Below are 458,536 nucleotides of genomic sequence, written 5' to 3'. Positions count from 1 at the left end.
TCGTCACGCCATCGACCGGTACGGTCACGGTGATGGGGCATGACGCGATCAACGAATTCCGCGCGGCGCGCCGTCTGGTCGGGTTGGTGCCACAGGAATTATCGGTCGACATGTTCGAGACCGTACTGGCGACGGTGAAGTTCAGCCGCCGCCTGTTCGGCCGCTCCGGGCACGATGCCTATATCGAGGAAGTGCTGCGCGACCTGTCGCTGTGGGACAAGCGCGACGCCAGGATCATGGAATTGTCCGGCGGCATGAAGCGCCGCGTGCTGATCGCCAAGGCGCTGAGCCATGAACCCGACATATTGTTCCTCGACGAGCCGACGGCCGGGGTCGACGTGTCGCTGCGACGCGACATGTGGAAGCTGATCCATCGGCTGCGCGACAAGGGCACGACGATCATCCTCACCACGCATTATATCGAGGAGGCCGAGGAAATGGCCGACCGGGTCGGGGTGATCGACAAGGGCAAGCTGATCCTGGTCGAGCGCAAGGCCGAACTGATGAAGCGGCTGGGCAAACGCCAGATGCTGATCTCGCTGCAGGAGCCGATGGGCACGATCCCGCCCGAACTGGAAGAATGGCACCTCGAGCTGGAAGATGAGGGTAAAAAGCTGCTCTATATATTCGACGCGACGAGCGAGCGAACCGGCATCCCGTCGCTGCTGCGCAAGCTTGCCGAGCTCGGCATCGGCTTCAAGGATCTGGAGACGAGCAAATCGTCGCTCGAGGATATTTTCGTCGACTTGGTGGCTCAGGGCAAAGCTGAGGGGGTCGCGGCATGAACGGGCATAGTTTCAACGCGCATGGCGTGTGGGCGATCTACCGCTTCGAAATGGCGCGCGCGCTGCGCACCCTGTGGCAGAGCGTAGCGACGCCGGTGATCACGACGTCCCTATATTTCGTCGTGTTCGGCGGCGCGATCGGCAGCCGCATGCAGACGGTCGACGGGGTTGGCTATGGCAGCTTCATCGTGCCCGGGCTGATCATGCTCTCACTATTGACGCAGAGCATCTCCAACGCATCGATCGGCATCTACTTCCCGAAGTTCACCGGAACGATCTACGAGCTGCTCTCCGCGCCCGTCTCGGCGATGGAGATGGTGCTGGGTTATGTCGGTGCGGCGACGACCAAGTCCGTCATTCTCGGACTGATCATCCTCGCCACCGCAACCTTGTTCGTGCCGCTGCCGGTCGCACATCCGTTCGCGATGCTGTCATTCCTGGTGCTGACCAGCGTCGCGTTCAGCCTGTTCGGTTTCATCATCGGCGTGTGGGCCAAGGGCTTCGAACAACTGTCGTTCGTGCCGGCCTTGCTGATCACGCCGCTGACTTTTCTCGGCGGCGCCTTTTATTCGATCGACATGCTGCCCCAGCCCTGGCGGACGGTGAGCCTGTTCAACCCGGTCGTCTATCTGGTCAGCGGGTTCCGTTGGAGCTTCTTCGGCAAGGGCGACGTCGGCGTGGAGGCAAGTCTTGCGTTCACCTTCGCCTTCATGCTGCTGTGCCTGGGTGTGATCGCCTGGATCTTCAAGACCGGATACCGGCTCAAGTCCTGATCCTTCCCCGGCATGGGGAAGAGTTACTTCATGATCGGCAATACGACTTTCGACCCGGCGCACACGCTCTGCGTCGCCTTGACGAAATCGCCCGGTTTCGCCCGCGCGATGTTGGGCACGAAACTCTGCGGGTTACGGTCAATGACCGGGAACCAGCTGGACTGGATTTGCACCATCAGCCGATGGCCCTTCAGGAAGGCATGGTCATGATCTTTGAGCGGCACGTCCCAGGCGATGACCTTGCCCGGCACGAGCGGCCTCGGATCGGTACCGCTGGCGAGGAACCTGCCGCGCCGGACTTCCATCGCGATCGGGAATTGATAGCCGCCCAGTTGCTGCGGATAGGCGCCAAGCGGCGCGTTGTTGTCGAGCGGCGCATAATCGTCGGGCAGCACGTCGATCAGCTTTACCACGAAGTCGCTGTCAGTGCCGGTAGTTGCGGCCATCAACTGCGCGACGATATTGCCGGTCACCGTCAGAGTCTCGGATAGCGGCGCGCTGACATAGCTCAGTACATCGGGGCGATGATCGACGAAGCGCTGATCCTCCGCTTCCCACCAGCGCCATTCGGGGCGCGGATAGGTTTTCGAGATCGGTCGTGGACGGAACGGCACCGGATTGGCCGGGTCGGAGAGATAGTCACGGCACGCCTCGCCGGCGGCGGGCGCGGTGAAGGACAGCGAGCCGTCGGCATGAAGGTAAAGGTCGGTGGCCTTGGCTTCGGCCGGCGGCCAGCTCTTATATTCCTTCCAGACGTTCGATCCCGACTGAAAGCTCTTCATCTCGAAATTCGGCCGCTGGCCCTTGCCGTGCAGCCAATAGGCGAAGAACGGCGCCTGGATCGTGTCGCGGAAATCCTTGCCGCTGTCGCCGCCGAGCGGCACGCGACCGATCATCGAGGTGTTGCCCTGCCACCCGCCATGCGCCCAGGGGCCGGCGACCATCTGCGCCAGATGATCGGGGTCGTTCTGCTTCTGCCGCGCATAGATCTGCCACGACCCCCACGGGTCCTCCTGATCCCAATAGCCCGCGACATTGAGCGTCGGCACGACCGTCTTGCCGAGCGAGTCGGTCCAGCGCTGATCAGTGTAGAAACTGTCATGGTTGGGATGATCGAGCAGCGCTGTGAACATCGGCGAGCGGCCCTTGAACTGCGCCTTGTCGATGCCCTCGGCGGTGCCCATGCGCAGGAACCAGTCATAGGTGTCGAGCGTGTCGTATTCGGGTCCGACATCGTTGGTCTTGCTCAATTGGAGCGAGCTGACCCAATCGGTCGCATAGCTCAGCCGCAGCGCGCCGTTGCGGTGCAGATCGTCATTCTGCCAATAATCGATCCATGCTGCCTGCGGGCTGACCGCCTTCAGCGGCGGATGCGGCTTGGCCAGCGCGACCGCAGCGGCGAAGCCGGGATAGGACACGCCCCACATCCCGACCTTGCCGGTATTGCCCTTCAGATTCTTCACCAGCCAGTCGATCGTGTCATAGGCGTCGGTCGCCTCGTCGGTCGCTTTACTGTTCTTCGGATGGACGGCGGTCGACAGAGTGAACACGCCGTCCGATTTGTAGCGTCCGCGCATCGACTGAGCGACAAAGATATAGCCCTCCTGCATCAATGTCCTGTAGCTGCCCGGCACCGTCGCGGGCGCGGCATCGGGCACGCCATAGGGCGTCCGTTGCAGCAGGATCGGCAATGGTCCTGTGGCATCGCGCGGACGCAGGATCACGGTCTGCAGCTTCGCTCCGTCGCGCATCGGGATCATCACTTCCTCGAAGGTGAAGGGCGATTGCGCCGCCGCGGCCGGTGCGGCCTGGGGCCGTGCAAGAGCGAGAGGGGCGGTGATCGCGGCCGACGCCGCTGCGAGGAAAAATAAGCCGCGGATCCGCATCATCGTCACCCTTGATATGAGAGCATAACCATAGAGACAGAGCAGCAAACCGGCTATTTTTCAATGATCCAGGCTCTGGTCTTGCGCGGGACCTTCGCTGGTAGCGCGGCAGCAATGCTGCCTTCGGCCACAAGAAAGAGCGCGCCAGGATAAGTTCGGCAAGGGATGACATGCCCCGCCCCGTGTCATGGTTGAATCGTCGCGGTTGATAGAGATGAAGGAGGAACGGCGGCAAATATGGGATACCCGTGCTCTTAAGCCGCCGCACCCTTGGAGAATCCCTATATTCTATATTAGATACTTAATGCGAAATATTGGATACTTAATGCAAAAAAATTATTCGTGGATCGCTTTCTCTCCAATAGCACCGGGCACATAAATGAGCTTGCCAGCAGTATTTCAGGAGAGTCGGATATGGTGACGTATGTGGGCGGCTCTGGCCGCGATGTCTATTACGGCGGCAATGACGACGACATCATCACCGGCAATGGCGGCAACGACCAGCTTATGGGTGGCGCGGGATCGGACAGTCTCGACGGCGGTGACGGCAATGACAGTCTTTACGGCAACGATGGTGACGATGTCATGTTGGGCGGCGCTGGCAGCGATACGCTCGATGGCGGAACCGGCGCGGACAACATGGCAGGCGGCGCCGACGGCGATATCTATGTTGTCGATAATGCCGGAGACATTGTGTCCGAAGGCGCCGTTGCCGGGCGAGATCTCGTGCGGTCCAGTATCAGCTACACGCTGACCATTAATGTCGAGGACCTGACGCTCACCGGCATCGCGAACTTGAGCGGTACCGGCAACGATTCGGACAACGTCATCACTGGCAATGGTGGCGCCAATATCCTCGTCGGCGGTCTCGGCAACGACCGGCTTTTAGGCGGAGCGGGTTCGGACAGCCTTGACGGTGATGACGGCAATGACAGCCTATTTTCGGGTATCGCCAACGAGCCCTATTCAGGATCGTTGGATACCGGCAGCGACATCGATACGCTGCGCGGCGGCGCGGGATCGGACACGATTTCTGCCGGCTATGGCGACAATGTCGATGGCGGTGACGGAGAAGACATTCTGTCAATCAACTTCGCGGGCGCGACGGCGGGCGTGACGTTCGATTTCGACACGCTGACGAGCGGCGGTTCACTCCTCATTGGCGGCGGAATTATCACCGGGATCGAGGGGGTTTCCGACATCGACGGGTCGAATTTCGCCGATACCATCACGATCAGCACTGGTCCAAACAGCGCTGATCCAGGCGGCTTTGTCTATGCCTCTGGCGCCGGCGGCGACGACGTCATCACCGGCGGGATCGGTCGCCAATATCTTTCGGGCGGCGCAGGGTCGGACAGTCTCTACGGCGGTGACGGCAATGATATACTTTTTGGAAACCTGGAGTCCCGCATCGACAATGGCAACGACGTCGATACGCTGAATGGCGGCGCGGGATCGGACCGTATCTATGCCGGCTATGGCGACAATATCGATGGCGGTACCGGCAATGATTTCCTGGATCTCAACTTCAAGGGCGCAACGGCGGGTGTTACAGTCGATTTCAGTCCGCTTGGCAGCGGCGGTTCGGTAACCATCGGCGGTGGTGTGATAACCGGAATCGAGACGATCACGACCGTCGAAGGGACGAATTTCGCCGATAACATCACAACCGGCAATTCATACGCGTATTCGCAGATCTCGGTCTCGGGCGAAGGCGGCGACGATATAGTCACCCTGGGGTTCTACGCCGGAAGCGCCTTTGGCGGCGACGGCAATGACACGCTTTCGGGCGGCATGGGATCGGACAGCCTCTACGGCGATAACGGCGACGACATTATTTTCGGCAGCGGCGGCAGTGACAGCATATCTGGTGGGGCCGGCAACGATACGATCGACGGCGGAACCGGAGCGGACACCATGGCAGGCGGCGCTGGTGCCGATATTTATACTGTCGATCGTTTCGACGACGTCGTAACTGAAATCGCCAATGAGGGCGAGGATCTCGTCCTGTCGAGCTCCAACTACACGCTGGCCGTCAATGTCGAGAATCTGACGCTCACCGGAACAACGAACCTGTCCGGTACCGGCAACGACGCAAACAACGTCATCACCGGCAATAGCGGCGCCAATACACTCAATGGCGGGCTGGGCGCGGACATCCTTATCGGTGGGCTGGGTGCCGACCGGATCGATGGCGGCGGCGGCATCGACACGCTGAGCTACGCGGATAGCCTGGGCGCGATATCAATCAATCTGCAAACCGGTCTGGGCACCGGCAATGCAGCGCAAGGCGACGTCGTCACCACCGTCGAGAATGTGACGGGGTCAGCGTTCAACGACACCTTGACCGGCGATGGCAATGCGAACCGGTTGAATGGTGCACGCGGCGCCGACACGATGAGCGGTGCGGCCGGCGCCGATGTTTTCGTGTTCGACACAATCCTCGACAGCGCGGACATCATTACCGACTTCGTCCAGGGCACCGACCGGATCGAGCTCGATCAGTCGATCTTCACCGCGCTCGGGCTCGGCACGCTCGACCCCAGCGCGTTCACCACTGGCGCCGCAACCACCGCCGACCAGCATATCCTGTACGATGCGGCGACGGGAAATCTGTCCTACGATGCCGACGGGTCGGGCGGCGGTGCCGCGATCGTGTTCGCCACGCTGCAGAACTTGCCCGTCACGATCACCGCCGCGGATTTTGTCGTCGTGCCGTAAGGCCCGTATCAGCCGAGGCGGTGTTCGCCCTTCACCCAGCGCACCGTGCCGGAACTGGCGCGCATCACCACGCTTTCGGTGGTCATCTTGCCGCCCTTGCGCTTGACCCCGGCGAGCAGCGACCCGTCGGTCACGCCGGTCGCGGCGAAGATGCAGTCGCCCTTGGCCAGTTCGGTCAGGTCGTACTGCTTGTCGAGATCGGTCACGCCCCATTTCGCGGCGCGGGCGCGCTCGTCGTCGTTGCGGAAGATCAGCCGGCCCTTGAACTGGCCGCCGACGCAGCGCAGCGCGGCGGCCGCAAGCACACCCTCAGGCGCGCCACCCGATCCCATATAGATGTCGATCGTGGTGTCGGGATTGGTCGTCGCGATCACGCCGGCGACATCGCCGTCACCGATCAGCATGATGCCGACGCCAAGGCCGCGCAATTCGGCGATGAGCTTTTCATGGCGCGGCCGGTCGAGCACGCACGCGATGATCTGCGACGGATCGACACCCTTCGCCGCGGCCACCGCCTTGATGTTCTCGGTCGGACTCTTGTCGAGGTCGATGATGCCGTCGGGATAGCCCGGCCCAACCGCGATCTTTTCCATATAGACGTCGGGCGCATTGAGCAGCCCGCCCTCTTCCGCGATCGCCAGCACCGCGAGCGAATTGGGGCCGGCGGTGGCGCAGATCGTGGTGCCCTCAAGCGGGTCGAGCGCGATGTCGATCTTCGGCCCCTTGCCGATCGCCGACCCGACCTTCTCGCCGATGTAGAGCATCGGCGCCTCGTCGCGCTCACCTTCGCCGATCACCACGGTGCCGTCCATGTACAGTTCGTTGAGCGCAGCGCGCATCGCCTCGACCGCGGCGGCATCGGCGGCTTTTTCGTCGCCCCGCCCGACCAGCGTCGAAGCGGCAACCGCGGCCGCTTCGGTCACGCGGACCATTTCGAGCACGAGGACGCGGTCGAGGACCTTGCTGGCGGTGGTAGTCATGGAAATCCTCTCTAGAATCTTTGACGCGCGGATAGGCGGCACGTGTTGCAATGTCGAGACTCGCTCAATCCCTAGCGCCGGCGCGCGGCCCCGGGGCGTGCACCTTTGGGCGGTGCGATCTCGAACAGATAGGGCCATTCCTTGCCGGTCACGAACAGACGACGGCGTGCGGCATGCCAGGCGATGCCGTTGGCGACCTGATTATCGCCCCAGACATTGGCGCGGGCATGCAGTGCCGACAGGTCGATCCAGCCGATCACATGGCCGCTCTTCGGATCGATCCGGGCGATGCGGTCCGTGAGCCAGACATTGGCGAGGATCTCGCCATCGACATATTCCAGTTCGTTGAGCCGCTCGATCGGCAGGCCGTTGGCGGTGACGCGCAGCGTGCGGCGCTGCTGGAAGGTGCGCGGATCGAGGAAGCGAAGGGTCGCCGTGCCGTCGGACATGATCAGGCTCGTGCCGTCAGCGGTCAGCGCCCAGCCCTCGCCCGGATAGCGGAAGCTGCCGAGCTTCCTGAAGCCGTTGATCGACCAGCGGAAGCCGATGCCGTTTTTCCAGGTCAGGCTGATAATCTGGTCGCGCCACGGCGCGATCCCTTCGCCGAACAAGGGCGGCTCCACCGCGACGCTCGACCGGACCTTGCCACTGTCGAGATCGACCTTGCGGATGCCCGATCGACCGACCTCGCCGGTGCTCTCGTAGAGCGCGCCGTCGAGATAGAAGAGTCCTTCGGTATAGGCGCGCGGATCGTGCGGATAGGTGCGCACCAAAGCGGCCGGGTCGATCGGTACTTGCTGCGCGATCGCCGGGCCGGACGCGAACAACGCCGCGGCGAGGAGAAACCAGCGTATCATGCGGCGGGCACTGTATCGCGAACCCAGACATTGCCGCGCTGATGCGCAACGATCAATGTCATGGCATCAACCTTCCACCCGTCAGGCGTGCGGACAAGATGATGGCGATAGGTGCCCCAGACCTCCCATAACGGCTCGCCATTGCCCTCCATCCGGTTCCACGCATAGCCGGCCGACTCCACATCCGCGGTATCGCCGGTGAGTAGTACCTGATGATTGGTGCGCATATGGAAGCTGGCCTTGGCCGCGGTCAGGTTGGTCGCCCAGGCCTGGATCAGTGCTTCGCTGGCGATTTCAGCGGCGGGCTGGCCCGACAGCGAGCTGAAATCGGCGGTCAGCCGGTCCGCGAAATGGGATCGCGCCGCGGCCCAGTCCTTTCCGTCCACCGCCCGGTCGATCGCATCGACGACGCGGATGATCTCGGCAATGGTCTGATTATCTGGGGCGTCACTGTCGGGCATGATCTTTTCCTCAGTCGCGCAACAGCTCGTTGATGCTGGTCTTGGACCGGGTCTGCGCATCGACGCGCTTGACGATCACTGCGCAGTACAGGCCGGGCTTGCCGTCGCCGCCGCCGGTCGATCCCGGCACAACTACCGAATAGGGCGGGACTTCACCGCGAAACACTTCGCCGGTCGCGCGGTCGATGATCTTGGTCGACGCGCCGAGATAGACGCCCATCGAAAGCACAGCGCCCTCACCCACCCTCACGCCCTCGGCGACTTCGGCACGTGCGCCGACAAACGCGCCATCGCCAATGATCACCGGGTCGGCCTGAAGCGGTTCGAGCACCCCGCCAATGCCGGCGCCGCCCGAGAGGTGCACCCCCTTGCCGATCTGCGCACAGCTGCCGACCGTCGCCCAGGCGTCGATCATCGAGCCTTCACCGACATAGGCGCCGATATTGACGAAGCTCGGCATCAGGATCGCGCCCTTGGCGATGAACGCACCGCGCCGCGCGACCGCACCCGGCACCACGCGAATGCCGGCAGCGCGGAATTCCGCCTCGCCCCAGCCGGCAAACTTCGAGGGCACCTTGTCGAACGCAGGCGCGCCGGCCGATCCGCCGTCGATCAGCACATTGTCATTGAGCCGGAACGAGAGCAGCACAGCTTTCTTGAGCCATTGATTGACTCGCCAGCCGCCCGCCCCGTCCGGTTCAGCGACGCGCGCCTCGCCTGAATCGAGCAGCGCCAGCGCATCATCGACGCTCTTGCGCACTGCGCCGACCGTGGTGAAGCCGAGAGTGTCGCGGTCGTCCCAGGCGGATTCGATCACGGATTGCAGATGGTCGGTCATTGCGCCTCCAGAGCGGCTTGCAGCCAGTGCGTGATGTCATGGGTGGTGAAGTCGATATAGCTGCGGTCGCTGTCGACCGCCTGTTCCGAGCCGTTATCGACCCAGACCGTGGTCATGCCGATCGCCTTGGCCGGGGCAAGGTTGCGCGCCATGTCCTCGACGAACAGCGATGTGTGCGGATCGAGATCGAACGCCGCGCAAAGCCCGGCATAGGCCGATTCCTGCGGCTTGGGCGCGAGATCCATCGCGTGAATATCGTGGATCGCCTCGAACGTTTCGCCGAGCCCGAGCCGGCCAAGCACCTTGGCTGCATACGGCGTGTCGGCATTGGTGAAGACCAGCTTGCGCCCCGGCAGCTTCGCGATCGCGGCGGCGAGCGGCGCATTCTCCTCCAGCACGTCCATCTCGATATCATGGACGAAATCGAGAAACTCGTGCGGATCGACACCGTGCTCGGCCATCATCCCGGCAAGCGTGGTGCCGTGCCCATGGAAATAGCCCTTCTGGATGCGCCGCGCCTCGATGAGGTCGACCCCCAGCCGCTGCGCGATATAGGCGCCCATCTTCACATCGATCTGGTCGAACAGTTTCGCGCTCGCCGGATAGAGCGTGTTGTCGAGATCGAAGATCCAGGTGCGGATATGGGAAAGGCGTGGGTCCATAGGGGCGAGGCTCTAAGCCGGGGGTGCGGATCGGGCAAGGCGGTGTACCCATAAGTCCGGCACGGGATGACATGCCCGGTTCCGTGTCCCGGTTGAATCACGGCAACGCCGTCGGGAGATATGGGACACCAGAAGTGTCCCGTATCTCCTGTGGTTCACCCTCAACGAGAAGAGAATAATATCGTTATATATCAGTTGCATAATGCAAATTCACAGTTTCCTCGACGAAGGCCGGGGAAGCAATGAAGAGGTGAGCACCTGAAGGCGACAATCACCAAACAAGTTCGGCACGACGAAGAATTTCTAATCTGGCGAACCCCCGTCCTCCTCCCCATCTTCTCAGCATGACAGCCTATTCCCTGCTCGATCTCGTGCCCGTCGTCGAAGGCGGGAGTGTGTCCCAGTCGCTTGCAAATGCTGCCGATCTGGCCCGGCATGTCGAGGCGCTGGGGTTCAGCCGCTACTGGACCGCGGAGCATCACGGCATGACCGGCATCGCCAGCGCCGCGACATCGATCGTCATCGCGCATGTCGCCGCCGCGACCAGCACGATCCGGGTCGGCGCGGGCGGCATCATGCTGCCCAACCATTCGCCCCTGGTCATTGCCGAGCAGTTCGGAACGCTCGACGCCTTGTTCCCGGGTCGGATCGACCTGGGGCTGGGCCGGGCACCCGGGTCCGACCAGAAGGTCGCCCGCGCGATGCGCCGGACGCTGGAGAGCGACGCCAACGCCTTTCCGCAGGATGTGCTCGAGCTGCAAAGCTATTTCGCCGATGACGGGCAGACCGGGATCAGCGCGACGCCCGGTGCCGGTGCCGACATCAGACTATGGATCCTGGGATCGAGCCTGTTCGGCGCGCAACTCGCGGCAGCGCTTGGCCTTCCCTATGCTTTTGCTTCGCATTTCGCGCCGGACGCGCTCGACGGGGCGCTGGCGATCTATCGCCGCGACTTCCGGCCTTCGGCGGTGCTGGCGAAACCCTATGTGATGGCCGGGTTCAATGTCTTCGCCGCCGATACCGATGACGAGGCCGAGCTGCTGGCGAGTTCGCAGCAACAGGCTTTCGTCGCATTGCGCACCGGCAATCCCGGCAGGATGAAGCCGCCGGTCGCGAATTATCGCCAATCGCTGGGCGCGCAGGGTGCGGCAATCCTCGATCATGCACTGCGCTGCTCGGCAGTCGGCGCACGGGCCAAGGTCGCTCGCGATATCGCCGCATTCGTCGAGCGCACCGGCGTGAACGAGATCATGGTGGCGAGCTCGATCTATGATCATGACGCTCGCAAACACAGCCTTGAGATCACCGCGGATGTCATGCGAGAGTTGGCCGTGGCGGCGTAACAGCCGTCAGCCAATCCGGGGGAACGCATGCCCGACTTCATCTTGCTGATGCATAACGACACCGCGCGCGAACCATCCGCCGGTATGTGGGACAGCTATTTCACCAGCCTGCGACAACGCGGCGGCTTTTCCGGCGGGAGCTCGATCGGCAGTGGCGAGACGGTCCGCAAGGACGGTCCGGCCGGCACGGTCGCCGACCATCTCGTCGGCTATATCCGCATCGAAGCCAATGATCTTGCCGATGCGAAAAGCCGGGTCGCCGGCAATCCGGTCTATGAATGCGGCGGCACGGTCGAGGTCAGGTCACTGCCACCTGGCGAAGATTAGCCGGCGGCCAGGGCCGCAACAGACTGGCCCCGGAACAGACTGGCCCCGGAACAGATTGGCAACGTGAAACTAGAAGCTCGCGACGCCATATCGCGCTCCGATGATGACGGAGCGCCGCCCTATGACACCAGCAGAACGGACACAGGAATTCGATCGCCAGACCGGTGTATTGGTCGACAGGGGCTATCCGCAGCATAGCGGCCTGGGCGAGACCGCATTCCGCGCGCTGCTGGCACCGCTGGCGGAAAAGGTCGTCATACTTCAGGTGAGCGCCGGCGATATGGAGACCGGAAAACTGCCGTTCGTCATTGCCGTCAAAAGCGAACTGGTCGCGACCGATGTACAGATGGCGGCCGTCAGCAAGGATGGCCGGCAAGGGGTTTCAAAGCTTTATCCGCGTTCGGCGAGTGATTTCCGCGTCACCGCCGACACCGTTCTGCCGGCGAGTCCAGCCTATCTGATCAGCGATATCGATCGCGGGCAGCTAAACAGGAATCTGCCGCCGAACGAAGCGCTCGTCCTGATCAAGGGCAAGGCCAGGCTGACGCTGACGATCGAGGAGGGCATCGCGATCGCCACGCAATTTCCCGACTTTCTCAGGAAGAATAATTGCTACTCGCTGCTGGCATCGCGCCATCCGGGCGATCAGCGCGTTCCGGCGATATGGATCAATGCCGCCAGGCAGCCAAACCTTGGCTGGTGCTGGGACGGCAACCCGCACACCTGGCTGGGCTCGGCCTCATGCGCGAGCCGGACCGACTAGGGTTTAGTTCGCGGCGGGCAGCCGCAGCCGCACGAGCAGCCCGCCCAGATCCTCGCTCTCCTCGAGGCTGACAGTGCCTTCGTAAATCTCCGCCACGTCACGCACGATCGCCATGCCGAGGCCCGTGCCGGGCTTGCCCGAATCGAGCCGCACGCCGCGATCGAAGATGCGCACGCGCTGTTCCTCGGGGATGCCCATGCCATCATCCTCGATCAGGAATTCGACAAAGCCCGAATGCTGGCCGACCGTCACGAACACGCTGCCGCCGCCATATTTCGCGGCATTCTCGATCAGATTGCCGAGCATCTCGTCGAGATCTTGGCGTTCGACATGGACCTGCAGCGTCTTTGATCCGGCGATGTCGATGCGGACATGGCGATAGAGCCGCGCAACGGCGCGCTCCACCGACTCAAGGCTCGGCCAGACATCGGCACGGCTATGCGCCGATCCGCGCCGGCCTACGGCGCGAGCGCGGGCGAGATGGTGATCGACCTGGCGGCGCATCGTCCGCGCTTCGCGCACCACCGTCTCGCCGAGATCGTCGGCCTGGGCGGTGGCGGCGTTCATGATCACGGTCAGCGGGGTCTTCAGCGCGTGCGCCAGATTGCCGGCATGGCGGCGTGCTTCCTCGGCCTGACGCTCGTTATGCGCGATCAGACCATTCAGTTCCTCGACCATCGGCGCGACTTCGATCGGCATGGCGCGCTCGATCTGGCGCGACTTGCCGGCACGCATGCGAGCGATTTCCTCGCGCACCTTGCGCAGCGGCCATAGCCCGTAAAAAGTCTGCAGCGCGGCCATGATGATCAGGCCGAGCCCGAGCAACACAAAGCTGCGCACCAATGTTCGCCGCAGCGCGTTGATCTGTGCATCCAGCCCTTCGCGGGTCTGCGCGACCTGGAAACGCCAGCGAAGCGGCGATCCCGGCAGCTTCACATCGCGTTCGAGGATGCGCAGTTTTTCGGCATTGAACTGGACACTGTCATAGCTGTGGATGCCGAGATCGGTATGCTGCGATCCGAACGACAGACGCCGGTCCCAGAGCGAGCGCGACGGGAAATCCTCGCGTCCCCTGGTGCTGACCTGCCAGTAAAGGCCCGAATAGGGTTCGAGGAAGCGCTGGTCGGCGGGTTCGCGATTGAACACGACCTCACCGTCCGGGCCGATCTCGGCCGAGACGATCAACGCGGTCAGGACATATTCGAGCTGGTCGTCGAAATTGCGCGTGATCGCCGATGAGAGCACACGATCGAGCGCAAAGCCGCCGCCGGTCAGCAGCAGCAATATCCACGCCGCCGCGATCAGGATCATCCGGCGGCTGAGTGATCCGGTCGTGCGGACATAACCGCGGCCGAGCGGGGTTTCGGGTTCCTCGGCAACGGCAGTCGGGGTTTCGGACGTTTCCGCCACCAATTCCGTCATCCCCGCGAAAGCGGGGATCCCGCTTCCTCTAGTACGTTGAACAGAAGCGGGACCCCCGCTTTCGCGGGGGTGACGGCAAAACTAAGCATCGGGGTCTTCAAGGCTGTAGCCCAGGCCGCGGATCGTGGTGATCACGTCCTGGCCGAGCTTCTTGCGGATGCGCGTCACGAACACTTCGATGGTATTCGAATCGCGGTCGAAATCCTGATCGTAGATATGCTCGATCAACTCGGTGCGGCTGACCACCTTGCCCTTGTGATGGAGCAGATAGCTGAGCAACTTATATTCCTGTGCGGTCAGCTTGACCGGTTCGCCGGCCAGCGTGACCTTGCCCGAGCGCGTATCGAGCCGGACATCGCCCGCGGTCAGTTCCGACGAGGCATTACCCGAGGCGCGGCGAATCAATGCGCGCAGCCGGGCGATCAGTTCCTCCGACTGGAACGGCTTGGCGACATAATCGTCAGCGCCGGCATCGAGCCCGGCGACCTTGTCCGACCAGCTGTCGCGCGCGGTGAGTACCAGCACCGGCGCGGTGCGGCCTTCCTTGCGCCAGCGATCGAGCACGGTCAGCCCGTCAATCTCGGGCAGGCCGAGATCGAGCACGATCGCGTCGTAATTCTCGGTCGAGCCCATGAAATGACCCTCTTCGCCATCGGTGGCGAGGTCGATCGCATAGCCAGCGCCTTCCAGCGTGTTTTTCAACTGCTGTCCGAGATTGGGTTCGTCTTCGACGATCAGGACGCGCATTCTTGTTCCCCTCTAGCCACGATCGGGTGACTCAATTGCCGGTGCGGCCGATGACCTGGCCAGAGCGGCCATCGACCTCGACCCAGATGACATTTCCATCGCGCAGGAATTTGAGCGTGTAAATGCCACTGATCGAATCGAGTTCGACACCAAGATATTGTGCACCACGCATTTGCGGCACGACACGGCGCTCGATCTCGTGAAGCGGCAGCAGCCGCCCCTTTTTGAGCTGGTCGAACGCTTCGACCTGATCGCCCCGGCGCTGGTCGGGCGCAGGTTCGGCGGCGACCGGTCCGGCCGCGGCGAGGAGGCAGACTAAAGAGGATAGCAACATCTTCATGTGCGTCGCATAGCGGAGCGGGCTTGAACAGCCTGTGAATGCTTCGGTCAGGCAAGCGCAACTTGCCGTCCTGCGATCCGCCCCCTAACGGACCGCCATGGCAGCCCCAATCCTCGCTTTTGAAAATCTCGGCATCATCCAGGGATCGGGGTGGCTGTTCCGCGGCCTCGACATCCATATTCAGCCGCGCGACCGGCTCGCGCTGATCGGGCGCAATGGCGCGGGCAAGACGACTTTGCTCAAACTGATCGCAGGCGCAGTCGATGCGGATGAAGGGCGGCGGACGATTCAGCCGGGCACCCGCGTCGTGCTGCTCGAACAGGAACCCGACCTGCGCCAGCGCGCAACCCTGCTCGATTATGTGCTTCATGGCGATGATGCGCCGCTGCCGTACGAGGCCGATGCGATCGCCGACCAGCTCGGCATCGACCTGTCGCGCGAAGCGGCAAGCGCATCGGGCGGTGAGCGTCGGCGCGCGGCGATCGTCCGCGCGCTCGCAATGGATCCCGATGTCCTGCTGCTCGACGAGCCGACCAACCATCTCGACATCGCGGCAATCGACTGGCTGGAGGACTGGCTGAGCCGGTTCCGCGGCGCATTCATCGCGATCAGCCATGACCGCACCTTTCTGACCCGCCTGACCAAACAGACTTTGTGGCTCGACCGCGGTGCGATCCGGCGGGCGGAGATCGGCTTCGGCGGCTTCGAGGCATGGACCGAGCAGGTCTATGCCGATGAGGCGCGCAATGCCGAACGGCTGGATGCGAAGCTGAAGCTGGAGGAGCATTGGCTGCTGCGCGGCGTCACCGGGCGGCGCAAGCGCAACCAGGGGCGGCTTACCAAGCTGCACGAGATGCGCGCTACCCGCGCAGCCATGATGGGCCCGCCGGGCACCGCCAATCTCTCGATCGGCACCGACGATGCGCGCACCAAGATGGTCATCGACGTCAAGGCGGTATCGAAATCCTTCGGGGACCGGCCGATCATCAAGGACCTGACCTTGCGCGTGATGCGTGGCGACCGGATCGGCATCGTCGGTGCGAACGGCGCGGGCAAGACCACGTTGCTCAAGCTGCTGACCGGCGAGCTCGCGCCCGATTCGGGCCATATCCGCCTCGCCAAGACGCTCGACCGCATCGTCATCGACCAGCAGCGCAGCCTGATGGCGCCGGAAAAGACGGTGCGCGAAGTGCTCGCCGATGGCGGCGACTGGATCGAGGTGCAGGGCATCAAGAAGCACATCATCGGCTATTTAAAGGAATTCCTGTTCGAGCCCGGGCTGGTCGATGCGCAAGTCGGGACCCTGTCGGGCGGTGAGCGATCGCGCCTGTTGCTGGCGCGCGAGTTCGCCCGGCCGTCCAATCTGCTGGTGCTCGACGAACCGACCAACGATCTCGACCTGGAAACGCTCGACCTGCTGCAGGAAGTGATCGGCGATTATGACGGCACCGTGCTGATCGTCAGCCATGACCGCGATTTCCTCGACCGTACCGTCACGATCACGCTCGGGCTCGACGGATCGGGCACGGTGGATGTCGTCGCCGGCGGTTATGAGGACTGGGAAAAGCGCCGCCGGCTGAAGGTCAGCGGCGGCAAGCGCCCCAATCCACGCAAGGTCGAGCCGACCGCACCGCCCGCGCCCAAGGTCAAGCTGAGCTACAAGGACCAGCGCGATTATGATCTGCTGCCCAAGCGGATCGAGGAGATCGAAGCGGCGATCAAGCGCGATGAAGCACTGCTCGCCGATCCCACACTCTATGCGCGCGATTTCGCCAAATTCGAACGGCTGACCAAGGCGATCGAGACGGCGCGCGAGGAGAAGGACGCGGCGGAAATGCGCTGGCTTGAGCTTGCCGAGCAGGTCGAGGCGCTGACTTAAGCGGTCAACTCCAGCGTCACCCGCGTTCCCGTACGGTCGCTGTCGGTGGTGATCGTCCCGCCGGCCTGACGGGCGAACGCCTCGATCAGCCGACTGCCCAGGCCATGGTCGGCGCCAGGCGAAACAGGCTTTTTGGGCAGGCCGACACCATCATCGGTCACGGTCACGATCCAGCCGCCACCGGCGCGGTTGTGAAAACCGACCCGGATGCTGCCGAGGTCGCGGCCGGGAAAGGCATGTTTGGCCGCGTTGGTGACGAGTTCGTTGACGACCAGCCCGATCGATACGGCACGGTCGCGTGGCACCGACGCCTGGTCGGTATCGCAGCCGAGCGTGATGCCGCCGCGCAGGAACAAGGCTTCGGAAAGCGCCGAGCACAGATCCGGCAGATATTCCTGCATCTCGACCATGCCGGGTTGCTCGCTGCCGCGATAGAGATGGCGGTGGGCCCGGGCGATGCTGTCGATGCGCATCTGCGCGACGCCCAGCGCTTCCGCGGTCGCCGGATCGGCCGCGCGACGCTTCTGCATGTCGAGCAAGCCCGCGACGATGGCGAAATTGTTCTTCATGCGATGGTCGAATTCGGCAAGGAACAGGTCGCGATCGGCGATTTCCCGGTCGCGCTCGCGCGTCGCGCGATAGGCCGAACGACGGAACAGCTCGGCCAGGCCGATGGTGATGAGCGCGGTGACCACCACCACGCCGACCGAAAGCGCGCCGACCGAATCCACGAAGCGGAACGAGTTCTGGATCGGGTAAAGATAATACCAGATGTACAGGATCATGACCGTCGCGGCGACGATCCCGGCCAGCGCACGCGCGAACAATGTCGCGATCATCATCGCAGGATAGATCAACGCGAACGGCGCGGCACCGCCCACGACGATATCGAAGCCGATGCGGAGCAGCCGCGCCGCGCCCGATGTGACCAGCCCGACAACGACCTGCGTCACCCAGATCGGAATGGTGGGCGAGAGTCGATCGCACAGGTCGAGTTCGCCGATACGGGCCATCGGGTGAGACAGCAGTGGTCGGGCGATCAAGTCAAGCCGCGTTTGGCGAAACCTGATCCACTTCTGCTATAATCGCAGCGACCGGCCATGCCGCCCGGCGAGATCGACGATATAGTGCCAGGCGACGCGGCCCGACCGGCTGCCGCGCCGCGTCGCCCAGCCGACGGCCTCGACCGGGTCGAAGGGCAGGCCATGCGCATCGGTATAGCCCCTGACGATGGCGAGATAGCCTTCCTGGTCGACGACATGAAAGCCGAGACTCAGGCCGAAGCGATCGGCCAGGGCGAGATTGTCGTCGACCGCATCGCGCGGGTTGATCGCGCTTTCCTGCTCGGCGATGTCGCGCGGCACGAGGTGCCGGCGGTTCGAGGTTACCAGCAGCCGCGCATTGGCTGGCCGCGCTTCCGCCCCGCCCTCGAGCATCGAGCGCAGCGCGCGAGCGTCGCTGGCGGCGTTGAAGCCGAGATCGTCGATGAACAGGACGAACGCACGGGGCACGGCCGCGATCGCGGCGAAAAGCGTCGCGAGCGTGTCGAGTTGCGTGGTCACCACCTCGATCAATGCCAGCGCCTTGCCTTCGGCCTGCAGCGCGGCGACGCTGCTCTTGACCAGCGCCGACTTGCCGGTGCCGCGCGCACCCCAGAGCAGCACGTCATGCGCGGCATGGCCTTGCGCGAGGCGATCGAGATTGGCGACCAGTGTCGCCTTTTGCGCATCGATGCCATGAAGGTCACCAAGCGGCAGCGCCGCGAAATCACGCGCGGGGGCCAGCGCCGTGCCACGCCACAGATACGCCGGATGGGCGAGCGGATCGGCGGGCGCCGGCGCAGGCGGCGCGATGCGTTCGAGGGCAGCGGCGATACGGTCGAGGGGCGTTTGCTGATCGTCGGCCATATCATCTTCCGTTCGGGCTGAGCCTGTCGAAGCCCCGCTCTTCTGCATCGCGTTAGAAGAAAGAACGGCCCTTCGACAAGCTCAGGGCGAACGGCTGAGATTAAACCAGCGTCTTCAGCAGCGCGGCGGCCGCCTCGCGGTCGGTGAAGGTCGGATCGCTCAGTGCGGCATCGATCTGCGCCCGGGCATCGGAACCGCGGCCGAAATCGGCATAGGCCTGTCCGAGATGCCAGCGCAGCATCGCATGTTCGGGTGCAATCGAGACCGCCTTTTCGAGCAATTGCACTGCCCCCTTGTTGTCGCCGCTCTGGTACAGCGCCCAGCCATAGGCGTCGGTCGTCGCCGGGTTGAGTGGTGCGAGGGTATAGGCGGCCTTGGCATAGGTCATGCCGGTCGTTTCATCGCCATCGCCGATATAGGCATAGGCAAGCTCGGTCAGCAGCGCGGCATCGCCATTGCCGACGCGCTGGCGCAGATTTTCCAGCGTCTCGATCGCTGCATCGAATTCGCCCGCGGCGATCTGCCAGTGCGCGGCGAGCCGCTGGCCGGCGATATTCTGCGGATTCTGCGACAGGAACAGCGCAAGGGCATTGGCCGCTTCGGCGCGGTGGCCGGCATGGTCGAGCGCATCGACCGTGCGCAGCATGGTCGGTTCATCGAAACGGATATCGGCAGCATGGCGATACGCGGCCGATGCCTCGTCATAGCGCTTCATCACCATCAGCATGTCGCCGGTCGCAAGCCAGGCAGCGGGTGCCCCCGGCGATGTGCGCGTGAGCGCCTGCGCCTGGGCGAGTGCAGCCCCATAGTCGCCGGCATCGGCCAGCCCGCGCAGAAAGACCACGCGCCGCACCGGGTCGTCGGGATTGTCGTTGGCGAGGCCACCGAGCACCGCGAGGCTGTCGTCTGTTCCGAACGGCAGCGAAGCGTCACGCGCCGGAAAGGCCGCGCGGTCAAGGAACTTGCCCGCCCAGTCTCGCTCGCCGGTCCGTTCGAACGCGCGTGCGACCAGGGTCAGCGTATAGCTGTCGGCATCGAAGCGCGCCGCGACCGGGCGCAGCACGTCGAGCGCGCCCTGAGCATCGCCCGAGCGCAGCAGCGCCGCGCCGAGCAAGCGGCGCGCGGTGATGTTCATCGGCTGGCGGCCGACCAGTTCGCGCCATTTGTTGATCGCCTGCTCATAGCCGCCGGCTTCGTAATCGAGCATGCCACCGAGCAGCAGCGCGCCGGGCAGTCCGTTGAGCGCATCGCCGGTGCGCTGCAGCAGCGTGCGAGCGAGATCGTCATTGCCCGCCCGCGCGGCCAGCACCGCCTGGAGATAATAGGCCTGGGCACTGCCCGGACGCGCGGCAAGCGCACGGCGCGTGGCATCAAGCATGTCGCCATAACGACCGGCATCGCCGAGCGTTGAGGCGTATTCGATCAGCGCGGGATGGTAATAGGCATCGCGGGCCAGCGCGGCCTCGAACCAGGGCAGTGCCGCAATCAGGCCATATTGGCCGCGGACCAGTTCGCCGCGCAGCGTGAGCGCTTCGATATTGGCGGGGTCGAGGGCGGTCGCCTTGACCGCGGCTTCGATCGCGCCGCCGACATCGCCGCCGTCGAAACGCACCCGGCCGAGATCGGACCAGGCGGCGCTATTGCCCGGGTCGACCGACAGAAGATTGGCCAGCGCGCGCTGCGCGCCCGGCAAGTCGCCCTGCGCGGCAAGCGCGCGCGCGCCGACGCGGACAGCATAGCCGGCGAAGCGCGGCGGCACCGTCGCTGCAGTGCTCAACGCACGCTTGGCATCACCCTGCAGCAGATAGGCATGGGCATAGAGTTGCTGCGCGCGCTTGGGGTCGAAACCCGCCGCCTTGGCGCGATCGAGTTCCCCCTCGGCGCCCAGGCCGTCGCCGAGCGACAAGAAGGCGCGCGCGAGCACGGCATGAGCGAGACCCCAATTGGGATCTTCCTTGATCGCCGCCTGGGCATGGTTGCGCGCCGCGCTGATATTGCCGGTCTTGAGCATCGCCAGGCTCTTGGCGAGCGACAGGCGCGCGGCATCGGCATCGGCCCGGGCCGGCGTCGTGACGGCAAAAGCGAGCAGCGCGGCGGCGCCAAGCGACGACGCAATGGCGGTCGCCAGGCGCAGAAGCGATTTGGGAGCGAGCAGGTCACGCATGGAGATCATAGCTCTTCAAAAGATCGTACAGGGTCGGCCGGCTCACCCCTAGCAGCTTGGCGGTATTGGAAATGTTACCATCGGCGCGGGCCAATGCATGACGGATCGCCTTGCGGTCGGCGACCTCGCGCACGCTGCGCAAGTTGAGCGGGACATCTTCGGCATCACCCGCCAGGTCGAGATCGGCAGCGGTGACCAGCTTGCCCTCGGCCATGATCACCGCGCGCTTCATGCGGTTCTCCAGCTCGCGGACATTACCCGGCCAGGCCCAGGCATCGATCGCGGCGCGCGCATCAGGCGACAGGCCGGTGACCGCGGAATGCATGGTCTTGGCGTATTTCTTCAGGAAATGCTGCGCGAGCAGCCCGGCATCGCCGCTGCGCTCGGCAAGCGAGGGAATGCGCACCACGATTTCCGCGAGGCGGTAATAGAGATCCTCGCGAAAGCGGCCATCGGCGATCATCGCATCGACATCCTGATGCGTCGCGCACACGATCCGAGTGTCGACCGCAATCGGCTTGCGCCCGCCGATCCGCTCGATCACGCGCTCCTGCAGGAAGCGCAGCAGCTTGACCTGCAGCGGCAGCGGAATGTCGCCAACCTCATCGAGGAACAAGGTGCCGCCCTGCGCCAGCTCGATCTTGCCCTCGGTCGTCTTGACCGCGCCGGTGAAGGCGCCCTTCTCATGACCGAACAATTCGCTTTCGAGCAGGGTTTCGGGAATCGCCGCGCAATTGATCGCGACGAACGCGCCGTTCCGGCGCGGACTGGAATCATGCACGCCGCGGGCGAGCAATTCCTTGCCCGTACCGCTCGCGCCGAGCAACATGACCGATACGTCCGCCCCCGCGACACGCTCGATCGTGCGGGTGACCTTAAGCATCTCCGGCGCGGCGGTGATCATTCCGCCCAGCGCGGTCGTACCGGCGCGTTCGGCGAGGCGGCGATTCTCCGCCTCCAGCGCATGGACATGGAAAGCGCGCGCCACGATCAAGCCGAGCGCATCGATATCGATCGGCTTGGCGTAGAAATCCCAAGCCCCTTCGCCAATCGCCCGCAGCGCGCTTTCGCGGGCGCCATGTCCCGACGCGACGATGACCTTGGTGTCGGGCTTGAGGCCGAGAATGGCCTGCAATGTCGCAAAGCCCTCGCTCGTGCCGTCCGGATCAGGTGGCAGGCCGAGGTCGAGCGTGACGACATCGGGTTCCTCCGCGCGCACCGCGTCGAGCGCGGTGGCGCGGTCGGAGGCGACGACCACGTCATACCCTTCATAAGCCCAGCGCAGCTGGCGCTGCAGCCCGGCATCGTCCTCGACGATAAGCAGTTTCGGTTTCGCGGTCATGCGGCGTGTTCCATCGGTAGCGCGCGGGCGGATGACAGGATGACGCGGAAGCGAGTGCCCTCACCCTCCCGGCTGGTGACTTCGACGCTACCGCCCATCGCCTGAGCGAGCTGCCGCGCCTCGAACGCACCGATGCCGAAGCCGCCGGGCTTGGACGAGGCGAAGGGCTTGAACAATTTATCGCGCAGGAATGCAGGCGACATGCCACAGCCCTGGTCGATCACGTCGATGACGACGCTGGCCGCATCGATCGAGATCGCGATCGTCACCGGTTCGACCGACGGGCTGGCCTCGATCGCATTCTGCAGCAAATGGCCGAGCAGCTGTTCCAGCCGCGCCGGATCGGCCTGTGCCAGCGCTTTCACTCCGATGATCGCGACCGGATGCTGGGCGCGGCGGCGCGCGGCGACGCGCTCGACCAAGGGCATCAGCTCGACCGGACGCAGCTCCTCCGCACGAGCGCTGTGATGCTGCGACAGTCGTGCGAGCAGGTCGTTCATGCGCCCGGCCGAATCCTGCAATGTCGCAACCATGTCGGCGCGGAAGTCGGGATTGTCTGCGTGACGTTCGGCGTTGCGCGCGACCAAAGTCAGCTGGCTCACCAGATTCTTGATGTCATGCAGGATGAAGGCGAAGCGGCGATTGAATTCGTCGAAACGCTCGGCATCGGCCAGCGCCTCCTGCGCGCGCGCCTCGGCGAGATAGCTCGCGGCCTGGCGGCCGGCGATGCGCAGGAGATCGAAATCCTCCCAGTCGAGCGCACGATCGATCGGCGGCCGGGCGAGCAGGATCGCGCCCTGCAGCCGGTCGAGATGGACCAACGGAATGAGCGCCCAGGTGGTGCCGTCATCGAGCATCCATTGCGGCACGCTCGCTGCTTCGGCGCTGGCCTCGGAATCGAGTCCGACATCGCTGCGGATGCGGTCGAGTTCGATGATCCGTCCGCTGGCGACGAGGTGGCGGGCAAGGACTTCATCCCCGCCGGACGCGGGCAGCCCGTCGCGATCCCAGTTCCAGGCAGCGCCGATGCCCAGCCCCGCACCGTCCGGCACCAGCAGCAGGCCGGCGGGCGAATCGGTCAGATCGGCGACCGCCTTCACGATTCGCTCGTCGAGCGGCGCGGCCCCTCTCGGGCTTGCCGAGCGTATCGGTAAAGCGCGTCCATTCGGCGCGATAATCATAGCGATGATTGAACAGATGCTTGGCCAGCTTCACTTTCGCCCAGGCCTTGAGCCAAGGCGAGGAGACCAGGGTCAATGTCGCCGCGGCCGATCCGAATACAAAGGCGGTCTGGGCGATGCGGACATAAGTGCCGCCGAACGCGGCGATCCCGCTGGTGATCAGCACCATCGTCACCAGCCACAATATCGTCGCGGCAAGCGACAGCGATTGCCAGGCGACGGTGCGCGACAATTTCAGCGTCCAGTCGCCGTTGCGCATCACCGCCAGCGCGAACAGTGGTGCGAGCAGCGCCATCGCGGCACCGCGCAGCGCAACGAGTTCGACGCCCCAGCTCCGCGTCAGATAGGCGGTGGCATAGATGGCCAGGTCGAGGCTCCACATCACGGCAAGCGCAATGACGACCAGCAGGATGCCGCCGCGCGCACGCGGGGCGACCGCCGAATAGAGATGATGGACCAGCACCAGCGCACTCACTGCGACCATCATGCGCAGCAGCAGCCGGGCGGATCCCATCGATATGGCGTCGGCCGGGGCCAGAGTGGTTTCCGCGATCGCCAGCGCGATCCCAGCCAGCACGATCAGCATGACGACGCCGTAAACAGTCGCCACGGCCTTGCCATGCGGCGCGCTCGGGTCGCGCCGGACCAGGGCGAACATGAAGGCGAGCCAGGCAAGATTGCGCCCGCTCTCGGCGATCCGGGCCATGACGTCGCGAGGGTCGATCCCGGCCACCGCCAATGCCCACAAGGCGGTCGCGATCAGGGCAACGACGAAAGTCAGACGCGGCAAGGCGGTGGCCGCATCGCGCAGCTGCGACATGGCGATCATGCCGAACAGCAACGCGGCGACCGCATGGCCCCACAGGATGAGCGTCATCGCCACGCGGCCGTTACCGCGCGCCTTCCGGCCACAGCACGACGCGGATCGTCTGCAGCAGGATCAATATGTCGAGAAAGGGCGAATAATTCTTGGCGTAATAAAGGTCATATTCGAGCTTCTGCCGCGAATCCTCGATCGACGCGCCATAGGGATAGTTGATCTGCGCCCAGCCGGTGATGCCCGGCTTCACCATATGCCGCTCGGCATAATAAGGCAGCTGCTGCTCGAGATCGTCGACGAATTGCGGCCGTTCGGGACGCGGGCCGACAAAGCTCATTTCGCCCTTCAGCACCGACCAGGTCTGCGGCAGTTCATCAATTCGCACCTTGCGGATGAAGCGGCCGATACGGGTGATGCGCGGATCGTCCTTCTCGGCCCAGACCGCCTGCCCGCCGATCTCGGCATCCTGGCGCATCGAGCGCAATTTGATGCAGTCGAACCCGACGCTGTACAGCCCCACGCGGCGCTGGCGATAGAATGCCGGGCCCTTGCTCTCCAGCTTGATGGCGATCGCGGTGAGCAGGATGACCGGTGCGGTCAGCGTGAGCAGCAGCGCGCTCGCGGCAATATCGAACAGGCGCTTGAACACGCTCGACAGCATCCGTCCAGACGAGAAGCCATCGGAGAAGATCAGCCAGCTCGGATTGACGCTCTGCAGGTCGACCCGGCCCGTTTCGCGTTCGAGAAAGGTCGAGATTTCGTTGACATGCACACCGGTGGTCTTGATGCGCAGAAGGTCCTTGAGCGGCAGCGCGTTGCGGCGCTCCTCAAGCGCGAGCACGACTTCGCTGGCATTGAGCAACACGACGTGATCGGCGAGATTATAGATCGCATCGCGCGCGATCGCCTCCGGGATCACCCGCGCCGCCTCGCTCATCGAGACATAGCCGACCACGACGAACCCCGCGCCGGGCGTCGCGGCAAGCGCCTTCAACCGCGCGGCGCGGGCGCCGGCACCGAGCACGACGACCCGGCGTTTGAACGCCTGCCCGCCGATCATCTTGCCGAGCAGGATGCGCAGGCCGACCAGCAATATCATCGCCGCGCCCATCGAATAGAGCAGGTTGGAGCGCCAGAAGGTGATCGCCGGCATGACGAAGAAGATCACACTGAGGAAGATCACGCCCAGCGAAATGGCGACAACCAGGCGCGCCGCGGCGTAGCGCAACGATTGCAGAGAGTTCGCGCCATAAACCCCGACCGCGATCATCGCGAGTTCGAGCGACACGGCGAAGGTGAGCAATTGCGGTATGCGGGTGTGAATCGGTTCGACCAGCATCTCGATCTGGTTTGCGCGATAAATCCAGCCGAACTCGGCCGCGGCCAGCAGCAACACGACATCGAACAGGCCGAGCAACAGCACGGCATGCGGTATATAGTGCTTGAACAGCCTGATCATTACGTCGAGTCCCAGCGGTCCGTGTAAATTTTTCCGACACGTGCGATCCGCTGTCGCAGAAATTGACAAATAAAGGTTGAACGCCGCCTTCCCCTTGCGGCCATGGCAGATCGGCATTCCGGAAGATGGTGCGTTTGCGACCTATCCGATCCGGCCGGTGGGCGATCGCTGGCTGTTCCTGGCTGATATTTCGGCGAATTTTTCGCCGGCAGTTAGAATTTTCGGATTTATTGTTTTATTTCAAATTCTTGGCTAAATCCATCGCGCTCAGGAACAGCCAGCTATCAGCCAGTTAACAGCCAACGGAACAGCCAGCATAACAGCCAGGAACAGCCACGAGGCTGGCTGTTATCGACAGAACAGCTCGTGCGAGAAGATTGGTTTTCCAGCGATGAGAAAGAGCGGGGCGGACAGCATGCATGCGTTTCGTCGAGTTCCGCGGTGGCATGATCCGCTTCGGTATTGAATCGCCGAACGATGGAGCTGCAGCTTTGCAAGGAGAACCATTGGCCGAACTGGTGACGGCCAGTCTCGATCCGCTGCGCGATGACGGGGGGCTGATGTCGGGCGAATTGCATAAAGATTGAGCCTGCGGGGATCGGGCTTGATCGAGGAGAGTTGTCTGATGCGCGCCTGGCCCTAAGGATAGCGCGCAACAGGAGGATTCGAATGCCGCTTTCCAGACCGATCGTTCCCGTCATCCTTTCGGGCGGATCGGGTACGCGGCTCTGGCCGATGTCGCGGCCCGAATGCCCGAAACAGATGCTCGCGCTGACCGCCGAGGAGACGATGCTGCAGCTGACCGCGCGGCGCGCCACCGGCGAGCGTTTCGCAGCGCCGATCGTGGTGGCCAATGCCCGGCATGCCGACATGATCGACGAGCAGCTCGACGCGGTCGAGGCCGGTGCGCAAGCCGTGATCCTCGAGCCGATGGGCCGCAATACCGCGCCCGCCATCGCGCTTGCCGCGATCGCGGCGGGCGGCGGACCGGCGCCGTTGCTGATCATGCCATCGGACCATGTCATCGCCGATGTCGACGCATTCCATGCCGCAATCCATGCCGCGATGCCGCTTGTCGCGGAAGGGTGGCTGGTGACCTTCGGCATCGCACCCGACGCCCCTGAGACCGGCTATGGCTGGATCCAGGTCGGAGAAGAGATCGCCAAGGGCGTGCACAAAGTCGCGCGCTTCGTCGAGAAGCCGCCATTGGACAAGGCCGAGGCGATGCTCGCTGCCGGCGACCATGCCTGGAACGGCGGCATCTTCCTGTTCCGTGCCGACATGTATCTCGACGCACTCGCCTCCTTTGCGCCCGACATGCTGGTCGCGGCGCAACAATCGATGGACAAGGCCCGGCATGACGGGAACCGGGTCTATCCCGACGCCGATGCCTTCGCCGCCTCCCCTGCCGATTCGATCGATTATGCGGTGATGGAAAAGGCCGCGCGCGTCGCCGTCGTGCCGGTCGCCATGGGGTGGAGCGATCTCGGCAGCTGGGACGCGCTCTATGCACTCAGCGCCGATGTCGACGGCCATGCCCATGCCGGTCATGACGGCGGCGAGGTCGTCGCGATCGACACCACCAATTGCCTGGTGCGCAGCGACGGTGTGCGGATCGCCATTGTCGGCGTGCAGGATCTGATCGTCGTCGCCAGCGGCAATGACGTGCTGATCCTGCCACGCGGCCGCAGCCAAGAGGTCAAGAAACTGATCGAGGCAATGAAAGACACCTGATCCGGTGCAGACCTGAACCCTCGGTACGCTTTCCCGGCGAGGCCGGGGCCCAGGAGGATAAGGTCGAGGGAACGGGCGCAACGCCAATTACCTCCTGTCCCGCGACTGGGCCCAGGCCCTCGTCCGGGAAGCATCCCAAGTGACCGCTCGATCCAGCTTCACTTGCAATTACATAACAGGGTATATAACATGCTATCGACTCAATGGAGCGACCGGCATGACGAACGACATCATGAAGGAAATGGGGTATCTGTTCCTCGGCAGCCGGCTGAAACGGCTGGCGGAACGGATGCAGGGTGATGTCGCGAGCATCGCCGAGCGAGCCGGCCTGGCGATCCAGCCAAGCCAATACCCGATCCTCATCGCGCTCGACCGCTTCGAAACGCTGACCGTTGGCGTACTGGCCGAGAAACTGGGCCTCAGTCAGCCGGCGATCACGCGCAACATCACCAGGCTGGTCGAACTCGGCCTGATCGAGACGATCGCCATGTCGGGCGACCAGCGACGCAGATCCCTGTCGCTGACCTCAGCCGGTCGTGACGCAATGGTGCGATCGAAGCGCGAGGTCTGGCCGCATATCGACGCGGCGGTGGTCGAATTATGCGCCGGGCTGAACGGCCCGCTGCTCGAGCAGATCGCGGCGATCGAGGACGCGCTCGATCACAACTCGATCGAGCAGCGCGCGCTGGCCGGGCCGGTGTCGGGGTTGACGATCCGCGAATTCTCCGACGAACTGGCGCGCGATTTCCACGACATCAATGCCGAATGGATCGCATCGATGTTCCGTATCGAGCAGACCGACCGCGACGTGCTGGAAAACCCCCGCGCGCGGATCATGGATCCGGGCGGGGTGATTCTGTTCGCTGAAGCGAGGGACCTCGGCATCATCGGCGCCTGCGCGTTGCAGAAGACCGGCGAGCGCCGGTTCGAGCTGACCAAGATGGGCGTGCTCGAATCCGCCCGCGGCCGCAAGGCGGGCGAGTATCTGCTCGCGGCGATACTACGCCGCGCCCGCCAGATGGAGGTCGAGACGCTCTATCTGCTGACCAGCTCGAAATGCGCCGCCGCGATCCATCTTTATGAAAAGCTCGGCTTCGCGCACGATGCGGAGATCATGCGCGACTTCGGCGCGCGCTACGAACGCTGCGATGTGGCGATGCGGTATAGAGGCTAGGTCGTGGCGCTCTTCGCGGTCTTGACCGTTTTCACCTTCGCCGGCGCGGCGACGATGGGCTTGGCGAGAGGGCGTGCGAGGGCGCGATTACGCCGTTTGTTGGCGGTGCGTAGCTGACCCATGGGAAGTCCAATCACGTCGGAGGCAATCGCGGTTCTGGCCGAGCGCCGGCCACCGCAATGATGGCCCGGTTCATGGTCATGATATGCGATCCGTTACAAGCGCTATCGGGACCGCCCCGGCTTGCACCGGAAACCGGATGCGCGAATGATGCCAATTGAAGACGATCCCGGAGCAGAGACGATGCTTTCCCCCACCACCCTGACCGCAGCCTTCGACCGCGTGACCGATTACTGGTCGCCCAAGGTGGTCGGGCGGGTGAACGACCAGCTGCTCAAGGTGGCCAAGCTGAAAGGCAAGTTTGTCTGGCATGCGCATGATGGCGAGGACGAACTATTCTACATCGTCAAGGGATCGCTGCGGATCGAGTTCGAGGATGGCCCGGTCGAGCTGTCACAGGGCGATTTCCTGACCGTGCCGAGCGGCGTGCGGCATAACCCCGTCGCGGACGAAGAATGCTGGGTGCTGCTGATCGAACCGGCTTCGACCAAACATACCGGCGACGAGGTTACCTCGCGTACCCGCAGCCTGGACGAGCAGCTCAGCTAGCAGGAAGCCTTTGCGCGGACAGCGCAGCGGCAATGTTGTTTTCGACACTAAGAAAGAGCGCGCCGGGACAAGTCCGGCACGGGATGGCATGCCTGGTCCCGTGCGATGGTTGAATCGCGGCCGGCAACAATGCTGAGGGGCAACGCCAAAGGCGGGAGAGATATGTTACACCGGAGATGTAACATATCTCCCGTCGCCGCATCGACGAGAATCCAGATAATTCGTTATATATCAAATATTTAATCTAAATCTGACAACATTGGGCACCACCAGGATCGAGCGCCCATTAACGGTCCGTTGCAGATATCGACGGCAAATTGCTCGGGATTGGTCATTCTAAAGTGCATGGGAAGGAAAGAGATGCTTTCGTTCGCATATTTGGCCCTGGCAATCGGCCAGGTGGTGAGCACTGGCAGCCAACCCTCCCCAAGGGCTAATCTGTCCGAAGAGCTTTATTGGGCAAGTGCCGAGGCAAGCGGCAGCAGGCTTTGCGATGCCGCGCGTCGCCAGCGATATGGTAAACAATATGAGGCCAGATATGGGCAGCGGATACGCAAGCTGGTGCAAGTCCACACCGCTATTGCGGGCCCGGATCCGGAGTTTATCGTCACATCGAGCTGTCGTTCAATGCGCGCATCGTCCTACGCACAAGATCAGGATCACAACCGTGCCCTGAAACAGTTCGACGGTGCGCTCAAACGGCTGGAGGTCCGTTTTGGCGGATATTGAAAGGGGCCCCCTTCTCACCAGGAAAAGCCGCCCACGATAGCGTCGCGCTCATTGCGTCAGTTGCTCTCCCACCAAAAGCGGCGCAGATTTGGCCGGCGGATCAGGAGAGACTCGATGAAGCGCGCCCTGCGCCCCTCCCTGAACGGCGCAATATGAGCCAGCAGCGCACGGTGCGCAGAGCCGATCTCATCGCTGGATTGTCGGTCGCCGGGCTGATCTTGCCCGAGGCGGTCGCTTATGCCGGCATCGCCGGGCTCGCGCCGCAACATGCCATTCTCGCGGCGATCGTCGGCGCACTGGTCTATGCAGCGATCGGCCGCAGCCGCTTCGCGATCGTCTCACCGACTTCCTCCTCGGCGGCGATCATGGCCGCGTCGCTCGGCACGCTGACCGCCGATCCTGCCGTGAAGATCGCACTTGCGACGATAACAGTCGCGCTGGTCGGCATCGCCTTTCTGGCCGCATCGGCAGCGCGCCTTGGCGGGCTGACCGGTTTCGTGTCCCGGCCGGTGCTGCGCGGCTTCGCCTTTGGCCTCGCAATCACCATCATCCTCAAGCAGATGCCGCTGGTCTTCGGCGTCAGCCCGCAGGCGGGCAATGTCTTCGAGCTGATCGCCGGCCTGTTGTCCGATTTCGGCGCCTGGAACTGGACCAGCATCGCTACCGGGACCACCGCGCTGCTCCTGCTGCTCGCGCTGCGGCGCCTGCCCTCGGTTCCGGGGGCGTTTATCGTGCTGGCAGCCGGCATCGCCGCCTCGATCCTGTTCGACCTGCCGGGACACGGGGTTGCGACGGTCGGGCTGATCGACCTGAGCATCGCACTGCCGACGCTGCCGCATATCCCCTATCCGATGCTCACGGGGCTGGCCGAGCTCGTCATCCCTTTGGTCCTCATCCTGCTCGCGGAAAGCTGGGGCACGATGCGCGCACTGGCGCTGAGCCATGGCGACCGGATCGAGCCCAATCGCGAGCTTGCCGCACTCGGCGCGGCCAACCTCGCCTCGGCGCTGGTGCAGGGACTGCCGGTCGGCGCAGGCTTCTCCGCCGGCGCGGCCAGCGAGGCGGCCGGAACCAGGACGCGGGCTGCCGGCGCAATCGCGGCGATCGGGCTTGCGCTGCTGATGCTGGCCGGTGTTCGGCTGGTCGCGCATCTGCCGCAGCCGGTGCTGGCGGCGGTGGTCATCGCGGCGCTTTCCCACGCGCTCAATCCGCAGCCGATCGTCCGCCTCTGGCGCCTTGGACGCGACCAGTATGTGGCGATCGGCGCGGCAATCGGGGTCCTCGCACTCGGCGTGCTCAACGGCATGCTGCTCGCGATACTCTTGTCGATCGCCGCATTGGTGCGCCGGCTTGCCTCGCCACAGCTGGTCAGGCTGGGGCGGCTGGGCAGTTCGCGCAACTTTGTCGACCTTGCCCGCCATCCCGAGGCCAGCGCCGTCCCTGGCGTGGCGATCTGGCGGCCAGCCGAGCCGCTGTTCTTCGCCAATGCCGAAGCGGTGCTTGCCCTGATCGCCGACCAGCAGGCGGCCGACCAGACCGTCACCACGGTGATCGTCAGCCTGGAGGAAAGCTTCGATATCGACAGCAGCGCGGCCGATGCGCTGATCGAATTCGATGCGCGCCTGCGCATGAACGGCGCCCGCCTGCTGCTCGCCCGGGTTCGTGACAGAGTGCGCGACTTGCTGACGGCGGCCGGAGCCCATGACCTCGCCGTGCGATCCAGCTATAGCGTGGACGACGCCGTCGCCAGCCTGCCGCAATCCGTCGTTCCAATGGAAGCTGTCGATGATCCAGGATCCTGAGCCGCTATTGCACCCGCGCGCGATCGCCGACCTGCGTCCGACACAGATCACGGTCGGCCTGCGCGAGGTCGAGCGCAAGCGCCAGGAATGGCGCCAGCGCGCCGACCGCGAGGGACCCGATTATCTCGGCCGCCACATGCTGCCGGTGGTGCTCGGGCCGAAGGACCGGGCCTATCTGATCGACAATCACCATCTTGCGCTCGCGCTGCATCTGGAGGGCGTGAAACACGTCCTTGTCCATGTCATCGCCGACCTGAGCGCACTCGCCCGGCCCGCCTTCATCACCTTCATGGACAATCGCAACTGGCTGCATCCGTTCGACGCGAAGGGCATCCGTCAGGATTATGACGATATCCCGAAAAAGGTCACGGACCTGACCGACGATCCGTACCGGTCGCTGGCCGGCGCGCTGCGACGCGCGGGCGGGTACGCCAAGGTCGATACGCCCTATGCCGAGTTCCTGTGGGCCGACTTTCTCCGACGGCGGATCAAGCCAGGGCACCTCGAAAGCCATTTCGGGCAGGCGCTGTCCGATGCGCTGGCATTCGCCAACGGCCATGACACGGCGCATCTGCCCGGCTGGGCGGGGACGAACGACTAAGGGCGACACCCCGGCGGCAAGGGAGATGCAGTCGGCGCAATGATCGCGATGCCGTCGAGCCGCTGCACGCGCCCGGCCAGCACCCTCGGCACCTTGCCATCGAGCAGCACATAGAGTCGTGTCGGTTCGATCCGCCCGGCCTGAAAGTCCCTTGCCTCGGCATCGAGGCGCGCGCGCATCCCGGCGGTCTCGCGCGCGGCATAGGTGAAGCGAACCGGACGGCACAGCCGAACCGCGCGCCAGGTCACCTCCTCCATCAGCGCGAGATCGGCAAAGGGATTGGGCGGCTGGAAATCGATCGTGCCTGCCTGCGCGATCAGCGCATCCCAGCGTGGGTCGCGGGTGCGATGATAGTGGGCGGACGAGTCGGCCGCAGCGCTGGTCGCACGGACGGCGGCGAGCATCGGCATCAGATCGACCAGCTGCAGCGCCAGCGCTCCAGCAAGGATGAGCGTCGCGCGCGGCATGCTGCAGACGACCAGCAAGGCGGCGACCGCCAGCGTATAGGTTGCCGGCCAGAACAGGCGCCCTCCTGCGCGGACCGGGTCAAGCGCGTCGGTCAGCGCCGGGGGCAGATGGAAAGTCCATAACGGCACGCCCCAGAATTTGGGCTGTGGCCCGATGGCGACGACCGCCAGCACCAGCAAAGCGGGCACCAGACAGGTCAGGCGGCGCAGCGCATCCCCCGGCATGGCAGGCGTCGCAAGGCGTGTGGCGCCTGCCGCCGACCAGGCCATCCCGATCAGTACCAGAGCGATCAGGCCGGCACCGAGATACTGGAAACCTTCAAAACCATGCCCGTCATCGGGCGATGACGGCAGCAGCGCGGAATAGGACGGATTGGCCGGGTTCCACCACGCGTCGAGCGCCACCGGGAACGCGCCATAGGTGCCGGTCGATGCGAAACGCTGCCCAAGCACACCGTGCAGCGCGACGATCGCCACCGCCAGCGCCGCCACGCCGAGCGCGCCGATCAGGGTGCGCCGGCGCTGCGGTTCGACCCATAGCGCGCGCAGCATCGCACTCGCCCAGATCGCCGCGACGATCAGCAGCAGATAGGAATGGACCAGCGCGGCAGTACCGAGCACGGCCGCCCACCAGAAAGACGAGCGCGACCGCAACGGATCGAGATGAAGCCATAGCGCCCACAGGATCAGCCACTGCGCGCACAGGCTGGCATGGCCATAGCGGTTGATCAGCACCGGCATCAGCGCAAGCAGCGCGGCGCACAGCCACGCGCTCATGCCGTCCGGCGCGCGCGGCCGGACGATCGCCCAGGCGAAGCCGACCTGCAGAATGATGCAGGCGAGATACCACAGGCCGAGGAACTGCAGCCCCGGCGGCAGCCAGCGCGCGACCGGGCCGAGCAGGATGCCGAGCAGCGGGATGCTGTCGGTGAACAACAATGTCATCCCCTCCGGCGCACCCAGCAAAGGCTGGTGCAGCAAAGGCCAGGGACCGCCGGCGCGCAGATAGGCAGCGAGCCCGATCGCACTCTGGCCGCGGTCATGCCCATCGATCAGCCAGCCGACATTGGCCGGGTTGAGCACACCGAAATGCATCCACGTCGCAAAGACCATCGCGGCAAGCGCGCCAAGTGCGGCAAAGGACAGGGAACGGCGCATCATCGACCGTCAGCCATGCCCCGCCACGCTTCGATAAATGGTTAACGGACGGTCGCGGATCGGTGTTTGTCGGAATTCGCGGAAAAGCGAATTCCAGGGCGGTACCCTTCAGCGCATTTTCAAACCCTCGTCAGAGCGCGGTCAGCGTCATGCTGTGGCTGCAGCCGCCCGACACGATGATGCGGATCGCGGTCAGGTCATGCGTTTTCGGCGCGGTCGATGCCAGGTCGTCGCCGATCGCGTTCCGATCCGCCACGGAAAGCGGCGTGGCGGGCGCGAGCGTCGCGACCAGATTGGGCAACGCAGCCTTGAGCGGAGCGGATTCGCTGCAACCGGTCTTCGGGCGACTGATCAGGCGGACCTGCCACGCCTTGCCGTCGGGCAGTGCGAAGACCTGGGCCAGACCACCGGTCGCGGTGATCGTGCGGATCGTCCCGCCGGTGGTCGTATCGCGGATGCCATCCTTGACCGTACCGCCCTTCCACGGACCACCGGCTCCCTCGATCGCCGTCGTCGCCTCGTTCAGATCGGCCGCGAAGGCGGGCCGGGCGGGCGCAACAATGTTGGTCGCGCTATCGTCGTCCGCGACCGGCGCAGGCGCGGAATCGCATGCAGAGAGCGTCAGCAATACCGTCGCGGCGCTCATCCAGACCAGGCTTCGCATTCTTGTCATCCCCTTTACGCCATCAACGCTTCGCACTGGTCGAGCGTATCCTTGAAGGTCGCGATAATCGCCTGATACGGCGCCGGCGACGCCATATCGAGCCCCGCACGCTTGAGCAATGCGACCGGATGATCCGATCCGCCGGCCTTCAGCACGCCGAGATAATTGTCCCGCTCCTTCGCCCCGCCCTTCAGGATCGAGCGCGCGAAATAGGACGCGGCCGAGATCGAGGTGGCATATTGATAGACATAAAAGCTCGAATAGAAGTGGCCAATATACTCCCATTCGGATGCATAGACCGGGTCGATCGCGACTTTCGGCCCGTGATAGCGCTTGAGCAGGTCGAGATAGAGTGCGCTGAAGGCTTCGCCTGACAGCCCCTCACCCGCTTCCGCCTTGTCGTGGCAGGCCAGCTCGAACTCAGCGAACATGGTCTGGCGGAAGAAGGTGCCGCGAATCCCCTCGAGCTGCTGGCCGAGATAGAAGAGCTTCTCTTCCTTCGTCTTGGCACGGCCGACCATATAGGCGGCGAGCAATTGCTCATTACAGGTCGAGGCAATCTCGGCCGTGAACAGCGGATAGTCGGCCTTGTCATAGACCTGCGCTCTGGCCGCGAGCAGCGAGTGCATCGCATGGCCCCATTCATGCGCATAGGTGGTCATGCCTTCATAATTCTCGCCCAGATTGAGCAGCAGATAGGGATGCACGTCATAGGCGCCGGGGTTCATATAGGCGCCCGAGCGCTTGCCGGGGCGTGGCAGCGGATCCATCCATTTTCCTGCCGTCGCCTTGCCCAGCAGCGTGACATAATCGGGGCCGAGCGGCTTGACCGCTTCGAGCACGACGGAGCGCATTTCCTGGATGGTGACCTTGCGCTCCAGCGACACGAGCGGCGGATAAATATCGTAATAAGCCATATCGGGCAGCTTGAGCAGGCGCCGGCGCAGCTCGAAATAGCGGTGCAGTTCGGGCAGGCCCTTGTTGGTCTCGGCAACCAGCGTGCGATACACCGCCTCGGGCACGTCATTGCCCGACAGCGAGGCGGCGAGCGACGTCTTGTACCGCCGCGCCTTCATGTCGAACACATCGGCCTTGAGCTTCGACAGATAGGCAGCGCCGAGCGAGTTACGGAACTGGCCATAGGTCGCCCAGAAGGTGTCGAACACCTTCTTGCGATCGGCGCGGTTGGGTGCGTCGCGCACCAGCGTATAGCCCTGGTCGTCGAGCCGGATCGACTTGCCGGTCGACAGAGTGATGGTCGGCCAGGGAATGTCGGAAGCGACCAGCTGGCCGCGAATATCCTCCGGCCCCTGGAGCGGCGCGCTGGTGCTGGCGAGCAAGGCTTCCTCGTTCGCACTCAGCGTATGCGGGGCCTGGCGCAAGGTGTTGCGCAGCGAGAAATCGAAGCGCGATTTGAGCACGGCATTGGCGGCGATGAAGCCCTCGATCTTCTCCGCGCCGATCGCCAGTATCTCGGGCGAGAACCAGGACACCGCTTCACCATAGGCGGTGTAGAGATCGATCGCCTGTGCCTGGCGCTGCTGATTGGCGGAGACGCGGACATCCTCATCGGCCTTGAGGCTGACATAGACATAGATTCTCGCAATCGTCCGGCCCATGTCGGAGATGGCGACCATTGCCTTGGCCAACGTCTCGGCGCTGTCGCCGAGCTTGCCGCGCCAGGCAGTCAGCGACGGCACGGCAGTGAGCGCCCCCTTGCGCGCGGCTTCCCAAGCGGCGTCATCGGGATAGATTTCCGACAGGTCCCAGGCGGCACCGTTCGCCGTCGGTGCCGTCGCGGCGCCCAGCGCCCCGGACTCTAAAGCCCAGGCCGGTGTCGCCGCGGCGATCGTGGCGGCCAGCGTTGCGGTGGTGGAGGCGGCAAGCGCCTCGCGGCGAGTCAAACTGGTCATGGGTTCCCCCGGATTGCGATGCGATGACCCGTACTGTGTCGCGGCAGGCGGGCAATTGAAAGAGGGTGTGTCAATTCTGTAAGGCACCGGAAATCGAAGCGCCGGCCTCCCCGCAGCGGCAGAGGATGCCTAGTCTGCAGAGGGCCAGAGTATCAGCGGCCTGCGCCCGGATCCTGCTCCAGAATCAATTGTCGAACCGCGAGGCCAAGCGGCGTTAGATGTTGCGCGTTATTGACCAACCCTCGCGCATGGAGGGTTTGCCCGACGCGATGTTCATGGTCGTATGTCATGCCATCGCCAAGCTCCCACGCCCATGCGAGGGCGTCACGCTGCTCCTGCGTCAGCGTGGGCACCACTTTCCTTGCATGTGCGACAACCTTATCCGTCATGGACCAAACGAACGAGATGAAGGCGAGCGAGGCTGCATATCGCATCAGGCTGGAGCGAGGGATGGCTTGAGTCAACCGGCGCACATGGAAACCGGCATTTGTATCGTTGCTCGTCGATCACGGTACGACAAGGAAGTCGGCGCTGGTGATGGTGGCGGGATGATTGGCGAGGGTGGCGAAGATGATCGCCGCGCCCGCACCCGACCCATCGGCATCATAGGACAGGGTGCCGGTCGCCGCGTCGTACAGGATATGTTGATCCGCGGTGGTGGCAGGTCCGTTGCTGAACGCGCTGGCGCTGAGCGTGCCCAGCCCAAGCCCCGCAAAGACCGACTGGTCGAGCTCGATCCGGTCGGTGCCATGGACGAAGTCCGTGATCGTATCGACATTGGCGGTGCCGAGCGCGGTGTCGAACACGAACGTATCAGCACCGCCCAGGCCGGTGAGCGTGTCGCTGCCCAGACCGCCGTCGAGCCGGTTGCCGCCGGCATTGCCGCGCAGCGTGTTGACGAACGTGTTGCCGGTCAGGTTGATGAAGCTGGTTCCGGCATCATTTGCCGTCGCCAGTGTCTCGATCTCCTGCCCGGCGCCCAGAATATAGGCGCGCGTCGCAAGCACGGTGTCATTGCCCCCGCCCATCGCCTCGCGGACGATATCCTCGGCAACATCGACATAATAAATGTCGTTGCCCAGGCCACCCTGCATCGCGTCGATGCCGGCGCCCCCATCGAGGATGTTCGCCGCGCCATTGCCGATCAGGATATTGGCGAGCGCATTGCCGGTCCCATTGATCGCCGCTGCCCCGGTCAGCGTCAGATTCTCCAGCCCGGTCAGGCCATTGAGCGAGAAGCTGATCGAGCTCTGCACCAGATCGGTGCCTTCGCCGTCGAGCTCGATCACCCGGTCCAGGCTGTGATCGACGACATAGACATCGTTACCCAGCCCGCCATACATCCGATCGCCGCCGGCACCGCCATCGAGGATATTGCCGCCGGCATTGCCGCGCAGCGTGTTGGCGAATTCATTGCCGGTCAGGTTGATGAAGCCGGTCCCGGCATCATTGGCCGTCGCCAGCGTCTCGATCTCCTGCCCCGCCGCCAGCGCATAGCTTCGCGCGACGAGTACGGTGTCGCTGCCGCCGCCAACGCCCTCGAGGACGACATCCCCGGCGACATCGACATAATAGGTGTCGTTGCCCAAGCCGCCCTGCATGGTGTCGGTGCCGGCGCCGCCATCGAGGATGTTCGCCGCTGCATTGCCGATCAGCACATTGTTCAGCGCATTGCCCGTGCCGTTGATCGCCGCACTGCCGGTCAGCGTCAGATTCTCCAGCCCGGTCAGGCCACTGAACGAAAAGCTCACTGAGCTCAGGACAGTATCCGTTCCCTCGCCATCAAGCTCGATCACGCGGTCCAGGCTGTTGTCGATGACATAGGTATCGTTGCCCTTGCCGCCGTAAAGCCGGTCGCCGCCGGCCCCGCCGTCGAGCCGGTTGGCGCCTGCATTGCCACGAAGCGTGTTGGCGAACTCATTGCCGGTAAGATCGATGAGGCCGGTGCCGGCATCGCTGGCCGTCGCCAGCGTCTCGATCTCTTGCCCGGCACCCAGGGCAAAGCTTTTCGCGGCGAACACGATGTCGGTGCCGCCGCCGACCGCCTCCAGCACGGAATCGCCGGCGACATCGACATAATAAGTGTCGTTGCCCGCACCACCCTGCATCGTGTCGGCGCCGGCGCCGCCATCGAGGCGATTATTGCCGGCATTGCCGATGATCATATTGGCTCGCGCATCACCGGTCGCATCGATATTCGCCGTGCCGGTCAGGATCAGCGTCTCGATAAAGACGGACTGGGTGAAGGAAATCGAGATCGAGCTTTCGACCGTGTCGTTACCCTGGCCATCATATTCCAGCACCGTGTCGCTGCTTTCGTCGATGATGAAGTAGTCATCGCCCTTGCCGCCGATCAGCTGATCGCCGCCGCTATGGCCGTCGAGCCGGTCGTTGCCATCGCCGCCATTGAGAACGTCGTAACCGTCTCTGCCGATGAGCGTATCGTTCCCCCCCATGCCGAAGCTGGTGCCGAACCTGCCAGAGATGATCGTGTCGTCCCCGGCGCCGCCGATGATCTGGAAGATTGGAGGTGAATCGAAACCGACGAGCTGGTTCAGGTCGATCCGGTTGCCGGCATCGGACAGATAGAAATAGGTGGTGCCAATCACTGCCACGCCTGTCAGCGAGACGGTGCCGCCGTTCATGAAGACATAGCTGCCGTTGATGATGATATTGTTCAGCTGGGTGGTCGCGACGCCGATCTGGCCAGCGAACGTTCCGTTGAGCTGCTCGATCCCCGTGAACGTCGCGCCGGAAAGGTCCGTGAGGCCGATCTTGTTGTTGACGAAGATCGTGTCGAAGCCGTTGCCGCCGTTGATCTGCTCGCCGGCCCCGACCTCGGTCGCGGCATCGATATAGATGCGGTCCGCGCCGTCGCCGGCGTTGACGATGTCCGCTCCCGCACCGGCATGGATCGTGTCCGCGCCGCTGCTGCCATTGATCGTGTCGTCGCCGTCCCCGGCAAAGATCGTCACGATGGCCGATTGATTGGCGATGGTGATCGTATCGCCATAGCCCGATCCCCAGATCGTCTTGACCGACTGCATGTTGCGGATCGTGCCCCCGCCGAGCGAGAACGGCCCGCCATTGATGATCGATGCGGTGTCGATCGTTACCCCGCTCGTCGCGCCGGCCAGCGACAGCCCCAGCGTGTTCCACCCGGTGCCGCCATCGGCATCGTCGCCATAACCGATCGACAGATAATCGTCGCCATTCCCGCCGGACAGCTGATCATGTTCAGCCCCGAGGTCCGCCTGGCTGGCTGCGACAATGTCATTGTGATCGGAATAGAGGTAATCATTGCCGTCATTGCCGTTGATCCGGTCGGCGCCCGTGCCGCCCTGGAGAAAGTTCCCCCGGCGCCACCGTCCAGGATATCGTCGCCATCCTGACCATAAGCGGACGTATCGGTGCCGCGATCGACGATCGTGATGGTATCATTGCCTGCTCCGCCATAGGAGAGCCGGCCCGACACAGTGAGCGTGTCGTCGCCATCGCCACCAAAACTGACACTGGATGTACTGACGGCGTTGATGATGTCGTCGCCAGCCTCGCCATAGAGATAATGACCTTCACCGGCATCATCGAGCGTATCGTTACCCTCGCCGCCATAGATATCGCCGGTGCCCGTGCCGGCCGTGATATGATCGTCCCCGCCCAGGCCGAAAATCGGACTCTTCACATTGGAATATAGGTCGCCGCCGATGATGGTGTCGCCGAATTCACTGCCGTCGATCCACAGGACCGACGAGATATATCTTATCGTACCGCCCCCGACGGTGATCGCGCCGCCACTGGTGAGCCCGCGAAAATCGACCGTCACCCCGGCCGAGGCGCCCTGGAAGCTGATCAGCAGATTGGAATATTCCAGGCCGCCATAAACATTGTCGCCATAGCCGGCATAGATCGTGTCATAACCGCCGCCGCCATCCAGGTTGTCCACGGCGCTGCCGGTGTCGAGCACGGGGCGGACATAACCGGGATTGGTGCCATTGAGCGGCGCCTTCCAGGCCGGCGATATGACGGACGAATACAGAATATCGTCGCCCGCGCCGCCATTGATCGTGTCCGCGCCGTCGCCGCCCGCCAGGACGTCCTTGCCGTCGTTACCCGAAATCTGGTCGTCGTCGCTGCCGCCGGTATAGACGTCATCGCCCGGCGTTCCGTTATAAACCGACATCTGCCTCTCCACGCGACTCGATAGCTCGGCCACGCTATCACAACTTGTCGGAGCGGTAGTGCAGACCCGCGCGAATTTTGAATCGGCGCGACGTTATTGAAGCAACGGTCCCGGAACGAAAAAAGGGCCGGGGTTGCCCCCGGCCCTTTTTTGCGTTGGTCGATGTTTGGCATGGGCGCGGGCAAAGCCCGCGCTTTCGTCGGACGGGTCTGGGGGCATTGCCTCCGGTCCGCCTCGGGCGAGTCCTGATTGAGCTTTCGCTCAATCAGGCCGCCTTTCGGCTTAGAAGTCCATGCCGCCCATGCCGCCCATGCCGCCACCGCCGCCCATGGGCATGGCAGGCTTGTCTTCGGGCAACTCGGACACGGCGGCTTCCGTCGTGATGAGCAGGCCCGACACCGAGGCTGCGTCCTGCAGCGCGGTGCGAACGACCTTGGTCGGATCGATCACGCCGGCTTCGACGAGGTTCTCATAGACGTCGGTCTGAGCGTTGAAGCCCTGGTTCGGGTCATTGCCCTCGAGCAGCTTGCCCGAGATCACCGCACCGTCATGACCGGCATTCTGCGCGATCTGGCGGACCGGCGCGTAGAGCGCCTTGCGGACGATATCGATGCCGCGGGTCTGGTCGTCGTTCGCGCCCTTCAGGCCTTCGAGCGCCTTGGTTGCGTACAGCAGCGCCGTACCACCACCGGGGACGATGCCTTCTTCGACCGCTGCGCGGGTCGCGTGGAGAGCGTCGTCGACGCGATCCTTGCGCTCCTTGACTTCGACTTCGGTCGAACCGCCGACCTTGATCACGGCAACGCCGCCGGCGAGCTTGGCAAGACGCTCCTGGAGCTTCTCCTTGTCGTAGTCGCTGGTGGTGTTCTCGATCTGCTGGCGGATCGCATCGGTGCGGCCCTTGATCGCTTCATGGTCGCCAGCACCATCGACGATGGTGGTGTTGTCCTTGTCGATCGTGACGCGCTTGGCGGTGCCGAGCATGCCGACGGTCACCGACTCGAGCTTGATGCCCAGGTCTTCCGAGATCATCTCGCCCTTGGTCAGGATCGCGATGTCCTCGAGCATCGCCTTGCGACGATCACCGAAGCCAGGCGCCTTGACCGCTGCGACCTTCAGGCCGCCGCGCAGCTTGTTGACGACGAGCGTGGCCAGAGCCTCACCCTCGATGTCTTCCGCGATGATCAGCAGCGGACGGCCCGACTGAACAACCGCTTCCAGGATCGGGAGCATCGCCTGCAGGTTCGACAGCTTCTTCTCATGGATCAGGATGTACGGGTCGTTCAATTCGACCGACATCTTTTCCGGGTTGGTGATGAAGTAAGGCGACAGATAACCGCGGTCGAACTGCATGCCTTCGACGACATCGAGTTCGAATTCGAGGCCCTTGGCTTCCTCGACGGTGATCACGCCTTCCTTGCCGACGCGCTCCATCGCTTCAGCGATCTTCTCGCCGACGACGGTGTCGCCATTGGCCGAGATGATGCCGACCTGTGCGATTTCCTTGGTGCCCGAGACGGGCTTGGAACGTGCCTTGATGTCCTTGACGACTTCGATGACCGCAAGGTCGATGCCGCGCTTCAGGTCCATCGGGTTCATGCCGGCCGCAACCGACTTCATGCCCTCGCGCACGATCGCCTGAGCGAGAACGGTCGCGGTGGTGGTGCCGTCGCCGGCCACGTCGTTGGTCTTCGAGGCCACTTCGCGCAGCATCTGCGCACCCATGTTCTCGAACTTGTCCTTGAGCTCGATTTCCTTGGCGACGGTGACGCCGTCCTTGGTGATGCGCGGTGCGCCATACGACTTGTCGATGACCACGTTGCGGCCCTTCGGCCCAAGCGTGACCTTCACCGCATCGGCGAGGATGTCGACGCCGCGCAGAATGCGTTCACGCGCGTCACGCGAAAATTTTACGTCCTTGGCTGCCATGTGAGGCTACCCTTTCAATGTAAAAGTTGGAAAATCTGAAGAGGCGAAAAGGTTAGCCGACGATCCCAAGGATATCGGATTCCTTCATGATCAGCAGGTCTTCACCGTCGACCTTGACCTCAGTGCCCGACCATTTGCCGAACAGGATCTTGTCGCCGGCCTTGACGTCGAGCGGGGTGATCTTGCCGTCATCGGCGCGGGTGCCGGTGCCGACGGAGACGACTTCGCCTTCCTGCGGCTTTTCCTTGGCGGTTTCCGGGATGATGATCCCGCCTGCCGTCTTCTCTTCCGCTTCTACCCGGCGGACGAGGACGCGGTCGTGCAACGGACGAAAGTTCATGCGCGATAGCCCTTCTAGTGGTGATGATCTGAATCGTTGTTAGCACTCTTACGAGTCGAGTGCCAGCACGGCGCATATGTGGAGCCGCCCTGCGATCGTCAACCACCCTGCGACGAAAAGCCCGTGGCGCGGCGTGGAACGGGTTGCGAGCCAGCCACGGCCGCGACAGAGTGGTTGAGCATCCTGGGAGGCAATCTTGAAAAAAGCGCTTCGCGTCGTCCTGCCCTTTATCAGCCTGCTCACCAGTCTCGCTGGGACAGAAGCAAGGGCGGCGGCTGAAGCTCTTCCAATCTATAATTTCGATATCTTCTGCCGGAAGCTTTCCGGTGGCGATTTTGCAAAAGACGTGAAATGCGGCGAACAGGAAGGTGCCGCCTATTCGACGCTCGAGAAGATTTGGGCCTCCGTCCCGGAGCAGCGCAAGGTCGAGTGCCACAATGTCGCTTATGATGCCGACAGCGGCGCAGGCTCCTACGCCCTTCACCTGCGCTGCATCGAAAAAGGGAAATAATGGCCATGATGTCAATATATCTTCTTGCGTCGGCCATGGCGGCGGCCAGCCCTGCGGCACCGGCCGATGCGGCGACCATCGCGGCGATCGAGGCGACCTGCTTCGACTATATCGATGGCCAGCTGGAGGGAGCGCCCGACCGGGTGGCGCGGTCGCTCCACCCCGATCTCGCCAAGCGCGCGGTCATCGGCGACACGCCCTATGAGCGCCTCGGCTTGCGCCGCATGACCAAGGAAGAGCTGGTCAATCTGACCAGGAACGGCGCACTCAAGACGCTGCGCGAGAAATGGGACCGGTCATGCCGGGTCCTCGACGTCACCGACAGCGCGGCATCGGTACGCCTGGAAACGCCCTGGTTCGTCGACTATTTCCATATGGGTCGGTTCGACGGCAAATGGATCATCGTCAACGCGCTCTGGTACAGCAAGCCGAAGACCTAGTTTGGCAATAAGCCCAGCCGCCCTCGCGCCGACCAGCGCCATAGCAGCAGCGCCGACACCGCAAGCAACCCGGCGCCTAGCCCGAGCCAGATTCCGACGCCCTGCAAGCCGAAAGTGAAGCCGAGCAGGATCGCGGTGCCGAACCCGATCACCCAATAGCCGAACGCGGCGATCAGCATCGGGATGCGGGTGTCCTGCACGCCGCGCAGGATGCCGGCCGCCACTGCCTGCGCGCCGTCGACCAGCTGGAACAGCGCGGCGACGGCGAGATACTGAAGCGCGAGCCCCACGACCACCGCGTTCGCGGGCGCATCGGCATCGATATAGGCGCTGATGAACAGCCGCGGTAGCGTCCAGATCGAGGTCGCCGTCACCACCATGAAGCCGATCCCGACGATCAGCGCGACACGGCCAGCGCGCGAGATCCACAGATGATCGCGCGCGCCATAGGCCATGCCGACGCGGATCGTCGCCGCCTGCGCGACGCCGAACGGCACCTGGAAGGCGACCGCGGCGATATTGAGCGCGATCGCGTGCGCCGCGACCTCGGCGACACCGATCAGACCCATCAGGATCGCCGCCCCGCCGAACAGCGCCCCCTCGAATGTCCAGGTCAGCGCGATCGGCACGCCGAGCCGGACGATCTCGAAGAAGCGCGGCCATTCGGTGCGCCACCAGCGGCCGAACAGCCGGTAGCGACGCAGGCCGCGATCGCGGAGCAGGATCGCCACATAGCACAGCATCATTACGGTCATGGTCACGACCGTGGCGATCCCCGATCCTTCCAGGCCGAGCGCGGGAAAACCGGCATTGCCGAACACCAGACACCAATTGCCGAGGATCGCCGTCAGCAGCGCAAGCCCGGTGACCAGGAATGCCCAGCCGGGCCGCCCCAGCGCGGCGGCCGTGGTGCGCATCACGGCGGCGGCAATCCCGGGCACCAGCGCGAACAGTGTGATGTCGAGGAACGCACCCGCACGACGCGCGACGGCGGGGTCCTGCCCAGCCGCGAGCAGCAACGTCTCGCCATGCGCGAGCACGATCAGGAACGGCAATGCACCGAGAATCGCCAGCCACAACGCCATGCGAAAGGACCGTCTTACTTCGCGCACGGCATGGGCGCGCCGGCCGAGCTCGGCAGCGATGATCGGCGCGGCGGCGCTGGTCAGGCCGATCAGCGCGAACATGATGACGTTGAACATGAACACGCCAAGCGTCGCGGCGGCGAACTCGACCGTGCCAAGCCGCGCGACGAAGATCACATCGACCCCCGCGACGCCCATCTGCAGCAGATTCGCGCCGACCAATGGCCCGGCGAGCCACAGCAATGCACGCAGTTCGCCGCCCATGGTACGGGGTGCGCGGCCGACGGTTGGCGGGGTGATGGCGGTCATCGTCACGCCCACGCCCCTATCGGGCAATGGTCACGACGTCACGTCCGTCCGGCTGCAGGGCCGCTTATAATGCGCCCCGTATTGCTGAAACCACACACGCCGGGCTAGATGGCCCAGGATAGCGGGCAACCCGCGCCGGCAACGGAGACTGCAGACGTGAAATTGGTTCGAGGCGCCTGGAAGATCCTGGTCGGCATCAAGGACGCGCTGGTGCTCGCCGCCATGCTGTTGTTCTTCGGCTTATTGTTCGCCGTGCTTGCCGCCAAACCCAGCCCGGCAACGATCGGCAATGGCGCGCTGGTGCTCGACCTGAACGGCTCGATCGTGGAGCAGCCAGCCGAGGCGGATGCCTTTTCGGCATTCGCCGGCGGCAGCGCGCCAGTCAATGAATTCCGCCTGCGCGACGTGGTGCGCGCGCTCGACAAGGCGAAGGATGACGACCGCGTGAAGGTCGTGGTGCTCGACCTGGACAGCTTTACCGGCGGCTATCCGGCAGCGCTGAATGAAGTCGCCGAGGCGGTCCGCCGCGTCCGCGACAGCAAGAAGCCGGTGCTGGCCTATGCCACCGGCTATACCGATGCCGGCTATCGCCTTGCCGCCAATGCGAGCGAGATCTGGATGAACCCGATGGGCGGTACGCTGTTCACCGGACCGGGCGGCAGCCAGCTTTACTATAAGGGGCTGATCGACCGGCTCGGCGTCAATGCGCACATCTACCGCGTCGGCAAATACAAATCGTTCGTCGAACCCTATACGCGCAGTGACCAGTCGCCCGAGGCGAAGCAGGCGTCGCAAGCGCTGTACGGCGTGATCTTCGACCAGTGGAAACAGGCGATCGCCAAGGCACGACCCAAGGCGAAGTTCGATCCGTTGCTGATGACCCCCGACGCGGTGGTGACCGCAGCGCAGGGCGACATCGCCAAATCGAACCTGGACGCAGGGATCGTCGACAAGCTTGCCGAGCGGATCGATTTCAACAAGCGCGTGGCCGAGATCGCCGGCAGCGACACCAACAAGCCGGCGGGTAATTTCAACACGATCAAATATGCCAATTATCTCGCTGCCAATCCGCTGCCGACCGGTGGCGACGCGATCGGCGTGCTGACGGTGGCAGGTGAGATCGTCGACGGCAAGGCCGATACCGGCACCGCCGGTGGCGACACGATCGCCAAGGCGCTGTTCGATGGGCTCGCCAAGAAGAAACTCAAGGCTTTGGTCGTGCGGGTCGATTCGCCCGGTGGCTCGGCGCTGGCGTCGGAAACGATCCGCCGCGCAATCCTAGAGGCGAAGGCGCAGAAGCTGCCGGTGGTCGTGTCGATGGGCTCGGTCGCGGCGAGCGGCGGGTATTGGGTGGCGACGGCAGGCGATACGATCTTTGCCGAACCGACCACGATCACCGGCTCGATCGGGATTTTCGGGATCATCCCGACGTTCGAGAACACGTTGGCCAAGATCGGCGTGACGTCGGACGGGGTGCGCACCACGCCGATGTCGGGACAGCCGGACGTGATCGGCGGCACCACACCGGAGGTTGACCGCGTGCTGCAGGCCGGGATCGAGCATGGCTATCGGCAGTTCCTGAACCGCGTCGCCGGCGCACGCAAGCTGACGGTCGAGCGGGTCGACGAGATCGCCCAGGGCCGCGTCTGGGACGGCGGCACCGCGCGCCAGCTCGGCCTGGTCGATCGTTTCGGCACGCTGAAGGATGCGATCGACGAGGCGGCAAAGCGCGCCAAGCTCGATCCGGCCAAGGTCCATGCCGTCTATCTCGAAAAGGAACCCGGATGGCTGGCAAAACTGGCCGCGCAATGGAGCAGCGGCGACGATGAAGAGGAGGCCGGCGGCGATGTGTTCGCGCGCATCAGCGGGGATCGCAAAGCGGTCTTTGCGCGCGCGGTTGGCGACATGCAGCGCCTGACCCGGACATCGTCGATCCAGGCACGCTGCCTGGAATGCGCCGGCATGGGCCCTGCCCTGCCAAGCCGTGACGATCTGCGCGTGATGGACCTTCTGCTCGCGAGGTTCACCAAGTGATCGTGATCAGGGCAGCGCGGCCCGAGGATGCCGCCGCGATCGCCGCAATCTACGCGCCGCATGTGCTCACCGGCACCGTGTCGTTCGAGACCGAGGCACCCGACACGCGCGCGATGCGCGGCCGGATGGCGTCGTCCGACGGGCTCTATCCGTGGATGGTCGCGACCAATGGCGATGAGGATGGCGGCGTGATCGCCTATGCCTATGCGACGCGTTTCCGCGACCGTCCGGCCTATCGCTATGTCGTCGAGACATCGATCTATGTCGCCGGCACGGTGCAACGCCAAGGCGCAGGCCGACTGCTTTACGAAGCGCTGATCGACACGTTGCGCGCGCAAGGGTTCACTCAGGCGATCGGCGCGATCGCCTTGCCCAATGAAGGGTCGATTTCTCTTCACGAAGCGGTCGGTTTCCGCCGCGCCGGCGTCTATCGCGAGGTCGGCTACAAGAATGGCCAGTGGATCGATGTCGGTTTCTGGCAGTGCGAACTGAACGACGCGGTCGTGCCGCCGATCGAACCCAAGCCGTTCAGCGAAGTGGGCGTGGTGCGGATCTGACGCCGCCGGGCATCGATCTCACCAACCGAGCGCGGTACGATATTCCTGCGCTTCGGCTGGTGGCATTTGATCGAGCAAGACGCGCGTGGTGTAATGGCCCTGCATGCGCGTGCCTTTGCGATATTGCCAATCGATGATGTCGGCCTCGTTGATCTTGACGCTCTGGCCGATCGAATAGCCCGGTGCTTCCGGCACATTGCCCAGCACCCCGACAACGCCATCCGCATCGCGCGTCGCTACCGATGCCCAGATATATTCGGCCGCCGGTCCAGGCAGAAGATCGAATTTGACTGAGAACATCGATTCGTCGGCGGCGGGCTTTGCCTGATGTTGCCAGAATTCCGGCAATGTCCGTCGCCCCTCCCGCTTCGCGGCTTCCATCGCCGCATCATCGGGTGCGACTTTGATCACCTCGTCCTTCGATGCCGGCTTCTCATCTTGCCGAACGGGATCGGAACAGCCCGCCACTAGGACGGCCGCCAGCATCGCCACGAACATATTGAGCCTCGGATTTCTCATCACCCAGTCATGCTGGGGGAATGGCTCGCCCGGCACAAGAGGTCAGCGCCGCCCGCGATAGGCCGGCAGGGCAAGGCGGAAATGGATCGCGGCGGCACGGAGCGCGAACCCCGCCAGCGCGGCGATCGTCGCGGCGACAGCGACCGGCGCACCGATCAGCACCAAGCCGATATAGAGCGTCGAGGCGAGTGCCGCCGCCGTCACATAGAGCTCGGGCCGCATCAGGATCGATGGCTCGCCCGCCAGCACGTCGCGGATGATGCCGCCAACGCAGGCGGTGACGACGCCCATTAACACCGCGGGGACCGGGGGCACACCATAGCCCAGCGCCTTGGCCGCGCCGAACACCGCATAAGCGGCGAGCCCGACAGCATCGAACCAGTCGAGCGCCGCGCCCTTCCACCAGCGTTCGGGCGTTGCCCAGATCACGAAAGCGACGAGCAGGCACACCGCGGCATAGCGGCTGTCCTGCATCCAGAAGACCGGCGCACCGATCAGCAGGTCGCGTACCGTGCCGCCGCCGACCCCGGTAATCAATGCGAAGAAAGCGAGCGTCACCATCGTCTGCCCGCGCTTCGCGGCGGCGAGCGCGCCGGATGCGGCGAACACGGCGAGGCCCGCAATGTCGAACCAGGGGGCGAATTCGGGCAGGACATGCGTGGCGACGGGAAGCATTGGCGATCTGTAGCGAAGTCGGCGGCGTTCGCGAAGATGGCGATGACGGATGCCTGCCCCCATCGTCACCCCGGACTTGCTTGGCGGATATCCCTTCGGGCGAGGATTGGCACGATCGAGAGCGATTGCGCCTTCCGTGTGCTCCCGCGAAGGCGGGAGCCCGGACTGGATTCCCGCCTTCGCGGGGACACAAGGTCCCTTAGCCAAAAGGGATAAGCACCGACTCGTTCCGGGATAACGGCGATAATGTGGGACGGCAGTGCGACTTGATATACCGGACCGGAAAGCCCCAAACGCAAATAGGGGCCGGCATTGCTGCCGACCCCCTGTCGCCGGACTTCGACCCGCTTCGCATTCCTGAAAGAATGCCCGCGCCTTCTGGTTTCGGCGGCACGCTCCCCCTGCGCCGCGAACGGCAGCAGGCTTTGCGGTTCGGTCACCGGGGCCGGGTGCGACGATCTTGCGACCTTCAGCTACCCCGGCCTCGGCGGCCAGCTCAAGTCAGGGTCGAAACCCTGGCCCTCGCCTCGGCCACTCTCTATCCGGATCCGTCTCGCTCGTCCCGAAGGGCCAGCGCGCGCTCATCCGGCTTCCTGCAGCCAACGCCCTTCTTCATCGCGGGGACTTCGAAGGACGCCTGGAATGCCTGCCTCGTCTCCTTTCGACCGCCACCGTTTTCACGGTCTTGCTCGATCGGCTCGGGGGACCTGCATCCCGCCGACATCGCCAATGGTTTCCTTGCGGCACCTGTTCGCTCTCTCGGCATAAGCTCCTGATGTTTCTGCGATTTCTCGCTTCCGCATCCCTTGCTTACAGTCATGATGCTGTCATCAAAACCGAGTCGCACCAACAGGAAAACGACATGCCTCGGCTGTGGATAACGTGGATAACATGGATCGATCTGCCGCGCCCGATCGCACATGAACGGATCGTTGTTTTGGGTTCATGCAACCTGGGTTAGAAACGGAGCGTTACGGACCCGGTATTGATTCAGATAAAGGGAAATCACATGCGCAGTTTCATCATGGCACTTACCGCCGCCTCGCTCGTCATCCCGGCGACAATGGCATTCCCCACCGCCCAGGCGGAGGCACGCAAGCGGAACCACGAATATCGCGAATGGCGCGGTCGTGACGGCCGCACCTATTGCCGCAAGCCTAATGGCACCACTGGCCTGATCGTCGGCGGCGTTGCCGGTGCATTGGTCGGCCGCACCATCGACACGCGTGGCGACCGCACGGTCGGTACACTGGGCGGCGCGATCGCCGGTGGCCTGCTTGGTCGTGAAATCGACCGCGGTGGCAGCAAGCGCCGTTGCCGCTAAGCTTTTGCGGCACCACTTAAGGGGCGCGGCGTGATGCCGCGCCCCTTTTGGTATCTGCAAAGGATCTCACGACATGACGACGCGCAGCGGATCGGCCCGGTACGAGGGCTTCGGCAAGGACGGCAAGGGCCATGTCTCGACTCAGTCGGGCGTTCTTTCGGATACGCCCTATGCCTTCAATACGCGCTTCGGCGACGAACCCGGCACTAACCCCGAAGAACTGATCGCCGCCGCGCACGCCAGCTGCTTCACCATGGCGCTGAGCTTCGCGCTCGCCCGGGCCGGCTTCAGCGATGGCACGCTCGAGACCAGTGCTAAGGTCACGCTCGACAAGGACGGTGACGGCTTTTCGATCACCAAGTCGGAACTGGATCTGAAGGCGACCATCGCCGGAATCGACGCGGATCAATTCGCCGCGATCGCCGCGGACGCCAAGGCGAACTGCCCGGTGTCGAAAGTGCTCAACGCGGAAATTTCGCTGACGCACAGTCTGAACAGCTGATCCACAACGCTGTCGGGTTGATGAACGGAAGGTAGTTTTCGGTTCACGCAACCCGGCGGCGGCATGGGCGTTCTTTCTCCATCGTTCACGACCAAGGAAACGCGTCATGCGTATCGCACTTCTCGCCGCACTTGCGGCGATCGCCCTGCCCGCCATCCCGGCGGTCGCACAGGACAATCCGCGCGAAGCCAATCGCGAATATCGTGAGGATGTCCGCGACGCGCAGCGCGACTATCGCCGCGACCGGCGTGACGCCGATTCGCGCCGGGACGTTCGGGAAGCCCGCCGGGACTATCGCGAGGATATTCGTGACGCACGCCGCGACCGCAACCGCTCCGTGCGCGACTGGCGCCAGTATCGCAATTACGACTATAACCGCTACGAACGCGGCCAGCGTACCTATTATGCCGACCAATATTATCGCGACGGCCGTTATTATCAGCCACGCCGGCTGGGCCGCAACGACCGCATCTATCGCGGCAACAATGGCCGCTATTATTGCCGCCGCAACGACGGCACCACCGGCCTGATCATCGGCGGCATCGCTGGTGGCCTGCTCGGCAATTCGATCGCCAATGGCGGGTCGAAGACGCTTGGTACGCTGCTTGGCGGCGGTGCGGGCGCGGTGCTCGGCCAGTCGATCGACCGCGGCCAGATCAACTGCCGCTAAAGGCGAAATCGCCGAAAACGACGCCAGAAACGACGGGGCCCCGGTGATCGATCACCGGGGCCTTTTCGTATCCGCTCAGGCGAGAAGGATCAGAGCAGGCCGCCGCCGACGAACAAGCGGATCGCGCAGATGATCACCAGGATGATGTTCAGATTGCGCCCCGCCTTGCTCGACGACAGCGCGCCAAGCGCGATGCCGACGATCCCGATCGGGATGGTCAGCCAGTTAAGCCAGCCAAGCAAAGGGATGAAGCCCACCAGGGTGAGGACAAGGACCAGCAGGCCGACCAGGATCGATGCGATGTTAAACATGATCGGAACATGGCGGCGGTGTGTTCACTGCGCAAGTGGTGATCGACCGCGATGCTCCTGTGGCGCCCCGCCCCTCTACCCCGGCGCTCAATCCGGTGTCCCCAACGCAATCTTAACCCATTTCCGGGCATGTTTGTCGCCTGTGCGGGAGTGTCTGATGGTTCGCAGTCGATATTTTGGAGCGATGGTTCTGGTCCTGCCCGTGGCGCTTGCCGCGTGCGGGCCGCGTGAGGGTGAGCGCAATCTCGATTCGCTCGACCAGGAGCTGATCGACGGCAATGCAGCGGGCAATAGCCGCGATCCGGCTCTGACGAGCGCGTTGCAGGATCAGATCATGGTCGATCCCACGCTGACGCAGCAAGCCAATAACGACGCCGTCCGCCCGCCGGCGCGACCCTATTCCGGCGCGGTTCCTGCCGACGGCATCGCCGCCGGCGCCCGCGGCACGACCGGCGCCGCGACGAGCGAGACGCTGAAATCCACCCCGGCGCCCAAGGCCGGTTCATGCCCGCAATGCGACGCGGCGCGCGAATCGCTGACGCTCGGCGCACTTGCCGCACGCCAGAAGAATGGGGGCACGGCGAGCTGTGCGACAAATTTGCGCTATTCGACGCGCTGGGCACAACGCATGCCCACCGACGTGCCGCTCTATCCCGATGCGCGGGTCAGCGAAGCGGCCGGCACCGAAACTGGTAACTGCACCGTGCGCGCGGTCAGTTTCGCGACCTCGGCGCCGCTGCAGACCGTGCTCGACTGGTATTATACCCGCACCACCAATGCCGGCTTTTCGGCCGAGCATCAGGCCGAGGGCGACGAACATGTCCTGGGCGGGACTCGGGCGCGCGACGATGGCGCCTTCGCGCTATTCCTGACCAAGCGCCGCGATGGCGGCACCGATGTCGATATCGTGGCGAACAACGGGCGCTGACTGAGCTTACATCCTATATATTTCTCTTCCCCGGCGAAGGCCGAGTTGAGACGCGTTTGCGGTGATGTGAGGGACCTGTTTACAGCGACCTTGCAAACTGGACCCCGGCCTTCACCGGGGAACAACGAGGTTCCGAATGACGGCAGGATAATCGACTGCCACCACAACATTTCTCTTTCCGCGTCATCCGCGCTAACGCGGGCGCCATGAATTCCCTTCTTCTTGTCATGGCCGGCGGCGCGGTCGGTTCCGGCGCGCGATTCCTGACCGGTCGCGCAACGCTCGCCTGGTTCGGTCCCTCCTATCCCTGGGGCACGCTTGCCGTGAACCTGATCGGCGGTTTCCTGATGGGCGCGCTGGTCGGCACGCTCGCCCGCACCTCCGTCCCCGGTGAAAACTGGCGCCTGCTGCTCGCGGTCGGCGTGCTCGGTGGCTTCACCACTTTCTCGGCCTTTTCGCTCGACACGGTCGTCATGCTGCAGCGCGGCGACCTGGGCATGGCCGCCCTCTATGTCCTGGCATCGGTGATCGGCTCGATCGTCGCGCTGTTCGTCGGACTCTCGCTCATAAGGGCAGTAGCATGAGCGACACGAAAAAAGCCGCCGGCAACGAGGCCGAAGTACGCCAGTTCAATGTCGGCGCCGATGATGACGGCATCCGGCTCGACCGCTGGTTCAAGCGGCATCTGCCCGACACCAGCTTCACCACCGTCGCGAAATGGGCGCGCACCGGCCAGCTGCGCGTCGACGGCGCGCGCGCGACGCCGGGCGACCGCATTGCCGCCGGCCAGTCGATCCGAGTACCCCCGGCCGAACCGGTCCGCGAGGATGCACCGAAGAAGCGCGAACGCCCGCCGCTCAGCGACGAACAGACCGATTATATCCGCGAGATGGTCATCCACCGCGACAAGCAGGCGATCGTGCTCAACAAGCCGGCGGGCCTCGCCACGCAGGGCGGGACCAAGACGCACGAGCATGTCGACGGCCTGCTCGACGGGCTGCAGTTCGACGGCGAGAGCCGCCCGAAACTGGTCCACCGCCTCGACAAGGACACGTCGGGCGCACTGCTCATCGCACGCACCACGCGCGCGGCGGCGTTCTTCGCCAAATCCTTCTCCTCGCGCAGTGCGAAGAAAGTCTATTGGGCGCTGGTCGTCGGCGTGCCGTCGATCGAGGACGGCATGATCGAGCTGCCGATCGCCAAGCAGCCCGGCAGCGGCGGCGAGAAGATGCATGTCGACGAAGCCGAGGGCAGCCCTGCGCGCACCCGTTACCGTGTGATCGAACGCGCCGGCAACAACACCGCCTGGCTCGAACTGATTCCCTATACCGGCCGCACGCATCAGCTGCGCGTGCATCTCTCAGCGATCGGCCACCCGATTGTCGGCGACGGTAAATATGGCGGGCAGGCCGCGTTCCTGACCGGCGGGATCAGCCGGAAAATGCATCTTCATTCGCGGCGCATCCGGATCGACCATCCCGATGGCGGCGAAATCGAGATCCAGGCCGAACTGCCGACGCATTTCGCCGAGAGCCTGAAGCATCTCGGCTTCGACGAGATGCTCGGCAACATGATGCCGCTCGACACGCCGCCGCCGCCAAGCAAGGCGGTCAAGAAGCAGCAAGCCAAGCAGCACGCGAAGAATCTGCGCAAGGACCGCAAGGGCGAGCGCCGCCGTCGCGGCAGCCGCGACTAGCCCGTGCACCCCAATCCGGCATTCCGGCCCGGCGACGATGCCGCCATGCTCGACTGGGCGGTGGCGATCGGCTTCGCGCATATCTTCGCGGTTACGCCCGCAGGGCCGATGATGGTGCATGCGCCGATCGTCGCGGTTGGCGAGCGGCAGCTGCGCTTCCATGTCTCGCGCGCCAATCGCGCGACGCCGCATCTCGACGGCGCCAGGCTATTGCTCAGCATCGCCGGCGCCGATGGCTATATCACACCCAACTGGTACGCGAATCCTGCGCCGGAAGTGCCGACCTGGAACTATACCGCGGTGGAAATCGAGGGTCATGCCCGCAGTGTCGACGAAGCGGGGCTGATCGACCAGGTCGATCGCCTCGCCGCGCTGCATGAGCCGCGCATCATCCCGGAAAATCCGTGGACCCGCGACAAGCTCGATGAGGCACGCCAGCGCGCGATGCTCCGTGCGATCATCGCATTCGAGGTCACGGTCGATGCGGTGCGTGGCACGCACAAGCTGAGCCAGAACAAATCCGCCGGCGACCGCGCACGCGTGATCGCCGGTCTGAAACGCAGCGGCAATACCGCACTGGCCGAGGTGATGGAGGCATGAACCGACTCGCTTTGTTCGATTGCGACGGCACGTTGGTCGATAGCCAGGCCAGCATCTGCCAGTCGATGGAGGAGGCGTTCGCGCTTCACAGCCTCGTCCCGCCCGAACGCAACGCGATTCGCCGCATCGTCGGCCTGAGCCTGGTCGAGGCGATGCGTGGACTGTTGCCGCACGCCGATGATGCGCAGCACCGCGCGCTGGCGGACGATTACAAAGCGGCCTTTTTCCGTCTGCGTAGCTCCGGAGCACTTGCCGATGAACCCCTGTTCGAAGGCATGGTCGCGGCATTGGACGACCTTGCCGCAGCTGGCTGGGTCTTCGGGGTCGCGACCGGCAAGTCGGATCGCGGCCTGCTTCGCGTGCTTGACGAACATGGCATCAGGGCGCGCTTCGTCACCTTGCAGACCGCCGATCGCCACCCTTCCAAGCCCCATCCCTCGATGATCGAGACTGCGATCGCCGAGGCTGGGGCATCGCCCGAGACGACGGTGATGATCGGCGACACCAGCTACGATATGATGATGGCGCGCGCCGGGAATGTCCGTGCGCTGGGCGTGGCATGGGGCTATCATCCGCCGGAGGAACTGACTGCGGCGGGAGCACACGCCATCGCACAGACGGTCGCGGCGCTGCCGGCGCAGATGGAGGCGATATGACAGATCCCGAAACCACCGCGCGCAACCGCTATTTCGCCATTGCCGGATCGCGCATCGCCGGTGTTGCGGGCGCCTTGCTCGGGCTCGTCCTGATCGGTCGGGCGCAGATCGTCGAACAGAAGATCCTCGGCACCGCGATCGTGCTGTCGGCGCTGCTGATGGTCGCGATCGTGCCGCGCGCGCTGGCGCGGCGCTGGCGCACACCGCCGCAGAACTAGGACCAAGAGTGAAGCGTTTCTGGACCGATGTGGCGATCGACGCCGGGGGCGTGGTCGCGCTCGACGGCAAGCCGGTGCGCACGCCCGGCCGCGCACTGCTCGCCATTCCCTTTGCCGCGCTGGCCGAGGCCGTGGCCGATGAATGGCGCGCGGTGACCGGCGAGATCGATCCCCGCACCATGCCGCTGACCGGGCTCGCCAACGCCGCGATCGAACGCATTGCCCCGGATCCGCTACGCTTCGCGGCCGGGCTCGCCGTGTTCGCCGAAAGCGACCTGCTCTGCTACCGCGCGGAAGACCCGCCGGCGCTGGTCGAGCGTCAGGCAATGTATTGGGATCCACTGCTCGGTTGGGCACGCACCCGCTACGACGTGCATTTCGAAGTGATTGCGGGGATCATGCATCGCCCGCAGCCGCCGCTCACCATTGCTCGCCTGACCGATGCCATCAACGCGCGGACCGCGTGGGAACTGGCGGGGCTGGCGCCGATCGTCACGATTGGTGGCTCGCTGATCGCGGGCCTCGCCCTGATCGAGCACGCGGCGACCGCCGACGATGTGTGGCGGGCAATCGAACTCGATGAGGACTGGCAGGCCGAGCAATGGGGTCGCGACGATCTGTCGCTTGCCGCACTGGACTCACGGCGACGCGATTTCGAGGCCGGGGTGCGATTTCTCGCGCTGATCTGAGGATCGAGTCCGCAGGTGATCGGAATAGCCCAATTATCCACATTGTGCGGGATCGTGCAGTTTGATACGCACATTTATGCCTGATTCTTTGTCTCCTGACCAACGCCGCGCGCGTATTTTGCACAAACTTACTGAAAACGACCGCGTGATCGCGCGCGATCTTGCCGAGGAATTCGGTACATCCGAGGACGCAATCCGGCGGGACCTGCGCGATCTGGCAGCCGCCGGTCAGTGCAAGCGCATCTATGGCGGCGCCCTTGCACTGTCGCCGGCGCAAGGGCGGTTTGCTGAACGGGTCGATACATATTTGGCGGCGAAAAATGCACTGGCCCGGGCAGCGCTGCCGCTGATCGAAAGCGGACAGACGCTGTTCATCGATTCCGGCAGCACCAACCTGATGCTCGCCGATATCCTGCCCGGCGACCTCGCCTTGACGGTCGTCACCAACTCGGTGTCGATCGCCACGACATTGTTCCGCCGACCGGGGATCTCGCTGGTCCTGATCGGGGGGCATGTCGATCCCGATATCGATGGCGCGGTCGGGGCGCAGGCGATCGACCAGATCAGACTCTTCCGCCCGGACCTGTCGATCATCGGCGTATGTGCGCTCGATCCCAGCTATGGCGCTGCCGCGTTCGACCCGCGCGATGCGGACTTCAAGCGCGCAGCGGTGGGAAGCGCAAACCGGGTCGCGATGCTGTCCACGGCGGAAAAGCTCGGCACTACGGCGCCGCATCGCATCATGCCGGTGAAGAGCATCGATCATCTCATTGTCGAATACGGCTCTCCCGGCGATATCTGCGCAGCGTTCGCGGCGCAGGGCACGACAATCATAACCGCTCGGCCAAGCTGAGTTTCACGCTGCGACACCCCCGCGCCGGCCACCATCCTCCCAAGTTCGGAACCCTGATCATGATCGAAACGGCTGACCGCCCCGCCACGCGCCTGGCGACAAGACTGGCATTTCTGGTCGCTGGCTTCGTCATGGCGTGCTGGGCGCCGCTGGTTCCCGCGGCAAAGATGCGCGCCGGGGTCAATGAGGCCGAACTCGGCATGCTGTTGCTGTGCCTCGGCATCGGCTCGATCCTCGCGATGCCCGTCACGGGCATCGTCAGCGCGCGCATCGGCAGCCGTCCGATGATCCTGCTCGGCGGCGTGGGGATCAGCCTTGTCCTGCCGCTGCTCGCAATCGCGAGTTCTCCCGCCCTTCTCGGCATGGCGTTGCTGCTTTTCGGCGCATCCCTGGGAACGATCGACGTGGCGGCGAACGCGCATGCGGTGGAGGTGGAGAAAGCGGCCGGCACGCCATTGATGTCCGGTTTCCACGCGCTCTTCAGCGTCGGCGGATTTGCCGGCGCCGGGCTGACAACCTCATTGCTCGCGCTGTCCGTTGCTCCGTTGCTGGCCACGATCATCGCAGCGCTGATGGCGTTGGCGGCAATCGCCTATGCCGGCCCGCGGCTGTTGCGCGCACGACCTGCCGTCGAAGACAGCAGCTTCGTGCTGCCGCGCGGCGTCGTCCTGCTGCTGGCGGCGCTGGCCGCCGTGACCTTCCTTGCCGAGGGGGCATTGCTTGACTGGAGCGCGCTGCTGATCGACGCAAAGGCGCTCACCCCGCCGTCGCTGGCCGGTCTTGGTTATATGCTGTTTTCCATCGCGATGACGATCGGCCGGTTCAGCGGTGACGCGATCGTCACGCGACTCGGCGGCCGGCTCGTACTCAGGATCGGCGGGCTGGTCGCCGTGCTGGGCTTCGTCGTCCTGCTGACCATCCCGGTCGGTCCTGTCGCGATGGCAGGCTTTATCCTGATCGGGCTGGGGGCGTCGAATATCGTGCCGGTGCTGTTCAGTGCCGCGGGCAAGCAACAGGCCATGCCGGCCGGAATGGCGATCGCCGCCATCACCACCACGGGCTATGCCGGGATCCTTGCCGGACCAGCGGTGATGGGCTTCGTCGCGCATCTCACCAGCTTGGCGACCGCATTCTGGATGCTCGCCGCCCTGCTCTGCCTCGTGCCGCTTTTCGCCGCGCGGGTCTCGAAGTCATAACGCAGCTATTAAGTTAATCATCTGATATATAACGATATTGTGGAAATCCTGATCGAGGTGACCACGGGAGATATGGGACATCTCTGGTGTCCCATATCTCCCCCGCTCGTTCCTTCAGCCCTGTCGCTGATCGCGATTCAACCATTGCACGGGATCAGGCATGCCATCGCGTGCCGGACATATCCGGTGCGCTCTTTCTCAGTGTCGGAAAACAGTATTGCCGTGGGGCCTCTTACCATGCTCCGCACATGATTACGGCGCGAAGGCATGAGCCTTCGCGCCGCATTCCGACTTCAGTCGATGTCAGTTGCAGACCCGGACGTCGACGCGCTCGCCTGAATAATCGTCCCACCGCGTTTCGACATGGCAGCTGCCATAGCCGCGCTGGTCGCGATAGCGGTCATAGCCATTATAGCCGTTGTTGCGGTCATAGGCGCGGCGATCGTCATAACGGCGGTCATCATAACGGTCATAGCCGTCGACCTGATAATAGCCGTCGTTGCGATACTCGCGATCGCGGTTGCGACGACGGTCGTTATTGCTGCTCGATATGATCGCGGCACCGATAGCGAGACCGGCAATGCCGGCGATGATGGCAGTGCCCGTATTGTCGTGGCCGCGACGATGGCCACCATAACGCTGCGCCTCAGCAGGCGCGGCAACGGTCAGAGCCGTCGCGCCAAGCGCGAGAGCGAGCGTTGCTTTGGTGAACAGGGTCGTCATTGCTTCTACTCCTCAAGAGCAGCGCCGATGACGACCGATTCGGGCGCCTTATCGTGCAGCTTGACGATGTATCTGCACGAGTCGCCGTGAACGGATACGGAATGCGTCTTGCAGCATCCATTCATCCGCAGCCGATCGGAACGTCAGATCAGCGGAGTAACTTGCGGATAAAGCCAATGATCCCCGTCTGGCGCGACCGCTTCAGTCGTTCAGCTGCCAGGATCGTCTTCACGCACTCGAAACATTGTTCGACATCGTCATTGACCAGGACATAATCATAGCCATCCCAATGGCTGACCTCGTTCGCCGCACGATCCATGCGGGCATTGATCACCGCCAGCGAGTCGGTCGCGCGCTTCTCGAGCCGGTCTCGCAGGATCGGCATCGAGGGCGGCAGGATGAACACGCGCACCACGTCGCCGCCGGCCAGCTGGTGAAGCTGCTGCGCACCCTGCCAGTCGATATCGAACAATATGTCGCGCCCCTGTTCGAGCACGTGCCAGACCTGCGCCTTGGGCGTCCCGTAGCGATGGTCGAAGACATGCGCCCATTCGAGGAATTCGTGATTCGACGCCATTTCGCGAAATGTTTCGAGATCGACGAAATGATAATCCACGCCATCGACTTCGCCGGGACGCGGCGGGCGAGTGGTGTAGGACACCGACATGCTGAGCTCGGGCTCGGCCGCGAGCAGCTTTCGCGCGATGGTCGATTTGCCGGCGCCCGATGGCGAGGACAATACGAACAGCACGCCGCGACGCTTGAACCCGTGCGGGTCGTCCGTGGAATCGATCGGCTTTGCGGAAGACGGCATGGGCGCTAATGGCGGCGCAATGGGACAGGCGTCAAGTCACGCGCGACCGGATCGCGACAAAAGCGGGCTCGACAAGCGCTGGCTGATCGCGACCGGCGTGATCATCATCGCCGCTGCGGCGATCCTGCTGGCGGTGGGCCGAACCCCGATCTGCACCTGCGGCACGATCCGCCTGTGGGAAGGCGCGGTCAACTCGCCCGAGAACAGCCAGCAATTGAGCGACTGGTATTCGCTCAGCCATTTCATTCATGGGCTGATATTCTATGGCCTGACCTGGACCGTGCTACGCCGCCAGCCGGTCGGGATGCGGCTCGCGATAGCGGCGCTGATCGAATCGGGGTGGGAGCTGCTCGAAAACTCGCCGATCATCATAGATCGCTACCGCGCCGCAACGATCGCTGTCGGTTATAGCGGTGATTCGGTGCTCAATTCGGTATCCGACATCGCGTTCATGACGTTTGGATTCCTCATCGCGCGCAAACTGCCCTGGTGGGGCAGCGTCGCACTCGCGCTCGCGCTGGAACTCATCGCTCTGTATGCCGTACGCGACAATCTGACGCTCAATGTCTGGATGCTGGTCGCACCGAGTGATGCGGTCCGGGCCTGGCAAGCGGCCGGCTGATCAGACGATCCGGCCCTTTGCCTTGTGCCGGTCATAGGCCTTTTTCGCGACATAGGCCCCGCCCAGTGCAAGCCCGATTGGACCGAGCCGGGTAATCACGCGGCTCGCGACCAGGCCGATCGCCGCGCCCTTCAGCCCGCCCTGCCCGTCGCGACGATCGATTTCCGCACCAAGCAGCGCGCCAATCAGGCCGCGGATCATGCGGCTTTCTCCGAAGAGCCGAACGCCTTTTCCTTCAGCTCCGCAGCACCGCGGAGTACCGCCCAGCCGACCGCGTAGGTCACCGCCAGCGGCAGCACGACCTTCAGCACATTCGCGGTGATCGCACCGTAGATCGCGCCGTCCGCGGCACTGTCGTCGCCGCTCATCGAATCGATCACGCCGCCAATCAATGCGCCAATGGTCGTTGCACCCATGTCATCGTCTCCGTGGTTCGCCGGGCTAAGCGTTTGGCGGAGCGAGGAGTTCCATCGCAGTCTCCCCGGCACGGGGAGGGGCGAAGATCAAACCATCGTCTCCGGCCGCACCAGGCGGTCGAACGTCGCGGCATCGACCAGGCCCAGCGCCAGCCCGGCCTCCTTCAGGGTCAGGCCTTCCGCATGCGCGTACTTGGCGATCTTGGCGGCGTTGTCATAGCCGATCTCGGGCGCCAGCGCGGTGACCAGCATCAGCGAGCGATCGACCAGTTCCGCGATCCGCCCGCGATTCGGTTCCAGCCCATCGACGCAGCGCTCAGCGAAGCTCGCCATGCCCACGCTGAGCAGATCGATCGACCGCAGCAGATTGGCACCGATCAGCGGCTTGAACACATTCAGCTCCAGATGCCCCTGCAAGCCGCCGACCGTGATCGCGATGTGATTGCCGATCACCTGGCCCGCGACCATGGTCAGCATCTCGCACTGGGTCGGGTTGACCTTGCCGGGCATGATCGAACTGCCCGGCTCATTGGCCGGAAGGTCGATCTCGCCCAGCCCCGATCGCGGCCCCGACCCGAGCAGCCTGATATCGTTGGCGATCTTGGTCAGCGCGACCGCGAGCGTGTTGAGCGTGCCGGAGAAATGCACGATCGGATCGTTCGATGCGAGCGCCTCGAACTTGTTCTCGGCGGTGCGAAACGGCAGGCCAGTGATATTGGCGATCTCCGCGGCGATCTCGACATCGAATCCAGCGGGCGCATTCAAGCCGGTGCCGACGGCGGTCCCGCCCTGGGCAAGTGCGGACATACCGTGCAGCACCGCCGGTTCGATACGGTGACGGCAGCGATAAAGCTGATGCGCATAGCCGGAAAATTCCTGGCCCAGCGTCAGTGGCGTCGCATCCTGCAAGTGCGTCCGCCCGATCTTGACGATCCCGGTCCAGTCCCGTGCCTTTGCCACCAGCGCATCGTGCAACCGGCCGAGCGCGGGAAACAGATCGCGCGTGGCGGCAACTGCGGCGGCGATATGCAGTGCGGTCGGGAAGCTGTCGTTGGACGACTGGCTCATATTGACGTGATCGTTCGGATGAACCGGCGACTTGCCGCCACGTGTGCCGGTCAGCACTTCATTGGCGCGGCCCGCGATCACCTCATTGACGTTCATATTGGTCTGCGTACCCGATCCCGTCTGCCAGATGACCAGCGGGAATTGGTCGTCGAGCTTGCCGCTCGCCACTTCGGCCGCTGCCGTCTCGATCGCATCGGCAATCCCGGCGTCGAGGCCATGCGCGCGGTTCACCCGCGCCGCCGCCTGCTTCACGATCGCCAGGGCATGCACGATGCCGATCGGCATGCGCTCCTGCGCGCCGAACGGAAAATTCTCGATCGAACGCTGCGTCTGCGCGCCCCAATAAGCGGTGCTGGCAACCTCGATCGCGCCGATCGAGTCGGTTTCGGTGCGCGTTTGCTCAGTCATTCATCACTCTCCGTCGCCCGTGCCCAATCCCGTCATCCCCGCGAAAGCGGGGATCCCGCTGCCTGGGTCGATCTAGGGATTGATCGGGAAAAGAAGAAGAAGCGGGATTCCCGCTTTCGCGGGAATGACGGGAAGACAGCGCTTACTTCTTCCGCTTGAAATCCACTGCGACGACGTTCGATCCGTCTTCGACAGGTACCACGGTCGGGCCGTCATTCTCGGCCTCATCATGCGGGTCGGGACCATCGGGTCCATCCTGCGCCTGGAAGCGCAGCTCGAAATTGACTGACGGATCGTGGAACCCGGTCACCGCCGCATAGGGAATGACCAGTTTCGACGCGACCTGATTGAAGCTCAGCCCGACCGAGAATCGCTCGTCATCGACCACCAGATCCCAATAGCGATTCTGCATCACGATGGTCATTTCATCGGGAAACCGCTCGATCAGCCGCTGCGGAATATCAACGCCGGCGGCGTGGGTCTTGAAGGTGATATAGAAATGATGGTCGCCGGGCAGGCCGCCATTGGCCGCGACCGAGCCGAGCACACGCCCGACCACGGCACGCAACGCCTCCTGGACGATCTCGTCATAGGGAATCAGGCTGTCGGGCAATCCATCGCTCATGGCCCCTTGGGTAGCGGGGTTTGGCTAACCGTCAAGATTGTATGCGGGAAAGGCGCGTGCAGAAGATCGGGGGTGAAGAAGATTGGCGAAGATTGGGGACCTGAGATTGCATGAACAGGCTATCGCGCTATGGGGGGCGGCATGATGCGCACCGCCACGATCAGCCGCTCGACCAGCGAAACCAGTATCGACGTCACGGTCAATCTCGACGGCACCGGCGTCTATGACGTATCGACCGGGATCGGCTTTTTCGATCACATGCTCGAACAGCTCTCGCGCCACTCGCTGATCGACCTGGACGTGAAGACGATCGGCGACCTGCACATCGACCAGCATCACACGGTCGAGGACACCGGCATCGCGATCGGCGAAGCGGTGGCCAAGGCGCTCGGCGACAAGCGCGGCATCCGCCGTTACGGCGACGCGCTGTCGCCGATGGATGAGACGCTGACTCGCGTCGCACTCGACATTTCCGGGCGCCCCTATCTCGTGTTCAAGACCGAGTTCAGCCAGAAAAAGCTCGGCGAGATGGACACCGAGATGTTCGAGCACTGGTTCCACAGCTTCGCCCAGGCGGCCGGCATCACGCTGCATGTCGAAACGCTCTACGGGCAGAACAACCATCACATCGCCGAAGCCGCGTTCAAGGGCCTGGCGCGCGCGCTGCGCACTGCGGTCGAGATCGACCCGCGCAAAGCCGATGCGATCCCCAGCACCAAGGGGATGCTGTAGATGATCGCACGGCCCGAAGAGCCGTTGTGCATGATCCTGCTGCGCTACGTGGCGCCGCTCGATCAGGTCGATGCGCAGATGGCCGCGCATGTGGCCTGGCTCGAACTAGGCTATGCCGAAGGCATCTTCATCGTCTCGGGCCGCCGCGCACCGCGCACCGGGGGTGTGATCCTGTGTCGCGGGCATCGGCCTGAGGTCGAGGCGCTGGTCGCGAGCGATCCCTTTGTCGTTTCGGGCGTGGCCGAGGCAGAGGTGATCGAGTTTGGCGCGAACATGGCAGCGGATCGTTTTGCCGCCCTGCTGATATGACCCTTGCGCTGATCGACTATGGTGCAGGCAACCTCCACTCGGTCGCCAACGCACTGAAAGCCGCGGGCGCGGCGGACATCGCAATTACCAGCGACGCAGCTATGGTGGCAAAGGCCGACCGCATCGTGCTGCCCGGCGTGGGTGCGTTCGGCGCTTGTGCGGCCGCCTTGCGCGCGGTGCCCGACATGGTGGAGGCGCTCGACGCCCGCGTGCGCGGCAACGCGATTCCGTTCCTTGGCATCTGTGTCGGCATGCAGCTGATGGCCGATACCGGCGAGGAGCTCGGCACGCATCAGGGGCTTGGCTGGGTGCGCGGCAGCGTGCGGCAACTGGCGCCCGCCGATCCAACGGCCAAGGTGCCGCATATGGGCTGGAACGACGTCACCCCCGCCCGGCCCCACGCGCTGATCGAGCCCGGCGAAGCCTATTTCCTGCACGGCTATGCGTTCGACGGTGACGATGTGCTGGCCGGCACCGATCATGGCGGCCCGATCACCGCCGCGATTGGCCGCGACACGATGATCGGCGTGCAGTTTCACCCCGAAAAGAGCCAGGCTTACGGTCTCGCCTTTCTTTCGCGCTTCCTGGAGTGGCGGCCATGACTCTCATCATCTTCCCCGCAATCGACTTGAAGGCAGGCCAGGTAGTCCGCCTCGCCGAGGGCGATATGGATCGCGCGACAATCTATGGCGACGATCCCGCCGCCCAGGCGATGATCTTTGCCGGACAGGGCGCAGAATATCTCCATGTCGTCGATCTCGATGGCGCCTTTGCCGGCGCCTCGGTCAATGGCGAAGCGGTGGCGTCGATCGTCAGCCAGTTTCCCGGCCATGTGCAGCTCGGCGGCGGCATCCGCAACCGGGCCGCGATCGAGAAATGGTTCGATCTGGGCGTCTCGCGCGTCGTGATCGGCACTGCCGCGCTGGAGAATCCCGAGCTGGTGCGTGATGCCGCGAAGGATTTTCCCGGCGGCATCGTCGTCGCGGTCGACGCGAAAGACGGCATGGTCGCGACGCGCGGCTGGGCGGATGTGTCCACGGTCGAAGTGGTCGATATGGCGCGCCGCTTCGAGGATGCCGGCGTCGCCGCCTTGTTGTTCACCGACGTCGGGCGTGACGGCATGCTCAAGGGCTGCAACGTGCAGGCGACGGTCGATCTGGCGCGCGCGGTGCGCATTCCGGTGATTGCCAGCGGCGGGGTCGCCGGGATCGGCGAGATCCATGTGCTCGCGCTGCACGCGCGAGACGGGGTCGAGGGTGTGATCACCGGACGGGCGCTCTATGACGGCCGGCTCGATCTGGCCGCGGCGCTGAGCGTGGCGGCGGCGGCGGCGTGAGGCCATGACCGTCCGCGCTCGCGTGATTCCCTGTCTCGACGTCGCCAATGGCCGCGTGGTCAAGGGCGTCAACTTTGTCGATCTGCGCGACGCTGGCGACCCGGTCGAGCAGGCGCGCGCCTATGACGCAGCCGGCGCCGACGAACTCTGCTTTCTCGACATCACCGCCAGCCACGAAGCGCGCGGCACCATTCTCGATGTGGTCAGCCGCACGGCCGAGGTCTGCTTCATGCCGCTGACCGTAGGCGGCGGCGTGCGCACGCCCGATGACGCGCGGGCGCTGCTGCTTGCCGGCGCCGACAAAGTGGCAGTCAATTCCGCCGCCGTTGCCCGCCCCGAGCTGGTCGCCGACATGGCCGACCGCTTCGGCAGCCAGTGCGTCGTCGCCTCGGTCGATGCACGCCGCGTCGACGGGGGCTGGGAAGTCTTCACTCATGGCGGCCGGCGCGCCACCGGCATCGACGCGGTTGCGCATGCACTGAACCTTGTGCGGCTCGGTGCGGGCGAATTGCTCGTCACCTCGATGGACCGCGATGGCACGCGCGACGGCTATGACCTCGAACTGATCCGTACCATCGCCGACCAAGTCGCGGTGCCCGTGGTGGCGTCGGGTGGGGTCGGCTCGCTCGGCGATCTGGTTGCCGGCATTCGCGAAGGTCATGCCAGCGCAGTCCTTGCCGCATCGATCTTCCATTTCGGCGAAGCCAGTATCGCCGACGCGCATGCCGCACTTTCCGCCGCCGGGGTGCCGGTGCGGCAACCGGTCCGGACTTAGTTCCGATCACGTCGTCATAGGCAGAATTTAACCGGCCGCCATTATACCGCCGCTATGCGCTTTCTGCTCCTTGCCCTCATCGCCGCACCGGCTTTTGCCGCCCATACCGGCGTACCGAAAATCCGTACCGGCCCCGAACTGTCCGACATCGCCTTGTTCGTGATGGCCGCGATCGGCGTCTTCCTGATCCGCCGCGCGATGCGCGCCCGGTTCGCCAGGAAGCAGAAGGATTGACCTTGAGCCCGTGGTGCGCCAGCCAGCATGGATGGCCGAAGATTTCCTGACCAGCCTCGAAACCGTGATCCGCGACCGCCGGGGCGCGGACCCGTCGACCTCCTACACCGCCAGCCTGTTCGCCAAAGGACGCGCAAAAATCGCCCAGAAATTGGGTGAGGAAGCGGTCGAAACCGTGATCGCCGCGCTGGACGGGGATGCGAAGGCGCTGACCGGCGAGGCGGCCGATCTCGTCTTCCACCTGCTCGTGCTGCTCGCCGATGCTGGTCTCAGCCTCGACGATGTGCGCGCCGAAATGATGCGGCGCGAAGGCGTGTCGGGGATCGACGAAAAGGCCGCGCGCCAGAGCCAGTAAGGAGCCTTTGATGCCAATCGACGCCACCAGACCCTATGACGACGAGAATGTCTTCGCGAAGATCCTGCGCGACGAAATTCCGTCGCGAAGGGTCTATGAAGACGATTATGCGATCGCCTTTCACGACATCAATCCGCAAGCGCCGACTCACATCCTGGTGATCCCGCGCGGGCGCTATGTCTCGTGGGACGATTTCAGCGCGAACGGCTCGGATGCCGAGATTGCCGGCTTCGTGCGCGCGGTCGGCACGGTCGCGCGGGCGGCGGGGCTGGTCGCGCCCGGATACCGGCTGCTCGCCAATACCGGGATCGATTCCGGACAGGAGGTGCCGCACCTTCACGTCCACCTATTTGCCGGGCACGGCCTGGGGCCGCTGCTGGTGCGCCATACCGGCGACCAAGGGGCGGGACGATAAGGGGATTGCGCGTCTCGATTTAGCCTTTAGGTTCCGCGCCATAAATATCGGGCCAATAATGGCTCGCTTTCCCTTGGGGGACCGATTTCCATGATCTTCGGGCGCATCAAATCAGTCGATGCCATTCTTGCGACGGCGGAGAGAAAATCTCTCCACCGGACGCTTGGCGCGTTCCAATTGACCCTGTTCGGCATTGGCTGCGTGATCGGTACGGGCATCTTCGTGCTCACCGCCGCCGGTGCGCAAAAAGCCGGCCCCGGTCTGATGCTCGCCTTCGCGATCGCCGGCGCGATCTGCATCGTCGCCGCGCTCTGCTATGCCGAAATCGCCTCGATGATGCCCGTCGCGGGCTCCGCTTACACCTATACATATTCCGTGATGGGCGAATTGCTCGCCTGGACCGTCGGCTGGGCCCTGATCCTCGAATATGCCGTCGCGGCAAGCGCGGTGGCGGTCGGGTGGTCCGGCTATTTTACCGGCACGATATTGAACCAGTTCCTGGGCATACACTTACCCGCGGCGCTCTCCTCGGCGCCGCTCGCGCTGGGTGGCGCGCCAGGCGGCATCATCAACTTGCCTGCCGTGATCATCTCGCTGCTCATCACCTGGTTGCTGATGATCGGCACCACCGAGTCCGCGCGCGTCAACGCTGTGCTGGTGCTGATCAAGGTGACCGCGCTGACCGCCTTCATCGTGCTGACCCTGCCTAGCGACCAGTTCAGCACCGCCAATTTCAACCCGTTCCTGCCCGCCGGCCTGTTCGGCGGCTTCGGCTCGGGCGTTGGCGCGGTGGGCGCCGCGGCGACGATCTTCTTCGCCTATGTCGGCTTCGACGCGGTCTCGACCGCAGCGGAGGAAACCAAGAACCCGCAACGCAACGTGCCCATCGGTCTGATCGGCAGCCTGTTGTTCTGCACTGTCTTCTACATTCTCGTCGCAGCCGGCGCAGTCGGCACGATCGGGGGCCAGCCGATCATGGGCCCGGGCGGCATCCCCTTCCCGGCCGGTTCGGAAGAACTCGCCCGTCAGTGCGCGATGGCCGAATATTCGCAGATGCTGGTGTGCTCGAACGAAGCCCTGGCGCATGTGCTGCGCGCAATCGGCTTCGGCACCGTAGGCAACCTGCTTGGTATCGCCGCCTTCATCGCATTGCCCTCGGTCATCCTGATTCTTCTGTTCGGCCAGACGCGCATCTTCTTCGTGATGTCGCGCGACGGGCTGCTGCCCGACGGGCTGTCGAAGATCCATCCCAAGTGGAAGACACCCTATATCGTCACCGCGCTGACCGGTGGCGCCGTGGCCTTCGCAGCGGCGTTCCTGCCGGTCGGCAAGCTCGCCGACATCGCCAATGCCGGAACACTCTATGCCTTCATGATGGTCGCGATCGCAGTCATGATGCTGCGCAAGACCGAAGCCGCGCGCATCCGCAGCTTCAAGACGCCAATGCTCTGGCTGGTGGGTCCGGCCACAATCCTGGGCTGCGTGTTCCTGTTCTTCAACCTGCCGTTCGAGGCGATGATCGTCCTCCCCGTCTGGGGCGCGGTCGGCCTCGTCATCTATTACCTCTATGGCTATCGCAACAGCCATATGGGCCGCGGCATCGAAGAGGTGAACGAAGCCTCGCTCAGCGAACTCGAGCCCAAAGTGCCAGGCACCGAATGAGTTGATCGATCGGGAGATCGGAAAAAGGGGCGGGGAAGCAATTCCCGCCCCTTTTTTTATCACCGAGCATGCCGATCGGCAGCATTTCCGTAGCGGCAAACAGCGTGACGGATTGCGCCTGCCAGCTTTGGCCTTAAACACGCACCTTTCGCGATTCAGCAAATCGCAGATTGTTTTAGGGGACCCGTTCATGATCTTCGGGCGTATCAAATCACTCGACGCCATCCTTGCCACTGCCGAGAAGAAATCGCTGACGCGGTCGCTCGGTGCGTTTCAGCTGACCATGCTTGGCATCGGCGCGGTCATCGGCACCGGCATCTTCGTGCTGACGGCGGAAGCCGCGCAAAAGGCCGGGCCGGGCATGATGATCTCGTTCATCATCGCCGGCTTCGTCTGCGCCTTCGCGGCGCTCTGCTATTCGGAAATGTCGTCGATGGTGCCGGTGTCCGGCTCCGCCTACACCTATAGCTATGCCGTGATGGGCGAATTGATCGCCTGGATCGTCGGCTGGGCGCTGATCCTCGAATATGCCATCGCCGCTGGCGCGGTTTCAGTCGGCTGGTCCGGCTATGTCGTCGGGCTGATCCAGCACGCATTCGGGATAAACATACCGCATATGCTGGTCCGCGGACCCTATGACGGTGGCCTGATCAATCTTCCGGCGATGCTCATTGCGGGGCTGGTCACCTGGTTGCTGGTGATCGGCACCAAGGAAAGCGCAATGGTCAACGCGGTGCTGGTCGCGATCAAGATCACCGCGCTCACCTTGTTCATCGTGCTTGCCCTGCCGGCCATGAACATGGAGCAGTTCACGCCCTTCGCGCCACTCGGCTTTGGCGGCATCTCCGCTGCGGCCGCTTCGATCTTCTTCGCTTATGTCGGCTTCGATGCGGTCTCGACCGCGGCGGAAGAAACCAAGAACCCGCAGCGCAACATGCCCATCGGCCTGATCGGCTCGCTGACCGTCTGCACCGTCTTCTACATCCTCGTCGCAACCGGTGTCGTCGGTACCGTTGGGGCGCAGCCGGTATCCGGCCCGGGCGGCCAGGTCCTTGCGCCAGGCAGCATCGAGCTGGCCAACCAGTGCGCCGCGATCAAGGACGCAGCTGTCGTCTGCTCGAAGGAAGCGCTGGCCTGGACCATGCGCGAGATCGGGTGGAAGCAGATCGGCAATCTGATCGGCCTTGCCGCCGGCCTGGCCCTGCCTTCGGTCATCCTGATGATGATGTTCGGGCAGACCCGCATCTTCTTCGTGATGAGCCGTGACGGCCTGCTCCCGGCGGTGCTGTCAAAGGTCCATCCGCGGTTCCACACGCCGCATGTCATCACCATCATTACCGGCCTGTTCGTCGCCCTGTTCGCGGCGTTCTTCCCGGTCGGTCTGCTTGCCGACATCTCGAACTCAGGCACGTTATTCGCCTTTGCCGCGGTGTCGATCGCGGTGATGGTGCTGCGCCGCACGGATCCCGATCGCCATCGTCCGTTCCGGACTCCGGCAGTCATGGTGACGGCGCCGATCGCGATCCTGGGCTGCGCCTATCTGTTCTACAACCTAGGCATGCCGACCAAGCTGATGTTCGTTGGCTGGGCGGTGGTCGGCCTGATCGTGTATTTCAGCTATAGCCGTCACCGCAGCCATGTCGGCCGCGGCCTGGTGGAAGTCCATGAGATCGATAGCGACGCACCGCCCCAGCCGGTGCCGCCGATCGTCTAAGGCCGGATCGTCATTCGGGGAGCCGCGATGCGAGTCGCATCGGCATCGCGGCCCGAATTTCCGCTGTTTTCCGGAATAAAAAAACGCACCCCTGTTAAGTTGGATTTTCAAGCCGAATTCTTCGCCTGCCTTCAAGAGCTTGAGCCAGTTTTCCGCTGTTCCCGATAACAGGGGTGGAACAGCGGATAACAGGGGTGAGCCGACCCCTGTTATCGGCAGAAGCAGCGGGCGCGTTGCGCCGGTATTTTTCCAGTCATGTCAAAGAGCGGGACGGAACGCCGATTGCCCCCCGTCGGCCGTCACGCTGTCATGACCCGCTCCGGGGTTGAATCGGCACCGCCCGACCGCGGAAACGAAAAGGGGTGCTGTCCGACCGGACAGCACCCCTTTTTCGTTGGCATAGCGAAGAAGCGTGTCAGCCGAGCTTGCTCGCCACCAGCGCCTTCATGTCGACCATTGGCCGCGCGCCGATATGCGAGATGATCTCCGCCGCGCAGATCGCCCCCCAGGCGAAGCGACTCCTCGACCGACTTGCCCTGCGCCTGACCGGTCAGGAACCCGGCCGCGAACAGGTCGCCGGCGCCGGTCGTGTCGACCACCTTTTCGATCGGCTCGGCAGGAACCGCCACGGTATTGCCGCCCGACACCGCGATCGCGCCATTCTCGCTGCGCGTCACCACCAGCATCGGTACCTGCACCGCTGCTGCCGCCACCGCCGCGTCGAAATCCTCGGTCTCCATCAGCGCGAGGATTTCCGCTTCATTGGCGAACATGATGTCGATCAGGCCGTCGCTCATCAGCTTGCGGAAATCGCCGCCATGACGCGAGATGCAGAACACGTCCGACAGCGTGAAGGCGACCTTGCGGCTTGCCTTGCGCGCGATCTCGATCGCGGCGCGCATCGCCTGGCGCGGTTCTTCCGGATCCCACAAATAGCCTTCGAGATACAGGATCGCGCCGCTGGCGATCAGGTCACGGTCGAGCGCGCTGGCGGGCAGGAACTGCGACGCGCCGAGAAAGGTGTTCATCGTCCGCTGCCCGTCGGGCGTGACGAAGATCAGGCAGCGCGCGGTAGTCGGCGCGCCATCGCGGGCGACGGTGCCGAAGGCGACCCCGGTGGCGCGAATATCGTGCGCAAACACTTCCCCGAGCTGGTCATTCGCGACCTGTCCGATGAAACCGCACCGCGCACCAAGCGCAGCCATGCCGGCAACGGTGTTCGCGGCCGATCCACCGCTCGCTTCGATCCCCGGGCCCATCTTGGCATAGAGCGCATCAGCGTCCTCGGGTGAGAACATCAGCTGCATCGATCCCTTGGTCATCCCCTCCGCGGTGATGAAGGCATCGTCAGTCTGCGAAAGCACATCGACGATGGCGTTGCCGATCGCGACGACGTCATAGGTTGGGGTGGTCAAACAAAGTCTCCGGAAAAACGGGCCCGCCCGGGATTTGCCCCGAACGGAGAAGCATTCGCCCTAATTTGCCCATCCCCGCAGCGCAACCGCCGTTGACGTGGGCACGCCAAGGCCGCACCACGCTGTCATGATCCGCGCCTTTCTCCTGTCGGTCGGCCAGCTCGGCGACAAGCGCATCATGCTGGTGTTTCTCAAATCATTCGCCCTGACCTGCCTGATCCTCGCCGCGATCGGTGCGGGACTATGGTTCGGCGCATATTCGCTGCTCATCCGGATCGGCGCCAGCGCCGAGGTCACTGATCTCGCCGGTGTCGCTGTGGCGCTTGGCATCATACTCTCGGCATGGCTGCTGTTCCGCGCCACCGCGATCGCGGTGATCGGCATCTTCGCCGATGAGGTCGTACTGGCGGTAGAGGACAGATATTATCCCGCGGCGCTGGCGCAGGCGACCGACGTGCCGCTGGGCCGCTCGATCGTCATGGGCCTCGGTTCGGCGGGTCGGGCGATCGTGGTCAACCTCGCACTATCGCCGGTCTATCTGCTGCTGATCGTCACCGGTGTCGGCACGCCGATCCTGTTCTTCGTCGTCAATGGCTGGCTGCTCGGCCGCGACCTTGGCGACATGGTCGCGGCGCGGCATATGCCGCAGGCCGATCTGAAGGCGTGGCGCAGCACGACCAGGGTCAGCCGGTTCGCAATCGGACTGGTCGTCACCGGCCTGCTGGTCGTGCCGATCGTCGCCTTGTTCGCGCCGGTGCTCGGCGCGGCGATGGCGACACACTGGTTTCATGGAGGACGTACAGCGTGAAGCAATTGCTGATTGCGGCCGGGCTCGGCCTTTCATTGGCCGGTTGCGCGACCACCGGCACGCCAGCTCCAGCGAGAGCCCGGCCGCCGATCGTGCCGATTCCGACCACCAGCAACAATGTCGTCGGACTGGAACGGGTGATGGGTCAGAATGCGCGCGGCCTGGTCGCCTTGTTCGGCCGGCCCGGTGCCGACCTGCTCGAAGGCGATGCGCGCAAGCTGCAGTTCGCCAGCGGCACCTGTGTGCTCGACGCCTATCTCTACCCCAAGGGCAAGGCCGAACCGGTCGTCACCCATGTCGATGCACGCCAGACCGACGGCAGCCCGGTCGACCGCGCCAGCTGCGTGGCGGCGCTGTCGATGAAGGCGCAGGGGAAGTAAGGCGCGGCGAACAAAACCGGCGATGGGATAGATCGCCAGCTGTCACGCTCCTCATTGGTTCAATGGTAATCTGGCGACGATTACCCCTTATTGGACAACCTCGGACTGCGCACATTGGCAGGGATGTGACCATCAGCTAGGTTTTGCTGATGGCACAAACGCAACAGAGCTTCGTCAATAAAAAGGACGGACCGATTTACATCTCGGTCGAGATCTGGCCGGAGTGCTTCGAGTTGGAGCCAGGCGACAAGTTGACCCTGATCTGGGATGCTCCCGACAAGGAAGACGCGGCTCAGGTCGATTTCGTCAACGATCGGGAGCTTGTCGTATGGCCGAATGGCGAAATTGACGATATGCAATTTCTTATCAACGGAGAACCTGCTGGGGATCGCAGTTGGGTGTTCAAGCACAAATAGCCCGATTGGCTGCAACTCAGATCCATTCCGCTAACACTGCCTCATCGACCTCAGTAGCAAACCGCCCATCCCGCTCTGCCATCCAGCGCACCGGATCCAACCGCGACAACGCCCATACCGCCGCGCCGCGCACGACCGGGGCCGGATCGTCCAGCAACCCGGCCACCTCGCTGACCAATCCCACCGATCCGCTGTTCCCCGCCGCGATCAACGCATTGCGCACCATCCGGTCGCGCCCGATGCGCTTGATCGGTGAGCCCGCGAACACCTGGCGGAATCCAGCATCGTCCAGTGCCATCAGGTCGGCAAGCTCCGGCGCGACCAGTTCAGCGCGCGGCGCGAATGCCATGTTCGCATGCGCGGCCTCGGCGAACTTGTTCCATGGACACACTGCCAGGCAATCATCGCAGCCATAGATGCGATTGCCCATCGCCGCGCGAAATTCGGTCGGGATCGGTCCGGCATGCTCGATCGTCAGATAGGAAATGCAGCGCCGTGCATCGAGCCGATAGGGAGCGGGAAAGGCGTTGGTGGGGCACGCCCGCTGGCATGCATCGCACGACCCGCAAGTGTCGCTGCCGCCCGGATCGGTCGCCAGATCGGCAGTGGTGTAGATCGCGCCGAGAAACAGCCAGCTGCCATGCTCGCGGCTGACCAGATTGGTGTGCTTGCCCTGCCAGCCAAGCCCCGCCGCTTCGGCGAGCGGCTTTTCCATCACTGGCGCGGTATCGACGAACACCTTGACGTCGGCGTCCTTCAATTCACCGACCAGCCAGCGCGCCAGCGCCTTCAGATTGCGCTTCACCACATCGTGATAGTCACCACCCTGCGCATAGATCGAGATTCGCCCGACTTCGCCTTCCGCGGCGAGCCGCAGCGGATCGGTCGCCGGCGCATAGCTCATCCCCAGTGCGATCACGCTGCGCACCTCGGGCCATAAAGCCGCGGGGCTTTCGCGGTGGTGCGCACGCGCCTCCATCCAGATCATATCGCCATGCGCGCCCTCCGCGAGCCATTGCCGCAGCCGCTCGGCAGTGCGCGGCGCGGCATCGGCGCGCGCCACGCCGCACGCGGCGAAACCGAATTCGCCCGCCTTCGCCTTCAGGCGATCGGTAAACTGCCTGCCCGCCTCAGGGTGGCCCTTGAACTGCTTGTCTTCGCGCACCCGCACCCGCTACCACGAGCCGGCAGAACAAGGGAATTTTCGTTGAACCAGGGCCTCGCGATCAGCGCCACGGGACTGATCAAGAATTTCGGTGGCCGCCGTGTGGTCGATGGAATCGACATCGCCGTGCCGCGCGGCGTCATCTACGGTGTGCTTGGCCCCAATGGCGCGGGCAAGACCACGACCTTGCGCATGCTGCTCGGCATCATCGAGCCTGATGGCGGCCACCGCACCCTGCTCGGGCATGACCGCCCACGCGAGGCGAGCGACCAGATCGGTTATCTGCCCGAGGAACGCGGTCTTTACCCGGCGATGAAGGCAAAGGACGCGATCGCCTTTCTCGGCGCGCTGCGCGGCCTCGATCTCAAGACCGGACGCAAGCGCGCCGTAACCCTGCTCGAGGCAGCGGGCCTCGGCCATGCCGTCGACACCAAGATCCGCAAATTGTCCAAGGGCATGGCGCAACTCGTCCAGTTGCTCGGCTCGGTCGTGCATCAACCCGAGTTGCTGGTGCTCGACGAACCCTTTTCGGGGCTCGACCCGGTCAATCAGGAACGGCTCGAGGCCTTGATCCTCGCCGAGCGCGATCGCGGCGCGACGATCCTTTTCTCGACTCACGTCATGGCCCATGCCGAGCGGCTGTGCGACCGGCTGGCGATCATCGCCGGAGGCAAGCGCCGCTTCGAAGGTACGGTCAACGAAGCACGCGGCACGCTGCCGATGCGCGCGCACTATATCCCGCATCATGACGGAGACGGCATTGCCGCCTTGCTCCCCGCCGATGCCGCGCGCGACAGCGACGGATGGCGCTTCACCGTGCCCAAGGAGGGAATCGAAACCTTGCTGGTAAGACTGATCGACGCCGGATTCGGCATTTCCGGCCTGTCGATCGAACGTCCCGGCCTGCACGATGCATTCGTGCGGATCGTCGGCGCCGACGCGCTGGAGCAGGCGGCATGAGCAACCCGCAAGTCGGCAATACCCGACGCCTGATCCGCCAGACCATGACCATCGCCCGGCGCGACTTCATCGCGACGGTGTTCACCCCGACTTTCCTGATCTTCCTCTTCGCGCCGCTGATCATGGGGTCGTTCGGTGCGATCGGCGGCATGGGCGCGATGACCGTCACGCAAAGCGGCGAGAACAAGAATCGCATCGTCGCGATCGTCGCGCCGGGACAGGGTGTCGTGATGAAGGACATGGACGCACGGCTGCGTCGCGTGTTCCGCGCCACCGAAAAGCCGCCCGAACTGCTGCTGATCGAAACACCGCAAGCCGACACCCGGGCCCAGGCCCAGGCATTCTTCGGTGCCAGGGATTATGACGTCCAGTCGGCGCTCTACGGTCCCCTCGACAAGCCGGTCATCCTATACGGCGCGCAAGGGTCCCGCACTGCCGATTATCTCGCCGAACTGGCCGAGGCGACGCTACGTGCCGATCGTTCCGGCGGCACCGCACCGCTCAGCACGCCGATCAGAACCCTCATCGCGCGCGAGCGCACCTCGATCGGCGGACAGAATCAGGCAGCTTTCTTCACCGTGTTCGGCATCTTCTTCCTCACGTTGCTGCTCGCCGGCCAGGCGGTCGGCACGATGGCGGAGGAGCGCAGCAACAAGGTGATCGAGGTTCTCGCCGCCGCGGTACCGCTGGAATCCGTTTTTCTGGGCAAGCTGATCGGCATGTTCGGCGTGGCCATCCTGTTCGTCGGTTTCTGGGGGACGTTGGTCAGCCAGATCGGTGCGATCACGCCCCCTGGGTTTGCCCAAGCGCTGAAGGAAATTGGCCCGGCGGTCGGCATGCCCGTCTATATCGCCCTGTTCTTCGGCTATTTCACCATGGCGTATATGCTGCTCGGCGCGGTGTTTCTCAGCGTCGGCGCCCAGGCCTCGACGATGCGCGAGATCCAGATGCTGTCGCTGCCGATCACCATCGTGCAGGTCGCGATGTTCGGCCTCGCTGCCACCGCCGCGTCACAGCCGGGCACACCGCTCGCGACCTTTGCTGAGATTTTTCCGCTCTCCTCGCCCTTCGCCATGGCGGCGCGCGCGGCAAATCAGCCGGAAATCTGGCCGCATATCGCAGCGCTCCTTTGGCAAGCGCTATGGGTCGCGATCGTCATTACGATCGGCGCACGCGCTTTCCGCCGCGGCGTGCTGCAGTCGGGCAGCGGCAAGATGAATTTGAAAGCGATGTTCCGGCGCGGCGGCTGACGAAAAATCGCGTCCGCCCCTCGCCCCATCGCAAAAGGTTGCAAAACGCTATTGACCGGAGTGTCAGTTAGAGCTTTCTTTCGATTAGAGGAGAGTCGAAAATGGCGACATTAGCGCAAGACGTCGGAGCGCAGGATCAGACCGCGCCCAAACCACCGCGAGTGGTCGACCCGCTCGATGTGAGCCGCCCCGAACTCTATCGCGACGACACCTGGCACGAGCCATTTCGCCAGCTTCGCGCCGAAGCGCCGGTGTACAAGGTCGAGCAAAGCGGTTTCGGTACCTTCTGGTCGGTCTCTACCTACAAGCCGATCGTCGAGGTTGAATCGCTTCCCGATATCTATTCCTCCGAAGCCGGCGGCATCACCATCGCCGATTTCATCGAGGAACGCAGCGATGTGCGCATGCCGATGTTCATCGCGATGGACCGGCCCAAGCATACCGGCCAGCGCCGCACCGTCGCCCCCGCCTTCACGCCGAGCGAAATGGTCCGCATGTCGGATAATATCCGCATGCGTACGGCCGAGATTCTCGACACGCTCCCCTGGGGCGAGGAATTCGACTGGGTCGACACCGTGTCGATCGAACTGACCACGCAGATGCTGGCGATCCTGTTCGACTTTCCGTGGGAGGATCGGCGTAAGCTGACCTTCTGGTCCGACTGGGCCGGCGATATCGAACTGGTCAAAACCGAGGAATTGCGGCTCCAGCGGCTGCAATACATGTATGAATGCGGCGGCTATTTCCAGAAACTGTGGGACCAGAAGGTCGGCAAGGAGCCGACCCCGGACCTGATCTCGATGATGATCCATTCCGATGCGATGCGCGAAATGGACCAGATGGAATTCCTCGGTAATCTGATCCTGCTGATCGTCGGCGGCAACGACACGACGCGCAACTCGATGACCGCCGCGGCCTATGGCCTCGACCTGTTTCCCGATGAGCGCACCCGGCTCGAAGCAGACCCGTCACTGATCCACAACACAGTTCAGGAAATCATCCGCTGGCAGACGCCGCTCGCCCATATGCGCCGCACCGCGACGCAGGACACGGTGCTGGAAGGGCAGGAGATCAAGCAGGGCGACAAGCTCGCGCTCTGGTATCTCTCGGCCAATCGCGACGAGAGCGTGTTCGAAAATGCCGACAAGATCATCGTCGACCGGCCCAACGCACGTCGTCACCTCGCCTTTGGCCATGGCATCCATCGCTGCGTCGGCGCGCGGCTGGCCGAGTTGCAGATCGCGACCCTGCTGGAGGAAATGGCCAAGCGCCGCATGCGCGTGAACGTCGTCGGCGAGCCCGAGCGCGTCGCCGCATGCTTCGTCCATGGCTATCGCAAGCTGCCGGTCGAGATTTCGAAATATTGACCCTGGCAAAGCCCCCTCCTCCGGGAGGGGGCGACCAGATGCATCTCGAATGCCGGAACGCGCGTAACTATTGTCGCGTTACCGACGAATGAGAAGCATGATGATCCAGAACCGACGTGCCTTTCTGACGATCGCCGGCAGCAGCGCTGCCGCCGTCGCCCTGTTCGGGTGCCGCGGCGCCACCGCCGGTGCGCCCGAGACATTCGAATACCGGCTGACCGATGCCGAGTGGAAAGCCAAGCTCTCACCCGCCGCCTATCAGACGCTGCGCCATGAAAGCACCGAACGGCCGGGGTCGAGCTCGCTCAACAACGAACATCGCGCCGGCATCTTCTCCTGCGCGGGCTGCGCACTGCCGCTCTATTCATCGAAGACCAAGTTCGACAGCGGCACCGGCTGGCCGAGCTTCTGGCAACCGCTGGCGAATGCGGTACGCACGCGCAAGGACAGCACGCTCGGTTTCACCCGCACCGAAGTGCATTGCCGCCGCTGCGGCGGGCATCTCGGCCATGTCTTCGAGGATGGCCCGCCGCCGACCGGCAAGCGCTATTGCATGAATGGCGTGGCGATGGCGTTCACCCTGGGCAAGGTTCCCGGGTAGGGTATAGCCTTTCGCATAGATTGCGGTCGGGCACGGCCCCGCGATAGACATGCCCTGCCGGCGCCATTGCCGGAGTTCGAAGGGCGACGCGATGAGCATCTTTCCGGCCGACATCTTCACCGAACCGACCGATGTCGACCCCGACACGCTCGCCAATCTCGGTCCGTTGCGGCGGCTCGCCGGGACCTGGCAGGCCGACAAGGGCATCGACCTCAATCCCAAGGCGGACGGGCCGGAACGGCGCATCTTTCGCGAGCATATCGTGATGGAGCCGATCGACCCGCAGGCCAATGGCCCGCAACTATTCTACGGCTTGCGCTATCACATCCATATCAACACGCCCGAGGAGGATATCACCTTCCATGACCAGGTCGGCTATTGGCTGTGGGAGCCCGCGACCGGCCTGGTGATCCAGACCGTCGCCATCCCCCGTGGCCAGGTGCTGATCGCATCCGGGCAGGCAGCGCCCGATGCCGCGACGCTGGAACTGAGCGCGACGCGCGGGCAGACCGAGTACGGTATCTGCTCAACCGCTTTCCTCGAATATGCCTTTCGCACCGACGCCTATCGCATCGCCATCAACTTCGAGCCCGATGGGTCATGGAGCTATGTTACCGACACGACGCTGACCGTGCACGGCCGCGCCGATCCCTTCTCGCACCGCGACCAGAACACGCTGCGCAAGATCGCGGAGGCCGAGCCGAATCCGTTGGCGCGGTTGCTCAAGGCAAAGCAGGGCTGAGGGGGAAACAACCATCGTCATCCCCGCGAAAGCGGGGATCCCGCTTCTTTCTCTTCAGGAGAGCGGGGCAAGGCAGCGGGATCCCCGCTTTCGCGGGGATGACGGACGGGGCGAGCTTTAGAAAGCGACGCGATCCACCAGCGAGAGGACGCCGTTCGCGCTGTTCTGATGAGCGGCCATCGTCACCGGGGCCACCTCATCCAGCGTGTCGTCCTGCCGCGGTGCGCCGTCCGAATAGATGAAGCCATTGGCGACATAAGCGGTCGTGCCAAGGCCGCCATTGCTGGCGAACCACACTTTGACCAGGCTCCAGTCGCCCGCTGCCGATACGTCGACTGCGCGGACATTGCGTTCGATCCCGCCGCGGCGCGACCAATTGGCATGGGTGAGCAGAACTTCACGATCGCTGACGATGCCCGACACCATCGCGACATGGCCGAGACGCATACGACCGTTCGAGGCGAAGGACAGGACGGCGCCGACCTTGGGAGCATGGCCACGAGCGTAACGGCCAGCGGCCTGGCCCCACCAGGTGTTGGCATTGCCATGAATGTTGATGCCGGAAATGGTGCGGGCATAGGGAGCGCACTGCCAGAATTGGGCAGAAGCCGGTGTCGCCGTCAGCAAGGCGCACGATACCACCAGCGCAAAACGCGCTGCCAAAGCCCGAAAATTCATGTGACCCCCTCAGGTCGCGACCATTCGTTGGATCGTCCAAAGCAGGTCGCGGCGGCGGTGGAAACCCCGCGACCGCGACCAATGGAACCTTTTCCGACGAAACGAGTTGACCGCGCGATGACTGCCCGATGAACGGCGTTATTGCGTGGTTTTCCAGCCGACAATCTTGTCGACCGTGCCCGATGTGACCGGGTGATAGCCCGCCCGCGCCTCAGCATAGATTCGTTTTGCCAGCGCCTGGCCGTGCGCGCCGTCACCCATCAGCGTGGTGAATAGCGGCGCGACGAACTTGCGCCGCCCCTGTGCGAGCAGGAACTGCTCGGCCGATTTTTCACCGCGCGCATAGCGATTCGGCAGCACCAGCTGCAGCCACACGAAGCGAATCTCGCTATTGCCGGTGTCCGACCAGGCGAAGCGATCATCGAGCGCCTTGATCCGCTCCGCCGGCAGCGTGCGCGGCAATTGCGTGATGAAGCGCATCGTTTCCTGCGTCGTGACATTGCCTGGCACCGCCGCGACCGGACCGCCGGCGGCGAACGCCTTGGCCGCCGCGTCGATCGCCGGGAATGCGTCGGACGTCACATGCACCGCATTGGCCGGGATACCCGGCTGATAGGCCCATTGGTCGATGCCGATCTTCGCCTCGAGCGCCTTGTCGCCCTTGATCAGATTCTCGCGCAGATCCTTGAGGAACCCGGCAGTGGTCTGCGGTTGAAAGGCATGGCGGTCGAAATAGGCGCGCAGATATGCGTCCCATTTCGCGCGGCCCACCGCGGCCTCGATCGTGCGCAGGAACGTCGCGCCCTTGTCATAGGCGATCTGGGTCATGCCATCGTCGGGCGAGCGGTTGAGGGGAATGTCGAGGCGCAGCTGCGTATCCTTCGACGCCGGTCCGCCCGCTTCCTTGATCGCGGCCTGCATGTCGCTCCATGACAGATCGGCCTCCATCGCGGCGCGTTTCGGGCCATAGATTTTCTCCATGATCCGGTTCTCGAAATAGCTGGTGAAGCCTTCATTCAGCCAGAAATCATTCCACGTCGCATTGGTGACGAGATTGCCCGACCAGCTATGCGCCAGTTCATGCGCGATCAGGCTGACGAGGCTGCGGTCGCCGGCAATCGCGGTCGGCGTGGCAAAGGTCAGGCGCGGATTTTCCATCCCCCCGAACGGAAAGCTCGGCGGCAGCACGAGCAGGTCGTAGCGGCCCCAGCGATACGGTCCGTACAGGCTTTCGGCGGCATCGACGAACTTCTCCAGTTCGCCAAATTCCTTGGCCGATTTCTCCAGCATCGACGGCTCGGTCCAGATGCCGGTGCGCGGCCCCGTTGCCTGGAAGCGCAAATCGCCGACCGCCAGCGCGATCAGATAGGGCGCGACCGGCTTGTCCATCACATAGCTGAACGTACGCATGTTATGGGGCGCGGTCTGGCCCAGCGCCGATTTCGATTCGCCGCTCATCACCGCGGTCAGCCCCTCGGGCACGGTGATCTTGGCCTCCCAGGTCTGGCGGATGCCGGGCGAATCCTGAGTCGGGATCCAGCTGCGGTTGAGGATCGCTTCGCCCTGGCTGAACAGATAGGGCAATTTCTTGCCTGCGGTCTGCGCCGGGGTCAGCCATTGCAGTGCATCGGCCTTGGGCGATGTCGAATAGGCGATCTTGATCTTGCGTGCCCCTTTTATATCGATGGGGCCAAGCGTGACGGTCAGCGGTGCGCCGTGGATCGGGTCGACCGCCCCGAGCGTGAAGGGCAAGGGCTTGCCCGCAGCATCGGTCACCGCAGTGACGGTCAGGTTGCGCGTATCGAGGACGATCTGCTTCGCGGTTGGCGCTGCGTCGACATCGAGCGTCGCGCTCCCCGACAGGGTGTGCGCCGCAAAATCGGTGGTCAGATCGATCGCGACATGCGTGACCCGCGCCTCGGCCGGGTTGGCATAGCTGTGAATGTCCTTCGCATCCGGCGTCAGCAGCACTTGCGACACGGCGGGCGCGTCATCGGCCGCCTTGGCCGCGCCATTTTTCGCGGCGGTGCAAGAGGCGAGGACAGCGGCGAGCGCAATCAGCGAAACGGTGGCGATACGCATGGAAGGACCTTTGCGAGAATGAATACCGGCCTTGCTAGCCTGCACCGGGCCGGGAATGAAGCCCATCCGTCACCCCTCTCGCCAACCCATGCCACGCCGACTATTATGCGGCCATGAAATTGCTCGTTCTGGCCCTGTGCCTGCCGCTGATCGCCTGTTCGCAAAGCCGGGGCGTCGGCAACGACACCGGCCTGTTCGGATCGGACAACAGCACCGCGATGACTCCCGGCGCGCGCGCAGTGCAGATCGGCGAAGGCGGCCCCACCTTCAACGCCTGCGCAACGGTCGGCCGCGTGGTCAATCTGTCGCCCGGCGGCGAGACCTACCTGCCAGTCCGGGCCGCGCCCTTTGTCGAGGCCGATGAGTTGGTGCAGCTCTCCAACGACGCCCGTATCTATGTCTGCACCCGCTCGATCGACCAACGCTGGCAGGGCGTGGTCGTGCCCCCCTCCGACGCACCCGACACCGATTGCGGCGTCCTCGCACCGGTGGAGAGCCCGCGCAATTACACCGGGCCGTGCAAAAGCGGCTGGGTGTCGAGCGCTTTTGTCCGGCTGACCTCGGGTTAGATCATGGTGAGGCGTTTGCACGGACGCTGCGGCTTCCGGTGCGCTGGCGAGCCCGGCACGGAATGGCATTACAGCTTCTGAGCGCGCATTGGAACGCTGTCGTCGTCCTGGCTGTAGCGACCGGCGCTTGCCGGTTCGGGAACGAACAGCGGGAGATATGTTACACCGGTATGTTGCATATCTCCCCTTCCGTCATCCTTAGTGATACGATTATATAATTATTATATATCAAATACTTATGCTTGTGCTGTGTTGAAATAGCTCTCCGCCATCATCGGGAGAGTGAGGATCGACTTTTTCTGAGAGTTCGGGGCAAGGCAGCCGGATCCCCGCTTTCGCGGGGAGGACGGGGACTGGCATCTCTCACCAAATATCCGCCTTACGCCCTGTCGATTTGACTTCGCCCAGGCTATTCGCGCTTGGCATCAAGGCATCCGACTGAACCCGCGGCGTGTTCTAGCTGATGGAAACGTCCGCTTGCGCCCATTCCTCGGCAGCGACGGCATCGATCTGACGCACGATTCCCCTGGTCAGCGCGCCTGGAATCGTCACCTTGAACCCGCGCTCGATCAGCCCTTCGACCGCCCAGCGGACGCAATAATCGGCCGCGACACCAATCACCCGAACATGATCCACACCATCCTGCTTCAGCCTGGCGAAAAACGCGTCGCGCGGCACCCGCACCTCAGCCTTGCCGATCGACTCGATCACGACATCGGCCTCCGCCCACATATCGAACACCCCCTTTTCGAGGCGATAGCAGCGGATCGCAGGATCGACCGCCGCCGGGTCGAGTAGCGGTGCCCAGCCCGGGGTGCCGCGCATGCAGTGCGGCGGGAACTCCTTCGCTTCCTCCGATCGCGCATAGATCTCCGGCACATGGGTATCGGCAGTGAACAGCACGCCAGCAGTGTCATCCGGCCGCAAGGCGCGGAGCCATGCGGTCATCGGTGCAATCAGCGCTTCGGCACCTGCCACCGGTAATGCGCCACTGGGGTTGATGAAATCGCCCTGCACATCAACCACCACCACGAAGCTCCTCACCACCAATCTCCTTCCGATCCGTATGGCCTCATATCGCGCTAGTCTTTGCCGACAGCGTGGAACAGAATTTCCTCGGCTTCGACCGGGCGCCACGCGATGATGGGCCTTACAGCGCATGCCTTGCATCTGGCAGCCGGTTGAGCTGGAAGGGATTCCATGGCCGTCACCGACATCGCAACCCGCACCTATGACCATGGCTGGCGGCTCGACCCGATCGTCCGCTCGCTGCTCGACACCGATTTCTACAAGTTGCTCATGCTGCAGATGATCCGCCATCTGCACCCGGATGTGCAGGCGACCTTCGCGCTGATCAATCGCAGCAAGGCAATCCGCCTGGCCGAGGTGATCGACGAACGCGAGCTGCGCGAACAACTCGACCATGCCCGCACCTTGCGCTTCGGCAAGAAGGAACTGATCTGGCTGGCCGGTAACAGTTTTTACGGGCGAGAACGCATGTTCAGCCCCGATTTCATCGCCTGGCTCGCCGACTTCCGGCTTCCCGAATATCAGCTGCGTATCGTTGACGGCCAGTTCGAGCTGACGTTCGACGGCCCCTGGACTGACACGAGCATGTGGGAAGTTCCGGCGCTCGCGATCGTCAACGAACTGCGTTCACGCGCCGTGCTCCGGGGCAAGGGGCGGTTCGCGCTCGACATCCTCTATGCGCGCGGCAAGGCGCGATTGTGGGGCAAGGTCGAGCGATTGCGCCAGCTTCCCGATCTCGTCATTTCCGATTTCGGCACGCGGCGGCGACACGGCTTTCTGTGGCAGCGCTGGTGCGTCGAGGCGCTCAAGGAAGGATTGGGCGAGCGCTTCATCGGCACGTCGAACGTGCTGCTGGCGATGGACAATGACCTGGAAGCGATCGGCACAAACGCGCACGAACTGCCGATGGTGCAGGCGGCTTTGGCCGATGACGATGCCGGTGTGGCTGTCGCACCCTATCGCGTGCTCGAGGACTGGCGCGCGCATTATGACGGCAATTTGCTGATCGCGCTGCCCGATGCATTCGGTACCGCCGCCTTTCTGCGCAACGCCCCCGACTGGCTTGCCGACTGGACCGGCTTTCGCCCCGACAGCGCTCCGCCGATTGCGGGCGGCGAGCAGATCATCGCCTGGTGGCAAGCGCATGGCCGCGACCCGCGCGACAAATTGCTGATCTTTTCCGACGGCATGGATGTGGAATCGATCGAGGCAACCTATCGCCATTTTCACGGCCGGGTGCGGATGAGCTTTGGCTGGGGCACCAATTTGACCAATGACTTCCGCGATTGCGACCCTGACGGCGCGCACGGACTGGAACCGATCTCGCTCGTCGCCAAGGTCATCCGCGCAAACGGCCGCCCCGCGGTCAAACTGTCCGATAATCCCGCCAAGGCAACCGGCGACCCGACCGAGATCGCACGCTATCTGCGCATCTTTGGAGGCGATGGCCGGGCCGAAACCAAGGTCGAGGTCTGATTTGCCGATATTCCGGTCACGAGACGTGGCGCAGCCTCAGCCCCGGCGCAATTTCCACCGCCGTGCCAGCCAGCCGACCGGTCGCAACACCGGATAGAGCCAGGTCAGTCCCGCTGGCAGCGTGATGAGTTGCCGATCCGCCGGCGAAAAGAGCTCAAGCGCGAGTTGCCGCCGCCAATAGCGCCGGTCGGGCTTGATCGCATAACCAATGCTGCGCGACAGCACCGACCCCTGCCAGAAGCGCCGCCAGGAATGCCGTCCGGGCTGTTCGTGCCAGCCGGCATCGCGGTGGAAGCGAGCCGCGAGACGGTCGAGCAACCGCACCTGCCGGCTGGCATGGGCACGCGCAAGAATCGCTGGCGGGATCGAATGCCCGAACCAGGCATGCAGCCGCGCAAAACCGTGCAGCATCGCGCCGTCCAGCCCCAGCGCCGCAGCATCGGCCAGTGCGCGCTCGGCCGCCTCCGGCGTATCGATCAGGGCGGCAAGATCGTGCAGCCACATCAGCCGTGCCCAGCCATGTTTTGCGCCGTGGAGGCACAGATAAACCGGCAGGCGATGCCGTGCCATGGTGGGCATCGAATAGGATCCGACGGACACGGTTTCCCGATCCGCCCACAGCGTTTCGCAATCCCATGACAGCAATTCGGCATTGTCGGTCAACCGGTCGTGGACCTCGACCAGAATTCGGCTCCGGCTGTGCAAATAGCCGATTTCCTTGACGATCGGTGCCGTTCCCGCCGCATCCGGCACGCCATTGTCGGGGCGGAAATAGCCGAGCCCGGTCAGGATCGCATCGACCTGAGCCGCCTTGCCGCGCTCGATCACGAAATCCAGGTCGCGGCCGGCACGACGCGCGGGGTCGCGATAGAGTTGGACCGACAGGGGCACGCCCTTGATCATCACGAAGCGAACGCCCGCCTGTTCGAACGCACGCGCGACGCGCACCGCCTCCTCGATCCGCTGCAGCGTGGCAACGACGTTGGCGGCGTTGATCCGGCGCAGCGCTGCCGCTGCGGGTGCGGGAACCACGTCCCCGGCGGCGAGCAGGGGCGCGGTGAGCCATAACAAGCCGTGCCGGGCCAGCCCCTGGACCACGATATCCCAGTCCAGACCGGCACCTGCGGCGGTTCGCAGCAGCTTTGGATCATCCGGACCATCCAGCGTCCGGACAGCAAGCAGAATGAACCGCAATTCCGGCGAGAATGCACGCGCGTTCAGACCGTCGATGCGGGCCGCCCCGGGCGGCTGGTCGATGTCCACTGTTTGCGCGCCCCCTGTTCGCTCGCCCCAAAGCCCGGGTTCCTTATGCCCGTCGAGGCGCGATGCACAACCTGTGCGATAGCAGGAGAGCTTGCAGGTGACGTCCTCCGACGCGTCCGCTATGGCGCCCGCGTGACGTTCGATTATCTTTTTGGCGGCCTTACCATTCGCTCGTCGTTGCGCTTTGACGGCTTGCGCGAAGGGCGTTCGACCGGAGCGCACCCGGATATCATGGTGACCAGCGGGACCGGCACGGCGCCCGAGCCCGACCACGAACATTTTGCCTGGCCGGGACGTTATGGCCTCAAGCTCGGCGAGTATCGCGGGCAGTGGCTGATGCGCTCGGCGTTCGACGGCAGTTTCCTGATCGCCCGCGACGGTACCAGCATTCAGGTCTTTTGCGATCATCTGCCCCCGAGCCAGGCGCTGACCGACGTGTTGGTCCGCCGCATATTGCCGCGCGTGACGACCCTGTTCGGCGCGACCGCGATCCATTCGGCCGCGCTCGCCGGGCGTGGCGGCGCGCTGATGCTGCTCGGCCGGTCAGGCGCGGGCAAATCGACCCTGTCCGCCGCGCTGGCGCACTTCCTCGGCTGGGAGATACTCAGTGACGATATTTCGATCCTGCGGGGCGACGGCGCACCGATGCTCACACCAGCAGCGACCGGCGTCTGCTTGTGGCCGCCATCACGCGACGGTCTCGGCCTTGCCCCCGAACATTGCACCGAAATGCCGGGCTATGACGGCAAATTGCGCTATGATCCGTATCGCGGCAGCGGGGACCCTGCGTTGCTGCAGGCATTTGTCTTTCTCGATCGCACAGCCGACTGCACGTCACCGCGCCTCGAGCGGCTCTCCCTGGCGCAAGGCGTGGCCGAAATCGTGCCGCAGATCATCCGCTTCAATCCCCATGGATCGAGCGCCGCGGAACGCGTCGCCGCGCTCGGAACACTCGCACCGATCATGCGCTCGACGCCGGTCTGGCGGCTGATCTATCCGGCATCCTACGCGGCGTTGTCGACGGTCGCAGCGACGATCAGCGGTCTGATCGCCCCGCAGCGTCAGGATCACACCGGCGCCTGATCGCCGTCAGGCATGGCCCGGCGACGCGCGGGGTTATTGTCGCGCGGCAAAAGCTTGCGTACGCACAGCACCATGCGGAATCGAGCCCAGGATCTTCTCACCTTATTGCCCCTGGTCGAGGGGAAACCCGATGCGATGATTGCGCTTGCACGGCAATTTCGCGGCATCGACGAGACGGCGCGCGCGCTCGACCTCGCAACCAGGGCCTTGACGCTCGCGCCGGATGACGGCGAAGTCCGCGCGCTCGCTGCCGACCTGCTCAGCGACGGCGTGCCGCGCTGGCATTTCGTTATCGTGCGCGACCGGCCACGCAACGATGCCTATGAAGCCGCGCTGCGCCGCGCGATCGTGCCGGGATGCAAGGTGCTCGAAATCGGCACCGGCACGGGGTTGCTGGCCATGATGGCGGCGCGCGCCGGCGCCCATGTCGTGACCTGCGAGGCCGATGCAGCGGTGGCGGCTGCGGCACGCGACGTGATCGCCGCGAACGGGCTTTCCGATCGCATTCGGGTCATCAACAAGCATTCGACCACGCTCGACCTCGTCGATCTTGACGGACCGGCCGACATATTGGTGTCGGAGATCGTCAGCAATGACCTGCTCAGCGAAGGCGTGTTGCCGGCGCATGAAGATGCCGTGCCGCGACTGCTCCGGCCCGGTGCTGCCGTCATTCCCGCGCGGGGCCGGATACGCATCGCGCTGGCCGAGGATAGCGGGTCGCGCAGCGGCCGTGTCGATACGGCGAGCGGATTCGACCTGACGCCGTTCAATCGCCTCGCTCGCCCGTACCGCGAAGTCCCCGTCGCCAGCGAGCATCTGGCGTTGCGCAGCGAGCCGGCCGATCTGTTCGACTTCGATTTCGCCTCGGGCGGGCCATGGCCGGATCGACGCGGCTCGGTCCCGCTCGGCTCGACCGGTGGCGTCGTCAACGGCATCGTGCAATGGATCGCGCTCGAGATGGACGATCAGGGCCGATACGAAAATCGCCCGGCAACCGGCACACCGTCATGTTGGGGCGCGATCTTCTGGCCGTTCGAACGCCCCGTCGAAACCGTTGCGGGGCAAATCATCAACGTTGCAGCCCGGCATGAAACAGATCGCATTCGAGTCTGGCGCGACTAATCGTTGCGCTCATGAGTCGTTCAGGCTAGTCTAAACCAGACGATTGCAAGGGAACGGTCGATGGATACGAACAAGCACGTGAATGCGGGTGAAAACACCGCCGATTCCGCCACTCGCGAAACCTGGGTCAAGCCTGAGATCGTGTCGTTCGAGCCGGTCAAGGCGGCGGAAGGTATTTCCTATCGCCCGACGGACGGCATCAGCAACCTGACCTGATCGCCTGGCGATGGGGTATCCGGCCCATTTTCTGGGTGGGCCGGGGCCTGCCCAGAACTGCGCGCCGATTGCATCAGCGCCGACAAGCCTTGGCGACACGTGACATTTCCATCCGATTTGATGGCCCCATCTGATTCGGCGACGTCGCGGCCTCCTTACGATCTCGCGACCGCGAATCATGATTATCCGCCCTGGCACGGTCTGCCGCGCAGCACGATCCTGATCTGCACACATCCGAGATCGGGCAGTACCTTGCTTGGCGAAGCGCTGTATTTCGCCGGCGGGTTGGGCTGTCCGCTCGAATATTTCCATGCCGGATTTCGACCCAGCCTGGCAGCTCGCTGGGCGGCGCCCGATATCGAGCGGTACATCAGCGCAGTGCATGGCAATCGCACCGACCCGGGCGGCCTGTTGGCGGTCAAACTATTCTGGCGCGACATTCAGGAGCTGGCGCAGGAAATCGACCCGGAGCGCTTTGCTGTCCTCGATGGCGCTTTGCCTGAGGCGTTGTCGCCCGCCGTCTATCGCGACCTTGCCGCGCTGCTTGCCACGGTCTTTCCGACGCCGACATTCGTCCATCTCCGCCGCCGCGATCGGCTGCGTCAGGCGATTTCGGCGCTCTTCGCCAGCGAAACCGGCAAATGGCGCGAAATTCCCGAAATGGCACCCGGGATCGACGGACTCACCCCGCACACCCGGCCCGATTTCGACATCGAACGGCTCGATCGGCTGATTGGCTATGCCGATTTCTGCCACGGCCACTGGCGCAATCTCTTCGCCGCGATCGGCGCGACGCCGCATGATGTTGTCTATGAGCAACTCGTCGCCGAGTATCGGCACACCATCGGCAGCCTGTTCACAAAACTCGGCAGCGATGCCGAACCGCCGGCGATCCGCATGCAGCGCCAGGCCGACGCCCGCAGCGAAGCGTTCGTCCTGCGCTATCTGCGTGAGTGCGCGGCGCGGCCAGTCGCAGTCCCATGAGCGGCGGCCTGATGACGCCATATCTGCGACAGGCAGATTTTCTACCACCCCATGATCATGCCGCATTGCTCGACTGGACGATGGCAAACCTGTCGCGCTTCAGCCCGGCCGGGCTTGCCGGAAATATCGTCGATCCAGCGGTTCGGCGTGCGCTGACCCTGCGCGATCTGGGCCCGCATCACGACCTGCTGGAAGGCCATGTCCGCGCGGCGGTGCCGGATTGGATCGCTGCGTTGCGTGTCACGCCGTTCGCGATCAGCGAAGTGGAACTCGAACTGGCGGCACACAATGACGGTGCGCATTTCCTGTTCCATTCCGATACCTACACCCGCGATCAGCCGGCGCGCGGCGACCGGATGCTGAGTGCGGTCTATTATTTCCATCAGGAGCCCCAGGGTTTCAGCGGCGGATGCCTCAGACTGCACCGGATCGGCGCCAGTCCGGGCGACGCCGGCATCGACGTGCCACCGGCGCAGAACAGCCTGGTGGTCTTTCCATCATGGGCCCCGCACGAGGTGCTGCGCGTCGACTGCCCGTCGGGCGATCTCGTCGATTCGCGCTTCGCCGTGAATTGCTGGGTTTATCGCGCGCGCGAAATAGAGCGGTCTGGTACCGCTGCAGTGCAGCCGTAAACGATTCTAGGCGGATTCGTCGATGACCAGCAGGCCGCGGTCACGCATCTGCACGACGAATTCCGCGGCCTCGCGCCGGCAAGTCGCCGCATCGACCGCAAAGACCTTTTCCAGCTGGACGTATAGATCGGACAAGGTGCTGGGCTCTTCGACCAGATTCCAGATTCGCGCCGCGGTCTTGTTGAGCTGGAAGAAATAGCCGCTATCGACATCGAGCAGGATCGCCTCATCGGCAACATCCGCCGCGATCAACGTCGGCTTGCGGCTGATCACCGCAGTGTCTTCGATCTGTGTGGCAATGATCATCTATAATTCCCCCGGGGATCGGGGTAACCATGCGCGGCCACATGATCAAGCAACGCGACAGTGGCACGGGTGAACCGATTCAGGACGCGGACTCCAGCGCGCGCGTCTCGACCCCCATCAGCGGTGCGGCATTGGCCAGAACATCCGGACGCGGGCGCACAACGATACTCATCAGCTTGCCTTCATGTTCGATCAAGAAATCGCGCTCGACCAGCCAATCGGCACAGGCGGCAAGCGCCGGATCGAGGCCAATACGCGCGCGCGGCCGTTCGAATTCGGTCAGCGCGTCGCGATGCGACGCCGAAAGCGGCGTGATCGGCTGTCGCGCGATCGGCCGCGAATCGAGCACAACCGACGACGCCCCGACCGTCACCAGTTGCAGCATCGGCCGTCGCGCGGCGAACCAGGCGCGCTTCCATGTCGCGACCGCCGCCTGCATCCGCTCGACCAGTTCGGGTCGGTCGAGCAACTCGGTCGAATAGCTGCCGTCGAAATGATAGGCGACGTCCGCCGCGGCCACCTCCGCCGGATAGAGCGCGCGATAGCCGGAGAACGGCGATACCGCGCCAATGCCCAACCCGATCGAATCCTTGTAATAGGGACTGTAGCGGTCGATCAGAATCTGGTGCGCGGCGTTGGGCGGCTCGAGATGCGCAAGGCGCGGCATGACCGCGATCATCTCTTCGTAATTGGCCACGGTCTCGCCGGGAAAACCGTAGATGATGCCCCATTGCACCTCGATGCCGACCCCGGCGCAGCTGCGCAGCAGCGCAATGTTCTGGTGCGCCGACACGCCCTTGCGCATCAGCCGGAGCAAGTCCGAAGAGAGCGATTCGATCCCCGGCTGGATCGCCACCACACCGCCGCGCGCCAGCGCATCGACCTGCGCTTCGCTGAGATTGGCCTTCACTTCATAGAAGAGTTTGCGGCGCGGCTCGGTCTCGGCCAGCGCGGGCATCAGATCGGTCAGATAGTGATGCGGCATGATATTGTCGGTCAAATGGATGTGATCGACCTGCCACTCCCCGAGCGCCGCCATTTCCTCGAGTACCAGCGCTGCCGGTTTGTCACGGAACGCCATGCCTTCGCCGTTCAGTCCGCAAAAGGTGCAATGATTCTTTGCACCCCACCAGCAGCCACGCGACGTCTCCATGGTCAGGAAGCGCGGTAGCCAGCCGGGCAAGGCACCCGCCGCCTGAAGCGGGCGCAGCGCGGCGAAGAAATCGGTGAAATCGGGTGCGAAAGCGGTGCGCATATCGCGGATCGGCTCGCTGCGGACGACCCGATCGGCGGGACGTATGCCGTCACGCACCAGCCGCTCGCAGAATTCGGGAAAATCGGCGTCGGATTCGCCGGCAAAAAAATGATCGACCCACGGAAACGCCTGGGCCAGGCCGTTGCAGATCGGCCATGCGACATTGGCGCCGCCCATCACGATGCAGGTGTCGGGCGCGATCTGCTTGATCCGTCGCGCCACAGCGCCGCACGCAAGGTTCTGTTCGAAGGTCGACGACACGCCGAGGATCCGGGGCCGCAACGCAAGTATCTGATCGACCAGCGTGTCGAGTGCCGGCGCGACCGAATCACAAATCTCGTCATGGACCGTCTGAAGCTCGGCGCTCAGCGGATCCAAAGCCGGCAAGCGCGCGACAGTCTCCGGCGGATAGGCATGCGCACGATAGAGGCGCTCGCCGAGCATGGCGCGCATCGAAGCGTCGCACACCGCATCGTACCGCTCCAGGCCACAGGCAGCCGCCAGCAACAGATTGCCGTACAGGATGCGCGTGCTCAGTCCGCGCGCCTGGCAGGCGCTCTTCAACACCGCGGTGCCCAGATGCGGAAAATGGGCCGAACTAAAGGCCGGCAGGACCAGGCAGATATCGACCCCGAATTCGCCCGCTTGTTGCACCATATTCCCCTCCCCCAAGCGGGTCTAACAGACTATCATGGCCAATGGCAGCGCCGCGTTGGGACAGCGGGGCTACAGGCCGAAGGCATTCTCAAGCCACATGTCCATCGCCAGCGCGAACCATACCGGCCCCCATTGCGACTCTGGAATCGGTCCGCTCGATCCGTCCCTGCGCCATTTGCTGAACGGCGCGTGCAGCGCGGCGATCCGGTCGGGATCGATCCAGCCGAGCGTTGCGGGGAGCAGGTCGCGCGGTGCGCGCTGCTCGAACAGGGCATCGACCGCATCGACGATATGACCGACGAAATACGCCTTGGTGGTGCGCGTCCGGACCAGTTCGGGCAAGGTGCCGCGCATCGCCTCGCGCAGCAGAAATTTGCGGCAATCATGCTTGCGCAACAAGCTGCCCGAGGCGCCCATGAAGAAGCCCGCGAGCCGGAGATCATGAAACGGATGACGGGTCTCGATCCCCTGGCTTTCGGTATAGGCGAAAACCGGTTCATAGCTGATGTGACGGCGGGCATGCGTGAACACGGCATAGCGCGAGCGCTGCGCAAAACCGCGAAGGCCCTGCCGCGCGATGCCATCATGCCAGCGCGCCTCCAGCCCGACACGCGCCATCCAGTCGGGGCGGATCCAGTCCGGCGGATCGAGGCGGAAATCGAGATGCGGGTGAAGCAATGCCTCGCGGTGACGCGCACTGATCAACGGCATCAGCGCGGGATAAAGCGTGCGCCGCGCGATGACATGCGCCGGGGCGCCCGGCCATTGCTCGGCGCCATGGCGAAACAGCGCACGCCATTGGCCGCGGGCGAGCAAATCGGGCCAGTGCGCGAACGATCCGTTGAGCCAGTCGTCGCCGCCTTCGCCGGTCAGCAGGATGCGGCGGCCATCCTGACGCAGCTGCCGGCATACCGACACCGTGGTGTCGAGCGTGTTGGGACGCAGCGGCAATTGATAGGAATCGGCGCACCATTGCCGCGCCGTGTCGCCGTCGAACGGCTGGGACGGCACCACCTCCGCGGTGATGCCGGCATGAGTCTCGACCGCCTGGCTCCACACCGTCTCATCATGCGGCTCGCCGGGAAAGCGCGCGCTGATCGCGCCGACGGGCCGATCGATCCGCCCGTCGCGATGCAATTCCGCCGCGCGGCACACCACCGAGGAGGAATCGAGCCCGCCGGACAATTGCGAGGTCACCGGCCCCGACCCGCGCGCGGCAGCGATCAGCGACTGGTCGAACAACGTGCGGAAACGTTCGACATGCTCGTCGAGCGAGAGCCGCGACAGATCCTCGAATGGGCCGCCATGCCACGCCCATTGGCGAACCCGGCCGCCTTCGAACGCCAGCGCGCCACCCTGCGGCACGCGCTGCACGCCGTGCCAGAAAGTGTCGGTTTCCGTAACGAAGCGCGCGGCGAGAAACTCGCCGATCGCACCTTCGTTGAGCCGCCGCTCGATTCCCAGGCCGAGGACCAGCCCGCGCGGCTCGGTCGCAAAGCCGAAGCGATGCCCGTCGAATGTCCAGATCAGCGGACGCCAGCCGAATGGCGATCGCAGCAACAGCAAGCGCCGGCGCTGCTGCTGCCAGATCGCGATCGCGTAATCGCCCGCCAGCCGCTGCACGAAATCGTCGCCGAGCCGATCGAACAGTGCAAGGGCGATCTCGCCATCCGGCGCGGAGGCAGGGAGGGCCTCCGACGGACCGAGCAACGCGAGCAGTTCTGCGCGATTGTCGATCCGGCCGTCGAACACCATCACGGCGTCCGAGCGCCGGCTGACGAACGGTTGCACTTCTCCCACGGCTTCGGGTGTCGTCGCATGCGCGAAGCGGATCATCCCCGCCGGGCCGCCATGCCAGCGGGTCACGCCATCGAAGCCGCGCCGCGCCGACGCACCGACGATCCGCGCCAGCAGCGCATCCTCCATCGCGCGGCCATCCGCAAAAACGGCACCGGCGATGGCGCTCAATCAAGCTCTCGCGACAGGTGGGAAACACGGGGTAATTTTGTCAGCATCGCATGATCAGTCGCATCGCTTGCGCCATGGCGCAAGCCGTCGCCGTCGCCGTGCCCGCATCGGTCGATCGGAGCGCGAGCGATGCGCCATCGATGACGATAGAACCAAGCCGGAAATCATGGCTTACCCCTCTCCGGTGTTCGCCCATCAGCGCCGCAGCAGCATGGCGATCCAGGCGAAAAACAGTTTGACCATGAACTTCCCCGAAAAACGGGGAAAATTGGGCACGTCGCCGGGAAGCGTGACGCCTGCGGGACGGTCCCTGGTCATGACGCGCATCTCGAGCGGCGGAGCGCCGTCTGCGAAGCGGGCGCGATACAGGCTCAGCCAATGCCCGTTCGAAAATTCGAGAAACATCGCCGAGTTGCAACAGGTCGCCAACACCCGCCGCGTCGGTGACGCCGGGGTCAGCCTGCGATCCTCAAGATACTCGGCACCCTTGATGCAGGTGACGCGATCCTTGCGGTACAGGATGAATTGCGTCGCCCCATCGGCATCGAGCACTGGCGGTGCGGCGAAAAGCTGCTCGATCTGCCGCCCGGCCTCCTGGCAACTATGGCAATAACAGGCAGCGGCGATGATCGGCGCGCGCCTGGTTTCGAACGCGACGGTGCCGCAGGCACACTGCGCGGTCAGATTGGGAATCGATATCGACATGGCCGGTCTCCGTGATGGCGCGAACATCCCTTGTCGTTCGGGCCCGGGCAGAATCGACCGGCCATGATTTTTATTTCAGCGGCAGCGGGGATCAGCCTCCGTTCTCAGCGGTCGCCAGCGCCTCGAGCCGTGCATTATGCTCGGTCCGCCCGAACGGAAAGCGGCTGAAGAGAAATGCCCCGGTCAGTCCCAGCACGATATAGACCGTTATGAAGATGATGGTCAGCCGGTCGACCGTTCCAACCGGCACCTGGCTTGGCTTCGCCGCTTCGGGGAAGTGCGCCAGCGCCAGGATCAGGCCGGCAAGCGCGATCCCGAAACCGCTGGTGCATTTCTGGATGAAGAAGGATCCGGCGAAGAACACGCCTTCCGATCGCCGTCCGGTCCGCGCTTCCGAATCCTCCACCACATCCGCCATCATCGACGCGCCCAGGATCATCGCCGAAACGCTGCACGCCGTGTTGCAGGCGAAGATCGTCAACAGCAACGGCACCATCCGTGCGTCGTCCGGCGACGGGAACCAGCCAACCAGCCTTAGCCAATAGGGCAATGTGAGCAGGAATACCGCGCCGGTCATCGCGGCCGACGCCGCGACCGGCTTGCCGAAGCGTCGCCCGATCCGCGGTGCGATCACAAATGCCATCGTCGCGCCCGAGAACAGCGCGAAGATCAGGAACACGTACGCCAGCTTCTCGAAATGCCAGACATAGGCATAAAGATAGTTGGACAGCGCGAAGCTGATCCCCTGATTGGTATAGACCATCAACCCGGCGCCCATCAGCACCAGGAAACCGCGATTCCTTATCGTGGTGCCCAATTCGCTGAAGCTTGCGCCCAACGTGCCGTTGGCGGGCGATTTGGGCAGCCGCTTGATCTCCGGATGCGTGCCGATCGCCGAGGTCAGGATGGCGATGAGCATGACGCTCGCCGCGACCCACGACATCTGGGTATAGCCCCCGCGCTCGAGCAGGCCCTTGGGATGCGCGGCGTCGGTCGGCAGGAAAATGGTATAGGCGGCAAGCAGGATGCCGAGCCCGCCGGCCCAGCCGAACAGGTAACGATAGGCGCTGATCCGCGTGCGCTCGTCATAATCGGCGGTCAGTTCCGACGTCAGCGCCTGTGACGGTACCTCATAGGCCGATACCGCGCTGCGCACGAGGATCGCAGTGACGAACAGCCACACCAGAGTCATCGGCTCGCTCAGCGCGGGCGGGTTCCAGATCAGCAGCCAGCCGACCGCGATGGGGAGCGCCGCCCCATACATCCAGGGATGACGCCGGCCCCAGCGGCTGCGCGTGCGGTCGGAAAAGAAACCGATCGAGATATCGACCACCGCATCGGCGACCAGCGCGGTCATGATCACCAGCCCGACGGTCGCCGCGGGCAGGCCAAGCACCTGATTGTAGAACAGCAGCAGGAAAGTCCCGAACCCGCTGTCCTTCACGCCGTAGGCGACCGCACCGAAGCCGTAGCTGAGCGTGGTGCGCGGGGAGAGCCGGCGCGCGGCCGGCGCGGCGCCGTGGATCGGCGCGGCCGTACCGCTCATGCCGCAAAGGCCTCGAGCGCGGCGAACATCGACGGCGCTTCCGCATCCCAGCTATGGCGCGGGCCGATCGTCATGCCGCCATCGACGGTGATGTGCGTGCCGGTGACGAACACCGCATCATCGCTGGCGAGATAGGCGACCGCCGCCGCGATATCCTCCGGCCGGCCGGCGCGCTGCAGCGGCTGCGCCTTGGCGGCGATCGCGCCGATCGCGGCATTGGCCATGGCGCGCTTGTCGCCCTCGATGCCCAGTGCCGTGGTGAAGATGTTGGTGGTGATGAAGCCCGGGCAGATCGCGTTGACCCGGATATTGTGCTTCGCCAGATCGGCGGCGGCCATTGTCGTCAGATGCAGCACGCCCGCCTTGGCGACCGAATAGGCGGTCGGCGCGGCGCCGGTCTGCAAGGCCGCGATCGAGGCGGTGTTGACGATCGCGCCGCCGCCCCGCGCCGTCATCAGGGGTGCTGCATAGCGGATGCCGAGCGCGACCGAGCGCAACAGCAAGGCCTGGGTGCGATCCCAGTCTTCCGGGCTGATTACATCGATCGGATCGCGTGAGCCTGCCGCGCCGGCATTGTTGAATACCACGTCGAGCCCGCCCGCCGCATCGGCCGCCAGCATCAGCGCCTCGATATCGCCGGCCTGCATTACATCGGTGCGCTGGAAATGGATCCTGCCGTTGGAGGTCGCCGCGATCTCCTCCCCGCCGGCCACATCGATATCGCCGATCCATACCACAGCGCCTTCTTCGGCGAGTCGCAGCGCGGTCGCGCGGCCGATACCCGAAGCGCCGCCGGTAACGACGGCACGCTTGCCGGTAAAACGCATCACATTCTCCTGGGTAATATTCTTGGGGGGCGATATTTTTGGGTAGCATAGTATGGGGTTTAGCGCGGTCAATCGCGTGTTTTTGGAATTTCGGGTTTGCGGGACGCGTTGCCCGACACTACCACGTCACGATCCGGCGCGGCTCATTCCCGCACCCAAGACGATGAGGATGTATGGCACTCGATCCGGAAACCTTCGACGCACTGATCGACACGGTGCGCCGCTTCGTCGCCGAACGGCTTCGCCCGCTCGAGGGTGCGGTCGAGGAAGCCGATGCGATTCCCGCCGAGGTGATCGCCGAGATGCGCGACATGGGTCTGTTCGGTCTGTCGATCGCCGAGGAATATGGCGGCCTCGGCCTGACCATGGCGGAGGAAGCGCGCGTTGCGATCGAGCTCGGCCGCACCACCCCCGCCTTCCGCTCCAGCTTCGGCACCAATGTCGGCATCGGCAGCCAGGGCCTGGTGATGGCCGGCAATGACGAACAGAAATCGGCCTGGCTGCCGCGCATCGCCAGCGGCGAGATCATCACCAGCTTCGCACTGACCGAGCCCGATGTCGGCAGCGATTCGGGCGCGGTGAAGACGAAAGCGGTGAAGGCCAAAGACTCTGACGGAAACGATGTCTATCGCCTGTCCGGCACCAAGCGTTTCATCACCAATGCCGACAAGGCGGATCTGTTCACCGTCATGGCGCGCACCGGCACGGAAGCCGGCGCACGCGGCGTCTCCGCCTTTCTGGTGCCGCGCGACCTGTCTGGCCTGTCGATCGGCGAGCCGGAAAAGAAGATGGGGCAAAAGGGCGCCAAGGTCGCCGATGTGATCTTCGACGATGTGCCCGTCCCCGCCGCCAATATGCTGGGCCAGGAAGGCGAAGGCTTCAAGATCGCGATGCGCGTGCTTGATCGCGGCCGGCTGCATATCTCGGCGGTGTGCGTCGGTGTCGCCGAGCGGCTGATCGCCGACTGCGTGGCCTATGCGAGCGAGCGCAAGCAGTTCGGCAAGGCGATTGCCGAGCATCAGCTGATCCAGGCGATGATCGCGGATTCGAAGACCGAGGCGCTCGCCGCTCGCGCGCTGGTGCTCGAAACCGCCGCCGCCAAGGACGCTGGCAAGGATGTGGTGATGGAATCCGCCGCGGCGAAATATTTCGCCTCGGAAATGGTCGGCCGGGTCGCCGACCGCGCGGTGCAGATCTTCGGCGGCGCCGGCTATATCTCGGATTACGGCATCGAGCGTCTCTACCGCGACGTTCGCCTGTTCCGCATCTATGAAGGCACCAGCCAGATCCAGCAGCTCATCATCGCCCGCGAGACGATCAAGCGCGGGGGATAGCCACCCGGAAGAATACCCACCCCCGTTCGTTTCGAGCGAAGTCGAGAAACCTCGCGCAGCATTTGTGTCCTGTTTCTCGACTTCGCTCGAAACGAACGGAAGAAGGAGAAACTAACATGGACACCACCAACCTCTTCCGCCTCGACGGCCGCACTGCGCTCGTCACCGGCGGTTCGCGCGGCATCGGCAAGATGATCGCAGCCGGCTTCATCGCTCAAGGGGCGACCGTCTATATCTCTGCCCGCAAGGCCGATGCCTGTTTCGAAACCGCGAAGGAACTGGGTGAGAAATGCATCGCCCTGCCACAGGACGTCTCGACCGTCGCCGGCTGCAAGGCGCTCGCCGCCCAGCTCGCCGAACATACCGACAGCCTCGACATATTGGTCAACAATGCCGGCGCCGCCTGGGGCGAACCGTTCGACGTCTTCCCTGAGAAGGGCTGGGACAAGGTCATGGACCTCAATGTAAAATCGCCCTTCTTCCTCACCCAGGCGCTGCACGAGGCACTGAAAAAGGCCGCCCGCCCCGACCGTCCGTCCAAGGTGATCAACATCACCTCGATCGACGGCCAGCGGCTCAACCCGTGGGAAACCTATAGCTATCATGCGTCGAAATCGGCGCTGATCTATCTCACCAAGCGCATGGCCGCACGGCTCGTGACCGACTCGATCAACGTCACCTCGATCGCCCCCGGCGCCTTTGCCAGCGAGATGAACAAGGCGGCGCGCGACCATGGGTCCGAGATCGCCAGGGGCATCCCGGCCAAGCGCATCGGTGTCGACGAGGATATGGCCGGCGCCGCCATCTACCTCGCCAGCCGCGCCGGGGATTATGTGATCGGCGACACGATCACCGTCGATGGCGGATTGGTGCATGCAGCCTTGGGGACCAGCATCGACGCGTAACTCCTTCTCCCCTTGTGGGAGAAGGATACGAAGGCTTGAGAGCGAAGCGAACTAGCCGAAGTTGGATGAGGGGGAGTGCAGGGTTGAGGCCCCAAGTCCCCCTCACCCTCCCAAGCCTGCGGCTTGGGCCCAGCATGACCGACCCAACGCTCTCTCCCACAAGGGGAGAGGGGAAAGAGCGCCTACCCCACCGCCTGCGGATGATGCGGCTGCAGGATCAGTGTGCGCCCCTCGACCCGCCACGACTTCAACCGCGACAGGAAGTTCATCCCCAGCACGTCCATGTCGCCGAACGCCGGCGACACGACGATCGGCACGTCGCGCGCGACGATATTGCCGATGCGCAGCTCGGGGGCAGTCGCAGTCATCGCCCGGATCGAGCCATTGGCGGTCTGCAGCACCACCGGGAAGACCGGGCTCTCCAGCTCGAGCCCGGCGGCCTCTGCGCTCCGCTGCGACATCGCGGTCACCGTCGCGCCGCTGTCGACCAGCATGCGCCGCTCGGCACCGCCGATCCGTACCTTGACCCAGAAATGCCCGTCACGCGCCATCGGCACGCGCATCTCGGTGCCGACCACCTGCTGTTCCGGGCCCCGGAGATTGAGCGCCGTGACGATCCGCTCGAAGTCCGGATCGCTCCGAGCCCGCTCCCTCGCCAGCGGCACCAGCAATGCCGCTACCACCCCGACCAGCCCGATCGTCAGCAACGTGCCGATGATCCGGATGCGCCGCGCCAGCACCACCAGCACCGCGACACCGGCGATCAGCAGATAGAAGGGCATGCCGCCCGGCGTGAAATCGGTCATCTTCGATCCATGGACGTTCGGCCCGTCTTTTCCGGACCGCTACGACAACCGAAATGTATGAATGCTGACCTAGCGATTGAAGGGTGTCTTAGTTCCTCCCGCACCGGGGAGGAACTTGAGTCTCAGCGCGCGATTCCACCTGCCGCGAGCACTGCCAGCGTCACCAGTTCGCTCGCAGTACTGGTCATCGGCGCGATCTGCACCGACTTCTCCATGCCCACCAGCATCGGCCCGATCACTGCATCGCCGCCCAGCTCGCGCAGCAGCTTGGCGGAGATATTGGCGCTCTGCAGCCCCGGCATGATCAGCACATTGGCCGGCCCGGACAGCCGCGCGAAAGGATAATTGGCCAGCTGTTTCGGGTTGAGCGCCACGTCCGGCGCCATATCGCCTTCATATTCGAAACTGACATTGCGCCCGTCGAGCACGCCGACCGCGGCGCGGATATTCTCCAGCCAGCGCCCCTCGGGATTGCCGAAGGTCGAATAGCTCAGGAACGCCACGCGCGGCTCATGCCCCATGCGCCGCGCGACCGTCGCGGTCCCTTCGGCGATGTCGGCCAGTTCCTCGGCGCTTGGCCGTTCGTTGATCGTGGTGTCGGCCATGAACACGGTATGGCTTTGCCCGACCATCAGGTGGATGCCGAACGGCGTGCGGCCCACTTCAGGATCGATCACGCGGCGCACTTCGCGCATGGTGTGCGCATAGGTCCGGGTGATGCCGGTGATCATCGCATCGGCATGGCCCATCTGCAGCAGCACCGCGCCGAAGATGTTGCGGTCCTGGTTGATCATCCGCTCGCAATCGCGCCGCAGATAACCGCGCCGCTGCAGCCGTTCGTAGAGGAAATCGACCATGTCCGGCACCAGCGGCGAATTGCGGCTGTTGTGCAGCTCATAGCTTTCCGGATCGGCCACGCCGAGCGCCTTCAACCGGTCCGGCACATCGTCGCGCCCGACCAGCACCGGCGTGCCATAGCCGCCCTCGCGGAACGCGATCGCGGCGCGCATCACCACTTCCTCCTCGCCTTCCGCGAACAGCACGCGCTTGGGGTGCGCGCGCGCGCCCTCATAAGCGAGCGTCAGCACTGACGTGGTCGGGTTCAACCGGCCGCGCAGTTTCTGGCGATAGGCTTCCATATCGAGGATCGGCTTGGTCGCGACGCCCGAATCCATCGCCGCCTTGGCAACCGCGACCGGCACATTCTCCATCAACCGCGGGTCGAACGGCGCCGGGATGATATAGGCCGGACCGAAGCTGTGCTGCACGCCATAGGCCGCGGCGACCTCTTCCGGCACGCGCTCGCGCGCCAGCTCGGCGATCGCATTGGCGGCGGCAATCTTCATCGCATCGTTGATCCCCGTCGCGCGCACATCGAGCGCGCCGCGGAAGATGAACGGGAAGCCGAGCACGTTGTTGACCTGGTTGGGATAGTCCGAGCGGCCGGTCGCGACGATCGCATCGGGCCGCGCCGCCATCGCCTCGGGCGGGGTGATTTCAGGATCGGGATTGGCCATCGCGAAGATGATCGGCCGCGCCGCCATGTCCTTGACCATTTCGGGCTTGAGCGCCCCCGCCGCCGACAGGCCGAGGAACACGTCGGCACCGACCAGCGCCTCGGTCAGGGTGCGCGTCGTGGTGTTGGCGGCATGCGCCGACTTCCACTGGTCCATGCTCTCGGTGCGACCCTGATAGATCACGCCGGAGCGGTCGCACATGATGACATTGTCATGCCGCACGCCCATCGCCTTGATCAGCTCGGTACAGGCGATCGCGGCCGCGCCCGCGCCATTGACCACCACCTTGACCTCGCTCATGTGCCGCCCGGTCAGCAGGCAGGCATTGATCAGCCCCGCCGCGGTGATGATCGCGGTGCCGTGCTGGTCGTCATGGAAGACGGGGATGTTCATCCGCTCGCGCAGGGTCTGCTCGATGATGAAGCATTCCGGCGCCTTGATGTCCTCGAGGTTGATGCCGCCGAAGCTCGGCTCCATCAGCTCGACCGCGTCGATGAAGCGGTCGACATCCTCGGTCTTCAGCTCGATATCGATCGCGTCGACATCGGCGAAGCGCTTGAACAGCACTGCCTTGCCTTCCATCACCGGCTTGGACGCCAGCGCGCCGAGATTGCCGAGGCCGAGGATCGCCGTCCCGTTGGAGATCACCGCGACCAGATTGCCCTTGGCGGTATAGTCATACGCGGTGGCGGGGTCGGCGGCGATCGCCAGCACCGGCACCGCGACGCCGGGCGAATAGGCCAGCGCGAGATCGCGCTGCGTCGCCATCGGCTTGGACGCGATGATCTCGATCTTGCCGGGGCGCCCCTCGGAATGGAACAACAGAGCTTCGCGCTCGGAAAACTGGACGTTGCTGTCGTCTGACATTTTGGCCTCTCGATCTCGGGCCAGTCTTTAGGAGGGACGCGGCGATATGCAAACCGGCTTGGTGGGGGTGCAGGGTTGGATTTTGTGCGGGATGTCGCACTGAGCGGGCGGGATGTGGGACGGAACTGCGATCATCGAACTCGGGAAATGCTGTTTATAATTATTTCTGGTTCGCGCCTTCATCACGCAGCAAGCACACATAATCAGAGTACAAGAAATCTGCTTTCTCGAATCAAATCCAAGCCAATCCGAGATAATCTATAAGATTTATCACTTTCTTGGCTGAATGAGATTCAAAATTTCTTCAGATTTGCCCGGATTTAACCTATCATGTATTGCAATCGATATTATATTTACCTCAATGACACCATTTGAATCCGGTCTGATGTCACTAAATAGCACGGATCCTCTTAATCCTAATATACCTTCAATATTTCTATATTCTATATTTCTCAATTCACTCAAAGAAGATTCCGAAATTTGCTTCGCCTGAATTCTAAGTTTACGACACTTAAAGCTTGGAATAACAATAGTCTCTCCTCTGAGATAGATAAAATCGACGTCATCAATGGCTACATTTTTACCGACGCTCCTGACATGATTCCAGCATATTCCAATATTATGCTTTTCAGATTTCATTTCGGATGAGCATCCAGTGACGAGCAGTGACGGGACGATGAAGAGCGCTAAAAGCTTCACGGACAGTTTTGCCCCGGGAATGGTTCTTGCCACTTAGGGGGGTTCCAATGGAAGCCATTATACAGCTGTCGCGCGCACCCGCCCGAATGGCGGTGTTTCGCTGAGACTCGGTCATACCGGGATGCCAAACCCTCGAATCCACCCCAAGCCTTTGACTGACATAGGAGCCAACTCGATACGCAGCCCGCTCTCTTCGATCAACATCTGCTAAAGAACTTGGCTGCCCACGGACTAGATATTGCGCACCATGCACAGCTTCGTGCGCCAACACCACCGCGCCATAGCCAATATTATTTCCAATTTTTGCGGAATCCAGCGTGATATTTACGCGACCATTCTGAAGCCCTGTCAAACCATCTGCCGCCCCGTTTACTTTCCCAAGTTTAATATCAACTTTGTTTCCGTCATTCAATGACCCAACGAACTTCGATGCCGCTTTCAATGTAGAATCGGCTATACGAGTTCCCGTTTTTGGAGTATCCGCAGCCGATTTTAAATTCTGCGCATATTTTTGGATAACTGGGCAATCGGCCTTGTCGCAATTATACTCGCCAGTCGGGTCACTTCGATTGATAGGGTCATTTCCGACATAAGCATAAAGGTTTATCTGATCGTCGTATCCTATCGGATCAACTTGTAGGAATCGCCCTAACGTTGGAGAATATATGCGCGCCTTATAATAATACATACCAAGCTCGGCGAGCCAAGCTTGGCCCGTGTATTGGAATCGCCCGGTGTTGGCAGCACTTGGGATACCATACTCATCATAAGCATTGATAGATGGCGAGCCGCCCGAACCGCTGGTGGCTGCGATGATTGACCCTTGATAGTCAGCATGAAGCCAGCGCACGACGCCGTTGCCGTACCAGACAAGCGGATCGTCCGCACCCATCCCACCCCCATGAACATAGCGCGCTGTCATCGCGCCGGCACTGTCATATTCGGCGACCAGAGCATCTCCGTCATAGAGAAATCGCGAGCTGACCACCCCCCTTGCCACCTGCCAGAGACGACCCATCGGATCATAGACAAGCGCTGTTCCGTTCGACGCTGAAATCAGCCGATTTTCGGCATCATAGACATAACTGCTTGCCCCGTCCGAAATCAGATTGCCATTAGCATCATAGGTGAAGTTGGCCGAACCGGCGGCAATATATTGATTGAGACCGTTCTTTGTATAATTTCGGTTGACCGCGATCGCATCGCGCCACGCATAATCATCATTGTCACGATTCTTTCCGACAATTTGTGACGCTGGATTATAGACGATGGGTCCCACAGTGACGTTACCATTTCCTCCGGCAAAATGATCAGATTGGCTAGTTATTTGCCCTATCGCGTCATAGGCATAGGATACCCCGCTTCCAAAAAGTTCAGTACGAGTAGAAAGCAGACCACTGGAATTATAGCTAAATTGGTTCAGCGGGACTTCGGTACCCATCCCTTCATAAAGACCGATCAGCCGATTTAGTGCATCATAAGTGTAGGTAAACACCTGTCCGTCAGGGTGTATGAGCCGCGTGCGATTGCCGACTTCATCATACTCGGCAGTCAGAGTCTTGGTGATACCGCCCATGCTGATCGTGTTCGAACGGAGGCTGCCGAACGCATCATAGCTTGCGATCAGCCCATCAGCGCCGGTCGCGGAGTCAAATTTCGCGCTCAGCTGGCGCCCCATGATATCGTAACTGTAATATACATCGCGCGTTGCCGATGCCGGTGCGCAGGCGCCCGACTGAATTGGTGCACAGCCATCAGGCACAGTTTTCGACGTCATACGATTAACGTTATCATAAGCGAAAATGAGCGTCTTGCCATCACGCCGGCGCAACGACGTCCGGTTACCGGCTGCGTCATAGCCATATTGCTCATAATCACTTCCGCTGACTGTCCCAGCTATTGCTTTATCAGGAAAGTACCAGCGCGACTGACGGTCATAGCCATCATATGTGAACTGCGCCTTATTGCCATTGCCGTCCGTGACGAACTGACGCTTGCCGTTTTGAGTGTAGCTGTAGGTGACGTAGTTGCGCATCAGCGGCGTACCATAAGCCTGCTGAATACGTTCCAGTTGGCCAGCCACATCATAGAGATTTCTGATAATACGATCTGAGCCCTGGGCTCCTGTCGTACCTAGTGAACATGCAGCGGCACTGCCCGCCGCCAGCAGAGCCCCCATATTCATTCGCGTCGCCGCGCAATCAAGTAATCCACGATCGAAATAGGAGTTGTCGGTAACGCGGATCGTTTGCCCTCCAGCCGACGTGGCTTCACGAACCCCGTTGCGACGGCTATCATAACTCAAGTCAGTACGTTCAAGCACCGTCAACACTGCACTCACCGTATCAGGTAAGGTTCCCGTTTCAACACTCATGGTTTTATCGTCGGAATCGCGATAGTTGAAGCGCTTAGCCATACGGAGCCCGTTGGGCGCCAGTGCACCGATCTCCCATGTCTTCCGGCCGGCAACATCATATCGGAAATATTGAGTGTCGTCCCAGCCCGGCCTCGGACCATCGATCGACAAGACCCGGCCCGCTGCATCATAGCTGTATCGAATTTCCCGGATTTGGCCGGTTACGGCATCGACCTGGCGCTGGACCATCGGCAGGGTGATCTGATCCGAATAATCATATTCAGTCCTGATCTCCGCATTGGTGCCGCAGGTCGTCGTTGCCCCGCAGATGCGCACCACCTTCTTGCGCGAAATGATGCCCGTTCCGGTGTCGTACGCCTCATATTCGACATAGGTCCTGCGGCGCACGCCACTGCCGTCGGCCGGGTCCGTCTGCTCGGTGAGCTGGCCGCGCGTGTTATAGACATAATCCGTCTGTCGCCCGAGCGCATCGCGCGTCCAGGTCGGGCGATAGCACAGCACAGTGTCGCGACAGTCCAGGAAACCGCCCGGAGTATAGCGGCCGCTCAGATCGACAAAGGACTGTTCGACAATATTGGCCAGACCCGATCCCGGCTTGGCGATCGATGTCTTGGAAATGACGTTGCCCGCATCGTCCCAGCCGATCGAGACCGCATTGTTTTCCGGGTAGATGATCTTCGTGACGCGAAGGCCGCCATCATATTCATAATTGGTCTGTCGGCCGAGTTCGTCGGTCGTTCGCGTGATGAGATTGCGGTTGCCGGCGGTCGATAAGGGATTGGCATTGATGATCGTGTAAAGCTTCTGATAGCCGTTGGGGCCGGTCACGGTGACGCTGTTGTAGAGATAGTTATCGAGGCCCGTATAATATTGCGGATTACCGTAGGCATAATTCCACTGCACGCCGTCGCGATTGACCGTTCCGATCATTGGCGCATTGGTCGGAAGACTGGCGGGCGTGACGGTCAGCGCCGGAGTACTTTCCGTCGGCAGGGTCCGGGTATAGCTCGCTGTTTCGATGTCGGCGCCAAGGGTCCCGAGATCATACCCCTGATATACCCGGCCCGCGAGGTCCGTCACCGCGCCATTGCTATAGCTCAGCTTCCCCAGCGGGGTGCCGGGCACATTGACATTGTACAGCGCGACTTCACTCGCTGTTCCCCAGCCGATCTGGGTCAGGTCGTTTCCCTGATAGGCAATGGTGATGTAATAGCCCAGATTGCTTTCGACCCTGACAGGGCGATACCACGCGCGCGACAAAGTATCGGTCGGTAATGTCGATGTATCATATGTGTAACTGATAACTTCGCCGTCCGGATATTCGATGCGCGAGGTATAGAATAATCGCTTTTGCTGCGGATTGGTCGGAGTCGGAACCTGATAAAGATGAACCAGATTGATGGTATAGCGCTCACCCGATCCGCCACGGCGAAAGTCGGTCCCGGCGAAGTTCAGCATCGACCCCGAACGGGTGACGCTTTGACAATCCTTGCTCTCCATACTCCATAGGCAGCGAAATGATTCCGACACGCCGTCCGCCGTGTGGACCGTATATTCGGCACTCTTCTCAGTCTCCGTAGCCCAGTCGGTCAGCACCTGGCCGGTCACATAGGGCGCAGCATTCTGCACCCGGTCGAACTTGAGCCGCGGCGCAGCCGGGACCGAGAGGACCAGCGCTTCGGGTGCCATCTTTCCGGTGACGATATTGACCCCGTTGCGGTCAGGCTCGATCTCCAGCGGTGAAATCGACTTGGGCAGATCCTGCGCCTGGGCGGCGAGGGGCACCATCATCCCGGGGATAAGCGCGACCATGAGCGCGGCCCGGCGGCTGATCCGACGCATGACCGTGAAGATATCGGCAGCCCGTTTTTCAATCCGCATGCAACCGCTCCAGAGCGTTCCGCTCAAATCCTGGAAAGATGAGATACCCGTTCCACGGTGCGCACCGTGGTCGCTTCGATTAGTCGATCGGCAGCGCATTAACCTGGCCCCCCGGTGCAGGCGGGTCCCGACGCCACCGTGTAGGTGATGGTGCCGGTCGCCTGCCCGCCGATCGAATTGGCGACGACGTACAGGATGTTCCGGGTTCCTCCGGCCTGCGCGAAGAACGTCACGTTGTTGCCCGAGATCGTTCGGGTATAGCCGACCCCGGTCGCCACCGAGACAAGCGTCAGCGGATAATTGCCGCCTGGATCGGTGTCGTTCGCGACTGGATTGATCGTGAACTCATCGCACCGGGCGTGGCTGCCGCCATTGTCGGGATTCGCGACCGGTCCAGTACTTGGAGGAATATCGTCATTCTTGATGACGCCGACAGCCTGTGCCCTGTCGATTGTCGCACCATGACTAGGCGACGACAATGTCACATAGAGCGTCTCATCCGCTTCACCGTCGCTGTCCTGAATGACCGGCACGACGATCTGACCGGAAGAAATCAATAGGGTTCCTGACGTCGGCGTGAAATCGACCCCGGAAGTCGCCGTTCCGCTGGATGTCGTATAATTGACCGTTATCGGAGCATCGAACGCCGCGCTGACGCCGATACTGAATTTAAGCGATGTGCCTTCAACCTGTGGCACCGCATCGAGTATCGAGAGCGACGGCGGCGGATTATTATTCAAAATGCTCACAGTTCCCGTCGAGCTGCCCAACGTCGCTCCCGAAGGCGCCGAGAGCGTGAGCGTGAACGTCTTTGGCAGGCTGAACAGGTTGTCCTGAATGGTCTTGACTTGAACCACCTTCGACATCTCGCCGGGGCGAAACAACAAAGTGCCGCTGCTGGAGATATATTTTCGATCGGCCATCGAACCACCGGAGGTGGCCGTGCCATCAGCCGTGGCGAAGGAAACCGAAGAATTGAGCCCGGTCGCCCCCGTCTTGGTCACCGTCACATTCGCATAATCGCCCTCCATCACCGACACGTTCGCCACCGACAGAACCGGCGCGGTATCATTGTCGGTGATCGTCCCCGTCCCCCGGGCGGTGGAGATGAGCGCCCCGCCCGACGCACCGGACAAGGAGACCGTAAATGTCTCGGCGCTCTCATAAACGGTGTCATTGACGGTCGTGATGGTGACGGTCTTGCTCGTCTCTGCGGGCAGGAAGGTCAGCACCCCGGTCAGCTGGCCGTAATCGGCCGGCGCGGACGCGCTGCCATTGGCAGTCGCATAATTGACCGTCAGGGTCTTGTTGGTCGAGCCCGTCTTGGTCACCGTCATGACGATCGAGCTGCCCTCGGCCGCGCTTGCGCTCGAAATGGCGAAGCTCGGTGCGACATCATTGTCGGTCACCGACACCTGGCCCGTCGCGGTGGTGATGATCGCCCCGCCGGTCGCACCGGATAGTCCGACCGTAAAACCCTCCGTGCCTTCATAGGCGGTGTCGTTGACCGTGTTGACCGTGATGGTCTTGCTCGTCTCGCCCGATGCGAAGCTCAGCGTACTGGACACCGCGCCATAATCGGCTGGCGCGACTGCGCTGCCATCGGCGCTGGCATAATTGACGCTGACCGCCGGTCCGGTCGCGCTCGACCGGGTCACGGTCAGGGTCGCCGTTCCCCCTTCGGTGACGGTCGCGTTCGAAATGGCCAGTTGTGGCACCACTTCATCGTCGGTGATGGTCACGGCGGCATTGGCATCGGCTATGCCGACACCGCCGGTCGGGCTCGACAGCGTGACCGCGAAAGACTTGGTGCCCTCGTAAATGCTGTCATTGATGGTGACGATGGGGATGGTCTTGCTCCCCTCGCCGGCCGCGAAGCTGAGCGTGCCCGACGCGGCGGTATAATCGGCCGGCGCGACCGCCGAGCCGTTCGACGTCGCGTACCCCACCGTTGCCGCGGCCGCGGAGGACCCCGTCCGCGTGACGATGACGGCGGCCGTTCCGCCTTCCGTTACGGTAGCGTCGGCGATCGAGAAATTCGCTGTGGGCGCACCAGAGACGGTGTAGTTGGAGCGATTGTCGGCCGGATCGAACCCGGTCGAAACCTGGCGTCCATTGCCGGGGCCGCCGGTGATCGATGTCGCGATCAGCCGGCCCAGCGCATCATAGGTGTAGACAGTGGATTCATTCGCGACGGCGGTCGTTGTCACCAGGCCAACGCACACAAGCGCGCTTACGCGCGACCTTAACCGCCCCATGGATTCCCCGTTTCCCGCCCGTTGATGCCCGAATCAATGTGATGAAATCACATTGCAATCACTATCGTTTCACCAACGGCATAACTGGGGAACCCCTCCCCAGCAAGCGATTGGATCGCGTCATCAGGTCGCTCATTTCTATATTGAATAATTAACGCCGCAATATTTCGTACCGCGCCGACGCCATCATTGCCGGCCCCGGCAGATATCGAGCGAACAACGCGCCCCGCGCAAAGTCCCGCCTCAAAAATTCCGCGGCGCCGCCCCCGCATAAGGATCGAAATCGGCCGGCCGGGTCGGCGCCGGCGATGGCGTCACTACTGGCGGTGGCGGCGCGACATAAGGCGCCGGCGGCACATAGTCCCGCTCATACCCGCCACTCGCCGCGGACCGGATGCCCGCCGCGATAATGCCAGCGCCAAACAGGATGAAGCAGCCGGTGATCACCGTCGCTCCACTGCGCCAGTTGATCCGCCCGTTGAGCATCATCATGCCGATCACTGCGACCGCGATGATCGCGATCGTGGTCGCGACCGTGCCGAGCAACGTCCCCTGCAACCAGCCGACCGCCGCGACCAGCGGGTCGGACCCGGCCGGATCGGCGAGCGAGTAGGACGGCGCATAGGAAAGGACGGCGATACTCGCCATGGCGGCTGAAACACTCCGGTTGAGCGCCGGGCATAGCATCGCACCGCCGGACCAACCAGCACCTCGCCAATCAGTCGTCATCGTCGCTGTGCAGCGCCCGCACGATCGATACGCCCTGCTGCAGGCCAGTGAGGATCTCGTCATCGAAATCGCCGACCGGGACATATTCGCGCCGGACACCCGAATAGCGGGCCTCGGCTCCGTCCCGCTCCAGCGTCGCGAACAGTGCGACCTGCTCGCGTTTCTGCGCTTCCTCCGCCAGTTGCACCAATTGAGTCCATTGCCGCTGCGCCATGCGGTTGCCTGCGACTGCCGCCATCGTCATCGCGCGGAACACCGCCTGGTTGGCCGGCAGCTCGATCTCGGTGTCACCGTCGCGCACGGCGATGCGACGATAGGCTTCCTCCAGAATCATCGCCCGCGTCGGCAGGTCCGATCCGGGCAGCCGATCGCCCTTGCGGCCGCTCGCGCCGCGAAAGCGCGGCCGGCCTGCCGGATTGCCCGACTGGCCCTTGGCAAAGGGCTTGCCGACAATCCGTCGGGTCGGATCACAGTCGTCGGCCGGATATTGTTCGCTCGATTCTACGTTTTGCTGGTTCATGTCATCGCCCCGGTCATGAGTCGTCCAACCGCCCCTCAACCAGCTTTTCGCGACGATTTGAATCGATCCGGTGCTGTTCCGGCGTGCCGCCATGCTGTTATCGATGCTGTTCCGTGCTGTTCTTCAATAACAGCATATCGGCCATTCAACCCATTGAATGAACTGAAGAATTTCTTCGCAAAAATCCAACTTAACAGCAGCGGAAAAATAAATGCCGGATATCAGCATGCAACAGCATGCCATGGGCCGGGTCCGGGCTCGCCATCGCACGCTGCAAAACGCGCCAACTCCGGCATGACGACACCGGAATTTCCCGCTAACCGCGTGGCCATGGCCGCTACCCAGACTTCGTCCGCCCCGACCCCGATGATGGCGCAATATCTCGCGCTCAAGGCCGATGCGCAGGATTGCCTGCTCTTCTACCGCATGGGCGATTTCTTCGAGATGTTCTTCGACGATGCGAAGATCGCCGCTGCCTGTCTCGATATCGCGCTCACTGCGCGCGGCGAGCATGACGGCGTCGCGATCCCGATGTGCGGCGTGCCGGCGCATTCGGCCGAGGGCTATCTCGCCCGGCTGATCAAGGCCGGCCACCGCGTCGCGATCGCCGAGCAGACCGAAAGCCCGGCCGAGGCCAAGAAGCGCGGCGGCAAGACCCTGGTCGGCCGCGCCATCGTCCGCGTCGTCACCGCGGGCACGCTGACCGAGGAAGCGCTGCTCGATGCGCGCACCGCCAATTGGTGCGTCGCGATCGGCGAAGCGGGCGGTCCTGGATCCGGCGGCAGCGTCGCCATCGCCGCCGCCGATGTCTCGACCGGCCGCTTCGAACTGATCGAGACCGATATGGCCGGCCTGGGCGCCGAACTTGCCCGGCTTGCCCCGGCCGAAACCATCGCCTCGGAAACGACCATATTCGACGAAGCCGCGACCATGCTGCGCCCCAGGGTCGAGTTCGACAGCGCACGCGGCGAGGCGCGGCTGAAGGAATTGTTCGGCGTCGCCACGCTTGACGGCTTCGGCCAGTTCAGCCGCGCTGGCCTCGCCGCGGCGGGCGGGTTGATCGCCTATCTCGACCATACCGCCAAGGGCTCGCTGCCGTTCCTGCGCCCGCCGCGCCTGCAACGGGCCGCACAGCAAATGGCGATCGACGCCGCGACACGCGAAAGCCTCGAACTGACCCAGACCGCGACCGGCACGCGCAAAGGCAGCTTGCTCGACGCGGTCGATCGCACCGTCACGGGCGCCGGCGCGCGGCTGCTTGCCGCCGATATCGGCGCGCCGCTGATGGACCGGAACGGAATCGAAGCGCGGCTCAACCTGGTGCAATTGCTGTGCGACGATAGCGGCCTGCGTGAAGAGCTGCGCGGTACCTTGCGCAGCCTGCCCGATATCGGCCGTGCGATCGGCCGGCTCGCGGCGGGTCGCGGTAGCCCACGCGATCTCGGCCAGCTCCGCGACGGCCTCAACGGTGCGTGGCGGCTGAGCGAGCGGCTCGACCGTATCGCCGAGCCCCCTGTCCTGCTCGCCGCGCTTGCGCCGCAGCTGCGCGGTCATGGTGCGCTGATCGATCTGCTCACCCGCGCGCTGGTTGCGGCACCACCGATCGACGCCTCGGACGGCGGCTATATCGCCCCCGGCTATGACGCCGCGCTCGACGATCTGCGCGATGCGGGTGCCGGCGGCCGGCGCGCGATTGCCGCACTCGAGGCCGATTACCGCGCCCGCACCGGCATCGCCCAGTTGAAGATCCGCCATAACGGCGTGCTCGGCTATCATATCGAAGTGCCTGCGCGGGTTGCCGATGCGCTGATGAAACCCGATAGCGGCTTCACTCACCGCCAGACCATGGCCGGTGCGGTACGCTTCAACGCGCCCGAGCTGCATGAGGTCGCGCTCAAAGTGACTCAGGCCGGCGCCCATGCGCTGGCGGCGGAAGCCGCGCATCTCGAAGACCTGACCCAGGCCGCGCTCGACAAGCGCGAGGCTGTCGCTGCCACCGCCGATGCGCTTGCCCGTTTCGACGTCGCTGCCGGCCTGGCCGAGCGCGCGAGCGAAGGCGGCTGGACTCGCCCGGCGCTCGTCGACCATGCCTGTTTCGAGATCGAGGGCGGCCGCCATCCGGTGGTCGAGGATGCGCTGGCCAAACGCGGCGAGCGCTTCGTCGCCAATGACTGCCGCCTGTCGGAGGACTCGCGGCTATGGCTGGTCACAGGTCCCAACATGGGCGGCAAATCGACCTTTCTGCGCCAGAACGCGCTGATCGCGGTGCTGGCGCAAGCCGGCAGCTATGTGCCCGCCATTGCGGCAAAGCTCGGCCTGGTCGATCGGCTGTTCAGCCGCGTCGGCGCTTCGGACAATCTCGCACGCGGCCGTTCGACCTTCATGGTCGAGATGGTCGAGACCGCTGCGATCCTGGCACAGGCGACATCGCACAGCTTCGTCATTCTCGATGAGGTCGGGCGCGGCACCAGCACTTATGACGGCCTCGCCATCGCCTGGGCGGTGGTCGAGGCGATCCATGAGGACAATCGCTGCCGCTGCCTGTTCGCGACGCATTATCATGAACTGACTCGTCTCGCCGAACGCTGCGACGCGCTCACCCTCCACCATGTTCGGGCGCGCGAATGGAAGGGTGAACTGGTGCTGCTGCACGAAGTGTCGGAAGGACCGGCCGACCGCAGCTATGGCCTCGCCGTCGCGCGGCTGGCCGGATTGCCGCCGGTGACGATCGCGCGCGCGAAAGCCGTGCTGGCGAAACTGGAGGCGGGCCGTGCCAAGACTGGCGGGCTTGCAGCGGGCCTTGACGATCTGCCGCTGTTCGCCGCGGCGGCCGAAGCCGTGGAAGAGGAGCGCGATGCGCTCCGCACAGAGGTCGAGACGATCGACGTCGACGCGCTTACGCCACGCGAAGCGCTGGAGGTGCTGTACCGGCTAAAGGCGCTGGCGCGTGATGGGAGCGATTGAGATCGGACGCGGGACCTCCCCTGCCCGGCACGCCGGACTTGCTCCGCGGATGCCCGCTTCGAGCCTATATCCTGTTCCCCGGCGAAGGCCGGGGCCCAGTCGAGGGATGTCTGCAACAGCGCAAGGTGCCTGTTACCTTCTACCTTGCGACTGGGCCCCGGCCTTCGCCGGGGTAGCAGTAAAGGATTATCCGTCAAAAAGGAGCAATTCCCAAACCTGCTCCGGAGCGACGACGGGATTTGAAGCCGGCAATCGGGCCGCCTCCGCCTGGATTACCTCATCCCCGTTCCAGCACCGTGTAGGTCATCGCATGCCGCAGCCTGAAGCCCAGCGCTTCGTACAGGCCGATCGCGCCGGCGTTGCTCGGATAGACGTGCAGGAACGCCGCATCGCCCCGCGCCAGGATGCGTTCGATCACCACCTGCATCAGTGCGCGGGCATAGCCATGGCCGCGATGGTCCGGATGAGTGCACACCGCGCTGACCTCGGTGAAACCCAGCGGCTTCATCCGCTCGCCGGCCATCGCCACCAGTCTCCCGTCCCGCTTCACGCCGATGAAATCGCCCAGCCGGTTGGTCTGGGTGAAGAACGGTCCCGGCGCGGTCAGCGTCGCCAGCGCAAGCATCTCCGGCGCGTCAGCGTCGGTCAGCGCCACGAACTCGACCGGATCCCCTTGGGCATGCAGCTCGGCCAGCACCATCTGGTTGATGATCGCGCGCGACCGCACCACCACCCCAATCGGCAGCGCGACCTCGCGCGCCTCGACCAGGCCGAGCGTGCCGGCCGCCGGCAACAATGCTCCGAGCGCGGCGAGGTTTTCGGGCGCATCATCGGCCGCGGCACCGAACAGGTTGACCTCGGGCACGAAGCGCAACGCACGCGCATCGCCCAGTGCAAGATGCGCCTGGCGGCTGGTCAGGCTGTGCCACACCGGGCGGTCGAGCGGATGGAGTGTTGTCGTCATGACTCGCTTCAAGCACGGGATTGCGCGATGGTCACCCCGCTTTCTGCGGCCAAAGCAATGCTCTCCACCGGGGCGGTGACGCGGCATCCCGAACGCGGTATCTGATCCGCATGACCGGCCGCTTCGACTCCCTGCCCCAGCGCCGCGCGATCATCGATCGCCGCGTGCTTGCCGACACGCTTGCCGCGCTGGAGGGCGACGACAAGGTCGCGCTGCGCCGCGCTGCCGCGGTGCAGCTCAAGGCCGCGCTCGACGCCGGGCGTGCGGAGATCGCCCGCCGGCTGGTCGAACATCCCTCGCGCGGGCTCGAGGCGGCCGCCGCCCAGGCGTTCCTGACCGACCAGTTGCTGCGCCTGCTCTACGATTTCACGGTCACCCGGCTTTATCCGGTCAACAATGCCACTGCCTCGGAACGGCTCACGCTGATCGCAGTCGGCGGTTATGGCCGCGGCGAGATGGCGCCGCATTCGGACATCGATATCGGCTTCCTCACCCCCTGGAAACAGACCGGGTGGAGCGAGCAGGTGATCGAGACCATGCTCTATGCGCTTTGGGATCTCGGCCTGAAGGTCGGCCACAGCAGCCGTTCGCTCGATGAGATGGTGCGCCAGGCAAAGAGCGACATCACCATCCGCACTGCCCTGCTCGAAGCACGCTATGTGTGGGGCGACACCGATCTCTACGAAGAGGCCGCGCGGCGTTTCAAGGTCGAGGTGCAGACCGATACCGCCCGCGCCTTCATCGCCGACAAGCTCGCCGAACGCGACGTGCGACACAAGAAGATGGGTGACACGCGCTATGTCGTCGAACCCAATGTGAAGGAGGGCAAGGGCGGCCTGCGCGATCTCCATACGCTCTTCTGGATCGGCAAATACGCCTATAACGTACAAAGCTCGGCCGAACTGGTCGGTGCCGGGCTGTTGACCGCGGACGAATATCGCCAGTTCCACCGTGCGGAGAATTTCCTCTGGGCGGTGCGCTGCCAACTGCACAGCATCGCCGGCCGCGCCGAGGACCGGCTGACCTTCGACCTGCAGCGCGAGATCGCCGAACGGCTGCGCTTCGCCGACCGCCCGGGCAAATCGAGCGTCGAACGTTTCATGCAATATTACTTCCTGCAGGCGAAGACGGTCGGCAATCTGACCGGCGTCTTCCTTGCGCATCTCGACGAGAAATTCGCTGCGCGCGGGCGCCGCTTCGGCCTGCCGACGCTGCGGCGTCATCCCAGCAAGCTCAACGGCTTCCGGCTCGAACGCGGCCGGATCACGCTGCCGTCGGACGATTTCCTGGTGAAGAAACCGGTGCGACTGATCGAGATGTTCGCGCTTGCTGACAAGCATGGGCTGGAAATCCACCCACTGGCGATGCGCGCCGCCGCACGCGACGCGAAGCTCGCCGACGATATCCGCAAGGATCCCGAGGCCAACGCCTTCTTCCTCGACGTGCTGACCAGCCCGCGCGATCCCGAAACCGTGCTGCGCTGGATGAACGAGGCGGGCGTGTTCGGGCGTTTCGTGCCCGATTTCGGCCGCGTCGTCGCGCAGATGCAGTTCGACATGTATCATCATTATACGGTCGATGAGCACACGATCCGCGCGATCGGCCTGCTATCCAAGATCGAACATGGCGAGCTCAACGAGGATCACCCGCTCTCCACCGCGATCATGAAGCAGATCGTGTCGCGCCGCGTGCTTTACGTCGCGGTGCTGCTGCATGACATCGCCAAGGGGGCGCGGCGGCGACCATTCAGTGCTCGGCGCGGAAGTCGCACACCGGCTCTGCCCGCGCTTCGGCCTCTCCCCGGCGGAAACCGAGACAGTCGCCTGGCTGGTCCGCGCGCATTTGCTGATGTCGGCGACCGCGTTCAAACGCGACCTGTCGGATTTCAAGACGATCCTCGATTTCGCCGAAGCGGTGCAGAGCCCGGAGCGGCTGCGCCTGCTGCTCACCCTGACCGTGGTCGACATCCGCGCGGTAGGGCCGGGCGTGTGGAACGGCTGGAAACGGCAATTGCTCTCCACGCTCTATGAATCCGCCGAGGAGGTGCTGCGCCTCGGCCACAAGCAGAAGGGTCGCGGCGAGCGCATCGCCGCCAAGCAGGAGGCGCTGCAGGCTGCGCTCGGCTGGGACGATGCGGCCTTCGCCCGGCTGGTCAAGCGTCTGCCCGAGCCCTATTGGGTCGCCGAGCCGGACGATGTGCTGGTGCGCAATGCGCGGCTGATCGAGGCAGCCGGAGGTGCGCAACTGTCGATCGCCGCGCAGGTCTATCCCGAACGCGGCGCGACCCCTGGTCACCGTCTATGCCGCCGACCATCCCGGCCTGTTCTACCGCATCGCCGGGGCGATCCATGTCGCCGGCGGCAACATCATCGACGCGCGCATCCACACCACGCGCGACGGCATGGCGCTCGACAATTTCCTCGTCCAGGACCCCTTCGGCCGGCCGTTCGACGATGCCGGGCAGCTCGGCCGGCTGCGCACCGCGATCGAGGATGCGCTGGCCAATCGCGGCAAGATGCTCGACCGGCTGCTGGCCAAGCCCCTGCCCCGCACCCGCGCCGAGGCGTTCGAGATCGCGCCCAATGTGCTGATCGACAACAAGGCGTCGAACCGATTCACCGTGGTCGAGGTCAATGCCCGCGACCGCCCGGCGCTGCTGCACCAGCTTGCCTACACATTGTTCCAGTCGAAGGTGACGATTCACTCGTCGCACGTCGCGACCTATGGCGAGCGCGCGGTCGACACTTTCTACCTGACCGATCTGCTCGGCGACAAGATTGCCGGCGGACCGCGACTGAAGACGATCGAACGCCGCCTGCTCGACGCGGCGGCGGGGCGGGAGATGGTCGAGGCCGAGTAACGAGAGGAGACGGACGATGCCGGTGCTGGGAATTGGTGGGCTGTTCTTTCGCGCGAAGGACCCGGACGCATTGTCCGCCTGGTACCGCGAGCATCTCGGCATCGGCGCGGGCTGCGTCGCGACCGAGGGGGCGACACCGGACGAATGGTCATGGCAGACGGAGGGCGGCCCGGTGGTGTTCGCGCCGTTCAAGCACGAGACCGACTATTTCGCCGCCGACAAGCAGTTCATGCTCAATTTGCGCGTGCGCGATCTCGACTCGTTGCTCGAACACCTCAACGCGGCGGGCATCGACATCATCACCAAGCCGGAATGGAACGACCCATCGATCGGCCAGTTCGCGCGGATCCACGACCCTGAGGGCAATGCGCTCGAACTGTGGGAACCGCCGGCCGGGTGATCGGCTGATAGATAGTCGACAGCAGCGTCGACCTCCTGCATGCGATCATGCGGGGACAAACCAGGGAGATAGCATCGGATGTTCAGTCATATCATGGTCGGCGCGAACGACGTCGAAGAGTCAAAGAGCTTCTACGACACGACGCTTGCAACGCTCGGCATCCCGCCGGGCCGGGTCGATGAAAAAGGGCGCGTCTTCTACGTTACGCCGACTGGAATCTTCTCGATCTCAAAGCCGATCAATGGCGAACCGGCCTGTTTCGCCAATGGCGGCACGATCGGCTTTGCCGCCAAGTCGCCCGAAGAGGCCGTCGCCTGGCATGACGCCGGTGTCGCTGCCGGCGGCGCATCGTGCGAAGATCCGCCCGGCATCCGCCAGGGCAGCTTCGGCCAGCTCTATCTCGCCTACCTGCGCGATCCGGCGGGCAACAAGCTGTGCGCGATGCACCGCCTGCCCGCCGCCTGATCCAGGCCTATCCCGCCGCCGTACCGCCGATCGCGCGAACCGTATCGACCGCGATCTGCAGCCGGCGGCTTTGGACCTCGAGCAACGACCGCTGCGCATCGAGCGCGGCGGTCTGTGCGGTGACGACTTCGAGATAGTCCGACGCGCCGTCGCGGTAGCGGATCAGCGCGAGATCGCGGGTGCGTTCGGCGGCGCGCGTCGCGGCCTGCTGATCCTGTTCCTGCGCGGCAAGACTGTGCGCGCGAGCCAGGTCATCCTCAACCTCGCGGAACGCGGCGAGCACGGTCGAGCGATAGCCGGCGGCAGCCTCGTCATACTGCGCACGGCTGATCCGCACCCGCGCGCGCCGCGCGCCGCCGTCGAAGATCGACAGCGCCGCCGACAGCGGGCCGAGCGCCCAGAAACCGTTCGGCGCGCTGAGGATATCGCTATTGCCCGCCTCGAACCCGCCGGTCGCGCCGAGCGTCAAGGATGGGAATAGCGCCGCGCGCGCCACACCGATCCGCGCGTTGGCGGCGGCAACGCGGCGTTCCGCAGCAACGATATCGGGGCGGCGTTGCAACAGGGTCGAGGGCACGCCGACTGGAATGGCCGGCGGCTGACGCTGTATCTCGGCGACGGGAATCGAGAAGCTCGACGGCGACTCCCCGACCAGCGCAGCGATGGCATGTTCAAACGCGGCACGGTCGCCTGCGACGGCCGACAGTTCGGCGCGCGCACTCGACAACAAGGCGGCCGAGCGGCTGACGTCGATGCCGGAGGCAATCCCGCCGCTGTGCCGCGTATCGGTCAGCTCGAACGCGCGCTCGAATGCTTCGACCGTCTGACGCAGTAGCACCGCGCGCGCATCGAGCCCGCGCATCTGGAAGTAATAGTCGGCCAATGTCGCCTGCAACCCGAGCCGCACGGCGGCGACGTCCTGTTCGCTCGCTTGCGCATCGGCGGCGTTGGCACGGACCGAATTGCGCACCCGGCCGAACAGGTCGATCTCATAGGCAAGCGACCCGCCGAGGCGCAGATCGGTATAGCGCGCGGCGCCGCTGCTGCTCAGCGGGCGCCCGGCCGAGACCCGCGCACGCTCTGCGCTGACGCCGGCATCCAGGCTCGGCAGTTGCGCGGCCTGACTCTCGCGCAGCTGGCCGCGCGCCTGGTCATAGCGCGCAACCGCCCCGGCGAGATCGGGATTGCCCTTTTCGATCCGCGCCTCAAGCTCGTCGAGCATTGTATCGCCGAATGCGCTCCACCACGCGCCGGGCGCGACGCCGACCTCGGCCGACTGCCACTTGCCCAGCTCCTTATAGGCGGGCGCGGTCGGGGCGGCCGGCACGCTATAGGGCGGGGCGAGCGAGCAGCCGCTGAGCCCGGCCGCGAAGATCGCCGTCAGCGCGGCCCTAGCGCGGGGCACGAGCCGCTCCCGCGCCTGGCCTGGCGGTCGTGCTGATCCGCACCGGATCGCCGTTCTGAAGCGAGTCCGGCGGGCTGTCGATCACGCGGTCGGCGACAGTCAGGCCAGCGCTGATCTCCACGCTGTCGCCATCGTCACGGCCGATCGTGATGGTCTTGAGCTGCGCCTTGCCGTCGGCGCCGACCACCGCCACCTGAGTGCCCTTCGACCCGATCACCAGCGCACTCGACGGCAGACGCAGGCCGGCGCCGCTGCCGCCACCGACCGGGAACTTGACCTGAGCATAGGCGCCCGGTTTCAGCGCGCGGTCGGCGTTGGCGGTCTGCAGCTCGACCAGCACCGTGCCCGATTGCGGATCGACCGCCCCAGCGCTGCGCGTCAGCGTGACGTCGAAATTGCGACCGGGATATTCGGGCACCGTCAGACTCGCATGCATGCCCTGCTGGATCTGGCCCGAAAAGGCCTGGGGGATACGGACATAGATGCGCATGCGGCTGACATCGGCGACGGTGAACAGCGGCGTCGATGCCGCCGTCCCGGAGGTAACCAGCGCACCGATCTGAGTCGAACGGCTCGTCACCGTACCAGAGAATGGCGCAGTGAGCCGGGTGAAGCCCTGCAGTGCCCCAAGCCGCCGGACATTGGCCGAAGCCGCGCTGGCGATCGCCGACTTGGCGGCAAGGTCACCGAACTTCTCATCGGTCTCCTGCTTCGACACTGCGTCCTTGGCGAGCAGGTCGCGCCAGCGCGTCGCGGTCGATGCGGCAAGCGCGCGGTTGGCGCGCGCGGTCTGCAGGTCGGCGCGTGCGGCCTCGACCTGCTGGTCGACCTCGGGCGCATCGAGGATGGCGAGCGTCTGCCCGGCGCGCACGGAATCGCCGATATCGACGAACCAGCGCCGGACATAGCCGTTGGTCCGGGCATAGATCGGCGCGCTGTTGAACGCCTGGACATTGCCCGGCAGGGTCAGCGCATCGCTCGCGCCAGCACCCTTGGCCTGGATCACGGTGACGATCGGCGTCGCCTGTGCGGTGGTCCAGCTGGCGAGCTGCGCATCGGAATGGCTGCGCGCGAAGATGCCAAATCCCGCAAGCGCGATAGCAACGACCGCCGCAGCGACCCCGATTTTCTTCAAGGAACCGGAAGCGGGTTCAGACATGTACTTCCTCCAAACTCTGAGTCTCCGAGCCCGCAGTCGCGGCGGGTTTCCCGGCATGCTTGCGGTGAACGATGCTGAAGATCACCGGCACGAACATCAGCGTCGCGATCGTCGCGACGATCAGCCCGCCGATCACCGCGCGGCCGAGCGGCGCGTTCTGCTCGCCGCCCTCGCCAAGGCCCAGCGCCATCGGCAGCATGCCGATGACCATCGCCAGCGCGGTCATCAGCACCGGGCGGAAGCGAGTCATGCCCGCCTCCAGCGCCGCCCTGGTCGAGTCACCGAGCTCAGCGAGCCGCTCACGCGCGAAGCTGACCACCAGGATGGAGTTCGCGGTCGCCACGCCCATGCACATGATCGCGCCGGTCAGCGCCGGCACCGACAGCGTCGTGCCGGTGAGGAACAGCATCCAGATGATCCCGGCGATCGCGCCGGGTAGCGCCGTGATGATCACGAACGGGTCGAGCCAGCTCTGGAAGTTCACCACGATCAGCAGATAGATCAGCACGATCGCGCCGATCAGGCCGAAGAACAGGCCGGAAAAGGCACTGTTCATCGTCGCATATTGCCCGCGCAGTGCGACTGTCGTGCCCTTGGGCGCGCTTGCCTTCAATTCCGCCAGGACGTGCTTGATGTCGCCGGCGATCGCGCCGAGATCGCGGCCATTGGGCGTCGCATAAATGTCGATCGCCCCCTGGATATTGTAGTGCGAGACAACCGCCGGCGAGGTCGAACGGCTGATCGACCCGATCCCGCCCAGCACCTGTGCGGTTCCGCCGGCCGTGGCGCCGGTGACCGGAATATTGGACAGGTCGCTGATCGATCCGACGCGATATTCGGGGGTCTGCGCGACCACCGAGTAGGACACGCCATTCTCCGGGTTGAGATAGAAGACCGGCGATGTCTGCGACGTACCGGCAAGCGATGAAGCCACGCTGTTGGTCACGTCGCGCTCGGTCAGGCCAAGCCCGCCAATCCGGCTGCGGTCGATATCCACGCTCAATTCAGGGTAGCGCGCCGATTGCTGGATCCGCGCATCGGCCACGCCGGGGATCGCCGCGATCCGACGCAGGATGGTCCGCGCATAGGCATAATTCCCTGCCTGGTCCTTGCCCGCGATCTGGATGTCGATCGGTGCAGGCGCGCCGAAATTGAGGATCTGGCTGGTGATGTCGGCCGGCAGGAACGAGAAGGTCGTCCCCGGGAATGCGCCCGGCAGCGTCTCGCGCATCTTGCGGACATAGTCGGCGGTCGGTTTATGGCCCTCGGCCAGCTGGATCAGGATGTCGCCATCCTGCGGCCCGATCGTGCCGGAGTTGTTGTAGGTGGTATTGATCGAGCTCACCGGCAGGCCGATATTGTCGACCACCGAGACAAGCTCGTCGGCCGGGATGATCTGACGGATGCGCCCGGCAATCCGGTCGAACGCGGCCGATGTGTCCTCGATCCGGCTGCCGATCGGCGCACGGACATGCAAGGTGATCTGCCCGGCATCGACACTGGGGAAGAAATTCTGCCCCAGGAACGGCACCAGCAGGAACGAGAGCGCGACGACGGCGAGAAAGCCGAGCAGGAACGGCCGGCCGGTCGCCAGCGCGCGTTCGAGCAGCCGGCCATAGGCGAGCCGCAAACGTTCGAAGCGTGCCTCGAACCCGCGCTGGAAACGGACCAGTGGATTGCGCGAGGTTGGCGTGCCCGCCGCATGCAGGTCGCCGGCATGCGGGCGCAACAGGTACATCGCCATGGTCGGCACCAAAGTGCGCGACAGGATGAACGATGCGATCATCGCGAACACCACCGCCAGTGCCAGCGGCACGAACAGGAACCCGGCGACACCCGGCAGGAAGAACATCGGCACGAACACGATACAGATGCACAGCAGCGAGACGAACGCCGGGGTGACGATCTGCGCGGCGCCGTCGAGGATCGCCTGGCGCACGCCCTTGCCCTGTTCGAGGTGCCAGTTGATGTTCTCGATCGTCACCGTCGCGTCGTCGACCAGGATGCCGACCGCCAGGCTGAGGCCGCCGAGCGTCATCACGTTCAATGTCTGGCCGGTCGCGGACAAGGCGATGATCGCGGCAAGGATGGCGAGCGGGATCGAGATCGCGATGATTACGGTCGAGCGCCACGATCCGAGGAACAACAGGATCATCAGGCTGGTCAGCGCCGCGGCGATCGCACCTTCCTTGACCACGCCCGATACCGCCGCCTCAACGAACAGCGACTGGTCGCCGATCGGCACGATCTTGAGTTCCGGCGGCAGGGTCGCCTGGATCGCCGGCAAGGCGTCCTTGATGCCCTGCACGATCGCGAGCGTCGAGGTCGCTCCGTTCTTGAGAATGGTCATCAACACCGAGCGCGAGCCATCAACATGGACGACATTGGTCTGCGGTGCGCTGCCATCGCGGACATGCGCCACGTCGCGCATATAGATGGTCGCGCCGTTCACTACCTTGACCGGCAGCGCGTTGAGCTCGTCGATCGAGCCGGGCGCATTGTTGAGGCGGATATTATACTGGAAGCCGCCGATCTTGGCGAAGCCCGCCGGGTTGATCTGGTTCTGCGCGGCGATCGCATTGCCGACATCCTGCGCCGACAGCCCCTTTGACTGCAGCGCCTGGGGATCAAGGTCGATCTGCACCTGGCGCTGCCGCCCGCCCGACGGATAGGGGATCGCGGCGCCCGGCACGGTGACCAAGCCGGGGCGAACCTGATTCTGCGCCAGGTCGAACATATGGCCTTCGGACAGACCCTTGCCCGACAGCGCGAGCTGCAGGATCGGCACGGTCGAGGCGTTGTAGTTGAGGATCAGCGGCGGGGTGATCCCCGGCGGCAACTGGCGCAGCACCGATTGCGAAACGCTGGTCACCTGCGCGGTGGCGGTGCGGATATCGGCCCCGGGCTGGAAATAGATCTTCACCACACCGATACCGGGCATCGACTGGCTTTCGATATGATCGATGTCGTTGACCGTGGTGGTGAGCACGCGTTCGAACGGCGTGATGATCCGCCCGCTCATGTCGTTGGGCGACAGGCCGCTATAATTCCACGCGGTCGCGATCACCGGCACGCGAATATTGGGGAAGATGTCGACCGGTGTGCGGATCGCCGCAAGCACGCCAACAATGGCGATCAGGATCGCCATGACGATGAAGGTGAGTGGGCGCGACAGCGCGACTCTGACGATACCGATCACGGGAATACCTCAACCAAACGCGGGCACGAATGGCGGCGACTCCCGGAGCCGTCAGACCTGCTCGGGCCCCATGTCGCAGCGCAGCAGCGAAATGCAAGGGTCAACAAGGCTTCCCTATCAGAAAAAGATACCGATCGGTCTAGAAAGGTCCCAAGCGGCCCCAAATTTTGGGATCAAACCGGCAATGCTGCTCGAATCGGGCATTCCTGGCATTCACTCTCATATTGAATATACTAATTGTATAGTGATTCTTCCGGAGATTCGAGATGCGAAATTTGCCTATGCCCAATGATGATCTGCCCCGCCTGCTCGACGGTAAGGTGGCGCTGCTGATCGGCGCGAGCCGTGGAATCGGCGCGGTGACCGCCCGGGTGCTGGCGCGGGCGGGCGCGCGCGTGATGCTCGGAGCGAGGGATGAACAGGCCCTGCAAACCGTGGCCCGGGAGATCGAAATCGAAGGGCACGAAGCACGCTTCCTGCCAGTCGATGTCGGCGACGAGCGGTCGGTCGAGCGCTTGATCAAGGCTGTGCTCGACCATTTCGGGCGGCTCGATATCGCGTTCAACAATGCGACCGACGCTTCGATACCGAAGCCGCTCGCCGAGATGAGCATCGACGAGTTCGACCGCGCGATCCGCACCAATATCCGCGGCACTTTTCTCGGCATGAAATATCAGGTGCCGGCGATGCTCGCGAGCGGCGGCGGTTCGATCGTCAACATGGCCTCGCTTGCCGGGGTCCAGGGGGTCGCCAATCTGGCGGGATATGTCACCGGCAAGGCGGGCATCATCGCGCTCAGCAAGGTTGCGGCACTTGATTACGCCGATCACAGCATCCGCGTGAACATACTCGCGCCCGGGCCGATCCTCACTCATCATCTGGAAGCCGCCGGCGAACAGGCACAGCGCCAGGCGGCGCTGGCGACGCCGATGCGCCGGCTTGGCGCAGCCGAAGAGGTTGCACAGGCGGTGCTCTGGCTCGGATCGGATCACAGCAGCTTCGTCACCGGCGCTGTCCTGCCGATCGACGGCGGGCAATCGGCCGGTATGAAGCCGGAGCGCATGTACCGCCAGGGCCAGGAGATGGCGCCGGCCGCAGGCTGATCATGCCACCCCGCCAATCGTGCGAACGCATGCTCCGGAATATGCGAACAAAATGCCCTGATATTGAATCGAGCCGCATCGCGGCGATTTTTTAACGCCCAAACCCTTGAACGGGGCTGCCCTCGACCATATTAGTTGCCGCAGCAACCATTGCTGGGGCAACAACGTGTCGTTTTACACCGCGGAAAACTACTCTCCGGATATCTCGGTCGGCTATCTGGCAAAGCAGGTTTATCAGATCACATTGAAAGGGCTCGAGCCCGCCTTTGTCGGAGAAGATGTTTCTTATCTCCAGTGGAGCGCGCTTGTTTCCATCCTGTACGGCCGGGGTCTCACATGCCGTGCACTGGCGCATGACCTGGGGCATGACAAAGGCGCCACGACACGCCTGATTGATACGCTGGAAGAGCGGGGCCTGGTCATTCGCGATCGAGATGCCGAGGATCGCCGTGTCATCAATCTGCGCGTGACGGTTCAGGGCGAAGAGATCGCGCGACGCTGCATGCTGCGCGTCCTGACGCTCTGGAACGGCTGGCTCGCGGACTGGTCACCCGATGATGCGACCCGGCTGATCGGTTATCTCCAGCGGCTACGCACGTCGCTCGAAACCGCTGTGGGAGACGAGCCATGCGCTTGACCGGCTTCGCTCTCGCAAGCGCCGCGCTGCTTGCGGGTTGCGCGATACCCGCGTCCCGGCCCGAACTTTCTCCAATCAACGATGCTTCGCTCGGACTTTCTGGTGCTGCCCGGGCCCCGGCGATTGCGGATGATTGGTGGCGCTCATTCGGCGATCCGCAGCTCGACCGCCTCGTCGCCGACGCACAGGCCGGCAATCCCTCGCTGGAAGCGGCGCTGGCCCGCGTCCGCCAGGCAAGCGCGATCCTGGCGAACAGCCGCGCGGATAACGGCCCCAACGCAGCCTTTGACGCATCGGCCCAATATTCCCGGCTCAGCGGCCAGTATGAAATCCCGCCGCCCTTCGCCGGCACCACCCGCTTTCTCGGCCAGGCGCAAGCCGGATTGAACTGGAACCTCGATCTGTTCGGCCGGCAAAAGGCGGTGATCGCCGGCGCGCGGGCTTCTACTCGCGCTGCATTGCTGGATGCGACCGCGGCACGCCTCGCACTCGCCGGATCCGTCGTACAGACGTATATCGAAGCGGCGCGCGCCGAACGATTGGCGGCGATTGCGCAGCGCACGATCGCGACCCGCGAAGATTCGTTGCGGCTGGTCCGGAGTCGTATCCGCAACAAGCTGGCGAGCGAGCTTGATTCCCAGGCAGCGGAAACATTGCTGGCCCAGGCGCAGCAAGCGCTGGTGCGCGCAACCGCGCAGCGCGCACTGGCAGCCAATGCGCTGGCCGCGCTGGCCGGGCGCGGCGCGGATTATCCCGCGACGATCGCCCCGACGGCGCTGAAACTCGACACCGCCCTGCCCTTGCCCGCGACCATCCCGGCCGATCTGCTCGCGCGCCGGGCGGATGTCGCCGCGGCACTGGCGCGGATCGACGCGGCGGGACAAGGACGGCTCGCTGCGCGCCGCGCTTTCTATCCCGATATCAATTTGTCGGCGCTGGTCGGGCTGCAAGCGATCGGCATCGGCAATTTCTTCACCTCCGATGCCGGCACGGCGGGCGCCGGCGCCGCGATCCATTTGCCGATCTTCGACAATGGCCGACTGAAGGCCGGTCTCGCCGACGCGACCGCGGGGGTCGATCTCGCCATTGCCGATTACAATGAAAAGGTGGTCGGCGCGGTCCGCGAGACCGCCGATGCGCTGACTCGGGTGCAGAGCCTCACCGCCGATCGCGCACGCCAGACCCAGGTGGTGCGCGGTTTTGCCGAGACCGGCCGCCTGAACACGATCCGCGTGTCGAGCGGGCTCGAATCCCGGCTTGGCCTTGTCGACAATGATGTGCGGCTGCTCGACGCGCAGCAAGCCGATGCCAATCTCGCGGCCGATGCCGCCAGCCAGCGCGTCGCGCTGGTCCTGGCGCTGGGCGGCGGCTTCGATCCGAAGGACATGAAATGAGCTATATCGAAAAGGTCGAAGCCTCCGACGCTTCCGAAACGCCGGTCGTTCCCGTGCGCGGTAATCCCAGGCTGCGGCGCAGGGCGCTGACCGTCCTGGCTGCACTGATCGCCATTGCCGCGATCGTGTGGGGCGTGTTCCATTTCCTGCTCGCCAAGCCGTCGGAGGAAACCGACGACGCATATGTCGCGGGCGACGTGGTGTCGATCACGGCACGCGATCCAGGCATGATTCTGGCGGTCCGTGCCGACAATACGCAAACGGTGCGTGCCGGCGAGCCGTTGCTCGACCTCGACCCGGCGACGGCCGATGTCGGGCTGGCGTCTGCCGCCGCCGAGCTGGCGCGAACGGTGCGTTCGACCCGGTCGGATTTCTCGAAACTCAATGAAACCGGCGCGGCGGTCGTCCAGGCCGAAGCTGAACTGGCGCGCGCGCGCAACGACCTTTCCCGCCGCCGCGGCGCGGCGGCCGAAGGCGCCGTGTCGGGCGAAGAATTGAGCCACGCCGGGGACGCCGTGAAGGTCGCAACCGCCACGCTTGCGCTTGCCCGGAGCCAGGAGGCGCAATCGCGGACCGGAGTGCAGGGCACGACCGTCTCGAACAACCCGGCGGTACTCGCCGCCATTGCCGCGTATCGCCGTGCCGCGATCACGCGCAGCCATATGCATATCGTCGCGCCGATCGACGGCGTGATCGCACAGCGCACTGTTCAGCTCGGCCAGCAAGTCGCGGCGGGTACGCCGCTGATGGCAGTGGTGCCGCTCGACCGGGTATGGGTCGACGCCAATTTCCGCGAAACACAGCTGCAGGATATCCGCCTGGGCCAGAAGGTGACGGTGACCGCCGACATGTATGGCAGCAGCACCGTCTATCACGGCCATGTCATTGGCCTGGCCGCCGGAAGCGGCAATGCCTTCGCGCTGCTCCCGCCGCAAAATGCCAGCGGCAACTGGATCAAGATCGTGCAGCGTTTGCCGGTACGTATTGCGCTCAACAGCGCTGAACTGCGCGCCAACCCGCTGCGCGTCGGCCTGTCGGTCAACGCGACGGTCGACACCAGCGACACGTCCGGCACGCGCATCGGCGCCCCGGCCCGCCAGGCCTATCAGGGCATCGAAACGGACGGAGCCGATCCCAAGGTGGAAGCGCGGATTGCGCAGATCATCGCGGCCAATCGCTGATGTCCGCCGCCGTCCCTGCGCCGCTCAGGGGCGGCGCGCTGGCCCTCACCGCATTCGCGCTGGCGCTCGGCACCTTCATGCAGGTGCTGGATTCGACCATCGCCAATGTCTCCCTGCCGACGATCGCCGGCAATCTCGGCGTCAGCAGCGACAATTCGACCTGGGTGGTCACGGCGTTCGCCGTGGCCAACGGCGTGGCGGTGCCGCTGACCGGCTGGCTGATGGGCCGGTTCGGGGTGGTGAAGACCTTCTGCACCTCGGTCATATTGTTCACCATCGCATCCCTGCTGTGCGGCATCGCCTGGGACCTGCCCTCACTGATCGGTTTCCGGATTCTGCAGGGTGCCGTCTCGGGGCCGATGATCCCGGGCAGCCAGGCCCTGCTGATCTCGATCTTTCCGTCGGACAAACGCTCCACCGCACTCGGCGTCTGGTCGATCACCACCTTGGTCGGCCCGATCATGGGGCCGATCCTCGGCGGCTATATCTCCGACAATTATCACTGGAGCTGGATCTTCCTGATCAACGTGCCGGTGGGCATTTTCTGCGCCCTGATCTGCTGGCGCGGCCTGCGCTCGCGCGAGACGGCGACGCGCAAGCTTCCGATCGACCAGGTCGGCCTGGTCCTGCTCGTGCTGTGGGTCGGTGCGCTGCAGATGATGCTCGATTTGGGCAAGAATGACGACTGGTTCAATTCCACCCGGATCGTCGTGATGACCGTGGTGGCGGTGATCGGTTTCATCGCCTGGGTGATCTGGGAAATGACCGACGCCAACCCGACCGTCGACCTGTCGCTGTTCAAGCATCGCAACTTCGCCTTCGGCTCGGTCGCCTTCTGCCTTGGCTATGCGGTGTTCTTCGCCAACACGCTGATCCTGCCGCTCTGGCTCCAGACTCAGCTCAGCTACACCGCGACTTGGGCCGGCCTGGTCGCAGCGCCCAGCGGTGTGGTTGCGGTGCTCCTGACGCCGTTCGTCGCGCGCGCATCGGGCAAGGTCGATGCACGAATACTGGCAACGATTTCCTTCATCGCCTTTGCCCTATCCTATTTCATGCGCTCCAATCTGAACACGAGCGCAAGCACCTGGGATCTCGTGCTGCCGATGCTGGTGCAGGGTGTGGCGATGAGCACCTTCTTCCTGTCGATGGTGACGATCTCGCTCGACGGTATCCCGCCGGAGCGGATGCCGTCGGCCACCGGCATCGTCAATTTCGCGCGCATCACCGCAGGCAGCTTCGCGGCTTCGATCACCACCACGATGTGGGATCGGCGCGAAGCAATGCATCAGAGCCATTTGTCCGACGCGGTGGGCAGCGCATCTCCCTTTCAGATGGCACATGCCGCGCTGGAGCGGCTCGGCTTTACCGATCTGCAGGCGACGGCGGCGATCACCCGCCAGATGGTCGGCCAGGCGTATCTGCTTGCCTCGACCGATCTGTTCCGGGTCTCCGCCTGGCTGTGCGTGGCACTGATCGGCACCGTATGGCTGACGCGCCGGCCGTCCGCGCCAAAGGGCCCGATTGCCGCGGACTGAAGCGGCTTGGAGCAGAGTTGATCACCCTATCCGTTAACGACACCAGTTCAGTTCGGCGCCTGCCCCAATCGCGCGGAGTTGCCAGACGGCGGAACGGGTGGGGTCGCCGAGAGCGCATCGCTGAGCGCATCGTCGTACCAGTGAGCCAGATCGGCCTTCATCCGGCGCAGCGCCTCCGGATTCAGATAGGTCATATGGCCCGCCGGGTAATAGGTGAACTGCAGATTCGCCTGCTGCGACCGTTCCAGCATCATATGGCCCAGATCGTTTTCGGTGCCGAAAAACGGCGTCGCCATGTCATAATAGCCGTTCATCGACAGCACTTTCAGATACGGGTTGGCGCGCATCGCCGCCGCCAGATCGATCGCAGTGTTGGGATTGTTCTGGCTCTGACCCTGACCGCGCCCGGGCGCATCATGCTTCCAGTTCCATGTGAAGCCCGCCGCATCGCGCGCGGAAAGCCGGTACGGCAGGTCAGTCTTGTAGCCGAGTGTGGTCGACACATAATCGTTGAACGAGGCGATATACGCGCCGGAGATCGCATCGGACGACGCGTCCGTTTCGGGCCGTTCGCCTGCCGCATCGGTGTCGATACCGGTATAGCGTGAATCGAACCGGCCAACGGTGCGCGCGTCGCTGCGCAGCAATTCCTTCTGGAACCGCGGCAGATCGATCCGGAGGTTGGCGCGCTTGATGAATTCGGGCGACAGGCCAATCAGCTGACTCATCCGATTGGCGACCTGATCGCGCTCCGCATCCGGGATCAACTGTCCCTTGGCCAAGGCCGACATATAGGGCCCGTTGGCAAACTCCCGCGCCTCGGCAACGATCGTGGCGACGTCCACCGGCCGGTTCTGCACCCGGTTATGGTACCAGGCCGTCGCAGCGTAGCTGGGAAAATAATTCAGATAGACTTGGTCGAGCCCGGGCTGGCGATAGCCATAATTCATGATCGACGACAAAAGCACGACGCCGTTGAGCGCCATGCCGCGATCCTGCAGCTGATAGGCAAGCGCGCCGGACCGCAGCGTCCCATAGCTTTCGCCGAGCAGGAATTTCGGGCTCATCCAGCGGCCATATTTGGTGACATAGCGCAGGATGCCCTTGGCAAAGGCATCGACATCCTCATCGACGCCGTAGAATTGCGCGGGCTTCATATCACCGAGCGGGCGCGAATAGCCGGTGCCGATCGCGTCGAGGAAAACAAGGTCGGTCTTGTCGAGCAGCGAATCCGGATTGGGCCCGACGTCATAGGGCGCGGGCCGGATGAATTCGGGATTGGTGGTGCGCAGCCGGATCGGCGCGAACGATCCCATCCGCAGCCAGAAGGACGGGCTGCCTGGCCCGCCATTATAGAGGAACGTGACTGGCCGCTTGGTCCCCGGCTTCACGCCGTCAAGCGTGTAGGCGGTGTAGAACATCGAGGCGGTCGGCTTACCCTCGATATCGCGGATCGTCAGCGTTCCGGCCGAGGCGGTATAGCCATAACGGCGGCCATTAATGGTCACTGCGTCGCGGTGAGTCGTCTCGGTTTCGGCCACCGGTGCATTGGCCCAGGCGGCCTCCGCTTCGCTCTTCATCTTGTCGGCGTTGGAGGCGGTTGGGGAACCGGCCGGTGCCTTGTCGCGCCCGGGAGTCTCTTGCGCAGCCAGCGCGGCGGAAGTGGGAGCGGCGGCGAGGGCAAGCGCAAGGAGCCTGACGATCACGAAGAATTCCCTTGGATTGTCGAAAAACGCCGCATTTCTCCCTGTTTAAGTCCGGCAACGCAATCCCGGGGGCGACAAAAAGTAGCCCCTGAATCCCCGGTTGGGCTGTGCGGTCCGAAAACGACAACGGCCCGCTCCCCAACAGGGAAACGGGCCGCAGCGTAACGAAATCAGGCGATCAGAAGCGCGTGCGCAGCGTCAGGCCATAGGTACGCGGCTCACCGAGGAAAGCCGAGAAGACCTGGTTGCCGACACCGCCAAAGGCCTGCACCTGACCGATCGAGCCGGCGCCCTGGAACGGTGCGTTGAACGCGACCTGGGTATATTGCGTGTCGAGCAGGTTCTGCGCCCAGGCCTCGATGCTCCAGCTCTTGTCCTTGCCGCGCAGACCGACACGGGCGTTGAGCAGGAAGAAGCCGTCCTGCTCCTTCTCGACGAACAGGTCGGAGCCGGTGTTATAGTCGCTGGTCATACGGCCATCGACATAGAACAGCGCGCTCAGGCCGGTGTCGCCGATGTCCGGCGTCCAGCTGGCCGACCCGGTCACGACATGGCGCGGCGCATTCGACAGCTGCTGGCCCGACAGCAGGAACAGGGCGGGGTCAAGTGCCTCGCCCGCCTCGCTGCCGACCAGGTTCTTCTGATATTTGGTGTCAGTGAAGCTGTAGCCCAAATTCACCGCAAAGTTGCGCGCCGGATAGAGGCCCGCCTCAATTTCGACACCCTGCGACACGACGCCATGCTTCACCTTGCCGGTGCACGCGCCGGTGGTGGCGCTTGCATCGCGATCGGCACCGTTCAGGCTGGTGCTGCACGATCCGATATTCTGCACCACATAGTTGGTGCCGTTGAAGGTGTTCAGCTGGAAGTTACTGAATTCCTGACGGAAGCCGGCGACGTTCAGGCTGAACTGACGCGACTTGTACTTGAAGCCGATTTCGAACGCGTTGACCGTTTCCGGATCGAAGCGCAGCTGCGCGGCATTTGGCGAGGCCGTGGTGCTCGGCAGATAGGCAAGCCCCAGATCCGAACGATCGAGGTTATAGCCGCCCGCCTTGTAGCCGCGCGAATATGAACCATAGACCAGCAGGTCGTCGATCGGCTTGTACGAGATGACGGCGGTGCCGGTGAATTCACCTTCGCTCAGCCGGTTGTTGATCGACTTACCATTGAGCGTCGAGCTGGAATTGCCCGTGCAGGTCAGCGTCAGCAGCGCAGCAGCGGTGCTGGCAAGCTGTGCATTGGTCAGATACGGCGCCAGTGCTGCCTGCTGCGCGGTGCAGACCGTGTTGTTGTTATTGAAGGTCGCGTCGAAATTCTTCCGCTCATGCGTGTAACGCAGGCCGCCGGTGAAGCTCAGCCGGTCAGTGATCTTGAAGATATTGTGCGTGAAGAAGGCGTAATTCTCGCTGTTCTGGTTATACACATCGCGCGTGCTGCCCAGATTGTTGAGCGTGCTCAGGCGGTTGAGCGCACCGATAACGACCGGGGCAGCGGCGCCGAGCGCCCCATTGACGGCACCGATGCCGATCGGGCTGAGGCAGCCTGGAGCGTTCGGGTTGCGCAGCGCGGCCGACGGATTGATGCTCGCCACGGCGCGGCAGGCAGCAAAGGCGCCGAACTGCGAACCGAACTGAAGATTGTCGACCACCTGCAAATCTTCGCGCGAATAATAGCCGCCAACCAGCCAGTTGAGCTTGCCGCTCAGCGCTTCGCCATTCAGGCGCAGTTCCTGCGTGAAGGTGTGGAACTGACGATAGTTGTTGCCGTCATCGGCGCGATAACCAATGTCGAGATTGCCGTAATCGATGTCCGACGCGCCGCCCGATTTGTACTCACGGTACGCGGTGATCGAGGTCAGCGAGGCACCACCGAGATTATAGTCGATCTGCGCCGAGCCGCCGTAATCCTTGGTCACATTACTGTATGCGCGGCCCGGCGTATTGGCGATGCGGCGATTATAGGGATCGCCCGCGCTTGGGAAGACCGCGCCCATGCTCTTCATGATATCGACGATCGGGTTATTCGGCGAAACCGCATAGTCGCCCGGAGCACCCGGAGTCGGATCGACCTTCTGACGCAGATCGACATAGACCGCGCCGCAGCATTTTTCGTTACGACGGGTATAGTCGGCGAGCAGCCGGACAGTCAGGTCCGAGCTTGGCTCGAACAGCAGTTGGCCGCGCACGAAATAGCGGTTGCGGTCGTTGTAATCGGTGTTGTTGGTGACGTCGTAATAGAAACCGTCGCGGCGGTTGTAGACACCGTCGATACGGAAGCCGAGCGTCTCGCTGATCGGGCCGGTGATGGCACCGGCGACGCGGACATTGTTGTAATTGCCGTAGGTCGCCTCGGCATAGCCGCCGAGCTTGTTCATGTCGGGCGACTTGGTGATGATGTTGATCGTACCGGCCGATGCGTTGCGGCCCGACAGCGTGCCTTGCGGCCCGCGCAGGATTTCGATCCGGTCGACTTCGCCGAGATCATTGAGACCCGAACCGGTACGGCTGCGATAGACGCCGTCGATGAACACTGCGACCGAGCTTTCCAGGCCGGGATTGTCGCCGACCGTGCCGATGCCGCGGATACGTGCCGAGGCATTGGCTTCGCTGCCGGTCGAGGAGACGAGCAGCGACGGGGCGAGCTGGCTGAGCTGGCGGATATCGGTGGCACCGGAATTCTGCAGCGCTTCCTGGCTGACCGCCGACACCGCAATCGGCACGTCGGAGAGGCGCTCGCTGCGGCGCGTCGCAGTGATCAGAATGTCGCCCTGCTCGCTATTGTCCGTGGCCGCTGTGTCGTCGGCCGGTGCCGCTTCCTGCGCTGCGCTGGGCGCTTCCTGCTGGGTGGCCGCGGCATCCTGCGCAACGGCAGGGACGGCAAAGGCGATGGCAGCGACGGACAACAGCAACGCGGATTTGCGCATCGGGAAACTCTCCTGAAATTTTTTCTAGTTGGACGGGCGCTCTTAAGCGCTATCCGACCCGCGTCCAGTCCGAAACGGGCGGATTTCCGCCATTTATGGCCGCATCGGGAACAATCGTCAGCCGCACATGCAGTTTATGCAGGCGTGATTGGGGTTTGACGCTACGGCAATGGTAGGATCATTCTGCAAGCTACGGATTTACGCATGCAATCTTTGCAGATGCGAATGGAGCTTGTTGAGCCGTCATGGAGATTGCCGGCCCGGAACGGATTGTCCGCAACGGCTTTGCCGCAACACGATAGTCTCGCAATTCAGCTCTGACAGGGCGGCAAAGTCGGGCTAGAGACCGCTGGCCCATCCGATCGGAGCTTGCCTGTATGCCGTTTCACGATTTCGCCGCCTATGCGACCCGGACGCTGGACGACGCCACGATCGCGGAGCTGCCGCGGCATTATCGTGGCAAGGTGCGTGACAATTACGATCTTGCCGATGGCCGCCGCGTGATCATCGCCAGCGACCGTCTCAGCGCTTTCGATCGGATCCTGTGCACCGTCCCCTTCAAGGGCCAGCTACTGACTCAGACCGCGCGGTTCTGGTTCGAGGAGACGGCGCATATCTGCCGTAACCATGTGCTGGACTATCCGGATCCCAACGTGCTGCTGTGCCGCCGGCTCGACATTCTGCCGGTCGAAATCGTCGTGCGCGGCTATCTGGCGGGGACCACGGGCACCTCGATCCTGACCCTTTACAGGAATGGCCAGCGCGCCATGTACGGCATGTCGCTGCCGGACGGACTGCGCGACAATGAGCGGCTGCCGCATCCGATCATTACGCCGACCAGCAAGGAATTCGATGGCGGCCATGACGAGCCGCTGAGCCCGGCGGAGATTTTCGAGCGCAAGCTCCTCACCACGGCGCAGTGGGAGGAACTCAGCACCACCGCACTCGCGCTGTTCGCGCACGGCCAGAAACTGGCGCAGGAGCGCGGCCTGATCCTGGCGGATACCAAATATGAATTCGGCATCGACCCGGACGGCAATATCGTCCTCGCCGACGAAATCCATACGCCCGACAGCAGCCGCTATTGGAAGCAGTCGAGCTATGAGCAGCGTTTCGCCGGCGGCGAGCGGCCCGAGAGCTTCGACAAGGATTTCGTCCGGGCGTGGGTGGCCGAACGCTGCGATCCCTACCGGGATGCCATTCCCGAGATTCCCCGGAATCTCGTACTGGGTACGTCCGCCGTCTATGCCGAGGCGTTCGAAACCATCACTGGTCAGTCGTTCGAACCCGATCTCGAAGGCGCAACGGTGCTGGATCGTATTCGCGATCGACTGCGGCCTTTGTTTGGATCCGGCTGATATCGGCCGGGTTTTAGAGCACCGAGCGTTTTATCAGGACCACCCACTCACCGTTCGCGCTGAGCTTGTCGAAGCACCGCTCTTTCTTTCTGCGATCGAGAAGAAGAACGGGCCCCTTCGACTGCCTGCCAAGGCAGGCGCTCAGGACAGGCTTCGACAAGTTCAGGGCGAACGGGAGGGTGCATGGGTGCGTCAACGGACATTCGCACGGCGACGAGCGCACATCATACTGTCGTCGGAAGCGGTGCCGGCCAATAGCTCGCTGCCACCGGGACATGATCGACCCAGCGGCAACGCATCAGATCATTTCGGCGCGAGCACCATCAGCATCTGCCGGCCTTCCATGCGCGGATAGGCCTCGACCTTGGCGGTCTCGACCACATCGGCCTGGACGCGCTGGAGCAGCGCCATGCCGAGCTGGCCGTGGCTCAGCTCGCGACCGCGGAAGCGCAGGGTGATCTTCACCTTGTCGCCTTCGTTGATGAATTCGACGACCTTTTTCATCTTGGTGTCGTAATCATGGTCGTCGATGTTCGGACGCATCTTGATCTCCTTGATCTCCTGCGTCTTCTGCGACTTGCGTGCGAGGTTGGCCTTTTTCTGCGCCTCGTACTTGAACTTGCCGACATCGAGGAACTTGGCGACGGGCGGATCCGCATTGGGCGACACTTCGACAAGGTCGAGCCCGACGCTCTGCGCCTGCTCCATCGCTTCCCGGGTGTACATCACGCCGAGATTCTCGCCGTCCTGATCGATCACGCGGACTTTGGGCGACTGGATGAATTCGTTGAAGCGAGGGCCGTTCATCGGTGGCGCCTGCCGGGTCATTGGGGGTCGGATAGGTATAGCTCCTGTGGTTATTCTGGTATTTCGCGCGCGATCCATAGCTCAACGCGCGACTGAGCGAAAGTCGCGCGTTGAGGATCGTTCACGCTGGCCTATAGATCGGGTGCCAGCGCGCTTTTGGCAAGCATCGCCACGGCATCGGCAAGGCTCAGCATTTCCTGCCGATCGCTGCCAAGGCGGCGCAGCGCGACGGTGCCCTCCTCCGCCTCGCGCTTGCCGACCACGAGCAGGTTGGGAACCTTGGCCAGGCTGTGTTCGCGCACCTTGTAGTTGATCTTCTCGTTGCGCAGATCGGTCTCGACCCGCAGTCCCGCCGCCGACAGCGCTGCCACCACTTCCTGCGCATAGTCATCCGCATCGGACACGATCGTCGCGACCACTGCCTGGACCGGCGCAAGCCACATCGGGAAGCGCCCGGCATGATGCTCGATCAGGATGCCGAGGAAACGCTCGAACGTGCCGAGAATCGCGCGGTGAAGCATCACCGGGCGATGCCGCTCGCCGTCAGCACCGACATAGGATGCATCGAGTCGCTCGGGCAGGACATAATCGAGCTGGATCGTGCCGCACTGCCAGGTCCGGCCGATCGCGTCGGTCAGGTGGAATTCGAGCTTGGGCGAATAGAACGCCCCCTCGCCCGGCAATTCCTCCCAGCCATATTCCGGTCCGGCACGACCCGCCTGGGCGACTGCATCGCGCAAATTGGCCTCGGCCTTGTCCCACATCTCCTCCGTCCCGAACCGCTTTTCGGGGCGCAACGCGAGCTTGATCGCATAATTCTCGAAGCCGAGATCCTTGTAGACCAGGTCGAGCAGGTCGCAGAACAGCCGGACTTCGTCGACGATCTGGTCCTCGCGGCAGAAGATATGCGCATCGTCCTGGGTGAACTGACGCACGCGCATGATACCGTGCAGCGCGCCGTGCGGCTCGTTGCGATGGCAGCAACCGAATTCGGCCAGGCGCAGCGGCAGGTCGCGGTACGACTTGATCCCCTGGCGGAAGATCAGGACATGCGCCGGGCAGTTCATCGGCTTGAGCGCCATCAAATCGCCCTCGCCGGTCAGCACCGGGCCCTCGTCCTCGGTATTGGGGACTTCGTCGGGCACGACGAACATATTCTCGCGATACTTGCCCCAATGGCCCGAGGCTTCCCATTGCCGCGCGTCCATCAACTGCGGCGTCTTCACTTCCTGATAGCCAGCCGCGTCGAGCCGGCGGCGCATATAAGCCTCAAGCTGGCGCCACAGCAGATAGCCCTTGGGATGCCAGAAGACCGACCCCTGCGCTTCGCTCTGCAAATGGAACAAGTCCATTTCCTGGCCGATCTTGCGATGGTCTCGCTTGGCTGCTTCCTCGATGCGCACGAGATGCGCGTCGAGCTGCTTCTTGTTGAGCCAGCCAGTGCCGTAGATGCGCGACAGCATCGCGTTCTTCTGGTCGCCGCGCCAATAGGCGCCCGAGACACGCGTCAGCTTGAACGCCTGCGGGTCGAGCTTCCCGGTCGAGGCGAGATGCGGGCCGCGGCACATGTCGAGCCAGGCGTCCTCGCCCTTGCCGGCGCGGTACACCGTCAGTTCCTCGCCCTCCGGCAGTTCGGCGGCCCATTCGGCCTTGAAGCTCTCACCCTGCTTCTGCCAGCGCGCGATCAGGTCGGCACGGCTCCACACTTCGCGGAGCAGCGGCTCGTCTCGCGCGATGATCTTGCGCATCTCCGCCTCGATCGCCGGCAAATCCTCATCGGTGAACGGCCGGTCCTTCGGTGCGAAATCATAATAGAAGCCGTCGTCCGTCGAAGGACCGAAAGTGATCTGCGTCCCCGGAAACAGCGACTGCACCGCCTCGGCCAGCACATGCGCATAGTCATGGCGCGCGAGTTCCAGCGCGTCGGCCTCGTCACGCGACGTGACCAGCGCCAGATTGGCATCGCCCTCGAACGGGCGCGTGATGTCGCGCAGCTCGCCATCGACGCGCGCTGCGATCGCCGCCTTGGCCAGGCCCGGCCCGATCGCCGCGGCGATATCCGCCGGCGTGGTGCCGAGCGGCACCGCACGGACCGAGCCATCGGGCAGCGTGATCGAAAGCATGTCGTTCATCGAAATAGTTCCTGTCGATTTGGCGGGCTTATGCACACCCGCGAAGCTTTGGAAAAGCCTCTGGGGAAAAGCGTCGTAGGTGGTTTTCAGGAACGGAAGAGAGACACCGGCTCACCCGTTCCGGGTGAGACCTTCAGCGTGAGCGTCAGTTCAGGCGACGCGCAAGCCGAGATCCCCCCGGAAAACCGGGGTGGTGGTAGTCATGCGAAAGATGATCGCGTGCGGCATGGGGACGATATAGCGAACCGGGGTCAGGGACGCTAGACCCATAGGCCCGGCCGCTGGGCATATCAGCGAGTCCCAAATGGAGTCCGCCATGCCGACACCGAGTCTCACCGCGATCGTGCCCTGCAATGACCTCGACGTGTCCGAAGCTTTTTACGCGCGGCTCGGCTTCACTGCGCCGGAACCGCATGAGCATGACGATTACCGCATCCTGGCCGACGGCAAGGGCGGCAACCTGCACCTGAATCGGGCAGTGGAGGGTTGGGTCGTGCCGGGGCGCAATCCGTTCGGCCTGTATCTCTACACGCCCGATGTCGATGCGGTCGCGGCCCGCTTTGCCAGCGAGATCATCGAAACTGAGGGCCCGAGCCACAAGCCATGGGGCATGTACGAATTCGCGCTCAGCGATCCCGACGGGGTGCTGGTTCGTATCGGCTGGCCGAGCCAATCAGCACAATAGAGCACCGTCGCCTTGGGTAGAATCACCCGTTCCTCGTTCGTGCTGAGCTTGTCGAAGCACCGTCCTTCTGCTCCCCGCACCGGAAAGAGAAGGACGGCCCTTCGACAGGCTCAGGGCGAACGGAAGGGGGCGGGTCAATTCAACTCGAAACCGCTCTGGCGGCGACACGCGCGGCTACCGATCAACGCGCGGGCAGGACTTGCTGGAGCGCGCGGGTGAAGCCCGGTGGAAAGACCGTCAGGTGATTTTCCTCCGGCAAGACCCGTGAGGCGATGGTGAGTCCGGGATAGTGGCGCGATTTCAGCTGCGTCTCGAATGTCGTCATGTCTGCCACCAGATCGTCCTTGCGGTTATATCGCGGGTCGCCCGGACGAACGGCCTCGAAGGCGCCGACATACATGAAGATGTTGGCCGGCAGATCCTTGTGCGTGCGGGCATAATCCTCCTCTACGCGCAGCATATATCGATCGTCATACCAAAAGGACGGGCTGCCCAGGATATAGTCGTGGAACATGCCCGGATCGCTGAACAGGATGCGCGTTCCGAGCAGCGCGCCATAGGAATGGCCCATGAAAATCCGGCGGGCAGGATCGGTCCGGTACCGCGCTTGCACGAAGGGCAGGACGCTCTTCTTGAGATAATATTGATAGGCCCATGCCTGGCCATGAACCTGGTCCTTGGGCACGTCCATAGGGGCATTGGCGGTCGGGGTATAATCGCGGCGGCGGCTGGTCATGCCGTCCTCGCCCTTGGCGTAGGACAAACCGACAAGGATGAACTCCGCGATCGCGGGTCCTTCCAGATTGACGCGCCGGCTGATCGACCGGATCAGCGGAAAGCCGTAATCGGCGTCGGCGACATACATCACCGGATAGCGCCGCGACGGGTTGGCGGCGTAGCTCGCCGGCAGGCTCACGAACAGCTGATAGGATCGGCCAGTGGCGGGATCGGGCACCGTCCAGACCTGGGTATCCTTCAATTCGTAAGGCTGCCCCTCGGCCGTCTCGGCCACGACCGGCACCGTACAGCCGGGCAACAGGGCGGCCGCAAGCAAGGCCGCCATCCAGCTCGTCTTCATCCTCGCCCCCAAAATCCCTGTACCCGCGGCATGACGGTCATGGCGGTCGGTTGGAAGCCGGAATACCGTCCGATCGATCGCCTTTGCGGCAACAGGTTGTGCGATCGAGCCGGATCATCGGCCCGGCGCGCTATTGCTCGGCGGGGACAGCCAGTTCGGCGGCGGGCTCCTTGCGGGTCAGGGTGAAGAACGGGAGCGCGTAATGCACCACCCAGCCGATCGTCACGGCATACAGCACGGTGCCGATGCCGACGGTGCCGCCCATCAGCCAGCCGACCGCCAGGACCGTCAGCTCGATCGCAGTCCGGACGATCTTGATCGGCCAGCCAAATCGTGCCGCGATACCGGTCATCAGGCCGTCGCGCGGGCCGGCGCCGAGTCCCGCACCAATATAGGCGCCGCCAGCAATGCCGTTCAGCACGATCCCGACGATCAGGAAGGCGAAGCGCGCAACATAGCCCTCCGGCGTCGGCAGAATCAGCAGCGACAGGTCGACCACCGTGCCGATGATCAGGATGTTGAGCACAGTGCCGATCCCGGGACGCTGCCAAAGTGGAATCCACAATAGCAGCACCAGCAGCCCGACCGCGTTGACGGTCATGCCGAAGCTGAGCCCGATCTGCGGCGCCAGTCCCTGATGCAGCACATCCCAGGGATCGAGTCCGAGATTGGCGCGCAACATCAGCGCCATGGCGAAACCGTAAAGCGATAGGCCCCACAGGAGCTGGAAAAGGCGTTGTTTCATCATGGGCAATGCCAATAGCCAGGATAGGCATTGTTTTTGAGGGCCAATTAAAAGATATTGGCTCTTATGGATGTCAACTCGCTCAGCCCAATCTCACTCGCTCGCCAGCTCGGGGTGTGGCGCAGCGAGACGGGCGGCGGCCCCACCTATCGCCAGCTTGCCCGCGCGCTGCGCTTGCTGATCCTGGATGGCCGTATCGGCCTTGGCGTGCGTATCGGCGGCGAGCGCGACCTGGCGCGGGTGCTGGGCGTCAGTCGCACCACCATCGCCGCGGCGTTCGAGCTGCTGCGCGACGAGGGCTATCTGCTGAGCCGGCAAGGATCGGGCAGCGTCACGCGACTCCCGGGCGTCGGGCATGGCGCCACGCCCGATGCGGACGCGCTGCTCGAAGAACCGAGCCCGGACGAACACGGCCCGGACGTGATCGACTGGACCAATGCCGCACTGCCCGCACCGCAAACCATCTGGTATGCCTATGAACAGGCGTTGAGCCAGATGCCCGCTTTTCTGTCCGGCCTTGGCTATGAAGTGTTCGGCATCCAGCGCCTGAGGCGGGCGATCGCAGCCGATTATACCGCGCGCGGCTGCCCGACGACGCCCGGCCAGATCCTGGTCACCAGCGGCGCGCAGCATGGCCTTGCTTTGCTGCTGCGTTTGCTCGCCGGACCGGGCGACCGCATCGTCGTCGACCATCCGACCTATCACAACGCGATCGCCGCAATCCTGAAACAGAATTGTGTCGCGGTACCGGTCGGACTTCCCACGACCGGCTGGGACATCGACGCGATCTTCACAGCCCTTCGCCAAACCGGACCACGGTTCGCCTATATCATCGCCGATTTCCACAACCCCACCGGCCGGGTCATGGATCCGGACACGCGCGCCGCCCTGGTGCGGGCGGCACGAGCGACCCATACCCCGCTGGTGATCGACGAGACGATGGCGGCGGTCACGCTCGACCAGCCGGCGCCGCCGCCCGTGGCGGCGCACGACCCGCATGGCGACACGGTGATCAGCATCGGATCGGCCAGCAAGCGCTTCTGGGGTGGCCTGCGGATCGGCTGGCTGCGCGCCGATCCACAGACGATCGTCGCGCTTGGCCGCATCCGCTCGACGCTCGACCTGGCAACCCCGGTCATGGATCAACTGGCGGTCGCCGCGCTGCTCGACGGCAGCATCCGGGGAGATGGTGACAGAAAGGATGTTCGTGTCCGTCGCGACCATCTGATCGCGCGGCTCCATGAGGCTTTGCCGCACTGGCGGGTGCCGGTACCTGCGGGGGGTTTCACGCTCTGGGCCGAGATGCCGCGCCCGGAAGCATCGGCACTGGCCGCCATGACGCAAAGCCTGTCGCTGCGCATCGCGCCCGGCCCGCGCTTCGGGGTGAATGGCGCGTTCGAACGCTTTGTCCGCCTGCCCTTCACCTTGCCCGAGACAGAACTCGACCTGGCGGTCGATCGCCTCGCCATGGCCGAAGCACGCCTGCGCACGCGCCATGGACGCGTGCCCGATGCGGCATGGGAACTGGAAGCGGAACGCGTGATCTAGCGCGGATTCGCTACGTCGATGGCCCAGCTATCAATTCCATGGATAGCTGAGCGAGAATTTATCGAAATTGATGGATACCAGAAATCGCGATGTAGCGCCGCCAACCCATTGCTGTATCCCAATAAACATGCAGTTCGGCCCGATCGGCAGCGTGGCCCGCCTGCTTCGCGCCGGAATATGGTACAATAGGGTGTAACATATCTCTCGCCGCCCTCCCGCAGTCCTGTTGCCGGCGACGATTCAACCATCACCCGGGATCGCGCATGTCATCACTTGCCGGGCTTGTTTTCGGCACGCTCTTTCTGATTGTCGAAGAACAGAACCGCAGCGCCATCGGCGCATGCCCAGCCGCTGCGGCTGTCTCATCGCGCGCTCATACTGGGCGGGATCAACATTCAGTTTTGTAGAGAATTCATCGCCTGCCCCTGCCGCCACTCCGGGCTTTTCGGTGCTTATTCCCTTCGACCAGGGGATTGGCATAGTCGAGAGCGATTGCCTCTTCCTTGTGCTCCCGCGCAGGCGGGAGCCCAGACTGGGTCCCCGCCTTCGCGGGGACACAAGCTTACTTATCTTAAAGGGAGTATCGACTTGTTCCGGGTGACGAAATATTTCGAAAAGCGAACTCCCCAAACCTGAATGTCGACCCGCTCTATACGAACGGATTTCCCGCCGTGGCATAATGCGACATCGCCATGGTAGTGAGTTGCGCGTTGACGCGAATGCAGCTGGTAAAGGTGCTGGCGTCGGTAACCAGCACATTGGCGGTGCCATGGACGCGGCAATCGAGATCGACCACGCCTTTTTCCGGGTCGGCGTTGCGCCCATTGCCGCCCTGAGGGTGCGAACTGGACAGCGTGACGTCGTCCGCTTCACGGATACCCTGTTCGTAGAACAGGTCGATATCGTCACCCTTGCGCAAGATCGGCCCGCGCGTGAGCGCCGGATAGACTTCCTCCGCGCCCGCCGCGAAATGCACCCGGGTGAGCGTGGCGAGTGCACGGCGCAGCAGCGGCAGTTCGACATCGTCGCGCAGCTTGAAATGAAGCTTGCCGCCGATCAGCCTTCCCTGCCGATCGGCCGGGAAGAGGATGCCTGCGGACGCCAGACGGCTATAGTTAAGCATGCGCCCGGCATGATCGCCGAACCAGCCCGGCATCAAGGTCGACATGCTCATCGGCGGCTGGAAATGCGATTCGAGCAGGAAGTCGCCACGATCGACATAGGTCGCCATCTGATCCTCGTCCCACGCCCGCATCGTTCCGGGCATCAGCGCGACCACCGGACAGGCGATATTGAGCGAGATGCCCTCCCCGGTGCCTTCGATGCCGCTCTTGTCGAGGATCCGGCTCGACGCCATCGTGCCGGCGGCGACGACGACGCCCTTGGTGGCCCTGATCGTACGGCGGCTGCCGTCGGGCTGTAGCACCTCGACGCCGGTCGCGACGCGTCGCCCATCGAGATCGGATTCAGCCCAGATGATCTTCTCGACCTTGGTCTGCATCAGGATTTTTGCGCCCGACGACCTGGCGTCAATCAGGAAGGACTGCGCCATGCCTTGCTTGCGGCCATAGGGGCAGCCGGTGTTGCAATAACCGCAATAGGCACAATCGGCATTGAGCTCGCGCGGCCCGTAATTCTTGCTGAACCACAGCGCCGGCGATGCCGCATCCATCGGATCGCTGCTCGCGGCGGCATGCGCCGCCCAACCATTGAGCAGATGCGTGCCATTGTTGCGGCCGCTCTTCTGATCGATCGGCTCGACGCCGAGCCGCTTCTCGACCGCATGATAAGCGGCATTGAAGCGCTCTGCATCGACCGGAGCGCCAAGCGCGGCCCAGTTGGCAAACACGTCATTGGCCTGCGGATGGGTCATGCCCGCCTGCTTCACACGCAAGGCGATGCCATTGTTGATGACGGTCGAGCCGCCGACACAATGTCCCTGAAAAATGACAATGTCGTGGTCGCGGCTGGTCTGCAGACCGCCGTCGACGAAGAGCCGCGCAGTCATGCGGCGTTCTTCATGCGTGATCGCGGCGGAGGGATAGTGCGCTCCAGCCTCGATCACCAGCACGTCATGATGCTGCGCGAGATTGGCAGCGGCGACCGCGCCGCCGGCGCCCGAACCGATCACGATGACCCCGACCGTATCGGGTGCCTCGTTCGGCGCGAGCACATCGTCATGCGCGAGATCGCGCCCGGGAAACAGCCTGATCGGCACCTCGCCGGTCCCGCGGATGCGCTGGTGCGGCAATTCGAAACCGATCGCGTTCAGCACCGGATTGTCGTCATTATCCTCTTCGACCGCACCGACCCAATGACCATAATAGCCGGCATAGATGACACCCCGGATGCGGGCGAGATCCTGCATCAGATTATTCTGCGACCGCGCAAGCCGCTTCGCCACACGCTTGGCGCCCCAAGCGGGACCGAACAGCAGGAAGAACGGGCCACCCAGCAGGAAGCAGACCAGATAGAGGCTGAGGCCGATCTCCTTCGGCTTGTTGCCCTCGAACATACCGAACTGATGCTGCAGATTGGCAACGACCTGAGCGGACGTGATGCGCATATCGACGCCGTGGAACAGCGCCTCGGTCAATGCCTTTAGAATAGCCGCCTGAAGCGGATTGAACGGTGTTCGCATCTGGTTGCCCCCGAATGGTCCCGGGCGCGAACCTAGCGTGCGACATAGACGGCGGCGAGCGGAGACTTGCCGGTGCGCAGGATAATCGGAGCCATTGCGGCGGTTGTTCTGATTGGACCCCGCCGCATCTATCTGACGGAGCGACCGGAATCGCTGCGCGCCAGTTCGGCTCGGATAAGGGCTGCGACATCATGGCCTAAAATCGTCAGCCCTTCGATATTGGCGTCGTAAATCGATACGCCGGCCAGGTTGACATCGGTGAAGCGTGCGTCGCGGAGATTGACGTTCGAGAAGACGCATTCCGACAGGTCGGCATCGTCGAACGTCGATCGCGCAAGAGAGCAATCTCGGAAGAACGCCTCCGACATAATTTCACTCTCGAAACTCTGCCCTGCCATGACGTGTATCCTTCCGATGTTACAACTCATCCAGATATCAGGGATATTTAATACGCATGCAGATATTAATTCAGCGATCCACTCCCGATTCTCTTTGATAAAATCTCTACTGCGCTGTGTCCATATGTGATATTTAATACGCATGAGCGTATCGAATCACTTGCCCCATCCGGAGCCGCTTCAGTCGTTCCGCCTGTTGCCATGGCGCACGCCCGCTTCCGATCGTGTCCTGATCTGGATCGCGATCGCCGTCACGGCGGCGCTGCATCTGGCGACCGCGGGGCGCTATGACATGATGCGCAACGAGCTCTATTTCCTCGCCTGTGGCCGGCACCCGGCCTTTGGCTATGCCGACCAGCCGCCACTTGTTCCGCTGATCGCCGCCGCGACTCAGCTGTTCGGCCCCAGTGTCTGGCTGTTGCGCCTGCCGGCGGTGATGGCCGCTGTGGCTCTGATCCCGCTCTGCGCCGCTTTTGCCCGACTGATCGGAGGCAATCGGAGTGCGGCAGTGATTGCCGCGATCGCCGCCGCTTCGGCGCCGGGACTTGCCGGCACGACCACGCTCCTGACCACCGCGACTTTCGAGCCGATCGCCTGGACGGGGTGCGCGTATCTGATCGCCCGCGCCGTGCTGCGCGAAGATCGGCGCGCGCTGCTCTGGGCCGGACTGGTCGCCGGTCTTTCGATGCAGGCCAAATACGGCATCGTGATGTGGCTGGTGCCGCTGGCCCTGGGGGTGCTGCTGACGCCCGCTCGCCGGTTGCTAGGCTGGCGCGAAACCTGGACAGCGATGCTGATCGCCGTTGCGATCGCTGCACCGAGCCTGATCTGGCAGGCAGTCAATGACTGGCCCTTCCTCGCCATCATCGCTCATCATACCCAGGGCGTGATCACCGGCGGCCCGGTGCGTTTCGAGATCGGACAGATATTGGCGCTTAATCTGGTCCTCGCGCCTTTATGGGTGACCGGGATCGTCGCACCCTTCGCGTCCGAGCGACTGAAACCCCTCCGATTCCTGTCGATCGCGTTCGTCGGCGCCACCGCGATCAATCTCGCCACCGGCGGCAAGGACTATTATCTGTTCGCCGCCTATCCGAGCATGTTCGTAGTGGGCGCGGTGGCCTGCGCGCGACTGTGGCGCTGGGCGGCCGGCCTCTGGATGGCGGCCGCTATTGCCAATTTCGCGCTCGTGGCGCCGATCGTCTTCCCGCTGCTCGATCCGCCCGCCTTGCTTCGCCTGTTGGAGCACAGCCATTTGCGCCCGGCACCCGATGAGAAAGCAGCGATCGGCGCGCCCTTGACTCAAGTCTTCTCCGACGAGCTCGGCTGGCGCGCGCTCGCGCACCAGGTCGCGGCGGTGTACCGGTCGCTGCCGCCGGCCGAGCGCGGGCATGCGGCGATCTTCGCGAACAATTATGGCGAAGCGGCCGCGATCGACGTTCATGGGCGCGGGCTTGGCCTGCCGCCGGCGATCAGTGGCGACAATCAGTATTTCCTCTGGGGACCGCGCGGCTATGACGGTAGCGTCATCATCGTCATCAATGGCGATCCGGAACGCTGGCGGCGTCTTTGCCGCAGCGCGCGGATCGCCGGCGTTTTCGGGGTGCCGCTGGCAATGCCCTATGAACGGGATCGGCCGATCATGGTCTGCCACGGGCTTCGGGGAGGGTTCACCAATGCATGGGACGGGTTCAAGCGGTACGGTGCATGAATAGGGATATGCTTCCGGAGCCATATGATATGGCCAACCCAATCCGGCGTAGCCTGTCGGACTTTGCGCGGCGCATGCGGAGCCTGCGCGTCGATCACGGAGTCAGCGCCGCCAAGCTGAGCGTATTGGGCAGGCTCTTGCGAGCCGATGGGCCGCTGACGGCGACCGACCTTGCCGCGCTCGAACGGCTGCAGCCGCAGTCGCTCACCCGGATCATCGCCGACCTCGATGAACTGGGTTTCATCACCCGCCGCCAGGGCGAGAGGGACCGTCGTCAGATCGAGATCGAGATCACCGCCGCGGGTTCCGAGCTGATTCGGCGCGACGCCCACCGGCAGAATCTCTGGCTCGCGCAGGCGATGACCGAGCGCCTTACTCCGGCCGAGCGTGCGATGCTGCGCCTGGCTGCGGAGCTGCTCGACCGGCTCGCCGAACAACCGGCCGAACCGATCAGCGAATCCTAATAGGGTCCATTGAACGCGACATGGGTGAAGCGACGGCGCGCAACATCATATTCGACCCCGAAAAAGCTGACGCCACCGTCGCAGACCTGCATGGGCTCCCGCTGCCAGTCGAAGGCGATGCTCGAAGAATCGTCCTGCGCGAAACTGCCATAGATATAGCGCCGCCCTCCACGAACGATGCCGACATATTGCCGCCGCCAATCACGCAGCAGGTTTTGCCAATGTGACGACTCGCCGGAGCTTCGTTTACGCAACTCTCCGGGAAGTGCAGCCTCCAGCTCGCGGATACCGGCGGCCTGGGGCTGCCAACTGCCTTCACCGATCTTCGGTGCGCTACGCGAGCATTGCCGCAGTATTTTCGGGACGGCCGACCCCGGCAGAATATAGGCGCCCTTGGGCAAGGCCGGTTCGGCAACGGCGCTGGAAGCGGCAAGAGCCAACAGGCCCGCAGCCCCGATTCCGACCGTCATCATTCGCATCTTCGCCCCCTATACCAAGCCGAACGGCACCACCTTGTTGGTGCGCACATGCCCGATATCGGCGGACCCAAGGAACGGCACCTTCATGTCCTTGCACCAGCGTTCGATCATCTGTTGGGGAGTTTCGGCGAACTCCGGCGTGTTGGGTGTCACGTCGCTGATCGCGCCGAGCCGGACTCCGGCAATGCCCTTCAGCTGGGTCGCATTGGCCATCTGGAACAGCATGCGATCAACGCGGTAGAGCGCTTCCGACACTTCCTCGATCATCAGCACATGATCGGTCAGGTCGGGCATCCACTGCGTGCCGAGCAGATTGTTGAGGATCGACAGGTTGAACGCGACGGTCGGCTGTTTGCCGAGACTCGGCTCGAGCCAGCGGCGGTCCTTGTCGACCAGCCAGCTGAGCGTGCGCGCGATCACGGCGTCACCGCCATTGCTGTTGTTGATGCTTGAGACCATCGGCGCATGGACCGGCTTGCCGATGCGCCGCGCATAGAGCGCGCCAAGGATGAAGCCCATGTCGGAAAAGCCGGCATAGCTTTTGGTCTTGGCGGCGGGGCCGAGGTTGGGGATCACATCGGCAAGAATGCGGTTCGAGCCATAGCCGCCCCGCGCGAACCACAAGGCATCGATCGCCGGGTCGTTGGCGTATTCGAGAAAAGCCGCGGCACGCGCTGAGTCCGGACCGGCGAAATGCCCGCCATCGGTACGATAGCATTGCGGGTGGAAAATCAGGTCGACCGACGGATAGGCGATCGCCGCGAACGCCATCGCGCGCGCCGCCACCACTTCGTCGATCCGTCCCGCCGGGGCGACAACGCCAATCCGCATGAGCTGTCCCGGCTCCCTTTCCACAACTTGCCCCTTTGGCGCATTGCCGATAGCGCGACGCAATGCATAACGGCAAATCCTACTTCTTCGTCGGGATCGGCGGCAGCGGCATGATGCCACTGGCGATGATCCTGGCCGGGCGCGGTGCGATCGTCGCCGGGTCGGACCGGACGCTGGATCAGGCACGGCTGCCGGCCAAGTTCGCCGACCTGCGCACCAGAGGCGTCGCGCTGTTCCCGCAGGACGGCAGCGGCGTTACCAGCGCCGACCAGATCGTCATCGCCTCCGCCGCGGTCGAAGCGACCGTCGCCGATATCGTCGCGGCTGACCGGATCGGCGCGCCGCGAATGAGCCGGGCGGAATTGCTCGCCAGCCTGTTCAACGCAAGCGCGTTGCCGATCGGCGTCGCCGGGACCAGCGGCAAATCGACCGTGACAGGCATGATCGGCTGGATTCTGCATGCCTGTGGACGCGACCCGACGGTGATGAACGGTGCGGTGATGAAGAATTTCGCCGGCCCCGACGCACCGTTCGCCAGCGCATTGGTGGGGGGCGGGGCGGCGTTCGTCAGCGAGGTGGACGAGAGCGACGGGTCGATCGCGCTCTATCATCCGCGCATCGCGGTGCTCAACAATGTCAGCCTCGATCACAAGTCGCTGGAGGAACTGCGCACCCTGTTCGGCGACTTTGCCGGCAAGGCGGCAACCACGCTGGTCAATATCGGCGATGCCGAGACGGCAGCGCTGACCGCGACACTCGATCCGGCGCGGATGACAACCTTCGCGATCGATGTGCCGGCCGACCTGATGGCCGAGAAGCTTGTACCCGAACCCTTTGCAATCGGCTTCGACCTGGTCACCGGCGGATCGCGGCACAGTGTGCGGCTGTCGGTACCCGGCCGCCACAATGTCTCCAACGCACTGGCCGCGATCGGCGCTGCCACCGCGGCGGGCGTGCCGCTGACCGAGGCGATCGCCGCGATCGAAGGTTTCACCGGACTCAAGCGGCGCTTCGAACTGGTCGGCGAGGCTGGCGGTGTCGCCGTGATCGACGATTTTGGCCACAACCCGGACAAGATCGCCGCCACGCTCGACACGCTGCACGCCTTTCCCGGGCGGCTGCTGCTTCTGTTCCAGCCGCACGGCTATGGCCCGCTCAAGGTGATGCGCGCCGAGCTGGTCGCGATGTTCGTGAAGAAATTACGCACCGACGACCTGCTCGTGCTGCCCGACCCGGTCTATCAGGGTGGCACGGTGGTACGTGAAGTGACCAGCGCCGACATCATCGCCGATGTGGTGGCCGGTGGCGGCAACGCGCTGCATATCGCCGACCGCGCAGCGGCTGCGGCATCGTTGGCCGACCGGGCGCAGGCGGGCGACCGCATCGTCATCATGGGCGCGCGCGACGATACGCTGAGCCAGCTTGCCGCCGAAATGCTGACACGAATTGCCGCCAAAGGCTGACAGCAAGCCCCGGCCATGATAGAGGTCGGCCATCCGCAACGAAGAGGTTCGCCCATGTTCCGCCGTCTGTTTCTCGATCATCCTGAGTCAGTCGGTGAGAGTTTCGGCGAGCATTTCGGGGTCGCATCGCGCTTCGGTTTCCGGATGGTGTGCGGCGGGCTCGGTTGCATGATCCATGCCTGGCTGCCCTTCGCGTTCAAGACCGCAGGCAGCGACGCAGTGAAGGAATTGCACGAGGTGCTCGTCGCCAAGCGCGGCGCGGCACGCGCGGCTCAGGCCCAGATGACGACGGTCGAATACGTCATCTGATTTCAAGATTCCCCGGCGCTGTCCTGCCACCCTGTCCCGGACAGGGCGCGACGCCCCTATCTCAGGGTGAGAACTCCACATAGGTGTGATTCAGGCCGTCCAGTTCCGAGTCTATTATGGCGCTGATAACGGACCAGTCGCCACCGGCCAGACCCGCCCCAATCTTCGGATAGCCAATCCGGCAATCGCGGAACTGCAAGGCAATTGCCCGCATGACGTGACGGATGGCGTCGTAATCGGCCTTCATCCCTGCACCTCTCCAGTGAAACTGGGTGTAGGCGTTGACGATGATGAATGAATGGCCGTCTTGTTCGACCTTGGCAGCGGAAAAGCTGCCGAGCTTCTCCCGGCTTCCCTTCTCCGTTTCCAGATCGGCTGCGTAAGCCGCGGGAAATTGTCGCTTGATCGCCAGAGCGATGCCCTTGCCCATCTGACATTGGCAGTTGCAGCCATGGACGATCACATCGAATTCACCCTCGCAGGCCAGCGCCAGCAAATCGCCACGGACGGTGTGCATCGAAAGCTCCCTCATTTGGCGCAGGCGGCCAGCCACGAGCTTTGTATAGCAGTCAGTTATGAACGCCGGACAGGGCAGCTATGGCGATTTCGACGTTGGCATCCTGACAAGACTCCCATCCAATATGGAAAGGAGAGTTGACAGAAAAGATGTCCTTTCTGTAAAGGATGCTTTCCAGATTCGAAAGGGACCTTTACCCATGTTCGGCGCAAGCCCCGCCATCAAACGCTACAATCGCCGCGTCATCTGGCTCAGCCTGGGATATGCGGCATTGCTGTTCGCCGCTGTTGCGCTCTTCTCCCGTGGTGCGGTCCATGGCCCCCTTGCCTATCTCGTCGCCATCCTCCCCGCGGTGCCACAGATCGCGATCTTCATGATCATCGGCCGCTATCTGATTGAGGAAACCGACGAATATCTGCGTGACCGGTTCGTCCGCCAATTGCTGATCGCGACCGGCTTCGCGCTCAGCGTCACCACCGCCTGGGGCTTTCTGGAGAATTTCGGGCTCGTGCCGCATGTCTATGCCTATTACACGGCCGTGCTGTGGTTTGCCGGCATCGGCATCGGCGCGCTGGTCAACAGGCTGGCGATCGGGCGCGAGACATGAAGAACCGCCTCAAGGTGCTGCGTGCCGAACGCGACTGGAGCCAAGGAGATCTCGCCGACCGGCTCGAGGTTTCCCGCCAGAGCGTCAATGCGATCGAGACCGGGCGCTACGATCCCTCGCTGCCGCTTGCCTTCAAGATCGCCGAACTGTTCGACCTCGCCATCGAAGACATTTTCACCAGCCCGTCAAAGGAAGCATGACGTGATCACTCATTTCAAAGCCCGTATTCTCGCCAGTGCCGTCTTGATGCTGGTCATCCTGCACCCCGGCGCCGGCCGTGCCCGGACTCCGGTAGCCAGCACCTCGGCCCAGGTTGTTCCAGCCATGACGCAGATGGAACACATCTCGATCCAGGCAAGCGGCAAGGGTCCTGCCATCTTCCTGATCCCCGGCCTGTCCAGCCCGCGGGCCGTATGGGATGGCGTGGCGCCCGAACTGGCCAAGACACACCGCGTCTATCTGGTGCAGGTCAACGGCTTTGCTGGCGACGATCCGCGCGGCAACCTGAAGCCCGGCATGCTCGACGGGATTGTCGAGGATCTGAATGCCTTTATCACCAAGGAGAAGATCGGCAGCGCACCGATGGTCGGTCATTCGATGGGCGGGCTGGTCGCGCTGATGATGGCCAAGGCGCATTCCGGCGACGTCTCTCGAGCGCTAATCGTGGATTCGCTTCCCTATGTCGGGCTGATCTTCAATCCGAATGCGACGGTCGCGGCGATGGAACCGCAAGCGAAGATGATCCGCGACCAGATGGCCGCCGCCTATGGCAAGCCGGTCAATGAAGCCAATGCCGAGCGGACCGCCAATGGCCTGGCGCTGAAGCCGGAATCGCGCGCCAAGGTAAAGGCATGGATTCTGGCGGCGGATTCGCGCGTCAGCGGCCAGGCGCTGTACGAGGATCTGACCACTGACCTGCGCCCCGATCTGGCCACGATCCGGACGCCGCTGACCATCCTCTATCCCTGGTCCGATACCGGCATTCCCAAGGTGCGCGCCGATGCGCTGTATCAGGGCGTGTACAAGGCCGCGCCTAGCGTCAGCTATGTCGATATCGGCGATGCCGCGCATTTCGTGATGCTCGATCAGCCCGAGGCATTCATGACCGCATTGAAGGGGTTCGCCGACGCGCGCTGACGCCGCTATGGCAGGCAGCGAGATGGGGCTGGAGCGGGAGCAGGCGGCTGATGATTGGTTTTGATGACGTAAGAGCTGCCGCCGAGCGGATTGCCGGAAAAGTCGTACGCACGCCGGTCGTCCGCAGCGATGCGATCAGCCGGCTGACCGGCGCGGATGTATGGCTGAAGCTTGATACGCTGCAGGTCACCGGCGCTTTCAAGGAACGTGGCGCCGCCAATCGTCTCGCGCTGCTGACGCCGGAGGAGCGCGCTGCCGGGGTGGTTGCGATGTCGGCGGGCAATCATGCCCAGGCCGTCGCGCGGCATGCTGCACTTCTCGATATTCGCGCGGTGATCGTAATGCCGGCCTTTACCCCGGCGACCAAGGTGACGCGGACGTCCAAATGGGGCGCCGAGGTCGTGCTGCACGGCGCCACGCTCGCCGATGCGGCCGCGCATGCACGAGCCTGTGCGGAGAATCAGGGTCTCGTTTTCATTCATCCTTATGACGATGACGCGATCATCGCCGGCCAGGGCACGCTCGCGCTCGAACTGATCGAGGATGTGCCTGAGCTCGACACGCTCGCCATTCCTGTGGGCGGTGGCGGATTATTGGCAGGATCGGCGCTTGCCGCGCAGGGTGCCGGACGAAAGATCGATGTCTTTGGTGTCGAGGTGGAAAGCTATGCCGCCATGGCCCAGGAACTGGGCGGTGATCCGGTGAGTGTCGGCGGGAGCACCATCGCCGAGGGGATCGCCGTGCGCGACGTCGGACGCCGCCCGATCGAGATCGCCCGGCAATTGGTGAAACAGGTGATCACTGTCCCCGAGCATGTGATCGAGAACGCGATCGCCCTGCTCGCGGAAGAGGTCAAGATCGTTGCCGAAGGCGCGGGCGCAGCTGGCGTCGCTGCGCTGCTGGCGCACCCGGAGCTGTTCCGGGGCCGCCGGGTCGGCATCCCGATTTGCGGTGCGAACATCGACAATCGGGCGCTGGCCAATGTGCTGCAGCGAGTCATGATCCGCGACGGACGAATCATGCGGCTCGTGCTCGACATTCCGGACCGGCCCGGCGTTCTGGGCGAGATCGCGACTCGCATCGGCCAGGCCGGTGCGAACATCATCGAGGTATCGCACCACCGCCTGTTCACGGCGCCGAACGTTCAGGCGGCACGTCTCGAAGTCATGTTCGAAGCGCGCGATGCGACGCACAGCGAGGCAGTCGTCAGCTTACTTCAGGAGCATTATGCCGTCACGCGTGTGTAACCTCGAGCAATGAGCACTCGGCCGAGGACCCTTTTCGAGACAAATCCCGCGTGTGACCAGGGATAAGGGAATTCAATTCGCCCGCGACATCCTCTAAGGGGCACCGCATGAATGCCCCCGCCCCACCTCGCCCCGCGCTCGCTTATTATCTGACCGAAGGCACCGGCCCGATGACGGTGTTCCTGCCAGGCTATGCCTCCGACATGACTGGGGCCAAGGCGCTGGCGCTGGAGGCATGGGCAAAGGCAAGCGGACGCGCGTTCCTGCGTTTCGATTATGGCGGCTGCGGGCAGAGTGAAGGCGCGTTCGAAGACCAGACGCTGGCCGGATGGCGCGACGATGCCCTGTCGATGATCGAGCAACTGGCCAATGGCCCCGCTGTGCTGGTCGGGTCGTCGATGGGCGGATGGATCATGCTGCTGGTGGCGCGCGACCGGCCCGAGCTGGTGGCAGGGCTGATCGGCGTCGCTCCTGCACCAGATTTCACCGACTGGGGCTTCACCACCGACGAGAAGCTGGCGATCCTGTCGGGCGGCAAGGTTTCGCGCGTGTCGCCCTATTCGGACCAGCCGACCGTCACCACTGCCGCGTTCTGGAATTCGGGCGAGGCGAACCGGCTGATGTTCGGCGCGATTGCGGTCGATTGCCCGGTGCGGCTGTTGCAGGGTCAGTCCGATCGCGACGTGCCCTGGACACGCACCGCACGGCTTGCCGAGCTGATCCGTTCAGCCGATGTGCAGACGCTGTTGATCAAGGATGGCGACCACCGCCTGTCGCGCGACGCTGATATCGCGCTGCTGATCAAGGCGGTCGAGGATGTGATATCGCGCCTATGATCCTGCCCCTGCTGTTGCTCGCCACCGCCCAGTCTCCTGCTGTCCAGCCTCCTGCAGTTCCGCTGGCGGGTCCGCCCTCCACGGCCGAGGAGCGCTCCGCGCGCTGCCTCGACCAGGCGACCAAGAATCCGGATGCCGCCGCCGAGGAAGCCGGTCGCTGGCAATTGGCAGGCGGTGGGTTCCTGGCGCAGCAATGCCTGGGCATCGCCTATACCAACACCGAGAAATGGGGCGCCGCAGCGGCCGAATTCGAGGGCGCGGCCCGCGCGGCCGAGCTCGCCAAGGACCGGCGTGCGGCGCTTTACTGGGCGCAAGGCGGCAATGCCTGGCTTGCTGCCAAGGATCCGGGCAAGGCGCGCGCCGCGCTCGACGCGGCTTTGGCGGCGGGCACGTTGACCGGGCTGCAGCGGGGCGAGGCGTATCTCGACCGTGCGCGGGCGCAGGTCGCGAGCAAGGATCTGGCCGGCGCGCGTAGCGATCTCGACCAGGCGGTGGTCGATGCCGCCGCCGATCCGCTGGCCTGGCTGCTCTCGGCGACGCTGGCGCGGCGCATGGACGACCTGCCGCGCGCGAAGAAGGATATTGCCGAGGCGCTGCGGCGGTCGGGGGACGATGCCTCGGTGCAGCTCGAGGCGGGGAACATCGCTGCGCTCGCCGGCGACGAAGCGGGCGCCAAGGCCGCCTGGAACCAGGCCGTGTCGATCGCCCCCCAGGGTGACGCTGGAATCGCCGCCAAGGCCGCGCTGATGCAGTTCGCTCCGCCCATCACTCCCTGAATCTCTCGCTGAATCTACAGCTCGATTCTCGCCGGAATCGCAGGGGCCAAATTGCGGGATGCCTGCGCGCGCCCTATCTGGGGGGCGACGCCAGCAGGAGCAGCCCTTGTGAAATATCTCCACACCATGATCCGCGTGACCGATCCGGATGCGACGGTGACGTTCTTCAACCTGCTCGGGCTGAAGGAAGTGCGGCGGATGGACAGCGAGAAGGGGCGCTTCACGCTGATCTTCCTCGCCGCCCCCGGCGATGAGGATGCGCAAGTCGAACTGACGCATAACTGGGACCCGGAGGACTATTCGGGCGGGCGCAATTTCGGTCACCTCGCCTATCGCGTCGATAATATCTACGAAACCTGCCAGCGGTTGATGGACGCCGGGGTGACGATCAATCGCCCGCCGCGCGACGGGCACATGGCGTTCGTGCGTACGCCCGACAATATCTCGGTCGAATTGCTGCAGGACGGTGTGCTGCCGCCGGCCGAGCCCTGGGTCTCAATGCCGAACACCGGTGAGTGGTAAGATGACTGCCGCCGGCCTTCTGGAATTGACCGGCGCACGATTGCCGATCGTCCAGGCGCCGATGGCCAATTTCGCCGGGCGAGAGCTGGCGATCGCGGCGATCGGCGCGGGCGGGGTCGGGTCGCTCGCCTGCGCGGTGCTCGACGCTGCGACAGTAGGGATTGAAGTGGCGGCGATCCGCGCCGCGGCCACCGGACCGCTCAACCTCAATTTCTTTTGTCACACGCTCGGCCCGCAGCCGGACGAGACGGTGTGGCGCACCACACTCGCGCCCTTTTATGCCGAGGAGGGCGTCGCACCGCCGACCGGATCTCCACCACTGCGGCGGCCGTTCGATGCAGCAATGGCTGAGGCAGTCGAACAAGCGCGACCGGAGATCGTCAGCTTCCACTTCGGCCTGCCCGACGAGGCGCTGCTTGCGCGGGTGCGTGCCATGGGGACGCTGATTTTCGGCAATGCGACGACATTGGCCGAGGCGCATCATCTGGCGGCGCAAGGCTGTGACGCAATCATCGTGCAAGGCCGGGAGGCCGGCGGTCATGCGGGATATTTCCTTGACGGATATCGCTCCCGGCCACTTGAAGAAATCCTGCCGGAGATCGTCGCGGCGGTCGACGTGCCGGTGATCGCGGCCGGCGGGATTGCCGATGCGATAGGCGTTTCGGCCGCGATGGCGAATGGCGCCGCCGCGATACAGGTCGGCACTGCCTATCTGCTGACGCCCGAGGCATGGACCAGCGCGGTGCATCGCCGGCGGATCGAGACGGCCTATCCGGGCGACCTGATTGCCACGAACCTGTTCAGCGGTGGTGTGGCGGGCGGACTGCGCAACCGGCTGACCGATGCGCTCGGCCCGATCAGCGATCTTGCCCCGCCCTTCCCCTATGCCAGCGCCGCGCTTGCACCACTGCGCGCCAAGGCGGAAAGCGAGGGGCGCGGCGATTTCTCCCCGCTTTGGGCCGGTGACGGCGTGACGCATGCCCGCGCCGAGTCGGCCGGCGATGTTACGCGCCGCCTCGGCAGCGCGGCGCTTAATTATCGGAGCCATTCATGACCGACCTCGAAATCGTGCGCGTCACGGCGCTGAGCGACAATTATATCTGGCTGGTCCATGACCCGGTTTCGGATGAGACGATGGTCGTCGACCCCGCCGAGGCAGCGCCGGTGCTGGCCGAAGCGGACAGGCGCGGGTGGCGGATCGGGGCGATCTGGAACACGCATTGGCACCCCGACCACACCGGCGGCAATGCCGCGATCAAGGAAGCGCATGGCGCCGTGGTGACCGGTCCAGCAGCGGAAGCCGCGCGCATCCCGACGCTCGACGTCGCGGTCGGTGAAGGCGATACGGTGACGCTCGGCGGGCATGTCGCGACGGTGCTGGAAACACCGGGACATACCGCCGGGCACATCACTTTCCATTTCCCTGGTGACGCGATCGTCTTCACCGGGGACACGCTGTTCGCAATGGGCTGCGGCCGGTTGTTCGAGGGCGATGCCGCGCAGATGTTCGCCAATATGCAACGCCTCGCAGCCCTGCCGGCGGCGACGATCGTCTATTGCGCGCATGAATATACCCAGTCGAACGGCCGCTTCGCGCGCGCCGCCGAACCGGGCAATGCGGCGATCATCGAACGCATGGTGAGCGTCGATGCGGCGCGCGCGTCGGGTGAACCGACCGTGCCGACGACGATCGCACTGGAACAAGCGACCAACCCCTTTCTACGCGCCTCATCTGCCGAGGAACTGGCCGATCGACGAGCTGCCAAGGATGCGTTTCGCGGCTGATTCTGCTATGACGGGCCGGGGCAATCGGAGTCACGGAGAATGGCCATGCGTATCTTGTTGCTCGCCCCACTAGCGCTGGTTGCCTGCGCTACCACCGCCGATAGCCGCGCGGAGAGTGACGCCGAACTCGCCAAGACGCTGGCCGGCCGCGTTGCCGGCGCGCCGAAGCAGTGCCTGGACGATATTCAGCTCGGCAGTCCGCAATTCATCGGCGACCGCACACTGGTGTATCGCCAGTCCGAGCGGCGTTACTGGGTCAACACCCTGGCCTATGCCTGTTCGGGCATGAGGTCCGACAGCATTCCGGTATTCAAACTGTTCGGCAGCCAGGTCTGCAGGGGCGACACATTCGATATGGTCGATCGCAGTTCAGGCATTCGCGGCCCGACATGCCGGCTCGGCGATTTCGTGCCCTATGAGAAACCCGGGAATTAGCGCCATCGCCATTCAGTCGGGCTGGGCCGCTGAAACAGTCGGCGAGCAGGACGAGGTTTTTTCCAGTCATGTCAAAGAGCGGGGCGGGAGACCGCATGGCCTCTCGCCCGCCACCACCTTTCATGATTCATGACCGCGCCGAATCAGCATCGGCTCAACGCGCCCATCGCTGAATGTCGACCGATCCTAAGGCGTCACGCCCAGCTGGGTGAGCATGAACGCATTATATTCGGCGGAGTCGCGATAGCGCTGGAAGCGGCCGGATTTGCCGCCATGCCCAGCCTCCATATTGGTGCGGAACACCAGCGGATATGTGCTTGTGGCAGTTGCGCGCAGCTTTGCGACCCATTTCGCCGGTTCATAATATTGCACCTGCGAATCCCACAGGCCGGTGCCCACGAACAACGCCGGATAGGCCTGTGCCTTGACTTGGTCATAGGGCGAATAGCTCAGCATATAATCATAGGCCGGCTTCTTCGCCGGATTGCCCCATTCGTCATATTCGTTGGTGGTCAGCGGGATGCTGGCGTCGAGCATCGTCGTCACCACATCAACGAACGGCACCTGCGCGACGATTGCGCGATAGTCGCCCGGCGCCATATTGGCGACCGCGCCCATCAGCAGCCCGCCGGCGCTACCGCCCAGGGCGGCAACCCGGCCCTTGGCGGCATATTTGTGCGCGACAAGGTAGCGGGTGACATCGATGAAGTCGGTGAAGCTGTTCTTCTTGTTCATCAAATGGCCGTCGTCATACCATTTGCGGCCCATTTCCTGTCCGCCGCGGATATGCGCCAGAGCATAGACCATGCCGCGATCGAGCAGGCTGACGGTCTGGATCGAGAAGCCCGGATCCATCGACGCGCCATAGCTGCCATAGCCATATTGCAACATCGCGGCGGTGCCGTCCTTCTTAAAGCCTTTCTTATAGACCAGGCTGACCGGCACTTTGGTGCCGTCGCGCGCCGGCACCCACACGCGTTCGGTGACATATCGGGTCGCGTCGTATCCCGGCACGGGCTGCACCTTGAGCACGCGGCGTTCGCCGGTGGTGGCATTCACCTCATAGGTGGTGGTCGGCGTGGTCAGCGAATTATAGGTATAGCGCAGCCAGGGCGTGTCGGTTTCCTCATTGACGTCGATCGCCATCGCATAGGCGGGCTCGTCGGAGTTGACGAAGCTGCTCTTGCCGGCATTGGCGAGCATGCGCAGCCTTTTGTTGCCGCCCGATCGTTCCTCGATCGCCAGGAAACCGTGGAACGGCTTGAAACCTTCGATGAAGACCGCCGGGTCGACCGGTACGAGATCGGCCCAGACGGCGCGCGTGCCGTTGGCCTTCGCATCCGCGACGGTCATCAGACGATAATTGGGCGCCTTCCAGTCGGTGCGCACGATCCAGCGGCCATCGATATGGTCCGCATCGTAGCGGACGTCGCGCTCGCGCGGCGCGAGGACGGCAAAGTCGGTCGGCGCTTTGGCACCGGCGCAGCGCTGTTCGTTGCTGACCGTGCTTTGCAGCGTGATGCAGACATAAGCGTCATCGGATGTGCGTCCCAGCCCCATATAGAAGCTGTCGTCCTTCTCCTCATAAACCAGCCGATCGGCCGAGGCGGGCGTACCCAGGACGTGCGCCTTGACCCGCTTGCTCAGCAGCGTGATCGGGTCCTTCTCGATATAGAAGATGGTCCTGTTGTCGTCGCCCCAGACGAGATTGGCCTCGACGTTCGGAACCGTGTCGGCGAGCAGTTCGCCGGTCGCGATATTCTTCACCTTGAGCACATATTGGCGCCGGCCCACGGTGTCTTCGGCCCAGGCGAGCAGTGTGTTGTCGGGGCTGACAGTGCGTGAGGCGGTCTGGAAGAAGCCCTTGCCCGCCGCGAGCTTCGGCTGGTCGAGCAGCACTTCCTCCGGCGCGTCCATGCTGCCCTTGCGCCGCGCGGCGACCGGATAATCGGCGCCAGTGTCGAAGCGCGTATAATAATAATAGCCGTTCTTCAGATAAGGAACCGAGCTGTCATCCTGTTTGATGCGCCCGATAACCTCATTGTAGATCGTATCCTGCAGCTTCTTGGTCGGCGCGAGGATGGTGTCGGCATAATCATTCTCGGCCTTGATATAGGCGAGCATGTCAGGGTTTTTGCGCGTGTCGTCGCGCAGCCAATAATAGTCGTCCTGGCGGGTGGCCCCGAACGGCGCCTTGATCTCATGCGGCTTCTTCGCGGCGACGGGGGGCTTGGATGCGTCCTGTGCGATGGCGGGGGACGTGAGGGCGGCGGCCAGACTCAGTGCGACAAATGGATGCTTCACGAACGACTCCCGATGCGGAATTTGCGGGAGGCTAGCGTGGGGATCGGGAAAGCGGAAGCGCCGCTGACAAACATGTTCCCCGGCGAAGGCCGGGGCCCAGTTGCGATGGCAGAGGTAATGAGGGCCGGCGCCTGACTACCACTTGTTCCTCAACTGGGCCCCGGCCTTCGCCGGGGAGCAGCTCAAAGCACGAAGCGGCTGAGATCCGTATTGCGCGCGATGCTCGCCAGCTGGCTCTCGACATAGGCGGCGTCGACCACCACGGTCTCGCCACCACGATCCTCAGCGGTGAAACTCACTTCCTCGAGCAGTTTCTCCATCACCGTCTGCAGCCGGCGCGCACCGATATTCTCGATCTCGCCATTCACTTCCGCGGCGATCTTCGCGACGGCGGCGATGCCGTCCTCGGTGAAGTTGACGGTCACGCCCTCGGTCGCGATCAGCGCCTTGTATTGCTGCGGCAGCGACGCTTTGGTGTCGCTCAGGATCGCGACGAAATCCGCCTCGGTCAGCGCCTTCAGCTCGACCCGGATCGGCAGGCGGCCCTGCAGTTCGGGCAGCAGGTCGCTGGGCTTCGCGACATGGAAAGCGCCGCTGGCGATGAACAGGATATGGTCGGTTTTCATCGGCCCATATTTGGTCGCGACCGTGGTGCCCTCGATCAGCGGCAACAGGTCGCGCTGCACGCCCTCACGGCTGACGCTCGCCCCGCCGCGCTGTTCGCTGACCGCGATCTTGTCGATCTCGTCAAGGAACACGATGCCATTGGCCTCGGCATCGGCGAGCGCCGTGCGGCTGACCTCTTCCTGGTCGAGCCTTTTGTCGGCCTCTTCCTCGACCAGCTTCTCCCATGCATTGGGCACGGTGAGCTTGCGGCGCTTGAGCTGATTGCCGCCCAGCGCCTTGCCCATCATCTCGCTCAAATTGATCATGCCCATCTGGCCGGGCACTTCGAACGGCATCTGCGCCTGCGCCTCGAGCTCAATCTCGATCTCGGTATTGTCGAGATGCCCGTCGGCCATGCGCTGGCGGAACGCCTCGCGCGTCGCCTCGCTGGCGCCCTTGCCGGTCAGTGCGTCGAGCAGGCGGACCATCGCCGCTTCTTCGGCCTTGTCCTTTACCGCGATGCGGCGGCGTTCCTTTTCGAGCCGTACCGCCTCCTCGACCAGGTCGCGCGCGATCTGCTCCACATCGCGGCCGACATAGCCGACTTCAGTGAACTTGGTCGCCTCCACCTTGATGAACGGGGCATCGGCGAGCTTGGCGAGACGGCGGCTGATCTCGGTCTTGCCGCAACCGGTGGGGCCGATCATCAGGATGTTCTTGGGGGAAACCTCGTCGCGCAGATCGGCGCCGAGGCGTTGGCGGCGCCAGCGGTTGCGCAGTGCGACGGCAACCGCGCGCTTGGCGTCGCGCTGGCCGATGATGTGCTCGTCGAGTGCGGCGACAATGGCTTTGGGTGTCAGTGCGTCGTTCATTTTTCTCTCTTCTCCCCTCCCGCTGGCGGGAGGGGCCGGGGGTGGGCTCGCGCTCACCCGATAAGTCAGTGTTGGGGGAGATCGGGAGCCCACCCCTCAATCCCCTCCCGCAAGCGGGAGGGGAAGAAGATCAGGCCGTCTCCAGCGTTTCCACGGTCAGCCGGTCATTGGTGTAAACGCAGACCTCAGCCGCAATCGCCATCGCCTTGCGGCAGATCGTCTCGGCATCCTGTTCGTAATCGACCAGCGCGCGAGCGGCGGCGAGGGCATAGTTGCCGCCCGACCCGATCGCCGCGACGCCGGCCTCCGGCTCAAGCACATCGCCATTGCCGGTCAGGATCAGCGTCACTTCCTTGTCGGCGACGATCATCATCGCCTCCAGGTTGCGGAGATATTTGTCGGTGCGCCAGTCCTTGGCCAGTTCGACCGCGGCACGGAGCAATTGCCCATGATGCTGTTCGAGCTTGCGTTCGAGGCGTTCGAACAAGGTGAAGGCATCGGCGGTCGCACCGGCAAAGCCGCCGATCACCGACCCGTCGCCAAGGCGGCGGACCTTCTTCGCATTGGGTTTCATCACGGTCTGGCCCATCGAGACCTGGCCATCGCCCGCGACGACGACTTTGCCGTTCCGGCGCACGGAGAGAATTGTCGTGCCGTGCCACGTCATGGTATCGCTCATGGCGGCGGATATGGGAGGCGTTTGGCGTTCGCGCAATCGACAAGCCGCGAATGTCGCCTTGATCCTATCTTTCGCCGGGAATGCCGATAGCATCTGTTTTGGGAAAATCCGACGTTTTGAATGAAACCGACGTTTTGAATGAAACCGACAGGGGGTCGATCATGGCGACACAGCTTCCAGACAATGAACCCGCAGGCATGGTGAACCGGATCAAGCGATTGTTGCTGACACCGGCGGCGGAATGGGACCGCATCGACAGCGAGCCGATGACGGTCAAGGGCATCTTCACCGGCTGGGTGGTGCCGCTCGCGGCAATCGGCCCGGTGGCTGGGCTGATCGGATCATTGGTGTTCGGCTATGGGGCTTTCGGCATCACCTATCGCCCATCGATCACCAGCGCGCTGACCACGGCGGTGATCGGCTATGCATTGGCGCTGGCCGGCACCTATGTGCTGGCGCTGATCATCGATGCGCTCGCGCCAAGCTTCGGCGCGACCAAGAATCCGGTATCTGCGCTGAAGGTCGCGGCATTCAGCGCGACCGCGGGCTGGCTGGCCGGTATATTCCAGATCGTTCCGGCACTCACGTTCCTCGGCCTGCTCGGCCTGTACAGCCTGTACCTGCTGTGGATCGGCCTGCCGAAGCTGATGAAAGCGCCTGCCGATAAGGCCGTGCCCTATGTCATCGTCACCATGGTGGTTACCGTGGTCGTGTACCTCATCATTGGCGGGGTTGCGGCGGCGATTTCTTCACAGGTCGCTCGGCCATTGATCAGCGCCAGTGCTGGAACGACGAGCGGTACCATGGAGGTTCCCGGCGTCGGCAAGCTCGATCTCGGCAAGCTCGAGGAAGCCAGCAAGAAGATGGAGGCTGCGGGCGCGCGGATGCAGGCCGACGCCGCCAGCGGCAAGACCAACGCGGTGCCAGCGGCCACGTTGCAGGCGCTGCTCCCGGCATCGGTCGCCGGCTTTACGCGTGGCGACACGGAATCAACCAGCGGCGGCGCGGCCGGCATCGGCGGCAGCCGGGCCGAAGGCAAGTATAGCGCGGGCGACCAGCAATTCACCTTGTCGGTCGCCGATATGGCGGCGCTCGGATCGCTTGCGACGCTCGGCGGGGCATTGAATGTCCAGTCGAGCAAGCAGACCTCGACCGGTTACGAAAAGACCGAGATGGTCGGCGGCGCAATGGTGACCGAGAAATGGGATACCACCGATAAGCGCGGCAAGTATGAGACCATGGCCGGGAGCCGCTTCCTTGTCACCGCCGAAGGCAATGTCACCGATATCGCGACGCTGAAAGCGGCCGTGGCCGCGATCGACACGAGCAAGCTGGCAGCGTCGGCGAACTAGGCCGACGTCCGGCCGGACGCACGGCGCTCTACCTGCATCATTTGCACCGCTTCGCTGGCTGTTCCTGGCTGTTATCGCGAAACTGTTTTTTTGCTGGCTGTTAAGTCGGATTTTTCGGCAAGATTTTGGTTTATTTTCAATCATTTGTGCATGGCTGGCTGTTATCGAATAACAGCCAGGTATCAGCCAGCATAACAGCCAGGTAACAGCCAGCGATGCTGGCTGTTTTCACCGGAACAGCCAGCACCGGCATTGCAGATTTCCAGTCATGAGAAAGAGCGGACGAAACGCCCAACCGCGTTTCGTCTGGCACTGTGCTGCCATGAACCGGTTTCGATATTGAATCGTTTTTCGGAAAATCGTTTCCGGGGCCATCGCGTCCGGGCGAGGCCGAGCTAGCGCGAATTCGCCTTCAGGAAATCACTGCTTTCCCGCAGCGTCGGCGCGCGGCCGCGAAACGGTTTTGACAGACCCATGACCAGGTCGTTGTGGCTCTTGCCGGGATAGAGCCGCAGCGTCACCGGCGCGCCCAGCCCTTGCAGCTTCCTTGCCAGGTGTTCGGCATTATAGGGCTGCACCACGTCATCGGCCGTGCCCGCCGCGAGCCATAAGGGCGGAGCATCGGCGCGGGCGAACTGGATCGGCTGAGTTTCCAGCGGGCGCGGCCAATGGCTCATCGCAGCGATGCTGCGCGGCTTGTCGAACGGATAGAAGTCATAGGGCCCCGCGAGCAACGCGGCGGCGCGGACGATGCCGGGATCGACGCCGATATCGGCCAGCCAGTGCCGGTCGAGCGCGACCATAGCCGCGTTGTACGCGCCGGCCGAATGTCCCGACAGCGTGATCCGCTTGGGATCGCCGCCATAGCGCGCGATATTGTCACGCACCCATTTGACCGCCAGCGCGCTGTCCTGGACGAACACCGGGAAGCGCACGCCCGGCACCAGCCGATAATCCGGGACGACCGCGATAAAGCCCTGCGCGGCAAAGGCGCGGCCGGCAAAGCCATATTCACCGCGCGACCCCTTCACCCAGCCACCGCCATAATAGAAGATCACGACGGGCAATGGAGTTGCCTCGGCACGGTCCTTCGGTGCCCACACATCGAGCTTCTGCGCCGGCTCCGCGCCATATGGGATGCCGTTTGCGACCTTTTCAGCGTTGCTGTCGCCGGGCGTGTGCGAATTGATGAAATTGAGCACGGCCGGCGGTGAGGCGAAGAACAGGACCAGGCCGAGGGTCAATCCGATCACAGCAATGACGATCAATAGCTTGATCCAGATCGACATCGGTTGCTCCTCATCTCTGCCCCTTTTTAAAAAGGGAAGCCCCTATGGATGACGGGGGGCCTACCCCTTATTCCGGCTCTTCATCAGCGGTTGAATCCGCGTGCCGAACGCCTCCACTCCTTCGACGAAATCGTCGAAGGTCAGCAGCACACCGCCGGTATTGGGCACTTCCGCCATCTCGTCGAGCATTCGCGCGACGCTTTTGTAGCTGCCGACCAAAGTACCCATGTTGATATTGACCGCACCCTCCGGTGCGGCGAGCTGGCGGACATTGGTGGAGGCGTTGTGCTTGTCGGCCGCCCCCTGTTCGGCGAGCCAGGAGATCGCGTCGATATCGACGCCGTCATTATAGCTTTTCCACTTCGCCATCGCCGCTTCGTCGGTTTCGTCGGCGATGATCATCACCAGCACGAAGATCGACACGTCGCGTCCGGTCTTCGCAGTCGCAGCGGCGAGGCGTGCATTGTTCGAAGAGAAAGCGGTCGGCGTGTTGACGCCCTTGCCGAGGCAGAAAGCGTAATCCGCCCATTTGGCCGAGAAGGCGAGCCCTTCGTCCGAGCTGCCCGCACAGATGATCTTCATATCACCTTCGGGCTTGGGGCGGACGAGACAATCGTCCATCTGGTAATATTGGCCCTTCAGATCGCTTCGGCCGGTTTCCCATAACTCACGGAGAATCTGAGCATATTCATCAAGCATCTGATAGCGGTTGCGGAAATGCTCATCGCCAGGCCACAAACCCATTTGGCTATATTCGGGCCGTTGCCACCCGGTGATCAGGTTCAGCCCGAAGCGCCCATGGCTGATCGAATCGATCGTGTTGCACATCCGCGCGGCAAAGGCGGGCGGGATGACCAGGGTCGGGCAGGTCGCGTAGATCTTGATCTTCTCGGTCACCGCAGCGAGGCCGGCCATCAGCGTGAAGCTTTCCAGGCCATATTCCCAGAATTCGGTCTTGCCGCCAAAGCCGCGCAGCTTGATCATCGAGAGCAGGAAATCGAGCCCATGCTTCTCCGCGCTCTGGGCGATCTGCTTGTTGAGATCGAAGCTCGGCATATATTGCGGCGCGTTCTCGCTGATCAGCCAGCCATTATTGTTGATGGGGACGAAGACTCCGACCTGCATGGCTTAGCTCCTCAGAAAATCGAGAATGAGTGTGTCGAAAGTATCGGGATCAGTCACGTTGCACGCGTGCCCCCCGATTTCATGGTTTCGAGCCGGGCGCCGGGAATGGCTTCGCCGAGACGTTTCGAGCAGCCGGGCGGGACCAGTCCGTCATCCTCGCTCGCGAGCAAAAGCGTCGGCACGATCAGTTCCGCCAAGCGGTCGATCACGTCGAAGCGCACCGCTTCGAGGATACGCTGCTCGACCATTTCCTTGGGGAAGGCTGCGATATGCGCGGCCTCTTCCTGCTCCAGTTCGGCGTGATGATCGGAGATCCATTGCGGCGGATAGAGAAAGATCGGCTGGGCGTGGACATAGTCGCGCACGCCGCCATGACGCAGCAGGCTCAGCCGCGTGTCGAAACAGCGCGCGGTATAGGGATCGGGCTGCCCCCAGCCATTGACCACCACCAGCCGATCGACCCGTGCCGGCGCATCGAGCGCGAGCGTGAGACCGCCCATGCCGCCAATGGCGTGCCCCATGATCGAGGCACTCGGGATATTCAGCGCATCCATCAATACGAGCATATCGTCGCCGATGCTTTCGATGCGCGGCGTGACCGTTCGATCCGAGCGTCCGGTGCCGCGATGATCATAGGCGATGACGTGGAAATGCTCCGCCAGCGCGGCAATGTTCGGGCGCCAGTAACTTGCCGATCCGCCCATGCCCGACGACAGGATGAGCGGCGGCGCACCCGGTGAACCATGGGTTTCGTAATAAAGACCCGCGGCCTCGGCCATCAGTGCCCCCTCGCGGGCTGCGTCACGAAACGTGCGCCACGCTGGCGATTTCGACCAGGCAATCGGGCTTCACCAGATCGCACCGGATGCAATAGCGCGCCGGCTTCGCACCCGGGAAATATTCGGCATAGACCGCATTGAAGGCGGCGTAATCGGCCAGATCCTTGAGGAAGATATGGTTCATCGCCACGTCCTCGAGCGTCGCGCCGCCGGCCTCAAGCGTGATCTTGATGACGTCGAGGATATGGCGGGTCTGCGCCGCGGCATCACCGACATGCAGCACCGCGCCGCCTTCGCCGAGCGCGAGCACGCCCGAGACATAGACGGTGTTCCCTGCCCTGGCGCCGGCCGAATAGGGTGCGATCGGGGTGGGGAATTGCGGCGGGTTGATCGGGGTAAAGGGCATATGGTCTTCCTATCTTCCGTTCGTGCTGAGCTTGTCGAAGCACCGTTCTTTCTTCTCAACATCTGCGGAGAAGAAGAACAGCCGTTGGCCTAAGGCCGCCTTCGGCCCGACAAGCTCAGGGCGAACGGATGGTGGTAGCTGGGTCGCTGTCGGCAATCTGCCCGAACGTGCCGCAGAAATCGGGCACGGTCGAAACCCAGCCGAAGAATTTCTCGACATTGTAGACGGTCGCAGCCTGGAGATAGTCCGGCCCGAGATGATGCGTCGCATCCTCCAGCATCACGCCGAAATATTCGAGATGGAAGCCGTCGCGCAGCGTGCTTTCGACGCAGACATTGGTGGCGATGCCGACGAACACGATGTTGCGGATGCCGCGCGCGCGCAGCGTGCTATCGAGTTGCGAGTTGAAGAAGGCGGAATAGCGCGTCTTGTGCACGCGAAGATCGCCCGGTTGCGGGGTCAGCGCATCGACGATCTCGTAATCCCAGCCGCCGCGCGCGAGCAATTGCCCGTGCAATTCGGGCCGTGCACGCATCGTCTTCAGCGCGTTGGACTTATGCCAGTTGGGCGAGCCGGGGCCGCCGGCTTCGGCATAGTCCGGGTCCCAGCCATTCTGCAGATAGACGATCTGCACACCGGCTTTGCGCGCGGTGTCGAGCACCGCCGCGACCCGGTCGATCGCGCCCGCCGCACCGGAGATGTCGAAGCCGGCAAGATCGACATAACCACCGGGCGAGGCATAGGCGTTCTGCATGTCGATCACGACGATCGCGGTTTCATCGACCGCGACGCGCAGCGGCTCGGGCCGCGCAGGCAAGGTGACGTAGCGCTTGCCCTCGACCGCCGGGGACGAATTCACGGTCGTGTTTGCGGACATCGGCACCTCGTTACAGTCGAAGCGGCCAAGTGTGACGGGCGCAGCGCTCTCCCGCAAGGGGCGAGGCGTTGCCACCCCCCTTGGCGCCGATCCGGCCTATTGCGCCGCCGTCGCGGGCGCCGCCTTGCGATAGCGGTCGAACCAGGCGAGGATCGCCGAGGCCTTGGCGGCGGACTGGGACGGCCGGGCAGCAATGCTGCCATGGCCGGCGCCGGGCACCTTGACCAAGGCGGTCGGCACGCCGGCGATCTGCAGCGCGGCATAATATTGCTCGGATTCGCTGACCGGCGTGCGGTAATCGTCGCTGCCGACCACCACCAGGGTCGGAGTCTTCACATTGCCGACCAGGCTGAGCGGCGAGCGCGCCCAATAGCTCATCGGATCCTCCCAGGGCAGCTTGCTGAACCAGTAGCGCGAGGTGAACAGAGTCGCGTCCATGGTCAGCGCCTCGCTGATCCAGTTGATCACCGGCTTCTGTGTCGCAGCCGCCTTGAAGCGATTGTTCTTGCCGACGATCCACGCCGTCAGCACGCCCCCGCCCGACCCGCCGGTGACGAACAGATTGTCGGGATCGGCGGTGCCGTCGGCGATCGCCGCATCGACTGCCGCCATCAGGTCGTCATAGTCCGCCGACGGGTAATTCTTGTCGATCAGATTGGCGAACTCCGCACCATAGGACGTCGAACCGCGCGGGTTGGTCCACAGCACCGCATAGCCATGCGCGGCATAGAGCTGCATATCGGTCGCGAAACCCGGGCCATAGGCGCTGTTGGGCCCGCCATGGATTTCGAGGATCAGCGGCACGCGCTGCCCCGGCGCACGGCCCGGCGGAGTCGCGATCCAGGCATCGATCGCGCGGCCATCGGGTGCGGTGACGCTCAGCTTGCGGGTCGGCGCCAGCGCCTTCGCGCCGGTCAGCACCGCATTGAGATTGGTCAGGCGGCGCGGTTTGCCACCGGTCGTCACCCAGACATCGGCGGGCGCCGACGCATCGCCGCCGGTATAGGCGATGGTGCCACCGCGCGAGACCGAGAAGTCGCCGCCAGTATAGGGCCGGTCGAGTCCCCCGCCCCAGACATTGTCGGCCAGCGTGGTGACCCGTCCATCGACTCCGATGCGCACGACACGGCGCTGCCCATGATCGTCATAGCTGGCATAGAGGCTGCGGCTATCGGCAGCCCACACCGCATCCTCGATGCTGCGGTCGAGCGACGCGGTGAGCGAGCGCGGCGACGTGGCGTTGCGGTCGCCGATATAGAGTTGCGTATTCTCATAACTGCGCCGGGTATCGTCGAAGCCGAGCCAGGCGACATGCGCGCCGTCGGGCGAGATGCGCGGGCTCGCATCCGGGCCGTCGCGACTGGTCAGGGTGCGCAGCGTGCCGGTCGCGACATCGACCGCGATGACATCCGAATTCATCACCTCACGCTCGGCCTTTGGCCCGCGGATCGCGGCGAACAACAGGCTGGCACCATCGGGAGTCCAGGACAGCGGCCCGCCATCGTCGAACCGGCCAAAAGTCAGCTGGCGCGCCGCACCGCCATCCGCCGCGACGACAAAGACATGGTCATAGCCGGGCTTGATATAGCCGGGCCCGTCGGCGCGGTAGGTGACGCGGTCGATCACTTCGAGCGGTTCGGCCCATTTGGCACCCTCCGGCTTGGGCGGCGCGCTGCCGAGCTTCGTCCCCTCCCCAGCCACGGTTGCGGTATAGGCAAGCCGGGTGCCGTCGGGCGACCAGGCGAGCGCGCTCGGATCGCCGGGCAGGCTGGTCACGCGCGCGCTGGCGCCGGTCGCGATCCAGCGGACGAAGAGCTGGCCGCGATCGCCATCGGCGGCGGCATAGGCGATGCGCGTGCCGTCGGGCGACCAGCGCGGGCTCGATCCCTGCGTTGCGAACGGCGACTGGCGCCCAGTGGCGACGTCGATCAGCCAGAGCGACGACTGCATCCGATCGGTCATCACATCGCCGGTGCGCCGGACATAGACGATGGTGCGGCCATCAGGGCTGATCTGCGGATCGGCGGCGATCGACAGGCCGAACAGGTCGGACCCGGTAAAGGCGCGAGACGGACCATCGGGCGCGGGTGCGGGCGACTGAGTCTGTGCGGCGACCGGCGCGGTGGTGAGAAGCAGAGCGAGAGCAAAGGGAATGCGCAAAGGATGACTCCATCGGCTGGGTTGGCGGACAATGGCGAATTGCCGGCCGAAGGCAAGCGACTGCGCGCGGAAGTTCAGACTTGTGCCGTACCGCCGGCAACATTCGCGATCCTGCCGGCCAGCGGATGGCTCAAGACCGGAGCCCAGAGCTAGGCTCAGCGCCGGGGTTCAAGGCTGGGGTTCAGGGCCGGACCGAAGCTGGGCATTGAATTTCGTCGCCCCATGGCGTTGACTGCCCGGGCGTTCGGCACGGTGAAATCGGGGCGATTGGGTGTGGCGATTTTCGAAGTCGAGCTGGATATGGGAACGGCGGACACGCCGCACCGGTCGCGTCACCTCCAAGAACAGCTCAAGGCGGCCATTCTCGACGGGCGGTTGAAGCCGGGCAGTCAATTGCCGTCGAGCCGCAAGTCGGCAGCCCTGTTCGGCATGGCGCGCACCACGATCGTGAGCATCTATGATCAATTGCTGGGCGAAGGATATCTGACTGCGCGGCACGGTTCGGGGACCTATGTCGCCGACCGGCTGCCGGCCGCGCATGCGGCACGATCGCCGGATGCCGAAGCGGACCATCGCCTCAACCCCTTCTGGTTCCGACCCGATGTGACATCGGCCTTCGGTTTTTTCGATGACGGAACCGTCCAGGCGGCGGACGTGGCGCACTATCCAGAGCGCTTCGATTTCCGTCCCGGCCTGGTCGACCTGGAGCATTTTCCGTTCGCCATCTGGCGCCGCGTCTCGGCGCAGAAGGTCCGCGCGTTCGAGCGGGCGCCGTTCAACTATGGCCATCCGCAAGGCGACCCAGATCTGCGATCGGCAGTGTCGATGCATTTGTCGGTGATGCGCGCAATCGCCTGCCATGCCGATGACCTGGTCGTCACCAGCGGCACGCAACAGGCGTTCGACCTGCTGGCGCGCATCCTGGTCGATCCGGGCCGGACCGTCGTTGCGGTCGAGGACCCGGGCTATACGCCGACGCGCATTCCCTTTGCGGCGGCCGGCGCCCGGCTCTGCCCGATCGCGGTCGATGGCGATGGCATGATGGTGGAATCGCTGCCGGCCGATGTCGACATCATCTGCGTCAGCCCGTCGCACCAGTTCCCGCTCGGATCGACCTTATCGAAGGAACGCCGCGCGGCGCTGATCCGGTTCGCGCGTGCGCGCGGCGCGATCATCATCGAGGATGATTATGATGGCGAGTTCCGCGCCAAGGGCGGGCCGATCCAGGCGCTGAAGACCGCCGACGAGGACGATGTCGTCTTCTATGTCGGCACTTTCTCCAAATCGACTCTACCCAATATCCGGCTTGGTTTCATTCTGCCGCCGTCCTGGGCGAAGAGCGTGCTGGTGACTGCCAAGATCTGCATCGACGGTCCCTGCTCACTGCCCGCCCAGGCGGCGATGACCGGCTTCATCGCCGGCGGTCATCTGACGCGGCACATCAGCCGGATGCGGCGCGTCTATGGCGACCGCCGGCAATTGCTGCTCGACCTGCTGCGCGAGGATTTCGCCGGGTGGCTCGAGCCGATCGAATCCTCCTATGGCCAGCATGTGACGGCGATGTCCAACGGCGCGATCGATGTCGATGCGGTGGCCGCTACGCTGTTGCGGCGCAATGTCCAGATCCGCAGCCTGAAGCGTTATTATCTCGGCCCCGCGGGCAAGGCCGGGCTGGTGTTCGGGCTGGGGTCGATGGACGACGCGACGATCCGCCGCGCGATGGCGCTGGTGCAGCGGACGATGCGCGAGGTCGCGGATCAATAGACGTAGTTGATCGCCACCGCCGGGGTGATCGATGCGGTGACGTTATGCCCTTTGGGAACGAAGCGCGTGCCGAGCAGCACGCCGAGATTGGGCTTCCAGCTATATTCGATCGCCGGTGCGATCGCGAACCCGTCGCTCGCCCCGGAGCGGTAGCGAACCGGGTTGCCGACGTCGCGAATGTCGAACCCTTGTACGCGGGTCGGATTGTCGTGACTGTAGATCAGGTCGAGCGCCAGCACCCAGCTGCGCGTCAGGCTGTATTCGCCCGAGACACCGAGGCTGAACGATTGCCCCGGCCGGGCGCGGCCGCGAAACCCGTCCCGTGTGCCGTAGACGCTGACATCGGTGAGCGTCGCATGATCGGAAAACGCGGTCGAAGCATTGAGCCGGGCGCGAAAGATACGACCGTTCGGCAACCAGAAATACTGCTGCGCATAAACCGAGACGGTGGTGGTGTGAGCGCCACTCCCCAGCCCGTCGGCCGGCCGGTCGCCGAGCCGGTCATGCTTTCCGGTCGGCAGCGAATATTGCACCGAGAGCGCAACCGCGGGGGTTGATCGCTCCGCATCGAACGAGGCCAGCCGGTACTGCGCCGACAAGGTAAGGTCGCCCATCGCGACGCCGGAGCCGTTGCGGCCCTGCTTGATCGCGTTGAAACCGAAGGACGGCTTCACGCCCATGGTCAGCGTGTCGGTCACGCCATAGAGCATGTACGTGAGCGACCCGAACCCGTGCGACGTGGCGGTGATCCGGTCGAAGACATAGGTTTCGATCAGCGCATGGCCGCGCGGCAGCGCCCCCGCCGAATTGGCCAGCATCGGACCGGTCCACCACGCCTGATCGAGCGGCTGACGTTCCGGCAGCGCCGTCGCCGGCGCGACCGGCAGATCCTGCGCCAGTGCCGGCGCCTGGCACAGGCCCGCGGTCACGAAGCACAGAAATAGTCTCGGCCATCCGGTCATGGCGCGCCCATCGCATCGCGGTGGCCGGGCGCCATCCCGGCGCTTGCGTTCGAACCCTGGCCGGTCACGCCCCGACCTTCCCCGTCCTGTCGTGTTCCATCATGGCTGAGACCTTCCCGATCGAGCGGAAGGTCTCGGGCGGACGATCACCACCAACAAGCTCCACCTCCGGGGATTTGTATCAGTCCACTTTGGACGCGCATGACCCGGCGGCCGGGCGCAAAATGCACTTTTGGCTGATGGAACAGCGACATGGAGGTCGTCAGCACGAGCGGAAAATCCGTTCGGCGCAAAGTGGTCAGGTCAAATCGGCGGCAAGTGGCTGTTGTCGCCCGTCACCCCGTGCCGCACACCGACGGTCATGAAATTGCTCGGCATTATCGCGCTCGCTGCCGTCGCGACCGTCGCCACGGCGCGTTCCACCCAGGAGCCGGAAATTGCCTATCCGGCAAATTTCCGCAAATGGCAGCATATTTCGAGCGGCTATATCGGCGAGGGCAATCCCGGCTTTCCGCGCTACGGCGGCATCCATTATATCTATGCCAACGACCGCGCCATGACCGGATATCGCACCGGCACGTTTCCGCTCGGATCGGTCCTGGTGTTCGACGTTCACGATGTGAAGACCGGGCCCGGCACGATCGATCCGACCACACGCAAACTGGTCGATGTGATGGAGAAACGGCACGGCGGCTGGCGCTTCGTCGAATTCGACGGGGACAGCCGCACCAAGATCAGCGTGACCGGCGATCAGGCGGTCAAGGTCTGCGCCGCATGTCACGAGACCGCCAAGCGCGATCATGTCTTCAGCAACTTCGTCGATCCGTGACCGGCAGCGTCACGCCAGGAAGAACAGCAATGATCAACATCGCATTTCTGACGCTGGTCGCCGGCGCGATCGCCTTTCAGCCCGGCCTCGGCCAGGCCCAGTCCCCCACTCCAGCGGAACGGCCCGCCGGTCAGTCCATGCCCGCCCTGCGCGACGGCGCGCGCGATTTCGATTTCGAGTTCGGCACCTGGACCGCCCATATCTCGCGCCGCCTCCGCCCGCTGACCGGATCGACCGAATGGATCGAATATGACGGCACATCGGTGGTCCGCAAAGTGTGGGACGGCAACGCCAATCTCGGCGAGCTGAGCGTTTCCGGGCCCGGTGGAAAAATCCAGGGGCTGAGCCTCAGGCTCTACGACCCGGCATCACGGCAATGGAAGATCAGCTGGGCCAATGCCAGGGACGGTGCGATCACGCCGGCAATGATCGGCGGGTTCGATGCCAGGGGGCGTGGCGAATTCTACAATCAGGATATGCTCGGCGACCGCCAGATCTTCGTGCGCTTCATCTTCTCTCCGGTGGTCGACAAGGGCTTCAGGATCGAGCAGTCCTTCTCCGGCGATGCCGGGAAGACCTGGGAAGTGAACTGGATTTCCGATTTCAGGCGGGCGGACTGATGCTGCGACAGGGGATCAGGAGAATGAAGATGAGACTGCCGATCATGATGCTGGCCCTGGCGATCGCCACGCCTGTCGCTGCGGCGCCGGCCGGGCAGGACACACTGATCGCCTTCGCCGACGCGTTCGACAAGGCGCAGCTGACCAAGGATGGCGCGGCACTGACCAGGATGGTGTCCGATGATCTGGTGTTTATCGACGGGTCGGGCAAACGGCTTGGCAAGCGCGATTTCATCGAGGGGTGGTCCGGGGCGGATGACAGTTTCGAGCCCGTCGTCCTCATCGACCGGACGGTGACGCAGCTCGGTCCCGATGCCGGGATCGTCGGCGCGGAAACGCTGTTGAAAGGAACGTCCGGCGGCAAGGCATTCACCAGCCGCTTCCGCTTTTCCGACACGTTCCGCCGCATCAAGGGGCGGTGGCAGGCGGTGCATATCCAGGTCACCCGCATGCCGTGAATGGATTGCGAGCCGGCGCGCCTTACGCTTGGCGGAATTACCTCCCCCGTTCGGGCTCAGGGCGAAGGAAAGGAAGTTGGATCAACGCAACTCGAAACCCCTCTACCGCCCCGAAAAGCGCTCAAAAGCGGCGCGTGCGCCCTGATCCTGCAGCAGTGCCAGATCGGCGATCAGCGCCTTTCGAAAGGCCTGTTCATCGGCAAGGCGCGCCGGGAATATCTGCCGCAATGAAAGCAATGCCGCCACGCGATCTTCCGGGGCAGTGGCATTGCCCAGCGCATCGGCGATCACCATCGCCAGCGGGTCCTCGACCCCATGCACCGCGCCGAGATCATTGCGTCCGCCGGTCCAGGCCATCCACGCCGCCACCGCCAGGGTCAGCGCCGGCGCGGCACGCCCGCGATCGAGCCGCGCCAGGATCGGCGCGAGCAGCCGCTGCGGCAATTTCTGCGATCCATCCATCGCGATCTGGCGCGTGCGATGCTGCAGCGCCGGGTTGGCGAAGCGGGCCAGCAGCGCCGCCCGATAGGCGGGAAGGTCCAGCCCGGGCGGCGGGGCCAGCGTTGCCGCCGTTTCGTCCATCAGCGTTTCGACCAGCGCGCGCGCGGCGGGGAGTGCAATCACCTCATGCACAAAGTCGATGCCGGCCAGGCCGCCCAGATAGGCGATCGCGGAATGCGACCCGTTGAGCAGGCGGAGCTTGGCTTCCTCCCATGGCGCAACGTCGGCGGTGAGCTGGACGCCCGCCGCCGAGAGATCGGGGCGCGGGCCGCTGAAGCGATCCTCGATCACCCATTGCCGGAACGGTTCGGTCTTGACCATCGCGCGGTCCTCGACCCCGATCCGGGCCGTGAGGCGGGCAATATCGTCCTCCAGCGTTGCGGGAACGATGCGGTCGACCATCGACGAGGGGAAAGCGACCTGGTGCTCGATCCAGTCGGCAAGCGCCAGGTCGCCCTTCGGCACGGCGGCCAGCACCGCCTGTTTCAGGCGGCCGCCATTGTCGGAAAGATTGTCGCACGAGATGGCGGTGAAGGGATCGATACCGTTCGCCCGGCGCTGCGCGAGTGCGGCAGCGAGATAGCCGGCGGCGGAGTCCGACGCACTGGACGCATAGCCTTTCTCGGTGATGGTCAGCGTGACGATATGCGTGTCGCGCGCGGCGAGTCTTGCCACCAGTGCCGCCGGATCCTGCGGCGCGACCAGCACATCGCGTACCGCGCCGACGACCTGCACCCGCTCGTCCGCCCCGTCACGCGTGACGACCGAATAGAGTCCGTCCTGCGGCGCCAATGCCTCGTGCGCCGCCGGCGACCGCAGTGACGCGCCGGTCACACCCCAGCGCAAGTCCCCGGCGTTCAGGGCATGCTCGAAAAAGAACGCCTGATGCGCGCGGTGAAAGGCGCCGATGCCGAGATGGACGACCCCCGTCCTGACCCCGGCACGGTCGTAGCGCGGGCGTTCGATGCCGGCCCGCAGCCCGGGCAATGTGGCGGTAGACAGGCGCGTCACAATCTATACGCCTGTTTGACCAGATCATAGGTCAGCGCGCGTGCGACCTCATGCGCCTCGTCCTCGTCGATCCGGTGCTCGGCGACGAGTTGCGCGAGGAAGCCGCAATCCATCCGCCGCGCGACATCGTGCCGCGCCGGGATCGACAGGAATGCGCGGGTATCGTCGTTGAAGCCGACGCCATTATAGAAGCCGGCGGTCTCGGTGGTCTGTTCGCGAAAGCGGCGCATCCCTTCCGGACTGTCATGAAACCACCAAGGCGGGCCGATGCGCAGCGCGGGGTAATGACCGGCGAGCGGCGCGAGTTCGCGGGAATAGGTCGTCTCGTCGAGCGTGAAGAGGATCAGCGTCAGGCGCGGATCGGAGCCATGCGCGTCGAGCAACGGCTTCAGCGCATCGACAAACGATCCGGCAAGCGGGATGTCGCCGCCCTTGTCGCGCCCGAAGCGCGCCAGCACGTGCGGGTTGTGGCTGCGATGGACGCCGGGATGGAGCTGCATCACCATGCCGTCCTCGATGCTCATCCGCGCCATTTCGGTGAGCATCTGGCCACGGAACAATTCGGCCTCGACGGCGGTCGCACGGCCGGCGCGCGCTTTCCGGTACAATGCCTCGGCATCGGCAGCGCTGAGGTCGGCGGTGGTGGCGCCGGGATGGCCATGATCGGTCGAGGTCGCGCCCATCGATCGGAAAAAGGCGCGGCGCGACTGGTGCGCGCGCAAATAGCCGGCAAAGCTCGACACATCCTCGCCGGCAAGCGCGCCGAACCGGTCGATGTTCGCCGTGAAATCGACCGCATCGGGATCGGTCACCGCATCGGGACGATAGGCGGTGACGACGCGCCCGGCCCAGCCGCTGTCGCCGATCGCGCGGTGATGGTCGAGCGTGTCGAGCGCGCCCTCGGTGGTCGCGATGACCTCGATCCCGAACCGTTCGAACAGGCTGCGCGGTCGGAACGCCTCGGTCGCCAGCGCCGCTGCGATCCGGTCGTAATAAAGATCGGCGGTGGCCGCCTCCAGCCGCACGTCGATGCCGAAGACCTCGGCAAAGACATAGTCGAGCCACAGCCGCGACGGCGTGCCGCGGAACAGCGGATACTGCTGCGCGAACCGCCGCCAGATCGCACGCGGATCGGTCTCGAACGGCGAGCCGTCGAGCGTCGGCACGCCGAGCGCCTCGAGCGGCACGCCCTGGCTCTTCAGCATGCGCAGAACATAATGGTCGGGTACGATCAGCAGGTTCGCCGGATCGGGGAACGGCGCGTTGCCGGCGAACCAGGCCGGATCGGTATGGCCGTGCGGGCTGACGATCGGCAGGTCGCGAATCCCCGCGAACAGGTTGCGCGCGATGTCGCGGGTGCGCGGATCGGCCGGGAACAGGCGGTCGGGGTGGAGATGCAATGGCGTCATGGGCGGATCGGCTCGAGCGGTTGATGGCGGGGCGGGATGCGGTGGATACCGCCAAGTGCGACGAGATGGGCACAGGCGGCAACCGCAAAGATCGGCGGGTAGCAAATGGGTCTGGGCTTGAGGGGCGGTTTGGATCCTTGCCGCGATCGTGCGGGGCGAACAATGTTGAATCGAACCGCGTGGCCGTTGCAGAAAGAGGGTTCACGCGGAGCCGCGGAGGCGCGAAGTTTTTTTGCGGCGCGGTCGTCGCGCTGCCGCAAGTCGCCGCTTTATGGGCGGGCTGATCATCGCAGATTAGCCGTGCCGTGGAGCACATCCTCTCTGCGTCCTCCGCGCCTCTGCGCGAACATAATGCATTCTGAGTACTTCCCCCTTCTGTGTCCCCGCGAAGGCGGGGACACAGTCTGTGCTAGTGTCGGGTCGGATCGTCCCCCGGACGATCCTTTGAACATGCGGGGCATGTTCAACCCTACACTCCTTCGCGGGGGCACAAGAGAGGGAAGCGCAGCTTGTGGTTTAGCATCGCGATCAGCGCGGACTTGCCGATGCCGTGGCCCGAGGCGCGGGATCTTTGAGATGCTCATGGATCGCGGTCATCACCTCGCGCTGCCATTTGCGCAGTCCGGTCACGCCCTTCAGCGCGGCGTCGGCCGCGGGATTATTCTCGGGCATGATAGCGCAGCGCCTCGTGAGATTCCGGCGATTTCCGGTTGGCGACCCGGGCCGCCGCCTTGCGGAGTTCTTCGGCCCAATTCTTATCCTTCTCAGGCGGCGGGGTCGGTCGTGCCCAGAGTCCGGGGCGGCGGGCGCGCATCCACTGCAGTGCGGCGGCGGCATCTGGGCGCACCTCGCGCTTGTAGCGCACGATCACCGGTTCTTCGGTGCCGGCCGGGTGATAGACGCTGACCGCTTCCTCCTCATAGCCAATCGCGCGCTCGTACAGCGCGCGCTCCACGCGGTCATCCGCGACCTCCTTGCCGAGCCGGGTCGCCTCGGCGAACTCGGGATAAGCGGCGCGCCAGCGGAAGATCGTCATGCGACAGACGCCGAAGGCTGCGGCCAGCTCGCGATCGGTCAGACCCTCGGCGTAAAGCTCGCGTGCCTGGCGGACATAATCGGGGTCAAAGGTCGAGGGACGGGTTTCCATGCTGCCTGCGATAACCGGGTCTGCATGGGGTTTGAATCGAGGCTCGCAACAAAGGTCGGGGGAGATATGTTACACCGGATTGTACCATATCTCTGGCAACAGGGCGTGCGGCGAATTACCAGGTATCTATTTGAATATAAATGATATTTAAGCTCACCTGGCAAGCGATCGCGTAAGCGGTGCATTCTATGAGTTCAGGAGTTGAGTAAACTGGCGCCGTAATCTCGCTTGTGGAAACACACCCATGCGGTGATGTTGCTGAGATGAAACGGCTCGGATTCGTTGCTTATGGCGCCGGCATAGCGGGCATGACGCTACTGACTGCGGTTACCACGATCAACTCGACGATTTTTGTATATCAATATGCTGGAGGGATCACCGCGCTCGGGGTCATAGGCTGGCTTATTGCTTCGCTTGGCCCGATCGCCTCGTCGGCCTTTGTCTGGGTGATAGCGCAACGGATTCAGGCAGGCTGGCTCCTGCACCTGATTTTCATTCCGTCGGCGATCGCTATGTTCGGGTTGGGGAAATCTCTGTATTTTCGTGAGGCTGGCGTGTTGGGTGACAGCATGATCGATGGCTTCGCATTGCTAACGGCGACCGGGTATTTAATGCTTGCTCTGTTCATTCACCTCGCCGCCTTCACCGCGTCAGGTATTGCCAGCCTCAAGCGCTGGAAACAGGGTTGACGGCGTCACCTCGCGAATCTGCCTGACGGAGACGGATGATGGCCTGGCTGCGATGCGACAGTATTCTTATCGAGGATTGCCCGACCCTCGAATGGGATGAACGATCAAAGGATTGGTTGAAAACCGTCCGGGCAAAGCAGCGCCAGCCGCTGGAAGCGCTGCCGCCCGAACATCCCGACCATGTCTGGCAATTCGGCGGACCATCCGGCATCCCATATCCAGAATCACCCGCCTTTCCGCTCGTCACGTCGGTTGTCCACTCGGTTGGCCCCCTTCCCGACCATTCACCCCCCGCCGGTGCGAGCTCGCGCTTCAAGGACGCCGTGGAACGATTTGAGCCCGGCGTTCACCAATTCTTTCCCATGGAAGTGCTTCTGGAGGACGGGACGGTCGATAAATCGCGCTGGCTTATGCACATATGCAACCGGGTCGACGCCATTGCGCTTGAGCATTGTGCGGACGTTTATGAATATCGTCCGAAGCCCGATCAGCACCCTGGCTGGTATTATTACCGCAGCAATTTCGATAGCAGGACAAGGATCGCGGTCAGGAAATCCATGATATCCGGCAAGGCGCTTTGGTATGATTTGCGGCTTCAACGGTTCTTTTTGGGCCAGGAGCTTGGGCAGTTTTTGATAGAAAACGGCTTCAGGGGGTATGACCTCCCCTGCGATGGGTTAGGCCGCTCACAGCATGTCGAAGAAGTGTAAAGCACCCCCAATCATAAAAATTACGGCAGATCAGGTGATTACTGGGATGCGGAACTCCTGTGCATCGTATTACGCTCCGCCCGTCGCTCAATCGCTTTGAAAATACGGCAAACATTGAAAGCTACAGGTTGCCATGACGCTCTCCTTGCCCGCCGATGAGAAGGATGAATATTTCGACCGGCTGGTTAACAGGCTGGCCCGCGAACTCTCGACAGGGTTCGGCTACTCACTTGAGGAAGCAGAAAAACACCTGTCTGATTTTTATGAGGACTATGAGAAGAACCGTCCGCCCGGTTGGACTGCCGCCGATTATTTTTGGCACGATGATAGTGCGGTCATTCTGCGCCTTGGCTACGATCTGGCCGGCGGAAATTCGTCCAGCCTGGCGTTTCTGGATTGGAGGAAGGAATGCTGGGAGCCGCTGCGCAATGGCGAGCGGGTTCCTGATCCGCCAAAGTGAATGATCGCCCCCGCCGACAGTCGAGCCCATTGAAACGAATGCCTTTGTGCTTGCGGTACTATGCAGGATTGTTCGCATCGAGATTGGGGCGCGAATTACGGGGACACAACGCGAATGAGCTGGACCACATGGACGATCCACGACGTCATTTTTTTGCCGTTCCTGATGGTCACCCTGCTCGTTACATTCTCGGCACGAGAACGCCTGCGAATGAAAGCGCCAAAGACCAGGCTTGCTATTGGTGGCGCTGGCATCTGCCTGTCGTTAATCATCTTTTTGCAATTATGCGCTTATTACCCAAGCCCGATCCGGGTGCGGATTCGCTGGCTCATGACATAGCGTTAATTGCGTCATGTTCTTTTTTGCCGGACTGCTGATACTGTCAGCCACGCAGATCATCGGTGGGGCCGTTCAAGTATTCAAGCGGTGGCGCTACTATCGGCGCAACGCCCGCTAATCACGACTTTCACAGATTGTACAGCGCCCCACATCTTCAGGTGCGGGCGTGACTGTGGGAGTAGCGATTCACCGTAAACCCTATGCCGGCCATCATAATCGCATCTATTTCTTTGGTTGCCCACGTTCTCGCGCGATCGCCGCACTTTCAGCCTTGAGAGGCCGGGACACAGGGCAGACTTCCTGCGCGTAAGAGCTCAGTGTGTTGACCAGATTGTCCGGCACCAATTGATAATAGACAAATTGTCCACGCTTCTCGCTCTTCACGAGGCCAGCATTTTCCAGAACGGAGAGATGCTGCGACACCGCCGGCTTCGACATTTCAAACCGCGACGCGATCTCCCCGGCGTTGAGTTCCGTGTGCGCGAGGTACGCGAGAATCTTGCGGCGGGGCGTGGAGGCGAGCGCTTCGAAAACCTTCTGCATGCGGATCATTTAAGGGATAAGCTAACTGCTTGACAAGGGGCGCGGCAGGTAATTAAGCAATAAGCTAATTACCTCGGAGATTATGATGACATCCGAACCCGACCGATGCCCCCACTCTGACCGATGCGAGGTCAACACCCTGATCGAAGTACCGGGATGCGATCCCGTTGATGGCGTGGTTCGCTGGGACCCGATCCATTCGCTGTGGAATGGCGGCATGCTTGCGGCCTCGATGGTGTTCGCGCCGCAGCTGTTCAGCCTCAGCGCGTTGCTTGTTTTTGTGACGTTGACGGGAGGCACATTGCTCCTTGGGCACAGCGTCGGCTTTCATCGGCGGCTCATCCACCGCAGCTTCGAATGCCCCCTCTGGCTGGAGCGCAGTCTCGTATGGGCCGGTACTTGCGTCGGGATGAGCGGGCCGTTCTGGATGATCCGGACGCACGATCTGCGAGACTGGGCGCAACGCCAGCCTGATTGCCACGACTATCTGGCTCATCGGAAACCGATGCTGATCGATGGATGGTGGCAACTCCATTGCCGGCTGGTTCTGACGCGGCCACCAGCCTTTGATCTCGGCGATGTCGGGCGCGACCGCTTTTATCGGTTTCTCGAAGCCACCTGGATGGCACAGCAACTTCCGATCGCGCTGATCCTCTTTGCCGGCGGCGGCTGGAGCTGGGTCGTCTGGGGCGTCTGCGTGCGGGTCAGTGCCTCGGTCACCGGACATTGGTTCGTTGGACATCTCGCCCATCGCAAGGGGCCGCAGAGCTGGCTGGTCAACGAAGCCGGCGTGCAGGCGCATGATGTCCCATGGGCCGCCATCCCCACCATGGGCGAGGCGTGGCACAACAACCATCACGCTTATCCCGGGTCGGCGCGGATCGGCCTCTATCCCGGCCAGAGCGACTGGGGCTATGTTTTTATCGTGTTTCTGCGGCGACTTGGGCTCGCATGGGGCATTGCGCTTCCTCAACATCTCGCACGAGATCATGCGCTTACGCGGGTTGCGCGGCCAGATCATCACGAGCCGGGACTATAGGAGCGCAATATTGCTAATTAATATTGTGTCCCCAAAATCCCGTAATTCTTGAGGCCGCGCAGCGCCTCGCGCCTTCGGGCGCCAGGCGTTGTTACGCCTGCTTATTGGCGCTACGCGATGGCAGAGCACCTTCAGGGAATGTCGAGGAATGCAATGTCGGACAGCTTGACCGGGCAACTTCTTCCACACGAGCGAGTGTTATGGGAAGGCAAGCCAGGCACCGGCATCATTCTCCGGCCTGTCGAAGCATTCCTCATCCCGTTCAGCTTGCTGTGGGGTGGCTTCGCACTGTTTTGGAACGTCAGCGTTTGGGCGATCGACGGGAATGGCGCGGACCTGCCATTCAAACTTTTTGGCCTGCCCTTCCTGGTTGCGGGCCTTTACATAACAGTCGGGCGCTTTTGGCTGGATATGCGGATTCGTGGCAACCTTGCTTATTTGGTAACGGATCGCCGCATCCTTATCTGCAAGCGAGGGAGAAGCTCGACGTCGAAATCGATCGATATAAAGCGATTGCCCGCACTTGAGTTTGACGAACGATCAGACGGCACCGGAACGATACGGTTTGGAGCGTCGGGAAACTGGTTCAATGGCGGCAATTTCGGCATCTGGCAGCCGACCTTCGATCAGACGCCGCAATTCATTCGCATCGCCGACGTGCGCGCTGTGTATGAACTGATTCAGAAGCAGGCTGCATAGCCGTCCCAAAAGCGTTGGAACCCCGGCCCAGCTTACGATCTACTTTTGGTCTGAAAGCAAGCGAGCGCCAGCGCCTTGCGGCGCTGGCCAACCATATACTGATGTGGAAATCTTGGTCGGGGCGACAGGATTCGAACCTGCGACCCCCACACCCCCAGTGTGATGCGCTACCAGGCTGCGCTACGCCCCGACCGAGGCGAGCGCGTCTATGCGGGTGTGGCGCAGGATGCAAGCGCCTGTGTCGCCCGGCACCACGAATGTTGCGCGTCCCCGGTGATGATGATAGCGCCCGGCCCTTGTAGCGCGGGGCCTCCGTCCCGCCATCCCGCGATTCAGGTAGACCCATGTTCATCCCCTCCGCCTATGCCCAGACCGCCGGCGCCGCCGCCAATAGCGGCATTGGCTCATTCCTCAGCCTCGCACCGCTGTTTCTCGTCTTCATCGTGTTCTATTTCCTGATGATCCGCCCGCAGCAACGCCGCATGAAGGCGCTCCAGGCATCGGTCGAGGCGGTCAAGAAGGGCGATTCGGTGGTCACCGCCGGCGGCATCCTGGGCAAGGTGACCAAGGTCGAGGACCGCTTCGTCGAGGTCGAGATCGCCCCGACGGTCAAGGTCCGCGTGGTCAAGGCAACGCTCACCGACGTGACCGGCCCGGGCACCGCCAAGCCGGCGAACGACTGACACCATGCTGGATTTTCCGCGCTGGAAAGTAACGTCGATCGTCGCCTTTCTGGTGGCGCTGATGCTGCTCGCCGTTCCGAGCTTTCTCCCCGAAAGCACCACCAACTCCTGGGGCAAGTTCCCGCACCCGCGGATCAATCTCGGTCTCGATCTGGCCGGCGGTTCCTATCTGCTGCTCGAGGCCGATACCAAGGACATCGCGACGAAGCGCGTCGAGCTGATGCGCGAGCAGGTCGCGACGGAAATGCGCCGGGCCTCACCGCGAATCGAGATCGGCGATATCTCGACGCGTGACGGCACGCTGAGCTTCATGCTGCGCGACGTGACCAAGCTCGACGCCGCGCGCGAAGTGCTCAACAAGCTCACGGCCGGGGTCGGCATGACCGGCCAGCGCGACTGGGACCTGAACGTCGTCGATTCAAGCCGCATCGTGATGAAGCCGACCGATGCCGGGCTGAAGGCCGCGGTCGACCAGGCGATGGGTGACGCGACCGAAGTGGTGCGCAAGCGCATCGACGAACTCGGCACGCGCGAACCGACCATCGTGCGCCAGGGCAGCAACCGCATCGTCGTGCAGGTCCCCGGCCTGCAAAATCCCGATGCCCTGAAGAAACTGCTCGGTGAAACCGCCGAGCTCGAATTCAAGCTGGTCGACCTGACCGCCGATCCGGCGCAGATCGCCAAGGGCAATGCGCCGATCGGCAGCATCGTCCTGCCCTATCCGAACAACCCGCAGGGCGCGCCGGTCATCGCGGTCAGGCGTTCGCCGACTATCATGGGCGACCAGCTGACCGACGCACGCCAGTCGTTCAACCAGCAGACCAACGAACCCGAAGTCGTCATCACCTTCGACAGCCAGGGCGGGCGGCGCTTCGCCAACCTGACCCAGGCCAATGTCGGCAAGCCCTTTGCGATCATCCTCGACAAGAAGGTGATCTCCGCCCCCAACATCAACGAACCGATCCTGGGCGGCACCGCGAGCATCTCGGGCAGCTTCACGGTCGAATCCGCCACGCAGCTCGCCATCGCGCTGCGCTCGGGCAAGCTGCCGGTCGCGCTGAAGGTGGTCGAGGAATCGACCGTCGGCCCCGATCTCGGCAAGGAATCGATCCGCGCCGGCATTCTCGCCTCGGTCATCGCGGTCACCGCGGTGGTCGTGTTCATGCTGCTGACCTATGGCCGGTTTGGCGTCTATGCGAACCTCGCCGTGGTGATCAACGTGGTCGTCATCGTCGGGGTGCTGGCATTGCTCAACGGCACGCTGACCCTGCCCGGCATCGCCGGCTTCGTGCTGACCATCGGTACCGCGGTCGACGCCAACGTGCTGATCAACGAACGCATCCGCGAGGAACGGCGCCGCGGGCGCAACGTCGTCCAGGCAGTCGAGCTCGGCTACAAGGAAGCGAGCCGGACGATCTTCGAGGCCAATGTGACTCACGCCATTTCGGGCATCATCATGTTGCTGCTCGGCTCGGGCCCGGTGAAGGGCTTCGCGGTCGTGCTGCTGATCGGCATCGCCACCTCGGTGTTCACCGCCGTCACCTTCACGCGAATGATGGTCGCGCTCTGGCTGCGCAAGGCGCGGCCGACCGACATCAATATTTGATCGGCGAAAACTCATGCGCCTTCTGAAACTCGTTCCCGACAATACGAACCTGCCGTTCGTATCCCTGCGCAAATGGGCGTTCGCGCTGACCATGGCGCTGTCGCTCGCCGCGGTCGGCCTGGTCTGGGCCAAGGGCCTGAACTTCGGCGTCGATTTCGTCGGCGGCCTGATGATCGAGGAAAAATTCGCCACCGACCCGGACCTCAACAAGGTGCGCGAAGCGGTCGACAAGCTCGGTGTCGGCGATGCGACGTTGCAGCAGTTCGGCGATGCCAGGACCTTGACCATTCGCCTGCCGGTGGTGGCGAGCGCCGATGAAGGCGCGACCAACGCCGTGGTCAAGAAGGTCGAGACCGCGCTGGCGACGCAATTCCCCGGCGCCACCTTCTCGCGCTATTCGACCGTGTCGGGCAAGGTGTCGGACGAGCTGATCCGCAACGGCGTGCTCGCCGTGGTGCTGGCGGTGCTCGGCATCGGCCTGTTCGCGATCTTCCGCTTCGAATGGCAGTTCGGCGTGTCGACCGTCGTCGCGATCGTCCACGATCTGCTCATGACGCTCGGCTTCTTCGCGCTTACCCAGCTTGAATTCGACCTCAACATCGTCGCGGCGGTGCTGACCATCATCGGCTATTCGATCAACGACAAGATCGTCATCGACGACCGCATCCGCGAGAATATGCGCCGCTATCGCAAGATGGACATGCCCGGCATCATCGATCTGTCGGTCAACGAAACGCTGCCGCGGACCGTGATGACCTCGCTGACCATCCTGCTTGCGCTTGGCGCGCTGCTTGCCTTTGGCGGCCATGTGCTGCGCGGCTTCACCGCGGCGATGATCCTCGGCATCTTCGTCGGGACCTATTCGTCGATCTATGTCTCGTCGTCGCTGCTGATCTCGCTTGGCCTGCGCGCAGACCCGAACAAGCCCGATGCGCCGACGGCACCCCAGACCGCGGAGCGGGTCGGCCCCAAAGATCGCCCCTGAATGAAAATGGAAAAGGCCAGGACCGATGGCCCGATGATCTCGGGCTTTTCGGCTGGCGGCTTCAAGATCGACGACGGCGTCTATGCCGCGCTGCTCATCACCCCGGTACGCGCCGATGGCTGGACCCCGCCGGCGGTCGCCGAGCTGACCATCGCCGATCTCGAACCGCTGCTGGCGCTCGATCCGCCGCCGGAATTCCTGCTGCTCGGCACGGGCCCGTCGCTGATCCGCCCGCCCGTCTCCCTGGTCCGGGCGATCGAGGCGCGCGGTCTTGGCATCGAGGCGATGGACAGCCGCGCCGCCGCCCGCGCCTGGGCTGTGCTGCGCGGCGAAGGCCGCTGGATCGGCGCGGCGCTCTATCCCCTCGCCTGACGGTCATATTCCGCCTGCGAACGTCGCACGCACCCTCTCGACGCAAGCGCGCCGACCGCGCTAGATGATCGCAAAAGAGGGAGGGAATGATGAAGTCCACCGCGCTACTGCTTGCCCTGATCGCAACACCCGCCGCTGCCCAGACGACCTCACCGCCAACGCCCGGGAACGCGCCGCCGGCGTTGATCAATCCACCGCCGCCGCCCGCGCCGGCCAGCCCCTCGCCCGCCCCCGACTACAAGCAGGATGCGAGCTGGCTGTGCCGGCCGGGCCGAGCCGACGCCTGCGCCGCCAATCAGGACGTCACGGTGATCCGCGCCGACGGCAAGCAGAAGATCGAGAAGTTCAAGCCCGACCTGCAGATCCCGTTCGACTGTTTCTACGTCTATCCCACCGTATCGCTCGATCCGTCGCCCAACAGCGACATGACCGCGGGCACCGAGGAGAAGAATGTCGCGGCATTCCAGGCCGCGCGCTTCACCCAGAAGTGCCGGGTCTATGCGCCGCTTTATCGCCAGGTCACGCTGACCGCGCTGCAGGCCCTGATGCAGGGCAAGCCGACCGCAATGGACCGCGCCATGGCCTATGCCGATGTGAAGGCGGCGTGGGACGATTATCTCGCGCGCGACAATAATGGCCGCGGCGTGGTGCTGATCGGCCATAGCCAGGGCGCCGGCATCCTGAAGGAGCTGATCGCCAGGGAAATCGAGACCAAGCCGCTGGTGATGAAGAACGTCATCTCGGCGATGCTGATCGGCACCAATGTCGCGGTGCCGACCGGTCAGGTGGTCGGCGGCGACCTGAAAAGGATGCCGCTGTGCCGCGCCGATGGGCAATATCGCTGCGTCGTCAGCTACGTCACTTTCCGCGCCGATTCGCCGCCGCCCGCCGGAAGCCGCTTCGGCAAGGTCGCGACCGCCGGCCAGTCGGTCGGCTGCACCAACCCGGCAGCGCTTGCCGGCGGCAAGGCGGTCACCAACGCGATTCTCGGCGCAAAGGGTGCCGGATTCGGCAGCGATACGATGGGCCCCTGGAGCAGCAGCGGTGCGCCGGTCACGACCAGCTTCGTGAAAGTGCCCGGCCTGATTTCGGCCGAATGCGTGTCGAAGGACGGCTTCGACTATCTCGCGGTAACGGTGAATGCCGATCCGAAGGATGCGCGCACCGACACGATCGTCGGCGACGTGGTGGTCGGCGGCCAGCTGCTCAAGGACTGGGGTCTGCACCTGATCGACATGCCGGTCGAGATGGGCGACCTGGTAACGCTCGCCGACCGTCAGGCGGCGGAGTGGCGCGGTATTCCGTGGAAGACGCGGAAATGAGTCGCCAGCTCCGATAGGTGATCATAGAGCGCGGCGGTGTTCGCTTCCCAGGTGAAGCGCGCCGCCGCGTTTCGCGTTTCGTCGCGCGGCACCGGGGCGGCGAGCAGGTCGGCGATCGCCGCGGCGAAGGCGGCCGCCTCGCGCGGCACGATCCGGCCGGCGGCTGGCGTTGTTACCACCTCGCGCGCGCCACCGGCATCGGTGATGACCACCGGTGTACCGCAGGCGAGCGCCTCGACCCAGGCATTGGCAAGCCCCTCCGACGAGGATGCGAGCGCCATCATGTCGGCGGCGGCGAGCAAGGCGGGCAGATCGGCATGCGGCACGCCGCCGAGCAGGCGGGCCCGGTCGCCGATACCGGCCCGCGCGATCTGTGCCTCCAGCGCCGCCCGTTCGGGCCCCTCCCCCGCGATCAGCAGCGACACGCCCGGCAACGACTCGACCGCGCGCAGTACGATGTCATGCCCCTTGCGCGGGATCAGCGCGCCGAGCGACACGACCAGCGGGCCGGCAACGCCGAGCGCCGCTTTGCCCGCGGCACGATCGCGCGGCGCGAAGCGGCCGAGATCGACTCCGGTGCTGTGCACGCGAATCCGGTCCGCCGGCAGGCCGAGCGCCACCATGTCCGCCTTCATCGCCTGCGACACGGCAAGCATGCCCTGCGCCTGCTTTCCCGCAGCGACGACCTGACCGCTGGTCGCGGGAGCCATGCCCCAATGATGCACGTCCGCTCCGCGCGCCTTGATCGACACCGGCACGTCGAAATGCCGACCGAGCGCCACCGCGGCGGGACCATCGGGAAAGAAGAATTCGGCATCGATCACGTCGAAGGGGAAATCGCGACGTATTTCGGTCAGCAGCGGCGTCAGACCGCGCACCAGCGCGGCGACATGGAAGCGCCCTCTGGTGCCCGGGATCGTCGCGAACCTCGGGCGCCAGGCGTCGAGTCCCTTCCACATTTCTCGCCGGGGCAGTGCGGCAAGCGGCCGGTAATGCGCCAGCGTGGCGAGCGGCCAGGGCGGCAGGCCGACCGGCGCGACCAGCCGCAGCTCGACCTCCGGATGCGCGGCGAGGCCCAGAGTCTGGCGCTCGACGAACACGCCGAAATTGGGGCGCGAAACATCGGGGAACAGGGTCGAAAGGGTCAGGACACGAAGCATGGCGGATGCCGCTATACCGAGCGAAGGTTACTTTGACCCTTCTTGTCCGTCAGATCCGCCCGCGGCTCAGATCCTTCTGTCACCCGGATAGGCGAACAGCAGATCGCTGCCGGCCGACGCCACGATCTCCGTCGTCCCTTCGAGCATCAGGCACTCGCCCGCCTGCCACGCGACACCGCCGGCCGTCCCGTCACCGGTTACCGGGATGAGCCAGCCCGACACACCGGCCGGCAATTCGACCGAGCGCGTGCCGCCCGGCCAGCGTTCGAGCACGAATTTCGGCCCTTCGACCAGGAGAATGCGGTCGTCCGCGACCCGGCCCGGCGCGCCTGGCGCGACATAGGGCACGGCATTGGACACGTCGACGCCATCGTCGAGATGCAGTTCGCGCGGGCGGCCATAGTCATACAGGCGATAGGTCGTGTCCGAATTCTGCTGCGTTTCGATCACCGTGATGCCGGCCCCGATCGCGTGGATCGTGCCGCTCGCCGAATAATAGAAATCGCCCGCCTTGACCGGTTTCCAGTCGAGCTTGTGCTCGATCGACCCGTCGAGTGCGGATTGCCTCAGCTCTTCCTTCGACATCGGCTCGAGCGTGCCGAGCGCGATCGTCGACTCGGGTTCGGCGGCCAGCACGACCCAGCATTCGTCCTTGCCGCGCGGCAGGCCCCGCGCCTGGGCCTGGGCGTCGTCGGGATGGACCTGCACCGACAGTTTTTCGGAAGTGAAGAGATATTTGATCAGCAGATCGGCGCCTTCGGGGTCCGGCGCCTCGAACCACACTTCGCCGATCGGCGCGTCGGCGGCCGCCGGATCGGGGAAGCCCGGCCAGAGTTTATGGCGGCCCCAAGGCTTTTCCACCCGGCGCGTGGTGAGCAAGGTCGCGGTCATGTATCGAATCCTTCCGGTGTGCCGAGCTGGCATAGCTGCAACGCACAAATCCCGCCACGCGATCCCGCCACGCGCCACGCCAAAAAACATTGTGAGCGCGCCGCGGGCTGGGCTAAGGGTAGCCGCGATGCGTATCTCAATGTCCCGTCCGCTAGCGCTTGCGCTCATCGCCGCGCTGGCGCTTCCGATCGCCGGTTGCGCCCGCAATCGCGGCAAGAACGACGTTCCCTATGTCGCGCGCGACGTGGGTACGCTGTATTCCGCGGCGAAGAAGCGGCTCGATCAGGGCCGTTACAAGGAGGCCGCGGCGCTGTTCGACGAAGTCGAGCGCCAGCACCCCTATTCGATATGGGCACGGCGCGCGCAGCTGATGAGTTCGTTCAGCAATTATCTGAGCAAGGATTACACCAGCTCGATCCAGTCGTCGCAGCGCTTCCTGTCGGTTCATCCCGGCAACCGCGACGCACCTTATGCCTATTACCTGATCGCGCTCGGCTATTACGAGCAGATCAGCGACGTGACCCGCGACCAGAAGATCACCCAGCAGGCACTCGATTCGCTCGGCGAGCTGACGCGGCGCTATCCCAATACGCGCTATGCCTCCGATGCGCGGCTCAAGATCGATCTGGTCCGCGACCATCTCGCCGGCAAGGAAATGGAGATCGGGCGATTCTACGAATCGCGCGGTCAGTGGCTCGGCGCGACTCTGCGCTTCCGCAAGGTGGTCGATGAGTATCAGACGACCACGCACACGCCCGAGGCGTTGATGCGGCTGACCGAGACGTATCTCGCACTCGGCGTGCCCGATGAAGCGAAAAAGGCGGCCGCAGTGCTTGGCGCGAACTATCCCGGTTCCGACTGGTACGAGCGCGCGTACAAGCTGATCGGCGATCATCCCGCCGTCGCGATGACGCCGATCGCCAAGGGCGAACAGATCATCCCATTGGGCCTGCCCGGCGCGAAACCGACCCTGCCGGGGTCCAACGCGGTCGCGCCAAAGGACGAAAAGGCCCCCGCCTCGTCCAACAGCAGCCCGAGCGGCAACTGACGCTGCGCGGCCGGTGTCGCGGCCGGTCGCGCAAAGAACAATTCCAGAACACCGGAATTTCGGTTAAGGGCGGCACGGAACCATGCTGACCGCGCTCTCCATCCGTGATGTCGTGCTGATCGAGGCACTCGACCTGGAGTTCCATGACGGGCTCGGCGTGCTCACCGGAGAGACCGGCGCCGGCAAATCCATCCTGCTCGATGCACTTGGCCTGGCGCTGGGCGCGCGCGGCGATACCGCGCTGGTGCGACACGGCACGGCGCAGGCCGTGGTCACCGCAAGCTTCGATACGCCGCATCGGGATGGCCCGATCGCGGCATTGCTGAACGAAAACGGCCTCGACATCGATTCCGGCGAACCGCTCATCATTCGCCGTATCGTCAAGGCGGATGGGGGTAGCCGCGCCTTCATCAACGATCAGCCCGCCTCTGCCGGCCTGCTGCGCGAACTCGGCACCCATCTGGTCGAGATCCATGGCCAGCACGACGATCGCGGCCTGCTCGCCCCGAGCGGTCACCGCGCGCTGCTCGACGCATTCGGACGGATCGATAGCGGGCCGGCGGCCCGCGCGCATCGCACCTGGCGCGCGGCGGAAAGCGAACTGGCCACGGCACGCGCCGAACTCCACATCCAGGAACGCGACCGGGAATGGCTCGAGCACGCAGTCGCCGAACTGACCGCCTTCGCCCCCGAAACCGGCGAAGAGGAGATTCTCGCCACGCGCCGCGCCGGCATGCAGCGCGGCGAGAAGATCGCGGACGACCTTCGAGCGATCGCCGACCTGCTCGAAGGGTCGGATGGCGGGCTGGCCCGATTGCGCCAGGCCGCGCGTATTCTCGAACGCGTCGGTGAAGACCATGAGGCGCTGGGCGAAGCGCTGGCGGCAATCGACCGTGCGATCACCGAAGGTGCCGAGGCGCAGGACAAGGTCGATGAGGCGGCGGTCGCGCTGGCATTCGATCCGGCGCGGCTGGAAGAAGACGAGACACGGCTGTTCGACCTGCGCGCGCTGGCCCGCAAGCACCGGGTACAGCCCGACGATCTCGCCGCGCTGACCGAAGAACTGGCCGCAAGGCTGGATCGGATCGAAAGCGGCGGCGCGGGGATCGCCGCGCTGGAACGCGCGCTGGCCGAAGCGGCGAAGACCTATGACACGGAAGCGGACGTACTGACCGCGCGGCGCATCGAGGCGGCGGCGCGGCTCGACGCAGCGGTGAAGGGCGAACTCGCTCCCCTGAAGCTCGACGCGGCGCGCTTCCGCACCGCGATCGCCCCGCTCGCCGCCGAAAGCTGGGGCGCGGCGGGCAAGGACCGGGTCGAGTTCGAAATCTCCACCAACCCCGGAGCGCCATTCGCCGCGCTGACCAAGATCGCCAGCGGGGGCGAATTGTCGCGCTTCATCCTCGCGCTGAAAGTCGCGCTGGCCGAAGAGGGCGGCGCGGCAACGATGATCTTCGACGAGATCGACCGCGGCGTCGGCGGCGCAGTGGCGAGCGCGATCGGCGAGCGGCTCGCCCGGCTGGCGGGCGGCACCCAGTTGCTGGTCGTCACGCATAGCCCGCAGGTCGCGGCGCGCGGCGGCCATCACCTGCTCATTGCGAAAAGCCATGACGGCATCGTCACGCGCACCGGCGTGATTGTGCTCGACGATGCGGCACGGCGCGAGGAAATCGCCCGGATGCTCTCCGGTGCGCGGATCACCGACGAGGCCCGCGCGCAGGCCGACCGATTGCTGGAAACCGCATAGAAACGCCTGGCGCGCAACGCTGCGCGCCAGGGATTCATTGATCGGCTCAGAAGCGGAAGGATCCGCCCAGCGACAGCCGGTTCTGGCGCAGATTCTTGTCGAAATTGGTCCGGTTATACTCGCCGCGCAGCGAGAAGGACGATGTCAGGGCAAGCTCCACGCCGGCGCCATAGGTCCAGCCGCCATCGGTGTGCTTGTAGACTCCGTTGCCGGTCACCTGACCGGTGATCTCTTCCTTGTTGCGCAGCCAGCGATAGCCGCCCCGCCCATAGATCAGCAGGCTTTTCACCGGCATCACACCCGCACGCGCGGTGAGATCATAGGTGATCCCGGGGCGAACCCGGTAGGTGCCGCCCAGAAGCGAGCGCTGCTTGACCGAGCGCCCGCCGGTGCCGATGCCGGCTTCCGCGCCGATCAGGAAGTTGGAACCAAGCGCCGCGTCATAACCGATCGCGCCGCGGATCTTGGCAAGGCCGGCCTTGCTCTCGCCACGGTTCGATACCGGGGCGCCGTTCTGACGCGCCTTGGTGTCGGCGCGGCCGATTTCGACCGTGGCATGCGCGCCGTTGAAGGGCGATGCCCCATCCTGCTCCTGCGCTTGAGCGGTGATTGGCAGCGCGAGTGCCGCAATGGCCAGGAGCGAAAGCGTCGTCTTCATCATGTATCTCCCTGATGACAGTGCGGCCGAAACACACGCCGGCCGATGGACAGGGATATCCAGCGCAATTGTGGAGGTCGGATCAGTATCGTGTAGAGATCATGTGGAGCGGCCCGCGCGCGGCAACCGCATGGTGAAGACCGTGCCGCCGCCATCATGGCTTTCCAGGGTCGCGCTCCCGCCATGGGCTTCGACGATGACGCGCACGATCGCGAGGCCTAGGCCGGTGCCGCCGCTATGGCGCGCACGCGATCCCTCGGCGCGCCAGAAACGGTCAAAGGCGAGCTCGCTGGTCCCGGGCGGCAGGCCCGGTCCGTGATCGACGATCTCCAGCACCCCATCGTCCTCTTCGATCCTGGTATGGATGCGCAGCACACCGCTCTGCGCAGCATAGCGCTGGGCATTGTTGAGCACCGCGCTGATCGCCTGGCGCAGCCTGCCGCCATCGGCGACCACCACGGCGGGAACCAGATCAAGCACGGGGTCGAGGCCGGCGGCTTCCAGATCCGGCCTGACCACGGCCAGGACATGCTCGACCTGTTCCGACAGGTCGACCGCCACCAGGTCGAGCAGCATGCGGTTGGACTTGGCCAGGTTGAGCGTCTGCAGATCGTCGATCAGGCGGCCCAGCCCTTCGACCTGGAAGAGCAGGCCACGCATTTCCTCCGGTCCGCCGGGAAAGACGCCGTCCTCGATGCCGTGCAGGCGCCCCCGCAATATGGTCAGCGGCGTGCGCAGCTCATGCGCCACCGCAGCGGTGCTTTCGGCCAGTTCGCGCTCCGCCCGCTGCAGCGAGCGGGACATCGCGTTGAAATCGGACGCGAGCTGATATTCCTCGCGCGAGGCCCATTTCGGCGCGGATGCCTGAGCCGACAGGTCGCCCTCCGCGACGCGTCGCGCGGCATGGGCGACATTGTTGAGACCGCGGCCAAGGCGGCCGAGCAGGACATATCCGAGTGCGAATCCTGCAGTGGCAGCGAGCAGCGTGAAGAGCGCAAGCGCGGTATTGATCCGTTCGTCGACCAGGTCTTCCATACCCCGGGTTTCCCGGAGATAGGCGGCAAGATCCTCGGTTCGCGGCAGGCGGCTCGCCTCCGACGCCCTGAGCGCGCGGGTCGCTGCCGGTGAGAGTGTCCGCTCGATCCGCTGCTCTTCGATTGAGACGAAAATGGTCATCGTCACCACGAACAGGACGGCATTCATCAGCACGGCGCCCGCCAGGACGATCGCGATCTGACGTGAAAGCGGCCAGCGTCGCCAACGGCGGCGTCGGATCGGGGGCTCGGTCATGATGCCATCAGCCTGTATCCCACGCCCCGCACCACCACGCACAATCCAGCCGCACCGGCCCGATCGAGCTTGCGGCGGAGATTGCTGACATGGCTGTCGACGGTGCGCTCCAGAGCGTTGCTTTCGGGAAGGCATGCGTCGACCAGGTCCCCCCGCGTGAAGACGCGACGCGGTGCGCGGGCGAGATGGGCGAGCAGCCGGTACTCCGTCAGGGTAAGGTCCAAAACCAGGCGGTCGCCGCCCCGTGCGACCGACGCCCGGTAATTTTCCGTATCCACCTCCAGCGTATCGACGCGCAACACGGGGTGGCCGAAATCCTCTCCCCGGGTTCGGCGCAACACCGCCTTGACCCGCGCCACCACCTCCATCGGGTTGAACGGCTTCACCACATAATCGTCCGCGCCGATGCGCAAGGCCGACAGCTTGTCGAGATCCTCCGCCCGCGCCGTCGTCATGATCACCGGTGTATTCTCCCGGCCGCGGATTTCGGTGAGCACCGAAAAACCGTCGCGCCGCGGCAGGCCGATATCGAGCAGCACGAGATCGGGCCGCAGCGTCTTGAGGTGAGTCAGTGCGATCTCGCCATCGCCGGCGCAAACGGTACGGAAACCATCGCGCTCCAGATAGGATTGCAGGATCCGCGCGATTTCGGGTTCGTCCTCGACGATCAGAATCAACGCGTTTTCCACAGCCGGCCAAACTCCTTCGTCAACAAGCGGCTTAGTGCCGTCCGACAATGTTTTCACAGAATTGTGGAGATCGCGTGGAGTGCGAGACCATTGCGCCGGCGGCTGCAGCAATCCCGGCGCCGGTATCTGTCCGGCAGGTGATGATATGCCCGACCCTGGACAGCGCTTGAATCACCGCCGGCAGCAGCACTGCCGGAAGATATGTTACACCGGAATGTACCATATCTCCTGCCGCCGCCGCGTTAGCGTAAGGGTATAATATCCTTGTATTTCAGATACTAAAACCAAATCCAGTTGATGCGATCCACCTTTGCGGCTTCCCGGCGAAGGCCGGGGCCCAGTCGAGAAGGCCGAGGTAACAACGCGAAGCGCAGGCCAACAAATGCTCACCCACCGGGCCCCGGCCTTTGCCGGGGAAGCAGGTAGCGCCGAATCGGTGCGCCTTGAGTCGGTGGCTTTCGGGAAAGCTCGCCGCCTGCAACAACAACGCGCCAGCGCTGGACGCTGTCGCCGGTGCGCACGACATGCCGGTATTACGCGGCGACAAGGCGACAATAGGGCCAGAGTTAAACCCAGAGTTAAACGATGCGACAATTCCACAAAACCATGCTATAGCTCTCTCATCGCGCGAAATTGCCCACAAGCATCGCACGACTGAGAGACCTTCGCGCTCCCGCTTGTTTTAAGCTTCGGAGCTGACCGTTGGACCTCGAAACGCCACTTGGCCAACATCCATTTCGCAACGTCTTCGCCCCATCGGGCGACTGACGCGACCGCCTTCGAGATGCACCGGCCGGGGCCGGACGGTGCTTTCGGTTTTTCTTCCCGGCTCCGTCTACCCAAGGAAATACCTATGCCGATCGGCACCGTAAAATTCTTCAACGCCGACAAGGGCTATGGCTTCATCGCGCCTGAAGGTGGCGGGAACGACGCCTTTGTCCATATCAGTGCCGTTGAAGCAGCCGGCATGCGCACGCTCGATAAGGAGCAGCGCGTTTCGTACGAGCTCGAGCAGGATCGTCGCGGCAAGATGTCCGCTGTGAACCTCGCTTCTGCGTGATTGACACGCGGGCGCCGGATTCGTCCGGCGCCCGCGCGCTTTCACCCGGAACCCCGAGGAGACACCCTACGAATACCACCGCACTGTTCTATCGCGATCGCGCACGTCAGGCTGAGGCCGACGCCGATTCCGCGACCCTCGACAATGTCCGTTCGCGCTGGCTGCGCGCTGCAAAAGCATGGGACGAAATGGCGACTCGCGCCGAAAAAGACCGCCGAACGCCGCTCCGTCAACGAAGAAGCCAAGGCGCTGGCCGGCGAAGACGACGATTAGCGTCTCCGGCCCCGCATTCCGTTAAACCCCCGTTCGTTTCGAGCGCAGTCGAGAACCGGCCCTGGCGCTCGGAACATGTTTCTCGACTGCGCTCGAAACGAACGGGGTCGGGGCATTTGACGCTCCACCGTTTCGCGAACCAATCCCGGTTTGAATCAAAGCCGCTTGATTGCCCCCCGGCCCCTCCGGTAGCGCTGGCGCATGACCGCGCCCCAACCAGCCGATTTGCCCGAAACCGAGGATGAAGCCGCCGCCCAACTGGCGCGGCTCGCCGGCGAGATCGCACATCATAACGCGCTCTATCATACCGATGACGCGCCGGAGATTTCGGACGCGGATTATGACGCCCTGGTCCGCCGCAACGGCGCGATCGAAAAGGCCTTTCCGCATCTGGTCCGTGCCGATTCGCCGAGCGTCCAGATCGGCGCCGCGCCCGCCGGCCATCTTGCCAAGGTCGCGCATGCCAGGCCGATGATGAGCCTGGAAAATGGCTTTGCCGATGAGGACATTGTCGAATTCATCGCCCGCGTCCGCCGTTTCCTGCTGCTGCCCGAGGGTGAGCCCGTTGCGCTGACCGCCGAACCGAAGATCGATGGCCTGTCGTGCTCGCTGCGCTACGAGAAGCGCAAGCTGGTCCGCGCGCTGACGCGCGGCGATGGCCAGGTCGGCGAGGACGTGACCGAGAATGTCCGCACCATCGGCGATATCCCCGCCACCCTGCCCGCATCCGCACCCGATCTCTTCGAAGTGCGCGGCGAGGTCTATATGGACAAGGCCGCCTTCGCCGCGCTGAACGCGCGGCTGCTGGCGGAAGCCGAAGCGGCGGGAGATGCGTCGAAGGCGCGGCAATTCGCCAACCCGCGCAATGCGGCCGCCGGATCATTGCGCCAGAAGGATCCGGGCGTGACTGCCTCGCGGCCGCTGCGCTTCCTCGCCCATGGCTGGGGCGAGACCAGCGCGGTGCCGGGCGAGACCCAGACCGAGGTGGTCGCGGCAATCCGCAGCTGGAACATCCCGGTCGCGACCGCCTTTACCCGCGTCGAGGGGGTCGACGACGCGCTCGCCGTCTATCGCGGCATCGAGGCCGGCCGCGCCGACATGCCGTTCGATATCGACGGCGTGGTCTACAAGGTCGACCGGCTCGACTGGCAGGCGCGGCTCGGCGCCGTTGCCCGCGCGCCGCGCTGGGCGATCGCGCACAAATTCCCCGCCGAGCGCGCGCAGACCCTGCTCGAGCGGATCGACATCCAGGTCGGCCGCACCGGCAAGCTGACCCCGGTCGCGCGGCTGACCCCGGTGACGGTCGGCGGCGTGGTGGTGACCAATGCGACGCTGCACAATGCCGACGAGATTGCGCGGCTCAACGTCTGGCCCGGCGACCGGGTGGTGCTGCAGCGCGCGGGCGACGTCATTCCGCAGATCGTCGAGAATCTGTCGCGCGACGAAAGCCGCGGCGCGTGGCCCTTCCCGACCGTCTGTCCCGAATGCCAGTCCGACGCGGTGCGCGAAGAGGGTGAAGTCGATATCCGCTGCACCGGCGGGCTGATCTGCCCGGCGCAGCGGATCGAACGGCTGCGTCATTTCGTCGGCCGTGCCGCACTCGATATCGAGGGCCTTGGCCTGAAGCAGATCGAGGATTTCTTCCATGACGGGCTGATCCACAGCCCGGCCGACATTTTCCGCCTGACCGAGGAGCAATTGCTCGCGCGCAAGAAGGACGGCCGCGTCTGGGCGACCAATCTGCTCGCCGCGATCGAGGCCAAGCGCACGCCCGATCCGGCGCGCTTCCTGTTCGGGCTGGGCATCCGGCATATCGGCGCGGTCACCGCGCGCGACCTGGTCAAGGCGTTCGGCACGGTCGAGCGCATCGCCGAGGTCGCCGTCGACCCCGAGGCACGCGCGGAACTGGAATCGGTCGAAGGCGTCGGCCCGGTGGTCGCCGAAGCGCTGGTCGATTTCTTCGCCGAGGAGCATAATCGCGAGGCTTGGGCGGACCTGCTCTCCGAAGTCTCGCCCGCCGCCTATGTTTCCAATGTGCGCGAGTCGCAGGTCAGCGGCAAGACCCTGGTGTTCACCGGCAGCCTCGAGACGATCAGCCGCGACGAAGCCAAGGCCCAGGCCGAGGCGCTCGGCGCCCGGGTCGCCGGATCGGTATCGGCCAAGACCGACCTGGTCATTGCAGGGCCGGGCGCCGGATCGAAGCTCAAAAAGGCCGCAGAACTGGGCGTTGCGGTGATCGACGAGGCCGGCTGGGCGGAGATCGTTGCGGCTGCCCAATAACCGGGCAGTGATGCTTTTTTGCAACGCACCATGAAATGAATCTCCGGGGGTCTGGCGTAAGTACCCCGATGTCATCTATCCGAAATAATCGGCGTGCAGGGCGCCCGGTAACGGACAGTGAGCCGTCTGATCAGAGCACGAAGCTCGAAGGGGAACATAAACATGCGAAACAACCTATTCATGGGCGTGGCTGTTGCCGCCCTGATGATTCCGGGCGCCGCGTACGCGCAGTCGACCGGTTCGACCGAATTTGGCGAAGACGACATCGTCGTTACCGCCAGCACCGCGCGCGGTGTTGAAGGAATTGTCATTCCTGATTCGCCCAAGGCGCGTCAAATCTTGACCAACGATATCATCAATCGCAGCGTGCCGGGCAACACCGTGCTTGATGCGCTCAACATCATCCCCGGGGTGAACTTCACCCAGAGCGATCCGTTCGGTTCGGCGGGCGGCAATGTCCGCATTCGCGGATTTGACGGCAACCGCGTGTCGTTGACCTGGGACGGCTTCCCGCTGAACGATACCGGCAACTATGCGGTCTATTCGAACCAGACGCTCGATCCGGAGGTGATCCAGGAGGTCAACGTCAATCTCGGCGCGACCGATATCGACAGCCCGACCGCGAGCGCCGCTGGCGGAACGATCAACTATAAGACCATCACCCCGAGCGACAAATTCGGCGCAATGCTGGTCGGCTCCGCGGGCCAGAATGACTTCATGCGTATCTTCGGCATGGTCCAGACCGGCGAATTGACTTCATTCGGCACCAAGGCCCTGGCGTCCGCCAGCATGGCACGGAACGATAAATTCAAGGGCCCGGGCCGGAACGAGAAAGAACAGTATAACGTCAGCATTTATCAGCCGCTTGGCAGCAATGGTGACTTCCTTCGTCTCTCGGGTCACTTTAACAAGAACCGCAACAACTTCTATCGCAACCCAGGCGTTAATGACCTCCGCACATTGTTCGGCGCGACGAGAATCCCAGCCGCTGCAGCTGCCACTCCAGCCAATCCGATTGATCTGAGCGACTTCAACCACGCCCAGCAGGACATCATCAACAATTTCGAAAATGATGCGATTTGCGCTCGTCCGGTTCGGGGTCCAGGCGCGCAGAACGATGGCGCTGGAGCCGCCGCCGCATGTTCCAATTTCTATGCCGTGCGTATCAACCCGACGAACACCGGCAATGTGCGCTTCAATTCGCGCTTCACGCTGACAGACAAGCTCCTGCTGACGACGGATGCCGCATATCAATATGTGCTCGCCAATGGCGGCGGCAGCACGACACTGGCTGAGAATTCGGCTCGTGCTCGCGGCGGCACGCCTGGCGCTCCCGGTGTCGATTTCAACGGCGATGGTGATTATCTGGATACGGTGCGGTTCTTCACACCAAACAACACCAACACCAACCGCATCACCGGGACGGCATCGCTGATCTACGATATCAACGATCAGAACCGCGTCCGCATCGCCTATACCTATGAGCGTGGTCATCATCGGCAGACTGGCGAATGGGGATATCTGACCCAGACCGGTCTTCCCGAAAGCGTGTTCGGTGGCCGTGGCGATGCCCGTCCGGTGCTTACGGCGGATGGCTATCAGATTCAGCAGCGCAATCGCCTGTCGATCGCTCTGCTCAACCAAATCTCGGGCGAATATGTCGGCAAATTCCTGAATGATGCACTGACCGTCCAGATCGGCGTGCGTGCGCCGTTCTTCAAGCGCCAGCTGGAGAATCGCTGCTTTACCGAAGCCCGTGGTAGCGGCTTCGCCTATTGCACCAGCGAAACCTTCCCGGCCTCGCAGATTATCGCGCCCGGCGGTCTGGTTCCGTCATCCGGACCAACGCCTTATTATGCGCCTTTCAAGAAGACGTATAATTATAACGCGGTTCTGCCTAGCGCCGGCCTGATGTACAAGTTCAGTGACAGCGTGAATGTCTTCGCCAGCTACGCAAAGGGTTTCTCGGCACCGCGTACTGATAATCTCTATCGTTCGCCCTTCGTCGATGTGCAGCCGGAAAAGACCGACTCTTTCGACCTGGGTGTGCGCATGACGAACAGCCGGGTGCAGGCTCAGGCGACCGCCTGGTACATCACTTATAAGAACCGGATTGTTACCTCATACGATTTCGATCAGGGCATCTCGCTCGATCGCAATGTCGGCAAGGTCGACAGCTATGGCGTCGATGCGACCGTAACGGTGAAGCCGACCGACTGGGCGTCGATCACTGCCTTTGGTTCCTACATCCATGCCGAGTTGAAGGACAATGTTCTGCTCAGCGGGTCCGGCGCGACGTCAGTCTTTGCTCCGACCAAGGGCAAGCGCGTCACCGAAACGCCGGAGTGGCAGGTCGGTGGCCGGGCGCTGATCAAGGCTGGCCCAGTCGATCTGGGTACCACTGTAAAGTGGGTCGACAAGCGCTTCGCTACCGACGTCAATGATGTGGTGGCACCAGCTTACATGCTGGTCGATCTCGATGCGCGGCTCAAGCTGAGCGATTTCGGCCTGGAAAAGACGTACCTTCAGTTGAACGTGAAAAACCTGTTCAACGAATTCTATTTCGGCAACATCTCGACGCAGATCAACGCTGCGGCCAACCCGAACTTCTCGGTCGGCTATCCCCGCACGGTGCTCGGCAGCGTTCACGTCGAATTCTGATCGTCTGACCGGACAAAAAATTGGCCGCCATCCCAACCGGGATGGCGGCCTTTTTTGTGCCGGTGATGTAATTCTCGCGGCCAGAAACTCCTGTCCTACCGCATCAACACCAGTTCCTCCGCCATCGACGGATGCAGCGCCACCGTCTGGTCGAAAGCGTCCTTGGTCAGGCCCGCCTTCACCGCAACTGCGGCCGCCTGCAGGATTTCCGGGGCGTCGGGCCCGATCATGTGCAGGCCGAGCACTTTCCCCGTCTCGCTGTCGCAGACCATCTTGTAGAGCGCGCGTTCGTTGCGGCCGGCGAGCACATTCTTCATCGGCCGGAAGTCCGAGGTGTAGACCTTGCATGAGCCGAGCTTGTTCTTCGCCTGGCTCTCGGTCATGCCGACGCCCGCCATGGGCGGGTGGCTGAATACCGCGGAGGGGATGCAGTCATAATCGACCCGGGTCGGCTTGTTGCCGAAGATCGTGTCGGCAAAGGCCTGGCCCTCGCGGATCGCGACCGGGGTCAGCTGCACGCGGTTGGTGACGTCACCGACCGCATAGATGCTCGGGCAGGTCGAGCGATTGTCCTCATCGACCTTGATCGCGCCCTTGTCGTCGGTCTCGACGCCCGCGCTGTCCAGGCCGAGCCCCTTGGTATTGGGATCGCGCCCGGTGGCGAACATCACCGCATCGACCGTGACCGGTTCATGGTTCGACATGCTGACCGTCAGACAGCCATTCTTTTCCTTGCTGATGCCCTCGAACGCGGCATGGAAGCGGAACTCGATCCCCTTCATCATCGAGATCTGCAGCAAGCGGTCGCGGATCGATTCGTCATAGCCGCGCAGAATCACGTCGGTGCGGTTGATCAGGATGACGTGCGCCCCGAGTTGATGGAAGATGCCGGCGAATTCATTGGCGATATAGCCCGCGCCCGCGATCAGGATGCGCTTCGGCACCGCGTCGAGATGGAACGCCTCGTTCGAGGTGATGCCATGTTCATGCCCCGGGCAATCCGGCACCGACGGCGTCGCGCCGGTCGCAACGAGGATGATCTTCGCGGTGACCTCTCGCCCGCCGGCGAGCTTCACGCTGTTCGGGCCGGTGATGACCGCGCGTTCGGCGATGATCTCTACGCCGTGATTTTCCAGCGTCGCGGTATAGGCGGCGTTGATCCGGTCGACCTCCTCCAGCACATTGTCGCGCAGCACGGGCCATTCGAAGTCGCAATCGGGCACGTTCCAGCCGAAGCGGCGCGCATCGGCCAGATCCTCGGCGAAATGCGCGCCGTAGATCAGCAACTTCTTGGGCACGCAGCCGCGAATGACGCAGGTGCCGCCGACGCGATACTCCTCCGCCACCGCGACCCTGGCGCCATGCGCGGCCGACACGCGCGCCGCGCGCACCCCGCCCGAGCCTGCGCCGATGACGAACAGGTCATAGTCGTATTTGGGAGCGGTCATTCTTTACCCTCGTCAAAAGAAAACCGTTCGTGCTGAGCTTGTCGAAGCACCGTTCTTCCTCTCTCGCTTCCGGAAAAAGAACGGCCCTTCGACAAGCTCAGGGCGAACGGAAGTTATATGCGGTCAGCCAAATGCCCGCTTGATCAGGTCGTCGGTGGAAGCATCGAAGCTTTGCCCGCCGGCAATTGCCGCCTTGGCCATCTCCTTGCCCAGCTCGACGCCGAACTGGTCGAACGGATTGATGCCGAGCAGGATCGCATTCACGAACACGCGGTGCTCATAGAAGGCGATCAGCGCGCCCAGGCTGCGCGCGTCGAGATCGTCGAGCAGGATGGTCGAGGACGGCCGGTCGCCCGAATAGCTGCGCGCCGGATCCTCGACCTGCTTGCCCGCCATCAATGCGGCGCCCTGCGCAAAGGCGTTGAGCAGCAATTGCCGGTGATGATCCTCGGCCAGCGTATCGCCCGCCTCGATCACCGCGACGAATTCGACCGGCACGAGATGCGTGCCCTGATGGAGCAGCTGGAACACGGCATGCTGCGCGTCGGTGCCGACTCCGCCCCAGGTGATCGCGGCACTCGGGCGGCCAAGCGGCTTGCCGTCGGTGGTCACGCCCTTGCCGTTCGATTCCATCTCCAGCTGCTGAAGATAGGAGGGCAGCAGCCGCAGCCGTTCGTCATAGGCGAAGGTCGCACGCGTCTCGGCATGACGCACCTGCGTGTAATAAAGGTCGGCAAAGGCGGCGAGCGCGGGCGCATTCTCGTGCAGCGCGGTCAGCCGGAAATGCCGGTCCATCTCGGCCGCGCCTTCGAGCAATTCCTCGAAACAATCCCAGCCGAGCGCCAGCGCTGCGGGAAAGCCGATCGACGACCAGAGCGAATAGCGCCCGCCGACCGATTCGCTGAACGGCAGGATGCGCGTTTCGTCGACGCCCCATTCCAGCGCCTTGTCGGGATCGGCGGTCAGCGCGACGACACGGCCGTAAATATCCTCGACGCCGTGCTCGGTCATCCATTGCAGCACGCTTTGCGCGTTGAGCATCGTCTCGGTGGTGGTGAAGGTCTTCGACGCGATGACCAGCAGGGTCGCCGCCGGATCGAACCTGGCGAATGCCTCCTCCAGCGCGACGCCATCGACATTGGACACGATCGCGACATCGTAGCGCCCCGCCTCGCGGCCGAGCGCATCGACCAGCAGGTCCGGCCCGAGCGCAGACCCGCCGATGCCGACATGCAGGATATGGCGGATCGGCCCGAGCGCCTCGCCCTCGATCGCATCGATCAGCGCGCGCATCCGCGCATGGAGCGCGCGCGCCCGTGCGACGCTGTCCGCCTTGCCTTCGCCGCGCTCGGCAGTGTGCTCGGCCGCACGGCCTTCGGTGACGTTGATCTCTTCGCCGGCGAACAGCGCCTCGCGCTTGCCCGCCAGCCCCTGCGCCTTGGCCAGCGCTTCGAACGCGCTCACTGCCTCTGCCGTCAGATGCGTTTTCGACCAGTCGAAATGAATGCCCGCGACGTCGGCGGAGAAGCGCGTCACCCGGTCCGGGTCGTCCGCGAACAGGCTTTTCAGCGGAATCGCGGGAAGCGCCTCGATCTTGGTCCAGTCGGCTGCGGGCATGGGTACCTCAATATTTGCTGTCGCCAGTGTCGATGTGGTGCGCTTAGGGTCCATACTCAATGGCCGCAAGGCAACCGCCAGCTTGACGCCCTGCCCGCGCATGCCCAAACCGCGCCAATGACCGATACCGATACCCCGCCCGTCGTGGCGACTCCGGACTCAAGCCGAAAAAGCCCCGATCGGAGGCGGCCGATACGGCAATCTTCCTGCTGAAACTCGCGGTGGTCGTGCTGCTGTTCCGCAGCTTCATCTTCTCGCCGTTCAGCATTCCGTCGCAATCGATGCTGCCGCGCCTGTATATCGGCGACTATCTGTTCATCTCGAAATGGAATTACGGCTATTCGCGGCATTCGCTGCCGTTCAGCGTGCCGTTGATCCCCGGGCGAATTTTCGGGCGCGATCCGACGCGCGGCGATGTCGTGGTGTTTCGCGGGCCGGCCGACCCGGCCGGCCATGCCAATGACGTGATCAAGCGCGTCATCGGCCTGCCCGGCGATACGATCCAGATGCGCAGCGGCCAGGTGATCCTGAACGGCACCGCGATCCCGAAGGAGCGCGTCGCCGACTTCACCATACCGCTCACGCCCAATTATTCGGGCTCCGAGTGCCCGGCGCAATTCCAGCAAGTCGATGCCGGCAAGCCGATCTGCCGCTATCAGCGCTTCCGCGAAACGCTGCCCGGCGGGCGGTCCTATTTCGTGCTCGACCGCGGCGAAATGCCCGTCGCCGACGAAACATCACTCTATTCGGTGCCGGCCGGCCATGTCTTCGTGATGGGCGACAATCGCGACGACAGCGGCGACAGCCGGTTCGAGCCGCCCCAGGGCATGGGCATGGTCCCGATGGAGCGGATCGAAGGCAAGGCAGTAGTCAGCTTCTTCTCGACCGACGGCTCGGCCAACTGGTTCCTTCCCTGGACCTGGTTCAGCGCGGCACGGTGGAGCCGCATCGGGGAAGGCTTTTGAACGACGGCCGCAGCGATGACCTGACGGGCTGGATCGCCAACACGTTCGGCCATCGCCCGGCCGACATCGCCCCCTTCGAACGCGCCCTGACTCATGGCAGCCAGGCCGCGGCGAATTACGAGCGGCTGGAGTTTCTCGGCGACCGCGTGCTCGGCCTGGTCATGGCCGAATGGCTGTTCGCCCTGTTTCCGAACGAACCGGAGGGCGCGCTGTCGAAGCGGCTCAACGCGCTGGTCACTGGCGCGGTGTGTGCCGATGTCGCACGCGGGCTTGGCATTGCCGCTCATCTCAAGCTCGGCAAGCAGGCACGCGACGACGGCGCGACCGACAGCGACAATGTGCTGGGCGATGTGATGGAGGCGCTGATCGGCGCACTTTATCTCGACGGCGGTCTCGACGTGGCGCGCGCGGCGATCCGCAGCGGCTGGGGCGAGCGGGTCAAGACGCAAGGCTCGGCGCCGCAGCACCCCAAGTCCGCGCTGCAGGAATGGGCAGCGGCGCATAACCGCCGCACCCCGGCCTATGAAGTGGTCGACCGGTCCGGCCCGCACCATGCGCCACGCTTCACCGTGAAGGCCTCGATCGGGACGCTGGCGGAAGCGACGGCCGAGGGGAGTTCGAAGCAGGAAGCGGAGACGGCGGCGGCGGCGGCGTTGCTGGCGAAGCTGGGGTGAAGGCAATAGTGGGCCATTGCACTTTGAGTACCGCCCTCTCCCCGTTCGTGCTGAGCTTGTCGAAGCACCGCTCTTCCTTCTAAGCTCAATCAATGACGTTCTGGGCTTACATGCTCCATTGTCGCGGCGGGACATTCTATGTCGGCCATACCGACAATCTCGAACATCGTATCAACCAGCACCAGAGTGGCGCCATTTCCGGCTTCACCCGCACCTACGCGCCCGCCACCTTGGTTTGGAGCCAGCAATTTCCATCGCGGATCGAAGCGCTGGAGGCGGAGCGCCGTATAAAAGGATGGACCAGAGCCAAGAAACTGGCACTGATCCGCGGTGACTGGTCGCTGATCTCAAGGCTAGCGAAGGGGAAGAGCGGCCCTTCGACAGGCTCAGGGCGAGCGGAGGATGGGGATGTGCCCAATACAGCTCTTGTCCAAACCCCAGCCATGCGCCAACCCGGCGAGCATGACTGAATCAAACCAAATACTCGGCCAAAAATGCGGCCTCGTCGCCATCGTCGGCGCACCGAACGCAGGCAAGTCCACCCTGGTCAATGCGCTGGTCGGGCAGAAGGTCGCGATCGTCAGCCCCAAGGCGCAGACCACGCGCACCCGGCTGATGGGCGTCGCGATCGAGGGCGAGACTCAGCTGCTGCTGGTCGACACGCCCGGCATCTTCGAACCCAAGCGCCGGCTTGATCGCGCAATGGTCTCCGCCGCCTGGGGCGGGACCGAAGGCGCCGATGTGCTCGCGCTGGTGGTCGACGCCAAGGGCGGGCTGGGCGCGAAGGTCACCGACATCGCCGAGTCGATCAAGGACCGCAGCGAGCCCAAATATCTGATCCTCAACAAGGTCGACCTCGCCGACAAGGCCAAGCTGCTGCTCCATGCCGAGAAGCTCAACGCGCAAGTCGATTTCGCAGAGACTTTCTTCGTCAGCGCAACGACCGGCGACGGCCTGGTCGAACTGAAGGCGCATCTGGCGAAAGCGATGCCCGAGGGACCATGGCATTTCCCCGAGGACCAGGTGTCCGACGCGACCGAGCGGAGCCTGGCGTCCGAAGTCACGCGCGAGCAGCTCTACCTCCAGCTTCACGCCGAGCTCCCCTATGCCAGCGCTGTCGAGACCGAACAGTATAAGGAGCGCGAGGACGGATCGGTCGAGATTCACCAGCAGATCCTGGTCGAGCGCCCGACGCAGCGCGCGATCATTCTCGGCAAGGGTGGATCGCGGATCAAGGAAATCGGCGCGCGGTCGCGCACCGAACTCGCCGCGATCATGGGCCGCCCGGTGCATCTCTATTTGCATGTGAAAGTGAAGCCGGGCTGGGACGAAGAGCGCGAGGTCTATCGCGACATGGGGCTGGATTGGGTCGATTGATCGCGCCGCTCGCGCGTGACGGGTCTCAGAAATCCACTGCCAGAAAGGCGCTGACCCGCCTTTTGTCCATCAGGCCGTAGCTGTTGCTGCCCAGGATGGTCCACGCGAAGCTGTCCGTGACATTGGCCATCTGCACCCGGAAGACCGCGGGAGACTTGCCAAGCTTGAACCGGTAGCGCGCGCCGATATCGATCAGGGAATAGGCATCGACCGAAATCAGGTTGTCGCGCGACGCCGCGCGTTTTCCGTAATGAGACAGCGCGATGTCGACCGAGAGGCCGGCAAGAAAAGCGGGACGATAATCGGCATTGGCGCGCAGGATGCGGGCGGACTGGCCGAGCGGAAGCTTCCCCACTCGTCCCTGCTCGACCGCTTCGCCAGTGACGCGGGGGCGCATCAGGACCGCGCCGGCGACCAGGCTCAGGCGATCGGTCGGATTGCCTGACAGGCTCAGCTCGACGCCGCGATGCCGCACGGTGCCGAGCGCGGCATAGACGTTGCGTTCGTCGGTGTTGAAATAAGGCTTGCTGACGTCGAACAGGCCGGCCACGAATTTCATCCTCCGCGTCACCGCCCAGCGAATGCCGGCATCGGCCTGGCGGGTGCGGATTGCGGGCAGTGCTTCATTGCGGTTGGCGGCATTGTTCGGGGCCAGCCCGCTTTCTTCCAGGCCCCGGGTATAGCCGGCATAGAGCGCAAGGTCGTCCGAGAGATGAGCGGCCAGCGCACCGTTGAACAGCCAGGGCCGGTCGCGCGTCTCGGTGCGCGGCAATCCGCGCGGCAAGTCGACCCCCTTGCGATAATCCGCGCGCTGCACGCCAAGACTCAGTTCGCCGACGCCTTTCCACCGTCCCTCATAGGCAATGCCGATGGTGGTCTGGCGCACCCGATCATGCGTGCGCTCGCCAAAGACGAACGCGGCGGGTTCGGGTACGGGAACAGCCACTCCCAGCGTCCGTGCGCCAAGGTCGATCGGATCGGCCGCACCGCCATAGCGACTGTCGAGCCGGCGCGCACGAACCGAAGCATGAAGCATGTGCAGTCGCGGCCCGTCGGCAAAACTGCGGCTGACGCGCAATTCACCGCTGGTCGACGCGTAGCGCTGACCCGGATCGGCAATCACGCGCTCGGTGGTGCGCCCGTCCGGCTGGGTGTCGAGAAACAGTTCGGCGAAATTGCGCTCATTGACGAAGATCGAGCGGAACACCCCCGCAGCGACCGACCAGTCGCGGCCGACTCTCGCCTTGGCGATCATCCCGCTATTGACGCTGTAGCTATCCTTGGCCGCCCATGACTGACCGAAATAACGCCGCCGTGCGATCGGCGGCGGCGCATGCGCGCCGGCGGTGATGATCGTCGGCGCGACTTGCTCATCCTTGCCGATCGTCATCGACCAGAACGGGATGATTTCGATATCCCTGCCCGGCCGCCAGCGCGGGATCACGGCGAAACGCGAATAACGTGCGTCCGACCCGTCATAATATTCCTCATGCGCCCAGGATGCACCGGCGGCCAGGCCAAGCCGAGCTCCGTCGATCGGAATCTGCGCATCGACCTCCAGGGTCGGCGCACCATAAGCGAAGCTGCCGGCGACGACGCTGACGATCGGCCGATCCCCGACATCACGCAGCCGGTAATCGACGATCCCGGTCGGCGCGGGAAAGAGATAGCCCTGCGCCGAAAGCCCGACTCGGATGGTCGATCCGGATACCAGGCGCTGCGCGATCGTCCCCTGGCGGTCGATATAGATGCCCTCGATCCGCACATTGCCGGCCGTGACTGGAGAGAAGCCGCGCACCTGGCCGGGGCCGTAAAGACCAATGCTTTCATTGCCGATCGAAGTGCCGAATGCGTCCTCGGCCGCGGTTACCGCATTGTCCTCGGTGCGCTGGGCCAAGGCCGGGTCGGCAAGCGAGGCGACCCCAAGGGCAAGGATCCTGGCCATGTCGCGCATGATCAGAGGTCCCGTGGCCAGGCCCGGGCGCGGTGCAGGCCGAGAGCGATCAGCCCACCGCCCAGCAACAGCAGCCAGATCGCAAAGGGCAAGATCGCGGTGACACGCGCCGATGCCGGCCGATCGGTCATGGCAAAGGCCGGCAGGATATCGCGGTCGATCAGGCTGAACCGGCCGCGTGTCGCCGGTACGGCGCGCGGCGTCGGCGCGGCAATCTCATGCTGGACGCGCGGATAGAGGATCGCCCGCAAGCGCAGCTGATAGGCGCGCGCCTGCGCTTCGAACTGGTGGTGACGCTCGTCGCCGGTCCCGGCCAGCACCGCCAGCGTCGCTTCCAGCCCCAGTGACGGCACCAGATAACCAGCGATGGCAGCAATCCCGGCCTGTTGTTCGCGGTGCGCCATTATTGCGCTGCGGAGCGGGGCCAGCCGCCGCTCGGTCTCGGGAACCAGGAATGTGAGGCGAGTGGCATGGTCGATCGTCTCGAGCCGGCTCTCCGCGCCCTCAAGGTCCGGCCGCGCGGCGACCGCTCGCTTCATAATGGCGTCGCGATCGGCCTGAATCGCATCGCCGATGCGGCGCTGTGCGTCGATATAGGCAATGGCAGACGGCGGCGGGGACAGGGTCGACACAAAAGCGGCGCCAAGCAAGGGCACGCCGATCGTCAGCGTCGCCCAGATGGCGGCCAGCATGCCCAGCGCCGCGGCAGACCCCGGGAACCGGGCAAGGACCAGCAGCGCCAGTCCTGACCAGAACAGCATATAGGCGAGGACCAACATCAGCGCGGCAATCAGTTCGGGCAGCGCGGCGGTGATCGCAGCCCCGGCCATGGCGAGCGCGGCCAGAAGCGAGATGAGCACGATCGGCGCGGCCCAGACGAGGATCGCTGCGCCCCGCGCGCCCAGCCAGAGCTGCGGCCCGGTGGATTGCGCCGCGACCAGCCGCAGCATGCCGCGATCGCGTTCGACCGTGACGAGCAGGCCGAACAACAGGATCAGCGCGACCGGGAGCAGATAGACCAGCGCAAAAGCCAGGTCGAACCGTCCAAGCGCCAGCCCGCGCGGATTTTCGAAATCATAGCTCTCGTCGACGCCGAACAAGGTGTTGATCTTCACCTCGAGCCGGCCTGGCGCGATGTCGCTCACGCCGGCGGCAAGGGGCGACAGCGGCAGATGCGGTTTCAGCGCATGCTGGTAGACGAAATATTGGCTGAAGCCCGAGACATTGGTAGGATCCTGCCAATAAGGAACTTCCGGCGCATCCGGCGTGACCGGAGCATGATAGGCCGCGGCGCGCGCCTCGACCGTGGCGCGGTGCGCAACTTCCGCCATGCGCGTGCGAAGCTGGGCCTGGACCTGCGCCTGATGCAGCTGGGCGGTATTCAGAGCGCCCCACAGAAAACTTGCGCCCAGAGCCAGCAATATCGCCCAGAGCAGCGGCGTGCGTCCCACACGCCGCCATTCCCAGGCGAACAGATCGATGAAACGCGGCTCACTCATGGCTTCAGTCTCCGGGCAGTGACGCCCAGCACCAGCCATGCGCCTCCCAGCCAGGCCAGCAGCGCCGCGAGCGCGGGCAGGACGGTGGCAGAAGCGCGGCCCAGCACCGGCGCGGCATAGGCGAAGGCGGGAATTTGCGACCAGAGCCGCGCATCGCTGGTGTGGCGCGCATCACCCTGCGCGCTGTGTGCCATGCCATCGGCATTCATCCGGTTGACCAGGTCGCGCCGATAATGCTCGGCGGTGATGATGAAATCATGATGGTGGCTGAAGTCGCTGCCGGTGAGCGACGCGGACAGGCTTTGCGCCGCGATCGTCGGCGACAGCAAACCGAACGTCGCGAACAGCCGGTCCTGCCCGATGACCTGGCCGTAAAAGCCGCCCAGGACCCGGTCGAACACCTCGTGGCTATGCCGCTCCACCATATCGAGCTCGGCCATGCGGGGATTGGGAATATCCTCGATCCGGTCGACGCCGTGGCGGGCAAGCAATGCCGCCTTGTGGCGCTTGCTGTCTTCGGCCGACCAATAGGCCGGGGTTTCGTCGAGAATGCGCTGCCGCACCGCTTGGCTCGATTCGAGCGGCCGCAGCGTATCGGCGGCGCCGCTCGCCGCACGTGGCAGCACCAGCGCCAGCACGATCCACAGACCGAACAACATGGCCAGCGCAATCCGGGCATCGCGCGCGCGCAACGCCACGACGATGCCGATCGCGGCAAGCAGCGCAAGATAGGCGGACATCAGCCCCACCCAGAGCACGAGGCGGGCAAGCACATCCAGGTCAAGCTGCCCGCCAATCGCCGCCAGCACGGCTCCACCCAACGCGACCGGTACGATCAGCAGTGCAGTGGCCGCACCCCAGATCGCCAGCGTCTTGGCGCGAATGATCGCCGCCGGATGGACCGCAGCACCCAAGGCGAGCCGCATCGTGCCGCGTTCGCGATCCTGCGCCACGACGATGAAGGCCAGCAGGAACACGATCAGCGGCGCGAACCCCAGGATCAGCGCAGCCGGATTCGCCAGGCCGGCGCGCTGCAACAAAGATGCATCCTGTTGCGGCCGGTACAGCATGTCATTCTGGTGATGCGCCTCGAGCCACACGCTCTGGCCGACGAACGGCCCGACGCCGGGATCAAGTCCCGCCAGCGCCGGCGAAGGCTTGAACGCGAAGATGCTGTAATGCGCCGCGCTGTGCGGGTCCTTTTCCCCCTGCCCGACCCAGCGCGCACGCTCAGCCGCCGCCACCGCGCGCTTGGCGCCATCGCCGCGCGCCGCGTCGAGGCTGACACTGGCGAAGGACAGCAGCACCAGCCCGGCAAGGCACAGCAAGGGCCACCAGGCGCGCCGATCGCGGCGCACCATCTCCAGCTCGTACCGGGCAAGATGCCGGATCATGCCGCCAGCTTTTCGAGATAAAGCTGTTCCAGCTCGACCGGCCCGATCGTCGCCGCATCGCGCTCGTCCACCAGCACGCCGCCGCGCAGGATACCGAGCCGGTGCGCGACATGCTTGACCCGGAACAGGTCGTGCGTCGCCATCAGCACCGCGATACCGCGCGCGGATGCCGCGCGGATCACTTGCGACAGATCATTGGCCGCGCCCGCGTCCAGGCCCGATGTGGGTTCGTCGAGCAGCAACAGCCGCGCATCCTTGGCCAGCGCAATGGCAACACCGACCTTCTGGCGCATCCCCTTGGAGAAACCCGCCGCGCGCCGGTCGTGCGCTTCGCCCTGCAGCCCGGCATCGGCGAGCAACCCGCGCGCCGTACCCGCATCGATCCTGCGCCCGGCCAGCAGTGCGAAATATTCGAGATTCTCGATCGCGGTCAGCGCCGGGTGAAGCATCACCGTTTCGGGCAGATAGGCGATACGCGTCCGGGCGCCGATCGGATTCGCGACACCATCGATCCCGTCGATGGTGATCGACCCCCGATCGGGCGACAGGAAGCCGAGAATGAGGTTGAGCGTGGTGGTCTTGCCCGCGCCATTGGGCCCGAGCAGTGCATAGACCTCGCCCGGTTGCAGCCTGAGCGACAGCCCATCGAGCGCAAGGTTGCCGTTGAATGCGATCGAAACCGCATCGAGGTCGAGGACAGAGTCTGGCATCATGATCAGAACCTGGTGGTGAAGTTGATATCGATGCTGCGCGGTGCGCTCAGCGTGATCTGCCGCGCCGATCCGCCGAACCAATTGGCATAGAGCCGGTCCGTCAGGTTGCGGCCGCGCAGAGTGATTTCCCCGAAGGGCAGGCGATAGCCGATCGAGGCGTCGAACACGGTCGAGCTCCCGACCCGCACGCTGTTGGCATTGTCGGTGAAGAAATGGCTGGCATGGCGCATGCCGCCGGTCAGCGTGATCGGCACCCGGTCGATACGATAGACGCCGAACAGGCTCGCCACCCGTTCGGGCACGACCGGCGGGGTGTTGCCCGATCGATTGGCCCCGCCCGCCTCGATCAGCGTGTCGAACCGGGCATCGAGGATCGCGAAACTGCCGTCGAGCCGGAATTGCTTCGTCAGTGCCGCCGAAGCCGACAACTCGATGCCGCGCGAGGACTGGCTGCCGCCCTGAAAGGCCGGCGCCGAGCTGTTGGCGGGATCGCGGGTCAGGATATCGTCCTGCTTGATCCAGTATCCGGCCAGCGTCAGGTCGAGCCGATCGTGCCACAGGCTGGTCTTCAGCCCGGCCTCGATCGACCGCCCACTGGTCAACTTGAATTTGGCGTTGGCGGCCGACAGCAGGGCCAGGCTGCCGACCGGCGCGACGGCATAGCTATACTGAGCGAAGATCTGCGTCTTTGCCGCCAGGCTATAGACGATCCCGGCGCGCCAGGAGACCGGGTCATAGCTGCGTGAAAAGGCCGTGAGCGTACCGGCATTCAGGTCGGCGATGCTGCGATCCAGCGCGATATGATCGTAGCGGATGCCGCCGATCAGCAGCAATCGCGGCGTCAGATTGAACGCTTCCTCGGCAAAGATCGAGGTTACGGTCGTCGTGGAATCGAAATCGACCCGGCCATCGGGGAAATTGGCGGCGGTTTCGGCAAGCGAGAGTGATCCGCGCACCGGATCGTACAGGTCGACGGATGTCGTCGATCCGAAGCGGCGCGGAATGGCGAGGTCGCTTTTGCTATACTCCACACCGATCGACAGGCGATTGCGATGACCGCCAATCGCCACGTCACTGGCCAGCACGGCGCGCTCGACCAGGAATTGATGATCGTGATCGATCCGCGTCGTGCCACGCCGGAATGCGCCATTGGGGGAAAGTCGCGCTAGGCGCGGTATAGGTGTAGACCTCCGAATTGCGAAAGCGGCGATCGGCGCTGTAATAGCTCAGCTCGTTGGTGAAGGTCAGCGCATCCGAAATCTCATAGCCGATGCGCGAGCGCAGCCACCAGGTCTTCGATCCCTGATCGGCATTGGCGACATTGTAATTCTTGCGCCGTAGCGCCTTGTCGATGACGAAGCCGTCGCGGGTCGTGACCAGCCCGCTCGGGTCGCGCGCGACGGCGGTCGGCACCAGCGGTGTGCCCCAATAAGCGGTGCCGTATTTATCCTCGAGATAATCGACCGCCAGCTCCACCGTAAGCCGCTCGACCGGCTTGACCGTCACAGCCAGCGTCGTGGCGAAGAAGCGCGCATCGGTGTCATCGATAAAGCCGCTGGTGCGGTTGATGCTGCTGACGCCGCGAACCGCGACGCTGTCGCTCAGCACTACATTGGCGTCCACGCCGAGCCGCGCGGTATCGAAACTGCCATAGCCGGCGGTCACGGCATAGGCGTTGCCGTTGAACTGCGGCTTTTTGGGTACGAGGTTGACCGCCCCGGCGAGCGACCCTTCCCCGTACAACACACCCGCCGGCCCTTTCAGCACTTCGATCCGGTCGAAGCTCCAGCTGTCCAGATTGCGGATGATCAGCGCCGAATTGGTCTGGCGCACGCCGTCATAGAGCAAAGAGATGGCGCCGCCGGTAAAGCCGCGCATCGACAACTGCCCCGGGCTGCTGGCGATCTCGCCCGAGGTTGCTCCGGGCGTTGCGTTCAAGGCTTCAACGCTGGTGCGCAGCCCGCGCTCCTGCATCAATTGCTGCGAGAGGATATCGACGATCGCGGGCGTTTCACGGACGCTGAGACCAAGCCGGCTGCCGGTCTCGCTCTTCGCATCGAGCAGCAGCTGGCGGTCGGCCAAGCCGGTGACGATGATGTCCGACTGTTCCTGATCGTCCTCGGCTTCCTCGGCAAAAGCCGGATAGGCGCCGAACACCAACAGGCTGCCAGCCAGGGCGACCGAGCCGCGCCGCGCAAATGTCATGAACATGGAAATCCCCCGAAGACGTCCGGTGGCCGTATAAGTAACGTTATATCATTTCAACCCCATTCAAACACGCGATTGAGGACCCGGGCGGTTTTTGCGATGAGTGTCAGGCCTGAGTCAGCAACGCCTCGACCCATTCAGGCACCAGCACACCGGCAGCGCCCAAACGCACTTCGCTGAAATAGACACTCCCCGCCGATGGCTCCAGATTGAGCTCCAGCGTCTGCGCGCCATGGTAGCGCGCGGTCTGTACGAACCCGGCGGCGGGATAGACTGCACCCGAGGTCCCGATCGACACGAACAGATCGGCGCGCGACAAAGCGCGCTCAATCACCTCCATCCGGTACGGCATCTCACCGAAGAACACGATATCCGGCCGCAGCGCTTCCGCCCCGCATGTGGCGCATGCCGATCCCGGCGGCAGGCTTTCGCGCCACGCGACCCGTGTATCGCAAGCCGCGCACAGCGCCGAGTTCAGCTCGCCATGCATATGCAGCATGCGTGTCGCCCCGGCACGCTCATGCAGATCGTCGACATTCTGCGTGACGATCAGCAGCTCGCCCGACCACTCCCGATCGAGCCGCGCCAGCGCGTCATGCGCGGCATTGGGCACGACATTAGCCAGCGCCGCACGGCGCAGGTCGTAGAAGCGGTGAACCAGATCGGGGTCGTGCGCGAGTGCCTCAGGCGTACAGACCTCCTCGACCCGATGCCCTTCCCACAAGCCGCCCGGCCCGCGAAACGTGGCGATACCGCTCTCGGCCGAAATGCCCGCGCCGGTGAGGATGACGATGTTCTGGATGTCCTGCATGAGACCGTTTAACCCGGCGGGCGGATGTGTGGAATGGATACAAAGCGGATATAGACCAAATCATGACCCGCGCAGACCAGACCGAAATTCGCATGCGGATCGTCATCGAACAGCCCGTACCGGGTGTGCTTCACAGTCTGCAGTCCGGAGATGACATACCGCTCGATCCGAAGCGATCGGAGGCCGGCGAGCGGCTGGCATTTGATTTCCCGATTCGTATTGCGCCCGGCCCCGGGTTTTTCGGCGATCAGGTGCGGCGCGAGGGTCCAGAGCGGCGGTTCGTCTATATCCGTATCGGGCAATCGGCTGGCGACCCTTCCTCGCCCTGGTCGCGCCGGATGAAGATCGACATCCACGATATCGAACAGCACTTGCTCGATCGCGCGACAGCGGGCGACGGGGTGATCGAGTTATCGGTCAATGGCACCGGAAAGGACGGGACGCCTGCTTGCGCTACCGTGCAAGTCGCAGGACGACGCATCGCGTAGCACCACCTCACTCCTTCACGATCAGCCGATACCCCACGCCCGGCTCATTGATGATCAGCCGCGGCGCAGCGGGATCCGCCTCCAGCTTGAGCCGCAAATTGCGGATCACGATGCGCAGATAATCGACCTGAGTCTCATGCGCCGCGCCCCAGATCTCGCGCAGCAACTGGCTATGGCCGATGATCCGGCCCGGCCGCTTGGCCAGTTCGGCCAGCACGCCATATTCCTTGGGCGAGAGGTGGATTTCCTCCCCGGCGCGGTCGATGCGGCGCATAGCGAGGTCGATCGTCACATCGCCCGCCCGCACCGGCACCGGCTCTGCATCGTCGCGGCGGTGGTGACGCAGCGCGGTGCGGATGCGCGCGAGCAGTTCATCGGTGTCGAACGGCTTGGTCAGGTAATCGTCCGCGCCAAGGTCAAGCGCAGCGACCTTTTCCGCCGTGTCGTCGCGCGCGGAGACGACCAGGACCGCCGCCCCACGCTTCTTCATCAGCTGGATCAGTTCGAGCCCGTCGCGATCCGGCAGGCCGAGATCGAGCAGCACCACCTCCGGCTTGTCGATGTCAAGCAGCGACAGCGCTTCGCGAGCCGTCGCTGCCTCACCGACCTGCCATCCCATCCGCTCGACCGCCACCCGCAACAGGCGGCGGATATGCGTGTCGTCCTCGACGATCAGGATCCTGGGCATGACCGGCATGCCCTCTTGTTAGAGCCCCGCGCGCATCCGGTCGAGCGCGCGGTTGAGTTCGAGAACATTGACGCGCGGTTCGCCCAGGAAACCGAACAGCGGATACTCGATCCGCTCCTGCACCAAGGCACGGACCTTGGCGGAGTCGAGACCCCGCGCCTGCGCGACGCGGGCCACCTGATAAAAAGCCGCCTCGGGGCTGATATGGGGGTCGAGCCCCGAGGCGGAGGTGGTCACCAGGTCAGGGGGAACCAAGGACCCCGGTGAAGTGCGAGTGGCGGCAAGGTCAGCGGTCACCCGGTCGCTGAGCGCCTGCGAGGCGGGGCCGAGGTTCGACCCGGACGAGGCGCTGGCGTCATAGCCCTTGCCGGCGGCGGACGGGCGGCCGTGAAAATAGCGCGGGCTGGCAAAGCCCTGGCCGATCAACGACGAGCCGACCACCTTGCCCTGATCGATGATCAGGCTGCCATTGGCCTGGGCGGGGAACAGCCCCTGGCCGATGCCGGTCAGCGCCAGCGGATAGGCGACCCCGAGCAGCAGCGCGAAGGCGAGAGTCAGGGCAAGCGCGGGGCGCAGGGCGGTTTTGATATCGGTAAGCATGGTGTGGATCCTCAGGCGAGGTGAAGAGCGGTGACGGCGAGATCGATCAGCTTGATCCCGATGAACGGCGCGAGCAGCCCGCCCAGGCCGTAGACGGCGAGGTTGCGCGCAAGCAGTGGCCCGGCGGGCATCGGCCGATAAGTCACCCCCTTCAGCGCGAGCGGCACGAGCAGCGGGATGATCAGCGCGTTGAAGATGATCGCCGACAGGATCGCGCTTTCGGGCGTGGTGAGCCCCATGACATTGAGCACGCCGAGCCCGGGATAGAGTGCGACGAACATCGCCGGTATGATCGCGAAATATTTCGCGACGTCATTGGCGACCGAGAAAGTGGTCAGCGCACCGCGTGTCATCAGTAATTGCTTGCCCAAGCCCACCACCTCGATCAGCTTGGTCGGGTCGCTGTCGAGATCGACCATGTTGCCGGCCTCGCGCGCGGCTTGTGTGCCGGTGTTCATTGCCACGCCGACATCGGCCTGAGCCAGTGCGGGCGCGTCATTGGTGCCGTCACCGCACATCGCGACCAGCCGCCCGCCCTGCTGTTCCTTGCGGATCAGCGCGAGCTTGTCCTCCGGCGTCGCCTCGGCGAGGAAATCATCGACCCCGGCTTCGGCAGCGATCGCCGCGGCAGTCAACGGGTTGTCACCGGTGATCATCACCGTGCGGATGCCCATCTGGCGCAGCTCGCCAAAGCGTTCGCGGATCCCCGCCTTGACCACGTCCTTCAGCGCGATCGCACCGAGCAGCACCCCGTCGCGCGACACGGCAAGCGGCGTCGCGCCCGACCGGGCGATCTCTTCAGTTACGCGGCGCAGCTCGGCGGCGGCGGGCGTATCGCCCAACCCTGCATCGGCGCGCAGGATCGAATCCACCGCACCCTTGCGCACCACGGTCTCGCCGACCTTCACCCCCGAAAAGCGCGTCTGCGCGGTGAACGGGATGATCGTCGCGCCGTCCGGCAGCGCATCGAGCCGCTGAGCATATTTGCCGCGTGCGAGCACGACGATCGAGCGGCCCTCGGGAGTCTCATCGGCAAAGCTGGCAAGCAGCGCCGCACCGGCCAGCGTGTCGACGCTGGCCCCGCCGACCGGATGGAATTCGCTCGCCTGGCGGTCGCCGATGGTGATCGTGCCGGTCTTGTCGAGCAGCAGCACGTCGATATCGCCCGCCGCCTCGACCGCACGGCCCGATTTGGCGAGCACGTTGAAGCGCACCAGCCGGTCCATGCCGGCGATACCGATCGCCGACAGCAGGGCGGCAATCGTGGTCGGAATGAGGGTGATCAGCAACGCGGCAAGGATCGCCACCGGCACTTGTCCGCCGGCAAAATTGGCGAAGCTCGGGATCGTGCCGACTGCGATCAGGAAGATGATCGTCAGGCCGACGAGCAGGATGGTCAGCGCGATCTCGTTCGGCGTCTTCTGCCGCTCGGCGCCTTCAACCAAAGCGATCATGCGATCGAGGAAACCCTGGCCCGGCTCGGCAGTGACGCGCACCTTGATGCTGTCGGACAGCACCCGCGTGCCCGCCGTGACGGCTGAGCGGTCACCTCCCGCTTCACGGATCACCGGCGCGCTTTCGCCGGTGATCGCGGCTTCGTTGACGCTGGCGACGCCGAAGATCACTTCACCGTCAGCCGGGATCAGATCGCCGGTCTCGACCAGCACCTCGTCGCCCTTTTCGAGCCGGTGCGCCGCGATGAGCCCCCAGGTCTCGCCCACGCCAAGCAGGCGCTTGGCGGTGAGGTCGGCCTTGGTCGCGCGGAGCGACGCGGCCTGGGCCCGGCCCCGGCCTTCGGCCAGCGCCTCGGCAAAGGTGCCGAACAACACGGTCAGCCACAGCCAGACGATCAGCTGGATCTGGAACGAGACGCCAAGCGGCTCGCCGCCCAGGATCAGCAGTACGGTGAGCAGCGTCGCAACCGTGGCGGTGGTGAACATCACCGGATTTTTGATCAGCGCGCGCGGATCGAGTTTCTTGAACGAGTCGCCGATCGCGGGGATCAGCAACTTTGCGGTGAAGATCGAGGATGGGGTGGAGGTTGATGCGGACATGGTCGTCGCTTCTCTCAGGAGAGGTGGCCGCCGAGCATCGCGAGATGATCGGCAACGGGACCGAGCGCTAGGCTCGGCAGGAAGGTGAGGCCGCCCAGGATCAGGATGATGCCGACCAGCAGTCCGACCCAGAGCGGCCCGGTGGTCGGGAACGACCCGGACGAAGGCGGCGTGACCTTCTTCGCCGCCAGGCTGCCGGCGATGGCGAGCATCGGCACGATCACAAAGAACCGCCCGACCCACATCGCGATGCCCAGCATGGCATTGTAGAAGGGCGTGCCCGCGCTGAGGCCAGCAAAGGCGGAACCGTTATTCCCGACTGCACTGGTGAAGGCGTAGAGGATCTCACTGAAGCCATGCGGCCCCTTGTTGAGTGGCCCGGCCAGCCCGGCGGTCACCACCGCGGCGATCGCGGTGCCGCCCAGGATCATCAGCGGCAGCACGGCGATCGCCAGCACCGCGAGCTTGACCTCGCGTGCCTCGATCTTCTTGCCGACATATTCCGGCGTCCGCCCGACCATCAGCCCGGCGACGAACACCGCAAGGATGGCGAACAGCAGGAAGCCATAGATGCCCGCCCCGACGCCGCCGATCACGACTTCGCCCAGCTGCATGTTGATCAGCGGGATCATCCCGCCCAGCGCGGTGAAGCTGTCATGCATCGCATTGACCGCGCCGCAGGACGCAGCGGTGGTGACGCTGGCGAACAGAGCGGACGCGGCGATGCCGAAGCGCACCTCCTTGCCCTCGAGATTGCCGCCGGCGACGCCGAGCTGGTGAAGCACGGGGTTGCCCGCCGCTTCCTGCCAATAGGCGACCGACGTGCCGGCGAGGAACAACAAGGTCATCGCGGCGAGGATCGCCCAGCCCTGGCGCGTGTTGCCGACCGCCTTGCCGAAGGTCCAGGTCAGGCCGAAGCCGATCAGGAAGATCGACAGCATCTGCACCAGATTGGTCAGCGCGGTGGGGTTTTCGAATGGATGCGCGGAGTTGGCGTTGAAGAAGCCGCCACCATTGGTGCCGAGCATCTTGATCGCTTCCTGGCTCGCGACGGGTCCAAGCGCGATGACTTGCTTCACGCCTTCCAGCGTGGTCGCATCGACGCTCTGCGCCAGGGTCTGCGGCACGCCGCTGGCGATCAGGAAGGTCGCATAGACGATCGAGATCGGCAGCAGCAGATACAGCGTGATGCGCGTCATATCGGCCCAGAAATTGCCGATCGCCTTGGCCTCGCGCCGGGCAAAGCCGCGGAACAGCGCAAAGGCCAGCGCGATGCCGGTCGATGCCGACAGGAAATTATGGATCGTCAGGCCGAACATCTGGCTGAAGTTCGACAGTGCGACTTCGCCCGAATACCATTGCCAGTTGGTGTTGGTGGTGAAGCTGATCGCGATGTTGAACGCGCCGTCGGGAGCGACCCCGGCAAGCCCATGCGGATTCATCGGCAGCAGATCCTGGAAGCGCAGCACGAAATAGGTCAGCAGCAGCAACGCCAGGTTGAACGCCAGCATGTGCACGGCATAGCGCCGCCAGCTCTGCTCGACCTTCGGGTCGATCCCGGCAAGCTTGTAAAAGCCGGTCTCGACCGGCCCGAGCACGCGGTGCAGCACCGTGCGCCGCCCTTCATAGAGCGCGAACAGCCATAGCCCGACCGGCTTGGCCAGCGCCCATAAGATGATGATGAAAAGGGCGATCAGCCCCCAGCCCTGAAGCGTCATGGCGCTGTTCCGTTCAGAAACGCTCGGGCCGCAGGAGCACGGCCACGAGATAAAGGAGGAGACCGGCGGCGGTGACCGCGGCGAGCATGAGGTGCAACGTCATCGGCTCAGGCCTCGTCACACAGACGGGCATAGGCCAGGGTCAACGCGACCAGCCCGGCGAGCGCGCCGAGCCATAGAAGATCGGTCATGGGATTTGCCTTTGTTGCGGCGCGGGACTCGCCGGCTCGGCAAGGCAGATAGGCGCGGCAGGCATTAAGGTGCGCGGGCGAATGCGCGGCGATCGCATTAAGATTCCATATAGATTGGCTGTGCGGCGTGGTGTTCACGCCCACTAGCGCCTAGCTTCCTGCTTCTAGTCTATTGCTTCCCCGGCGAAGGCCGGAGCCCAGTCGCGGAACGTCGATGAAATGAACGCAGCGCCCGATCACTTGTGCTTCGCGACTGGGCCCCGGCCTTCGCCGGGGAAGGGCTAAGGTGGTGAAAGACCCGGCCCGCCCCTCCCCCGACGCCCTGCTCCGCACCGCGCAGCGCGAGGCGCGTGGTGCGCTGAAGATTTTCCTCGGCGCCGCCCCCGGCGTCGGCAAGACCTATGAGATGCTGAGCGAAGGCGCGGCGCGGGCCCGGGCCGGCATGGACGTGGTCCTCGCCATCGTCGAAACCCATGGCCGCGCCGAGACCGAGGCTTTGGTCGCGCCGCTCGAGACGATCCCGCGCCGGTCCATAAACTATCGCGGCCAGGCGCTGACCGAGATGGATATCGACGCGGTGCTCGAACGCCGCCCGCAGCTCGCACTGGTCGATGAACTGGCCCATTCCAATGTCGATGGCAGCCGCCACCCGAAACGCTGGCAGGATATCGTCGAGCTGCTCGATGCCGGCATCAACGTCTACACCACGCTCAACATCCAGCATGTCGAGAGCCTCAATGACGTGGTCGCGAGCTTCACCCATGTGCGGGTGCGTGAGACCGTGCCCGACAGCGTGCTCGAGGATGCTGAGATCGAAGTGGTCGACATCCCGCCCGACGAGCTGATCGAGCGGCTGCGCGACGGCAAGGTCTATATCCCGGCCGAGGCGACCCGCGCGCTCGGCCATTTCTTTTCCAAGGCCAATCTCTCAGCGCTGCGCGAAATGGCGCTGCGCCGCGCCGCACAGACCGTCGACCGCCAGATGCTCGAACATCTCGACGCAAGCGCCACGCCCGGCACGTTTGCGGCGGGCGAGCGCGTGCTGGTCGCGCTCAACGAGCTGCCTGGCGGCGAAGCGCTGGTGCGCACCACCAAGCGGCTTGCCGATGCGCTGCACGCGCCCTGGACCGCGGTGTTCATCGAAACGCCGCGCGCCGAGACGTTCGACGATGCCGCCAAGGCGCGCCTTGCCGCCACGCTGCGGCTTGCCGCCGGGCTTGGCGCGACGATCGTCACCGTGCCGGCCGAGAGCGTCATCGCGGGCCTTCGCGCGCAGGTCGCGGCGATGCGCGCGACGCAATTGGTGATCGGCAAGTCGCGGCGCAGCTGGTGGTTCGAGCTGCGCCACGGATCGGTCGTCACCACCATGCTGCGCGAGGCGGCCGGCCTTGCGGTGCATGTCATTCCCGCCACCGGTGAGGTCGCCGCCAGCCGCCCGCAACGCGTGCGCGGCGATGACGAAGGGCCGATCGTCTATCTCTATGTCGCCGGCCTGGTCGCGCTCACCACCGCGCTCGCCCGGCTCGCGCTGCCGCTGGTCGGGGTGGGGGCGACCGACCTGATCTACTTGCTGCCGGTGATCGTCGCCGCGCGCCGCTATGGCCTGCGCCCGGGGCTGGCCGCCGGGGTGATGGCGGCATTGGCGTTCAACTTCTTCTTCCTCGCGCCGATCTACACCTTCACCATCGGCGAGCCGCAAAGCGTGCTCACTTTCATCGTGCTGCTTGGCATCGCCGCGTTCATCAGCCGCCTGACCGGCGACATGCGCTCGCGCGCCACGATCGGCGTGCGCGGTGCGCGCGAGAATGCCGCGCTCGCCGCCTTTGCCCAGGCGCTGACCCGTGTGTCGGACGCGCAGGCCACCGCGGAGACGATCTGTGAGGAAGTCGCCGGTCTGCTCGACGTCAACACCGTGCTGCTCGCCGAAAGCGACGGACAGCTGAGCGTCATCGCGACCAGCGCGGGTGCCGCGCCACTGACGCCGGTCGACCGCGCCGCGGCGGACTGGTCGCTGAAACGCGGCGAGGAAGCGGGATACGGCACCGCCACGCTCAACGGGTCGGACTGGCAATTCCACCCGCTCAAGACCTCGATCGGCGTGCTTGCGGTGCTCGGCATCGCGCGCAGCGACGGCGGCGAGCCGGTCCCGTCCGACCGCGCCGTCTTGCTTTCCACTCTGGTCGGTCAAGCCTCGCTCGCGCAGGAACGGCTGCGGCTCGAGGGCGAGACGCGCCAGCTTTCGGTGCTCGAAGAACGCGACCGGCTGCGGGTCGCCTTGCTCTCCTCGATCGGCCATGATCTGCGCACTCCGCTCACCGCAGTGCGCGCGGCGATCGAGCGGATCGCCGCCGACCATCCCGGTTCCTCCGCAACGCCAGTCGCGCGCGCGGAGGTCGACCGGCTGCAACGCTTCCTCGACAATCTCCTGTCGATGCTGCGGCTCGATTCAGGCGCGCTGACCCCGGCAAGCGAAGCGATCGACCTGACCGACGCGGTCGGCGCCGCGCGCCAGGATCTCGGCGATTTGCTGCGCGACAAGCGGATCGCGCTCGACGTGCCGGTCGATTTGCCGCTGGTCCGCGCCGATCCGCTGCTGCTCCACCATGTGCTGATCAACCTGCTCGCCAATTCGGTGCAGCATGCCGGCAATGCGGGCATCGTCACGATCGAGGGACGGCGCGATGCGGGCAAGGTCATGCTGACCGTACGCGATGACGGCCCCGGACTGGAGCCGGGCAGCGAGGCGCGCATCTTCGACATGTTCGCCAGCGGCACCGGCACCGACCGCTCGGGCGGCAGCGGGCTTGGACTGGCGATCGTCAAGGGCTTTGCCGCCGCAATGGGCGTTGGCGTGACCGCGCGGACTCATGCCGAGGGCGGGGCGGCGTTTACGCTGACCTTCAGCGACCTGGTGGAGGTGGATGCGGGATAGCGAACCGGGGAGAGATATGGGACACCCTATTGTCGCATATCTGGGCGCGCGCGGCGCATCTCATGGATGTCGCGAGAGAGAGGATTTCTGAATGATGGCCTGGATCGGCTATAGCCTGCTGGCGGGGGCCATCGCCTATTTGTGCGGCGCGATCCCGACCGGTTACTGGTTGGGCAGACTGCTGAAAGGCGTTGATATTCGGGAGCTTGGTTCCGGCTCTACCGGCGCCACCAATGTCCTGCGAACCTTGGGCAAACTGCCCGCTTTGGCCGTGTTGCTGATCGATTTGCTGAAGGGCGTCGCCGCTGTCGTTTTAGCCTATTGGCTCTTTTCGCTTCCCGCGGTGATCGCCACCGCACCGGCCGGCTTCAAAGCCTGGTTGCCTTGGGAAATCGCCATCATCGCCCTGATAGCAATTGTCGGACACAGCCGATCGATCTGGATCCGGTTCACCGGCGGCAAATCGGCCGCGACGGGATTGGGCGTATTGCTGGCCCTGTCCTGGCCTGTGGGACTGGGAGTCGCCATCAGCTTCGGTGTGGTCCTGGCTATGTCCCGGATCGTGTCACTCAGTTCGATAGTGGCGGCCGTGATGGCCGTCGTCCTGATGGCGATGTTTCATCAGCCCATGGCTTTCCTGCTCATGGCGATCGCCGGCGCGCTGTTCGTCATTCTGCGCCACACAGCCAATATCCGGCGGCTTCTGGCGGGGACAGAAGCCCGGATCGGATCCTCATAGCCGCGCAGTCTACGCTGTTGTCATGCGTGCCCCCCCTTATGGGGAGCACGCATGCCTGAATGCCCGGTATCAGCGGATCAGCGCAGCCCGCCACTGGCGGTGAGCTTCTCACCGGTCAGCCAGCGTGAATCGTCGGAGGCCAGGAACACCGCGATGCTCGCGATGTCGTCCGGCTGACCAATTCGGCCAAGCGGCGTCTGCGCCACGATGGTGTTGATGAAATCCGACCCGATAAAGCCCGCACTGTGGACGCCCTCGGTCTCGACCGCGCCGGGGTTGATTGCATTGACGCGGATCTTGCGTGGACCGAATTCGACCGCCAGCACGCCGGTGATCGCGTCGACCGCGCCCTTGGTGCCGGTATAGACGGTCGAGTCCGGCGGGAACAGGCTGGTCACCGCCGACGAGATATTGATCACGCTGCCGCCTTCGCCGAGATGCTTCGACGCCGCCTGCGTGGTCAGCAGCACGCCGAGCACATTGACGTCGAACATGCGGCGGTACAGCTCTTCGGTCACGGCCTCGATCGGCGCGAATTCGTAGATGCCCGAATTGTTGACCAGCACGTCCAGCCGCCCGAAATTGCTGATCGCCGCGTCGATCACGCTTTGCGCTTCGCTCGCTTTGGTGACGTCGCCCTGTACTGCGACCGCCTTGCCGCCGGCTTCGGTGATCGCCTGGACCACCACATCCGCGCCCGCCTTGCTCGATGCATAATTGACCACGACCGCGGCGCCTTCTGCGGCCAATGCCTTGGCAATGCCCGCGCCGATTCCCTTGGATGCGCCGGTGACCACCGCGACCTTGCCTGCCAGTTTCGACATGATTTCATTCCTTTCGACGATAGACCGGCGGCCGATATGACGCACCTAGTCCCGTTGTTCGGAATATTGGAACTATTGAACTGACCGTCAATGGCCGCTATCTAAAAAAACATGCGACCCTTTCTGCATCCCTCGATCGACGACATCCGGCCGGAGGCAGTGCTTCACGCCTTGTCGGATCCGGAACGCGCAGCGATCTTCTCCGGGATCGCCGGCGCCGGCTGTGTCGAGAAATGTTCGGTCTTTGCCAGCTTCGGCGACCGGGTCATTCCCAAATCGTCGCTCTCGCAACATTTCAAGATCCTGCGCGAAGCCGGGCTGATCCGGTCCGAGCGGCATGGCGTGGAAATGCGCAACACGTCGCGCTGCGCGGAAGTGGACGAACGTTTCCCCGGCCTGGTTCTCGCCATCCTGACCGCGTATGCGCGGATCATCGAACAGGACGCGAGCACCGGCTCAACGGGGAATTCGGTGACGGGAATCAGCGACGATACGCTCATTGGAAACGCGACTCAGCCTTGATCCGTGCGACATCGCGACAGGAAATGACGTCATTTTCCGATGCCGTCCTGTATAGCTGCTTTATGAAGAATCGCAGACCTGAGGCGCATCCCGCATGACCTGGCTGGCTTGGCTGCATTTGCTTGCCCTGGCCGGCGTATCCGCCGCGCCGCTTGAGATACTCGACATCAAAGGTCCCACTTTGGCGCATGGCGGCGACCAGACGTCAGGGAAAGGCTGCGCGCCGGTGCATGCCGGGCGGCTCGACGAACTGAAGCCCCCTGGCGCGGCCGGGTGGCGCGCATTTCGGTCAAGTGCGAGCCTATGCCGGGAATCGACGGTGAACCCGATGCGAGCATCTCGGCGGTCGCGGTGCTGAAACCAGGCACCGTAGCGCTGCAGGGAATAGCGGTAGTCGAGCTGCGGACTTCCGAATCATGGGCGCATGGCGAAACCAACTATGTCCTGAAGGCACGCTACGACGCGATCGCCGACAAACTGACCGCCCATGTCCGCCGGCAATGCCTGGCCGGGTGGAAGCAGACCGAAGCAGCCCCCGGTGGCTGGTGCGCGGTCAGCGCGGATGCGGAGCATCGCGGCGTCTTTATCCAGACCGGCGAGCTGGGCGGGATCTGGCTGCATCCGGACGCGGACGATCCGACACGGACGATCTATGCGGATGCCTGGTCGGAATAGTCCGCGCCCCGAAAGGGCGCCTAGCCCTTGTCCTCGGCCAAAGTGTGGGCGACGAGCGCATTTGCGTGGCCATGACCCATGCCGTGCTCGTCCTTGAGCATGGCGACGAGTTCCATGTGCTTGGCGGGGTAACGCTCGCGTAGGAAAGCTTTCCATTCGGCGATGGTGCGGCCGTACTTCTTCTCGATGGACGGGAAGTAGGAAGCAGGGCCTGTGATTTTCTCTTCGGTCATGCGCGCCATTCAATTCACCAAATGCTGACGGGTCAAGTCCGTTGTCGGAACGCAACGCCCTTACGGGCAAACCCTGAAAGCAGCCGGATCGCTTACGACCCATAACCGTCATCGGGACGAAGCACCTCCTCGATTCAAACCTACCTCCACTCATGTCACCGCTCCGCCAGGACCGGCTCGTCCAAAGTCGATCCTCCGCTCTTTGACATGACCGATAAACCAAAGACGATTTCCGTCCGCGGACCCGTCGCAGAACAGCATCCAATCCGCTGCTGTTCCGTGCTGTTATGCTGCTGTTTCCTTGCTGTTACTCAATAACAGCATTTTCGTCCGCAAGCCGCTGAAAACACGCCAATAATTCCGACCAAAAATCCAACTTAACAGCATCGGAAAAATTGCCGCCTCAAAACAGCAAAAACAGCACCGGCGCAGCACCCCGCCCCACTGTAAAGAATTGGTAAGCCCCGCCCGGTACAATTGCCTGCAGCAACTCTCTCCGAAGGAGCTTGTCATGCGTTTGTTGGCGGGGGGCGTGATCCTGGCGGCCGGGGCAGCGTATCTTTTCCTCCGGCAGCATCCCGCGAATGTCTACCCCGTCCCGGTGGCGACGGCATATGAAACGCTCAGCACCATCAAGTTCGAACCGCCGGACGACGGCGCGACGGCAAACGAGATCAGCGGCAACGGCGTCGATAAGGTCATCTGGATCGAGAAGGGCGACCTTGCCAGCTACCGCTGCGACCTGAAGCTCGCGGCTCTGCCCAGGGATGCCGGGCAGACTCATGTCACCGTCACCTGCAGCGGGGGCGGTGACGGCCCAGCCGCGGGCCTGGCCAAGATGCATCGCAACGCCGTCATCGAACATGTCGACGCCGCGCTCAGCGGGCGGCCGTTCGATGCAGCCAGGGCGGATATCACCGCCTATCGCTGGCCCGGCAACGGCAGTATCGGCACGGCGGCCGGACAGGCGCCGAAGACGGGCGCCGAAGTGCGCAAGGGGGCGCGCGAGACCCAGGGGCCGCCCGCGACAAGCTGAGCGGCGATCCCTCCACCCGGATAGCCGGAAGCCCGGCATTCGCCCCGCCCCTGTTCAGACGGTCCCGCAAGTACCGGAAAAATTCCCGCGGCGAGGGAAATTGGCCTGATGCCCCCTGCCCCCCTTGCTCGTCATCGCCCCCGTCAAACGCTTCGACACCGCCGCCAACCGCGCTACAAAGCATCATGATACGCCGCTTGCTGCCGATCCGTGACCGCCGCCTGGCGCTACGCCGCAAGGGTGCGACGCCGCCCTGGCTGTCCTTGCTGTTCCGCGTGGCGCTGGCCTTTGCGCTGATCGGGGTCGCACTGGCAATCTTCTGGTTCGACCGCGACGGGCTGCGCGATAATGCCGATGGCGCAATCAGCTTCACCGATGTGGTCTATTTCACCATCATCACCATCACCTCGGTCGGTTATGGCGATATCGTGCCGGTGTCGGATCAGGCGCGCCTGTTCGACAGTTTCCTGGTCACGCCGATCCGCTTGTTCGTATGGCTGATCTTCCTTGGCACGGCGTATGATTTCCTGCTCAAGGGTGCGTGGGAGAGATGGCGGATGAAAGTGATCCAGCGCAAGCTGCAGGACCATGTCGTGGTCGTTGGCTATGGCACCAGCGGGTCCGAGGCGGTCAGTGAGCTGATCCGTCGCGGCACCGACGCATCGACCATCGTGGTGATCGACGAGCGGCCCGCGGCGATCGAGGCGGCCGAGGATGTCGGTGCAACGGTCATCAACGCCGACGCCACGCGCAACGCGACGCTCGACGCGGTGCAGGTCGGGCACGCCCGCGCGCTGATCGTCGCGGCGGGACGCGACGACACTTCGATCCTGATCGTGCTGACCGCACGCCGCCTCGCCCCCGATGTGCCGATCAGCGTGATCATCCGCTCCGAGGACAATGAGGCGCTGGCGCGGCAGGCCGGCGCAACCACCGTGATCAACCCCGCCAGCTTTGCCGGCCTGCTGCTCGCCGGGTCGACGCATGGGCCGCACATCGCCGATTACATGGCCGATCTCGCTGCCTCAGACGGCCGCGTCGCACTGCATGAACGTCGCGTCACCGCGGAAGAGGTCGGCAAGCCGCTGGCCGCGATCCTGACCGGGCTTGGCCTGCGCATCTATCGTGGCACCGAATGCTATGGCTTCTGGCAGCCCGAAGTCGGCAAGCTCCAGACCGGCGACCTGGTGGTGGAGATCGTCCCCAAGAGCGAGGCGCAACCGGTCGCGCCTGCCTGACCCTCCCCAGTCATCCTGTTCCGATGCAGAAAAGCCTGTTCTCAGGCACCCCTGTTGTGGCAGCACATCGCTCCGCCCACCCCGACCTTTTGGCTTCCCACGGCCTCAGCCCCTGGACGACGACATCATGACTTCGATCGGCATCATCGGCAGCGCGGGGCGCATGGGTCAGGCGCTGGCCGCGGCGATCCCCGACCTCGGCGCGACCCTGGTCGGCGGGATCGACGCTGGCGGCGACCCCGCGGTGCTGACGCGCGACGCGGATGTGTTGATCGACTTCTCGGTGCCCGGCGCGCTGGAGGCAACGCTTGCCGCGGCGCGCGCATCGGGCACGCCGATCCTGATCGGCACCACTGGTCTCGGACCCCAGCACCATGCGCTGATCGACGCAGCCGCCGCCGAGATCGCCGTACTGCAGACCGGCAATGTCTCGCTCGGCGTCACTCTGCTCGCCCGGCTGGTGCGTGACGCCGCCGCGCGACTTGGCCCCGACTGGGATATCGAGATCCTCGAGATGCATCACCGCCACAAGGTCGACGCGCCGTCCGGCACCGCGCTGCTGCTCGGCGAGGCGGCGGCCGAGGGACGCGACATCACTCTGGCCGAGGCGAAAGTGGCCGACCGCGCCGGCCTGACCGGTGCACGCTCCGAAGGGACGATCGGCTTTGCCAGCTTGCGCGGCGGATCGGTCGCCGGCGACCATCTCGTCGTCTTCGCCGGCGAAGGCGAGCGGATCGAGATCGGCCACCGCGCGGAGAACCGCGAGATTTTCGCGCGTGGCGCGATCACCGCCGCGCTGTGGCTCGCGGGGAAGCCGGCGGGGCGCTACGGCATGAGCGACGTGCTGGGGCTGTAAGATGAAAGCGATCCTCGGCGGCGCAATCGGCGTGCTGGTCGGCCTGTTCAGCCTGTATGTCGCGCTGGCGATGACCGGCGCAGGCCATGGCTGGGTCACGCCGTTCTTCTTCTCCCTGGCGTGCCCGATTCTGTTCCCGCTCGCCGCCGTTCGTCTGGCCCGCGCCGATCGCGGCGAGGTCGGCATGAGCGTCGCCATCGTCATTCTTGCCGTGGTGCTCGACCTGCTGTTGCTGAACGCCACGATAAGCGAAGGCGTGGGATATATGCACCGCGTCGGCGGCATCGCCTGGCTGTGGCTCTCGCTCTGGGCACTGTGGCAGGTCGTCGCGCTGGCCACTTTGGTCCTCCAGGGCATGGCGATGCGGCGCCGCGACGATGCCATGACCGGTGCGGCATGAAGCGCGCCGACGTCGTCGAATTCTACGCCCGCCTCGCCGCCGACAATCCGCACCCCGAAACCGAGCTCGCATACGGCAATCCCTATCAGTTGCTGGTCGCCGTTGCCCTCTCCGCCCAGTCGACCGATGTGGGGGTCAACAAGGCGACCCGGCTGCTGTTCGAGGAAGTCGACACGCCCGCGAAGATGGTCGCCTTGGGTGAGGCCGAACTGAAGCAGCACATCAAGACGATCGGCCTGTTCAACACCAAGGCGAAGAACGTCATCGCCTTGTCCGAAGCGCTGATCCGCGATCATGGCGGCCAGGTGCCGGACGATCGCGACGCGCTGGAGAGGCTGCCCGGGGTGGGGCGCAAAACCGCCAATGTCGTGCTCAACACCGCGTTCGGGCATGAGACCTTCGCGGTCGACACGCATATCTTCCGCGTCGGCAACCGCACCGGCCTGGCACGCGGCAAGACGCCGCTGGCGGTCGAGCTGGTACTCGACAAGGTGACGCCCCAGCCCTTCCGGCTCCATGCTCATCACTGGTTAATCCTGCACGGCCGATACACCTGCAAGGCACGCACGCCCGAATGCTGGCGCTGCATCGTTCGCGACCTGTGTGCGTTCAAGCCCAAGACGCCCGCCCCAAAAGGCACGGCGCACCAGGAGATCTAGCTATGCGCACCCTGCTCATCGCACTTGCCCCCATCCTGATCGTCACGGCGATCGCCGCTCCCGGCATCGCGCGCGACCGCAATCAGGTTCCGGAGGCAACGCCCGCCGGCAAGTCCGAAAGCTGCATCCAGCTCAACCGCATCCGCCAGAGCCATGTGCGCAGCGACCAGGTGATCGATTTCGAGATGCAGGGCGGCAAGATCTATCGCAACACACTGCCGCAAAGCTGCCCGGGCCTGGGGTTCGAGGAGAGCTTCAGTTACAAGACTTCGCTCAACCAGCTCTGTTCGGTCGACATCATCACCGTGCTGCAATCGCCGCCGACCATTCGGGGCGCAAGCTGCGGCCTGGGTCAGTTCCAGCCGGTGACGCTGGTGAAGAAGGCGAAGCGCTGATCATTTAAGGTCGGCGGCTGCGCGCAAACGGCGCAGCGCGTCATTCGCCTCCGTCTCGTCAAGGCTGGCAAAGCCGAGCCGCAGGCCGCGCTCCACCGACGGTGCGGTCGCATAAGAGGTGGAGGGCGCGAAGCGCAGCCCCACCGCCGCGCCGTTGCGGTCGATCCGATCGAGTAGCGCCGGGTCGCTGAAGCGCAGCCAGAAGGCGAGCCCGCCATCGGGCACATCGAACTCGGCCAGCCCGCCGAGATGACGCTTGAGCGCCGCGGCGAAGGCGTCGCGTCGCGCGGCATAGACGATGTTCATCTTGCGCGCATGGCGACGCAGCTCGCCGGCATCGATCAGCTCGGCGACAGCATCCTCGGTCAGCGTGTTGCCCTGTCGGTCGAGCGACATGACCTGATGCGCGATGGCGTCGATCACGCGTGTCGGCGCGACGATATAGCCGATGCGCAGGCTCGGCAGCGTCAGCTTGGACAGCGAGCCGATATAGATGATCCGCCCGGGCGCGTAGCTGGCGAGCGGCAACAACGGCTGCGATTCAAAATGATATTCATGATCGTAATCATCCTCGATGATCGCAAAGGCGAATTGCCGCGCGAGTTCGAGCAACCGCAAGCGCCGCTCGGGGCGCAGCGCAACGGTGGTGGGAAACTGGTGGTGCGGCGTCAGAAAGATCGCGCGGACGCGGTGCAGCCGGCACATGCGCTCGACCATCTCGACATCGATACCGTCGCGGTCAAGCGGCACGCCGACCACCCTGGCGCCCATCGCCTGGAACGCGGTGGCGGCGGGCGCGTAGCTCAGCGATTCCATCAGCACCGTGTCGCCCGGCGCAAGCAGGATCCTCGCCGCGAGCGACACGCCCATCTGACTGCCGCGCGTGATGCAGATATTGTCGATACCCGCGACCAGCCCGCGCTGCGCATTGAGCATGTCGGCGATGCACTGGCGCAGCACCGCCGACCCGCGCGGATCGCCATAGCGCAGCCGGTTGCCGCGCCGCGCCCGTCCGATCGCGTCGCGATAGGCGCGGGCGAGCAGCTCGGTCGGAAACAGCCGGCAATCGGGCGTGCCCTCGTCAAAGGTCAGCCAGTCGCTGCCCGACAGCACGAAGGGCGCGCTCTCGGTCATTGCGAAGGGAAATTCGGCAGTGTCGGACGGTGCGCTGACACCGTGCAGCTCGAGCGGCTGTTCGGGCAGGTTCGCAGCAATCATCGTACCGCGCGTACCCCTGGATTCGAGCCAACCCTGCGCAGTCAGGTCGTCATAGGCGAGCACGATCGTCTTGCGATTGACCTCGAGCGTCGCAGCGAGTTCGCGGCTGCTCGGCAGATACGTGCCCGGCGCAAGGCGTCCGCGTTGAATCTCATGGATCAGCGCATGGACGATCTGGAGGTAGAGCGGCATCGACCGCGCAGCGCTGATCCGCTCGGACAGCATCACCTTCCATGGTCGCAGCATTGGACCCCGATCACCTCATCAATTCAGGCCGCTTCATGGGCCAGCCCTCCGCAGGCGGCAAGCATCGGCTCAACGCTTCAACTGTTCGGCAAGCCAGCGCGAAGCGTCCTCGATCGCACGCGCGGCGAGCGGTGCAATGCTCGCCGCCTCGATGAAGCTGTGCGTCGCGCCCGGATAGACCCGCGCCTCGACCGCCACGCCCGCTGCAGCGAGACGCGCCGCCATCGCGCGATTCTCGTCCGCCAATATGTCGCATTCGGCAATGCACAGGAACGCCGGCGGCAAGCCGGTCAGGTCAGCGAGCAGCGGCCGGACATAGGGATCGTTACGGTCCGCATCGCCGAGATAATCGTCCCAGAACGCGTCCATCTCGTCCGGGTTGAGGATATAGTCGTCGCTGTCGAACCGCGCGTGCGATGCGCACCGCGCGGTGTCGAACGCACCGTAATTGAGCAGCATCGCACTGATCCAGTCGCGGCCGGTATCGCGCAGCCGCAACGCAGTCGCGAGCGACAGATTGCCGCCGGCGGAATCGCCGCCGATCGCGATCCGCTGCGGATCCAGCCCAAGCGCAGCCCCCTCGGCGCGCAGCCAGCCAAGCACGGCGTCGATCTCGTTCAGTGCCTGTGGATAGCGCGCCTCGGGGCTGAGGCTATACTCCACGCCAAGTACCGCGCAGCCGCTACGCGCGGCATAATCGCGCATCAGCCGGTCATGCGTGTCGATGCTGAACAACACCCAGCCGCCGCCATGGAGATAGACCAGCACCGGCAGGTCCGGCGCATCGCCTGGCCGGTGGAGCCGGACGCGCACGCCCCCCACCTGCAGCTCGCGAGTCGACGCCATCACCGGCCCGCCGATGTTCCACGGCTCCCGTACCAGCGCCGCGATCCGCCGGCGGTCGGCGACATCGACCGGGCCGTCCGCACCGTGACGCGCATAATCGGCCATCACCCGGCGATGGAAGACGCGGATATCGGGATCGAGATCGTCGGGCATCACGATTGCCGGGCTGCACGCATCATCTGCGACAACGGCGTGTCGCCAAGTGCGGCGACGATCTCTTCGAACGCCGTGGCGGATTCGTCCTGGCCGAGTTTGAACTTGGCCTCGGCACGAATCACTGTCGCGCGGAATGCGACAATATGCGGGAGCATCTTCGCATAACGATCGCCCATCGCCCCCACGGTCCAGGCATCCGCCTTCCGGCCTTCCAGCACATTCACCAGTTCGGCGATCGCGCGGTCGTTCTCCTGTGGCAGCAAGCGAATGTCGACCTCGAACTGCGCGACCGCATAGTTCCAGGTCGGCGCCCAACCTGGCGTCGACACCCAGGCGGGCGGGATATAGGCATGCGGCCCCTGGAACAGAATCAGCGCGCGCGGCTGGTCGCGTACCATCGCCGCTTGCGGATTGGCGCGCGCGAAATGGCCGAAGAATTCGACTATTTCGCCGGCTTCATTGGTTTCGGGCAGCAGCGGCAACGGCGTCGTCGCATAACCCTCGGGGCCATGCGACACGACCAGCGCGAGCATTTGCGCGCGCACGAACGCGGCGACATCGGCCGGCGAACCGGGTGAGAATTTGCTCTTCATCGCTGTGGCACGGCGCCCCATTTGCGCTCCGCCGCCCAGATGGCGAAGGCGTGAAACAGCGCTTCCTGCGCGAGGGCCGCGGACGCGCCCGACGCGCCCATATGCCCGCCGGTGGTCGCGATCCGCGCCATCACCGGATTGCCCGCGGTGGTCAGCGCCCGCGCGCGCACCGCGAACTTGAGCGGCTCGTAGAAAGCGACGCGTTCGTCGGCGACGCTGCCGGTCGCAAGCAAGGCCGGATAGGCGGCGGGCTTCAACTGGTCATAGGGCGAATAGCTCGCGATATAGGCATATTCCGCCGGCACGCGGGGATCGCCCCAGATCGGCAGCGCGGTCAGGCCGAGCGGATGGCTCTCGAAATAGTCCATCGTATTGAGTGGGTCGACGAACGGCACCTGCGCGATCACGCCCGCCCAGAGATCCGGCCGCATCGTATAAACCGCCCCCATCAGCAATCCGCCGGCCGAATAGCCATGCGCGACGATCCGGCCCTTGGCGGCATAGCCCCCGGCGATCAGATGCTCGGCACAGGCGATGAAGTCGGTGAAGCTCTTCTTCTTGCCGGTCTTGAGCACCGACCGCCACCAGTCATTGCCGCGCTCCGCACCGCCGCGAACATGCGCGATGGCATAGGTCCAGCCCTGGTCGACCAGGGCGATCTTGCCGGCCTCGAACGCGGCATCGACAGTCGCGCCGTACGAGCCATAGCCGTAGAGGAACAAGGGCGCCTTGCCGTCCTTCGGCATGCCCTTGCGGCGCAGGATGGTGATCGGTACGCGCACGCCGTCGTCGGTCTGTGCCTCGATCCGCTCGAGATCATATTTGCCCGGATCATAGGCCGGATTGGCCACAGCCGGTTTTGCCGGAGCCGATGCCCCGTCCTTCAGTGTCAGGCGATAAGGGCGCGGCGCAAGGCGCGGCGATTGATAGATGAAGGACAGCGCCGACGCTCCCCAGCCCTGGCCGTGCGGCACCGACAGGGCATAGGCCGGCTCGTCGAACGCAACCTGGCGCTCCGTGCCATCCTTACCCATCATCACCAGGCGAGGCAGCGCGTCGCGCCACTCCTCGCGCACCATCACGTCCCTGAACGGATGGATCGCGGCGATGAAACGGCCGGCTTCGTGCGGCACCCACTCCTGCCAATGCGCGCGGCCCGGCGTCGCGACCGGCGCGGTCATGATCTTCATGTCGATCGCGCCATCGACATCGGTCAGGATCACCAGCCGGTCGTTCCAGTGATCGACATCGTAACGCAGGTCGGGCGCGCGCTTCTCGACCAGGACAGGTTTCGCCGTCGGATCGCTCGCCGGGACCAGCCAGGCTTCGGTCTGTGCGCTGTTGGCCATGCGGATCACCACGAAGCCGCCCGAGGCGGTGGTCTTCAGCTCGATGAAGAAGGCCGGATCGCTCTCGGCATGGATTTGCACGTCCTTGCCGCTCTGCATGTCGCGCCGCCACACCGAATTGGGATGGCCATTGCCGTCGCGGCCGACCCAGAAAAGGTAACGGCCGCCGGCATCGAAGGCGAAGCTGCCATGGCTTTCGTCGATGTCGGTCACGACCATCTTGCCGGTCGCGATGTCGCGCACACGGATGCCGAATATGCCCGATCCGGTCAGGTCCTGCGACCAGCCGAACAATTTCTGGTCGGGGCTGTGGAAGGTGCCGCCCCAGTGCAACGCGAAGAACGGTTTGCCCGCCGCCTCGGCGCCGACATCGAGCAGCACCTGCTCCGCCCCGCCGCCGACCGGGCGGCGCGCGAAGACCGGATATTGGCTGCCGGCCGGCTGGCGCTGATAATAGAGATAGTCGCCATCCTCGACCTCGATCGGCGCGGCGGCGCCGGCCTCGACGGCATGAGTGCGCGCCAGCAACGCCGCCTGCAGCGGCTTCGACGGTGCGAGCATCGCATCGGTATAGTCGTTCTCGGCCTTCACCGCGGCGGCGATCGGGGCGTCGAGCGTTGCGGGATCGCGCAGCACCGCATGCCAGTCCTTCGGCCGCATCCAGGCATAATCATCGTTACGCTGATGGCCGAACTTGCCGACGATCGTCGGTACGCGCGCGGGCTGTGGCGGCACCGGCCAGCGCGGCTTGGCGGCCAGCGCCACGCCCGGCCTGGCGACCGCCCCGGCGGCCAGGGCCAGCATCGATACGCAAAGATGTCGCCGGTCGATCATGTCATTCCCATCCAGATGGCGCGGGGCGGCCGACTTTGCCGGCCACCCCGCCTGTGGATCACATCGCCCAATTGGCCTGCAGGCCGAAGGTGCGCGGCTTGACGATGAACCGGCTCGCGCCGGATCCGAAATCCTGATAGCCGAAGGTGATGGCGCGCTTGTCGCCGATATTCTCCGCGAACGCGGCGATCGTGAACTCGCCGATCTTCGCCGACACCCGCGCGTCGAAGATATGATAGGGCGCAAAGGTCGTGTTCTCGTTGAGGAAACCCGGCGAGCGCGACACATAGCGGTGCAGCAGGGTCACCGTCGGCGCCGCCGCGCCACCGAAATTATAAGAGGCGGTATTGGAGATGCGCCACTTCGCCGCAGAGGGCAGCCGCTTGCCCGATGCCAAAGGGGGCACCGCGGTCGGAATATCCTCGGTCAGCTTGGCGTCGAGATAGGTCAGGTTGGATGCGAGCGACAGGCCGCCCAGATTGAGCGTGGCGGATGCTTCGGCGCCATAGATCTCGGCGGCACCGGCGTTGGCGCCATAGGTCAGTCCGTCACCCATCCGACGCAGCCGGACCTGCAAATTGGTCCAGTCGATATAGAAGCCGGTGACGCTGACGAAGAGCTTGCGGTCGATCAGGCTGAAACGCGTGCCGACCTCATAATTCCACAAACTGTCCGACGTCGTACCGGCTGGGATCGGCGAGCCGGCGAGCTGCGGCAGCGTGTTGGGCGATCCGAAACGATAGCCCTTCGAGGCCAGCGCATAGAACATCAGGTCAGGATTTGGCTGAAACTTGATCGATGCCTTGGGTGCGAAGCCCGAATCTTCGACGCGGTAGGGTGGATTGATCACCGTGCCGCCGGCAAAGATGCCGAACTGGTCGGTATAGGTATCGGTCTGGGTACGGAACAACCGGCCGCCGCCAGTGATGGTGACCGGGCCGAAATGCAGATTGGCCTCGCCGAACAGCGCATTCTCGTCGCCCTTGGTGTGCGATGCTCCATAATAATATTCGTCGCCGCGCGTCAGGCCCGCCGCGACCTCGGCCGGATGCGCCGCGGCATAGCCGGGCGACGACAGATGTTCCTGAAAGCCCTTGGTCGTGTCGATATGCGTCGCGCCGATCAGCCAGTCGAACGTCTCACCCTTGGGCGACGCGAAGCGGACTTCATAGGAGAAGGTGTCACTCTGCCCCGCCTGCAGGAAGTGGTGTGTCCCTGGATTCAGGCCGGCATAGAACGGGATCGAGGTGAAATCGTCATAGATGTCACCGGTCTTGCGATTGTACGTCCCGATCATAGTCGCAGTGGCGAAGCCGAAATCGTGATCGAGCCGCAGGCTGTGCAACTGCGTCTTGAAGATCATCGGGACTTCGAACTTGCTCGAACGCTGAAGCAGGCCAAGCCCGAGATTGCTGACGCTGGGATCATCGGTCCTGGTCTTCTGATACAGGCCGAGATAGCTGATCGTGGTATCGACGTCGGGCGTGAAGAAGATCGACCCGCGCATGCCGAACGTGTGGACGTCGTTCGAGCCCTTCACGCCAGTGCCGACATTGTCGATATAGCCAGTATCCACCCGCTGCGTCGCGACAACGCGCACCGCCAGCTTGTCCGCTACGATCGGCACGTTGATCATGCCCTTGGCGCGATAGTTCACCTCCCCGGCCGAAAAACGCGTGGTGCCGATCGCCCCTTCCGCCGCCGCATGAAAGCCGCTCGGATCGGCAAGGTTGGAGATGAAGTTGATTGCGCCGCCAAGCGACGCCGATCCGAACAATGTCCCCTGCGGCCCGCGCAGCACCTCGACCCGCGCTACGTCGAACGCGTCGATATCGGGAATGACGATGGTGTAGCCCGGCTCGTTCATCGGGATGTCGTTGATGAAATAGCCCGTACTGCCCTGTCCCTGATCAAGCCCCGCGGTGGTGCCGATACCGCGGATCACTGCGGCGGAATTGTTCGACGGCCCTTCATTGAACGCGACACCCGAGGTACGGGTGAGATAGTCTTTGAAATCCTGCGCGCCGATCGCCTCGAGCTGCGCACCGGTCATGGCGGACACGCCACCCGCGACATCGCTCAACCGTTCGGACCGCTTGCTGGCGGTGACAATGATGTCGCCCCCGCTTGCCGCAGCATCCTGGGCAGCCGGCTCAGTCTGATCAGTGGCCTGCGCCCAGGCGGGTGCAGCGCCAGCAACAAGCAGGGCAATCGCCGACACGGCGGGCAGGCAGCGCGATACGGTTCGAGTCATGGTTGGTCCCCTTTGATGATGCGAGCCGCGGCCATTGCCGCTTGCCCAGGCTGGCTTCGTTGAGCCCTTTCCGGTCAGCCGCTGTGCGGCCCGAAACGCTGCGTCCCGCCGACAAAGGTGCGCAGCACCTTGATGCGGGCGATGTCCGCCGGCGGCACAGTGCGCGGGTCGGCATCGAGTATGGTGAGATCGGCGAGATAGCCCGGCGCGATCAGCCCGAGCCGGTCATCCTGGAACCCGGCAAAGGCATTGGCGCTGGTATAGGCGGTCAGCGCCTGTTCGACCGTGATCTTCTGGTCGGGCAGCCAGCCATTCGGATTGAGCCCGTCGATCGTCGCGCGAGTCACCGCGGCATGGATTCCGGTGATGGGATCGAACGGCGCGACCGGCCAGTCCGACCCGAAAGTTACGCGCGCGCCGGCGTCGAGCAGCGACTTGAACGCATAGGTGCCGTGCAGCCGCGCCTCACCGATCCGTTTCACCGCCCAGCGGCCATCGTCTATCGCGTGATACGGCTGGACCGAGGCGATCACCTCCTGCTTTGCGAAGCGCGGGATCGCCGCGGAGCTGAGATGCTGGGCATGTTCGATGCGGAAACGCCGGTCGCGCTTGCCGTTGACGCGCGCGACATCGGCATAGATGTCGAGCAGTTCGTCATTCGCTTCATCGCCGATTGCATGGACGGTGACCGGCATGCGGTGCGCATCGGCGGCGGCAACCCATTTGGCGATATCGGCGCGCGGCGTCACCCGCACGCCGCGCGTGTCCGGCGCATCGCTATAGGGATCGCGGAACAAGGCGGTACGCGATCCGAGCGACCCGTCCATCAATCCCTTGACCCCGCCCCAGCGGATCCAGTCGTCACCCTTGCCTTCGGCCGCGACGATCGCCGCCATCTTCTCCCAATCGGCGATCGGCACGAAGGAATAGAAGCGCATATCGGGCCGGCCCTTCGCGCCGAGCCGCCGCAGCGCCTCGTACATCGACCAGTCGATCTCGGGCGAATGCGCCTGGGCGATGCCCTTGGAGAGCCCCTCGGTGATACCGCCGCGCAGCACATCCTCGATCCCGGCATGGTCGAGCTTGGGGATCGCGCGCTCGGCGAGCCAGGCGGCATTGTCCTTGAGGATCCCGGTCGGCTCGCCCGCCGCGTCGCGCACGATGACACCGCCTTCCGGCGCCGCCGTATTGCGGTCGATCCCGGCGATCTTCAGCGCAGCCGAATTGAGCAGGATCATGTGTAGATCGAGCCGCGACACCGCCACCGGATGATCCGGCGTGACTGCGTCGATCCAGGCGCGAGTCGGCAATTCGCCGCCCCAGAGCTGTTCGTCCCAATAGCCGCCCTCGACCCATTGGCCGGGCTTGAGCAGCCTTGCGGCGGCAGCCACGCGCTCAGCAAAGGCGGCCGGGGTTTTCGCCTCGCGCAGGCTCGGCTGGCGCAGCATTGCCGCGCCGCGCAGAAAATGCGTGTGATTGTCGATAAAGGCGGGTGACAGGAACGCACCGTCCAGGTCGATTACCCGCGTCGCTTTGGTCGTCGCGGCGCGAACCGGGCCTGCGCCGACCGCCGCAATGCGTTCGCCAACGATCCCTACCGCGGTGACCGCCGCACGCTCGCGCCGCCCGGTCCACACCCGGGCATTAACCAGCGCGATATCCAGACCCGGCGCCGCCGCGAACAATGGCGACGCAAGCATCATCGCGGCGCTCGCGCCGATGAACTGCCGACGATCGATCATGGGCACCTCCGGGAAGAAAGGGTCTGCGTCATATTTGTTATAGAGAGCTGACAAGGCGGATCACGAAACATCCAATTTCAGCATAGTGGACGGGTCCAATGGCAAACGCCGCTCATTCTCGGAGAACGGGAAAGGGTGCGCAAATCCGTATGCTGGGAGCGACCGACGAGAGATCGATGGCACTCGCCTGCCAAAAATCCCCCCGAAATCACGATGCCGGCATCTTAAGGCATGACAGTAAAATACTGTGGTGTTTGCGATGTGGTGCGTATTAGCTGTCGATGACCCCGGATTCCGAGGAAAATGCGCTGTTAACTGATCAGCAATCCGACATGGCCGCGCATGTCCGCCACTGGCGGCCGGCGCTGATGTCGTTCTTCCTCAAGCGCGTGCATAATCATGCCGAGGCAGAGGATCTGACTCAGGAAACTTTCGCCCGGGTATTCGGAGGATCGGGTGCTGAAACCGGCCTCCATGCCGGCTATATCTTCAAAGTGGCAGCCAATCTGCTGCGCGACCGCTCGCGCCGTTCGCGCGTGCGGACCGAGCAATATGACACGGTGTGCCTGCTCTACGGTCAAGGCGTCGACTGGATCGACCCGGAAAAGATTGCCGCGGGCCGCAGCCTTGTCGCGCAGATCATGCGGTCGCTCCGCGACCTGCCCGAACGCACGCGGACGATCTTCATTCTGTATCGCATCGAAACCATCGACAAGCGCGTCATTGCGGAAAGCTTCGGCATTTCGCCCAGCGCGGTCGAAAAACATGTGGCGCGCGCCACCACGCATCTGATGGCGCGAGCCCGGGAAATCTCAAAATGACCGCTCCCGCACATCAGGATCACAGCCAGATCGACGAACAGGCGGCGCTGTGGTGCCTGCGCCTCAGCGAAGGACGGCTCGATACCGACGAGCGCTGCGAATTCGATGCATGGATCGCCACGGACGACGCCCATGCCATGGCGTTCGAGGAAGCGGTGGCGATCTGGCATGGGGTGGAGGATGTTGCCGACACACCCGAGATGATCCGCTACCGCGCGGAGGCGGTGGAATCGCTGCGCCGCGCCAATGCGCGCCGCTGGGCGCGCACGCATTGGAGCATGGGCGGATGGGGCAGAGCGGCCGCCGCTTTCGCCGCAGTGCTGCTGGTGGCGATGGTCTATCTGCTGCACGATCCGATGACCTCCTATTCGACCGGAACGGGCGAACGTCGGGTCGTCATGCTCGACGACGGCACGCGCGTCACGCTCGATGCCGCAACGCAGGTCAATGTCCGGATGGACCATAACAGCCGGCGTCTCGAGCTGGTCTCGGGCCGCGCAAAATTCGACGTCGCGCATGATGCGATGCGGCCGCTCAGCGTGCTCGCGCGCAACCGTTTGACCCTCGCGACGGGTACGTCGTTCAGCGTCGAGCTGCTGGCAGAGCAGATGCGCGTCGTGCTGTATGAAGGCCGGGTCGAAGTGATGGCCCAGGCGAAGGACGGCACGCGGCGTACTATCTTGCCCGTGGCCGGGCAGCCCGGACCGACACTCGTGCCCGGCAGCGAGCTGATCGCCTCGACCAGCGCCGCCACAACCCGCATCGCGCCGACCGACGTCTCGCGGTCACTGTCCTGGGAAAGCGGCCAGCTTACCTTTGACGGCGAACCGCTCGCAGTCGCCGTCGACCGGATGAATCGCGACGCCCGCGAGAAGCTGGTCATCTCCGATCCGCGGATCGGGGCCTATGTCGTCAACGGCGTCTTTCTGGGTGCCGATGCCGACGCCTTTGTCGAAGGCGTGTGCGCGCTGCACCCGGTGCAAGCGAGGCGCGAGGACGGGCGGATCATCCTGTCGTACCGGGCGGCCTGAAGAACGGCAAACCACTCCTCGCTTTCAAGCGCCGAAATCAACGGTGCGCAGGTTAGAACGGAGAGAGATGAGATGAGATTATTGCCCACCATTTGCGCCGTGGCAGTGGCGGTGGCCAACATACAGGCGGCAAGCGCTACCACCTATACACCCGCAGGCACCTACGTCTTCCAGGGCTGGGTGCAGACGGTCAAGGGTTTCACACTCACCTGCATCCTCACAGTCACCATCACTGTTCCCGAAAGCGCGCCGGATGCCGATGGCACGGCATCCCACGGCCACAACGCCACCGCGACCCCGGTCCTGACCGCAGGCAATGCCCTATGTCCTGTGCAGATGTTCAGTGGCGCGCCGTATCCCGTGTCGTTCGACGGGACCAGCATATCGCTCAATAGCGTTGCCTACCTAGCCTTCGGTCCAGGCGGCTGCACCGGGACGCTCAGCGGTAAATGGAGCGGCAACACAGCCTCTCCCAGAGCCATCTTATTCAACACCAGCTTACCGGGCGACGGCGGGACAGCACCCTGTCGATTCACAGGCAACCTCAATCAGGTTTCGGGTGAGGCACTCAGTATCACCAACCCCTGATCTGCTCGACAAATCCAACGAGGTCCCCGCCTGCCCGGAGCGCATGGGTTCGCGCTCCGGGCATTTTTTTACTCGCCGTAACGGATTTAAAAAAAGCATCGAGGCAAGTGAGGGATAGACATTGATGTGCGTATTACCCTCTGATCGACCGTTCAAAAACGAACGGCGGCGATATAGGGGAGGTGTTACGAAATGCGGGATTCCTTGCGCGGTTATCTTTACTCTGCAACCGCAGTGATCGCGATCATGGCGCAGCCGTCGGTGGCCGCCGCGCGCACTCAGACATACCGGTTCAACATTCCGGCGCAGGCTTTGGGTAATGCGCTGAAGGCGTTCGGCGAAACCTCACGGCAGCAGATCATCTTCGACGCCGCGGCAGTGAACGGCAAGACCAGCCCGGCGCTGGTCGGCAGCTTCAGCAAGGACGAGGCGCTGTCGCGTCTGCTCACCAATTCCGGTCTGACGGTTCAGACCGGGCGCTCGGGCGTGCTGATCGTCCGGCCGGCGGTATCGGCTGTCGAGCCGATTCAAACTCGCCCGGCATCGAGCGATACCGCGGTCGGCGCCGCCACAGCCAGCCAGGAAGACACCAGCGACATCATCGTGACGGCGCAGAAGCGGGAGGAATCGCTGAAGGACGTGCCGATCGCCATCTCCGCCTTTTCCAAACAGTCGCTCGACGATCACAAGATCGAAAGCGGATCGGAATTGCTGCGTGCCGTGCCCAATGTGAACTTCTCCAAGGGCAATTTCAGCATGTACAATTTCTCGATCCGCGGGATCGGGACCAAGGCGATTTCGGCGTCGAGCGATCCCGCGGTGGCAGTCAGTTTCAACAACACGCCGCTGATCCGCAATCGCCTGTTCGAATCCGAATTCTTCGATCTGCAGCGCGTCGAGGTACTGCGCGGGCCGCAGGGTACGCTCTATGGCCGCAACGCGACCGGCGGCGTGGTCAATATCATCCCGGCGCTGCCGAGCGATAAATTCGAGGGTGATGCGAAAGCGGAAGTCGGCAACTATTCCACGCGCCGGCTGAGCGGCATGCTCAATGTGCCGCTCACCGATACTCTTGGCGTTCGCGTCGCCGGGTCGATGACCAAGCGCGACGGATTCGACTTCAACACCTTCAGCCAGAAGCGTGTCAATGGCCGCGACCTGTGGTCGACCCGCGCCTCGGTGCAATGGGAGCCGAGCGATCGGTTCAAAGCCAATGCGATCTGGCAGCATTTCTACGAGAAGGACAATCGCTCGCGCACCGGCAAGCAGCTCTGCTCGCGCGATGAAGGCCTCGCCAAGGTCGGCAACACGGTGGTGCCGGACGAATTGCGCGACCGCATCAGCCAGGGCTGCCGGGCCGTCTCGCTCTATGACGACAGTTCGTTCGGCGCGCCGAACGGCAGCAGCCTCGGCTATATCCTGGCCGGCAGCTACATCATCAATGCCGGGGTTGACCCGTTGACGGGGAACACCTTGCTCGGCCTTTTGTCGGGCGATCCCTATGCAAATGTCGTGCAGTCGCGCAACCTGCGCGAGATCGCAACCAGCTATGACCCGGTATTTCGCGCAAAGAACGACGTCTTTCAGCTGAATCTCGAGTATAAACTCACCGATTCTCTAAAACTCGTCTCGCAAACCGCGTATGCGCGCGATCGCTATTATTCGTCGCAAGATTATAACCGTTTCGTTTCCGGCTCGATCTTCACCGATACGACGGGATTGATTGACCCCTTCACTGGCCTGCCGATCCAGAACCAGGGTCAGGGTGCACCGGGCGGGATTTTCACCGACCCTCAGCTCGGGGCATCGAATCGCATCCTGTCCGCAGACTTGAGCCGCTCGCGCAACGACCAATGGACGCAGGAACTCCGCCTGCAATCGTCGTTCAGCGGTCCCTTCAATTTCAGCCTCGGCGCCAATTACCTGAATTTCAAGTCACAGGACGATTATTACGTCTTCAACAACATCTTCACCTTCGTTGCAGCCAATCTCTACAACCGAAACGGATTCACCCCACTGCCGTGCCCGCCCGGCACGACCACCGTCGACTGCGTCTATATCGATCCAAATCCGATCGGCTCGCTGAACGACCTCGGCCACAATTATTTTCTCAGCCGCAACATCGTGAAAACGGAATCATGGGCCGTTTTCGGCGAAGCGTATTGGGAAGTCGCCGATAACATCAAGATCACCGCCGGGCTCCGTTTCACCAAGGATGACAAGACCGCGACACCGGTCCCCAGCCAGCTCCTGCTTGGCGGCGCACCGGACGTCGGCAACAGCGGCGGCTTCGTCAACAGCGGCTATCCCAGGGATCCCGACATCAATCAAAGCTGGTCCCGGCCGACTGGACGTCTGGTGGTCGACTGGAAGCCCGACCTCGCATTCACAGACGACACACTGATCTACGCGTCTGCGTCGCACGGTTACAAGGGAGGTGGTGCGAACCCCCCGCGCGCCAACATCAACCCACGGATCGTCCAGTATCAAGCGCTGCCCGGGACCTTCAAACCGGAATATATCAACGCGTTCGAGATCGGCACCAAAAACAGCTTTGCCGGCGGCAAGTTGAGTTTCAACGCAACCGCATTTTTCTATGACTACAAGGATTATCAGGTTTCCCAGATCGTTGATCGCATCTCGCTCAACGAGAATTTCGACGCGCAAAGCTGGGGCGTGGAACTCGAGGCCGCATGGCGCCCGTCACGTGCATTCCGGGTCGATGCCAATCTTGGCTATCTCAGGACTCGGCTCAAGAAAGGCGCACGGTCGATCGACGTGATGAATCGCACCCAAGGCAATGAAGATTGGGTGGTGCTGCGTCCCTGGATCCAGGTTCCGTCGAACTGCATCGCGCCGCGTGACAAGGTTGAGGCCATTCTCAATTCCCCCCTGGCGGGACCATTCGGACTCCTCGCGCTCGGTGCATTGTGTGGCGGGTCCAAGGGTTACGGGTCGTTCACGCCTGGCGCCGACACCATCCTGCCGTTCAATGCCTTTTTCGGCTTCGATTATAATCCCTTGACCGACGCCCCTAATGGCGGTCGCGGCTTCTATGCCGATCTCGAGGGCAATGAACTGCCCAACGCGCCGCGCCTTACCGCCAATATCGGCGCCCAATACACCTTCTTCATCGACGATTGGAACCTGACCTTCCGCGGCGATTATTATCGCCAGTCAGCGAGCTGGGGCCGCGTCTACAACACCGCCTATGATCGGTTGAAACCGTGGGACAATACCAACCTGGCGATCACATTTGCGCGACCGGAATCTGATCTCGCCTTCCAATTCTATATCAAGAATGTGTTTAACAACACGCCCATCTCCGATTTCTTCACCAACAGCGATGACACCGGACTGACCACCAACGTATTTACACTGGACCCCCGCATCATTGGTTTCAGCGTCAGTAAGAAATTCTGATTTTTTTGGATATAAAATCTTGGTAAAACGATGAGTATGGTAGGAATATATGCCAACATGCACTTAACATATCCACTTATGCGGCCAATTTTTCGCATTATACTCTAATAATTCTTAGTGACACCAATTGTCCTAGTAATGAGTCATTACTGGGAAGATTAGTTTTGATTCTATTAAATATAAAGTATCGCTCCAATATTATTTATCCAACAATATTGACATCGATGTGAAAACTGTACATTGTTTTTAGGCACCCAATTCAATGAGTGCGAATCACAATTCGAAACCAGGAGAGTTGAGATGAAATTATTTTCTGCAATTTGCGCCTCTGCATTGGCGCTGGCTGGCGCAGGCACTGCCAACGCGACCACCTACACCCCGGCAGGCACCTATGTGTTCCAGGGTTCGGTGAACGTGAACAAGGGCATCGCTCTGACCTGCGTGCTCAAGCTCACCGTCGTCGTTCCTGAAGCGGCACCGGACGCTCATGGCACCTTCTCGCATGGCCACACCGCCACCGCGACGCCGGTCCTGAGCGCAGGCAACTTCCTGTGCCCGACGGTGACCTTCAGCGCCACGCCGTATCCGGTCTCGTTCGATGGCACGAACGTGACGCTTTCCGGCGTTGTCGTGAACACGATCACTCCGGGCGGCTGCAGCGGCAGCATCAGCGGCGTCTGGAACGGCGGCGCGACACCTCGCAGCATCTCGCTTAATGCCTCGCTTCCCGGCGGCGGCACCTCGGCGCCTTGCACGATCGTCGGCACCATCACCCAGATCTCGGGTCCGGCCGGCCTCACCATCACCAATCCCTGATTGGCGGTGAAATAACGACAACATTCCTCCCGACTTGCCTGGGCGCGCTCCTCCGCGCCCAGGCATTTTTTTCGATACGGCACTCAGATCACCAGTTTTGAATCGCGAACCCGGCAACAGGAGAGTTGAGATGAAACTGATTTCGGCAATCTGCGCTTCTGCGCTGGCGCTCGCAGGTGCAGATAGCGCTCACGCGACCACCTATACCCCAGCGGGCACGTCCGTATTTCAGGGTACGGTGATCTTTACCAAGGGCGCGCCCTTCAGTTGCCCGTTCAAAATCACGATTACCGTTCCCCAGGCAGCGCCGGACGCCCATGGCACCGCCTCGCACGGCCATGTCGCGACAGCGACTCCGGTATTCAGCGGCATATGTGCCGCGACGGCCTTCAACAATATTCCCTATCCGGTGTCGTTCGACGGGACGAACATATCGCTCCAGAATGTTCTCATGATTTTTGTCGCCCCGGGCACGTGCAGCGGGACTATCGTCGGCTCATGGGGCGGCAACACAGCCATGCCCCGAAACCTTTCGGTAAACACATCCCTGACCGGCACAATGTCACCCCCCTGCACGATCGTTGGCACGCTCAACCAGGTTTCCGGGTTGCCGCTGAACATCACCCCGTGATCGATGGACAAACGACCGATTAACCTTTCAACGGCCAAACGACTGAAATACAAAAAATATACGCAGGAGAGCGACCATGAATAAGTTCATCACGCTATGCGCCGGCGCAATATTGTTCGGCGCACCACCTGTCAGTGCACAGACCTTCACGCCGATGGGAACATATTTGATCACCGGGCCGGTTACGGTGTCCAGGGGCGGTATCAACATGTCTTGCACATTGAACGTCACGCTCACCGTGGCAGCAACGCCCTCAAGCACGGCATCTGCGGTTCCGCAGCTCCAGCCGGGCGCTATATTTTGCCCAACCTTTACCTTTACCAGCACCCCATATGCCGTCACCTATAACGTCGCAAATGCAACAATATCGATGAGCGGCGTCGTCATCGGCTCATGCAGCGGTACGGTCACCGGAGCATGGAACAACTCGTCCAAAATTCTGACCCTCAATGCGACTCTGCCCGGTGGCTGCACAATCAACGGGCAGTTGACGGCGCCCAGTTCGCTGGAAATTTACTGAAACCCAACCGTCGACGGGTTCCCGCCATCCACCTGATCCATCTGCAATCTCCGGATTGCCGGATAGCGCTTCTGTGGCGCAGATAGTTCTGGATCGGAGCGTGCGGCTCATTCATTGTCGGGCCTCTGGGGGCGGGTTTCGACATGATCAGGCAGTACGAAACCGATATTGACAGCCATGCATATTCGGGGCTCTTCTCTTCCGGCACGTGGGAAAAATAAATGCTGGAAGTGACCAATGTCGGAAAAGCCTATGGGCCGCCGACACAACCAATCCCGGTGCTGAAAGATGTTTCGTTTTCGATTCCGCGCGGCGCATTCTGCGCGGTCCTCGGTCCTTCGGGTTCGGGCAAGAGCACATTGCTTAATATCGTCGGCCTGCTCGACAAGCCCGATAGCGGCCAGGTCATGCTTGACGGCGTCGCGGTGGATTATGGGTCGGCATATGAGGCGGCGCGACTTCGCAATGCCATGCTCGGCTTCGTCTTCCAGTCCTTCCAACTGCTGCCGCGGCTGCCCGCATGGCAGAATGTCGCACTGCCTTTGCTCTATCGCGGCATTCCTCGCGAACAGCGCAAGGCCGCTGCGCTGGCCATGCTGGAGCGCGTCGGGCTTGCCGATCGCAGCCACCACCGCCCGACCGAATTGTCCGGCGGCCAGCGGCAGCGCGTGGCGCTGGCGCGGGCACTGATCGGCGAGCCGAGCCTGATTCTCGCTGACGAACCGACCGGCAGCCTCGACAGCATCACCGCAGTTGAGGTTATGGCCTTGTTGCGGCACCTGAATCGCAGCCTGGACGTCACGATCCTGATGGTGACGCATGACCGCGATCTGGCCGCGCAATGCGATCGGCAGATCGAGTTTCTCGACGGCCGGATCATTTCCGACAGCGTATCGCCTGCAGCACCACGTCCGGTGGACGCATGACGGCCATATCCGTCACGGCATCGGGCGCGCCGCTTGGTGAGATATTCGCCGAGGCTTTTGCCAATCTGTACAGTCAGGGCATTCGCTCCGTACTCGCGCTGCTGGGCATCACGATCGGTACTGCATCGATCATTGCCATGCTCAGCATCGGCAATATGGGGCAGCTCGAAGCACTCAAGAGCTTCAAGAATATGGGGGTCGATATGCTGCAGATCCGCGCGGCGCCGAACGGCAGCGGCGCGGCCGGCTTCGACCGTCGCCTGGTCGACGCATTGCCCGGCAACGATCCGGACATCCTGGCGGCGATGCCCTTGTCGATCGGCCGTGAAACTGTCGCGACCGGCGGAAAGACCGCAGATTTGGCAACGGTCGCCATATCACCCGGCTTTGCGACACTCGCCAGACTACCGCTGCGCATCGGGCGCCTGATCGGCGATGCCGACGAGTGCGGACTGGTCGCGGTGGTCGGAGACGGCGCGACGACGAAATTGTCGGCACCGGGCGCCGCACTTCTGCCCGGGGCGAAGATCGCCGTCGGCAATTATGCCTACACGGTGATTGGCATATTGGGGGCGACGCCCACCGAAGCGATGAACCCCGCCGATTACAATGATGCGGTGTTCGTGCCGTTCGGGTGCAGCCGCCGCGTCATGCCGGGCGGTGACCCCAATACGGCATTGATCCAGCTCAAACCCGGCACCGATTCGGTGGCGGTGGGCGAGCGGGTGAAGACGCGCCTTGCCAATGCGACCTCTGTACTGACCATCGTCGATGCGCGCGCGCTGGTGACAATGATGAAGGCGCAGATGGGGGTTTATACCCGCCTGCTCGCGGCGATCGGCGGCGTCTCGCTGCTCGTCGGTGGAATCGGTGTGATGAATGTCATGCTGATGAGCGTGATGGAGCGCCGGCGCGAAATCGGTCTGCGCGCGGCAATCGGCGCGACACCGCGCGACCTACAGCTGATGTTCCTGATCGAGGCCGCTGTGCTTGCTCTGGTCGGGGGCATTGTGGGCGTGGCCCTGGGCGTCGGCGCGTCTTATTTCATGGCGCGGGCGATGCACTGGAGCTTCGCAGTAGCCCTGTATGTGTTGCCACTCGGCACAGGTGTTGCCGGTATCGTCGGCATGATGTTCGGCCTGTATCCAGCGATCACGGCGTCCCGGGTTGATCCGATCGAGGCGCTGCGTGCGGAATAGGCGCCTGATAGGGCTTTATGTCGGGCACCGAGACCGGCTCGGCCAGGCTCGGCTGGGCTACCGGGCGTTTGAGTTCCTTCGGCGTGGCACACCCGGCAAGCGGCATCAGCAACGCGACGGCGACCATACCGGTTTTCATCATGTCCATCGGCTCCTCAAGCGCATCATCACGGTGAGCTGCATTCTCGCTCTGGGTAACGCCGTGACGGCCGGCGCGCAAATGGTGCAGCCTCTCCCCTCCCCCTATTCCTCGCCAATCCCGCCGCCGCCATCGCAGCCGGTGCCGGGCGGCGCACCGATCACCATCGGCCTGACCGAGGCGGTGGCGCTCGGCTTACGCGACAATCGCACGATCAAGTCGGCCTATCTTTCGCGCATCACCCAGAAATTCGACCTGTTCGTCGCCGGCACCCGATTCCGGCCGCGCATCAGTATTGCCGCCGATGTCGCCACCGGACGCACCGGCGGCGTGTTCAGCACCACGTCGAACGTCAGCCCGCAAGTGACGATGCTCGCACCGACCGGCGCGTTCGGAGGGTTTTCCTGGACACGAAACGACCGCTTTCAGGACGGCAGACGCTATACCGGCGAGACCAGCTCGCTCACGCTTACCCAACCTTTGCTGCGAGGCGCTGGCGCGGTCAATCTCGCTCCGATCCGGCGCGCGCGCCTGCAGGAGCGGATCAACCAGCTCGGACTGCAGAATACCGTCTCGAATGTCGTGAGCAGCATCGTCTTCTCCTATCGCGCGCTGATCCAGGCGCAGGAGCAGATCCGGCTGGCCGAACTGGCCCTGCAACGCACCAAGGATCTGCTCGCGACCAACCGCGCGATGATCGAGGCCGGGCGCATGGCCGCCGCCGATATCGTGCAGACCGAATCCGGAGTCGCGAATCAGGAAGTCGCCCTCCTCCAGGCCGGTCAGGCGAGGGCGTCGGCCCAGCTGGCGCTGCTCCAGCTGCTGGCGCTCGATCCACGCACCAATATCGTCGCCGGCGATGGCATCGATACCGATCATGTCGCGATCGACCTCGACAAGGCGCTCGAACTCGGGCGCGCGGCACGAATGGACGTGCTGTCGTCGGAACTGGCGGTGGAGCAGAGCCGGATTTCGCTGAGCGAAGCAAAGAATAATCGCCTGTGGGACCTGTCGGCAAAAGGCAGCCTGTCTCGCTTTCAGGGCAACAGCGCGTTGCAATCGCCGTTGGACGGCAAGACCGACAGCCGCGTCGGCCTGACTCTCAGTATCCCGATCTGGGGGGACTATGGCGCGAAGCAGGGCGAGATCAATGCGACAATCGGGCTGCGACAGGCCGAGCTCAATTATCAAGACACCAGCCAGGCGGCCGAATCGCAGATTCGCGACGCGGTGCAGAGCGTCGAGGCGAGCTGGCTCCAGCTTGAAGCCGCACGTCGCGCCCGGTCATTGGCGGCGCGAGCGCTGGACATCCAGCGCGAGAAGCTCAAATTCGGACGCGCGTCCAACTTTGAGGTATTGTCTTTCGAGGCCGACCTTCGCGCCGCGGACGCGCAGGAATTATCGGCGCGGATCAACTATCTCAATCAATTGACCTCACTCGACCAGCAAATCGGAAGTACGCTCGATACATGGAAGATCGACCTCAACGACTGAACCGGTTCATTCCGAAAACGCGTCGCGGCAGGATCGCTGCGACGCTGGCGCTGCTGTGCGGCCTGCTGGCGATCTGGTGGCTCTGGTCGGGGGACGACAGTGCGCCATCGGCGGGCGCGCTCATCGAGAAAAGCCAGGTGGTGAAGCGCGAACCCTTCGCCTCGACACTCAACGTGATGGGGACGATCGCCCCCGGCAACGGTATCGACATCACCGCGCCGTTCGACGGCACCATCAAGTCGATCCGCTTCGCATATGGCGACCTGGTCAACCAGGGCCAGGCACTGGCCGAACTCGACCTTTCCGAACTGGAGCAAAGCCGCAATGAAGCGGAAAGCGCTTATCTGAAGGCAGCGCAGGCATCCAACGACATGACGTCCTGGACCAGCGGCCCCGAAATGTCCCGCGCCCGGCGCGCGGTGGCCACGGCGATGTTCGAACTGAAAGATACCGAGAACAAGCTGCGCGAGACCAAGGCGCTGCTGGATCGCGGACTTGTCCCGCGGTCCGAATATGACGGCATGGTGCAGCAGGAGCGATCAAGGAAAACCTCGCTTGAAACAGCCCAGGAAGATCTGGAAGCAACTTCGCGTCGCGGTCAGGGGCCAAACCGCCGCATGGCCGAGCTCGAGCTGAAGAATGCGCAACTCCGTCTGGGAAAACTGGCGGGCCAGTTCGGCAGCGCGATCCTGCATGCACCTGATGACGGGATCGTCGTGCGCCCGCCGGTCGGCCAGGGCGAGGGCGCGGCCAGCGACCCGCTGCATGTCGGATCCAGAGTCTCCAAGGGCCAGCTGATCGGCACGATCGCTCGCGCCGGTGGGCTCGGCGTGTCTTTCCGACTGGACGAGGCCGATATCAACCGGATCAAGACCGGCATGCCGGTGACGGTCACCGGGCCCGGCTTCAACGACCTCTCGCTTGCCGGACAGATCTCCAGTGTCGCCGGCGAGGCCGGCAAGGACTCGGCAGCAGGCACCGGGAAGGCGAGTTTCACCGCGACCGCCCGGCTCGATGCCCTGACTCCCGAACAAGCCCGGCGCGTCAAGATCGGGATGACCGCGATGGTGATCGTGATCGCTTACAGCAACCCGAACGCGATCGTCGTCCCCCCCCGAAGCAGTGCAAGGTGCCGCACCAGCAGCGACCGTCATGGTGCGGGATCGCAAGACCGGGAAGACGGCCCCCAGAACGGTGGGACTTGGCCTTGTATCGCCCACCGGTGCCGAAATTCTCTCCGGCCTGAAGCCTGGCGAGGAAGTGGTGTGGTCCGTTGCGGCGCCCCCTGCTCCGGTAACGCCTTGATCCTGCCTCCTCGGCGGCTTTCGAACGCGACCCTGTCGAAACGGCTGGCGCGGCGCCACAGGCTTTGCTAGTCGCTCGACGTTACAGGCACCCGTAGCTCAGCTGGATAGAGCGCTGCCCTCCGAAGGCAGAGGCCAGAGGTTCGAATCCTCTCGGGTGCGCCACACTCTCGTGGCTACCACACCACAATATGCCAGAGCCGGCTTTCACTGCCGGCACATTGCATGTCACTGACCGGGCCATCAACCTGATCGAGAAGAGCTTCGATTGCGAGTTGTGCGTCGGCCCGCCCGGCGACTCAAGCTTTGGTCGCCCGGGAGATCGGCGAGCTCTCGCTGAGAGCGGATCTACACGGCCCCGGTACCGCTCCAATCGTTGAAGTCCGCAATGCCGGCCGCTCTTCAACAAATGATGGTGCCGAAATTCAATCTCGGCAGTTGTTTTTTCTATACGGGCTCGTACGATCCTGTTCAGGCCGATACAGCCCATGAGGAGAGAACTTGGCATGCGCACGATGAAACTCGCCTTCGCGATCACCGCGCTGCTCGCTTCATCGACGCTGCAGGCCCAGGCCATTGACGACACCGGATTCCTCGAATTTCCGATAGTGACCGACATCAGTGCCGCGACGGTGCCGGCCTTCGCCTGGCTGGTGCGCCAAGGCGAAAGCAGCACGCTGATGGTCGCGCGCGTGCCGGACTTCAAGCCAGTGAAGCTGTTCGCCCAAGCCGATGTCGACGGACAGCCGATCAGCAGCGTTTCGATCTCGCCGGACGGCAAGTTCGTTGCGTTCCAGACCGGTGTCCCGTTCAGCGGAAGCGGGGAAGGCTTCAACCCCGCCAGCCTGATCGAAGCCCCGAAGGTGACGCTCTGGGTGGTGGCAGCCGCCGCCGGCGCCAAGCCCGTCAGGATCGGCGCTGGCGCCGATCCCAAATTCACGGCCGACGGGAAGCGGATGCTGTACCGGCAGGGGCGTGATCTCTGGGCGGTCGACCTTGCGGACTCGTCGACGAAGCCGGCGATGCTGGTGCCGGGTGGGGCCGCATTTGGCCAGGCGGTGTGGACCAAGGACGGCAGATCGATGATCTTCGCGCAGGATCGCGGTGGCTGGTCCTTTCTAGGCCGGTACACGCTGGGCGAGGACCGGATTCACTGGCTGGTCACGGGCGCAGACCGGCTGAGCTCACCGGTGCTTTCGCCGGACGGCGCGACCGTCGCCTATCTCCGCTGGCCCGGCAGCGAGCACACGGTCACCGAGGATCTGCTCGAAAACCGACCGTTCGCGGTCGAGACCGTCGATATCGCCAACGGACAGGTGCGCACGCTGTATGGGGCAAAGGGCAAGGCGGGGTCGCAATTGTCGGACGACCCGGAAGGGGTCCTGCGCTGGGCTGATGATCGCAACATCGTGGTCCGGTCGGAACAGGATGGCTGGGCGCGGCTCTATGCGGTCGCGCGCAGCGGCGGCGCACCGCGCGCGCTCACACCGACGAACTGCGAGGTCGCGGAAAGCGAGTTGGCTGCCCCCGATACGCTGTTCGTGGTCCATAATTGCCGCGACATCGACACGCGCCAGCTTTCCAGCATCACCGTATCGTCGGGCCGGGAGCACGCGATCCCGAGCCAGGACGTGGTCATGGGCCTGGCCGGCGCGGTCGGTGACGGACGCTATGTCGCGTTCACCGGCAGCAATGCCGAGGATGCACCATTGCTGCGCGTGCTGGACCTGAAATCGGGCAAGCTGGCGCTGGCTGAAAAGCCGTCCGATTATGGCTACAGCCACCGCTTCAGTGCCCCGGCGCCGAAGGTGGTTCGGATCAAGGCGAGCGATGGCGGCACCGTGCCGGTGCAGCTGTTCCTGCCGGGCACGCCAGGGCCCCACCCAGCCTTGGTCTATGTCCATGGCGGCCCGCCACGGCAGATGTTCCCCGCCTTTCACTTCAGCGGCTATTATGCCAGCGACTTCGCAGTGAACCGGCATCTCGCCGAACTCGGCTATGTCGTGGTCAGCGTCAATTATCGTTCCGGCGTCGGATATGGCCGCGATTTCCGCGAGGCGCCGGGGCGTGGCTGGCGCGGTGCGTCCGAATATAATGACGTGCTTGGTGCCGGGCGTTGGCTGGCGCAGCGCAGCGATGTCGATCGCAAGCGGGTCGGTATCTGGGGCGGGTCCTATGGCGGGCTGCTCACCGGCCAGGCCTTGGCGCGCAATTCGGACGTGTTCGCGGCCGGGGTCGCAATCCACGGCGTGTTCGACTGGTCATGGCCGTCGCCGACACCGGGACACCAGAATCCGAGCAAGGTGTTCGGTGTCGGCGAGGCCGACAAGCCGCTGGCGTTCCGGTCGTCGCCGCTCGGTGCCATTGAAGGCTGGAAATCGCCCGTGCTGCTGGTGAGCGGCGACCGCGACATGAATGTGGATGTGCTCGAGACGATCGACCTGAATCAGAAGCTGCGCGCCAAAGGCGTGGACGTGCGCACGGTGATCATCCCGGGCGAGGCCCATGATATGATCCGCCATTCCAGCTGGCTCAAATTATGGGCCGAGAGCCGCCATTTCCTCCAGGAGAAGCTTGAGAAATAGGGGTTCCACCGGGCTGCCCCTGCGGCACAGGCCGGTGGACCCGGTCGTGGCGGAAATCCGTGCTCTTCACCGGAGCAGATAGTCGGCCTTTTGTCGCTTTACTTCCCGGCGACCCACTGCTGATCGGCAACGATGGGGACGAGACTCCCCCGTTCAGTGATCATCGCAAGATTGACACCCTCGACAGGCTTGAGTAGCGCCCTACTCATTAAGATATGGTATATCATTCCATACAATTGGGGGTAATGATTTTGCGGCATTGGGCAATCAAAGGATTCTCTGTCTTCTCATTGGTCAATGCCTGCGCGCCCTATGCGGCGGCACAGGAGCTGCCGGCGGATCGCCCCGATCAGCAAGCTCAATTGGAAACGGAGGGCCGCAGGAAGTCCGACAGCGACAAGGCACCCGGCGACATCATCGTCACCGGTTCGCTGATCCGCGGCTTGCCGAAGGAATATGTCGCCAGCCCGATGTTCAGCTATGATCAGGCCGATATCGTGCATTCCGGGGCAGGCTCGGTTTCGGAATATATGCTCACGATCCCGCAGAATTTCACTGGCGACCTGAGCGAATTCGCCACGACCGGTGCCGGCATCGGCAGCCCACTGGGCGATGCGACCACTTATAATCAGTTCGACGGTTTCGCGGGCTTCGCACTCCGCGGCTTGGCATCGGATGCAACGCTGACCCTGCTCAACGGGCGGCGCATGCCTTCGGTCGGCCTGACCGAAGCGCCGACCGTATCGACCATTCCATCAATGCTGATCGAGCGCATCGACATCATTCCCGACGGCGCTTCCGCGACCTATGGCGCCGATGCGGTCGCCGGTGTCGTCAATATCGTGACCCGCAAGCCGACCAGTGGCCTCGAACTGCAGGTGCGCGGCGCAACCGCGACGCGGACCGGCAAGGAGGATGTCCAGATCAGCGGGCTAGCCGGGCATTCCTGGGGCAGCGGCAATGTCTATGGCATGGCGATGTACCAGAAACGCTCGCCCTTTATCGGCGACCCGGTCGATGTCTCGGGCGAAGCGCTGCAGGTCACACAGCTCCCGAACGAACGGCTCACCGATCTTTACGGCGGCATTCAGCAGGACCTGGGCGACCTCACCTTCTCGATCGACGCGTCCCGGTTCCAGCGTGACCGCGATTCCCGCCAGATCTTCCTTGACGAGCCTGCTTTCAACCGGGTGTTCAAGACCCGCACGACCGGTGTGTCGATCTATAACGGGGTTCATTGGCAAGGTCAGGGGTCCACCGCGCTTGACCTGACGGTGGACTATCACCGCACCCATACCGACGGCAGCTCGAGCCGGGTCGGGCGACCGCCCAGTTCACGCGAATCCACCAACACATTGTTTGTCGCGGAACTGCGCGGCCAGACCACGCTGGCGACCTTGCCGGGCGGCCCCGTGCTGGTCGCCGGCGGCTTCCAGTATCGCGCCGAGACGCTGCGCACCGATGCGACGATCTTCTTCAATCGCAATGGCGGCACACGCAAGGTCAAGTCGGTGTTCGGCGAAGTGAATGTGCCGATCATCGGCGCGGACCAGAATGTGCCGCTGATCCGCTCGCTGACCCTGTCGGCTGCCGGGCGGTATGAGGATCTGGGGTTCGACCGGACATTCTCGCCCAAGATCGGGCTGCGCTGGCAGGTTGACCGATCGATCGCGCTGCGCGGTACCTATGCGCGGTCATTCCTTGTGCCCCGGTTCCGCAGCACGATCGGCATCGCCGAACAGGTATCGTTCGGCCTTTACGATTATAAATTCCTCGACCCGAAGGATCAGAACCCCGCCCTCCCCGCCGGTCAGGCGCTGGTGATGTTCCGTGCTGGTGCGAATCCCGATCTCAAGACGCAAAAGGCCGATACCTTCACCGTCGGTGTGGATGTCACACCGACCTTCATCCCCAATCTCACGGTCAAGGCCGGCTATTACCGGGTTCGCATTTCCGGCCGCGTCGGCACCCCCTCGCCCGACGACAGCCTGTCGGTGAAGGATCTGCAGGTCTTCAACATCGCCAACCCTACCCCCGCGCAAGTGAAGCAGGTGATCGAAAACCCGGACGTGTTCCGCCGGTTCGCGGAAGTCCCGTCGATCAATGGCGGCGATCTCACTTTCTTCGACAGCGCCGGCCAGGTGCCGGCCGCGCTGTTGTCCCAAGTGCAGCTGATCGCCGACATCAGGGCACAGAATTTCGCGGTGGAGTCCACCAATGGCCTCGACCTCGATCTTGCCTATCGCACCAAATTGTTCGGCGGCACCGCGATGGTGAACCTGACCGGCCAATATATTCTCGGCCTTGATCTCAAGGCCGGTGGCTCAACCGCGATTTCGCGGCTCGATGGCTATGCCAAGCCCGCCGATCTGCGGCTGAATGGTACCATCGCCTGGGGGCGGGGCGGCGTCTCGATCGGATCGGTGGTGAATTATGTCGATGGCTTCACCGACGATCGACCCGACCAGCCGATCCGGAGCGTCGGGTCCTATACGACGGCCTCATTGTTCCTGAGTTTCGATCTGGGCCACCTCCTGGACGCGCCGCTGTTCGCGGACAGCCAGGTGCAACTCGTCGTCGCCAATCTGTTCGACCGACAGCCTTCGCGCGTGATTGACGGGGTGGTGGGCTATGATCCGTACAACAACCCGCCCAACCCCCGAACGGTGGGAGTGACTGTAAGCAAGCGGTTCTGAATGGCCGACCTTACCCTGTCACAGGATCACTCCAATGCGTCGGCGCGTCGCGGGCTGCGCCATCGGACGGCATAGGGCAACGCGAACATGTACAGGCCGCTGAACAGGAGCAGGAAGAGCGGGAGCAGTGGCGAATAAGTCACCCAGAGCGGAGGCTCTCCCCATATCCGGGCAACGAAATTGGCGATGACGGTCAGCGTAAAGACAATCGACAGCCAGCGATGGGTCTGCCGGATCCAATTGTTCCAGGTCAATGTTCTTCCTTTCGAAAATGCGCCGAAGCGGGTCGATCAACGCGACGTGTTCAGTGCGACGGCGGCGCGAACCAGCACCTTCAGCGCGTCCTCGTCGATCGTCTCGCCCTCATGAAAATCGATCGCGCGCCGGGTATTGCCGTCAAGGCTCGAATTGAAGAGGCCCGACGGGTCTTCGAGCGCAGCGCCCTTGGCAAAGGTCATCTTCACCGCCGCCTTATAGGTCTCGCCAGTACAGACCATGCCACCATGATACCACACCGGCACTCCGCGCCACTTCCACTCCTCGACCATGTCGGGATCGGCCTGCCGGATCAGGGCACGGATTCGGGACAGTAGCTCGCCCCGCCAGTCGCCCAGTTCCCGGATCCGCTCATCGATCATTCGAGACGGAGAATAGGCTTCCCCGGACTCGCTCTTGCTCATCGGAACTCTCCCTGACTTTCGCTTCCGCCGACGGATCTCAATCCAGCCGCGCCACTGCCTTCTCCAGATTGGCGAGATGTTCCGCCCAGCCATATTTGGCGCCGTTGAAGGCCTGTTTCTGATCCGGCCGGAAGCCAACCTGTTCCATGCGCAACAGCGTTCCCGCACCGGTCGGAATCAGCGTGAGGGTCACCACGCTCTTCAGCGCATAGGCCGGATCGTCATGCGCATAATCCCAAGTGTAGGACAGCGTCTCGTGCGGCTCGGCAATGAGCACTTCACACGTCACGCCGCCCCAGTCGCCGCTGAGATTGAAGCGATGGCCGACGACAGGAGCGAAATCGTCATTCCGCATCAGCCACTCCTGAATCAGATGCGGCTGAGTGAGCGCCCGCCAGATCTTTTCCGCCGGATACGCGATCTCGCGCTCGACAGTGACGGAACGTGTTTCAGTCGTCGTATCGGTCATTGATCCATCCTTTTCAGTAAATCCTCGAGATGGTCGAACCGGTTCTCCCAGAACCCGGCCATCTCCTTGGTCCAGTCGATCAGTGGGGACAGCGCATCGAGTTGCGCGCTGTAATGATTCTGCCGGCCCTCGTGACGGTCGCGTACCAGCCCGGCCTCTTTCAGCACGCCGAGATGTTTCGAGACGGCCGGTTGCGAGACGCCGGCGCGCGCGGTCAGCGCGCTGACCGTCTGCTCCCCGTCACGGCACAGCCGCTCGAAAATGGCGCGCCGCGTTGGGTCGGCGAGCGTCCGAAAGAGGACATCATGAGTAACGGGCACGCGCAATCAATAACCCCCCAGCTATGAATTAACCCATAGCCAGCGAGTTATATGTTAGTCAAGCCACATATGCGGCGGAGGCGATCGCGCGTTTCAGCGCAGCTATTCCGGCCTCCGCCGAGGTTTCCGCGATGTTGGCAAATCCCAGCATCAGGGCATCACCCGTCCGGTGCGCGATCGACTGGGCGGACAGCGCGGACACCCATAATCCCTTGGCGCGGGCTAGGCTCACAAGGTCGATGTCCGGGCCATGGCCACTGAGTTCCGCAATGAGATGGAGTCCGCCTTGCTGGTTCCGGATCGTCACCGCATCGCCAAAGGCCGATTTCAGTGCGGCGCCCAGCGCCCGGCGGCGCAAATCATATTTCGCCCGCATGCGCCGCAAGTGGCGTGAGAAATGGCCATCGGCGATGAAGCCTGCGAGCACCGTCTGCATGAATTCCGCCTCGCCGCGGTGCATCAGCGTCGCGGCCTCGACCGCGGCGCGCGTGAACGCTTCCGGGACCACCAGGAAGCCGAGGCGCAGGCTGGGCAGCAGCGTCTTGCTGAAGCTTCCGGCAAAGAACACGCGGTCGCCGGCATCCAGGCTTTTCAGTGCGACGGGCCTGAACCCGAGATAATGGAATTCGCTGTCATAATCGTCCTCGACGATCCAGCTATCGGCCTGCCCGGCCCAGTCGAGCAGCATCCGGCGCCGCTCTGGCGCAAGGGTGATATTGAGCGGGCTTTGATGCGACGGCGTCACCACCGCGAGCCGGGCGTCGGGAGCCAGCCTGATCCCCTCCTCCACCCGCAAACCCCGAGCATCGACCGGAACCGGGATCACACGTGCCGACTTCGCCGCCAGCGCCTCGCGGGCAAAAGAATAGCCGGGATCCTCGAACCAGACCTTGTTCCCCTCGCGCAAAGTCAGTCGCGTCGCGAGGTCGAGCGCGCCCTGATAGCCCGGCGTGATGAAGATCTGTGCCGGATCGCAGGCAAAGCCCCGCGCCACGGCGAGATACCCGGCAATGGCCTCGCGCAGTGCCGGCAATCCGGCGGGCAAAGGATGATGCGGCATCCGCGACGACAATCTCCGCGCGGTTTGCGATACGAGGCGCGCCCAATGCGCATAGGGAAACAGATCGAGCGCAGGCAGGCCGATATGAAAGCGGGTTGGAAAATCCCGGCTGGTCGATACCGTCGGCGGCGTTGCGGGAACCGCTCTTGGCCGCGTCACCAGCACGGGAGAGACGATCGTGCCCCGGGATCCGCGCGCGATGATGAACCCCTCGCCGATCAATCGCGCATAGACCGCGTCCACCGTCCCCCGCGCCACGCCAAGTTCGGACGCCAGCGTCCGGATCGACGGCAACCGCGCGCCCGGCGCCAGACGCCCGGACACGATCGCCTGGCGGATATCGCTATGGATACGGGACTGGAGCGTGCCGTCCCGGCGCCGGTCGATAGTAAACAAGGCTGGTTCGCGCGCCGCCATGGCCCAGTCATTATCCCGGAAACTGGCTCAATACTATGGGACAAACCTGTGCTTAGCAGGATGGCGTCCGGGACCGTCACATGGCCACCGGCCCTTGCAGAGGACCTGATGACCATAGCCACCCAAGAAACCGCCAGCCCATTTGCCGCGTCCCGCCGGACCGTTGCAGTCATCATTGCCGGCATTCTGGCTTATCCGTTTTTGCTGCAATTCTTCCGCCTCGCCGGCCGTGCCACGGGCGATGCAGGGATGGCGTGGCCGAGCGTCGTGGCATGGACCGGCGTGGTGCTGTTCATGGCCCTGGCCTTTGCGCTGCCGATAATGGGCTTCTTCCTGGCCCGGGCCAGCAGCGAGCTTCCGCTGTCGGAGCAGGCGCTGTTTCAGCGCAGGGCCGCGCATCTCGCCTTCGCGACACCGTCGCTATATGTCGCCGCCGGCGGCTATGCCGGTCTGGTGAAACTCAGCGCGCAGGAAACGCTGCTGTGGATCGGGCTGTGGCTCGCGGTGGCGGCGCTGCTGTTCTGGCGCACACCGGCACGCGAGCGCGCCGCGGCCACCGCCGGTGCCCCGTCATGGCTCCCGGTCGTGCACGGCTCCGTCGCGGCCGCGCTGGTGCTGATCTTCCTGGCCGGTCATCTGACCAATCATTTGAGTGCCTTGTTAGGCCTCGAGGTGCAGCGCGCGATCATGCACACTTTGCGGCTCTGGTACCGGTCGTCGCTGGTGCAGCCGATCCTGGTCGCCGGCTTCCTCTTCATGATCGGCAGCGGCCTGCTGCTCGCCCGCGCCCGCACCACCACCTATACCGACAGGCTGGGCACGCTGCAGACGCTGACCGGCATCTATCTCGCGGCGTTCCTCTTCTCCCACCTCACTTCGGCCTTCTCCGCCCGGTCGCGCGGCATCGACACCGACTGGCTCTGGGCCACATCAGCGCCCGAAGGCCTGCTTGCCGGCTATGTCCGGCTCATCCCGCATTACACGCTGGGCGTCGCCTGCCTGATCACGCATCTCGGATGCGGGCTGCGCGTGATCCTGTTGCACCACGGCGTCGCCCGCCGGACTGCGGACCGGATCGCCTGGTCGATCGCGGCCGGCGGGGCGCTCCTTGCCAGCCTGATCATGGCCGGGATGCTCGGCCTGCGGCTCTAAATCAGAAGGCGGGCAGCACCGCGCCCTTGTAATGCGTCTCGATAAAGGTGCGTGTCGCGGGGCTGCGCAGCGCCGCGATCAGCTTCACCACGCGCGGGTCCTTGTCCTCGCCGGCCCGGCCAACGACGAAATTCACATAAGGCGATTTCGCGTCCTCGATCAGCAGCGCGTCGCGCACCGGGTTTAGCTTCGCATCGAGCGCATAATTGGTGTTGATCAGCGCCAGGTCGAGCTGGTCGAGCACGCGCGGCAAGGTCGCCGCCTCAAGCTCCTTGAACTGCAGCTTCTTCGGATTGGCGACGATGTCTCGCAACGTCGACAGCGGGTTGGTCGGGTTCTTCAGCTGGATCAGACCGGCGCGCTGCAGCAGCAACAAGGCGCGGCCCTCATTGCTCGCTTCATTCGGGATCGCGACGGTCGCGCCGGCGGGAAGCGCCGCGAGCGATTTCCATTTGTGCGAATAGCCGCCCAGTGGTTCGACATGGATACCGGCATAAGCGACCAGCTTGGTGCCGCGCGCTGCGTTGAATTCGTCGAGATACGGCCCGGTCTGGAAATAATTCACGTCGATCTGGCGCTGGTCGACCTGCAGATTGGGCTGCACATAATCGTTGAACACGCGGATCTGCAGGTCGACGCCCTGCTTGGCCAGCGCCGGCTTCACCGATTCCAGAATCTCGGCATGCGGCACCGCGGTCGCGGCAACCGTCAGGGTCTTGCCGTCCTTCGGCGCCCCGCCCCCGAACAGGCGGCGATGAGGAATAAGGGAAAAGCAGCAAGCAACAGGCGGCGGTTCATGGGAATTTCCTGATCTAGCGGTGCGTGAAATGCCGGGTCAGCCGGTCGCCGCCCAGTTGGATCGCCTGGACGAGCAGGACCAGCAAGGTAACGGTGACGACCATGACGTCGGTCTGGAACCGTTGATAGCCGAAGCGGATCGCAAGATCGCCCAGCCCGCCTGCGCCGACCACCCCGGCCATCGCGGTGAACGAGACCAGCGCGACCGCGGTGACGGTCGCGCCGGAAACGATGCCGGGCATCGCCTCGGGGATCAACGCCCCGGTCACGATCTGGCGCGTGGTCGCGCCCATCGCCTGCGCCGCCTCGATCGTGGTGCGGTCGACTTCGCGCAGCGCCGCCTCGACCAGCCGCGCATAGAAAGGCGCCGCGCCGATCACCAGCGGCGGGATCGCCCCGACCACGCCAAGCGACGTGCCGACCAGCGCCACCGTCAGCGGGATCATCACGATCAGCAGGATGATGAACGGAACCGAGCGCAGAACGTTGACGATGGTGCCGATCACCGCATTGGCGACGCGGTTCTGCGCAATCTGGCGCTCGGCGGTCAGATAGAGCAACACGCCCAGCGGCAGGCCAAGCAATATGGTCAGCACCAGCGACCCGCCAAGCATGGCCAGTGTGTCGAGACAGGCGCGGCCGATATCCGCCCAGTCGACATTGGAGAACCAGCCGCTCATGCGCCAAGCGCCGCAAGCATGCGCCGGGTGGCGGGGTGCGTCGCTCCGGCGAAAATCTCCGCCACGCTGCCGGTCTCGGCCACACGGCCCTGCTCGAGCACCGCGACCCGGTCACACACCGTGCGCACCACCTCCATCTCATGCGTGATCAGCACGATCGTCAGCCCCAGTTCCTGGTTCAGCTCGCGCAGCAAGGCGAGCACGCTGCGCGTCGTTTCGGGATCGAGCGCACTGGTCGCCTCGTCGCACAACAGGATGTCGGGCCCGGTCGCCAGCGCCCGCGCAATGCCGACGCGTTGCTTCTGCCCGCCCGACAGCTGCGCTGGATATTTGTCGGCATGATCGCCCAGGCCCACGCGATCGAGCAATGCCGCGACCCGGGCGTCACGCTCGCTGCGCGCCACGCCGGCGAGTTTCAGCGGAAAGGCGACATTGGCGGCGACTGTCCGCGACGAGAGCAGCCCGAAATTCTGGAAGATCATCCCGATCCGCCGCCGCAGCGCGCGCAACGCCGCCGGCGCAAGCGCCGCCACATCGGTACCCTCGATCTCCACCCGCCCGTCGCTCGGCTTTTCCAGTGCATTGATCAGCCGGATCAGCGTCGACTTCCCCGCGCCCGATGGCCCGATCACCCCAAACACCTCGCCGCGCGAGATCGACAGCGTCACGCCATCCAGCGCCGCGCCGCCCGCGCCCGCAAAGTGCTTCCGAACATCCCTCAACTCGATCATGCCGTACCCATCACCTGTGCCGCGAAGCGCTCCATTTCCTCGGCCTGCGGGCTCATCTGTAGCAGCAACAGGCCTAGCCCGGCCGCTTCATATTCTTCGATCCGCTCGCGCAACTGCTCCGGCGTCCCGACCAGATTGGGGCGCAGCCCGCGATTGGACACCGAATATTCCTGGATCTTCAGCTCGCGCTCAAGCTGCGTGCCCGACAGCCACTGGTCGAAATTGGCATAGCCCGCCGGCAGGTCGGTCACATCGGTAATCCGCGCCAGCTCGCGCTGCGCTTCCGCCTCGCTGTCGCGCACGATCGCATAGGCGGCCATGCCGTATTGCATCGGCACGCCGCCAGCCGCGGCGCGGCGTTCGGCCATATCGGCAATCTTCGGCGCGATCGCCTCGACCGGGTCGCCATGCATGACATAGGCATCGCACTGCGCGGCGATCATCGCCTTGGCCTTGTCGCTCTCGCCCCCGGCATAGACGGTCGGCCGCCTGACCGGCTTGGGCGCGCAGATCGCGTCCTCGGTGCGGTAGAATTGCCCCTCGAAGCTGAATCTCTCCTCGGTCCACAGGCCATCGACGACGCGCAGCCATTCCTCGGTGCGGGCATAGCGGTCGTCATGCTGGTCGAACTGCAGGCCATATTGCCGCGCTTCGTCCGCCCACCAGGACGACACGACGTTGAGCGCAAGCCGCCCGCCGGCAATGCGGTCGATATTGGCGGCGGCCTTGGCGAACAGCGCCGGGTGATGGAAATTGGGCCGCACCGCGACCATCAGTTCGATCGTCTCGGTCACTGCGGCCAGCGCCGCCGCGGTCGACCAGGCATCGAGCGCGGGCTGTTCGACGCCCTTGATGTCATTGAGATTGAGCTCGGCGATCAGCGTCAAGTCATAGCCCAGCTGTTCCGACCGCTGCGCCAGTCGCTTCGCATAGTCCCAGCTCGCCTCCATGCCTTCATCGGGCACATTGCGCAGCCAGCCGCCGAACACCGGCATCCAATATCCATAGCGCATCAGCCGCGCGCCTCCCGGATCACCTGTACCAGATAATCGACCAGCCGGTCATGCGGGTCCCAGCCGAGCACATCGACGGGCTTCGCGACGAAATTGGACAGCGCATTGATATCGTAGAAGCGCGCGACCCCGTCGCGGTCATCGATCATCACTTCGACCCCGCCGATATCAAGCCCCGCCGCACGCGCAATCGCCTCGGCTGCCTGGGTCAGCACCGGCCCCGGATCGGCCGCGACCATAGGAATCGGCGCGCCCGGAACCTGGCAGGCATCGGCCGGGCACAGATCGAACGCACCGCCCCCGGCAATATCGAGCGCGTAGAGATAGGCGCGGTCGAGCGTCTCGATCCGCGTGATCGTGCCGTTTCGTGCCGGGACATAATCCTGCACCAGCAACACGCCATCGACGCTGGTGGGCAAAGTCCCGTCCGCGATCGCAGCGCGCAATTCGTCCATCGAGTCATAACGCGTGATGCCCGCGCCCGACCCGCCGATATTGGCTTTCACCACCAGCGGGAAGGACAGGGTCGCGGCGGCCGCTTCGATATCGGCGACGCGGTGCACCACCCGCGTCTCCGGAATGGCAAGCTCCAGGCTGGCGATCAGCGACAATTGCCGCGCCTTGGACGAATCGATCGCCAGCACCTCGGGCCCGTTGATCACCCGCGCACCGCCGCGGCGCCAGTGATCGAGCAGCGCCATGGTGTGGAAGATCGGATGCTCGCCGGCACGCAGGAAGCTCGACATGGCGATGCGGTTGAACACCACCGGCGCGGGCGGGCGCCGATCGGCCGGGTCGAAATGCCCGTCGGGGCGCAGCGCGACATGGCTCACCCCGCGCCGGTCGAGCGCGTCGAACAGCGGCACGAACCATGCGGGATGTTCGAACAGGACAGCCAGGTCGGTCACGAGATTTCACACGCCATACCGACCCGGCCTGCCACGCCACGCGCATCAATACCACCGAAGGCAGCTTGGGCAGCGGCAAGTTTTGGTTTTCGCGCCAAAATCCTGCACAGGCCGGCGTCCCCGTCCGATCAGGCGCGCTCGGCTTCCAGGAAGTCGGTGATGCGGTCCGGGTTGGGCTGGATGCCGTTCATCTGCAGCAGCGCCCCGATATTGCCGCGATGCCCGGCGCCATGCGACGCGACATGCAGGATCATCTCGCCGCGCGTCATCCGCGCAGGCGCGCCGTTCGAGAAGCTGAAGTCGATCGCTTCATCGACCATGTCCGGCGTGAGGCGATCGGTATAATCGACATACCAGGCCCCGATCGAGCGGGACTTGTCCACCAAGGTTTCGAACGACGGCAGCACCGCCGAACGCGGCACGGCATAGGCATGACCTCGCGCTTCGAGATTATGGCTGAAAATCTCATCGACCGTCTGGATGTGATCGAGCACGCGCAGGATCAGAATCTGATGCGGCTCGTCGAAGCGATCCATAGTGTCCGCAAGAACCGCGTTCAGGCCATCGGTCGACCAGCGCTTGTAACGCATCAATGTACGATAGGGGCAGGTGAGCATCTCTATACCTTTCATTCCGGGGGAAATTTGCCGTGCTCCGGCAGGTGGACATAATGCGAGCTATCGCTCATAATTGTCTACTCGCATGCCGATGGAGCACCGGACTTGGCCCGCAAGCCGCTCGTAAATCCCCGGAAAATGGCCTCTCAGGAGCGATCGCGCGCGACCGTCGATGCGCTGATCGAGGCGACGGCTCGCATTCTGGTCCGCGATGGGTTCGACAAGGCGAGCACCAATCGCATCGCCGAGGAAGCCGGCGTCAGCATCGGCTCGCTCTACCAATATTACCCGAGCAAGGAGGCGCTCGTCGCCGCCGTCATCGAGCGTCACAACCAGCAAACGATGCGGGTGGTGCGCGGCGCACTGGCGGAACTGGCGACGCTACCGGTCGAGCAGGCGGTGCGCAGCCTGGTCGCCATCGCGATCGAGGCGCACCGCATCGACCCCAGGCTGCACCGCGTCATCGCCGAGCAGATCCCGCGCGTGGGTCAGTTGGAAAATGTCGAGACCTTCAGCCGCGACAATTATGCGCTGTTCCGCGCCTATCTCGAGGCACATCGCGATGAACTGCGCATCGTCGATGCCGAGCTCGCCGCCTTTGTGTGCGTCACCTCGATCGAGGCGCTGACGCATATGGCGGTGCTGCACCGCCCCGACATCGCCTCCGACGATGCCGTCGCGACGCTGGTCGATGAGGCCACGCGGCTGATTGTTCGATATCTACGGGAGTGAGATGACTCTACGCACGCCCATGGCGGGCAGCGAGAGAGGTTTTGGCAAGTCCCGCCCGAGTCAGGACGGCCCGAAATGGAAGATGGAACCGAGGGTGTACTCGTTCGGGGAGCTCGACTTGTTGGTTTCCCGCCATTGCGAGGTCATGACAACCGGCGTCGTCTAGGGTTTGCGTTTCGTGTCAGGAGACGATGCATCGGAAATCTGTTCGACTGGTGTGTGTTCTGGCATGCTTCGAGGCCCCCCCTGCGTAGGACCTTCCTAGCTCTCCGGATACACATTCTCAAGAGTCGGCCCATATGGTGCCCATAGGGCGCCGACCCATATGGCGAGGAATATCTCCCTAATTGACCCACCTATATTGCTTCCCCGGCGAAGGCCGGGGCCCAGTCGGCAAGCATTTTTTGGCTGATGCTGCGCTTCGTTAGCTCGACCGTCTCGACTGGGCCCCGGCCTTCGCCGGGGAGGCATAAGAAGTGTCAGAATCAAAGCAGGTTAGTATAAACCTGCCGCCCAGAGCCCAACCCCTTCACGCAATCCCCCAGCGCGCCCGCACCACACGATCCAGCACCGCCAGCGGCATCGCTCCCTGCAGCAGCACGGCATGAAACTCCTTCAGGTCGAACCCTGGGCGCGTCTTCGCCGCATCGCGCAGCCGTTCCCAGGCGGTATGCCCGATCTTGTAGCTGCACGCCTGACCCGGCCAGACCGTGTAGCGATCGATCTCGCCCTGGCTGCGGCCCCGGGCGATGCCGGTGGTCGCGATCAGATGATCGGTCGCCTGTTCGCGGCTCCAGCGCTTGGCATGCATGCCGCTGTCGACCACCAGCCGCGTCGCGCGGAACAGCAGCGATTGCAGATAGCCCACCTGCCCGAGCGGATCGCCCTCATACATCCCCATCTCGTCGGCGAGCTGCTCCGAATAGAGCGCCCAGCCTTCCGAATAGCCGCTGAAGAAACCGCGCCGGCGGATCAGCGGGATATCGTCGCTTTCCAGCGCCAGCGTGACCTGCAGATGATGGCCCGGCACCGCTTCATGATGCGTCAGCGTCGCCAGGCCGAATTTGGGCCGGTCGAACGTGTCGCGCAGATTGATGTAATAGATCGCCGGCCGCGACCCATCGAGCGAGGCATTCTCATAATAGCCGCCCGGCGCGCCGGCCTGGATCGTCGGCGGCACGCGGCGCACCTCGACCGGCGCCTTGGGGAAGCTCGCAAACACTTCGGGCAGGCGCGCCTGCATCGCGATAATCTGCCGGTTGAGCTGCGCGAGCAGCGCGTCGCGGCCGGGATCGGTATTGGGATAAAGCTGATCGGGCCGCTCGTTCAGCGCCACCAGTCTTTGCCCGACCGTGCCCTGCGTCATCCCCTGCGTCTTCAATATGCCGTCGATCAGCGCACTGATCTCCGCGACCTGCGCCAGGCCGAGGCGATGGATCTCGTCGCCGCTCATCGGCACGGTGGTCGCCGCTTCGGCCGCCGCCGCATAATAGGCATCGCCATCGGGCAGCCGCCAGCATCCGGCGTCATGCACCGCCTTGGCGCGCAATTCAGTGACCAGCGCGCGCTGGCGTTCCAGTGCCGGAAACACCTTGTCGCGCACGATCGCTGTCGCGCGGGCGACGCGATCGGCCGGCAGGTTCGCGGCCTTCAGCTTCGTGGCGAAGGTCGCAACCATCACGGTCTGTTCGGCCGGCCGCTCCATCGCGCTACCGAGCTGCTTCAGGGTCGTGTCGAGGATATAGTCGGGCGCGAAGATGTTGCGGCTCGCGTCCGCGCGCTGGCGATCGGTGCTGTCGTCGATGCTTTTGGGGAATGCCTCGAGCCGCGCAAGATAGGCATCCGCCTCCGCCGCATCGCGCACCCGCGCCTGCGATTCGAGGAAGTCGGGGATATCGCGGTACGGCCCGGTCAGCTGGCTCAACACATAAGGCGCGAACCGGCCCAGGCTGCTGCCGTAAGGGAATTTCTCGGCGCCGGCGATCGCCCGGGTCAGCTGATAGGTCACGATCTCATGATCGAGCTTGGCTGCCGGCGACAGCCCATTGGTGTCGAACGCGCTGAGCTCGGCCAGTTCCGCCTTGGCGCGCTTCAGCTCGCGCGCCTGGCCGGCGGCGGATTCATCGCCCAGCTTCGCCTTCAGCGCGGCGCGGGCGCCCGAATCCAGCCCCAGCCGCGTCGCCTGTTCGGGCGACTCCTCGAGCCGGCCGTAGAAGAAGCGATCGAGCATCGCCCGCAACGCCGCATCGCCCTTCGCCCGCGCCGCGATGGCCCGGGCCGGGAGCCCGGCCGCAACAGAGGCAGCGGCGACGCCGGCGATGAATTGACGACGCTGCATGTGATGTCTCCCTGACGATGACTCGGTCCGACCATTTATATGGTTCGCCGGCATTATGGAGATGTCTGGCGATGCGGCCACCCCAAAAGCGCCGGGTCGAAAGCCCGTTCAGCGCATGCTCTGGTCATGCTTCTCTCCTTTAGGCAGGGTAGCTTGTATCCCCGCGGAGGCGGGGATCCAGTCTGGGCTCCCGCCTTCGCGGGAGCACAAAGGAAGGGGCGATCGCTCTCGACTGTGCCACCCCCTTGGGCGAAAGGGATAGGCACCTCTTGCAACCCCTTCGCGCAGCCCGTTCCCGGCAGCGATTCAACCGCCCCGCAACATCGGGCATGTCGCCCCCGCCGACTGACACCGGCACGCTCTTTGACATGACTGGAAAATATCGAACGATTCTGCGCTGGCTGTTTCGATCAGAACAGCCAGCATCGTTCGCTGTTCGCTGGCTGATACCTGGCTGTTAGCTGGCTGTTAGCTGGCTGTTATCCGATAACAGCCAGCCCCTATCCAAACCCTTGAGAATGAACCGTAAATCCTCGCTCAAAGTCCAACATAACAGCCAGCAAAAATGTTTTGCGAAATAACAGCCAGGAACAGCCAGCACATCCGCGCTATGAAGACTCGCCATTGCCGTAGAACAGCTCGCCGATGCGGATTTCCCCACGCCCGCTGGCAACCCGGTGCGCATTGCTGTCGCGAAGCGAATAGATGCAGCCGCAATATTCCTGCTGATAGAATTGCTCGCGCTTGGAAATCTCGATCATCCGCGACGCGCCACCGCCCTTGCGCCAGTTGAAGGTCCAATAGGCCAGGCCGGGATAAGGCGCCGCCGCGCGTTCCCCGCTGCCGTTGATCTGCGCCATGTCCTTCCAGCGCGAAATGCCGACCGATGACGTGATCACCGGAAAGCCATGCTCATGCGCGTGCAGCGCGGTGCGTTCGAAGCGCATGTCGAAACACATGGTGCAGCGCAGCCCACGCTCGGGCGCCCATTCCATGCCCTTGGCGCGTTTGAACCAGTTCACCGTGTCGTAATCGGCATCGACGAACGGCACGCCATGCTGTTCGGCAAAGCGGATATTCTCGTCCTTGCGGAGGAGATATTCCTCCTTCGGGTGGATGTTCGGATTGTAGAAGAAGATTGTGTAATCGATGCCGCTTGCCGTCATCGCTTCCATCACTTCGCCCGAACAGGGCGCGCAGCAACTGTGCAGCAGGACCTTTTTCTGCCCATCGGGGGGCGTGAGAATGGGGCGGTCGATAAGGGTCATGGCTCAGCCTTGCGGCATCGCTTCGGGGATGATGGTCTTCACGATCGAGGCATCGAGCGCTTCATACTCATGCAGGCCGATCACGTCGTAAAGCTCGGCCCGAGTCTGCATCTCGTCGACCATCGCGTGCGCCCCGCCATCGCGCGCGATCGCCGCATAGAGCTTGCCTTGCGCCTTGTTGGCAACGCGCAGCGAGGACACCGGCCAGATCACCATGCGGTAGCCCATCTCCGCGAACTCGGCTGCAGTGAAGAAGGGCGTCTTGCCGAACTCGGTCATGTTGGCGAGCAGCTTCACGCCCGGCATTGCCTTGGCGAAGGCGGTGAACATCTCGCGCGTGTTGAGCGCCTCGGGGAAGATCGCGTCCGCCCCGGCCTCGACATAGAGTTTCGCGCGCGCCACCGCGGCGTCGAAGCCCTCGACCCCCGCCGCATCGGTGCGCGCGACGATCACCAGATCGCGGCTGGCCCTTTTCGCCGCCGCGACCTTCGCCGCCACATCCTGGGGCTCAGCCAGTTTCTTGCCGTTGAGGTGCCCGCATTTCTTGGGCAGGATCTGGTCCTCAAGATGCACCGCGCCGGCGCCCGCTTCCTCGAAAGTGCGGACCATGTGCATCACGTTGAGCACTTCGCCATAACCGGTGTCGCCATCCACCAGCAGCGGCAGGGCGGCGGACCGGGCGATCTGGCGGATGAAGAAGGCGACCTCATCGACCGTGATGATGCCGAGATCGGGCAGGCCCATGCTCGCGGTCATCGCCGCGCCCGACAAATACAGCGCCTCGAACCCGGCCGCCTTCGCCTGCAGTGCGGCATGGCCATTATGCGCGCCGGGGAGCTGGAGGATCTCCGGCCGCTCGAGCAACGCGCGGAACCGCTTCCCGGCCGACTCCTGCGGCAGTTCGTCTGCGATCAGATAGGGCATGCTTCTTCCTCTACGCCGTCAAGCTGTCGCCGCGCGCCGCGAGCGGCACAAAGGCGAGGTTTTCCGGGCCGGTATAATGGGCCGAGGGACGGATTATCTTGTTGTCGATGCGCTGTTCGACGACATGCGCCGCCCAGCCCGAGGTGCGCGCGATCACGAACAAGGGCGTGAACATCGCGGTCGGCACGCCCATCAGATGATAGGAGACTGCGCTGAACCAGTCGAGATTGGGGAACATCGACTTGGCGTCCATCATCACCTGCTCGATCCGCTCGGCGATGGCATATTGGCGGATGGATCCCGCCTCGTCGGCCAATGCCTTTGCCACCCGCTTGATCACGACATTGCGCGGGTCGGACACGGTATAGACCGGATGGCCGAAACCGATCACCACTTCCTTCGCCTCGACGCGGCGGCGGATATCGGCCTCGGCCTCATCGGGCGTCGCATAGCGTTTCTGGATTTCAAACGCGACTTCGTTGGCCCCACCATGCTTGGGGCCACGCAGCGCGCCGATCGCCCCGGCGATGCAGGAATAGATGTCCGACCCGGTCCCGGCGATCACCCGCGCGGCAAAGGTCGAGGCGTTGAACTCATGCTCGGCATAGAGGATCAGCGAGGTGTGCATTGCCCGCACGAAACTGTCGGACGGCGCCTTGCCGTGCAGCAGATGCAGGAAATGCCCGCCGATGCTGTCGTCATCGGTCTCGACCTCGATCCGCCGGCCATGCTGGGCATAATGATACCAATAGAGCAGCATCGACCCGAGCGAGGCCATCAGCCGGTCGGCAATGTCGCGCGTGTCGGGCAGGTTATGATCATGCGTCTCAGGCAGCACACAGCCGAGCGCCGAGACGCCGGAGCGCATCACATCCATCGGATGCGCCGCCGCCGGAATTGCCTCCAGCGCTTCCTTGACCGATCGCGGCAGGCCGCGCAGCGCGCGCAGCTTGGCCTTGTAGGCGGCGAGCTGCGACGCGGTCGGCAAGGTACCATGGACGAGGAGATGCGCGATCTCCTCGAACTCGCTGGTCTCGGCGAGATCCAATATGTCGTAGCCGCGATAGTGAAGATCGTTGCCGGTCCGGCCTACGGTGCACAAGGCGGTATTGCCGGCGGTGACGCCCGACAGCGCCACCGATTTCTTCGGCTTGAAAGTCTCTCCCATGCTCATGATCCTCAAAAGATGCCGGGGGCGCATCGGGACCGAGCCGCTCGGCATCGACCGTGAAGTTCAGGCCGGCGACGCCCGCCGCATCGAGCATCGGCAGCTGCTCGACCACCGCGAGGAAGCGGTCCTGCTCGGCGGCCGCGACGATCCCGTCCGCCAGAGTGCGGAACTTCTCGATGTAATTGGGCCGGGCGAAGGGCCGCGCGCCGGCCGGATGGGCATCGGCGACGCCGAGTTCATCGATGACCGACTGGCCGTTCTGCAGCTTGACGATCACCTTGCCGCCAAACGCCTTTTGCGGCCCCTTTGCATGGTAACGCGCCGTCCAGGCCGGATCTTCCTCGGTGGTGATCTTGTGCCACAATTCGACCGTGTCGGAGCGCTGCGCGCGTTCCGGTGCATAGCTTTTCTCATGGTGCCAGCCGCCGTCCTGCAGCGCGACGGCGAAGATATACATGATCGAATGGTCAAGCGTTTCGCGGCTCGCCTTCGGATCCATCTTCTGCGGGTCCTCGGCGCCGGTGCCGATCACATAATGGGTGTGATGGCTGGTCTTGATCAGGATACTGGCGATCTGGCTCAGGTCGCCGATCTTCGGCCTCATGCGCTTGGCGAGATCGATCAGTGCCTGGCTCTGATATTCGGCCGAATATTCCTTGGTATAGGTGTCGAGGATCGCCCGCTTCGGTTCGCCCGCGACCGGCAGCGGCACCTGATAGACATGCGCCGGGCCGGACAACAGCCAGGCGATGAAGCCATCCTCGCCCTCATAGGCCGGCGACGGCGCACCTTCACCGCGCATCGCCCGGTCGACCGCCTCGATCGCGAGCTTGCCCGCGAATGCCGGGGCATAGGCCTTCCAGGTCGAGATCTCGCCCTTGCGCGACTGGCGCGTCGTCGTCGTCGTGTGCAGCGCCTGCTGGATCGCCTGATAAGTGATCTCGGTCGACAGGCCGAGCAGCGCACCGATCCCGCCCGCAGCACTCGGGCCGAGATGCGCGATATGGTCGATCTTGTGTTCGTGCAGGCAAATGCCCTTCACCAGGTCGACCTGGATCTCGTAGCCGGCGGCAAGGCCACGCACCAGCGCTACGCCGTCGAGCCCCCTGGCCTGCGCCACGGCGAGGATCGGCGGGATATTGTCGCCGGGATGGCTGTAATCCGCGGCAAGAAAGGTGTCGTGAAAGTCGAGCTCGCGCACCGCGACGCCATTGGCCCAGGCCGCCCATTCCGGGCTGACCTGCACAGCGCCGTCGAGCCCGAACAGCAGCGCGCCGCCGCTCGTCTTGCGATGGCCAAGCGCCTGCGCCCGCGCCGAGCGGATCGGGCGGCGGCCGATCGAAGCGGCGGCCACGGCGGCATTGTCGATGATGCGGTTGCCGATCATCTCGACCACGTCGGGCTCCACCGCCACCGGGTCCGTCGCGACCGCGGCCAGTTTCCAGGCGAGCTGGTCCTCGCGCGCCAGGGGTTCGGCGGACTTGTAGGTACGGACGTCGTGCAGCTTCATGGAGTCAGGCTTTCTGTGGTGAACGGGGTTGGGGATCGATCGGCACCGGCCCGCCGCCGGCGTCGACCGCGACCATTTCGAACTGGCCGCGCATCGCCGGGCGGCGCTCGCCGGTGGTCAGCGTCTCGACGATGACGGCGACATCGACGGTCATCGAGGTCCGGCCGACCCGGGTGACATGCGCTGCCAGTTCGACCAGCTGGCCGACCGCGACCGGCGAATGGAATTCGACCTTGTCCGACGCCGCCATCACTACGGCACAGCGTGCGCGGCGGCTGGCGGCAACGAACGCGGCCTTGCCCATCAGGCTCAGCGCGGTGCCGCCGAACAGGGTGCCGTAGTGATTGGCCTGTTCGGGAAATATCATTTCCACGAAGCGGGTGTCACTCGATGCGTCGTTGATCAGCGGATCGCGTTTCGGTGCAGTGTGCATCGTGATTTCCCGAACGGGCCGCTTGCCGGCACGTTGGGTTTGCAATATTCACACAAACAGAGTCGCGGGAATGACTGAAATAGTGTGACTATGCGGACGAGAACATGCGGATTTGCAAAGTTTGTGAAGTAACATTGCGATGAGCAAGGCCTTTATGGGCGTGCGGCTGCGGCGATTGCGCGAGGAACGCAGCCTGACTCAGGCGGCGCTTGCCCAGACGCTCGGCATCTCGACCAGCTATCTGAGCCAGCTCGAACAGAATCAGCGTCCGCTCACTGTGCCCGTGCTGTTGCGGCTCAACGCGTCGTTCGGCGTCGATGTACAGATCTTCTCGGACGATGACGAAGCCCGGCTCGTCACCGATCTGCGCGAGGCATTGTCGGACGGCGCGCAGCCCGAAACCGTGTCGGTTGCCGAAATGCGCGAACTGGCAGCAAGCATGCCGGCGGTCGCGCGGACATTGGTGTCGCTGCACCGCCGGCACCGCGACGCTGTCGAGCGCAACGAGGCGATGGCGGCGCGGCTCGGCGACGAATGGATCGGCGATGCGCCGGCGCGCATGCCGTTCGAACAGGTCCGCGATTTCTTCTATGCGCGCCACAATCACATCGCCGCGCTCGATGACGCAGCGGAGCGGCTCTATGCCGATGCCGGCCTCGCGCCCCGCACCGTCCATGCCGGCCTGTCCGCCTGGCTGGCGACACGGCATGATGTGCGGCTGGTGTTCGACGATGGCGATCAGGCGCAGCGGCGCTTCGACCCGGTAAGCCGCACGCTGCATCTTTCGCCCGATCTCAAACAGGGCCAGCAAGCGTTCCAGATGGCGACTCAGCTCGCCTTGCTCGAGCTGGACGAGTTGATCGACCGGCTGACCGACGATCCGTCGCTGCGAGGAGAAGAGGCCCGCACATTGGCGCGGATCGGGCTGGCCAATTATTTCGCCGGCGCGCTGATCCTGCCCTATGGCGATTTCCTCCGTGTGGCGGAGGAGGCGCGCTACGATATCGAGCGACTGAGCCGGCATTTCGGCGTCGGGTTCGAAACGATCTGCCACCGCCTGTCGACCCTGCAGCGCCCCGATGCGCGCGGCGTGCCCTTCTTCTTCATCCGGGTGGATCGCGCGGGGAATATCTCGAAGCGACAATCCGCGACCGATTTCCATTTCTCCCGCGTCGGCGGTTCCTGCCCGCTCTGGAATGTCTATGCGGCGTTCGCCCGGCCGGGCCAGGTCCTGACTCAGCTGGCGCGCATGCCGGACGGGCGCACTTATCTGTGGATCGCGCGCACGGTCGGGCGCGGTAATGGCGGCTTCGGCATTCCGGGCAAGACCTTCGCCATCGGCCTGGGCTGCGACGTCCGCCATGCCGGCCGGCTGGTCTATGCCAAGGGGCTCGATCTGTCCGACCCGGATGCGGCAACGCCGATCGGCGCGGGGTGCAAGGTGTGCGAACGCCCAGCCTGCGCGCAACGCGCCTTCCCGCCGATCGGCCATGCGCTGGCGATCGACCAGAATCGCAGCATGCTCACCCCCTATCCGGTGACCTGACCACATCCGGTGCCGGGCGATATCCCAAAGCATCGCGGTCTGATACGAGACGGCCCAGGGTAGCGGGGGCGACATCAATCATGGGCAGCACATTGTCCGATCGGCAGGCGGTGTGGGCGTTCATGCTCGGTTGCTGCGCGGTGACCATCGGCGTGGTGCTGCATCTGCCGATGTTCCTGATGGGGCGGTCGATGGGATACCGCCTGTCGGGCATGCCGATGGACATGACGATGATCGGCGGCATGGTGCTGATCGTCATAGGCGTGGTGGTTGCCGCTTATGGCCTGTTGCCGCGTAATCTCGCGGCGCAGCGCGCCGCCAGCGCGCATATCGAGATCGCCGCGCCGGAAGACGCGCCACTGAGTGCCGCGCATTGGCGGCTGATGGCGGTGCTGGTCGTGGCACTGGTGATTGATGTCATGAAACCCGCTTCGCTCGGCTTCACCGTGCCGGGAATGGTCGCCGAATATGGCGTGCCCAAAGCGACTGTGTCCCTGGTCCCGTTCTTCGCCTTGATGGGCACCGTGGTCGGATCGGTGCTGTGGGGGATCATCGCCGATGTCTATGGTCGCAAGGCATCGATCCTGTTGTCGGCGGTGATGTTCGTCGGCACCTCGATCTGCGGGGCGATGCCGTCGCTCGCCTGGAATATCGGCATGTGCTTCATGATGGGTGCGGCCGCCGGCGGCATGCTTCCGGTCACCTACGCACTGCTCGCCGAGATGATGCCCAACCGCCATCGCGGCTGGAGCCTGGTGCTGGTCGGCGGGCTCGGTGCTGCGGGCGGCTATTTCGCTGCAAGCGGCCTGTCGGCACTGCTTCAGCCGATCTTCGGCTGGCGCATCCTGTGGCTGGCGAACCTGCCGACCGGGCTGATCCTGTTGCTGCTCGGCCGGATGATCCCGGAATCCGCCAAATTCCTCATCGCGCGGGGACGGCGAGCAGAGGCCGAGCAGGTGATGCGGCGCTTCGGCGCGGTGATGACCACGACCAGTGAACCGATCGCCGCGCCACGTCCCGCGATCAGGCTCAGGATGGCAGGGAAATTATGGGCGCTATGCATCGTCGCGATCGCTTGGGGCCTGGTCAATTTCGGGCTGCTGTTGTGGCTGCCCGCCGATTTCGTCGCCAAGGGCTATTCGGTCGGCGTATCGAGCGGGCTGCTTGCCCAATCGGCGCTGATCGCGTTTCCGACAATTGGCGTCGCCGCGTTCCTGTACAGCCGGTGGAGCACCAAATGGGCGCTGGTCGCGATGATCCTTGTCACGGTGGCGGGTCTGATCGGTGTGTTCCATCTGGAATCGGTCGGCAGCGGCAGCCCGGTCCTGCCGGTGGCGCTGCTGATCATCGGGTCGAACGGGATCATCGCGATCCTGCTGCCTTATGCCGCCGAATCCTTTCCCTTGCGCATGCGCGGGCGGACGACCGGCCTGGTCGCTGCCTGTACCAAGGGAGGCGGCCTGCTCGCACAGCTGTTGAGCATCAATGCGCTGGTGCCGAGCATGGCGACGGTCGCCGCGGCGATCACCGTGCCGGCGATGGCGGGATTGCTGCTGATCGTGCGCTTCGGGCGCGAAACACGCGGTGGCGACTTGCGCGACCTGGAAGATGCGCCCTGATCAGCCGCCGCAGGATTCGCGCACGATCAGGTCGGTCGGCAACCGCTCCGAATGATGGCTCGGGCTGTCGTCGAGGATGCTCGACACCAGCAGCCGCCCTGCTTCCTGCGTATCCTGCCGGATGGTGCTGAGCGTCGGCGTGCTCAGCCGGCTGAGCAGCATATCGTCATAGCCGACCACCGACACATCCTGCGGCACCGACAGGCCGACGCGGCGCAGGGCGCGGATCGCGCCCAGCGCGATCAGGTCGCTCGATGCGACGATGCCATCGAACCTGACCCCGCGCTGAAGGAAGCGGCTGATCGCCGCATCGGCGGATTCGAGCTCGAACTCGACCTGGATCACCAGCGCCGGATCAGCCTCGATCCCACTTTCCTTCAGCGCCTCATGATAACCGCGGCGGCGCTGCAGCGCCTCCGGGTCGCTGCCGCCGAGAAACACGATCGAACGCCGGCCGAGCCGCGCGAGATGAAGCGTCGCACGTCTGCCGCCAAGCAGATTGTCCGACCCGATCGAGCGGTATTTCTGGCCCGGCAGTTGCGCACCCCACACCACGAAGCGCGCAGGCGTATCGACCAGCTGGTTGAACGCCTCATGCAGCATGCTCTGGCCGAGGAAAATCACGCCGCTCGCCCGGCTGGTTGTGGTGGTCAGGACCAGGTCGTCATAGCTGGCTGGCGCGGTGTGGCTGACGGTGAAGTCGCAGTCGCGCGCGCGCGCCGCCTCGCCGATATTGGCGAGCAGTTCGAGGAAGAAGGGGTGCGACAGCGGCAGCGCGCGGCCGCGCATATGCGGCGTCACGATCGCGATCGATCCTTCCGCGCCGATCGGCCCGGCCGGCATCGATCGCCGGAACGGATATTGGTGCTCACGCGCCAGCGCCCAGATGCGTTGCTTGGTGCGCATGCTGATCAAGGGTTGATCGTTCAGCGCGCGCGATACCGTAGACACCGAGACCCCGGCGAGCTTGGCCAAATCTTCCAGGGTGGTTATTTTGTTGCTATCGCTGGCCATCGCACCGGAATTCGAGGGGGCATTCCCGCCGCCTTAATGCATTGAAAGAGGGTCTTTGCAAGCGACCGACCCAGTGCAGGTGAGCGGCGCGGCGGCATACAGACCGGCAGGAAGGCCGCATCTTTCGCTTTTTCAGATCTGGAACATGTGCTTCGGTCTGTTCGGCGTGCAGATCGTCTGGGGCCTGCAGAACGTCAACACCAGCCGCATCTTCCAGACGCTCGGCGCGGATGTCGACCAGCTGCCGATCCTGTGGATCGCGGCTCCTATTACCGGCCTGTTGGTGCAGCCGATCGTCGGGCATCTGAGCGACCGCACCTGGGGCCCGCTCGGCCGGCGGCGGCCCTATCTGTTCGGCGGCGCGCTGCTCACTGCACTGGCGCTGTTCGCCATGCCCAATGCGACCACCCTGTGGTCGGCCAGCGTGATGCTGTGGGTGCTGACCGCATCGGTCAATATCGCGATGGAGCCGTTCCGCTCGTTCGTTGCCGACACGCTGCCCGAGCAACAGCGCGATGCCGGCTTCGCCATGCAAGTGTTCTTTATCGGCGTCGGCGCGGTGTTCGCTTCCGCCTTGCCCTGGATGCTGACGCACTGGTTCGGCGTCGCCGGACACGCGCCGCCGGGCATCCTGCCGCCCTCGGTCCGCTTCGCTTTCTATATCGGTGCGGTCACGCTCATCGCGGCAGTGACCTGGACGGTCTTCACCACCTCCGAACGACCGCCGGCAAGCTTGATGGCCGATATGGCGCGCCAGCCGTCGCGAAGCACAAAGCCCCTGGCAAGCGGTGGTGCGATGGCGCGGCGCGGCGCCGGCTGGACGCTCGGCGGATCGGTGATCGGCCTTATCACCGCGGTCGAAGGATATCGACGCGAAGTGTTCCTGCTGGCCGGCATCGCAGTCCTGTTCGGCCTGGCGCAGATCGCCGCGGCCTGGTTGCGGCGCCAGGGGCGCGCGCCGCAGGGCCTGTTGCAGATCGTCGACGACATCGTGCTGATGCCTACCGTGCTGCGGCGGCTCGCGATCGTCCAGTTCTTCACCTGGTTCGGTATGTTCGCGATGTGGGTCTACGCGATTCCAGCCGTCGCGGCGCATCACTTCGACACCAATGACGTAGGCTCCGCCGCTTATGGCGAAAGCGCCGATCTCGTCGGTATCCTCTTTGCAGGCTATAACGGCGTGGCCGCGGTGGTCGCGCTTACTTTGCCCCGGCTCGAGCGCTTGATCGGCCGACGCAACAGTCACGCCCTGTGCCTGACGCTCGGCGCCGCCGGGCTGGCCGGCTTCCTGCTGATCGACGATCCCTCGCTGCTGTGGATCCCGATCCTCGGCATCGGCTGCGCCTGGGCGTCGATCCTGTCGGCCCCCTATGCAATGGTCGCCAGCGCCGTGCCTGCCGACAAGATGGGCGTCTATATGGGCATCCACAACATCTTCCTCGTCCTGCCGCAGCTCGTCGCCTCGGCGATATTGGGCCTGCTGGTCGAACAGGTTTTCGGCGGCCAGTCGATCTTCGCGCTTGGCCTGGCGGCGGTCGCGCTGGTCATCGGTGCGGCTGTTGCGGTGACCATCCCCGACATCGAAGGCGATCGGCGACTCGCGGCCTGACCGAAGGCGCAAGAGATCCAAAAGCCGTTCGGAAATCTATGCAAATTTTTGCATAGATTTGCTTTGTAGCAAAATTTATACGCCTCACTCGATCGATGCTAATTTCCGCCATCCTGAAACTTTGAACTAAAATCCCCAGATTTCAGTCGTTTTACAGCAAATAATGTGCCCGAAAAAATCGCTTGCATCCCTTCTCAAATTACGCAAATTTACGCAAATCGACGATGACGGCTCCACTGAAGCGCCGCATCCGACAGGGGGATGATGAAAGCGCATGCAAAATCGCGCACAGTGGAATGACCGGAATACGCCATCGCGCCATGTCGCGAGCGGCCCGGTGCGCCCTCGATCCTTCACGTCCGGCTGCGCCGAAACCCGGCGGCTCGCATCGAGCTCATGGCTGCAACCGCACGCATTATCGACCGATCGAACAGCGCCGACAGGGGCAGGACTACAGGGGAGTATCTCATGAAGAACGAGTTTTCGGGGCACGCCCGCGGCCTTGTGCTGCACGGCGGCGTATCGTTGCTGGCCCTCGCGATGATGGGGACTGCCGGCGCCGCTCAGGCACAGACCGCCAATGCGGTGGCCGACACGCCCGCCCAGACGCAATCATCATCCGGCAGCGCGCCGGTCGCAGAGACCACAGCCGAAGACAGGAGCGACGACATCGTCGTGGTCGGCGTCCGCGAAGCACTCGCTTCCGCGCAAAGCACCAAGAAGAATGCCGATACGGTGGTGGACTCGATCTCCGCGACGGATATCGGCGCCTTTCCGGACAAGTCGGTGGCGGCCGCATTGCAGCGCGTGCCCGGCATCACCGTCTCGCGTCTCCAGTCCAGCGACGACAGCACCCATCCCTCGGGCGAGCCCGCCGGCGTCCTGATCCGCGGCCTGCCGCAGGTCCGCACCGAGTTCAACGGTCGCGACAGCTTCTCCGCCGATGCGTCGCGCGGGCTCAACTTCAACGACGTCTCGCCCGAACTGATGGCGGGCGTCGATGCGTATAAGAACCAGACCGCGGAGATGATCGAGGGCGGCATCGCCGGCACGGTCAATCTGCGCACCCGCCTGCCGCTCGACAGCAAGGGACTGCTCGTCGCCGGTAACGTCAAGGCCACTTATGGCGACCGGTCGAAAGACTGGAACTATGAATATTCCGGCATCCTGAGCTATTCGGTCGACACCGGGGCGGGCACGTTCGGCCTGCTCGCCAACTATGCCCATTCGCACGTCGTGACGCGCACCGAGAGCGTGATCATGGACAAGATCGACACCTATTGCTCGGCCGGCGCGGTCGATACCCAGGGCAAGGCGATCATCGGTGCCGATGGCAAGATCGGCTGCACCGCCAACCCATTCGGCGGTACTGGCTGGGCCTATGCGCCCGACGGTGTCCGCTATTCACAGGTCGATTATGACCGCACCCGGCGCGGTATCGCGCTCGCCGCACAATATGAGGATCCGACCGGCGATTTCCGTGCCAGCGTGCAATATAACGACTCCAAATATCGCAATGCCTGGCTCGAGCGGGCCTCGCACACGATCTTCGACGGCAATTATTACGGCACACCCGCATTCAATCCGCGTGCGTCGACCGTCCTTGGCCCGGCACCCGGCACGTCCGGCTTCGTGTTCGGCCCGAACGGCATGCTGCAATCGGGCACGCTGACTCAGGGCCATGGCAGCTGGCGCGGCAGTTTCGATAGCGTGCAGGATGCGATCGACACCGGTTCGGCCGTTCCCGGCCTGCCGTTCGTCAATTTCTGCGGCGCCGGATCGTCCTGTTCCTCGCTGCGCGACGGCCTTTATTTCCAGAACGAAGCGCGGAACTTCGATCATAGCGAACGGACCCAGGATCTTTCGGCCAACTTCAAATGGGATTTGAACGACCGGCTCCACCTCAATGTGGATGCGCAGAAGATCTGGGCCCACACCAACAACAACGACATTCTGGTTGCCGTCGGATCGATGGCGAACATGGAATACAGCGTGAATCGCGACGGCACGCCGACGGTCAAGCTGCTGCCGGGCTCCAACGTCAATTATGCGGCCGGCGGCCTCGCCAATCCGCATAATTACTGGCTCCCGTTCATCCAGGGCCATGTGGAGGACAATGACGCCGACGAATTCGCGCTGCGCGGCGATGTCGAGTATGAATTCGGCGATGGCGGCTGGCTCAATTCGCTCAAGGTCGGCGTGCGCTATGCCGATCGCAACCAGACGGTGCGCTATTCGACCTTCAACTGGTCGCCGATCGCCGCACCCTGGAATTGCAACGGCCCAGGCTTCAACATCGACAACACCACACCGGGGGCCTACCCGGCCTGCGCGCAGCCACATGCCAATTTCAAGGGCTATGGCGCGGGCATCTGGGAATCGACCGACCTCGGCAGCGGCTTCTACAACGGCAATGTCTATGACAATGGCGACCTGGTTTACCTGAACCGCCCGACGCTCAGGAATTTTGACAAGCTCGTCTCATCGCTGAGCGGCCCGAACACCAACTCGCCACTGTCACCCGGCTGGTCGCCGATCTGCGATCGGAGCGGCCTGATCGCCAATAGCTGCTTCCTCCCGCAGGAAGTGATGCGGGTCAAAGAGAAGACCACCGCCGGTTACGCGATGCTGCGCTTTGGCGGTGACGACAAGACGATCTTCGGCGGCATCGGCGTTCAGGGCAATATCGGCGTTCGCGTGATCAAGACCAGCATCGACAGCGAAGGTCGCGTCGGCTTTCCGGACGCGAATATCTTCGGCAATGTGGCGCCTTGCGTTCCCGGGGCGCCGCCGCCCAATGGTTGGGTAGTCAATCCGGCCTGCTTCCTCACCCCGACGATCCGCGCCTTCGCGGATGGCGGTAGCGACCCCAACAACTACAAGACGGATTACACCAACGTCCTGCCGACCTTTAACGTCCGGTTCGGCCTGGACAGCAAACAGTTCATCCGGTTCGCTGCGTCGCGCGCCATGGCGCGTCCGGATTTCGGCCTGTTGCGCAACTTCGTGTCGATCCAGGCCCCGGTGTTCGATGGTCGTGCGACATCGCCCTATCTGGTGCGAGACGCGCAAGGCAACGTCACGGGATATAATTTCGTGTTCCGTGCGGAATCCGGTTTTGCCGGGCTCAAGCCGGTTCTCGCCGACCAGTTCGACCTGACCTATGAACGCTATATGGGACGGAGCAGTTCGTTCACCTTCGGCGCCTTCTACAAGCAACTGCACAACAGCATCGCCTATGGCGACTTTACCCGCACCATCACCAATAACAGCTCGACCCAGACGGTGCTGTTGCGCGGTCCCCGCAACGAGAAGGGCGGCGGCAAGCTCTACGGCTTCGAGGCCGCGTACCAGACCTTTTTCGACTTCCTGCCCGGCGCGCTCAAGGGCCTGGGGGCTCAGGTCAATTACACCTTCGTCAAGCAATCGGGGATCAACAACTCGAACCTGATCGCTGTCGGCGCGCTCGATGCTGGTGGCACCGGTGGCCAGGGCGCCGGACTCGATGTCAGTGGCGGCCGCGGTGCGGTGATCGACTCGCATCGACTCGCAGGAATCTCGGACCATACGTTCAACGTGGTCGGCCTGTACGAATATGGCCCGGTCGGCCTGCGCATCGCCTATAACTGGCGTTCGCGCTTCCTGACCAACAATCTCGACTGCTGCATCGGCCTGCCGGTGTTCCAGAAATCCGCCGGCTTCCTCGACGGGTCGCTCCGCTTCTCGGTCAACAAATATGTCGAATTGTCGATCGAGGGATCGAACCTGCTCAACACGACCACCGTGTACCAGCAACAGATCTTCGGTGACTCGGTTGCGACACCCGGTGCCAAGCCGGTCTATCTCGACTCGAACTGGGGCCGTGTCGACCGGCGCTTCCAGTTCGGTGCGCGGTTCAAATTCTGACCTTTTCCTGGCGTCGCCGCACCCGGCGGCGGCGCCTCCTTATCGATAGGGTCGGGTAACACACGCGCATGCAGGGAGACACAACCATGCCCCCGCCCCTGTTCAGGCCCCTGTTCAGGCCCCCGTTCAGGATCGTCATCGTCGGTGGCGGCACGGCCGGCTGGATGTGCGCGGCGGGCCTGGTCGGACGGCTCGACCCGACTGACTATGCAGTGACGCTGATCGAATCCGACGAGATCGGCACGGTCGGCGTGGGCGAGGCAACGCTGCCGCACATCAAGACCTTCAACGACATGCTCGGCATCGACGAAGCCGAGTTCATGCGCGAGACCCAGGCAACCTTCAAACTCGGCATCCAGTTCCGCAACTGGCATCGCCCGGACGATTCCTATATCCATCCGTTCGGGGTGTTCGGCGAGCCCTGGGGCGGCGTCGATTTCCAGCATCACTGGGTCCGCGCACGCCAGGCTGGCCGCGACGTCGCCCCGCTCGATGCCTATTCCTATGCCGTCACTGCTGCACAACGCAACGCGTTCGAATTTCCCAATGAAGATCTCAAGTCGATCCGCTCGACCTATGCCTATGCCTATCATTTCGACGCGAGCCTCTATGCTCAATTCCTGCGCCGCTGGACGGTGGCGCGCGGAGCACGGCGCATTGAAGGCATGGTCAGTGACATCGCGCGCGATGCCCAGTCGGGCGACATCACCGCGCTGACGCTCAAATCGGGCGAGCGGATCGAGGGCGATCTGTTCATCGACTGCACCGGGTTCCGATCGATGCTGCTCGGCGGCATTCTCGAAGTCGAATGGGAGGACTGGACGCACTGGCTGCCATGCGACCGCGCACTTGCGGTGCCGTGCGACCGGGCCGGTGATTTCACGCCCTATACCCGGTCCACGGCGCAGCAGGCCGGCTGGATCTGGCGCATCCCGCTGCAGCACCGCACCGGCAACGGATATGTCTTTTCTAGCCGCTTCATTGAGGTCGACGACGCGCGCGACACGTTGCTCGCCCAGCTCGACGGCGCGGCACAGGCGGAGCCGCGACTGCTGCGCTTCTCGCCGGGCCGCCGGGTGCGGACCTGGGCGGGCAATTGCATTGCGATCGGCCTGGCGAGCGGGTTCCTCGAGCCGCTCGAATCGACCAGCATCTTCCTGGTGCAGGCGGCAGTGATCGACCTGATCAATCTGATGCCACCCGCCACCGCGCGCGGGAGTATCGACCCGCGGCTGGCGCGCGAGTTCAACCGCCTGTCGGAGCTTCAATATGAGCGGGTGCGCGACTTTCTGGTGCTGCACTATGTCGCCAATGAGCGCATCGGTGAGCCGCTCTGGGATTATGTCCGGGCGATGGAGCTGCCCGACAGCCTGGCACACAAGATCGACCTGTTCCGCTCACGCGCGACCGCGCCCAATTATCAATATGGCCTGTTTTCGCGCGAGAGCTGGCTGTCAGTGCTGATCGGACAGCGCATCATGCCGACCGGTTATAACCGGCTCGCCGATGCGCTCGACCTCGATACGCTCGACACCAGGCTGGCCGACCTTGCCGGAAGGGTTGCGACCAACACGGCGGCGATGCCATCGCATAGCGACTTTGTGGCAAGCTATTGCGCCGGCGTCGATCCGGCGGGGATGCCGTTATGAGCGATACACGCCCCAATCACGTGGTGATCGTGGGCCGCGATGCCGCGCTGTGGTTGTCGGCAAGCGTCATCCAGCGCGCGCTCGGCCCGGCCGGGATTAGCGTCGAGGCGGTCGAACTGCCGACCCGGCTGCAGCCCGGCGACATCATCGTCACGCAACCCGCGATCGAGGCACTGCACAATCAGCTGCGGCTCGACGAGGCCGCCTTGCTCAGGACGACCGGCGGCAGTTTCTCGTTCGGGCAGAATTTCGTCGACTCATCCGGCGCGACCCCGTCCTTCATGCATGCGAGCGGCGCTTATGGCGCGCCGATCGATGGCAACGCCTTCTTTCCCTATTGGGTCAAGGCGCGCAGCTTCGGGCTCGACGTCGCGCTCGAGGATTTCTGCCTGACCGCCGCCGCTGCGAAACAGGGGCGAATGATGCTGCCCGACGAGACGACCGAAATTTTCGGCCGTACCGACTATGGCTATCATCTGCCCGCCCTGCCCTATATCGCCACGCTCAAGACCTTGGCGGCGCGCCTGGGCGTGGTCATTCATCACACCGCCACGGTGGCGGCGGAGCATGACCAGGGCGGTATCCGCGCGATTTCGCTCGACGACGGGCACCGGATCGAAGGCGCCTTGTTCGTCGATGCCACGGGGCCCGAAGCGCTGCTGATCGGCGAAGCGCTGGGCGTGGGGCGCGATGAATGGCGACCGCAGTTCGGCATCGATCGCCGGCTGAGCACGCAGGCGCCGCGCTTCCTGTCGGTCCCGGCCTATGGCGAAATCCGCGCCTGGCGTGACGGCTGGCTTGGCCTGTATCCCAGCCAGGCCGCAACGCATGTCGTGCAGCATTATTCCAGCGCCTGCTGCAACGACGGCGACGCAATGCGCGCGATGGCGACCGTGTCCGGGCTGAGCGTGTCCGGGCTGAGCGTGTCCGACGCGACCCTTCGCACATTCGATCCGGGCCGACGGCATGTCGCCTGGCAAGGCAATTGCGTTGCGATCGGCGAGGCCGCCTGCACGCTCGACCCGATCCATGGCGTCGATCTCCACGCGATCCAGCTCGGCCTGGTGCACCTGCTGCAGCTTTTCCCGGTGACGGCGGATTTCTCGGCCGAGCGCGCCGAATATAACCGCCTGATGCACTCCTCACTGGAGCGCATCCGCGACTTCCAGTCGGCCTGGTACGCGCTCAACCGCTATGGCAACTCCCCGTTCTGGACACAGGCGCGGGAGGCGGCCCGGCCGGACGCACTCGCGCACAAGATCGCGACCTTCCAGGCGCGCGGCGATATCGCGCCGATGGAGGATGAGAGCTTCTCATTCGACAGTTGGCAGGCGCTGTTCGTCGGGCTTGGCCTGATGCCCGAAAGCTGGTCGCCCGCGATCGACCGGACCTCGCCCGAGCGAATGAAGCAGGAATTCCGCCGCATCCTCGCCTTCGTGAAGGAGCAGGTGCTGAAGCAGCCGACGCACGAGCTGTATCTCGACAATTTCTGCCGGAGCGAGGCAGCATGACCGTCAGCGCGGCGCAACGGCAGACGGACGGCGACCCGCTGGACCGGTTGCCGCCAGTCGAGATACGGGCAGCCTCCTCGGTCAATCTCGACGCGTTGATCGCGAACGGCGTACCAGTGGTGCTGACCGGCCTGTTCGATGCATGGCCGGCGCTTGCCGCAGGCCGCCATTCGCCGGCGCGGCTCAGCGCCTATCTGAAGGCGATGGACCGCGGCATGGCCGGTCCGGTGATGGAGGCGCCAGCCAATAGCGGCGGGCGTTTCGGCTATGCCGCCGACCTGCGCGAGTTCAGCTTTTCCAAGCGCCAGCGCTCGATCCCCGAAACGCTCGACCGGATCGAGCGCCTGCTCGGCACCGCCGATGCGCCGTTCGTCGCGATCCAGATGCTGCCACTGGTCAGCCATTTGCCCGATTTCGTGCGCGACAATGCGATGCCACTATTGCCAGCGGTTGGCCCGCGGCTCTGGATCGGCGGGCCGGTGCGGACCCAGACGCATAACGACCGCGACCATAATCTTGCCTGTGTGATCGCCGGGCATCGCCGCTTCGTGTTGTTCCCACCCGAGCAGGTGAGCAACCTCTATGTCGGGCCGCTCGACAATCCCCCGCCACTGTCGCTGGTCGACCCTGAAGCGCCCGACCTGGCGCGCTTTCCGCGCTATACCGATGCGCTCGCCGCTGCTCGCGTGGCGCATCTCGCGCCGGGCGATGCGCTCTTCATGCCGAAATATTGGTGGCACCATGTCACCTCGCGCGACCCGTACAATGCGATGGTCAATTACTGGTGGGGCGACAGCGCGACCGGGCTGGAGCGCGCCAATGACGCGTTCCTGACTGCGCTGCTTGCGCTGCGCGACCTGCCGGCATCGGAGCGCGCCTACTGGAAGGCGATGTTCGACCTGCATGTCTTTGGCAGCGAAAGCGCGGTCGATCATATCCCGGCCGAGCTGCGCGGCGCGCTCGGGACGATGCGCCCAGCAGCCCGGGCAGCGCTGAAGCAGCAGCTCAAAATGGCCTTTCTCAAATCGTCATGACCTTTTTCCTGTCGCGTATCACGAAAGACTCCTCCCCATGATTCTTCGCCCCTTCCTCATCCTTGCCGCACTCGGCGCGCCGGCCGCCGCTTCGGCCGCAACCCGCGAATGCGCCCAGTCTCCGGGCAAGGTGATCGAGGTCTGCGTCACGGTCGAGGGCGGCCGCGCACTCTATACGGTAAGCCGTGAGGGCAAGCCGGTGCTCGCTCCCTCCGCGCTGGGCCTGAGCTTCGCTGGCGAGCCCGATGCGCGCTATACCGCGATCGCTGCGGCGCGGCGCGGTGCATCGGACACGACCTGGGAGCAGCCCTGGGGCGAGCAGCGCGTCATCCGCGACAATCATAGCGAGCTGGCGGTATCGCTGTCCGGCGACACGCCGCTGAACACGTCGTTCGATGTCATTTTCCGCCTGTTCGATGACGGGATCGGCTTTCGTTACACTTATGGTGCGATCCCCGCGGGCAAGGCCGTGTCGGTCACCGCCGACCGCACCGAATTCCACACTATCGGTGCCCATCAAGCCTGGTGGTACGAAGCGCTCGGCCAGGAACGCGACGAATATCTCTACACCAAGACCGATGCGCGCCGCATCACGCTGGCGGAGACGCCGCTGACCCTGAAGGGCGATAACGGGCTGTATCTCTCGTTCCATGAAGCGGCTTTGGTCGATTTCCCCAGCATGCTGCTGGCGGGCAATGGCGCCGGCACGCTGACCGCGCGGCTGATGCCTTGGCCCGACGGCACGCTGGCGCACAAGACCGGCCCCTTCACCACGCCGTGGCGCACGATGCTGATCGGCACCAGTGCCGGTGCGCTGACCGACAGCCGGATCACCCTCAACCTCAACGAGCCGAGCAAGATTGCCGACATCTCCTGGTTCAAGCCCGGCAAATATGTCGGCGTGTGGTGGGAAATGCATCTCGACAAGACCACCTGGGGCAGCGGACGGCGGCACGGCGCGACCACCGCCAATGTGAAGGCCTATATGGATTTCGCGGCCAAATATGGCTTTGACGGGGTGCTGGTCGAGGGCTGGAACCAAGGCTGGGACGGCGACTGGATCGCCAATGGCGACAAGTTCAGCTTCACCAAAAGCTATCCCGATTTCGATCTGCAGGCGGTCACCGCCTATGGCAAGGCCAAGGGCGTCAAGCTGATCGGCCATAACGAGACCGGCGGCGCGGTGGTCAATTACGAAGCGCAGCTCGACGCCGCAATGAAGCTCTACCAGTCGGTCGGCGTGTCGGAGGTCAAGACCGGCTATGTCCGCCACAGCGGCGACATCATCGCCGCCGATGGCACCCGCCAATGGTTCGCGGGGCAATATATGGTCCGCCACAACCTCCATGTCGCCGAAGTCGCCGCCGCGCATCATATCGCGATCGACGCGCATGAGCCGGTCAAGGATACCGGCCTGCGCCGCACCTGGCCCAACATGATCAGCCGCGAAGGCGCGCGCGGCCAGGAGTTCAACGCCTGGGGCCGGCCGACCAATCCGCCCGAGCATGTCGTGATCCTGCCCTTCACGCGGATGCTGGGCGGGCCGATGGATTTCACCCCGGGTATTTTCGATATCGCACGCAGTGGAACTGAACTCACGCACCGCGTGCAATCGACGCTGGCGACGCAGCTTGCCGAATATGTCGTGCTCTATTCGCCAGTGCAGATGGCGGCCGACCTGCCGGAGAATTACGAGGCGCGGCCCGATGCGTTCCAGTTCATCCGCGACGTGCCAACCGATTGGGAAACTTCACGCACGCTGGCCGGCGAGATCGGCGACTATATCGTCGTCGCACGCCAGCCGCGCAGCGGGCAGGACTGGTTCATGGGTGCCCTGACCAATGAAACGGCGCGCAAGCTCGACCAGTCGCTGTCGTTCCTCACGCCGGGCAGACGATATGAAGCGCAGATCTACCGCGACGGCCCGGGCGCGGATTATCGCACCAACCCGGGCGCGCTGGTGGTCGAGCGGCGGACCGTCACCAGCAAGGACAGCCTGGCGCTCGACATGGCGCCCGGCGGCGGAGCGGCGGTGCGCTTCAAGCTGCTGCCGTAACGCGGGGACACGCCCCCTTCGACCAGGGGTTGGCATAATCGAGGGCAACGCCCCTTCCTTGTGCTCCCGCGAAGGCGGGAGCCCAGACTGGGTCCCCGCCTTCGCGGGGACACAAGGTTCGGAGGATGAACGGCGGGAGATATGTTACACCAGTCGTGTAACATATCTCCCGCCGTCACCGTTCAAGCGGATTGACAATATCCTATATATATCAGATATTTATACAGATATCATCGATCCTGACCCCGCCGTGCTGCAAGCTCCTCGACGATCTCGTCATGGCGGCGACCGTGCAGCGGATAGAGCAGCATCGCCAGCCCGGCGAGCGCCAGACCGATTGACGGCAGGACGATGATCAACAGCTTCATATTGGCCAGCGTTTCGGGGGTCTGTGCGGCATTGGCATGATAGCCGATCCGGTCGAGCAGCCAGCCGAACAGGCCGGCACCCAGGCCGAGCGCGACCTTGAGGAAGAATTGCCCCAGCCCGAAGATCAGCGATTCCGTCCGGCGTCCGGTGCGCCATTCGCCGAACTCGACCGTGTCGGGCAGCATCGACCAGAAGCCGAGCGCAAGGCCAAGGCCGGTGACCTGCATCCACAGGAAAAAGCCCGTTGCCACGGCCGATGTGCGCACATCGTTGCACGCGAACCAGGCGAGCCCGGCCAGTCCCCAGACGATCGCCGCGAACCAGGCGTTGCGCTTGCCGATCGCGCGCGAGATCGCCACCCAGATCGGCACCACGACCAGCCCCGATACGGCAGCGAGCGTCAGGGTGGTGCGGCCACCAGCCTCGTCGGCGAGGTAATATTTGAAATAATAGAGGATCGATTTGCCGATCGCGGTCGAGCAGACCACGCCAGCACAGATCGCCAGCAGGATCGACCAGAGCGCGCGATTGTCGCGCAGCGCACGCCAATAATCGCCGGCCAGCAGCGGCGGCTCGATCTCGCCGCTCTCTTCCGGTTCGCGCGTGGTGAAGAACACGATCGGCAGCACCAAGGTGGCGAGAACCGCGAAGATCGCCGCTGCGAGCAGGAAGCCATGCGACAGGTTCCCGCCACCCAGCTTCGCGGCGAGCGGTTGGGTCGAGACGGCGATGACGATCCCGGCAAGCGTGGCGAAGATGATCCGCCCGCCAGCGATGGTGCCGCGCTCCGCCGAACTGGACGTGATGCGCGCGGTCATAGACGTGTAGGGGATCGACACCACCGTATAGGCGATACGGAACAAGATGTGCGTCGCGAGCATCCACGCGGCGAGTCCGGTCCCGGTAAAGGGTGGCTGATAATACAGCAGCACGAAGGCGATGCCGACAAACGGCGTACCGAACAGGATATAGGGGCGATACCGGCCCCAGCGCGTGCGCGTGCGATCCGCGATCGCGCCCATGATCGGGTCGATCGCGGCGTCGAAGATCGAAGCGATCATGTAGATCAGCCCGGCCACCGCGGCGCTCAGCCCCACCACATCGGTGTAGAAGAACAACAGGAAGAGCGAGATGCTCTGCCAGTAGAGATTGAAGGCGAAATCGCCGACCGTGAAGCCAAGCAAGCCCTTCACGCCCAGCCGGGGTGCAACCGAATCCGCCATGTCTCTCTCCCGCATTTTCTGCGAGACTAGATAAATTATCGCGAATTATCCAAATAAAATATCGAATCTGGAGAATATATCAGCCGTGGCGGCTATTTCTTGCGCGGCCGCCCGCGCTTCGGGGTGGCAGCAACCGCCTCGTCGTCCTCCGCAATGTCGTCCTGCTCTACCGTGGCGAGCGTGTTGGTGACGGTCTGATGGAACGAGGTTCCCATCTCGAAGAAATCCCGCACCAGCGTCTCGAGCCGCGGCGCATCGCGCTTGACCAGTGCATCGACGATCTCGCGATGCTTGCTGTGATGGTCGAGCCCGAGGTCGACGTCATAATCGGCGAACAGGTTGATATAGCGTTCGATCCGGTTGCCGAGATCAGTCCAGATCCGCATCAGCAGCGGAGAGCCGCAACCCGACAACAGCGTATGATGCAATCCGCCATATGCGAGCTGCCAGGTCTCGCGATGCTCCGGGCTGTCGAACAGCTTCGGCACCTTGAGCGAGCGGTGGAGCTGCACCACCACCGCCTCTTCCCAGGCGTCATCACCATGGTCGAGCGCCATTTTCAGCATCAGCCGGTAGATGCGACGATAGACGCCGACCAGGTCGGTATAATCCGCGAGCGAGACCGGGGCGACGCGGTGGCCCTTCTGATGTTCGTGCACGACCAGGCCGCCAGTGGTGAGGAGCAGGATCGCCTCGCGCACCGGGCTGTGTCCGACCTTGTAGAAATCGACCAGTTCGGCGATCTTGAGCCGCTCCATCGGCCTGAACACGCCGCGCACGATGTCGCGGCGGAGCCAGTAATGGACCGCCTGGGTGGGGTTGCGCTCAACATCGACGAACCCGCTGAGCGCGGGCGCGGTGAATGTGGCTACTGAAGGAAGATCTGTCGGCACCCGCATCATAGTAAACAGGCTGGGCGGCCTTGCAACCGACGCGCGCGTCCTTCGCCGCCGAACTGGATCTTCCTGAGACACGGATTACAGGGCGGTCGCGACGACCAGCAACGGGCCGGTCTCCAGCGCACGCACCGCAATAACGCCCGGTGCGGGATCGGCCAGCCGCTCGCACCCGACGGCCTCGATTGCTGCGCCGCGCGGGAAATGCGCCACGGGCAGGACAATCTCGGTCGGCGCGGCGATGACCGGATCGGCATCGAAGGCAATCCTGAACACGCCGCCGGCCGCGTCGAAACCCTGTTCGGTCAGCACGCCCTGCACTGCCCGGGCATAGGGCCGCGCAAAGCCCGGCACCGCACGCCCGCCACTGTCGGGATCGCCGTCATGCGTCGCCTGGTCGAGGCTGAAGATCGACAGATCCTCCTGATTCCAGCCATCGCCCAGCGCCGCATCGTTGCGATTGGACGCAGTATAGTTCCACAGCGTCCCGCTCATCAGATGCGTATCGAGCGCATCGTACATCGCGCCGAGCGCGGCGATATGATCTTCCCAGGGCGCCGTGTCGCCTGCCCGCCAAGCGGCATAGGCCGCCCCCTGATCGAGATCGAAGGGAAGGCCGAATTCCCCGATCAGCGTCGGTGCGCCACTTTCGCCCAGCGCATCGCCGAGGCGCTTGATCACACCGAGTTGCGCGGCATAGCTGGTCGCACGGCGCGGCTCGACCTGCTTGGTCACCAGGGTCGCGAAGTCATACCAGTGGCTGGCATTGACGCAGCGATCGGGCATGCCGTCGGGAAAACCCATGCCGGTGAATGCCTTGAACGGATTGACCTCGGCAAAGACCAGCCAGTCGGGCCGCACGCGCCGGACCGTCGCCGCCATGGCGTGAAAGAAAGGCAGGACATGGTCGCGTTCCGGATCGATCGCGGCACCATCGGCGCGGTCGAAATGGTCCGGGCGCAGCGCGGTCTCGCCGTCATAAATGCCGGCTTCGGCGAACGGGCAGGCGACGCCGTCGCGCCAGATCCGCACACCCGCCGGGTTGGCGACGCGGTGTCCGGCCGGTTCGACCTCGAACCCCTGTCCGGTCCGCACCACCAGCGGAATTTCGCGCGGCCGGCCATCGGCGATGAGCAACATGTCGAGCGGACTCATTGCGAGACCCGGTCGCACCGGTTCGGGTTGCTCCACGCTCCGCGCGCAGTGGCGATAGGTCAGCGGCCGGCCGATCATGCCGGTATCGGGTTCGTTGAGCGTGTCGAAGCCGATCACTTCGGGGATATCCGCCACCCGTTCGGCCACGGCAGTCATCGCGGCAAGATACTCGCCCTGCAGCAAATCCTGTACCGGCGTGCCGCCCGGCCGAAACCCGGGCAGGAAGCGCGCACCGCCGAAGAACAATGTCCACATGATCGCATTGGCGGGCAGACGGTAATTGCTGCCCCAGCTCATCTGCGGATAGGCCGCCTGACGCCCGCCCATCGCGGAATCGTAGCGCTGCTGCATCAGATGCGCGGCATCGGCAGCGCCGAAACGGGTGAAGTCGAGCCCGACCGCCTCGAACACCCAGCCCGGCGCACCGTCGCCGCCGGTCATGCGCGACCAGACATCCTGGTGGAAATCGATGAATACGGCAAAGCCATGCGCCGCCGCCTTCAGGCAGACGGCGCGGAGATAATCGAGATACGCCTCGTCGCGCATCCCCGGCCCGGCATGCGCCACTGCTTCCCAGGTGGTGAGCAGGCGCAGCGCGTTGAACCCCCAGCGCGCCAGCCGGCCGAGATGCCCATCCGCCTCGGCCAGCGGGAACGGCCGGCCGATGAAGCTGACCGTCCGATGGTCGGCGAAATCATCGCGCAGATGCGTGCCGGAAACCGACGCCGGCAGCTTGCAGTCGCCGCCGAGATTGACCCCGCGCAGCAGCACATGCCGGCCCGACCGGTCGACGAAGCGGGTCCCGCGGACATCAAGCACCGGCCGTCTCCCGCGCGGCGTCAAAGCAGGCCCGCGCCGTGTCGATCAGGAATGCGGCATCGGTCCAGCGGTCGCTTTCCTCACGCGGTTGGCCGTCGGGGCCGGTGACCATGCGGGGATAGAAGGAACGCGGCGGGAGCAGTTCGGGCATGACGGTAAAATAGCCTCCTGGGGATGCAGCGGCGAGGAAGCCGCGAAAGCTTTCCGTCCACATGCGCTTGAAGAAATCGAGATGCTTCGCGGCCGCCGGGTCGCCCGCGCTGAGCTGACCCATCGCGTTCGAGCAGGCACGCAGATGCAGGAAACGGGTGCGCGCGAACACCGGGCGCATCACGTCGAACTTCATCTCCATGTCGCCATAGGTCAGCTCATGGCCGATATACCAATGCGCGAAATCGCCGTTGAAGCGCAGTTCGGGAAAGCGCGCCACCAGGTCGAGCGTGCGACGGATATCCTGAGTCATGGTGGCACGGTGAGTTTCAAGCAGCAACGGGTGACCTTCATGCGCCGCAGCCTCGAGCAATGCCTCGGCGAGCCGTGCCATCTGGTCGTCACCCTCGACCCCGGTGCCGAGCTGCACCGTGGTGCAATCGCAACCGGCATCGCGCCAGCGTGCCGCGACTCCGCGCAGTTCGGCGGGATCGTGAAACACCCGCGCAATGCCGGTCGGGATTAATCCGGCGGCATGCGCCGCCGCCGGATCGAGCGTCTGGATGGTTTCATATCCGGCCTGTTTCAGCCGGGTATAGATTGCCGCCGTGTGACCCTTCGGCCCCGCTGACCAGTCCGGCAGATCGGCGATGGTGATGAAGCTCATGCCGGCGGCGAGACGCGGCGCTGCCGTCGTCCCGTCACCGGTGCCGGGTGGTTCAGAAGCCGACATCGAGCGACAATCCGATACTGCGCCGCGATTCATAGGGGCGGAACTGGCTGAGGCTGCGCGCAGCGCCGAACGGGGTCGAGAACATCGCCACCGCATAATCCTTGTCGAGCAGGTTCTTGGCGTAGACCGACAGCTTCCAATGGTCGTCCTTGCCGGCCAGCGCGATCGCTGCATTGACCAGGGTATAGCCCTCTTGCCGCGCGCGCGGATTGTTGGGGAAAGCGATCAGTTGCTCGGAGCGATAGCTCGCGCCGAGATCGAACTTCAGCTTCAGATCGTCCGACAGCGCCACGCCATAGGAGCCACCGAGATTGAACTGCCAATGTGGTGAGAAAGGCAGCGGTTTCCCGGTCAGGTTCTGCTGTACGCCGGCTGACTCCGGCGGTGCACCCGGCAAAAGCGTGCATCCTTCGCTGACCGTCTGGCCGCCAAAGCAGGGCGCGTTGGGGAACCGGCCCCACTCGGCGTCGACATAGGCGCCGCCGAGGGTAAGCGTCAGATCGGCCGGGTCGAGTGGCCTCCACGCCGCATCGAACTCGACGCCGCGGGTCTTCGCTTCGCTGCTGACGATCGGATAGGTCGAGGTGACCGGATCGCGGCCCGCGGTCTGATAATTGCTGATCTTGGTGTAGAACAGTGTGGCGTTGAGCGTCAGGCGCTGTTCGGGCCAATAGGTGCGCAGGCCAAGTTCGTAATTGGTCGGCCGTTCGGGCGCGACTTCGCGCAATATGCCGTTGCCGATATTGGTGTCGAAGCCGCCGCCCTTGAAGCCGCGCGTGACCGTGGCGAAGACATTGGCGTCGTGGCTGAGGTCATATTGCGCGCCCGCACGCCACACCAGCGCGGTCGTATCCACGCTGGCGTTGGCGCTGTCGCGGGCGTTGTTGCGCGGATCGAGCCGGTTCTTGGCGGCTTCGACGCGCTCATTGACGACCCGCGCGCCGGCGATCAGCTTGAAGCGTTCGGCCAGATTGATGTTGGCCTGGCCGAACAGCGCCATGTTGCGCGTCTCGGCGGCGATCCGTACTTCGCGGTAGAAGAACGGGAAGGGTATGCCGTTGAAAATCTGGGTCGAGCGCGAGATCACGTCGGAATTGAAATAATAGGCGCCGAGCACATAGTCGATCGTGCCTCCGGTCGGTGAGGCAAGCCGCAGTTCCTGGCTGAACTGATGCTGGTTGAAATCGGTGAAATTCACATTGAGCCGGTTGTCCGGCGAGGAATCTGAATCGAGGCCGTCATGCGATTGCCAGGCGCGCCAGGCCGTGATCGAGGTCAGCGTATAGCCATCGCCGAAACGATAATCCCCCTGCAGTGAAAACCCCTTGCTGCGCGCGTTCGAAAAGACGTCGCCATCGACATTCTGTTCGAGATTGCCGAGCCCCGGCACGATACCCGCGGCGAGCGCTTTTCCCTCGGGCGACGCCGCCAAAGGCGTGCCCGCCACCTCGGCCAGGGTCCAGATGCAGCAATCCGAGGTGCGCTTGAAATAGTCGCCGATCGCGGTGATCGTCAGGTCGGACGAGGGTTCATATTCGAGCTTGCCGCGAAAGCCGAATTCGTTGCGATTGTTGAGCTTGCGGCCGTCATAGAGGTTGCGGACATAGCCGTCGCGTACGTTGCGCCGCCCCGACAGCGAGAAGCGCAGCGTGTCCGAGATCGGCCCCGAGACATAGGCGGTGAAGCGGCGGTCATTGTCGGGCCAGGCCCAGCTGACGCTTGCCCGTCCCTCGAATTCCTTGGACGGGCGCTTGGTCACGACATTGACCACGCCGGCTGATGCGTTCTTGCCGAACAGAGTGCCCTGCGGGCCGCGCAACACTTCGATCCGCTCGACATCGGGCAGATCGGTGACCGACGCGCCCGACTGACCGAGCACCACCCCGTCGAGCACATAGGCGGTGCTGCCCTCGATCGCCTCGGACGAGAAGGTGCTGGTGCCGATGCCGCGAATGAAGAAGCCGAAATTGCGCGGCCCCGCCGCGCTGATCAGGCTCACGCTGGGCACCAGATATTGCAGGTCGCTGGTCTCGTTGAACTTGAGCGCCGAGAGCTGGTCCTTGCCGACGACCGCGACCGACAGCGGCACGTCCTGCAGATTCTCGTCACGGCGCTGCGCGGTGACGATGATGTCGTTGCCGTCCCCCTGAGCGGTCGGTTTCGGCGCCGGCATATCCTGTGCCGAGGCCGTGGCGGGCATTCCCAGCACAGCGATCGACAGGCCGGACAGCAGGCATAGGCGATAGAATCCAATCCGTGACATGTTTCATCCTCCCCAATCTTTTATGTTGTTGGTCGAATAAATTTATCAATTTTGAATTGATGTCAACGATTCAATCTAATTGTATGCTGCCGCGGCATTGTGGGGCTCATCGCAACGAACTCCGCCCTTCGTTCGGGTCGAGTTGAACGGGCGCGGATCGATCCCGGTGAGAAATGCGTCAGCCTGCCTTGCCCGGTGCAATATCGGGCCAGCACCGGCGGTCAGGCGCGCGGTGCCGGTATGATTCCCAGATCCGCTACGCGCCGCACACGCGCATCGTCGATCTGCGGCCAGGGCGCAGGATCAGGATAGACGCCCGACCCCAGCGGCCAGGCGAGTGGCGTTGCCCCGCCATCGATGACCGCGCCCGGCGGAATTCCGCTGCGGTCGACCGATGGATGGTGCTTGCCGTCCGTGCTGCGCGTGCAGCCATCGGCAAAATAGATCGCGGTATAGACGCGTCGCATCATCGCCGAGGCGTTGCCCATCGCCATGTGCATGGTCAGCCCGTGATGGAAGATCACATCGCCCGGGCTGGCCGGCACGAAGCACGCGTCAGCCGCCAGATCGTCATCGCCGTCCGTCCCGGAGAAGATATCGACGAAGCGCGCGTCCTGCCGGTGCGATCCCGGCACATAGCCCATGCCGCCAGTGCTGTTATTTGCCTCGACGAACGGAATCCAGGCCGTGACGGTGCGATATTCCGCGATTGGCCAATAAGGATGATCCTGATGTGCCTGAGTCGAGGCACCGCCCGGTTCCTTGTACAATGCCTGATCGTGCCACAGCCTGAGCCGGTCGGACCCGACCAGCAGCGCCGCCACGGCGCATACCGCCGGGTGGAAAGTCAGCGGCCGGACATCGGGGAAATCCTCCCAGATATACTGGCATTGCAGGAAGCTTTGTTCGTAGCGCGACTTCTCCTGCAGCGAGCGCGTGTCGCGCGCTTTGCGGACCGCCACCGCTGCGTCGACGGCGGCGGCATAGCCGGCCAGTTCGTCGGGGTTGATCAGTCCCTGCACGGCGACGAAGCCGTCGCGCACGAAATCGCTTTTCAGGCGCCCGAGCTCGAGACCGACGCGCATCATACTCAGCTGCCGAGAATGAGGAACTGGCGGCCGGGATCGTCCTGCAGGATTTCCTTGCCCTCGGCGGTCAGGGTCCGCGCGCCGTCGGGCGCATATTGCAGAATATAGGCCTTGCGCACCGTCCCATCCTTCAGATTGGGGCCAGTACGGTGCGGCGCGAGCGAGGAGAACAGGATGATGTCGCCCGCCTTGGCCGGCACGCAGACCGCATCCTCCACCTCCTCCAGGCATTTCAGCCCGATCGCAGTCGGCCAATGCTCCAGCGTACCGCGCTTGTGCTGCCCCGGCGCGATCCACGGGCAGCCATTCTCCTCATCGACATCGACCAGCGGAATCCAGAAGGTCAGATATTGCTGCGGCTCGATAAAGGTATAGCCATTGTCCTGATGCCAGGGGAATTCCTGCTTCTTGCCGGTCTTCTTGTAAACCGACTGATCCCAGTAGAGCCGCACACGGTCGCCGGACAGATCGTGGCACAGGTCCTGGATCACCGGGTGCGCAGCGAAATCGCGCAGCACCTCGGACCGCGCGACGAGATGCGCGGCGAAGGTGATCGTGCCGGCTGAGGTCAGGCGGAATTCGCCGCCCTGCTGCTCCGCGACGAAGCGCTCATAGGCTTCCTCGATCGGATCGATCGCCAGGGTGACCTCGGTGATTTCCTCTGGCGTGAAGGCGTTCTTGATCAGGACGAACCCGTCGCGGTCGAACGCGTCGGCCTCGGCCAGGGTCAGACGGCGCAGAGGACGGTCGGTCGCCACATTCTGCCATGAAAAGCCCGCGCTTCGTGCATCCACAGCGCCTGTGCCGATCCGGTCTTCAACCGATATAACCATGGCTCTTTCTCCTTGATTCGATTTTTTTTTATATTTATGACTAATTTTTATCGAGTCCACAGAAAAAATGCGGACGGGAAACTCGGGAGGCGGGCAACCGTCGGCGTCGTCAGACGCGACCGTCACGCAAAACGAGGAGAGAGAGATGAGGAAGGCGTTTGCCGCTATTATCGCCGTGACTCTGGTCATGGTCGTTCCGTCCGCGGGGCTCGCCGCTCCCAATCTTCCGACCAAGCCGATCGAGCAGAAATATTACGCTGACGGGACCTGGGCCGTGTCGCAGACGGTGACCGCCGCCAATTGCGATTCCAAGGGCAGCGTCTGCGACATCTATTATCCGACCAATCTTGGTGCCGGCGGATTCAAGCATCCGATCATCGTATGGGCCAACGGATCCGGCACATCGCCGATCGCGCCCGCCACCTATGCCTTTGTGCTGCGCCATTTCGCCTCATGGGGCTTTGTCGTCATCGCGACGCGCGACGGCACCACCGGCGAGGGCCAGACGGTGATCGACAGCGCGAATTACATCAAGGCGCGCAATGCCGATTCTGGCAGCATCTTCTACAATCAGCTCGACACGACCAAGATCGGCGCGATGGGCCATTCGCAGGGCGCCAGCGGTGCGATCAACGGGATGCTGAAATCGACCAATCTCATCCGCACCGCGATCGCGATCGAGATTGCGCAGCAGGCCTTCTGCAACCCGGCGAGCAATTGCCTGCTGACCGCGACGCTGACCGGCGCGACCAGCGGATCGGTCTTCTATATCGCCGGATCCAATGACGGTCTGATCTCGCCCGATACCCAATGGTTCGGGTCGCAGCTCAATTCCAACACCGCCTATTACAACGCGACCCCGGCCGCGCTGAACAAGGTCAAGGCGATCCTGAAAGGGCCGAACCACAACGACGTCCAGGGTACGCCGAACTGCCCCTCCGGCCTCGGCTTCTGCACCAACGGCGCGCATGGCTATCTCGGCTATCCGACCGCCTGGATGATGTGGCAGCTGCAGGGTGCGGCCGACGGCCAGCAGGCGTTCAAGGCCTCGGGCGGCGAGATCTTCACTGAAACCGCCAACTGGCAGAGCATACTCAGCAACGTACCCTGAAGAGCCTAGCCTGATGGATAGCCGGCACGGATTTGCCGTGCCGGCTGGTTGTCCTCAAGGGAGCAGCGGCCGATAAAATGACCGCTCATGGCGCAGGAAGCAGCGCGTTTCCTTCGCATAGGCGATCGCCTTCGCCACCTCCGGGTCGCTCGCGCTGGCAAGGCGATACTGCTCATAGGCCGCAAGGCTATCGAAGCTGAACAGGCAGAACGCCTCATCACTCGCCCCTTCCGCCGGCAGGAAATAGCCGTGATGGACGCCGCCGAATTTCGGCAGCAGCGCGAGCCACATGCGCGAATAGATCTCGAATTCGGCGAGCTTGTCCTGATCGACGACATAGCGGACATGGCAGGTAATCATGGGCGGCTCCCTCACCGATTGCGCGCCGATCCGATAGCCGCACGAGCCGCTCCCCGCCACTCCTGCCATGTGCGGAATCCCCGGTACGTCGAAAGGAGCCGGGAGGATCAACATGTTGATCCGAACGCAGGCACTGGACGCAGGCGGCAAAGTTACTATATACCGATCGGTATGGAACAGACTCTAGCCCCTCCGCCGGTCAAAGGGCGGCCCCGGGAATTCTGCACGGAGGAAGCGCTCGCCGCGGCTCTGCGCGTCTTCTGGCGCAACGGCTATGAGTGCGCCTCGATGGCCGAACTGACCGCCGAGATGGGGATTACCAAGCCCAGCCTCTACGCCGCTTTCGGCAATAAGGAAGCCCTGTTTCACAAGGCGCTCGATCTCTATGAGCGCGAAAAGCTCGCTTATACCGTCGCCGCCCTCGAAGCCCCGACCGCGCGTGGCGTGGCCGAGCGCTTCATGACCGGGGCACTCGAGATGCAGATGAGCACATGCGACCCGAAAGGGTGCATGGGCGTGATCAGCTCAGTGTCGTGTGGCGGCGCCGAATCGATCAAGGCGGATGTCGCCGCGCGCCGCGTCTCGTCCGAAGCCGCGCTTATCGCGCGCTTCGAGCGCGCCAAGCAGGAGGGCGATTTGCCCGAGACCTTGGAACCCGATGCGCTCGCACGCTATCTTTATGCCCTGCTCCAGGGCCTGTCGGTTCAGGCGGGATCGGGCGCGTCATGCGCTCAGTTGCAGCAGCTGGTCGACACCAGCCTGTCGATCTGGCCGACCCGCTAAAAATAAACATACCTAGCGGTACACAAAGTGCTTGACGCACTGCGGCATGAAGTTATATACCGATTGGTATTGAAGTTGGACTCTCCCGTGAGCCCGACGGTCGGCTAGGGAGAACCCCTGATGACGAACAACTAATTCCGGCGCGGCGGGTCTCGGCCCGTTGCACTTCACCAATTTCAGACGGCGATCGTGGGCACCGACAGGTGCTTTCGCGAGCGGCGTATCATTGCCTGATGGCCAGTGCGGCGCAGAGGACGGGTCTTCTGCGGGTGGCGTTGCGCGATCTAAATTCAAGGGGATTTCCAATGGCTTATCTGGACATCAACAATATCTCGGCCGCCCCGGTCATGGGTCGCGCGGCCGAGCGCCGTCAGATGACCGCACCGGCCGGCTTCTCGCCGCTCGAATGGAGCGTCATCGCGCTGGCCAAGCGCGACCGGATCAGCAGCCTGTCCGAACCGAGCCGCCTGTCGCGCGCGTTCGGCAGCCTGTTCGGGCTCGGCACCACATCGCATCTCGCCGAGCCACGGCTCGAAACGCTGCGCCGCCTCGCGGTTCATGCCTGGAAGCGCGGCTATGCGCTTCCGGCGTCCGAGGTCGCGCTGTTCCTGCAGGCCGGCTTCACCATGGGCCAGGCCGAGACATTGGTTGCGAGCGTCACCGGCGGGCAAGTCGGTCAGCTCGCATGGAGGATCGCCGCATGAATATGGTCACCCCGATCGATACCGAAAACAGCACGCCGGTCCGGCCGCTGCGTGATGGCTTTTCCCGCCTGCCGCGCTGGCAGCGCGGTGCGCTCATCATTCTCCCTCTCGCCTTGATCGGCGCAGCCGGCGCCAGGCTCGTCGATCAATCCCCGGCAGTGGCGGCGGCTCCCCCCTCGCCGCCGTCACTGTCGCGGCTCCATTGGTGCGGGACGTCAGCGAATGGGACGATTATGTCGGCCGTTTCGCCCCCAGCCGCACGGTCGAGATCCGTCCGCGCGTCGCGGGCGAAGTTACCGGCATCCATTTCCGCGACGGCGAGATCGTGCAGAAGGGCCAGCTGCTCTTCACCATCGATGCGCGTCCGTTCGCGGCCGCGCTGGCCGAGGCACGCGCCAATGCCGCCAGCGCCTCGAGCGCACTTGTCCTCGCCCGCACCGATCTCGGCCGTGCGACCAAGCTGATCGACGACGAGGCCATCTCGGCCGGTGAAGTCGATTCGCTGCGCGCCAAGGTGCAGGCGGCAACCGCCGCGCTGGCCGCGGCCAATGCGCGGGTCCGGGCACGTGCGCTCGACGTCGAGTTCACCCAGGTGCGCGCACCGATCGCCGGCCGGATCTCCGACCGCCGCGTCGATGCCGGCAACCAGGTGGCTGGCGGCGAAGGGACGGGCGGCACAGTGCTGACCACGATCAATGCGCTCGACCCGATCTATTTCAGCTTCGACGGATCGGAAGCCCTGTATCTGAAGACGCAGCGTGCGCGTCAACCGGGTGCGGAGCCGGCCGCGGTCGAGATCCAGTTGCAGGATGAGAGCGAGCATCGCTGGAAGGGCAAGCTCGACTTTACCGACAATGGCCTCGACCAGCGTTCGGGCACGATCCGTGGCCGCGCGGTGCTGAGCAATCCGAACTATTTCCTGACCCCGGGCATGTTCGGCAATATGCGCCTCGCCGCCGCGGGCAGCGCCAAGGCACTGCTGGTACCCGACGCCGCGATCCAGACCGATCAGGTGCGCAAGGTCGTGATGACCGTCGATGCGAAGGACCAGGTCGTCGCCAAGCCGGTGACGCTCGGCCCCGTCGTGGACGGCCTGCGCATCATCCGCTCGGGCCTAGCGCCCAGTGACCGGGTGGTGATCGCCGGGATCCAGATGGCCATGCCCGGAACCAAGGTCCAGCCGCGTGCCGGCAAGATCACCGGCGAGGCGTCCGCTCCGGCGCCACAGGTTTCGCTGCCGGTGGCCGGCGAGGCGACGCTGGGCGCGCGCTAAGGATCGATAGCCCTTCGTCCGCGCCGCGCCTGTCGAACCACCCCCTCGACACGCTCGGCGCGGGCGAGACCCGCTGACGGCCCAAAAACCAAATTCCTTCATCAAGGACAGTCCTCATGCGCCTCTCGCGCTTTTTCATCACGCGGCCGATCTTCGCCGCGGTGATTGCGGTCGTCATCACCCTGGTCGGGGCGATCGCCTATCTCAGCCTGCCGGTGTCGCAATATCCCGACATCGTGCCGCCGACCGTGACGGTCAGCGCGGTCTATCCCGGCGCGAGCGCCGAGACGGTCGCGGAAACCGTCGCCGCGCCGATCGAGCAGGAAATCAACGGCGTCGACAACATGCTGTACCAGTCGTCGCAATCGACCGGCGACGGCAAGCTGGTCATCACCGTCACGTTCAAGATCGGCACCGACCTGGATGCCGCGCAGGTGCTGGTGCAGAACCGCGTCGCGGTGGCCGTGCCGCGCTTGCCGGAGGACGTGCAGCGCCTTGGCGTCGTCACGCGCAAGACCTCGCCCGACTTCCTGATGGTGGTCAATCTGGTCTCGCCCGACGATTCGCTCGATCGCGGCTATATCTCCAACTATGCGCTGACTCAGGTGCGCGACCGGTTGAGCCGCATCGACGGCGTCGGCGACGTGCAACTGTTCGGCAGCCGCGACTATTCGATGCGCGTGTGGATCGACCCCGGCCGTGCCGCCGCGCTTGACCTGACCGCGGGCGAGATCGTCGCCGCGCTGCGCGCCCAGAACGTGCAGGTCGCCGCCGGCACGCTGGGCCAGCCGCCCTATGCCACCGGCAATGCCTTCCAGCTCAATGTCGAGACGCAAGGCCGCCTGACCGATCCCAAGCAGTTCGCCGATGTGGTGATCCGCACCGACGCCGATGGCCGCCAGGTCAAGGTATCCGACGTCGCCCGAGTCGAACTCGGTGCGCAGGATTATGGCTCCAACACCTATCTCAGCGGCAAGCCGACGGTGATCGTCGCGGTGTTTCAGCGCCCCGGATCGAACGCGCTTGCCGCGGCCGAAGGCGTCAATGCGGCAATGAAGGACATGTCGGCCCGCTTCCCCAAGGGCCTTGCCTATAGCGTCATCTACAACCCGACCGAGTTCATCTCGCAGTCGATCGACGCGGTGAAGGACACGTTGTTCGAGGCGATCCTGCTGGTCGTGCTCGTCATCCTGGTCTTCCTGCAGAAATGGCGTGCGGCGATCATCCCGGTGGTCGCGATCCCGGTCTCGCTGATCGGCACCTTCGCGGTGCTGGCGGCGATGGGCTATTCGCTCAACAACCTCTCGCTGTTCGGCCTGGTGCTGGCGATCGGTGTGGTAGTCGACGACGCGATCGTCGTGGTCGAGAATGTCGAGCGCAACCTGGAGCATGGCCTGTCGCCACTGGAGGCGGCGCGCAAGTCGATGGACGAAGTGTCCGGCGCCCTGGTCGCGATCGTGCTGGTGCTGATCGCGGTGTTCATCCCGACCGTGTTCCTCACCGGCCTGTCGGGCGCGTTCTACCGCCAGTTCGCGGTGACCATCTCGACCGCGACGGTGATCTCGCTGATCCTCTCGCTCACTCTGTCCCCGGCGCTTGCCGCGATCCTGCTCAAGCCCAACGCGCAGCAGGGCACGGGCAACCGCTTCACGCAGTTGCTGCGCCGTGCCGCCGACGCGTTCAACCGCGGGTTCGAGCGGCTCAGCATCGGCTATGCCGCCCTGACGCGACGGCTGGTGTCGGCGCCGAAGAAGATGATGACCGCCTATGCCGCGCTGATCGCGATCACGGCGGGCGTGTTCTGGGCGACGCCGACCGGCTTCATCCCGGCACAGGACCAGGGCTACTTCCTGACCGTCATCCAGCTGCCGCCCGGCTCCTCGGTCGAGCGTACCGATGCGGTGATGCGCAAGGTCGCCGCGCGCATCCTGCCCGGCGCCGGAATCAAGGGCGCGGTGATGCTCGCCGGGTTCGACGGACCGTCGCAGACGCTCGCGCCGAACGCCGCCGCCGCTTACTTCCCGCTCAAGAGCTTCGAGGAGCGCAAGAAGCTTGGCGTCAGCTTCCCGGAGATCATGGCTCAGGCGCAAAAGGCGACTGCGGACATCACCGAAGCGCGGCTGATGATCGTGCCGCCGCCCCTGATCCAGGGCATTGGCTCGGCCGGTGGCTATCGCCTGATGGTCAAGGACCAGGAAGGGCGCGGCTATGACCAGCTGGCCAAGGCATCGAATGACCTGATCGGAAAGGCCAACACCACCAAGGGTCTGAACCAGGTCTATACCTTCTTCGAAACCGCCACCCCGCGCGTGTTCGCCGATGTCGACCGGACCAAGGCAAACATGCTCGGCGTGCCGCCGGAGCGGGTGTTCGAGGCGCTGCAGGTCTATCTCGGCTCCGCGTTCGTCAACGACTTCAACCTGCTCGGGCGCACCTATCGCGTCACGGCACAGGCCGATGCACCGTTCCGCAATACGACCGCCGACATCGCCAATCTGAAGACGCGGTCCAATTCGGGCCAGATGGTGCCGATCGGGTCGGTCTCGACCTTCAAGGACAAGACCGGGCCATACCGCGTGGTCCGCTATAACCTGGCCCCCGCGGTCGAGGTCGATGGCGACACCGCGCCGGGTTATTCGTCGGGCCAGTCGCTGGTTGCGATGGAGAAGCTCGCCGACTCCACCTTGGCGAGCGGCTACAGCCATGAATGGACTGGCATCGCGTACCAGCAAAAGGCAGCGGGCAGCACTGCGGCCCTGGTCTTCCTGATGGCCGTGGTGTTCGTCTTCCTGGTCCTTGCGGCACAGTATGAGAGCATCACCTTGCCGCTCGCGATCGTGCTGATCGTGCCGATGTGTCTGCTCGCGGCCATGGCCGGGGTGAACCTGCGGGGGATGGACAATAACGTCCTGACCCAGATCGGCCTGGTCGTGCTGATTGCTTTGGCCGCGAAGAACGCGATCCTGGTGGTCGAGTTCGCCAAGCAGGCCGAGGACCAGGACGGGCTGTCGCCGATCGAAGCGGCAGTACGTGCGGCCAAGGACCGGTTGCGGCCGATCCTGATGACCAGCTTCGCCTTTATCCTCGGCACGGTGCCGCTGGTGACGGCAAGCGGGGCCGGCGCCGAGCTTCGCCAGGCGCTGGGCACCGCGGTGTTCTTCGGCATGATCGGGGTGACCGGCTTCGGCCTGCTCTTCACGCCGACCTTCTATGTGGTGTGCCGGGCACTGGCGTTGCGGCTTGGCCGCAAGCGTCAGGCAGGCTCCGCCACAGGGAGCCAGTCCTCCGAAGGCTCGGCTCCCACACTTCAGCCCGCCGAATAGGAGCGGCAGATATGAAACAGATCCTTCTCGCAACGCTGTCATCGCTCGCGCTTGCCGCCTGCGCCGCCGGCCCCAACTATGTCGCGCCGATCCCTGCTCCCAAGGCGGCGGCCCCGTTCATCGGCGCGACCAACCCAGCCTTCAGCACGGCAACAACCGACGATCACTGGTGGCGGCTGTACCGCGACCCAGTGCTTGACGGGCTGGTCGCCGACGCGCTGGCGGCCAATACCGATATCCGCGTCGCGGTGGCGCGGCTCGACAAGGCCCGCGCCTCGCTGCGCGGCGTCCGGTCGGACCGGCTGCCCCAGACCAGCATCGGCGCGAGCGGCACTTATGGCCGGTCGCCCGAGACTCAGCGCCTGCCCGGCAGCGCCACGGAGGACAGCGCGTTCGACGTCGGGCTGAGCGTGTCCTACGAGCTCGACCTGTCGGGCCGGGTGAAGCGCAACATCGAAGCGGCACGCGGCGACGTCGCGGCGGCCGATGCCGATGCCGATGCGGTACGCGTCGCGGTCGTCTCCGCCACCACCCGCGCCTATGTCGACGCCGCATCGTCGGCCGAACGGCTCGCGGTGGCGAAGCGCATCGTCGAGCTGCTCGACAAGTCGGCCGGCCTGACCGGCAAGCGAGTCGAGGCGGGCCGCGCGGCCAAGCTCGACCTGGTGCGCATCACCACTTTGCGCGACCAGCGCGCCGCACTGGTCCCGGCAATCGAGGCCGACCGGCAAGCTGCCCTGTTCCGTCTCGCCACGCTGACCGGACGCACGCCGCAGGACTTGCCCGCCGCGGCAGCCGAGCGGACCAGCACCCCGACGCTCGACCAGGCGATCCCGGTCGGCGACGGCGCCGCCCTGCTCGCGCGGCGCCCCGACATCCGCGCTGCGGAGCGCCGGCTCGCCGCCTCGACCGCACGGATCGGCGTCGCTACCGCTCAGCTCTATCCGCAGATCTCGCTCGGTGGATCGATCGGGTCGACCGCGACCAGCATTGGCGACATGTTCACCGGCGGTGCGCTGCGCTGGCTGCTTGGCCCGCTGATCAGCTGGTCCTTCCCCAACCAGGAAGCCGCGCGTGCGCGGATCGCCGCAAGTGAAGCGGATAGCCGCGGGGCGCTGGCCGAGTTCGACGGCACGGTGCTGCGCTCACTCGAGGAAACCGAGACGGCCTTGTCAAGCTATGCCCGGGAGATCGAGCGCAACGCGGCATTGCGATCGGCGCGTGACGGCGCCGAAGCAGCGATGCGCATCACCCGCGCCCGCCAGCGCGCCGGGCAGATCGACTTTCTCGACGTACTCGATTCCGAGCGGACCTTTGCCGACACAGAGGCGGACCTCGCCGCATCGAGCGCCCGCATCGCGAGCGCGCAGATCGACCTGTTCCGTTCGCTGGGCGGCGGTTGGGACAAGGCCGACCTGGCGGCGGCGGCCGCGATGAAGGCGGGCGGCAGTAAGGGACGCTGAGGCGGGGATGCCCACCATCAGGCGCCGCGCCCTCATCCTGTTTTCAACAATCAGAAAGCGCGCCGGTGTCTGTCCGGCAAGCGATGACATGCCCGATCCTGTGCGATGGTTGAATCGCCGCTGGCACCATGGCCGAAGAGAGAGGGCCGCGAATGGCAGGAGATATGTTACACCGGAATGTACCATATCTTTTCCTGTGAATGCTCGATACGAAGCTTATACAATTCGTTATATATCATATAGTTAGTCAAATGTTTCGTTGCCCTGAAACGGGCCGGCACCTATGCTTTTCGAACATGTCACCTTTTATTGCTTCCCCGGCGCAGGCCAGGGCCCAGTCGGAAAACAGGCGGTAACTGCTGCTGCGCTTCGTTACTTCAGCCTTTCCGACTGGACCCCGGCCTGCGCCGGGAAGCGCTGCTCTTCGAAGAGGATAAGCACCGAACACCATCCTGAGTGACGGCTGGCGGGGTGATGAGCCCCCACACAAATGATTGCCGATCCGCCCTACCCGCCCCAGCTTTCCCCCCACAGCCGCATCAGATTCGCCCCGAGCAGCTTCTCGATCCGCGCCGCTTTCCAGCCGCGCGCGGCCAGATCGTCGGCGAGCATGCGGAAGCGCATCGGGCTGTTATAATCCGCGACATAGTTGAACACGTCCGGCCCTTCGCCGGGCGCGGCGATACCTTGGGCGGAGCGTTGTTCGTAGAATTTACGCTGCTCGGCGCGCGCCTTGTCGTCGATCACCAGCGCGGTGGAGCCGCCATCGGTGCCAATCGAGACATGGTCCTCGCCGCAGACATTCACCGCATGGTCGAAATGGCGGATCAGATCGTCGCGCGTCGGTTTGCCCGAGGGCACCAGGAACGGCATGTAATAGATGCCGACCACCCCGCCCTTGTCCGCCACCGCCTTCAGCTCCGCGTCATAGACGTTGCGCGGATTGTCATGCAGGTCACGGCAGCCGGTATGGCTGATCGTCATCGGCCGTTTCGACGCGGCGATCGCTTCGGCTATGGTGCGCTGGCCGCCATGCGACAGATCGAGCAGCAGCGACGCCTTTTCGATCGCGGCAATGGTTTCGCGGCCCAGCGCCGAGATGCCGCCATTGGCGCGTTCGAGCGCGCCGTCGCCGGACAGGTTGCGACGGTTATAGGTCAACTGAATGATGCGCACGCCAAGGTTCTTGTACAGCGCAACGCGGTCGAGCTGCGTGCCGATCGCACTGGTGTCCTGAAAGCCCAGGACAAGCGCGACCTGCCCGTTGCGCTTGGCGGCGGCGATGTCGGCGGCGCGGGTCGCCTTGACCAGCAGTTCGGCATTGTCGGCAATCAGCTGATCCGCCTCGGCGATGCCAGCCACAGCCTTTTCGAACGCGTCGGGCAGGTTGCCGGGCTCACTGGCAGTATAGTGGAACGCGGTGGTGCCGGAGCGCAGCAATTCCACCCTACCCCGGGCGGAGAAGCGCGTCTGTCCCTCGACGAAATCGGGATCGGACGGCCCACCGAGCCCATCGATGACGATCGCCTTGCGCCAGGCGTCCTCGGGGAACCCGGCCGCGAAGGCGAGCGACGGCGAGAGAGCGAGCGGACTTGCGGCAATGAGCTGAAGTGCGGTGCGGCGGTTCATGGAGTTTGCCCTTTTTTGGGGAGAGTGCCTGTGCGTGGCGGGGGGAGCAAGGTGCGAAACGACGCGAAAGCGGACCGCCCCAAAGCAGCGACCCACTTTCGTGTTCTTGTTTCGCAGCTCGCTTATGCGGACGTCACTTGCTTGCTCCGGACGATCGCCTCGACCAGCAGCTTCGCGGCCAGTGCCGCCGCATCGGGGCGGATGCCGGGAGCAAGGGCCAATGCGCGGTCGCGGATGCCGGGGACAAGCACTGTCCGGAGCCCGGCCGACAGCGACTCCATGGTCGGCACAGGGCCGTCATGCGCCACGCCGATACCGAGATCGGCGACGCGGCTGGCCCAGTAAGGCTGATCCGCGACCTGGGGCACAATCAGTTGCGGCGCGCCGGCCATAGCCGCCGTGGCCGTGGTGCCGGCACCGCCATGATGCACGACGGCGGCAACCCGGCGGAACAGCGCCTGCTGATTGACCTCGCCCAGGGCGAAGCAGTCCCCCCGATCATCGACCGGCGCAAGATTCGCCCAGCCCTGTGCGAGGATCACGCGCCGCCCCTGCGCGCGAACCGCTGCGATGGCGACCTCGGCGGCGTTCTCCGACGCCTGCATCGCCATGCTGCCGAAACCGACATAGACTGGCGGGTCGCCGGCATCGAGAAACGCCTCCAGCTCTGCCGCGAGCGGGCGTGTGTCGGGCAATATCCAAGCGCCGGTCTGTTGCGTGTCTACAAGATCGGTCGGCTGCCACGGCCCAAGCACCGGGTCGGTCGCCAGCCATGGGCGGTGCGTGAAGACATGGTCGCGGACATTGTCGAGCGCCGGCAGGCCAATCAGGGCGCGGTGGGCATTGACCGCCTCACCGAACAACGCGTTCATCGCCTCCGCATTATGCGCCCATAGCGCAAGATTGTCGGTCATCCCCGGCGGGTGTGGCCAGCCGGGAAAGGTGAACGGCGGATGATGCGGCGATGGAAGATAGCACGGGCAGAAAGCGAGTTTGATATAGTGGATGCCCGATTTCTCAGCCACCGCCCGCGCGGCCGCGGCGGACGGAAACAGCCCCGTCGCCAGGATCGCGTCACAGCCACTGGCGGCCGCGCCGATCGCATCATATTGGGCCCCCACCATTCGGGCCGCGAGCTGCGGCAGCTTCAGCCCGGACTGCTTGGCGGTCGCGATCCATTGATGCACCGGCATGAAGGCCGGCGCCAGCGGCACGCCGACCCGGTCCAGCAGTTCCACGAATTCCGCATCGGCCGGCGCGGACACCAGCGTCTCCACGCCGAGCGCCTGCAGGGCGATGGCCAGCGCGGCGATCGGCTGTGTGTCTCCGCGCGATCCGTAAGTCGATAATAGTACACGCATGTTCGCTACTCCCTCCGGATTCGAGATCGAGGGGAGCGTTCATGGCGCATGACCGGGGGCTTGCCGCAAGTCCCCCGGTCCGCTATAGGATTTAAATGGGAAGTGCTTGATCCTTTCCATTTCCCTTCTTCGCCGCTGATTTTCCCGTGTGGACTGCGCGCGCCGTCGGAGCTTGGTTAAGCCTCAAAACCGGTCGTCCGTCGAGTAGTGGCGGGACCTGCTGGCCGTCTCCCAGCCCTTATTTACGCATGAATTTGTCGGCCCCCAGCTCCAGCGTGGTGATCTGCCCTGCCGCACCAAAGGTGAAGCCGACCGGGGTCGGGCCGAAAATGACCACCTGGCCCGGGCTTTTCCAACGCGCCATGAACTTGTCCTTGTCCTCATGGTCGAGCACTGCCGAAACCGCCGGGCGCGCGAGCAGCAGCTTGCCGTCGGCCAGCGTGATGACGACGTCGCCGAGCATGACGTTCGAATAGGTACCGGCATAGCGATCGAGCGGCAGGGTCGGCGGCGCCACCGTCGCCGGTGGTGGCGGGGTCTTTTCGCGCGCGACCCGAGCGGCATCGTCGCTGGCCTTTTTCAGGACCGCGCTGTGATCCGTCACCGGACCGCCCAGAAACGCGTCGAGCACGCGCAACTCGACGGCGGTGCCCAGCACGGTGCGCAGGCCGTTGGTCAGCACGACCAGCCCGAGCTTTTTCTCCGGTATCATCGCAATCATGCTCTGCATCCCGTCGATCGCGCCGGAATGCGCGACGATCTTCTGCCCGCGATATTCCTGGACACCCCAGCCCAGCCCATATTCGCTGAACTTGAAAGTCGTGCCGGGGCCGCCGCGCGGCACGATCTGGCCCGTGTGCATCTCGGCCAGGGTCGCGGGCGCGATGAGCTGCTTGCCCTGGAACGTGCCGCCGCCCAGTTGCAGGCGCAGCCACTGCGCCATGTCGCGTGCACTGGAATTGATCACGCCGGCGCCGCCCACATTATCGATCAGGCGATATTCGATCGGCACCGCCTTGCCATCGATCAGCGAATGCGGGGTCGCAACATTGGCCAACCCCTTCAGCGCGTTGACGCTGGTGGAACTGCGGCGCATCCCGAGCGGCGCGAAGATGCGGCTGGCGATGAAGCTGTCATAGCTGGTGCCGGCGACCGAGGAGACGACCTCTCCTGCCACGATGAACATCTCGTTCTGATACTGGAACTGGTTGCGGAAACCGATCGATTCGGTCTGGAAGCGCATCCGCCGGATGATCTCCTTGCGATCGAACCCGGAGCCGTACCAGAGGTTGCCATTAGTGACCACGCCGGTCCGGTGGGACAGCAGATCGCGCACCGTGGCGTGGCGCGTGACATAGGGATCGTCCATCTCGAACGACGGCAAATAATCATGCACTGCCCCGTCCCAGGCGATCTTCTGCTCATCGACCAGCATGCCGAGCGCCGCCGCAGTGAAGGCCTTGGTCGCCGATCCGATCGCGAAGACCGTGTCGGGATCGACCTTGCCCGGCTTGCCGTCCTCGCGGACACCGAAGCCCTTGGCGTAGACGATCTCGTCGTCCTTGACGATCACGACGGCCGCGCCGGGGACCTGCCAGGTCTGCCGGGCCGTCTCGATATAGGCATCCAGTCCCTCAAGTGCGGCGCTGGTCGATGGGGAGGATAGTGTTGCAGGTGCAGGCGCCGTGGCGGCGGTCTGCGCCAAGGCCGGGAACGCCGGCGAGATGAGGGTCAATGCCGTTGCGGACAGAATGACATGCTTCATTCGCGCAATCGAGATCATGATTGACCCTCCCCCATTATGACGGAAATCATGGCCGAGTTTGCGCGAGGTTTCAACCCAATCGAGACACAACAATCCTGATTAGGTGTTTATTTTCAATTTTGGCCAATGAAATTTGGAGGCTCAGCTAAGGTGACACGGTTGAAATAGCCATGTTGGCCAAAGGCAGATGTGGCGATACTTTATCGGGACCAAATTGGGGCAGGCGAATGACAATGCTGATTGTGTTCCTGATGTCCCGGACAGCCCTGATGGTTGCCGGAGGCACGCCGATCGGCCGTTTCCTATACCGTGTCATGGTGGAAGTGCCTGCCGCTGCCGCGAGCCGCCTTACCCGTGGCCATGTCGCAATGGCGATCGTCATCCTGATATTGGTTGTTCTTCATGTGAGTGCGGGAGACGATGATCCAGTCCGCATGGTGAGCCTGTTCGCGCCGGACCTGGCCATGTGGCTTACCGGCTTCGAAATCAGCGTTGTCATCGAGGCCGCAGCCAGTTTTGCAGCTGCATGGGCGGCGCTACGTCGAGTCAATGTTTCAAGCGTTCTTGCAACCCTTGCTCTTCGCTTTGCGAAGCACCCCAAAAGCAGGGCTGATCGAGCCCGCCGCAGCCGGCGTCGCCATCGCGCTTCGCCCGCGAATGACGATGAGGATGGGGCGGGGTTCGCACTGGCGAGTTGAACTCACTGCTTGCCGGTAGCGAGGATCGACCCGGTGGCCGACAGTGCGACCTAGGGTCGCCTGGTCAAAAGCCTCGACGCGAGCCAGCGCCTCGCTGGCTCATCGAATAATTTGAGCGTCGCATATGCCACCGCGACCGAAACGATCAGCACACCGAGGCCAGCCAATGCCCCCTGCATAGGCGGGACCTTTCGGTCGACCACCCAGCCGACATAGATATACATCAGCGGGTAATGCGTGATGTAGAGCGGATAGGACAGATCGCCGAAGAACCGCGCGACCCGGACCGAAGGCCCGTCACTCTGCTTCTCGCCAGCCCCGATCGCGACAATCAGCGGGAACAGCAGGATCACACAGCCCGCCTCGTACAGCCCGTTGATCCAGAGCCGCTCCGTGCCGCCAAAGCGGGGTAGCGACAAAGCGACGATCAGCATCAGGCTGCACAGCCAGAAAGCTCCGGGCAGCCGGACCCGCGCGCCGAGCCGCATCAGCAGGATGCCAGCAAAGAAGGGGAACATCACCCGCGTCACGCCGATCATGAGGCCGTCGGCGTCAAGTGACCAGCCGCCGATCAGGTCGCCGCGCTTGCCCATGACGAGCAGGAGGATGAGCGCAACTGCGGACAGCACAACCAGCACCCCGAGGCCACGATTCGACAACCGCCGCAGCCCGACCGCGTACAGGATATTGGCGCAATATTCGTAGAACAGCGACCAGGCCGGGCCATTGAGCGGGTAGGTTTCATTCCAGCCGCGAATGTCGGCCGATTTGGGCATCGGGATCATCGTGCAGCCGATCAGCATCACGAGGATGACCTGCCAGGCGGACGTCCCCGGCGCCTTTGGGTAAATGGTCGAGCTCTGAAAGGCGAATAGTGCCGCGCCAAGCACGCTGCCCAGCACCACCATCGGCTGGAGCCGGATCAGTCGCCGCTTGTAAAACTCCCACCGGCCCATGCCGCCCCAGCGATCATCATAGGCATAGGCAATCACGAAGCCCGACAGCAGGAAGAAGAAATCCACCGCCAGATAGCCGTGATTGATGATCTGCTTCCGCGGGTCATTGCCGGCATAAGCCTCGAACAAATGGAAGACGACGACCAGAAGCGAGGCGACGCCGCGCAGCCCGTCGAGAATGACATAATGACTCTTCGCCGGTGCCGTGGCGTCGGTCGAGGTGGCGGCAGCGCTGATCGGCATGTGCATCCATTGCTGGCAGTAGCGAAGCGCAATTTGTGAACGTTCTCAAAGAAGAGCGCAATACGCGTTCGGTTGCCGACTTTGCACGGTGGACTCAAGGATTGTCGCAACAGTTCGTGCGAACAATCAACTGGCCGAGAGCGACCGCGGATAGGCGCATTGGGGCTGTCGGCCAGCATCCAAGCCGCCGCGTCCGAGCGCGCGGCGGCATAGCCTCGTTTTGCGACGAAGTCTTATTCGGCCACGTCGATCGGGGTGGTGGCGATGATGACGGGACGTGCTGCCGCCAGATCGCGGGCCGCCAGGCCGAAGGCCTTGAAGTGATCCGATCCCATATGCGACTGAACGGCGGCCTGATCGGCATAGAGTTCGTTGAACACGTAACGGCGCTCGCCCTCGGCTTCGCGCCACAGGTCATAATGAAGCACACCCGGCTCGCTCCGTGATGCAGCAACACAGATGCTAGCGGCGGCCTCGAACGCCTGTTCTTCCCCCGCCTTCACCGTGACGAACGCGATCACTTTCACAGACATCAGATTCTCCATTTTCGTGGCCATGCGATGTGGCCTTGCATCCGCGGACAAGCAAGTCCGCCGTGCAACGTTCATGGATGCCGGACGGCAGGCAATGCTCAATTCACCGCAACGCTTGACCTCCGCAACGTCGCCGACTTCTATGCCCCAAATCACATCAGAGGGGAGCAAGTTATGGATCGCAACGGGGATCGCAATGGGGATCCAGGGGACAACGAAAACACCTTCACCCCCCACCCGCCGCGCGCTCCTCCGCTCCGCCGCCGCAACTGCCGCCACCCTCGCCCCCGGCATCGCCTTCGCCGCGCGCAGCGATGACATGGCCGCGATCCGCACTGCGGTGGAGAAAGGCCATGATGCCGCGATTGCGCGGATCCAGGACTGGATCAAGCATCCGACCATCGCCGCCGAACGCTTCCAGGTCGATGAGGGCGTCGCCTATATGTCGCGGCTGGCGCAGGAAGCAGGCTTTACCGGGGTGCGAGCGGTGCCGACCGGGGGCGTGCCGGCGGTGTTCGGGGTGCTGGATGTCGGGGCGCCGAAATGGCTCGGCATTTATTTCATGTATGACGTGAAGCAGTTCGACCCCAAGGAATGGTCGGTGCCGCCGCTCGAGGGACGGCTGGTCGACCGGCCCGGCGTGGGCAAGGTCGTCATGGGGCGCGGCGCCGTCAACCAGAAGGGGCCGGAGGGCGCATTCCTCGCCGCGCTGCATGCGTTCAAGGCGTCGGGCCGCAAACTACCAGTCAACCTGGTGCTGATCGCGGAGGGCGAGGAGGAGATCGCCTCACCCAATTTCCTCACCGCGATCCGCGACCCGCAGGTGCTGGCGGCGATGAAGAAATGCGTGGGCGTGATCATTCCCTCGGCCGGGCAGGCGCCGAGCGGCAATGCGACGATCACGCTCGGCGCAAAGGGCGCGGTCGAAATGGAGATCGTATCGGACAGCAAGACATGGGGCCGCGGGCCGGCGAACGATTTGCATTCGAGCCAGTTCGCGCGGGTCGACAGCCCGGCGTGGCGGCTGGTCCAGGCGCTCAATACGCTGATGGGACCGGACGGGCATACGCCGGCGGTCGAGGGCTATCTCGACCGGGTCACGCCACTGACCGTGCGGCAAAAGGCGCTGATCGCAGAAGCCGCGCGCAGCGGCAACGAAGCGGATTCCAAAAAGGCGATGGGCGTACAGCGCTGGATCAACGACGAGACCTGGGAGCAATCGCTCGAGCGGCTGGCGTCGCAACCGACGATCAACATCCAGGGGCTGGTCGCCGGCTATACCGGCCAGGGCGGAAAGACCGTGCTGCCGCACCGCGCGGTCGCCAAGGTCGAGATGCGGCTGGTGCCCGACATGACCAAGGACGACAGCGTCGCGAAGCTGAAGGCGCACCTGATCAAGAAGGGCTTTCCCGATATCGAGGTGAATGTGACGGGCGGATACGGCCCGACGCAAACGCCGGAGGAGTCGTCGCTGATCAAGGCGCACAAGGCAGTGCTGACGCGCGCGGGCGTGCCCTATGCCTTGTCGGTACGATCGGCCGGATCATGGCCGGGCGTGGTGTTCACCGGTGATCCGCTGCACCTGCCCGCCGCGCAGTTCGGGATCGGCACCGGCAATGGCGCGCATGCGCCGGACGAATATTTCGTGATCGAGCCGGTCAATCCAAAGGTCGCCAATTTGACCGCGCAGAGCATGGCCTATGTCGATTTGATGTATGAGATCGCCGCGCTGGGGTGAGTGGGTGAGATGCGTGCTATTCCGCGATCCGGTAAGTCACCGGCAGCACGACATCGATCGCGGCGCCCGGCGGCGCGTCCGGCAGCGGCGGCAGCGGCTGGGCACGATCGACCAGTTCAAGCGCCGCCGCATCGAGCAGCGGTGCGCCGGATGATCCGACGACGCCCCGGGCGAAGACGATGCCGTCCGACAGGATGCGTAAGCGCAGCATGACCGTACCGCTCAGTTCCTGCCTCAGCGCTGCGGCGGGATAATGCTGGAAGCGGAGGAGGTGCGCGAGCAGTTGCGCGCGCCATGCCGGGGTAACGATTTCGCTGTCGAGCAACCGCGGATCGGACGGTCCGCCGGGAACGGGCTTCGCGCTTGGCCCGATGCTCAGCATCGCCGGGCATGGCGGCATCGCCGCTGCCTCCGGATCGGCAGCATCGACGACCTGCCCGGGGAGCCGGCAGGGCGGCATTGTCGGCGGGGCTTCGATGACCTCGTAGGTTGGGACGGGCGGCACTGGTACTGGCACCAGGGGCACCGGTCGCGCGCGGTGTCGCGCCCTGGCCTGCCGGGCATCGGCCGGGACGAGCGGCGACAGCGCGATCGCCGCCGTCGTGATGGCCAGCGCCGCAACGCCGACATTGTGCAGGGCTGGCCGGATCAGCGACACTCTCATCACACACGCTCCTGTTCGATCGGCCCTTTTCCATCGTCGGGGCGTTCGACCTCGATGGTTGAACGCAAGCCGCCGGAAACGCACGCTGAAATGGCGATCGAACGCGAAAAAGAGTTCGCGCAGAGGCGCGGAGGACACCGAGACCGTATGAAGGCATCGCCGCCGTGCATGGCCGCACCTCTGACTTGGTGGTAGATTTGCTGTCGCGGCCTGCCGGCTCGACCCGCGGACCATCTCTGCGTCCTCCGCGCCTCTGCGCGAACCCTCTTCTTTGCCGACAAGATCGCTGGTTTGCGCAAATGGTCGCGCGGCTCCGGCGGTTCGTCCGGCATTCGGCGCTTTTCCGGAACTCGCGCGTCCATCACCGGGTTCTTCTTCCCTCAAGGAGACAATGGATGGCTATTCGATCCGCTATCGCCGCCGTCGCGCTGGTCGCGGCCGGGCTGGCGCTGTCGGGCTGCCGGTACGATCACCCCGGCTATGCCAGCGACCGTCCTCATCATGGCCATCACGGACATCATGGCGACCGTGATCGCGACCGCAACTAAGGGCCGCGCTGCCGAGGTTTGAGTCCTTTCCCGTCAGGGCGAACGGTGGAGAGTGAGCGCGACCGGATTGCCGCGAGGCGATGGCGCCGATACGCTGCGCGCGAATGATGCAGCACGCCCCGAACCGCCGGTTCCCGTCCTTCCTGGTCCGGAGCCTTGCCGTGTGCGCGCTGCTTTTCCCGTCGGGCCTGATTGCCAGCAGACCGGCCGGCGCCCGCGCCGCCGCGCCCGCATTACAGCAGCGGATGGACCGCGAGATCCCTGCCCTGCTCCGCGCGCAGAAGCTCGGCGGGATGGGCATCGCGGTGATCCGGGGCGGGCGCGTGGTGTGGACCGGCTATTATGGCGAGCAGAGCCCGGGCGTGCCGATCACGGCCCGCACTGCGTTCAACACCGCATCGATCGCCAAGACAGTCACTGCGGAAACGCTGATCGCGCTGGCGGCGGCGGGGAGGATCGATCTCGACGAACCGATCGCGGGCCATGTCGCCAACGCCGATCTTGCCGCTGATCCGCGCTACCAGCGGCTGACCGCGCGGCTGTTGCTGTCGCACCGTTCGGGCCTGCGCAACTGGCCCGATGACTATGACAATGGCAAGCTGGCGTTCGATTGGGATCCGGGCACGCGCTATCGCTATTCCGGTGCCGGGGTCGAACTCGCCGCGCTCTATGCCCAGGCGAAAACGGGGAAGACGTTGCGCGCGCTGGCGACGGAGACGTTATTCACGCCGTTGCATGTCAATGGGATGGCGGTCGGCGAATTGCCGGCCTGGACCGCAGGCAAGCTCGCGCTGCCAGTGGGCAAGGACGGAGCGTTCGGCACGATCGACGCGCTCTATCCGGGGCTGAAAGCGGGCAGCGGGGTGGGCGCATCCTATGACCTGATCACCACCGTGCCGGGCTATGCCTCGTTCCTGTCGGGGCTGATCGTGCAGGGTGGAAAGGACGCGGCGCGGCGGCGGTGGCGTGAGACGATCCTGACCGATCTCGACGGCGACGCGATCTATGGTTGCCCGCGCGCGGTAGTTGCGCGCTGCCCGGATGCCTATGGCTATGCGCTTGGCTGGCAGATGCAGCAGTACGGCACGCACCGCGTGCTGCAGCACACCGGCAATGACGAAGGGCAGACCGACCTGGTCTATTTCTCGCCGGATACGAAGGACGGAGCGGTGATCTTCGTCAATGGTGCGAACGGGTGGGTCGCGATCACCCGCGCGATCGAGCTGATCGGCGACGAACCGCTGGTCGCGGGCTATTATCACGGGCTGGTCGAGGCCGTGTTGCATCAGCAGATGCCCGCCGCGGAGGGCCAGTAAGCGGGCCGATACGAAAGGGAACAGGCCTGTTCTGGAGAATGATCCGCAACGGTTGCGCCGTTCAGACCATGCCGGCCTTGGCGCGCTTGGCGAGATACCACGCGCTTGCCTTGGGCGAGCGTTTGAAGCTGGTGCGGTCGACCGCGACCAGCCCGAAATGCTGGCCATAGCCGGAGGTCCATTCGAAATTGTCGAGCAGCGACCAGTACATATAGCTCTTCACATCAATGCCCTCGGCGATACACTGGCCGATCTCGGCGAGCGTTTCGTCGATCCATGCGACACGCCGCGTATCGTCGTCGGTGGCGATGCCGCTTTCGGTGACATAGATCGGCTTGGTCGTGCGCTTCGCGGCGAGGCGGATCGTGTTGCCGAGCGCGGGCGGGTAATATTCGTATCCGGCGGCGGTCATTTCCGTGCCGGGCGGCGGCGGCACCATGGTCTTCGCGTCGAGCCGCACCCGGGTATAGGTCTGCACGCCGACAAAGTCGCTGGCGTTCACTGCATCCCACCAGCTGCCATAAACCATCTTCTCGATCATCGGCGCGAGGCTTTGCTCGCCGACCGGCTGGAAATCCTGCGTGCTCAGCGTCACGCCGACCGGAAAGTCGCCCGGGCCAGCCTTGATCGCCTGATAGGCCTTGGCATGGGCGTCGAGCAGATGCGCGTCGATCCGGTCCGGGTCGGCGAACAGCAGCGAGGAGAATTTCGGCGCATTGGTCTTTGCCGCGGCCGCTGCGATCATCGCCTTGCGCTTGGCGACATGCTCCGGCGTCGCGCCCATGCGCAACAGCTTGCCGAGCAGATGGATGTTCGCTTCGTTGAACGGCGAGGCCATGCCGATCAGCGACCCGAGCGAACGTGTCGCCCGCTCGCAAAAGCGCGCGAACAGCTCGGCGCTGTCCGCCGCTTCCCATCCACCGCGTTCGGCGAACCAGAGCGGCACGGTGAAGTGATTATAGGTCAGCACCGGCAACAGGCCGCGCGCGCGGCAGGCCTCCAGCACACGAACATAATGGTCGAGCGCGGCGATCGAGAATTTGCCCCGCTCGGGCTCGATCCGCGCCCATTCGATACCGAAGCGATAGCAGTTCAGCCCCATTGCCCTGGCGATGTCGAAATCCTGTTCGTAACGGTTGAAGCTGTCACAAGCATCGCCGGACGGCTCCTTGAACACCGTCTCGGGCAGGTTTTCGAGCAGCCAGCAATCTGAATGGACATCATTGCCCTCGCTTTGATGTGCGGAGATGGCGGTGCCCCATAAAAAGCCCCTCGGCACCTTGCGCAACGGCTTGGCGAGCGCGGGCGCCCCGAGCAGTGCGCCCGCGGTCAGCGCAGCGCCGCCGATCACCGCCGCGCGGCGCGATACGGAACCTGACAGGGGGTGTTTGCGGTGGGTCATTGTCGCTCTCCTCCAGGTTGCGCTCTTCCGGCGCCATGGCGCGCATCATCATCTGATCGACGAGCTTCGTCAATACTTACTCACTCGGCAGTTAATATCATGTGTCCGGATTCTGTTTCGCGCGATTGGGAAACCCCCCTAGAATGGGTCTTCTAGGAGACTTGATGATGGGCATATTGGATTTTCTCTCGAAGCAGTTCATCGACGTCATCGACTGGACCGAGGAGCCGGGCGATCTGGCGATCCGCTATCCGGCACAGGACCGCGAGATTCAGAATGGCGCGCAGCTGACCGTGCGCGAGGGGCAAAAGGCGTTCTTCTATAACGAAGGCAAGATCGCCGATGTGTTCGAGCCCGGGCTGCACACGCTCGACACGGCGAACCTGCCGATCCTCACTGCCCTGCTCAACTGGGACAAGGGCTTCGCCTCGCCGTTCAAGTCGGACCTGTATTTCTTTACCACGAAGGAACAGGCCGGGCTGAAATGGGGCACGGCGCAGCCGATCACGGTGCGCGATGCGGAATTCGGGCCACTGCGCATCCGCGCATTCGGCAGCTATTCCTTCCGGCTCGACAATATCGCGGTGTTCGCGGCCAAGCTGATGGGCACGCTCGAAAAGCTCACCATCGCCGATGTCGAAACGCAACTGCGCGGCGCGATCGCCACGGCGCTCGCCTCGGGGCTGGGCGGCGGCAGCACGGCGTTCGTCGACCTTGCGGCTGACCAGGCGGCGCTGTCCGAACGGCTCAAGGCGGCCGTCGCACCGGCGTTCGAGGCCTGGGGCCTGGCCTGCTGCACCTTCTTCGTCGAGAGCCTGTCTCTGCCGGACAATGTGCAGGAGTATCTCGACAAGGCGAGCTCGATGCGCGTGGTCGGCGATCTCGACCGCTATGTGAAGTTCCAGACCGCCGATGCGATCGGCACCGCCGCCGCACAATCCGGCGGCGTCGCCGGGATTGGCGCGGGGGCCGCCGCCGGCCTGGCGATCGGTCAGAGCATGGCTGGCGGCCTCGGCCAGGGAAACGGGGGTCAAGGCGGCGCGGGCGAGGATCCCTATGCGATGATCCAGAAGCTCCACGGTTTGCTCGTCGCGGGCGCGATCACGCAGGAGGAGTTCGACGGCAAGAAGGCGGCGCTGCTGGCCAAGATCGGCTGAGGCGTGCTCGACGCGACCTGTCCCAATTGCGGCGCGGCGATCCATTTTCGATCCGCCGACCTGCCCGCCAGGGTGTGCGGTTATTGCCGCAGCCTGGTGATGCGCAACGGCGACCAGATCGAGGTGATCGGGCAAGTTGCCGAGGTGCCCGAGGATGTCAGCCCGTTGCAGATCGGCACGCGCGGCAGCGATGGCGGGATAGGCTTCGAGCTGATCGGGCGCGTGCGCTGGCGCTGGAGCGACGGCGGCTGGAACGAATGGCTTGCCTTGTTCGATGACGGATCGTCGGCCTGGCTGGGGGAAGCGATGGGCCGCTACATGCTGCTGCGCGTCGTCGAGCATGGTGCCACCAGGACCGACGCGGTCAAGCGACTGCGCGAGCGCCAGAAAATCGTACTCGGCACCACCGCGACGATCGACGGGATCGAGTACCGCGTGACCGATATCAAGGACGTGACCTGCGTCGCCAGTGAAGGCGAATTACCGTTCGGCGCGATGGTCGGGCTCAAGATCGTCAGCGTCGACCTGATGGCTGCCGATGGACATTGTGCAAGCCTGCAGAAAGAGGATGGCGAGGTCAGCGTCTATGCCGGACGCTATGTCTCGCTCGCCGAACTGCGCGCAACCCATTTGCGCGCGTTCGACGGGTGGCCGATGCCGCAATACGCCGCATGACCGACGTCACGCCCGAATCTCCCTGGGTCGCCGCCAAGACCGTCCGCGCCTTGTCCTGCACCAATTGCGGCGGCACCATCGCGCTGCGCGCGGCGGGCATCACCGTATCGCTGGTGTGTGAACATTGCGGCACGACGCTCGATGCGACCGACCCGGCGCTGCGCATCATCACGCGCGCGGCCGAAGCGATGAAGCGGCCGGAGATTCCGCTCGGGACGCGCGGTGACCTGCGCGGGACGACCTGGGAAGTGGTCGGCTATCTCGAACGCTGGGACGGCGAGACCGGCTGGGCGGAATATCTGCTGTTCAATCCCTATCGCGGCTATGCCTTTCTGGTCGATGACGGGCGGCGCTTCAGCCTGGGCGTGCTGCTGGACCGGCTGCCGCAACGCGGCGGCGGCACCATGGCGGTGTCACTCGACGATCAGCTCTATACCCGCTTCGGCTCGACCTATGGCACCTGGGTGCAGTTCGCGGTCGGCGAATTCTACTGGCGCGTCGCGGTCGACGAGCATGTGCAGGTGACCGATTTCATCCGCCCCGGCACGATGGTGTCGAGCGAGGAGAATGAGGGCGAACGGACCTGGACAAGACTTGACCTGCTCGAGCGCGGCGAATCGGAAACCGCGTTCGGCCTGCCCCGCCGACCGGCCAATAATGGCGGCACGCCGGCACCGCATGAACCATCGCCGTATCGAAGCATGATGATCCAGGCACTGGTCATCGCGCTTATCGCGATCGGCACCTTGTTCGTGACCGCGATCGGCGCGAGCTGGACCAGCACAGTAACCAGCGCGCAGATTTCGGTTCGGCTCGACGGCGCGGCCACCACCAAGGTGATCGGGCCGGTCGAACTGCCCGCGAAACGCAGCGCGGTCGGCATCAAGGCCGATGTGCCGCAGCTCGACAATAGCTGGATCGACCTGGATTACTCACTGGTCGATCGGCGCACGCAGCAAAGCTTCGATGTGTATGCGACGGCAGAAAGCTATCATGGCAGCGATAGCGATGGCCCATGGAGCGAGGGCAACTACCGGCCCGACACGCAGCTGTCGAGCATTCCGGGTGGTTCCTACGACCTGGTGGTCGAGGCAACCGGGCATCGCTGGCAACAACAGAGTTCAGCCTGGACGAACGAAAGCACCGCCACAACGGCGGATGTCCCGGTCCGCATCACGGTCGAACGCGGTGGGGTGTTCGGTGGCAATATCGTGCTGGCAATGATCCTGTTGCTGCTCTGGCCCGCCTTTGTCGCTTTCAGGCACTGGGACTTCGAGCGCCGGCGCATGGCGCCGGTCGCCGTATCGGAGGATGACGAATGAGCCGCCAGTCGATGCTCTATGCACTCTACAGCCTCGGCATTGTCGCCCTGTTCGTGCTCGCGACACGCGACGGCTATTCGCCCTTCGCCGATGGCGGCGCGCGCGGCATTGGCGCCATTGGCGGCCGTTCCGGCTTTGTCGGCCCGACACACAAGTGACACCCCTGATGACCACCCGCCTGACGCCCCACCACTCCCGCGCAAAGGAATAGCCCATGCTGTCCAGCACCGTCCTTCTCGCCACCCTGCTCTATGCCGGAATCGGCCTGGTCATCTTCGTCGTCGGCTTCTGGCTGTGGGACCGGCTGACCCCGGTCGATCTGTGGGGTGAGATCTGCAAGAACCAGAATGTCGCGCTCGGCAATCTGGCCGCCGGCATCGCCATCGCCATCGCGATCATCATCGGGGCGGCGATTCATGGGTGATGGTGGCCACCTTCATTGCCAACCAGAGAAGAGTGGCTTCCCCGGCGCAGGCCGGGGTCCAGTAGAAATGAAAGAAGCAATGGAACGCAGCGGCAGTTACCGTCTGTCTCGCGACTGGGGCCCGGCCTTCGCCGGGGAAGCTCAAGAATGATTGATGATGCCAGCCATGGATGAGGGCACAAGTCCCTCACCCGCGCCCATGACCAATCGCCTCGGTGCCGCCCTGCTCGTCTCGGCGTTTGTCGTCGCCACGTGCGGGCTGATCTACGAACTGCTCGCCGGCACGCTGGCCAGCTATCTGCTCGGCGATAGCGTCACGCAATTCTCGATCGTGATCGGCACCTATCTGTTCGCGATGGGTATCGGGTCATGGTGCTCGCGCTATGTCCAGAGCAATGAACTCGCGGTGTTCGTGCGGGTCGAGATCTTGATCGCGGCGATCGGCGGGGCGTCGGCGGCGGTGCTGTTCCTGCTGTTCGACCGGGTCAGCGATTTCCGCATCCCGCTGTACGGCCTGGTGCTGGTGATCGGCGCGCTGGTCGGGCTTGAGATCCCGCTGCTGATGCGGATCCTGAAGGACCGGCTCGAATTCGGCGACCTGGTGTCGAAAGTGCTGACCTTCGACTATGTCGGCGCACTTGCCGCGTCCCTGCTCTTCCCGCTGCTGCTCGTGCCGCATCTCGGGCTGATGCGCACCGGATTCCTGTTCGGCCTGGCCAATGTCGGCATCGCCATCGTGCTGATCCTGATGCTGCCCGACAAACGCCGCTTGCGCACCGAACTGGTCGCGGCGATTCTCGTCGCAGTCGCGCTCGCCGCCGGGTTCATCGGGTCGGAACGGTTGCAGCGCACCGCCGAAGTCGCGGCCTATGGCGAGCCGATCCTGTACGCCGCCTCGACGCCCTATCAGCGCGTCGTACTGACCAAGCGCGGCACCGATTTGCGGCTCTATCTCAACGGCAATCTGCAATTCTCGTCGCGCGACGAATATCGCTATCATGAGGCACTGGTCCATCCGGTGATGTCGCGCGCCAACAGCCCACGCGACGTGTTGGTCCTGGGCGGCGGCGACGGGCTCGCGGTGCGTGAGATATTGAAATATCCCAGCGTCCGATCGGTCACATTGGTCGATCTCGATCCCGAGATGACCACCCTGTTCACGCGCAGCGAGATGCTCGCCTCGCTCAACAACCACGCGTTCCGATCGCCCAGGGTGCATGTGATCAACGCCGATGCGTTCCGCTGGCTGCGCGCCAATCATCGCCGCTTCGATGCGGTGCTGGTCGATTTCCCCGATCCGACCAACTTCTCGGTCGGCAAGCTCTATACTGTCAGCTTCTACAAGGAGCTGACCCGCGCGCTCGCCCCCGGCGCGGTAGCCAGCGTGCAGAGTACGTCGCCCTTGGTCGCGCCGCGCGCCTATTGGACCGTCGCGACGACGCTGGAAGCGGCCGGGCTGATCACGCGCGGCTATCATGTCTATGTGCCGAGCTTCGGCGAGTGGGGCTTCGTGCTTGCCTCCAACCGGCCGATCGGGCCGCCCGGCCCCCTTCCCGCGGGTTTGCGCTTCCTGACGCCGCAGACCGACCGGCTCGCCTTCGTCTTTCCGCCCGACATGGCGCGGCGCGCGGTGCCGGTGAACCGGCTCGACAACCAGGCGCTGGTCCGCGAGTTCGAGGCCGAGTGGAGCGTGTACGAGGGCTGATGGGCGTTTCCCGACGCACCCTGATCGCCGGATCGGTCGCCGGCGCCGCCGTGCTGGGTGCGGGTGGCATCGCCTTGCGCACGCGGGACAAGACCATGCCCGGCACACTGGGCGGCGCGGATTTCGTGCGCGGCCACCGCTTGCGCGACGGCGCCCCCTTTCCTGAGCCGGCGCGCGAGACGCGGACCGGTATCGCGATCCTTGGCGGTGGTATTGCCGGCCTGTCCGCGGCCTGGACCCTGGCCGAAGCGGGAGTGAGCGATTTCCGCCTGTTCGAGCTGGAGGACCGCACCGGCGGCAATTCGCGGTCGGGGCGCAATGCGGTCTCGGCCTATCCGCTCGGCGCGCATTATCTGCCGATCCCCAATGAAGAGACGAAGGGCGTGGTGCGGCTGCTCGAGCGGCTTGGCATCATCACCGGCCAGCAGGACGGCAAGCCGATCTACGATCCGTATCAGCTTGTCTCCGATCCCGAGGAGCGGCTGCTTCATCTCGGCAAATGGCAGGAAGGGCTGGTGCCGACAATCGGCCTGACCCCGGCCGACACGCATGATCTGAATGCCTTCTTTGCCGCCATGGCCGCCTATCGCGACCGGCGTGGCGCGGATGGTCGTCCCGCTTTTGCGATCCCGATGGAGTTGAGCGCGCGCGACACCGATCTGCTTGCGCTCGACCGGTTGAGCTTTTCCGCCTGGCTCGATGCGCAGGGCTGGCGCTCGCCGGTGCTGCGCGGGCATGTCCGCTATGCCTGCCGCGACGATTACGGCACCGAGCCCGAGCAGACCTCCGCCTGGGCCGGGATTCATTACTTCGCGGCGCGACGCGGGCACGCCGCCAATGCCGGGGGCGACACGCTGCTGACCTGGCCGGAGGGCAATGGCCATCTCGCCGGGCGGATGGCGGCGCGGCTGCGCGATCGTCTCGAGTGCGGGCAGATCGTCCACCGCGTGCGGCGAAGCGGTGACGGCGTGACGATCGACAGTGTCGATGTCGCAGCCGGCACCGGCCAGCGCATCCGTGCCAAGGCCGCGATCCTGGCGATGCCGCATTTCGTCGCCGCGCGTGTGCTGCCGGCGGGGACGGCGGATGCGAGCGGGTTCGGCTATGCACCGTGGATCGTCGCCAATGTCACAGTCGACCGCCCGCCGGCCGGCAACGGGTTCGATCTGGCCTGGGACAATGTGTCGTGGACCAGCAAATCGCTCGGCTATGTCGTCGCCACGCACCAGTCGCTCGATGTGACGCACGGCGCCACGGTGTTGACCTGGTACATGCCGCTGTCGGACCTGGCACCCGCGGCGGCGCGGCGCGAGATGCTCGACCGGCCGCTTGAGCATTGGCAACGCATCGTGCGCGACGACCTGATCGAGACCAACCCCGACCTGGCGGGCGCGATCCGCCGCATCGACATCTGGCGCTGGGGCCATGCGATGATCCGCCCGACCCCGGGCTTTTTCTGGAACGGAGCGCGGGAGGCGGCCGCCCGGCCGCAGCCGCCCTTGTTCTTCGCTCATTCCGATCTGAGCGGCCTGTCCTTGTTCGAGGAAGCGCATTATCGCGGCACGCTGGCGGCGCAGCAGGCGATGACGCATCTCGCCATTCCCCATGACGATCTGCTGGCGTAGGAGGGCGCGTGGATTTTACCGGCACGCATCTCCTGATCGACCTGTTCGGCTGTCATGGGCTCGATGATATCGAGGTCGTGGAAGCGACGCTGCGCGAGACAGTCGCTGCGGCTGGCGCGACCCTGCTCGAGCTCAGGCTGCATGGCTTTGGCAAAGGACAGGGCGTGACCGGCGTCGCGATGCTGGCGGAATCGCATATCTCGATCCACACCTGGCCCGAGAAGGATTATGCCGCAGCCGATATCTTCCTGTGCGGGCGGCGGCATGACCTCGACGCCGCGCTGAAAGCGCTAGCGAGCGGCCTGACGGCGGAGCGATATACCGAACAGCGGCTGCAGCGCGGTTATGGCGTCGAGGTGCCGGTCGGATGATCCTGAAAACTCCCTGCTCTCCCTGATTCTCCCTGTTATCAGTATTTTTTCTGTCGAAATTCCGGATTTTCGGCCCTTCGAAGCTAAATTCATTATTTCTTTTCAATCACTTGAGATCGAGCTCCCTGTTAATCGATAACAGGGAGTGCCGCCGCAGATAACAGGGAGCGACGGCCCGATAACAGGGAGACATATCTCCCTGTTCTTGCCCGAACAGGGAGGCGGTTCTGGATCTTCGCGATGAGAAAGAGCGTGACGGAGCCGGTCAGGTCGTGGTCGGCAGTAGCGCTGGCATGGCTGGCGGAAAGGTTGAATCGACCCTGCGAAAATGCCGCGACGTCAGGCGCGTCCGCGCACCGCAAGCAGAGCGATGGTGAGCGACGCAGCAAGGGTCAGTTCGCCGACCAGCACCACCGTGCCATGCGCGCCGCCAAGCGTGATCCAGCTGGCGACATAGGCAATGGCGATCAGGCCGAAGCCGCTCCATTTCAGGTACGACGAGGTGCGAGGGCCGAGCATGCGGCCGGCCATCACCCGCTGATGGCGTTGATTGGACAGGCACAGCAGCACGAAGCCGGTGGTGGCGAGTACCAAGCTCAGCAGATAGCCCATCGCGGTCATGCGGCGCGCTTCCGCCGCACGGCGAGCATCCAGGCGATGGCTGCGAAACTGCCAGCAAGCAGCAGCATCATGCCGTCAAAGGCAATGAACAGCGTGTCCCCGGCAACCAGGCTCGCGGGCAATCCTCGCCCGGTGACGATGCCGCTGACCACCGGCACCGCCGCATAGGCCAGTGCACACGCCGCCGACAGCTCGATCCAGCTGCGCGCCGGCGGGCGCAACGCCGCCCAGGCCAGCGCCACGCCCCACACCGCGAAAAGCGCAGCAATCTCCTGCTCGGGCCGTCCGGCCATGGTGACCGGCAACAGCCGGTTGGCGAGGAAATAGCCCGCCAGCGCCAGCGGGAAGCCGGTGACCACGCCGATATTGAGCCGCTCGACGATGCGGAATCCGAGATGCGGGTGCACCGGATCGGGCAGGCGCGTGCGGCGCTTGACCGTCCACAGGATCAACCCGGTCGCGATCATCGCGGTACCGAACAGCCCTGAAACGAAATAGAGCCAGCGCAGCGGCATGGCGGCGTAGCGGCCGGCATGAATGCCGATCATCACGCCTTCGGTCAGCCGTGCGGCACCGCGTGGCGGCGCCGGCGCAAGCGGCCTACCGGTCACGCCGTTGAAGCGCAGCGTCTCGCCGCGCGTGTCCATGCTCGAGGACGGGGCACTGGTGACCGCAACGCTGGCCGCCCGGTCGCCGGGATGAGCGACATTGATGTAGCCGATCGCAGCGCCATTCCAGCGCCGCTGCGCCTCCGCGATCATCGGCGCGAGCGGGGCGAGCGGGGCCGCCCTCCCGCTCTTCTCGCCGCCGGCGACCTGCGGGAAGGCGTCGGCATAAAAGGCTGCTTCATCGGGATAGGCGGCGGCGATCGGCGCGGGCACATAGAGCGACGCGAGCGATACCAGCCCGGTATAGGTGATCATCAGATGGAAGGGCAGCGCGAGCACCGCGGTGACATTATGTGCGTCGAGCCAGCTGCGCTGCCCCTTGCCGAAGCGCAGCATGAAGAAGTCGATGAAGATCTTCTTGTGGGTGACGATCCCCGACAGGATCGCGACCAGCATGAACATGGCGGCGATGCCGACCAGATAGCGCGCCCAGATCACCGGCAGGTAATGGAGATCATAGTGGAAACGATAGAGAAAATAGCCGCCCGCGGTGGCGCGCGCGGTCACTTCGCGCCCGGTGCCGTCGAGCCGCGCATCGGTCGGCATGTCGGGCGCGGCCCCCTCGGCGGCTTCCCAATAGACCTCCGTGACCGCAGAGCGCTTGCCGGGCACCGTGATGAACCAGCTCGGCGATGTCGCGTGATGCTGCCCGAGCCAGCGCTGCGCCGCGCTCACCGCCGATGCCTGATCGGGCGCGGCGACCACTTCGGGCTGCATCCAGCGCGTGATCTCCTCCTGAAAATAGGCCGCGCTGCCACAGGCGAACATGACGAACAGCACCCAGCCGAGCAGCAGTCCGGACCAGGTGTGCAGCCCTGCCATGGATTGCCGAAAACCGGTCTTCATGCCCGCCCGCCAAGCAGGATCGACACGGTCAGGACCACCCCCAGGATCAGCGATGCCGCGCCCATCCACAGCCACAACCGGAGCACGCTGCGCGCGGCGAACGCCCACATCAGCAGCACGGCATAAAGGGCGAAGAAAGCAAGCATGGCGGTCGTCACCGCCTCGACCCGCGCGATCGGCAACAGTCGCGCAAGACAGGCAACCGCGAGCGAAGCCAGGATATAGCCACCGGGAATCGCGGCAAGCCGTCCGGCTAGAGCCCAGCCCCCTTCTTTCTCCGCTTTTGCCTTGGCCATGTCAGAACCGCCGCGCGATCGTCAGGCGGAAATTGCGCGGCTGGCCAGGCGTGATCCGCTGCTGACAGCAGGCATCCGGATAGTAACGCTCGTCGAACAGATTGTTGACATTGACCTGCGCCTCCCACGCTCCGAACTCGTAGGACAAGCCCGTATTGAACACGGTATAGCCGCCCAGCATGATTAAATTATCATGGAGATAACCCGAATCATAGATGAAACGACGGCTGTTATATTGCGCGCCGACGCTCAGGCCGAGCCCGGCGAGGCCGCCACCCTGAAAGACATAGCGCGCATAGCCGGCGAGATTGTGCCGCGGGACATTGGGCAACGGCGTGCCGACCGGGATGGTTTCGTCCTCGGCGATCTCGCCCTCGATATAGCTATAGGCGAGATTCGCGGTCAGCGCGCGCATCGGCCGCCACTGCGCCTCGACCTCGATCCCCTTGCTCCGCTGCAGACCGGTCACGCGCGAGAACAGGGGGAAATCGGGATCGGCGGTCAGGACGTTGCGGCGGCTGAGGCGATAGACGGAGATCATGCCGGTGAGCCCCGCTGCCGGCAGCGCGAGCTTCATGCCGATCTCGTAATTCTCGCCGCGTTCGGGCGGTGCCTGGCCAATCACCGTCGGAACGCCATCCACCACCTGCTTGACGATTTTCGAGCCGAATTGCGGTGAGAATGATTTCGCCCAGGTCGCATAGAGCACCGCGCCTTTGACCAGTTCGACCGTCGCCCCGACGCGTGGCGAAAAGGCGGTCTGCGCCTCGCCATTCGATATTGCCCGGTCCCAGCGGCCATTGACCGTGGCGGTGACCCGCTCGCCCAGCTCGAGATGGTCCTGGAGGTAGAAACCCCGCTGAGATCCCGTGTCATGGCCCATATAGGGCGCGCCGACCGGCCGCAGCGGCTGCGAATAATCGGGATTGAACACATCGAGCGGAAAGTGCGACGCATCGAAATCGCCATCGCCATCATAGCGCGAATCGGTGTGGCGATAATCGAAGCCGCCAAGCAGATTGTGCCGAACGGGACCGGTATCAGCCTTCAGCGTCGCGCGATTGTCGACCAGGATGCTGCGGAACGTCTCGCGATAGGGTCCGTAATAATAACGCCCGATGGTACGCCCCGTACCGGGAATGGGATTGCCGTCGGCATCGAGCGCGTCGTCGAGAAAGTCGGCGGCGAACATCCAGCGATCCCAGAAGGTCTTGCGGTCCATGTAGCGCAGCGACTGGCTGAACCCGGCGCGCTCGCTGAAATGATGATCGAAAATATAGCCGATCGTCGCGCGGGTTTCGTTCTGGATCGCCTTTTCGTCGCCATTCTCGTTGACCGAGAAATCGATCGGCACCTTGCCGTGCACGTTCGGAAGCACCGTACCATAGGCGTTGAGCGGGCTGAACGGATTGTCGCGGTCGCGCTTGTACGTGCCGATCACGGTCAGATCGGTCTCTGCGCCGATCTTCCAGCGCAGCGACGGCTGGAGATAGATACGATTCTGGCCGGCGAAGCGCACGAAGGAATCGACATCGCGATACAGCGCCACCAGGCGCGCGGACAATGCCCCGCTGCCGGTCAGCGGCGCATTGGCGTCGATCGTCCCCTCAACCAGATGATAGGATCCAGTCGACAGGGTGGCATCGACGAAGGTTTTGCCGGTGTCCGGACGCTTGCTCACCAGGTTGACGAGCCCGCCAAGCGACCCGCCGCCATACAGCACCGAGGCCGGCCCCTTGACCACTTCGACCGATTCCAGCCCGACCAGTTCATAGACCGATCCGCCGCCACCGGCTTGGTTGATCAGCCCGTCGAGATAGACGCTGCCATAAGAGGCGTCGAAACCACGCAACGTATAGGCGTCGTAAAAGCCATAGGTCGAACTGCGCGATGCGCCCGCCACGGTCAGCAGCGCGTCGGCCAGCCGGGTCACGCCGCGTTCCTTGATCGTCTCGGCGGTGATCACGCTGATCGCCTGCGGCACCTCGATCAGCGGCACGTCCGACTTGGCGGACTGCGCTTCCTCGAACTGGCCGGTGACGACGATGTCATCGTTCGCGTTCGCCGAAACCACGGTCTGCGCGCCCGCTGCGCTGCTCACGCCGATCATGAAGACCGCCGTTGCGGCGAGCCGGAATCTGTCCATTGCCTGTCCCCTTACGCGGGATGGCCATAAGAGGAATGATAATGCCTCTCAAGAGCAAACATCGCAACACCCGGCTCCATTGGCCGCAAAGCCGCGAAGTCGCCCCTCAACCGCCCCCGAGCCTATCCTCCAGCCAAGGCGCCGGATTGAGACCGTCGGCGATCCAGTCGGAGAAAGCGCGCGTCTTGCTTGGTGTGCCGCCCGCAGCGGGCGTGACGATGTAGATCGCACCGCGATCGGCGATCGGCCAGTCGGGCAATATTTCGACCAGCGCGCCCTGCCGCAGCAAGGGCGCGACATGCCAGTCGGTGGTATAAAGGATGCCGAGCCCGGCCAGCGCGCCCGCCAGGAGCAGATCGGCATCATCGGACGCCAGCGGCCCCGTCACGGTGATGACGACCGGCCGATCGTCCGGACCCTTGAATGCCCAGCGGAACGGATCGCGCAGGCCAGTGAAGGTCAGGCAAGCCTGGCGCACCAGATCCTCCGGCCGCGCGATCGGATCCTGGCGGGCCAGATAGGCCGGGGCAGCGCAGACCAGCCGCCGGCGCACACCGATCTTGCGCGCGATCAGCCGTGAATCGGCCATTTCGCCGAGCCGGACGGCGGCGTCGAACGCTTCGCCGACTAATCCGGCAAAGTTGTTGCTGTACTCGGCCTCGATCGACACCAGCGGATGTGCGTCGGCAAAGGCGATAATCAGCGGATCGAGCCACATCCGGCTGAAGGTGGTTGGAAGCGACAGCCGCAAATGCCCGCGTGCCTCGCCATCGGCGAAGGCAGCCGCATCGCGGTCCGCCGTTTCCAGTTCGTGCAGCAACGGGCGGACCCGGGCGAGATAGGCCCGTCCCGCCTCGGTCAGCGCGACATGGCGGGTCGATCGCTCGGCCAGCCGGATGCCGAGCCGCGCCTCCAGCGCCGCGATCCGCCGCGACAATACCGTCGGATCCTTGCCCAGCAGCTTGCCGGCGGCGGCAAAGGAGCCGGTATCGGCCAATGTGACAAAGGCCTGGATCGCGGCGAAATCGGGCGGGGGTAATTGCTGCATGATATGCAGCTATGAACGGTATGATTGCTGGGTTCCAGTCTGTAGCCGATATCCCATATCTGCCGGCAAGGAGATTTATCATGCAGGCGATCGAACTCACCCGGCCATCCCTCGACGCGCTGAGCCGCGTTCAGCATCCCGATCCGCGCGATCCGGGTGTGGGGCGAATCCTGGTGCGCATGAAAGCGGCAAGCCTCAACTTTCTCGACCTCGCCGTCGCCACCGGAGCCTATCCGGGCGCGCGCTATCCCAATGTGCCGATCGCCGATGGCGCTGGCGAAGTCATCGCGGTGGGGCCGGAGGTATGGCAGGTCGCGCCCGGCGACCGTGTCGCGGTTCACCCAAAGGCGCATTGGATCGCCGGGCGCTCGACCGCCGAGACCGCGGGCGCGATGCGCGGCGTGACCTTGCGCGGGTCGCTGGTCGAGATTGCCGAGCTCGACGCCGCAAGCGTGGTCAAGCTGCCCGGCCATCTTGATTGGGAAGAAGCCGCGACGCTGCCGATCGCCGCCACCACCGCATGGAACGGGATGGTCGCCGGGACTGTCGGGCCGGGATCGACGGTGGTGCTGCTCGGCACCGGCGGCGTCTCGGTCTTCGCGCTGCAGCTGGCCAAGGCGCGCGGCGCGCGCGTGATCATCACCTCTTCCTCCGACGCGAAGCTCGACACCGCACGCGCGCTGGGCGCGGACGAGATCTTCAACTACCGCGCCGACCCGGACTGGGACCGGTTCGTGATCGATCGCACCCATGGTGTCGGCGCCGACCTGGTGGTCGAAACGGTCGGCGGCGACAGCATTGCGCGCTCGGTTGCTGCGGTGCGCCAGGGCGGCACCATATTCACGATCGGCTTTCTCGGCGGCGTCGATACGCGCGTCGACCTGTTGTCGGTGATCGGCAAGGCCGTGCGGATCCAGGGCAGCAATACCGGATCGGTCGCCGACCTGGCGGCTGCGACCGCCGCGATCGGCGCGCATCGCATCACGCCGCAGATCGAGCGGCGCTTTGCCCTGAGCGAGCTGGTCGAAGGGTATCGGTTGATGGAACGCGGCGGCCATTTCGGGAAGATCGCCTTCACTCTGGACTGGTGACCGGTGACGCATATCGCCGAGTATGGGCGATGGCATCGGCCGCGCGAATGATGCACATCATGCCTCGTGATGGATGCGGCGACAGGCTGGCCGATGGAACGGCATGTTCGTGGCGCACGGCGCGGCCGGCGCTGAGGCATGACCGAAATTGGGACGGAGATCGGGGGCGATCCGGACAACAGGCTGCTCGCCGCCGCAGTGGCGGGCGACCGCGATGCGTTCGGCGAACTGTTGCGGCGGCATTATGACCGTATCCACGGCCTGGCCTGGCAGCTGACCGGGTCGCGGGCCGATGCCGATGATATCGCGCAGGATGTCTGCTGCACTCTGGCGGAGAAGATCGGCAGTTTCCGGGGCGAAGCCAAGTTCACCACCTGGCTGTGCAGCATCGTGTTCAACGCGTGTCGCGACTTTCGCCGCCGTCGCCGGTCGTTCGGCGGCTTTGCCGAGCGGCTTGCGGTGCTGACGGGCCTGGCGCGCACGCCGGACGGGCGCGACCTGTATGACGCGGTATGGATCAAGAGTGCGATCGCGCGGCTCAAGCCGGCCTATCGTGACGCGGCGGTGCTGGTCGCCGGGCAGCAGCTGACTCATGCCGAGGCAGCGGAGATATTGGGGGTCGCCGAAGCAACGGTGTCGTGGCGCATGCACGAAGTCCGAAAGCTGCTCACAGCGGAGCAAGGCAGCGATTGACGGCGCGCAGGCTCGTTCAAAAAAATAATTTCGAACCGGTCCCAAGGATTTCCCGGGCGGGCGCGTCCCAGTGACATGCGGACGATTGTGCGCCGCTGCCACCAGGGAGATTTCCTATGCCCCGCCTACACCATGCGATCGCCACCGGGCTGGTCGTCATGCTTCTAGCGTCCTGCAACAAATCCGGCGTCGACGGCACGCCCGCCACCGCCTCCGGTCAGGCGCCCGAGGCGGCCGCGGAAGCGGATCAGAATGCCGGGCAGGATATCGTCGTGACCGGCCAGCAGGTCACCGATTCGCGCCTCCGGCGAACCAGGCAGGAAGTCATGGCCTATCCGGCCGCGCCACCGCCACCGCCCTCCATTGTGGCCGCGCCAATGGTGATGGCGGCGAAACAGGGCTATGTGGCGACGATCGAGCCGCGTCCGTACCTGCCGCCCTATCAGGATGTCGGCCGCGACAAATTCACCACCACCGCGCAGAACCCGTTCAAGCTGGTGCGCGAAGAGCCGGTCTCGACCTTCTCGATCGATGTCGACACCGCATCCTATTCCTTCGTCCGCGCCTCGCTCAACCAGAATGTCCTGCCGCAGCCCGCGGCGGTGCGGACCGAGGAGATGGTCAATTACTTCCCCTATGACTATGCCGCGCCGCGCACCGCGCAGCAGCCGTTCAGCACCAATGTCGCCGTCTTCCCCAGCCCGTGGACGGCGGGACGCAAGCTCGTGCGGATCGGGATCAAGGGCTATACGATCCAGCGGACCACGCGGCCCCGCGCCAACCTGGTGTTCCTGATCGACACATCCGGATCGATGAATGCGCCCAATAAATTGCCGCTGGTCAAACAGTCGCTCGGCATGCTGCTCGATCAGCTCGACGGCGACGACCGGGTCGCGATCGTCACCTATGCCGGCACCGCGGGCACGGCGCTGCAGCCGACCCCGGCCAGCCAGAAAAGCAGGATCCTGGCGGTGATCGACCAGCTTGGCGCCGGCGGCAGCACCGCGGGCGCGGAGGGCATCCGCCAGGCCTATACGCTGGCCGAAGCCAATCTCGACCCGAACGGCGTCAACCGGGTGATCCTGGCGACCGATGGCGACTTCAATGTCGGCATCACCAATCAGGAAGAGCTGAAAGGCTATGTCGAGCGCGAACGCGGCAAGGGCGTATTCCTGTCGGTGCTCGGTTTCGGCATGGGCAATTATAATGATTCGATGATGCAGACGCTGGCGCAGAACGGAAATGGCGCCGCCGCCTATATCGACACCGCCGCCGAAGCGCGGAAGACCCTGGTCGAAGAGGCCACGTCGACGCTCTTCCCGATCGCCAAGGATGTGAAGATCCAGGTCGAGTTCAACCCGGCCACGGTCGCCGAATATCGCCTGATCGGGTATGAGACACGGATGCTCAATCGCGACGATTTCGACAATGACAAGGTCGATGCGGGCGATGTCGGATCGGGCCAGACGGTGACCGCGATCTATGAAGTCGTCCCGGTCGGCGGCCCGCGCGCGATCGGCGACCTGCGCTATTCGAAGCCGGAGCCGGCCGCCATGGGCGGCAGCGAATATGGCTTCGTCAAGATCCGCTACAAGCTGCCCAAATCGGACACGAGCCGGCTGATCTCGACCCCGATCGACCGGCGTTCGGAAACCATCCGATTCGAGGACGCGCCGCAGGATGCTCGCTTCGCGAGCGGCGTCGCGGCCTTTGCCGAATTGTTGCGCGGCGGCCGGTACAATGGGTCGATGAGCTATGACGATGTGCTGAAGATCGTCACGGCGGCGCGCGGCGAGGATGGCTTTGGCTATCGATCGGAGCTGGTGCAGCTGGTGCGCGCGGCCAAGGCGGCAGGCCCGATGGCACGGCTCGAGCGGTAAGCTCCAGCGGTATCGAATGCACGATCGGGCGCGGCCGATCGTGCATTCGACCCGCCGGTAATTGCAGTTATAAGGCTGGCAGATGGTTTTCCCGTTCCCTTGCCGCGCCGCGCAATTTGCCGCCGCGCCGCGCGCGCTCCGACGCGAGCCGCACGGCGCGTCCGGGTGATGAGGGCCGTGAATGAACAGCGATGACGACATCGCCGCATCGCTCCCCCAACCGCCGCCGCCCCGGCCGGCGCGGCGCGATGCCGCGATCGCCGAAGCGATGCGGCGTTTCGATGCGGCAGGCGAGGCGCCGCGTCCGGCCGGCCGGCAAAGCTCGGCGACACCCGCGCCATGGCAAATGCGGATCAACCGTCCGAAGATCGGCGCTTTGGTCACTATCGTGCTGGTCGCGGCGATCGGCCTGCCGATCCTGATGTCGGGTGATCCCCGACTCCCTGTTACCAATCGCGCGCCGGCAAACGGGGTCCAGAGCCCGGCAAACCCCGGCCCGGTCACCGGGCCATCGGTCGAGCCGGTACCGCCGATAGCAGCGACCGTGCCGCCGCCCCTCCTCCCTCCCCAGCGAGAAGCAGCGATCCCGCCCCCACCTGTGGTCGCTCCTGCCGTCCCGGCCGATGCGCCGTGCGGAACCGACAATTGTAGCGCCCGGGTAGCATCCGAAAGCAATGCCGATGCCAAGGCGATTACGGCGTTACCGCGCCCGCCCGAAGCGCAAGCGGCGCAAGGCTATAGCGCGTCGCCGCAAATCCAGGCGAAGCAGGAATTTCGGCGCCCGCCCGCCGCACCGGAAAACGCAGCCCGCGTCGCGACTGCGGCACCGCCCGCGCCTCCGCCGCCGCCTGCAAGGATTGCCGAGGCCGACACATCCGGCAGCGACATCGTGGTGACGGGGGCGAAGGTCAGCGCATCGGCCCGGCGGGTGGCACGCAGCCGGGCGAAGCGTGGCGACTGGAATGCCTGCACGGTGAGCGATCCGGGGCGCGATCTCGCCGCCTGCCGGAAACTGGTCGATGCCGGCAAGCCGGGTCCCGCCGGGCGTGCCGCCGCTTATCTTGCCGACGGACTGTCGCGCGCCTGGCAGGACGATGTGGACGGCGCGATAGCGGCATTCGACCGGGCGATCGAGGTGTCGCCGAAACTCTCCTTCGCCTATCTCAATCGCGGGCTGGCCCGTGCCCGCAACGGAGACGCCGCGCGCGCAATTGCCGATCTCGACCAGGCAGTGCGATACGCCCCGAACGCGGCGCGCAATTATTATCAACGCAGCCTGATGCGTCGGCAGGAGGGCGATGAAAAACGCGCCGCGGCGGATGAAGAGCGCGCGATCGATCTGGACTCACGATACGAGGCGGTGATCGTCCCCTAGCCGCGATAGCGCAGCGCTTCGACCAGCAATGCGAGGCCCGGCGACATCTGACGCCGGCTGGGGTAGTAAAGATAATAGCCCGGAAACGGCTCGCACCATTCTTCCAGCACGCGCACCAATGTGCCGGCCGCGAGCGGTGCGACGACCTGATCCTCGGGTACGAAAGCGATGCCGAAGCCGGCGATCGCCGCCGCCTGTATCATCATCGAGCTGTTGAAGATCAGTTGGCCCTCGACCCGCACGCGCACCTCGCGTCCATCGCGCTCCAGTTCCCAGGCATAAAGCCCGCCGGCCGATTGCATGCGCAGGTTGATGCAGCGATGGTGGGACAGGTCCTGTGGCGTGCGCGGGGCTGGATGGCGGGCGAGATAGGCCGGCGCAGCGACCGCCGCCATACGCAGCTCCGGCCCGATCGGCACCGCGATCATATCCTTGTCGAGCCGTTCGCCGAGCCGCACGCCGGCATCGAACCGGTCGCTCACGATATCGGCCAGACTGGCGTCGACATGGATCTCGATCGTCAGATCGGGATAACCGGGCAGCAGCCGCTCGATCGCCGGCCACAGGATCGACCGGGCGGCATGCTCCGCCGCGGTGATGCGGAGGGTGCCCGCCGGCTTGTCGCGCAGCTGGCCCAGCGCCGCCAGTTTCGCATCGATATCGTCGATCGCCGGGCGCAGCGTCTCGATCAGCCGCTCGCCGCCCTCGGTCGGCGCGACGCTGCGCGTGGTGCGGGTGAGCAGGCGGAAGCCGAGCCGCGCTTCGAGGCGGCGCAGCGTGTGGCTCAGCGCCGATTGCGACACGCCGAGCTTCGCCGCGGCGCGGGTGAAGCTGCGCTCGTCGGCAACGGCCAGAAAGGCGACCAAGTCGCCCAGATCCTCACGCCGCATGCGGGCTCTCCATCGTCATTCCCGCTATATATCATTCATGAATGTAGATCATAGCTTCATGCTGAATTGGCCGCCTAATATCATGAGCCTGCATATCCTAAATAAGGTGCGAGCGTGACGGCATGCGCCGCCACCGGCAGCAGGAGTACAGGATATGCAACAGCGTAAACTCGGTAGCAGCGGCCTGGAGGTTTCGGCGATCGGCCTTGGCTGCATGGGCATGAGCGCAACCTATGGACCGGCGCACGACGTGCCCGAGATGGTCGGGCTGCTGCGTGCCGCAGTCGAGCGCGGCGTCACTTTTTTCGATACGGCCGAAATCTATGGCCCGTTCATCAATGAAGAGTTGCTCGGCGAGGCCCTGGCGCCGGTGCGCGACCGGGTGGTGATCGCGACCAAGTTCGGCTTCCAGCCAGGCACCGACCCGCGCACTGCGCCGGGCGTCAACAGCCGTCCGGACAATATCCGCGCCGTGGCGGACGCCTCGCTCAAGCGGCTGAAGACCGATGTGATCGACCTGTTCTATCAGCACCGTGTCGATCCCGACGTGCCGATCGAGGAGGTCGCGGGCACGGTCGGCGACCTGATCCGCGAGGGCAAGGTGAAGCATTTCGGCCTGTCCGAAGCGAGCGTGCAGACGATCCGACGTGCGCATGCGGTGCAGCCGGTCGCGGCATTGCAGAGCGAATATTCGCTTTGGTGGCGACGGCTCGAGGCCGAGGTCATCCCGACGCTGGAGGAACTGGGCATCGGTCTGGTCCCGTACAGCCCGCTCGGTCGGGGATTCCTGACCGGGGCGATGGATGCCACCACTCAGTTCGGTAGCGGCGATTTCCGCAACAACCTGCCGCGCTTCACGCCTGAGGCGCGTGCCGCCAACCAGGCGTTCGTAGACCTGCTGAGCGAGGTCGCCGGTGTGAAGCAAGCGACGCCGGCGCAGGTCGCACTCGCGTGGCTGCTGGCGCAGAAGCCATGGATCGTGCCGATCCCGGGCACGACCAAGTTGCACCGGCTGGACGAGAATATCGCCGCCGCAGCGCTCACCCTCGATGGCGATGATCTGCGCCGTATCGCACAGGCGGCCGACGCCATCACTGCCGAGGGCGAACGCTATCCCGACCGGCTCGAAACCATGACCAACCTGTAGACAGTTGCCGATAAGGGGAGAAAGCGGCAACGCGGCTCGTTATCGTCCTGCCGATCCTGCCGCTTAACTTTCGGAGCAAGACCATGGACATTCAACGCAACGGGTCGAAGGAATCGGTCAAAGGTCCGGCAGACTATTTCACCGGCACCGTACGGATCGACGCGCCGTTCCAGCGTGAAGCGCCGGCACGGGTCGGCGGTGCGACCGTCACTTTCGAACCCGGCGCACGCACCGCCTGGCACACTCATCCGCTCGGCCAGACGCTGATCGTTACCGCGGGACTCGGATGGGTGCAGCGCGAGGGCGGGCCAAGGGAAGAAATCCGCCCGGGCGACATCGTGTGGATTCCGCCGGGCGAGAAACACTGGCACGGTGCGACCGCCGCCACTGCGATGACTCATATCGCGATTGCGGAAGCTCAGGGCGGTCGAGCGGTCGACTGGCTGGAGCCGGTCGATGACGCGCACTATGGCGCACCGGCCAACTGACTGGCCGGTGCATGCGACCAAGGCGTCAACCCGGTCCGCTGATCCCGGCGCTCATCCTGGCGACCACGGCTTCGCCGATGAAATCGTAGAGCTGCCGCGCGCTTGGCGGTAGCGCCCGCCCACCATCGTGCAGCGAAAGCGCGAATGGCTCGCCCGTCGGATTCGGCACTCCGTCCGCCGCCCCGAGCCGGCGCAATGCAGGGGGAAGCCCGATTGCGATCCGCAAGGTCACGCCCAGCCCGGCCTCGACCGCCGCCCAGATGCCCTGCACGCCGGGGCTGGTCAGGACCACGCGCCATGGGATGCCCGCCTCTTCCAGTACCGCCAACGCGCGCTGGCGAAAGAAGCAGGGCGGGTCGGACAACACCAGCGGCAACGGATCACCGGCATTCCATGCCAATCGCCCTGGCTCAGGGCCGATCCAGATTGCCGGCAGCCGTTCCATCACCATCGCATCAGGCCGGTGTGCCTGGTTGATCGCCAGCACGAGATCGAGTTCGCCACGATCGAGCCGGTCGATCAGTACCCGGTTGCGATCGACGACCGCCTCCAGCCGAACTGTCGGCAGGGCGCGGTTGAACCGGCCGAGCACCGCCGGAAGCCAGGTATCGGCGAAATCGCCGGGCAGGCCGAGCCGCACGGTGCCGCCTGCCGCCAGTCCGTTGATCGCGACCAGCGCTTCATCGTTGAGCTCCAGGATGCGCCGGGCATAGACCAACAAGGTCTCACCTGCGGCAGTGGCCACCAGACCGCGCCCCTGTTTACGGAACAGCGTCTGGCCGACCTGCTCCTCGATCTTGCGGATCTGCTGGCTGACCGCCGATTGCGAGCGGCCGATCCGGCCGGCGGCATGGACGAAGCCGCCAAGCTGCTCCGCCAGCACCAAGGTGCGCAGCACATCCATGTCGAGATTGGGCGATTGCATCACTTCATATTATCGAAAGTATAATATCAAAACTATCGAATTTTTGGAAGTGATGCTTGGCGTTAGAGCGAAGGCCAAACCAGCGAGGATCCCATGCTCAAGCTCATGCCACCACCCCGTACGATCGAAGTCGCCGCTGCTGCCGTGCTCGCGACCTCCTGCTTGTTCGCCTTTGGTCAGCCTGCAGACGCGCGCGAGACCATGCCGCCACGCGAGCTGGTTGGCAGCTGGACGCTGGTCGCCGCCGATGTCCGGCATCCCGATGGAAGCATTGGCCGCGACTATGGCGAGGCGCCCAGGGGTAGCCTGATGATCGACGCCCGGGGGCGCTATGCGCTGCTGATCTACAAGAGCGAGCGGCCGAAATTCGCCTCGGGCGACAAGGCCAAGGGCACACCCGAGGAATATCGCGAGACGGTGCTGGGGATGAGCACGCATTTCGGCACCATCGCCGTCGATGCGGCGGCGAAGACGCTGACCTTCGCGATCGAGGAGGCCAGCTATTCCAACTGGAACGGCGCGAAGCAGCAACGCCATTATGAGCTGAAGCGGGGCGAGCTCCGCTATACCGTCGAGGCGCGTCCCAATGGCGATGTGCCCATCTCGATCTGGCGGCGAATTGCCTGAGCCGCGCCGACTCCTCCACCTTTGCCCTTCCGTACTCCCCGAGAGGATGACCCGATGACTCTGATCCGCAGCGCGACGCTCGGCATGTTCTGCATGGCCAGCGCTTTATCGATTTTATCCGGCGGACCGGTCGGAGCCCATGCCATGCCACCCCATATGCCCGCGCCAGCCGATAGCGGCCCGGCGGCTCCCGATCGCAAACCCTATGAGATGGTGGCCTTTGCGAAGATCAAACCCGGCCAGGTCGTGATCGATTATCTGCCGGGCAAAGGCTATTTCACCCGGGTGTTCAGTGCGGCGGTGGGCAACCGGGGCAAGGTCTATGCGGCGACGCCGCAATTCTACATCGACCGGCTGAAGGGACGCCCTTTGCCGCCAGCTGTTTCCACCGAAAGCGGATTCAGCAATGTCAGCGAAATCGTCTCCGGTGACGAAACGCTGAATGCCCCGGTACCGGTGGACCTGGTCTGGACGTCGCAAAATTATCATGACGTCCATAACTGGACCGGCGCGACGGGCGTCGCGGCTCTCAACAAGGCCGCGTTCATGGCGCTCAAGCCCGGCGGGCTTTATGTAGTTCTCGACCATGCCGGCGTGGCGGGACTCGATGCGGACGGCATGGCGAAGCTCCACCGCATCGATGAAGCGCTGGTGAAGCAGGAAGTGCTTGCGGCCGGTTTCATACTCGACGGCGAGTCGCAGGAGCTGCGCAACCCCGCCGATCCGCGCAGCGCCAATGTCTACGACCCCTCGATCCGCGGAAGGACCGATCAGTTCATCCTGCGCTTCCGCAAGCCGCGGTGATGGAGACTCACGCGCGCCGCAGCCGGAACCCCGCCCCCTCATAGCTGCGCACTGCATTGCCGCGTTCAAGGTCGCGATTCTGCCCCCAGAGCGCGCGCTTGCCGCCCGCATCACCCGCGCGGCGCTGCTCATCGAACAGCATGACGAGCTTCAGCCGTGCGATCTTCTTGTTGGCGAATTGCGAGCGCTGGTCCTGCGAGAGAGTGGCGATACCCGTGGGCAGATGCGTCGCGCGGACCGCGCTGTCGGTCTTGTTGACATGCTGCCCGCCAGGGCCGGAAGCGCGCAACGTCTGGTAGCGGATATCCTCCTCGCGAAAATCGGGGATATCGTCGGCGCGCGGCGCGGGGGCTACGCCGACGAACCAGTTGCGGCGCTTGTGCAACGGGCGGAACGGGCTGGCGCCGATCCAGCGGATCGTGCCGATGCGTGCGGCGGCGAAGCGTTCCGCCCCCTCACCCACTACGCGCAGCAAGACCGATGGCGCAGTGCCGGAAAGCGGCTCCACCGGTTCGCAATCCAGCCCCTCCGCTTCACCTTCACGGCACAGGACACGGGCCAGTTCGGCGACGACCCACTCGCATTCGCAGGGCCCCTGCCCAGCCGAAAGATGCAGGATGATCTCGGTCATGCGCGCCTCGTCTTGTAGGTGATCAGCGGGCGCATGGTCGCGACCAGGTCGATCAGCCCGGCCTGATGCAGGTCGCGAATGACCTGATGGATATCCTTATAAGCCTGGGGCGCTTCCTCGTAGATCAGGTCGCGATCCTCGCAGATCACGCGGCTGCCGAGTTTGGTGCGTTCGAGATCGGCGATAGAGAAGCGACGGGCAAGCTTGTCGCGCGCTTCGCTGCGGCTCCATTTACGCCCCGCGCCATGCGCAAGCGACTGCAGCGAGGCGTCCGCATGATCGGGCCGGGGGCGGACGATATAGGTCATCTCGCCGCGCGAACCCGGCACCACGACCAGCCCCTTGTCGGCCGGCGCTGCACCTTTGCGGTGCAGCCAGCCGCAGCGATGCGCGGTGACACTGTTGTGACAGATGTCGAGCATCCGCTCTCCGCTCATGCCGAGGCGATCGAAGAAGCGATCGGCGATGATGGCGCGATTGAGGATCGCCCAGCGCACTGCGTCATCATGCTCTGCCAGATAGGCCCCGCAGTCGGGCTTATCCGCGATCAGAGCGCCAGTATTATGGCGCGCAAGATGGCGTTCGAGGATCGCATGGCCAAGGCCGCGCGAGCCGCTATGTACCATTAGATAGATGAACCCGGCGTCGAGGCCGAGCGATGCAAACAGGGCTTCATCCTTCACATCGTCAATGCGCAATATCTCGGCGAAGTGATTGCCGCCGCCGATGCTGCCAAGCGCTTCGCCCATCAGCATCGGCGGCAGGCCGGCATCGGCGAGACGCGCGGCATGATCGCCCGACCAGGGATCCTCCAGCCCGCGCAGCTTGCGCTCCGCCGCGTCGAGGCGGAATTTGCGCAGTGGCATCGACCCGCGCCACAACGCCATGCCGCAGCCGATATCGCTGCCCACGAGGTGCGGATAGACATGGGTGCGCGACCAGAATGCCGCGCCGACCGCGATACCGCGGCCCGCATGGAGATCGGGCAGGCCGACAATCTTGTCGATGCCCGGCAGGCGCGCGGTCTGGTGGAGCTGGTCGACCGCGGCCTGTTCGATCCAGCTTTCGGGCGAAGCGATGATGCGGATGGTGGCCTCAGCCATCGTGGCAGCCCGTTCCAGCGCAGTTCGTTCTTGGTCCGCGGAGCCATCTCGCCCGGTCGCGCCAGAACGAGGACGCTCGACGATGATCTTGAACATATCAGCGCGCATGACGAACCTCCCCGCAAACGAGGAAAACGGCATGGTGATGCGCGCACCGGAAAGATGGCGCGTTGCGAACAGAGAGAAGAAAGTTGGACGCAGCCGACCGGCTGCGGAAATCGTCTAGGCGAAATGGATCGCCCGCGTGGAGAGTGCCCATGCGGATTGTTCCTGAATACGGAAATATGAAGTGGCGGTGCTTGTTGCGTTGGCGGTTCGCATGACTCACTCCTTTCCGTTTGCTGGAACAATTGACGACAGGCGCGGCCAGTACGCCGGTCCATGATCTTTTTCAACCCGTCTCATGCACGGGGCGCTTCACATCACCCTCGCCGCAGGGCCTTGGCAGTCATCGCGCAGGTCGCACAATTTATCGCTGAACGGATGACCTGCGCATCGCCGCGGGCTCTGTCTCGGCCTGCCGGGGTGGGCGGACCCGCGTGCAGGAGCTTTCCGGCACGCGTTTAAAGGGATGAACCATATGCGTTTCCAATCCATCATGCTGGCGGGCCTCGGCGCCATCACGCTCGCCGGCTGCGCCAAGAAAGAGGAAGTCGCAGCGCTTCCACCGCCCCCACCGGGCGCGGTGGCCGGCAGCACCGCCGCCGATCGCGACGGCGACGGCATCATCGACGGCTATTACACGGCCGACGGCATCTACCACCCCAACGCCGTGCCGCAGCTGCCGCCGCCGCCCGCGCCGACGCGTCGAGGGGAAAGAGGCTGATCGCTTCACTTCGGGGAATGCGGCCGTGCCGCATTCCCCTCTGCCTGTCCGTCTGCTTGATGCCCGTCTGTCTGATGATCGCAACCATCGCCGCCGGCCCGGTCGCGGCTGCGCCGGCGCGCGCCACGACTGGTCCGACCGGCCCTGTCGCGCTCGCCATTCGCGAAGAAGCGGGTGGTTCGCTCAAACGCTTTTATGCCGATCGCGGCTTCCGCCCGCTTTGGGCGCCGGGCGGCAAGATCGGGCGGCAGGCCGATACGCTGATCCGCTTCCTCAGATCCGCCGAGCTGGATGGACTGAGGCCTTCTTCTTACGGCCCCGACAAGCTCAGCGATGCCATCGGTGCGGCGCGCGGCGGCGATCCCCGCGCGGTCGCCCGTGCGGAACTCCAGCTCTCCAACGCCTTTGCGCGCTACGTCCAGGACCAGCGGCGGGGCGGCGTGCGAATGATCTATGCCGATCGCAGACTGAAGCCGAAAAAGCTCCCGACCGATCGCGTTCTGCGCGCCGCCGCCTTTCCCAGATCCTTCAGCGACTATGTTGCCGATATGGGCTGGATGAGCCCGCTCTATGTCCGGCTGCGCGACCTGATGGCACGGGCCGAGAAAACGGGTGCGTCGCGAGAGACGGTCGAGCGGCTGCAGCTCAATCTCGACCGCGCCCGGCTCCTCCCCGGCCCCTGGACCCGCCACATCGTGGTCGACGCATCGTCGGGCCGGCTGTGGTATTACGAGGCGGGCGAGCAGGTCGGCACGATGCGCGTCGTGGTCGGCGCGCAGGAAACCCAGACGCCGATGCTTGCGGGCACGCTGCAATGGGCGATCCTCAATCCCTATTGGAACGTGCCCGATTATCTCGCCGAAAAGAGCGTCGCGCCGAAGATACTCGGCGGCAAGTCGCTCGCGTCGCTGCGAATGGAGGCGCTGTCGGATTGGAGCCCGTCAGCGCACAAGCTCGATCCGGCATCGATCGACTGGCCAGCAGTCGCATCGGGCAAGCAGGTCTTGCGGCTGCGCGAATTGCCGGGTGCGGGCAATTCGATGGGCAGAGTGAAATTCATCTTCCCCAACAAGGAAGGCATTTACCTGCACGACACGCCCAATCGCAATTTGCTGCAGAAGGATGATCGCCATTTCAGCAATGGCTGCATTCGCTTGGAGAATGCCGCCGAGCTCGGCCACTGGTTGCTCGCCAGGCCGATCGGCGCCGGTTCGGGCAAACCGGAACAGGCAGTACCACTACCAGCGCAAGTACCGGTCTATCTGACCTATATCACCGCGACCGCCACCGATGCGGGCGTCGCGTTCCGCAAGGATGTGTACGGCCGGGACAAGTGAAAGCACCGGTGAGGATGCCCCCGGACGGCCCCAACGCCGTCCGGGGACAAACCATCAGGCGGCTGCGCGCAATTCCCGCGCGGCTGCGACCATCGCTTCGATCGCGGGACGCACTTCCGCCCATTTGCGGGTCTTCAGCCCGCAATCGGGATTGACCCACAATTGGCTCGCATCGAGATGCGTGCGGGCGAGCTTCATGAGATCGACCATTTCCACGACGCCGGGAACGCGCGGCGCGTGGATGTCGTACACGCCCGGCCCGATCCCGCTCGGATAGCGGTAGCTGGCGAAGCCTGCGAGCAGCTCCATCTGCGACCGTGCGGTTTCGATCGAGATCACATCGGTATCCATCGCGCCGATCGACGGCAGGATATCGTTGAATTCCGAATAGCACATATGGGTGTGGATCTGCGTTGCATCGGCCACCCCGGCAGCGGAGAGGCGGAAGCATTCGACCGCCCAGTCGAGATAGGCCTGCCAGTCCTTGCGGCGCAGCGGCAGCCCTTCGCGCAGCGCCGCTTCGTCGATCTGGATCGCCTTGGCGCCGGCCGCTTCGAGATCGGTCACTTCGTCGCGGATCGCCAGCGCGATCTGCCGGCAGCTGGCGCTGCGCGGCTGATCGTCACGCACGAACGACCAGTTGAGGATGGTGACCGGGCCGGTCAGCATGCCCTTCATCGGCCGCACGGTGAGATCCTGCGCGTAGCGCCACCATTCGACCGTCATCGCCTTTGGCCGCGACACGTCACCGAACAGGATCGGCGGCCGCACGCAGCGCGAGCCATAGCTCTGCACCCAACCCTGGCGCGTGAAGACGAAGCCGGCCAGTTGCTCACCGAAATACTGCACCATGTCGTTACGCTCGAACTCACCGTGCACGAGCATGTCGAGGCCGACTTCTTCCTGCCAGCGGATCGCGCGTTCGGTTTCCTCACGCAGGAAACCTTCATAGGCCGCATCGTCGATCAGGCCCTTGCCGTGCTGCGAACGCGCCTGACGCACTTCGGGAGTCTGCGGGAAGGAACCGATCGTCGTGGTCGGGAACAACGGCAGACCAAGCGCGGCCTGCTGCTCGGCCTGGCGGATGGCATGGCCCGAGCGGCGCTGCTGCATGTCCGGCGTCACCGCCGCGATCCGTGCCGCGACCGCCGCGTCATGGATACGCGGCGAGGTGCGGCGATTGGCCGCGGCCTGTGCCGATGCAGCGAGCGGTGCTGCGACGCTGTCGCGCCCCTGGTTGAGCGCACCCTTCAGAACGCTGAGTTCCTCGATCTTCTGCACCGCAAAGGCCAGCCACTGCGCGATTTCCGCATCGATGCCGGTTTCCAGCGCCAGGTCGATCGGCGTGTGGAGCAGCGAGCAGGACGGCGCGAGGATCAGGTCGCGGGTTGCAGCGATCGGCTCAAGCCGGTCGAGCAATGCCGTCAGGTCGGCGCGCCAGATGTTGCGCCCGTCGATCACCCCGAGCGAGAGCAACAGGCTTTCCGGCGCCGCGGCGAGCACGGCACCGAGCTGTTCCGGTGCACGCACCAAATCGACATGCAGGCCGGCGACCGGCAGCGACGTGGCGAAGGACAGATTATCCTCCAGGCCGCCGAAATAGGTTGTCAGCATCAGCTTCACGCCGCAGCGCGACAGTCGGTCATAGGCGCGAGTCAGCGCGTCGCGCTGACGATCGCTGAGGTCGAGCACCAGACAGGGCTCATCGATCTGCACCCATTCAGCGCCGGCCGCGGCGAGCTGGCTGAGCACGGCGCTGTACAGGCCGACGACCTGGTCGAGAAAGTCGAACGCGTCGACGTCACGCGTCTTGGCCAGCGACAGCCAGGTGACCGGGCCGAGCAGCACCGGGCGCGTCTCGAACCCCTGCGCCCTGGCTTCGCGATAATCGTCGACCGCCTTGGCCGTCGTGAGCGAGAGGCGCTGTCCCGCAACCAGCTCGGGCACCATATAGTGATAATTGGTGTCGAACCATTTGGTCATTTCCTGCGCGGTCTCGCCCGCTCCATGGGCATGGCTGCAACCCGCATCGTCGCCGGTCGACCCACGCGCCATGGCGAAATAGGTCGCCAGGTCAGCGGTGCCTTCGGCGGCGGCATAGCGTTCCGGGATCGCCCCGAGCATGACGCTGGTGTCGAGCACATGATCGTAGAGCGAGAAATCGTTGGACGGCAGCCAGTCGGTGCCGAGCGAACGCTGCCGTGCCCAGGCCGCGGTGCGCAGGCCGGCAGCGGAATCGAGCAGTTCGGCTTCGCTCGACTTGCCGGACCAAAAGCGTTCAAGCGCGAATTTCAGTTCGCGGCGCGGGCCAATGCGCGGGAAACCCAATGTGGCAATCGTGACGGTCATGATCTTCATACCCGATGAAGGGCGAAGCGCCAGGCACGGACACAGGCACATGCGCCCGGACCACCCGAACCGGGGCCTGGCCACGACATGCAAGCGACCAGCCCGGACACCCCGCCGGTGGACGTTATCAAGCCCCCCTCCCCGTATCGGGGAGGAAGCGCCGGGCGAGGCAGGTCTCCTGGCTCGCGGGTCATCACGTCGGCCTGGCCTTCCCGGTGGCTTGACGCCGCCAGTGACACTTGATGGCCGCCGCTCGCCGCTTACAGTTGCGGGGGCAGCGCCGGCATTGTCCCTGGATCGCTCCACGGCCGCACCGGCTTCCCGTCTTAGCTCCACGAACGACATGTCCGCGAAGAACCTCGACGCCGCAGCATCCCAGCGAATGACTGCGGCGTCAAGTAAGATATAAAGATATCTTTATATTGTTATACCAGTTCGCCAATCGTTACCACCGGCGTGGTATGGCGCATCGCATTGTAACCGGTTACTTGAAGCCCCTGCGACCGGCGATCAGCGTCGGCGGGAGAGGTTGATGGCGGACGTACGGCTGATGCAAGCCTCGAAATCCTTCGGGACGACCGAGGTGCTGCGCGACGTGAATCTGGAAATCGCGGACGGCGAGTTCATCGTGTTCGTCGGCCCGTCGGGCTGCGGCAAATCGACCCTGTTGCGGGTCATTGCAGGCCTTGAGGAACTGACGCGCGGCGAGGTGTCGATCGGTGGCCGGACGGTCAACGACATCGCGCCAGCCGATCGCGGCATTGCCATGGTGTTCCAATCCTATGCGCTTTATCCGCATATGAGCGTGCGCGAGAATCTGGCCTTCGGGCTGAAGCTGCAGCGCCTGCCCCGGGCGGAGATCGACGCGGCGGTCGAGGCGGCAGCAGCGACGCTCGACATCGGTCATCTGCTCGACCGCAAGCCGAAGCAATTGTCCGGCGGGCAGCGCCAGCGCGTCGCGATCGGCCGCGCGATCGTGCGCAAGCCGCAGGTGTTCCTGTTCGACGAGCCGCTGTCCAATCTCGATGCGGCGCTGCGTGTGCGGATGCGTTACGAATTTGCCGGGCTGCACAAGACGCTCGGCACGACGATGATCTATGTCACGCACGACCAAGTCGAGGCGATGACGCTGGCCGACCGCATCGTCGTGCTGTCCGCCGGCCGGGTCGAACAGGTCGGCACGCCCGCCGAACTCTATGCCCATCCCGACACGATCTTCGTCGCCGGTTTCATCGGGTCACCGAAGATGAACCTGCTGCCCGCGACCCTGATATCCAATACGGCCAGCGGCGCGGTTGGTCCGGCTGGCTGGGGGCGCGGAGATCCGCACCAACATCAATGCGAGCCGCCTGGCGCCCGGGGCGGCAATGACGCTTGGCATCCGGCCTGAACATTTCATGCGCGACGGCGAGATCAACCAGGTCGACACGATCGTGCGCTTCGTCGAATCGCTGGGCAGCGCTCATTTCGGCTATCTCGATCTCGCCGGACTGGAAGAACCGCTGACCTGCGCGCTTGCCGAACGGCCGGCGACCGGCTCGGTCATCACCGTCACCCTGCCGCCCGAACATCTCTATCTGTTCGATGCGAACGGCTCGGCGCTCGCCCGGCCGCGCAACGCATCGGCGCGGGACGCCGCCTGACGCCGACCTGTCACTCCGCGCCGAACCAGTCGATCGGGTGGCCGGCGCGAGGGGAGTCGCGGCCATCGCCAGATCCGATTTTCCGCTGTTCTCCGGAATAAAAAAAGCCACCCCTGTTAAGTTGGACTTTGAGTGTCAATTTCCGGTTTGTTACCAATGCGTTGAGAGCTCGCACCCCTGTTAGCAATAACAGGGGTGGGAACGCACAGGAACAGGGGTGGGAAAGCGCATTAACAGGGGTGAGCCGACCGCTGTTCATGCCGGAACAGCGGTCGCGCAGGACGCGTAAATTATCCAGTCATGTCAAAGAGCGGGGCAGCGCCGACAAGCGCTCCGTCCGCCACTACGCTGGCATGACCAACAGCACGGTTGAATCGGCGCGATCCGCCACACCGCCCGTGCAGGATATCGATCCGCCCGAATCGAAATATTCGCTTGGCACGACACCATGTAACCGGTTACATGGCTCTCGTGGAACCGGTTACACGCGTCGTCAGAACGTGAACCGCCACCCGGATCGGCCCAGTCCCGATTCGTCATGGAGAAGGATTGAAGGGGCAATGGCCACGGCCACCATCAGGGATGTCGCACGCACCGCCGCCGTATCCGTCGCGTCAGCCTCGCGCGCGCTCAACGGCCATCCGAGCGTCACGCCGGCGACCCGCACGCGCGTGCTGGAAGCGGCCGACGCGCTCAATTACGTCCCGCATCTCGGCGCACGCAGCCTGTCGACGCGGCGATCGAACACGATTGGCGTGGTCCTGCCCGATCTGTTCGGCGAGTTCTTTTCCGAGATCATCCGTGGCATCGATTATGCGGCGCATCGCCGCGGACTGCAGCTGTTGCTGTCCAACATGCATGGCAGCGCGCAGGAGACCGCCGCCGCGTTGCGCGCGATGCGCGGCCGGGTCGACGGGCTGCTGGTCATGTCGCCGCAACTCGACGCCGACTTTCTGGCACATAATCTGCCCAAGGGATTGCCCGCAGTGGTGCTGAACGGACGGATCGAGGGCGCGCGCCACGCCTCGATCGCGATCGACAACCAGGCCGGGGCACATGCCGCCGTCGCGCATCTGGTCGAGCAGGGATGCAAGCGCATCGCGCATCTCTCGGGCCCCAAGGGCAATGCCGATGCCGATGAACGCGCGCGCGGTTTTCGCGACGCGGTGGCGACCATGCTCGGCGATCACGACCCGATCGTGCTGGCCGGCGATTTCAGCGAGGAGGCGGGGATCGCCGCCGGAACTGCGCTGGCGGGCCGGGATGTCGACGGCATATTCTCCGCCAACGACATCATGGCGATCGGCTGCATGGCGGCCCTGACCGAGGCCGGGCGAATGATTCCGGGCGACATCGCCATGGTCGGCTTCGATGACGTGCCGATCGCACGCTACGTCACGCCCGCGCTCAGCACGATGCGGGTGCACATCGCACAACTTGGCGAAAGCGCCCTGGAGCGGCTGGTCGCAACGATAGAGGCGGATGAGCCGCCCGAAGCGACGGCCGAATTTCTCATGCCGGAACTCGTCGTGCGCGCCTCCAGCGCGCGCACCGGCACCGTCACGTCAACAAAGGGTCCGCACGATCGGACGCAGGGGAGAGTAGTATGAACGGGTTCATGAAAGTGGGGCTGCGCGCGGCGCTGGCCTCTACGACCGTGCTTGGTGGCGCGATGGTTATGGTTGCACCGGCGGTCGCGCAAACGACCACGGCATCGGTTCGCGGCCAGGTCACCGGCGCCGGTGGCGCACCGGTCAGCGGCGCGACGGTGACGGCAGTCAATACAGGCACCAATCAGACATTCCGCGCGACGACCGACGCGAATGGCAGCTATTCGCTCAACGGCCTGCGACCGGCATCCTATGACGTGACCGTGACCGGCGCCGATGGCACCGAGAAAAAGCAGCGTATCAGTGTTGGGATCGGCCAGAGCGCCAGCCTCAACGTGACGCTGGGTACGGCGGTTGCCGATACCGGCACCGCCCCCGCCGGTGATGATTCCGACATCGTGGTGACGGCGGGATCGCTGATCGAGAGCAGGACGAGCGAAGTGGCGACCAATGTCAGCCAGCAGCAGATCCGCTCGCTGCCGCAGACCGACCGCAACTTCCTGTCCTTCGCCGCGCTCGCTCCGGGCGTGCGTTACAATGACGGCGAAAGCGACAAGGGCTTCACATCAGGCGCCTCGACCGCAAGCCAGGTCAACGTGTTCATCGATGGCGTGTCGTTGAAGAACAAGCTGCGCGAGGGCGGCGTTGCCGGCCAGCAGAACAGCCGCGGCAATCCGTTCGGTCAGCTCGCAGTGCAGGAATTCCGCGTCCTGACGCAAAACTACAAAGCCGAGTATGAGCAAGCCGGCGCCGCGATCATCACCGCAGTTACCAAATCGGGCACCAATGAGTTCCACGGCGAGGTATTCGGCCAGTACACCGACAAGGGACTGGCGGAGAAGGATTACAACAGCAAGCGCAACAATCAGCCCGAGCCGGCATTCAAGCGCAAGCAGTACGGCATCGCACTGGGCGGCCCGATCATTAAGGACAAGCTGTTCTTTTTCGCGACCTATGAAGGCAATGATCAGAATCGCGCCTTCAATGTGAAGGCGGGCGGCAACGCAGCACTGCAGGGAGCATTCGAAGCGAGTACCGGTCGTCGTATCAGTGATTTTGAAGGGGCATTCGTCAGCCCGTTTCGCGGTGATTTCTATTTCGGCAAGCTGACATTGACCCCCGACGAACGCCAAGTGTTCGACGTTTCGTTCAGTCGCCGGCAGGAAACCGACATCCAGAATTTTGGCAATATCACGGCGTATGAGGCAGCCGAGAACAAGCTCAACACCGTTGATACCTATCTGTTTAAATGGACCTATAGTGGCGATAAATTCATCAATGAATTCAATGCCAATTATGTGAATTACGATTTCAACCCGATCTCCCTGAACCCTGGCCTGCCGTCCCGCGAATATGCCGGCGTGCTGGTCATCGGCGGCAAGGATTCGACCCGTCGCGAGTTACAGCAGGGCTATACGATCCGCGACGACTTCACCTTTTCGGGCATCGACGGCCACACGTTCAAATTCGGTGCGCGCGTTGAAGTCACCGACATCGACTTCGACAATCAGTCTTTTGTCCAGCCCCGCTACACCTTTTTCAACGATGCAGCGAAGAACCTCAACTTCAGCTTCCCGGCAGAGGCCCGGCTCGGTCTCGGCACCTCCCTGATCAAATCGTCCAATACTCAGATCGGCCTGTATCTGCAGGACGACTGGGACGTCACCGACAAGTTGCAGCTCAATCTGGGCATACGATGGGATTATGAGACGAACGGGTTCGCCAACCACTATGTCACGCCGGATGGTGCTGCAGCGGCGCTCCGCGCCCTGCCGAAAACCTTCTATTTTGATCCCGAAAACTATATCACCGACGGTCATGATCGCCCGCCGTTCAAGGGCGCCATCGCCCCGCGCTTCGGCTTTTCCTATGATCTGAAGGGTGATCAATCGACCGTCATCTTCGGCGGCGTCGGTCGCTATTATGATCGCAACAATTTCAGCAACACCGTCGACGAGCTTGCCCGTCGCGTGAACCCGGTCGGCGTGTTCCGCTTCTCCGCCAATGGCCAGCCGCGCGATGGCTTGCCGACGGTGATGTGGAACAACAGCTATCTTACGAAAGAAGGCTTGATCGCCTTGCGCAATACATCGACATCGGGCCTGCCCGAATTGTTCGCGGTGAAGAACGACGCAAAACCGCCGGTCAACGATCAGGCTAGCCTAGGCGTTCGGCAGAAGTTCGGCCAGTGGCAAGCATCCGTAACGGGGTCCTATATCCGGGGTCGCAATGGCTATACGCATCTATTCGCGACCCGGACCAACAATGGCCTTGGCAGCTGCTGCAATACCGCACCGGTCGTACCGTTCGGCTATTCGAATGTCCTGATCGGCTACGACGGCCTCGATACGCGCTACAAGGCGCTCTATGTCACGATCGACAAGAATTACACGAAGTCGTCGGGCTGGGGTCTGAATATCGCCTATACCTTATCCAAGGCGGAGCAGAACGGTAACGATCTGTTCAGCCTCGATGCCGTGGTCCCGGATGCCTATGGCTGGCGTCCCAAGACGTCCGACGAGCGCCATCGGCTGGTCGTTTCGGGCATTGTCGACCTTCCGCTCGGACTGCAGTTCTCTACGTTGAGCACATTCGGTAGCGGCAACGCCTATCAGGTCACGGACGGCACCAACAGTTCTCCCGGCGGATCGAGGCAATATTATGCTTATCCAACCAAGAATTGCATCAGCGGTCTATTCGCATTCTGCGAAGTGAATCTGTCTCTGGAAAAACGACAGAAGCTCTTTGGAAGTCATGAAATCAGCTTTGCAGTTGACCTGCTTAATGCGTTTAACAACAAGAATTTCAAAGACTTCGATGGCTTCTTCAGCGCCACGGATCCGCTATTGACTCCCGATATCGGCAATAACCTGCTCACCCTGCCCCGGCGCATCCAGTTCCGCGCCGGATACCGCTTCTAACCCCCTCCCCCTACCGGCGGCGTCCCCCATCCCCTTGTCGGGCGCCGCCGGGATTTTTGTTTCGCGTTATCGACGGAGTTTCCCATGACCACGCGCCGCGACCTTCTGCACGGATCGGCGTTGGCGCTGGTCGCGCTCGGCGTTGGCTGCGCACCGGTCGTCGGGCTCGCCAAGGCGCCGGCCGAGCCGGCGCTGATCGGCGATCTGCAGGAACGCACCTTCCGCTTCTTCTGGGATACGACCGATCCGAAGACCGGCCTTGCACATGATCGCTGGCCAACCCAAAGCTTCTCGAGCATCGCCGCTGTCGGCTTTGCGCTGACCGCCTATCCGGTCGGCGTGGTCAATGGCTGGATCACGCGAGCCGAGGCGCGTGCACGGACGCTGACCACATTGGAATATTTCGCGGCGCTGCCGCAGGGGCCCGCCGCAACCGGCATGGGCGGGTACAAGGGCTTCTTCTACCATTTCCTCGAACGCGACACCGGGCACCGCTTTCGCGACACCGAGCTGTCGACGGTCGACACGACCTTGCTGTTCGGCGGGATGCTGTTCGCGCAAAGCTGGTTCGATAGCGACCATGAAGATGAGCGCCGCATCCGCGCGCTGGCGGACGAGCTTTATGCGCGCGCCGACTGGACCTGGATCCGCCCGCGCGCGCCGCTTATCGGCATGGGCTGGCGGCCGGAGAATGGCTTCATCCCGAGCGACTGGGACATCTATAACGAAGGCCTGCTGACCTATCTGCTCGCGCTCGCCTCCCCCACCCATGCGGTCGAGCCGGAGACCTGGGATGCCTGGACCGCGCGCTTCGAACCGCAATGGACCGATACATGGGGCGGCAAGCCCTATCTCCATTATCCGCCGCTGTTCGTGCACCAGTATAGCCATTTATGGGTCGATTTCCGCGGCATCGCCGATCGCTACATGACGGCCAAGGGGATCGATTATTTCGAGAATACACGCCGCGCGACTTATGCGCACAAGGCCTATGCCGCCGCCAATCCAGGCCAGTTCGCCGGCTATGGCGACGATATCTGGGGCCTGACCGCATGCGATGGGCCGGCGGATTTTCGCGAGCGTATCGACGGCAAGGAGCGTGCGTTCTTCAGCTATTCCGCGCGCGGCCCCGGCGACCGCGACGACGGCACGATCGCCCCGACCGCCGCGGCGGCATCGATCGCCTTTGCACCGGAGATTGCGATCCCGGCGATCGAGGCGCTGCACCGGCACTATGGCAAAAGCATCTATGGCAAATATGGGTTCATCGATTCCTTCAACCCAACGCTGACCGATCCGAAGGCGCCGCTTGATCATGGCAAGGTCGTGCCCGGCGCCGGCTGGGTCGGGCCCGATTATCTTGGCATCGACCAGGGGCCGATCGTGCTCGGGATCGAGAATTGGCGCACCGGCATGATCTGGGCGACGATGCGCAAGAACCCGCATATCCGGCGCGGGCTCAAGCGGGCCGGGTTCAAGGGCGGATGGCTGGGTTGAGCCTTGCCACCGCCCCTTTCCGTTCGCTTCGAGCGAAGTCGAGAAGCCGGTTCTTGGGGCCGGCTTCTCGACTTCGCTCGAAGCGAACGGTGGGTGTGTTGGCCCTCGCCGGATTCCTGCTGGCAAGTTGTTCGCCGCCCTCCACCAAAACCACGCTCAATCTATGGGCGATGGGCCGCGAGGGCGAGGTGATCGGGCAGTTGATCCCGGCGTTCGAAAAGGAGAATCCGGGCATCGAGGTACGTGTGCAGCAATTGCCCTTCACCGCCGCGCACGAGAAATTGCTCACTGCCTTTGCCGGCGATGCGCTGCCCGACATGGCGCAGCTCGGCAACAGCTGGGTGCCGGAGTTCGTCGCATTGGGCGCGCTTGCGCCGCTCGATGCGCGGGTCGCGGCGACGCCGGCGATCGATCGCACGGATTATTTTCCAGGCGTGTGGGATTCGAATGTCGTCGCCGGCGCGCTGTATGGCGTGCCCTGGTATGTGGATACGCGGCTGCTTTTCTATCGCCGCGACCTGCTCAAACAGGCCGGTTATGATCACCCCCCGCGCGACTGGGCGGAATGGCGCGCGCAGATGCACGCGATCAAGAAGCTGGTCGGACCACAGCGATACGCGACCTATTTCCCGCTCAATGAATATGAGGCGCTGGTCGTGCTCGGGCTCAATCAGCCGCAGGAAATGCTGCGCGATGGCGGCCGTTTCGGCAATTTCCGGAGTCCGGGCTTCAAGGCCGCCCTCACCTTTTACAGCGAGATGACCCGTGACAAGCTCGCACCGATCGCGTCGAGCACCGACATCTCCAATGTCTGGGACGAATTCGATCGCGGTTTCTTCAGCTTCTACATCAGCGGGCCGTGGCAGATCGGTGAGTTCAAGCGCCGCCTGCCGGCCAGCCGCCAGGGGATCTGGATGACCGCGCCCGTGCCGGGACCCGATGGTCCAGGCAGTTCGAATGCGGGCGGATCGAGCCTGGTGTTGTTCAAGGCGTCGACCAAGCAGGCGGCGGGCTGGAAACTGATCGAATATCTGTCGCGGCCCGCAACGCAAATCCGGTTTCATGCGCTGACCGGCGATCTGCCGCCGCGGCGCAGCGCATGGGCCGCGCCATCGCTGCGCGAAGACCGCTATGCGCGCGCCTTTGCCGATCAATTGCTGCGCGCCAAGCCGACGCCCAAGGTACCGGAATGGGAGCGCATCGCGACCGAAGTGCGGCTGGTCGCGGAGGCCGCCGCGCATGGGCGAATGACGGTCGATCAGGCGGCGACGGAGATGGATAAACGCGCCGATGCGATCCTCGCCAAACGGCGCTGGATGCTGGATCAGGGGACGGCGAAGTGAGAGTCGCTATACCCACTCCCGTTCGCCGTGAGCCTGTCGAAGGGCCATCCTTTCTTCCTTCTGTTGAGAACAAGAACGGTGGTTGGCCTGCGGCCGCCTTCGGCCCGACAAGCTCAGCACGAACGGAAGTGGGGGTGCGCTGCCCATGAAGCGCGAAGGTGCCGCCTGGATCTTCGTCGCGCCCGCGTTGGCCGCGCTCGGGCTATTCTTCTTCCTGCCGGTGGTGGCCGCTTTGGTGTTGAGCTTCACCGATTTCGACATTTACTCGCTCGCCGATATCCGCAACCTGCGCTTCGTCGGGCTCGACAATTATCTCACGCTGCTCAGGACGCATCTGTTCTGGAAAGCGCTCGGTAACACGCTCTATTTCGTCGTGCTCGGCGTGCCATTATCGATCGCATTGTCGCTCGGCGCGGCGCTCCTGATCAATTCCAAGCTGGCGCGTTTCAAGGGGCTGTTCCGGACGCTCTATTTCGCGCCGGTCGTCACCACATTGGTCGCCGTCGCGGTGATCTGGCGCTACCTGCTGCACACCAAATACGGTCTGATCAACTGGGGATTGGGCGGGTTCGGCATCGATCCGATCGACTGGCTGGGCGATCCGCACTGGGCAATGCCGGCGATCGTCATCTTCGCGGTATGGAAGAATTTCGGCTATAACATGATCATCCTGCTCGCCGGGCTGCAGACCATTCCCGACGAGCTGTACGAGGCCGCCAAGATCGACGGCGCGGGACGTTGGGCGCAGTTTCGCCACGTCACCCTGCCCGCCCTCGCACCCGTCATGCTGGTCGTGTCGATCCTGACCATGGCGGGGTATTTCCAGCTCTTCGCCGAACCTTATGTGATGACCCAGGGCGGACCGGTCGAGAGCACCGTCTCGGTCCTGTATTTCATGTTCGAACAGGGCTTCAAATGGTGGAATCTGGGCTTCGCGACATCGGTCGCATTCGTCCTGTTCGTCATCCTGTTCGCGATCACTCTGGTTCAGCTCAAGCTGTCGCAACGCTGGAGCGATCCATGAGAAAGGGCGCGCTCCTCACCAACATACTGATGGTGCTGCTCGGCCTGTTCGCGGTCGCGCCATTGCTGTGGATGCTGTCGGTATCAGTGATGCAGCCGGGCGAGGCGGCGCATTTCCCGCCGCCGCTGATCCCGGCCAATCCGACCACGGCGAATTACGTCACGCTTTTCGCATCGACCGATATGGCACGGTATTTCGCCAACTCGCTATTGCTCGCGTGTCTCGCCACCGCGCTGTCGCTGACCTTCAACGTGATGGCGGGGTATGCCTTCGCCAAGCTCAATTTCCGCGGGCGCGACCGGATTTTCCGCTTCCTGCTCACCGCTTTGGTCATCCCGGCGCAGGTGGCGATGATCCCGCTATTCCTGATCTGCAAGGAGTTGGGCCTGGTCAACAGTTTCGGCGGCGTGCTGGTGCCGTCGATCGCGACGGTATTTGGCATCTTCCTGGTGCGCCAATATGCGCTGGCCATTCCCGACGAGATGCTCGAAGCGGCGCGGATCGACGGGGCAAGCGAGTTCCGCATCTTCCGCGTGATTGTACTGCCCTCGCTCGGGCCGATCCTGGTGACGCTGGCGACATTCAGTTTCCTTGGGTCGTGGAGCGATTTCCTCTGGCCGCTGATCATCCTCAACGATGGCGACAAGGCGACGCTGCCGGTCGCGCTGGCCAATCTCAGCCGCGAACATGTGCAGGATTTCGAACTGATGATGGCGGGCAGCGTGGTGACCTTGCTGCCGGTGCTGATCCTGTTCGTGGTGTTGCAGCGCTATTACATCTCCGGACTGCTCGCCGGGAGCGTCAAGGGATGAGACTCTTGCACGCCCTCGCCGCGACCTTTGTTTGCGGCCTTGCCCTAACCCCCGTTCGCGCTGAGCTTGTCGGAGCGCCGCTCTCCTCTTCAAGCACGCAGGACGGAAGAACCGCCCTTCGACAAGCTCAGGGCGAACGGGGTGGGGGCGTTCTTGACGCGATGGACGTGGTCGGCTCGTGGCAAGCCAAGGCCTCCGATGGCATTTCCGCCACCGCATCGACCGTTCCCGGCCATGATGGCAAGGCGCTGCGGCTCGACTGGGATTTCGCGCATGTGTCGGGTTATGCCTATGTCCGGCGGCCATTGCCGATCACCCTGCCGGACAATTACGCGATCAGCTTGTGGGTGCGCTGGAGCGGGGGCACCAACAATCTCGAATTCAAGCTGGTCGACGAGAGCGGCGAGAATGTCTGGTGGGTGTCGCGACCCGATATCAAGCTGAAGCCGGGCTGGCAAAAGCTGGTTTTCCGCAAGCGCGATGTCGAATTCGCCTGGGGCCCGGCGACCGACAAGGTGCTGCGCAAGGCCGCATCGATCGAGTTCGTGGTCAGCCGCGGCAAGGATGGCGGCAGAGGCAGCCTCGATATCGACCAGCTGGAATTGACTGAGCTCCCCACCGTCGCCGCCACCCTGCCTGCGCCCAGGCTGAACGCACCGGACGGCGATTCGGCGCTGGCAATGGATGGCAAACCCGCGACGATCTGGTCAGGCAAGGGCCCGCTGACGATCGATTTCGGCGGGGCGAAGGAGTTCGGCGGCGTCGTGCTGCGCTGGGCGAGTCCGCCGCCCGACTATGGGATCGAGACGTCGATCAACGGCAGCGCCTGGGACAAGAGGCGGACCGTCGTGGCGAGCGACGGCGGCAGCGATCCGATCGCCCTCCCCGAAACCGAAGCGCGCTATCTGCGTATCGTGCCGGTGGCCTCGGCGAGGCTGGCCGAGGTCGAGATCAAGCCGCTGGATTGGGCGGCGACGCCCAACGCCTTTATCGCCGCACTCGCCAGGGAAGCACCACGCGGCACGTACCCGCGCGGTTTTTCAGGCGAGCAAAGCTACTGGACGCTGATCGGCACCGATGGCGGGGCGGCATCGGGCCTGATCGGCGAGGACGGTGCGGTCGAGATCGGCAAAGGCGCTTTCTCGATCGAACCGCTCGTCAAGGTCGGTGGCAAGCGATTCAGCTGGGCCGATGTCAAAGCGACACCAAGTCTGGCGCAGGGCTATCTGCCAATCCCGTCGGTGACGTGGGACGGGCCGGGCTGGACGCTCGAAGCGCGCGCTTTCTCCGATCCGGCGATACGCGATGGGCGGATGATGCTGCGCTATGTGCTGCGCAACAAAAGCGCTGCGACGGTCACGGCTGAACTGCTGCTTGCGGTACGGCCATTCCAGGTCAATCCGCCTGCACAATTCCTCAGCCAGCGCGGCGGGGTGAGCGAGATTTCGCGGCTCCGCTGGCGGGGCGGAAAGCTGGAGGTGAGCGGTGCAGGAACACCGGTCACGGTTGTGCAACCCTTGTCCGCTCCGAACGACCTTGCGATCGCGCGTTTCGATTCAGGTGATGCGCTGCCCACTATTGCTTCCTCGGCCAAGGCCGGGGTCCAGTCGAGGGACCGGCGTAACTGGACCCCGGCCTTGGCCGGGGAAGCAGTGGTTGACGAGACCGGTCTGGCCTCCGCCGCGTTGAGCTATGACGTGGCGCTCGCGCCCGGCGAGGCGCGTACGATTGATCTCGCCGTTTCGACACCCGGCAAACCACTGGCCCCTGTCGCCAGCACCGCAGCATTCGACGCGGCCGAGCGCGCGACGATCGCCTATTGGCGCGACCGGCTCGACCGCGTGGCGATCACCGTGCCACCCGGAAAGCAGGCACTTGCCGATACGGTGCGCACCAGTCTTGCGCATATCCTGATGAGCCGCGAAGGGCCGATGCTGCGCCCGGGCACGCGCAGTTATGCGCGGTCCTGGATCCGCGACGGAGCGATGATCTCCGAAGGCCTGTTGCGGCTCGACCAACCCGAAATCGTCGCAGCCTATGCCGACTGGTACACGCCATTCATCTTCGCCAATGGCAAGGTGCCATGCTGCGTCGATTTCAAGGGTGCCGACCCGGTGCCGGAGAATGACAGCCATGGCGAGTATATCTTCCTCGCAACCCAGCTCTATCGCTACACCGGCGATCGGGCGCGGCTGAACCGACACTGGCCCGCGATCCTCGGCGCCGAGCGGTACATGGAAACACTGCGCGCAGAGACGCAGAATGCTGCACCAATGCTGCGCGGCCTGATGCCGCCATCGATCAGCCACGAAGGCTATTCGGCCAAACCGCAATATAGCCTGTGGGACGATTTCTGGGCGCTGCGCGGCTATAAGGACGCGGCCTTTGCGGCGGAGACCTTGGGCAAGGCTGAAGCGCTTGAGATCGCGCTGAACCGCGATGCCTTCCAGGTCAACGTCCACCGCGCGATCGCCGCTGCGGCGACGCATTTCAAGATCGGCTATATTCCCGGCGCGACCAGCCTGGGCGATTTCGACGCGACGTCGACCACCATGGGCCTCGACCCGGCGGGCGAACAGTCGCGGCTCGATCCAGTGCTGCTTGCCGGCACCTTCGACCGGTATTGGCGTGACTTCATCGCGCGGCGCGACGGCATAAAGGCATGGCAGGATTATACACCGTACGAGCTGCGCACCGTGTCGGCGATGATCCGGCTGGGCAAACGCGAGCGGGTCGATCCGATGCTCGATTTCTTCTTCGCCGATCGCCGTCCGCAAGCCTGGAACGGCTGGGCCGAAGTGGTCGGCAAGAACCCACGCGAGATACGCTTCATCGGTGATATGCCGCATGCCTGGATCTCGTCCGATTTCATCCGCGCCGCGCTCGACATGTTCGCTTATGAACGCGCCGACGACGGTGCGCTGGTGCTTGGTGCCGGGCTGTCGGATGCGTATCTCGACGGACCGGGGTCATCGATCAGGGGGCTGCGCACGCCGCATGGCGATCTCGACCTGACGATCCGGGCGACACCGGCCAGATTGCTGGTGACGATCGGGGGCATGGCACGCCCGACGGGCGGATTCGTGCTGCCCTGGCCGTGGAGGACGATGCCGCGCGGCGCGACGATCAACGGCGAACCAGCCCGTTTCACCACTGGCGTGCTGCTCATCCCGGCTACCGGGCGCCCTATCACCGTCGAGGTATCGCGATGATCGTTACGATCCTTATGGCCCTGGGCCTCGCCATGTCATCACCGGCTATTCGCCCTGAGCCTGTCAAAGGGCCTGCTCGATCGAGCGATGCCGTGACCGGGAAAAGCGAGCGGTCGACCAGCCCGGACGGAGCGGGCATGGATGCGGAAGGACAACATCCGCAACCAGCTACCGCACCTGGCGACTATGCGTATCAACTATTCCTGCCGCGCGGCTATCTCGCTTCGGGCAAGGCGGCATGGCCGCTGGTCATCTTTCTACACGGATCCGGCGAACGCGGCCGCGATATCGAGAAGGTCAAGGCCAACGGTCCGCCGAGGATCGTCGCGGACCATCCGGGATCGCCCTTCATTCTCGCCTCGCCGCAATTACCCGACGATGCGCTTTGGGATGTCGCCACGCTCGACCGCTTGCTCGTCAGTTTGCGCAAACGCTATCGCGTCGATGCCAGCCGCATCTACCTGACCGGGCTAAGCCTGGGCGGCTACGGTACATGGGACTGGGCAGTCGCGCGGCCCGAGCTGTTCGCTGCGATCGCACCGATCGCCGGCAAGGGTGACAGCGCCGCCGCCTGCCGGATCAAGGACCTGCCGATCTGGGCCTTTCATGGCGACAATGACGATGACGTACCGACGATCGGCAGCTTCGCGATGATCGAGGCGGTGAAAGCCTGCAAGGGCGCGACCCCGCCGCGCCTGACCCTCTATCCCGGCACCGGACACGCATCCTGGGTGCCGGCCTATGACGACCCCGCCCTGTACCGCTGGCTGTTCGAACAGCGGCGCGCTGTGCCGGCCACTGACATGAAGAAGGACAAGAAATGACGCAGACGCCTTTCCCTGACGATTTCCTCTGGGGATGCGCCACCGCCGCCTACCAGATCGAGGGGTCGCCGCTTGCCGATGGCGCCGGCGCGAGCATCTGGCAGCGTTTCAGCCATGACCCGCGGCTGATGGCGGCCAAGGGCGATACCGGCGACGTCGCCTGCGACCATTACAACCGCATGGCAGACGATGTCGCGCTGATGAAGGAATTGGGACTGCAGGCCTATCGCTTCTCAGTCGCCTGGGGCCGGGTGCTGCCTGAAGGCACGGGTCGCGTAAACCAGGCGGGGCTCGGCTTCTATGAACGGCTGGTCGATACGCTGCTGGCAAACGACATCGAGCCGCTCTGCACGCTTTACCACTGGGACATGCCGGTCGCGCTCGACGATCGCGGCGGCTGGCTCAATCGCGACAGCGCCGACTGGTTCGCCGATTATGGCCGGGTGTTGTTCGACCGGCTCGACGGGCGGGTGAAGAAATGGGTCACGCTCAACGAGCCCTGGGTGGTGACGGATGGCGGTTATCTGCACGGCGCGCTGGCGCCGGGCCATCGCAACATGTTCGAGGCACCGATCGCCAGCCACAATCTGATGCGTGCGCACGGCGCGGCAGTGAAGGCCTATCGCGAGACCGGCAAGCACGAGATCGGCCTGGTGGTGAATCTGGAGCCAAAATATGCCGCGTCGGACTCACCCGAAGACCAGGCTGCGCAGCGTCGCGCCGAGGCCTATATGAACCGCCAATATCTCGAACCGGCGATCCATGGCCGCTACCCGCCCGAATTGAAGGAGATTTTCGGCGAGGCCTGGCCCGACTGGCCGGCCGAGGATTTCGCGCTGATCCAGCAGCCGATCGATTTCATCGGGGTCAATTACTATACCCGCAATGTGACGCGCGCCGATGACAGCTGGCCGCTCAACGCAGGGCCGGTTCCTCAGACCCAGGCGACTCATACCACGACTGGCTGGGAAGTGTTCCCGCAGGGCCTGACCGACGTGCTGCTCTGGGTGAAGGAAAACTATGGCGACCTGCCACTCTACATCACGGAGAATGGCGCGGCGTTCTACGACCCGCCCAATGCCGAGGGCGGCAGGGTCGACGACCCGCTGCGCGTCGATTATCTCCGCAAGCATATCGCCGCGATCGGCAGCGCGATCGAGCAGGGCGCCGATGTGCGCGGCTATATGCTGTGGTCGTTCCTCGACAATCTCGAATGGTCGCTGGGCTATTCGAAGCGCTTCGGCATCGTCCACGTCAATTTCGAGACACAGGCGCGCACGCCGAAGAATTCGGCTCGACTCTACTCACAGGTGATCGCGACCAACGCCGCCACACTCTATTGATTTGGGAAGACGGCATCAGCCCGCTCCCCCACTTGGCAACCATCCAGTATGATCCTGTGAGTGGCCGGGTGGGGGAGCGGGCTGGTGCCGTCTTCAATCACACAATACTGATCGATCTTTCCAAATCGGGCAGGCGGCCTTAAGCCGCCGCCATACCCGAGTCTCGAAAGGTCATTGCCATGCGTGAAGCCGCGATCATCTCCACCGCCCGTACCGCAATCGGCAAGGCCTATCGCGGCGCGTTCAACATCACCGAGGCGCCGGTGCTTGCCGGACATGTGATGAACGCCGCGGTGGAGCGCGCCGGGATCGATCCGGCGCGGATCGACGATGTGTTCTGGGGCGTCGGCGGGCAATGGGGCTCGCAAGGGGGAAATGCCGGGCGCATGGCAATCTTCGCCGGTGGTTTGCCGCAAAGCGTGCCCGCCTTCACGCTCGACCGGAAATGCGGGTCGGGGCTGACCGCAATCGCACTCGCCGCGCGTTCGATCATGGCGGACGATGTCGATGTCGCGCTGGCCGGGGGCATGGAATCGATCAGCTTCACCGTGACCAAGGATGCGCCGCGCTACATCAACCAGTCGGTCGTCGCGAAACAGCCCGCCGCCTATATCCCGATGATCGAGACTGCCGAGATCGTCGCCGAGCGATACGGCATCACGCGCCAAGCGCAGGATGCTTACGGCGCGCAAAGCCAGCAGCGCGCTGCCGCGGGCCTCGCGGCCGGCGCGTTCAGGGAGGAGATCGCGCCGATCACGGTCGAGAAGGCGCTGTTCGACAAGGAAGGTAATCGCACCGGGACCGAGACAGTGACGCTGGAACATGACGAAGGCATTCGCGCCGGCACGACATTGGAGGGGCTGAGCGCACTGAAGACGGTATGGCCCGGCGGCGAGTTCACCGGTCCGGGCAGCAATATCACCGCCGGCAATGCCAGCCAATTGTCCGACGGCGCGGCGGCACAGATACTGATGGATCGCCGCACTGCACAGGCCGAAGGCAAGGAAATCCTCGGCATTTATCGCGGCTTCCAGGCGGCGGGCTGCGGTCCGGAGGAAATGGGCATCGGTCCGGTCTTCGCGATCCCTAAATTGCTCGACCGCGCCGGGCTGTCGGTGGCCGATATCGGACTGTGGGAGTTGAACGAAGCATTCGCATCGCAATGCCTGTATTGCCGTGATCATCTCGGCATCGATCCGGAAAAGTACAACGTCAACGGCGGAGCGATCGCTGTTGGGCATCCGTTCGGCATGACCGGCAGCCGGCTGGTCGGCCATGCGCTGATCGAAGGCCGCAAGCGCGGCGTGCGCTATGTCGTGGTGTCGATGTGCACCGCTGGCGGCATGGGTGCGGCGGGGCTGTTCGAGATCGTCTGACGGTTCGTGGATCCAGAACTGTTGAGAGTTGGATTGATTTGCCACCGTTCGCCCCGAGCCCGTCGAAGGGCATGCGCATCACTTGGTCTTCGACAGCCCCGGATCTAGTCCGGGGCCGAAGGGTGGTTGGATTCCAGCGAGCCCATTGATGTTCCGAGCCGCCACCCGGCCTTCACCTGAGGAAGAACCGGGCAACTGCAAAGTCAGGCAAGAGCTGCCTTGACCGCCGCTTCGGACTGCGCGTGCAGCGTCCAGAAATCGCGCACCGACCCGCCCGACAGCTTCGCCTGGAGCACAGCGAGATGCGAGTGCCAGCCGCCGCCGAAATTGGCGAGGCCTGCCGGGCCGCTGATCCCGTTATGCGTCAGCACCAATTTGGTGCGCACGCCATCGGATGAAAGGTCGAAGGTCGCGACCCCTTCCTTGCCGCCGCTCCAAGTAAAGGCGAGGCGGTGCGGCGGATCATAGACAACCACCGTTTCGCGCGCGACATGACCTTTTCCAGCCTTGAATCGCTCGGGATAAGGCACGTCGTCAGTCGACAGATTGTCATGGTCGAACACCAGTTCGACCGCTCCGCCCTCATGAGACTCGATCGCGCCACCGGCGAACCACTGGCTGCGCAATTCCGGCTCGACCAGCCAGCGCCATACCGTTTCGATCGGCGCGTCGAGCGTGCGTTCCATGCGGATCGTGTCGGCGGCCGGGTGCTGCAGATCAATCATCATTCTTCTCCATTATAGGCGCGAGCGTGTTCAGGATCATGGTCCAGCCCTCACGGGTCCGGTCCTCATAGGCGGCCCGTTGCGGGTCCATTTCGTGAGTCAGCGTCAGGGTTGCCCCCCGATCGGTGGCGGCAATCGCGATCGATACGCGACTCCATTCACCCTCTTCCGCCGGATCGGCGGCGAACAGGAATACGAGCCGGGTCGGGCGATCGATCACCTCATATTGGAGCCGGTGCCCGGCATCACCCGCCGGCCGCCGCTCGACGATCAGCGCACGGCCGCCGACCCGGGCATCGATCTCGACCGTCTGCATTTCGCCACCGGGTGTCGCGAACAGGAACCTGCCCGCCTGAGCCGGATCGAGCCAGGCGTCGAACACGCGTTCCGGCGGCGCGGCGAAATCACGCGTCACGGTCAGGATGACCGGCGCGCTCATTTCGCGTCCTCGTAGATCATGATCCAGTTACCGCAGCGATCGTCGAACATCGCCGTGGTCGGCGTGGTCCCCTCGCCCTTGCGCGGCGGTGATTTGAAGGCCACGCCGGCCGCGGTCAGCCGGTCATGCTCGGCCTGGACATCGGCCACGGCAAAAGCGGTGAGCGGCACGCCATTGTCCTTCAACGCGCGCTGATACTCCTGCACGAACGGGAAACCGGCCGGTTCGAGCGAAATCTGCGCGCCATCGGGCTGTTCCGGCGAGGCCAGGGTGATCCAGCTCACCGGTCCCATCGGGATATTGACCTTTTCGACGAAGCCCAGCGTGCCGGTATAGAAGGCAAGCGCCTTGGGCTGATCATCGACGATGATCGTCGACAATGTGATCTTCATCCTATCTCTCCTCGGGTGTCTCTGGGCTGACCTGAGGGACGGCCGCGATAAACGCCTCGAGCGCGTCGAGGCGGACGGTCCAGAACTGCTCCCACTGGCGCAACCAGGCTTGAGCTTCCCGCAGCGGTTCGGCGCGCAGCCGGCAGAGCTGCGTCCGCCCCGCCTTGCGGCGCTCGACCAGTCCGGCACGTTCCAGCGCCTTCACATGTTTGGCGGCGCCAGCGAAGCTCATCGCGTGCGGTGCAGCGAGTTCGCCGATGCTGCGCTCTCCCCCCGCCATGCTCGCAAGCATGGCACGGCGCGTCGGGTCCGAAAGAGCAGCGAAAGTGGCGTCGAGTCGTTCAACCATATGGTTGTATATTGGCGAAGCACGCCAATTGTCAACCATATGGTTTAATATATTTGCGGGGGGGCAAACCCGCCTTGGCCGACATGCGCAGGGCGGCAAGCAAGAAGGGGGTACGCGCGGAGGCGCAGAGGACGCGGAAATGGTTCGTCAGCGGCGCTGGCGTTCGCAACGATAAACCGGGTCAAATAGGCAGCACAACGACAGGCGCTGACTGCGCACGATATGATCTCTGCGTCCTCAGCGCCTCTGCGCGAACCATCATTCGCGGCCGCTGGCGAGCCGCTCTCCCGGACAGTCGATCCGTCTCTAGCCGGGCTGCGCCATCATCAGCGCCGCGCGCAACGTGCGCACGACAATCTCGTCGCGCTGGTTGAGGCCCATATGCTCGAAGGTGACAATTCCCTGCCCCGGCCGCGAATTGGACGCGCGGAGCGCCTTCACTTCGGTTTCGACCCGGATGGTGTCGCCGGCAAAGACCGGCTTGGGAAAGCTCGTCTCGCTCATGCCGAGATTGGCGATGGTTGTGCCGAACGTCGTGTCCTGCACGCTCAATCCGATCACCAGCCCGAGCGTGAACAGCGAATTCATCAACGGTTTGCCGAACTCGGTGGTTGCGGCATAGGCATGATCTATATGGATCGCCGCGGGATTATGCGTCAGCGCGGAGAACAGGATATTGTCCATGTCGGTCACGGTACGCCGGATCTCATGGACGAATTTCCGCCCAACCTCGAACTGCTCGAAATATAGTCCCGCCATTGTGCCTCCGGTCGGCTTGATCCGTGATTCCGTCGCACCGCGCGACGCGCCGCTATACGCCCGACCCACCTGCCCCGCGCAACTATTCTCCACCTCACTCGCGGCGAAAACTCGCGCGATACTGTGCCGGCGAAATGCCCAACCGCTGCACGAACACCGCCCGCATCCGGTCCGCCGTGCCGAAGCCGCAATCGAACGCGACCGCCTTCAACGCCAGGCCAGTGCCTTCGAGCAGGTTGCGCGCGGCATCGACCCGCGCGCGCTCGACGAATTCATGCGGCGTGATGCCGGTTTCCTGGACGAACAGGCGTGCGAGGGTGCGCGTGCTCATGCCGACGCCGTCCGCCAGCATCCGCAGGGTGTGCCGGTCCCGGATATACTCCATCACATGGACCTGAACTCGCGCGATCGGTGACGTCTCGTCGGCCGGCGCAGTCAGGAAGGGGCTGAACTGCGATTGCCCGCCCTGGCGCTGCGCCGTCACGACCAGCCGCTTCGCCACCAGCAACGCGATCGCAGGGCCATGGCGTTCGCTGACCAGCGAAAGCGCGAGATCAATCCCCGCCGTGACGCCGGCCGAGGTCACCAGGCGACCATCGCGCAGATGAATCCGGTCATGCTCGACCTGCGCATTGGGAAACAACGCGGCAAGACGCTGTGCGTTCTGCCAATGCGTGGTTACCCGGTGCTCGTCGAGCAGCCCGGCATGGCCAAGCGCGAACGCACCGGTGCAGATCGATCCGTAAAGCGCAGCACGCTCCGACGCAGCCCTGAGCCAATCCGACATCACGGCATCCGAGGGAGCATCGGGCAAGGCCGGGCCGCCCGCGACCAGCACGATCGCAGCCTCGGGCAGGGGGTCGGCAAAACTCAGGTCGGGCAACAGGCGCATCCCGTTGGACGCGCGCACCGGATCGCGATCGGCGGCGACCAGCAAAGACTCGTAGCGGTCCTCCAATGCTATGAATGCGTTGGTTTCGGCGAAGACATCGACCGGGCCGGCCACGTCCAGCGCCTGCACGCCGTCATGGATCACTACCGCGACCGTCTGCACCGCCATTGCCCAATTCCCGCACGCCATGACGATGGCGCGAAATCATGTGCCATTGTCCCGATCCGATGGGCAAGCGGCATTGCCGCGCAAGATCTCACACCGCAGATAAAGCGTCACGCCTCGTCGAGCGGAGCGTCACCGTAACAACCGCCGGGTTGGCCACCGCGTGCGCGAGTCACGCCACGACCCGTCATGCCCGTCACAGGAGATTTTCATGACCACCACCATCGCAGGGATTGCCATTCCCGACAGCACCATGGCGCGCGCCGCGACCGAGCTCGTCCGCGATACCGAGGATGATCTGCTCTACAATCACAGCCGCCGTGTATTCCTATGGGGTGCATTGACCGCTGCGCGGCGCGGCATCGGTTATGATCCCGAACTGCTCTATATCGGCGCGATGTTCCACGATATGGGCCTGACCCAGGCCCATGCCAGCAAGGATCTGCGCTTCGAAGTTGACGGCGCCAATGCGGCGCGCGATTTCCTCACCGGCTATGGCCTGCCGGAACGCGATATCGACGATGTCTGGGCGTCAATCGCGCTCCACACCACGCCGGGCATCCCTGAACATATGCGGCCGACAGTCGCTCTGGTCACCGCCGGAGTCGAGATGGACGTGCTCGGCATCGCCTATCATGACTTCACCGCCGACCAGCGCGACCATGTCTGTGCGCACCATCCGCGCGAACATGATTTCAAGCACGGCATCATCGATCATTTCGCGCAGGGTACGATCGGCAAGCCACTGACCACTTTCGGCAATGTGAAGGCCGATGTGCTTGCGCTCAAGGATCCTTCCTATCAGCGGCTGAACTTCTGCAGCATCATCCTCGGCTCGGCCTGGCCGGACTGACCACAGAGTCGTCACCGCAGTACGGCCGGACGTGATTCAATAGCTGCATCGATCATGGCAACATCGCGCCGGATATGAGCCCGTTCGGCTTTCGTCCCGCTCTTTCCACCGTCAAGATAACAAGATCGGGCGGATTCGATCCAGTGCGGCACAACCCCCGGTCTGTCCGCTGTTGTTCCCTGCCCTCACCCCTGTTCCGCATAACAGCGGTGGAGGGGGTCAAGACATTCATAAATAACCCCAAATTCGATGCCGATTTCCAACATAACAGGGGTCGATTTTTTTCGCCGGATAACAGGGGAAAATCATGTCGCATCGCTGCTCTATCAATTGTGCATCGGGTCGATCAGGATCGTTATTCCGATATTGATTGGGGCGAGTCTCCAATCCGCTTGAGGGGGCCCGGGCATGAAGGATTTGAACGGGGAGGACTGGACCAAGGTCCAGGCTCTGTTTGACGAGTTGATCGACCTCAAGCCGGAGGAACGCGACAAGCGGCTGCGTCGCTCGAAGGTCTCACCAGACCTTCTCGCGCATGTGACCTCCCTGCTCGACGCCGCGTCGAGCGACGGCATCTTCGAAATGTCGCCCCCTGACCTCTCCCTGCCCGACCCGGCAACGGGGTATAGCTCGCTTGCCGCCGGCGAGGAGATCGGCGCCTTCACCATCGACCGGCTGATCGGGCGCGGTGGCATGGGTGAAGTCTATCTCGCACACCGGACCAGTACGGATTTCGAACAGCGTGTCGCACTCAAGATGCTGCGCGCCGAGGCGGCCGAGCAGGGCGGATTGTTCGACCGTGAACGTCGTGTGCTTGCGCGGCTCGAGCATCGCGGCATCGCCCGGCTGATCGACGGCGGCATCGGCCCCGATGGCCGCCCCTATATGGCGATGGAATATGTCGAAGGCGAACCGATCGACGCCTGGTGCCGGCGCACGGGGGCCGATCTGGACACACGGCTCAGGCTGTTCCGCGAGATTTGCGATGCGGTCGGCTATGCCCATGCAAATCTGGTGATCCACCGCGATCTCAAACCATCGAATATCCTGATCGACACCGCCGGGCGCGTCCGTCTGCTCGATTTTGGCATCGCGCGACTGCTCGATGACAGCGCCGCGGCGCCCATGGCGACTCAAGCGATCCTGACGCCCGACTATGCTGCGCCGGAACAGCTCGGCGGGGGCACGGCGACGGTCGCGGCGGATGTCTATGCGCTCGGCGTGATCCTGTTCGAGCTGGTGACCGGGGCCGGGCCCTGGCACCGCGAAGGCGCATCTGTTCCCTCGATCATCCGCCGGGTGCTGCACGAGGATCCCCCGCTGCCGAGCAAGACGGCGGACCGCGTCGGTGCACCGATCGCCAGCGGCCGGATCGCCGGCGATCTCGACGCGATCATTCTCAAGGCAATGCGACGCTCTCCACAGGAACGCTACCGCGGCGCGATCGATCTGGCGGACGACCTCCGGCGCCATCAGGAACTGCGCCCGGTCCAGGCGCGTGCCGGTTCGACCCGCTATATGGTCGGGCGTTTCGTGCGACGGTATCGCTGGGCGGTGACGGCAAGCGCCGCGGCGATCGTCGCGATCCTGGTCGGCGCGGGTGGTATCGCCTGGCAGGCGCGGCAGACCGCGATCGAGCGCGATGTGGCGCTGGACGAGGCGCGACGCTCCGATGCGATCAACCGGATGCTCACCGTCATGTTCCGGGACACCGCGGAAACCGATGCCGGGGCGGACGCGACGGTGAAGCAGATGCTCGACAAGACCGCCGAGCGGCTGGTCGGCTCGCTCGACAACAGCGCGCGATCGGCGACGCTGATCACTACGTTGTCGGACCTCTACGTCAATCTGGAGGATGCGGCGGGCGCTGACGTATTGCTGCGTCGCGCGCTGGCGCGGGGGATCGGTGGCAACGACGCCGTCGCGACCGCGGAGATCAAGCTCCGCCTCGCCTCTTCGGCCGCCGCGATGAACAAGTCGGACGACATGGCGCCATTGCTTGATGCCGCCGATGCCGTGTTCCGCACCGACCCTGCGCGCTTCCGCACCGAACGGCTGGAGGTGATCGGCGGTCGTGCGCAACTTGCCCGCCGTGGAGGCGACTATGACAGCGCAATCCGGCTGCTTGCGGACGCGATGCCGGAGGCGGATCGGGTCTATGTGGAGAATCACCGCGACCTGCTGACGCTCTACAACAATCTGCTCGTCTATATGGTCGAGGCCAATCGGCTCGATGCGATGCCCGCGGTTTTCGCCCAGGCCGACGCTGCGCTGAAACGCACCGGGCTGGAGAAAAGCACGCAGGGGCTGGCGATCATGCAGCTCAAGGGAATCAGGCTTCTGAAGCTGGACGAGGTTGCCCGGGCCGAGGTGATCTTCGAGCGCGTCGCCGCGCAGCGCAAGTCCGTGTTCGGTCCGTCGGCAGGCCTCGCGGCCGACCTGGGTGCACTCGGCCGGGCCAAGCTTGCGCTCGGCAAGTTCGACGAGGCGCGGCGCGTTCTGGCCGAAGCACGCCCCATCGCAACCGAGTATGTGGGACAAGGGGCCCTGTCCACGCTCGTCATCGGACTTGGGCTGGCCGAGGCGATGGCTGAAACCGGCGATGTCACGAGCGCGGACAAGGTGGTGGGCGAAGTCGCCCCTTTGGTGACGGCGATCGCTAAACCCGGGCTGCCGCATGCCATGCTCGCGCGCACCCAGGCGATCGTCCGGCTGAAGCAGGGGCGTCTGGACGAGGCGAGCGCGGCGCTCGATCGTTCCGAGGCGATCATCAGGGCGATGGGGCCGGCCGGAGCCGCCAATCTGAAGGGCTTTCCGCCGATCCGCGCACGCATCGCCAGCGCGCGCTAGTCGGTTACCATCTCGCGATAGATCAGCGCGCGCGCTTGAGTCCACCAGCGCCTTACCGTGCGATCGCTGACGCCAAGCACGGCCGCGGTCTCGCGTTCGTCCAGCCCGGCGAAGAAGCGGCAATCGACCACCTGCGCAAGATTGGGATCGAGTTCGGAAAGCTGCTTCAGCGCGTCCCCCAGCCGGACGACCTGCGCATCCTCCGGTATGGCGGCGGCAAGCGTATCCAGGCTTTGAGTGAAAGAATAGGTCGGAGCATCGCGCTTGGACGCCAGCCGAGCTCGCGCCGCGTCGATCAGGATGTGCCGGATGGCGGTGGCGGCGCAGCCCAGAAAGTGCGTCCGACTTTCCCAACCGTCGCGCTTGTGCAGCTTGAGATAGGCTTCGTTGATCAACGCGGTGGTCTGCAGCGTCTGGCGGCCACCGGCACGAAAATGTTCGCGTCGCGCAATGCTGTGCAATTCGTCATATAGCGATGCGACCAGGTCGCCCGAGGTGACGGAGGTTTGATCGCCTGAAGGTGCGTCCGGTTTGATCGGTCTTCCCCGCCTTGCCTGAAGCCTGGAACCCAGTGCGCATTTTATGGGCGCGGCATGGGGTGGATGGCAAGCGCGATTGGGCCGCGCTCCGGCAAACGCCAGCGCGGCCCAATCGACCGCGCTACTTCCGCGTCCTGGTGGATCCGGGTGCCGCCGCGACCTTCTCCGCCGCCTCCATCACGCGCAGGATGTTGCCGCCCGCCAGCTTGGCGATATTCGCATCGCTCCAGCCGCGCCGCATCAGCTCGGCCATCAGCTGCGGATAGGTCGCGACATCGCCCAGCCCGTCGGGCAATTCGTTGCCGGTACCGTCGAAATCCGACCCGATACCGACATGGTCCGGCCCGGCGACCTTGGCGATATGCTCGATATGATCGGCCACCTGCGCCAGCGTCACGCGCGGAGCAGGATGATCCTTCTCCCATTGAGCGAGCGCCGACTTCGCCTTGTCCGGCTGGCCGATATAGAGACCGCCAAAGGGTGGTGCATTGAGCCGCGTCCGCTCAGCCCCGCGATCCGCTGACCAGCGCCGATAGGCATCGGAGACATAGCTCGGCGCATAATTGACCATCACTACGCCGCCATTCGCCGCGACCAGCTTGAGCACATCGTCCGACACGTTGCGCGGATGATCGTCGAGCGCCCGCGCGCCCGAATGCGAATAGATCACCGGTGCCTTCGACACGCGCAGCGCATCGCGCATCGTCGCTTCGCTCACATGGCTCAGATCGACCAGCATCCCGAGCCGATTCAGCTCGCGCACCACCTCTTCGCCGAACGCGGTCAGGCCGTCATGTTTGGGATCGTCGGTCGCCGAGTCCGCCCAGTCGATGGTCAGCGAATGGGTCAGCGTCAGATAGCCAGCACCCAGGTCATGATACGTACGCAGCACCGACAGGCTGCCGTCGATCTGGCCGCCGCCCTCGACCCCGATCATCGAGGCGATGCGGCCACTGCGCTGGATGCGCCGCACGTCGTCCGCGGTTCGGGCGAGCGCGAAGGTCTCCGGATAGCGCGCGGCAAGCTGGTGAACAAAGTCGATCTGCTCGAGCGTCTCCTTGACCTGCTCCGGCCCGGGCAGATTGGCCGAGACATAGACCGACCAGAACTGGCCGCCGACCATACCCTTGCGCAGCCGTTCGATATCGGTGTTGTATGGCTGGGGCTTGCGGTCGAGCCCGCGGCGCAGATCGATCGTCCAACGCCCCTCGCCTTCGCGCTCGCGCAGCGTCTCCGGCCAGTCGTTATGACCGTCGATGATCGGCGTCGCCTTGAGCACGCGCGCTACCCGCGCCTCCTCATCCTGCGCATGAGCGGGAACGGTGAACGCCAGCAGCGCGACCGATGCGAACAGGCCCGTGGCCTTCATGATCCGGCTCATTTCGCGGCAGCCACCGGTGCGAAGAGAAGATCCTGATAGTCGTAACTGAAATCCGCAATCGGAGAGACCGGCTTCATCGTGACACGCTCCACTTTACCTTCGGCATCGAGACCGAAAGTGACATAGGCCGGTTCGATTGTCTTGTCGTCAAAACGCGTGACGAACGTATCATATTGCCAATGGTCGAGCCGCCCGCCCATTCGCGGGGTCGATTTGAAATCGATCGTCAAGCCGCCCTTGCCCTCCGCGACCTCGATATTGCCGTACCAGGGATCGGCGAAAATGCCGGTGTAGCGCGTCAGGGCGAGCGAGGGGCCGACCTTGGCCGGCGTGGCCGCGCTGGCCTTGAACATCTCAAGCCCCTTGGCGACACGGCTCTTCTTGTAGGTCGAATATTTCGCCGGCCAGTCCGCCGCCGGTGCGCCGAGATAATGATCGAGCAGCTCGTACATCAGGCCCTGGAGCAATTCGCCGTCCTCGCTGTTGATCTCGATCGCAAAGCCGACATTCTTTTCGGGCAGCAACACCACCATGGTCTGGAACCCGAACACCGCGCCGCCGTGCGAGACGATCTTCGCGCCGCGATAATCCTGTATGTCCCAGCCGAGCGCATAGCTGTGGAACTTGGCCTCGGTCGGTTTCAGATAGTCGGGCCGTACCGCGATCGGCTGCAGCGTGACCGGATTCCACATCTCCTTCGCCTGCGCTTCGCTGTACAATTGCCCGCCACCCGGCAGCTTGCCGTGCGCGAGCTGGATCGCGAGCCATTTCGCCATGTCGGTCGGACTGACCGCGAGCCCGCCCGCCGGCGCGGCGTTGCGCGCCAGGCCGTCGCGTTCGTTGAGCACTTCCTGCTCGCCGGCGCCGCGCAATCCGCTGCTCATCCGCGCATGCGGCTGGGCGCGATCGGCGGTGGCGAAGAAGCTGTCATCGTCGCTGGTCGACACGGTCATGCCCGCCGGCTTCAGCACATGCTCGACGACATATTTCTCCCAGGTCTGGCCCGACACCGACTCGATCAGCTGGCCGGCGACCATGTAGAGGACATTGTCATAGGCGAAGCCGTCGCGGAAACTGGTCGCCGGCTTGATATGGCGCAACCGCTTCACCGCCTCGGCGCGCGACAGATTGCTGCGCGGCACGAACAGCAGATCGCCCGCGCCCAGCCCGAGCCCGCTGCGATGGACCAGCAGGTCGCGGATCGTCATCTCGCGCGTGACCCAGGAATCATACATCTGGAAGCCGGGCAGGCGGTCGATCACCTTGTCGTCCCAGCCGATCTTGCCGGCATCGACCAGGGTGGCGAGCGCCGCGACCGTGAAGGCCTTGCCGGTCGATCCAGTCGGGAAGATCGTGTTCGGCGTCACCGGATCGTTCGACCCGAGCTTCTTCTCGCCCCAGCCGCGCGCGAGCACGGTCTTGCCATTCTCGACAATGGCGATCGCCATGCCGGGCACGCCGACCGTCTTGCGCAGCGTTTCGACGCGTGTCTCGAAACCCTTGGGCGGCGCTGCCCAGAGCGGCGTGGCGAGCTGAGTTGACGTCAGCGCCAGAGCAAGTGCGAAACGGTTCATTGGGCCTCCGGGGCTGGGTTGCCGCCACGCCACAGTCGGAAGACGCCAAGCGTCATCAGCGGCAGGACATAGACGGCGAGGAACACATAGGCGAGCGCGCGGTAGCCCTTGGCGATCAGGGTCACGAGCCCGAACCGGTCGGCGACCAGCATGCACAGGACAAGCAGCGCGATCGCAATCACGAGCCGCCCGCCATTGCCGAGCGCCGTACCGCGCCGGACGCGCCAGGCCTTGGCGATGCGCTCGTTTACGGCATGGACCGCGCCGGTACCGCTTTCGAGCAGGGCGGAGAAGATCATCAGCTGGAACAGCAGATGGAACACCGGATTGCCAAGCTGAGTCAGCAGATAATCCGACGGCAACACTTCGGCACCAATCTGCGGATAAAAGGCGATCATGCACACGAAGAAGATGATCGCCGGGATCATCGCCAATGGCCCGGCGACGAGTCCCGCGACCACTGCGTCGCGGTCGCTGGTCATGTGCCGCAGCACCGGCAGGATCACCACCGCGCCAATGATGTTGTAGCCGGCATAGGTCAGCCCGCCGAGCGCCCAGCCGTCGGACACCGCCGGGATGGCGAAACCGGTGGCGATGCGGTCGCCGAACCCGGCCAGCGCCAGGACCAGGAACAGCGCATAGACGCCGTAAAGCAGGAACGAGACATATTTGAACAGCTGCTCGACCGCCGTGTTGCCGTAGCCGGCAAAGATCGCGATGCCCGCCATCAGCGCCAGCGTGCCGGCGATCGGCGGCAGTCCCAGCGCGGCATGGCCGATCGCGCCCGCTGCTGCGCCGAACACGGCGAGGATCAGCACCAGAAACAGGAAATAACCCAGTTCGAACACCACCCAGCCGCGACCGAGCAGGGCTTCGAAGAAGCTGCTGTAATCGCGCGCGCCGGTGCGCCGCGCGAACAGGAACGTGGTCGCGGCGACCACGCTCCACACCAGCATCGCCAGCACCATACCGGCAAGGCCGCCCCATGGACCGCTGGGCAGAAAAAACTCTGCAAGCTCGCGGCCCGTCGCGTAACCGCCGCCGATGATCACCGCCTTGAAAGCGAAACCGGGCAGCAGGAACCGCTGGAACCAGCTCGATCCCGTCCTGGGTGCAACCTGGCTCATGCGAGGCAGGCGTCGATAAGGCGCTCGAACGCGGCGCCCCCGCGGATCGGATCGGCGACCGGCAGACCGAGCCTATCGGATTCGGCCGCGATCAGAGCCGCGGCGGTCTCGGTACCGAGCGCGCCGGTGTTGAGGCTCACCCCGGCGCAGCGGATCGCCGGGTTGGTCAGGCGGCCAAGCGCCACCGTCTCGGCAATCACCGTCTCGATCGACGGCAGGGTAAAGCCCGGATGACCTAGCATCGCGGTACGGCCGGGCTCATGGCAAACGACGAACAGATCGGGCTGGCTGCCGTGCAGCAAGCCGAGTGTCACCGCGGCATAGGCCGGGTGGAACAGCGAACCCTGCCCCTCGATCACGTCCCAGTGATCGGCCGGTGCATCGGGGCTGAGCAGTTCGGCCGCGCCGGCGAGGAAATCCGACACCACCGCATCCATCGGGATGCCGCCGCCGGCTATCATGATCCCGGTCTGGCCGGTGGCGCGGAAATCAGCATTGACGCCGCGTGCCCGAAAGGCGCGCGCAATGGCCAGCGCAGTGTATTTCTTGCCCAGTGCGCAATCGGTACCGACGGTCAACAGCCTTTTGCCACCGCGTTTCGCCCCCGTACCGACACGGATGCCCGCCGGCGGCGTACGCACGTCGATCAATTCACGCCCAAGGCGTTCAGCGGCATTGCGTAGAACCGGCATGTCGCCAAGCTTCATATGCATCCCGCTGACCAGGTCCAGTCCGGCCTCTAGCGCTTCGATCAGACCGGCGACCCAGCTGTCCGGGATCACTCCGCCGGCATTGGCGACACCGATGATCATCGCGCGCGCGCCGCGCAGCCGCGCCTCGGCCGGGGAGAGGCGCGGCAGGCCGGTCGAGACGGTCGCGCCGGCGAGCGCATATTCGCCGACACAGGCATCACCCGCCCAGTCGCGCAGGCCGAAAGCGGTCTTGGCATAGCCGGTTATGGTCGTGTCCCCGAGGAACAGGAGATAGGACTTTGGCAAGCCCCCGACGCACGCTCGCGGGGTTCGCGCAGTGCGCTTGAATGTGACATGGTACCGCCGATCAGAAGGAGAAGCCGAGCGTAGCGCCGACCGTACGCGGCCGGATCGGCGATGCTGCCACCGCCGTGCCGGGCCGCGTGCCAAAGCCCGCAAGATTGTTGAAACCGCGCTCATTGGTGAGATTCTTGGCATAGGCGGTGACGGTGAATGAGCCGAAATCGACGCCCGCGCGCAAATCGACGGTCTGGTAACCGTCGAGCTGCAGCCGGCGCCCGAACGCAGCACGATAGCCCGTGTCGAAATCGGCGGCTTGGTCGCCGATCAACCGGATGTTGCCGCCGACGAACGCCCTGGCGCTTCCCGACAACCTCCATTCGTAATCGGCGCTGAGATTCGCGTTCCATTTCGGCGAGAAGGGCAGCCGGTCGCCATCGAAACCGCCGGTCACCGCCGGCGTATCGTCGGTCAGGTTGGCGTCGTTATAGGCGGTGTTGAGCACCACGGTGAACCCGGCGGTCGGGCGGATCGTCGCCGTCACCTCGGCGCCGTAACTGCGCGCCTTCTTGCCATTGTCGTTCGCGCCAATCTGCCCGACTGCGCTGTCGAAGGCGCCGAACACCAATATGTCCTTCCAGTCGAGATAATAGACCGACGCATCAATCCCGAAAGTGCGATCCGCTGTCTCGGCCCGGATGCCGGCTTCATAGCTGATCAGCGTGTCGGCCTTGAAAGTGACCGGAAAATCAGGACCGGAGCCCGGCGGTACGACGTTCGGGCCGCCGGGGCGATACCCCTTGGCGACACGGGCATAGATCGACGCATGATCATTCAGTTCGAAGCGCGGCGAGACCGACCAGGTAAAGACATTCTCCTTGGACTTGCCACTCGAGATAAACGGAATGAACGGAATGCCGACCAGCGGGAGGTACGCGCCATCCTGGATCTGCACCGAGCGCTGGTCATTATGGCTGTAGCGTCCGCCGGCAGTGATGTCGAAACGGGACGAGACGTGCCAGGTCGCGCTGCCGAACGCCGCATATTCCTTGTAGACCGAGTCGAGTGACGCAGTGAGGAATTCACGGAAATCGGTCCCGCCGACCGTCAGTTTAGGATCGATGAAAGCCTTGCTGCCCAGCACAAATGGAGCGTAGCGCTGGAACAGATTGACAGTCTCTCGCGTGTAATAGCCGCCGATCAGCCATTCGAAACTGTCGGAATCCGCTGAAGCGAGACGCAGCTCCTGGGTGAATTTCTTCTGCTTGATATCCGCTTGCAGGACGATGCCGAGCGGCGTGGTGACATTGGCAAACGCCGCATAGACGCCGCTGACCGTGTCCCCCAGGACGACCGTATTGTCGATCACCCGGCGCTGGTCGAGAATGCCGTAGCTGGTCACCGAGGTCAGGTTGGCAACGCCGAAATCATAATTCAGCGTACCGTTATAGAGCCGGTAATCGACCTTGCTGCTGTCAGGATAGGATTCCGCCCGCGTCATCCGGCCGACCGTCAGCGGCCTCGAGGTCAGCGGATCGGCGTCGAACGATGAGGGCGAGTTGGCGCGGATGTTCTGCGCGACCGCGGTCAGGCGCACTGACAATTCATCGACTGGCTGGAACAGCAGCGAGGCACGACCGCCATAAGCCTCGGAATCGTTGATGTTCTCACCGGCACGGCCGGTCGCGTCGATAAAGCCGGCATTCTTGCGATAGAAACCACTGGCGCGCAGCGCGAGCGTCTTGCCCAGCGGCACATTGATCACCGCATTGCCGAGATAGCCGGTACCGCCATCATCGATCGTCTCGACGCCGGCCTGGCCGCGCACCTCGAAAGTGTCGAGCTTGGGTGCATTGGTCACGAACTTGAGCACGCCGCCGAGCGAATTGGCGCCGTAAAGCGTCCCCTGCGGGCCGCGCAGCACCTCGACCCGTGCCAGATCGAACGTGTCGAAATCGCCCGCCAAGACTGCGGCATTGCCAAGGCTCGAACTCGACCCGAACGGCGTTTCGTCGACATAGATACCGACGGTCGAGCCGACCGATCCGGTGTTGATGCCGCGCAGGACGACGCGCGCTTCGCCGGGATTGCTTTGCTGGATGGTGAGACCGGGAACGAGCGCAGCATAGTCGACGAAGCTGGTCGCCTTTTGCCGATCGAGCGTGTCGCCGCCGAGCACCGAGATCGACTGGGGGATTTCGAACAATGTCTGTTCGCGCTTCTGCGCCGTGACGATGATGTCGTCATTGTCCGGCTCCCTGGTCGTATCCCCGGTTGCCGGCCCCTGTTGCGCGATTGCCGGCGCCGCGATCAGGAAAAGCGAAAGCGCGGTGGTGGCACCGAGCATCTTTCTTATGTTGGTCATGACCTTCTCCCCCTTGATGACGTTCGGACCGTCTTTGCGGCCTTTGTTATTTCCACACCGCGCCGAGCAGCCGGTGGAAATTGCCACCCAGCAGCTGCGCGATATTGGCGTCGGACCAGCCGCGCCGGATCAGCTCCTCGGTCAGGTCGAACATCTTCATCGGGTGGTCGAACCCTTCGATGTCGATCTTCTCGCGAAAGGCGTAGCTTGCCTTGTAGCTCGCCTTGAGCGCGGCATATTGATCCGGCGGCATGTCGTCATAGCCGTTGAGATCGGCGTCCGACCCGATGCCGACATGATCGATGCCGATCAGCTTCACGACATGGTCGATATGGTCGACCATGTCGGACAGCGTCGTCGGATCCGTTGCCTTGACGAACATGCGCACGCCGCTGATCCCCATCACGCCATCGGTCTTGCCGAGCGCGAGGATCGCTTCGTCGGTCTTGGCGCGCGGGTGATTGCACAAGGCGCGGCAGTTCGAATGGGTGATCGCGATCGGCTGCTTCGACAATTTGATCGCGTCGAGCGTGGTGCGGTCGCCGCTGTGCGAGACATCGACCAGCATGCCGGCCGAGTTCATCGCCGTGATGATCGCTTCGCCAAAATCGCTGATCCCGCCATCGACCCGGTCGGTGCTGCCCGATCCGATCAAATTCTGCGTGTTGTAGGTGAGCTGAGCGCAGCGCAGCCCCAGGCGGTAGAAGAGCAGTACATCCTCCGGCGCGCCGAATTGCTCGGCATTCTGGAGGCCCATGATCATGCCGATCTTGCGCTCCTTCTTGGCGCGCTCGAGATCCTTGATACTGCCGACCAGCGAGAAGAGATCGCTGTTGCGCCCGGCGAACCCCTGCCACGAGGCGAGGAAGGTCAGCGCTTCCTCGCGTGCCTGCGGACCGCCGATCCCGATGGCATTATGGAAACCGGTGATACCGCAACTGCGGAAATCGGCGACCTGCTGCGCGGTCAGCGGGCGCGAAAAGACGTCGGGCGCGAAATCGATCTTGGGCACCGCCAGCATGTCTACGACCAGAGTCTTTTCGATGATGTCGAGCGTGCGCTTCGAATAGCGTTTCGCCGAGCCCGGTGCGGCGGCAAAGCTGCCGGCATTGATCATCGGGAAGCCGAGCGCGGTCCCCGCGACCGCGCCAGTGATCGCGCTGCGCAAAACCGTGCGACGATTTGGCGTGGGCAGGTCGGTCATTCGGATCCCCTCTTCATTATATTTATCCGATCTGGGACACTATTGTCCTGATCAGAGAATTGTCAACGTTATTTGCCTGTCCATGTCGGATCGACACTGCGCACCGGCTGATCGAGCAGCCGCAACAGCACCGCCGCAGCGACCGCAATCGCCGCGAGCAAGGCGAAGAAGGAAGCGTGACCGGTTCGGCTCCACAACATGCCGACCAGGCCAGCGGACAGGCTCCCGCTGAAGATCGCAAGATACCAGGCCGCAACGGTGGTCGCACCGAGCCGTGGCGGGGCAAGCCGTGCGAACAGTCCGAGCCCGGTCGGCAGGATGAACAATTCGCCAAGCGTGAAGATCGCGAAGAACAGCACGAACCACAGCCAGTCTGCGCGCGCGCCGCCGCCGCTCCATTCGACCAGCGCGAGCAGCAGATAGGCGCCCGCAACGATCATCGCGCCGAGCGCCATGCGCCGCGCTGGCGCGGTGTCGCGCCCGGCATCGGCACGGCGGCGCCAATAAGCGAGCAAGGGTGGGGTCATCAGCATCACCATCAACGGGTTGAGCGACTGGAACCAGGTCATCGGGATCGAGACACTGCCCAGAGATCGATCGACACCGGTATCGGCCCAGAGCGAAACGGTATTGCCGACCTGTTCATAGGCGCCACGGAACACGGTCACCGACAAGGCGATGGCGAGCAGCACCAGAAAAGTACGCTTGTGCTCGGCCCAGCGCGTCGCCGGCAGATCCTGGGTCGGCACGCGCGGCGCTTCGGGCGGAAGGTAGCGCTGCCCCTTCACATAGATGATCAGGCCGAGCAGCATGCCGATCCCGGCCGCGCCGAAACCATAATGCCAGCCATAGACTTCGCCGAGCGTGCCGCAGATCAAAGGCGCCAGGAATCCGCCGATGTTCACGCCGACATAATAGACATTATAGGCCCAGCTGCGGCGCGGATCGCCCGCCTTGTACAGATCGTTGATCTGGCTCGGCAGGCTCGGCAGGAACAGGCCGTTGCCCAGCGCGATCGTGGCCAGCGCGACATAGAAAAGCGGTTCGAACGCCATCATGAAATGGCCGGCCGCCATGATGCTGGCGCCGATGATCACCGCGCGGCGCTTGCCGAGCAGGCGGTCGGCGATCACCCCGCCGATGATCGGCGTGAAATAGGCGCAGGCGGTATAGGCGCCATAGACGAAGGAGGAATGCCCCTGCCCCAGCAGCAGCTGCTTGGTCATGTAATAGACCAGCAGCGCGCGCATGCCGTAATAGGAGAATTGTTCCCACATATTGGTCAGGAACAGCACGGTCAGTCCGCGCGGCTGACCGAACCAGCTTGGCTCCGCTCCCGTTGCGGGCCCTGTATCTGTCACGCCGTGACGACCGCTTCAGCGCCCCATACAGCGGCCGGACACCAAGCGGTTCCGTCGCGATAGACCATGCCCGGGGAACGATCCTGCTTCAGGAAGATCGGCCCGTCGAGATCATTGAGGTCGCAGACCTGGCCGAGCACGAAGCCGGGCGCCATACCCAGGCTCGTGCAGACCATGTTCCCGACCATCACGCCGAGCCCCGCCTCGCGTGCGGCGGCGGCAATCAGCAGCCCCTCGGTCAGGCCGCCACACTTGTCGAGCTTGATGTTGAACACATCGAAACGACCGACCAGCCCGGCGACATCTGCGAGCGTCAGCGCGCTTTCGTCCGCCGCGATCGGGATCGGCGAGCGATAGCCGTCAAGATCGGCTTCGCGGCCGCGCGCGAGCGGCTGTTCGATCAGCGACACATTGGCGGCAACCATCGCTGCGACCAGTGCATCGAGATCGCCGATCCTGAAGCCCTGATTGCCGTCGACACCGAGCCATACATCGGGCCGGGCCGCGCGGATCGCCGTGACCCGCGCAATGTCGAGATCGAGTTCGCCGGTCAGCTTGATCTTGATCGAGCGGGCGTGATCGAACGCCCGGGCGCCCTCTGCCATCTTTGCCGGATCGTCGGCGCCGAGGGTGAAGGTAGTGACCAGCGGCCGCGGTGCATCGAGTCCGGCCAACGCCCAGACGGGCTTGTCCGTCTGCTTCGACTCAAGTTCCCACAACGCTGCATCGAGTGCGTTGCGCGCTCCGCCGGCAGGGAGGATGCCGCGCAACTCGTCGCGCGACACCCCCGCTTCAATCGCCGCTCGCGCGCCTTCGATCGCGGCGCGCATCGCCGGCACGTCGTCGCCGAGATAATAAACGCCCGAAGCCTCGCCCCGTCCCTGATGATCGCCGTCGTCCAGAGTGACGACGATCACGTCCGCCGTATCGAACACATAGCCCGAGATGCGGAAAGGGGCGGCAAGCCGGAGCGTTTCATTGACGACCGAGAGTCGAAGCCTGGCCATCAGAAGTTCACCGTCATCGCGATCAGGCCGAAGACCCAGGCGACGTAGAACACAGTGAGCGTCGCGATCAGCAGCAGCACCGACCAGAGCTTGCTGAACCAGCCGCGTTTGCCCTGCCAGTTGATCCACAGGTTCCAGCCCGCCAGCAACACGCCGCCAACAAAGGCGATCGCGCCGAAGATCTGGAGCAGCCACAACATGCCATCGGAGGACGAGCTGAGGTTGGAAATATCCCCCATCAGCTTGGTCATGCCGACCATCCAGCCGATCAGCGCGGCCAGAACCAGCCCGGCGCCGATGCGGACGCCGCGATAGGCCTGGCGCGCGCGCCCTTCGAGGACGAGCGGCGCCTTGTAACGGCGACGGATCAGCGCGGCGATCGGCCATTGCAGCAGGGTCAGCGCGAGCACGCCGAGGCTGGCATAGAGCAACGGCATGATCCAGGTGGCGGATTGCGAGGCGGGCGCACGATCGAAGACCATGAAGGGCGACACCCCATCGAAGCTCCAGCGCACGACCTTGCCGTCCACGACCTTGGCCGCCAGACGCTCATGCCCGCCGACCTGACGCCATACGAACGGGGCGATCTCGATCCATTTCGACGGCACGCCGTTCAGGTCATGCACCATCGGCACCACCAGATTGCCCCTTCCGTCGATGCTGATAGCAACCTGGCCGATGAGATTGGTGATCGCCATGAAGCTGGTTTCCTGACGGCGGCTGTTGAGCCAGTTGCCGACCATCAGCTTGGCGTGCTCGGCAGACGTCTTTGCATCGACCTTGCCGTCGGCCGGCGCGATCGAAGGGAGATAGCGGTCAGCGAAATCCTCGAACATCGCACCGCGCAGCCCGCCGACCGCACCGTTCTTTCCGGCGCTGTTGAATGAGACGTAGAAGCCGATATTTTCTTTCATGAACAAGTGCAGCGAGGTGTGGAAAACGGTGGTGTCGCCAAGATGGGCGATGACCTGCCGTCCGTTGACGTTGGTTTCGAAGAAGCCGAGCTCCATGCGGTTGAGCGGCGGCAGGACGCTCAGCGGCGAATCGTGCATCAGGCGTGCGGTTTCCGGCTTCATCAGCCCGGCGCCCTGATTGAGATGCGCAACCATGAAACGCGCCATGTCGGTGCCCGGCGAAGCCAGGCTGCCGGCAGGTGCGGGCCCGACAATCTCATATTTGACCGGGTCGGCCGAGGCCTGCGGATAGCCTGTCGCCATCAGCGGCACGAGTTGCGCCGGCAAGGGCTGGCGGAAGGTCGAGTGCGACATGCCGAGCGGCTTGAAGATGTGCTGATCGACATAATCGTCGAACGACTGGCCGCTCACGCGCTCGACGATGTAGCCAGCCAGTGCGGTGGCGTAGTTCGAATAGGAGGGCGTCGTGCCTGGCGTGTAGATGCGGTTGGGAAGCCCTTGCTTCACATAGGTGCCGAGCGAGGTCAGATTCTTCGGATCGAAGAACATGATCTCCTTGCCATGTTCCTCGAACCCGCTGGTGTGCTGCATGATCTCACGCATCGTGACGGGCTTGCCGTCCTTCAGCGGTATCTTGAAATCGATATATTTATTCACATCCGCGTCGAGATCGATCTTGCCTGCCTCGACCTGCTGCATGACCGCAGTCCAGGTGAACAGCTTCGACACCGAGCCGGGCCGGAACAGGGTGAGATCGGGATCGACCGGTTTGCGCTTCGCGATATCGGCATAACCGAAGCCGCGCTTGGTCACGATCTGGCCGTCCTTGACCACGACCACCACTGCGCCGGCAATGTCACCGGTCTTGAGCGCGTACGGCATATAGCCGTCGAGCCAGCTGTCCAGATCCTGCTTGGTCAGCGGCATCTGGCCTTCGATCAGCGGCTGGGGCGGCGTCACGGCGGCGAGTGGCTTGCCGGCCGGCTGGACGGTTGAGGCCGGCGCCAAGGTGGGCGCGAGCGTGGCGGATTGCTGCGCGACGGTGGTGCCGCCGATCAGCGCCAGCGCGGCGGCAGCGAAGAGTTTGATAGATCGCATTTGGGATCCCCTCATTATCGGCCTTGCCCGCAGTCGGGATTGCTTCGCTGCGGTTGAGCCATTACCCTGACACAAATGTTCTGATTAAGACATGATGATCCTAATCAGAGAATTGTCAATGACCCCGGGAGAGATTGGCACCGCATGGCATCGACCAATCCAACGCTCGGCGCATTGCTCCGGGGCTTGCGCAACCGCGAAGGCTGGACGCTGAAGGAGATGAGCGCGAGAAGCGGCATTCCCGTATCGACGCTGTCCAAGATCGAGCATGACCGCTTGACCCTGACCTATGACAAATTGCTCCAGCTCAGCCAGCGGCTCGGCTTGCGCATGTCGGAGCTGTTCTCGGAATCGACCAGTTCGGGCGAACAGCCGGTCACTGCGCGGCGCAGTATCGGCGACCTGTCACGTGCGGTGCGGGTCGAGACGCCGAACTATGATTATCATTATCTCTGTACCGAATTGCGCCGGAAGCGCATGATCCCGGTCCTCACCACGATCCGCGCCAGGAGCGTCGCCGAATTCGGCGAACTCGTCCATCATTCGGGCGAGGAATATATCTATGTGCTGGAGGGCGGGATCGAGGTTCGCACCGAATTCTACGATCCGGTCACGCTGCAGAAGGGCGAATCCATCTATATCGATTCCAATATGGGCCATGCCTATCTGACGGCGGAAGGTTTCGACCAGGCCGTGGTGCTGGGCGTATGTTCGAGCGCCGACGAGGGGCTGATGGAATCGCTCCTGACGCTGCACGAGGGCGAGATATCGTCATCCGCAGAGGTGGTCGGCTAAGGGTCAAACCCGATCACTGCAGGGTCGATATCGCTCTCGTTACTGAAAAACAGGACGGAACAGGAGCCATAACAGGAGCCGTTTTGATCGACACAGGCGTTTGCACCCGATGCTTCGCGGCCATGAGAAAGAGCGGGACGAAAGCGCCCGGCTGGTGTCTCGTCCGGCCTCACCATGCGGCACCCCCGGATTCTGTTGAATCGCGTCAGGATCGTCAGCGCGCCGTCGGCGACAGGCTCCGAAAGGTCACCGACCAGCGGCGCCGGTCCATCGCGACGATGCTGTGTTCCCACTCATGCCGCGCCGCGCCGTGGAGATGATAGATCGAGCGCCGCGCAAGTGGCAGCGCCGCCCGTTCGAACTTCGTTCCGGCACGCCGGCGCAGTCTCAAGGTCGCGGGCGCTTCGAGCGAGATGCCGACGACATGGTCGAACACCGGGCGGTCGCGGTGCCAGCCGATTCCCGCCCCCGGATCGTAGCGCGTGACCAGCGCCTGGACGAGAGCGTCCGTCGCGAGGCCGGCAAAGTCTGCTGCGCGTTCCCGTAGCGGCAAGAGGCAGCCCGGGATCGGTTCGGTCTGCGCAAAGCTCGCATCCTCGAAATCATAGCGCCAGCCGAAGGATGCGGTCTGCCGTTTGCCCAGCCAGCCCTGGAAGCGAAACGGGATGACCGCAACGCCTTCCAATTGCGCGATCAGCGCCGCTTCCTCCGTCGCCGTCATCACTTCATCGGCATAGGCCAGGCCGGGTGGCAGCGTAGCGCATAGCGGCACGCCGAAAAGATTGCCTTGCATGCCCGCTAGGTCGGGACAGCCACGCCCGAATCCCGTTCGCCCGCCACGGCTTTCTCGCCACGCGAATAGGTGCCGGTCAGCAGGCCGGTGCCCAGCACCCGGTCCTTTAGCGCGTCAAGGATCGCCGACCGGCCGGGGTTCGCGTCGAGCACAGGCGCTTCGGACAGAGCGAACAGCTGAAAGACATAGTCGTGCGCGCCGTGCCCGGTCGGTGGATCGGGCGGCAACCAGCCTTCGACCAGATAGCTGTTGCGCCCGACATCGCGCCCGCGCCCATCGCCGGTGCCGTCGGCCGCGATTTCACCTTCGGCCAGCCTGCGCTCATCCGCCGCGATACCCGAGACGATCGCATGGACCACCGGGTTCAACGCCGGCGCGTCGGGATCCTCGACGATCAGGACGAAACAGGCTGTGCCGGCTGGCGCCGCACCCCAGACGAGCGGCGGCGAGACGCCGACGCCATCAGCGGTGAAGCGCTCGGGCAGGCGCCCGCCACCGGCAAAGGCAGGGCTCGACAGATCGATCTCCGCCCCGACATCGCCAATCTCGGGCGAGACGCAGATCAATTTGGCATGACCGGCACGGACATTGTGCAACAGGCTTCCCAGCCAACCGGGTACATGTTCGAGCATCTTCCTACCTTCATTGCCTAGCGCCCTGACAACCCCCGAACGCCACAGGAGTTGCGCCGGGAATCCGCTGCACCGGGGTGGCCACCGAAACACTGGTGGCCACCCCGGCTCACGGTTCAGGCAGCGCGGAGAAGACCGAGCTGCTGCAACGCGGTGACGCCATCGTCCAGGCCGACTTCCTCGGCGATCCTGCCATTCTCGATCCGCAGGACGGTCGTGCCGGTGAAGCGCATCGTGCGGCCGGACGCGGCCGGGAGCGAGCCGGCCAGGAAGTCACTGAATGCAGGACCGCTATGCGTGCCGCCGCCGATCCAGCGACCGACCACATGGTCGCCCTCCGCAATCAGATCCGCTGCGCCCCCGAATGCGAGATTGGGAAAGGCCGCACGGAAATCGGTCATGAATGCCTTGATATCATCATGGCCGCGACGGGGTTCGTGCAGCGAATAGTGCAGCAGCATATCCGGCGCGGCGAGTTCATCGACGATACCCAGGTCGCAGGTCTCTCCCCAGAATGAGGTGAACCAGCGGCCGACAATGGCCTTGTTATCTTCTTCCTTCGACATGTCATGGAGTCCTTGGTTTGCCAGATCGACGGAGCGGATCTGCAAGCCCCGATTAGGTCGGGCGGCCGAGGCGCGAACCCCGGGCCTTGCGGTCAAATCGCGGCAAGAACTCCCGACATATCGGGCTATTGCGGCTGATAAAATTTCTTCGCATCAATTCCCATTAAAAAAGTGGAAATTATCAGCCTCCCAACGCCGAGGTGATCCATGTCACTCAATCTGTTCGATATCGTCCCCGACTTCACGCAGGACTCCACCATTGGGCCGCTGTCCTTCTACGCCTGGGCGGGCAGCGACTGGGTCGTGCTGTTTTCGCATCCGCGCGACTTCACGCCGGTGTGCACCACCGAACTCGGCACCGTCGCGCGATTGAAGCCGGAGTTCGACCGCCGCGGGGTCAAGGTCGTCGGCCTGTCGGTCGATCCGGTCGACCGACATCATGAATGGGCGATCGATATCGCCGCCACGCAAGGGACCGAAGTCAATTTCCCGCTGATCGCCGACAGCGATCACCGCATCTCGACCCTGCTCGGCCTGATCCATCCCAACGCATCGGACACCGCGACGGTGCGCAGCGTGTTCGTCATCGACGGCGCCAAGCGGGTGCGCCTGACGCTGACCTACCCGGCATCGACCGGCCGCAACTTCCATGAAATCCTGCGCACCATCGACAGCCTGCAGCTGACCGACCGGCACAAGGTCGCAACGCCAGCGGACTGGCAGCAGGGCGACGACGTCATCATCCTGCCGTCGGTCTCGGACGGCGAGGCAAGCACCCTGTTCCCCGGCGGCTGGACCACGCATCGATCCTATCTGCGCACCGTCGCCCAGCCAGCAAAGGTGGACCCATCGTAACGCCGGACGCCGAATAGCCGCGGCTTTCCGGAACATAGCGAAGCCGGCCTGGAGGGCTGGCCGCACTTCATAAAAACAATCTCGAATCGAACAAAGGGACAATTATCGTGACGAACTTCCGGCCGCTTCTCGCCATCGCCGCATCGACGCTGGCACTCACTTATGCTGGCGCCGCCAGCGCCCAGGCCGCCCCAACCGACACGCAGGACGCCACAGCGTCCGGGACGCCCAATGATCAGGGCGACGATCAGGGCGACATCGTCGTCACCGGGACCCGCACCGCAGGGCGCTCGCGGCTCGACAGCACATCGCCGGTTGATGTGCTGAGCGCCGCTACCCTGCAGCGCCAGGGCACCACCGAGCTTGGCGCCTCACTCGCAGCAGTGGTGCCGTCGATCGATTTCCCGCGCTCATCGGCGGTGGACGGCACCGATTCGATCCGCCCGGCCACGCTGCGTGGCCTGTCGCCGGACCAGACACTGGTCCTGATCAACGGCGTTCGCGCGCACACGTCGGCGCTGCTCAACACCAACGGCTCGGTCGGGCGCGGCTCGGCGGCGGTCGATCTCAACACCATTCCGTCGGTCGCGCTCGACCGGATCGAAGTGCTGCGCGATGGCGCGGCGGCGCAATATGGATCGGACGCGATCGCCGGCGTGGTCAATCTGCGCCTGCGCGAGGCGCGCAGCGGCGGCGGCGCGACCGTGACCTATGGGCAGTATATCACTGACGTCGACACGGCGCGCGGCTCGCGCAACGAACATGACGGCGAGACCGTCACCGCATCGGGCTGGCAGGGCATCGCGCTCGGCCAGGACGGCTTCCTCACTCTGTCCGGCGAATATCTCAATCGCAACCCGACCAGCCGCGGCGATTTCGATCCGCGCAAGACGCCGATCCGGGTGCGCTCACGCTTCGGCGACCCCGATGTGGAGCAGTACAGCTTCTACGCCAATGCCGGCGCGCCGGTCGGCGACAATGGCTGGGAATTATACGGGTTCGGCGGCTATCAGCACCGCGACAGCACCAGTGCCGCCACACCGCGCGTCGCCGGCGGCAATCCCGTCAATGCCAGCGCCGACGCCCTGGCCAGCCTTTATCCCGACGGGTTCACCCCGCTGATCAACGTCAAGTCCGAGGATTTCACCGTCGCGGGCGGCCTGCGCGGCGAATTGTCCGGCTGGAAGGTTGATCTCAACCTTTCCTACGGGCGCAACCAGCTGACCATCAACACGCTGAATTCGGGCAACGCCACCTATGGCGCGAACTCGCAGCGGAATTTCTACGACGGCAAGCTGACCTATGATCAGATCGTCGGCGGCATCGATGTGTCGCGCGAGCAGCCGCTGGGCGAAGGCACGATCAACATCGCCTGGGGCGCGGAATATCGCCGCGAAGGTTTCAAGATCGGCGCCGGCGAGCATGCCTCCTATGATCGTGGCCCGCTCAGCGCCAATACCGCGCTCGGCTCGGGGGCCCAGGGCTTTCCCGGATTCCTGCCGTCGAACCGGGTCAATGTGCACCGTGACAATGTGTCCGGCTATCTCGATATCGAGGCGAAGCCCAATGACCGGCTGACCCTGGGCGTTGCGGTGCGTGGCGAAAGCTATTCCGATTTCGGCGAGACCGCGACCGGCAAATTGTCCGCCCGTTACGAATTCGCGCCGTGGCTCGCGGTGCGCGGCACTGCCTCCACCGGGTTCCGCGCTCCATCGTTGCAGCAGCAATATTTCACCTCGACCGCATCGGTCCTGACCGGCGGCGCGATTGTCGAGACTGGCCTGTTCCCGTCGATCAGCCCGGTCGGCGTCGCGCTGGGCGGCAAGCCGTTGCGGGCGGAAAAGGCGCGCAACCTGTCGGCCGGCGTGGTGCTGAAGGCGGGCGGGTTCGACCTGTCGGTCGATGCCTATCACATCAAGATCCGCGACCAGATCGCCTTGTCGGAAAATCTCGGCGGCACGGTGGTCGCGGCATTGCTTGCGGCCAACCCGGATACCAACAATGTGACTGCGGGGCGTTTCTTCCTCAACGGTATCCGCTCGACCACCAAGGGCATCGACGTGGTGGCGCATTATCGCACCAAGACCGACACTATCGGCATTTTCGACCTGACCGTGGCCGGCAATTTCAACGACATCGAGGTGACCCGCGCGCCGGCCCCCGCAACGATCATCGCGCCGCCCAACTCCCCGCCCGGCACACCCGCCAGCGCCACCCTGCCGATCTTCAGCCGGCAGCGGATCATCTCGTTCGAACAGGGCACGCCGCGTACCAAGCTGGTCGGCACGATCGACTGGTCGCTGGGCGATCTCGGCGTGACCGGGCGGGCATCCTATTATGGCGATGTCACGCAGCCAGGCAGCACCGGCTTTGCCGAGGACGATATCCATACCGGTCGCCACACCATCTTCGATCTCGAAGCGCGCTATCAGGTGATCCGGAACGTGAACCTGGCGGTGGGGGCGAACAATCTGTTCGACACCTATCCCGACTATGTGAAGGTCCTGTCGTCGCGCGGCACGCAGCTCAACAGCACCGGCCTGGTCGGCTTCCCCTATTATTCGCCGTTCGGGTTCAACGGCCGCTATCTGTACGCCCGGGTCGGCGTCACCTGGTGATGCGAGGCCGCCCGGCCGAAAGCTGGGCGGCTGCCGGATGCGAGTCGCGACCCTCATCGGACCCGATTTCCGCTGTTCGGCTCGGATAAAAAAAGCGACCCCTGTTAAGTTGGATCGAAAACGTCGATTTTCGCCCTGGTCCCAGTAGCTTGTGCCCTGTTCCGCGGTTTTCGATAACAGGGGTCGAGCCACGCAGGAACAGGGGTGAGCGACCGCTGTTCCCGCCGGAACAGCGGTCCAGAACCGCGCAATAGTCTCCAGTCATGTCAAAGAGCGTGACGACATACCGGCTGGCATCCCGTCCGCCGCCACGCTGCCATGCTCCGCGCCAGGATTGAATCGGCATCGTCGTCCGTATCGCCCGGCTTTCACTCGACATGTCGGCTCCGACCCGCACGCGAAGCAAATCTTCATCGCGTCAAACTTGCTCCACATTGAATATCCCATCAAATTGATAGAGATTTGATATCCGTTCAATCACGAGTGCCGAATCTCCATGGCCAAACCGCATCGATCGCCACAGCGCAGCTCTATCGATCGGGGGACTCTGGCCATCGCCACCCTGATCTATGGCGGCTGGCTTGCCGCGACCACATGGCATGCCGTGATCCCCACGCCGCTGCTGGTCCTGATCGGCGCCTGGCTCATCGCGTGGCACGGATCGCTGCAGCACGAGACAATCCACGGCCATCCGACGCATATCGCCGCGATCGATCGCGCGATCGGCTTCGTGCCGCTGTCGCTCTGGCTGCCCTATTCGCTCTATTACCGCAGCCATATTGCGCATCACGGCAGTGCCGAGATCACCAATCCCCATGAGGATCCCGAATCCCGCTATGTCGCGCGCCGCGGCGGTGCCGCATGGCTGGCCGCACGGATCCAGTCGACCCTGCCCGGGCATATGCTCGCGGGTCCGCCGATCGTGCTGGCCCGGTTCCTCAATAGCGAGATCCGTCGTGCATTTTCCGAGCCGGTACAGGTCATCCGCGACTGGCTGCCGCATCTGGCCGCAGTCGCCGTGCTGCTGGTCTGGCTCGATCATGTCGGGTTGAGCTTGGGCCGCTATATCCTGACCTTCGTCTATCCCGGCATGGCGCTCACCATGCTGCGGTCCTTTGCCGAACATCGCGCCCGGATCGACACGCCGGGCCGAGCGGCATCGGTCGAGCGCGGCGGGCTGTTCGGGCTGCTGTTCCTCAACAACAACCTCCATGCCGCGCATCATGAGCGGCCGGGGCTGTCGTGGCACAAGCTGCCTGCCTATCACCGCCATCATCGTGCGCGGCTGATCCGCGAAGGCGCGGTGCTGTATGCCGGCTATGGCGAGATCGTCCGGCGCTTCGCACTCCGCTCGCATGACTCACCGCTGCACCCCGCCTTCGAACGGCCGGTCGAATGACGCCGGGACTCGCCTCGCTCGGCATGTACGACCATGGGCCGCAACAGGCAGCGAACGACCGGCTGTGGGCGGAGCTTGCCCGCATCCTGCGTGCGCGCGGCATAGCCGGTGTACCCGACCGGCTCGAGCGCCGCCGATCGGTGCAGGATCTGTGGCACGCCCCGGATCTGCTGTTCGGCCAGATCTGCGGCTATCCATTGGTGAGCGATCCATCGCTGTCGCTGCGGGTGCTTGGCGTGCCGGTCTACGACGCGCCCGGCTGCAGCGAGGGCCTGCATCGCAGCTTCCTGATCACCCGGCGGGAAGAAGTGAGCTCGATCGCCGACTATCGCGGCCGGGTGGCAGCGATCAACGACCGGCACTCCAATACCGGCACCAATTTGTTCCGCGCCCTGATCGCGGACCTGGCGGGCGGCGAAGCATTTTTCAGCGAGGTGCGAGAGACCGGCGCGCACCGCCAGAGCATCAGCGCGATCGTGATGGGCGAGGCCGACATCGCCGCGATCGACGCGGTCACCTATGCCGCTGTGCTGCGCGCCGAACCCGAGCTGGCGACGACGCTGCGCATCCTCGGCACGACCGCGGAGTCGGCGACGCCGCCGTTCGTGACCTCGCGCAACACCAGTATCGAAACGGTCGCGGCCTTGCGCATGGCGCTGGCCGATATCGTCGCCGATCCCGGACTGGCCGAGACCCGCACAACCCTGTTCCTGCGCGACATCGTGCCCGGCAGCCCCGAGCGATACGCGCCGCTGCGCGCGATCGAGCGTGATGCCGCCGCTGCCGGCTACCCCGATTTACGCTGATCAATCTGAAAGGGCGTCCCCATGCGATCCATCACGATATTCCTCAGCGCGCTGCTTGCGACGACACCGCTCGCCGCGCAGACGATCGTCTTCGACCCGCATCTCGATCTGCCGAAATCGGCGACGGCAGCCGATTGGGCCGGTCTTGCCGACCCCGCATCGCAGTTCGACCTGGAACGCGCGAAGAAAGGCGGGTTGACGACCGCCGCCATCGCGCTGTTCGTGCCGCAGGGCCCACGCGATCCAGCGTCACTGACCGCCGCCCGGCGCGAAGCCGTCGCCCATGATGCGGCGATCCATGCGATCGCCGACCGCAACCCCGCGCTTGCGGCATTTGCCCGATCTCCCGCCGAGGTTCGCCGGATCGTCGCGAGCGGCAGGTTTGCCGTGGTCGAAAGCCTGCTCAACGCCTGGCCACTGGGCGACGACCTCGATGCGTTCGACCACTGGCAGGCGCGCGGCGTAAGCATCCTGGGCTTTGTCCATGCCGGGCATAATCAGTTCGCCGATTCCTCCCGCCCGGCGCTTCAGCTGGGCGACCGGGTCACCGAGCATAATGGGCTGTCGCCGCTCGGGCGCGAGGCGGTAAAGCGCCTCAATGATCTCGGCATATTGATCGATGTCTCGCAATTGTCGGACGCAGCCTTTGATCAAGTGATCACACTCAGCCGCGCGCCGGTGATCGCGAGCCATTCCGACGTTCGCGCGCTGATCGACAGCCCGCGCAACCTGACCGACGCGCAACTCGACAAGCTGAAGGCCCGGGGCGGCGTCATCGCGATCAATGCGTTCAGCGCCTATCTGCGCGCGCGCAGCCCGGAAACCTTGAAAGCCGTCGCGGCATTGCAGACGGAATATGGCCTGTCGCCGACCAGCGGCGTGACGCTCTCCGCCGAGAAGCAGGTGGAGTATGACCATCGCTACCACGACATTGTCGGCAAGGAGCCCAAAGCGAGCATCGACAATCTGATCGACGCGGTCGACCATGCGGTGAAGCGGATCGGCATCGACCATGTCGCGCTGTCGTCGGACTTCAACCATGGCGGCGGCGTCACCGGCTGGTCCGACGTCGGCGAGACCGCCAATGTCACGGCAGCATTGGCGCGCCACGGTTATAGCCCCGCGCAGATCGAGAAGCTGTGGGGCGGCAATGTCCTTCGGGTCTGGCAGGCCGCGATCGATGCGCGCGATCCGGCCTATCGGCGCAAGTCAGGCTGATCGCCGCATCATCGTACCGCGCCGGACGCCGGCCGCTTGCCCGTCTCGACCCAGGATCTCAGCGCCTTCCAGGCCGCGCCGGTCTGTTCCGCACTGAAGCCGCAATGGGTATAGCCCTCCACTCCGCCGATCGGCAGCGGCGCTTTGACCGCCGGCACCGTGTACTGGACCAGCTTGCCCCGATTGCCCGCCGCCGCGACGATCCGCCCGAGCGCTTCGGTCTGTGCATAAGGGACCAAGGAATCGATCCTGTTGTGGATCGTGATCAACGGCGTGCGGAACCGGCCGATCGCCTGGTGCCATTGGCGTGCGGCAGCCACCGCCGCCGGATCGGCAGCAATGCGCTGCACGCCCGTGTTGAACGCCTCCGCTTCCTGCGGGGTCATGTCGGGCGGGGCGTAGGATTTGCCGATATTGCCATAGATCTGACCGCCCAGCGTCTCCTTCAGATCGTCGGCGCCCAGGGTGATGGTCACCAATGGATAGGCAAGCGAGGCAGGTTCCGGCTCGAAGCCGCCGATCGCAGCCACTTGCCGAACGATCTTCGCTTCGCGCCCATCCGGGTTGGCGGTCGCCGCTTTGGACAATGCCAATACCGGGGTCGCGACCTTCGCGATCTGCGCCCATCTAAACGCTTCGCCATTGGTGGAATCCCCAGCCGGCGGCACGGTAGGCAGCGCGGAACGGGCCAGGTCCTGCTCGCCCGGCAACGCATAGGGCGTGCCGGCGGTGAGGAAATTATAGGCGGCACGCATGTCGATCAGCTGGCCGAACAGGCTTTCCCAGCCATCGGTTACGCCGCAGGCGGAGAGCGCGCCAGCAAACGCCGCGGGATGCTGCTCGATCAACGAGAGGACGATATTGCCGCCCATCGATGCGCCGCTGACATACACTCGCTTCGTGCCCAGCTTCACCATGAAATCGCGCAGGCGCAGTGTGTTCTCGGTGCCGGTCTGAACGCCCATCCCGGCTTTGTCATAAGCGCTATGCCCGACCGCGAAGCCCTCGGCATAGGCTGCGGCCAGCGCTCCGCCGCTCCCTGTTTTGCCCAGCGGGTCTTCGGCTACCGCGACCGGCGTCCCAGGCGTCGAATAGCCATGGGCGAAAAGCAGGGCATCATGGTTCCAGGTCGCCGGAAAGGCCATTGCGAACTGGTCGCCGTCAAGCTTGCCGTCGAGGATCAGGCCGCCGCCCGGCGCCGCCTTGGTCGCGATCCCGGTAGCGCCCAGCGCCTTTGCCCGCGCGACGATCCCCGCCTGTGCTGCGGTGAGCGCGGGTGCGGGAGCATCCGCGGCGACAACCGGGGCGGCAGAAGCGAGCAGCATGACGGCCGCCCATCTGGTCCGTGCGGATCCGGCGGCATGCGAGGTCCTCATAGCGATTCCTTTCCTGATGTGCGGATCAGCGCGGGCGCGTACCGAGGTATCGGTCGAAGAACCGGCCGATGATCTGATAGGTTTCGGTGGATTCGGGCATGTCCGGCCAGACAAAAAAGGCATGCGGCAATCCGTCGAACAGATAGAGTTCGGCCGGAACACCCGCCGCTCTCAAGCGGCGATGCGCCAATGTCAGCCCACTGACCGCGAAATCGCGCCCGCCGGCAAGCAACAAGGTCGGCGGAAAGGCCTTTATTTCGGCATCGGACGCCAGCGGATAAGCGATCGCGTCGCTCACCGGCACCTCGGCAAGATAGGGGGTCGGCAGGGTCGACGGCAGTGTTGCAACCGCAAGCGCCGGACCACCGGTTACAGGACCGGAAATATAGGGACTGTCGCCGGAATACGGTGCGGCGGTGCCGCAAAAGGTCCCGACCGCCCCGGGACGCGGCAGCCCCTGCTTCCGGATCCAGGCGATCGACTGGGCGGCGATGATCCCGCCCGCGGAACAGCCATAGATGCCGATATTCTCCGGGCGATACCGCTTCAGCAAGGCGCGATAGACTGCCGTCACATCTTCGGATGCCGCCGGATAGTGATGCTCGGGGGCAAGGCGATAATCGACCGTCACCACCTCGACCCCCATCGTGGCGGCGATCGGGATCGCTTCCACCAGGGCGCCGCTACCGGCACCCCAGATGAACGCGCCGCCATGGACGTTGATCAGCACCCGGCGCTGATGGCGCGGCGCGATCCCCTTTGCCGGCGTGACGATGTCCACACCGACCCCGGCGATCGTCTCATGCCGTTCCAGCGTCCGGAAGTTCCGCCGCATCTCGGCGAGCCGGTCGTCATTATACTTGCCGTAAAAGGCACGCGAGCGCGCGATGTCGCCCTTCAGATCCGGTGCTTTTGCCGCCGCCATCCGCTCCAGGACGCGCCTCGCCTCCGGACTGAGCTGGTTCGAGGTGGGCAAGGCGAAGGACGGCACCTGGAGCACTGCAGGGTGCTGCGCCAGGGTGGGCGCGGTACAGCACAGCGCCGCGATCGCCATGATCCATTTCATTTGCCGGATGCCCCAAGTTTTGCCGTCAGGAAACGCGCCATCGTGGCGAAGGCGGCGTCGCTCTCCGGCGCCTCGACATAGGCCCAGAAGGCGTGCGGCAGCCCGTCGAACATCACCAGTTGCGCAACGCCGCCCGCCGCATCGAGCCTGCGGCAGAAATCGGCGGTGGCGCTCAGCAGCACGTCGCGGCTGCTGGTCAGGCACAAGGTCGGCGGCCATCCTGACAGGTCACCGCGCGCCGGCGACAGCAAGGGATCGGCCAGATCCACCGAACCGGCATAGACGCGTGCCAGCCCGGTCATGCCGGGATCGCCGAACAGCGTCACCGAATCGCCGAAACCGGTCAGGTCGGCGCTCCCCGAGAACATGCCGAGCGCACCGGGCAGAGGCAGCGTCGCCGCCTTCAGGCGCGCGATCAGTTCAGGACCGAGGATCGCACCCGCCGACGTGCCATAGAGTCCGATCCGCCGCGCCGGCGCCTGTTTCAGCAGGGCGCGATAGACTGCCAGCCCATCCTCCACGGCTGCGGGGAAACGATGTTCGGGCGACAGGCGGTACAGCACCGCGACCACGCGGTATCCGGTCAACGCGGCAATCGGAATATTCTCGGTCAGCGATCCGGAATCGACCATGAAGCCGCCGCCATGGAGGTTCATCAACAGGGGTCTTCCCTTCCGCCAGCCCTTCGGCGTGAAGATGCGGACCGGAACGCCCTCGATCGCCCCGTCCTCCACCGCCACCTTGTAGCGATCGCGCATCCGGTCGCCGATCTCGTGCTGGATCGCGTCCGACCGGGCGCGGCGTTCGGCCATCGTCTTCGCGGCGTTGGGGCGCGCTGCGTCTGCGGCAAGCGCCGACCGTGCTTCGGTGCTGAGGTTGGTCGGCGGCGGCAGGACCTGCTGCGCCGTCGCCGCTGTGGCGAGTGCCAGGCCGAATGAAAGGATCATGGCGTTGCGCAACATCATCGGCGGGCCTTTACGAGTGCGGCATAAAGCCTGGCGCTTGGCTTGACGGTGCGTTTGAACGTCGTGCGATCGACCGCAACCAGGCCGAATCTGGGGCCATAGCCCGAGAACCATTCGAAATTGTCGAGCAGCGACCAGTGGATATAGCCGATCACCGGCACACCGTCCCGTCGCGCGGCATCGACCGAGGCGATCGCTTCGGGAATGAAGCGCGCCCGTTCGGCGTCGTCGACGGCATCGATGCCATTTTCGGTGACGAGGATCGGCTTGCCCGTCATGCGGTGGGCATAGCGCGCGACATTGCCGACCGCGGCGGGATACCATTCCTTGCCATTGGGCCGGCGTGGCGCATCGGCGGGCAGATCCAGCGCGCGGTCCGGCCCGATATAGTCGCGGCCATAGGTCTGGATGCCGACGAAATCGTCCTTGTCCATCACCGCGAAGAACGGGCCATAGACATCGGCGCGCTTGCGCTCGATCGCACTGTTCGCGCCGATCGCCACCTCGTCGGGAATGGCGAGACTCATGCCGACGGGAAGGTCACCGCGCACTGCCTTGATCGCCGCGCGCGCTTTGACATGCGCAGCAACCACGCCGGGGATCATGGGATGCGGTTCACCGGCATTGAGCAGCGAGAAACGATCCGATCCGCTTGCCCTGGCCGCCGCCGCGACCGAGGCCGCGATCAGCGCCTGAAATTTCGCATCGGGCGGATGTGCCGACCAGCGTCCGCCAAGCGCCAGATTGGGCTCGTTGAAGGTCAATGCATGACTGATCCCCCCGGCCATCGCCCGCGCCACCCGGTCGCAGTAGCGCGCGAACCAGTCAGGCGCCTGGGGGTTCTCCCAGCCGCCGGCGGCGGCGAACCAGCGCGGTGTGGTGAAATGGTTGAAGGTGACGACCGGCGCCAGCCCCTGTTCACGGCAGTGATCGACGATGCGGCGATAATGATCGAGATAGGCCTGGCTGAACTGGCCCTGCGCAGGCTCGATCCGCGACCATTCGACCGAGAAGCGATAACAGTTGAGCCCGAGCGTCCTGACGATCGCCACATCCTCGCGCCAGCGGTTCAGGCTGTCGCAGGCATCGCCGGAGGGCTCGGCGAAAACGCTCGGCCTGACCTGTTCGAGCAGCCAGATGTCGGCATTGACATTGTTGCCCTCGACCTGGTGCCCGGCAGTCGCCGCCCCCCACAGGAAATCGGATTTGCCCCGCGCCATCGCCGGCGCCGATGCCGTCAGCGATGCGGCGGCGGCCAGGCCAAGCGCATCGCGCCGGCTCAGCCCGTGCATTGTGTCGCTCATTTGATCGCGTCCGGGGCCGGGCGCTTGCCGGTTTCGACCCATGACCGCAGAACCCGGAATGCGCCCGCGCCCTGCTCCGAAGTGAAGCCGCAATGGGTATAACCCTCGAAATCGCCCGGAATGGGCAGCTTCATCCGGGTCGGTGGCACTGCATATTGGATGAGGTTCCGCCCGTTCCCGGCCCTGGCGACGATCCGTCCGAGCGCCTCGGACTGGCTGAACGGCACCAGCGAGTCGATCGTCTGATGGACGGTGACCAGCGGGATGGAAAAGCGGCCGGTCGCCTCATGCCATTTCCGGGCATAGGCAGTCGCGCGCGGATCGGCCTGGAAGCGCTGGATCTTCGCGTTGAACGCCGCCGTCTCTGCGGCTGCCATTTCGACCGGGCGATACAGTTTGCCGACATTGCCGACCGGCAGTCCGCCCATGGTGGCGACGATATCGTCCATGCCGAGCGCGGCGACGTAAAGCGGGGTCGCCACCGCCACGACATCGGGCGCGAACCCGCCGATCGCGGCGACCTGGCGGATGATCCGGGCCTCCGGCCCATCCGGATGCGTTCTGGCCGCGGTGAACAGGGCCAGCACGGGTGCCGCCAGTTTCAGCTTCTGCGCGGCACGAAAGGCATCGCCATCGGTCGTGTCGCCCGCCGGCGGCGTCACCGGCAATCCCGACCGGGTCACGTCCTGCCCACCCGGCAACGCATAGGGGGTACCGGCGGTCAGTACGGTATAGGCGGCGCGCATATCGGCAAGCGCGCCGATCTCGCTCAGCCAGCCATGCGTCACGCCGCACAATGCCGTCGCGCCGACAAAGGCGCGTGGATGCTGCTCGATCAGCGACAGGACGATATTGCCGCCCATCGAACCGCCCGCGAGATAGGCGCGCGAAGCCCCCAGCCGACCGGCGAACGCACGCAACGCCAGCAGGTTGCGCGTCGCCGTCTCCGTCCCGATCCCGTTCTTGTCGTAAATGGTGACGCCAGCCGCGAATCCCTGCCCATAAGCGTCGCGCAGCATCCCGGCGGCCGGATCCTTGACGATCGGATCGTCCGGCAAGGTCGGCTGGGCGCCGGGCGTGGCATAGCCGCCCGCGAACAGCAGCAATTGCCGGTTCCAGCCCCGCGGCACGCCGAGCGAGAAGCGACGCCCGTCGAGCTTGCCGCCCAGGATCATGCCGCCATCGGGACCCGATGCCGTCGTCACGTCGGTTGCGCCGACACGTTTCGCCTGCTCGATCAGCGCGACTTGTTCGGCGGTCGGCGAGAAGACCGCGACACCGGACGCTATGGTAGGCGATACCGGCGCGGCCGGGGTCTGCTGCGCCGGGACAGGTGCCCCGGCGAGCAGTGCGACGGGCATCGCGCCAAACAACATTCGCTTCATGACCGCCCTTTCAGAAGCGATAGCGAAGCTGGACGCCATATTGCGCCGGCTCGCCATAGATCGAATTGTTGAAGCCCGAATTGTTGTACCCCGGATTGGATGTCACTCGATATTGCTTGTCGAGGACGTTGGTGCCGTACAGGGCCAGGTCGAGCGGCGCGCCACGCACGTCGTTCCATTCCAGCCGCAGGTTGAGCAGGCCATAGGACGGGATCGTGTCGAACGGCTGGATCTCCGGCGTGACCCGCAGGCTCGATTGCCATGACCAGGTTGCCCGTATCGCCATGTCACCTTCGCGTGCCGGGATCGGCAATGCGAGACGCGCGTCGAGACTATATTTGTGCTTGGGCACGAACGAGAAGGGCGTCCCGGCGAGATCGCGGCTGGGTTGCGCGGCGGTCAGCGCCTGCGGGATCGCCGGGATCGCAAGCGAATTATATTCCAGGTATCGCGCCGAGTTGAACGAATAGGTGCCGCTCAATGTCAGCGCCTTGAACGGGATCAGCATGCCTTCGAATTCGAGCCCCAGAACGCGTGCCTTCTGGGCATTGGTCAGGATGTCCGAGCCGGCAATCGCCGCGCGCTGGATCACCTGGATATCGCTGAACCAGGTATAGAAAGCGGCGATGTTGGTGCGCGCGCGCACCGTGCCCAGGGTCCAGTCGCGCTTCAGCCCGACTTCGGCGTCGGTCACTTTCTCGGGCAGCACTCCGAACAACGGATGCTGCTCGCCGAGGAACAGCGAGACGATCGGATTGTTCGCGCCCGATTTATAGCCGCGACGCGACACCGCATAGAGCAAGGTCTGCGGGTCTGCCTGCCAGTCGAGCCCGAGTTGCCAGGTGGGTCCGTTGCTCCGTCCGTCGAATGCCGGCGAGGTGCAATTGGGGTATTTCAGCGTGGGAAAGCCACCGGCGGCAACCGCCTTGAACGCGTCATAGACGCACAGATTGGCATTGAGTCCGATCACCTGCGCCGCCTGGGCCGGGGTGATCAGCCCGATCGCTGCCAGCTTGTTGAACACCTGATAGCTGTCGGGCGACTGATAGCTCTGGATGTGGCCGCCATAGGTATCCCAGGTCCAGCGGAAGCCGGCCGTCGCGGTCAGGGTCGGTGCCAGTTTATACTGTACCTGGGCATAGACAGCCTTGCTCCGGCCATGGACCTCGGCGCTGGGCTGCAGCGAAAGCGCGGGCAGCAAGGGCCCGTTGGCACCGATCAATGCCTGTACCGCAGGCGGCAGGATGATCGGGCCGCCACCCAATATACCCCCCAGCTGCAACGGATTCACCGTCTGGAAGGTCAGCGGCGCCATGGTCTTCTGGTCGAGGTAGAAGCCGCCTGCCTGCACGCGCAGCGTTCCGTCATCATAGCGCGCCTGCACTTCCTCCGTAATGGTGCGCAGATTGTTGTTGTAGCTGCCCGGATACGCGCCGAGCAGGTCGGCGATCGGCAATGGGGTCGAATCCCGGTCGGTCGCGCTGGTCGAGCGGCTCCGGCTGTAGCTGACGATGTTCTTGAAGGTCAGCGTATCGCTTGCCCGCCACTCGGTGTTGTTGAGCACGAGCAGATTCTTGGACACCTCCCGGGTCGGCACGCTCAGCGCGGTACGGCGTATGCCGCGCGCCTGCTGCGCCTGAAGATAGGGAAGAAGCAACGCGGCATAGGGCCGGCCGGGGTTGACCGACATCAATATGCTGCCGCCGCCATGCTCGTTCACATCGACATAACTGACCGCAGTATAGTTGCTGATCGTGTCGGTCGGATTGAGCTGGACGCCGAGGCGGAGCGAATAATTGTTGCGATTGAGATAGTCGCGCCCCGTCACCACGTCGCGAACATAGCCATCACGCTTGTCGAACTGTCCCGCGACGCGGATCGCGAGAATGTCGCTGACGATCGGCACGTTGAGCGCACCCTGCACGCTGGTGCGCTGGAAATTTCCGAGCGTGCCGTCGATATATCCTTCGACCTTGTTCATCTTGGGCCGCGCCGGTTCGAGCAACACCGCGCCACCGGTGGTGTTGCGCCCGAACAGCGTCCCTTGCGGCCCCTTGAGCACTTGGAGCGAGGCCAGGTCGTAGAAATTCCCCGGCCCGCTGACGGTCGAAGGCACTTCGGCGAAATAACCGACCACGCCCGGGCCGCTGCCGGTGCCGGCGCCGCCGGTCCCGCCCATGCCGCGGATCGTATAGGTTTCCTGGTTCCGGGCGACATCGCCCAGCACCGACAGCGAAGGCGTGAAATTCTGCAGGTCGGTACCGTTGGCGATACCCTTTTCGCGCAATGCATTCTGCGTGAAGGCAGTCACCGCGACCGGCACCTTCTGGCTGAACTCCGCCGACCGGCGCGCGGTGACGACGATATCCTCCAGCCCGTCCGGTTGCTCCGCCGGCCGTCCGCTCTGCTGGTCGCCGGGCACTGCCGGAGCGGCGACCGTCGCGGGAACGACCTCTACCCTCGCTGCGACCCGAACGGGCGCCGCGGTCAGCACGGCGGTTCGCCCGTCAAACGAGGCAATGCGCAGATGCGATGGCGCGATCAGCCGGGTCAGCGCATCGACGATCGTCATGTGCCCCTTGATTGCCGCCGTCTGCTTGCCGCGCGTCGCTTCATCCGGCGCGATGATCTGAATGCCGGCCTGGCGAGCGAATGCCTTGATCCCCCGCGCCGCGGGCTGCACCGCAAGATCGAAGTCGCGTGCCTGTGCATGTGCGACACCGGGCGCCATAGCGGCGATCGATGTAATCGATATCATTCCAAAATAGACGGCTGTACGCAAAGTCCCCTCCCCTCCTGGTTTACGCGTCTCGAGCGCGTCTATGAAACAGGATGGGTGGCCCGCACTCTTCCGTCACCGGCGCCGCGATTATCTCACAATGCGTGTTGTCGTCTCATCCTGTTCGACATGACCGCCCACCATCGTCGCCGCCGACCGCGCGAAACTTTCCGGGTCGCCGGCCTGGAACCAGCCTACCACCTTTCGGTTCGCCAGGCTTTCCTCGACTGTCACTTGATGGCGGTTGTAGCGATTGAATTCGGCCGCCGCCTCGGCCAGCGTCATGCCGTCGAGCACGATCTCCCCGCGCGACCAGGCGAGCGCCTGCTCCACGCCGCCATTCCTGACTGCGGCGTTGCTGGCTCCGGTCGCATCCTGAAGGCGAACGCGGTGCCCCGCCTTGAGGCTGATGAACCGCGTGGGCGTGGTCTCGGACCAGGCGCGCACCGTGCCCGAGGTGACGGTGACGTCGGTGGCGCCATTGCGGCGTCGCACCGCGAACGCCGTCCCCACTGCCTCGACCCGGATCGGGCCCGCCGAGACGATAAAGGGTCGCGATCGATCCTTGGCGACATGGAACCAGGCCTCGCCGCGCTCCATCTCGACCAGGCGGCGCGACGGGGTCATGCGGACATGCGACAGGCTGGCCGTGTTCAACACCATCACCGAACCGTCGGTCAGTTCGGTGCGGGTTCGCTCCCCGAGCCCAGTGGTGTAAGCGCGGCTCCCATCCCCGCCGAGCCAGAAAAGGCCCGCCATCGCCGCGGCAACGATGCCGGCGCCGCCCAACGCCATGAACCGGCGGCGCGGCATCTCCCGACGGATCCTGGCAGCGCTTTCATCGACATCTTCAAGCTGCTGCCACATCGCCTGGGCGCGAAGATAGGCGCCCTGACGACGGGTATCGCCAGCCAGCCACGCGGCAAGCTCGGCCGCGGTCGTCGGATCGTCGCGCACGCGATCGATCCTTACCACCCATGCCGCGGCATCGCGGTTAATGGCGTCGGCGGAGTCGCGGACGTGCATGATCTTGCCTCTTCGTGAACAGGGACAGGTCGGAGCGCTCCTCATCGCTCAGCCCCGCCAGAATGCTGCGCAATCCCCGGGTCAGGTCATTTTCGACGACCATCTCGGTCACCCCCAACCGCTCCGCGGCCTCGCGCTGCGAGAGCCCTTCGAGCTTGCGCAACCGGAAAACAATACGCCGCCGTTCAGGCAGGGCCGCGAGCAGCGCCCCAACCCGCGCAAGCCAGTCGCGGTCGATCGCGATGCGCTCTGGCGAGAGCTCGTCGCTATGACCGGTAATGGCCTGCTCCATTTCGGCGGCGCCACCGATCGCTTCGATCTGCACCACCCGCGCGCGCCGCAGATCGGCCAGTACGATGTTGCGCGCGACCTGGAATAAATAGCGCCTGGGCTCGACGATATGGGTCACGTCGTCCATGGCGGCGATGCTGCAATATGCCTCCTGGATGACGTCCTCGATATCCTGGCGCGCCACGCTGCGACGCAACCAACGCCGCAACGCAGGCTCGTGCGGAAGAATATTCCGCGCCACCCAAGTGACCAGATCGACGCGCGCCATTCACCCTCCTAGTGCATGAGATGGGCGAGAGCAGCATTTCCGTCGACAAATCGGTGTCATGGAGCCGCCGGCATCGCATTTTCAAGTTGAGCGGATTCATCCAACGCGATTCAATCGCGCATCGGGATAGCGCATGGCGGGGGTCGAACGAGACGTCGGACCGGCGCTCTTGCCCCGCTCTTTCACATGGCCACGAAGCACCGGGCGGCCATCGCCCCTGTTTCGATCGAAACGGCCCCTGTTATTGCCCCTGTTATCGCCTGTTTCCATAACAGGGGCCGATCCAGCCAAGCTGCTGAAAACAAACACGTAATCCGCCAGTCAAATCCAACAATAACAGGGGCGAGAAATTTACTCCCGAAAACAGGGGGTAACAGGGGCGAGCAGTCGACGGCATGGCCGATCGGTCGGGATCGAAACCGCTCTAGCCGGCGGTCATGTACCGCTGGCGCTGCGCATCCAGGCGGACTTTCGCCTGTTCGAGCTCATGGACTTCGGTCGCTTGCAAAAGCGATTCGAGCACTCGCGACAAATGTGAAATCATCGCCTTTCGCGCGCGGCCCGGATCGCGGGAGCGTAGCGCCTCGATGATCCGCCGATGCTCCTCGATCACCGGCGTCACTCCCGCGAGATGAGCCTTGTCGCTGAGCAGGCGATATTGCGGCGAGCGAGCGCGCGCGTCCCACAGCATCTCCACCGCCATATACATGGCGCTGTTGCCGGTGGCTTGGGCAATGGCGAGGTGAAACCGCCGGTCGGCATCTTCGGACGCCATGATGTCGCCCGCGCTGCGGCTCATTTCGTCGACCAGCGCTTCGAGCCCGGCGAGCAACTCGTCGCTTATCTGTGCCGCGGCCAGTGCACAGGCCTCGCCCTCGATCGCACGCCTTGCCTCGAGCAATTCGAACGGCCCCATATCGGTCTCGACCGGCGCCCCGCCGCGCGGGACTCTGGCAGTGACATAGACGCCCGACCCCATGCGCACTTCGACCAGGCCATCGACCTCAAGGGCGATGATGGCTTCCCGGATGGTGGGACGCGACACCGAATAGGTCTGCGCAAGTAGCCGCTCCGGCGGCAGCCGTTGACCGATCTCATACGAGCCGTCGGTGATCCTGGCCGCCAGGTCGGTCGAGACACGCTCATAAAGCCGGTTGCTGTCGCCTCTCGCCATGACAAGTTCTTATCCGCAGCGGCATTGTCCGACAAGCAATCCAAACCGGCCTTACCAAAGCTCGAGAATATCTTGTGATTGGTCAAGCCAATAGTTAAACGGAATAGGCAGAATATGGCCGGGCACGCCATGCCCGCACGGATATGGGGAGGCTGAAATGGCCAGGTGGCATTTATCGATCATCGCAATTCTCTCCTCCGTCGGCCTGTCACTTGGCGCAGTGGGAAAGGCCCAGTCCGGCGCGGCACCCCCCGCCCCCACGCCATTGCTCGTTGCTGCGGATCTGCGGCCCGGCACCGACCTTTCCGGTCCCTGGCATTATTCGGTCGATCCCTATCGGGCCGGCTTGGCAGGCTTTCATGGCGGGGAGCCCAATGCCAGCGAGCGTCGTTGGGCGGACATCGATGTCGGCGCCACCATGCGCAAGGGCGACGGCGCGATGTTCGAATTCGATATGGATTCGGCCCCGATCACCACCTTGCCGGCGAGCTGGCTGACCCATGCCGCGGAGATGCGCTATTATCAGGGGCTGGTCTGGTATCAGCGCCATTTCCAGGCAGCGCTCCAGAACGGCAAGCGCGTCTTTCTCCGGCTCGGCGCGGCCAATTACAAGACCCGCATCTATCTGAACGGCACGCCCGTCGGCGAGCATGAAGGCGGGTTCACGCCTTTCGCCTTCGAGGTCACCAAATTGCTGCGCAACGGCGACAACCAGATCACCATCGGCGTGGATTCGGCAGTCACCGATACCAGCGTACCGCCGCCGGTCACCGACTGGGAGAATTATGGCGGCATCACTCGCTCGATCCGACTGATCGAAACAGCGGATACCTATGTCGACGATGCCTGGGTGCGGCTGACACGCAACGGGGCGCTGGCGATCGATGCGCATCTGGACGGACCGCGGGCCGCCGGGCGGTCGATCCGCTTCTTCATTCCCGCGCTCGGCCTCAGCCGGGCCGGAACGACCGACGCCAATGGCAATTGGCGCACAACCATTGCGGCGCCGCGCGCCCTGGAACGCTGGTCGCCCGAGCGGCCCAGACTCTACGACGTTGCGATCGAAGCGGGCGACGACCGGTGGCGCGACCAAATCGGGTTTCGCACCATCGAAACCAGGGGTTCCGAGATACTGCTCAATGGCCGGCCGATCTTCCTGCGCGGCATCAGCCTGCATGAAGAGGAGCTTGGCGTGTCGCCTGCCCGGGTCATCACCCCGGCCGCCGCCCGCGCGCTGCTGACCGAAGCGAAGCACGAACTGCACGCCAATTTCGTCCGGCTGGCGCATTATCCGCATGACGAAACCATGGTCCGCGCCGCCGACGCGCTGGGCCTGTTGGTGTGGAGCGAGGTGCCGGTCTATTGGCGGATTTCGTGGGGCAATCCCGATACGCTGGCGACCGCGCGCCGGATGATCGCCGAGAATATCCTGCGCGACCGCAATCGTGCGTCGATCGCGATCTGGAGCATCGCCAACGAAACGCCGATCACCGATGCTCGCAATGGCTTCCTGACCACCTTGGCGGCGGATGTCAGGCGGCTGGATGACACAAGGCTGGTCAGCGCCGCGCTGCTGACCGAGCGATCGACCGCGAATGGCCATCCCGTCATGACGATGACCGACCCGCTTGCCGCGCAGCTCGATGTGATGGGCATCAACACCTATAATGGCTGGTATGGCGACGACCGGCTGGCGGACGTGCCGGCGATCGAATGGCGCGTACCGGCCGACAAGCCGCTGATCTTCTCGGAGTTGGGCGCTGACGCCAAGGCCGGCTTCCACGACGCGCGCGCGATGCCGCAGAAATTCTCGGAGGAGTATCAGGCCGACTATTACCGGCAGACCCTGGCGATGGCGGCGAAGATACCGAATCTGCGCGGCCTGTCGCCTTGGATCCTCAAGGATTTCCGGTCACCGCGCCGCCAGAACGCGTTTCAGCAAGGCTGGAACCGCAAGGGACTCATGTCCGAGACCGGGCAGCACAAGCTCGCCTTCGACGTCCTGACCGGTTTCTATCGCGGGAAAGAGGATGGCGGCCGGTAATATGGCCGCCACCTCCTGCCGCAAAGGCGCGATCAATCGCGCTCGACCGGCAGCGGGGTCTGACCGAGTATGCTCTTCCGCCGACCGTACAGCGCATAGATCGCGACGCCGATCGCATTCCAGATCAGGCACCATATCAGCGTCTGCGTGGGCAGGCTGAGAAACAAATAGAGACAGCCGCCGATCGCTCCCAGCCCGACCAGCGTGGCGGCGGGGACGCGGAAAGGGCGCGGAAGTTCGGGCGAGCGGCGGCGCAGGATAAGCAGGCACAGGCCAACCGCGATGAACGCGATCAGCGTGCCGGCATTGGCGAGCGCTGCAATCTTCCCGATCGGCAGAAGGCCGGCCAGGATCGCCACGAGCACCGCCGTCACCAGCGTGATCCGCGTCGGCGTGCCTCGCCGCGAAATACGCGCCAGTCCCTGTGGCAGAAAGCCGTCGCGGGCCATGGCGAGAAAGATGCGGCTCTGGCCATAGAGAAAGGCGAGCAGCACCGTCGGCAATGCAATGACCGCAGCGGTTGCCACGATGCGCGCCACGCCGGCCTGATTGAGTGAGCGCAGGATCAGCGCCAGCGGCTCCGGGCTGTCGGCAAAGCGGGAAAAGGACACCGCGCCTACCGCGGCAGCGGCCACCAGCAGATAGATCAGCGTGCACGCGACCATCGAGCCGATGATGCCGATCGCCAGATCACGTTCGGGCCGCTTGGTTTCCTCCGCCGCAGTCGAAATGGCGTCGAAGCCGTAAAAGGCGAAGAAGATGATCGCCGCGGCCGCCATGACGCCGCGATGCACGCCATCGCCGCCATCGCTGGCCGCGAAGCCATAGGGCATGAATGGATGGAGATTGGCCGCGTCGAAATGCGGCAACGCATAGGCGACGAACAGCGACAGTGTCGCGATCTTCACCAGGACCAGCACGGTATTGACCCGCGCGCTTTCGCGCGTGCCGAGCAACAACAGCCCGGTGACCACCGCAATGATGAAGACCGCCGGCAGATTGATGATCCCGCCCAGCTCCGGTCCCTGCGTCAACGCGGCCGGAAACCCGATGCCGGCGAGCAACGGGGAGGCATAGCCCGACCAGCCAACCGCCACGGTCGACACCACCAGCGAATATTCGAGGATCAGGCTCCACCCCACCACCCAGGCGATGGTTTCGCCCAGCACCGCATAGGAATAGCTATAGGCGCTGCCCGCGGCCGGCATCATCGCGGCAAGTTCGGCATAAGCGAGTGCCGCGCAGGCACATACCGCGCCCGCAATGGCAAAGGACAACAATACCGCGGGCCCTGCCCGATCCGCGCCGACACCGATCAGTGTCAGGATACCGGTGCCGACGATCGCGCCGACGCCCAGCGCGACCAGGTGCGGCCAGGACAATGTGGGCGGCAGCGCGTCCGGGTGACGTTCCCCCGCCGGTGCAATCGGCTTGCGTCGTGTCCAGCTGTTCAACTCTATTCTCCAAAGGAATCGCCGCCCATCCCGTTACGACGGCACGTCGCATGGCACGATGACGCAAGGAACGCCGAATTACGAATCGAACGATCTCGCACCGCTCATCGTCGCTGTTTTCGGTCATCCGCGATTCGCTCACCGGCGTGTCGTCGACTGGGCTGACGATGGGCTCGACATTCGAAGCCCCGGCCTGAGTGGATGCGAGGTCAGCCCTGCCGGGCGACCCTGTCGAGCACAGCGGCAACCACCGCCGGGCGCCCCCTAACCGCCTCGCCGACCAGAATCACAGCCGGGCCGGCATCGGAAGTCCGGTCGATTGCCAATGGGAGGAGATCAAGCCGTGTATGGATCAGGCATTCACCAGGCAGGCTGATGTCGCTGGCAACCAACACAGGCGTCGCCGGATCGAGTCCATGCAAGGTCAATTGTCGGCAGATTTCAGGTGCAGCGCCGCGTCCCATATAGAATGCCAGCGTCACATCGGGATCGGCCAAGCCTGCCCAGTCGAGATCGTGTGTCTCACCAGCGCGGGCATGGGCAGTCACCAAGCGAAGTTGCCGGGCAGAGCCGCGTAAGGTCAGCGAAACGCCGGCGCTCGCGACCGCAGCGCTTGCAGCGGTGATTCCGGGACAAATCATAACCCGGATACCGTGCTGCGACAGCGCATCGACTTCCTCGGCCGAGCGACCGAATATCGATGGATCCCCACCTTTCAACCGGACAACGCGCTCCCCGGCAAGCGCAGCCCTGACCAGCAGGGCGTCGATTGCCGGCTGAGTCCGCGAATGCCGCCCGGCCCGCTTGCCAACCGGCACGCGCACGACGTGTGCGGGGATCAACGCCAGCACGCCCGCCCCCACAAGTGCATCATGGAAAACAATGCTGGCTGCCGCGATCAGTCGTTCTGCCTTGCGCGTCAGCAGATCGGGGTCACCGGGTCCCGCGCCCACCAGCCAGACGTCGCCCGGCGCAATCAGGTCATCCATGGTGGATATCCTTTCCCGGTTCGAGAAGTGCAGCAATTGCGGGGCGGCACGAGCCACAATTGGTACCGGCGCCGAGCGCAGCACCGATTGCCTCGATGCTGACCAACTTCTGCTCTGCGATCGCGGACAGGATGACGTTGAGTCCGACATCGAAGCAGACGCAGATGATCCGCCCACGATCAGGCGCGGGAGTCGCCGGCCGCCCGGCGAGCAATTCGAAAGGCGCGGCTCCCGCTTTGCCAAGCTGCGCGACCAGCCAGTCGCGCGGCGGCAATTCAGCACTGCGCGAGACGAACAGCGCCGCTTGCAATACGCCATCCTTCATCACCGCGGACCGGATCACGCCGCGCTTGGTATCGGCCATCTCGACACGTTCGCCCTCGGGAAGAAGGCCCGAGAGCGCGGTGATGTCGCCATCGCCGGCGAGTTCCATCAGCCACCCCCCGGCAGTCCGGATGCGAGTCCAGTAGGTGCAATCGGGCCGGGCTGGGTGATCGCGTGTCAGCAGGAAGCCGTTCCAGGACGGCTTGTAGGCGCTGACCGTCGCCGGCGTGTTCTTGAAGCCCGGCTGGCCCGAAACAGGATCCCGGTCCTGACCCGGGAGCAACCCCGCGCGGCCGCCGGCGCTGGTCTGGTCAGTCCAGTGAATCGGTATGAACAGCTCGCGTCGACGTTGCTCTACCATGCCGGCGACGCGAAAGATGCTTGATCCTTGCGCGGTCTCGACCCGCGCCAGCCCGCCGTCGGAGAGTCTCAACCGCTGGATAGTCTCGGGGTGGATCTCGACAAGCGGTTCGCGCCGATGCTGCGAGAGCTTCGGCGACAAGCCGGTACGCGTCATGCTGTGCCACTGATCGCGGTAGCGGCCGGTGTTGAGGCGCAGCGGAAAGGCACGGCTGCCATCGACGCGAGATACATGATCGACAGAAACCAGCCGCGCCTTGCCGTCCGGCGTGGCGTAGCCATTTGCAAAAGGCGAGGTGCCCCCCCATTGGAACGGGGCCATCGAGGCATACTCGGCGTCGCCGATCGCGACTTTGCCGGAGATATCCAGAACCCGCGCGCCATCATTCTCGAAACCGGTCTGGGCCGCGAACTCGCGGAAAATGCTCGCCGCATCGGGATAATCAAAACCCGTAAATCCCATCCGCTTCGCGACCTCCGCGATCGCCCACCAGTCGGCACGCGCATCACCCGGCGGCGCCATGAAACCGCGCTGGCGCGAAATGCAGCGCTCGGAATTCGTCACCGTGCCTTCCTTCTCACCCCAGGCGAGTGCGGGCAGCTTGACCTGCGCGTAGCGGCCGGTGTCGGTCTCGGCGACGCAGTCAGAGACGACCACGAACGGGCAATTGGCGAGCGCGACCCGCGCCATGCGCGCATCTGGCATCGAGACGGCGGGATTGGTCGCCATGATCCACACCGCCTTGATCCGGCCCCTGGCCATTGCGTCGAACATGTCGACCGCCTTGAGGCCCGGCCCGGTACAGATTGTCGGCGATTGCCAGAAGCGCTGCGCGCGATCACGCTCGGCATCGCTGAAACCCATATGCACAGCGAGCATGGAGGCGAGCCCGCCGACCTCGCGCCCACCCATCGCGTTGGGCTGTCCGGTGATGCTGAACGGGCCCGCACCGGGCTTGCCGATCCGTCCAGTGGCAAGGTGGAGGTTGATGATCGCGTTCGCCTTGTCGGTACCACTGATCGACTGATTTACGCCCTGGCTGAACAAGGTGACGGTGCGCGGATGATCGGCGAAGAGATCGTAAAAAGTCTGAAGATCGGTGGTCTCGATATCGCAGATCCTGGCGACATCGGTGGCGGGCAGACCCTTCCAAAACCCCTCCGGCACAGTAACATGGTCGGCGAGATAGCGGCCATCGAGGCGCCAGATCGAGCGCATCTCCGACAGCAGCCCCGCGAACAGCGCAACATCGCTATCAGGAGCGATGGCGAGATGGAGATCGGCCCCGGCGGCGGTTTCGGTACGGCGCGGATCGATCACCACCAGCTTCGTACCACGCGCGACGCGCGCCGCTTCGATTCGCTGCCAGACGATCGGGTGGCACCACGCTGTGTTCGACCCGACCAGGACGATCAGGTCGGCCGCATCGAGATCATTATAGCTGCACGGCACGACATCCTCGCCAAAAGCGCGGACATGTGCCGCCACGGCGCTCGCCATGCAGAGCCGCGAATTGGTGTCGATATTGGCGGTGCCGATAAAACCCTTCATCAGCTTGTTGGCGACATAATAATCCTCCGTGAGCATCTGGCCCGAGGCATAGAAGGCTACGCTTTCGGGGCCATATTCCGCAATCGTCGCAGCGAAGCGGCTGGCGACGAGATCGAGCGCCTCGTGCCAGCCGGCCCTCTCCGAACCGATCATGGGATACAATAATCGTCCCTCGAGCCCGATCGTTTCGCCAAGGTGCGTCCCCTTGGAACAAAGCTTGCCGAAATTGGCGGGGTGATCCGGATCGCCGGCGATCGTCGCGGTGCGATTCCCGGTCGGCGTCGCGATCACGCCGCAGCCGACGCCGCAATAGGCGCAGGTTGTCCTGACCGCAGTCAAGCCACCCCCGCGAGCGCGGCTGCGCGGCTGATCAGGATGCGCCCGCCATCGACCTTGACCGGGATCACCGGCACGCAGCCTTTGTCTTCGCCGAGCGCCTCGCCGGTCACGAGCGAGATACGCCAGTTATGCAGCGGGCAGGTGACCGTGGTGTCGTGAACGATGCCCTGGCTGAGTGGTCCGGCCTTGTGCGGGCATTGATTGGCGAGCGCGTAGATCCCGCCATTCGCGGTGTGGAAGATCGCGATCTCGCGCCCGCCCTGAACCGGCAGGGTGCGTGCGCCTAGCGCGGGGAGTTGATCGACGGGGCCGATATCGAGCCATTCGGGTTCCATCACGCGACCTCCAGCGTGCGGGCGATGAGCGCGGCCGCAGGGCGAATCTCGGCGAGGTGCTGGTGAAGCTTCCAGTCCTCGCCCGCCGCCCGCTTCGCCCAGGGATCGTTCTGCATGAAGCTTTGCGAATAGTGGAAGCGTGCGCGGAGCAACTCGCGACCCGCCGCATCCTCGACGATGCGCTGCCTGATATAGTCAATCCCGACCCGCTCGACCCAAGGCGCAGTGCGATCGAGATAGCGCGCTTCCTCGCGGTAGAGCTGGATGAAGGCGGCGCAATAATCGAGCGCGTCCTGCTCAGTCGCGACCTTGCAGAGGAAGTCGGTGCCGCGCAGCTTGATGCCGCCATTGCCGCCGATCGACAGCTCATAGCCGCTGTCGACGCAGATGACACCGATATCCTTGATCGTCGCCTCGGCGCAATTGCGCGGGCATCCCGATACCGCGATCTTGAACTTGTGCGGCATGAAGCTGCCCCATGTCATCTGTTCGATCCGGATACCGAGGCCAGTCGAATCCTGCGTACCGAAGCGGCACCATTCGGAGCCGACGCAGGTCTTCACCGTGCGCAGCGCCTTGGCATAGGCATGGCCACTGACCATCCCGGCTGCGTTCAGATCGGCCCAGACAGAGGGCAGATCCTCCTTTTTGATCCCGAAGATGTCGAGCCGCTGACCGCCCGTCACCTTTACCATGCGCGCCTGATACTTCTCGGCAACGTCAGCAATCGCGCGCAGCTCCTTCGGATTGGTCACACCGCCCCACATGCGCGGCACGACCGAATAGGTGCCATCCTTCTGGATGTTGGCGTGCATCCGTTCGTTGACGAACCGCGACTGATTGTCGTCGACGAACTCGCCCGGCCAGGCACACAGCAGATAGTAATTGAGTGCAGGCCGACACGAGGCGCAGCCATCGGGTGTGGTCCAGTGCAATTCCTGCATCACCTGCGGAATCGCCTTGAGCGACTTCTCGATGATCAGGCGGCGGACATCCTCATGGGTAAAGCTGGTGCATTTGCACGCCGTCGGCGCCGCACGCTCACCGGTATAATCCTCACCCATGGTGATCGCGAGCAACCCCTCGACCAGCCCGGTGCATGACCCGCACGATGCCGATGCTTTGGTGCAGGCGCGTACCGCGTCGAGCGTGCAGGCGCCGCCCTGGATCGCTGCAACAACCTTCCCCTTGCTGATGCCGTTGCAACCGCAGATCTCGCCGTCGTCGGCCATCGCCGCGACGGCGCCATTAGGGTTTGCCGATGCCCCTCCTCCCGAAGCGAAGGCCTGGCCGAAGATCAGCGCGTCGCGGATCGAGGCAACATCTTCCTGCTTTCTGAGAAGGTCGAAATACCAGTTGCCATCCTGCGTATCCCCATAGAGTACCGCACCGATCAACCTGTCGTCCTTGACAACCACGCGCTTGTAGATGCCGCGCGACGCATCGCGCATGACAATGTCCTCGCAACCTTCCCCCCCGCTGAAATCGCCAGCCGAGAAGACATCGATGCCGGAGACCTTGAGCTTGGTCGAGGTGACCGAGCCGCTATACCCATTGGGTATCGCGACCAGCCCATCGGCGAGGCTGCGGCACATCTCCCACAGCGGCGCGACCAAGCCATAAACCTGCCCTTGATGCTCGACGCACTCACCGACCGCGAGGATGTCTGCATCCGAGGTTACGAGATGGTCGTCGACATGAATGCCACGTCCGATCGCCAGTCCCGCATCGCGCGCGAGCTTCACATTGGGCCGAATGCCGACCGCCATGACGATCAGACTCGCCGGAATCTCGCGACCGTCCTTTAGCCGCACGCCTTCGACTCTGCCCTGACCGTAGATTTCGGCGGTGTCGGCTCCGGTCAGGATTGCCTGGCCACGCCGCTCGAGTTCTTCCTTGAGCAGCCAGCCAGCCGCCTCGTCGAGCTGACGTTCCATCAGGGTTGGCATCAGGTGCAGCACCGTCACCCTCATGCCGCGCAGACACAGGCCATGCGCCGCTTCCAGCCCGAGCAACCCGCCGCCGATCACCACCGCATCGCCACCCGCCGAGGCCGCGCGCAGCATCGCACCGACATCATCCATATCACGGAATGTCACGACACCGTGCAGGTCGTGCCCGGGAACCGGGATGATAAAGGGATCGGATCCAGTCGCAAGCAGCAGCTTGTCGTATGTCTCGACACGGCCCGACCGCGCGGTGACGGTACGCCGGGCACGGTCGATCGCAACGATTGGATCGCCCGCGACCAGATCGATCGCATTGTCGGTGTACCAGGCGTGATCGTTGATCACGATGTCCTCGAACGATTTGTCCCCCGCGAGCAGCGGTGAAAGCATGATGCGGTTGTAATTCACCCTTGGCTCGGCACCGAAGATGGTAATGCGGAATTTCGCGGGATCGCGCGCGAGGATCTCCTCGACCGCGCGGCAGCCGGCCATGCCGTTGCCGACGACCACCAGATGAGGAAGGGGCAAATGCGGTTTGTCGGTCATATCGCCCACTCCAGAGACAACCAGAATTTACTTGTGTCGGTCCCGAACCGATCGGCGTCGTAGGACGCATATTTGGCCAGCGCTGTGTATCGGCCATGCTTGACGCTCGCCTGCAGGTCGATCTCGTCGCCATAATGCTGGGCAAGCCGATCGCTCTCGAAACGGTGATAGGATGCGGTCAGGTCAATCGAGGCGAAGGGCCCGACTTTCTTCCAGCCATAGCCGGTCGAGACATAGGCATCGCGCAGGCCGTCGGGAGGGGTGACGAGGAACTTGTCGGCCCAGCCGTTGAACCTATGCAACGTCGCGAGCGGTGTCTGGAAGCTGGTCAGCGCGATCCCGTTGTCAGCGCCGAGCACTTCATAACCGCCGCCGATCCTGAATGCGGCAAGCTCGAACACGAGCTCGCCGGCATAGTAGCTCGCGGCGTAGCGGTTCGGATTGCGGCCATGGTCGCTTTGCCGCGCATAGCTGGCCAGATAGGTAAGCTTGGCCTTGGGCCCGATCGCCCGGCCGCCTGCAAAGCGCGCGCCATACGTCTGGCTGTTGTTGCGCAACACCAGCGCTTCGTCCTGATCGACCAGATAAGCAAAGCCGGTCAGCGTTCCGAGCGGGGTCGTATAACCGAGCGTCGCGAATACATTGTCGCCGCCGACCGCCTGGTAACGTGCCGGACCATAGCGGTTGCCGCCGTCGACCCCCCAAATTGTGCGGTCCGACCAGGCATAGGTGACATCTGCCTTGAGATGCTCGATACCAGACCATTCGATCCGCACTGCGTCAAAGGTCTGTTCATTGTCGCGCCACGCGACTGAACCGACGAAACGCTGATCGTCCAGGTTGATCCGCTGCCGGCCGACCGTCACGACCGTTTTGGTCAGGCCGCGATACTGAAGCTGGAGCCGGTTCAGTTCTATATTCTGCGCATCGGGCACGAGCGGGAAGGCAGTCTTGCCGTTGAGCCCGCTATTATAATGTTCCGAGATCGCCAACGTCGCCTCGCTTTCGGCAAGCAGCGAGAAATCGCCCGCCTTGGCCTCCACGCCGCTGCGGATGCGTATTGTCACTGCATCGGCGTCGCCGGCCAGCGGCGCCTGGTCGACATGCTCGTAACGCAGTCGAGCATCGACCAGCGGCTTCAGCGCCACTGGCCCGGCCAGGGCCGGTGCCGACACCAGCCCCCCGAGTAGAATGGGGAAAGCGCGCATCAGATCCGCACGCCGTTAGCGGTCGCACCCCAGCTCGCCCGCCAGCGCGCCTTGACCATGGTCAGCCCGGCCAGCGCCACGAGCGCGAGGCCAGCGAAAATCAGGAACCCTGCCGCAGTGGTGCCGGTGAGTTGCTTTGCGAAGCCGAGCGAAGAGGCGAGGTAGAAACCGCCCACGCCGCCGCCGAACCCGACAAGCCCGGTCATCACGCCGATCTCATGGCGAAAACGTTGCGGCACGAGCTGGAACACCGCGCCATTTCCGAAGCCCAGGGTAGCCATCACCAGCAGAAATAGCGCCATCGTGCCGACCAGCGATCCCGGCGTGGCGCTGATCGCAACCAGCGTTGCCGCGGCGAGAGCGTAAACGATGCTGAGCGTCCTGACGCCGCCGATCCGATCGGCCGTCGCGCCACCGAACGGGCGAACCAAAGATCCGATGAATACGCAGGCCGCAGTGCAATAGCCCGCCATTACCGGGGTGAGCGCGAACCGGTCGGTAAAATAGATCGACAAGCTGGCGGCAAGACCGACGAACCCGCCGAAGGTCACACCGTAGAACAGCATGAACCACCAGGCATCGGCCTGCTTCAGCACGTCCAGATAGGCAGCGACCTTCTTCGGCGCTGGTCGGTCGGGCGCGTCTTTGGCCATCGCCATATAGATGACGAAGACGATGACGAGCGGGATTGCAGCAAGGCCGAACACAGCGTTCCAACCGAATGCCTTGGCGAGGAGCGGCGCGAACAGCGAGGCGAGCACTGTACCCGAATTGCCCATGCCGGCGATTCCCATCGCCTTGCCCTGATGCTCGGCTGGGTACCACCGCGAGGCGAGTGGCAGCGCGACCGCGAAGCTGGCCCCGGCAAAACCAAGCACCAGACCCAATGCGAGCGTGCCGGCGAAGCTGTGAATACCGAACGCCCATGCCGTCAGCAGCCCGACGATGACGATGATCTGGCCGATCGCTCCGGTCAGCTTCGGGCCGATCCGATCGACCAGCACCCCGTTGACCAGGCGCAGTACCGCGCCGGCCAGGGTCGGCACCGCCACCATCAGGCCCTTTTGCGCTGGTGTCAGGGCAAGATCAGCGGCGATGATCGGTGCGAGCGGGCCGAGCAACACCCATACCATGAAGGCGAGATCGAAATAGAGAAAGGCGGCGATCAGAGTGGGGCGGTGCCCCACTTGCCAGAAGCCCTCCGTCTTGCCGGTGGCGATATTCGTGATGGATGGCCGCGATCCGGCGACGGGCCGGTCCTGCAGCACCTGTGCTTGCGTCATTTGCCTCGATCTCCTTCGAGCAAACGCAAAAAAGCCGCCGCGACGCCCGTATAAAACGGTGCCGGACGGCGACTTTGCCTCAAATTTTCGGTGGTGCCGGGTGCTACTTCGTTGCAGCGATCCGGCGGTCGATCGAAAGCTGACCCGGATTATGATTCGATGCAAGCCATTTTTTGCATCGCAGCGAAAATCAGGGCCGATTCGTCCCTGTCAGGTAAGCGTCGAGCGCATCGGGATCAAAACTACGTGCATCAAAGAACCGGTCGGCGCCAAGAATCAGGCGTCCCTGGGTTGTTCCCACACCTAAAGAATCGACGATCCCACCCTCCAACTTTGAGCTTGCACCCGGTAGCGGCACTCCGAACGGCCGAAGCGCGGCGCGATAGATATCGGGCCGAAAAACATGTTGCGCTGCATGGTAATTCGCCTCGTTGACTTCGGTATGCCCCGCCAGGCACATCTGGGCATAGAGCCAGGCGGCCTGGCTGACCCAGGGGAAATTTGCCGCCTCGCGGTGCTGAAACATGAAATCGGGAACATGGATCGCAGGAAAGCCGCGCGCGAATAATATCTGATCGGAAATGGCACGGCGGATCAGCGCCGCTGATCCATCGAGATAATCGGGCCGCGCGAGGATTGCGGCGATCTCATCAAGGCGCTTCGGATCGACAAACGCCACGCCCGCCCGGTACAGCGCCCGGATCAAACGGTTGGTCAGATGAGGATCCTCCTCCATCCGGGCGGTACGCATGGCGAGCACCTTCTCCACGCCGCGCAGCCAGACCTGAGAGGTGACCGCGACGATCACCCCGGCACCGCGATCGACCGCGACGCTATTCCACGGCTCGCCCACGCAGATGCCATCGACCTCGCCGCTCGCCAGTGCATCTGCGGCGAAGGGTGGCGCGACCGTGACGATTTCGACATCGCGGTCGGGGTCGATGCCGCTGCCGACCAGCCAGTAGCGCAACATGTAATTATGGCTCGAATAACGATGCACCACGCCGAAGCGCAGCCGTTCACCCCCCTCATGCACGATCGACGCTAGCTTGGCGCCGATCGCCGCAATATCGCCCGGCTGACCGATCACCGTCACCCGCTCGGCCAGGTCGGGGCGCAGTGTGATCGCGTTACCGTTTAGCCCCAGGACGAAAGGAACCGACAGCGGCGTCGCCGGCCGGCCCAGGCCAAGCGTCGTCGCGATGGCCAGCGGCGCCAGCAGATGGGCGGCATCACTATGGCCATAAAGTAGCCGGTCATTAACCGTCGCCCAGCTCATGTCGCGCACGGGAATCAGATCAATCCGCTCCTCCTCCGCAAAACCAAGCTCGCGTGCCAGGATGGGCAGGGCAGCGTCGACCAAGGGGAGGAAGCCGATGCGGAACGGGGTATTGCTCATAGGTCCCCCATCAGCCGGTCGGCAGTAACAATCGCGTCGGCAACATCGCCAATCCGCCGGCCACTATCCATCGCCGCCTTGCGCAACGCAGCGTAGGCGGCGGGCTCGTCGATCGCGCGCTTCTTCATCAGCAGTGCCTTGGCCTGGTCGATCGCCTTGCGCTCGGCCAGCGCACCGCGCGCCTCGTCCAGCTCGGCACGTAGCCGCGAATAGGCGCGGAAACGCCGGATCGCGAGTTCGAGCACCGGCTTGATCCGCTCCTTCCTCAGCCCGTCGACCACATACGCCGAGACGCCGGCATCGATCGCGGCCTCGATCCCCGCAGTATCGCTCTGGTCGACGAACATCGCGACCGGCCGCGCCATCGCCCGCGACAGCGCGAACAATTCTTCCAGCTCGTCACGATGCGGATTGGCCAGATTGATCAACACCACATCAGGCGCAAATGCCTCCAGCCGTGCGGCAATGCCCTTGCGGTCGGTAAAGACGGCGACGTCGGTCAAGCCCGCATCACGCAGGCCTTCCTCGATCACTGCCGCACGCGCGGGACTTTCATCGACAATGGCTATCCGCAACCACGCGCTCCTCGCTGCAGCGCAACATACGCCTTTCGACCCCAGCGGCGCAACCAATGCATTTGCGGAAACGCCGTCGATGGTCGTACCGCACCATAGTCGAGCCGTTCATGACCATAGGAGCCGATCAGGCGCCGATGCGCTCACGAAGGCTATGGTGCTTGAACTCAGGAAAAAGGGGGCCGGGTATAGGAGCGGTCGCTGATCGTGCCGAGCGCAACGATACGGCCGTTCCCGGCGCTGACGACAAGGCTCCGCACAGCATCATGCGCGGCCTCGAATTCGCTGTGCTTATCGCCGATTGGAACCGCGTTACCGACGACGCTTGACCTAACGCTTTCCTGCGACCCGTAACATCACGGCACCATGCCCCGGCACGCTGTATTTGACGGGGCCGGAGCCGGTCGACTTTCCGCGCCACAGATCACGCACCCGCGTGATCCGCGAAAGCTTCGCATCCGCCGGCAGGAAGGCGACCCGCGCGTCGATTTCTCCCCGGTTGAACAGGGCGATCGCGACCGAGCCGTCGGCCAGCGGCTTCGACCAGATTTCCACCGCGCCGTCGCGCCGGACGAGCGCGCCCTGCACGCCAAGGCGATCCTGATCGACGGCGATGACCTCCTTATTCTCCAGCAATTTGAGTGCGTCGGGCGTGGTCGTGCGCAGGTCGTGGCCCATCAGCAGCGGCGCCGCCGACATCGCCCATAGCGTCATGTGCGTGGTATATTCGTCGTGCGACATGCCACCATTGCCGACTTCCAGCATGTCGGGGTCGTTCCAGCCGCCGGGGCCGGCATGGGCGAATTTCGGGTTCCGGTCGAAGCCGATCTCACTCATTTTCTTGTAATCGTCGGTGATGTCGCCGGTCGTGCGCCAGAGATGACCGCCGACCGAGCGCCCCCATGATGCGACGTCGAAGCGGCCATATTGGCACAATGAATAGATGATCGGCCGCCCGGTCGCCTTTAACGCGGCGCCCATCTGATAATAGGTGCGCATGACCGTGTCGGCATCGGCATATTGCCATTCACCCGAGCAGAGATCGTATTTGAGATAGTCGACGCCCCAGCGTGCGAAGGTCTTCGCATCCTGTTCGACATGGCCATAGCTGCCGGTATAACCGGCACAGGTCTTGAGCCCCGGTGAGCTGTAGATGCCGAGCTTCAGCCCCTTGCCATGGATGTAATCGGCGAGTGCTTTCATGTCCGGAAATTTGTCGTTCGGACGGAGTTCGCCGTCGGGGCCGCGCGTCCCCTGCCAGCCGTCATCGATGTTGACATAGACATAACCGGCATCGCGCAGGCCCGATGAGACCATCGCGTCGGCCATCGCGCGAATCGTCCTGTCGTCGATATGCTCGGCGAACTTGTTCCAGCTGCTCCAGCCCATCGGCGGTGTCGCGGCAAGGCCATCGGGGGCGATCGTCGCGAGCGGCGGCAAGGGCACGTCGCGATAGGTGAGCGCGGCGAATTCAGCGGCGCTGGCGGGGCGTCCGGTCTGTTTGACGGTCGATTCCCAGATGCCGCCTTCGAGCAGGAGGCCCTGGTCGGTCAGCGTCGCGGTCCAGCGCCGCGTGGGCACGCCGCGCGTGTTGATGTTGCGGATGTCGAAGCTGAGCATTTTGCCGGCAAGCGTGATGTTGCTCATCGGCATCGCGCCGTACCAGTCGGAGGTCAGTTTGCCGGTAAAGCCGCCGTCGCCCCCACGCGACACTTCGAACAGGCGCACGCCGGGGTTGGGCGCGGGATCGTCGAAGATGACACGCATGCCGGCAACGAATGACGGGGCGGCCGGGGTGGCGCTGGTTTGGGCGGCGACCGGCTGACCGGCGGTAACAGCGGCGGCAAGCAGAGCGAGGGCATAGGTCAGGCGCACGTCGGCATACTCCCGGATGGATTCAGCAATGATCGAAGCAATTCAGACCCGGTCGGGCGCCGGCACATGCAGGTCGCTGCGGCGGCGACTATACGCGATATAGATTGCCAGCCCGATGACGTTCCACAGACAGAAGCGGATGATGGTCGAGGACGGCAGGCTGAACAGCAGATAGAGGCAGCCGAGGATCGCGAGCGTGCCCACGACATAGGGAGCCGGGCATTTGAAGAGCCGCTTCATGTCCGGCGCACGCTTGCGCAGCACCATCAGGCTGGCGCCGACCGAGATGAACGCGACCAGCGTGCCGGCATTGGCCAGCTCGGCGATTTCGTCGAGCCGGAAGAAACCGGCGACAGCCGCAATCGAAATACCGGTGATCAGCGTGATCAGGGTCGGCGCGCCGGTCCGTGGGCTGACCTTGGCCAGGCCGCGCGGCAACAGGCCATCGCGCGCCATGACGAAGAAGATGCGGCTTTGTCCGTACATCATCACCAGGATGACCGAGGGCAGCGCAATCACCGCGGCGAGCGCGATCAGATAGGCCGCTTTCGGTTCGCCGAGCGAGCGCAGCACGAGCGCAAGCGGCTCCGGCGAATTGGCGAGCTGCTGGAAGGGCAGCGCGCCGACTGCCGCGACCGCGACGAGCATATAGATGATCGTGCAGACGAGCATCGACCCGATAATGCCGATGGTCAGATCTCGGCCCGGATTCTTCGCTTCTTCGGCCGAGGTCGCGACCGCATCGAAGCCATAAAAGGCGAAGAACACGATCGCCGCGGCAGCCATCACGCCGCGCTTCTCCCCGCCGATCTCCGTGCTCGCGAACCCATAAGGCATGAAGGGTTCGAGGTTGTTGCCTTGAAAGGCGGGCAGCGCGAAGGCGATGAAGATGCCCAGCGCGACGAGCTTGATGATCACCAGTACGATATTCAGCGTCGCGCTCTCACGCGTGCCGGCGATCAGCATACCCATCACGCTCAGCGCGACGACAACGGCGGGCAGGTTGATGATCCCGCCGCCATGTGGCCCGACCAGCAATGCCGGTGGCAAATGGACGCCCGCTGCCTGGACCCAGCCGACCAGATAACCCGACCAGCCGACCGCGACGGTCGAACAGGCAAGCGAATATTCGAGGATCAGGCTCCAGCCGACGATCCAGGCGATCGTCTCGCCAAGCGCGGTGTAGCTGAAGGTATAGGCGCTGCCCGCAGCCGGAAGCATGGTGGCCAGTTCGGCATAAGCGAGCGCCGCGCAGGCGCACACCGCTCCGGCGATGGCGAAGGCGAGGATCACCGCCGGTCCGGCCCGCTCAGCGCCGACGCCGGTCAGCGTATAGATGCCGGTCCCGACGATCGCGCCGACGCCGAGCGCGATCAGATGCGGCCAGCTGAGCGTCTTGGCGAGGCTCTGACCGGCCAGATGCGTCGTGATGGTATCAAGCGACTTGCGCGGTCCGAACATCGATGCCCCCCTTATTGTGTTTTTTATCAGCCCGCGGTCGCGGCGAACTGAGCGCGCAGATCGTACAGCGTGCCCTCGATATGCTCTTTCAGCAGCGTTTCGAGCTGCCGCGCGTCGCGCGCCATCCATGAATCGATCAGCTTCTTGTGTTCGACATGCGCGCGCGCATTGCGACCGGCCGGTTTGAGATGCGCAACGACATAACGCTCGGACAGGATCGAGAGACGTTCGACCATCTGCGTGGTCAGCAGACGCCCGCCGGGACGCACCAGCGCAGTGTGGAAATCGCGGTTGCGCACCGCGACATCGCCAAGACTGTCATTGGCCGCGCGATCGAGCGCCTCGAACGCGGCGAGCGCCTTTTCGCGGTCCTGCTCGGACGCCACGCCGCACGCATAGGCAGCGGCGGCGGGCTCAATGCACAAGCGCAACGCATAGATCTCATCGACTTCGCCGGTCGACATGGCACGCACGAAATAACCGCGATTGGCCTGGCTGGTCAGCAGACCTTCCTGTTCCAGCCGCGCAACGCGCTTCGCGCAACGGGATCTTGCTGACGCCCAAATCGCTGGCCAGCGCGTCCTGGCGGATCGGCACATCCTCAGGCAATTGGCCCGTGACGATCTGCTCACGAACGATCTCGAAGACGCGCTCGGACAAGGTGCGGATAACGATGCTCATGAAAAGCTCACTCCCCGGTGTGCGCCGGAACGGCGCACTGCAATCGATGAATAAAGGTTGATCATTTGACCTGGAAACCCTCCCAGAAAGGATCGGCGCGATCAATCCAGATGGTGTTGAAACCGGTCGCGACGGCGGATCCCTCGATCGACGGGATGATCGCGGCCTGGTCGCCGATCGATGTCGCGGATTCCACCCGGCCGATGAAGCGGCTGCCGATATAGCTTTCGTGCACGAAGCGTTCGCCGACCGCGAGCCGGCCCGATGCGGCGAGATGCGCGAGCCGCGCGGAGGTGCCGGTGCCGCACGGGCTGCGGTCGATCGCCTTGTCGCCATAAAAAACCGCGTTACGCCCATCCGCGCCATCGCCGCGCGGTTTATCCGCCCACAATATGTGGCTGACGCCGCGGATCGTCGGGTCGAGCGGATGAACGGGCTCGAACTCCTCCCGCACCGCGTCACGGATGCGGCCGCTCAGATCGACCAGTCGTGCCGCGCCGAGATCGTCGAGCGAGGTATAGGCGCCCTGTGGCTCGATGATCGCATAATAATTGCCGCCATAGGACACATCGACCGACAAGGGGCCGATACCCTCGACATCGATTTCGATTCCGCGCGCTGCGACATAAGCGGGCACGTTGGTGATCTTGACCGCGACGACCTTTGCTCCGTCTTGCGTATAGGCGATGTCGATCACGCCCGCGGGGACCTCGACGCGCAATCTGCCGGGCTTGGCCGGCTCGATCAGCCCATGTTCGAGCCCGAAAGTGATCATGCCGATCGTGCCATGGCCGCACATCGGCAGGCAGCCGGATGTCTCGATAAACAGGATGCCGATATCGGCATCATCACGCGTCGGCGGATAGAGAAAACCACCCGACATCATGTCGTGCCCGCGCGGTTCGAAACACAGGCCGGTGCGGATCCAGTCGAACCGGGCCATGAAGTCCTGCCGTCGCTCGGACATCGAGGCGCCCTTCAGCAGCGGCGCGCCGCCGACGACCAGGCGGACCGGATTGCCCGCCGTATGGCCGTCGATGCAGAAAAAGGTGTGACGCATATCGGCGATGCTATCAGGCTGCCTGGGCATGTGCGAGAGTCGGACGCGTCGCGGCGGCCTTTTCGACCATCGCGATCACTTCGGCGCGGCGCGCGCCCTCAAGCACCATGCGCGGCGGCAGGACGCGTTCCGAACCGCGCCCCATGACCTGCTCGGCAAGCTTGATCGACTGCACCAGGTCATGCTCCGCATCGAGATGAAGCAGCGGCATGAACCAGCGATAAATCTCCATCGCCTTGGCATGATCGCCGCGCTCGAAAGCGGCGACCAGCTCGACTGATTCCTTGGGGAAGGCGTTGGTCAGCCCCGACACCCAGCCTTGTGCGCCGAGATACAGCCCTTCAAGCGCGACATCGTCGAGTCCGGCGAACAGCACGAAACGATCGCCGAATTCGTTGCGAAAATCGGTGAAGCGGCGCGTATCCGGCGCGGATTCCTTGACCGCGACGATGTTCGCGACATCGACCAGCGCACTCAGAACGTCCTTGTCGATCACCGTGCGATAGGCCGGCGGGTTGTTGTAGAGCATGATCGGCAGGCCGGTCTGTTCCGCGACACCCTTGAAATGCGCGACCAGCTCATGAGTCTTGGGCACATAAACCATCGGCGGCAGCAGCATCAGTCCATCGGCGCCGATCGCCTCCGCCGCCTGTGCGTAGCGCACCGCGCGGCGCGTGTCGTATTCCGACACGCCGGTGATCACCGGCACACGGCCGGCAACGACCTCTACGATCGCCTGAAGCACGGTTTTCTTTTCATCGAAGTCGAGCGAGTTATTCTCCCCGACCGTGCCCAATGCGATCACTCCGGTGACGCCATCATTGACCAGATCATCGACCACGCGCTGCGTGTCGGCGAGATCGATCGACAGATCCTCTCGCAACTGTGTGGTAACCGCAGGAAAAACACCTTTCCAGCCAATCGTCATCGCGTCTCGTCCCGTACCCTTGAGTTCATATACCGTATACGATAATGAAGTGTGCAGTGCAACAGGAGAAACAACCAATGCGGCGAGCAATCGTGATCGGCGGCGGAATTATTGGGTTGTGCGCCGGCCTCGAACTAGCTCGCAGCGGCTATGCCGTCACCGTGATCGAAGAACATGGCGACCGCACCGCCGCGTCATGGGGAAATGCCGGGCATATCGCCACCGAACAAGTCGCGCCGCTCGCATCGTTCGCGTCAATCCGCTCTGCACCGCGCCGACGCTTCTCGGCCGGCGGTGCGCTGGACCTGCCGCTGTCGGGCATTCGCGCATGGGCGCCGTTCGCGGTCCGGATGATCGCCGCGTCGAGGCCGGCGCGCTTTGCCGCAGGAAGCAGGGCATTAGCTTCGATCCTGGCGCCTTCGCTGCCGGCCTGGAAGGACCTGACCGAATTGATCGGCGCTGCCGACCTGTTGCGGCGCGATGGCCATTTCGTTGCCTGGGAGAGCGACGCGACGGCCAGGTCGGGCCGGGCCAGTTGGGGCGAGGCAGACACCGGCACCACGCAATTCGCGTCGGCGACGCCGGATGATCTCAACCGTCTTCGCAGAACGATTGCACCGTCGGTGGTCGACGCGATCCGCTTCACCGGCAGCGGCCAGATCACTGACCTGAACGCGCTGGCCGATGCACTCGAAGCGACGCTGATCGCGCACGGCGACACGATCAAGCGACGGCGCGCGACCATTGCGCTTGACGGCGACAAAGCGACGATCGACGGCGAGGCCCCCGATCTGCTGATTATCGCCGCCGGTGCGCAATCGGGCGCGCTGATGCGTGCCATGGGCTATCGCGTGCCGCTGATCGCCGAGCGTGGTTATCATATCCGTGCGCGGGCAGACCATTGGCCGGCCGACCTGCCGCCGATCGCGTTCGAGGATCGATCGATGATTGTCACCCGCTATGCCGATTGCGTACAGGCGGCGGGCTTTGTCGAGCTCAACCGGTTCGACGCGCCGCCCGATCCACGCAAATGGGACCGGCTGGAAGCACATGTCGCGGCGCTCGGCCTGCCGATCGCGGGACCGTTCGAGCGCTGGATCGGCGCCCGGCCCACATTGCCCGATTACCTGCCCGCGATCGGCCGTTCGCGCCATGCGCGCAACCTGATCTATGCGTTCGGCCATCAGCATCTCGGCCTGACGCTAGCGCCAGTAACAGCGGCGATCGTCGGCGCGCTGGCGCGGGACGAAGCCCCGGCGATGGATATTTCCCCCTTCGACATCGGCCGGTTCGGCGCCAATAGGATGACATCATGAGTATCGGTGGATCGACCGCGGCGGCGGAACTCGCAACTCTCCCTGCCTGGGCCGAGCGCGCGTTGCCGATTTCCCGCGCCGAACGGATCGCCCGGCTGGACCGCGCACGCGCCGCGACCGAGGCGGCGGGCGCGCAGGCGCTGCTGGTCAATGCGGGGGCGAGCCTGCGTTATTTCACCGGCATTCCCTGGGGGCCAAGCGAGCGCATGGTCGCGCTGTTGTTGCCGGTGTCGGGCGAGCCGATGCTGGTCTGCCCGGCGTTCGAACGCGGCACGCTGGAAGCCGACCTCGCGATCGACGCCGACCTTCTGCTGTGGGAAGAGGATGAGAGCCCGGTCGCACGCGTCGCCGATGCGATCGGCGCGGGCGGGACGCTTGCCGTCGATCCGCTGCTGCCCTTTGCCTGGGGCGAAAAGCTGCGCGGCGCCGGCCTGACGCTGGTCGATGGCGCGCCAGCGATTGATGGTTGCCGCCTGATCAAATCGCCCGCCGAACTCGCTTTGCTCGGCCAGACCAAGGCGATGACGCTCGAAGTGCATCGCCGCGCCGCGCGAATCCTGACGCCCGGCATCGCCGCAAGCGAGGTCGTGCGTTTCATCGATGCCGCGCACCGCGCGATCGGCGCCGCTGGCTCGACCTTCTGCATCGTCCAGTTCGGTCGCGCGACCGCCTTTCCCCATGGTCTGCCGGGCGAGCAATATCTCGCCGAGGGCGACCTGGTGTTGATCGATACCGGTTGCCTGGTCGAAGGATATCATTCCGATATCACGCGGACCTATGCCTTTGGCGCGGTCGGCGACGAGGAGCGGGCGATCTGGTCGCTGGAGAAAGAAGCGCAGGCCGCGGCCTTTGCCGCGGTGCGCCCCGGCGCGACCTGCGAGTCGGTCGATCACGCTGCACGGCGCGTGTTGGAAGCCGCCGGCCTCGGCCCCGATTACCGCCTGCCCGGCCTGCCGCACCGCACCGGTCACGGCATCGGCCTGTCGATCCATGAGCCCGCCTATCTGGTGCGCGGCGACCGCACCATTCTCGCGCCCGGCATGTGTTTTTCCAACGAGCCGATGATCGTCCTGCCCGACCGGTTCGGCGTCCGGCTGGAGGATCATTTCCACGTCACCGAAACCGGCGCGGCCTGGTTCACCGAGCCGCAATGGTCGATCGACGATCCGTTCGGCGGATGAAGCAGATGATGCGCGGTCTCGGCATGCGAGGATGCCCAAATTAGGAGATCGACCGGTGACCATGTTTCACGCCGCAACGGCATGCAGGCTGTTGTCGATCCTGGCGCTGGCTACGGTCGTCCACGCATCGCCCGCAGCGGCGCGCAAGGTTGTGGTGAAGGTCGATGGCCGGACCATGCCCTGGGATCCGGGCGTCAATGCCAAGCTGCCGTTCGGCCAGAGCGACGGGAAGCGTCCGGTCTATGTCTGGGGGCTCGAGCTGACCGCCAATGACCGGATCACCCTCATCGCCACCGGACTGGTCAATGTCGTGCATGGCGGGCCACGCCCGCCCGTATCACAATCGCGCGTGCGTACCGCGGCCGATGACACCGGGCCGGTCGGGCTGGTTCAGCCGGGCTTTCCCGACATTGGTGATGCGATGAAGTCGATGGGCCAACCCAATGGCTTCGGCCCGGTCGCTCAGTTCGGCGCCTGGGGCCCGGCCGGGCAGCCCTATCAGCCCGCCAACGCCTATCGCGGCGCGTTCGGCAGTGTTTTTCCGAGCTATTATATTCGACCCAAAGATTATCCTGTCCGTATCAATGCGCTGATCGGCGCATTTGTCGATGCCGATGGCACGGTGATCGGCCAGCCCTTCCCGATCGGCGACTATGCCGTCGCGCAGGTTCCCGAGGGCGCCGTAGCGATTGCGCTTGGGCTGAACGCCGAGAGCTTCGCCTATAATCGCGGCACGTTCGAGGTGGTGATCGACACCAAGGTAGGACGAGTGACCGTCGAGGATGCGCCAGCGCCTTAACCGGACAAGCGCATCTCGTCACCGCCCGGCGGAATCGCAAATACGCCCCGGCCCGCAACGATCGTCACCGTCGCGACGCTGTCGCCGGCCGACAGCCGGTAAATGCCGTCGGGTAAACCGGCCACCCGCAGTTCGATCGGTGCGCTCGGAGCCACCCGCTCGACCCTGAAGCGGATGTCTCGGCCATCGGCGCGAAATACGATGCGGCGTTCCGCGGCGAAGCGGCCGCCGACCAGTTCGAGGTCGAGCGTCGCAGTATCCAGCCGCAAATGGACGCGCCGCCTGATCCCGTCGCGCGGGGTCATTGCGACACCGCCCGGCACCGCACTCCATATCCCGCCGTAACAGATCCGCCCGAAGATCGGATCGTCCGCCAGCACCGTCGCCGCGCCGCGCAAGCCGCCGCAGAAACCCAGATCGATCTCGCAGGAATAATACCATGATCCGCGCGTGTGCGGTTGATCGAGCCAGGTCGTGCCGGTCGGCGCCGGTTCGAAACCGCCGCCCGCGCCGCCGTCATTGCCCTCCCCCGGATACCAATAGCCGTAGTTCGATTCGGCCGTGCCAGTGTTCATCAATGCCCAGGCGCTGAGAAAGGAGGCATAGCCGAGGCGGAGCAGCGGGTGCGGATCGGTTGCATCGTACAGCGCATGGTCGAGCACCGCCCAGCCGCCCATTTGCGCCATATAACTCAGCGTATAGCTATCGCCGCCCTGTGCGCGATAATCGCTGCCGAGATGATAATAGGCCGGCTCCAGCCAGCCACGGCAGAACAGGTTCGCCGCCATCTGCCGCGCGCCAAATGCCTTCGCTTCCGCCGGCGTCACGCCCGAGCGCGCCGGATCGTCGAGCGCATAGCGCGCCAGCGCCTGGGTGGATTCGAAGCCGGTTGAATCGAATGGATATTCCGATCCGAACAGATCGGCATCCTCCTGCACGAAGTAGCGGATCTTGCGCGTCCAGTGCGCGCGCAGGCGGCCAGCCTCTCCCATCATGCCGGCCGCCGCGAGTTCGTCGATCAGGTCGGGCAGCACGAGTTCGTTGTAGAAGCCGGTCTGATAGGCCGACCAGCCGGTCACCTCGAGCGGGATCGTGAACATCGCCAGCGCCGTGCCATAGGCACGTTCGAGATAGGTTTTCGCCGGCGTCCTGGTGCGAATCTGCGGATTGCGCCGCGCGGCCCGATACAGGCCGAGATACAAAGTGAAGATGTGCGGGTAATCATAGGGCCTCCAGATATGCATGCGGCCGCCATTGCCCGGATCGGCACTTTCGCGATTCTGTTTCCAGTCGGGAATGCCGTAAATCCCATAGGATCGGCTTTCCTCGGTAGTGCGCTGCAGACCGCCCCACACGAAGCGATCGACATATAATTCCAGCGCATCGATTTCCGCCTGTACCGCGAACTCGGCATTCTTGGACGCGAGGAACGCCGGTTTGCTCAGGCCCGGATCGTCGCAAGTCACCTCATAGATGCGCCAGCCCTTGATGCGATCGTAATTATCGGGGCCGAGCAGCGTCCCGCTCGCCATGTTCCATTCGCCGAACAGCCCGTCATACCATTTGCTCGCGTCGCGATGCTGGCGCCGGACGATGAACGCCGCGCGCTTGGCGATCAGCGTTTCGACCGGTTCGGTGACGAAGAATTCAAGGTGTGTGGTGCGACCCTTGCCATGGCGAATGGTCAGCCGGTTCTCGCCGAGCCGCGCGAAGTGCACGCGGTACAGCGTCCGGCCGGCGCGCCGGCCGAGACGTTCGATCCGCGTGGCGCCGGGATGTTCGGCATCCACACCGGCGATCCGCTCGTTGCTGCGTAGCGCAATCGTTGCCGACAGATCGGTCGGGACGGTCATGCCGGGAACGACGTCGACATCGATCAGCCCGCGCGCGACGATCGTATCGCGCACCGCGGCGTAGTCCTTGCTCCACGAAAAGCGCATGCCGTAGCGCCGCCGCGACTGCGCGCCGCTTACCGCGAGCATCAGGCTGGTCAGCGGCTGGCGCCATGTGCTGCCCGCCTTGCGCGTCACCGCACCGGCCGCGGCGGCGTGGATATAGACGCAGAAGCAACTGCCGCGATCCCGGCCGGCCGAGCTCTGGTCCCAATATTCCAGATGAGTCGAGGGATCGGGCGTCATCGTCAGATACGGACCGACGCTGTTGGCGCGCATCCAGAACATCCACGATCCGTGGCCGGACACGAAGCTGTGTTTCAGCACCGATGCGGTGACGGGTTGCTTGGCCTTGAACTGCCAGTTCATCGGCAGGGGCAGCTTCACATCGCCGATCTCGATCGGCTGACCGGAGCGGTTATCAAGCACGATTGCCCAGTCGAGATGCTCGCCGATCGCCCGTAATATGATCTCGATGCCGAGCGCCGGTCCCTGGTCGTCGTCGATCCGGTAGCGCAGCACGCTTTTGCCCGGCGCCGCCTCGGTCGACGATGTGCCGCTGGCGGTATCGTAATTGCGCCACCCCTCGCCCGCGCGGCGATAAGCGATGGTGATATGGCCGATCTGCTCCTTCGCCTCGATATAGTCGGTGTCGAACGCGTCGCCGGCGCGGCGCAGGCTGGTCAGTGCGCCGTCCTCACCGCACAAGGCGAGAAACGGAGATAACGCCGGCCCAAGCGCACGTCCGCCCCGTCGCGGCGGCGCCGCCGGATCGGCAAAGCCCATCGCCGCGAGCCCGGCGCCGGCGATCACCGGCGTCGAAAGCAACGCTCGCCGGCTGATGCGGCGCGCCGTCATGCTCAGTCGCACCCTTCGATCTTGCGGTCGCGGCTCGGTGGGGTCGGAACACCAGCCTTGGACGACAGGACTTGCCATTCCTGCACCGCGACGCCGGCATTGGTGCCCTGCGCGCTCGACGCGGTGAAGGTCGCACGCAGGCAGCGCGTGGTGACCGGCGCGAAATCCGTGTCCTGATAGGCGCCGGGGGCGGCGCCATAGCCCGAGGCGCTGGGCACCGGCTTCCAGCCCTTGTCCCAATAGTCGATTGCCCAACTGGCCGGCGGGGCGACCCCGATCCCCGATCCGGCGGGCTGGTCGCCCCAGAACCAGATGCGCGACCCGTTGACTGTCACCGGCTTGCGCCAGCGATATTCGATCCATTGCCGCTTCGGATTGTTGCCGGTCCAGCTGCCCCACATGTCGGGCGGCAGCGGCGATGCCTTGGTGATCCCGTCATTGAGCGCCCTGATCCAATATTGCAGCGGGATCGGCTCGTTCGAGGCCGCGGCATAGGCCGCGCCGGCAATGTTGCGCGTCGGTGCCGGCGCGACCTGGGGCAGCCGTGTCGGCACCACGGTGCGGATGCGCGCCGGCGACACGCTGTCGTCCCATTCGATCCGGTCGAGTGCGACCGAGCGGCGGAAATGCCCGCCACCGACCGCATCGGCGGTGTGATAGGCAAGATACCAATTGCCCTTGAACTCGACCGCGCCGGGATGCGACGTAGTAGAGGACACCGGCTTCAGCATCACGCCGCGATAGGTCCAGGGGCCGAGCGGCGAGGTCGCCGTGCCATAGCCGATACAGGCATGATAGACGGCCGGCGTGCAGGCCGAGTCCGGCCCGGCATTGTTGCCGGCATAGAGCATGTAATAAACGCCCTTGCGCTTCATCAGCCACGGCGCCTCGAAAAAGCCGGTCAGGCCCTCGATGCGTTTCTCATCACCCTTTGGCGTGATCATGTCGCGCTGCAATTCCATCCCGCGCAACTGCCCGAACGTGCCCCAATAGATGAACACGCGGCCGTCATCGTCGACGATCACGGTCGGGTCGATATTCTGGATGGTGTTGGCGATCGGTACCTTCTGGCTGATGATCGGCCCGGCGGGATGCGCGTCGCGCCACGGCCCGACTGGCGTATCGGCGACCGCGACGCCGATCGCGAAGCGGTCCTTCGCATCGCCGTCGCGCTGCAGCACCGGGGCGTAGAAATAGAATTTTCCGTCCGGCCCCTTGACGATCTGACCAGCATAGGCGCGTCCGCTTTCCGCCCATTTGAATACCGTCTCGGGCCGGGCGATCGCGGGATAATGCGTCCAGTTGCCCGATGCCGGGTCGCTGGTCGACAACAGCTGCCATTCGTTCATGATGAAGTCGTTGACGTCGGCTGGCGCCTCGTCGCGCCCGGCAAGAATCCACAATGTGTCGCCATCGACCAGCGGCGCCGGGTCGGTCGAATAATAGCGGCCATCGGCCAGGATCGGGTTGCCCCGGCTGACGATCGGTTCGGACTGCTGCGCCGCCGCCGCGGTCGACAGGACCAGCGCGCACGCCACCCCGGCGTTCAGGACACGCATCATGTCATTCCTCATCGGGATAAGGCCCCTTGCCACCGGCCGCGATCAGCTGATCGACGCGCTGGTCGATCACCGGGAGTGGCACCGAACCGAGTTCGAGCACCGCGTCGTGGAAAGCGCGGATATTGAATTTCGGCCCCAGCGCCTTTTCGGCGCGCGTCCGCGCCTTCTGGATCGCGAGCTGACCCATATAATAGCTCAGCGCCTGGCCCGGCCATGCGATGTAGCGATCCACTTCGGTGGTGATCTCATGATCGGCCAGCGCTGTATTGTCGTGAAGGAATTGCTGTGCGCGCTCGCGGCTCCAGCCCTGGCTGTGGATGCCGGTATCGACCACCAGCCGCGAGGCGCGCCACATCTGGTAACTGAGCATGCCGAACACGTCATAGGGCGTGTCGTACATGCCCATTTCCTCGCCCAGCGCCTCGCAATACAGCGCCCAGCCCTCGCCATAAGCGGAGAGATAAGCGTCGCGGCGAAACTGCGGCAGCCCGGTATTTTCCGCCGCAAGCGGCATCTGCAGCGCATGGCCCGGCGCGCTTTCGTGCAGGGTCAGCGCGGCGAGCGAATAGAGCGGCCGGGCCGGCAAATTATAGGTGTTGACCAAATAGATGCCCGGCCCGCCACGCCCGCCGGTGTAGAAGGGCGCGAGATCGTCCGGCACCGGCTTGATCGCGAAACGGCTGCGCGGCAGGCGGCCGAACCATTGCGACGCCTTGCCGTCGAACGTCTTTGCCAGCCAGGCGGCACGATCGAGCAGGTCCTGCGGCTTCTTCGCGTAGAATTGCGGATCGGTGCGCAGGAATTTCAGGAATGCGGCAAGATCGCCCTTGAAGCCGAGCTGCTTCATCACGTCCAGCATGCGCGCGCGAATCTTGGCGACTTCGGCAAGGCCGATCTGGTGGATTTCCTCCGGCGCCATATCGAGCGTGACGAATTCGCGAATCTTGGACCGGTAATAGGCCTTGCCGTCGGGCAGGTCGTACGCCGCGAGCGTGGTGCGTGCGCCGGGGATATACTCGTCGCGCAGGAATCCGAGCAGCCTGGCATGCGCCGGCACGATCGCGTCGCGGATCGCCGCCTGCGCTTCGGCGCGCAGCGTCGCCTGAGTCGCGGCCGGGATCACCGACGGCATGGATTTGAACGGCGCATAGAAAGGCGACGCCTCTGGCGAGGCGGCCTCGGCGACTTGCGCCACGCCGATATCGCGACCGGTCAGCGTCACTTTGGCTGGCGTGAACCCTCGTTTCAGGCCGCTGCGCATATTGCCGATCTGCTGATCGAAATAGCGCGGCACGTCGCGCATCATGCCGATATAGTTGCGATAATCCTGTTCGGTGCGGAAATTGCCGCGCGACCATTCGAGCACTTCGCCCCAGAAGCTGGTGTCCGAATTGAGCGGCTTTTCGTATTCGCGATAGCGTTGCTCGGCGAGCAGCGCATCGATCTGCCCCTTATAGACGGCATAATCGACCCGCGCGCGGCGCGAGAGCGTCTCGGGGCGGATTGCCGCCAGCCGCTTCGACACCTCGGTCCAGCGCGCGAGCTTCGCCGCCTGCGTCGCCGGTCCGACATCCGGCAGGCGCAACGCCGCATCCTTGGGCGCGTCCTCGCCGGGGCCTTGCAGGCGCTGACGCCATGCATATTCCGCCGTGTAGATCGTCTTGAACCGCGCATCGGAGGATTGCGCAGCAGGACTGGCGCGACGCGGCGCGCCATGCGTCGGCACGGCCATCACCGATGCGCTCACGATCATTCCCGCAAGCAATCGCAGCCAGTGTTTCATATCCGCTCGCTCCCGCCGACCAGGTCCATGATCTCAGCATGCAGCGCCGTCGGAACGACGACACCCTCGCTCAGGCTGCGCGCCCGTGCGGCATAACGCCGCTGCGACGGCAGGCGAGCGCCCTGCCCTTCGATCGCCTCGAACAGCGCTTCGGCGCGCGCCAAGCTGGCGGCGACACCGGCACCGAGAAAGCCCGCCGGATCGATCGCGATGATCAGCTCGCCACCGATCGGCGATCCGCCGCGCCCGGCATCACGCGCGAGTGATTCAGCGCTGGTCAGGTCGCCGATCAGCGGACCGGCGAGCAGCTCGACCATCGCGGCAAGCGCCGATCCCTTGTGCCCGCCAAAGGTGCGCATCGCGCCGTCAAGTACCGCAGCGGCATCGGTCGTCGGCTGCCCTGTGCGATCATAACCCCAATCCTCCGGCACCGCCCGGCCCGCGCGGCGGTGCAGTTCGATCTCACCCCGCGCCACCGCGCTGGTGGCAAAATCGAACACGAATGGTTCGTGGCCCGGTCGCGGCCAGCCGAAAGCGATCGGGTTGGTCCCGAACACCGGCCTGGTCCCGCCGGCCGGCGCGACCCAGGCGTGGCTGGGCGTGACAGCGATCGCCGCCAGCCCCTGCTCCGCCAACGCCTCGACCTCCGGCCAGAGCGCCGCGAAATGGACGACATTGTTGACCGCCATTGCCGCGATGCCGAAGCGCCGCGCCTTCTCGATCAGCAGCGGCTTACCCATTTCGAAGGCGAGCTGCGCAAAGCCGCCGCCGCCATCGACCGCCACCAGCGCCGCGGCCGGCTCCTTCACGTCGGGCACCGCATCCGGCACGACGATCTTCGCCGCGACGCTGCGCGCCGCGACCAGCAGACGATAGATGCCGTGCGAGGCGCAGCCGTCGCGTTCGCCGGCAACCATCGTCTCCGCGACCACCTCGGCATGCATGCGATCCAGACCGACGCCACGCAACACCCGCCGCGCAAGCGCGCGGACTTCGGCGAGCGTCATCACGACTCCCGCCGATGCAGCGTCCTGGCTCGTGGCGTTCACGCCTTTGGCGCGGGCTTGGCGGTATAGAGTCGCACGCCGAAGACCGGGCCGGCGGTGCTGCGGTCATGCGGCACGAACCGGACACGCACCTTGTCCTTCTTCGCGGTCAACGCCTCGGCCAGCGGATATTCGACGTCCATGAACTTGCCCGGACGATCATTTTCGAGATGCTGCGTCGCGACTTTCACATTGTCGATCAGGATATCGAAATCGCGCTTGCGCTCGTCGCCCCAATAGGTCGCCTGCAGGATCAATGGCCCGGGCTTGGTCTTCAAGGTGAATTCGAAGAACCCGCCGGACCGCGCGTCGCGGCCGTTACGACCGCGATAGCTGACCGGATAGGATTGCTCGGAAACCAGGTTATGGTCGCGTTCGGGCTGCATCTCGCCGAGGAACATCGTATCCACGGAGCGCGCGGCGATGTCCTTCAGTCGTGCCTGGTCGGCAAGGAACGCCGCTTCCTCGACCTTCCATGCGCCTTCGCTGAAACGCTTGAAATAGACTGCGCTGCGCCGTTCATACTGACGATAAAATGGCACGAAATCGAGATTGCCGGGGCGGACGATGCCGTTGGTCGCATAGACCGCGTCAACCGGCGCCTTTGCGGTGAAGCCAGCGAGCAGGTCCGCACCGACCAGCGCAGGATCGGCCTCGCTCCATGGCGTGGCGGTCGGGCCGAGATCGGCGGCGAGCACCAGCGGACCGCGCAGGATCGCCACGACATCGGCATTGCCCGGCGTCGCTTCGATGCGCAGATCGAGCGGCAGCGTGACCGCGACGCTGTCGCCCGCTTTCCAGCGGCGCTTGACGATCGCATAACCGCCCTCGACGACCGGTTTCACCATTGCGCCATTGACCGTGACCACCGCCTTTCCGGCTGCCCAGCCGGGAATACGCAACGCGATCGGGAAGCTGCCCGGACGCGCCAGCCTGGTGATCGTCAGCCGCGATTCCGGCTCGAACGGATAGCGCGTGTCAAGCGTAAGCTGCGCGCCGCGCGCTTTCCATGTCGCCTCGACCGGGATGTAGAGGTTGACGAGCAACGCGCCCTCGCCTTCCCACAACACCGCTTCGCCATGCTTGGCATGGCTTTCCATGCCCGACCCGACACAGCACCAAAAGGCGTCGTCATCCTTGGTCGAATAGCCTCGCTCGGACCCGGTCATCAGCGGCGTCATATAAGTGAAGCCGGCGGTCTTCGGGTTCTGCGCCGCCATCACATGATTGAGGTGCGCACGCTCATAATAGTCGAAAAACGCGCCGTCCGGCTGCCAGCTGTACAGTTTCTGCGTCAGCTTGAGCATGTTGTAGGTATTGCAATGCTCGCAGGTCTGTTCGGTGATGTGCGCGGCGATCGAGTCCGGTTCGGAGAAATATTCACGGTCGGCATTGCCGCCGATCACATAGCTGTGATGCTGCGTCACCCGGTCCCAGAAATAACGCGCGGCGGTCGCCTGCGACGGCTTTCCGGTCAGCTCGTGCAGGCGCGCGAGGCCGATCAGCTTGGGCACCTGAGTATTGGCGTGGAAATTGGCCAGCTTGTCCTGTTGCGCGACGAGCGGATCGAGCACACGATTGTCATAGATGCGTTCAGCCACGACCAGCCAGCTTTTGTCGTTGGTCCGCGCGTAAAGCTCGGCATAGCTTTCGTTCAGGCCGCCATATTCGCAGCTCAGCAATTCCTGCATCTGCTTGTCGTCAAGCGCGGCGAAGACGCGTTCGAAATAGCCGCCAAGTCCCTTGAGCACGGTCAGTGCCTTCGGATTGCCCCATGAGCGGTGCACGTCGAGCAGGCCGGCGAAGATCTTGTGCACGGTATAGAGTGGCGACCAGGAACCGTTGAGATCGAACCCACCGGATTTGATCTCGCCCTTCATCACTTCGGGGAATATCTCCTCCCCATCGACGATCGTGCCGTCCTTGCGCTTGCGTCCGAGCGCGCCGACATAACCGGTGCCGCGCTTCGCCTGCACCTCGGCCAGTTCATCGACGATATAGTCGGCGCGCCGGCGCATCTCGGCATCGCCGGTCTGTTCATGGGTCAGGACCAGCGCGGTCATGTAATGGCCAAGCGAATGTCCGGCGATCGTGTCGCTTTCCCAGCCGCCATAGATCGGCGCTTTGGGTTCCAGCCCGGCATATTTGCGGAAATTGTGCAGCAGCCGGTCGGCGCTGAGCCGCAGCAGATAGACGCGATTGGCCTCCACCGCGGTGGCGAAATCGGATGGCCGCAACCGCACCGCGGACAGCGGCAGGGGCTTGGCGGTTTTCGGCAGGATCGTCGACGTCGCGGCGAACAAACGACCCGGCGCTGCTGTCAGGGCGAGAGCCGCAACACCGAACATCAATTCGCGACGGCTGGTGCGCACCATTGTTCAACTCCTACAAAATACCGTATACGATTAACGCCGATACAATCGGACGTCAATCGATGAAGGCATCAGTCTGGTGTTGTCTGGAACGTAAGAAGGCATCGGCTACCAGGCGCAAGGGACTGCGGTCGGTATCGCTTTCGCCGGCGCGCACCAAATCCGCGAAATGGGCATACATATCGCCATATTCCGCCTCGGGCGCGAGCGCCCGCTCCTCGCCCGCGATTCGGAGTTTACTGCCGCCCTGAGTCAGTTCGAGCCGGCCGTCCGCCGTATCGACGAAGATATCCCAGCTTTGCGGCCCGGTCTGGCGCCAGTCGAACACCGCGGAAATCGGCGCGCCGTCCATGTCGACCAGTTGGAGCCGCGCGGCGATCGGCGCGGCGCGATTGGCCGGCATTTCCAGCTCTCCGTCGAGCAGGACGATATGCTGCGGGATGATTGCGGTCGCGATCGACAGCGCGTTGATCCCGGGATCGAACACGCCAAGCCCGCCGGGCTGCCAGATCCATTGCTGGCCGGGATGCCAGCGCCGGACATCTTCTTTCCACACGATCTCCGCCGACACGATCTTGCGCTCGGCAAGCCATGCCTTGGCCTGCGCGACACCGGGCGCGTAACGCGAGTGCCAGGCGGCGAACAATGTCGTGCCCGTGTCCTCGGCAAGGCGGACCAGCCCCTCACATTCGGCCAGCGTCGCGCCCGGCGGCTTTTCCAGCAGCACATGCTTGCCCGCGCGGATCGCCTTCAGCGCCGCTTCGTAGCGCGCCTGGGGCGGCTGGCACATCGCCACCGCATCGATCGCGATGCCGGAGGCGAGCAACTCGTCGATCGTGCGGAACACCGGCACGCCGGGCGTGGTGCCTTCGAGGCTCGCCGCCGCGACCAGTTCGAAATCGCGCGACGCGGCGATCGCCGGCAAATGCTGGTCGTGCGCGATCTTACCCAGACCGACTACGGCAATCCGAATTGCCATCTCAGAGCGCCCGCACCGTTGCGGTAAGCGCGGGCGCGGCGCCGATCGGGTTGCGCACCGGCAAGCGGAATGGCGCGGCCTCGATCTCGAACACATCGCCCTGACGCGTGCGGACCTCATCGCTGAACGACAGGGTGGCCGTGCCGAAGAAATGGACATGCACGTCGCCGGGACGACGAAAGCCGGCATATTTGAAGTGATGATGTTCGAGATTGGCGAAGCTGTGCGACATGTTCGCCGCGCCCGACAGGAACGGCTTTTCCCACATCGTCTCGCCATCGCGAACGATGCGGCTGGTGCCCTCGACATGCTCCGGCAGGTCGCCGAGCAACAATTCCGGCCCGAGTGCGGCCGGGCGCAGTTTCGAATGGGCGAGCCAGAGATAATTGCCGCGTTCCGTCACATGATCGGAAAATTCATTGGCCAGCGCATAGCCCAGCCGAACCGGCGTACCGTCTTGATCGATCAGATAGATGCCGGCCAATTCCGGCTCCTCGCCTGCGTCGAGCGCGAAATCGGGTGACGGCAATGGCGCGCCGGGGGCGATCAGCGACATGCCATCGCCCTTATAGAACCATTCAGGCTGTGCACCGACCTGGCCATCGGTCGGCTTGCCGCCTTCGACCCCCATCAGGAACATCTTCATCGAATCGGTCTGTTGCGCCGCATCGTTGATCGCACGGTGCATCTTGTCACGGCCCTCGGCCGAACCGAGATGCGTCAACCCGGTGCCGGTAAGCAGCAGATGCGCAGTATCGGGATGATCGATCGGCGCGAGCAATGTGACCGAAGCGAGATCGATCGCTTCGCCTGCGTGCCCAGCGGCGTCAGCGAGCGCCTGGCTCGCGGCAGCGGCAAGCGACTGGCCAGCCGCCAGCGCCCGCAATGCCAGGTCGAGCGTCGTCGCGACGCCCGGCACGACGCGCGCGACACTATCATCATCAAGCAGCGCCACGCCGCGCGTGCCGTCGGCGTCGCGGAACTGGATCAGTGATTTCGCCATTCTATCCCTCTCCGCCCTTGTTGATCGGGCGCATTTTTTCTCTGAACGAGGCTCAGCCGCGCTCGACGATACCGTCGACCCGCCGCGCCACCTGCCACGGATTTGCCGAACGCAGCGCGTCGGGCAGCAAGGCATCGGGCAGACCCTGATAGCAGACCGGGCGCAGGAAGCGCTCGATCGCCAGGCTACCGACCGATGTGGTGCGGCTGTCGCTGGTCGCCGGATAGGGGCCGCCATGAACCATCGCATGACTGACTTCGACACCGGTCGGCCAGCCATTGGCCAGGATGCGACCCGCGCGCGCGGCGAGCAACGGCACCAGCGGCGCAACCGCGGCCTCGTCTTCGGCGTCGAACAACAAGGTCGCGGTCAGCTGACCTTCGAGACCGCGCACCAGCTTGGCGACCTCCGCCATGTCCTTGGCGCGGATCAGGATCGACGACGATCCGAATACTTCATGGCCAAGCGCCTTGTCGGCCAGGAACTTCTCCGCGGTGGTCGAAAAGAATGCGCCCTGCGCCTGATTGACGCCCTCGCCGACCAGCCCGCGCGCCAGCGTTTCGACCGACGCGTGCGCGGCAAGCGCCTCGACGCCCTGTTCGAAGCTCGTATGGATACCGGGTGTCAGCATCAGATGCGCGGGACTGGTCGAGAGCGCAGCCTTGGCGGCCTCGACGAACGCGTCCAGTCCCGGCCCGTCGACTGCGATGACCAGACCGGGATTGGTGCAGAATTGCCCCGCACCCATGGTCAGCGACTGAACGAATGCCGTGCCCAGTGCCGCGCCGCGCGATTTCGCCGCGCCGGGAAACAGGACCACCGGGTTGATGCTCGACATTTCGGCATAGACCGGGATCGGCTCGTCACGGCCGGCGGCAATGCGCACCAGCGCCAGACCACCGCCGCGCGACCCGGTGAAACCGACCGCCTTGATCCGCGGATCGGCGACGAGCGCGCCGCCCAGATCGTTGCTCGTGCCCGGCAGATAGGAGAAGACGCCCTCGGGCAGACCACAGGCAGTGACCGCTTCACGCACCGCGCGCGCGACCAGTTCGCCAGTGCCGGGATGCGCTGGATGGCCCTTGACCACGACCGGGCACCCTGCGGCAAGCGCGGACGCGGTGTCGCCACCGGCAACCGAAAAGGCCAGCGGGAAGTTCGAGGCGCCGAACACCGCAACCGGGCCGAGCGCGACATTGCGCCGCCGCAGATCAGGCCGCGGCAGCGGTGCGCGATCGGGCAGTGCCGGGTCGATCGTCACATCCAGCCAGTCACCCTGGCGGACGACACCGGCGAACAGCTTGAGCTGCCCGATGGTGCGGCCGCGCTCGCCTTCGAGCCGGGCACGCGGCAAGCCGCTCTCGGCCATTGCACGCACGATCAAATCGTCGCCGATCGCTGCGATACGGTCGGCGATCGTTTCAAGAAAGGCGGCGCGTTGCTCAAGCGCGAGTTCGCTGAAGACGGGAAACGCTGCTTCTGCGAGGGTGCACGCCGCGGCGACATCATCCAGTCCCGCTTGCGAGATGGGCGGCGCGAGAGTCGCGCCCGTCGCCGGATCGACACCGTCGAAGGTTTCGCTCGCGGTCCGCTCGCCCGAACCGATGAGAATCGCGCCGGTGATATCCATAAACTCTTCCGTCCTTAAGTCTGACAGTATACTATATTGCCATGCCCGGGCGTTTGCCGGATGCGACGGCATAAATCAAGCGATAGGTGATTGAATGACAAGGGTCGACTGCGTTGCCGATGTGCGAGCCATCCTTGGCGAGGGGCCGTTATGGGATGCCTCGCGCCACCTGATCTGGTGGGTCGATATCAAAGGCCGCGCGCTGCACCGCCACGATGTGATCAGCGGCGCGAATGACGTTCAACCGCTTGGCTTCCGGCTCACCGCGCTTGGCCTGGATGCGCAGGGCGGACTGGTCGGCTGTGGCGATCCGGGTTTCGTGCGACTCGCTGTCGACGAGCCGACGCTGCATGTCTCGATCGCTACGGTGATCGGACGGATCGACGAGCCGGCGGGCAATCGCTTCAACGACGGCAAGGTCGATCCGGCGGGGCGCTTCTGGGCGGGCACGATGGACGATGCGGAGGAGAGCGCGTCGGGCGTGCTGTATCGGCTCGATCCGAGCGCGGCGCCGGTGGCGGTCCGCAACGGCATCATGGTGCCCAACGGCCCGGCCTTTGCGTCGCCCGACACCATGTATCGCACCGATTCGGCGGCGCAGCGCGTTACCCGGGTGATGCTCGACGAAGCCGGCAACATGGTCGACGAACAACTCTTCGCGCAATTCGCCCCCGATCAGGGCTATCCCGATGGCATGACCGTCGATGCGGATGGCCATCTGTGGATCGCATTTTGGGACGGCTGGTGCGTGCGTCGCCTGTCGCCGGCCGGCGCCATCGTCGCCGAAATCCGCTTGCCGGTTCAGCGGCCGACCTGCCCGGTATTCGGCGGCCCGGCGCTCGACCGGATGTTCGTGACCAGCGCGACGGTCGGCCTCGATGCCGCCGCGCTCGCCGCGCAGCCGATGGCGGGCGGGCTATTGTCACTCGATCCCGGCGTGAGGGTGTCGCGCCCGCCATCTTCGGCGGGCGCTGATCAATCAGCTAGCGGGCGGCGGCACGACCGGTTTGCCGCTGATCACGGGCTTCGAACCCCAGAGCGCGTAGAACAGGACATAGAGCTCGCACGCCGCGGTCAGCAGGAAGGACGCCTGCAGGCCATACTCATCGGCGAGCTTGCCCTGCACGATCACCAGCGCGCCGCCGGCGATCGCCATGATCAGCAGCCCGGATCCCTCCTCGGTCAGCGGGCCAAGACCGCGAATGCCCAGGGTGAAGATGGTCGGGAACATGATCGAATGGAACAGGCCGACCGAAATCAGCGCCCACATCGCGACATGCCCGGTCGTGAAGGCAGCGATCAGCATCACGATCGTGGCACCGACGCTGGCGACGGCCAGCGCGTGGCCAGCGTCCATCTTTTGCATGACAAAGGCACCGACCAGCCGTCCGATCATCATCCCCCCCCACAACAGGAAAAGATAATTCGACGCCTGCTGATGAGTGAGGTTGCCGATCTCCGGCTGCGAGACAAAATTGATGAACAGATTGCCGACACCAATCTCGGCGATCAGGTAGATGAAGATCGCGGGGACCCCGAACACAAGGTTGCGGTGGTTCCACAGTCCATGGTTCCTAAGCCGGTATGACAGCGGCTGGTCTGCCCGATCGGTTTTGACGGCGCGCTGCGTCGCCACCCCCATCGCGGGCAGCGGAAAGCGCGCAATGACGAACGCGAGCAGCGCAAGCACGCCGGCAACGATCAGATACGGGAGCACCACGGATTGCGCGTCCGCCAGCCGCTCCGCCGGCGTCAGTGCCGCAGCACCCGCCACCGCCGTGCCCGACGTCGTACGACCGAGAATGAGATAACCACCAAATAGTGGCGCCAGGGTCGCCCCGGCCGAATTGAATGCCTGCACCAGGTTGAGCCGCGACGACGCGGTTTCCGGCTTGCCGACAACCGCGACATAGGGGTTGGCCGCAACCTGAAGCAACGTGATGCCGCTGGCGATCACGAAGAGCGCGAACAAGGTGAGTTCATAGGATGGCAGCCGCGCGGAAGGCACCATGAGCAGCGCACCGGCCGACATCATGCCCAGGCCGATGACCATCGACCGCTGATAGCCGACTCGTTCGATCAGCATGGCGGAGGGAATGGATGCGAAGAAATAAGCGATGAACCACACGGATTCGATCAATGTGGTCTGGGTGTAGGATAGCTCGAACACGCTACGAAGATGCGGCAGCAACGTGCCGTTGATGACGGTGATGAACCCCCACATGAAGAACAGGCTGGCAAGCAACGTGAGCGCCGAGGTGTAGGACGTCGCCCCTTGCGCTGTGCCGCGCAGATCATCGCTACCGCGTGCCGCTCCCGTGTCTGGAATTAGCGCCATTCCCGTCCCTTCCCGAACTTAGCCGATGAACCGGCTTTCCTTAAACTTATTGTCTGAGTATATACGGATGAATAGAAGGTCAATCTGGGAGTGGAACATGCAACCGAACAATTGGAAAGTCAGGTCGGGTATCGCCCTGTTCGGTGGCATTGCCGCATCGCTACTGGCATCGTCGGCACTGGCCGCGACCGCGCAGCGCACGGCATTCGGCACGATGAAGAACGGTACGGTGGTCGAGGCGGTCACGCTGTCCAACGCCAAGGGCGTCAGCGCGCGGATCATCGCTTACGGCGCGACGCTGCAATCGCTGAAGGGCCCGGACAAGGCGGGCAAGGTCGCCGATGTCGTGCTCGGCTATGACGATCTGGCCAGCTATGTCGACAAACCCAATTATTTCGGCGTGACCGTCGGCCGTTACGCCAACCGCATCGCCGGCGCCCGTTTCACGCTCGACGGCAAGACCTATAAGCTCAGCCAGAACGACAAGAGCAATTCGCTGCATGGCGGCGCGGTCGGCTTCGACAAGCAATTGTGGCGCATCGTGTCGGTCAAGCAAGGGCCGAGCGCGAGCGTGACGCTGGCGCTGACCAGCCCCGATGGCGACCAGGGTTATCCCGGCACGCTCAACGTCACGGTGACCTATGCGCTTGACGACAAGGGCGCGCTGACGATCGATTTCGACGCCACGACCGACAAGGCGACGGTGGTCAATATGACCAATCATGCGATCTTCGACCTTGCCGGCGAAGGATCGGCGCGCGGCATCCTCGATCATCGGCTGACCATGCCGGCGACCCATTATACCCCGGTCGACGACAAGCTGATCCCAACCGGCGAGTTGAAACCGGTGGCGGGCACGGTGTTCGATTTCCGGCGTGGCCGGAACGTGTCCGACGGCCTGCGCGACGGCCGCGATCCGCAGATCGTCGCCGGGCGCGGCTATGATCATAATTTCGCGATCGACGCTGGATTGACCCCGCAACCCAAGCTCGCCGGGCGACTGAGCGATCCGGCATCGGGTCGCATTCTGGAGGTGTGGAGCACCGAGCCGGGCTTGCAGGTCTATACCGGCAATTTCCTCGACGGAACGCTCGTCGGCAAATCGGGCCATGTCTATCGCATGGGCGACGGCATCGCGATGGAGCCGCAAAAGTTTCCCGACTCGCCCAACCAGTCAAGCTTCGATTCGCCGCGCGTCGACCCAGGCAAGCCCTATCATCATCGCATGATCTATCGCCTCACCACCGCGCGTTGATCCTTCGAAGTTCAGGAAAGTCAGTCCATAATGCCCAATTCGTCCGCTACCCCGAAACTTCGGTCGCGCGCCTGGTTCGACAATCCGGCCAATATCGACATGACCGCGCTGTATCTCGAGCGCTATCTGAACTTCGGTCTCAGCCTGGAGGAATTGCGCTCGGGCAAGCCGATCATCGGCATCGCACAGACCGGGTCCGACCTGAGCCCGTGCAACCGCCATCATCTGGTGCTGGCGGAGCGCTTGCGTGACGGCATTCGCGAAGCGGGCGGCATTCCGCTGGAATTCCCGGTTCATCCCATTCAGGAAACCGGCAAACGGCCGACCGCAGGGCTTGATCGCAACCTCGCTTATATCGGGCTGGTCGAGATCTTGTACGGTTATCCGCTCGACGGCGTGGTGCTGACGATCGGTTGCGACAAGACCACGCCAGCCTGTCTGATGGCGGCGGCGACGGTCAACATTCCGGCGATCGCCTTGTCGGTCGGGCCGATGCTCAACGGCTGGCACAAGGGCGAACGCACCGGATCGGGCACGATCGTTTGGAAAGCGCGCGAGCTGCTCGCCACCGGCGAAATCGACGATGCGGGCTTCATCAAGCTGGTCGCGTCCTCGGCGCCGTCGACCGGTTACTGCAACACGATGGGCACGGCGACGACGATGAACAGCCTGGCTGAGGCGCTCGGCATGCAGCTGCCCGGGTCGGCCGCGATCCCCGCACCGTATCGCGACCGGCAGGAAGTCGCCTATTACACCGGCAAGCGCATCGTCGACATGGTTGCCGAAGACCTGAAACCGAGCGACATCCTGACCCGCGACGCGTTCCTCAATGCAATCGTGGTCAATTCGGCGATCGGCGGATCGACCAATGCGCCGATCCATCTGAACGCTATCGCGCGTCACATGGGTGTCGAACTGCATATCGATGACTGGCAGAAGCATGGCCACCAGGTGCCGCTGATGGTCAATCTTCAGCCTGCCGGCGAGTATCTCGGCGAGGATTATTATCACGCCGGCGGCGTCCCCGCGGTGGTCGCCGAACTGATGCGCCAGGGACTGATCCATGAGGATGCGATCACCGCCAATGGCAAGACGATCGGCGACAATTGCCGCGACGCCACGATCGAGGACGAGCGCGTCATCC

At 64.2% G+C, this 458,536-nt stretch carries 401 protein-coding genes, 2 tRNA genes, 7 pseudogenes and 1 riboswitch (2 of these 411 only partly in view); of the genes and pseudogenes, 202 read left to right on the top strand and 208 right to left on the bottom strand.

What is annotated here, in order from left to right; all coding sequences use genetic code 11:
- A protein-coding gene (locus H3Z74_RS02310) for an ABC transporter ATP-binding protein (RefSeq protein WP_187762410.1) crosses the window boundary here: on the top strand, positions 1-785 show its 3' portion. It extends 160 nt beyond the left edge of the window; only the last 785 of its 945 coding nucleotides appear in the window; its start codon lies beyond the left edge, outside the window; it ends in the stop codon at positions 783-785.
- Complete coding sequence (locus tag H3Z74_RS02305; protein WP_187762409.1) at positions 782-1,558, top strand: ABC transporter permease; 777 nt, start codon at positions 782-784, stop codon at positions 1,556-1,558. Before H3Z74_RS02310 ends, H3Z74_RS02305 begins: the two co-directional genes overlap by 4 nt.
- A gap of 23 nt (positions 1,559-1,581) precedes the next feature.
- On the opposite strand, the gene H3Z74_RS02300 is transcribed toward H3Z74_RS02305, so the two are convergent.
- Entirely contained in the window at positions 1,582-3,444 is a 1,863-nt protein-coding gene (locus H3Z74_RS02300; RefSeq protein ID WP_187762408.1) for a CocE/NonD family hydrolase, read from the bottom strand.
- A gap of 414 nt (positions 3,445-3,858) precedes the next feature.
- Here H3Z74_RS02300 and H3Z74_RS02295 point away from each other — a divergent pair, with 414 nt between their 5' ends.
- Complete coding sequence (locus tag H3Z74_RS02295; protein WP_187762407.1) at positions 3,859-6,165, top strand: beta strand repeat-containing protein; 2,307 nt, start codon at positions 3,859-3,861, stop codon at positions 6,163-6,165.
- 8 nt (positions 6,166-6,173) lie between these two features.
- Here the strand turns inward: H3Z74_RS02295 and glpX are convergent, their stop codons facing one another.
- The 5 genes from glpX to H3Z74_RS02270 all read right to left on the bottom strand — a co-directional run bounded on the left by glpX (position 6,174) and on the right by H3Z74_RS02270 (position 9,963).
- The gene (glpX, locus tag H3Z74_RS02290; protein WP_187762406.1) at positions 6,174-7,145 is read right to left on the bottom strand and encodes a class II fructose-bisphosphatase; all 972 of its coding nucleotides are present in this window, start codon (positions 7,143-7,145) and stop codon (positions 6,174-6,176) included.
- 71 nt (positions 7,146-7,216) lie between these two features.
- Positions 7,217-8,002 carry a glutaminyl-peptide cyclotransferase gene (locus tag H3Z74_RS02285; RefSeq protein WP_187762405.1) on the bottom strand — a complete coding sequence of 262 codons (786 nt, stop codon included), beginning with the start codon at positions 8,000-8,002 and terminating at the stop codon, positions 7,217-7,219.
- Positions 7,999-8,463: a nuclear transport factor 2 family protein gene (locus H3Z74_RS02280; protein WP_229726829.1), complete on the bottom strand. Its 465-nt coding sequence runs from the start codon at positions 8,461-8,463 to the stop codon at positions 7,999-8,001. Before H3Z74_RS02280 ends, H3Z74_RS02285 begins: the two co-directional genes overlap by 4 nt.
- Before the next feature lie 10 nt (positions 8,464-8,473).
- Positions 8,474-9,301 carry a 2,3,4,5-tetrahydropyridine-2,6-dicarboxylate N-succinyltransferase gene (dapD, locus tag H3Z74_RS02275; RefSeq protein ID WP_187762403.1) on the bottom strand — a complete coding sequence of 276 codons (828 nt, stop codon included), beginning with the start codon at positions 9,299-9,301 and terminating at the stop codon, positions 8,474-8,476.
- Positions 9,298-9,963 carry a pyrimidine 5'-nucleotidase gene (locus tag H3Z74_RS02270; RefSeq protein ID WP_187762402.1) on the bottom strand — a complete coding sequence of 222 codons (666 nt, stop codon included), beginning with the start codon at positions 9,961-9,963 and terminating at the stop codon, positions 9,298-9,300. The genes dapD and H3Z74_RS02270 overlap by 4 nt, the downstream gene beginning before the upstream one ends.
- A gap of 344 nt (positions 9,964-10,307) precedes the next feature.
- Here H3Z74_RS02270 and H3Z74_RS02265 point away from each other — a divergent pair, with 344 nt between their 5' ends.
- From H3Z74_RS02265 to H3Z74_RS02255, 3 genes are all read left to right on the top strand, one after another.
- Complete coding sequence (locus H3Z74_RS02265; protein ID WP_187762401.1) at positions 10,308-11,306, top strand: LLM class flavin-dependent oxidoreductase; 999 nt, start codon at positions 10,308-10,310, stop codon at positions 11,304-11,306.
- 27 nt (positions 11,307-11,333) lie between these two features.
- Positions 11,334-11,633 (top strand): YciI family protein, encoded by a 300-nt coding sequence (locus H3Z74_RS02260; protein ID WP_187762400.1) that lies wholly within the window; start codon positions 11,334-11,336, stop codon positions 11,631-11,633.
- A gap of 121 nt (positions 11,634-11,754) precedes the next feature.
- Positions 11,755-12,396, top strand: coding sequence for a DUF5701 family protein (locus tag H3Z74_RS02255; RefSeq protein ID WP_187762399.1), 642 nt, complete (start codon positions 11,755-11,757; stop codon positions 12,394-12,396).
- A gap of 3 nt (positions 12,397-12,399) precedes the next feature.
- Here the strand turns inward: H3Z74_RS02255 and H3Z74_RS02250 are convergent, their stop codons facing one another.
- From H3Z74_RS02250 to H3Z74_RS02240, 3 genes are all read right to left on the bottom strand, one after another.
- Positions 12,400-13,707, bottom strand: coding sequence for a sensor histidine kinase (locus H3Z74_RS02250; protein ID WP_229727046.1), 1,308 nt, complete (start codon positions 13,705-13,707; stop codon positions 12,400-12,402).
- A gap of 192 nt (positions 13,708-13,899) precedes the next feature.
- On the bottom strand, positions 13,900-14,565 hold the full coding sequence (locus tag H3Z74_RS02245; protein ID WP_034157370.1) for a response regulator transcription factor: 666 nt from the start codon (positions 14,563-14,565) through the stop codon (positions 13,900-13,902).
- Between the two features lie 31 nt (positions 14,566-14,596).
- Complete coding sequence (locus H3Z74_RS02240; protein ID WP_187762397.1) at positions 14,597-14,905, bottom strand: PepSY domain-containing protein; 309 nt, start codon at positions 14,903-14,905, stop codon at positions 14,597-14,599.
- Between the two features lie 97 nt (positions 14,906-15,002).
- On the opposite strand from H3Z74_RS02240, the gene H3Z74_RS02235 reads away from it, so the two are divergent.
- Entirely contained in the window at positions 15,003-16,784 is a 1,782-nt protein-coding gene (locus tag H3Z74_RS02235) for an ABC-F family ATP-binding cassette domain-containing protein (protein ID WP_187762396.1), read from the top strand.
- Here the strand turns inward: H3Z74_RS02235 and H3Z74_RS02230 are convergent.
- From H3Z74_RS02230 to H3Z74_RS02205, 7 genes are all read right to left on the bottom strand, one after another.
- Positions 16,781-17,797: a sensor histidine kinase gene (locus tag H3Z74_RS02230; protein WP_187762395.1), complete on the bottom strand. Its 1,017-nt coding sequence runs from the start codon at positions 17,795-17,797 to the stop codon at positions 16,781-16,783. The two genes, H3Z74_RS02235 and H3Z74_RS02230, sit on opposite strands and share 4 nt — an antisense overlap.
- Before the next feature lie 66 nt (positions 17,798-17,863).
- Positions 17,864-18,691, bottom strand: a complete 828-nt coding sequence (locus H3Z74_RS02225; RefSeq protein ID WP_187762394.1) for an ATP-binding protein — start codon at positions 18,689-18,691, stop codon at positions 17,864-17,866.
- A 100-nt stretch (positions 18,692-18,791) separates the two neighbouring features.
- The gene (locus tag H3Z74_RS02220) at positions 18,792-20,855 is read right to left on the bottom strand and encodes a tetratricopeptide repeat protein (protein WP_187762393.1); all 2,064 of its coding nucleotides are present in this window, start codon (positions 20,853-20,855) and stop codon (positions 18,792-18,794) included.
- Positions 20,848-22,197 carry a PEP-CTERM-box response regulator transcription factor gene (gene prsR, locus H3Z74_RS02215; protein WP_187762392.1) on the bottom strand — a complete coding sequence of 450 codons (1,350 nt, stop codon included), beginning with the start codon at positions 22,195-22,197 and terminating at the stop codon, positions 20,848-20,850. The genes H3Z74_RS02220 and prsR overlap by 8 nt, the downstream gene beginning before the upstream one ends.
- On the bottom strand, positions 22,194-23,279 hold the full coding sequence (prsK, locus tag H3Z74_RS24715; protein ID WP_326838810.1) for an XrtA/PEP-CTERM system histidine kinase PrsK: 1,086 nt from the start codon (positions 23,277-23,279) through the stop codon (positions 22,194-22,196). Before prsK ends, prsR begins: the two co-directional genes overlap by 4 nt.
- The gene (locus H3Z74_RS24710; protein WP_326838800.1) at positions 23,170-24,261 is read right to left on the bottom strand and encodes a hypothetical protein; all 1,092 of its coding nucleotides are present in this window, start codon (positions 24,259-24,261) and stop codon (positions 23,170-23,172) included. Before H3Z74_RS24710 ends, prsK begins: the two co-directional genes overlap by 110 nt.
- Positions 24,262-24,268: 7 nt before the next feature.
- Positions 24,269-25,657 (bottom strand): TIGR03013 family XrtA/PEP-CTERM system glycosyltransferase, encoded by a 1,389-nt coding sequence (locus H3Z74_RS02205; protein ID WP_187762391.1) that lies wholly within the window; start codon positions 25,655-25,657, stop codon positions 24,269-24,271.
- 76 nt (positions 25,658-25,733) lie between these two features.
- Here H3Z74_RS02205 and H3Z74_RS02200 point away from each other — a divergent pair, with 76 nt between their 5' ends.
- From H3Z74_RS02200 to H3Z74_RS02185, 4 genes are all read left to right on the top strand, one after another.
- On the top strand, positions 25,734-25,913 hold the full coding sequence (locus H3Z74_RS02200; protein ID WP_187762390.1) for a hypothetical protein: 180 nt from the start codon (positions 25,734-25,736) through the stop codon (positions 25,911-25,913).
- A 163-nt stretch (positions 25,914-26,076) separates the two neighbouring features.
- Positions 26,077-26,244, top strand: coding sequence for a hypothetical protein (locus H3Z74_RS02195; protein WP_187762389.1), 168 nt, complete (start codon positions 26,077-26,079; stop codon positions 26,242-26,244).
- 148 nt (positions 26,245-26,392) lie between these two features.
- Entirely contained in the window at positions 26,393-27,391 is a 999-nt protein-coding gene (locus tag H3Z74_RS02190; protein ID WP_229727045.1) for a mannose-1-phosphate guanylyltransferase, read from the top strand.
- Positions 27,392-27,608: 217 nt separating this feature from the next.
- Positions 27,609-28,565 carry a bifunctional helix-turn-helix transcriptional regulator/GNAT family N-acetyltransferase gene (locus H3Z74_RS02185; protein ID WP_187762387.1) on the top strand — a complete coding sequence of 319 codons (957 nt, stop codon included), beginning with the start codon at positions 27,609-27,611 and terminating at the stop codon, positions 28,563-28,565.
- On the opposite strand, the gene H3Z74_RS02180 is transcribed toward H3Z74_RS02185, so the two are convergent.
- Entirely contained in the window at positions 28,562-28,702 is a 141-nt protein-coding gene (locus H3Z74_RS02180) for a hypothetical protein (RefSeq protein WP_187762386.1), read from the bottom strand. The two genes, H3Z74_RS02185 and H3Z74_RS02180, sit on opposite strands and share 4 nt — an antisense overlap.
- Positions 28,703-28,868: 166 nt before the next feature.
- On the opposite strand from H3Z74_RS02180, the gene H3Z74_RS02175 reads away from it, so the two are divergent.
- The 4 genes from H3Z74_RS02175 (at position 28,869) to H3Z74_RS02160 (ending at position 32,366) form a co-directional block, all read left to right on the top strand.
- The gene (locus H3Z74_RS02175; protein WP_187762385.1) at positions 28,869-29,234 is read left to right on the top strand and encodes a cupin domain-containing protein; all 366 of its coding nucleotides are present in this window, start codon (positions 28,869-28,871) and stop codon (positions 29,232-29,234) included.
- A gap of 360 nt (positions 29,235-29,594) precedes the next feature.
- Positions 29,595-29,963, top strand: a complete 369-nt coding sequence (locus H3Z74_RS02170) for a hypothetical protein (RefSeq protein ID WP_187762384.1) — start codon at positions 29,595-29,597, stop codon at positions 29,961-29,963.
- A gap of 152 nt (positions 29,964-30,115) precedes the next feature.
- Positions 30,116-31,765, top strand: coding sequence for a SulP family inorganic anion transporter (locus H3Z74_RS02165; protein WP_187762383.1), 1,650 nt, complete (start codon positions 30,116-30,118; stop codon positions 31,763-31,765).
- Positions 31,749-32,366, top strand: a complete 618-nt coding sequence (locus tag H3Z74_RS02160; RefSeq protein WP_187762382.1) for a ParB-like protein — start codon at positions 31,749-31,751, stop codon at positions 32,364-32,366. The genes H3Z74_RS02165 and H3Z74_RS02160 overlap by 17 nt, the downstream gene beginning before the upstream one ends.
- Here the strand turns inward: H3Z74_RS02160 and H3Z74_RS02155 are convergent.
- The 8 genes and pseudogenes from H3Z74_RS02155 to groES all read right to left on the bottom strand — a co-directional run bounded on the left by H3Z74_RS02155 (position 32,363) and on the right by groES (position 43,017).
- A complete protein-coding gene (locus H3Z74_RS02155; protein ID WP_229726828.1) occupies positions 32,363-33,991 on the bottom strand; it encodes a DUF6311 domain-containing protein in 1,629 nt (542 codons plus the stop codon). The two genes, H3Z74_RS02160 and H3Z74_RS02155, sit on opposite strands and share 4 nt — an antisense overlap.
- 130 nt (positions 33,992-34,121) lie before the next feature.
- On the bottom strand, positions 34,122-34,655 hold the full coding sequence (locus H3Z74_RS02150; protein WP_187762380.1) for a hypothetical protein: 534 nt from the start codon (positions 34,653-34,655) through the stop codon (positions 34,122-34,124).
- 14 nt (positions 34,656-34,669) lie between these two features.
- Positions 34,670-36,568 carry an oligoendopeptidase F gene (gene pepF, locus H3Z74_RS02145; protein ID WP_187762379.1) on the bottom strand — a complete coding sequence of 633 codons (1,899 nt, stop codon included), beginning with the start codon at positions 36,566-36,568 and terminating at the stop codon, positions 34,670-34,672.
- Positions 36,569-36,720: 152 nt separating this feature from the next.
- Positions 36,721-36,957 (bottom strand): hypothetical protein, encoded by a 237-nt coding sequence (locus H3Z74_RS02140; protein ID WP_187762378.1) that lies wholly within the window; start codon positions 36,955-36,957, stop codon positions 36,721-36,723.
- Between the two features lie 117 nt (positions 36,958-37,074).
- On the bottom strand, positions 37,075-39,615 hold the full coding sequence (locus H3Z74_RS02135; protein WP_187762377.1) for a beta strand repeat-containing protein: 2,541 nt from the start codon (positions 39,613-39,615) through the stop codon (positions 37,075-37,077).
- Between the two features lie 1,019 nt (positions 39,616-40,634).
- A pseudogene (locus tag H3Z74_RS24810) lies at positions 40,635-40,748 on the bottom strand (calcium-binding protein); the annotation flags it as partial.
- Between the two features lie 282 nt (positions 40,749-41,030).
- Entirely contained in the window at positions 41,031-42,677 is a 1,647-nt protein-coding gene (gene groL, locus H3Z74_RS02125; RefSeq protein ID WP_187762375.1) for a chaperonin GroEL, read from the bottom strand.
- A gap of 52 nt (positions 42,678-42,729) precedes the next feature.
- Positions 42,730-43,017: a co-chaperone GroES gene (groES, locus tag H3Z74_RS02120; RefSeq protein ID WP_183109307.1), complete on the bottom strand. Its 288-nt coding sequence runs from the start codon at positions 43,015-43,017 to the stop codon at positions 42,730-42,732.
- A 196-nt stretch (positions 43,018-43,213) separates the two neighbouring features.
- On the opposite strand from groES, the gene H3Z74_RS02115 reads away from it, so the two are divergent.
- On the top strand, positions 43,214-43,528 hold the full coding sequence (locus H3Z74_RS02115; protein ID WP_187762374.1) for a hypothetical protein: 315 nt from the start codon (positions 43,214-43,216) through the stop codon (positions 43,526-43,528).
- Between the two features lie 35 nt (positions 43,529-43,563).
- Positions 43,564-43,968 (top strand): nuclear transport factor 2 family protein, encoded by a 405-nt coding sequence (locus H3Z74_RS02110; RefSeq protein ID WP_229726827.1) that lies wholly within the window; start codon positions 43,564-43,566, stop codon positions 43,966-43,968.
- On the opposite strand, the gene H3Z74_RS02105 is transcribed toward H3Z74_RS02110, so the two are convergent.
- A complete protein-coding gene (locus H3Z74_RS02105) occupies positions 43,965-45,362 on the bottom strand; it encodes an MATE family efflux transporter (RefSeq protein ID WP_229727044.1) in 1,398 nt (465 codons plus the stop codon). The genes H3Z74_RS02110 and H3Z74_RS02105 overlap by 4 nt on opposite strands.
- A 156-nt stretch (positions 45,363-45,518) precedes the next feature.
- Between H3Z74_RS02105 and sppA the strand changes: the two genes are divergently transcribed.
- On the top strand, positions 45,519-47,396 hold the full coding sequence (gene sppA, locus H3Z74_RS02100) for a signal peptide peptidase SppA (RefSeq protein ID WP_187762372.1): 1,878 nt from the start codon (positions 45,519-45,521) through the stop codon (positions 47,394-47,396).
- Positions 47,393-47,953 carry a GNAT family N-acetyltransferase gene (locus tag H3Z74_RS02095; protein WP_187762371.1) on the top strand — a complete coding sequence of 187 codons (561 nt, stop codon included), beginning with the start codon at positions 47,393-47,395 and terminating at the stop codon, positions 47,951-47,953. The genes sppA and H3Z74_RS02095 overlap by 4 nt, the downstream gene beginning before the upstream one ends.
- 18 nt (positions 47,954-47,971) lie before the next feature.
- Here the strand turns inward: H3Z74_RS02095 and H3Z74_RS02090 are convergent, their stop codons facing one another.
- Together H3Z74_RS02090 and H3Z74_RS02085 are read right to left on the bottom strand one after the other, a co-directional pair.
- Positions 47,972-48,472: a DUF2314 domain-containing protein gene (locus tag H3Z74_RS02090; protein ID WP_187762370.1), complete on the bottom strand. Its 501-nt coding sequence runs from the start codon at positions 48,470-48,472 to the stop codon at positions 47,972-47,974.
- 42 nt (positions 48,473-48,514) lie between these two features.
- On the bottom strand, positions 48,515-49,147 hold the full coding sequence (locus tag H3Z74_RS02085) for a trimeric intracellular cation channel family protein (protein ID WP_187762369.1): 633 nt from the start codon (positions 49,145-49,147) through the stop codon (positions 48,515-48,517).
- A 1,009-nt stretch (positions 49,148-50,156) separates the two neighbouring features.
- Here H3Z74_RS02085 and H3Z74_RS02080 point away from each other — a divergent pair.
- The 3 genes from H3Z74_RS02080 to H3Z74_RS02070 all read left to right on the top strand — a co-directional run bounded on the left by H3Z74_RS02080 (position 50,157) and on the right by H3Z74_RS02070 (position 51,643).
- Positions 50,157-50,471, top strand: coding sequence for a glycine zipper 2TM domain-containing protein (locus H3Z74_RS02080; protein WP_187762368.1), 315 nt, complete (start codon positions 50,157-50,159; stop codon positions 50,469-50,471).
- Between the two features lie 73 nt (positions 50,472-50,544).
- The gene (locus H3Z74_RS02075) at positions 50,545-50,973 is read left to right on the top strand and encodes an OsmC family protein (RefSeq protein WP_187762367.1); all 429 of its coding nucleotides are present in this window, start codon (positions 50,545-50,547) and stop codon (positions 50,971-50,973) included.
- 106 nt (positions 50,974-51,079) lie between these two features.
- Positions 51,080-51,643, top strand: a complete 564-nt coding sequence (locus H3Z74_RS02070) for a glycine zipper 2TM domain-containing protein (protein WP_187762366.1) — start codon at positions 51,080-51,082, stop codon at positions 51,641-51,643.
- An 89-nt stretch (positions 51,644-51,732) separates the two neighbouring features.
- Here the strand turns inward: H3Z74_RS02070 and H3Z74_RS02065 are convergent, their stop codons facing one another.
- A complete protein-coding gene (locus H3Z74_RS02065; RefSeq protein WP_187762365.1) occupies positions 51,733-51,954 on the bottom strand; it encodes a hypothetical protein in 222 nt (73 codons plus the stop codon).
- Positions 51,955-52,111: 157 nt separating this feature from the next.
- Here H3Z74_RS02065 and H3Z74_RS02060 point away from each other — a divergent pair, with 157 nt between their 5' ends.
- From H3Z74_RS02060 to H3Z74_RS02020, 9 genes are all read left to right on the top strand, one after another.
- Positions 52,112-52,882 carry a hypothetical protein gene (locus H3Z74_RS02060; RefSeq protein WP_187762364.1) on the top strand — a complete coding sequence of 257 codons (771 nt, stop codon included), beginning with the start codon at positions 52,112-52,114 and terminating at the stop codon, positions 52,880-52,882.
- Between the two features lie 206 nt (positions 52,883-53,088).
- Positions 53,089-53,466 carry a fluoride efflux transporter CrcB gene (crcB, locus tag H3Z74_RS02055; RefSeq protein WP_187762363.1) on the top strand — a complete coding sequence of 126 codons (378 nt, stop codon included), beginning with the start codon at positions 53,089-53,091 and terminating at the stop codon, positions 53,464-53,466.
- Positions 53,463-54,578 carry an RluA family pseudouridine synthase gene (locus tag H3Z74_RS02050; RefSeq protein ID WP_187762362.1) on the top strand — a complete coding sequence of 372 codons (1,116 nt, stop codon included), beginning with the start codon at positions 53,463-53,465 and terminating at the stop codon, positions 54,576-54,578. Before crcB ends, H3Z74_RS02050 begins: the two co-directional genes overlap by 4 nt.
- A gap of 3 nt (positions 54,579-54,581) precedes the next feature.
- Positions 54,582-55,178: an FMN-binding negative transcriptional regulator gene (locus H3Z74_RS02045; RefSeq protein WP_187762361.1), complete on the top strand. Its 597-nt coding sequence runs from the start codon at positions 54,582-54,584 to the stop codon at positions 55,176-55,178.
- A complete protein-coding gene (locus tag H3Z74_RS02040) occupies positions 55,175-55,834 on the top strand; it encodes an HAD-IA family hydrolase (RefSeq protein ID WP_187762360.1) in 660 nt (219 codons plus the stop codon). Before H3Z74_RS02045 ends, H3Z74_RS02040 begins: the two co-directional genes overlap by 4 nt.
- Complete coding sequence (locus H3Z74_RS02035; protein WP_187762359.1) at positions 55,831-56,052, top strand: hypothetical protein; 222 nt, start codon at positions 55,831-55,833, stop codon at positions 56,050-56,052. The genes H3Z74_RS02040 and H3Z74_RS02035 overlap by 4 nt, the downstream gene beginning before the upstream one ends.
- A gap of 8 nt (positions 56,053-56,060) precedes the next feature.
- Positions 56,061-56,741, top strand: coding sequence for an ATP12 family chaperone protein (locus H3Z74_RS02030; protein ID WP_187762358.1), 681 nt, complete (start codon positions 56,061-56,063; stop codon positions 56,739-56,741).
- 118 nt (positions 56,742-56,859) lie between these two features.
- Positions 56,860-57,594, top strand: a complete 735-nt coding sequence (locus H3Z74_RS02025) for a DeoR/GlpR family DNA-binding transcription regulator (RefSeq protein WP_187762357.1) — start codon at positions 56,860-56,862, stop codon at positions 57,592-57,594.
- Between the two features lie 59 nt (positions 57,595-57,653).
- Positions 57,654-58,790 (top strand): MFS transporter, encoded by a 1,137-nt coding sequence (locus tag H3Z74_RS02020; RefSeq protein ID WP_187762356.1) that lies wholly within the window; start codon positions 57,654-57,656, stop codon positions 58,788-58,790.
- Between the two features lie 303 nt (positions 58,791-59,093).
- On the opposite strand, the gene H3Z74_RS02015 is transcribed toward H3Z74_RS02020, so the two are convergent.
- Both H3Z74_RS02015 and gmk read right to left on the bottom strand, forming a co-directional pair.
- A complete protein-coding gene (locus H3Z74_RS02015; RefSeq protein WP_187762355.1) occupies positions 59,094-59,513 on the bottom strand; it encodes a hypothetical protein in 420 nt (139 codons plus the stop codon).
- Positions 59,514-59,661: 148 nt separating this feature from the next.
- Complete coding sequence (gene gmk / locus H3Z74_RS02010) at positions 59,662-60,327, bottom strand: guanylate kinase (protein WP_187762354.1); 666 nt, start codon at positions 60,325-60,327, stop codon at positions 59,662-59,664.
- Positions 60,328-60,346: 19 nt separating this feature from the next.
- On the opposite strand from gmk, the gene H3Z74_RS02005 reads away from it, so the two are divergent.
- Positions 60,347-60,949 (top strand): DUF2585 family protein, encoded by a 603-nt coding sequence (locus H3Z74_RS02005; RefSeq protein WP_187762353.1) that lies wholly within the window; start codon positions 60,347-60,349, stop codon positions 60,947-60,949.
- Here the strand turns inward: H3Z74_RS02005 and H3Z74_RS02000 are convergent, their stop codons facing one another.
- The 4 genes from H3Z74_RS02000 to H3Z74_RS01985 form a co-directional block, all read right to left on the bottom strand.
- On the bottom strand, positions 60,950-61,150 hold the full coding sequence (locus H3Z74_RS02000; RefSeq protein ID WP_187762352.1) for a hypothetical protein: 201 nt from the start codon (positions 61,148-61,150) through the stop codon (positions 60,950-60,952).
- On the bottom strand, positions 61,147-61,365 hold the full coding sequence (locus tag H3Z74_RS01995; RefSeq protein WP_187762351.1) for a hypothetical protein: 219 nt from the start codon (positions 61,363-61,365) through the stop codon (positions 61,147-61,149). The genes H3Z74_RS02000 and H3Z74_RS01995 overlap by 4 nt, the downstream gene beginning before the upstream one ends.
- Before the next feature lie 87 nt (positions 61,366-61,452).
- Positions 61,453-62,841 (bottom strand): class II fumarate hydratase, encoded by a 1,389-nt coding sequence (fumC, locus tag H3Z74_RS01990; RefSeq protein ID WP_187762350.1) that lies wholly within the window; start codon positions 62,839-62,841, stop codon positions 61,453-61,455.
- Positions 62,842-62,983: 142 nt separating this feature from the next.
- Positions 62,984-63,466 (bottom strand): SspB family protein, encoded by a 483-nt coding sequence (locus tag H3Z74_RS01985; RefSeq protein WP_034159253.1) that lies wholly within the window; start codon positions 63,464-63,466, stop codon positions 62,984-62,986.
- Between the two features lie 144 nt (positions 63,467-63,610).
- On the opposite strand from H3Z74_RS01985, the gene hisB reads away from it, so the two are divergent.
- The 10 genes from hisB (at position 63,611) to H3Z74_RS01935 (ending at position 70,998) form a co-directional block, all read left to right on the top strand.
- Positions 63,611-64,198 carry an imidazoleglycerol-phosphate dehydratase HisB gene (gene hisB, locus H3Z74_RS01980; protein ID WP_187764122.1) on the top strand — a complete coding sequence of 196 codons (588 nt, stop codon included), beginning with the start codon at positions 63,611-63,613 and terminating at the stop codon, positions 64,196-64,198.
- On the top strand, positions 64,199-64,507 hold the full coding sequence (locus H3Z74_RS01975; RefSeq protein ID WP_187762349.1) for a YciI family protein: 309 nt from the start codon (positions 64,199-64,201) through the stop codon (positions 64,505-64,507).
- Positions 64,504-65,109 carry an imidazole glycerol phosphate synthase subunit HisH gene (gene hisH / locus H3Z74_RS01970; RefSeq protein ID WP_187762348.1) on the top strand — a complete coding sequence of 202 codons (606 nt, stop codon included), beginning with the start codon at positions 64,504-64,506 and terminating at the stop codon, positions 65,107-65,109. Before H3Z74_RS01975 ends, hisH begins: the two co-directional genes overlap by 4 nt.
- Entirely contained in the window at positions 65,106-65,843 is a 738-nt protein-coding gene (gene hisA / locus H3Z74_RS01965; RefSeq protein WP_187762347.1) for a 1-(5-phosphoribosyl)-5-[(5-phosphoribosylamino)methylideneamino]imidazole-4-carboxamide isomerase, read from the top strand. The genes hisH and hisA overlap by 4 nt, the downstream gene beginning before the upstream one ends.
- Before the next feature lie 4 nt (positions 65,844-65,847).
- Positions 65,848-66,618, top strand: coding sequence for an imidazole glycerol phosphate synthase subunit HisF (gene hisF, locus H3Z74_RS01960; RefSeq protein ID WP_187762346.1), 771 nt, complete (start codon positions 65,848-65,850; stop codon positions 66,616-66,618).
- Positions 66,619-66,672: 54 nt separating this feature from the next.
- Entirely contained in the window at positions 66,673-66,852 is a 180-nt protein-coding gene (locus tag H3Z74_RS01955) for a hypothetical protein (RefSeq protein ID WP_187762345.1), read from the top strand.
- A gap of 31 nt (positions 66,853-66,883) precedes the next feature.
- The gene (locus H3Z74_RS01950; protein ID WP_187762344.1) at positions 66,884-67,207 is read left to right on the top strand and encodes a phosphoribosyl-ATP diphosphatase; all 324 of its coding nucleotides are present in this window, start codon (positions 66,884-66,886) and stop codon (positions 67,205-67,207) included.
- Positions 67,208-67,217: 10 nt separating this feature from the next.
- Positions 67,218-67,622, top strand: coding sequence for a histidine triad nucleotide-binding protein (locus tag H3Z74_RS01945; protein WP_187762343.1), 405 nt, complete (start codon positions 67,218-67,220; stop codon positions 67,620-67,622).
- Positions 67,623-67,712: 90 nt separating this feature from the next.
- Positions 67,713-69,284, top strand: coding sequence for an amino acid permease (locus H3Z74_RS01940; RefSeq protein WP_187762342.1), 1,572 nt, complete (start codon positions 67,713-67,715; stop codon positions 69,282-69,284).
- A 190-nt stretch (positions 69,285-69,474) separates the two neighbouring features.
- Positions 69,475-70,998, top strand: coding sequence for an amino acid permease (locus tag H3Z74_RS01935; protein ID WP_187762341.1), 1,524 nt, complete (start codon positions 69,475-69,477; stop codon positions 70,996-70,998).
- A 415-nt stretch (positions 70,999-71,413) separates the two neighbouring features.
- On the opposite strand, the pseudogene H3Z74_RS01930 reads toward H3Z74_RS01935, so the two are convergent.
- Positions 71,414-72,413, bottom strand: a pseudogene (locus H3Z74_RS01930) (adenosine kinase).
- A 127-nt stretch (positions 72,414-72,540) separates the two neighbouring features.
- On the opposite strand from H3Z74_RS01930, the gene H3Z74_RS01925 reads away from it, so the two are divergent.
- The 3 genes from H3Z74_RS01925 to H3Z74_RS01915 all read left to right on the top strand — a co-directional run bounded on the left by H3Z74_RS01925 (position 72,541) and on the right by H3Z74_RS01915 (position 74,017).
- Positions 72,541-73,221 carry an EI24 domain-containing protein gene (locus H3Z74_RS01925; RefSeq protein WP_187762340.1) on the top strand — a complete coding sequence of 227 codons (681 nt, stop codon included), beginning with the start codon at positions 72,541-72,543 and terminating at the stop codon, positions 73,219-73,221.
- A complete protein-coding gene (locus H3Z74_RS01920) occupies positions 73,218-73,601 on the top strand; it encodes a hypothetical protein (RefSeq protein ID WP_187762339.1) in 384 nt (127 codons plus the stop codon). The genes H3Z74_RS01925 and H3Z74_RS01920 overlap by 4 nt, the downstream gene beginning before the upstream one ends.
- A gap of 149 nt (positions 73,602-73,750) precedes the next feature.
- Positions 73,751-74,017 (top strand): hypothetical protein, encoded by a 267-nt coding sequence (locus H3Z74_RS01915; RefSeq protein WP_187762338.1) that lies wholly within the window; start codon positions 73,751-73,753, stop codon positions 74,015-74,017.
- Positions 74,018-74,033: 16 nt separating this feature from the next.
- Here the strand turns inward: H3Z74_RS01915 and queG are convergent, their stop codons facing one another.
- On the bottom strand, positions 74,034-75,182 hold the full coding sequence (queG, locus tag H3Z74_RS01910; RefSeq protein WP_187762337.1) for a tRNA epoxyqueuosine(34) reductase QueG: 1,149 nt from the start codon (positions 75,180-75,182) through the stop codon (positions 74,034-74,036).
- Between the two features lie 42 nt (positions 75,183-75,224).
- Here queG and H3Z74_RS01905 point away from each other — a divergent pair, with 42 nt between their 5' ends.
- From H3Z74_RS01905 to H3Z74_RS01885, 5 genes are all read left to right on the top strand, one after another.
- Positions 75,225-76,142, top strand: coding sequence for an ABC transporter ATP-binding protein (locus H3Z74_RS01905; protein ID WP_187762336.1), 918 nt, complete (start codon positions 75,225-75,227; stop codon positions 76,140-76,142).
- Positions 76,139-77,392 (top strand): ABC transporter permease, encoded by a 1,254-nt coding sequence (locus H3Z74_RS01900; RefSeq protein ID WP_187762335.1) that lies wholly within the window; start codon positions 76,139-76,141, stop codon positions 77,390-77,392. Before H3Z74_RS01905 ends, H3Z74_RS01900 begins: the two co-directional genes overlap by 4 nt.
- A 101-nt stretch (positions 77,393-77,493) precedes the next feature.
- Complete coding sequence (locus H3Z74_RS01895; RefSeq protein ID WP_187762334.1) at positions 77,494-78,759, top strand: cytochrome P450; 1,266 nt, start codon at positions 77,494-77,496, stop codon at positions 78,757-78,759.
- 100 nt (positions 78,760-78,859) lie between these two features.
- Positions 78,860-79,360 carry a peptide-methionine (R)-S-oxide reductase MsrB gene (gene msrB, locus H3Z74_RS01890; protein WP_187762333.1) on the top strand — a complete coding sequence of 167 codons (501 nt, stop codon included), beginning with the start codon at positions 78,860-78,862 and terminating at the stop codon, positions 79,358-79,360.
- A gap of 91 nt (positions 79,361-79,451) precedes the next feature.
- Complete coding sequence (locus tag H3Z74_RS01885; RefSeq protein WP_187762332.1) at positions 79,452-80,102, top strand: FABP family protein; 651 nt, start codon at positions 79,452-79,454, stop codon at positions 80,100-80,102.
- A 117-nt stretch (positions 80,103-80,219) separates the two neighbouring features.
- On the opposite strand, the gene H3Z74_RS01880 is transcribed toward H3Z74_RS01885, so the two are convergent.
- A complete protein-coding gene (locus tag H3Z74_RS01880) occupies positions 80,220-80,780 on the bottom strand; it encodes a CHAP domain-containing protein (RefSeq protein WP_187762331.1) in 561 nt (186 codons plus the stop codon).
- Positions 80,781-80,918: 138 nt separating this feature from the next.
- Positions 80,919-82,862 carry a M1 family metallopeptidase gene (locus tag H3Z74_RS01875; protein ID WP_187762330.1) on the bottom strand — a complete coding sequence of 648 codons (1,944 nt, stop codon included), beginning with the start codon at positions 82,860-82,862 and terminating at the stop codon, positions 80,919-80,921.
- Between the two features lie 113 nt (positions 82,863-82,975).
- Here H3Z74_RS01875 and H3Z74_RS01870 point away from each other — a divergent pair, with 113 nt between their 5' ends.
- On the top strand, positions 82,976-83,431 hold the full coding sequence (locus H3Z74_RS01870) for a hypothetical protein (protein ID WP_187762329.1): 456 nt from the start codon (positions 82,976-82,978) through the stop codon (positions 83,429-83,431).
- A gap of 456 nt (positions 83,432-83,887) precedes the next feature.
- On the opposite strand, the gene H3Z74_RS01865 is transcribed toward H3Z74_RS01870, so the two are convergent.
- Positions 83,888-84,475, bottom strand: coding sequence for a cysteine hydrolase family protein (locus H3Z74_RS01865; RefSeq protein WP_187762328.1), 588 nt, complete (start codon positions 84,473-84,475; stop codon positions 83,888-83,890).
- A 156-nt stretch (positions 84,476-84,631) separates the two neighbouring features.
- Here H3Z74_RS01865 and pncB point away from each other — a divergent pair, with 156 nt between their 5' ends.
- Entirely contained in the window at positions 84,632-85,936 is a 1,305-nt protein-coding gene (gene pncB, locus H3Z74_RS01860; protein WP_187762327.1) for a nicotinate phosphoribosyltransferase, read from the top strand.
- A gap of 36 nt (positions 85,937-85,972) precedes the next feature.
- On the opposite strand, the gene H3Z74_RS01855 is transcribed toward pncB, so the two are convergent.
- On the bottom strand, positions 85,973-87,199 hold the full coding sequence (locus H3Z74_RS01855) for a nucleotidyltransferase family protein (protein ID WP_187762326.1): 1,227 nt from the start codon (positions 87,197-87,199) through the stop codon (positions 85,973-85,975).
- 132 nt (positions 87,200-87,331) lie between these two features.
- Here H3Z74_RS01855 and H3Z74_RS01850 point away from each other — a divergent pair, with 132 nt between their 5' ends.
- The 5 genes from H3Z74_RS01850 to H3Z74_RS01830 all read left to right on the top strand — a co-directional run bounded on the left by H3Z74_RS01850 (position 87,332) and on the right by H3Z74_RS01830 (position 91,236).
- A complete protein-coding gene (locus tag H3Z74_RS01850) occupies positions 87,332-88,282 on the top strand; it encodes an ATP-binding protein (RefSeq protein WP_187762325.1) in 951 nt (316 codons plus the stop codon).
- A 72-nt stretch (positions 88,283-88,354) separates the two neighbouring features.
- On the top strand, positions 88,355-89,404 hold the full coding sequence (locus H3Z74_RS01845; RefSeq protein ID WP_187762324.1) for a methyltransferase domain-containing protein: 1,050 nt from the start codon (positions 88,355-88,357) through the stop codon (positions 89,402-89,404).
- A gap of 78 nt (positions 89,405-89,482) precedes the next feature.
- Positions 89,483-89,620, top strand: coding sequence for a hypothetical protein (locus H3Z74_RS01840; protein ID WP_187762323.1), 138 nt, complete (start codon positions 89,483-89,485; stop codon positions 89,618-89,620).
- A gap of 120 nt (positions 89,621-89,740) precedes the next feature.
- The gene (locus H3Z74_RS01835; protein ID WP_187762322.1) at positions 89,741-90,604 is read left to right on the top strand and encodes a Stf0 family sulfotransferase; all 864 of its coding nucleotides are present in this window, start codon (positions 89,741-89,743) and stop codon (positions 90,602-90,604) included.
- 11 nt (positions 90,605-90,615) lie between these two features.
- A complete protein-coding gene (locus H3Z74_RS01830; protein WP_187762321.1) occupies positions 90,616-91,236 on the top strand; it encodes a 2OG-Fe(II) oxygenase in 621 nt (206 codons plus the stop codon).
- A 6-nt stretch (positions 91,237-91,242) separates the two neighbouring features.
- On the opposite strand, the gene H3Z74_RS01825 is transcribed toward H3Z74_RS01830, so the two are convergent.
- From H3Z74_RS01825 to H3Z74_RS01800, 6 genes are all read right to left on the bottom strand, one after another.
- Positions 91,243-91,542: a PqqD family protein gene (locus H3Z74_RS01825; protein WP_187762320.1), complete on the bottom strand. Its 300-nt coding sequence runs from the start codon at positions 91,540-91,542 to the stop codon at positions 91,243-91,245.
- Between the two features lie 79 nt (positions 91,543-91,621).
- The gene (locus tag H3Z74_RS01820; RefSeq protein ID WP_187762319.1) at positions 91,622-93,454 is read right to left on the bottom strand and encodes a RiPP maturation radical SAM C-methyltransferase; all 1,833 of its coding nucleotides are present in this window, start codon (positions 93,452-93,454) and stop codon (positions 91,622-91,624) included.
- A gap of 69 nt (positions 93,455-93,523) precedes the next feature.
- Positions 93,524-95,422, bottom strand: coding sequence for an asparagine synthetase B family protein (locus H3Z74_RS01815; protein WP_187762318.1), 1,899 nt, complete (start codon positions 95,420-95,422; stop codon positions 93,524-93,526).
- 195 nt (positions 95,423-95,617) lie between these two features.
- Entirely contained in the window at positions 95,618-96,127 is a 510-nt protein-coding gene (locus H3Z74_RS01810; RefSeq protein ID WP_229726826.1) for a GFA family protein, read from the bottom strand.
- A gap of 91 nt (positions 96,128-96,218) precedes the next feature.
- Positions 96,219-97,673 carry an MFS transporter gene (locus H3Z74_RS01805; RefSeq protein WP_187762317.1) on the bottom strand — a complete coding sequence of 485 codons (1,455 nt, stop codon included), beginning with the start codon at positions 97,671-97,673 and terminating at the stop codon, positions 96,219-96,221.
- Positions 97,670-98,500, bottom strand: a complete 831-nt coding sequence (locus H3Z74_RS01800) for an SDR family NAD(P)-dependent oxidoreductase (RefSeq protein WP_187762316.1) — start codon at positions 98,498-98,500, stop codon at positions 97,670-97,672. Before H3Z74_RS01800 ends, H3Z74_RS01805 begins: the two co-directional genes overlap by 4 nt.
- 173 nt (positions 98,501-98,673) lie before the next feature.
- Here H3Z74_RS01800 and H3Z74_RS01795 point away from each other — a divergent pair, with 173 nt between their 5' ends.
- Together H3Z74_RS01795 and H3Z74_RS01790 are read left to right on the top strand one after the other, a co-directional pair.
- A complete protein-coding gene (locus tag H3Z74_RS01795; protein WP_187762315.1) occupies positions 98,674-99,834 on the top strand; it encodes an acyl-CoA dehydrogenase family protein in 1,161 nt (386 codons plus the stop codon).
- A 116-nt stretch (positions 99,835-99,950) separates the two neighbouring features.
- Complete coding sequence (locus H3Z74_RS01790; RefSeq protein ID WP_034161497.1) at positions 99,951-100,739, top strand: SDR family oxidoreductase; 789 nt, start codon at positions 99,951-99,953, stop codon at positions 100,737-100,739.
- Positions 100,740-100,921: 182 nt separating this feature from the next.
- Here H3Z74_RS01790 and H3Z74_RS01785 read toward each other — a convergent pair whose 3' ends face one another.
- The 7 genes and pseudogenes from H3Z74_RS01785 to H3Z74_RS01755 form a co-directional block, all read right to left on the bottom strand.
- Complete coding sequence (locus tag H3Z74_RS01785; RefSeq protein WP_187762314.1) at positions 100,922-101,545, bottom strand: retropepsin-like aspartic protease family protein; 624 nt, start codon at positions 101,543-101,545, stop codon at positions 100,922-100,924.
- Between the two features lie 122 nt (positions 101,546-101,667).
- Positions 101,668-103,929 (bottom strand): NADP-dependent malic enzyme, encoded by a 2,262-nt coding sequence (locus H3Z74_RS01780; RefSeq protein WP_187762313.1) that lies wholly within the window; start codon positions 103,927-103,929, stop codon positions 101,668-101,670.
- Positions 103,930-104,199: 270 nt separating this feature from the next.
- A complete protein-coding gene (locus tag H3Z74_RS01775; protein ID WP_187762312.1) occupies positions 104,200-104,568 on the bottom strand; it encodes a hypothetical protein in 369 nt (122 codons plus the stop codon).
- Positions 104,558-108,886 carry an RHS repeat domain-containing protein gene (locus tag H3Z74_RS01770; protein ID WP_187762311.1) on the bottom strand — a complete coding sequence of 1,443 codons (4,329 nt, stop codon included), beginning with the start codon at positions 108,884-108,886 and terminating at the stop codon, positions 104,558-104,560. Before H3Z74_RS01770 ends, H3Z74_RS01775 begins: the two co-directional genes overlap by 11 nt.
- A gap of 98 nt (positions 108,887-108,984) precedes the next feature.
- Positions 108,985-111,096 carry a Calx-beta domain-containing protein gene (locus H3Z74_RS01765; protein WP_187762310.1) on the bottom strand — a complete coding sequence of 704 codons (2,112 nt, stop codon included), beginning with the start codon at positions 111,094-111,096 and terminating at the stop codon, positions 108,985-108,987.
- A 423-nt stretch (positions 111,097-111,519) separates the two neighbouring features.
- A pseudogene (locus H3Z74_RS24255) lies at positions 111,520-111,792 on the bottom strand (TrbC/VirB2 family protein); the annotation flags it as partial.
- Between the two features lie 70 nt (positions 111,793-111,862).
- Complete coding sequence (locus H3Z74_RS01755; RefSeq protein ID WP_187762309.1) at positions 111,863-112,393, bottom strand: DUF5681 domain-containing protein; 531 nt, start codon at positions 112,391-112,393, stop codon at positions 111,863-111,865.
- Between the two features lie 366 nt (positions 112,394-112,759).
- On the opposite strand from H3Z74_RS01755, the gene mutS reads away from it, so the two are divergent.
- The gene (gene mutS / locus H3Z74_RS01750; protein ID WP_187764119.1) at positions 112,760-115,357 is read left to right on the top strand and encodes a DNA mismatch repair protein MutS; all 2,598 of its coding nucleotides are present in this window, start codon (positions 112,760-112,762) and stop codon (positions 115,355-115,357) included.
- A gap of 277 nt (positions 115,358-115,634) precedes the next feature.
- On the opposite strand, the gene H3Z74_RS01745 is transcribed toward mutS, so the two are convergent.
- Positions 115,635-116,321, bottom strand: a complete 687-nt coding sequence (locus H3Z74_RS01745; protein ID WP_187762308.1) for a GNAT family N-acetyltransferase — start codon at positions 116,319-116,321, stop codon at positions 115,635-115,637.
- Positions 116,322-116,431: 110 nt separating this feature from the next.
- Here H3Z74_RS01745 and H3Z74_RS01740 point away from each other — a divergent pair.
- From H3Z74_RS01740 to H3Z74_RS01730, 3 genes and pseudogenes are all read left to right on the top strand, one after another.
- A pseudogene (locus H3Z74_RS01740) lies at positions 116,432-119,181 on the top strand ([protein-PII] uridylyltransferase).
- Positions 119,182-119,197: 16 nt separating this feature from the next.
- Complete coding sequence (locus tag H3Z74_RS01735; RefSeq protein ID WP_187762307.1) at positions 119,198-119,581, top strand: VOC family protein; 384 nt, start codon at positions 119,198-119,200, stop codon at positions 119,579-119,581.
- Between the two features lie 78 nt (positions 119,582-119,659).
- Complete coding sequence (locus H3Z74_RS01730) at positions 119,660-120,046, top strand: VOC family protein (RefSeq protein WP_187762306.1); 387 nt, start codon at positions 119,660-119,662, stop codon at positions 120,044-120,046.
- A gap of 7 nt (positions 120,047-120,053) precedes the next feature.
- Here the strand turns inward: H3Z74_RS01730 and H3Z74_RS01725 are convergent, their stop codons facing one another.
- The 3 genes from H3Z74_RS01725 to H3Z74_RS01715 are packed head-to-tail and all read right to left on the bottom strand — an operon-like array spanning position 120,054 to position 125,809.
- Entirely contained in the window at positions 120,054-121,451 is a 1,398-nt protein-coding gene (locus H3Z74_RS01725) for an efflux transporter outer membrane subunit (RefSeq protein ID WP_187762305.1), read from the bottom strand.
- Entirely contained in the window at positions 121,438-122,610 is a 1,173-nt protein-coding gene (locus tag H3Z74_RS01720; protein WP_187762304.1) for an efflux RND transporter periplasmic adaptor subunit, read from the bottom strand. The genes H3Z74_RS01725 and H3Z74_RS01720 overlap by 14 nt, the downstream gene beginning before the upstream one ends.
- On the bottom strand, positions 122,603-125,809 hold the full coding sequence (locus tag H3Z74_RS01715; RefSeq protein ID WP_187762303.1) for an efflux RND transporter permease subunit: 3,207 nt from the start codon (positions 125,807-125,809) through the stop codon (positions 122,603-122,605). Before H3Z74_RS01715 ends, H3Z74_RS01720 begins: the two co-directional genes overlap by 8 nt.
- A 266-nt stretch (positions 125,810-126,075) precedes the next feature.
- Between H3Z74_RS01715 and H3Z74_RS01710 the strand changes: the two genes are divergently transcribed.
- The 5 genes from H3Z74_RS01710 to H3Z74_RS01690 all read left to right on the top strand — a co-directional run bounded on the left by H3Z74_RS01710 (position 126,076) and on the right by H3Z74_RS01690 (position 131,659).
- Entirely contained in the window at positions 126,076-126,912 is an 837-nt protein-coding gene (locus H3Z74_RS01710) for an SDR family NAD(P)-dependent oxidoreductase (protein ID WP_229726825.1), read from the top strand.
- Between the two features lie 166 nt (positions 126,913-127,078).
- Positions 127,079-127,549, top strand: a complete 471-nt coding sequence (locus H3Z74_RS01705) for a MarR family winged helix-turn-helix transcriptional regulator (RefSeq protein ID WP_187762302.1) — start codon at positions 127,079-127,081, stop codon at positions 127,547-127,549.
- The gene (locus H3Z74_RS01700; RefSeq protein WP_187762301.1) at positions 127,540-128,943 is read left to right on the top strand and encodes an efflux transporter outer membrane subunit; all 1,404 of its coding nucleotides are present in this window, start codon (positions 127,540-127,542) and stop codon (positions 128,941-128,943) included. The genes H3Z74_RS01705 and H3Z74_RS01700 overlap by 10 nt, the downstream gene beginning before the upstream one ends.
- Positions 128,940-130,124, top strand: coding sequence for an efflux RND transporter periplasmic adaptor subunit (locus tag H3Z74_RS01695; protein WP_187762300.1), 1,185 nt, complete (start codon positions 128,940-128,942; stop codon positions 130,122-130,124). Before H3Z74_RS01700 ends, H3Z74_RS01695 begins: the two co-directional genes overlap by 4 nt.
- Positions 130,124-131,659, top strand: coding sequence for a DHA2 family efflux MFS transporter permease subunit (locus H3Z74_RS01690; protein WP_187762299.1), 1,536 nt, complete (start codon positions 130,124-130,126; stop codon positions 131,657-131,659). The genes H3Z74_RS01695 and H3Z74_RS01690 overlap by 1 nt, the downstream gene beginning before the upstream one ends.
- A gap of 47 nt (positions 131,660-131,706) precedes the next feature.
- Here the strand turns inward: H3Z74_RS01690 and H3Z74_RS01685 are convergent, their stop codons facing one another.
- Positions 131,707-133,365, bottom strand: a complete 1,659-nt coding sequence (locus tag H3Z74_RS01685; RefSeq protein ID WP_229726824.1) for a S10 family peptidase — start codon at positions 133,363-133,365, stop codon at positions 131,707-131,709.
- A gap of 178 nt (positions 133,366-133,543) precedes the next feature.
- Entirely contained in the window at positions 133,544-136,291 is a 2,748-nt protein-coding gene (locus tag H3Z74_RS01680; RefSeq protein WP_187762298.1) for a TonB-dependent receptor, read from the bottom strand.
- Positions 136,292-136,668: 377 nt separating this feature from the next.
- Between H3Z74_RS01680 and H3Z74_RS01675 the strand changes: the two genes are divergently transcribed.
- A complete protein-coding gene (locus H3Z74_RS01675; protein WP_187762297.1) occupies positions 136,669-137,649 on the top strand; it encodes a phosphoribosylaminoimidazolesuccinocarboxamide synthase in 981 nt (326 codons plus the stop codon).
- 303 nt (positions 137,650-137,952) lie between these two features.
- Here H3Z74_RS01675 and infC read toward each other — a convergent pair whose 3' ends face one another.
- Both infC and thrS read right to left on the bottom strand, forming a co-directional pair.
- Complete coding sequence (infC, locus tag H3Z74_RS01670; protein ID WP_187762296.1) at positions 137,953-138,477, bottom strand: translation initiation factor IF-3; 525 nt, start codon at positions 138,475-138,477, stop codon at positions 137,953-137,955.
- 110 nt (positions 138,478-138,587) lie between these two features.
- The gene (gene thrS / locus H3Z74_RS01665) at positions 138,588-140,588 is read right to left on the bottom strand and encodes a threonine--tRNA ligase (protein WP_187762295.1); all 2,001 of its coding nucleotides are present in this window, start codon (positions 140,586-140,588) and stop codon (positions 138,588-138,590) included.
- A 316-nt stretch (positions 140,589-140,904) separates the two neighbouring features.
- Here thrS and H3Z74_RS01660 point away from each other — a divergent pair, with 316 nt between their 5' ends.
- Complete coding sequence (locus tag H3Z74_RS01660; RefSeq protein WP_229726823.1) at positions 140,905-141,273, top strand: VOC family protein; 369 nt, start codon at positions 140,905-140,907, stop codon at positions 141,271-141,273.
- 181 nt (positions 141,274-141,454) lie between these two features.
- Here H3Z74_RS01660 and H3Z74_RS01655 read toward each other — a convergent pair whose 3' ends face one another.
- Both H3Z74_RS01655 and yczE read right to left on the bottom strand, forming a co-directional pair.
- A complete protein-coding gene (locus tag H3Z74_RS01655; RefSeq protein ID WP_187762293.1) occupies positions 141,455-142,351 on the bottom strand; it encodes an alpha/beta hydrolase in 897 nt (298 codons plus the stop codon).
- Positions 142,352-142,481: 130 nt separating this feature from the next.
- A complete protein-coding gene (gene yczE, locus H3Z74_RS01650) occupies positions 142,482-143,099 on the bottom strand; it encodes a membrane protein YczE (protein ID WP_187762292.1) in 618 nt (205 codons plus the stop codon).
- 63 nt (positions 143,100-143,162) lie between these two features.
- Here yczE and yczR point away from each other — a divergent pair, with 63 nt between their 5' ends.
- Positions 143,163-144,644 (top strand): MocR-like transcription factor YczR, encoded by a 1,482-nt coding sequence (gene yczR, locus H3Z74_RS01645; protein ID WP_187762291.1) that lies wholly within the window; start codon positions 143,163-143,165, stop codon positions 144,642-144,644.
- Between the two features lie 649 nt (positions 144,645-145,293).
- Here yczR and H3Z74_RS01640 read toward each other — a convergent pair.
- A complete protein-coding gene (locus H3Z74_RS01640; protein WP_187762290.1) occupies positions 145,294-147,285 on the bottom strand; it encodes a GMC family oxidoreductase N-terminal domain-containing protein in 1,992 nt (663 codons plus the stop codon).
- A 128-nt stretch (positions 147,286-147,413) separates the two neighbouring features.
- Positions 147,414-147,683, bottom strand: coding sequence for a pentapeptide repeat-containing protein (locus H3Z74_RS01635; RefSeq protein WP_229726822.1), 270 nt, complete (start codon positions 147,681-147,683; stop codon positions 147,414-147,416).
- Positions 147,684-147,825: 142 nt separating this feature from the next.
- Here H3Z74_RS01635 and H3Z74_RS01630 point away from each other — a divergent pair, with 142 nt between their 5' ends.
- Positions 147,826-149,394 carry a glycosyltransferase family 39 protein gene (locus H3Z74_RS01630; protein ID WP_187762289.1) on the top strand — a complete coding sequence of 523 codons (1,569 nt, stop codon included), beginning with the start codon at positions 147,826-147,828 and terminating at the stop codon, positions 149,392-149,394.
- Between the two features lie 29 nt (positions 149,395-149,423).
- Positions 149,424-149,858 (top strand): MarR family winged helix-turn-helix transcriptional regulator, encoded by a 435-nt coding sequence (locus H3Z74_RS01625; RefSeq protein WP_187762288.1) that lies wholly within the window; start codon positions 149,424-149,426, stop codon positions 149,856-149,858.
- On the opposite strand, the gene H3Z74_RS01620 is transcribed toward H3Z74_RS01625, so the two are convergent.
- Both H3Z74_RS01620 and H3Z74_RS01615 read right to left on the bottom strand, forming a co-directional pair.
- Positions 149,855-150,259 carry a hypothetical protein gene (locus H3Z74_RS01620; RefSeq protein ID WP_187762287.1) on the bottom strand — a complete coding sequence of 135 codons (405 nt, stop codon included), beginning with the start codon at positions 150,257-150,259 and terminating at the stop codon, positions 149,855-149,857. The two genes, H3Z74_RS01625 and H3Z74_RS01620, sit on opposite strands and share 4 nt — an antisense overlap.
- Before the next feature lie 87 nt (positions 150,260-150,346).
- Complete coding sequence (locus tag H3Z74_RS01615; protein WP_187762286.1) at positions 150,347-151,168, bottom strand: LD-carboxypeptidase; 822 nt, start codon at positions 151,166-151,168, stop codon at positions 150,347-150,349.
- Between the two features lie 62 nt (positions 151,169-151,230).
- On the opposite strand from H3Z74_RS01615, the gene H3Z74_RS01610 reads away from it, so the two are divergent.
- Both H3Z74_RS01610 and H3Z74_RS01605 read left to right on the top strand, forming a co-directional pair.
- Entirely contained in the window at positions 151,231-152,631 is a 1,401-nt protein-coding gene (locus tag H3Z74_RS01610) for a glutamate ligase domain-containing protein (protein ID WP_187762285.1), read from the top strand.
- Positions 152,632-152,685: 54 nt separating this feature from the next.
- On the top strand, positions 152,686-152,940 hold the full coding sequence (locus H3Z74_RS01605; protein WP_187762284.1) for a DUF6356 family protein: 255 nt from the start codon (positions 152,686-152,688) through the stop codon (positions 152,938-152,940).
- A 61-nt stretch (positions 152,941-153,001) separates the two neighbouring features.
- Here H3Z74_RS01605 and H3Z74_RS01600 read toward each other — a convergent pair whose 3' ends face one another.
- Positions 153,002-153,457: a macro domain-containing protein gene (locus H3Z74_RS01600; protein WP_187762283.1), complete on the bottom strand. Its 456-nt coding sequence runs from the start codon at positions 153,455-153,457 to the stop codon at positions 153,002-153,004.
- A 199-nt stretch (positions 153,458-153,656) separates the two neighbouring features.
- Between H3Z74_RS01600 and H3Z74_RS01595 the strand changes: the two genes are divergently transcribed.
- The 10 genes from H3Z74_RS01595 to H3Z74_RS01550 all read left to right on the top strand — a co-directional run bounded on the left by H3Z74_RS01595 (position 153,657) and on the right by H3Z74_RS01550 (position 160,802).
- Positions 153,657-154,064, top strand: a complete 408-nt coding sequence (locus H3Z74_RS01595) for a hypothetical protein (protein WP_187762282.1) — start codon at positions 153,657-153,659, stop codon at positions 154,062-154,064.
- A complete protein-coding gene (locus tag H3Z74_RS01590; RefSeq protein WP_187762281.1) occupies positions 154,061-154,264 on the top strand; it encodes a helix-turn-helix transcriptional regulator in 204 nt (67 codons plus the stop codon). Before H3Z74_RS01595 ends, H3Z74_RS01590 begins: the two co-directional genes overlap by 4 nt.
- Position 154,265: 1 nt before the next feature.
- Positions 154,266-155,201: an alpha/beta fold hydrolase gene (locus H3Z74_RS01585; RefSeq protein ID WP_229726821.1), complete on the top strand. Its 936-nt coding sequence runs from the start codon at positions 154,266-154,268 to the stop codon at positions 155,199-155,201.
- A 50-nt stretch (positions 155,202-155,251) separates the two neighbouring features.
- Positions 155,252-156,448: a threonine ammonia-lyase gene (locus H3Z74_RS01580; RefSeq protein ID WP_187762280.1), complete on the top strand. Its 1,197-nt coding sequence runs from the start codon at positions 155,252-155,254 to the stop codon at positions 156,446-156,448.
- Between the two features lie 107 nt (positions 156,449-156,555).
- Entirely contained in the window at positions 156,556-157,284 is a 729-nt protein-coding gene (locus tag H3Z74_RS01575; RefSeq protein ID WP_187762279.1) for an alpha/beta hydrolase, read from the top strand.
- Positions 157,281-158,060 (top strand): tetratricopeptide repeat protein, encoded by a 780-nt coding sequence (locus H3Z74_RS01570; protein WP_229726820.1) that lies wholly within the window; start codon positions 157,281-157,283, stop codon positions 158,058-158,060. The genes H3Z74_RS01575 and H3Z74_RS01570 overlap by 4 nt, the downstream gene beginning before the upstream one ends.
- 108 nt (positions 158,061-158,168) lie before the next feature.
- Complete coding sequence (locus tag H3Z74_RS01565; protein ID WP_187762278.1) at positions 158,169-158,582, top strand: VOC family protein; 414 nt, start codon at positions 158,169-158,171, stop codon at positions 158,580-158,582.
- 1 nt (position 158,583) lies between these two features.
- The gene (locus H3Z74_RS01560; protein WP_187762277.1) at positions 158,584-159,636 is read left to right on the top strand and encodes an NAD(P)H-dependent flavin oxidoreductase; all 1,053 of its coding nucleotides are present in this window, start codon (positions 158,584-158,586) and stop codon (positions 159,634-159,636) included.
- The gene (gloB, locus tag H3Z74_RS01555; protein WP_187762276.1) at positions 159,633-160,367 is read left to right on the top strand and encodes a hydroxyacylglutathione hydrolase; all 735 of its coding nucleotides are present in this window, start codon (positions 159,633-159,635) and stop codon (positions 160,365-160,367) included. Before H3Z74_RS01560 ends, gloB begins: the two co-directional genes overlap by 4 nt.
- A 45-nt stretch (positions 160,368-160,412) precedes the next feature.
- Positions 160,413-160,802, top strand: a complete 390-nt coding sequence (locus H3Z74_RS01550; RefSeq protein ID WP_229726819.1) for a DUF6491 family protein — start codon at positions 160,413-160,415, stop codon at positions 160,800-160,802.
- 186 nt (positions 160,803-160,988) lie between these two features.
- Here the strand turns inward: H3Z74_RS01550 and H3Z74_RS01545 are convergent, their stop codons facing one another.
- From H3Z74_RS01545 to hslV, 3 genes are all read right to left on the bottom strand, one after another.
- Positions 160,989-163,106, bottom strand: a complete 2,118-nt coding sequence (locus tag H3Z74_RS01545) for a S9 family peptidase (RefSeq protein ID WP_187762275.1) — start codon at positions 163,104-163,106, stop codon at positions 160,989-160,991.
- 182 nt (positions 163,107-163,288) lie between these two features.
- A complete protein-coding gene (hslU, locus tag H3Z74_RS01540; protein WP_187762274.1) occupies positions 163,289-164,584 on the bottom strand; it encodes an ATP-dependent protease ATPase subunit HslU in 1,296 nt (431 codons plus the stop codon).
- Positions 164,585-164,714: 130 nt separating this feature from the next.
- Complete coding sequence (gene hslV, locus H3Z74_RS01535; protein ID WP_187762273.1) at positions 164,715-165,263, bottom strand: ATP-dependent protease subunit HslV; 549 nt, start codon at positions 165,261-165,263, stop codon at positions 164,715-164,717.
- A 161-nt stretch (positions 165,264-165,424) separates the two neighbouring features.
- On the opposite strand from hslV, the gene H3Z74_RS01530 reads away from it, so the two are divergent.
- Entirely contained in the window at positions 165,425-166,615 is a 1,191-nt protein-coding gene (locus H3Z74_RS01530) for a Yip1 family protein (RefSeq protein ID WP_187762272.1), read from the top strand.
- A gap of 395 nt (positions 166,616-167,010) precedes the next feature.
- Here H3Z74_RS01530 and H3Z74_RS01525 read toward each other — a convergent pair whose 3' ends face one another.
- The 6 genes from H3Z74_RS01525 to H3Z74_RS01500 form a co-directional block, all read right to left on the bottom strand.
- A complete protein-coding gene (locus H3Z74_RS01525) occupies positions 167,011-167,904 on the bottom strand; it encodes an alpha/beta hydrolase (protein WP_187762271.1) in 894 nt (297 codons plus the stop codon).
- Between the two features lie 60 nt (positions 167,905-167,964).
- A complete protein-coding gene (gene rutA / locus H3Z74_RS01520) occupies positions 167,965-169,029 on the bottom strand; it encodes a pyrimidine utilization protein A (RefSeq protein ID WP_187762270.1) in 1,065 nt (354 codons plus the stop codon).
- A gap of 53 nt (positions 169,030-169,082) precedes the next feature.
- Entirely contained in the window at positions 169,083-169,808 is a 726-nt protein-coding gene (rutD, locus tag H3Z74_RS01515; protein WP_229726818.1) for a pyrimidine utilization protein D, read from the bottom strand.
- Between the two features lie 22 nt (positions 169,809-169,830).
- Positions 169,831-170,214, bottom strand: a complete 384-nt coding sequence (gene rutC, locus H3Z74_RS01510; protein WP_187762269.1) for a pyrimidine utilization protein C — start codon at positions 170,212-170,214, stop codon at positions 169,831-169,833.
- Positions 170,215-170,329: 115 nt separating this feature from the next.
- Positions 170,330-171,091, bottom strand: a complete 762-nt coding sequence (gene rutB, locus H3Z74_RS01505; protein ID WP_187762268.1) for a pyrimidine utilization protein B — start codon at positions 171,089-171,091, stop codon at positions 170,330-170,332.
- Between the two features lie 96 nt (positions 171,092-171,187).
- Complete coding sequence (locus H3Z74_RS01500; protein ID WP_187762267.1) at positions 171,188-173,251, bottom strand: alpha/beta hydrolase family protein; 2,064 nt, start codon at positions 173,249-173,251, stop codon at positions 171,188-171,190.
- A 3-nt stretch (positions 173,252-173,254) separates the two neighbouring features.
- Between H3Z74_RS01500 and H3Z74_RS01495 the strand changes: the two genes are divergently transcribed.
- Positions 173,255-173,404, top strand: coding sequence for a hypothetical protein (locus H3Z74_RS01495; RefSeq protein WP_187762266.1), 150 nt, complete (start codon positions 173,255-173,257; stop codon positions 173,402-173,404).
- A gap of 69 nt (positions 173,405-173,473) precedes the next feature.
- A complete protein-coding gene (gene pdxR / locus H3Z74_RS01490) occupies positions 173,474-175,015 on the top strand; it encodes a MocR-like pyridoxine biosynthesis transcription factor PdxR (protein ID WP_187762265.1) in 1,542 nt (513 codons plus the stop codon).
- On the opposite strand, the gene H3Z74_RS01485 is transcribed toward pdxR (H3Z74_RS01490), so the two are convergent.
- Complete coding sequence (locus H3Z74_RS01485) at positions 175,009-175,977, bottom strand: transporter (protein ID WP_187762264.1); 969 nt, start codon at positions 175,975-175,977, stop codon at positions 175,009-175,011. The two genes, pdxR (H3Z74_RS01490) and H3Z74_RS01485, sit on opposite strands and share 7 nt — an antisense overlap.
- A 361-nt stretch (positions 175,978-176,338) precedes the next feature.
- Between H3Z74_RS01485 and H3Z74_RS01480 the strand changes: the two genes are divergently transcribed.
- The 3 genes from H3Z74_RS01480 to H3Z74_RS01470 are packed head-to-tail and all read left to right on the top strand — an operon-like array spanning position 176,339 to position 177,884.
- Entirely contained in the window at positions 176,339-176,806 is a 468-nt protein-coding gene (locus H3Z74_RS01480; RefSeq protein ID WP_187762263.1) for a cytochrome P460 family protein, read from the top strand.
- 29 nt (positions 176,807-176,835) lie between these two features.
- Positions 176,836-177,426, top strand: coding sequence for a hypothetical protein (locus H3Z74_RS01475; RefSeq protein WP_187762262.1), 591 nt, complete (start codon positions 176,836-176,838; stop codon positions 177,424-177,426).
- A 29-nt stretch (positions 177,427-177,455) separates the two neighbouring features.
- Entirely contained in the window at positions 177,456-177,884 is a 429-nt protein-coding gene (locus H3Z74_RS01470) for a nuclear transport factor 2 family protein (RefSeq protein ID WP_187762261.1), read from the top strand.
- A 102-nt stretch (positions 177,885-177,986) separates the two neighbouring features.
- On the opposite strand, the gene H3Z74_RS01465 is transcribed toward H3Z74_RS01470, so the two are convergent.
- The 4 genes from H3Z74_RS01465 to H3Z74_RS01450 form a co-directional block, all read right to left on the bottom strand.
- Positions 177,987-179,396 carry a mannitol dehydrogenase family protein gene (locus H3Z74_RS01465; RefSeq protein WP_187762260.1) on the bottom strand — a complete coding sequence of 470 codons (1,410 nt, stop codon included), beginning with the start codon at positions 179,394-179,396 and terminating at the stop codon, positions 177,987-177,989.
- On the bottom strand, positions 179,393-180,805 hold the full coding sequence (gene uxaC, locus H3Z74_RS01460; protein WP_187762259.1) for a glucuronate isomerase: 1,413 nt from the start codon (positions 180,803-180,805) through the stop codon (positions 179,393-179,395). The genes H3Z74_RS01465 and uxaC overlap by 4 nt, the downstream gene beginning before the upstream one ends.
- A 528-nt stretch (positions 180,806-181,333) precedes the next feature.
- The gene (locus H3Z74_RS01455; RefSeq protein WP_187762258.1) at positions 181,334-181,477 is read right to left on the bottom strand and encodes a hypothetical protein; all 144 of its coding nucleotides are present in this window, start codon (positions 181,475-181,477) and stop codon (positions 181,334-181,336) included.
- Entirely contained in the window at positions 181,464-181,952 is a 489-nt protein-coding gene (locus H3Z74_RS01450) for a helix-turn-helix domain-containing protein (protein WP_187762257.1), read from the bottom strand. Before H3Z74_RS01450 ends, H3Z74_RS01455 begins: the two co-directional genes overlap by 14 nt.
- 263 nt (positions 181,953-182,215) lie before the next feature.
- On the opposite strand from H3Z74_RS01450, the gene H3Z74_RS01445 reads away from it, so the two are divergent.
- The 4 genes from H3Z74_RS01445 to H3Z74_RS01430 all read left to right on the top strand — a co-directional run bounded on the left by H3Z74_RS01445 (position 182,216) and on the right by H3Z74_RS01430 (position 184,150).
- Positions 182,216-182,641 (top strand): hypothetical protein, encoded by a 426-nt coding sequence (locus tag H3Z74_RS01445; protein WP_187762256.1) that lies wholly within the window; start codon positions 182,216-182,218, stop codon positions 182,639-182,641.
- Between the two features lie 38 nt (positions 182,642-182,679).
- Positions 182,680-183,351, top strand: a complete 672-nt coding sequence (locus H3Z74_RS01440; RefSeq protein ID WP_187762255.1) for an imm11 family protein — start codon at positions 182,680-182,682, stop codon at positions 183,349-183,351.
- A gap of 133 nt (positions 183,352-183,484) precedes the next feature.
- The gene (locus tag H3Z74_RS01435) at positions 183,485-183,811 is read left to right on the top strand and encodes a hypothetical protein (RefSeq protein WP_187762254.1); all 327 of its coding nucleotides are present in this window, start codon (positions 183,485-183,487) and stop codon (positions 183,809-183,811) included.
- A gap of 114 nt (positions 183,812-183,925) precedes the next feature.
- Positions 183,926-184,150 (top strand): hypothetical protein, encoded by a 225-nt coding sequence (locus H3Z74_RS01430; protein ID WP_187762253.1) that lies wholly within the window; start codon positions 183,926-183,928, stop codon positions 184,148-184,150.
- A 222-nt stretch (positions 184,151-184,372) separates the two neighbouring features.
- Here the strand turns inward: H3Z74_RS01430 and H3Z74_RS01425 are convergent, their stop codons facing one another.
- The gene (locus H3Z74_RS01425; protein WP_187762252.1) at positions 184,373-184,693 is read right to left on the bottom strand and encodes a metalloregulator ArsR/SmtB family transcription factor; all 321 of its coding nucleotides are present in this window, start codon (positions 184,691-184,693) and stop codon (positions 184,373-184,375) included.
- Between the two features lie 175 nt (positions 184,694-184,868).
- Here H3Z74_RS01425 and H3Z74_RS01420 point away from each other — a divergent pair, with 175 nt between their 5' ends.
- Together H3Z74_RS01420 and H3Z74_RS01415 are read left to right on the top strand one after the other, a co-directional pair.
- Positions 184,869-185,732, top strand: a complete 864-nt coding sequence (locus tag H3Z74_RS01420; protein ID WP_229726817.1) for an acyl-CoA desaturase — start codon at positions 184,869-184,871, stop codon at positions 185,730-185,732.
- A gap of 153 nt (positions 185,733-185,885) precedes the next feature.
- Positions 185,886-186,431 carry a PH domain-containing protein gene (locus tag H3Z74_RS01415; protein ID WP_187762250.1) on the top strand — a complete coding sequence of 182 codons (546 nt, stop codon included), beginning with the start codon at positions 185,886-185,888 and terminating at the stop codon, positions 186,429-186,431.
- Between the two features lie 113 nt (positions 186,432-186,544).
- On the opposite strand, the gene H3Z74_RS01410 is transcribed toward H3Z74_RS01415, so the two are convergent.
- Positions 186,545-186,621, bottom strand: a tRNA-Pro gene (locus H3Z74_RS01410).
- 154 nt (positions 186,622-186,775) lie between these two features.
- Between H3Z74_RS01410 and yajC the strand changes: the two genes are divergently transcribed.
- The 5 genes from yajC to H3Z74_RS01385 all read left to right on the top strand — a co-directional run bounded on the left by yajC (position 186,776) and on the right by H3Z74_RS01385 (position 191,399).
- On the top strand, positions 186,776-187,114 hold the full coding sequence (gene yajC / locus H3Z74_RS01405) for a preprotein translocase subunit YajC (RefSeq protein ID WP_187762249.1): 339 nt from the start codon (positions 186,776-186,778) through the stop codon (positions 187,112-187,114).
- Between the two features lie 4 nt (positions 187,115-187,118).
- On the top strand, positions 187,119-188,720 hold the full coding sequence (secD, locus tag H3Z74_RS01400) for a protein translocase subunit SecD (RefSeq protein ID WP_187762248.1): 1,602 nt from the start codon (positions 187,119-187,121) through the stop codon (positions 188,718-188,720).
- Between the two features lie 13 nt (positions 188,721-188,733).
- A complete protein-coding gene (secF, locus tag H3Z74_RS01395) occupies positions 188,734-189,705 on the top strand; it encodes a protein translocase subunit SecF (RefSeq protein ID WP_187762247.1) in 972 nt (323 codons plus the stop codon).
- Complete coding sequence (locus H3Z74_RS01390; RefSeq protein ID WP_187762246.1) at positions 189,706-190,077, top strand: Mth938-like domain-containing protein; 372 nt, start codon at positions 189,706-189,708, stop codon at positions 190,075-190,077.
- 89 nt (positions 190,078-190,166) lie between these two features.
- The gene (locus H3Z74_RS01385; RefSeq protein WP_187762245.1) at positions 190,167-191,399 is read left to right on the top strand and encodes a DUF3089 domain-containing protein; all 1,233 of its coding nucleotides are present in this window, start codon (positions 190,167-190,169) and stop codon (positions 191,397-191,399) included.
- Here the strand turns inward: H3Z74_RS01385 and H3Z74_RS01380 are convergent.
- Both H3Z74_RS01380 and H3Z74_RS01375 read right to left on the bottom strand, forming a co-directional pair.
- The gene (locus tag H3Z74_RS01380) at positions 191,354-192,559 is read right to left on the bottom strand and encodes a glycosyltransferase (protein WP_187762244.1); all 1,206 of its coding nucleotides are present in this window, start codon (positions 192,557-192,559) and stop codon (positions 191,354-191,356) included. The two genes, H3Z74_RS01385 and H3Z74_RS01380, sit on opposite strands and share 46 nt — an antisense overlap.
- 66 nt (positions 192,560-192,625) lie before the next feature.
- Complete coding sequence (locus H3Z74_RS01375; protein ID WP_187762243.1) at positions 192,626-193,450, bottom strand: class I mannose-6-phosphate isomerase; 825 nt, start codon at positions 193,448-193,450, stop codon at positions 192,626-192,628.
- Positions 193,451-193,577: 127 nt separating this feature from the next.
- On the opposite strand from H3Z74_RS01375, the gene H3Z74_RS01370 reads away from it, so the two are divergent.
- Entirely contained in the window at positions 193,578-194,498 is a 921-nt protein-coding gene (locus H3Z74_RS01370) for an outer membrane protein assembly factor BamD (protein WP_187762242.1), read from the top strand.
- Between the two features lie 82 nt (positions 194,499-194,580).
- Positions 194,581-196,245 carry a DNA repair protein RecN gene (recN, locus tag H3Z74_RS01365; protein WP_187762241.1) on the top strand — a complete coding sequence of 555 codons (1,665 nt, stop codon included), beginning with the start codon at positions 194,581-194,583 and terminating at the stop codon, positions 196,243-196,245.
- A 46-nt stretch (positions 196,246-196,291) separates the two neighbouring features.
- On the opposite strand, the gene H3Z74_RS01360 is transcribed toward recN, so the two are convergent.
- The 3 genes from H3Z74_RS01360 to H3Z74_RS01350 all read right to left on the bottom strand — a co-directional run bounded on the left by H3Z74_RS01360 (position 196,292) and on the right by H3Z74_RS01350 (position 198,882).
- Entirely contained in the window at positions 196,292-196,903 is a 612-nt protein-coding gene (locus H3Z74_RS01360; protein WP_187762240.1) for an outer membrane protein, read from the bottom strand.
- 99 nt (positions 196,904-197,002) lie between these two features.
- A complete protein-coding gene (locus H3Z74_RS01355; RefSeq protein ID WP_187762239.1) occupies positions 197,003-198,193 on the bottom strand; it encodes an ATP-binding protein in 1,191 nt (396 codons plus the stop codon).
- A complete protein-coding gene (locus H3Z74_RS01350) occupies positions 198,190-198,882 on the bottom strand; it encodes a response regulator (protein ID WP_187762238.1) in 693 nt (230 codons plus the stop codon). Before H3Z74_RS01350 ends, H3Z74_RS01355 begins: the two co-directional genes overlap by 4 nt.
- Before the next feature lie 853 nt (positions 198,883-199,735).
- Between H3Z74_RS01350 and H3Z74_RS01345 the strand changes: the two genes are divergently transcribed.
- The 4 genes from H3Z74_RS01345 to H3Z74_RS01335 all read left to right on the top strand — a co-directional run bounded on the left by H3Z74_RS01345 (position 199,736) and on the right by H3Z74_RS01335 (position 205,156).
- On the top strand, positions 199,736-199,942 hold the full coding sequence (locus tag H3Z74_RS01345; protein ID WP_034159288.1) for a cold-shock protein: 207 nt from the start codon (positions 199,736-199,738) through the stop codon (positions 199,940-199,942).
- A 144-nt stretch (positions 199,943-200,086) separates the two neighbouring features.
- Entirely contained in the window at positions 200,087-200,215 is a 129-nt protein-coding gene (locus H3Z74_RS24585; RefSeq protein ID WP_268234761.1) for a hypothetical protein, read from the top strand.
- Positions 200,216-200,416: 201 nt separating this feature from the next.
- Positions 200,417-202,495, top strand: a complete 2,079-nt coding sequence (gene ligA, locus H3Z74_RS01340) for an NAD-dependent DNA ligase LigA (protein ID WP_187762237.1) — start codon at positions 200,417-200,419, stop codon at positions 202,493-202,495.
- 162 nt (positions 202,496-202,657) lie between these two features.
- Positions 202,658-205,156 (top strand): TonB-dependent receptor, encoded by a 2,499-nt coding sequence (locus tag H3Z74_RS01335; RefSeq protein WP_187762236.1) that lies wholly within the window; start codon positions 202,658-202,660, stop codon positions 205,154-205,156.
- Positions 205,157-205,251: 95 nt separating this feature from the next.
- On the opposite strand, the gene gorA is transcribed toward H3Z74_RS01335, so the two are convergent.
- Both gorA and pgi read right to left on the bottom strand, forming a co-directional pair.
- On the bottom strand, positions 205,252-206,604 hold the full coding sequence (gene gorA / locus H3Z74_RS01330; protein WP_187762235.1) for a glutathione-disulfide reductase: 1,353 nt from the start codon (positions 206,602-206,604) through the stop codon (positions 205,252-205,254).
- A gap of 123 nt (positions 206,605-206,727) precedes the next feature.
- Positions 206,728-208,221 carry a glucose-6-phosphate isomerase gene (gene pgi / locus H3Z74_RS01325; RefSeq protein WP_187762234.1) on the bottom strand — a complete coding sequence of 498 codons (1,494 nt, stop codon included), beginning with the start codon at positions 208,219-208,221 and terminating at the stop codon, positions 206,728-206,730.
- A gap of 200 nt (positions 208,222-208,421) precedes the next feature.
- On the opposite strand from pgi, the gene lepB reads away from it, so the two are divergent.
- The 4 genes from lepB (at position 208,422) to era (ending at position 211,237) form a co-directional block, all read left to right on the top strand.
- Complete coding sequence (lepB, locus tag H3Z74_RS01320) at positions 208,422-209,186, top strand: signal peptidase I (protein ID WP_229727043.1); 765 nt, start codon at positions 208,422-208,424, stop codon at positions 209,184-209,186.
- Entirely contained in the window at positions 209,183-209,860 is a 678-nt protein-coding gene (gene rnc, locus H3Z74_RS01315) for a ribonuclease III (RefSeq protein WP_229726816.1), read from the top strand. The genes lepB and rnc overlap by 4 nt, the downstream gene beginning before the upstream one ends.
- Positions 209,861-209,952: 92 nt before the next feature.
- Positions 209,953-210,330, top strand: coding sequence for a GIY-YIG nuclease family protein (locus H3Z74_RS01310; protein ID WP_187762233.1), 378 nt, complete (start codon positions 209,953-209,955; stop codon positions 210,328-210,330).
- Positions 210,323-211,237, top strand: coding sequence for a GTPase Era (gene era / locus H3Z74_RS01305; RefSeq protein WP_187762232.1), 915 nt, complete (start codon positions 210,323-210,325; stop codon positions 211,235-211,237). The genes H3Z74_RS01310 and era overlap by 8 nt, the downstream gene beginning before the upstream one ends.
- Positions 211,238-211,262: 25 nt before the next feature.
- Here era and H3Z74_RS01300 read toward each other — a convergent pair whose 3' ends face one another.
- From H3Z74_RS01300 to H3Z74_RS01270, 7 genes are all read right to left on the bottom strand, one after another.
- Complete coding sequence (locus H3Z74_RS01300) at positions 211,263-213,182, bottom strand: TonB-dependent siderophore receptor (protein WP_187762231.1); 1,920 nt, start codon at positions 213,180-213,182, stop codon at positions 211,263-211,265.
- Between the two features lie 11 nt (positions 213,183-213,193).
- Positions 213,194-214,690: a DUF3526 domain-containing protein gene (locus H3Z74_RS01295; RefSeq protein WP_187762230.1), complete on the bottom strand. Its 1,497-nt coding sequence runs from the start codon at positions 214,688-214,690 to the stop codon at positions 213,194-213,196.
- Positions 214,687-216,084 carry an ABC transporter permease subunit gene (locus tag H3Z74_RS01290; RefSeq protein WP_187762229.1) on the bottom strand — a complete coding sequence of 466 codons (1,398 nt, stop codon included), beginning with the start codon at positions 216,082-216,084 and terminating at the stop codon, positions 214,687-214,689. The genes H3Z74_RS01295 and H3Z74_RS01290 overlap by 4 nt, the downstream gene beginning before the upstream one ends.
- Positions 216,081-216,794: an ABC transporter ATP-binding protein gene (locus H3Z74_RS01285; protein ID WP_229726815.1), complete on the bottom strand. Its 714-nt coding sequence runs from the start codon at positions 216,792-216,794 to the stop codon at positions 216,081-216,083. The genes H3Z74_RS01290 and H3Z74_RS01285 overlap by 4 nt, the downstream gene beginning before the upstream one ends.
- Before the next feature lie 5 nt (positions 216,795-216,799).
- On the bottom strand, positions 216,800-217,882 hold the full coding sequence (locus H3Z74_RS01280; protein ID WP_187762227.1) for a TonB-dependent receptor: 1,083 nt from the start codon (positions 217,880-217,882) through the stop codon (positions 216,800-216,802).
- Complete coding sequence (locus H3Z74_RS01275; RefSeq protein WP_187762226.1) at positions 217,869-219,008, bottom strand: TonB-dependent receptor; 1,140 nt, start codon at positions 219,006-219,008, stop codon at positions 217,869-217,871. Before H3Z74_RS01275 ends, H3Z74_RS01280 begins: the two co-directional genes overlap by 14 nt.
- 103 nt (positions 219,009-219,111) lie before the next feature.
- Positions 219,112-219,816 carry an NAD-dependent deacylase gene (locus H3Z74_RS01270; protein WP_187762225.1) on the bottom strand — a complete coding sequence of 235 codons (705 nt, stop codon included), beginning with the start codon at positions 219,814-219,816 and terminating at the stop codon, positions 219,112-219,114.
- A gap of 62 nt (positions 219,817-219,878) precedes the next feature.
- On the opposite strand from H3Z74_RS01270, the gene H3Z74_RS01265 reads away from it, so the two are divergent.
- Positions 219,879-220,304: a DUF5990 family protein gene (locus tag H3Z74_RS01265; RefSeq protein ID WP_187762224.1), complete on the top strand. Its 426-nt coding sequence runs from the start codon at positions 219,879-219,881 to the stop codon at positions 220,302-220,304.
- 7 nt (positions 220,305-220,311) lie between these two features.
- Here H3Z74_RS01265 and H3Z74_RS01260 read toward each other — a convergent pair whose 3' ends face one another.
- From H3Z74_RS01260 to H3Z74_RS01235, 6 genes are read right to left on the bottom strand one after another with little or no spacing between them, the layout of a single operon-like run.
- Entirely contained in the window at positions 220,312-221,001 is a 690-nt protein-coding gene (locus H3Z74_RS01260; RefSeq protein ID WP_229726814.1) for a response regulator, read from the bottom strand.
- 9 nt (positions 221,002-221,010) lie between these two features.
- Entirely contained in the window at positions 221,011-221,592 is a 582-nt protein-coding gene (gene kdpC / locus H3Z74_RS01255; protein ID WP_187762223.1) for a potassium-transporting ATPase subunit KdpC, read from the bottom strand.
- Positions 221,593-221,603: 11 nt separating this feature from the next.
- Positions 221,604-223,646, bottom strand: a complete 2,043-nt coding sequence (kdpB, locus tag H3Z74_RS01250; protein ID WP_187762222.1) for a potassium-transporting ATPase subunit KdpB — start codon at positions 223,644-223,646, stop codon at positions 221,604-221,606.
- Positions 223,647-223,660: 14 nt separating this feature from the next.
- Positions 223,661-225,364, bottom strand: a complete 1,704-nt coding sequence (gene kdpA / locus H3Z74_RS01245) for a potassium-transporting ATPase subunit KdpA (RefSeq protein ID WP_187762221.1) — start codon at positions 225,362-225,364, stop codon at positions 223,661-223,663.
- 13 nt (positions 225,365-225,377) lie between these two features.
- On the bottom strand, positions 225,378-225,467 hold the full coding sequence (kdpF, locus tag H3Z74_RS01240; RefSeq protein ID WP_187762220.1) for a K(+)-transporting ATPase subunit F: 90 nt from the start codon (positions 225,465-225,467) through the stop codon (positions 225,378-225,380).
- Positions 225,468-225,471: 4 nt separating this feature from the next.
- The gene (locus H3Z74_RS01235) at positions 225,472-225,693 is read right to left on the bottom strand and encodes a hypothetical protein (RefSeq protein WP_187762219.1); all 222 of its coding nucleotides are present in this window, start codon (positions 225,691-225,693) and stop codon (positions 225,472-225,474) included.
- 148 nt (positions 225,694-225,841) lie between these two features.
- On the opposite strand from H3Z74_RS01235, the gene H3Z74_RS01230 reads away from it, so the two are divergent.
- Both H3Z74_RS01230 and plsY read left to right on the top strand, forming a co-directional pair.
- Positions 225,842-228,487 carry a DUF4118 domain-containing protein gene (locus tag H3Z74_RS01230; RefSeq protein WP_412034825.1) on the top strand — a complete coding sequence of 882 codons (2,646 nt, stop codon included), beginning with the start codon at positions 225,842-225,844 and terminating at the stop codon, positions 228,485-228,487.
- Between the two features lie 91 nt (positions 228,488-228,578).
- Positions 228,579-229,226 (top strand): glycerol-3-phosphate 1-O-acyltransferase PlsY, encoded by a 648-nt coding sequence (plsY, locus tag H3Z74_RS01225; RefSeq protein ID WP_187762217.1) that lies wholly within the window; start codon positions 228,579-228,581, stop codon positions 229,224-229,226.
- A gap of 77 nt (positions 229,227-229,303) precedes the next feature.
- Here plsY and H3Z74_RS01220 read toward each other — a convergent pair whose 3' ends face one another.
- On the bottom strand, positions 229,304-230,050 hold the full coding sequence (locus tag H3Z74_RS01220) for a glucose 1-dehydrogenase (protein WP_187762216.1): 747 nt from the start codon (positions 230,048-230,050) through the stop codon (positions 229,304-229,306).
- Positions 230,051-230,161: 111 nt separating this feature from the next.
- On the opposite strand from H3Z74_RS01220, the gene H3Z74_RS01215 reads away from it, so the two are divergent.
- Together H3Z74_RS01215 and H3Z74_RS01210 are read left to right on the top strand one after the other, a co-directional pair.
- On the top strand, positions 230,162-230,572 hold the full coding sequence (locus tag H3Z74_RS01215; protein ID WP_187762215.1) for an ArsR/SmtB family transcription factor: 411 nt from the start codon (positions 230,162-230,164) through the stop codon (positions 230,570-230,572).
- A gap of 303 nt (positions 230,573-230,875) precedes the next feature.
- Positions 230,876-231,247, top strand: coding sequence for a hypothetical protein (locus H3Z74_RS01210; RefSeq protein ID WP_187762214.1), 372 nt, complete (start codon positions 230,876-230,878; stop codon positions 231,245-231,247).
- A 20-nt stretch (positions 231,248-231,267) separates the two neighbouring features.
- Here the strand turns inward: H3Z74_RS01210 and H3Z74_RS01205 are convergent, their stop codons facing one another.
- The gene (locus tag H3Z74_RS01205; RefSeq protein WP_229726813.1) at positions 231,268-231,489 is read right to left on the bottom strand and encodes a DUF4287 domain-containing protein; all 222 of its coding nucleotides are present in this window, start codon (positions 231,487-231,489) and stop codon (positions 231,268-231,270) included.
- 502 nt (positions 231,490-231,991) lie between these two features.
- Here H3Z74_RS01205 and H3Z74_RS01200 point away from each other — a divergent pair.
- The 6 genes from H3Z74_RS01200 to H3Z74_RS01175 all read left to right on the top strand — a co-directional run bounded on the left by H3Z74_RS01200 (position 231,992) and on the right by H3Z74_RS01175 (position 236,064).
- The gene (locus H3Z74_RS01200; protein ID WP_187762213.1) at positions 231,992-232,516 is read left to right on the top strand and encodes a hypothetical protein; all 525 of its coding nucleotides are present in this window, start codon (positions 231,992-231,994) and stop codon (positions 232,514-232,516) included.
- 185 nt (positions 232,517-232,701) lie between these two features.
- The gene (locus H3Z74_RS01195; RefSeq protein WP_187762212.1) at positions 232,702-233,754 is read left to right on the top strand and encodes a potassium channel family protein; all 1,053 of its coding nucleotides are present in this window, start codon (positions 232,702-232,704) and stop codon (positions 233,752-233,754) included.
- A 127-nt stretch (positions 233,755-233,881) separates the two neighbouring features.
- Positions 233,882-234,610 (top strand): 4-hydroxy-tetrahydrodipicolinate reductase, encoded by a 729-nt coding sequence (dapB, locus tag H3Z74_RS01190; protein WP_187762211.1) that lies wholly within the window; start codon positions 233,882-233,884, stop codon positions 234,608-234,610.
- Position 234,611: 1 nt separating this feature from the next.
- Positions 234,612-235,010 carry a hypothetical protein gene (locus H3Z74_RS01185; protein ID WP_187762210.1) on the top strand — a complete coding sequence of 133 codons (399 nt, stop codon included), beginning with the start codon at positions 234,612-234,614 and terminating at the stop codon, positions 235,008-235,010.
- Positions 235,007-235,669, top strand: coding sequence for an endonuclease III (gene nth / locus H3Z74_RS01180; protein WP_187762209.1), 663 nt, complete (start codon positions 235,007-235,009; stop codon positions 235,667-235,669). Before H3Z74_RS01185 ends, nth begins: the two co-directional genes overlap by 4 nt.
- A 2-nt stretch (positions 235,670-235,671) precedes the next feature.
- The gene (locus H3Z74_RS01175) at positions 235,672-236,064 is read left to right on the top strand and encodes a hypothetical protein (RefSeq protein WP_187762208.1); all 393 of its coding nucleotides are present in this window, start codon (positions 235,672-235,674) and stop codon (positions 236,062-236,064) included.
- Here H3Z74_RS01175 and pdxR (H3Z74_RS01170) read toward each other — a convergent pair whose 3' ends face one another.
- The 6 genes from pdxR (H3Z74_RS01170) to H3Z74_RS01145 all read right to left on the bottom strand — a co-directional run bounded on the left by pdxR (H3Z74_RS01170) (position 236,065) and on the right by H3Z74_RS01145 (position 245,302).
- Positions 236,065-237,528, bottom strand: coding sequence for a MocR-like pyridoxine biosynthesis transcription factor PdxR (gene pdxR, locus H3Z74_RS01170; RefSeq protein WP_187762207.1), 1,464 nt, complete (start codon positions 237,526-237,528; stop codon positions 236,065-236,067). It abuts the gene before it with no gap.
- Positions 237,529-237,597: 69 nt separating this feature from the next.
- The gene (locus H3Z74_RS01165) at positions 237,598-238,527 is read right to left on the bottom strand and encodes an alpha/beta hydrolase fold domain-containing protein (protein ID WP_187762206.1); all 930 of its coding nucleotides are present in this window, start codon (positions 238,525-238,527) and stop codon (positions 237,598-237,600) included.
- Positions 238,527-239,144 (bottom strand): FMN-binding negative transcriptional regulator, encoded by a 618-nt coding sequence (locus H3Z74_RS01160; RefSeq protein WP_187762205.1) that lies wholly within the window; start codon positions 239,142-239,144, stop codon positions 238,527-238,529. The genes H3Z74_RS01165 and H3Z74_RS01160 overlap by 1 nt, the downstream gene beginning before the upstream one ends.
- A complete protein-coding gene (locus H3Z74_RS01155; protein ID WP_187762204.1) occupies positions 239,120-241,276 on the bottom strand; it encodes a S9 family peptidase in 2,157 nt (718 codons plus the stop codon). The genes H3Z74_RS01160 and H3Z74_RS01155 overlap by 25 nt, the downstream gene beginning before the upstream one ends.
- An 88-nt stretch (positions 241,277-241,364) precedes the next feature.
- The gene (locus tag H3Z74_RS01150; RefSeq protein ID WP_187762203.1) at positions 241,365-243,560 is read right to left on the bottom strand and encodes a TonB-dependent receptor; all 2,196 of its coding nucleotides are present in this window, start codon (positions 243,558-243,560) and stop codon (positions 241,365-241,367) included.
- Between the two features lie 74 nt (positions 243,561-243,634).
- Positions 243,635-245,302 (bottom strand): amidohydrolase, encoded by a 1,668-nt coding sequence (locus H3Z74_RS01145; RefSeq protein WP_187762202.1) that lies wholly within the window; start codon positions 245,300-245,302, stop codon positions 243,635-243,637.
- Between the two features lie 281 nt (positions 245,303-245,583).
- On the opposite strand from H3Z74_RS01145, the gene H3Z74_RS01140 reads away from it, so the two are divergent.
- The 14 genes from H3Z74_RS01140 to H3Z74_RS01075 all read left to right on the top strand — a co-directional run bounded on the left by H3Z74_RS01140 (position 245,584) and on the right by H3Z74_RS01075 (position 263,475).
- Complete coding sequence (locus tag H3Z74_RS01140) at positions 245,584-246,123, top strand: RNA polymerase sigma factor (protein ID WP_187762201.1); 540 nt, start codon at positions 245,584-245,586, stop codon at positions 246,121-246,123.
- Positions 246,120-247,154, top strand: coding sequence for a FecR family protein (locus tag H3Z74_RS01135; protein ID WP_187762200.1), 1,035 nt, complete (start codon positions 246,120-246,122; stop codon positions 247,152-247,154). The genes H3Z74_RS01140 and H3Z74_RS01135 overlap by 4 nt, the downstream gene beginning before the upstream one ends.
- Before the next feature lie 72 nt (positions 247,155-247,226).
- Complete coding sequence (locus H3Z74_RS01130) at positions 247,227-247,742, top strand: hypothetical protein (protein ID WP_187762199.1); 516 nt, start codon at positions 247,227-247,229, stop codon at positions 247,740-247,742.
- Between the two features lie 192 nt (positions 247,743-247,934).
- Complete coding sequence (locus tag H3Z74_RS01125) at positions 247,935-251,165, top strand: TonB-dependent receptor (RefSeq protein WP_229726812.1); 3,231 nt, start codon at positions 247,935-247,937, stop codon at positions 251,163-251,165.
- A 300-nt stretch (positions 251,166-251,465) separates the two neighbouring features.
- Complete coding sequence (locus H3Z74_RS01120; RefSeq protein WP_187762198.1) at positions 251,466-251,981, top strand: hypothetical protein; 516 nt, start codon at positions 251,466-251,468, stop codon at positions 251,979-251,981.
- Between the two features lie 130 nt (positions 251,982-252,111).
- Entirely contained in the window at positions 252,112-252,612 is a 501-nt protein-coding gene (locus H3Z74_RS01115; RefSeq protein ID WP_187762197.1) for a hypothetical protein, read from the top strand.
- Between the two features lie 76 nt (positions 252,613-252,688).
- On the top strand, positions 252,689-253,132 hold the full coding sequence (locus H3Z74_RS01110; protein ID WP_187762196.1) for a hypothetical protein: 444 nt from the start codon (positions 252,689-252,691) through the stop codon (positions 253,130-253,132).
- A gap of 221 nt (positions 253,133-253,353) precedes the next feature.
- On the top strand, positions 253,354-254,058 hold the full coding sequence (locus H3Z74_RS01105; protein WP_187762195.1) for an ABC transporter ATP-binding protein: 705 nt from the start codon (positions 253,354-253,356) through the stop codon (positions 254,056-254,058).
- Positions 254,055-255,257, top strand: a complete 1,203-nt coding sequence (locus H3Z74_RS01100; protein WP_187762194.1) for an ABC transporter permease — start codon at positions 254,055-254,057, stop codon at positions 255,255-255,257. The genes H3Z74_RS01105 and H3Z74_RS01100 overlap by 4 nt, the downstream gene beginning before the upstream one ends.
- Complete coding sequence (locus H3Z74_RS01095; RefSeq protein WP_229726811.1) at positions 255,247-256,890, top strand: TolC family protein; 1,644 nt, start codon at positions 255,247-255,249, stop codon at positions 256,888-256,890. The genes H3Z74_RS01100 and H3Z74_RS01095 overlap by 11 nt, the downstream gene beginning before the upstream one ends.
- Positions 256,866-258,266 carry an HlyD family secretion protein gene (locus tag H3Z74_RS01090; protein WP_187762193.1) on the top strand — a complete coding sequence of 467 codons (1,401 nt, stop codon included), beginning with the start codon at positions 256,866-256,868 and terminating at the stop codon, positions 258,264-258,266. Before H3Z74_RS01095 ends, H3Z74_RS01090 begins: the two co-directional genes overlap by 25 nt.
- Before the next feature lie 16 nt (positions 258,267-258,282).
- Positions 258,283-258,359, top strand: a tRNA-Arg gene (locus H3Z74_RS01085).
- A gap of 341 nt (positions 258,360-258,700) precedes the next feature.
- Positions 258,701-260,779 carry a S9 family peptidase gene (locus H3Z74_RS01080; RefSeq protein WP_187762192.1) on the top strand — a complete coding sequence of 693 codons (2,079 nt, stop codon included), beginning with the start codon at positions 258,701-258,703 and terminating at the stop codon, positions 260,777-260,779.
- A 290-nt stretch (positions 260,780-261,069) separates the two neighbouring features.
- Entirely contained in the window at positions 261,070-263,475 is a 2,406-nt protein-coding gene (locus tag H3Z74_RS01075) for a TonB-dependent receptor plug domain-containing protein (protein ID WP_187762191.1), read from the top strand.
- A gap of 26 nt (positions 263,476-263,501) precedes the next feature.
- Here the strand turns inward: H3Z74_RS01075 and H3Z74_RS01070 are convergent, their stop codons facing one another.
- The 5 genes from H3Z74_RS01070 to pdxR (H3Z74_RS01050) are packed head-to-tail and all read right to left on the bottom strand — an operon-like array spanning position 263,502 to position 266,421.
- Positions 263,502-263,729 (bottom strand): hypothetical protein, encoded by a 228-nt coding sequence (locus H3Z74_RS01070; protein ID WP_187762190.1) that lies wholly within the window; start codon positions 263,727-263,729, stop codon positions 263,502-263,504.
- A gap of 36 nt (positions 263,730-263,765) precedes the next feature.
- Positions 263,766-264,155: a DUF1801 domain-containing protein gene (locus H3Z74_RS01065; protein WP_187762189.1), complete on the bottom strand. Its 390-nt coding sequence runs from the start codon at positions 264,153-264,155 to the stop codon at positions 263,766-263,768.
- Between the two features lie 37 nt (positions 264,156-264,192).
- A complete protein-coding gene (locus tag H3Z74_RS01060; RefSeq protein ID WP_187762188.1) occupies positions 264,193-264,624 on the bottom strand; it encodes an SRPBCC family protein in 432 nt (143 codons plus the stop codon).
- A complete protein-coding gene (locus H3Z74_RS01055; RefSeq protein ID WP_187764106.1) occupies positions 264,621-264,944 on the bottom strand; it encodes an ArsR/SmtB family transcription factor in 324 nt (107 codons plus the stop codon). Before H3Z74_RS01055 ends, H3Z74_RS01060 begins: the two co-directional genes overlap by 4 nt.
- Before the next feature lie 58 nt (positions 264,945-265,002).
- On the bottom strand, positions 265,003-266,421 hold the full coding sequence (pdxR, locus tag H3Z74_RS01050) for a MocR-like pyridoxine biosynthesis transcription factor PdxR (protein WP_187762187.1): 1,419 nt from the start codon (positions 266,419-266,421) through the stop codon (positions 265,003-265,005).
- A 108-nt stretch (positions 266,422-266,529) separates the two neighbouring features.
- Here pdxR (H3Z74_RS01050) and H3Z74_RS01045 point away from each other — a divergent pair, with 108 nt between their 5' ends.
- Positions 266,530-267,573, top strand: a complete 1,044-nt coding sequence (locus H3Z74_RS01045; RefSeq protein ID WP_187762186.1) for a hypothetical protein — start codon at positions 266,530-266,532, stop codon at positions 267,571-267,573.
- Position 267,574: 1 nt separating this feature from the next.
- Here H3Z74_RS01045 and H3Z74_RS01040 read toward each other — a convergent pair whose 3' ends face one another.
- The 6 genes from H3Z74_RS01040 to H3Z74_RS01015 form a co-directional block, all read right to left on the bottom strand.
- Positions 267,575-268,264: a MetQ/NlpA family ABC transporter substrate-binding protein gene (locus H3Z74_RS01040; protein WP_229726810.1), complete on the bottom strand. Its 690-nt coding sequence runs from the start codon at positions 268,262-268,264 to the stop codon at positions 267,575-267,577.
- Positions 268,265-268,385: 121 nt separating this feature from the next.
- On the bottom strand, positions 268,386-269,051 hold the full coding sequence (locus H3Z74_RS01035) for a methionine ABC transporter permease (protein WP_187762185.1): 666 nt from the start codon (positions 269,049-269,051) through the stop codon (positions 268,386-268,388).
- The gene (locus H3Z74_RS01030) at positions 269,048-269,782 is read right to left on the bottom strand and encodes a methionine ABC transporter ATP-binding protein (RefSeq protein WP_187762184.1); all 735 of its coding nucleotides are present in this window, start codon (positions 269,780-269,782) and stop codon (positions 269,048-269,050) included. The genes H3Z74_RS01035 and H3Z74_RS01030 overlap by 4 nt, the downstream gene beginning before the upstream one ends.
- Positions 269,779-270,795 (bottom strand): LLM class flavin-dependent oxidoreductase, encoded by a 1,017-nt coding sequence (locus tag H3Z74_RS01025; protein WP_187762183.1) that lies wholly within the window; start codon positions 270,793-270,795, stop codon positions 269,779-269,781. The genes H3Z74_RS01030 and H3Z74_RS01025 overlap by 4 nt, the downstream gene beginning before the upstream one ends.
- Complete coding sequence (locus tag H3Z74_RS01020) at positions 270,795-271,703, bottom strand: ATP-grasp domain-containing protein (protein ID WP_187762182.1); 909 nt, start codon at positions 271,701-271,703, stop codon at positions 270,795-270,797. Before H3Z74_RS01020 ends, H3Z74_RS01025 begins: the two co-directional genes overlap by 1 nt.
- 128 nt (positions 271,704-271,831) lie before the next feature.
- A complete protein-coding gene (locus tag H3Z74_RS01015) occupies positions 271,832-272,335 on the bottom strand; it encodes a DinB family protein (RefSeq protein WP_187762181.1) in 504 nt (167 codons plus the stop codon).
- A gap of 123 nt (positions 272,336-272,458) precedes the next feature.
- On the opposite strand from H3Z74_RS01015, the gene H3Z74_RS01010 reads away from it, so the two are divergent.
- Complete coding sequence (locus H3Z74_RS01010) at positions 272,459-273,052, top strand: TetR/AcrR family transcriptional regulator (protein ID WP_229726809.1); 594 nt, start codon at positions 272,459-272,461, stop codon at positions 273,050-273,052.
- Between the two features lie 529 nt (positions 273,053-273,581).
- Here H3Z74_RS01010 and H3Z74_RS01005 read toward each other — a convergent pair.
- From H3Z74_RS01005 to H3Z74_RS00980, 6 genes and pseudogenes are all read right to left on the bottom strand, one after another.
- On the bottom strand, positions 273,582-275,390 hold the full coding sequence (locus tag H3Z74_RS01005) for a DUF885 domain-containing protein (RefSeq protein ID WP_187762179.1): 1,809 nt from the start codon (positions 275,388-275,390) through the stop codon (positions 273,582-273,584).
- A gap of 608 nt (positions 275,391-275,998) precedes the next feature.
- On the bottom strand, positions 275,999-276,658 hold the full coding sequence (locus tag H3Z74_RS01000; protein WP_187762178.1) for an epoxyqueuosine reductase QueH: 660 nt from the start codon (positions 276,656-276,658) through the stop codon (positions 275,999-276,001).
- Positions 276,659-276,661: 3 nt separating this feature from the next.
- A complete protein-coding gene (prpB, locus tag H3Z74_RS00995) occupies positions 276,662-277,582 on the bottom strand; it encodes a methylisocitrate lyase (protein ID WP_187762177.1) in 921 nt (306 codons plus the stop codon).
- A 10-nt stretch (positions 277,583-277,592) separates the two neighbouring features.
- Positions 277,593-278,750 (bottom strand): bifunctional 2-methylcitrate synthase/citrate synthase, encoded by a 1,158-nt coding sequence (prpC, locus tag H3Z74_RS00990; RefSeq protein ID WP_187762176.1) that lies wholly within the window; start codon positions 278,748-278,750, stop codon positions 277,593-277,595.
- Between the two features lie 160 nt (positions 278,751-278,910).
- Positions 278,911-280,263, bottom strand: a pseudogene (locus tag H3Z74_RS00985) (MmgE/PrpD family protein); the annotation flags it as partial.
- A gap of 4 nt (positions 280,264-280,267) precedes the next feature.
- Positions 280,268-280,696: an acyl-CoA thioesterase gene (locus H3Z74_RS00980; protein ID WP_187762175.1), complete on the bottom strand. Its 429-nt coding sequence runs from the start codon at positions 280,694-280,696 to the stop codon at positions 280,268-280,270.
- A gap of 139 nt (positions 280,697-280,835) precedes the next feature.
- Between H3Z74_RS00980 and H3Z74_RS00975 the strand changes: the two genes are divergently transcribed.
- Together H3Z74_RS00975 and H3Z74_RS00970 are read left to right on the top strand one after the other, a co-directional pair.
- Positions 280,836-282,242: a short-chain fatty acyl-CoA regulator family protein gene (locus H3Z74_RS00975; protein ID WP_187762174.1), complete on the top strand. Its 1,407-nt coding sequence runs from the start codon at positions 280,836-280,838 to the stop codon at positions 282,240-282,242.
- Between the two features lie 80 nt (positions 282,243-282,322).
- The gene (locus H3Z74_RS00970; protein WP_187762173.1) at positions 282,323-283,861 is read left to right on the top strand and encodes an MFS transporter; all 1,539 of its coding nucleotides are present in this window, start codon (positions 282,323-282,325) and stop codon (positions 283,859-283,861) included.
- Here the strand turns inward: H3Z74_RS00970 and H3Z74_RS00965 are convergent, their stop codons facing one another.
- Positions 283,862-284,875, bottom strand: coding sequence for a LacI family DNA-binding transcriptional regulator (locus H3Z74_RS00965; RefSeq protein WP_187762172.1), 1,014 nt, complete (start codon positions 284,873-284,875; stop codon positions 283,862-283,864). It abuts the gene before it with no gap.
- A 145-nt stretch (positions 284,876-285,020) separates the two neighbouring features.
- Here H3Z74_RS00965 and H3Z74_RS00960 point away from each other — a divergent pair, with 145 nt between their 5' ends.
- From H3Z74_RS00960 to H3Z74_RS00935, 6 genes are all read left to right on the top strand, one after another.
- Positions 285,021-286,484 (top strand): MFS transporter, encoded by a 1,464-nt coding sequence (locus tag H3Z74_RS00960; RefSeq protein WP_187762171.1) that lies wholly within the window; start codon positions 285,021-285,023, stop codon positions 286,482-286,484.
- A 468-nt stretch (positions 286,485-286,952) separates the two neighbouring features.
- Complete coding sequence (locus H3Z74_RS00955) at positions 286,953-290,390, top strand: TonB-dependent receptor (protein WP_187762170.1); 3,438 nt, start codon at positions 286,953-286,955, stop codon at positions 290,388-290,390.
- Between the two features lie 86 nt (positions 290,391-290,476).
- Entirely contained in the window at positions 290,477-292,039 is a 1,563-nt protein-coding gene (locus tag H3Z74_RS00950) for a tryptophan halogenase family protein (protein WP_187762169.1), read from the top strand.
- The gene (locus H3Z74_RS00945) at positions 292,036-293,550 is read left to right on the top strand and encodes a tryptophan 7-halogenase (protein WP_187762168.1); all 1,515 of its coding nucleotides are present in this window, start codon (positions 292,036-292,038) and stop codon (positions 293,548-293,550) included. Before H3Z74_RS00950 ends, H3Z74_RS00945 begins: the two co-directional genes overlap by 4 nt.
- Positions 293,547-294,584, top strand: coding sequence for a cupin-like domain-containing protein (locus H3Z74_RS00940; protein WP_187762167.1), 1,038 nt, complete (start codon positions 293,547-293,549; stop codon positions 294,582-294,584). The genes H3Z74_RS00945 and H3Z74_RS00940 overlap by 4 nt, the downstream gene beginning before the upstream one ends.
- 37 nt (positions 294,585-294,621) lie before the next feature.
- The gene (locus H3Z74_RS00935) at positions 294,622-296,640 is read left to right on the top strand and encodes a glycoside hydrolase family 97 protein (RefSeq protein ID WP_187762166.1); all 2,019 of its coding nucleotides are present in this window, start codon (positions 294,622-294,624) and stop codon (positions 296,638-296,640) included.
- 230 nt (positions 296,641-296,870) lie between these two features.
- Here the strand turns inward: H3Z74_RS00935 and H3Z74_RS00930 are convergent, their stop codons facing one another.
- The 7 genes from H3Z74_RS00930 to H3Z74_RS00900 form a co-directional block, all read right to left on the bottom strand.
- Positions 296,871-298,232, bottom strand: coding sequence for an MFS transporter (locus tag H3Z74_RS00930; RefSeq protein WP_187762165.1), 1,362 nt, complete (start codon positions 298,230-298,232; stop codon positions 296,871-296,873).
- Between the two features lie 92 nt (positions 298,233-298,324).
- Positions 298,325-299,125, bottom strand: a complete 801-nt coding sequence (locus tag H3Z74_RS00925; protein WP_187762164.1) for a GntR family transcriptional regulator — start codon at positions 299,123-299,125, stop codon at positions 298,325-298,327.
- 84 nt (positions 299,126-299,209) lie between these two features.
- Entirely contained in the window at positions 299,210-301,102 is a 1,893-nt protein-coding gene (locus H3Z74_RS00920; RefSeq protein WP_187762163.1) for a glycoside hydrolase family 5 protein, read from the bottom strand.
- On the bottom strand, positions 301,095-301,985 hold the full coding sequence (locus H3Z74_RS00915; protein ID WP_187762162.1) for a hypothetical protein: 891 nt from the start codon (positions 301,983-301,985) through the stop codon (positions 301,095-301,097). The genes H3Z74_RS00920 and H3Z74_RS00915 overlap by 8 nt, the downstream gene beginning before the upstream one ends.
- Positions 301,972-304,248 (bottom strand): TonB-dependent receptor, encoded by a 2,277-nt coding sequence (locus tag H3Z74_RS00910; protein ID WP_187762161.1) that lies wholly within the window; start codon positions 304,246-304,248, stop codon positions 301,972-301,974. The genes H3Z74_RS00915 and H3Z74_RS00910 overlap by 14 nt, the downstream gene beginning before the upstream one ends.
- 221 nt (positions 304,249-304,469) lie before the next feature.
- Positions 304,470-305,336 carry a phytanoyl-CoA dioxygenase family protein gene (locus H3Z74_RS00905; protein WP_187762160.1) on the bottom strand — a complete coding sequence of 289 codons (867 nt, stop codon included), beginning with the start codon at positions 305,334-305,336 and terminating at the stop codon, positions 304,470-304,472.
- 2 nt (positions 305,337-305,338) lie between these two features.
- Positions 305,339-306,169, bottom strand: coding sequence for a phytanoyl-CoA dioxygenase family protein (locus H3Z74_RS00900; RefSeq protein WP_187762159.1), 831 nt, complete (start codon positions 306,167-306,169; stop codon positions 305,339-305,341).
- 145 nt (positions 306,170-306,314) lie between these two features.
- Here H3Z74_RS00900 and H3Z74_RS00895 point away from each other — a divergent pair, with 145 nt between their 5' ends.
- Complete coding sequence (locus H3Z74_RS00895) at positions 306,315-307,280, top strand: alpha/beta hydrolase (protein ID WP_187762158.1); 966 nt, start codon at positions 306,315-306,317, stop codon at positions 307,278-307,280.
- Between the two features lie 54 nt (positions 307,281-307,334).
- Here H3Z74_RS00895 and H3Z74_RS00890 read toward each other — a convergent pair whose 3' ends face one another.
- Complete coding sequence (locus tag H3Z74_RS00890) at positions 307,335-307,754, bottom strand: NIPSNAP family protein (RefSeq protein WP_229726808.1); 420 nt, start codon at positions 307,752-307,754, stop codon at positions 307,335-307,337.
- 57 nt (positions 307,755-307,811) lie between these two features.
- Between H3Z74_RS00890 and H3Z74_RS00885 the strand changes: the two genes are divergently transcribed.
- The 5 genes and pseudogenes from H3Z74_RS00885 (at position 307,812) to H3Z74_RS00865 (ending at position 315,186) form a co-directional block, all read left to right on the top strand.
- Positions 307,812-308,423, top strand: a complete 612-nt coding sequence (locus H3Z74_RS00885) for a TetR/AcrR family transcriptional regulator (RefSeq protein ID WP_187762157.1) — start codon at positions 307,812-307,814, stop codon at positions 308,421-308,423.
- A gap of 305 nt (positions 308,424-308,728) precedes the next feature.
- Positions 308,729-309,127 carry a hypothetical protein gene (locus H3Z74_RS00880; RefSeq protein ID WP_187762156.1) on the top strand — a complete coding sequence of 133 codons (399 nt, stop codon included), beginning with the start codon at positions 308,729-308,731 and terminating at the stop codon, positions 309,125-309,127.
- Positions 309,124-310,400, top strand: a pseudogene (locus H3Z74_RS00875) (efflux RND transporter periplasmic adaptor subunit). The gene H3Z74_RS00880 and the pseudogene H3Z74_RS00875 overlap by 4 nt, the downstream one beginning before the upstream one ends.
- 116 nt (positions 310,401-310,516) lie before the next feature.
- Entirely contained in the window at positions 310,517-313,723 is a 3,207-nt protein-coding gene (locus H3Z74_RS00870) for an efflux RND transporter permease subunit (RefSeq protein ID WP_187762155.1), read from the top strand.
- A gap of 11 nt (positions 313,724-313,734) precedes the next feature.
- Positions 313,735-315,186 (top strand): efflux transporter outer membrane subunit, encoded by a 1,452-nt coding sequence (locus H3Z74_RS00865; RefSeq protein ID WP_187762154.1) that lies wholly within the window; start codon positions 313,735-313,737, stop codon positions 315,184-315,186.
- Between the two features lie 507 nt (positions 315,187-315,693).
- On the opposite strand, the gene H3Z74_RS00860 is transcribed toward H3Z74_RS00865, so the two are convergent.
- The 3 genes from H3Z74_RS00860 to H3Z74_RS00850 form a co-directional block, all read right to left on the bottom strand.
- Positions 315,694-316,815: a dipeptidase gene (locus H3Z74_RS00860; RefSeq protein WP_187762153.1), complete on the bottom strand. Its 1,122-nt coding sequence runs from the start codon at positions 316,813-316,815 to the stop codon at positions 315,694-315,696.
- Between the two features lie 122 nt (positions 316,816-316,937).
- Entirely contained in the window at positions 316,938-318,176 is a 1,239-nt protein-coding gene (locus tag H3Z74_RS00855) for a glycosyltransferase (RefSeq protein WP_187762152.1), read from the bottom strand.
- A 238-nt stretch (positions 318,177-318,414) separates the two neighbouring features.
- The gene (locus H3Z74_RS00850) at positions 318,415-319,959 is read right to left on the bottom strand and encodes a serine hydrolase (protein WP_187762151.1); all 1,545 of its coding nucleotides are present in this window, start codon (positions 319,957-319,959) and stop codon (positions 318,415-318,417) included.
- A 215-nt stretch (positions 319,960-320,174) separates the two neighbouring features.
- On the opposite strand from H3Z74_RS00850, the gene H3Z74_RS00845 reads away from it, so the two are divergent.
- Positions 320,175-320,639, top strand: coding sequence for a hypothetical protein (locus H3Z74_RS00845; protein WP_187762150.1), 465 nt, complete (start codon positions 320,175-320,177; stop codon positions 320,637-320,639).
- Between the two features lie 50 nt (positions 320,640-320,689).
- Here H3Z74_RS00845 and H3Z74_RS00840 read toward each other — a convergent pair whose 3' ends face one another.
- Both H3Z74_RS00840 and H3Z74_RS24250 read right to left on the bottom strand, forming a co-directional pair.
- On the bottom strand, positions 320,690-321,838 hold the full coding sequence (locus tag H3Z74_RS00840) for an acyltransferase family protein (protein ID WP_187762149.1): 1,149 nt from the start codon (positions 321,836-321,838) through the stop codon (positions 320,690-320,692).
- Positions 321,839-322,071: 233 nt separating this feature from the next.
- Complete coding sequence (locus H3Z74_RS24250) at positions 322,072-322,692, bottom strand: putative quinol monooxygenase (protein WP_229726807.1); 621 nt, start codon at positions 322,690-322,692, stop codon at positions 322,072-322,074.
- On the opposite strand from H3Z74_RS24250, the gene H3Z74_RS00830 reads away from it, so the two are divergent.
- A complete protein-coding gene (locus H3Z74_RS00830; protein WP_229726806.1) occupies positions 322,691-324,109 on the top strand; it encodes a M20/M25/M40 family metallo-hydrolase in 1,419 nt (472 codons plus the stop codon). The two genes, H3Z74_RS24250 and H3Z74_RS00830, sit on opposite strands and share 2 nt — an antisense overlap.
- A gap of 16 nt (positions 324,110-324,125) precedes the next feature.
- Here H3Z74_RS00830 and H3Z74_RS00825 read toward each other — a convergent pair whose 3' ends face one another.
- Complete coding sequence (locus H3Z74_RS00825) at positions 324,126-324,773, bottom strand: TonB family protein (RefSeq protein WP_187762146.1); 648 nt, start codon at positions 324,771-324,773, stop codon at positions 324,126-324,128.
- A 395-nt stretch (positions 324,774-325,168) separates the two neighbouring features.
- Here H3Z74_RS00825 and H3Z74_RS00820 point away from each other — a divergent pair, with 395 nt between their 5' ends.
- Both H3Z74_RS00820 and H3Z74_RS00815 read left to right on the top strand, forming a co-directional pair.
- The gene (locus tag H3Z74_RS00820) at positions 325,169-325,321 is read left to right on the top strand and encodes a hypothetical protein (RefSeq protein ID WP_187762145.1); all 153 of its coding nucleotides are present in this window, start codon (positions 325,169-325,171) and stop codon (positions 325,319-325,321) included.
- Between the two features lie 107 nt (positions 325,322-325,428).
- Positions 325,429-326,637: a serine hydrolase domain-containing protein gene (locus H3Z74_RS00815; protein ID WP_187762144.1), complete on the top strand. Its 1,209-nt coding sequence runs from the start codon at positions 325,429-325,431 to the stop codon at positions 326,635-326,637.
- 61 nt (positions 326,638-326,698) lie between these two features.
- Here H3Z74_RS00815 and H3Z74_RS00810 read toward each other — a convergent pair whose 3' ends face one another.
- Positions 326,699-328,039 (bottom strand): glycoside hydrolase family 1 protein, encoded by a 1,341-nt coding sequence (locus H3Z74_RS00810; protein WP_187762143.1) that lies wholly within the window; start codon positions 328,037-328,039, stop codon positions 326,699-326,701.
- A gap of 167 nt (positions 328,040-328,206) precedes the next feature.
- Between H3Z74_RS00810 and H3Z74_RS00805 the strand changes: the two genes are divergently transcribed.
- The 8 genes from H3Z74_RS00805 (at position 328,207) to speD (ending at position 335,318) form a co-directional block, all read left to right on the top strand.
- Positions 328,207-329,196, top strand: a complete 990-nt coding sequence (locus tag H3Z74_RS00805; RefSeq protein WP_187762142.1) for an SPFH domain-containing protein — start codon at positions 328,207-328,209, stop codon at positions 329,194-329,196.
- A gap of 3 nt (positions 329,197-329,199) precedes the next feature.
- Positions 329,200-329,871, top strand: coding sequence for a DUF4178 domain-containing protein (locus tag H3Z74_RS00800; protein ID WP_187762141.1), 672 nt, complete (start codon positions 329,200-329,202; stop codon positions 329,869-329,871).
- Entirely contained in the window at positions 329,868-331,193 is a 1,326-nt protein-coding gene (locus tag H3Z74_RS00795; RefSeq protein ID WP_187762140.1) for a DUF4178 domain-containing protein, read from the top strand. Before H3Z74_RS00800 ends, H3Z74_RS00795 begins: the two co-directional genes overlap by 4 nt.
- Positions 331,190-331,351: a hypothetical protein gene (locus tag H3Z74_RS00790; RefSeq protein WP_187762139.1), complete on the top strand. Its 162-nt coding sequence runs from the start codon at positions 331,190-331,192 to the stop codon at positions 331,349-331,351. Before H3Z74_RS00795 ends, H3Z74_RS00790 begins: the two co-directional genes overlap by 4 nt.
- Before the next feature lie 56 nt (positions 331,352-331,407).
- Complete coding sequence (locus H3Z74_RS00785) at positions 331,408-331,617, top strand: DUF350 domain-containing protein (RefSeq protein WP_187762138.1); 210 nt, start codon at positions 331,408-331,410, stop codon at positions 331,615-331,617.
- A gap of 166 nt (positions 331,618-331,783) precedes the next feature.
- Complete coding sequence (locus tag H3Z74_RS00780; protein ID WP_187762137.1) at positions 331,784-333,322, top strand: polyamine aminopropyltransferase; 1,539 nt, start codon at positions 331,784-331,786, stop codon at positions 333,320-333,322.
- On the top strand, positions 333,322-334,947 hold the full coding sequence (locus H3Z74_RS00775; RefSeq protein ID WP_187762136.1) for a flavin monoamine oxidase family protein: 1,626 nt from the start codon (positions 333,322-333,324) through the stop codon (positions 334,945-334,947). Before H3Z74_RS00780 ends, H3Z74_RS00775 begins: the two co-directional genes overlap by 1 nt.
- Positions 334,948-334,955: 8 nt before the next feature.
- Positions 334,956-335,318 carry an adenosylmethionine decarboxylase gene (gene speD, locus H3Z74_RS00770; RefSeq protein ID WP_187762135.1) on the top strand — a complete coding sequence of 121 codons (363 nt, stop codon included), beginning with the start codon at positions 334,956-334,958 and terminating at the stop codon, positions 335,316-335,318.
- Between the two features lie 339 nt (positions 335,319-335,657).
- Here the strand turns inward: speD and H3Z74_RS00765 are convergent, their stop codons facing one another.
- The 5 genes from H3Z74_RS00765 to H3Z74_RS00745 all read right to left on the bottom strand — a co-directional run bounded on the left by H3Z74_RS00765 (position 335,658) and on the right by H3Z74_RS00745 (position 340,943).
- On the bottom strand, positions 335,658-335,939 hold the full coding sequence (locus H3Z74_RS00765; protein ID WP_187762134.1) for a DUF3325 domain-containing protein: 282 nt from the start codon (positions 335,937-335,939) through the stop codon (positions 335,658-335,660).
- Positions 335,936-337,453: a PepSY-associated TM helix domain-containing protein gene (locus H3Z74_RS00760; protein ID WP_187762133.1), complete on the bottom strand. Its 1,518-nt coding sequence runs from the start codon at positions 337,451-337,453 to the stop codon at positions 335,936-335,938. Before H3Z74_RS00760 ends, H3Z74_RS00765 begins: the two co-directional genes overlap by 4 nt.
- Complete coding sequence (locus H3Z74_RS00755; RefSeq protein WP_187762132.1) at positions 337,450-337,749, bottom strand: hypothetical protein; 300 nt, start codon at positions 337,747-337,749, stop codon at positions 337,450-337,452. Before H3Z74_RS00755 ends, H3Z74_RS00760 begins: the two co-directional genes overlap by 4 nt.
- Position 337,750: 1 nt before the next feature.
- Positions 337,751-339,895: a TonB-dependent siderophore receptor gene (locus tag H3Z74_RS00750; protein WP_187762131.1), complete on the bottom strand. Its 2,145-nt coding sequence runs from the start codon at positions 339,893-339,895 to the stop codon at positions 337,751-337,753.
- Positions 339,896-340,001: 106 nt separating this feature from the next.
- Positions 340,002-340,943 carry a LysR family transcriptional regulator gene (locus H3Z74_RS00745; RefSeq protein ID WP_187762130.1) on the bottom strand — a complete coding sequence of 314 codons (942 nt, stop codon included), beginning with the start codon at positions 340,941-340,943 and terminating at the stop codon, positions 340,002-340,004.
- Positions 340,944-341,023: 80 nt separating this feature from the next.
- Between H3Z74_RS00745 and H3Z74_RS00740 the strand changes: the two genes are divergently transcribed.
- The 4 genes from H3Z74_RS00740 to H3Z74_RS00725 all read left to right on the top strand — a co-directional run bounded on the left by H3Z74_RS00740 (position 341,024) and on the right by H3Z74_RS00725 (position 345,982).
- Complete coding sequence (locus tag H3Z74_RS00740) at positions 341,024-342,034, top strand: zinc-dependent alcohol dehydrogenase family protein (RefSeq protein WP_187762129.1); 1,011 nt, start codon at positions 341,024-341,026, stop codon at positions 342,032-342,034.
- A 138-nt stretch (positions 342,035-342,172) separates the two neighbouring features.
- Complete coding sequence (locus H3Z74_RS00735) at positions 342,173-342,727, top strand: RNA polymerase sigma factor (RefSeq protein ID WP_187762128.1); 555 nt, start codon at positions 342,173-342,175, stop codon at positions 342,725-342,727.
- Between the two features lie 116 nt (positions 342,728-342,843).
- Complete coding sequence (locus H3Z74_RS00730) at positions 342,844-344,607, top strand: vWA domain-containing protein (protein WP_229726804.1); 1,764 nt, start codon at positions 342,844-342,846, stop codon at positions 344,605-344,607.
- Between the two features lie 181 nt (positions 344,608-344,788).
- Positions 344,789-345,982, top strand: a complete 1,194-nt coding sequence (locus H3Z74_RS00725; RefSeq protein WP_187762127.1) for a tetratricopeptide repeat protein — start codon at positions 344,789-344,791, stop codon at positions 345,980-345,982.
- On the opposite strand, the gene H3Z74_RS00720 is transcribed toward H3Z74_RS00725, so the two are convergent.
- Positions 345,979-346,872 carry a LysR family transcriptional regulator gene (locus H3Z74_RS00720; protein ID WP_187762126.1) on the bottom strand — a complete coding sequence of 298 codons (894 nt, stop codon included), beginning with the start codon at positions 346,870-346,872 and terminating at the stop codon, positions 345,979-345,981. The two genes, H3Z74_RS00725 and H3Z74_RS00720, sit on opposite strands and share 4 nt — an antisense overlap.
- 154 nt (positions 346,873-347,026) lie before the next feature.
- Between H3Z74_RS00720 and H3Z74_RS00715 the strand changes: the two genes are divergently transcribed.
- Together H3Z74_RS00715 and H3Z74_RS00710 are read left to right on the top strand one after the other, a co-directional pair.
- Positions 347,027-348,019: an aldo/keto reductase gene (locus tag H3Z74_RS00715; RefSeq protein WP_187762125.1), complete on the top strand. Its 993-nt coding sequence runs from the start codon at positions 347,027-347,029 to the stop codon at positions 348,017-348,019.
- An 83-nt stretch (positions 348,020-348,102) separates the two neighbouring features.
- Complete coding sequence (locus H3Z74_RS00710; RefSeq protein ID WP_187762124.1) at positions 348,103-348,507, top strand: (R)-mandelonitrile lyase; 405 nt, start codon at positions 348,103-348,105, stop codon at positions 348,505-348,507.
- 25 nt (positions 348,508-348,532) lie between these two features.
- Here the strand turns inward: H3Z74_RS00710 and H3Z74_RS00705 are convergent, their stop codons facing one another.
- Positions 348,533-349,432 (bottom strand): LysR substrate-binding domain-containing protein, encoded by a 900-nt coding sequence (locus H3Z74_RS00705; protein WP_187762123.1) that lies wholly within the window; start codon positions 349,430-349,432, stop codon positions 348,533-348,535.
- Between the two features lie 93 nt (positions 349,433-349,525).
- On the opposite strand from H3Z74_RS00705, the gene H3Z74_RS00700 reads away from it, so the two are divergent.
- Together H3Z74_RS00700 and H3Z74_RS00695 are read left to right on the top strand one after the other, a co-directional pair.
- Positions 349,526-350,059, top strand: coding sequence for a lipocalin-like domain-containing protein (locus tag H3Z74_RS00700; RefSeq protein ID WP_229726803.1), 534 nt, complete (start codon positions 349,526-349,528; stop codon positions 350,057-350,059).
- Between the two features lie 54 nt (positions 350,060-350,113).
- Complete coding sequence (locus tag H3Z74_RS00695; RefSeq protein WP_229726802.1) at positions 350,114-350,863, top strand: class I SAM-dependent methyltransferase; 750 nt, start codon at positions 350,114-350,116, stop codon at positions 350,861-350,863.
- Positions 350,864-350,870: 7 nt separating this feature from the next.
- Here the strand turns inward: H3Z74_RS00695 and prfH are convergent, their stop codons facing one another.
- Positions 350,871-351,494: a peptide chain release factor H gene (gene prfH, locus H3Z74_RS00690; RefSeq protein WP_187762121.1), complete on the bottom strand. Its 624-nt coding sequence runs from the start codon at positions 351,492-351,494 to the stop codon at positions 350,871-350,873.
- Positions 351,491-352,597 (bottom strand): RNA ligase RtcB family protein, encoded by a 1,107-nt coding sequence (locus H3Z74_RS00685; protein WP_187762120.1) that lies wholly within the window; start codon positions 352,595-352,597, stop codon positions 351,491-351,493. Before H3Z74_RS00685 ends, prfH begins: the two co-directional genes overlap by 4 nt.
- Before the next feature lie 580 nt (positions 352,598-353,177).
- Between H3Z74_RS00685 and H3Z74_RS00680 the strand changes: the two genes are divergently transcribed.
- Positions 353,178-353,423 carry a hypothetical protein gene (locus tag H3Z74_RS00680; protein WP_187762119.1) on the top strand — a complete coding sequence of 82 codons (246 nt, stop codon included), beginning with the start codon at positions 353,178-353,180 and terminating at the stop codon, positions 353,421-353,423.
- Between the two features lie 74 nt (positions 353,424-353,497).
- Complete coding sequence (locus H3Z74_RS00675) at positions 353,498-354,760, top strand: L,D-transpeptidase scaffold domain-containing protein (protein ID WP_229726801.1); 1,263 nt, start codon at positions 353,498-353,500, stop codon at positions 354,758-354,760.
- A gap of 54 nt (positions 354,761-354,814) precedes the next feature.
- Here H3Z74_RS00675 and metE read toward each other — a convergent pair whose 3' ends face one another.
- On the bottom strand, positions 354,815-357,109 hold the full coding sequence (gene metE, locus H3Z74_RS00670) for a 5-methyltetrahydropteroyltriglutamate--homocysteine S-methyltransferase (protein ID WP_187762117.1): 2,295 nt from the start codon (positions 357,107-357,109) through the stop codon (positions 354,815-354,817).
- Positions 357,110-357,260: 151 nt separating this feature from the next.
- Positions 357,261-357,485: riboswitch (cobalamin riboswitch) on the bottom strand.
- 156 nt (positions 357,486-357,641) lie between these two features.
- Here metE and H3Z74_RS00665 point away from each other — a divergent pair.
- The 12 genes from H3Z74_RS00665 (at position 357,642) to H3Z74_RS00610 (ending at position 374,714) form a co-directional block, all read left to right on the top strand.
- Positions 357,642-358,499: an ABC transporter ATP-binding protein gene (locus tag H3Z74_RS00665; protein WP_187762116.1), complete on the top strand. Its 858-nt coding sequence runs from the start codon at positions 357,642-357,644 to the stop codon at positions 358,497-358,499.
- Entirely contained in the window at positions 358,477-358,752 is a 276-nt protein-coding gene (locus H3Z74_RS00660) for a TOBE domain-containing protein (protein ID WP_187762115.1), read from the top strand. Before H3Z74_RS00665 ends, H3Z74_RS00660 begins: the two co-directional genes overlap by 23 nt.
- Positions 358,753-359,312: 560 nt before the next feature.
- Positions 359,313-360,362: a LacI family DNA-binding transcriptional regulator gene (locus H3Z74_RS00655; protein ID WP_187762114.1), complete on the top strand. Its 1,050-nt coding sequence runs from the start codon at positions 359,313-359,315 to the stop codon at positions 360,360-360,362.
- Positions 360,359-363,283, top strand: a complete 2,925-nt coding sequence (locus tag H3Z74_RS00650) for a TonB-dependent receptor (protein WP_229726800.1) — start codon at positions 360,359-360,361, stop codon at positions 363,281-363,283. The genes H3Z74_RS00655 and H3Z74_RS00650 overlap by 4 nt, the downstream gene beginning before the upstream one ends.
- A gap of 84 nt (positions 363,284-363,367) precedes the next feature.
- Complete coding sequence (locus H3Z74_RS00645; protein ID WP_187762113.1) at positions 363,368-364,780, top strand: glucoamylase family protein; 1,413 nt, start codon at positions 363,368-363,370, stop codon at positions 364,778-364,780.
- Positions 364,781-364,869: 89 nt separating this feature from the next.
- Positions 364,870-366,123 carry a sugar ABC transporter substrate-binding protein gene (locus H3Z74_RS00640; protein WP_229726799.1) on the top strand — a complete coding sequence of 418 codons (1,254 nt, stop codon included), beginning with the start codon at positions 364,870-364,872 and terminating at the stop codon, positions 366,121-366,123.
- Between the two features lie 145 nt (positions 366,124-366,268).
- Entirely contained in the window at positions 366,269-367,147 is an 879-nt protein-coding gene (locus H3Z74_RS00635; RefSeq protein WP_187762111.1) for a carbohydrate ABC transporter permease, read from the top strand.
- Positions 367,144-367,959: a carbohydrate ABC transporter permease gene (locus H3Z74_RS00630; protein ID WP_187762110.1), complete on the top strand. Its 816-nt coding sequence runs from the start codon at positions 367,144-367,146 to the stop codon at positions 367,957-367,959. The genes H3Z74_RS00635 and H3Z74_RS00630 overlap by 4 nt, the downstream gene beginning before the upstream one ends.
- A 161-nt stretch (positions 367,960-368,120) precedes the next feature.
- Entirely contained in the window at positions 368,121-371,171 is a 3,051-nt protein-coding gene (locus H3Z74_RS00625) for a discoidin domain-containing protein (RefSeq protein ID WP_187762109.1), read from the top strand.
- Between the two features lie 92 nt (positions 371,172-371,263).
- Positions 371,264-371,995, top strand: a complete 732-nt coding sequence (locus H3Z74_RS00620) for a carboxylesterase family protein (protein WP_187762108.1) — start codon at positions 371,264-371,266, stop codon at positions 371,993-371,995.
- Entirely contained in the window at positions 371,992-373,338 is a 1,347-nt protein-coding gene (locus H3Z74_RS00615; protein ID WP_187762107.1) for a GH1 family beta-glucosidase, read from the top strand. Before H3Z74_RS00620 ends, H3Z74_RS00615 begins: the two co-directional genes overlap by 4 nt.
- A 179-nt stretch (positions 373,339-373,517) precedes the next feature.
- Positions 373,518-374,714, top strand: coding sequence for an acetyl-CoA C-acyltransferase (locus tag H3Z74_RS00610; RefSeq protein WP_187762106.1), 1,197 nt, complete (start codon positions 373,518-373,520; stop codon positions 374,712-374,714).
- Between the two features lie 203 nt (positions 374,715-374,917).
- Here the strand turns inward: H3Z74_RS00610 and H3Z74_RS00605 are convergent, their stop codons facing one another.
- From H3Z74_RS00605 to H3Z74_RS00580, 6 genes are all read right to left on the bottom strand, one after another.
- A complete protein-coding gene (locus H3Z74_RS00605) occupies positions 374,918-375,439 on the bottom strand; it encodes an SRPBCC family protein (protein WP_187762105.1) in 522 nt (173 codons plus the stop codon).
- A complete protein-coding gene (locus H3Z74_RS00600; protein WP_187762104.1) occupies positions 375,432-375,878 on the bottom strand; it encodes an SRPBCC family protein in 447 nt (148 codons plus the stop codon). The genes H3Z74_RS00605 and H3Z74_RS00600 overlap by 8 nt, the downstream gene beginning before the upstream one ends.
- The gene (locus H3Z74_RS00595) at positions 375,875-376,270 is read right to left on the bottom strand and encodes a VOC family protein (RefSeq protein ID WP_187762103.1); all 396 of its coding nucleotides are present in this window, start codon (positions 376,268-376,270) and stop codon (positions 375,875-375,877) included. Before H3Z74_RS00595 ends, H3Z74_RS00600 begins: the two co-directional genes overlap by 4 nt.
- Position 376,271: 1 nt before the next feature.
- Positions 376,272-376,619: an ArsR/SmtB family transcription factor gene (locus tag H3Z74_RS00590; RefSeq protein ID WP_187762102.1), complete on the bottom strand. Its 348-nt coding sequence runs from the start codon at positions 376,617-376,619 to the stop codon at positions 376,272-376,274.
- A gap of 306 nt (positions 376,620-376,925) precedes the next feature.
- Positions 376,926-377,378 (bottom strand): MaoC family dehydratase, encoded by a 453-nt coding sequence (locus H3Z74_RS00585; RefSeq protein ID WP_187762101.1) that lies wholly within the window; start codon positions 377,376-377,378, stop codon positions 376,926-376,928.
- A gap of 94 nt (positions 377,379-377,472) precedes the next feature.
- Positions 377,473-378,438 (bottom strand): GlxA family transcriptional regulator, encoded by a 966-nt coding sequence (locus H3Z74_RS00580; RefSeq protein WP_187762100.1) that lies wholly within the window; start codon positions 378,436-378,438, stop codon positions 377,473-377,475.
- Between the two features lie 208 nt (positions 378,439-378,646).
- Between H3Z74_RS00580 and H3Z74_RS00575 the strand changes: the two genes are divergently transcribed.
- Positions 378,647-379,288, top strand: a complete 642-nt coding sequence (locus H3Z74_RS00575; protein WP_187762099.1) for an HD domain-containing protein — start codon at positions 378,647-378,649, stop codon at positions 379,286-379,288.
- Between the two features lie 408 nt (positions 379,289-379,696).
- Complete coding sequence (locus tag H3Z74_RS00570; RefSeq protein WP_187762098.1) at positions 379,697-382,138, top strand: serine/threonine protein kinase; 2,442 nt, start codon at positions 379,697-379,699, stop codon at positions 382,136-382,138.
- On the opposite strand, the gene H3Z74_RS00565 is transcribed toward H3Z74_RS00570, so the two are convergent.
- The 10 genes from H3Z74_RS00565 to H3Z74_RS00520 all read right to left on the bottom strand — a co-directional run bounded on the left by H3Z74_RS00565 (position 382,135) and on the right by H3Z74_RS00520 (position 395,700).
- On the bottom strand, positions 382,135-382,599 hold the full coding sequence (locus H3Z74_RS00565; RefSeq protein WP_229726798.1) for an ECF-type sigma factor: 465 nt from the start codon (positions 382,597-382,599) through the stop codon (positions 382,135-382,137). The genes H3Z74_RS00570 and H3Z74_RS00565 overlap by 4 nt on opposite strands.
- Positions 382,600-382,798: 199 nt before the next feature.
- Entirely contained in the window at positions 382,799-384,046 is a 1,248-nt protein-coding gene (locus H3Z74_RS00560; RefSeq protein ID WP_187762097.1) for a dipeptidase, read from the bottom strand.
- Between the two features lie 8 nt (positions 384,047-384,054).
- Positions 384,055-385,632, bottom strand: coding sequence for a serine hydrolase (locus tag H3Z74_RS00555; RefSeq protein WP_187762096.1), 1,578 nt, complete (start codon positions 385,630-385,632; stop codon positions 384,055-384,057).
- The gene (locus H3Z74_RS00550) at positions 385,629-386,759 is read right to left on the bottom strand and encodes a YkvI family membrane protein (protein ID WP_187762095.1); all 1,131 of its coding nucleotides are present in this window, start codon (positions 386,757-386,759) and stop codon (positions 385,629-385,631) included. The genes H3Z74_RS00555 and H3Z74_RS00550 overlap by 4 nt, the downstream gene beginning before the upstream one ends.
- Positions 386,756-387,757, bottom strand: a complete 1,002-nt coding sequence (locus H3Z74_RS00545; RefSeq protein WP_229726797.1) for a DUF1611 domain-containing protein — start codon at positions 387,755-387,757, stop codon at positions 386,756-386,758. Before H3Z74_RS00545 ends, H3Z74_RS00550 begins: the two co-directional genes overlap by 4 nt.
- A gap of 61 nt (positions 387,758-387,818) precedes the next feature.
- Positions 387,819-390,116 carry a TonB-dependent receptor gene (locus H3Z74_RS00540; RefSeq protein ID WP_187762093.1) on the bottom strand — a complete coding sequence of 766 codons (2,298 nt, stop codon included), beginning with the start codon at positions 390,114-390,116 and terminating at the stop codon, positions 387,819-387,821.
- 46 nt (positions 390,117-390,162) lie between these two features.
- Complete coding sequence (locus H3Z74_RS00535) at positions 390,163-391,320, bottom strand: dipeptidase (protein WP_187762092.1); 1,158 nt, start codon at positions 391,318-391,320, stop codon at positions 390,163-390,165.
- 68 nt (positions 391,321-391,388) lie between these two features.
- The gene (locus tag H3Z74_RS00530; protein ID WP_187762091.1) at positions 391,389-392,681 is read right to left on the bottom strand and encodes a peptide MFS transporter; all 1,293 of its coding nucleotides are present in this window, start codon (positions 392,679-392,681) and stop codon (positions 391,389-391,391) included.
- The gene (locus tag H3Z74_RS00525) at positions 392,678-393,688 is read right to left on the bottom strand and encodes a dipeptide epimerase (RefSeq protein ID WP_187762090.1); all 1,011 of its coding nucleotides are present in this window, start codon (positions 393,686-393,688) and stop codon (positions 392,678-392,680) included. Before H3Z74_RS00525 ends, H3Z74_RS00530 begins: the two co-directional genes overlap by 4 nt.
- Positions 393,688-395,700 carry a serine hydrolase domain-containing protein gene (locus H3Z74_RS00520; RefSeq protein WP_187762089.1) on the bottom strand — a complete coding sequence of 671 codons (2,013 nt, stop codon included), beginning with the start codon at positions 395,698-395,700 and terminating at the stop codon, positions 393,688-393,690. Before H3Z74_RS00520 ends, H3Z74_RS00525 begins: the two co-directional genes overlap by 1 nt.
- A 144-nt stretch (positions 395,701-395,844) precedes the next feature.
- Here H3Z74_RS00520 and H3Z74_RS00515 point away from each other — a divergent pair, with 144 nt between their 5' ends.
- Positions 395,845-396,495, top strand: coding sequence for a helix-turn-helix domain-containing protein (locus H3Z74_RS00515; RefSeq protein ID WP_187762088.1), 651 nt, complete (start codon positions 395,845-395,847; stop codon positions 396,493-396,495).
- A gap of 214 nt (positions 396,496-396,709) precedes the next feature.
- Here H3Z74_RS00515 and H3Z74_RS00510 read toward each other — a convergent pair whose 3' ends face one another.
- From H3Z74_RS00510 to H3Z74_RS00500, 3 genes are all read right to left on the bottom strand, one after another.
- Positions 396,710-397,288 (bottom strand): alpha-ketoglutarate-dependent dioxygenase AlkB, encoded by a 579-nt coding sequence (locus H3Z74_RS00510; protein ID WP_187762087.1) that lies wholly within the window; start codon positions 397,286-397,288, stop codon positions 396,710-396,712.
- A gap of 5 nt (positions 397,289-397,293) precedes the next feature.
- Entirely contained in the window at positions 397,294-397,920 is a 627-nt protein-coding gene (locus H3Z74_RS00505) for a YbhB/YbcL family Raf kinase inhibitor-like protein (RefSeq protein ID WP_187762086.1), read from the bottom strand.
- Between the two features lie 116 nt (positions 397,921-398,036).
- On the bottom strand, positions 398,037-398,486 hold the full coding sequence (locus H3Z74_RS00500) for an ester cyclase (protein ID WP_187762085.1): 450 nt from the start codon (positions 398,484-398,486) through the stop codon (positions 398,037-398,039).
- Positions 398,487-398,693: 207 nt separating this feature from the next.
- Between H3Z74_RS00500 and H3Z74_RS00495 the strand changes: the two genes are divergently transcribed.
- From H3Z74_RS00495 to H3Z74_RS00475, 5 genes are all read left to right on the top strand, one after another.
- Positions 398,694-399,341, top strand: a complete 648-nt coding sequence (locus H3Z74_RS00495; protein ID WP_187762084.1) for a peroxiredoxin — start codon at positions 398,694-398,696, stop codon at positions 399,339-399,341.
- Positions 399,342-399,448: 107 nt separating this feature from the next.
- Positions 399,449-401,959 (top strand): TonB-dependent receptor plug domain-containing protein, encoded by a 2,511-nt coding sequence (locus H3Z74_RS00490; protein ID WP_187762083.1) that lies wholly within the window; start codon positions 399,449-399,451, stop codon positions 401,957-401,959.
- Between the two features lie 496 nt (positions 401,960-402,455).
- Positions 402,456-403,358 carry a fatty acid desaturase gene (locus H3Z74_RS00485; RefSeq protein WP_187762082.1) on the top strand — a complete coding sequence of 301 codons (903 nt, stop codon included), beginning with the start codon at positions 402,456-402,458 and terminating at the stop codon, positions 403,356-403,358.
- Complete coding sequence (locus H3Z74_RS00480; protein ID WP_187762081.1) at positions 403,355-404,164, top strand: phosphate/phosphite/phosphonate ABC transporter substrate-binding protein; 810 nt, start codon at positions 403,355-403,357, stop codon at positions 404,162-404,164. Before H3Z74_RS00485 ends, H3Z74_RS00480 begins: the two co-directional genes overlap by 4 nt.
- Positions 404,165-404,185: 21 nt before the next feature.
- Positions 404,186-405,382 carry a dipeptidase gene (locus H3Z74_RS00475; RefSeq protein ID WP_187762080.1) on the top strand — a complete coding sequence of 399 codons (1,197 nt, stop codon included), beginning with the start codon at positions 404,186-404,188 and terminating at the stop codon, positions 405,380-405,382.
- 8 nt (positions 405,383-405,390) lie between these two features.
- Here the strand turns inward: H3Z74_RS00475 and H3Z74_RS00470 are convergent, their stop codons facing one another.
- The 9 genes from H3Z74_RS00470 to H3Z74_RS00430 form a co-directional block, all read right to left on the bottom strand.
- Positions 405,391-406,758, bottom strand: a complete 1,368-nt coding sequence (locus tag H3Z74_RS00470) for an alpha/beta hydrolase family protein (protein WP_187762079.1) — start codon at positions 406,756-406,758, stop codon at positions 405,391-405,393.
- 25 nt (positions 406,759-406,783) lie between these two features.
- The gene (locus tag H3Z74_RS00465) at positions 406,784-407,824 is read right to left on the bottom strand and encodes an alpha/beta hydrolase (protein ID WP_229726796.1); all 1,041 of its coding nucleotides are present in this window, start codon (positions 407,822-407,824) and stop codon (positions 406,784-406,786) included.
- The gene (locus H3Z74_RS00460) at positions 407,821-408,771 is read right to left on the bottom strand and encodes an alpha/beta hydrolase (RefSeq protein ID WP_187762078.1); all 951 of its coding nucleotides are present in this window, start codon (positions 408,769-408,771) and stop codon (positions 407,821-407,823) included. Before H3Z74_RS00460 ends, H3Z74_RS00465 begins: the two co-directional genes overlap by 4 nt.
- A gap of 14 nt (positions 408,772-408,785) precedes the next feature.
- The gene (locus tag H3Z74_RS00455; RefSeq protein WP_229726795.1) at positions 408,786-410,093 is read right to left on the bottom strand and encodes a glycoside hydrolase family 1 protein; all 1,308 of its coding nucleotides are present in this window, start codon (positions 410,091-410,093) and stop codon (positions 408,786-408,788) included.
- A complete protein-coding gene (locus H3Z74_RS00450) occupies positions 410,090-411,478 on the bottom strand; it encodes an alpha/beta hydrolase (RefSeq protein ID WP_187762077.1) in 1,389 nt (462 codons plus the stop codon). Before H3Z74_RS00450 ends, H3Z74_RS00455 begins: the two co-directional genes overlap by 4 nt.
- A gap of 10 nt (positions 411,479-411,488) precedes the next feature.
- Positions 411,489-414,236, bottom strand: coding sequence for a TonB-dependent receptor (locus H3Z74_RS00445; protein WP_229726794.1), 2,748 nt, complete (start codon positions 414,234-414,236; stop codon positions 411,489-411,491).
- Between the two features lie 111 nt (positions 414,237-414,347).
- On the bottom strand, positions 414,348-415,283 hold the full coding sequence (locus H3Z74_RS00440) for a FecR family protein (RefSeq protein WP_187762076.1): 936 nt from the start codon (positions 415,281-415,283) through the stop codon (positions 414,348-414,350).
- Positions 415,252-415,842 carry an RNA polymerase sigma factor gene (locus tag H3Z74_RS00435; protein ID WP_187762075.1) on the bottom strand — a complete coding sequence of 197 codons (591 nt, stop codon included), beginning with the start codon at positions 415,840-415,842 and terminating at the stop codon, positions 415,252-415,254. The genes H3Z74_RS00440 and H3Z74_RS00435 overlap by 32 nt, the downstream gene beginning before the upstream one ends.
- A gap of 424 nt (positions 415,843-416,266) precedes the next feature.
- On the bottom strand, positions 416,267-417,016 hold the full coding sequence (locus H3Z74_RS00430; protein WP_187762074.1) for a FadR/GntR family transcriptional regulator: 750 nt from the start codon (positions 417,014-417,016) through the stop codon (positions 416,267-416,269).
- Between the two features lie 157 nt (positions 417,017-417,173).
- Here H3Z74_RS00430 and H3Z74_RS00425 point away from each other — a divergent pair, with 157 nt between their 5' ends.
- Positions 417,174-419,060, top strand: coding sequence for a glycoside hydrolase family 2 protein (locus tag H3Z74_RS00425; protein WP_187762073.1), 1,887 nt, complete (start codon positions 417,174-417,176; stop codon positions 419,058-419,060).
- A gap of 32 nt (positions 419,061-419,092) precedes the next feature.
- On the opposite strand, the gene H3Z74_RS00420 is transcribed toward H3Z74_RS00425, so the two are convergent.
- From H3Z74_RS00420 to H3Z74_RS00355, 15 genes are all read right to left on the bottom strand, one after another.
- Positions 419,093-420,514, bottom strand: a complete 1,422-nt coding sequence (locus H3Z74_RS00420; protein WP_187762072.1) for an amino acid permease — start codon at positions 420,512-420,514, stop codon at positions 419,093-419,095.
- Positions 420,515-420,723: 209 nt separating this feature from the next.
- Positions 420,724-421,503 (bottom strand): uroporphyrinogen-III C-methyltransferase, encoded by a 780-nt coding sequence (cobA, locus tag H3Z74_RS00415; protein ID WP_187762071.1) that lies wholly within the window; start codon positions 421,501-421,503, stop codon positions 420,724-420,726.
- Positions 421,496-424,078, bottom strand: coding sequence for a nitrate reductase (locus H3Z74_RS00410; RefSeq protein ID WP_187762070.1), 2,583 nt, complete (start codon positions 424,076-424,078; stop codon positions 421,496-421,498). The genes cobA and H3Z74_RS00410 overlap by 8 nt, the downstream gene beginning before the upstream one ends.
- Entirely contained in the window at positions 424,075-424,413 is a 339-nt protein-coding gene (gene nirD, locus H3Z74_RS00405; protein WP_187762069.1) for a nitrite reductase small subunit NirD, read from the bottom strand. Before nirD ends, H3Z74_RS00410 begins: the two co-directional genes overlap by 4 nt.
- Positions 424,413-426,908 carry a nitrite reductase large subunit NirB gene (gene nirB, locus H3Z74_RS00400; protein ID WP_187762068.1) on the bottom strand — a complete coding sequence of 832 codons (2,496 nt, stop codon included), beginning with the start codon at positions 426,906-426,908 and terminating at the stop codon, positions 424,413-424,415. The genes nirD and nirB overlap by 1 nt, the downstream gene beginning before the upstream one ends.
- Positions 426,905-428,116 carry an alginate export family protein gene (locus H3Z74_RS00395; RefSeq protein WP_187762067.1) on the bottom strand — a complete coding sequence of 404 codons (1,212 nt, stop codon included), beginning with the start codon at positions 428,114-428,116 and terminating at the stop codon, positions 426,905-426,907. The genes nirB and H3Z74_RS00395 overlap by 4 nt, the downstream gene beginning before the upstream one ends.
- On the bottom strand, positions 428,116-429,399 hold the full coding sequence (locus H3Z74_RS00390) for a nitrate/nitrite transporter (RefSeq protein ID WP_187762066.1): 1,284 nt from the start codon (positions 429,397-429,399) through the stop codon (positions 428,116-428,118). The genes H3Z74_RS00395 and H3Z74_RS00390 overlap by 1 nt, the downstream gene beginning before the upstream one ends.
- A gap of 190 nt (positions 429,400-429,589) precedes the next feature.
- On the bottom strand, positions 429,590-430,798 hold the full coding sequence (locus H3Z74_RS00385; protein WP_187762065.1) for an ABC transporter substrate-binding protein: 1,209 nt from the start codon (positions 430,796-430,798) through the stop codon (positions 429,590-429,592).
- The gene (locus H3Z74_RS00380) at positions 430,795-431,373 is read right to left on the bottom strand and encodes an ANTAR domain-containing response regulator (protein WP_187762064.1); all 579 of its coding nucleotides are present in this window, start codon (positions 431,371-431,373) and stop codon (positions 430,795-430,797) included. Before H3Z74_RS00380 ends, H3Z74_RS00385 begins: the two co-directional genes overlap by 4 nt.
- Before the next feature lie 330 nt (positions 431,374-431,703).
- Positions 431,704-433,248 carry a glycoside hydrolase family 27 protein gene (locus tag H3Z74_RS00375; protein ID WP_229726793.1) on the bottom strand — a complete coding sequence of 515 codons (1,545 nt, stop codon included), beginning with the start codon at positions 433,246-433,248 and terminating at the stop codon, positions 431,704-431,706.
- 42 nt (positions 433,249-433,290) lie between these two features.
- Positions 433,291-434,709 carry an amino acid permease gene (locus H3Z74_RS00370; RefSeq protein WP_187762063.1) on the bottom strand — a complete coding sequence of 473 codons (1,419 nt, stop codon included), beginning with the start codon at positions 434,707-434,709 and terminating at the stop codon, positions 433,291-433,293.
- Between the two features lie 26 nt (positions 434,710-434,735).
- Positions 434,736-435,173 (bottom strand): FCD domain-containing protein, encoded by a 438-nt coding sequence (locus H3Z74_RS00365; protein ID WP_326838799.1) that lies wholly within the window; start codon positions 435,171-435,173, stop codon positions 434,736-434,738.
- Positions 435,151-435,495 (bottom strand): GntR family transcriptional regulator, encoded by a 345-nt coding sequence (locus H3Z74_RS24705; protein ID WP_326838798.1) that lies wholly within the window; start codon positions 435,493-435,495, stop codon positions 435,151-435,153. Before H3Z74_RS24705 ends, H3Z74_RS00365 begins: the two co-directional genes overlap by 23 nt.
- Positions 435,452-436,450, bottom strand: a complete 999-nt coding sequence (locus tag H3Z74_RS00360) for a 4-hydroxyproline epimerase (protein WP_187762062.1) — start codon at positions 436,448-436,450, stop codon at positions 435,452-435,454. The genes H3Z74_RS24705 and H3Z74_RS00360 overlap by 44 nt, the downstream gene beginning before the upstream one ends.
- Before the next feature lie 13 nt (positions 436,451-436,463).
- The gene (locus H3Z74_RS00355) at positions 436,464-437,378 is read right to left on the bottom strand and encodes a dihydrodipicolinate synthase family protein (RefSeq protein WP_187762061.1); all 915 of its coding nucleotides are present in this window, start codon (positions 437,376-437,378) and stop codon (positions 436,464-436,466) included.
- A 77-nt stretch (positions 437,379-437,455) separates the two neighbouring features.
- On the opposite strand from H3Z74_RS00355, the gene H3Z74_RS00350 reads away from it, so the two are divergent.
- The 3 genes from H3Z74_RS00350 to H3Z74_RS00340 are packed head-to-tail and all read left to right on the top strand — an operon-like array spanning position 437,456 to position 440,674.
- A complete protein-coding gene (locus H3Z74_RS00350; RefSeq protein WP_187762060.1) occupies positions 437,456-438,694 on the top strand; it encodes an NAD(P)/FAD-dependent oxidoreductase in 1,239 nt (412 codons plus the stop codon).
- The gene (locus tag H3Z74_RS00345; RefSeq protein ID WP_187762059.1) at positions 438,691-439,875 is read left to right on the top strand and encodes a M24 family metallopeptidase; all 1,185 of its coding nucleotides are present in this window, start codon (positions 438,691-438,693) and stop codon (positions 439,873-439,875) included. The genes H3Z74_RS00350 and H3Z74_RS00345 overlap by 4 nt, the downstream gene beginning before the upstream one ends.
- Before the next feature lie 55 nt (positions 439,876-439,930).
- Entirely contained in the window at positions 439,931-440,674 is a 744-nt protein-coding gene (locus H3Z74_RS00340) for a hypothetical protein (RefSeq protein WP_187762058.1), read from the top strand.
- Here the strand turns inward: H3Z74_RS00340 and H3Z74_RS00335 are convergent.
- The 8 genes from H3Z74_RS00335 to H3Z74_RS00300 are packed head-to-tail and all read right to left on the bottom strand — an operon-like array spanning position 440,671 to position 453,799.
- Entirely contained in the window at positions 440,671-443,424 is a 2,754-nt protein-coding gene (locus tag H3Z74_RS00335; RefSeq protein WP_187762057.1) for a DUF5695 domain-containing protein, read from the bottom strand. The genes H3Z74_RS00340 and H3Z74_RS00335 overlap by 4 nt on opposite strands.
- A gap of 2 nt (positions 443,425-443,426) precedes the next feature.
- Positions 443,427-444,983: a family 43 glycosylhydrolase gene (locus tag H3Z74_RS00330; protein ID WP_187762056.1), complete on the bottom strand. Its 1,557-nt coding sequence runs from the start codon at positions 444,981-444,983 to the stop codon at positions 443,427-443,429.
- A gap of 4 nt (positions 444,984-444,987) precedes the next feature.
- A complete protein-coding gene (locus H3Z74_RS00325) occupies positions 444,988-446,769 on the bottom strand; it encodes a DUF885 domain-containing protein (RefSeq protein WP_187762055.1) in 1,782 nt (593 codons plus the stop codon).
- Entirely contained in the window at positions 446,766-447,776 is a 1,011-nt protein-coding gene (locus H3Z74_RS00320) for an Ldh family oxidoreductase (protein ID WP_187764095.1), read from the bottom strand. Before H3Z74_RS00320 ends, H3Z74_RS00325 begins: the two co-directional genes overlap by 4 nt.
- A gap of 38 nt (positions 447,777-447,814) precedes the next feature.
- Positions 447,815-450,190: a glycoside hydrolase family 127 protein gene (locus H3Z74_RS00315; RefSeq protein ID WP_187762054.1), complete on the bottom strand. Its 2,376-nt coding sequence runs from the start codon at positions 450,188-450,190 to the stop codon at positions 447,815-447,817.
- Positions 450,191-450,242: 52 nt separating this feature from the next.
- Positions 450,243-451,166: a Gfo/Idh/MocA family protein gene (locus tag H3Z74_RS00310; protein WP_187762053.1), complete on the bottom strand. Its 924-nt coding sequence runs from the start codon at positions 451,164-451,166 to the stop codon at positions 450,243-450,245.
- A 1-nt stretch (position 451,167) separates the two neighbouring features.
- Positions 451,168-452,169, bottom strand: a complete 1,002-nt coding sequence (gene araD1 / locus H3Z74_RS00305) for an AraD1 family protein (RefSeq protein ID WP_187762052.1) — start codon at positions 452,167-452,169, stop codon at positions 451,168-451,170.
- Between the two features lie 52 nt (positions 452,170-452,221).
- The gene (locus H3Z74_RS00300) at positions 452,222-453,799 is read right to left on the bottom strand and encodes an aldehyde dehydrogenase (NADP(+)) (protein ID WP_187762051.1); all 1,578 of its coding nucleotides are present in this window, start codon (positions 453,797-453,799) and stop codon (positions 452,222-452,224) included.
- 94 nt (positions 453,800-453,893) lie between these two features.
- On the opposite strand from H3Z74_RS00300, the pseudogene H3Z74_RS24805 reads away from it, so the two are divergent.
- Positions 453,894-454,607, top strand: a pseudogene (locus H3Z74_RS24805) (SMP-30/gluconolactonase/LRE family protein); the annotation flags it as partial.
- 171 nt (positions 454,608-454,778) lie between these two features.
- Here the strand turns inward: H3Z74_RS24805 and H3Z74_RS00290 are convergent.
- Positions 454,779-456,137 (bottom strand): sugar MFS transporter, encoded by a 1,359-nt coding sequence (locus H3Z74_RS00290; protein WP_187762050.1) that lies wholly within the window; start codon positions 456,135-456,137, stop codon positions 454,779-454,781.
- Between the two features lie 97 nt (positions 456,138-456,234).
- Between H3Z74_RS00290 and H3Z74_RS00285 the strand changes: the two genes are divergently transcribed.
- Complete coding sequence (locus H3Z74_RS00285; protein ID WP_187762049.1) at positions 456,235-457,392, top strand: aldose epimerase family protein; 1,158 nt, start codon at positions 456,235-456,237, stop codon at positions 457,390-457,392.
- A 30-nt stretch (positions 457,393-457,422) separates the two neighbouring features.
- Positions 457,423-458,536, top strand: partial view of an IlvD/Edd family dehydratase gene (locus H3Z74_RS00280; protein WP_187762048.1) — the 5' portion only. The gene runs 686 nt beyond the window's last position; only the first 1,114 of its 1,800 coding nucleotides appear in the window; its start codon is at positions 457,423-457,425; its stop codon lies off the right edge, out of view.

The sequence above is a fragment of the Sphingomonas alpina genome, assembly GCF_014490665.1.
Taxonomy (GTDB): Bacteria; Pseudomonadota; Alphaproteobacteria; order Sphingomonadales; family Sphingomonadaceae; genus Sphingomonas; species Sphingomonas alpina.
This window is presented reverse-complemented; position numbering and strand designations above follow the sequence as displayed.

What these genes read in the sequence shown, in the direction of transcription:
- H3Z74_RS02305 (WP_187762409.1), top strand. Translation starts at nt 782, where the DNA reads ATGAACGGGCATAGTTTCAACGCGCATGGCGTGTGGGCGATCTACCGC.
- H3Z74_RS02300 (WP_187762408.1), bottom strand. Translation starts at nt 3,444, where the DNA reads ATGCGGATCCGCGGCTTATTTTTCCTCGCAGCGGCGTCGGCCGCGATC.
- H3Z74_RS02295 (WP_187762407.1), top strand. Translation starts at nt 3,859, where the DNA reads ATGGTGACGTATGTGGGCGGCTCTGGCCGCGATGTCTATTACGGCGGC.
- glpX (WP_187762406.1), bottom strand. Translation starts at nt 7,145, where the DNA reads ATGACTACCACCGCCAGCAAGGTCCTCGACCGCGTCCTCGTGCTCGAA.
- H3Z74_RS02285 (WP_187762405.1), bottom strand. Translation starts at nt 8,002, where the DNA reads ATGATACGCTGGTTTCTCCTCGCCGCGGCGTTGTTCGCGTCCGGCCCG.
- H3Z74_RS02280 (WP_229726829.1), bottom strand. Translation starts at nt 8,463, where the DNA reads ATGCCCGACAGTGACGCCCCAGATAATCAGACCATTGCCGAGATCATC.
- dapD (WP_187762403.1), bottom strand. Translation starts at nt 9,301, where the DNA reads ATGACCGACCATCTGCAATCCGTGATCGAATCCGCCTGGGACGACCGC.
- H3Z74_RS02270 (WP_187762402.1), bottom strand. Translation starts at nt 9,963, where the DNA reads ATGGACCCACGCCTTTCCCATATCCGCACCTGGATCTTCGATCTCGAC.
- H3Z74_RS02265 (WP_187762401.1), top strand. Translation starts at nt 10,308, where the DNA reads ATGACAGCCTATTCCCTGCTCGATCTCGTGCCCGTCGTCGAAGGCGGG.
- H3Z74_RS02260 (WP_187762400.1), top strand. Translation starts at nt 11,334, where the DNA reads ATGCCCGACTTCATCTTGCTGATGCATAACGACACCGCGCGCGAACCA.
- H3Z74_RS02255 (WP_187762399.1), top strand. Translation starts at nt 11,755, where the DNA reads ATGACACCAGCAGAACGGACACAGGAATTCGATCGCCAGACCGGTGTA.
- H3Z74_RS02250 (WP_229727046.1), bottom strand. Translation starts at nt 13,707, where the DNA reads ATGATCCTGATCGCGGCGGCGTGGATATTGCTGCTGCTGACCGGCGGC.
- H3Z74_RS02245 (WP_034157370.1), bottom strand. Translation starts at nt 14,565, where the DNA reads ATGCGCGTCCTGATCGTCGAAGACGAACCCAATCTCGGACAGCAGTTG.
- H3Z74_RS02240 (WP_187762397.1), bottom strand. Translation starts at nt 14,905, where the DNA reads ATGAAGATGTTGCTATCCTCTTTAGTCTGCCTCCTCGCCGCGGCCGGA.
- H3Z74_RS02235 (WP_187762396.1), top strand. Translation starts at nt 15,003, where the DNA reads ATGGCAGCCCCAATCCTCGCTTTTGAAAATCTCGGCATCATCCAGGGA.
- H3Z74_RS02230 (WP_187762395.1), bottom strand. Translation starts at nt 17,797, where the DNA reads ATGGCCCGTATCGGCGAACTCGACCTGTGCGATCGACTCTCGCCCACC.
- H3Z74_RS02225 (WP_187762394.1), bottom strand. Translation starts at nt 18,691, where the DNA reads ATGGCCGACGATCAGCAAACGCCCCTCGACCGTATCGCCGCTGCCCTC.
- H3Z74_RS02220 (WP_187762393.1), bottom strand. Translation starts at nt 20,855, where the DNA reads ATGCGTGACCTGCTCGCTCCCAAATCGCTTCTGCGCCTGGCGACCGCC.
- prsR (WP_187762392.1), bottom strand. Translation starts at nt 22,197, where the DNA reads ATGACCGCGAAACCGAAACTGCTTATCGTCGAGGACGATGCCGGGCTG.
- H3Z74_RS02205 (WP_187762391.1), bottom strand. Translation starts at nt 25,657, where the DNA reads ATGATCAGGCTGTTCAAGCACTATATACCGCATGCCGTGCTGTTGCTC.
- H3Z74_RS02195 (WP_187762389.1), top strand. Translation starts at nt 26,077, where the DNA reads ATGCGTTTCGTCGAGTTCCGCGGTGGCATGATCCGCTTCGGTATTGAA.
- H3Z74_RS02190 (WP_229727045.1), top strand. Translation starts at nt 26,393, where the DNA reads ATGTCGCGGCCCGAATGCCCGAAACAGATGCTCGCGCTGACCGCCGAG.
- H3Z74_RS02185 (WP_187762387.1), top strand. Translation starts at nt 27,609, where the DNA reads ATGACGAACGACATCATGAAGGAAATGGGGTATCTGTTCCTCGGCAGC.
- H3Z74_RS02175 (WP_187762385.1), top strand. Translation starts at nt 28,869, where the DNA reads ATGCTTTCCCCCACCACCCTGACCGCAGCCTTCGACCGCGTGACCGAT.
- H3Z74_RS02170 (WP_187762384.1), top strand. Translation starts at nt 29,595, where the DNA reads ATGCTTTCGTTCGCATATTTGGCCCTGGCAATCGGCCAGGTGGTGAGC.
- H3Z74_RS02165 (WP_187762383.1), top strand. Translation starts at nt 30,116, where the DNA reads ATGAGCCAGCAGCGCACGGTGCGCAGAGCCGATCTCATCGCTGGATTG.
- H3Z74_RS02160 (WP_187762382.1), top strand. Translation starts at nt 31,749, where the DNA reads ATGATCCAGGATCCTGAGCCGCTATTGCACCCGCGCGCGATCGCCGAC.
- H3Z74_RS02155 (WP_229726828.1), bottom strand. Translation starts at nt 33,991, where the DNA reads ATGCGCCGTTCCCTGTCCTTTGCCGCACTTGGCGCGCTTGCCGCGATG.
- H3Z74_RS02150 (WP_187762380.1), bottom strand. Translation starts at nt 34,655, where the DNA reads ATGCGAAGCCTGGTCTGGATGAGCGCCGCGACGGTATTGCTGACGCTC.
- pepF (WP_187762379.1), bottom strand. Translation starts at nt 36,568, where the DNA reads ATGACCAGTTTGACTCGCCGCGAGGCGCTTGCCGCCTCCACCACCGCA.
- H3Z74_RS02140 (WP_187762378.1), bottom strand. Translation starts at nt 36,957, where the DNA reads ATGACGGATAAGGTTGTCGCACATGCAAGGAAAGTGGTGCCCACGCTG.
- H3Z74_RS02135 (WP_187762377.1), bottom strand. Translation starts at nt 39,615, where the DNA reads ATGCAGTCGGTCAAGACGATCTGGGGATCGGGCTATGGCGATACGATC.
- groL (WP_187762375.1), bottom strand. Translation starts at nt 42,677, where the DNA reads ATGGCAGCCAAGGACGTAAAATTTTCGCGTGACGCGCGTGAACGCATT.
- groES (WP_183109307.1), bottom strand. Translation starts at nt 43,017, where the DNA reads ATGAACTTTCGTCCGTTGCACGACCGCGTCCTCGTCCGCCGGGTAGAA.
- H3Z74_RS02110 (WP_229726827.1), top strand. Translation starts at nt 43,564, where the DNA reads ATGGCGGCGGCCAGCCCTGCGGCACCGGCCGATGCGGCGACCATCGCG.
- H3Z74_RS02105 (WP_229727044.1), bottom strand. Translation starts at nt 45,362, where the DNA reads ATGACCGCCATCACCCCGCCAACCGTCGGCCGCGCACCCCGTACCATG.
- H3Z74_RS02090 (WP_187762370.1), bottom strand. Translation starts at nt 48,472, where the DNA reads ATGAGAAATCCGAGGCTCAATATGTTCGTGGCGATGCTGGCGGCCGTC.
- H3Z74_RS02085 (WP_187762369.1), bottom strand. Translation starts at nt 49,147, where the DNA reads ATGCTTCCCGTCGCCACGCATGTCCTGCCCGAATTCGCCCCCTGGTTC.
- H3Z74_RS02080 (WP_187762368.1), top strand. Translation starts at nt 50,157, where the DNA reads ATGCGCAGTTTCATCATGGCACTTACCGCCGCCTCGCTCGTCATCCCG.
- H3Z74_RS02075 (WP_187762367.1), top strand. Translation starts at nt 50,545, where the DNA reads ATGACGACGCGCAGCGGATCGGCCCGGTACGAGGGCTTCGGCAAGGAC.
- H3Z74_RS02070 (WP_187762366.1), top strand. Translation starts at nt 51,080, where the DNA reads ATGCGTATCGCACTTCTCGCCGCACTTGCGGCGATCGCCCTGCCCGCC.
- H3Z74_RS02065 (WP_187762365.1), bottom strand. Translation starts at nt 51,954, where the DNA reads ATGTTTAACATCGCATCGATCCTGGTCGGCCTGCTGGTCCTTGTCCTC.
- H3Z74_RS02060 (WP_187762364.1), top strand. Translation starts at nt 52,112, where the DNA reads ATGGTTCGCAGTCGATATTTTGGAGCGATGGTTCTGGTCCTGCCCGTG.
- crcB (WP_187762363.1), top strand. Translation starts at nt 53,089, where the DNA reads ATGAATTCCCTTCTTCTTGTCATGGCCGGCGGCGCGGTCGGTTCCGGC.
- H3Z74_RS02050 (WP_187762362.1), top strand. Translation starts at nt 53,463, where the DNA reads ATGAGCGACACGAAAAAAGCCGCCGGCAACGAGGCCGAAGTACGCCAG.
- H3Z74_RS02040 (WP_187762360.1), top strand. Translation starts at nt 55,175, where the DNA reads ATGAACCGACTCGCTTTGTTCGATTGCGACGGCACGTTGGTCGATAGC.
- H3Z74_RS02035 (WP_187762359.1), top strand. Translation starts at nt 55,831, where the DNA reads ATGACAGATCCCGAAACCACCGCGCGCAACCGCTATTTCGCCATTGCC.
- H3Z74_RS02020 (WP_187762356.1), top strand. Translation starts at nt 57,654, where the DNA reads ATGATCGAAACGGCTGACCGCCCCGCCACGCGCCTGGCGACAAGACTG.
- H3Z74_RS02015 (WP_187762355.1), bottom strand. Translation starts at nt 59,513, where the DNA reads ATGACGACCCTGTTCACCAAAGCAACGCTCGCTCTCGCGCTTGGCGCG.
- gmk (WP_187762354.1), bottom strand. Translation starts at nt 60,327, where the DNA reads ATGCCGTCTTCCGCAAAGCCGATCGATTCCACGGACGACCCGCACGGG.
- H3Z74_RS02005 (WP_187762353.1), top strand. Translation starts at nt 60,347, where the DNA reads ATGGGACAGGCGTCAAGTCACGCGCGACCGGATCGCGACAAAAGCGGG.
- H3Z74_RS02000 (WP_187762352.1), bottom strand. Translation starts at nt 61,150, where the DNA reads ATGATCCGCGGCCTGATTGGCGCGCTGCTTGGTGCGGAAATCGATCGT.
- H3Z74_RS01995 (WP_187762351.1), bottom strand. Translation starts at nt 61,365, where the DNA reads ATGGGTGCAACGACCATTGGCGCATTGATTGGCGGCGTGATCGATTCG.
- fumC (WP_187762350.1), bottom strand. Translation starts at nt 62,841, where the DNA reads ATGACTGAGCAAACGCGCACCGAAACCGACTCGATCGGCGCGATCGAG.
- H3Z74_RS01985 (WP_034159253.1), bottom strand. Translation starts at nt 63,466, where the DNA reads ATGAGCGATGGATTGCCCGACAGCCTGATTCCCTATGACGAGATCGTC.
- hisB (WP_187764122.1), top strand. Translation starts at nt 63,611, where the DNA reads ATGCGCACCGCCACGATCAGCCGCTCGACCAGCGAAACCAGTATCGAC.
- H3Z74_RS01975 (WP_187762349.1), top strand. Translation starts at nt 64,199, where the DNA reads ATGATCGCACGGCCCGAAGAGCCGTTGTGCATGATCCTGCTGCGCTAC.
- hisH (WP_187762348.1), top strand. Translation starts at nt 64,504, where the DNA reads ATGACCCTTGCGCTGATCGACTATGGTGCAGGCAACCTCCACTCGGTC.
- hisA (WP_187762347.1), top strand. Translation starts at nt 65,106, where the DNA reads ATGACTCTCATCATCTTCCCCGCAATCGACTTGAAGGCAGGCCAGGTA.
- hisF (WP_187762346.1), top strand. Translation starts at nt 65,848, where the DNA reads ATGACCGTCCGCGCTCGCGTGATTCCCTGTCTCGACGTCGCCAATGGC.
- H3Z74_RS01955 (WP_187762345.1), top strand. Translation starts at nt 66,673, where the DNA reads ATGCGCTTTCTGCTCCTTGCCCTCATCGCCGCACCGGCTTTTGCCGCC.
- H3Z74_RS01950 (WP_187762344.1), top strand. Translation starts at nt 66,884, where the DNA reads ATGGCCGAAGATTTCCTGACCAGCCTCGAAACCGTGATCCGCGACCGC.
- H3Z74_RS01945 (WP_187762343.1), top strand. Translation starts at nt 67,218, where the DNA reads ATGCCAATCGACGCCACCAGACCCTATGACGACGAGAATGTCTTCGCG.
- H3Z74_RS01940 (WP_187762342.1), top strand. Translation starts at nt 67,713, where the DNA reads ATGATCTTCGGGCGCATCAAATCAGTCGATGCCATTCTTGCGACGGCG.
- H3Z74_RS01935 (WP_187762341.1), top strand. Translation starts at nt 69,475, where the DNA reads ATGATCTTCGGGCGTATCAAATCACTCGACGCCATCCTTGCCACTGCC.
- H3Z74_RS01925 (WP_187762340.1), top strand. Translation starts at nt 72,541, where the DNA reads ATGATCCGCGCCTTTCTCCTGTCGGTCGGCCAGCTCGGCGACAAGCGC.
- H3Z74_RS01915 (WP_187762338.1), top strand. Translation starts at nt 73,751, where the DNA reads ATGGCACAAACGCAACAGAGCTTCGTCAATAAAAAGGACGGACCGATT.
- H3Z74_RS01900 (WP_187762335.1), top strand. Translation starts at nt 76,139, where the DNA reads ATGAGCAACCCGCAAGTCGGCAATACCCGACGCCTGATCCGCCAGACC.
- H3Z74_RS01895 (WP_187762334.1), top strand. Translation starts at nt 77,494, where the DNA reads ATGGCGACATTAGCGCAAGACGTCGGAGCGCAGGATCAGACCGCGCCC.
- msrB (WP_187762333.1), top strand. Translation starts at nt 78,860, where the DNA reads ATGATCCAGAACCGACGTGCCTTTCTGACGATCGCCGGCAGCAGCGCT.
- H3Z74_RS01885 (WP_187762332.1), top strand. Translation starts at nt 79,452, where the DNA reads ATGAGCATCTTTCCGGCCGACATCTTCACCGAACCGACCGATGTCGAC.
- H3Z74_RS01880 (WP_187762331.1), bottom strand. Translation starts at nt 80,780, where the DNA reads ATGAATTTTCGGGCTTTGGCAGCGCGTTTTGCGCTGGTGGTATCGTGC.
- H3Z74_RS01875 (WP_187762330.1), bottom strand. Translation starts at nt 82,862, where the DNA reads ATGCGTATCGCCACCGTTTCGCTGATTGCGCTCGCCGCTGTCCTCGCC.
- H3Z74_RS01870 (WP_187762329.1), top strand. Translation starts at nt 82,976, where the DNA reads ATGAAATTGCTCGTTCTGGCCCTGTGCCTGCCGCTGATCGCCTGTTCG.
- pncB (WP_187762327.1), top strand. Translation starts at nt 84,632, where the DNA reads ATGGCCGTCACCGACATCGCAACCCGCACCTATGACCATGGCTGGCGG.
- H3Z74_RS01845 (WP_187762324.1), top strand. Translation starts at nt 88,355, where the DNA reads ATGCGGAATCGAGCCCAGGATCTTCTCACCTTATTGCCCCTGGTCGAG.
- H3Z74_RS01835 (WP_187762322.1), top strand. Translation starts at nt 89,741, where the DNA reads ATGGCCCCATCTGATTCGGCGACGTCGCGGCCTCCTTACGATCTCGCG.
- H3Z74_RS01830 (WP_187762321.1), top strand. Translation starts at nt 90,616, where the DNA reads ATGACGCCATATCTGCGACAGGCAGATTTTCTACCACCCCATGATCAT.
- H3Z74_RS01825 (WP_187762320.1), bottom strand. Translation starts at nt 91,542, where the DNA reads ATGATCATTGCCACACAGATCGAAGACACTGCGGTGATCAGCCGCAAG.
- H3Z74_RS01820 (WP_187762319.1), bottom strand. Translation starts at nt 93,454, where the DNA reads ATGGTGCAACAAGCGGGCGAATTCGGGGTCGATATCTGCCTGGTCCTG.
- H3Z74_RS01810 (WP_229726826.1), bottom strand. Translation starts at nt 96,127, where the DNA reads ATGTCGATATCGATTCCCAATCTGACCGCGCAGTGTGCCTGCGGCACC.
- H3Z74_RS01805 (WP_187762317.1), bottom strand. Translation starts at nt 97,673, where the DNA reads ATGAGCGGTACGGCCGCGCCGATCCACGGCGCCGCGCCGGCCGCGCGC.
- H3Z74_RS01800 (WP_187762316.1), bottom strand. Translation starts at nt 98,500, where the DNA reads ATGCGTTTTACCGGCAAGCGTGCCGTCGTTACCGGCGGCGCTTCGGGT.
- H3Z74_RS01795 (WP_187762315.1), top strand. Translation starts at nt 98,674, where the DNA reads ATGGCACTCGATCCGGAAACCTTCGACGCACTGATCGACACGGTGCGC.
- H3Z74_RS01790 (WP_034161497.1), top strand. Translation starts at nt 99,951, where the DNA reads ATGGACACCACCAACCTCTTCCGCCTCGACGGCCGCACTGCGCTCGTC.
- H3Z74_RS01785 (WP_187762314.1), bottom strand. Translation starts at nt 101,545, where the DNA reads ATGACCGATTTCACGCCGGGCGGCATGCCCTTCTATCTGCTGATCGCC.
- H3Z74_RS01780 (WP_187762313.1), bottom strand. Translation starts at nt 103,929, where the DNA reads ATGTCAGACGACAGCAACGTCCAGTTTTCCGAGCGCGAAGCTCTGTTG.
- H3Z74_RS01775 (WP_187762312.1), bottom strand. Translation starts at nt 104,568, where the DNA reads ATGAAATCTGAAAAGCATAATATTGGAATATGCTGGAATCATGTCAGG.
- H3Z74_RS01770 (WP_187762311.1), bottom strand. Translation starts at nt 108,886, where the DNA reads ATGCGGATTGAAAAACGGGCTGCCGATATCTTCACGGTCATGCGTCGG.
- H3Z74_RS01755 (WP_187762309.1), bottom strand. Translation starts at nt 112,393, where the DNA reads ATGAACCAGCAAAACGTAGAATCGAGCGAACAATATCCGGCCGACGAC.
- mutS (WP_187764119.1), top strand. Translation starts at nt 112,760, where the DNA reads ATGATGGCGCAATATCTCGCGCTCAAGGCCGATGCGCAGGATTGCCTG.
- H3Z74_RS01745 (WP_187762308.1), bottom strand. Translation starts at nt 116,321, where the DNA reads ATGACGACAACACTCCATCCGCTCGACCGCCCGGTGTGGCACAGCCTG.
- H3Z74_RS01735 (WP_187762307.1), top strand. Translation starts at nt 119,198, where the DNA reads ATGCCGGTGCTGGGAATTGGTGGGCTGTTCTTTCGCGCGAAGGACCCG.
- H3Z74_RS01730 (WP_187762306.1), top strand. Translation starts at nt 119,660, where the DNA reads ATGTTCAGTCATATCATGGTCGGCGCGAACGACGTCGAAGAGTCAAAG.
- H3Z74_RS01720 (WP_187762304.1), bottom strand. Translation starts at nt 122,610, where the DNA reads ATGTCTGAACCCGCTTCCGGTTCCTTGAAGAAAATCGGGGTCGCTGCG.
- H3Z74_RS01710 (WP_229726825.1), top strand. Translation starts at nt 126,076, where the DNA reads ATGCGAAATTTGCCTATGCCCAATGATGATCTGCCCCGCCTGCTCGAC.
- H3Z74_RS01700 (WP_187762301.1), top strand. Translation starts at nt 127,540, where the DNA reads ATGCGCTTGACCGGCTTCGCTCTCGCAAGCGCCGCGCTGCTTGCGGGT.
- H3Z74_RS01695 (WP_187762300.1), top strand. Translation starts at nt 128,940, where the DNA reads ATGAGCTATATCGAAAAGGTCGAAGCCTCCGACGCTTCCGAAACGCCG.
- H3Z74_RS01690 (WP_187762299.1), top strand. Translation starts at nt 130,124, where the DNA reads ATGTCCGCCGCCGTCCCTGCGCCGCTCAGGGGCGGCGCGCTGGCCCTC.
- H3Z74_RS01680 (WP_187762298.1), bottom strand. Translation starts at nt 136,291, where the DNA reads ATGCGCAAATCCGCGTTGCTGTTGTCCGTCGCTGCCATCGCCTTTGCC.
- H3Z74_RS01675 (WP_187762297.1), top strand. Translation starts at nt 136,669, where the DNA reads ATGCCGTTTCACGATTTCGCCGCCTATGCGACCCGGACGCTGGACGAC.
- infC (WP_187762296.1), bottom strand. Translation starts at nt 138,477, where the DNA reads ATGACCCGGCAGGCGCCACCGATGAACGGCCCTCGCTTCAACGAATTC.
- thrS (WP_187762295.1), bottom strand. Translation starts at nt 140,588, where the DNA reads ATGAACGACATGCTTTCGATCACGCTGCCCGATGGCTCGGTCCGTGCG.
- H3Z74_RS01660 (WP_229726823.1), top strand. Translation starts at nt 140,905, where the DNA reads ATGCCGACACCGAGTCTCACCGCGATCGTGCCCTGCAATGACCTCGAC.
- H3Z74_RS01655 (WP_187762293.1), bottom strand. Translation starts at nt 142,351, where the DNA reads ATGAAGACGAGCTGGATGGCGGCCTTGCTTGCGGCCGCCCTGTTGCCC.
- yczE (WP_187762292.1), bottom strand. Translation starts at nt 143,099, where the DNA reads ATGATGAAACAACGCCTTTTCCAGCTCCTGTGGGGCCTATCGCTTTAC.
- yczR (WP_187762291.1), top strand. Translation starts at nt 143,163, where the DNA reads ATGGATGTCAACTCGCTCAGCCCAATCTCACTCGCTCGCCAGCTCGGG.
- H3Z74_RS01640 (WP_187762290.1), bottom strand. Translation starts at nt 147,285, where the DNA reads ATGCGAACACCGTTCAATCCGCTTCAGGCGGCTATTCTAAAGGCATTG.
- H3Z74_RS01635 (WP_229726822.1), bottom strand. Translation starts at nt 147,683, where the DNA reads ATGGCAGGGCAGAGTTTCGAGAGTGAAATTATGTCGGAGGCGTTCTTC.
- H3Z74_RS01630 (WP_187762289.1), top strand. Translation starts at nt 147,826, where the DNA reads ATGAGCGTATCGAATCACTTGCCCCATCCGGAGCCGCTTCAGTCGTTC.
- H3Z74_RS01625 (WP_187762288.1), top strand. Translation starts at nt 149,424, where the DNA reads ATGGCCAACCCAATCCGGCGTAGCCTGTCGGACTTTGCGCGGCGCATG.
- H3Z74_RS01615 (WP_187762286.1), bottom strand. Translation starts at nt 151,168, where the DNA reads ATGCGGATTGGCGTTGTCGCCCCGGCGGGACGGATCGACGAAGTGGTG.
- H3Z74_RS01610 (WP_187762285.1), top strand. Translation starts at nt 151,231, where the DNA reads ATGCATAACGGCAAATCCTACTTCTTCGTCGGGATCGGCGGCAGCGGC.
- H3Z74_RS01605 (WP_187762284.1), top strand. Translation starts at nt 152,686, where the DNA reads ATGTTCCGCCGTCTGTTTCTCGATCATCCTGAGTCAGTCGGTGAGAGT.
- H3Z74_RS01600 (WP_187762283.1), bottom strand. Translation starts at nt 153,457, where the DNA reads ATGCACACCGTCCGTGGCGATTTGCTGGCGCTGGCCTGCGAGGGTGAA.
- H3Z74_RS01595 (WP_187762282.1), top strand. Translation starts at nt 153,657, where the DNA reads ATGTTCGGCGCAAGCCCCGCCATCAAACGCTACAATCGCCGCGTCATC.
- H3Z74_RS01590 (WP_187762281.1), top strand. Translation starts at nt 154,061, where the DNA reads ATGAAGAACCGCCTCAAGGTGCTGCGTGCCGAACGCGACTGGAGCCAA.
- H3Z74_RS01580 (WP_187762280.1), top strand. Translation starts at nt 155,252, where the DNA reads ATGATTGGTTTTGATGACGTAAGAGCTGCCGCCGAGCGGATTGCCGGA.
- H3Z74_RS01575 (WP_187762279.1), top strand. Translation starts at nt 156,556, where the DNA reads ATGAATGCCCCCGCCCCACCTCGCCCCGCGCTCGCTTATTATCTGACC.
- H3Z74_RS01570 (WP_229726820.1), top strand. Translation starts at nt 157,281, where the DNA reads ATGATCCTGCCCCTGCTGTTGCTCGCCACCGCCCAGTCTCCTGCTGTC.
- H3Z74_RS01560 (WP_187762277.1), top strand. Translation starts at nt 158,584, where the DNA reads ATGACTGCCGCCGGCCTTCTGGAATTGACCGGCGCACGATTGCCGATC.
- gloB (WP_187762276.1), top strand. Translation starts at nt 159,633, where the DNA reads ATGACCGACCTCGAAATCGTGCGCGTCACGGCGCTGAGCGACAATTAT.
- H3Z74_RS01550 (WP_229726819.1), top strand. Translation starts at nt 160,413, where the DNA reads ATGCGTATCTTGTTGCTCGCCCCACTAGCGCTGGTTGCCTGCGCTACC.
- hslU (WP_187762274.1), bottom strand. Translation starts at nt 164,584, where the DNA reads ATGAACGACGCACTGACACCCAAAGCCATTGTCGCCGCACTCGACGAG.
- hslV (WP_187762273.1), bottom strand. Translation starts at nt 165,263, where the DNA reads ATGAGCGATACCATGACGTGGCACGGCACGACAATTCTCTCCGTGCGC.
- H3Z74_RS01530 (WP_187762272.1), top strand. Translation starts at nt 165,425, where the DNA reads ATGGCGACACAGCTTCCAGACAATGAACCCGCAGGCATGGTGAACCGG.
- H3Z74_RS01525 (WP_187762271.1), bottom strand. Translation starts at nt 167,904, where the DNA reads ATGTCGATCTGGATCAAGCTATTGATCGTCATTGCTGTGATCGGATTG.
- rutA (WP_187762270.1), bottom strand. Translation starts at nt 169,029, where the DNA reads ATGCAGGTCGGAGTCTTCGTCCCCATCAACAATAATGGCTGGCTGATC.
- rutD (WP_229726818.1), bottom strand. Translation starts at nt 169,808, where the DNA reads ATGGCCGAGGCCGCGGGTCTTTATTACGAAACCCATGGTTCACCGGGT.
- rutC (WP_187762269.1), bottom strand. Translation starts at nt 170,214, where the DNA reads ATGCCCTTTACCCCGATCAACCCGCCGCAATTCCCCACCCCGATCGCA.
- rutB (WP_187762268.1), bottom strand. Translation starts at nt 171,091, where the DNA reads ATGTCCGCAAACACGACCGTGAATTCGTCCCCGGCGGTCGAGGGCAAG.
- H3Z74_RS01495 (WP_187762266.1), top strand. Translation starts at nt 173,255, where the DNA reads ATGACTCCATCGGCTGGGTTGGCGGACAATGGCGAATTGCCGGCCGAA.
- pdxR (WP_187762265.1), top strand. Translation starts at nt 173,474, where the DNA reads ATGGCGTTGACTGCCCGGGCGTTCGGCACGGTGAAATCGGGGCGATTG.
- H3Z74_RS01485 (WP_187762264.1), bottom strand. Translation starts at nt 175,977, where the DNA reads ATGACCGGATGGCCGAGACTATTTCTGTGCTTCGTGACCGCGGGCCTG.
- H3Z74_RS01480 (WP_187762263.1), top strand. Translation starts at nt 176,339, where the DNA reads ATGAAATTGCTCGGCATTATCGCGCTCGCTGCCGTCGCGACCGTCGCC.
- H3Z74_RS01475 (WP_187762262.1), top strand. Translation starts at nt 176,836, where the DNA reads ATGATCAACATCGCATTTCTGACGCTGGTCGCCGGCGCGATCGCCTTT.
- H3Z74_RS01470 (WP_187762261.1), top strand. Translation starts at nt 177,456, where the DNA reads ATGAGACTGCCGATCATGATGCTGGCCCTGGCGATCGCCACGCCTGTC.
- uxaC (WP_187762259.1), bottom strand. Translation starts at nt 180,805, where the DNA reads ATGACGCCATTGCATCTCCACCCCGACCGCCTGTTCCCGGCCGATCCG.
- H3Z74_RS01455 (WP_187762258.1), bottom strand. Translation starts at nt 181,477, where the DNA reads ATGCCCGAGAATAATCCCGCGGCCGACGCCGCGCTGAAGGGCGTGACC.
- H3Z74_RS01450 (WP_187762257.1), bottom strand. Translation starts at nt 181,952, where the DNA reads ATGGAAACCCGTCCCTCGACCTTTGACCCCGATTATGTCCGCCAGGCA.
- H3Z74_RS01445 (WP_187762256.1), top strand. Translation starts at nt 182,216, where the DNA reads ATGAAACGGCTCGGATTCGTTGCTTATGGCGCCGGCATAGCGGGCATG.
- H3Z74_RS01440 (WP_187762255.1), top strand. Translation starts at nt 182,680, where the DNA reads ATGGCCTGGCTGCGATGCGACAGTATTCTTATCGAGGATTGCCCGACC.
- H3Z74_RS01435 (WP_187762254.1), top strand. Translation starts at nt 183,485, where the DNA reads ATGACGCTCTCCTTGCCCGCCGATGAGAAGGATGAATATTTCGACCGG.
- H3Z74_RS01430 (WP_187762253.1), top strand. Translation starts at nt 183,926, where the DNA reads ATGAGCTGGACCACATGGACGATCCACGACGTCATTTTTTTGCCGTTC.
- H3Z74_RS01425 (WP_187762252.1), bottom strand. Translation starts at nt 184,693, where the DNA reads ATGCAGAAGGTTTTCGAAGCGCTCGCCTCCACGCCCCGCCGCAAGATT.
- H3Z74_RS01415 (WP_187762250.1), top strand. Translation starts at nt 185,886, where the DNA reads ATGTCGGACAGCTTGACCGGGCAACTTCTTCCACACGAGCGAGTGTTA.
- yajC (WP_187762249.1), top strand. Translation starts at nt 186,776, where the DNA reads ATGTTCATCCCCTCCGCCTATGCCCAGACCGCCGGCGCCGCCGCCAAT.
- secD (WP_187762248.1), top strand. Translation starts at nt 187,119, where the DNA reads ATGCTGGATTTTCCGCGCTGGAAAGTAACGTCGATCGTCGCCTTTCTG.
- secF (WP_187762247.1), top strand. Translation starts at nt 188,734, where the DNA reads ATGCGCCTTCTGAAACTCGTTCCCGACAATACGAACCTGCCGTTCGTA.
- H3Z74_RS01390 (WP_187762246.1), top strand. Translation starts at nt 189,706, where the DNA reads ATGAAAATGGAAAAGGCCAGGACCGATGGCCCGATGATCTCGGGCTTT.
- H3Z74_RS01385 (WP_187762245.1), top strand. Translation starts at nt 190,167, where the DNA reads ATGAAGTCCACCGCGCTACTGCTTGCCCTGATCGCAACACCCGCCGCT.
- H3Z74_RS01380 (WP_187762244.1), bottom strand. Translation starts at nt 192,559, where the DNA reads ATGCTTCGTGTCCTGACCCTTTCGACCCTGTTCCCCGATGTTTCGCGC.
- H3Z74_RS01375 (WP_187762243.1), bottom strand. Translation starts at nt 193,450, where the DNA reads ATGACCGCGACCTTGCTCACCACGCGCCGGGTGGAAAAGCCTTGGGGC.
- H3Z74_RS01370 (WP_187762242.1), top strand. Translation starts at nt 193,578, where the DNA reads ATGCGTATCTCAATGTCCCGTCCGCTAGCGCTTGCGCTCATCGCCGCG.
- recN (WP_187762241.1), top strand. Translation starts at nt 194,581, where the DNA reads ATGCTGACCGCGCTCTCCATCCGTGATGTCGTGCTGATCGAGGCACTC.
- H3Z74_RS01360 (WP_187762240.1), bottom strand. Translation starts at nt 196,903, where the DNA reads ATGAAGACGACGCTTTCGCTCCTGGCCATTGCGGCACTCGCGCTGCCA.
- H3Z74_RS01355 (WP_187762239.1), bottom strand. Translation starts at nt 198,193, where the DNA reads ATGACCGAGCCCCCGATCCGACGCCGCCGTTGGCGACGCTGGCCGCTT.
- H3Z74_RS01345 (WP_034159288.1), top strand. Translation starts at nt 199,736, where the DNA reads ATGCCGATCGGCACCGTAAAATTCTTCAACGCCGACAAGGGCTATGGC.
- H3Z74_RS24585 (WP_268234761.1), top strand. Translation starts at nt 200,087, where the DNA reads ATGTCCGTTCGCGCTGGCTGCGCGCTGCAAAAGCATGGGACGAAATGG.
- ligA (WP_187762237.1), top strand. Translation starts at nt 200,417, where the DNA reads ATGACCGCGCCCCAACCAGCCGATTTGCCCGAAACCGAGGATGAAGCC.
- H3Z74_RS01335 (WP_187762236.1), top strand. Translation starts at nt 202,658, where the DNA reads ATGCGAAACAACCTATTCATGGGCGTGGCTGTTGCCGCCCTGATGATT.
- gorA (WP_187762235.1), bottom strand. Translation starts at nt 206,604, where the DNA reads ATGACCGCTCCCAAATACGACTATGACCTGTTCGTCATCGGCGCAGGC.
- pgi (WP_187762234.1), bottom strand. Translation starts at nt 208,221, where the DNA reads ATGCCCGCAGCCGACTGGACCAAGATCGAGGCGCTTCCCGCGATTCCG.
- H3Z74_RS01310 (WP_187762233.1), top strand. Translation starts at nt 209,953, where the DNA reads ATGACGTTCTGGGCTTACATGCTCCATTGTCGCGGCGGGACATTCTAT.
- era (WP_187762232.1), top strand. Translation starts at nt 210,323, where the DNA reads ATGACTGAATCAAACCAAATACTCGGCCAAAAATGCGGCCTCGTCGCC.
- H3Z74_RS01300 (WP_187762231.1), bottom strand. Translation starts at nt 213,182, where the DNA reads ATGGCCAGGATCCTTGCCCTTGGGGTCGCCTCGCTTGCCGACCCGGCC.
- H3Z74_RS01295 (WP_187762230.1), bottom strand. Translation starts at nt 214,690, where the DNA reads ATGAGTGAGCCGCGTTTCATCGATCTGTTCGCCTGGGAATGGCGGCGT.
- H3Z74_RS01290 (WP_187762229.1), bottom strand. Translation starts at nt 216,084, where the DNA reads ATGATCCGGCATCTTGCCCGGTACGAGCTGGAGATGGTGCGCCGCGAT.
- H3Z74_RS01285 (WP_229726815.1), bottom strand. Translation starts at nt 216,794, where the DNA reads ATGCCAGACTCTGTCCTCGACCTCGATGCGGTTTCGATCGCATTCAAC.
- H3Z74_RS01275 (WP_187762226.1), bottom strand. Translation starts at nt 219,008, where the DNA reads ATGTTCATGACATTTGCGCGGCGCGGCTCGGTCGCCCTGGCTGGCAGC.
- H3Z74_RS01270 (WP_187762225.1), bottom strand. Translation starts at nt 219,816, where the DNA reads ATGCAGGACATCCAGAACATCGTCATCCTCACCGGCGCGGGCATTTCG.
- H3Z74_RS01265 (WP_187762224.1), top strand. Translation starts at nt 219,879, where the DNA reads ATGACCCGCGCAGACCAGACCGAAATTCGCATGCGGATCGTCATCGAA.
- H3Z74_RS01260 (WP_229726814.1), bottom strand. Translation starts at nt 221,001, where the DNA reads ATGCCGGTCATGCCCAGGATCCTGATCGTCGAGGACGACACGCATATC.
- kdpC (WP_187762223.1), bottom strand. Translation starts at nt 221,592, where the DNA reads ATGCTTACCGATATCAAAACCGCCCTGCGCCCCGCGCTTGCCCTGACT.
- kdpB (WP_187762222.1), bottom strand. Translation starts at nt 223,646, where the DNA reads ATGTCCGCATCAACCTCCACCCCATCCTCGATCTTCACCGCAAAGTTG.
- kdpA (WP_187762221.1), bottom strand. Translation starts at nt 225,364, where the DNA reads ATGACGCTTCAGGGCTGGGGGCTGATCGCCCTTTTCATCATCATCTTA.
- kdpF (WP_187762220.1), bottom strand. Translation starts at nt 225,467, where the DNA reads ATGACGTTGCACCTCATGCTCGCCGCGGTCACCGCCGCCGGTCTCCTC.
- plsY (WP_187762217.1), top strand. Translation starts at nt 228,579, where the DNA reads ATGATGGCCTGGATCGGCTATAGCCTGCTGGCGGGGGCCATCGCCTAT.
- H3Z74_RS01220 (WP_187762216.1), bottom strand. Translation starts at nt 230,050, where the DNA reads ATGTCGAAACTGGCAGGCAAGGTCGCGGTGGTCACCGGCGCATCCAAG.
- H3Z74_RS01215 (WP_187762215.1), top strand. Translation starts at nt 230,162, where the DNA reads ATGCGACCCTTTCTGCATCCCTCGATCGACGACATCCGGCCGGAGGCA.
- H3Z74_RS01210 (WP_187762214.1), top strand. Translation starts at nt 230,876, where the DNA reads ATGCCGGGAATCGACGGTGAACCCGATGCGAGCATCTCGGCGGTCGCG.
- H3Z74_RS01205 (WP_229726813.1), bottom strand. Translation starts at nt 231,489, where the DNA reads ATGGCGCGCATGACCGAAGAGAAAATCACAGGCCCTGCTTCCTACTTC.
- H3Z74_RS01200 (WP_187762213.1), top strand. Translation starts at nt 231,992, where the DNA reads ATGCGTTTGTTGGCGGGGGGCGTGATCCTGGCGGCCGGGGCAGCGTAT.
- H3Z74_RS01195 (WP_187762212.1), top strand. Translation starts at nt 232,702, where the DNA reads ATGATACGCCGCTTGCTGCCGATCCGTGACCGCCGCCTGGCGCTACGC.
- dapB (WP_187762211.1), top strand. Translation starts at nt 233,882, where the DNA reads ATGACTTCGATCGGCATCATCGGCAGCGCGGGGCGCATGGGTCAGGCG.
- H3Z74_RS01185 (WP_187762210.1), top strand. Translation starts at nt 234,612, where the DNA reads ATGAAAGCGATCCTCGGCGGCGCAATCGGCGTGCTGGTCGGCCTGTTC.
- nth (WP_187762209.1), top strand. Translation starts at nt 235,007, where the DNA reads ATGAAGCGCGCCGACGTCGTCGAATTCTACGCCCGCCTCGCCGCCGAC.
- H3Z74_RS01175 (WP_187762208.1), top strand. Translation starts at nt 235,672, where the DNA reads ATGCGCACCCTGCTCATCGCACTTGCCCCCATCCTGATCGTCACGGCG.
- pdxR (WP_187762207.1), bottom strand. Translation starts at nt 237,528, where the DNA reads ATGCTGCGACCATGGAAGGTGATGCTGTCCGAGCGGATCAGCGCTGCG.
- H3Z74_RS01165 (WP_187762206.1), bottom strand. Translation starts at nt 238,527, where the DNA reads ATGCCCGACGATCTCGATCCCGATATCCGCGTCTTCCATCGCCGGGTG.
- H3Z74_RS01160 (WP_187762205.1), bottom strand. Translation starts at nt 239,144, where the DNA reads ATGGGGCGCCGTGCCACAGCGATGAAGAGCAAATTCTCACCCGGTTCG.
- H3Z74_RS01155 (WP_187762204.1), bottom strand. Translation starts at nt 241,276, where the DNA reads ATGCTGGCCCTGGCCGCCGGGGCGGTCGCCAGGCCGGGCGTGGCGCTG.
- H3Z74_RS01150 (WP_187762203.1), bottom strand. Translation starts at nt 243,560, where the DNA reads ATGACTCGAACCGTATCGCGCTGCCTGCCCGCCGTGTCGGCGATTGCC.
- H3Z74_RS01145 (WP_187762202.1), bottom strand. Translation starts at nt 245,302, where the DNA reads ATGATCGATCGTCGGCAGTTCATCGGCGCGAGCGCCGCGATGATGCTT.
- H3Z74_RS01140 (WP_187762201.1), top strand. Translation starts at nt 245,584, where the DNA reads ATGACCCCGGATTCCGAGGAAAATGCGCTGTTAACTGATCAGCAATCC.
- H3Z74_RS01135 (WP_187762200.1), top strand. Translation starts at nt 246,120, where the DNA reads ATGACCGCTCCCGCACATCAGGATCACAGCCAGATCGACGAACAGGCG.
- H3Z74_RS01130 (WP_187762199.1), top strand. Translation starts at nt 247,227, where the DNA reads ATGAGATTATTGCCCACCATTTGCGCCGTGGCAGTGGCGGTGGCCAAC.
- H3Z74_RS01125 (WP_229726812.1), top strand. Translation starts at nt 247,935, where the DNA reads ATGCGGGATTCCTTGCGCGGTTATCTTTACTCTGCAACCGCAGTGATC.
- H3Z74_RS01120 (WP_187762198.1), top strand. Translation starts at nt 251,466, where the DNA reads ATGAAATTATTTTCTGCAATTTGCGCCTCTGCATTGGCGCTGGCTGGC.
- H3Z74_RS01115 (WP_187762197.1), top strand. Translation starts at nt 252,112, where the DNA reads ATGAAACTGATTTCGGCAATCTGCGCTTCTGCGCTGGCGCTCGCAGGT.
- H3Z74_RS01110 (WP_187762196.1), top strand. Translation starts at nt 252,689, where the DNA reads ATGAATAAGTTCATCACGCTATGCGCCGGCGCAATATTGTTCGGCGCA.
- H3Z74_RS01105 (WP_187762195.1), top strand. Translation starts at nt 253,354, where the DNA reads ATGCTGGAAGTGACCAATGTCGGAAAAGCCTATGGGCCGCCGACACAA.
- H3Z74_RS01100 (WP_187762194.1), top strand. Translation starts at nt 254,055, where the DNA reads ATGACGGCCATATCCGTCACGGCATCGGGCGCGCCGCTTGGTGAGATA.
- H3Z74_RS01090 (WP_187762193.1), top strand. Translation starts at nt 256,866, where the DNA reads ATGGAAGATCGACCTCAACGACTGAACCGGTTCATTCCGAAAACGCGT.
- H3Z74_RS01080 (WP_187762192.1), top strand. Translation starts at nt 258,701, where the DNA reads ATGCGCACGATGAAACTCGCCTTCGCGATCACCGCGCTGCTCGCTTCA.
- H3Z74_RS01065 (WP_187762189.1), bottom strand. Translation starts at nt 264,155, where the DNA reads ATGAGCAAGAGCGAGTCCGGGGAAGCCTATTCTCCGTCTCGAATGATC.
- H3Z74_RS01060 (WP_187762188.1), bottom strand. Translation starts at nt 264,624, where the DNA reads ATGACCGATACGACGACTGAAACACGTTCCGTCACTGTCGAGCGCGAG.
- pdxR (WP_187762187.1), bottom strand. Translation starts at nt 266,421, where the DNA reads ATGGCGGCGCGCGAACCAGCCTTGTTTACTATCGACCGGCGCCGGGAC.
- H3Z74_RS01045 (WP_187762186.1), top strand. Translation starts at nt 266,530, where the DNA reads ATGACCATAGCCACCCAAGAAACCGCCAGCCCATTTGCCGCGTCCCGC.
- H3Z74_RS01035 (WP_187762185.1), bottom strand. Translation starts at nt 269,051, where the DNA reads ATGAGCGGCTGGTTCTCCAATGTCGACTGGGCGGATATCGGCCGCGCC.
- H3Z74_RS01030 (WP_187762184.1), bottom strand. Translation starts at nt 269,782, where the DNA reads ATGATCGAGTTGAGGGATGTTCGGAAGCACTTTGCGGGCGCGGGCGGC.
- H3Z74_RS01025 (WP_187762183.1), bottom strand. Translation starts at nt 270,795, where the DNA reads ATGCGCTATGGATATTGGATGCCGGTGTTCGGCGGCTGGCTGCGCAAT.
- H3Z74_RS01015 (WP_187762181.1), bottom strand. Translation starts at nt 272,335, where the DNA reads ATGAAAGGTATAGAGATGCTCACCTGCCCCTATCGTACATTGATGCGT.
- H3Z74_RS01010 (WP_229726809.1), top strand. Translation starts at nt 272,459, where the DNA reads ATGGCCTCTCAGGAGCGATCGCGCGCGACCGTCGATGCGCTGATCGAG.
- H3Z74_RS01005 (WP_187762179.1), bottom strand. Translation starts at nt 275,390, where the DNA reads ATGCAGCGTCGTCAATTCATCGCCGGCGTCGCCGCTGCCTCTGTTGCG.
- H3Z74_RS01000 (WP_187762178.1), bottom strand. Translation starts at nt 276,658, where the DNA reads ATGACCCTTATCGACCGCCCCATTCTCACGCCCCCCGATGGGCAGAAA.
- prpB (WP_187762177.1), bottom strand. Translation starts at nt 277,582, where the DNA reads ATGCCCTATCTGATCGCAGACGAACTGCCGCAGGAGTCGGCCGGGAAG.
- prpC (WP_187762176.1), bottom strand. Translation starts at nt 278,750, where the DNA reads ATGGGAGAGACTTTCAAGCCGAAGAAATCGGTGGCGCTGTCGGGCGTC.
- H3Z74_RS00980 (WP_187762175.1), bottom strand. Translation starts at nt 280,696, where the DNA reads ATGCACACTGCACCGAAACGCGATCCGCTGATCAACGACGCATCGAGT.
- H3Z74_RS00975 (WP_187762174.1), top strand. Translation starts at nt 280,836, where the DNA reads ATGAGCAAGGCCTTTATGGGCGTGCGGCTGCGGCGATTGCGCGAGGAA.
- H3Z74_RS00970 (WP_187762173.1), top strand. Translation starts at nt 282,323, where the DNA reads ATGGGCAGCACATTGTCCGATCGGCAGGCGGTGTGGGCGTTCATGCTC.
- H3Z74_RS00965 (WP_187762172.1), bottom strand. Translation starts at nt 284,875, where the DNA reads ATGGCCAGCGATAGCAACAAAATAACCACCCTGGAAGATTTGGCCAAG.
- H3Z74_RS00960 (WP_187762171.1), top strand. Translation starts at nt 285,021, where the DNA reads ATGTGCTTCGGTCTGTTCGGCGTGCAGATCGTCTGGGGCCTGCAGAAC.
- H3Z74_RS00955 (WP_187762170.1), top strand. Translation starts at nt 286,953, where the DNA reads ATGAAGAACGAGTTTTCGGGGCACGCCCGCGGCCTTGTGCTGCACGGC.
- H3Z74_RS00950 (WP_187762169.1), top strand. Translation starts at nt 290,477, where the DNA reads ATGCCCCCGCCCCTGTTCAGGCCCCTGTTCAGGCCCCCGTTCAGGATC.
- H3Z74_RS00945 (WP_187762168.1), top strand. Translation starts at nt 292,036, where the DNA reads ATGAGCGATACACGCCCCAATCACGTGGTGATCGTGGGCCGCGATGCC.
- H3Z74_RS00940 (WP_187762167.1), top strand. Translation starts at nt 293,547, where the DNA reads ATGACCGTCAGCGCGGCGCAACGGCAGACGGACGGCGACCCGCTGGAC.
- H3Z74_RS00935 (WP_187762166.1), top strand. Translation starts at nt 294,622, where the DNA reads ATGATTCTTCGCCCCTTCCTCATCCTTGCCGCACTCGGCGCGCCGGCC.
- H3Z74_RS00930 (WP_187762165.1), bottom strand. Translation starts at nt 298,232, where the DNA reads ATGGCGGATTCGGTTGCACCCCGGCTGGGCGTGAAGGGCTTGCTTGGC.
- H3Z74_RS00915 (WP_187762162.1), bottom strand. Translation starts at nt 301,985, where the DNA reads ATGTCGGCTTCTGAACCACCCGGCACCGGTGACGGGACGACGGCAGCG.
- H3Z74_RS00910 (WP_187762161.1), bottom strand. Translation starts at nt 304,248, where the DNA reads ATGTCACGGATTGGATTCTATCGCCTATGCCTGCTGTCCGGCCTGTCG.
- H3Z74_RS00905 (WP_187762160.1), bottom strand. Translation starts at nt 305,336, where the DNA reads ATGATGCGCGTCGGTCTCGAGCTCGGGCGCCTGAAAAGCGATTTCGTG.
- H3Z74_RS00900 (WP_187762159.1), bottom strand. Translation starts at nt 306,169, where the DNA reads ATGGTTATATCGGTTGAAGACCGGATCGGCACAGGCGCTGTGGATGCA.
- H3Z74_RS00895 (WP_187762158.1), top strand. Translation starts at nt 306,315, where the DNA reads ATGAGGAAGGCGTTTGCCGCTATTATCGCCGTGACTCTGGTCATGGTC.
- H3Z74_RS00890 (WP_229726808.1), bottom strand. Translation starts at nt 307,754, where the DNA reads ATGTTGATCCTCCCGGCTCCTTTCGACGTACCGGGGATTCCGCACATG.
- H3Z74_RS00885 (WP_187762157.1), top strand. Translation starts at nt 307,812, where the DNA reads ATGGAACAGACTCTAGCCCCTCCGCCGGTCAAAGGGCGGCCCCGGGAA.
- H3Z74_RS00880 (WP_187762156.1), top strand. Translation starts at nt 308,729, where the DNA reads ATGGCTTATCTGGACATCAACAATATCTCGGCCGCCCCGGTCATGGGT.
- H3Z74_RS00870 (WP_187762155.1), top strand. Translation starts at nt 310,517, where the DNA reads ATGCGCCTCTCGCGCTTTTTCATCACGCGGCCGATCTTCGCCGCGGTG.
- H3Z74_RS00865 (WP_187762154.1), top strand. Translation starts at nt 313,735, where the DNA reads ATGAAACAGATCCTTCTCGCAACGCTGTCATCGCTCGCGCTTGCCGCC.
- H3Z74_RS00860 (WP_187762153.1), bottom strand. Translation starts at nt 316,815, where the DNA reads ATGAACCGCCGCACCGCACTTCAGCTCATTGCCGCAAGTCCGCTCGCT.
- H3Z74_RS00855 (WP_187762152.1), bottom strand. Translation starts at nt 318,176, where the DNA reads ATGCGTGTACTATTATCGACTTACGGATCGCGCGGAGACACACAGCCG.
- H3Z74_RS00850 (WP_187762151.1), bottom strand. Translation starts at nt 319,959, where the DNA reads ATGATCTCGATTGCGCGAATGAAGCATGTCATTCTGTCCGCAACGGCA.
- H3Z74_RS00845 (WP_187762150.1), top strand. Translation starts at nt 320,175, where the DNA reads ATGCTGATTGTGTTCCTGATGTCCCGGACAGCCCTGATGGTTGCCGGA.
- H3Z74_RS00840 (WP_187762149.1), bottom strand. Translation starts at nt 321,838, where the DNA reads ATGCCGATCAGCGCTGCCGCCACCTCGACCGACGCCACGGCACCGGCG.
- H3Z74_RS00830 (WP_229726806.1), top strand. Translation starts at nt 322,691, where the DNA reads ATGGCCGCGATCCGCACTGCGGTGGAGAAAGGCCATGATGCCGCGATT.
- H3Z74_RS24250 (WP_229726807.1), bottom strand. Translation starts at nt 322,692, where the DNA reads ATGTCATCGCTGCGCGCGGCGAAGGCGATGCCGGGGGCGAGGGTGGCG.
- H3Z74_RS00825 (WP_187762146.1), bottom strand. Translation starts at nt 324,773, where the DNA reads ATGAGAGTGTCGCTGATCCGGCCAGCCCTGCACAATGTCGGCGTTGCG.
- H3Z74_RS00820 (WP_187762145.1), top strand. Translation starts at nt 325,169, where the DNA reads ATGGCTATTCGATCCGCTATCGCCGCCGTCGCGCTGGTCGCGGCCGGG.
- H3Z74_RS00815 (WP_187762144.1), top strand. Translation starts at nt 325,429, where the DNA reads ATGCAGCACGCCCCGAACCGCCGGTTCCCGTCCTTCCTGGTCCGGAGC.
- H3Z74_RS00810 (WP_187762143.1), bottom strand. Translation starts at nt 328,039, where the DNA reads ATGACCCACCGCAAACACCCCCTGTCAGGTTCCGTATCGCGCCGCGCG.
- H3Z74_RS00805 (WP_187762142.1), top strand. Translation starts at nt 328,207, where the DNA reads ATGGGCATATTGGATTTTCTCTCGAAGCAGTTCATCGACGTCATCGAC.
- H3Z74_RS00795 (WP_187762140.1), top strand. Translation starts at nt 329,868, where the DNA reads ATGACCGACGTCACGCCCGAATCTCCCTGGGTCGCCGCCAAGACCGTC.
- H3Z74_RS00790 (WP_187762139.1), top strand. Translation starts at nt 331,190, where the DNA reads ATGAGCCGCCAGTCGATGCTCTATGCACTCTACAGCCTCGGCATTGTC.
- H3Z74_RS00785 (WP_187762138.1), top strand. Translation starts at nt 331,408, where the DNA reads ATGCTGTCCAGCACCGTCCTTCTCGCCACCCTGCTCTATGCCGGAATC.
- H3Z74_RS00780 (WP_187762137.1), top strand. Translation starts at nt 331,784, where the DNA reads ATGGATGAGGGCACAAGTCCCTCACCCGCGCCCATGACCAATCGCCTC.
- H3Z74_RS00775 (WP_187762136.1), top strand. Translation starts at nt 333,322, where the DNA reads ATGGGCGTTTCCCGACGCACCCTGATCGCCGGATCGGTCGCCGGCGCC.
- H3Z74_RS00765 (WP_187762134.1), bottom strand. Translation starts at nt 335,939, where the DNA reads ATGACCGCGATGGGCTATCTGCTGAGCTTGGTACTCGCCACCACCGGC.
- H3Z74_RS00760 (WP_187762133.1), bottom strand. Translation starts at nt 337,453, where the DNA reads ATGAAGACCGGTTTTCGGCAATCCATGGCAGGGCTGCACACCTGGTCC.
- H3Z74_RS00755 (WP_187762132.1), bottom strand. Translation starts at nt 337,749, where the DNA reads ATGGCCAAGGCAAAAGCGGAGAAAGAAGGGGGCTGGGCTCTAGCCGGA.
- H3Z74_RS00750 (WP_187762131.1), bottom strand. Translation starts at nt 339,895, where the DNA reads ATGGACAGATTCCGGCTCGCCGCAACGGCGGTCTTCATGATCGGCGTG.
- H3Z74_RS00745 (WP_187762130.1), bottom strand. Translation starts at nt 340,943, where the DNA reads ATGCAGCAATTACCCCCGCCCGATTTCGCCGCGATCCAGGCCTTTGTC.
- H3Z74_RS00740 (WP_187762129.1), top strand. Translation starts at nt 341,024, where the DNA reads ATGCAGGCGATCGAACTCACCCGGCCATCCCTCGACGCGCTGAGCCGC.
- H3Z74_RS00735 (WP_187762128.1), top strand. Translation starts at nt 342,173, where the DNA reads ATGACCGAAATTGGGACGGAGATCGGGGGCGATCCGGACAACAGGCTG.
- H3Z74_RS00730 (WP_229726804.1), top strand. Translation starts at nt 342,844, where the DNA reads ATGCCCCGCCTACACCATGCGATCGCCACCGGGCTGGTCGTCATGCTT.
- H3Z74_RS00725 (WP_187762127.1), top strand. Translation starts at nt 344,789, where the DNA reads ATGAACAGCGATGACGACATCGCCGCATCGCTCCCCCAACCGCCGCCG.
- H3Z74_RS00720 (WP_187762126.1), bottom strand. Translation starts at nt 346,872, where the DNA reads ATGCGGCGTGAGGATCTGGGCGACTTGGTCGCCTTTCTGGCCGTTGCC.
- H3Z74_RS00715 (WP_187762125.1), top strand. Translation starts at nt 347,027, where the DNA reads ATGCAACAGCGTAAACTCGGTAGCAGCGGCCTGGAGGTTTCGGCGATC.
- H3Z74_RS00710 (WP_187762124.1), top strand. Translation starts at nt 348,103, where the DNA reads ATGGACATTCAACGCAACGGGTCGAAGGAATCGGTCAAAGGTCCGGCA.
- H3Z74_RS00705 (WP_187762123.1), bottom strand. Translation starts at nt 349,432, where the DNA reads ATGCAATCGCCCAATCTCGACATGGATGTGCTGCGCACCTTGGTGCTG.
- H3Z74_RS00700 (WP_229726803.1), top strand. Translation starts at nt 349,526, where the DNA reads ATGCTCAAGCTCATGCCACCACCCCGTACGATCGAAGTCGCCGCTGCT.
- H3Z74_RS00695 (WP_229726802.1), top strand. Translation starts at nt 350,114, where the DNA reads ATGACTCTGATCCGCAGCGCGACGCTCGGCATGTTCTGCATGGCCAGC.
- prfH (WP_187762121.1), bottom strand. Translation starts at nt 351,494, where the DNA reads ATGACCGAGATCATCCTGCATCTTTCGGCTGGGCAGGGGCCCTGCGAA.
- H3Z74_RS00685 (WP_187762120.1), bottom strand. Translation starts at nt 352,597, where the DNA reads ATGGCTGAGGCCACCATCCGCATCATCGCTTCGCCCGAAAGCTGGATC.
- H3Z74_RS00680 (WP_187762119.1), top strand. Translation starts at nt 353,178, where the DNA reads ATGCGTTTCCAATCCATCATGCTGGCGGGCCTCGGCGCCATCACGCTC.
- H3Z74_RS00675 (WP_229726801.1), top strand. Translation starts at nt 353,498, where the DNA reads ATGATCGCAACCATCGCCGCCGGCCCGGTCGCGGCTGCGCCGGCGCGC.
- metE (WP_187762117.1), bottom strand. Translation starts at nt 357,109, where the DNA reads ATGACCGTCACGATTGCCACATTGGGTTTCCCGCGCATTGGCCCGCGC.
- H3Z74_RS00665 (WP_187762116.1), top strand. Translation starts at nt 357,642, where the DNA reads ATGGCGGACGTACGGCTGATGCAAGCCTCGAAATCCTTCGGGACGACC.
- H3Z74_RS00660 (WP_187762115.1), top strand. Translation starts at nt 358,477, where the DNA reads ATGACGCTTGGCATCCGGCCTGAACATTTCATGCGCGACGGCGAGATC.
- H3Z74_RS00655 (WP_187762114.1), top strand. Translation starts at nt 359,313, where the DNA reads ATGGCCACGGCCACCATCAGGGATGTCGCACGCACCGCCGCCGTATCC.
- H3Z74_RS00650 (WP_229726800.1), top strand. Translation starts at nt 360,359, where the DNA reads ATGAACGGGTTCATGAAAGTGGGGCTGCGCGCGGCGCTGGCCTCTACG.
- H3Z74_RS00645 (WP_187762113.1), top strand. Translation starts at nt 363,368, where the DNA reads ATGACCACGCGCCGCGACCTTCTGCACGGATCGGCGTTGGCGCTGGTC.
- H3Z74_RS00635 (WP_187762111.1), top strand. Translation starts at nt 366,269, where the DNA reads ATGAAGCGCGAAGGTGCCGCCTGGATCTTCGTCGCGCCCGCGTTGGCC.
- H3Z74_RS00630 (WP_187762110.1), top strand. Translation starts at nt 367,144, where the DNA reads ATGAGAAAGGGCGCGCTCCTCACCAACATACTGATGGTGCTGCTCGGC.
- H3Z74_RS00625 (WP_187762109.1), top strand. Translation starts at nt 368,121, where the DNA reads ATGGACGTGGTCGGCTCGTGGCAAGCCAAGGCCTCCGATGGCATTTCC.
- H3Z74_RS00615 (WP_187762107.1), top strand. Translation starts at nt 371,992, where the DNA reads ATGACGCAGACGCCTTTCCCTGACGATTTCCTCTGGGGATGCGCCACC.
- H3Z74_RS00610 (WP_187762106.1), top strand. Translation starts at nt 373,518, where the DNA reads ATGCGTGAAGCCGCGATCATCTCCACCGCCCGTACCGCAATCGGCAAG.
- H3Z74_RS00605 (WP_187762105.1), bottom strand. Translation starts at nt 375,439, where the DNA reads ATGATTGATCTGCAGCACCCGGCCGCCGACACGATCCGCATGGAACGC.
- H3Z74_RS00600 (WP_187762104.1), bottom strand. Translation starts at nt 375,878, where the DNA reads ATGAGCGCGCCGGTCATCCTGACCGTGACGCGTGATTTCGCCGCGCCG.
- H3Z74_RS00595 (WP_187762103.1), bottom strand. Translation starts at nt 376,270, where the DNA reads ATGAAGATCACATTGTCGACGATCATCGTCGATGATCAGCCCAAGGCG.
- H3Z74_RS00590 (WP_187762102.1), bottom strand. Translation starts at nt 376,619, where the DNA reads ATGGTTGAACGACTCGACGCCACTTTCGCTGCTCTTTCGGACCCGACG.
- H3Z74_RS00585 (WP_187762101.1), bottom strand. Translation starts at nt 377,378, where the DNA reads ATGGCGGGACTATATTTCGAGCAGTTCGAGGTTGGGCGGAAATTCGTC.
- H3Z74_RS00580 (WP_187762100.1), bottom strand. Translation starts at nt 378,438, where the DNA reads ATGGCGGTGCAGACGGTCGCGGTAGTGATCCATGACGGCGTGCAGGCG.
- H3Z74_RS00575 (WP_187762099.1), top strand. Translation starts at nt 378,647, where the DNA reads ATGACCACCACCATCGCAGGGATTGCCATTCCCGACAGCACCATGGCG.
- H3Z74_RS00570 (WP_187762098.1), top strand. Translation starts at nt 379,697, where the DNA reads ATGAAGGATTTGAACGGGGAGGACTGGACCAAGGTCCAGGCTCTGTTT.
- H3Z74_RS00560 (WP_187762097.1), bottom strand. Translation starts at nt 384,046, where the DNA reads ATGAAGGCCACGGGCCTGTTCGCATCGGTCGCGCTGCTGGCGTTCACC.
- H3Z74_RS00555 (WP_187762096.1), bottom strand. Translation starts at nt 385,632, where the DNA reads ATGAACCGTTTCGCACTTGCTCTGGCGCTGACGTCAACTCAGCTCGCC.
- H3Z74_RS00550 (WP_187762095.1), bottom strand. Translation starts at nt 386,759, where the DNA reads ATGAGCCAGGTTGCACCCAGGACGGGATCGAGCTGGTTCCAGCGGTTC.
- H3Z74_RS00540 (WP_187762093.1), bottom strand. Translation starts at nt 390,116, where the DNA reads ATGACCAACATAAGAAAGATGCTCGGTGCCACCACCGCGCTTTCGCTT.
- H3Z74_RS00535 (WP_187762092.1), bottom strand. Translation starts at nt 391,320, where the DNA reads ATGACCGACCTGCCCACGCCAAATCGTCGCACGGTTTTGCGCAGCGCG.
- H3Z74_RS00525 (WP_187762090.1), bottom strand. Translation starts at nt 393,688, where the DNA reads ATGGCCAGGCTTCGACTCTCGGTCGTCAATGAAACGCTCCGGCTTGCC.
- H3Z74_RS00520 (WP_187762089.1), bottom strand. Translation starts at nt 395,700, where the DNA reads ATGCGATCTATCAAACTCTTCGCTGCCGCCGCGCTGGCGCTGATCGGC.
- H3Z74_RS00515 (WP_187762088.1), top strand. Translation starts at nt 395,845, where the DNA reads ATGGCATCGACCAATCCAACGCTCGGCGCATTGCTCCGGGGCTTGCGC.
- H3Z74_RS00510 (WP_187762087.1), bottom strand. Translation starts at nt 397,288, where the DNA reads ATGCAAGGCAATCTTTTCGGCGTGCCGCTATGCGCTACGCTGCCACCC.
- H3Z74_RS00505 (WP_187762086.1), bottom strand. Translation starts at nt 397,920, where the DNA reads ATGCTCGAACATGTACCCGGTTGGCTGGGAAGCCTGTTGCACAATGTC.
- H3Z74_RS00500 (WP_187762085.1), bottom strand. Translation starts at nt 398,486, where the DNA reads ATGTCGAAGGAAGAAGATAACAAGGCCATTGTCGGCCGCTGGTTCACC.
- H3Z74_RS00495 (WP_187762084.1), top strand. Translation starts at nt 398,694, where the DNA reads ATGTCACTCAATCTGTTCGATATCGTCCCCGACTTCACGCAGGACTCC.
- H3Z74_RS00485 (WP_187762082.1), top strand. Translation starts at nt 402,456, where the DNA reads ATGGCCAAACCGCATCGATCGCCACAGCGCAGCTCTATCGATCGGGGG.
- H3Z74_RS00480 (WP_187762081.1), top strand. Translation starts at nt 403,355, where the DNA reads ATGACGCCGGGACTCGCCTCGCTCGGCATGTACGACCATGGGCCGCAA.
- H3Z74_RS00475 (WP_187762080.1), top strand. Translation starts at nt 404,186, where the DNA reads ATGCGATCCATCACGATATTCCTCAGCGCGCTGCTTGCGACGACACCG.
- H3Z74_RS00470 (WP_187762079.1), bottom strand. Translation starts at nt 406,758, where the DNA reads ATGAGGACCTCGCATGCCGCCGGATCCGCACGGACCAGATGGGCGGCC.
- H3Z74_RS00465 (WP_229726796.1), bottom strand. Translation starts at nt 407,824, where the DNA reads ATGAAATGGATCATGGCGATCGCGGCGCTGTGCTGTACCGCGCCCACC.
- H3Z74_RS00460 (WP_187762078.1), bottom strand. Translation starts at nt 408,771, where the DNA reads ATGATCCTTTCATTCGGCCTGGCACTCGCCACAGCGGCGACGGCGCAG.
- H3Z74_RS00455 (WP_229726795.1), bottom strand. Translation starts at nt 410,093, where the DNA reads ATGAGCGACACAATGCACGGGCTGAGCCGGCGCGATGCGCTTGGCCTG.
- H3Z74_RS00450 (WP_187762077.1), bottom strand. Translation starts at nt 411,478, where the DNA reads ATGAAGCGAATGTTGTTTGGCGCGATGCCCGTCGCACTGCTCGCCGGG.
- H3Z74_RS00445 (WP_229726794.1), bottom strand. Translation starts at nt 414,236, where the DNA reads ATGATATCGATTACATCGATCGCCGCTATGGCGCCCGGTGTCGCACAT.
- H3Z74_RS00440 (WP_187762076.1), bottom strand. Translation starts at nt 415,283, where the DNA reads ATGCACGTCCGCGACTCCGCCGACGCCATTAACCGCGATGCCGCGGCA.
- H3Z74_RS00435 (WP_187762075.1), bottom strand. Translation starts at nt 415,842, where the DNA reads ATGGCGCGCGTCGATCTGGTCACTTGGGTGGCGCGGAATATTCTTCCG.
- H3Z74_RS00430 (WP_187762074.1), bottom strand. Translation starts at nt 417,016, where the DNA reads ATGGCGAGAGGCGACAGCAACCGGCTTTATGAGCGTGTCTCGACCGAC.
- H3Z74_RS00425 (WP_187762073.1), top strand. Translation starts at nt 417,174, where the DNA reads ATGGCCAGGTGGCATTTATCGATCATCGCAATTCTCTCCTCCGTCGGC.
- cobA (WP_187762071.1), bottom strand. Translation starts at nt 421,503, where the DNA reads ATGGATGACCTGATTGCGCCGGGCGACGTCTGGCTGGTGGGCGCGGGA.
- nirD (WP_187762069.1), bottom strand. Translation starts at nt 424,413, where the DNA reads ATGGAACCCGAATGGCTCGATATCGGCCCCGTCGATCAACTCCCCGCG.
- nirB (WP_187762068.1), bottom strand. Translation starts at nt 426,908, where the DNA reads ATGACCGACAAACCGCATTTGCCCCTTCCTCATCTGGTGGTCGTCGGC.
- H3Z74_RS00395 (WP_187762067.1), bottom strand. Translation starts at nt 428,116, where the DNA reads ATGCGCGCTTTCCCCATTCTACTCGGGGGGCTGGTGTCGGCACCGGCC.
- H3Z74_RS00390 (WP_187762066.1), bottom strand. Translation starts at nt 429,399, where the DNA reads ATGACGCAAGCACAGGTGCTGCAGGACCGGCCCGTCGCCGGATCGCGG.
- H3Z74_RS00385 (WP_187762065.1), bottom strand. Translation starts at nt 430,798, where the DNA reads ATGAGCAATACCCCGTTCCGCATCGGCTTCCTCCCCTTGGTCGACGCT.
- H3Z74_RS00370 (WP_187762063.1), bottom strand. Translation starts at nt 434,709, where the DNA reads ATGTTCGGACCGCGCAAGTCGCTTGATACCATCACGACGCATCTGGCC.
- H3Z74_RS00365 (WP_326838799.1), bottom strand. Translation starts at nt 435,173, where the DNA reads ATGTCGACCGGCGAAGTCGATGAGATCTATGCGTTGCGCTTGTGCATT.
- H3Z74_RS00360 (WP_187762062.1), bottom strand. Translation starts at nt 436,450, where the DNA reads ATGCGTCACACCTTTTTCTGCATCGACGGCCATACGGCGGGCAATCCG.
- H3Z74_RS00355 (WP_187762061.1), bottom strand. Translation starts at nt 437,378, where the DNA reads ATGACGATTGGCTGGAAAGGTGTTTTTCCTGCGGTTACCACACAGTTG.
- H3Z74_RS00350 (WP_187762060.1), top strand. Translation starts at nt 437,456, where the DNA reads ATGCGGCGAGCAATCGTGATCGGCGGCGGAATTATTGGGTTGTGCGCC.
- H3Z74_RS00345 (WP_187762059.1), top strand. Translation starts at nt 438,691, where the DNA reads ATGAGTATCGGTGGATCGACCGCGGCGGCGGAACTCGCAACTCTCCCT.
- H3Z74_RS00335 (WP_187762057.1), bottom strand. Translation starts at nt 443,424, where the DNA reads ATGACGGCGCGCCGCATCAGCCGGCGAGCGTTGCTTTCGACGCCGGTG.
- H3Z74_RS00330 (WP_187762056.1), bottom strand. Translation starts at nt 444,983, where the DNA reads ATGCGTGTCCTGAACGCCGGGGTGGCGTGCGCGCTGGTCCTGTCGACC.
- H3Z74_RS00325 (WP_187762055.1), bottom strand. Translation starts at nt 446,769, where the DNA reads ATGAAACACTGGCTGCGATTGCTTGCGGGAATGATCGTGAGCGCATCG.
- H3Z74_RS00320 (WP_187764095.1), bottom strand. Translation starts at nt 447,776, where the DNA reads ATGACGCTCGCCGAAGTCCGCGCGCTTGCGCGGCGGGTGTTGCGTGGC.
- H3Z74_RS00315 (WP_187762054.1), bottom strand. Translation starts at nt 450,190, where the DNA reads ATGGTGCGCACCAGCCGTCGCGAATTGATGTTCGGTGTTGCGGCTCTC.
- H3Z74_RS00310 (WP_187762053.1), bottom strand. Translation starts at nt 451,166, where the DNA reads ATGGCAATTCGGATTGCCGTAGTCGGTCTGGGTAAGATCGCGCACGAC.
- araD1 (WP_187762052.1), bottom strand. Translation starts at nt 452,169, where the DNA reads ATGGCGAAATCACTGATCCAGTTCCGCGACGCCGACGGCACGCGCGGC.
- H3Z74_RS00300 (WP_187762051.1), bottom strand. Translation starts at nt 453,799, where the DNA reads ATGGATATCACCGGCGCGATTCTCATCGGTTCGGGCGAGCGGACCGCG.
- H3Z74_RS00290 (WP_187762050.1), bottom strand. Translation starts at nt 456,137, where the DNA reads ATGGCGCTAATTCCAGACACGGGAGCGGCACGCGGTAGCGATGATCTG.
- H3Z74_RS00285 (WP_187762049.1), top strand. Translation starts at nt 456,235, where the DNA reads ATGCAACCGAACAATTGGAAAGTCAGGTCGGGTATCGCCCTGTTCGGT.